Annotated in this window: 392 protein-coding genes, 11 tRNA genes, 1 other RNA gene and 6 pseudogenes (2 of these 410 running past the window's edge); 218 read left to right on the top strand and 192 right to left on the bottom strand. The window is 59.8% G+C overall.

The annotated features are described in order from the left end of the window. From ahpF to CKV89_RS09595, 5 genes are all read left to right on the top strand, one after another. Positions 1-1495: the 3' portion of an alkyl hydroperoxide reductase subunit F gene (ahpF, locus tag CKV89_RS09615; RefSeq protein WP_028326485.1), read on the top strand. The gene continues 80 nt to the left of window position 1, outside the view; only the last 1495 of its 1575 coding nucleotides appear in the window; the start codon falls outside the window, past its left edge; its stop codon occupies positions 1493-1495. A gap of 100 nt (positions 1496-1595) precedes the next feature. Further along, positions 1596-2522: a LysR substrate-binding domain-containing protein gene (locus CKV89_RS09610; RefSeq protein ID WP_084440841.1), complete on the top strand. Its 927-nt coding sequence runs from the start codon at positions 1596-1598 to the stop codon at positions 2520-2522. A 161-nt stretch (positions 2523-2683) separates the two neighbouring features. Beyond that, positions 2684-3127, top strand: coding sequence for a DivIVA domain-containing protein (locus CKV89_RS09605; protein WP_084440840.1), 444 nt, complete (start codon positions 2684-2686; stop codon positions 3125-3127). Positions 3128-3130: 3 nt separating this feature from the next. Further along, positions 3131-4444 (top strand): hypothetical protein, encoded by a 1314-nt coding sequence (locus tag CKV89_RS09600; protein ID WP_051277140.1) that lies wholly within the window; start codon positions 3131-3133, stop codon positions 4442-4444. Positions 4445-4708: 264 nt separating this feature from the next. Further along, positions 4709-4888, top strand: a complete 180-nt coding sequence (locus CKV89_RS09595; RefSeq protein ID WP_028326481.1) for a DUF3117 domain-containing protein — start codon at positions 4709-4711, stop codon at positions 4886-4888. A gap of 87 nt (positions 4889-4975) precedes the next feature. Here CKV89_RS09595 and CKV89_RS09590 read toward each other — a convergent pair whose 3' ends face one another. Next, positions 4976-5608 (bottom strand): O-methyltransferase, encoded by a 633-nt coding sequence (locus tag CKV89_RS09590; RefSeq protein ID WP_028326480.1) that lies wholly within the window; start codon positions 5606-5608, stop codon positions 4976-4978. 267 nt (positions 5609-5875) lie between these two features. Between CKV89_RS09590 and sigE the strand changes: the two genes are divergently transcribed. Both sigE and CKV89_RS09580 read left to right on the top strand, forming a co-directional pair. Beyond that, a complete protein-coding gene (sigE, locus tag CKV89_RS09585; protein ID WP_051277138.1) occupies positions 5876-6436 on the top strand; it encodes an RNA polymerase sigma factor SigE in 561 nt (186 codons plus the stop codon). Positions 6437-6605: 169 nt separating this feature from the next. Next, positions 6606-6995, top strand: a complete 390-nt coding sequence (locus CKV89_RS09580) for a Sec-independent protein translocase family protein (RefSeq protein ID WP_324603338.1) — start codon at positions 6606-6608, stop codon at positions 6993-6995. Between the two features lie 69 nt (positions 6996-7064). Here the strand turns inward: CKV89_RS09580 and CKV89_RS09575 are convergent, their stop codons facing one another. The 4 genes from CKV89_RS09575 to CKV89_RS09560 form a co-directional block, all read right to left on the bottom strand. After that, a complete protein-coding gene (locus CKV89_RS09575; protein ID WP_028326478.1) occupies positions 7065-8198 on the bottom strand; it encodes an Mrp/NBP35 family ATP-binding protein in 1134 nt (377 codons plus the stop codon). Positions 8199-8239: 41 nt separating this feature from the next. Further along, positions 8240-8851: a DUF1003 domain-containing protein gene (locus CKV89_RS09570; RefSeq protein WP_084440838.1), complete on the bottom strand. Its 612-nt coding sequence runs from the start codon at positions 8849-8851 to the stop codon at positions 8240-8242. Then, positions 8844-10139, bottom strand: a complete 1296-nt coding sequence (locus CKV89_RS09565) for a magnesium transporter MgtE N-terminal domain-containing protein (RefSeq protein ID WP_028326477.1) — start codon at positions 10137-10139, stop codon at positions 8844-8846. Before CKV89_RS09565 ends, CKV89_RS09570 begins: the two co-directional genes overlap by 8 nt. 208 nt (positions 10140-10347) lie before the next feature. Beyond that, entirely contained in the window at positions 10348-11022 is a 675-nt protein-coding gene (locus CKV89_RS09560; protein ID WP_231935380.1) for a DedA family protein, read from the bottom strand. A gap of 171 nt (positions 11023-11193) precedes the next feature. On the opposite strand from CKV89_RS09560, the gene CKV89_RS09555 reads away from it, so the two are divergent. Beyond that, positions 11194-12084, top strand: a complete 891-nt coding sequence (locus tag CKV89_RS09555) for an HpcH/HpaI aldolase/citrate lyase family protein (RefSeq protein WP_028326475.1) — start codon at positions 11194-11196, stop codon at positions 12082-12084. A 54-nt stretch (positions 12085-12138) separates the two neighbouring features. Here CKV89_RS09555 and CKV89_RS09550 read toward each other — a convergent pair whose 3' ends face one another. From CKV89_RS09550 to lpdA, 3 genes are all read right to left on the bottom strand, one after another. Continuing rightward, positions 12139-12801: a general stress protein gene (locus tag CKV89_RS09550; protein ID WP_197697049.1), complete on the bottom strand. Its 663-nt coding sequence runs from the start codon at positions 12799-12801 to the stop codon at positions 12139-12141. A 197-nt stretch (positions 12802-12998) separates the two neighbouring features. Beyond that, positions 12999-14552 (bottom strand): aminopeptidase P family protein, encoded by a 1554-nt coding sequence (locus CKV89_RS09545; RefSeq protein ID WP_407919574.1) that lies wholly within the window; start codon positions 14550-14552, stop codon positions 12999-13001. Between the two features lie 95 nt (positions 14553-14647). Continuing rightward, positions 14648-16045 (bottom strand): dihydrolipoyl dehydrogenase, encoded by a 1398-nt coding sequence (gene lpdA / locus CKV89_RS09540; RefSeq protein ID WP_028326473.1) that lies wholly within the window; start codon positions 16043-16045, stop codon positions 14648-14650. 67 nt (positions 16046-16112) lie between these two features. On the opposite strand from lpdA, the gene CKV89_RS09535 reads away from it, so the two are divergent. Further along, positions 16113-16988 (top strand): PHP domain-containing protein, encoded by an 876-nt coding sequence (locus tag CKV89_RS09535; protein ID WP_231935379.1) that lies wholly within the window; start codon positions 16113-16115, stop codon positions 16986-16988. A gap of 232 nt (positions 16989-17220) precedes the next feature. On the opposite strand, the gene CKV89_RS11940 is transcribed toward CKV89_RS09535, so the two are convergent. The 4 genes from CKV89_RS11940 to CKV89_RS09515 all read right to left on the bottom strand — a co-directional run bounded on the left by CKV89_RS11940 (position 17221) and on the right by CKV89_RS09515 (position 20764). Continuing rightward, entirely contained in the window at positions 17221-17475 is a 255-nt protein-coding gene (locus CKV89_RS11940) for a hypothetical protein (protein ID WP_154657564.1), read from the bottom strand. 333 nt (positions 17476-17808) lie between these two features. After that, on the bottom strand, positions 17809-19362 hold the full coding sequence (locus CKV89_RS09525; RefSeq protein ID WP_028326470.1) for a DEAD/DEAH box helicase: 1554 nt from the start codon (positions 19360-19362) through the stop codon (positions 17809-17811). Positions 19363-19798: 436 nt separating this feature from the next. Continuing rightward, complete coding sequence (locus CKV89_RS09520) at positions 19799-20023, bottom strand: DUF3107 domain-containing protein (RefSeq protein WP_028326469.1); 225 nt, start codon at positions 20021-20023, stop codon at positions 19799-19801. Positions 20024-20149: 126 nt separating this feature from the next. Continuing rightward, on the bottom strand, positions 20150-20764 hold the full coding sequence (locus CKV89_RS09515) for a TetR/AcrR family transcriptional regulator (protein WP_157728109.1): 615 nt from the start codon (positions 20762-20764) through the stop codon (positions 20150-20152). 131 nt (positions 20765-20895) lie between these two features. Between CKV89_RS09515 and CKV89_RS12565 the strand changes: the two genes are divergently transcribed. Then, entirely contained in the window at positions 20896-24186 is a 3291-nt protein-coding gene (locus tag CKV89_RS12565; RefSeq protein WP_051277137.1) for an ATP-dependent DNA helicase, read from the top strand. Next, a complete protein-coding gene (locus tag CKV89_RS09505) occupies positions 24183-27548 on the top strand; it encodes an ATP-dependent helicase (protein ID WP_028326466.1) in 3366 nt (1121 codons plus the stop codon). Before CKV89_RS12565 ends, CKV89_RS09505 begins: the two co-directional genes overlap by 4 nt. An 8-nt stretch (positions 27549-27556) precedes the next feature. Here CKV89_RS09505 and CKV89_RS09500 read toward each other — a convergent pair whose 3' ends face one another. Further along, entirely contained in the window at positions 27557-28753 is a 1197-nt protein-coding gene (locus CKV89_RS09500; protein WP_051277135.1) for a phosphotransferase, read from the bottom strand. A 143-nt stretch (positions 28754-28896) separates the two neighbouring features. Here CKV89_RS09500 and nudC point away from each other — a divergent pair, with 143 nt between their 5' ends. Together nudC and CKV89_RS09490 are read left to right on the top strand one after the other, a co-directional pair. Beyond that, positions 28897-29820, top strand: a complete 924-nt coding sequence (gene nudC, locus CKV89_RS09495; protein ID WP_157728108.1) for an NAD(+) diphosphatase — start codon at positions 28897-28899, stop codon at positions 29818-29820. Positions 29821-29919: 99 nt separating this feature from the next. Then, the gene (locus CKV89_RS09490; RefSeq protein WP_084440928.1) at positions 29920-31956 is read left to right on the top strand and encodes an ATP-dependent DNA helicase UvrD2; all 2037 of its coding nucleotides are present in this window, start codon (positions 29920-29922) and stop codon (positions 31954-31956) included. Here the strand turns inward: CKV89_RS09490 and CKV89_RS09485 are convergent. The 3 genes from CKV89_RS09485 to CKV89_RS09475 all read right to left on the bottom strand — a co-directional run bounded on the left by CKV89_RS09485 (position 31953) and on the right by CKV89_RS09475 (position 35157). Beyond that, positions 31953-32747, bottom strand: a complete 795-nt coding sequence (locus CKV89_RS09485) for a hypothetical protein (protein ID WP_028326464.1) — start codon at positions 32745-32747, stop codon at positions 31953-31955. The genes CKV89_RS09490 and CKV89_RS09485 overlap by 4 nt on opposite strands. A gap of 112 nt (positions 32748-32859) precedes the next feature. Beyond that, positions 32860-33693, bottom strand: coding sequence for a YwiC-like family protein (locus CKV89_RS09480; protein WP_028326463.1), 834 nt, complete (start codon positions 33691-33693; stop codon positions 32860-32862). A gap of 33 nt (positions 33694-33726) precedes the next feature. After that, the gene (locus tag CKV89_RS09475) at positions 33727-35157 is read right to left on the bottom strand and encodes a zinc-dependent metalloprotease (RefSeq protein ID WP_034400400.1); all 1431 of its coding nucleotides are present in this window, start codon (positions 35155-35157) and stop codon (positions 33727-33729) included. On the opposite strand from CKV89_RS09475, the gene CKV89_RS09470 reads away from it, so the two are divergent. Further along, a complete protein-coding gene (locus CKV89_RS09470) occupies positions 35156-35716 on the top strand; it encodes a molybdenum cofactor biosynthesis protein MoaE (protein WP_324603337.1) in 561 nt (186 codons plus the stop codon). The two genes, CKV89_RS09475 and CKV89_RS09470, sit on opposite strands and share 2 nt — an antisense overlap. Before the next feature lie 38 nt (positions 35717-35754). Beyond that, on the top strand, positions 35755-36765 hold the full coding sequence (locus CKV89_RS09465) for a YlbL family protein (RefSeq protein WP_154657562.1): 1011 nt from the start codon (positions 35755-35757) through the stop codon (positions 36763-36765). A 50-nt stretch (positions 36766-36815) separates the two neighbouring features. On the opposite strand, the gene CKV89_RS09460 is transcribed toward CKV89_RS09465, so the two are convergent. Further along, complete coding sequence (locus CKV89_RS09460; protein WP_034400398.1) at positions 36816-37403, bottom strand: PPA1309 family protein; 588 nt, start codon at positions 37401-37403, stop codon at positions 36816-36818. A 127-nt stretch (positions 37404-37530) separates the two neighbouring features. Between CKV89_RS09460 and CKV89_RS09455 the strand changes: the two genes are divergently transcribed. The 6 genes from CKV89_RS09455 to CKV89_RS09430 all read left to right on the top strand — a co-directional run bounded on the left by CKV89_RS09455 (position 37531) and on the right by CKV89_RS09430 (position 46047). Next, on the top strand, positions 37531-40629 hold the full coding sequence (locus tag CKV89_RS09455) for a UPF0182 family membrane protein (protein WP_231935378.1): 3099 nt from the start codon (positions 37531-37533) through the stop codon (positions 40627-40629). An 87-nt stretch (positions 40630-40716) separates the two neighbouring features. Next, a tRNA-Met gene (locus tag CKV89_RS09450) sits at positions 40717-40790 on the top strand. A gap of 252 nt (positions 40791-41042) precedes the next feature. Further along, positions 41043-42440: an NAD(P)/FAD-dependent oxidoreductase gene (locus tag CKV89_RS09445; protein WP_324603336.1), complete on the top strand. Its 1398-nt coding sequence runs from the start codon at positions 41043-41045 to the stop codon at positions 42438-42440. A 619-nt stretch (positions 42441-43059) separates the two neighbouring features. After that, positions 43060-43374 (top strand): hypothetical protein, encoded by a 315-nt coding sequence (locus CKV89_RS09440; RefSeq protein ID WP_028326456.1) that lies wholly within the window; start codon positions 43060-43062, stop codon positions 43372-43374. A gap of 22 nt (positions 43375-43396) precedes the next feature. After that, positions 43397-44710 (top strand): M16 family metallopeptidase, encoded by a 1314-nt coding sequence (locus tag CKV89_RS09435; protein ID WP_051277133.1) that lies wholly within the window; start codon positions 43397-43399, stop codon positions 44708-44710. Next, the gene (locus tag CKV89_RS09430) at positions 44707-46047 is read left to right on the top strand and encodes a M16 family metallopeptidase (protein WP_051277131.1); all 1341 of its coding nucleotides are present in this window, start codon (positions 44707-44709) and stop codon (positions 46045-46047) included. The genes CKV89_RS09435 and CKV89_RS09430 overlap by 4 nt, the downstream gene beginning before the upstream one ends. 68 nt (positions 46048-46115) lie before the next feature. Here CKV89_RS09430 and hisN read toward each other — a convergent pair whose 3' ends face one another. From hisN to aroA, 3 genes are all read right to left on the bottom strand, one after another. After that, positions 46116-46919, bottom strand: coding sequence for a histidinol-phosphatase (hisN, locus tag CKV89_RS09425; protein WP_028326455.1), 804 nt, complete (start codon positions 46917-46919; stop codon positions 46116-46118). Between the two features lie 83 nt (positions 46920-47002). Next, positions 47003-48088, bottom strand: coding sequence for a ribosome small subunit-dependent GTPase A (rsgA, locus tag CKV89_RS09420; protein WP_084440830.1), 1086 nt, complete (start codon positions 48086-48088; stop codon positions 47003-47005). Further along, positions 48085-49410 (bottom strand): 3-phosphoshikimate 1-carboxyvinyltransferase, encoded by a 1326-nt coding sequence (aroA, locus tag CKV89_RS09415; protein ID WP_231935377.1) that lies wholly within the window; start codon positions 49408-49410, stop codon positions 48085-48087. Before aroA ends, rsgA begins: the two co-directional genes overlap by 4 nt. A gap of 169 nt (positions 49411-49579) precedes the next feature. Between aroA and CKV89_RS09410 the strand changes: the two genes are divergently transcribed. The 3 genes from CKV89_RS09410 (at position 49580) to rsrA (ending at position 51562) form a co-directional block, all read left to right on the top strand. Then, positions 49580-50374: an SOS response-associated peptidase gene (locus CKV89_RS09410; protein ID WP_028326452.1), complete on the top strand. Its 795-nt coding sequence runs from the start codon at positions 49580-49582 to the stop codon at positions 50372-50374. Positions 50375-50687: 313 nt separating this feature from the next. After that, positions 50688-51305 carry a sigma-70 family RNA polymerase sigma factor gene (locus CKV89_RS09405; protein ID WP_051277356.1) on the top strand — a complete coding sequence of 206 codons (618 nt, stop codon included), beginning with the start codon at positions 50688-50690 and terminating at the stop codon, positions 51303-51305. Next, positions 51302-51562, top strand: a complete 261-nt coding sequence (rsrA, locus tag CKV89_RS09400) for a mycothiol system anti-sigma-R factor (RefSeq protein ID WP_084440828.1) — start codon at positions 51302-51304, stop codon at positions 51560-51562. The genes CKV89_RS09405 and rsrA overlap by 4 nt, the downstream gene beginning before the upstream one ends. A gap of 99 nt (positions 51563-51661) precedes the next feature. Here the strand turns inward: rsrA and CKV89_RS12725 are convergent, their stop codons facing one another. Beyond that, positions 51662-51736 (bottom strand): 50S ribosomal protein bL37, encoded by a 75-nt coding sequence (locus CKV89_RS12725; RefSeq protein WP_371667504.1) that lies wholly within the window; start codon positions 51734-51736, stop codon positions 51662-51664. A gap of 1048 nt (positions 51737-52784) precedes the next feature. Here CKV89_RS12725 and CKV89_RS09395 point away from each other — a divergent pair. The 4 genes from CKV89_RS09395 to thrC all read left to right on the top strand — a co-directional run bounded on the left by CKV89_RS09395 (position 52785) and on the right by thrC (position 58605). Next, positions 52785-54314 (top strand): HD-GYP domain-containing protein, encoded by a 1530-nt coding sequence (locus CKV89_RS09395; RefSeq protein WP_028326450.1) that lies wholly within the window; start codon positions 52785-52787, stop codon positions 54312-54314. Continuing rightward, on the top strand, positions 54311-55681 hold the full coding sequence (locus tag CKV89_RS09390; protein WP_051277128.1) for an HD domain-containing phosphohydrolase: 1371 nt from the start codon (positions 54311-54313) through the stop codon (positions 55679-55681). Before CKV89_RS09395 ends, CKV89_RS09390 begins: the two co-directional genes overlap by 4 nt. Positions 55682-55730: 49 nt before the next feature. Further along, positions 55731-57044 carry a nucleotide sugar dehydrogenase gene (locus CKV89_RS09385; RefSeq protein WP_028326449.1) on the top strand — a complete coding sequence of 438 codons (1314 nt, stop codon included), beginning with the start codon at positions 55731-55733 and terminating at the stop codon, positions 57042-57044. Between the two features lie 115 nt (positions 57045-57159). Continuing rightward, positions 57160-58605: a threonine synthase gene (gene thrC, locus CKV89_RS09380; protein WP_028326448.1), complete on the top strand. Its 1446-nt coding sequence runs from the start codon at positions 57160-57162 to the stop codon at positions 58603-58605. Positions 58606-58657: 52 nt separating this feature from the next. Here the strand turns inward: thrC and CKV89_RS09375 are convergent, their stop codons facing one another. Beyond that, positions 58658-59218: a manganese efflux pump MntP gene (locus tag CKV89_RS09375; RefSeq protein WP_028326447.1), complete on the bottom strand. Its 561-nt coding sequence runs from the start codon at positions 59216-59218 to the stop codon at positions 58658-58660. 266 nt (positions 59219-59484) lie between these two features. Then, positions 59485-60054: a TIGR01440 family protein gene (locus tag CKV89_RS09370; protein ID WP_084440827.1), complete on the bottom strand. Its 570-nt coding sequence runs from the start codon at positions 60052-60054 to the stop codon at positions 59485-59487. Positions 60055-60144: 90 nt separating this feature from the next. Between CKV89_RS09370 and CKV89_RS09365 the strand changes: the two genes are divergently transcribed. Then, a complete protein-coding gene (locus CKV89_RS09365; protein WP_154657561.1) occupies positions 60145-60585 on the top strand; it encodes a hypothetical protein in 441 nt (146 codons plus the stop codon). Between the two features lie 21 nt (positions 60586-60606). On the opposite strand, the gene wecB is transcribed toward CKV89_RS09365, so the two are convergent. Continuing rightward, positions 60607-61686: a non-hydrolyzing UDP-N-acetylglucosamine 2-epimerase gene (wecB, locus tag CKV89_RS09360; RefSeq protein WP_028326444.1), complete on the bottom strand. Its 1080-nt coding sequence runs from the start codon at positions 61684-61686 to the stop codon at positions 60607-60609. A gap of 262 nt (positions 61687-61948) precedes the next feature. Here wecB and CKV89_RS09355 point away from each other — a divergent pair, with 262 nt between their 5' ends. From CKV89_RS09355 to cobM, 6 genes are all read left to right on the top strand, one after another. After that, the gene (locus CKV89_RS09355) at positions 61949-63049 is read left to right on the top strand and encodes a DegT/DnrJ/EryC1/StrS family aminotransferase (RefSeq protein ID WP_028326443.1); all 1101 of its coding nucleotides are present in this window, start codon (positions 61949-61951) and stop codon (positions 63047-63049) included. 2 nt (positions 63050-63051) lie between these two features. Continuing rightward, positions 63052-64038: a Gfo/Idh/MocA family protein gene (locus CKV89_RS09350; protein ID WP_028326442.1), complete on the top strand. Its 987-nt coding sequence runs from the start codon at positions 63052-63054 to the stop codon at positions 64036-64038. A 190-nt stretch (positions 64039-64228) separates the two neighbouring features. Next, entirely contained in the window at positions 64229-65725 is a 1497-nt protein-coding gene (locus CKV89_RS12560) for a peptidoglycan-binding domain-containing protein (RefSeq protein ID WP_034400397.1), read from the top strand. A 229-nt stretch (positions 65726-65954) separates the two neighbouring features. Continuing rightward, positions 65955-67262, top strand: coding sequence for a precorrin-6y C5,15-methyltransferase (decarboxylating) subunit CbiE (gene cbiE / locus CKV89_RS12555; RefSeq protein ID WP_051277125.1), 1308 nt, complete (start codon positions 65955-65957; stop codon positions 67260-67262). Next, positions 67259-68728 carry a cobalt-precorrin-6A reductase gene (locus tag CKV89_RS09335; RefSeq protein WP_084440826.1) on the top strand — a complete coding sequence of 490 codons (1470 nt, stop codon included), beginning with the start codon at positions 67259-67261 and terminating at the stop codon, positions 68726-68728. Before cbiE ends, CKV89_RS09335 begins: the two co-directional genes overlap by 4 nt. Positions 68729-68755: 27 nt before the next feature. After that, positions 68756-69544 carry a precorrin-4 C(11)-methyltransferase gene (gene cobM / locus CKV89_RS09330; RefSeq protein WP_028326441.1) on the top strand — a complete coding sequence of 263 codons (789 nt, stop codon included), beginning with the start codon at positions 68756-68758 and terminating at the stop codon, positions 69542-69544. A 26-nt stretch (positions 69545-69570) separates the two neighbouring features. Here cobM and CKV89_RS09325 read toward each other — a convergent pair whose 3' ends face one another. The 3 genes from CKV89_RS09325 to CKV89_RS09315 are packed head-to-tail and all read right to left on the bottom strand — an operon-like array spanning position 69571 to position 73121. Then, positions 69571-71145, bottom strand: coding sequence for a precorrin-2 C(20)-methyltransferase (locus CKV89_RS09325; RefSeq protein ID WP_028326440.1), 1575 nt, complete (start codon positions 71143-71145; stop codon positions 69571-69573). 48 nt (positions 71146-71193) lie between these two features. Further along, positions 71194-71838 (bottom strand): precorrin-8X methylmutase, encoded by a 645-nt coding sequence (locus tag CKV89_RS09320; protein WP_028326439.1) that lies wholly within the window; start codon positions 71836-71838, stop codon positions 71194-71196. Then, entirely contained in the window at positions 71835-73121 is a 1287-nt protein-coding gene (locus tag CKV89_RS09315; protein WP_051277123.1) for a hypothetical protein, read from the bottom strand. Before CKV89_RS09315 ends, CKV89_RS09320 begins: the two co-directional genes overlap by 4 nt. Positions 73122-73338: 217 nt before the next feature. On the opposite strand from CKV89_RS09315, the gene cobO reads away from it, so the two are divergent. The 4 genes from cobO to CKV89_RS11935 are packed head-to-tail and all read left to right on the top strand — an operon-like array spanning position 73339 to position 76650. Then, positions 73339-73962 carry a cob(I)yrinic acid a,c-diamide adenosyltransferase gene (cobO, locus tag CKV89_RS09310; RefSeq protein WP_028326438.1) on the top strand — a complete coding sequence of 208 codons (624 nt, stop codon included), beginning with the start codon at positions 73339-73341 and terminating at the stop codon, positions 73960-73962. Continuing rightward, positions 73959-75368, top strand: a complete 1410-nt coding sequence (locus CKV89_RS09305) for a cobyrinate a,c-diamide synthase (protein ID WP_028326437.1) — start codon at positions 73959-73961, stop codon at positions 75366-75368. Before cobO ends, CKV89_RS09305 begins: the two co-directional genes overlap by 4 nt. After that, the gene (gene cobC / locus CKV89_RS09300; protein ID WP_034400395.1) at positions 75347-76447 is read left to right on the top strand and encodes an Rv2231c family pyridoxal phosphate-dependent protein CobC; all 1101 of its coding nucleotides are present in this window, start codon (positions 75347-75349) and stop codon (positions 76445-76447) included. Before CKV89_RS09305 ends, cobC begins: the two co-directional genes overlap by 22 nt. Then, a complete protein-coding gene (locus tag CKV89_RS11935) occupies positions 76444-76650 on the top strand; it encodes a hypothetical protein (protein ID WP_084440825.1) in 207 nt (68 codons plus the stop codon). The genes cobC and CKV89_RS11935 overlap by 4 nt, the downstream gene beginning before the upstream one ends. A 90-nt stretch (positions 76651-76740) precedes the next feature. On the opposite strand, the gene CKV89_RS09290 is transcribed toward CKV89_RS11935, so the two are convergent. Then, a complete protein-coding gene (locus CKV89_RS09290) occupies positions 76741-77346 on the bottom strand; it encodes a DUF3043 domain-containing protein (RefSeq protein ID WP_034400393.1) in 606 nt (201 codons plus the stop codon). A 192-nt stretch (positions 77347-77538) separates the two neighbouring features. Here CKV89_RS09290 and CKV89_RS09285 point away from each other — a divergent pair, with 192 nt between their 5' ends. The 8 genes from CKV89_RS09285 to CKV89_RS09250 all read left to right on the top strand — a co-directional run bounded on the left by CKV89_RS09285 (position 77539) and on the right by CKV89_RS09250 (position 85910). Beyond that, positions 77539-78900: a dipeptidase gene (locus CKV89_RS09285; protein WP_028326434.1), complete on the top strand. Its 1362-nt coding sequence runs from the start codon at positions 77539-77541 to the stop codon at positions 78898-78900. A gap of 41 nt (positions 78901-78941) precedes the next feature. Beyond that, positions 78942-80099: a glycerate kinase gene (locus CKV89_RS09280; protein WP_084440824.1), complete on the top strand. Its 1158-nt coding sequence runs from the start codon at positions 78942-78944 to the stop codon at positions 80097-80099. Positions 80100-80304: 205 nt separating this feature from the next. Further along, positions 80305-80655: an iron-sulfur cluster insertion protein ErpA gene (gene erpA / locus CKV89_RS09275; protein WP_028326432.1), complete on the top strand. Its 351-nt coding sequence runs from the start codon at positions 80305-80307 to the stop codon at positions 80653-80655. Positions 80656-80795: 140 nt separating this feature from the next. Then, positions 80796-81803 carry a carbohydrate kinase family protein gene (locus CKV89_RS09270; protein WP_028326431.1) on the top strand — a complete coding sequence of 336 codons (1008 nt, stop codon included), beginning with the start codon at positions 80796-80798 and terminating at the stop codon, positions 81801-81803. 45 nt (positions 81804-81848) lie between these two features. After that, on the top strand, positions 81849-82601 hold the full coding sequence (gene aat / locus CKV89_RS09265) for a leucyl/phenylalanyl-tRNA--protein transferase (protein WP_231935376.1): 753 nt from the start codon (positions 81849-81851) through the stop codon (positions 82599-82601). Between the two features lie 342 nt (positions 82602-82943). After that, positions 82944-83777: an aa3-type cytochrome oxidase subunit II gene (gene ctaC, locus CKV89_RS09260; protein ID WP_456236319.1), complete on the top strand. Its 834-nt coding sequence runs from the start codon at positions 82944-82946 to the stop codon at positions 83775-83777. A 4-nt stretch (positions 83778-83781) separates the two neighbouring features. Beyond that, positions 83782-85506, top strand: a complete 1725-nt coding sequence (gene ctaD / locus CKV89_RS09255; protein WP_034400392.1) for an aa3-type cytochrome oxidase subunit I — start codon at positions 83782-83784, stop codon at positions 85504-85506. Further along, positions 85503-85910 (top strand): cytochrome c oxidase subunit 4, encoded by a 408-nt coding sequence (locus CKV89_RS09250; RefSeq protein WP_028326428.1) that lies wholly within the window; start codon positions 85503-85505, stop codon positions 85908-85910. Before ctaD ends, CKV89_RS09250 begins: the two co-directional genes overlap by 4 nt. Before the next feature lie 201 nt (positions 85911-86111). Here the strand turns inward: CKV89_RS09250 and CKV89_RS11930 are convergent, their stop codons facing one another. Continuing rightward, positions 86112-86330 (bottom strand): hypothetical protein, encoded by a 219-nt coding sequence (locus CKV89_RS11930; RefSeq protein ID WP_157728107.1) that lies wholly within the window; start codon positions 86328-86330, stop codon positions 86112-86114. 4 nt (positions 86331-86334) lie between these two features. On the opposite strand from CKV89_RS11930, the gene CKV89_RS09245 reads away from it, so the two are divergent. Beyond that, complete coding sequence (locus tag CKV89_RS09245; protein ID WP_157728106.1) at positions 86335-87396, top strand: L,D-transpeptidase; 1062 nt, start codon at positions 86335-86337, stop codon at positions 87394-87396. Between the two features lie 42 nt (positions 87397-87438). On the opposite strand, the gene arsA is transcribed toward CKV89_RS09245, so the two are convergent. Further along, a complete protein-coding gene (gene arsA, locus CKV89_RS09240; protein WP_051277117.1) occupies positions 87439-89226 on the bottom strand; it encodes an arsenical pump-driving ATPase in 1788 nt (595 codons plus the stop codon). Positions 89227-89404: 178 nt separating this feature from the next. Here arsA and CKV89_RS09235 point away from each other — a divergent pair, with 178 nt between their 5' ends. Beyond that, positions 89405-89692, top strand: coding sequence for an ArsR/SmtB family transcription factor (locus CKV89_RS09235; protein ID WP_197697048.1), 288 nt, complete (start codon positions 89405-89407; stop codon positions 89690-89692). Positions 89693-89703: 11 nt separating this feature from the next. On the opposite strand, the gene CKV89_RS09230 is transcribed toward CKV89_RS09235, so the two are convergent. The 5 genes from CKV89_RS09230 to ctaE all read right to left on the bottom strand — a co-directional run bounded on the left by CKV89_RS09230 (position 89704) and on the right by ctaE (position 94619). Next, positions 89704-90054, bottom strand: a complete 351-nt coding sequence (locus CKV89_RS09230; protein ID WP_028326426.1) for a metallopeptidase family protein — start codon at positions 90052-90054, stop codon at positions 89704-89706. 124 nt (positions 90055-90178) lie between these two features. Continuing rightward, positions 90179-91867: a cytochrome bc1 complex cytochrome b subunit gene (qcrB, locus tag CKV89_RS09225; protein ID WP_034400390.1), complete on the bottom strand. Its 1689-nt coding sequence runs from the start codon at positions 91865-91867 to the stop codon at positions 90179-90181. Beyond that, positions 91864-93018: a cytochrome bc1 complex Rieske iron-sulfur subunit gene (gene qcrA, locus CKV89_RS09220; protein ID WP_028326425.1), complete on the bottom strand. Its 1155-nt coding sequence runs from the start codon at positions 93016-93018 to the stop codon at positions 91864-91866. Before qcrA ends, qcrB begins: the two co-directional genes overlap by 4 nt. A gap of 46 nt (positions 93019-93064) precedes the next feature. Continuing rightward, complete coding sequence (gene qcrC, locus CKV89_RS09215; protein WP_028326424.1) at positions 93065-93859, bottom strand: cytochrome bc1 complex diheme cytochrome c subunit; 795 nt, start codon at positions 93857-93859, stop codon at positions 93065-93067. Between the two features lie 85 nt (positions 93860-93944). Next, positions 93945-94619: an aa3-type cytochrome oxidase subunit III gene (gene ctaE / locus CKV89_RS09210; protein WP_456236318.1), complete on the bottom strand. Its 675-nt coding sequence runs from the start codon at positions 94617-94619 to the stop codon at positions 93945-93947. Positions 94620-94794: 175 nt separating this feature from the next. Between ctaE and CKV89_RS09205 the strand changes: the two genes are divergently transcribed. Both CKV89_RS09205 and trpD read left to right on the top strand, forming a co-directional pair. Then, positions 94795-95310 carry a response regulator gene (locus CKV89_RS09205; RefSeq protein WP_231935375.1) on the top strand — a complete coding sequence of 172 codons (516 nt, stop codon included), beginning with the start codon at positions 94795-94797 and terminating at the stop codon, positions 95308-95310. Further along, the gene (gene trpD, locus CKV89_RS09200) at positions 95307-96374 is read left to right on the top strand and encodes an anthranilate phosphoribosyltransferase (RefSeq protein WP_028326421.1); all 1068 of its coding nucleotides are present in this window, start codon (positions 95307-95309) and stop codon (positions 96372-96374) included. Before CKV89_RS09205 ends, trpD begins: the two co-directional genes overlap by 4 nt. Positions 96375-96401: 27 nt before the next feature. Here the strand turns inward: trpD and CKV89_RS09195 are convergent, their stop codons facing one another. Together CKV89_RS09195 and CKV89_RS09190 are read right to left on the bottom strand one after the other, a co-directional pair. After that, entirely contained in the window at positions 96402-98084 is a 1683-nt protein-coding gene (locus CKV89_RS09195; RefSeq protein ID WP_034400388.1) for a DEDD exonuclease domain-containing protein, read from the bottom strand. 124 nt (positions 98085-98208) lie between these two features. Continuing rightward, positions 98209-100026 (bottom strand): AMP-dependent synthetase/ligase, encoded by a 1818-nt coding sequence (locus CKV89_RS09190; protein WP_028326420.1) that lies wholly within the window; start codon positions 100024-100026, stop codon positions 98209-98211. Between the two features lie 218 nt (positions 100027-100244). Here CKV89_RS09190 and CKV89_RS09185 point away from each other — a divergent pair, with 218 nt between their 5' ends. Beyond that, positions 100245-101210, top strand: a complete 966-nt coding sequence (locus CKV89_RS09185; protein ID WP_028326419.1) for an ROK family glucokinase — start codon at positions 100245-100247, stop codon at positions 101208-101210. A gap of 12 nt (positions 101211-101222) precedes the next feature. On the opposite strand, the gene CKV89_RS09180 is transcribed toward CKV89_RS09185, so the two are convergent. After that, entirely contained in the window at positions 101223-101744 is a 522-nt protein-coding gene (locus CKV89_RS09180) for a hypothetical protein (RefSeq protein ID WP_051277115.1), read from the bottom strand. A gap of 350 nt (positions 101745-102094) precedes the next feature. Between CKV89_RS09180 and CKV89_RS09175 the strand changes: the two genes are divergently transcribed. The 3 genes from CKV89_RS09175 to CKV89_RS09165 all read left to right on the top strand — a co-directional run bounded on the left by CKV89_RS09175 (position 102095) and on the right by CKV89_RS09165 (position 104874). After that, the gene (locus CKV89_RS09175) at positions 102095-102763 is read left to right on the top strand and encodes a lysophospholipid acyltransferase family protein (RefSeq protein WP_231935374.1); all 669 of its coding nucleotides are present in this window, start codon (positions 102095-102097) and stop codon (positions 102761-102763) included. A 111-nt stretch (positions 102764-102874) separates the two neighbouring features. Then, positions 102875-104239: a class II 3-deoxy-7-phosphoheptulonate synthase gene (locus CKV89_RS09170; RefSeq protein ID WP_028326418.1), complete on the top strand. Its 1365-nt coding sequence runs from the start codon at positions 102875-102877 to the stop codon at positions 104237-104239. Positions 104240-104286: 47 nt separating this feature from the next. Next, positions 104287-104874 carry a molybdopterin-dependent oxidoreductase gene (locus CKV89_RS09165; protein ID WP_084440822.1) on the top strand — a complete coding sequence of 196 codons (588 nt, stop codon included), beginning with the start codon at positions 104287-104289 and terminating at the stop codon, positions 104872-104874. An 8-nt stretch (positions 104875-104882) separates the two neighbouring features. Here CKV89_RS09165 and CKV89_RS09160 read toward each other — a convergent pair whose 3' ends face one another. Next, positions 104883-106832, bottom strand: coding sequence for a Stk1 family PASTA domain-containing Ser/Thr kinase (locus CKV89_RS09160; protein WP_028326417.1), 1950 nt, complete (start codon positions 106830-106832; stop codon positions 104883-104885). A 72-nt stretch (positions 106833-106904) separates the two neighbouring features. Here CKV89_RS09160 and CKV89_RS09155 point away from each other — a divergent pair, with 72 nt between their 5' ends. Continuing rightward, the gene (locus CKV89_RS09155) at positions 106905-107339 is read left to right on the top strand and encodes an Rv2175c family DNA-binding protein (protein WP_231935373.1); all 435 of its coding nucleotides are present in this window, start codon (positions 106905-106907) and stop codon (positions 107337-107339) included. A gap of 61 nt (positions 107340-107400) precedes the next feature. On the opposite strand, the gene CKV89_RS09150 is transcribed toward CKV89_RS09155, so the two are convergent. After that, entirely contained in the window at positions 107401-108486 is a 1086-nt protein-coding gene (locus CKV89_RS09150; protein WP_034400384.1) for a polyprenyl synthetase family protein, read from the bottom strand. 601 nt (positions 108487-109087) lie between these two features. Here CKV89_RS09150 and CKV89_RS09145 point away from each other — a divergent pair. The 4 genes from CKV89_RS09145 (at position 109088) to CKV89_RS09130 (ending at position 112316) form a co-directional block, all read left to right on the top strand. Then, on the top strand, positions 109088-109573 hold the full coding sequence (locus tag CKV89_RS09145; protein ID WP_051277111.1) for an SAV_6107 family HEPN domain-containing protein: 486 nt from the start codon (positions 109088-109090) through the stop codon (positions 109571-109573). 35 nt (positions 109574-109608) lie between these two features. Beyond that, the gene (locus CKV89_RS09140; protein ID WP_028326414.1) at positions 109609-110400 is read left to right on the top strand and encodes a class I SAM-dependent methyltransferase; all 792 of its coding nucleotides are present in this window, start codon (positions 109609-109611) and stop codon (positions 110398-110400) included. Positions 110401-110475: 75 nt separating this feature from the next. Next, positions 110476-111723, top strand: a complete 1248-nt coding sequence (locus tag CKV89_RS09135; RefSeq protein ID WP_028326413.1) for a DNA polymerase IV — start codon at positions 110476-110478, stop codon at positions 111721-111723. A gap of 92 nt (positions 111724-111815) precedes the next feature. Then, positions 111816-112316, top strand: coding sequence for a DUF3040 domain-containing protein (locus CKV89_RS09130; protein ID WP_231935372.1), 501 nt, complete (start codon positions 111816-111818; stop codon positions 112314-112316). Positions 112317-112414: 98 nt separating this feature from the next. On the opposite strand, the gene CKV89_RS11925 is transcribed toward CKV89_RS09130, so the two are convergent. Beyond that, positions 112415-112612 carry a DUF7455 domain-containing protein gene (locus CKV89_RS11925; protein ID WP_028326412.1) on the bottom strand — a complete coding sequence of 66 codons (198 nt, stop codon included), beginning with the start codon at positions 112610-112612 and terminating at the stop codon, positions 112415-112417. 397 nt (positions 112613-113009) lie between these two features. On the opposite strand from CKV89_RS11925, the gene CKV89_RS09125 reads away from it, so the two are divergent. After that, entirely contained in the window at positions 113010-115157 is a 2148-nt protein-coding gene (locus CKV89_RS09125; RefSeq protein WP_407919573.1) for a DNA gyrase/topoisomerase IV subunit B, read from the top strand. Positions 115158-115225: 68 nt separating this feature from the next. On the opposite strand, the gene CKV89_RS09120 is transcribed toward CKV89_RS09125, so the two are convergent. Further along, positions 115226-116218 (bottom strand): sucrase ferredoxin, encoded by a 993-nt coding sequence (locus tag CKV89_RS09120; RefSeq protein ID WP_154657560.1) that lies wholly within the window; start codon positions 116216-116218, stop codon positions 115226-115228. A gap of 128 nt (positions 116219-116346) precedes the next feature. On the opposite strand from CKV89_RS09120, the gene CKV89_RS09115 reads away from it, so the two are divergent. The 4 genes from CKV89_RS09115 (at position 116347) to CKV89_RS09100 (ending at position 119071) form a co-directional block, all read left to right on the top strand. Continuing rightward, on the top strand, positions 116347-116958 hold the full coding sequence (locus tag CKV89_RS09115; protein WP_051277109.1) for an ABC transporter ATP-binding protein: 612 nt from the start codon (positions 116347-116349) through the stop codon (positions 116956-116958). Then, entirely contained in the window at positions 116949-117308 is a 360-nt protein-coding gene (locus CKV89_RS11920; RefSeq protein ID WP_154657559.1) for a hypothetical protein, read from the top strand. The genes CKV89_RS09115 and CKV89_RS11920 overlap by 10 nt, the downstream gene beginning before the upstream one ends. A 25-nt stretch (positions 117309-117333) precedes the next feature. Continuing rightward, positions 117334-117927: a hypothetical protein gene (locus tag CKV89_RS09105; protein WP_154657558.1), complete on the top strand. Its 594-nt coding sequence runs from the start codon at positions 117334-117336 to the stop codon at positions 117925-117927. 223 nt (positions 117928-118150) lie between these two features. After that, entirely contained in the window at positions 118151-119071 is a 921-nt protein-coding gene (locus CKV89_RS09100; RefSeq protein WP_051277107.1) for a glycosyltransferase family 2 protein, read from the top strand. A 10-nt stretch (positions 119072-119081) separates the two neighbouring features. Here CKV89_RS09100 and CKV89_RS09095 read toward each other — a convergent pair whose 3' ends face one another. Then, positions 119082-119660 (bottom strand): polysaccharide pyruvyl transferase family protein, encoded by a 579-nt coding sequence (locus CKV89_RS09095; protein ID WP_157728104.1) that lies wholly within the window; start codon positions 119658-119660, stop codon positions 119082-119084. Beyond that, on the bottom strand, positions 119585-119908 hold the full coding sequence (locus CKV89_RS11915) for a hypothetical protein (RefSeq protein ID WP_157728103.1): 324 nt from the start codon (positions 119906-119908) through the stop codon (positions 119585-119587). Before CKV89_RS11915 ends, CKV89_RS09095 begins: the two co-directional genes overlap by 76 nt. Positions 119909-120536: 628 nt before the next feature. On the opposite strand from CKV89_RS11915, the gene CKV89_RS09090 reads away from it, so the two are divergent. From CKV89_RS09090 to CKV89_RS09065, 8 genes are all read left to right on the top strand, one after another. Continuing rightward, positions 120537-120884: a histone-like nucleoid-structuring protein Lsr2 gene (locus CKV89_RS09090; protein ID WP_028326404.1), complete on the top strand. Its 348-nt coding sequence runs from the start codon at positions 120537-120539 to the stop codon at positions 120882-120884. 8 nt (positions 120885-120892) lie between these two features. Then, positions 120893-121273 carry a hypothetical protein gene (locus CKV89_RS09085; RefSeq protein ID WP_028326403.1) on the top strand — a complete coding sequence of 127 codons (381 nt, stop codon included), beginning with the start codon at positions 120893-120895 and terminating at the stop codon, positions 121271-121273. Between the two features lie 511 nt (positions 121274-121784). Next, on the top strand, positions 121785-121982 hold the full coding sequence (locus CKV89_RS09080; protein WP_028326402.1) for a helix-turn-helix transcriptional regulator: 198 nt from the start codon (positions 121785-121787) through the stop codon (positions 121980-121982). Positions 121983-122008: 26 nt separating this feature from the next. Then, the gene (locus CKV89_RS09075; RefSeq protein ID WP_034400383.1) at positions 122009-122554 is read left to right on the top strand and encodes an MOSC N-terminal beta barrel domain-containing protein; all 546 of its coding nucleotides are present in this window, start codon (positions 122009-122011) and stop codon (positions 122552-122554) included. Beyond that, the gene (locus CKV89_RS12720; RefSeq protein ID WP_407919572.1) at positions 122551-122703 is read left to right on the top strand and encodes a hypothetical protein; all 153 of its coding nucleotides are present in this window, start codon (positions 122551-122553) and stop codon (positions 122701-122703) included. Before CKV89_RS09075 ends, CKV89_RS12720 begins: the two co-directional genes overlap by 4 nt. Positions 122704-122901: 198 nt before the next feature. Further along, positions 122902-123042, top strand: coding sequence for a hypothetical protein (locus CKV89_RS11910; protein WP_154657557.1), 141 nt, complete (start codon positions 122902-122904; stop codon positions 123040-123042). Between the two features lie 536 nt (positions 123043-123578). Beyond that, positions 123579-123941 (top strand): histone-like nucleoid-structuring protein Lsr2, encoded by a 363-nt coding sequence (locus CKV89_RS09070; protein WP_028326400.1) that lies wholly within the window; start codon positions 123579-123581, stop codon positions 123939-123941. Between the two features lie 745 nt (positions 123942-124686). After that, positions 124687-125184 carry a hypothetical protein gene (locus tag CKV89_RS09065; protein WP_028326399.1) on the top strand — a complete coding sequence of 166 codons (498 nt, stop codon included), beginning with the start codon at positions 124687-124689 and terminating at the stop codon, positions 125182-125184. 869 nt (positions 125185-126053) lie between these two features. Here the strand turns inward: CKV89_RS09065 and CKV89_RS11905 are convergent. Then, a complete protein-coding gene (locus CKV89_RS11905; protein ID WP_154657556.1) occupies positions 126054-126512 on the bottom strand; it encodes a hypothetical protein in 459 nt (152 codons plus the stop codon). A 282-nt stretch (positions 126513-126794) separates the two neighbouring features. Between CKV89_RS11905 and CKV89_RS11900 the strand changes: the two genes are divergently transcribed. After that, positions 126795-127034 carry a hypothetical protein gene (locus tag CKV89_RS11900; protein ID WP_154657555.1) on the top strand — a complete coding sequence of 80 codons (240 nt, stop codon included), beginning with the start codon at positions 126795-126797 and terminating at the stop codon, positions 127032-127034. Between the two features lie 552 nt (positions 127035-127586). Here CKV89_RS11900 and CKV89_RS09060 read toward each other — a convergent pair. The 3 genes from CKV89_RS09060 to CKV89_RS09050 form a co-directional block, all read right to left on the bottom strand. Then, entirely contained in the window at positions 127587-128111 is a 525-nt protein-coding gene (locus CKV89_RS09060; RefSeq protein WP_051277105.1) for a tetratricopeptide repeat protein, read from the bottom strand. A 73-nt stretch (positions 128112-128184) separates the two neighbouring features. After that, a complete protein-coding gene (locus CKV89_RS09055) occupies positions 128185-129453 on the bottom strand; it encodes an MFS transporter (RefSeq protein WP_028326398.1) in 1269 nt (422 codons plus the stop codon). Between the two features lie 56 nt (positions 129454-129509). Continuing rightward, positions 129510-131087: an oligosaccharide flippase family protein gene (locus CKV89_RS09050; RefSeq protein ID WP_161626183.1), complete on the bottom strand. Its 1578-nt coding sequence runs from the start codon at positions 131085-131087 to the stop codon at positions 129510-129512. A gap of 528 nt (positions 131088-131615) precedes the next feature. Here CKV89_RS09050 and CKV89_RS09040 point away from each other — a divergent pair. Further along, positions 131616-132218, top strand: a complete 603-nt coding sequence (locus CKV89_RS09040; protein WP_051277103.1) for a C40 family peptidase — start codon at positions 131616-131618, stop codon at positions 132216-132218. Between the two features lie 30 nt (positions 132219-132248). Further along, the gene (locus tag CKV89_RS12550) at positions 132249-132722 is read left to right on the top strand and encodes a septal ring lytic transglycosylase RlpA family protein (RefSeq protein WP_197697047.1); all 474 of its coding nucleotides are present in this window, start codon (positions 132249-132251) and stop codon (positions 132720-132722) included. 91 nt (positions 132723-132813) lie between these two features. On the opposite strand, the gene CKV89_RS09030 is transcribed toward CKV89_RS12550, so the two are convergent. The 3 genes from CKV89_RS09030 to CKV89_RS09020 all read right to left on the bottom strand — a co-directional run bounded on the left by CKV89_RS09030 (position 132814) and on the right by CKV89_RS09020 (position 136573). After that, entirely contained in the window at positions 132814-133173 is a 360-nt protein-coding gene (locus tag CKV89_RS09030; protein WP_028326395.1) for a PH domain-containing protein, read from the bottom strand. Between the two features lie 66 nt (positions 133174-133239). Next, positions 133240-135924 carry a DNA gyrase/topoisomerase IV subunit A gene (locus CKV89_RS09025; protein ID WP_028326394.1) on the bottom strand — a complete coding sequence of 895 codons (2685 nt, stop codon included), beginning with the start codon at positions 135922-135924 and terminating at the stop codon, positions 133240-133242. A gap of 199 nt (positions 135925-136123) precedes the next feature. Then, entirely contained in the window at positions 136124-136573 is a 450-nt protein-coding gene (locus CKV89_RS09020) for a PTS sugar transporter subunit IIA (protein WP_028326393.1), read from the bottom strand. 213 nt (positions 136574-136786) lie between these two features. Between CKV89_RS09020 and CKV89_RS12545 the strand changes: the two genes are divergently transcribed. The 3 genes from CKV89_RS12545 to CKV89_RS09005 all read left to right on the top strand — a co-directional run bounded on the left by CKV89_RS12545 (position 136787) and on the right by CKV89_RS09005 (position 141102). Further along, complete coding sequence (locus tag CKV89_RS12545; RefSeq protein WP_028326392.1) at positions 136787-139282, top strand: GNAT family N-acetyltransferase; 2496 nt, start codon at positions 136787-136789, stop codon at positions 139280-139282. A gap of 78 nt (positions 139283-139360) precedes the next feature. Then, complete coding sequence (locus CKV89_RS09010) at positions 139361-139963, top strand: DUF5998 family protein (RefSeq protein WP_028326391.1); 603 nt, start codon at positions 139361-139363, stop codon at positions 139961-139963. Continuing rightward, on the top strand, positions 139963-141102 hold the full coding sequence (locus CKV89_RS09005) for an alkaline phosphatase family protein (RefSeq protein WP_028326390.1): 1140 nt from the start codon (positions 139963-139965) through the stop codon (positions 141100-141102). The genes CKV89_RS09010 and CKV89_RS09005 overlap by 1 nt, the downstream gene beginning before the upstream one ends. 76 nt (positions 141103-141178) lie before the next feature. Here CKV89_RS09005 and sepH read toward each other — a convergent pair whose 3' ends face one another. Continuing rightward, positions 141179-143032: a septation protein SepH gene (sepH, locus tag CKV89_RS09000; protein ID WP_028326389.1), complete on the bottom strand. Its 1854-nt coding sequence runs from the start codon at positions 143030-143032 to the stop codon at positions 141179-141181. A 185-nt stretch (positions 143033-143217) separates the two neighbouring features. Between sepH and CKV89_RS08995 the strand changes: the two genes are divergently transcribed. The 6 genes from CKV89_RS08995 (at position 143218) to CKV89_RS08970 (ending at position 147799) form a co-directional block, all read left to right on the top strand. Beyond that, entirely contained in the window at positions 143218-144291 is a 1074-nt protein-coding gene (locus tag CKV89_RS08995) for a ferrochelatase (protein WP_028326388.1), read from the top strand. Between the two features lie 82 nt (positions 144292-144373). Then, a complete protein-coding gene (locus tag CKV89_RS08990; protein WP_084440922.1) occupies positions 144374-145285 on the top strand; it encodes an inositol monophosphatase family protein in 912 nt (303 codons plus the stop codon). Between the two features lie 309 nt (positions 145286-145594). Beyond that, entirely contained in the window at positions 145595-145897 is a 303-nt protein-coding gene (locus CKV89_RS08985; protein ID WP_028326385.1) for a DUF4193 domain-containing protein, read from the top strand. Beyond that, positions 145890-146348, top strand: coding sequence for a dUTP diphosphatase (gene dut, locus CKV89_RS08980; RefSeq protein WP_034400379.1), 459 nt, complete (start codon positions 145890-145892; stop codon positions 146346-146348). Before CKV89_RS08985 ends, dut begins: the two co-directional genes overlap by 8 nt. Positions 146349-146556: 208 nt before the next feature. Beyond that, positions 146557-147279 carry a DUF3710 domain-containing protein gene (locus CKV89_RS08975; protein ID WP_028326383.1) on the top strand — a complete coding sequence of 241 codons (723 nt, stop codon included), beginning with the start codon at positions 146557-146559 and terminating at the stop codon, positions 147277-147279. A 145-nt stretch (positions 147280-147424) separates the two neighbouring features. Next, positions 147425-147799, top strand: coding sequence for an OB-fold nucleic acid binding domain-containing protein (locus CKV89_RS08970; protein WP_028326382.1), 375 nt, complete (start codon positions 147425-147427; stop codon positions 147797-147799). 128 nt (positions 147800-147927) lie between these two features. On the opposite strand, the gene CKV89_RS08965 is transcribed toward CKV89_RS08970, so the two are convergent. Next, complete coding sequence (locus CKV89_RS08965; protein ID WP_028326381.1) at positions 147928-148602, bottom strand: potassium channel family protein; 675 nt, start codon at positions 148600-148602, stop codon at positions 147928-147930. A gap of 61 nt (positions 148603-148663) precedes the next feature. Continuing rightward, a complete protein-coding gene (locus CKV89_RS08960) occupies positions 148664-149326 on the bottom strand; it encodes a potassium channel family protein (RefSeq protein WP_028326380.1) in 663 nt (220 codons plus the stop codon). 128 nt (positions 149327-149454) lie between these two features. Between CKV89_RS08960 and CKV89_RS08955 the strand changes: the two genes are divergently transcribed. The 5 genes from CKV89_RS08955 to CKV89_RS08935 all read left to right on the top strand — a co-directional run bounded on the left by CKV89_RS08955 (position 149455) and on the right by CKV89_RS08935 (position 158078). Then, on the top strand, positions 149455-151512 hold the full coding sequence (locus tag CKV89_RS08955; protein WP_051277097.1) for an APC family permease: 2058 nt from the start codon (positions 149455-149457) through the stop codon (positions 151510-151512). Further along, a complete protein-coding gene (locus CKV89_RS08950) occupies positions 151509-152732 on the top strand; it encodes a class I SAM-dependent RNA methyltransferase (protein WP_034400377.1) in 1224 nt (407 codons plus the stop codon). Before CKV89_RS08955 ends, CKV89_RS08950 begins: the two co-directional genes overlap by 4 nt. Positions 152733-152850: 118 nt before the next feature. Beyond that, entirely contained in the window at positions 152851-153519 is a 669-nt protein-coding gene (locus CKV89_RS08945) for a hypothetical protein (protein ID WP_051277095.1), read from the top strand. A 187-nt stretch (positions 153520-153706) separates the two neighbouring features. Further along, positions 153707-156490 (top strand): aconitate hydratase AcnA, encoded by a 2784-nt coding sequence (acnA, locus tag CKV89_RS08940; RefSeq protein WP_028326379.1) that lies wholly within the window; start codon positions 153707-153709, stop codon positions 156488-156490. A gap of 160 nt (positions 156491-156650) precedes the next feature. Further along, positions 156651-158078, top strand: coding sequence for a cation:dicarboxylate symporter family transporter (locus CKV89_RS08935; protein ID WP_028326378.1), 1428 nt, complete (start codon positions 156651-156653; stop codon positions 158076-158078). A gap of 58 nt (positions 158079-158136) precedes the next feature. Here the strand turns inward: CKV89_RS08935 and CKV89_RS08930 are convergent, their stop codons facing one another. Both CKV89_RS08930 and CKV89_RS08925 read right to left on the bottom strand, forming a co-directional pair. Then, positions 158137-158571: an HIT family protein gene (locus tag CKV89_RS08930; protein ID WP_028326377.1), complete on the bottom strand. Its 435-nt coding sequence runs from the start codon at positions 158569-158571 to the stop codon at positions 158137-158139. A gap of 46 nt (positions 158572-158617) precedes the next feature. Beyond that, entirely contained in the window at positions 158618-161314 is a 2697-nt protein-coding gene (locus CKV89_RS08925) for a phosphoenolpyruvate carboxylase (RefSeq protein WP_028326376.1), read from the bottom strand. A 178-nt stretch (positions 161315-161492) separates the two neighbouring features. Here CKV89_RS08925 and CKV89_RS08920 point away from each other — a divergent pair, with 178 nt between their 5' ends. The 6 genes from CKV89_RS08920 to CKV89_RS08895 all read left to right on the top strand — a co-directional run bounded on the left by CKV89_RS08920 (position 161493) and on the right by CKV89_RS08895 (position 168500). Further along, positions 161493-161729, top strand: a complete 237-nt coding sequence (locus CKV89_RS08920) for a methionine aminopeptidase (protein ID WP_324603335.1) — start codon at positions 161493-161495, stop codon at positions 161727-161729. 63 nt (positions 161730-161792) lie between these two features. Next, a complete protein-coding gene (locus CKV89_RS08915) occupies positions 161793-163130 on the top strand; it encodes a glutamine synthetase family protein (RefSeq protein WP_028326373.1) in 1338 nt (445 codons plus the stop codon). Position 163131: 1 nt separating this feature from the next. Beyond that, positions 163132-166107: a bifunctional [glutamine synthetase] adenylyltransferase/[glutamine synthetase]-adenylyl-L-tyrosine phosphorylase gene (locus CKV89_RS08910; RefSeq protein WP_034400375.1), complete on the top strand. Its 2976-nt coding sequence runs from the start codon at positions 163132-163134 to the stop codon at positions 166105-166107. Continuing rightward, the gene (locus tag CKV89_RS08905; protein WP_028326372.1) at positions 166104-166784 is read left to right on the top strand and encodes a response regulator; all 681 of its coding nucleotides are present in this window, start codon (positions 166104-166106) and stop codon (positions 166782-166784) included. Before CKV89_RS08910 ends, CKV89_RS08905 begins: the two co-directional genes overlap by 4 nt. After that, positions 166768-167898, top strand: a complete 1131-nt coding sequence (locus CKV89_RS08900; RefSeq protein ID WP_154657554.1) for a sensor histidine kinase — start codon at positions 166768-166770, stop codon at positions 167896-167898. Before CKV89_RS08905 ends, CKV89_RS08900 begins: the two co-directional genes overlap by 17 nt. Before the next feature lie 59 nt (positions 167899-167957). Continuing rightward, positions 167958-168500, top strand: a complete 543-nt coding sequence (locus CKV89_RS08895) for a MarR family winged helix-turn-helix transcriptional regulator (RefSeq protein WP_084440814.1) — start codon at positions 167958-167960, stop codon at positions 168498-168500. 98 nt (positions 168501-168598) lie between these two features. Here CKV89_RS08895 and glnA read toward each other — a convergent pair whose 3' ends face one another. Next, a complete protein-coding gene (glnA, locus tag CKV89_RS08890) occupies positions 168599-170056 on the bottom strand; it encodes a type I glutamate--ammonia ligase (RefSeq protein WP_197697046.1) in 1458 nt (485 codons plus the stop codon). Positions 170057-170273: 217 nt separating this feature from the next. Here glnA and CKV89_RS08885 point away from each other — a divergent pair, with 217 nt between their 5' ends. Next, positions 170274-170624 carry an RDD family protein gene (locus CKV89_RS08885; RefSeq protein WP_243886653.1) on the top strand — a complete coding sequence of 117 codons (351 nt, stop codon included), beginning with the start codon at positions 170274-170276 and terminating at the stop codon, positions 170622-170624. An 87-nt stretch (positions 170625-170711) separates the two neighbouring features. On the opposite strand, the gene CKV89_RS08880 is transcribed toward CKV89_RS08885, so the two are convergent. The 6 genes from CKV89_RS08880 to CKV89_RS08855 all read right to left on the bottom strand — a co-directional run bounded on the left by CKV89_RS08880 (position 170712) and on the right by CKV89_RS08855 (position 179143). Next, the gene (locus CKV89_RS08880; RefSeq protein ID WP_028326368.1) at positions 170712-171434 is read right to left on the bottom strand and encodes a DUF4191 domain-containing protein; all 723 of its coding nucleotides are present in this window, start codon (positions 171432-171434) and stop codon (positions 170712-170714) included. A gap of 144 nt (positions 171435-171578) precedes the next feature. Then, positions 171579-172613 (bottom strand): lipoyl synthase, encoded by a 1035-nt coding sequence (gene lipA, locus CKV89_RS08875; protein WP_028326367.1) that lies wholly within the window; start codon positions 172611-172613, stop codon positions 171579-171581. Between the two features lie 127 nt (positions 172614-172740). After that, positions 172741-173430, bottom strand: coding sequence for a lipoyl(octanoyl) transferase LipB (gene lipB / locus CKV89_RS08870; protein WP_051277092.1), 690 nt, complete (start codon positions 173428-173430; stop codon positions 172741-172743). Between the two features lie 174 nt (positions 173431-173604). After that, positions 173605-175251, bottom strand: a complete 1647-nt coding sequence (sucB, locus tag CKV89_RS08865) for a 2-oxoglutarate dehydrogenase, E2 component, dihydrolipoamide succinyltransferase (protein WP_028326366.1) — start codon at positions 175249-175251, stop codon at positions 173605-173607. Positions 175252-175376: 125 nt separating this feature from the next. Then, a complete protein-coding gene (locus tag CKV89_RS08860) occupies positions 175377-177425 on the bottom strand; it encodes an acyltransferase family protein (RefSeq protein ID WP_084440813.1) in 2049 nt (682 codons plus the stop codon). 128 nt (positions 177426-177553) lie between these two features. Continuing rightward, a complete protein-coding gene (locus tag CKV89_RS08855) occupies positions 177554-179143 on the bottom strand; it encodes a leucyl aminopeptidase (RefSeq protein WP_169714602.1) in 1590 nt (529 codons plus the stop codon). 307 nt (positions 179144-179450) lie between these two features. On the opposite strand from CKV89_RS08855, the gene ggt reads away from it, so the two are divergent. Then, positions 179451-181274, top strand: a complete 1824-nt coding sequence (gene ggt / locus CKV89_RS08845) for a gamma-glutamyltransferase (RefSeq protein ID WP_028326360.1) — start codon at positions 179451-179453, stop codon at positions 181272-181274. Between the two features lie 144 nt (positions 181275-181418). Beyond that, positions 181419-182519 (top strand): glycine cleavage system aminomethyltransferase GcvT, encoded by a 1101-nt coding sequence (gene gcvT / locus CKV89_RS08840; RefSeq protein WP_028326359.1) that lies wholly within the window; start codon positions 181419-181421, stop codon positions 182517-182519. Positions 182520-182593: 74 nt separating this feature from the next. Here the strand turns inward: gcvT and CKV89_RS08835 are convergent, their stop codons facing one another. Both CKV89_RS08835 and CKV89_RS08830 read right to left on the bottom strand, forming a co-directional pair. Continuing rightward, positions 182594-183370, bottom strand: a complete 777-nt coding sequence (locus CKV89_RS08835; protein ID WP_028326358.1) for an adenosylcobinamide-GDP ribazoletransferase — start codon at positions 183368-183370, stop codon at positions 182594-182596. After that, positions 183370-183996, bottom strand: a complete 627-nt coding sequence (locus CKV89_RS08830; protein ID WP_034400574.1) for a bifunctional adenosylcobinamide kinase/adenosylcobinamide-phosphate guanylyltransferase — start codon at positions 183994-183996, stop codon at positions 183370-183372. Before CKV89_RS08830 ends, CKV89_RS08835 begins: the two co-directional genes overlap by 1 nt. Positions 183997-184121: 125 nt before the next feature. On the opposite strand from CKV89_RS08830, the gene CKV89_RS08825 reads away from it, so the two are divergent. Both CKV89_RS08825 and CKV89_RS08820 read left to right on the top strand, forming a co-directional pair. After that, entirely contained in the window at positions 184122-185105 is a 984-nt protein-coding gene (locus CKV89_RS08825; protein WP_028326356.1) for a cobalamin biosynthesis protein, read from the top strand. Further along, the gene (locus CKV89_RS08820) at positions 185102-186586 is read left to right on the top strand and encodes a cobyric acid synthase (protein ID WP_028326355.1); all 1485 of its coding nucleotides are present in this window, start codon (positions 185102-185104) and stop codon (positions 186584-186586) included. The genes CKV89_RS08825 and CKV89_RS08820 overlap by 4 nt, the downstream gene beginning before the upstream one ends. A 14-nt stretch (positions 186587-186600) precedes the next feature. Here CKV89_RS08820 and CKV89_RS08815 read toward each other — a convergent pair whose 3' ends face one another. Next, the gene (locus tag CKV89_RS08815) at positions 186601-187248 is read right to left on the bottom strand and encodes a TIGR03085 family metal-binding protein (protein WP_028326354.1); all 648 of its coding nucleotides are present in this window, start codon (positions 187246-187248) and stop codon (positions 186601-186603) included. Between the two features lie 44 nt (positions 187249-187292). Continuing rightward, positions 187293-188738, bottom strand: a complete 1446-nt coding sequence (locus tag CKV89_RS08810; protein WP_028326353.1) for a GGDEF domain-containing protein — start codon at positions 188736-188738, stop codon at positions 187293-187295. Between the two features lie 169 nt (positions 188739-188907). Here CKV89_RS08810 and CKV89_RS08805 point away from each other — a divergent pair, with 169 nt between their 5' ends. The 17 genes from CKV89_RS08805 (at position 188908) to polA (ending at position 210403) form a co-directional block, all read left to right on the top strand. Next, the gene (locus CKV89_RS08805; RefSeq protein ID WP_034400373.1) at positions 188908-190446 is read left to right on the top strand and encodes an anthranilate synthase component I; all 1539 of its coding nucleotides are present in this window, start codon (positions 188908-188910) and stop codon (positions 190444-190446) included. Beyond that, entirely contained in the window at positions 190443-190973 is a 531-nt protein-coding gene (locus CKV89_RS08800; RefSeq protein WP_157728101.1) for a Trp biosynthesis-associated membrane protein, read from the top strand. The genes CKV89_RS08805 and CKV89_RS08800 overlap by 4 nt, the downstream gene beginning before the upstream one ends. Positions 190974-191195: 222 nt before the next feature. Further along, complete coding sequence (locus tag CKV89_RS11895) at positions 191196-191441, top strand: HGxxPAAW family protein (protein ID WP_154657553.1); 246 nt, start codon at positions 191196-191198, stop codon at positions 191439-191441. 101 nt (positions 191442-191542) lie between these two features. After that, complete coding sequence (trpC, locus tag CKV89_RS08790; protein WP_034400569.1) at positions 191543-192364, top strand: indole-3-glycerol phosphate synthase TrpC; 822 nt, start codon at positions 191543-191545, stop codon at positions 192362-192364. 62 nt (positions 192365-192426) lie between these two features. Then, positions 192427-193614, top strand: coding sequence for a tryptophan synthase subunit beta (gene trpB / locus CKV89_RS08785; RefSeq protein ID WP_051277090.1), 1188 nt, complete (start codon positions 192427-192429; stop codon positions 193612-193614). Beyond that, the gene (gene trpA / locus CKV89_RS08780) at positions 193614-194435 is read left to right on the top strand and encodes a tryptophan synthase subunit alpha (protein WP_028326347.1); all 822 of its coding nucleotides are present in this window, start codon (positions 193614-193616) and stop codon (positions 194433-194435) included. Before trpB ends, trpA begins: the two co-directional genes overlap by 1 nt. Before the next feature lie 99 nt (positions 194436-194534). Further along, entirely contained in the window at positions 194535-195080 is a 546-nt protein-coding gene (locus tag CKV89_RS08775) for a DoxX family protein (RefSeq protein WP_231935371.1), read from the top strand. 176 nt (positions 195081-195256) lie between these two features. Further along, positions 195257-196048 carry a DsbA family protein gene (locus tag CKV89_RS08770; RefSeq protein ID WP_028326345.1) on the top strand — a complete coding sequence of 264 codons (792 nt, stop codon included), beginning with the start codon at positions 195257-195259 and terminating at the stop codon, positions 196046-196048. 169 nt (positions 196049-196217) lie between these two features. Continuing rightward, positions 196218-197099, top strand: coding sequence for a prolipoprotein diacylglyceryl transferase (lgt, locus tag CKV89_RS08765; RefSeq protein ID WP_034400566.1), 882 nt, complete (start codon positions 196218-196220; stop codon positions 197097-197099). Positions 197100-197395: 296 nt separating this feature from the next. Continuing rightward, entirely contained in the window at positions 197396-201928 is a 4533-nt protein-coding gene (gene gltB / locus CKV89_RS08760) for a glutamate synthase large subunit (RefSeq protein WP_028326344.1), read from the top strand. Beyond that, positions 201921-203378 carry a glutamate synthase subunit beta gene (locus CKV89_RS08755; protein WP_028326343.1) on the top strand — a complete coding sequence of 486 codons (1458 nt, stop codon included), beginning with the start codon at positions 201921-201923 and terminating at the stop codon, positions 203376-203378. The genes gltB and CKV89_RS08755 overlap by 8 nt, the downstream gene beginning before the upstream one ends. 208 nt (positions 203379-203586) lie before the next feature. After that, positions 203587-205017 carry a pyruvate kinase gene (gene pyk / locus CKV89_RS08750; RefSeq protein WP_028326342.1) on the top strand — a complete coding sequence of 477 codons (1431 nt, stop codon included), beginning with the start codon at positions 203587-203589 and terminating at the stop codon, positions 205015-205017. A 189-nt stretch (positions 205018-205206) separates the two neighbouring features. After that, positions 205207-205289 (top strand) — tRNA-Leu (locus CKV89_RS08745). Between the two features lie 307 nt (positions 205290-205596). Continuing rightward, on the top strand, positions 205597-205893 hold the full coding sequence (locus CKV89_RS12715) for an SdpI family protein (protein ID WP_084440807.1): 297 nt from the start codon (positions 205597-205599) through the stop codon (positions 205891-205893). A gap of 499 nt (positions 205894-206392) precedes the next feature. Continuing rightward, complete coding sequence (locus tag CKV89_RS08735) at positions 206393-206866, top strand: hypothetical protein (RefSeq protein WP_154657552.1); 474 nt, start codon at positions 206393-206395, stop codon at positions 206864-206866. A gap of 80 nt (positions 206867-206946) precedes the next feature. Then, on the top strand, positions 206947-207591 hold the full coding sequence (locus tag CKV89_RS08730) for an ANTAR domain-containing response regulator (protein ID WP_084440806.1): 645 nt from the start codon (positions 206947-206949) through the stop codon (positions 207589-207591). Between the two features lie 112 nt (positions 207592-207703). After that, a complete protein-coding gene (gene polA, locus CKV89_RS08725; protein ID WP_028326340.1) occupies positions 207704-210403 on the top strand; it encodes a DNA polymerase I in 2700 nt (899 codons plus the stop codon). A 28-nt stretch (positions 210404-210431) separates the two neighbouring features. Here polA and CKV89_RS08720 read toward each other — a convergent pair whose 3' ends face one another. Further along, positions 210432-211238 (bottom strand): class I SAM-dependent methyltransferase, encoded by an 807-nt coding sequence (locus CKV89_RS08720; protein WP_028326339.1) that lies wholly within the window; start codon positions 211236-211238, stop codon positions 210432-210434. A gap of 360 nt (positions 211239-211598) precedes the next feature. Here CKV89_RS08720 and rpsA point away from each other — a divergent pair, with 360 nt between their 5' ends. From rpsA to uvrB, 3 genes are all read left to right on the top strand, one after another. Next, the gene (rpsA, locus tag CKV89_RS08715; protein WP_028326338.1) at positions 211599-213053 is read left to right on the top strand and encodes a 30S ribosomal protein S1; all 1455 of its coding nucleotides are present in this window, start codon (positions 211599-211601) and stop codon (positions 213051-213053) included. Positions 213054-213205: 152 nt separating this feature from the next. Next, entirely contained in the window at positions 213206-214399 is a 1194-nt protein-coding gene (gene coaE, locus CKV89_RS08710) for a dephospho-CoA kinase (protein ID WP_028326337.1), read from the top strand. Between the two features lie 47 nt (positions 214400-214446). Further along, positions 214447-216552 (top strand): excinuclease ABC subunit UvrB, encoded by a 2106-nt coding sequence (uvrB, locus tag CKV89_RS08705; protein WP_028326336.1) that lies wholly within the window; start codon positions 214447-214449, stop codon positions 216550-216552. 59 nt (positions 216553-216611) lie between these two features. Here the strand turns inward: uvrB and CKV89_RS08700 are convergent, their stop codons facing one another. After that, the gene (locus CKV89_RS08700) at positions 216612-218129 is read right to left on the bottom strand and encodes an acetyl-CoA hydrolase/transferase family protein (RefSeq protein ID WP_028326335.1); all 1518 of its coding nucleotides are present in this window, start codon (positions 218127-218129) and stop codon (positions 216612-216614) included. Positions 218130-218375: 246 nt separating this feature from the next. Between CKV89_RS08700 and CKV89_RS08695 the strand changes: the two genes are divergently transcribed. Together CKV89_RS08695 and CKV89_RS08690 are read left to right on the top strand one after the other, a co-directional pair. Continuing rightward, positions 218376-219125 (top strand): MFS transporter, encoded by a 750-nt coding sequence (locus CKV89_RS08695; RefSeq protein WP_157728100.1) that lies wholly within the window; start codon positions 218376-218378, stop codon positions 219123-219125. Then, positions 219122-219637, top strand: coding sequence for an MFS transporter (locus tag CKV89_RS08690; protein WP_034400371.1), 516 nt, complete (start codon positions 219122-219124; stop codon positions 219635-219637). Before CKV89_RS08695 ends, CKV89_RS08690 begins: the two co-directional genes overlap by 4 nt. Before the next feature lie 93 nt (positions 219638-219730). Here the strand turns inward: CKV89_RS08690 and CKV89_RS08685 are convergent, their stop codons facing one another. Further along, on the bottom strand, positions 219731-220324 hold the full coding sequence (locus tag CKV89_RS08685; protein WP_324603334.1) for an MBL fold metallo-hydrolase: 594 nt from the start codon (positions 220322-220324) through the stop codon (positions 219731-219733). Positions 220325-220428: 104 nt separating this feature from the next. Here CKV89_RS08685 and uvrA point away from each other — a divergent pair, with 104 nt between their 5' ends. The 10 genes from uvrA (at position 220429) to secG (ending at position 233385) form a co-directional block, all read left to right on the top strand. Continuing rightward, positions 220429-223578 (top strand): excinuclease ABC subunit UvrA, encoded by a 3150-nt coding sequence (uvrA, locus tag CKV89_RS08680; RefSeq protein WP_034400561.1) that lies wholly within the window; start codon positions 220429-220431, stop codon positions 223576-223578. Positions 223579-223636: 58 nt separating this feature from the next. Next, entirely contained in the window at positions 223637-224077 is a 441-nt protein-coding gene (locus CKV89_RS08675) for a Rieske (2Fe-2S) protein (protein ID WP_051277088.1), read from the top strand. Then, positions 224074-226179 carry an excinuclease ABC subunit UvrC gene (uvrC, locus tag CKV89_RS08670; protein WP_028326331.1) on the top strand — a complete coding sequence of 702 codons (2106 nt, stop codon included), beginning with the start codon at positions 224074-224076 and terminating at the stop codon, positions 226177-226179. The genes CKV89_RS08675 and uvrC overlap by 4 nt, the downstream gene beginning before the upstream one ends. Positions 226180-226363: 184 nt before the next feature. Next, positions 226364-227263, top strand: a complete 900-nt coding sequence (gene rapZ, locus CKV89_RS08665) for an RNase adapter RapZ (RefSeq protein ID WP_028326330.1) — start codon at positions 226364-226366, stop codon at positions 227261-227263. A 2-nt stretch (positions 227264-227265) separates the two neighbouring features. Continuing rightward, complete coding sequence (locus CKV89_RS08660) at positions 227266-228204, top strand: gluconeogenesis factor YvcK family protein (protein ID WP_084440921.1); 939 nt, start codon at positions 227266-227268, stop codon at positions 228202-228204. Positions 228205-228288: 84 nt separating this feature from the next. After that, positions 228289-229269: a DNA-binding protein WhiA gene (gene whiA, locus CKV89_RS08655; protein WP_028326328.1), complete on the top strand. Its 981-nt coding sequence runs from the start codon at positions 228289-228291 to the stop codon at positions 229267-229269. Positions 229270-229633: 364 nt separating this feature from the next. Next, positions 229634-230638 carry a type I glyceraldehyde-3-phosphate dehydrogenase gene (gap, locus tag CKV89_RS08650; protein ID WP_028326327.1) on the top strand — a complete coding sequence of 335 codons (1005 nt, stop codon included), beginning with the start codon at positions 229634-229636 and terminating at the stop codon, positions 230636-230638. 229 nt (positions 230639-230867) lie between these two features. Next, positions 230868-232076, top strand: a complete 1209-nt coding sequence (locus CKV89_RS08645) for a phosphoglycerate kinase (protein ID WP_028326326.1) — start codon at positions 230868-230870, stop codon at positions 232074-232076. Between the two features lie 118 nt (positions 232077-232194). Continuing rightward, positions 232195-232983: a triose-phosphate isomerase gene (gene tpiA / locus CKV89_RS08640; protein ID WP_028326325.1), complete on the top strand. Its 789-nt coding sequence runs from the start codon at positions 232195-232197 to the stop codon at positions 232981-232983. 156 nt (positions 232984-233139) lie between these two features. Beyond that, positions 233140-233385, top strand: a complete 246-nt coding sequence (secG, locus tag CKV89_RS08635; protein ID WP_028326324.1) for a preprotein translocase subunit SecG — start codon at positions 233140-233142, stop codon at positions 233383-233385. 77 nt (positions 233386-233462) lie between these two features. Here secG and CKV89_RS08630 read toward each other — a convergent pair whose 3' ends face one another. The 4 genes from CKV89_RS08630 to tkt are packed head-to-tail and all read right to left on the bottom strand — an operon-like array spanning position 233463 to position 239210. Then, positions 233463-234410 carry a glucose-6-phosphate dehydrogenase assembly protein OpcA gene (locus tag CKV89_RS08630; RefSeq protein WP_051277086.1) on the bottom strand — a complete coding sequence of 316 codons (948 nt, stop codon included), beginning with the start codon at positions 234408-234410 and terminating at the stop codon, positions 233463-233465. Further along, complete coding sequence (gene zwf, locus CKV89_RS08625; RefSeq protein WP_028326323.1) at positions 234407-235948, bottom strand: glucose-6-phosphate dehydrogenase; 1542 nt, start codon at positions 235946-235948, stop codon at positions 234407-234409. Before zwf ends, CKV89_RS08630 begins: the two co-directional genes overlap by 4 nt. After that, complete coding sequence (tal, locus tag CKV89_RS08620) at positions 235945-237060, bottom strand: transaldolase (RefSeq protein ID WP_028326322.1); 1116 nt, start codon at positions 237058-237060, stop codon at positions 235945-235947. Before tal ends, zwf begins: the two co-directional genes overlap by 4 nt. Before the next feature lie 5 nt (positions 237061-237065). Next, on the bottom strand, positions 237066-239210 hold the full coding sequence (gene tkt, locus CKV89_RS08615) for a transketolase (RefSeq protein WP_028326321.1): 2145 nt from the start codon (positions 239208-239210) through the stop codon (positions 237066-237068). Positions 239211-239628: 418 nt separating this feature from the next. On the opposite strand from tkt, the gene CKV89_RS08610 reads away from it, so the two are divergent. Then, positions 239629-240588 carry a heme o synthase gene (locus CKV89_RS08610; RefSeq protein WP_028326320.1) on the top strand — a complete coding sequence of 320 codons (960 nt, stop codon included), beginning with the start codon at positions 239629-239631 and terminating at the stop codon, positions 240586-240588. A gap of 18 nt (positions 240589-240606) precedes the next feature. Here CKV89_RS08610 and CKV89_RS08605 read toward each other — a convergent pair whose 3' ends face one another. The 4 genes from CKV89_RS08605 to CKV89_RS08590 all read right to left on the bottom strand — a co-directional run bounded on the left by CKV89_RS08605 (position 240607) and on the right by CKV89_RS08590 (position 243594). Continuing rightward, positions 240607-241569, bottom strand: a complete 963-nt coding sequence (locus CKV89_RS08605) for a COX15/CtaA family protein (protein ID WP_051277083.1) — start codon at positions 241567-241569, stop codon at positions 240607-240609. A 213-nt stretch (positions 241570-241782) separates the two neighbouring features. After that, positions 241783-241962, bottom strand: coding sequence for a hypothetical protein (locus CKV89_RS08600; protein ID WP_154657551.1), 180 nt, complete (start codon positions 241960-241962; stop codon positions 241783-241785). A 94-nt stretch (positions 241963-242056) separates the two neighbouring features. After that, a complete protein-coding gene (locus tag CKV89_RS08595) occupies positions 242057-242830 on the bottom strand; it encodes an ABC transporter permease (RefSeq protein ID WP_028326318.1) in 774 nt (257 codons plus the stop codon). Beyond that, complete coding sequence (locus CKV89_RS08590) at positions 242827-243594, bottom strand: ABC transporter ATP-binding protein (RefSeq protein WP_231935370.1); 768 nt, start codon at positions 243592-243594, stop codon at positions 242827-242829. Before CKV89_RS08590 ends, CKV89_RS08595 begins: the two co-directional genes overlap by 4 nt. A gap of 162 nt (positions 243595-243756) precedes the next feature. On the opposite strand from CKV89_RS08590, the gene CKV89_RS08585 reads away from it, so the two are divergent. From CKV89_RS08585 to alr, 9 genes are all read left to right on the top strand, one after another. After that, positions 243757-244602: a helix-turn-helix transcriptional regulator gene (locus CKV89_RS08585; RefSeq protein WP_051277334.1), complete on the top strand. Its 846-nt coding sequence runs from the start codon at positions 243757-243759 to the stop codon at positions 244600-244602. Continuing rightward, complete coding sequence (gene sufB, locus CKV89_RS08580) at positions 244599-246020, top strand: Fe-S cluster assembly protein SufB (protein WP_028326316.1); 1422 nt, start codon at positions 244599-244601, stop codon at positions 246018-246020. The genes CKV89_RS08585 and sufB overlap by 4 nt, the downstream gene beginning before the upstream one ends. Continuing rightward, positions 246020-247210, top strand: coding sequence for a Fe-S cluster assembly protein SufD (gene sufD, locus CKV89_RS08575; RefSeq protein ID WP_034400368.1), 1191 nt, complete (start codon positions 246020-246022; stop codon positions 247208-247210). The genes sufB and sufD overlap by 1 nt, the downstream gene beginning before the upstream one ends. Next, positions 247207-247539, top strand: a complete 333-nt coding sequence (locus tag CKV89_RS08570) for a non-heme iron oxygenase ferredoxin subunit (protein ID WP_028326315.1) — start codon at positions 247207-247209, stop codon at positions 247537-247539. Before sufD ends, CKV89_RS08570 begins: the two co-directional genes overlap by 4 nt. A 77-nt stretch (positions 247540-247616) precedes the next feature. Continuing rightward, on the top strand, positions 247617-248375 hold the full coding sequence (gene sufC / locus CKV89_RS08565; RefSeq protein ID WP_028326314.1) for a Fe-S cluster assembly ATPase SufC: 759 nt from the start codon (positions 247617-247619) through the stop codon (positions 248373-248375). Positions 248376-248435: 60 nt separating this feature from the next. Beyond that, a complete protein-coding gene (locus CKV89_RS08560; RefSeq protein ID WP_034400367.1) occupies positions 248436-249737 on the top strand; it encodes an aminotransferase class V-fold PLP-dependent enzyme in 1302 nt (433 codons plus the stop codon). Then, positions 249737-250192, top strand: a complete 456-nt coding sequence (gene sufU, locus CKV89_RS08555; RefSeq protein WP_028326312.1) for a Fe-S cluster assembly sulfur transfer protein SufU — start codon at positions 249737-249739, stop codon at positions 250190-250192. Before CKV89_RS08560 ends, sufU begins: the two co-directional genes overlap by 1 nt. 178 nt (positions 250193-250370) lie before the next feature. Next, positions 250371-250649, top strand: a complete 279-nt coding sequence (locus CKV89_RS08550) for a metal-sulfur cluster assembly factor (protein WP_051277332.1) — start codon at positions 250371-250373, stop codon at positions 250647-250649. 10 nt (positions 250650-250659) lie between these two features. After that, positions 250660-251883 carry an alanine racemase gene (gene alr, locus CKV89_RS08545; RefSeq protein WP_197697045.1) on the top strand — a complete coding sequence of 408 codons (1224 nt, stop codon included), beginning with the start codon at positions 250660-250662 and terminating at the stop codon, positions 251881-251883. 93 nt (positions 251884-251976) lie between these two features. Here the strand turns inward: alr and CKV89_RS08540 are convergent, their stop codons facing one another. Then, positions 251977-252471 carry a C40 family peptidase gene (locus CKV89_RS08540; protein WP_034400551.1) on the bottom strand — a complete coding sequence of 165 codons (495 nt, stop codon included), beginning with the start codon at positions 252469-252471 and terminating at the stop codon, positions 251977-251979. Between the two features lie 1007 nt (positions 252472-253478). Here CKV89_RS08540 and CKV89_RS08535 point away from each other — a divergent pair. From CKV89_RS08535 to CKV89_RS08525, 3 genes are all read left to right on the top strand, one after another. After that, positions 253479-254231 carry a DUF4184 family protein gene (locus CKV89_RS08535; RefSeq protein ID WP_157728099.1) on the top strand — a complete coding sequence of 251 codons (753 nt, stop codon included), beginning with the start codon at positions 253479-253481 and terminating at the stop codon, positions 254229-254231. A gap of 127 nt (positions 254232-254358) precedes the next feature. Beyond that, positions 254359-255180 (top strand): PTS sugar transporter subunit IIA, encoded by an 822-nt coding sequence (locus CKV89_RS08530; RefSeq protein WP_028326308.1) that lies wholly within the window; start codon positions 254359-254361, stop codon positions 255178-255180. A 12-nt stretch (positions 255181-255192) separates the two neighbouring features. After that, positions 255193-256746 (top strand): PTS ascorbate transporter subunit IIC, encoded by a 1554-nt coding sequence (locus tag CKV89_RS08525; protein ID WP_028326307.1) that lies wholly within the window; start codon positions 255193-255195, stop codon positions 256744-256746. 60 nt (positions 256747-256806) lie between these two features. Here the strand turns inward: CKV89_RS08525 and CKV89_RS11890 are convergent, their stop codons facing one another. The 4 genes from CKV89_RS11890 to CKV89_RS08515 are packed head-to-tail and all read right to left on the bottom strand — an operon-like array spanning position 256807 to position 258112. After that, entirely contained in the window at positions 256807-257112 is a 306-nt protein-coding gene (locus CKV89_RS11890) for a hypothetical protein (RefSeq protein WP_154657550.1), read from the bottom strand. Further along, on the bottom strand, positions 257090-257329 hold the full coding sequence (locus CKV89_RS08520; protein WP_028326306.1) for a hypothetical protein: 240 nt from the start codon (positions 257327-257329) through the stop codon (positions 257090-257092). Before CKV89_RS08520 ends, CKV89_RS11890 begins: the two co-directional genes overlap by 23 nt. 49 nt (positions 257330-257378) lie before the next feature. Next, entirely contained in the window at positions 257379-257525 is a 147-nt protein-coding gene (locus tag CKV89_RS12290; protein WP_231935369.1) for a hypothetical protein, read from the bottom strand. Beyond that, positions 257507-258112 carry a potassium channel family protein gene (locus CKV89_RS08515; RefSeq protein WP_231935368.1) on the bottom strand — a complete coding sequence of 202 codons (606 nt, stop codon included), beginning with the start codon at positions 258110-258112 and terminating at the stop codon, positions 257507-257509. The genes CKV89_RS12290 and CKV89_RS08515 overlap by 19 nt, the downstream gene beginning before the upstream one ends. Before the next feature lie 166 nt (positions 258113-258278). Between CKV89_RS08515 and CKV89_RS08510 the strand changes: the two genes are divergently transcribed. Continuing rightward, entirely contained in the window at positions 258279-259268 is a 990-nt protein-coding gene (locus CKV89_RS08510) for a DUF418 domain-containing protein (RefSeq protein ID WP_034400365.1), read from the top strand. 109 nt (positions 259269-259377) lie between these two features. After that, positions 259378-261024 (top strand): alpha-keto acid decarboxylase family protein, encoded by a 1647-nt coding sequence (locus CKV89_RS08505; RefSeq protein ID WP_028326304.1) that lies wholly within the window; start codon positions 259378-259380, stop codon positions 261022-261024. Between the two features lie 80 nt (positions 261025-261104). On the opposite strand, the gene CKV89_RS08500 is transcribed toward CKV89_RS08505, so the two are convergent. Then, entirely contained in the window at positions 261105-262430 is a 1326-nt protein-coding gene (locus tag CKV89_RS08500) for an MFS transporter (protein ID WP_407919592.1), read from the bottom strand. 9 nt (positions 262431-262439) lie between these two features. Next, positions 262440-262610 (bottom strand): hypothetical protein, encoded by a 171-nt coding sequence (locus CKV89_RS12285; RefSeq protein ID WP_231935366.1) that lies wholly within the window; start codon positions 262608-262610, stop codon positions 262440-262442. A gap of 173 nt (positions 262611-262783) precedes the next feature. Between CKV89_RS12285 and CKV89_RS08495 the strand changes: the two genes are divergently transcribed. Then, entirely contained in the window at positions 262784-263410 is a 627-nt protein-coding gene (locus tag CKV89_RS08495) for a TetR/AcrR family transcriptional regulator (protein ID WP_197697044.1), read from the top strand. On the opposite strand, the gene CKV89_RS08490 is transcribed toward CKV89_RS08495, so the two are convergent. Next, positions 263396-264436 carry a PHP domain-containing protein gene (locus tag CKV89_RS08490; protein WP_028326301.1) on the bottom strand — a complete coding sequence of 347 codons (1041 nt, stop codon included), beginning with the start codon at positions 264434-264436 and terminating at the stop codon, positions 263396-263398. The genes CKV89_RS08495 and CKV89_RS08490 overlap by 15 nt on opposite strands. A gap of 59 nt (positions 264437-264495) precedes the next feature. Beyond that, positions 264496-266442, bottom strand: coding sequence for a DNA ligase D (ligD, locus tag CKV89_RS08485; RefSeq protein ID WP_231935493.1), 1947 nt, complete (start codon positions 266440-266442; stop codon positions 264496-264498). A 161-nt stretch (positions 266443-266603) separates the two neighbouring features. Between ligD and ku the strand changes: the two genes are divergently transcribed. The 3 genes from ku (at position 266604) to CKV89_RS08470 (ending at position 270991) form a co-directional block, all read left to right on the top strand. Continuing rightward, positions 266604-267767, top strand: coding sequence for a non-homologous end joining protein Ku (ku, locus tag CKV89_RS08480; protein WP_084440802.1), 1164 nt, complete (start codon positions 266604-266606; stop codon positions 267765-267767). Beyond that, complete coding sequence (fumC, locus tag CKV89_RS08475; RefSeq protein ID WP_028326299.1) at positions 267764-269182, top strand: class II fumarate hydratase; 1419 nt, start codon at positions 267764-267766, stop codon at positions 269180-269182. The genes ku and fumC overlap by 4 nt, the downstream gene beginning before the upstream one ends. Before the next feature lie 210 nt (positions 269183-269392). Continuing rightward, entirely contained in the window at positions 269393-270991 is a 1599-nt protein-coding gene (locus tag CKV89_RS08470; protein ID WP_028326298.1) for an ABC-F family ATP-binding cassette domain-containing protein, read from the top strand. 63 nt (positions 270992-271054) lie between these two features. Here CKV89_RS08470 and CKV89_RS08465 read toward each other — a convergent pair whose 3' ends face one another. Beyond that, entirely contained in the window at positions 271055-271867 is an 813-nt protein-coding gene (locus CKV89_RS08465) for an SURF1 family cytochrome oxidase biogenesis protein (protein ID WP_084440919.1), read from the bottom strand. Between the two features lie 187 nt (positions 271868-272054). On the opposite strand from CKV89_RS08465, the gene moaA reads away from it, so the two are divergent. Beyond that, a complete protein-coding gene (moaA, locus tag CKV89_RS08460; protein ID WP_028326296.1) occupies positions 272055-273080 on the top strand; it encodes a GTP 3',8-cyclase MoaA in 1026 nt (341 codons plus the stop codon). Between the two features lie 21 nt (positions 273081-273101). Here moaA and CKV89_RS08455 read toward each other — a convergent pair whose 3' ends face one another. Then, a complete protein-coding gene (locus tag CKV89_RS08455) occupies positions 273102-273506 on the bottom strand; it encodes a DUF3099 domain-containing protein (RefSeq protein WP_084440918.1) in 405 nt (134 codons plus the stop codon). Between the two features lie 167 nt (positions 273507-273673). On the opposite strand from CKV89_RS08455, the gene fabG reads away from it, so the two are divergent. From fabG to CKV89_RS08440, 3 genes are all read left to right on the top strand, one after another. Continuing rightward, positions 273674-274387: a 3-oxoacyl-ACP reductase FabG gene (gene fabG, locus CKV89_RS08450; protein ID WP_028326295.1), complete on the top strand. Its 714-nt coding sequence runs from the start codon at positions 273674-273676 to the stop codon at positions 274385-274387. Between the two features lie 46 nt (positions 274388-274433). After that, positions 274434-275192 (top strand): enoyl-ACP reductase FabI, encoded by a 759-nt coding sequence (gene fabI, locus CKV89_RS08445; protein ID WP_028326294.1) that lies wholly within the window; start codon positions 274434-274436, stop codon positions 275190-275192. 180 nt (positions 275193-275372) lie between these two features. Further along, positions 275373-276092, top strand: coding sequence for a hypothetical protein (locus CKV89_RS08440; RefSeq protein WP_051277070.1), 720 nt, complete (start codon positions 275373-275375; stop codon positions 276090-276092). Between the two features lie 64 nt (positions 276093-276156). Here CKV89_RS08440 and glgC read toward each other — a convergent pair whose 3' ends face one another. Next, positions 276157-277422 (bottom strand): glucose-1-phosphate adenylyltransferase, encoded by a 1266-nt coding sequence (gene glgC, locus CKV89_RS08435; RefSeq protein WP_028326293.1) that lies wholly within the window; start codon positions 277420-277422, stop codon positions 276157-276159. A 186-nt stretch (positions 277423-277608) separates the two neighbouring features. Here glgC and glgA point away from each other — a divergent pair, with 186 nt between their 5' ends. Next, positions 277609-278808, top strand: coding sequence for a glycogen synthase (glgA, locus tag CKV89_RS08430; protein WP_028326292.1), 1200 nt, complete (start codon positions 277609-277611; stop codon positions 278806-278808). Between the two features lie 74 nt (positions 278809-278882). Here glgA and CKV89_RS08425 read toward each other — a convergent pair whose 3' ends face one another. Further along, positions 278883-279680: a hypothetical protein gene (locus tag CKV89_RS08425; protein ID WP_154657549.1), complete on the bottom strand. Its 798-nt coding sequence runs from the start codon at positions 279678-279680 to the stop codon at positions 278883-278885. A 76-nt stretch (positions 279681-279756) separates the two neighbouring features. Between CKV89_RS08425 and CKV89_RS08420 the strand changes: the two genes are divergently transcribed. The 4 genes from CKV89_RS08420 (at position 279757) to CKV89_RS08405 (ending at position 283098) form a co-directional block, all read left to right on the top strand. Next, a complete protein-coding gene (locus CKV89_RS08420; protein WP_028326290.1) occupies positions 279757-280542 on the top strand; it encodes an ABC transporter ATP-binding protein in 786 nt (261 codons plus the stop codon). 34 nt (positions 280543-280576) lie between these two features. After that, positions 280577-281074: an NfeD family protein gene (locus CKV89_RS08415; RefSeq protein ID WP_095068520.1), complete on the top strand. Its 498-nt coding sequence runs from the start codon at positions 280577-280579 to the stop codon at positions 281072-281074. Between the two features lie 100 nt (positions 281075-281174). Beyond that, positions 281175-282233, top strand: a complete 1059-nt coding sequence (locus tag CKV89_RS08410; protein ID WP_034400361.1) for an SPFH domain-containing protein — start codon at positions 281175-281177, stop codon at positions 282231-282233. Between the two features lie 55 nt (positions 282234-282288). Further along, positions 282289-283098 carry a TrmH family RNA methyltransferase gene (locus tag CKV89_RS08405; RefSeq protein WP_034400360.1) on the top strand — a complete coding sequence of 270 codons (810 nt, stop codon included), beginning with the start codon at positions 282289-282291 and terminating at the stop codon, positions 283096-283098. 122 nt (positions 283099-283220) lie between these two features. On the opposite strand, the gene CKV89_RS08400 is transcribed toward CKV89_RS08405, so the two are convergent. After that, a complete protein-coding gene (locus CKV89_RS08400; RefSeq protein WP_028326286.1) occupies positions 283221-283763 on the bottom strand; it encodes a YbhB/YbcL family Raf kinase inhibitor-like protein in 543 nt (180 codons plus the stop codon). Between the two features lie 114 nt (positions 283764-283877). Between CKV89_RS08400 and CKV89_RS08395 the strand changes: the two genes are divergently transcribed. Then, a complete protein-coding gene (locus CKV89_RS08395; protein ID WP_028326285.1) occupies positions 283878-284657 on the top strand; it encodes a lysophospholipid acyltransferase family protein in 780 nt (259 codons plus the stop codon). Beyond that, on the top strand, positions 284654-286783 hold the full coding sequence (locus CKV89_RS08390; RefSeq protein ID WP_051277068.1) for a RecQ family ATP-dependent DNA helicase: 2130 nt from the start codon (positions 284654-284656) through the stop codon (positions 286781-286783). Before CKV89_RS08395 ends, CKV89_RS08390 begins: the two co-directional genes overlap by 4 nt. A gap of 24 nt (positions 286784-286807) precedes the next feature. Here the strand turns inward: CKV89_RS08390 and galE are convergent, their stop codons facing one another. Then, positions 286808-287761 carry a UDP-glucose 4-epimerase GalE gene (galE, locus tag CKV89_RS08385; protein WP_028326283.1) on the bottom strand — a complete coding sequence of 318 codons (954 nt, stop codon included), beginning with the start codon at positions 287759-287761 and terminating at the stop codon, positions 286808-286810. A gap of 202 nt (positions 287762-287963) precedes the next feature. On the opposite strand from galE, the gene CKV89_RS08380 reads away from it, so the two are divergent. Then, complete coding sequence (locus CKV89_RS08380) at positions 287964-288284, top strand: DUF3263 domain-containing protein (protein WP_084440801.1); 321 nt, start codon at positions 287964-287966, stop codon at positions 288282-288284. 36 nt (positions 288285-288320) lie between these two features. Beyond that, positions 288321-288557 (top strand): hypothetical protein, encoded by a 237-nt coding sequence (locus tag CKV89_RS08375; protein ID WP_028326282.1) that lies wholly within the window; start codon positions 288321-288323, stop codon positions 288555-288557. A 94-nt stretch (positions 288558-288651) separates the two neighbouring features. Here CKV89_RS08375 and CKV89_RS08370 read toward each other — a convergent pair whose 3' ends face one another. The 4 genes from CKV89_RS08370 to CKV89_RS08355 form a co-directional block, all read right to left on the bottom strand. Further along, positions 288652-290085, bottom strand: a complete 1434-nt coding sequence (locus tag CKV89_RS08370) for a peptide MFS transporter (protein WP_231935365.1) — start codon at positions 290083-290085, stop codon at positions 288652-288654. Between the two features lie 344 nt (positions 290086-290429). Next, the gene (locus CKV89_RS08365) at positions 290430-292238 is read right to left on the bottom strand and encodes an FtsX-like permease family protein (RefSeq protein ID WP_154657548.1); all 1809 of its coding nucleotides are present in this window, start codon (positions 292236-292238) and stop codon (positions 290430-290432) included. 85 nt (positions 292239-292323) lie between these two features. Beyond that, on the bottom strand, positions 292324-292968 hold the full coding sequence (locus CKV89_RS08360) for an ABC transporter ATP-binding protein (RefSeq protein ID WP_051277066.1): 645 nt from the start codon (positions 292966-292968) through the stop codon (positions 292324-292326). A 327-nt stretch (positions 292969-293295) separates the two neighbouring features. Next, positions 293296-293380, bottom strand: a tRNA-Leu gene (locus CKV89_RS08355). A 347-nt stretch (positions 293381-293727) separates the two neighbouring features. Between CKV89_RS08355 and CKV89_RS08350 the strand changes: the two genes are divergently transcribed. The 5 genes from CKV89_RS08350 (at position 293728) to mshC (ending at position 297697) form a co-directional block, all read left to right on the top strand. After that, positions 293728-294108, top strand: a complete 381-nt coding sequence (locus CKV89_RS08350) for a hypothetical protein (protein WP_034400357.1) — start codon at positions 293728-293730, stop codon at positions 294106-294108. 75 nt (positions 294109-294183) lie between these two features. Then, on the top strand, positions 294184-294897 hold the full coding sequence (locus CKV89_RS08345; RefSeq protein WP_028326279.1) for an MSMEG_4193 family putative phosphomutase: 714 nt from the start codon (positions 294184-294186) through the stop codon (positions 294895-294897). Between the two features lie 92 nt (positions 294898-294989). Continuing rightward, entirely contained in the window at positions 294990-295547 is a 558-nt protein-coding gene (locus tag CKV89_RS08340; protein WP_028326278.1) for a DUF3090 domain-containing protein, read from the top strand. A gap of 6 nt (positions 295548-295553) precedes the next feature. Further along, positions 295554-296363 (top strand): SCO1664 family protein, encoded by an 810-nt coding sequence (locus CKV89_RS08335; RefSeq protein WP_051277064.1) that lies wholly within the window; start codon positions 295554-295556, stop codon positions 296361-296363. After that, the gene (gene mshC / locus CKV89_RS08330) at positions 296333-297697 is read left to right on the top strand and encodes a cysteine--1-D-myo-inosityl 2-amino-2-deoxy-alpha-D-glucopyranoside ligase (protein WP_084440799.1); all 1365 of its coding nucleotides are present in this window, start codon (positions 296333-296335) and stop codon (positions 297695-297697) included. The genes CKV89_RS08335 and mshC overlap by 31 nt, the downstream gene beginning before the upstream one ends. Positions 297698-297774: 77 nt before the next feature. Here the strand turns inward: mshC and CKV89_RS08325 are convergent, their stop codons facing one another. Continuing rightward, entirely contained in the window at positions 297775-298626 is an 852-nt protein-coding gene (locus tag CKV89_RS08325; protein ID WP_028326276.1) for a PAC2 family protein, read from the bottom strand. A 208-nt stretch (positions 298627-298834) separates the two neighbouring features. On the opposite strand from CKV89_RS08325, the gene metH reads away from it, so the two are divergent. Next, a complete protein-coding gene (metH, locus tag CKV89_RS08320) occupies positions 298835-302521 on the top strand; it encodes a methionine synthase (protein ID WP_411431103.1) in 3687 nt (1228 codons plus the stop codon). Between the two features lie 93 nt (positions 302522-302614). Here the strand turns inward: metH and bioD are convergent, their stop codons facing one another. From bioD to bioB, 5 genes are read right to left on the bottom strand one after another with little or no spacing between them, the layout of a single operon-like run. Then, positions 302615-303325 carry a dethiobiotin synthase gene (bioD, locus tag CKV89_RS08315; RefSeq protein ID WP_084440797.1) on the bottom strand — a complete coding sequence of 237 codons (711 nt, stop codon included), beginning with the start codon at positions 303323-303325 and terminating at the stop codon, positions 302615-302617. Further along, the gene (locus CKV89_RS08310; RefSeq protein WP_095068516.1) at positions 303322-304533 is read right to left on the bottom strand and encodes a cytochrome P450; all 1212 of its coding nucleotides are present in this window, start codon (positions 304531-304533) and stop codon (positions 303322-303324) included. Before CKV89_RS08310 ends, bioD begins: the two co-directional genes overlap by 4 nt. Further along, a complete protein-coding gene (locus CKV89_RS08305; RefSeq protein ID WP_084440795.1) occupies positions 304530-305687 on the bottom strand; it encodes an 8-amino-7-oxononanoate synthase in 1158 nt (385 codons plus the stop codon). Before CKV89_RS08305 ends, CKV89_RS08310 begins: the two co-directional genes overlap by 4 nt. A gap of 5 nt (positions 305688-305692) precedes the next feature. Continuing rightward, a complete protein-coding gene (bioA, locus tag CKV89_RS08300) occupies positions 305693-307102 on the bottom strand; it encodes an adenosylmethionine--8-amino-7-oxononanoate transaminase (protein WP_324603332.1) in 1410 nt (469 codons plus the stop codon). Positions 307103-307111: 9 nt separating this feature from the next. After that, positions 307112-308233, bottom strand: coding sequence for a biotin synthase BioB (bioB, locus tag CKV89_RS08295; RefSeq protein WP_028326267.1), 1122 nt, complete (start codon positions 308231-308233; stop codon positions 307112-307114). A gap of 122 nt (positions 308234-308355) precedes the next feature. Here bioB and CKV89_RS08290 point away from each other — a divergent pair, with 122 nt between their 5' ends. After that, the gene (locus tag CKV89_RS08290) at positions 308356-308922 is read left to right on the top strand and encodes a TetR family transcriptional regulator (protein ID WP_028326266.1); all 567 of its coding nucleotides are present in this window, start codon (positions 308356-308358) and stop codon (positions 308920-308922) included. A gap of 4 nt (positions 308923-308926) precedes the next feature. Here CKV89_RS08290 and CKV89_RS08285 read toward each other — a convergent pair whose 3' ends face one another. Next, complete coding sequence (locus CKV89_RS08285; protein ID WP_084440793.1) at positions 308927-309799, bottom strand: RecB family exonuclease; 873 nt, start codon at positions 309797-309799, stop codon at positions 308927-308929. Between CKV89_RS08285 and CKV89_RS11885 the strand changes: the two genes are divergently transcribed. The 5 genes from CKV89_RS11885 to CKV89_RS08265 are packed head-to-tail and all read left to right on the top strand — an operon-like array spanning position 309798 to position 314382. After that, entirely contained in the window at positions 309798-309956 is a 159-nt protein-coding gene (locus CKV89_RS11885) for a hypothetical protein (protein ID WP_154657547.1), read from the top strand. The two genes, CKV89_RS08285 and CKV89_RS11885, sit on opposite strands and share 2 nt — an antisense overlap. A gap of 2 nt (positions 309957-309958) precedes the next feature. After that, complete coding sequence (locus tag CKV89_RS08280; protein ID WP_157728097.1) at positions 309959-311161, top strand: site-2 protease family protein; 1203 nt, start codon at positions 309959-309961, stop codon at positions 311159-311161. Positions 311162-311188: 27 nt separating this feature from the next. Then, complete coding sequence (locus CKV89_RS08275; protein ID WP_051277056.1) at positions 311189-312268, top strand: tRNA (adenine-N1)-methyltransferase; 1080 nt, start codon at positions 311189-311191, stop codon at positions 312266-312268. After that, on the top strand, positions 312265-313908 hold the full coding sequence (arc, locus tag CKV89_RS08270; protein ID WP_051277053.1) for a proteasome ATPase: 1644 nt from the start codon (positions 312265-312267) through the stop codon (positions 313906-313908). The genes CKV89_RS08275 and arc overlap by 4 nt, the downstream gene beginning before the upstream one ends. A gap of 42 nt (positions 313909-313950) precedes the next feature. Continuing rightward, entirely contained in the window at positions 313951-314382 is a 432-nt protein-coding gene (locus tag CKV89_RS08265; protein WP_051277051.1) for an OsmC family protein, read from the top strand. 13 nt (positions 314383-314395) lie between these two features. Here CKV89_RS08265 and CKV89_RS08260 read toward each other — a convergent pair whose 3' ends face one another. Together CKV89_RS08260 and CKV89_RS08255 are read right to left on the bottom strand one after the other, a co-directional pair. After that, positions 314396-314791, bottom strand: coding sequence for a DUF3054 domain-containing protein (locus tag CKV89_RS08260; protein WP_051277049.1), 396 nt, complete (start codon positions 314789-314791; stop codon positions 314396-314398). Then, a pseudogene (locus CKV89_RS08255) lies at positions 314792-315792 on the bottom strand (ribose-phosphate diphosphokinase). It lies immediately after the preceding gene. Between the two features lie 151 nt (positions 315793-315943). On the opposite strand from CKV89_RS08255, the gene dop reads away from it, so the two are divergent. The 10 genes from dop (at position 315944) to CKV89_RS08205 (ending at position 327034) form a co-directional block, all read left to right on the top strand. Beyond that, positions 315944-317536: a depupylase/deamidase Dop gene (gene dop, locus CKV89_RS08250; RefSeq protein ID WP_051277047.1), complete on the top strand. Its 1593-nt coding sequence runs from the start codon at positions 315944-315946 to the stop codon at positions 317534-317536. Between the two features lie 33 nt (positions 317537-317569). After that, positions 317570-317758 carry a ubiquitin-like protein Pup gene (locus tag CKV89_RS08245; protein ID WP_084440792.1) on the top strand — a complete coding sequence of 63 codons (189 nt, stop codon included), beginning with the start codon at positions 317570-317572 and terminating at the stop codon, positions 317756-317758. Beyond that, entirely contained in the window at positions 317755-318588 is an 834-nt protein-coding gene (prcB, locus tag CKV89_RS08240) for a proteasome subunit beta (RefSeq protein ID WP_084440791.1), read from the top strand. Before CKV89_RS08245 ends, prcB begins: the two co-directional genes overlap by 4 nt. Beyond that, on the top strand, positions 318585-319313 hold the full coding sequence (gene prcA / locus CKV89_RS08235; RefSeq protein WP_028326260.1) for a proteasome subunit alpha: 729 nt from the start codon (positions 318585-318587) through the stop codon (positions 319311-319313). The genes prcB and prcA overlap by 4 nt, the downstream gene beginning before the upstream one ends. After that, positions 319310-320704: a Pup--protein ligase gene (gene pafA / locus CKV89_RS08230; RefSeq protein WP_028326259.1), complete on the top strand. Its 1395-nt coding sequence runs from the start codon at positions 319310-319312 to the stop codon at positions 320702-320704. The genes prcA and pafA overlap by 4 nt, the downstream gene beginning before the upstream one ends. Before the next feature lie 29 nt (positions 320705-320733). After that, the gene (locus tag CKV89_RS08225; protein ID WP_028326258.1) at positions 320734-321786 is read left to right on the top strand and encodes a helix-turn-helix transcriptional regulator; all 1053 of its coding nucleotides are present in this window, start codon (positions 320734-320736) and stop codon (positions 321784-321786) included. After that, positions 321783-322775, top strand: a complete 993-nt coding sequence (locus tag CKV89_RS08220; RefSeq protein ID WP_028326257.1) for a helix-turn-helix transcriptional regulator — start codon at positions 321783-321785, stop codon at positions 322773-322775. The genes CKV89_RS08225 and CKV89_RS08220 overlap by 4 nt, the downstream gene beginning before the upstream one ends. 122 nt (positions 322776-322897) lie before the next feature. Next, positions 322898-323263 (top strand): Sec-independent protein translocase subunit TatA, encoded by a 366-nt coding sequence (tatA, locus tag CKV89_RS08215; RefSeq protein ID WP_034400351.1) that lies wholly within the window; start codon positions 322898-322900, stop codon positions 323261-323263. After that, positions 323260-324132, top strand: a complete 873-nt coding sequence (gene tatC, locus CKV89_RS08210) for a twin-arginine translocase subunit TatC (protein ID WP_231935363.1) — start codon at positions 323260-323262, stop codon at positions 324130-324132. Before tatA ends, tatC begins: the two co-directional genes overlap by 4 nt. Before the next feature lie 52 nt (positions 324133-324184). Continuing rightward, a complete protein-coding gene (locus CKV89_RS08205) occupies positions 324185-327034 on the top strand; it encodes a DEAD/DEAH box helicase (RefSeq protein ID WP_028326255.1) in 2850 nt (949 codons plus the stop codon). Positions 327035-327044: 10 nt separating this feature from the next. Here CKV89_RS08205 and CKV89_RS08200 read toward each other — a convergent pair whose 3' ends face one another. After that, positions 327045-327980 (bottom strand): 5'-3' exonuclease, encoded by a 936-nt coding sequence (locus tag CKV89_RS08200; RefSeq protein ID WP_028326254.1) that lies wholly within the window; start codon positions 327978-327980, stop codon positions 327045-327047. Between the two features lie 414 nt (positions 327981-328394). On the opposite strand from CKV89_RS08200, the gene lnt reads away from it, so the two are divergent. Further along, on the top strand, positions 328395-330005 hold the full coding sequence (gene lnt / locus CKV89_RS08195) for an apolipoprotein N-acyltransferase (RefSeq protein ID WP_084440789.1): 1611 nt from the start codon (positions 328395-328397) through the stop codon (positions 330003-330005). After that, on the top strand, positions 330005-330814 hold the full coding sequence (locus CKV89_RS08190) for a polyprenol monophosphomannose synthase (RefSeq protein ID WP_084440915.1): 810 nt from the start codon (positions 330005-330007) through the stop codon (positions 330812-330814). The genes lnt and CKV89_RS08190 overlap by 1 nt, the downstream gene beginning before the upstream one ends. Positions 330815-330901: 87 nt before the next feature. Here the strand turns inward: CKV89_RS08190 and CKV89_RS08185 are convergent, their stop codons facing one another. The 3 genes from CKV89_RS08185 to trpS all read right to left on the bottom strand — a co-directional run bounded on the left by CKV89_RS08185 (position 330902) and on the right by trpS (position 334015). Beyond that, on the bottom strand, positions 330902-331258 hold the full coding sequence (locus tag CKV89_RS08185) for an RNA polymerase-binding protein RbpA (protein ID WP_028326251.1): 357 nt from the start codon (positions 331256-331258) through the stop codon (positions 330902-330904). A gap of 155 nt (positions 331259-331413) precedes the next feature. Next, complete coding sequence (locus tag CKV89_RS08180) at positions 331414-332709, bottom strand: M15 family metallopeptidase (protein ID WP_051277041.1); 1296 nt, start codon at positions 332707-332709, stop codon at positions 331414-331416. A gap of 190 nt (positions 332710-332899) precedes the next feature. Next, positions 332900-334015: a tryptophan--tRNA ligase gene (gene trpS / locus CKV89_RS08175; protein ID WP_028326250.1), complete on the bottom strand. Its 1116-nt coding sequence runs from the start codon at positions 334013-334015 to the stop codon at positions 332900-332902. 273 nt (positions 334016-334288) lie between these two features. Between trpS and CKV89_RS08170 the strand changes: the two genes are divergently transcribed. After that, a complete protein-coding gene (locus CKV89_RS08170; RefSeq protein WP_084440788.1) occupies positions 334289-334462 on the top strand; it encodes a CsbD family protein in 174 nt (57 codons plus the stop codon). 1212 nt (positions 334463-335674) lie between these two features. Further along, on the top strand, positions 335675-337846 hold the full coding sequence (locus tag CKV89_RS08165; RefSeq protein ID WP_231935362.1) for an ATP-binding cassette domain-containing protein: 2172 nt from the start codon (positions 335675-335677) through the stop codon (positions 337844-337846). On the opposite strand, the gene CKV89_RS08160 is transcribed toward CKV89_RS08165, so the two are convergent. The 4 genes from CKV89_RS08160 to CKV89_RS08145 all read right to left on the bottom strand — a co-directional run bounded on the left by CKV89_RS08160 (position 337843) and on the right by CKV89_RS08145 (position 340425). Next, positions 337843-338604 carry a GTP pyrophosphokinase gene (locus tag CKV89_RS08160; RefSeq protein ID WP_231935361.1) on the bottom strand — a complete coding sequence of 254 codons (762 nt, stop codon included), beginning with the start codon at positions 338602-338604 and terminating at the stop codon, positions 337843-337845. The genes CKV89_RS08165 and CKV89_RS08160 overlap by 4 nt on opposite strands. A 383-nt stretch (positions 338605-338987) precedes the next feature. Continuing rightward, the gene (locus CKV89_RS08155; protein WP_051277039.1) at positions 338988-339629 is read right to left on the bottom strand and encodes a recombinase family protein; all 642 of its coding nucleotides are present in this window, start codon (positions 339627-339629) and stop codon (positions 338988-338990) included. A 148-nt stretch (positions 339630-339777) separates the two neighbouring features. Further along, entirely contained in the window at positions 339778-339915 is a 138-nt protein-coding gene (locus CKV89_RS08150) for a hypothetical protein (protein ID WP_154657545.1), read from the bottom strand. A gap of 126 nt (positions 339916-340041) precedes the next feature. Continuing rightward, positions 340042-340425, bottom strand: coding sequence for an MGMT family protein (locus tag CKV89_RS08145; RefSeq protein ID WP_084440914.1), 384 nt, complete (start codon positions 340423-340425; stop codon positions 340042-340044). Between the two features lie 126 nt (positions 340426-340551). Here CKV89_RS08145 and CKV89_RS08140 point away from each other — a divergent pair, with 126 nt between their 5' ends. Both CKV89_RS08140 and CKV89_RS08135 read left to right on the top strand, forming a co-directional pair. After that, a complete protein-coding gene (locus CKV89_RS08140; protein WP_157728096.1) occupies positions 340552-341424 on the top strand; it encodes an ATP-binding cassette domain-containing protein in 873 nt (290 codons plus the stop codon). A gap of 117 nt (positions 341425-341541) precedes the next feature. After that, a complete protein-coding gene (locus CKV89_RS08135) occupies positions 341542-342603 on the top strand; it encodes a DUF2207 domain-containing protein (RefSeq protein ID WP_028326244.1) in 1062 nt (353 codons plus the stop codon). Positions 342604-342637: 34 nt separating this feature from the next. Here CKV89_RS08135 and CKV89_RS08130 read toward each other — a convergent pair whose 3' ends face one another. Beyond that, positions 342638-343249 carry an SRPBCC family protein gene (locus CKV89_RS08130; RefSeq protein ID WP_028326243.1) on the bottom strand — a complete coding sequence of 204 codons (612 nt, stop codon included), beginning with the start codon at positions 343247-343249 and terminating at the stop codon, positions 342638-342640. 125 nt (positions 343250-343374) lie between these two features. On the opposite strand from CKV89_RS08130, the gene rlmD reads away from it, so the two are divergent. Then, complete coding sequence (gene rlmD / locus CKV89_RS08125; RefSeq protein WP_231935360.1) at positions 343375-344580, top strand: 23S rRNA (uracil(1939)-C(5))-methyltransferase RlmD; 1206 nt, start codon at positions 343375-343377, stop codon at positions 344578-344580. Between the two features lie 54 nt (positions 344581-344634). On the opposite strand, the gene sppA is transcribed toward rlmD, so the two are convergent. Then, entirely contained in the window at positions 344635-346407 is a 1773-nt protein-coding gene (sppA, locus tag CKV89_RS08120; protein ID WP_028326241.1) for a signal peptide peptidase SppA, read from the bottom strand. A gap of 68 nt (positions 346408-346475) precedes the next feature. Next, on the bottom strand, positions 346476-347312 hold the full coding sequence (locus CKV89_RS08115) for an alpha/beta fold hydrolase (RefSeq protein WP_028326240.1): 837 nt from the start codon (positions 347310-347312) through the stop codon (positions 346476-346478). 88 nt (positions 347313-347400) lie between these two features. Here CKV89_RS08115 and CKV89_RS08110 point away from each other — a divergent pair, with 88 nt between their 5' ends. Continuing rightward, positions 347401-348951, top strand: coding sequence for an Hsp70 family protein (locus tag CKV89_RS08110; RefSeq protein WP_034400348.1), 1551 nt, complete (start codon positions 347401-347403; stop codon positions 348949-348951). Between the two features lie 31 nt (positions 348952-348982). Here CKV89_RS08110 and CKV89_RS08105 read toward each other — a convergent pair whose 3' ends face one another. The 10 genes from CKV89_RS08105 to gcvH all read right to left on the bottom strand — a co-directional run bounded on the left by CKV89_RS08105 (position 348983) and on the right by gcvH (position 361831). Beyond that, positions 348983-349942 (bottom strand): cation diffusion facilitator family transporter, encoded by a 960-nt coding sequence (locus CKV89_RS08105; protein ID WP_028326239.1) that lies wholly within the window; start codon positions 349940-349942, stop codon positions 348983-348985. 69 nt (positions 349943-350011) lie between these two features. Then, on the bottom strand, positions 350012-351907 hold the full coding sequence (locus tag CKV89_RS08100) for an N-acetylmuramoyl-L-alanine amidase (RefSeq protein WP_028326238.1): 1896 nt from the start codon (positions 351905-351907) through the stop codon (positions 350012-350014). Positions 351908-352241: 334 nt separating this feature from the next. Then, entirely contained in the window at positions 352242-353459 is a 1218-nt protein-coding gene (locus CKV89_RS08095) for a pyrophosphate--fructose-6-phosphate 1-phosphotransferase (RefSeq protein WP_028326237.1), read from the bottom strand. A gap of 56 nt (positions 353460-353515) precedes the next feature. Next, entirely contained in the window at positions 353516-355246 is a 1731-nt protein-coding gene (locus tag CKV89_RS08090; RefSeq protein WP_197697043.1) for a glutamate--cysteine ligase family protein, read from the bottom strand. Between the two features lie 241 nt (positions 355247-355487). Further along, a complete protein-coding gene (gcvP, locus tag CKV89_RS08085) occupies positions 355488-358421 on the bottom strand; it encodes an aminomethyl-transferring glycine dehydrogenase (RefSeq protein ID WP_051277032.1) in 2934 nt (977 codons plus the stop codon). A gap of 253 nt (positions 358422-358674) precedes the next feature. After that, entirely contained in the window at positions 358675-359271 is a 597-nt protein-coding gene (locus CKV89_RS08080; protein ID WP_051277030.1) for a MerR family transcriptional regulator, read from the bottom strand. A 157-nt stretch (positions 359272-359428) separates the two neighbouring features. Beyond that, entirely contained in the window at positions 359429-359938 is a 510-nt protein-coding gene (locus CKV89_RS08075; RefSeq protein ID WP_028326234.1) for a bifunctional nuclease family protein, read from the bottom strand. Positions 359939-360017: 79 nt separating this feature from the next. Next, entirely contained in the window at positions 360018-360740 is a 723-nt protein-coding gene (gene ftsR, locus CKV89_RS08070) for a transcriptional regulator FtsR (RefSeq protein WP_028326233.1), read from the bottom strand. 2 nt (positions 360741-360742) lie between these two features. Next, positions 360743-361189 carry an FHA domain-containing protein gene (locus tag CKV89_RS08065; RefSeq protein ID WP_034400345.1) on the bottom strand — a complete coding sequence of 149 codons (447 nt, stop codon included), beginning with the start codon at positions 361187-361189 and terminating at the stop codon, positions 360743-360745. Between the two features lie 255 nt (positions 361190-361444). Further along, on the bottom strand, positions 361445-361831 hold the full coding sequence (gene gcvH, locus CKV89_RS08060) for a glycine cleavage system protein GcvH (protein WP_028326232.1): 387 nt from the start codon (positions 361829-361831) through the stop codon (positions 361445-361447). Between the two features lie 221 nt (positions 361832-362052). Between gcvH and CKV89_RS08055 the strand changes: the two genes are divergently transcribed. The 3 genes from CKV89_RS08055 (at position 362053) to CKV89_RS08045 (ending at position 365784) form a co-directional block, all read left to right on the top strand. Beyond that, the gene (locus tag CKV89_RS08055; protein ID WP_028326231.1) at positions 362053-362712 is read left to right on the top strand and encodes a DNA-3-methyladenine glycosylase I; all 660 of its coding nucleotides are present in this window, start codon (positions 362053-362055) and stop codon (positions 362710-362712) included. A gap of 394 nt (positions 362713-363106) precedes the next feature. Next, positions 363107-363964, top strand: coding sequence for a polyphosphate kinase 2 (gene ppk2 / locus CKV89_RS08050; protein WP_028326230.1), 858 nt, complete (start codon positions 363107-363109; stop codon positions 363962-363964). A gap of 188 nt (positions 363965-364152) precedes the next feature. Beyond that, positions 364153-365784, top strand: a complete 1632-nt coding sequence (locus tag CKV89_RS08045; protein WP_161626182.1) for a methyl-accepting chemotaxis protein — start codon at positions 364153-364155, stop codon at positions 365782-365784. A 56-nt stretch (positions 365785-365840) separates the two neighbouring features. Here CKV89_RS08045 and CKV89_RS08040 read toward each other — a convergent pair. Further along, positions 365841-365914, bottom strand: a tRNA-Pro gene (locus tag CKV89_RS08040). Positions 365915-366009: 95 nt separating this feature from the next. Continuing rightward, positions 366010-368298 carry a bifunctional cytidylate kinase/GTPase Der gene (der, locus tag CKV89_RS08035; RefSeq protein WP_034400342.1) on the bottom strand — a complete coding sequence of 763 codons (2289 nt, stop codon included), beginning with the start codon at positions 368296-368298 and terminating at the stop codon, positions 366010-366012. A gap of 144 nt (positions 368299-368442) precedes the next feature. Here der and CKV89_RS08030 point away from each other — a divergent pair, with 144 nt between their 5' ends. After that, the gene (locus CKV89_RS08030) at positions 368443-369072 is read left to right on the top strand and encodes a DsbA family protein (protein ID WP_028326228.1); all 630 of its coding nucleotides are present in this window, start codon (positions 368443-368445) and stop codon (positions 369070-369072) included. A 361-nt stretch (positions 369073-369433) separates the two neighbouring features. Here CKV89_RS08030 and CKV89_RS11880 read toward each other — a convergent pair whose 3' ends face one another. The 8 genes from CKV89_RS11880 to CKV89_RS07995 all read right to left on the bottom strand — a co-directional run bounded on the left by CKV89_RS11880 (position 369434) and on the right by CKV89_RS07995 (position 376578). Beyond that, complete coding sequence (locus CKV89_RS11880; protein ID WP_154657543.1) at positions 369434-369601, bottom strand: hypothetical protein; 168 nt, start codon at positions 369599-369601, stop codon at positions 369434-369436. Positions 369602-369775: 174 nt separating this feature from the next. Further along, positions 369776-370720 carry a pseudouridine synthase gene (locus CKV89_RS08025; RefSeq protein ID WP_028326227.1) on the bottom strand — a complete coding sequence of 315 codons (945 nt, stop codon included), beginning with the start codon at positions 370718-370720 and terminating at the stop codon, positions 369776-369778. A 99-nt stretch (positions 370721-370819) separates the two neighbouring features. Then, the gene (gene scpB, locus CKV89_RS08020) at positions 370820-371464 is read right to left on the bottom strand and encodes an SMC-Scp complex subunit ScpB (protein ID WP_231935359.1); all 645 of its coding nucleotides are present in this window, start codon (positions 371462-371464) and stop codon (positions 370820-370822) included. Further along, positions 371461-372351 (bottom strand): segregation and condensation protein A, encoded by an 891-nt coding sequence (locus CKV89_RS08015; protein ID WP_084440785.1) that lies wholly within the window; start codon positions 372349-372351, stop codon positions 371461-371463. The genes scpB and CKV89_RS08015 overlap by 4 nt, the downstream gene beginning before the upstream one ends. A 14-nt stretch (positions 372352-372365) precedes the next feature. Beyond that, positions 372366-373247, bottom strand: coding sequence for a ParA family protein (locus CKV89_RS08010; protein ID WP_051277322.1), 882 nt, complete (start codon positions 373245-373247; stop codon positions 372366-372368). Positions 373248-373461: 214 nt separating this feature from the next. Next, on the bottom strand, positions 373462-374508 hold the full coding sequence (locus tag CKV89_RS08005) for a site-specific tyrosine recombinase XerD (protein ID WP_084440784.1): 1047 nt from the start codon (positions 374506-374508) through the stop codon (positions 373462-373464). Next, positions 374495-375877, bottom strand: coding sequence for a histidine--tRNA ligase (gene hisS, locus CKV89_RS08000; protein ID WP_028326224.1), 1383 nt, complete (start codon positions 375875-375877; stop codon positions 374495-374497). Before hisS ends, CKV89_RS08005 begins: the two co-directional genes overlap by 14 nt. Then, positions 375874-376578 carry an MBL fold metallo-hydrolase gene (locus tag CKV89_RS07995; protein WP_084440783.1) on the bottom strand — a complete coding sequence of 235 codons (705 nt, stop codon included), beginning with the start codon at positions 376576-376578 and terminating at the stop codon, positions 375874-375876. The genes hisS and CKV89_RS07995 overlap by 4 nt, the downstream gene beginning before the upstream one ends. A gap of 164 nt (positions 376579-376742) precedes the next feature. On the opposite strand from CKV89_RS07995, the gene CKV89_RS07990 reads away from it, so the two are divergent. Further along, positions 376743-378245, top strand: a complete 1503-nt coding sequence (locus CKV89_RS07990; RefSeq protein WP_231935358.1) for a DUF349 domain-containing protein — start codon at positions 376743-376745, stop codon at positions 378243-378245. Positions 378246-378325: 80 nt separating this feature from the next. Here CKV89_RS07990 and CKV89_RS07985 read toward each other — a convergent pair whose 3' ends face one another. The 17 genes from CKV89_RS07985 to thrS form a co-directional block, all read right to left on the bottom strand. Continuing rightward, positions 378326-380680: a RelA/SpoT family protein gene (locus tag CKV89_RS07985; protein ID WP_407919570.1), complete on the bottom strand. Its 2355-nt coding sequence runs from the start codon at positions 380678-380680 to the stop codon at positions 378326-378328. Positions 380681-380752: 72 nt separating this feature from the next. Then, on the bottom strand, positions 380753-381286 hold the full coding sequence (locus CKV89_RS07980; protein WP_084440782.1) for an adenine phosphoribosyltransferase: 534 nt from the start codon (positions 381284-381286) through the stop codon (positions 380753-380755). 120 nt (positions 381287-381406) lie between these two features. Next, on the bottom strand, positions 381407-382639 hold the full coding sequence (gene secF / locus CKV89_RS07975) for a protein translocase subunit SecF (protein ID WP_051277019.1): 1233 nt from the start codon (positions 382637-382639) through the stop codon (positions 381407-381409). Continuing rightward, the gene (gene secD, locus CKV89_RS07970; protein WP_231935357.1) at positions 382636-384582 is read right to left on the bottom strand and encodes a protein translocase subunit SecD; all 1947 of its coding nucleotides are present in this window, start codon (positions 384580-384582) and stop codon (positions 382636-382638) included. Before secD ends, secF begins: the two co-directional genes overlap by 4 nt. A gap of 442 nt (positions 384583-385024) precedes the next feature. Then, on the bottom strand, positions 385025-386116 hold the full coding sequence (gene ruvB, locus CKV89_RS07965) for a Holliday junction branch migration DNA helicase RuvB (protein ID WP_197697090.1): 1092 nt from the start codon (positions 386114-386116) through the stop codon (positions 385025-385027). A gap of 62 nt (positions 386117-386178) precedes the next feature. Then, entirely contained in the window at positions 386179-386790 is a 612-nt protein-coding gene (gene ruvA / locus CKV89_RS07960; protein ID WP_028326218.1) for a Holliday junction branch migration protein RuvA, read from the bottom strand. A 124-nt stretch (positions 386791-386914) separates the two neighbouring features. Next, positions 386915-387433: a crossover junction endodeoxyribonuclease RuvC gene (gene ruvC, locus CKV89_RS07955; protein WP_028326217.1), complete on the bottom strand. Its 519-nt coding sequence runs from the start codon at positions 387431-387433 to the stop codon at positions 386915-386917. 104 nt (positions 387434-387537) lie between these two features. Continuing rightward, complete coding sequence (locus tag CKV89_RS07950) at positions 387538-388308, bottom strand: YebC/PmpR family DNA-binding transcriptional regulator (protein ID WP_028326216.1); 771 nt, start codon at positions 388306-388308, stop codon at positions 387538-387540. Between the two features lie 125 nt (positions 388309-388433). Beyond that, a complete protein-coding gene (gene pdxT, locus CKV89_RS07945; RefSeq protein WP_028326215.1) occupies positions 388434-389054 on the bottom strand; it encodes a pyridoxal 5'-phosphate synthase glutaminase subunit PdxT in 621 nt (206 codons plus the stop codon). A gap of 98 nt (positions 389055-389152) precedes the next feature. Next, positions 389153-390652: an amino acid permease gene (locus CKV89_RS07940; protein ID WP_028326214.1), complete on the bottom strand. Its 1500-nt coding sequence runs from the start codon at positions 390650-390652 to the stop codon at positions 389153-389155. A 300-nt stretch (positions 390653-390952) separates the two neighbouring features. Next, the gene (gene pdxS, locus CKV89_RS07935; RefSeq protein WP_028326213.1) at positions 390953-391858 is read right to left on the bottom strand and encodes a pyridoxal 5'-phosphate synthase lyase subunit PdxS; all 906 of its coding nucleotides are present in this window, start codon (positions 391856-391858) and stop codon (positions 390953-390955) included. 84 nt (positions 391859-391942) lie between these two features. Continuing rightward, positions 391943-392500 carry a hypothetical protein gene (locus CKV89_RS07930; protein ID WP_028326212.1) on the bottom strand — a complete coding sequence of 186 codons (558 nt, stop codon included), beginning with the start codon at positions 392498-392500 and terminating at the stop codon, positions 391943-391945. Beyond that, positions 392497-393669 (bottom strand): glycosyltransferase family 4 protein, encoded by a 1173-nt coding sequence (locus CKV89_RS07925; RefSeq protein ID WP_034400341.1) that lies wholly within the window; start codon positions 393667-393669, stop codon positions 392497-392499. Before CKV89_RS07925 ends, CKV89_RS07930 begins: the two co-directional genes overlap by 4 nt. 1 nt (position 393670) lies before the next feature. Further along, positions 393671-394612 (bottom strand): phosphatidylinositol mannoside acyltransferase, encoded by a 942-nt coding sequence (locus CKV89_RS07920; protein ID WP_051277016.1) that lies wholly within the window; start codon positions 394610-394612, stop codon positions 393671-393673. Further along, the gene (gene pgsA / locus CKV89_RS07915; RefSeq protein WP_028326211.1) at positions 394609-395250 is read right to left on the bottom strand and encodes a phosphatidylinositol phosphate synthase; all 642 of its coding nucleotides are present in this window, start codon (positions 395248-395250) and stop codon (positions 394609-394611) included. Before pgsA ends, CKV89_RS07920 begins: the two co-directional genes overlap by 4 nt. A 167-nt stretch (positions 395251-395417) precedes the next feature. Further along, positions 395418-395996: an HIT family protein gene (locus tag CKV89_RS07910; RefSeq protein ID WP_051277320.1), complete on the bottom strand. Its 579-nt coding sequence runs from the start codon at positions 395994-395996 to the stop codon at positions 395418-395420. Between the two features lie 91 nt (positions 395997-396087). Next, positions 396088-398169 carry a threonine--tRNA ligase gene (gene thrS, locus CKV89_RS07905; RefSeq protein WP_034400339.1) on the bottom strand — a complete coding sequence of 694 codons (2082 nt, stop codon included), beginning with the start codon at positions 398167-398169 and terminating at the stop codon, positions 396088-396090. A gap of 182 nt (positions 398170-398351) precedes the next feature. On the opposite strand from thrS, the gene CKV89_RS07900 reads away from it, so the two are divergent. Beyond that, positions 398352-399224 (top strand): putative RNA methyltransferase, encoded by an 873-nt coding sequence (locus tag CKV89_RS07900; RefSeq protein WP_197697042.1) that lies wholly within the window; start codon positions 398352-398354, stop codon positions 399222-399224. Here CKV89_RS07900 and CKV89_RS07895 read toward each other — a convergent pair. The 4 genes from CKV89_RS07895 to CKV89_RS07875 all read right to left on the bottom strand — a co-directional run bounded on the left by CKV89_RS07895 (position 399200) and on the right by CKV89_RS07875 (position 403196). Continuing rightward, positions 399200-399877, bottom strand: coding sequence for a GNAT family N-acetyltransferase (locus CKV89_RS07895; protein WP_084440780.1), 678 nt, complete (start codon positions 399875-399877; stop codon positions 399200-399202). The two genes, CKV89_RS07900 and CKV89_RS07895, sit on opposite strands and share 25 nt — an antisense overlap. Positions 399878-400090: 213 nt before the next feature. After that, the gene (locus tag CKV89_RS07890; RefSeq protein WP_095068512.1) at positions 400091-401392 is read right to left on the bottom strand and encodes a CAP domain-containing protein; all 1302 of its coding nucleotides are present in this window, start codon (positions 401390-401392) and stop codon (positions 400091-400093) included. A gap of 134 nt (positions 401393-401526) precedes the next feature. Further along, entirely contained in the window at positions 401527-402342 is an 816-nt protein-coding gene (locus CKV89_RS07885; RefSeq protein WP_051277709.1) for a CAMP factor family pore-forming toxin, read from the bottom strand. 777 nt (positions 402343-403119) lie between these two features. Further along, positions 403120-403196, bottom strand: a tRNA-Val gene (locus tag CKV89_RS07875). Positions 403197-403491: 295 nt separating this feature from the next. Here CKV89_RS07875 and CKV89_RS07870 point away from each other — a divergent pair. After that, positions 403492-404205, top strand: a complete 714-nt coding sequence (locus CKV89_RS07870) for a metal-dependent hydrolase (protein ID WP_157728095.1) — start codon at positions 403492-403494, stop codon at positions 404203-404205. 21 nt (positions 404206-404226) lie between these two features. Here the strand turns inward: CKV89_RS07870 and CKV89_RS07865 are convergent, their stop codons facing one another. The 10 genes from CKV89_RS07865 to CKV89_RS07820 form a co-directional block, all read right to left on the bottom strand. Then, positions 404227-404652: a TIGR02611 family protein gene (locus CKV89_RS07865; protein ID WP_051277708.1), complete on the bottom strand. Its 426-nt coding sequence runs from the start codon at positions 404650-404652 to the stop codon at positions 404227-404229. 77 nt (positions 404653-404729) lie between these two features. After that, on the bottom strand, positions 404730-404993 hold the full coding sequence (locus CKV89_RS07860; protein ID WP_147279194.1) for a hypothetical protein: 264 nt from the start codon (positions 404991-404993) through the stop codon (positions 404730-404732). Positions 404994-405222: 229 nt separating this feature from the next. Then, positions 405223-407502, bottom strand: coding sequence for a Rossmann-fold NAD(P)-binding domain-containing protein (locus tag CKV89_RS07855; RefSeq protein WP_028327788.1), 2280 nt, complete (start codon positions 407500-407502; stop codon positions 405223-405225). Positions 407503-407771: 269 nt separating this feature from the next. Continuing rightward, positions 407772-407848: transfer RNA gene (locus tag CKV89_RS07850), tRNA-Val, on the bottom strand. 25 nt (positions 407849-407873) lie between these two features. Then, positions 407874-407944: transfer RNA gene (locus tag CKV89_RS07845), tRNA-Cys, on the bottom strand. 37 nt (positions 407945-407981) lie between these two features. Continuing rightward, positions 407982-408054 (bottom strand) — tRNA-Gly (locus tag CKV89_RS07840). Between the two features lie 141 nt (positions 408055-408195). After that, positions 408196-408272 (bottom strand) — tRNA-Val (locus tag CKV89_RS07835). 25 nt (positions 408273-408297) lie between these two features. Next, positions 408298-408368: transfer RNA gene (locus CKV89_RS07830), tRNA-Cys, on the bottom strand. A gap of 37 nt (positions 408369-408405) precedes the next feature. After that, positions 408406-408478, bottom strand: a tRNA-Gly gene (locus CKV89_RS07825). A 137-nt stretch (positions 408479-408615) separates the two neighbouring features. Continuing rightward, the gene (locus CKV89_RS07820) at positions 408616-409215 is read right to left on the bottom strand and encodes a recombinase family protein (RefSeq protein ID WP_161626197.1); all 600 of its coding nucleotides are present in this window, start codon (positions 409213-409215) and stop codon (positions 408616-408618) included. Positions 409216-409260: 45 nt separating this feature from the next. Here CKV89_RS07820 and CKV89_RS12040 point away from each other — a divergent pair, with 45 nt between their 5' ends. Continuing rightward, positions 409261-409461 (top strand): hypothetical protein, encoded by a 201-nt coding sequence (locus CKV89_RS12040; protein ID WP_028327787.1) that lies wholly within the window; start codon positions 409261-409263, stop codon positions 409459-409461. Positions 409462-409574: 113 nt separating this feature from the next. Further along, entirely contained in the window at positions 409575-412004 is a 2430-nt protein-coding gene (gene glgX, locus CKV89_RS07815) for a glycogen debranching protein GlgX (protein ID WP_084441342.1), read from the top strand. 40 nt (positions 412005-412044) lie between these two features. Here glgX and CKV89_RS07810 read toward each other — a convergent pair whose 3' ends face one another. Then, the gene (locus tag CKV89_RS07810; protein WP_231935356.1) at positions 412045-413250 is read right to left on the bottom strand and encodes an alpha/beta hydrolase; all 1206 of its coding nucleotides are present in this window, start codon (positions 413248-413250) and stop codon (positions 412045-412047) included. A gap of 147 nt (positions 413251-413397) precedes the next feature. Further along, on the bottom strand, positions 413398-414219 hold the full coding sequence (locus CKV89_RS07805) for a hypothetical protein (RefSeq protein WP_028327785.1): 822 nt from the start codon (positions 414217-414219) through the stop codon (positions 413398-413400). 281 nt (positions 414220-414500) lie between these two features. On the opposite strand from CKV89_RS07805, the gene msrB reads away from it, so the two are divergent. Next, on the top strand, positions 414501-414932 hold the full coding sequence (gene msrB, locus CKV89_RS07800; RefSeq protein WP_084441340.1) for a peptide-methionine (R)-S-oxide reductase MsrB: 432 nt from the start codon (positions 414501-414503) through the stop codon (positions 414930-414932). Positions 414933-415010: 78 nt separating this feature from the next. Here msrB and hemQ read toward each other — a convergent pair whose 3' ends face one another. After that, entirely contained in the window at positions 415011-415724 is a 714-nt protein-coding gene (gene hemQ / locus CKV89_RS07795) for a hydrogen peroxide-dependent heme synthase (RefSeq protein ID WP_028327784.1), read from the bottom strand. 90 nt (positions 415725-415814) lie between these two features. Next, the gene (gene hemE, locus CKV89_RS07790; RefSeq protein ID WP_051277717.1) at positions 415815-416888 is read right to left on the bottom strand and encodes a uroporphyrinogen decarboxylase; all 1074 of its coding nucleotides are present in this window, start codon (positions 416886-416888) and stop codon (positions 415815-415817) included. A gap of 126 nt (positions 416889-417014) precedes the next feature. On the opposite strand from hemE, the pseudogene CKV89_RS12610 reads away from it, so the two are divergent. The 3 genes and pseudogenes from CKV89_RS12610 to CKV89_RS07770 all read left to right on the top strand — a co-directional run bounded on the left by CKV89_RS12610 (position 417015) and on the right by CKV89_RS07770 (position 420713). Beyond that, positions 417015-417547 (top strand): annotated as a pseudogene (locus tag CKV89_RS12610) (DUF3000 family protein). Positions 417548-417605: 58 nt separating this feature from the next. Beyond that, complete coding sequence (locus CKV89_RS07775; RefSeq protein WP_084441338.1) at positions 417606-418988, top strand: HRDC domain-containing protein; 1383 nt, start codon at positions 417606-417608, stop codon at positions 418986-418988. A 198-nt stretch (positions 418989-419186) separates the two neighbouring features. Then, on the top strand, positions 419187-420713 hold the full coding sequence (locus CKV89_RS07770; protein WP_028327782.1) for a UDP-N-acetylglucosamine 1-carboxyvinyltransferase: 1527 nt from the start codon (positions 419187-419189) through the stop codon (positions 420711-420713). Between the two features lie 79 nt (positions 420714-420792). On the opposite strand, the gene dxs is transcribed toward CKV89_RS07770, so the two are convergent. Continuing rightward, positions 420793-422700: a 1-deoxy-D-xylulose-5-phosphate synthase gene (gene dxs, locus CKV89_RS07765; protein WP_051277705.1), complete on the bottom strand. Its 1908-nt coding sequence runs from the start codon at positions 422698-422700 to the stop codon at positions 420793-420795. A gap of 114 nt (positions 422701-422814) precedes the next feature. Continuing rightward, positions 422815-423375 (bottom strand): isochorismatase family protein, encoded by a 561-nt coding sequence (locus CKV89_RS07760; protein WP_231935355.1) that lies wholly within the window; start codon positions 423373-423375, stop codon positions 422815-422817. A gap of 202 nt (positions 423376-423577) precedes the next feature. On the opposite strand from CKV89_RS07760, the gene map reads away from it, so the two are divergent. Next, a complete protein-coding gene (gene map, locus CKV89_RS07755; protein WP_028327780.1) occupies positions 423578-424441 on the top strand; it encodes a type I methionyl aminopeptidase in 864 nt (287 codons plus the stop codon). A gap of 136 nt (positions 424442-424577) precedes the next feature. Continuing rightward, a complete protein-coding gene (ppgK, locus tag CKV89_RS07750; protein WP_028327779.1) occupies positions 424578-425372 on the top strand; it encodes a polyphosphate--glucose phosphotransferase in 795 nt (264 codons plus the stop codon). Positions 425373-425448: 76 nt separating this feature from the next. Here the strand turns inward: ppgK and CKV89_RS07745 are convergent, their stop codons facing one another. Then, entirely contained in the window at positions 425449-426114 is a 666-nt protein-coding gene (locus tag CKV89_RS07745) for an MBL fold metallo-hydrolase (protein ID WP_028327778.1), read from the bottom strand. A 79-nt stretch (positions 426115-426193) separates the two neighbouring features. Here CKV89_RS07745 and CKV89_RS07740 point away from each other — a divergent pair, with 79 nt between their 5' ends. Further along, the gene (locus CKV89_RS07740; RefSeq protein WP_028327777.1) at positions 426194-427651 is read left to right on the top strand and encodes a GuaB1 family IMP dehydrogenase-related protein; all 1458 of its coding nucleotides are present in this window, start codon (positions 426194-426196) and stop codon (positions 427649-427651) included. 286 nt (positions 427652-427937) lie between these two features. Beyond that, entirely contained in the window at positions 427938-429047 is a 1110-nt protein-coding gene (locus CKV89_RS07735) for a tyrosine-type recombinase/integrase (protein ID WP_034401480.1), read from the top strand. A 28-nt stretch (positions 429048-429075) separates the two neighbouring features. Here the strand turns inward: CKV89_RS07735 and rnpB are convergent. From rnpB to CKV89_RS07720, 3 genes are all read right to left on the bottom strand, one after another. Continuing rightward, positions 429076-429453, bottom strand: an RNA gene (gene rnpB, locus CKV89_RS07730) — RNase P RNA component class A. Positions 429454-429620: 167 nt separating this feature from the next. Further along, positions 429621-430076, bottom strand: a complete 456-nt coding sequence (locus CKV89_RS07725; RefSeq protein ID WP_051277703.1) for a PepSY domain-containing protein — start codon at positions 430074-430076, stop codon at positions 429621-429623. Between the two features lie 270 nt (positions 430077-430346). Next, a complete protein-coding gene (locus tag CKV89_RS07720) occupies positions 430347-431588 on the bottom strand; it encodes an MFS transporter (RefSeq protein WP_197697041.1) in 1242 nt (413 codons plus the stop codon). A gap of 135 nt (positions 431589-431723) precedes the next feature. Between CKV89_RS07720 and CKV89_RS07715 the strand changes: the two genes are divergently transcribed. Further along, a complete protein-coding gene (locus tag CKV89_RS07715) occupies positions 431724-432416 on the top strand; it encodes a TetR/AcrR family transcriptional regulator (RefSeq protein ID WP_028327776.1) in 693 nt (230 codons plus the stop codon). A 27-nt stretch (positions 432417-432443) separates the two neighbouring features. Here CKV89_RS07715 and CKV89_RS07710 read toward each other — a convergent pair whose 3' ends face one another. Genes CKV89_RS07710 through CKV89_RS07670 form a run of 9 tightly spaced genes read right to left on the bottom strand, consistent with a single transcriptional unit; the run spans position 432444 to position 449904 of the window. Continuing rightward, on the bottom strand, positions 432444-433937 hold the full coding sequence (locus CKV89_RS07710) for an ABC transporter ATP-binding protein (RefSeq protein WP_084441332.1): 1494 nt from the start codon (positions 433935-433937) through the stop codon (positions 432444-432446). Further along, positions 433934-434650 (bottom strand): energy-coupling factor transporter transmembrane component T family protein, encoded by a 717-nt coding sequence (locus CKV89_RS07705; RefSeq protein WP_028327775.1) that lies wholly within the window; start codon positions 434648-434650, stop codon positions 433934-433936. The genes CKV89_RS07710 and CKV89_RS07705 overlap by 4 nt, the downstream gene beginning before the upstream one ends. After that, positions 434647-435321, bottom strand: a complete 675-nt coding sequence (locus CKV89_RS07700; RefSeq protein WP_051277702.1) for an MptD family putative ECF transporter S component — start codon at positions 435319-435321, stop codon at positions 434647-434649. Before CKV89_RS07700 ends, CKV89_RS07705 begins: the two co-directional genes overlap by 4 nt. Positions 435322-435369: 48 nt before the next feature. Further along, complete coding sequence (locus CKV89_RS07695) at positions 435370-440808, bottom strand: non-ribosomal peptide synthetase (protein ID WP_028327774.1); 5439 nt, start codon at positions 440806-440808, stop codon at positions 435370-435372. Further along, positions 440805-441917 (bottom strand): Gfo/Idh/MocA family oxidoreductase, encoded by a 1113-nt coding sequence (locus tag CKV89_RS07690; RefSeq protein ID WP_154657702.1) that lies wholly within the window; start codon positions 441915-441917, stop codon positions 440805-440807. The genes CKV89_RS07695 and CKV89_RS07690 overlap by 4 nt, the downstream gene beginning before the upstream one ends. Next, positions 441914-443017, bottom strand: a complete 1104-nt coding sequence (locus CKV89_RS07685) for a Rossmann-fold NAD(P)-binding domain-containing protein (protein ID WP_028327773.1) — start codon at positions 443015-443017, stop codon at positions 441914-441916. The genes CKV89_RS07690 and CKV89_RS07685 overlap by 4 nt, the downstream gene beginning before the upstream one ends. Beyond that, positions 443014-444645: a phosphopantetheine-binding protein gene (locus CKV89_RS07680; protein ID WP_028327772.1), complete on the bottom strand. Its 1632-nt coding sequence runs from the start codon at positions 444643-444645 to the stop codon at positions 443014-443016. Before CKV89_RS07680 ends, CKV89_RS07685 begins: the two co-directional genes overlap by 4 nt. Continuing rightward, positions 444638-445414 carry a thioesterase II family protein gene (locus CKV89_RS07675; RefSeq protein WP_051277700.1) on the bottom strand — a complete coding sequence of 259 codons (777 nt, stop codon included), beginning with the start codon at positions 445412-445414 and terminating at the stop codon, positions 444638-444640. The genes CKV89_RS07680 and CKV89_RS07675 overlap by 8 nt, the downstream gene beginning before the upstream one ends. Next, positions 445411-449904 (bottom strand): non-ribosomal peptide synthetase, encoded by a 4494-nt coding sequence (locus CKV89_RS07670; RefSeq protein ID WP_028327771.1) that lies wholly within the window; start codon positions 449902-449904, stop codon positions 445411-445413. Before CKV89_RS07670 ends, CKV89_RS07675 begins: the two co-directional genes overlap by 4 nt. Before the next feature lie 240 nt (positions 449905-450144). On the opposite strand from CKV89_RS07670, the gene CKV89_RS07665 reads away from it, so the two are divergent. From CKV89_RS07665 to CKV89_RS07655, 3 genes are all read left to right on the top strand, one after another. Continuing rightward, positions 450145-451863, top strand: a complete 1719-nt coding sequence (locus tag CKV89_RS07665) for an ABC transporter ATP-binding protein (RefSeq protein ID WP_197697040.1) — start codon at positions 450145-450147, stop codon at positions 451861-451863. Continuing rightward, positions 451856-453634: an ABC transporter ATP-binding protein gene (locus tag CKV89_RS07660; RefSeq protein ID WP_028327770.1), complete on the top strand. Its 1779-nt coding sequence runs from the start codon at positions 451856-451858 to the stop codon at positions 453632-453634. Before CKV89_RS07665 ends, CKV89_RS07660 begins: the two co-directional genes overlap by 8 nt. Before the next feature lie 211 nt (positions 453635-453845). Next, complete coding sequence (locus CKV89_RS07655; RefSeq protein WP_051277699.1) at positions 453846-454514, top strand: GntR family transcriptional regulator; 669 nt, start codon at positions 453846-453848, stop codon at positions 454512-454514. Positions 454515-454572: 58 nt separating this feature from the next. Here CKV89_RS07655 and CKV89_RS07650 read toward each other — a convergent pair whose 3' ends face one another. From CKV89_RS07650 to CKV89_RS07630, 5 genes and pseudogenes are all read right to left on the bottom strand, one after another. Continuing rightward, positions 454573-455358: an HpcH/HpaI aldolase family protein gene (locus CKV89_RS07650; RefSeq protein WP_028327768.1), complete on the bottom strand. Its 786-nt coding sequence runs from the start codon at positions 455356-455358 to the stop codon at positions 454573-454575. After that, the gene (gene hpaH, locus CKV89_RS07645; protein ID WP_028327767.1) at positions 455343-456128 is read right to left on the bottom strand and encodes a 2-oxo-hept-4-ene-1,7-dioate hydratase; all 786 of its coding nucleotides are present in this window, start codon (positions 456126-456128) and stop codon (positions 455343-455345) included. The genes CKV89_RS07650 and hpaH overlap by 16 nt, the downstream gene beginning before the upstream one ends. Before the next feature lie 6 nt (positions 456129-456134). Next, positions 456135-457290 (bottom strand): annotated as a pseudogene (gene hpaD, locus CKV89_RS07640) (3,4-dihydroxyphenylacetate 2,3-dioxygenase). A gap of 37 nt (positions 457291-457327) precedes the next feature. Further along, a pseudogene (gene hpaE, locus CKV89_RS07635) lies at positions 457328-458798 on the bottom strand (5-carboxymethyl-2-hydroxymuconate semialdehyde dehydrogenase). 51 nt (positions 458799-458849) lie between these two features. After that, positions 458850-460328 (bottom strand): annotated as a pseudogene (locus CKV89_RS07630) (fumarylacetoacetate hydrolase family protein). 153 nt (positions 460329-460481) lie between these two features. On the opposite strand from CKV89_RS07630, the gene CKV89_RS11875 reads away from it, so the two are divergent. Together CKV89_RS11875 and CKV89_RS07625 are read left to right on the top strand one after the other, a co-directional pair. After that, the gene (locus CKV89_RS11875) at positions 460482-460646 is read left to right on the top strand and encodes a hypothetical protein (protein ID WP_154657701.1); all 165 of its coding nucleotides are present in this window, start codon (positions 460482-460484) and stop codon (positions 460644-460646) included. Between the two features lie 62 nt (positions 460647-460708). Continuing rightward, positions 460709-461373, top strand: a pseudogene (locus CKV89_RS07625) (FAD-binding monooxygenase); it runs 1215 nt beyond the window's last position.

The following is a 461373-nucleotide window of genomic DNA, read 5'->3' as shown; positions in this document are numbered from 1 at the left end:
CACGCTCGATGATCGCCCAAAGTCGGGCGAGATGAAGGATCTGCTGAACGAGATCGCAGCGTTGTCTGATAAGGTGACGGCTCGTTTTGATGGTACGAATGCGCGTACGCCCAGCTTTGATGTGGTGCGCACGGGCACGGATGTGTCAGTGACGTTCGCGGGTTTGCCGATGGGGCATGAGTTCACGTCGTTGGTGTTGGCTCTGCTGCAGGTGGGCGGCCGTGCTCCGAAAGAGGACGAGGCGCTCTTGAACGCCATTGCGGCGCTGGAAGGCGACTACGAGTTCACGACATACATGTCGTTGACGTGCCAGAACTGCCCCACGGTGGTGCAGGCGCTGAACATGATGAGTGTGGTGAACCCGCGGATCCGGCACACAGCGGTAGAGGGGTCGCTGTTCCAGGATGAGATCCAAGAGAAGAACATCATGGCCGTGCCGGCTGTGTACCTCAACGGTGAGCTGTTTGATCAGGGCCGCATGGAGGCCGCTGAGATCCTGGCCAAGATTGATGCTGAAGGGGCTGCACAGCGTTCAGCTGAAGCGCTGGGCAAAGTCGATCCAGTTGATGTGCTGGTGGTTGGTGGAGGCCCTGCCGGTGTGGCGGCTTCGATTTATGCTGCACGTAAGGGTATTCCTACGGCTTTGGTTGCTGACCGTTTGGGTGGTCAGGTCAATGACACGATGGCGATCGAGAACCTTATCTCTGTGCCGTACACCGAAGGACCGAAGCTTTCCGGTGACCTGCAGGAGCACATGAAGCAGTATGACGTCACCGTGGTGAAGAACCAGCAGGCAACCAAACTGTTGCCAGCTGGTGAGGACGGCTATGTGACGGTTGAGTTCGGCGATGCTGCGCTGAAGGGCAAGACGGTCATCCTGGCCACGGGAGCTCGGTGGCGCAAGATGGGCATTCCTGGTGAGGATGACTACCGCAACAAGGGTGTTTCTAACTGCCCGCACTGTGATGGCCCGTTGTTCAAGGGCAAGCGCATCGCAGTTGTTGGTGGGGGTAACTCAGGTGTTGAGGCTGCGATTGACCTGGCTGGTGTCGTTGAGCACGTGACCTTGTTTGAGTTCCTTCCGGAGATGAAGGCTGATGAGGTGCTTCAGCGCAAGCTGCGCAGTTTGGACAACGTCGACATCATTCTTAATGCGCGCACGAGCGAGGTGTTGGGTGATGGCACGTCAGTGACGGGGCTGGACTATGAAGACCGCGAAACTGGCGAGATTAAGCACGTGGACTTGCAGGGAATCTTCGTGCAGATCGGTCTCTTGCCGAACACCGAATGGCTAGGTGAGGCAGTGCAGATGTCTGATCGTAAGGAAATTGTCATCGATGAGCACGGTGCAACGAGCGTGCCAGGTGTGTTCGCTGCCGGTGACTGCACCGTTGCTCCGTACAAGCAGATTGTGACTGCTTTTGGTGCTGGTGCTACTGCTGCGCTGGGTGCTTTCGATCACCTCATTCGCACGAGCGCTCCTGCTGAGGCCTGATCTGTCTTTGGTGCCTTGATCGAGTCGTGGCCCGCTTCGCTGGGGAGGAAGCGGGCCACGACCACTATTTGTTGTAGCTCTTTTCCTCCAGGAGACGTCGATGAACATCCGAGATCTTGAGTACTTGGTGGCGTTGTATGAGCAGCGTCATTTCGGGCGTGCTGCTGCTGCGTGCTACGTGAGTCAGCCGACGTTGTCGATGCAGATCAAGAAGCTAGAGAGCTACTTAGGTGTTTCTCTTATCGAGAGGTCGAGCCGGTCGGTGTTGTTCACGGCCACGGGGGAGGCGGTGGTTGAGCGGGCTCGTAGCGTCTTGGGTGAGGTGCGGGATATTGAAGTGCTTGCTAAGCGTGCCCGTAACCCGCGGTCGGGAAGTGTGAAGTTGGGTGTGTTCCCGACGTTGGGGCCGTATTTGCTTCCGCATGTGGTGCGGCAGCTGAGCGAGGCGCTTCCTGAGGTTGAGTTGTTACTGGTGGAGGAGAAGACCGCGGATTTGGTAGCGGGTTTGTTGTCGGGGTCTTTGGACGCGATTGTTGTTGCTTCTCCTGTACCGCCGGATGAGACGGGGCTGGTGGTGTCTGCGTTGTTCACTGAGCCTTTTGATCTTGCTGTTCCGGCGGGGCATCGTTTCGCTGAGGGTGCGGTCCCCAGTGTGAGTGATGCGCTGGCTGATGAAGATGTGTTGCTGCTTGAGGATGGGCATTGTCTGCGCGATCAGGCGTTGGAGGTGTGTCATTCGGTGGGGGCCCAGGAGCGTGCTGGGTTCCGTGCCACGAGTTTGGAGACGTTGCGGTACATGGTGGCTTCGGGGGTGGGGGTGACGTTGCTGCCGCGGTTGGCGACGTTGTCGCCCGTTCCGGTGACGCCAGGGTTGTCGGTGCGTCCGTTTGCAGGGCAGGGGCCCTCGCGTTCGATTGTGTTGGCTCGTCGTGCCTCGTCGACCAATGGTGAGTTGGTTGAGGAGATTGCTGAGGTTGTGCGCCGTGAGGTGGGGAAGGTGTTGGGGCAGGCCGCGGCGGATGTGTGAGGGGTGTGCAGCCTCAGCGGGGGCAGTGGCCGGGGTGCCTTGGGTGTTTTAGTGCTGCACCGGTAATGGCCACGGGCAGGGTGCTGCCTTGTGACGGTGACTGATGAATCTGCCCACGCGATGGAGCTCATTCGGTCTGCGGGCATGCGACGATCAGTGTCGTGATCGTTTTACTTGTGGTGTCGGTCATTGTTCTTTTGGGTGCTGCGGTTGCTGCGGTGCTCGGTAGATGGGGCAGGGGTGATCTATGTATGCCTCCTCCGGTGTCTTCAGCTGGGGGATGGGCCGCGGCAGGGGAGGGACCGTTGACGCGTGCGGATCTTGATGGTGTGCGGTTTGATACGGCTGTTCGTGGCTATCGCATGGATCAGGTGGATGCGTTGTTGGAGCGGGTTCGGATGTCTTTGGACGATGCCGCGCACAGGCCATCGGTGAACACAGAGGGCGCTGGTGTGGGTGGTGACGCCTATCCTGGTACGGCGTCCCAGGACCCTGAGGCGTCTCGTGTGGGTAGTCTGCACCGTTTTCCGCGCGTCTCTTCTTCGTCGGAGGGAGCGCCTGTAACCACTGATGCTGAGCGCGCCGAGCGCGGAGAAAAGGAGTAGTACGTGACCTCCGTGGCGACGAATACCGAGGCGACTGTGAAGAGTCGCTGGCGGTTGGATCGCACCCCTAACTTTGTTGGCGCGATTGTTGGCGTCTATGTCATCGCTCGTCTGATCTCGGCGATTATGTTGATCGTTACCGGGCATCATCAGGTAGATGTGGTCTGGTTTGAGAACGAGACCGGCTACTTGCGTATGACGGTGTTGTGGGATGCGTTCTGGTACCGGCAGATTGTTGAAGATGGCTATCCGTCGGTTTTGCCGCGGGATCCGTGGACTGGGAAGTTGTGGCAGAACGCATGGGCGTTCTATCCGATGTTCCCGATGCTGACCCGCGGCATCATGGCACTAACCGGGGCTGGGTTTGCGCTAGTTGGTTCTACCTTGTCTCTAGTAGTTGGTGGAGCTGCCGCAGTTGTTATTGGGCTGTTTCTGCGTTCCAAGGTGGGGACGCGGGTTGCCCTAGCTGCGGTAACAGTCTGGGCTACGTGCATTACGTCGGTCACATTGCAGGTGGCCTACACTGAGTCGCTCGGCGTGATTGTCATTGCTTCGGCTCTGTGGGCTTTGGATAAACGTAAATGGGCTTGGGCTGGCTGTATCGCGGTATTAAGCGGTTTCACTCGTGCTGTCACTTTGCCTCTGGGGCTGGTGGCGTTGATTTGTGTTGTTGTGCGTTGGACGGAACGTAACCAAGACGGAAAAGCTATTTCACGGCGCGAGTACGCGGCGATGCTGTGGTCCCTGGTTGGGTGTGGGCTATCTGGTCTCGTGTGGCCCTTGGTGGTGTGGCAGGGCACGGGTGAATTCGATGGCTACACCCAGACCATGACAGCGTGGCGTGCCTACGACAAGATTCTTCCGTTCGTTCCCTGGTGGGACTTCTTCAATCGAACCATTGATTTCGTTCCGCTGGCTGCTCTGGGACTAGTTCTTATGTGGGCCGCGGTTTTTGCCATTGGTCTTGGTCCATGGGCGCGTGGGTTGGGTGTGACGCTCCGGTCGTGGTGTTTTGCGTACCCGTTGTACTTGTGGGCAGTGATGGACCCGACTACCAGCATTTTCAGGTACGCGATTCTCATGTTCCCCTGGATGGTCATCATGATTGGTGGCGGATGGGGCAAGCCTGGCGAAGACCCGCTGGAGAACCACACCGACACCGTGACGTGGTGGAAGTGGACGTTTAAACGCCCGCGTCTTACGGTGCGTTGGCTGTTGGTTCTCACGGCTGTGTGGGTAGTGATCGGCCTATTGAGCCAATCTTGGTGGATTTGGGAGATTTGGCAGTTCACTCCGCCGGCCGATAACCCGCCGTGATCGGTGACAGCCCCGCTTCCTTGGAGGCGGGGCTGTTTCTTTGTTGTGGCTTGGTGCTGTGGCTGTTTCGCTGCTGTCGACACTCGCATTCATCGGAAAATTTCGAATCGGCGTAGTTATCGGGAGATAATGGATGTGTACAAGTAGGTGCTGATGCGCTGGGCCGTCTCGATGAACGTGGCCCGCCCACTTGTGAGATGGCGTGGTTGTCTGTCGCCTCCGCATCGCGCTCGGGCACCGACGTGACCCAGGGAAGAGGAACTCATGGCCGCTATGAAGCCCCGCACCGGCGACGGACCGTTGGAAGTTGCCAAGGAAGGTCGTGGCATTGTCCTTCGTATGCCGATCGAGGGTGGCGGACGCCTTGTCGTTGAGATGACTGCCGATGAGGCTGCTTCGCTCGGTGTGGCCATCCGTGACTGTGCGGAAGTGCCGTTCGAGTGACGATCATGTGATCGCTTGGCCGACGCGAAACTGATGTGGGGGTGGGAAGACCAAAAGGTCTTCCCACCCCCACATCAATGTGTTGGGTCAGCGGCGAGTGCCTACGAGCAGCCCGCCCCCGACAGGTAGAAGAGCGACTTCAAGGTTGTCGTCGTCGCGGAGCTCTTTACCCAGGTCGCGCAGGTTTACGGTGGTTTCATCACGGGCGGCCGGGTCTGAGACCCGATCGTGCCAAAGCATGTCATCAATGACCAGGAGCCCTCCGGGGCGTAGCAGCCGCACAGCTTGGCTCACATAGTCCGCGTATTCGGTTTCGTCTCCGTCGATGAACACCAGGTCGTAGCCGCGGTCGGCTAGACGAGGGAGCATGTCAAGGGCATCTCCGTTGATGGCACGAGTGTGTTGGGTCGGGATGCCTGCGGCTCGGAACGTTGTTCGGGCAGCTTTATGACATTCCATGTTGCGTTCAATGGTGGTGAGCACTCCGTCGGCAGGCATGCCTTGGAGTAGATAAAGCCCGGAAACTCCGGCGCCGCTGCCGATTTCTACGGCGGTGCGTGTTTTCGCCGCTGCAGCGAGAACACGCAAGGTGGCGCCGACACCGGGGGAGACGGGCGTGGCACCCAGTTCGTGTCCGCGGCGCCGCGCAGCGTCCATGACGGGCAGGTCGGAGATGAATTCTTCCGTGTACACCCAACTTGCTGGCTTCTGCGCGCTCATAGAAAGCACTTTAATCATCAGAGCGCGCAGGTGAGGGGGCTGGCGCTGTGCGGGGTGTTGGATTCGGGGACAGTAGTGCAGGAACTTTTCAGCACTCCGTGCACATACCGCAACCGAACGTACAGGAGATGCCCAGGTTGTCCCGGCAGAGTGTGTAGTGGAACGAACCTTTGCAAGACAGGACGTGAGACCGTGCCCACCTCGTCGACTTTTGGTGCATCTGCCCCCTCGACTGCTGCGCTCGCTTCGTGTGCAGGCGAGGACGCCGTGCACGCCGCGCCGTCTTGGGAAGAGATCGTCGAGACTCACTCGGCGCGCGTGTATCGACTCGCCTACCGTTTGACCGGTAATCCGCATGATGCTGAGGACCTCACACACGACACATTCGTGCGGGTGTTCCGTTACCTGGATTCCTACCGCCCGGGCACCTTTGAGGGATGGCTGCACCGGATTACCACGAACCTGTTCCTTGACCGGATGCGCCGCAAACAGCGGATACGTTTCGATGCGTTGTCTGAAGAGTCTGCCGCGCGGCTTCCCGCGCACGGCGGCGGGCCCGAGCAGGCATGGGATCAGCATCATTTCGATGACGACGTGCAGCGGGCGCTAGAGTCCTTGGCTCCTGATTTCCGTGCTGCTGTCGTGTTGTGCGACATCGAGGGCTTGTCCTACGAAGAAATCGCCGATGTTCTGGGCATTAAGCTCGGTACCGTCCGTTCACGGATCCACCGAGGGCGTGCCCGGTTGCGTGAAGAGTTGGCGCACCGCGCACCTAAAGCGGAGCGTTCCCGAGCCACGCGCATGCCCGAGGTACAGCCTGCGCTGTGATTTTCCCCTTCTGCCCGCCCCGCACTGGTGGGGCTTAAGAGGCCGATGCGGTGAAGAGTACTGTTTTGCTCTGGCAGGATGCGGTGCAGTGCCGTGTCCTGCCAGAGCAGTGTCGTGTGCACGCACAGTAGGTATAAGTAACTAGCGGCACTGGCTCATCACACAGTCATTGCTGCGCGCCGGTATAGCCACGAAGGAGCTGATCACCATCAACGGGTGGGAATTCATCATCATCTTCGTGCTAGCCATGCTGCTTATCGGCCCGGAACGCCTGCCAGGCTATGCCGCGAAACTACGTGAATGGGTTCGTTCGGTGCAGCAGTTCGCTGATGGGGCGAAAAACCAGCTGCGTGAGCAAATGGGCCCAGAGTTCGATGACATCGACTGGAAAAGCTACGACCCACGCCAATACGACCCGCGCCGTATCGTGCGTGAAGCCCTCCTAGAGACCGGTGAGCAGAAAGACACCCCGCTCGAAGAAGCCGTGATCCGCACTCCAGTGCGTTCAGTGACTTTCGACCCGAATCGCCCCACACCCTTCGATAACGAAGCCACATAAACCTGCGGGGGAGTGGTGACGAACAGACAACCGTTCGGCGCCACACCCCCGGCAGTCCAGCAAACGTGCTTAGTGAGGCGTCACTGAAACACCAAGCTTGCGCCCAGCCAGACCCCTGGCCCTGGTAGCCAAGGTGGTAGCGATCTTGGTTAGCTCTGCACCGGCAGGAGAATCTGGCGCACACACCGCCACCGGGGCACCTGCGTCCCCGCCCTCACGCAGGGCCACATCAATCGGAACCTGACCCAACAAAGGAACCTCAGTACCCATAATGGCCGACAGCGAAGCAGCCACTGTAGCGCCGCCTCCAGAGCCAAAAATCTCATTACGGCTACCGTCAGGCATCTGTAGCCACGCCATGTTCTCAACGACGCCCACAACCCGCTGATTCGTTTGAGCCGCGATTGACCCAGCACGCTCAGCCACCTCAGCCGCGGCGCTCTGCGGCGTGGTCACCACCACGATCTCAGCGTTGGGTAGAAGCTGCCCAATCGAAATAGCAACGTCACCGGTACCCGGAGGAAGATCCAACAACAAGGCATCCAGGTCACCCCAGTACACATCCGCGAGGAACTGCTGGATAGCGCGGTGGAGCATCGGGCCACGCCACACCACAGGCTGCCCTTCGGGCACAAACATGCCCACACTCATGACCTTCACGCCATGAGCCTCCGGAGGCATGATCATGTCATCAACCTGCGTAGGAGCGTAAGAAACCCCCATCATGCGCGGCACCGAAAAACCGTAAATGTCCGCATCGAGCACACCAACCTTTAAGCCCTGCTTAGCCATCGCCGCAGCAAGGTTGGTCGTCACCGACGACTTACCCACACCCCCCTTACCAGAAGCAATCGCATAAATACGGGTCAAGTTATCGGGCCGAGCGAACGGGTTCTCCCGCTCGGTTTTGCCACCACGCAGCTTGGTGCCCAGATCTTTGCGCTGCTGATCATTCATCACACCCAAAGTCACCGACACCGAAGTGACGCCCTCCAACGCCAAAAGCGCCTCAGTGGCTTCCTTCTCAATCGTCGATTGCAACGGGCATCCCGCCACGGTGAGCAAAATAGTGGTGGTGACGACGCCTGCATCATCTACCGAAATGTTCTCGACCATGCCGAGCTCGGTGATCGGGCGGTGGATCTCAGGGTCTTCGACGCGTGAAAGCGCGTCCATGAGTTGTTCAGGAGAGGGAACAGGCATGCTCACCACCCTAGCGATGCCAGCTCACCCCGCTGAACGACTCACCCACGCTCCTCATCACTGAGCTGCTCATGCCCATGAGAGTTCTCCGAGGGCGCAACACCAGGACGCTTACCCGTTTTCCGCTTCTTGCGACGGTGAACGCTCTCGCACTCCTCATCATCCAAGCTGCGGATTTCTTCAAGAAGATCACGCAGCTCGGAGCGCAGATAATCACGAGTTACCGTCTCACCCAAAGCCATCCGAAGCGAAGCGACCTCCCGAGTCAAATACTCAGTGTCGGCAAGGTTGCGTTCGTCACGGGCACGGTCCTGCTCAGCAATAACCCGGTCCCGGTCATCCTGGCGATTCTGAGCTAAAAGCAGCAACGGCGCAGCATACGAAGCCTGCAGCGACAAAATAAGCGTCAACAACGTGTAGTTCAAAGAGCGCGGATCAAACTGCACTTCCTCAGGCATAAACGTGTTCCACGCCAGCCACACCGCACAAAAAATCGTCATCCACACAAGGAACTGCGGAGTGCCCATAAACCGAGCAAACCCCTCCGCAGCGACACCAAAAGAGCCCTCACGAAACATCTTCGGACGACGCAGCCACGCGGCACGGATCTCCTGCGGCTGGTCCAGACGGGCCGTTCGCTTCTGCTCAGCCATGCGTCACCTCGTGTCGGTCGTCACGCCAGTCATTAGGTAGAAGTTTGTCGATCACGTCATCAACGGACACCGCCCCAAGCAAATGTCCATCCTCGTCAGCGACAGGCAAAGCCATCATGTTGTACGTCGCCAACTCCCGCGTGACATCCATAAGAGAGGCACTAGGACAAACAGGTTCAATACCCGTATCCAATGCAGAACCGATAGCTGTCGTCGGAGGTTCACGTAACAAACGCTGAAAATGAACGAGGCCAAGATACTTACCCGTCGGAGTTTCCTGAGGAGCCCGGCACACAAAAACCGCAGCAGCCAAAGCTGGGGGGATCTCCTGCCGGCGAACATACGCCAACGCTTCAGCCACCGTCGCCTCAGGAGGAAGAATAAGCGGCTCGGTCGTCATCAAACCACCAGCAGTGTCCTCTTCATACACCAACAGACGACGAAGATCCTCAGCATCATCAGGCTCCATGAGACGCAAATAACGCTCCTGCGCATCCGGAGTCAGCTCACCCAACAAGTCCGCAGCATCGTCAGGCTGCATCGCCTCAAGAACATCAGCAGCACGATTACCAGAAAGCGAAGAAAGCACCTCAACCCGATCATCCTCGGGAAGCTCCTCCAACACATCCGCGAGCTTTTCATCAGGAAGCGCCGAAGCAACCTGCACCCGCCGCAACGGCTTCAACTCACGAATCATCTCTGCCAAGTCCGCAGCCTTGACATCGTCATAACCCTCAAGGAGCAGATCAGCCCCCTGATTCACCGCCAGCGCTCGTAACCCAGCAACCTGATCAATGTCCAGCAGCAACGTTTCACCACGCCGACGCCGCAGCCCCAGCGACTCCCCAAAGCCCGAGCGCTGCCCACCTTTAGGAACTTTGCGGACAAAAACTTTCTCGATCGTCCATTCCCGGGCGCGAACCTTCTCAATCGCGATGTCTTCGATGATCGCCGAATACGGGTCAGCCCCTGGCTCACGAGCCGTAACTGTCCGGTCAAAAAGCTCAGCAACAACCATGACCTCACCGCTGCGCTGCTCAAAACGCCGCAAATTCACCAGGCCAGTGGAGATGATCTGCCCAGCATCCATTGAGGTGACGCGTGTCATCGGCATGAACACGCGCCGCCGACCAGGCACTTCCACCACAAGACCCACGGCGCGTGGATGTCGCCGTGCGGCGCTGAACATGACGATGACGTCACGGACAATCCCGACCTGATCACCGATAGGGTCAAAAACGGAAAGACCGACGAGGCGGGCGACGAAAACGCGTGTGTTCGAGGGCACAACAACCAGAGTAACGACGACGAAGGCACGGTTCGTCCACGGGTACAGGCAGCAGCACGCGATACCGGTCACCACGAAGGCACGCACCAGCAGCAGCCACACCGCCACTGGCAGCTACATCACGCACCCAACAACACCCTCAGGCAACCAGGCCCTGAGCTATCAGCGCAAACGTCTACCCCTTGCTTGGAACCCCTGAGCTACGCCCTCAGGCATCCCCGCCAGCGCGATGCTTACGGAAATACCGCACCAAATACCAACCAAGGAAAGCCACAATCGCAGCGATCACCACATACTGCAGATACCCCACGTACTGCTCCACCTGATCCCATTTCTCACCCAACGCGAACCCGGCATAAATCAACACCGAATTCCACAAAACGCTACCCACCAGCGAGAACACAGAAAACTGCAGCAACGGCATCCGCGACAAACCAGCCGGAATCGAAATGAGACTGCGAATAAGAGGCAGCATCCGGCCAAAAAACACCACCGAATAGCCGTACCGGTTAAACCACGCCTCAGCCTTCTCAATGTCCTCGACATCCACCAACGGCATCCAGTCAAAAAAACGGAACAACCGATCTCGCCCAAGAACCACACCCAGCGCGTACAGCGCCCACGCCCCAACCAGCGAACCGACAGAAGTCCACACAATCGCCGACATCAGTGACAACGTGCCCTGACTGGCAGTGAAACCAGCCAACGGCAAAATCACCTCACTAGGAATCGGCGGAAAAACATTTTCCAACGCAACAAGAAGCCCAGCCCCCGGCGCCCCCAACGCCTCCATGACGCCGACAATCCACTGCGTCATCCCGCCGCCAGCACCTCCAGCAGCCACTGCGCCACCCATCAAAACCGACACACCCGTCAGTAACATTCCTCACCTTTACCGTTCTGCCGTCTGAGCGGCTCGGGGCAAAACCCCAGCGTATCCAGCCGCCTCACCCACGCGAAGAAACACCTCACCTCACCAAAGACGCCCCCGCAATACCGATAACCTGACTAGGCACCCCCACAACGAAACTCGGTCAACGAAAGGCCGCCCCACATGGCGACAACACCCGACCCCACCCTGCGGCCACGCCGCTCAGTGCTCTACATGCCCGCCTCCAATCCCCGCGCACTGGAGAAAGCAACCACCCTGCCCTGCGACAGCATCATCTTCGACCTCGAAGACGCCGTCGCACCAGAAAACAAACCAGCTGCCCGCGACGCAGCCTGCGCCGCCACACAATCAGGAAAATACGGACACCGCGAACTGATCATCCGCGTCAACGCAATCAACACACCCTGGCACCACGACGACATCGCAGCAGCAGCAGCAGCCGCGCCCGACGCCATCGCCATCCCCAAAATCAACACCGCCGAAGAAATCCACGCCATCTGCGCTGCTCTCGAAGCAGCACACGCCCAACCCGCCACCGCGATCTGGGCCATGTGCGAAACCCCACTCGGAGTGCTCAACGCCCCCAGCATCGCCGCAGCATCCCCGCGCCTGCAGGCCCTGGTCATGGGTTCAAACGACCTCATTAAAGAACTCCACGCCGAAGACATCCCCGGCCGCGCCCCGCTCATGGCATCCATGTCCTGGGCAGTGCTGGCAGCCCGCGCCGCGAAAATCGCGATCCTCGACGCCGTCCACAACAACATTCACGACCACGAGGGCTTCACGACCGAAGCAACGATGGCCCGCCAGATGGGATTCGACGGCAAAACACTCATCCACCCCAACCACATCGCGGCAGCCAACGAAATCTTCAGCCCCACCCCCACAGACATCGAACACGCACACGCCATCATCGCTGCCTGGGACGCCGCCGACGGAGCTTGCATCGCCACCCACAACGGCCGCATGATCGAACAACTCCACGTCGATGCCGCCCGCCGCACACTCGCCCTCGCCGAGGCCATCACCACCCTCGAAAACGACACCCCTTAAGCCACGCCGCCACCCACACCAAGGGGCTAGCCCCGTAAGACCAGCCCCTCAACCTCACTTCGCTGATGCGTCATCAGCACCTGGAGAATCCGCCGCCGAGCCTGCAGCAGCCTGCGATGAATCGCTCGACGAGACTGGCTTGCCCGAGGAATCAATCTTCTGCCCGTACATTCCCTCAAACGGATTTGGGCGCGCCTGCACACGCTTAGGCTCCCCAGTAGTGACCAAAGCGCCCCGTACACCATCCATCTTCGACAACAACGCCTGTGCCTCTCCAAAGGCCCGATGCTCAACCAACAGCTCATACTTCGTGGCCACAACCTGGCTCACCGACGTGAAATCACGCCGACCACGAGACATCGAATACCCCAAACCTGCCCAAATAAAACCGAAAACCGCCCCAGCCCCCACAGCCATACCGATCAGGCCTAACGTCGCCCCACCCTCAAACATCGACAAAATCAACCCGACAAACAAACCCATCCACATGCCCGACAGCACGCCACCACCAAGCACCTTCGGCCACGTCAAACGCCCGGTCACTCGCTCCACCTGACGCAAGTCCGTACCCACAATCATCACGTTCTGCACCGGGAACTGCTCATCAGACAAAAAATCCACGGCCTTCTGCGCATCCGCATACCGGTCGAACAACGCCAACGACTGAGGGAACTCAAGATTGAGGATCTCCTGACCTGCAGAAGGCTGTTGCGACATAAATATCCGTCCTGTTCTCAAGGCAAAAGTGTGGTCAATAACAAAGGCAAACAAGCGGCGGCGTCACAGCCACAAACATGTCATCCACCCATGCCCGCGCGGCACGAGCATAGACACGAACACCGCAACAGCGACGCCGCCGACCCGTTCAACACTCAAAACCACTCAACGATTCCACAGCGGAATAAACCCGCCGATCATGCATCCCCAGCTAGAAGAGGAGCCATCCACGCCTCAACCTCATCCACCGAACGCGGCAACTTCGACAAGCTTTCACAGCCCTCAGCAGTGATGACAATGTCATCTTCGATCCGCACACCAACTCCACGGAACTCTTCGGGAACCAACTCGTCATCAGCCTTGAAATACAACCCCGGCTCTACCGTCAAGACCATGCCCGGCACGAGAGTGCCGTCCATGTAGTCCTCACGCAATGCCTGCTGACAGTCATGCACATCCAAACCCAAATGATGGCTGGTTCCATGCACCATCCAACGACGATGCCACTGACCATCTGGCTGCAAACTGCGCTGCGCACTCACTCCCTCAGGCAACAAACCCCACTGCTCGCAATACCGAGCGATCACCGCGATCGCTGCCTCATGCACATCCTTGAACGTTGCCCCCGGCTTAGCCGCGGCGATACCCGCCTCCTGAGCCTCCAACACAGCCTCATAGACCTTCCGCTGCGCAGGAGAAAACCGCCCATTCACCGGCAAAGTCCGTGTGATATCCGCAGTAAAAAGCGAGTCAACCTCCACACCGGCATCAATCAACACCAGATCACCCTCCCGGACCTCACCAGTGTTTTTAATCCAATGCAACGTATTCGCATGGTCACCCGCGGCGCAGATCGAGTCATAGCCGACCCCATTACCTGCATGCCGCGCATACAAACCAAACGTTCCCTCAATCCAGCGCTCACCACGACCACGGCGCACCGCCTCCGGGAACTGACGCACCACCGCAGCAAACGCCGTATCCGTAGCCGCGACAGCCTCACGCATCTGGCTGATCTCCCACTCATCCTTCACCAGACGCATCGTGGACAGCTTCACCTCCAGCTGCCGATCCACCTCAGCAGCAGACTCAAGCAGCTGCTCATTTGCGCTATCCCGACGAGCCTTCGCCACCTGCTCATCCACCACCGGATCAACACCGGTCAACACTCGCAACGACACCGCCCCGAGATCCTTACCGACAGCATCACCGAACTGATCCAAATGCGCTGTCGACACACCCAACTCTGCAGCCAACGACTCCAACGTCGGGGCAGCACCCACCCAAAACTCTCCGTACCGCGAATCCGAAAACGACGCTTCACTATCTCGCGGCAGCAACGGCCGCGCATACAACACCGACTCATGCCCCCCCTCGGCCCGCGGCTCCAACACCAACACCGCATCCGGTTCCCGATCCGCCCCCAAACCAGTCATATGCGCGAACGCGCTATGCGGCCGGAAAAGATAATCACAGTCGTTGTTCCGCACCTTAAAACCACCAGCAGGAATCACCAACCGCTCACCAGGAAAAGCAGCCGACAACGCCTCACGCCGCGCAGCCGCCCACCGAGCCGACTCCGCCAGCTGCGGCAACGACTCCTGGCGAGGCGCCCACCCCGAAGCCATAAACTCAACAAACGCCTGCGACCTAGGCCTGCTGCGGTGCTCAGACACCGCCTCCTGCTCCCTCTTTGCTCCCGCCTGCTGCGTGCCAGCTCCGGACTCCAACGATGCTCCCGTATCAGCCATACCCCCCATGATCACATCCACATCCACCCCAGCGCCGGAACATGATTAAGGCGGCCACCCACCGAAAGTGAATGGCCGCCTTCACCACCGACAGATCAGAGGTTGATCATGTGCCCAGCGATACCGTGCATAGCCTCCTTGAGCGCCTCACCCAATGTCGGGTGAGCGAAAACAGTGCGGCTGACCTCATCAGCAGTCAGATCCCACTGCACAGCCACGTTCGCTGCAGGCAGAAGCTCAGTCACGTCCGGACCGATCATCGACACACCAAGAATCTCGTTGTGCGCCGCGTCAGCGATCACCTTCACGAAACCGACACCCTCACCAAGACCCTGCGCCTTACCGTTCGCCGAGAACGGGAACGAAGAAGTCTTCACGTCGTAGCCAGCATCCTTAGCCTGCTGCTCCGACAGACCCATCGAAGCGATCTGCGGGTGGCAGTAAGTCGCACGCGGAATCGTCTGGTAATCAATCGGCATGGTCTCGGCACCAGCGATGGTCTCCGCAGCGACAATACCCATCGCCTCAGCAACGTGAGCCAACATCATCTTCGCCGTCACGTCACCAATGGCATACACGTGCTCAACGTTCGTGCGCATGAAGTCATCAACCTCGATCGCGCCGCGCTCAGTAAGCTTGACGCCAAGGTTCTCCAACCCATAACCCTCAGTGCGCGGAGCGAAACCGAACGCACACAGCATCCGCTCGGCCTCCAACACCTGCGACTGGCCACCAGCAGCCGGCGAAACCGTCACCTTCACACCCGAACCCGTGTCTTCCACAGACTCGACCTTGGTGCCCGTCATAACCTTCACGCCGAGCTTCTTGTAGTGACGTGCCAGCTCCTTAGACACGTCAGCATCCTCGGTCGGAACCATACGGTCCACGAACTCCACGATCGTCACATCGACACCGAAGTTCGCCATTACGTAAGCGAACTCGACACCAATCGCACCAGAACCACCGATGATGATGCTCTTAGGCAAGTTCTCATCGAGGATCTGCTCCTCGTAGCTGACCACGTTCTTGCTCAGCTCAATGCCCATCGTGCGCACCGTCGCACCAGTGGCAATGATCAGGTCACCGTACGTAACCTCACGCGTGGAGCCATCTTCAGCCTCCACCGAAATCGTGTTGCCCGCCTGCAGCGTGCCCCACCCATCAATCTCCGTGATCTTGTTCTTCTTCATCAGGAAGTGGACACCCTTAACGATGCCTGCACTCACCTGACGAGAACGCTTGTGCGTCGGGCCGAACGACATCGTCGCGTCGCCCTCAATCCCGTACTTCTTCTTCTCCTTGGTCAGCGTGTGCGCCAACTCAGCGTTCTTCAGCAACGCCTTGCTGGGGATACAACCAACGTTGAGGCAAACACCACCCCAATACTTCTTCTCAATAACTGCGACCGACTTACCCAGCTGAGCCGCGCGAATAGCCGCCACATACCCACCAGGGCCGGCTCCAAGAACAACAACGTCAAAGTGATCAGCCATGTGCACAGCCTAATGGCCACTGAGCAACCTACCGTCCCTGCCCCGCAACGAACCAACCAGCAACTGTATGCACACCCCGCGTAATCTCGAAGATATGCGCATCGACCTCCACGCCCACTCGACCGCATCAGACGGTACCGACACACCCACCCAACTCATCGAAAACGCCTGCCGCGCCGGACTGGACGTCATTGCCATCACCGACCACGACACCACCAACGGTTGGGATGAAGCCGCCACCGCTGCCACCAACAACAAAATCACCCTCGTACGAGGCATCGAAGTTTCCACCAGCACCAACGGAATCAACATCCACATGCTCGGTTACCTCCACAACCCCCACCACGCCGGCCTACTCAACGCACTCGAACGCGCCCGCAACTCCCGCCAAAACCGCGCCCAACGCATCGTTGAACGCCTCGCCACCGACCTACCCATCACCTGGAACGACATACGCAGCCACATCGACGACACCACCACCATCGGCCGCCCCCACATCGCCGACGCACTCATACGCGCTCGCATCGTCCCCAACCGCGACGAAGCATTCCGCCGATACCTCCACGACGGATCCCCATACCACGTTCCCTACGAATCCATATCCCCCAGCGAAGCCATCCACCTCATCCGCGACGCCGGCGGAGTGCCCATCATCGCCCACCCCTTCGCCACCAAGCGCCGTGGCCGCCCCATTACCGACGACATCATCGAAGAACTCACCGACGCTGGCCTACTCGGAATCGAAGCCCACCACCTCGATCACACCCCCGAACAAGCCACACACGCCCTTGGCCTAGCCACACAACTCGGCCTCATAGCCACCGGCTCCAGCGACTACCACGGAACCGGCAAAACCAACCGACTCGGCGATCACACCACCACCCCCGCCGCCCTCGAAGCCATCAACGCCCACGCTCACGGCACCCCCATCCTGCAGTCCTAACCACCCCGCTACCGCCCGCCCCCGGTAAACACGTGTGCCCCGGGCCGAGGGAGGGCCCGGGGCACACAAGCGGCGCCCGCAAGGTGGCGGGGGTGGGGCGCCTGGCAATCACCACCGGGTAGAGGGGCACCCAACAGTGATCAACGAAGGGGAAGTGTGTGGGCAGGAGAGGGGCCCCACCCACACACCTGTACGCGTCAGCACACGCCGCGTACGTGGAGGGGAAAGAACATCAATATCGCTGCCACGGCCACCGCAACACCGACGCATCACGCACAGCAACCGTCCCAGCCGTCACCGAAGCAGCAATCAACAACGCCGCAAACAACAATCGCGGATCACCCACAAGAGACGGCCCCACAACCATCAGCACAACCAAAACAGCAACACCCGTCACCACAGCTGACGCCAAAACAGCGCGATTCGCGCCAACCTCGGCGCCACGAGCCGCATCAGGCCGCGAAACAGCATCACTACCAAAAGACATGAAGGCCCCCACCTGTCGTGTCGTAAAACGGGCCGACCCCCATCGGCACCGCGAACAGCGCACCGCACAACAGAACCCCCACGGTTCCGCACCTGCGGCAGAAAAACACTGTGAAAAATAAGAAAACCGATATCTCACAGCCACTGCATAAACCGACAAAATGACATCAGTTAATGCACGTGGAAGAAACAGCACAAAAATGCCGTCCCAGAAACAAAACTACCGCAGATGCTGGACGCATGTTCAACTATGTGGGAAAAACGATATCCATCCCCACGAAAAGCCCTCTAAACACACACAACTACGCCATCAGCCCATGAGCACACACCCGTATCACTCACCCGAAGATGCGCCCCCAGAAGCCCCACCACGCGTTCGACGACGCCTGCGCTGACGACGCGGCTTATCCGCACCACCAGCAGAATCACTCCGCTCACTCACAGACTCAGACGCACGCGAAACCCGCCCAGCTGCCCCACCGCGACCACGAGCGCGCCCCCGACCGCCAGCACGGCCAGACCCCCTACCGCGACCACGCGAAGGCTCCCCCAAATCCTCAACAGCCTCAGCCGACAAACCAGCCAACAAACGCTTGTCTTTAGGCAAACGCCCCTTCGTGCCCGGCTCAATATCCTGATCCGAAAACAAATGATCCGAACTCGAATAAGTCTCCACCGGCTCAGGCATACCCAACTCAAGCGCCTTATCAATCAAGCGCCACCGAGGCATATCCTCCCAATCCACCAACGTGATCGCACGCCCAGTACGCCCCGCACGCCCAGTACGCCCTGTGCGATGCAAATACGTCTTCTCATCCTCCGGCGCCTGGAAATTAATCACATGCGTCACATCATCAACATCAATACCGCGCGCAGCCACATCCGTAGCCACCAACACATCAATATTGCCGTGACGGAACGCCCGCAACGCCTGCTCACGCGCACCCTGCCCCAAATCACCATGAATCGCCCCAGCAGCAAACCCACGCTCAGACAACTCTGAACTCACCTTCGCCGCCTGCCGCTTCGTCCGCGTGAAAATCACCGAACGCCCGCGACCCTCCGACTGCAACACCCGAGCAATGATCTCTACCTTGTCCATCGGATGCGCCCGATACGCAAACTGCTCAATCGCCGAAACCGTCGCACGATCATCACCAGTCGACTGCGCCCGAATATGCGTCGCATGATCCATGTACTTACGCGCCAACGCCACCACAGCGCCAGGCATCGTCGCCGAAAACAACATCGTCTGACGCGACCCAGGCGTCAACGCCAAAATCCGCTCTACATCCGGCAAAAAGCCCAAATCCAACATCTCATCGGCCTCATCCAGCACCACGACCGTGATCTCCGTCAGCCGCAAATGCCCCTGCTGAGCCAAATCCAACAAACGCCCCGGCGTCCCCACAACCACATCCACCCCACGACGCAACGCCTCAACCTGCGGCTCAAACGCCCGCCCACCATAAATCCGCTCCACCCGAATACCCCGACGACGACCCGCCTTATCCAGATCATCACCCACCTGCACACACAACTCCCGCGTCGGCACCACCACAAGCCCCTGCGGACGCCCAGGATGCCGCAACTCCGGAAACTCCGGATCCGCCTCAGTAATCACCGCATCCAACAACGGCACACCAAAACCCAACGTCTTACCCGTACCAGTCTTGGCCTGGCCAATGATGTCTCCACCGTCCAAAGCAACAGGCAACGTACTGGCCTGAATCGGGAAAGCATGCGTAATACCCGCATCAGCCAACGAAGCAGCAATATCCGGATGAATATCCAAATCCGCAAACGCAGGCATCTCCTGCCCCACCGGCACCTCAACATCCGGCGTCACAACATCATCGGTACCCGCAGCACCCGTCACGTCACTCATCACAAACAACCTTCAAACGGCAACGGCATTCGCTCGCGTCACACGACATGCCTGCATGAAATCGGGCCGATCGGAAAAGAACGATCATCGACATGCCCCTAACACCGGAAACACACCGAACAAAGCTCCAACAGAGCTCACAATCAAGCGGTCACACCACCAACGCCGCGCTCACAAGCGACCAGACACCAATGGCGACACGCACACGCGATAGGCAGCGTCCCCGCAGACCAAAAACCACAAACGGCAGGCCCACCAAAGACAAAAACCACGAGGAACGAATTCCACAAGGAAGATGCCGACCGGGCACCGAATATGTCGACACAATTCTACGCAGGCACAGCCCTACACCGAAACGTAGCTGCACCCGACACACGCGAAAGGGCGCCCAGCCACGCCAGACGCCCTCACGAAACCGCCAACAGGCGACAAAAAATCACAACATACCGAAACCGACGCCACCCTTACGCGGGCTACCGATCTCCACATAACCCAACGTCGCCGCAGGCACCACCACCACACGGCCCTTCTCATCCTCCAAACGCAACGGAGCCCCCTGCGAGACAGCCTTGTCAACCAACGCCTGCACCTCCTCATGCGACAACGTCGACTCAACACTCAACTCACGAGTGGTGTGCAAAACACCAATCTTGACCTCCATGGAGCAAACCTCCTCGCCGCCTCAACGGCATACAACAACGAATTACCAACGAGAACCCACCCCGAGCAGCAACACAGCAACCCGAAACCGAATTCCCTCCACAACGAGACTACTTCCTAACGCCCATCAGTCCACGTCACCAACAAACCCAGCCAACCCACCCCACGCCATCCGAGTAAACGCATCCACCGCATCCGAACGAGACAACGTCCCATCCCGAAACCACGCCCGCGCCGAAAACTGCGCCAACCCCACCAACGACGTCGCCACCGCATTCGACTCAGCCAACGACAAATCCCGAAAAGAACGCACCCGCTCAGCAATCGCATCAACACACCACCCCTGCAACTCCTGCACCCTCCGCGTCGCCTCAGCCTCACTCAACGTCTCGGACTCATACACCAACCGAAAACCACCAGCAGGCTCAGTCACAAAACCGAAATACGCCTCCACCATCGCCCGCACCACCTCATCAGCCCGCCCCGCCTGCGCCAAAACCTGACCCAAAATCACCCGCACATGCTCAGCAGCCTCATCCAACAACTCCAAATACAAATCCAACTTGCCCGGAAAATGCTGATACAACACCGGCTTAGACACCCCCGCCCGAGCAGCAATGTCATCCATCGACGCATTGTGATACCCATGTGCCGAAAACGCCTCCCGCGCATGCAACAACAAATGATCACGACGCTCGGACTTACTCAACCGCCGATGCAAATCAACCGAAACCTGAACCACAACGCCCCCTCGACAACCACAAACACAAACACCCACCAAACCCACGCATCGTAACCGCCCCAACCTGACCAACCCTGACAGTGAACGATGATCCAATACGAAAAACACATCCACCATCCACGAGGCACACCGTGAACAAACCCACCCCACCCCCCAACCACGACACCACCCCCGTACGCCTCGTCCGCACCAACGCCACCCACTTCGACGGCTGGCCCCGCCTCATCGAAACCCACCAACTCGACCCCTCACAAACCACAGCCACCACCGCACGCGGACCCCTCATCCACATCTACGGCGCCCCAGGCACAGGAAAAACCACCGTCGCCGTCCACAGCGTCCTACACCGCATCCGCAACAACCACCGCACCCCCACCGAATGCATGCTCCTCACCTCCTCACGCGTCACCGCCACCCACGCCCGACGCGAAGTAACCCGCCTCCTAGGCACCACCACCCAACGCCCCCTCGCCGCCTCCATGCAAGCCTTCGGATTCAGCATCCTCACCCGACTCGCCCACCTCAACAACACCCCACCACCCCGCCTCCTCGACGGAGCCGAACAAGACGTCATCCTCGGTGAACTCCTCACCGGACACACCACCGGACACGCCCCCGCCCCCAACTGGCCCCACGACATCACCGAAGCCCTCACCACCCGCGGATTCCGCGCAGAACTCCGCGACCTCATCATGCGCGCCGTCGAATACGGCATCTCACCCGAAGAACTTGCCAACCTAGGCAACCAACACAACGAACCAGCCTGGACCGCCGCAGCCGACGTACTACGCGAATACGACAACGTCACCGCCCTCTCCCGCCCCGGCGCATACGACCCCTCCTGGATCCTCGGCGCCGCCGCAGGAGCACTCCTAGACAACCCCACCAACATCAACCTCCTCAGCGGCGGCATCCGCACCCTCATCATCGACGACGCACAAGAACTCACCGCCGCCGCAGCCACCCTCCTGAACACCCTCCACCACAACGGCATCGAACTCGTCCTGATCGGCGACCCCGACACCGCCACCCAAACCTTCCGCGGAGCCGACCCCCACCTATTCACCAGCGGCTGGGACGGACTCACACCCACCACCTGCCACACCCTCAACACCCGACACCGCCCCATCCACGCCATCGCCGCCGTCACCACCCACATCACCCAAAACATCGGCGTCACCGGAACCGCCACCCACCGACACGCCACCCCACCACCAGGACCCGAACCCACCACAAACACCCCACCAATCGACATCATCATCGCCAACAACACCAGCGCCGAAGAAGCCCACATCACCGCCCTCCTACGCCGCGAACACCTCCTCAACGGACGCGAATGGTCAGACATGGCCGTCATCGTCCGCGGATCCACCCGCACCGCAGCCCTACGACGCGCCTTCAGCGCCGCCGGCATCCCCACCGACATCGCCGGCGCCCGCCTACCACTACGCGAAGAAACCCCCGTCCGCACACTCCTAGCCATCTACGAAGTCGCCATCCACGCCGCCTGGGCCGCAGCCCACAACCCCACACCCGAAAACCCCACCACCACACCCCAACCCACACCACAACACCTCACCACCGCTGACCTACTCGCCCTCGACGAAACCCTCACCTCCCACCTCCTCCAATCAGACACCGTCACCGCCCGCCGCGCCCGCCGCGCCCTAACCCACCACGAACGCACCAACGGCGGCACCCGCGCAAACCCCGAACTCCTCGCCCACGCCCTCCTCGACCCCACACCACCACCCCCACACCCCGATCTAGCCCCCATCACCCGCCTACGCACCGCACTGCACGCCGCACTCCACGCCATCACCATCACCAACACCAACGGCCGCCCCGCCTGGCACCCCAACACCACCTGCCACACCATCCTCTGGGCAATCTGGAACGCCACCAACGCCGCCCCACTCTGGTGCGACACCGCCCTCAACGGAACCACTGCCTCCGCCCGCGCCGACCGCGACCTCGACGCCGTCGTCGCACTCTTCGCCGCCGCCGACGCCTACACCACCCGACTACCCGGAAGCGGACCACTAAGCTTCCTCGAACATCTCCTCTCCCAAGACGTCGCCGCCGACACCCTCGCCGCCCGAGGACAACGCGGACGCCAAGTCACCCTCACCACCCCCGCAGGAGCCGTAGGCCGCGAATGGGGACTGGTCATCATCGCCGGACTCCAAGAAGGCGTCTGGCCAGACACCCGCCTACGCGGATCCCTCCTGGGCTCCGAACGCCTCGTGGACATCCTCACCAACCGCGGCACCAACATCCACGCCCAACTCATCGACGTACTCCACGACGAAGCCCGCCTCTTCGCCCTAGCCACCAGCCGAGCCCGCCAACGACTCATCATCACCGCCACCTCAAACGAAGACGAACAACCCAGCAATTACTGCGAACTCGTCCGACAAGCCATACCCAACAACCACCCCGACACCCCCACCCAACCCACCCCCACACCCCGAGCAATGTCCATGACCGGACTCGTCGGCGAACTGCGCCGCCGCCTTACCGAAACCACCGACCCCCACCAACGCACCCTCCACGCCCAACGACTCGCCCACCTCGCCCGCCTCGGCGTCCCCGGAGCCCACCCAGACACCTGGTGGCCCGACCAACCCATCAGTACCAACGAACCCGTCCTACCCCCCCAAAGCCGCATCCGCATCTCACCCTCCAAAATCCAGACCTACACCGAATGCCCCCTACGCTGGTTCGCCACCGCCGCAGGCGGCGAAGCCACCACCCCCCAAACCACCTCCGCCCTCGGAACACTCATCCACGACATCGCCGCACGCTACGAAAACGACTACCCCACCATGAGCGCAGAACTCGACAGGCTCTGGCCCCACCTCAACCTGCCCGACGGCTGGACCTCACAACGCCTCCACCAACAGGCACAACACATGATCTCCCGCCTAGCCAACTACCAAAACACCAGCAACAACGACGGATGGCAACCCGTCGCAAAAGAAACCGACATCAACGTACCCATCGGCCGCGCCGACATCCGAGGCCGCATCGACCGCCTCGAACGCAACACCCAAGGCCAACTACGCATCATCGACTTCAAAACCGGCGCCACCAGACCCACCGACGCCGACATCACCCACCACGCCCAACTCGCCACCTACCAAATCGCCCTCGAAGCAGGAGCCCTCAACAAATACGGAACCGGATCAGCCGGCGCCGCCCTCGTCCACATCGGCAAAGCCGGACTCACCAACGCCGCCAAAATCCAAGCCCAACCACCCCTCAACGAAACCGAAGACCCACACTGGGCCCACCAACTCATCGAAGAAACCAGCAACGGCATGGCCAGCAACACCTTCCCCGCACACCCCGGACCCTGGTGCCGCGTCTGCAGCCACCACACCATCTGCCCCACCCGCAATGAAGGAGGCACCCAGTGAAAATCCACTACAGCGCCAACGACATCGCAGACGCCCTAGGCAGACACCACCCCACCCCCGAACAAGCAGCAGTCATCGAACACCCCCTCGAATCCATGCTCATCGTCGCCGGAGCAGGATCAGGAAAAACCGAAACCATGGCCTCCCGCGTCGTCTGGCTCGTCGCCAACGGACTCGTCCCCGCCGAATCCGTTCTAGGCCTCACCTTCACCCGAAAAGCAGCCGGAGAACTCGCCGAACGCATCACCCGCCGCCTCACCGCCGTCCGCGCCGCAGGACTCTGGATCCCATACAACGACCCCAACACCCCCAACGACACCACCACCGACAACGACATCGTCGCTCCCGCCGTCTCCACCTACAACGCCTACGCAGGCCGCCTCGTCAAAGAACACGGACTACGCCTAGGCGTCGAACCCGACGCAGGACTGCTCACTGAAGCCCTCGCCTGGCAACTCGCAGACTCCTGCGTCACCGAATACACCGGCCCCATGGACGCCGTCGAAGCCAGCCCCGCCACCGTCACCGCAGCAATCCTCTCCCTATCAGGACAGCTCGCCGAACACCTCCGCACCCCCCACGATCTCGACACCTTCCTCACCGCAACCATCAGCGACCTCGACAGCATCGAACTGGCCCCCAAAAAACGCAGCCTGCCCACCTCTATACGAAAACTGCGAGCACACTGCGCCGCACAACAACAACTCCTGCCCATCCTCGCCGACTACGTCCGCCGAAAACGCGAACACTCCGTCATCGACTTCGCCGACCAAGTCCAACTCGCAGCCCAACTAGCCATCAACTTCCCCGCAGTCGCCGCCACCGAACGACGCCGCTTCAACATCGTCCTCCTCGACGAATTCCAAGACACCTCCGAAGCCCAAATGCGTCTACTCGAAGCCCTCTTCGCCCGCTCCAGCGAAGAACACCCCCCACCCATCCCCGTCGTCGCCGTAGGCGACCCCCACCAATCTATCTACGGATGGCGTGGAGCAAGCGCAACCACCCTCACCCGATTCCCCGTCCTCTTTGGCACTCATACACAAGGAACAACTACCCCCGCACCCACCCTGCCCCTATCCATCAGCTGGCGAAACGACCAAGCCATCCTCGCCGCAGCTAACACCGTCGCCGCCGAACTCACCCAACACAGCACTGTCCAGGTACACAAACTCCGTCCCAGACCAGCAGCAGGACCAGGCCGCATCCACACAGGCCGCTGGGCCACCGCCGAAGAAGAAGCCACTGGCACCGCCCAATGGATTGCCCGCCACTGGTGGGACACCTCACAACCACACCCCGAGAACGAACCACCCCGATCAGGGCGCACCGCTGCGGTGCTATGCCGCCGCAGAGCACAATTCCCCCTCATCATCGACGCACTTCGCAAAGAAGGACTTCCGGTAGAGGTAGTGGGGCTAGGAGGACTACTCATGGTCCCCGAAATCACCGACCTCGTAGCACTGATCGCCTCCGCGACTGACTCATCGCGATCGGACAAATTCATGCGGCTTCTTGCCGGACCGGTATGCCGACTCGGGGTACGCGATCTCGACGTATTGGCTGCCTGGGCACGACACCGAGACCGTCTTATGCAGGAAACCGTAGATGACCAGGAAACACCCGCCGCAGAAACAGAAACAAAAAATGACGTCCCAGAAGGTATCGACACTCGCCCGGAGCCTTCAGGGCTGATCGAAGCTGTCGAAGATCTTCCAGAACGAGGATGGAAAGACAACCACGGCCGTGAATTGACCTCGACAGCTCGTGCTCGTTTGGAGTGGCTATCACGTGCGCTGAGCCAGGTGAGGGAGGCCTCGTCTCAATCTCTCCCAGAAATGGTGATGACTGCTGAGCGAGTGCTTGGCCTGGAGGTGGAGCTGTTGTCTCGTCCTGGTGCTACTCCAGAATCGGCGCGTGCTCAGCTAGATGCGTTTGCTGAAGTAGTCGCCGGTTTTGCCGCTGGTTCTGCCACAGCAACGCCGCATGCTCTCTTGTCGTACTTGGAGGCTGCCGCTGATCAAGAGCGAGGGCTTGACATGCCTGCGCCAGCATCTACGGGAGCTGTCAATGTGTTGACTGTGCATGCCAGTAAAGGGCTGGAGTGGGATGTGGTGGCTGTTCCTGGTCTTGTGGAGGGCGGGTTTCCTAGTTATCCGAATCCGGCACGGGTTTCGTTTGTTGGTGATCAATGGCAGGTGCAGCCCCCGAAAGATTCAGCGTGGACGAGTGATCTTGGTGCGATTCCGTATCCCTTGCGGGGGGATGCTAATGGGTTGCCGCAGATGGATTTGCGTGGAGTTGATTCGCAAGGTGCGCAGGATGCGTTGTCTGATTTCGCGCTCGCTGGGGGGATACATGCGATGCGTGAGGAAAGAAGGTTGGCATATGTCGCCTATACCCGTGCGGTGGAGGCGTTGCTTGTCTCGACGGCGGTGTGGGAGGGGCATAAGAGTCCGCGGGTGACGAGTCGATTTTTGAGTGAGGTTGCGCAGGGGTCTGTTGTTGAGGAGTGGGTCGATATGCCGCCGGAGGGGGCGGAAAACCCGACGGTGATTGATGAGCAGGTTGTGTGGCCTGTGTCTGCTCCGGTGTCGCGTTCTGTTGAGATGGAGGCGGTGCGTTTGGCGATGAGTGCTGGTGGGGTAGTTGATGGGGTGGATGATTTGTCGATTGAGATGGATGTTTTGGTGGCTGAGTGGTTGGCCGGTAGGGATGGGGTGCGTGAGCAGGTGGCGGTTTTACCTGATCATGTGACGGGTACTGATCTTGTGCGTTTGCGGGTGGATCCGGAGGGGTTTGCTGTTGATTTGCGGCGTCCTATGCCGCGTCCGCCTGCGGTTGCTGCTCGTGCGGGTTCGCAGTTTCATGCGTGGGTGGAGGCGCGGTATCGGTCGCAGGTGTCGTTGTTGGATTGTGTGTCTGAGGGTGGTGTTGGTGATCAGGAGTGGGCTGGTTTTGAGGTGGGTGATGAGGTGGGTGATGTGCAGCGGTGGAAGGAGAATTTTTTGGCGTCGGAGTGGGCTGATCGGCAGCCGTTAGAGGTGGAGTTTTCGGTGGAGACGGTGATTGATGGTTTGCCGGTTCGGGGGCGGATTGATGCGGTGTTTGCGCGGCCGGGGGGTGGTTTTGAGGTTGTGGATTGGAAGACGGGGCGGGCTCCGAGTGCGGCGCAGGTTGAGTCTAGGAGTATGCAGTTGGCGTTGTATCGGTTGGCGTATGCGCAGTTGCGTGGGGTGGATGTGCAGGAGGTGGGGGCGGCTTTTTTCTATGCGGCTGATGGGGTGACGTTGCGTCCTGCGATGCCTTCGCGGGATGAGTTGTCGGCGTGGGTTGCTGGTTTGGGTGGTGGTCGGGGGTGATGGGGGGGTTAGGGGGTGGTGTTGGTGAGTGTGTTGTGGGAGCGGTTGGCGGCGCTTTGGGTGCCGCCGCCGGGGCGGGTGGTGTTTTTGGGGTGGCGTTGTGTGGTGCGGTGTGGGGTGGTTTTGGTGTGGGCGCGTTCTTCGGCGGAGGGGGTGGTGGTGTTTTCGGTGTGGAAGGTGATGTCGGTGGTGGGTGTGCCTGCGGAGTAGAGGTCGGTGATGGGGGTGTGGGGTGTGGGTGGGGTGGGGGTGGGGTTGAAGGGTTCGTGGGGGATGGGTTGGTTGCCGACCTGTTCGTTGAGGTGGGTGAGTGCTTTGGTTGCGTGGGTGAGGGCGTGGTGGTTGTTGAGGCGTTTTGCGGTGAGGAGTTTTCCGAGCAGGCGTAGTTCGTTGAGGAGGGTGGCGCGTCGTCGGATGGCTGGGTCTGGGGGTTCGGTCAGGGTGGTGGCGTAGGCGGTGAAGATGGCTTCGGCTGCGCGGCGGTTGGTGTGGGTCAGGACGGTGGCTAGGTCGGTGGCTGGGTCGCCGATGGTGGCGTTGTCCCAGCTGGTGATGGCGACGATGTGTCCGGTGGAGGCGTCGTGGGGGTCGTTGAAGTCGATGAGGATGTGGTCGGCTTCGAGGTGGCCGTGGGTGGGGCGGGTGGGGAAGCGCCAGAGGGCGATGTCTTCTAGGAGGGGTTCCCAGCGGTTGAGTAGTCCGGTGGGGACGAGGCCGGTGGAGGCGCCGAGGTCGATGTCGCAGATGCGGCGGCGGTGTAGGTCGGTGGCGTCGTAGGTGGGTAGGCCTGCGGTGTCGTAAAGGGTTGGGTTGAGGTTGTGGATGGTGGCGATTGCTTGTCCGAGAGCGGTTGCTAGTCCGGGGCCGGGTGGTAGTAGGTCGAATTTGATGGTGCGGCCTGGGATGAGTGGGTAGAGCATGGCGCGGCGGCCGTCGCGTAGGGAGGCGAAGCCGTGGGGGTGGGGTGTGGCGTAGGGGAGGTGGTGGCGGAGGGTTTCTAGGAGGGGGAGTGATTGGTCTTGGAGGGCTGCGGCGACGGGGTCGGTGGGTAGTCGGATGGCCCAGCGGCGTTGGGTGTTGTCTTCGATGAAGGCGAGGCTGTAGTGATCACCCGGGTGTTCGGTGACGTGTTCGACTCGTGTGGGTCGTGCGTCGGGGAGGGCTGCGTCTGCGAGTGCGGCCAGTGTGAGTGCTGGGTTGATCACGTTCCCACCGTAGCGGCGTTGGCTGGTTGGGGTGGGGGTGGAGTTTCGGAGTGTCTTGTGGCTGAGGGGAGTTGGTTGGGTGGTTGGTGGTCGTAGGGTTTTGGTGTTGTTGGTGTGGTGGGGTGTTTGTGGAGGTGGTTTGTGTGGTTGATGTTTGTGGTGTGAGTGGGTTGGGGCCTGGTGGTGTGGATCGGTGTGTGGGTGACAGGGGTGTGCCGGGGTTGGTGGGTGAGGTGTTGGGTGATGCGGGGACGCGGGTGTTGGAGGTGGTTGATGGGTGTGTGCCGGTGGTGCGGGGTGTTGGTGGTGGTGTGGGGTTGGTGTTTCGTTCGCCGGTGGTTGGGGATGAGGGGCGTGGTGTGTTGTTTGTGGGCAGGGTGGCTGGTGTGGCTGTGGTTGCGGTGTGTGGGGGGTCGGGTGTGTTGGCTGGTGGTGGGGTGTCGTGGTTGGGGGTTCGGGAGGCGGGGGAGTTGGTGGGTGAGGTGGAGCGGGAGGTGTTGTTGACGGCGGTGGCGTTGGTGAATTGGCATGAGAGGTCTGGTTTTTGTTGTCGGTGTGGGGCGCCGACTCGGGTGGTTTCTGCGGGGTGGGTGCGGGTGTGTTCGGTGGAGGGGGTGGAGTTTTTTCCGCGGACGGATCCGGCGGTGATTGTGGCGGTGACGGATGTGCGGGGGCGGTTGTTGTTGGCGAGGAATGTGGGGTGGGAGGTGGGGCGTCGTTCGTTGTTGGCTGGGTTTGTGGATGCGGGGGAGGGGGCTAGTGATGCGGTGGTGCGTGAGGTTGCCGAGGAGGTGGGGGTGCGGGTGCGGGGTGTTGAGTTTGTGGCGGATCAGCCGTGGCCGTTTCCGGGGTCGTTGATGTTGGGTTTTGTGGCTGAGGCGGTGGATGTGGGGTTGTGTTTGGATGCTTCGGAGATTGCGCAGGCGCAGTGGTATTCGCGTGAGGAGTTGCGGGTTGCGGTGGGGTCTGGGGAGGTTCGGTTGCCGGGGCGGTTGTCGATTGCGCGTCGGTTGATTGAGCGTTGGTACGGTGGTCCGCTGGTTGGTGTTGGTGAGGTTTTGGTGTGAGGGGTTGGTGTTGTGGAGTTGTTTTCTGGTGATGCTGAGGGGGTGTTGCGTGGTTTGGATGAGGCGCAGCGGGAGGTGGCTGCGAATCCGTTGGGGCCGATGTGTGTGTTGGCTGGTGCGGGGACGGGTAAGACGCGGGCGATTACGCATCGGATTGCGTATGGGGTGTTGTCGGGGGCGGTGGTGCCACAGCGGTTGTTGGCGGTGACGTTTACTGCGCGGGCGGCGGGGGAGTTGCGTCAGCGGTTGCGTGGGTTGGGTGTTTCGGGGGTGCAGACGAGGACGTTTCATGCGGCGGCGTTGCGGCAGTTGCATTATTTTTGGCCGCGTGCGGTGGGGGGTGCGTTGCCGGATGTGTTGCCGCATAAGGCGTCGTTGGTGGCTGAGGTGGCGCGGCGGTTGAAGTTGCCTTCGGATCGTGCGGTGGTGCGGGATTTGGCTGCGGAGATTGAGTGGTCGAAGGTGGGGATGTTGACGGCGGATACGTATGTGTCGGTGGCTGAGCGGGTGGGGCGGGTGGCTCCGGGGGTGGATCGGGTGATGATGGCTCGGGTGATTGAGGAGTATGAGCAGGTGAAGGCTGCTCGTCGGGTGGTGGATTTTGAGGATGTTTTGTTGTTGATGGTGGGGTTGTTGTTGGAGTATCCGCAGGTTGTGCGGGAGGTGCGGGAGCAGTATCGGCATTTTGTGGTGGATGAGTATCAGGATGTGAATGTGGTTCAGCAGCGTTTGTTGGATTTGTGGGTGGGGGATCGTTCTGATGTGTGTGTGGTGGGGGATCCTGCGCAGACGATTTATTCGTTTACGGGGGCTAGTGCGGAGCACTTGTTGGGGTTTGGGCGTCGTTTTGAGGGTGCTCGGGTGGTGCGGTTGGAGCGGAATTATCGGTCGAGTCCGCAGGTGGTGAATTTGGCGAATGCGATGTTGGAGGGGCAGCGGGGGGTGTTGCGTAGTCCGATTCGGTTGCGGGCTGTGGGGGAGTCTGGGGTGGTGCCGCGGGTGGAGTGTTTTGCTGATGATGAGGCTGAGGCGGTGGGGGTTGCTGAGCGTGTGGTGGGTTTGTTGGGTAGGGGTGTTGCGGCGAGGGATATTGCGATTTTGTTTCGGACGAATAGTCAGTCGGAGGCGTTTGAGCGGGCGTTGGATGGGGTGGGGGTTGCGTATTTGGTGCGTGGGGGTGAGCGGTTTTGGTCGCGGCCTGAGGTGGTGCGGGCGGTGGTGTTGTTGCGTGGTCAGGCGCGTTCGGATGATGGTTCGAAGGCGTTGCCGGATGTGGTGGTGGATGTGTTGGGTGGGGTGGGGTGGTCTCCTGTGGCTCCGTCGGGGCGTGGTGCTCGGCGGGATGAGTGGGAGTCGTTGGCGGCGTTGGTGGAGTTGGCGCGGGGTGTGGTTTCGGTGAGTCCGGGGGCGCGGTTGCGTGATTTGGTGGGGGAGATTGAGGAGCGGATGGCTGCTTCGCATGCGCCGAGTGTGGATGGGGTGACGTTGGCGACGTTGCATGCGACGAAGGGGTTGGAGTGGGAGTACGTGTTTTTGGTGGGGGCTAGTGAGGGGTTTTTGCCGACTGCGATGGCTGAGGGGCAGGAGGCTGTGGAGGAGGAGCGGCGTTTGGCGTATGTGGGTGTTACGCGTGCGCGGCGGGGGTTGATGGTTTCGTGGGCGGCGGCGCGGCATGCGGGTGGGCGTGGTTCGCGGCGGGTGAGTCGGTTTTTTGAGGGTGTGGGTGGTGTGTTGGAGGGTGCTGGTGGGGTGGCGCCGGTTGTTGGTGGTGCTGGTGGGGTGGTGGAGCGTAAGCCGAAGCGGCCTGCGGTGTGTCGTGTGTGTGGTGAGTTGTTGGTGAGTCCGGCGGAGCGGAAGTTGCGTCGGTGTCAGGGGTGTCCTGCGTCGTATGACGAGGGGTTGTTTGAGCGGTTGCAGCAGTGGCGGTCGTTGGTGGCTGCGGCTGGGAGTGTGCCGGCGTATGTGGTTTTTACGGATGCGACGTTGATGGCGATTGCTGAGCGTGAGCCGCGTGATCGTGGTGAGTTGGCGGGTGTCTCGGGTGTGGGGGCGCGGAAGTTGTCGATGTATGCCGATGGGGTGTTGGCGGTGTTGGGGGGTGCTGATCCGCAGGAGGTGGTTAGTGGTGAGGGTTAGGGGGTGTGGGTGGGGCAGTGGGGGTGGATGTTCCAGGTGGTGTGGGAGGCGCTGGCGTCTAGGAGGTTCCATGTCAGGCTGGTGTGGTTTTCGCGGGTGAGGGTGGTTGGGTCGGTGGCGAGGCGTTGGATTGTGGTGGTGAGCCATATGGCTAGGGCGGTGCGGGCGGTTTGGTTGCCGCAGTGGTCGGTGGTGTCCCAGGTGTGTCGGCCGCTGGTTTGGGCTAGTAGGTGTGGCCAGGCGGGGTCTTCGTCGCTGCGGGTGAGGTCGATGCAGTGTAGGCAGGGGCCTTCGGGGGTGATCCAGGGGCCGATGGTGATGGTGCAGCCGTCGAGGGTGACGGGTAGGTGGGGGATGTTGGCTTTGTTCCAGTGGTGGGCGTCGATGTAGGGGACTCCGCCGATGTCGGTGAGGATGGCTAGGTCGATGTGTGGGTGGGGCCGTTCGGGGTGGGGTTCGCTGATGAGGTGGTGGCCGTTGTTGTGCAGGGTGGTGCGTAGGCCGGTGGCGAGGTCGTTGTGTCCGGTGACGCAGATGTTTAGGGGGGTGGTGTTGGTGGTGTGGGTGAGGTTGGCGTCGGTGAGGAGTTGGTTGAGTTGGGGTGCGCGGGCGGGGATGTCGCGTTGGGTGAGGGTGGTGTTGCTGTCTGTTTCGAGGGCGCGGAGGTAGTGGATTTCGCTGGGGTTGAGGCCGTCGATGACGATGCCGTGGGAGGGGCTGTGTCCGATGTGGAGGCAGCCTGGTCCGCGGTCGAGGACGCGGACGGTGGGGGCTAGGCGTGGGTGGTTCATGGGGTGTCTCCGTGTGTGGTGGGGTGTGTTGTTTTGACTGTGCCGCTGGGGCGGGGGTTGGGGGTTGTTGTTCACACGGAGGGTGGGGTTGTGGATGAAGCGGGTGGGTTGGTTACCAGAGGACGGTGGTGGTGATGGTGAGTAGGGCGCTGGCGGCGAGTTCGCCTAGGCCTGCGTGGGCTGGGCGGATTTTGTGTCCGGCTAGGGCGGTGGCGCGGATGGTTAGGAGGAGGAAGATGATGGTGGCGGTGAGGGTTCCGCGGGAGGTGAGGCCGGGTATTCGGAGGATGTCGATGCCGGTGGGGCCTAGGAGGAGTGCGGTGGCTAGGAGGGTGGTGCAGGTGGCGTGGTAGGTGATGGAGGCGATGTGGTGGGGTCGGGAGGTGCGTTCTCGGATGATGGTTTTGATGTAGAGGGCGGTGCCGGTGAAGTAGGCGATGAGCAGGATGGTGGCGGTGGCCATTTTGGCGCGGCCGACGCCGATGGTGCCGGTGGGGGTGAATCCGGCCATGTAGACGATGTAGCCGAAGAGGCAGGCGGTGGTGATGGTGGTGATGTCGTTGAGGAGCCATCGTTCGTGGTGGTTTAGGGTGCACCAGGTGGTGATGGCGGTGAGGGGGATGAAGAGGATGGTGTAGTGGGCTAGGTCGGGTCGGGTGATCAGGGTGGTGAGGGCCAGGGTGGTGGTCAGGGTGGTGTATGTGAGTAGTGGTGGTAGGTGGCGGGGGTTGTGGCGTGTGGTGGTCCAGGTGGAGAAGGCGTTGTAGGTGAGGTAGGCGGTGAAGCAGAAGGCGATGAGGGGTAGTTGGGTGGGGTGGCCGTGGGAGCGGATGACGCCGACGGTGATGGGGACGGTGAGGATGGCCCAGGCGCCGTGTTGGCGTGGGATCCAGGCGGTGGAGCGACGGCGGGGGCGCTTGGGGGTGTGGGCGCGTGCCGTGCTCACGTTTCCTCCTGGTGGTGTCCTTGTGAAAGGGGGTTATTTGTCGTTGTTGGTGTCGTTGTCGTTGTTTTGGGATAGGAGGTCTTCGAGTGCGCGGTCGATGTCGTCTTTGGTGTTTTCGGTTACGCGCGCGACGTAGCCCATGATGTCGTCGAGGTCGGCGGCGGTGGGGGCGGATTCGGGGTCGCGCCAGGCGTTGTCGCGTAGGTCGGTGCCGCCGCGGTTTTCGAGTGCGGCGAAGAGGTTGGCGGCGTCGCGCATGCGGCGGGGGCGTAGTTCGAGTCCGACGAGTTTGCCGAAGAGGTCTTCGGCGGGGCCTCCGGTGGCGCGGCGGCGGCGGACGGCTTCGCCGAGTGCGTCGCTGTGGGGCAGGTGGTTGGTGGTGGCGTTGGCGGTGACGACGTCGACCCATCCTTCGACGAGGGCTAGGAGGGTTTCTAGGCGTCTAAGGGCTGCTTGTTGGTTGGGGCTGGGGTGGGGTGAGAACAGTTCGCCGGCGAGGGCTTCCTGCATGGCGTTCATGTCGTTGGGGTCCATGGAGGTGGGGTTGAACTGTTCAACGGTGCGTTGGATGCGTTCGGTGTCGATGGTGATGTCGCGTGCGTATTCCTGGACGGCGAGGATGAGTTGGGGGCCGAGCCAAGGGACGTCGGTGAAGAGTCGGGTGCGGGCTACTTCGCGGGCGGCGAGGTAGATGAGTACTTCGTTGGAGTCGATTTCGAGGCCTTCTCCGAATGCGCCGATGTTGGCGGGGAGGAGGGCGACGTGTCCGTTGCTGACCAGGGGGAGTCCGACTTCGGTTCCGGAGGTGACGTCGCCGGCGAGGGTTCCGATGGCTTGTCCGAATTGGGCGGAGAAGATGCTGCCGGAGACGCGTTCGAGCATGGGGCGCATTTGGTTGATCATGCTGCGCATGTCCATGCCGTTGGGTAGTGCGGGCATGCCGGGGATGGGTGGGATGTCGCCGTCGGTGAATTGTTCGAGTTGGGCGGTGAAGGCCGAGGAGATGGCGTCGGTGACGCCTTTAGCCAGGGGTCGCATGAGGTTGGACCAGGTGTCGATGGTGGCTTCGATCCATTCGGCGCGGGACCAGGCGCTGATGGTGGTGGGTTGGGAGTCGAAGCGGGTTGCGGTGTCGATCCACAGGGAGGCTAGGTGGACGGCGTTTTCGACGGCTTGGATTGCGGGGGTGGGGACGACGGCGTCGCCGTTGGTGGCGGCGGTTTTTCGGGCGATGTCGGTGCACATGGTTGTGTCGAGGCCGTCGGGGGAGGGGGAGGCGAAGAATGCGCCGAGTTGCCCGGCGAGCATGTTCATGGTGGCTGGATCGAGGTTGTTGATTCCCATGCCTTTGAGGGCTTCACCGAAGGCGGGGTTGTTTTGCGACGACATCATGTCTTGCAGCATTTTCATGAAGTCTGGTTGGTCGTCGCCGTTGTTACGGGGGAGGTCGGGGTTGTGCGACATGCCTGCTCCTACGCTGGATACGTCGGATGGGTTCCTTGTCCCAGATAATCACGTCTGGGGGTGGAGGTTCGATTTGGTTGGGGTGGGTGGGGTGTGTGGTGGGGCACTATGGCTTGGTTGTGCGGAAGGGAGTTTGTTGATGAGTGGTGTGTATGTGGCGGTGTCCGCTGCGCCGTTGTCGTTGGATGAGGTTGTGGGGGCTGTGCGTGATCCGCGGGTGGGGGGTGTGGTGACGTTTTGTGGGGTGGTGCGGAACCATGACGGGGACAGGGACGTGTCTGGGTTGGAGTATTCGGCGCATCCTTTGGCTGAGGAGGTGTTGCGTGAGGTTGCGCAGGAGGCGGTTGCTTTTGAGGGGGTTCATGCGGTGGCCGCGGTGCATCGTGTTGGTGTTTTGGAGGTTGGTGATGTGGCGGCGGTGATGGCTGTGGGGGCTGAGCATCGGGGGGAGGCTTTTGCGGCGTGTCGTTTTTTCATTGATGAGCTCAAGCAGCGGGTGCCGGTGTGGAAGCATCAGTTGTTTGCCGATGGTTCGGATGAGTGGGTAGGTACTCCGTGAGGGCATCGTGGCGTTTGTCGAAGAGAACTGCGCGGCTGGTGACGGTCGTGTTGTTTGTGATGGTTCTTGTGGTGGTTGGGGCGTTGGTTCATCCGCCGTTTGTGGTGTTGCGGGCTGGTCCTGCGGTGAACACGTTGGGTGATTTGGATGGGACGGCGATTATCTCGGTGGAGGATGCCAAGACGTATCCGACGCAGGGGGCGTTGGATTTCACGACGGTGGCGCAGTATGGGGGGCCTGGTTTTGAGATTAATGGGTGGTTTTTGTTGAGTTCGTTGTTTGACCCGGGCTCGGATGTGGTGCCGCGCGATGAGGTGTTTCCGCCGAATGTGACGCGGGAGAGTTTGAGCCGGGCTACGAGCGCGCAGATGGCTAGTTCGCATAACAGCGCTGAGGCAGTGGTTTTTAACAAGTTGGGTTTTGAGGAGGTGGCGCGTGTTGCTTCGGTGGTGCCTTCTGGTCCTGCGCAGGGGGTGTTGCGTGAGGGGGATGTGATCACGTCGGTGGATGGTCAGCCGATTTCGCGTACAGCGCAGGTTGCGGAGTTGGTGCGGCAGCGTCCTGATGGGTCGCCGGTCAAGATTGGTATTGATCGTGGGGGTTCAGGTTCTGTGGTGGAGGTGACTCCGAAGAAGATTCAGGGGCGGATGTTGATTGGTGTTGGTTTGGAGGCGCGGTTCCCTAAGGCGCCGAAGGTGCAGATCAGGGCTGGGGATGTGGGCGGCCCGTCGGCGGGAACGATGTTTGCGTTGGGGTTGTATGACAAGTTGACGCCGGGTGCGTTGACTGGGGGGCAGCGTATTGCTGGCACGGGGACGATGTCTTTGGATGGCACGGTGGGTCCCATTGGTGGGATTACGCACAAGATGGATGGTGCCCGTGCGGCGTCGGCGGAGTGGTTTTTGGCTCCGGCGAAGAATTGTTCGGAGGTGGTGGGGAATGTGCCGGAGGGGCTTCGTGTGGTGAAGGTGGACACGTTTGATGAGGCGTTGCGTGCGGTGGAGTCCATTGGTGCTGGGCAGGGGGATTCTTTGCCGACGTGTGGTTGATGGTGGGTGAGGGGACGGGGCGTGGTGGGGCTCCGTCCGCCTCGTGGTGGTTATTCCTCGTCGGGGACGAGGGTGGTGGAGAGTGCGTTGATGAGGTCGGGGGCGATGTCGTGTCCGATGGCGACTTTGTCGTCGGTGTCGTGGGCGCGTTGGCGTAGTAGGCAGGTTGCTTGGCCGTCGCGGGTGACGCCTGCCATGAGGCGGACTTCGATGCGGTCGGGGTGGGTGGCGGCTGCTTGGGCGAGTTTTTCGGGTTGGGTGGGGAGGTTTTCGGCGGCGGAGGGGGGCAGGACGAGTCGCTCGATGGCTAGGGCGACGCCGTGTACTTCTTCTGGCCAGGCCAGGGAGGATAGGAGTGAGTCGAGGTTGGTGGGGTCGGTAAGGGGGCCGTGGCCGAAGGCGGTTTCGATGCCTTCTTGTTCGATGCTGGATAGGGCGGTGGGGTCGGTTGGGGTGCCTAGTTGGGTGGCTAGGGCGGGTTCCATTTCGATGAGTCGGGTGGTGTGGACGAGGGCGAATAGGCGTGGGGGTTGTTCCCAGCCTGCTGCGGCGACGTGTTTTTCGGCTTCGATGAGGCAGTCCAGGAGCGGGTTGCTGATGATTCCGTTGGTGGGGGTGTTGTCAGTCACGTCGGTCATTGTTGCGTGCGGGGGTGGGGTACGGCGAGTGGAGGGGGTGTGGTTGTGCGCGGCGTGGACCGCGCGGTTGGGTTTTGGTCGGTAGCGTGGTGTTTCCAGTTTTTTGTGCGTGAAGGGTGTTGCTGACGTGAGCGATGCAGCTGGCGGTTTTGGCGGGTTCGGCGGTTCACCGCCGGGTGGTTCTGGTTCTGGCGGGGGAGCGGTGCCGCGGGGGGCTCGTGTGAGGGGGAAGCCTTCGCCGTTGTTGGTGACGGTGGCTTCTTTGGTTGCTTTGGTGGTTGTGCTGGTGGTGGTTAGCCAGTTCTGGACCGAGGTGTTGTGGTACGAGTCTGTGCAGGCCGGGCAGGTCATGTGGACCACGATCGCGGTTCAGGTGGTTTTGTTTGTGGTGGGCATGGTGCTGGTGGGGGCGTTGGTGGCCAGTTCCCTGGTTATCGCGCATCGGACACGGCCGGTGTATGCGCCGACGACGCCGCAGCAGGAGGTATTGGAGCGGTATCGGCAGATGATTGAGCCGGTCCGTCGTCTCGCGGTGTGGCTGGTGCCGTTGTTGTTTGGGGCGTTTGCTGGTTTGGCTGCGGCTGGGCAGTGGCAGATGGCTTTGGCGTTTGTGAATAGGCAGGATTTCGGTAAGGCTGATCCGACTTTTGGGTTGGATATTGGTTTTTTTGTGTTTTCGTTGCCGATGCTGCAGTTCGCGGTGGCTTTTTTGACGATGGCTTTTGTGTTGGGGCTGTTGGCGGCTGCGTTAATGCATTACATCGATGGTGGGATCAGTATTGGACCTAAGGGTTTGTCGACTACGCGGGCTGCGCGGATTCATCTGAGTGTGTTGGCGGCTGCGTTGGTGTTGGTCCGGGGCGTGGGGTATTGGCTGGATCGTTATGCCTTGTCGGTTCGTCATTCGGACCGTATTACTGGTTTGACGTATGCCGATCAGTATGCGGTGTTGCCGACGAAGACCATTCTTGCCGTGGCTGCGGTGATTTGTGCGGTGCTGTTTTTGGCGACGATTTGGACGACATCGTGGCGGCTTCCGATTATTGGTGTGGCCATGTTGTTGATTTTGTCTGTGGTGGCTGGGGGGATTTACCCGACTCTTGTTCAGTCGTTTAGGGTGCGTCCTTCGGAGGCGGCATTGGAAGGGCCGTTTATTCAGCACAACATCAATGCCACGCGGGACGCGTACGGGTTGTCGTCGATTCAGAAGACTGACTATGCGGCGAAGACTGACGTGGAGCCGGGGCAGTTGCGCCAGGACGCGGCGACTATTCCTGGGATTCGCATTATTGACCCGTTGATTGTGTCGCCGACGTTTACGCAGATGCAGGGTTTGCGTCAGTATTACGCGTTCCCGGATGCGCTGGATGTTGACCGGTATGGGTTGAAAAATGGTCAGCAAGATGCGGTAGTTGCTGCTCGTGAGTTGAATCTTGAAGGGGCTCCGCAGCGTAACTGGGTGAATGATCACACGGTGTACACGCATGGGTATGGGTTGGTGACTGCCCGGGGTAATACCCGCACTGATGAGGGCGCGCCGGACTTTTTCACGCGCGATATTCCTCCACAGGGGGAGTTGACTCCTTTTGAGCCGCGTATTTATTTCGGTGAGCGTACGCACGAGTATTCGCTTGTAGGTGGCGAGAAAGGCACTAAGCCGCGGGAGCTTGATTATCAGGCTGCTGACGGTGAGCGGTACACGACATATTCCGGTATTGGTGGAGTCAAGCTGGATAACTTCTTTAAACGGGCCGCGTATGCGATTAAGTACCGGGAATTGAAGTTTTTGCTGTCTGAGCAGGTGGGAGATTTCACAACGATCCTGGATCGTCGGACTCCGCGGGAACGGGTGCGGGCTGTGGCGCCGTGGCTGACTTTGGATGGCAACATCTACCCGACTGTTGTTGACGGGCGTATCCAATGGGTTGTTGATGGGTACACCACGTCGGATCGGTACCCGTACAGCCGTTTGCAGAGTCTTGACACGGCTACCTCGGACACAGTGACGGCACGTAGCCAGAGTGTGCAGCAGGCCCGTGGCGGTCAGGTGAACTACATCCGTAACTCGGTTAAGGCCACAGTTGATGCCTATGACGGCACGGTGCGTTTGTACACCTGGGATGAGTCTGACCCGATTTTGAAGGCCTGGTCGAAGGCTTTCCCGGGTGTAGTGCAGCCAATGAGCAAAATCAGTGGCGGTTTGATGAGCCACTTGCGTTACCCGGAGGACATGTTCAAGGTGCAGCGTGAGCTGCTCACGCGGTACCACGTGGCAGATGCTGCCAGCTTCTACACCGGTGGTGAGTACTGGAAGGTGCCAACGGATCCGACGCAGGCTGCTCAGCCTGCTCAGGGTCAGACTCAGGGGCAGAACAGCCCGGATCAGCCGCCGTATTACTTGTCTATCCGGATGCCGGGGCAGAAAGAGCCGTCTTTCTCGTTGACGACATCGTTCTCGCCGGCGGGTGAAAACCGTCCGTATCTGACGGGCTTCTTGGCAGTGGACTCCAACGCGGGATCGACTCCGGGTAAGAGGCGCGAGGGGTACGGGGTGATGCGCCTGTTGGATGTGCCTAGTGCCACGAACGTGCCGGGGCCAAGTCAGGTGCAGAGCAAGATCAACACTTCTAACGTCTCTTCGCAGGATTTCCCGGCGACGTTGAATAACTTCCTCAACATTTCGCAATCCGGTTCCAAGGTGCAGCGAGGCAATCTGCTGACTCTGCCAGTCGGTGGCGGCCTGCTGTATGTGCAGCCGATCTATGTGTCGAGCCGTGATGGGGGGACGTATCCGCTGTTGCAGGCGGTGGTGGTTTCCTTCGGTAAGAAGATTGCCTGGGGTAAGACTCTCGACAGCGCGTTGGATCAACTGTTTGAGGGAGATTCAGGCGCCAGTGCTGGCGATTCGGATCGTTCCAACAAGGGTGATACGCCTGCTGCGCCTTCGCCTAAGCCCCGGTCAGAGCAGTTGAAGGCTGCGTTGGCTGAGGTGCAGAAGTTGTATGAGGCGAGCCAGGCTGCGTTGCGTCAGGGTGACTGGAGCGCTTACGGCAAGGCGCAGGAGGCGTTGGCTGCAGCGATTAGTAAGGCTGTGCAGTTGGCTCCTGAGGGTGGCGTTGCTGGGGAGGGTGGTGAGAAGTCTTCTGGGCCTAATTCGGGGCAGGAGGCTGCTCCCAGTGCTTCTGAGTCACCGACGCCGTCTGCGTCTGTATCTGAGCAGGAGTAGCGTTTTTGCTGGTCAGAGGATTTTTCGAGGATTTTTTGTTCTCGATTTGGTCTTTTGACCAGATGTGAGTAATGTTGTGTTCACCAACGCGGGGTGGAGCAGCTCGGTAGCTCGCCGGGCTCATAACCCGGAGGTCGCAGGTTCAAATCCTGCCCCCGCTACTGTGAACCAGCGTTTGGTCGATTAGAAGGCCGGAACCTTTAAAAGGTTCCGGCCTTCGTCGTGCTGTGATCCCGTGGACACACAGAAGTACGGATAGCGCATTCCTGCTATACCTGCCTTCCCTCGGATCATTCGGTGAAGCCCTGGCTAGGTCACTCGCAGTCCTTGCGCAGCCTCATATGGCGAGTGGGCTGACCTTTCCGGAACGATCTACTGTGAAACGCGACACGTACTTTTTTGAAGGAGCTTTCGTGACTGTGAACATGGGTGCGTCCCAACGCCACCACGTCGTGATTATCGGCACCGGTTTTGGTGGCTTGTTCGCTGCCAAGCAGTTCGCTCACCGTAAAGACGTTCTGGTCACCATCATCGGCAAAACCGACCACCACCTGTTTCAGCCGCTGCTCTACCAGGTCGCTACCGGAATTCTTTCCGAAGGTGAGATTGCCCCGCCGATTCGGGAAATCCTCAAACACCAGCGCAACGCTCGCGTGATTCTTGGGCTAGTTGATGACATCGACCCGCAGGCCAAGACCGTCACCTCGCGCTTGCATGACAACACCACCGTTACTCCCTACGACACCCTCATCGTCGCCTCGGGGGCGAGCCAGTCGTACTTCGGTAACGATCATTTCGCCACGTACGCCCCGGGCATGAAATCGATCGATGACGCCCTAGAGCTTCGCTCTCGCATCTTCAACAGCTTCGAGCGCGCTGAGCTAACTGAAGACCCCGTCGAGCGTGACCGGCTGCTGACCTTCGTTGTTGTTGGTGCTGGCCCCACCGGTGTGGAAATGGCAGGACAGATCCGCGAGCTCAGCTCCCACACACTGGCCAAAGAGTTCCGCAAGATCGACTCTCGCCAGGCCAAAGTCATCCTCGTTGACGGAGCTAAAGAGGTACTGGCTAACTTCGGTGACAAGCTCGGCAGCAAAGCACGCCGGTCCCTGCAAGATCTCGGCGTCGATGTTCGCTTGGGCGGTTTCGTAACCCACATTGACGGTGACGGCGTTGACATCAAATACGCCGACGGGCGCACCGAGCACATCGAAGCAGCAACCAAGGTCTGGGCAGCTGGTGTGCAAGGAAACCGTCTCGGTCGTGTCTTGGCAGACAAAACACCAGCCGAGGTTGACCGTACTGGCCGCGTGATCGTCAAGCCTGACCTGACCATTGAAGGACACCCCGAAATCTTTGTCGTCGGTGACCTCATGGCCTTCGAGGGTGTGCCGGGTGTTGCCCAGGGAGCGATCCAGTCTGGTGGCTGGGCAGCCCGTACCGTCATCGCACGCTTGGACGGCAATGAAAAGCGCGCCACACAGCCCTTCACTTACAACGACAAGGGCTCCATGGCGATCATTTCTAAATATCGCGGTGTTGCCAACGTCAAAGGCTTCAAGTTCTCCGGCTTCATCGCATGGTCGGCATGGCTAGCCATTCACCTGCTCTTCTTGGTCGGCTTCAAGTCGCGTGTGTCTACCTTGATTCGATGGGCGATCACCTTCTTGTCTGATGACCGCTCCGAACGCGTCACCACTCACCAGCAAATGGTTGGGCGACTGGCTATGCGCCAGCTAGGGCAAGGCGTTTCTGGGTCCCTCCTGCGCGGAGAAGAGCCCCGTAGCAAGGGTGAGCGCATCGATAACTAGAGACGCTTTGCGTTGTTGTTCTGCGCAGTGATGCGCAGTCTGTACGTGCGGGCCCGCCAATTCAACGTGGCGGGCTCGCACTGTCATATTGGGGCATTCGGCCTCCTGCGGTGAGTGACTGTCAGATTGCTTTGCCTTATCTGATGGTCATCACGAAATCCGCATGTTCGCTTATAGATGACAAAAATCTGGCGGCAGAACCCGCAGCGATTGTCAGCATGGGACGTGGCGCGAGCGACCATAAATGCATCACAAGAACAAAAAAACGCCCTCTCGCCCTGCCTGAAATTAAGTGAAAACGCAGCATAAGCAGGAAATTTCGCAAATAAATCGATCCCTCGAGCAAGGTCGTGACTACTAGCAATACGCCCATTAGTCGGACGACTGACCAACTCCGCTTGCCGAACGACCGTCCAAGACTGATAGTTGAGACATCGCCCGACGCGAACCGGCCCTCACCGGGATGGAACGCTGACAGCGACGGACCGTTCGGGGGAACGCTCCGGATCGCCTCGGCGGGGGGCCGAGGCGATCACAGTCCGTCACATATGCCGAACCAGCACACCGGCAGACGGGCTCGCTACGCCGCGCCGCGGCACAAACCAGGGGGAACGTAATCATGAGAAACACCATCGGACGCATCGCTGCCACCGCACTACTGGCCATTGCCACGACAACGCTCGCAGCCACATCACCTGCCACCGCCGCAGATAGCTCCACCCGAGCGCTCAGCGCCATCACCCACACCGACAACGCAGACGGCACCGGAGCCATCCACCACCGCACAGTCACCGTCACCACCCACACCAAAGCCACTAAAGCCACTAAAAAACACCGCACCAGCCGCGCCACCAAGGCACGCCGACACATCTCACCGCGCCTGAAGCGTCAGAACGTGAAAATCCGGGCCCACAAGACAGTTGGTGCACGCTAAGCCCGGTTCGTAAGCTGAACCAATGCCGCTGCCGTACGAGATCCAACAGGTGCGCCTACCCAACGGTTTGCGCGTGGTCATCAATCCCGACCCTCTCGTACCGCTAGTGGCAGTCAACCTCTGGGTAGGCGTCGGGTCCCGTCACGAACACCCCGGCCGCACCGGATTTGCCCACCTCTTCGAACACCTCATGTTCCAAGGCTCAGCCAACGTTGCCGAAGGGGAACACTTCGCCGCCCTCATGGCTCAAGGAGCCCGACTCAACGCCACCACCTCATTCGACCGAACAAACTACTTCGAAACCGTCCCCACCGGGGCACTCGAACTCGCGCTCTGGCTCGAAGCTGACCGCCACGGCAATCTCTTGCCCGCCCTGACCCAAGAAAACTTCGACAACCAACGCGATGTCGTCAAAGAAGAAAAGCGCCAACGCTACGACAACGTCCCCTACGGCACCTGGATGGCCGAACTGTGCGCACTGGTCTTCCCACCAGGACACCCCTACAGCCACGTACCCATCGGCTCCATGGCTGATCTGGAATCCTCCTGTCTTGAAGACGCCCACGCTTTCTACACAGCGCACTACCGACCCTCCAACACGGTCCTAACTCTCGCTGGAGACGTCACCGCCGATAAAGCCGCAGACCTGGCCGCCACCTACTTCGGTCACCTCACCGACCCTGACCCCGCCCTTATCCCCACCCACACCGACAGCCCACCGCTACCACCCATCGCATCCCCCATCCGCAGCAGCATCCACGCTGACGTCCCTCACGAACGCCTCTACATAGCCTTCCGGCTGCCCCGTGAAGACACCTCTCGCGCCTACCTTGGCGCCACCCTGGCTCTCGATGCCCTCGGTGGCCTGGGCATGTCGCGCCTAGACATGAAACTCGTGCGCGAAACCGCCCTAGCCAACTCCGTGTCCGTCTCCTGGATGGGGCTGTCTGAAAACACCTCCCTGGGATTCATCACCGTCCAACTCGAAGAAGGCACCGACCCCGCGCACGTCGAAGACATCATCTGCGCAGAACTAGATGCCCTAGGCACCCACGGCCCCACCGAAGACGAACTCACCAGCTCCAACGCCTTCGCCGAGTACGGATGGCTGTCCACACTTGCCGGGCTCACCGAACGCGCCGATGCCCTCAACCACTACGCCACCCTTCACGGCGACGCTACCGGCGCAGCACACTTCCTTGACCGCCTCGCCCTCATCACCGGCGAAGACGTCACCGCCGCTGCCCGCCACTGGCTCAACCCGCAACACCGGGCAGTCCTTCACTACATTCCCCGCGCCCGCACCCAAGGCCAGCCTGGAAAGGAACAGGCATGAACATCCCCCGACCTATCCCCACGGCCGCGCCGCCCTGGAAATTCCCCACCCCCGAACGATTCACCATTGGCGACCACGGGCTGAGCGCCATGGCCTACCACGTGCCCGGCCAACACATCCTTTCCCTCACTCTGGGCATCCCCCTGCCCATCTCCTACGAGCCTCGCCACGTCGAAGGCGTAGCCCGCATTCTCGCCGATGCGCTCACCGAAGGTGCCGGCCAACTCGACACCACCGCTTTCACCCGCGCCGCAGAACGACTCGGGGCAGTCATCCGCGTCATGGCCGGGGAACGCTCCATCACCTGCGACGTACAGGTTGCTGCCCGCAACATTGCCCCAGCAGTAGACCTGCTGCGCTCTTGCCTCCAAGAACCCATCCTGGCCCAAAAAGAAATCGACCTGATCGTCCGGCAAACCATCGCCGACCTCGAAGCAGCCCGAGCCCACCCGGGGCAACGCGCCGCCGAGCACTTCGCGGCACTCATGTTCGATCCCAACGACCGCCTCGCACGCCCTTACCCAGGCACCATCGAGACCATCTCAGCCATCACCCGCGAAGACATCCACGCCTACTACCAAGCCCTGGGCCCCAGCGGATCAGCTGTAGCTATCGCTGGCGACCTCTGCGGCATTGATGTTCCTGAGATATTGACCAACGCATTCGGCTCTTGGGCTGATGGGCCAGCACGCCCACAGCATGTTGAACCACCAGGTGCTTACGCCCCCGACTGGTCCCGCACTGTCATCGTGGATCGCCCCGGAGCGCTACAAAGCGAAATTCGTATCGGCTGCCCCGGGCCTGGCCGCAGCGTCGAAGGAGGCTGGGCTCCCTACCCGGTTCTGGGCTACCTCATGGGGGGCACCACCACTAGCAGACTCGATGCTGAACTGCGTGAAAAACGGGGATACACCTACGGCATCCGGGCAGGATTCACTCCGCGCGACCGTGGCGGCATTTTCCAGGTCAACGGGGCAGTGCGCTCGGAGGTCACCGCCGCAGCCATCGACTGCGCTCTGGACATCCTCAACAATGCCGCTCACACCTTCACTGCAGCCGAAACCGCCACCGGCGTGGACTACCTAGTCAAAACCGCTCCCGGTGACTACACCATCGCCGACAATATTGCCGATGAAGCGATAGCCAAGTTCCTCGCAGGCAGCGACACCGACGAGATCACCCGTGTTCTGGCCGATATGGCATCCATGACCCCAGAACGGCTCAACGACGCCTGGAGCCGCTACATCCACGGAAAATGGGGCATCGTCATCGTGGGGCAAGCCGACCAATTCGCTGACACCCTGCGTGCAGCAGGACACAACATCACAATCGTGTGAGAAGTCTTACCACCTAGGGGTATTCAGTGCTGCTGAATATCCCTAGGCGGCACGCACGAGCGCGTGTATCACGCACGCGCCCCCGGTGAATCAGCACCAATGCGCGCCAACACAGACTCGTGCAACTGCCCATTCGTGGCCACAGCATTACCGCTCCACGGGCCGTCTTGACCATCCAAACCGGTAAAACGCCCACCTGCCTCAAGCACAATCGGTACTAGCGCACCCATGTCGTACACCTCCAGCGAAGGCTCTACTGCAACATCAACAGCACCCTCAGCCAACAACATGTACGACCAAAAATCCCCGTAGGCACGAGAACGCCACACAGCCTCATTCAATTCGAGGAAAGAATCCAAACGCCCTTTTTCTTTCCAGCCCTTCAGCGAGGAATAGGAAAGGGACGCATCCGACAAGGAAGCAACCTGCGAAACATGGATCGGGGTAGCCGAAGACAAAGAACGTCCCGTGTACGCACCAGCACCTTGAGCGGCCCACCAACGTCGCCCCAACGCGGGTGCGGCAACCACACCAACGACAGGGTCATCGCCGTCATAAAGCCCAATCAATGTGGCCCACACCGGGACACCGCGCACGTAGTTTTCAGTTCCATCAATCGGGTCAATGATCCAGCGGCGTGAGCCCGTGCCCGTCGTGCCGCCCTCTTCACCGACCACACGGTCGCGGGAACGAACACGGGCGAGCTGACCGCGGATCAGCTCTTCGGCATCGATATCAGCGTCAGTGACAGGGGTCATGTCGGGTTTGGTGTTCACCGACAAATTGGTTGATTTGAAGCGGGGCATAGTGATGCGCTCAACCGTGTCGGCGAGCACGTGGGCAAGGCGCAGGTCATCGGTGTATGTGGACACAGCTCTACGCTATCTGTCCAGCATGGATTGGCGTGGCACCGTGGGGAATCGGTGTCGATGCGCCGCTGTGGCAGCTGCTGTTGCTACGGGCGGGGCGTGCTTTCGGCAGGTGGATCACTCTCGCCACGCCGTGCCCGCAAAAGCCGCCGCACAGAATCCAAACGCGCTTCCAAGGATGCGTGATGTTCTGGATTGGGATGGTTGGCCACATACTCATCCAAGGCACAGTCAGGCTCATCATGACTACAGCCACGTGGGCAACCGTCGGTGCCAGGTTCAAGATCGGGAAAATGACCAATGATCTGTTCGGGGTGCACATGCGCTAAACCAAACGACCGGATCCCCGGGGTGTCGACAATCCAGCCATCATCATCAGGTAGCGGCGCCGCGATAGCTGACGTGGAGGTATGACGACCACGCCCGGTGACCTCATTGACATGACCAGTGGTGCGCCCCAAACCGGGAACCAATGCGTTGACAAGAGTGGATTTACCCACCCCCGAGTGCCCCACAAGCACGCTGGCATGCCCAGCTAGACGATGCCGGATGGCTTCGACTGCTGCTGGGTCCAAAGCACAGGCATCGCTTGAGGTGGGGGAGGAGTCGCTACGTCCGCTGGTGATGACATCAACATCCAGGGCAGCGAACGAGGCGAGAAAATCACTCGGATCGGCCAAGTCCGTTTTTGTCACCACAAGAATGGGGTGAATGCCCGCATCGTAGGCCGCTACCAGGCATCGATCGATGAGCCGGTGGCGTGGCTCGGGGTCAGCGATAGCGGTAACGATTACCATGATGTCCACGTTGGCGACGATGATGCGCTCGACGGGGTCAGTGTCATCAGCAGTGCGGCGCAACAAAGTACGACGAGGTTCGGCACGCACGATCCGCGCCAGAGTTCCCTCGGCACCGCTGACATCACCAACCAGCGCAACCTCATCACCCACCACGACAGAATGACGCCCCAGCTCACGAGCTTTCATCGCTGTGACTGTCACGCCATCCAAAATGCAGGTGAAACGGCCGCGATCAACCCGCACGACACGTGCAATAACCGCATCAGCATGCTTGGGACGATTTTTAGTGCGAGGTCGAGTGCCTTTGCGGTTAGGCCGGATTCGCGCATGTGATTCGTCGTAGCGGTCATGAAGAGCTCGGCGAGAACTCATGAGGCCACAACCGTGCGCTCAACAGCAGCTTCAACACCGAGCATCCGCATCCACATATCTGGGAAACCCGGCAAAGTTTTACTGGTAGTGGCGATGTTTTCGACGCTGCTTCCTGGCGCCTTCAAAGCCAAGATCGCCGCGGCAGTCGCCATTCGATGATCGTGGTAAGTAGCGATCTGAGCCGGGCGCAGAGGAGAAGGCCGGATCACTAACCCATCATCAGTTTCGGTCACATCCCCACCAAGACGGTTGATCTCAGTGGCCAAAGCGGCCAACCGGTCAGTTTCATGGCCACGCAGATGGGCCACCCCACGCAGATGAGAGGGAGAGTGGGCACAGGCAGCAAGCGCCGCCACCGTAGGGGTGAGCTCACCAGCTTCAGAAAGATCTAGATCAAACCCCTCAAAGCCACTTTCAGCAGTAACAGTCAGGCCCGTGCGATCAAGCTCGACACGAGCACCCAACAAAGCCAAAATGTCGCGGATCCGATCCCCAGCCTGCGTGGTGTGCGCAGGCCAATCAGGAATATGCAGGCGGCCACCCAAGATCGGTACGGCGGCCAAAAATGCGGCCGCGTTGGACAAGTCAGGCTCCACAGTGACATCCAAAGGACGGATATCACCTGGCTCCACGACCCAACGATGAGGGGTTTCGTCATCGATCTCAACCCCTACATCACGCAACACCTCGATAGTCATATCGATGTGAGGCTGAGAGGGAAGAGCAGAACCGGTGTGCACTAGCTCCAGCCCATTACTGAAACGAGCACCCACAAGCAGCATCGCTGAAACGAACTGCGAGCTATGCGAAGCATCAATACGCAACGAGCCACCGGTGACAGTCCCGGACCCATGAACAGTGGCAGGTAGAAAACCACCAGCAGATTCGGTGCGAATACCCAGATCGGTAATGGCCTGAAGAACCGGGGCCATCGGCCGAACCCGGGCACCAGCATCCCCATCAAAACGCACCGGACCAGCAGCCAGCGTTGCCACCGCAGGCAAGAAACGCATAACAGTGCCAGCTAAGCCGCAATCGACCGTAGCGTTACCCCGCAAAGCGCCAGGTCGAACAAGCCAATCGCCACTGTCAGCGTCACCAAGATCAGTGATATCGGTCCCCATAGAGCGCAACCCCTGAGCCATCAATAACGTGTCACGAGAGTGCAAAGGGGCGCGCAGGCGTGACTCTCCATCAGCCAGTGCAGCCAAAACAAGGAACCGATTCGTCAGTGATTTACTGCCAGGAAGGCGCACCGTTGCGTCTAATGCAGTAGCGACGTCGGCTGCAGCAGGTGCTTTCCAAAGGTCGGTGGTGGGCACGATGGAGAAGATCACTCGCTTCCGTGTTTGCGTGGTGGTGTGATGCTGGACCAGACATGCCAATGACGCGGCCCACATGCCGACTCTAGTCCGGGCAGCTGTTCCCATGGCAGCTTGTTCAGCATGGAGGCAGGCGCGTCGTGGGCGACAACAACCAAGGAGGCAACACGTGTGCGGTAGATACGCCGCAACAGCAACAAATAGCGAACTGGTCACAACACTCAAAGCAGACGCCGACATGACAGGAGCGCCGGTACGAACCCTCCTGGCCTCACCCCAAGAACCACCTGCCGGCACCCCAGATGAAAATGTCGCGCCCACGAAAAACGCCCGCGTCGTCGTAGAACGTCTCCGGCGCACACAGACAGGCGAACCAATAGGCATAGAGCGCTCGCTGCGACTATTGACGTGGGGTTTAGTGCCCTCATGGTCAAAAGACCCACGCAACGCAGTCTCAATGATCAACGCGCGAGCCGAATCAGTACTGACAAAACCAGCTTTTCGGCAGGCAGTGCGCTCGCGACGATGTTTGGTGCCTGCTGATTGCTGGTACGAGTGGGGTGCAGCCCCTGCGGGGAGCAGGCAGCGCAAGCTGCTCTTTTCGATGCGCCGAGCCGATGGTGCGCCGTTGACTTTCGGGGGTTTTTTCGAGTTTTGGCGCGACCCCACAGTCAGGGAGCCGGGGCCGCTGGCATGGATTGCGTCGTTCTCGATCATTACGCATCCGGCGCAGGCAGAGGTGGAGCATGTGCATCCGCGTCAGCCGTTGGTCATCGAGCCGCAAGATTGGGATGCCTGGCTAGATCCGTGCCGCGATGATGCCCAGAGTGTGATGCCGTTGTTGTCGCCATCTTGCCAGGGGCGTTTTGTAGCTGAGCAGCTCTGCAGCGACCGAGGTGGCGGCAATGTGGGGGAGTCGAACTTGTTTGATTACATCGGCACAGGTCAGCTTGGGGCGGATTGATGCGCAGTGTGATGTGGGTGGGAATGTCAGCGCCACGTAGTGCGTTCTTGCCCGTGAGCAGTTGCCCACGGGCAGTTCTGTCTGGCTGATTCGGGGTCACCGTCCCTCGTACGCCGACACGCCACGTCGGGCGGGATAGGAGTCATACGTGTTGGTTCTTGCACCTAAGGCGGTTGATGGTGTCTCTACTGGGATGGATGCTCAAGGCGGAGATACCTCTGAGCGCCTACCCTGGACGTTGATGAACAGCGACGAGATACGCGATGGTGCGGCGGGTACTGAGATACTCGAGCCGTCGCTGACCGGTGAACCGATGTTTGATGAGACCATCGTCGATCCTTCCCAGGAGACGCACGATGAGCGGGTCCGTCGGTTTGAAACCGATGCCATGGTGTACCTGGATCAGATCTATAGCGGCGCGTTGCGGATGACTCGCAACCCCACGGATGCCGAAGATTTGGTTCAGGAAACGTTTGCGAAGGCTTTTGCTGCGTTTCACCAGTACAAGCCAGGAACTAACCTCAAAGCCTGGCTGTATCGAATTCTTACGAACACGTTTATCAATACCTACCGCAAGAAAAAGCGTCAGCCTCAGCAGTCCGATGCTGCTGATGTGGAGGACTATCAGCTTGCTCGTGCGGAGGCTCACTCTTCGCGCGGATTGCGTTCGGCTGAGGTGGAAGCGCTGGACCATTTGCCCGACAGTGATGTGACGCGGGCGTTGAGCCAGATCGGTGAAGACTTCCGTATCGCGGTGTATCTGGCAGATGTTGAAGGGTTCGCGTACAAAGAGATCGCCGAGATCATGGATACCCCTATTGGTACGGTCATGTCTCGGCTGCACCGGGGGCGGCGGGCGCTGCGGGATTTGCTCACTGATTACGCGGCTGAGCGTGGCTATGCCGGCACGGCCTCGGAGGTGGGGCAGTGAATGCTGATGGTCACAGTCCCGGAGGGTGTGAAGAATTCTATGCAGCGCTGACTGCATATCTTGATGGGGAGCTGACTGCCGCTGATTGTGAAGCGATCAAAGCCCATCTTGCTTCGTGCCGATCGTGCGCGCAGAACTATGAGCGTGATCTTGTTTTGAAGTCACTGATCCGGCGGTCTTGTCATTGTGAAGAAGCGCCCGAGTCGTTACGTGTTCAGATTCTTACCAGGATAAGTATGAGGACTTTTGAGCTCTGAGGTGATGTAGGTATTTCAGAGCCGGGTAAATGTGTGGGTGTCACTTCAATTGAAGTGACACCCACACATTTATGCACTCGCTGGCAGTGGCAGGTCTGCTCAGGCGTTGGGGCGGCGGCCGTGGTTGGCTGCGCTGCCCTTGCGGGAACGACGCTTGCGTGCGCGCTTGCTCATGATGATCTCCTCTATGTCTGGATGTGGCCGCATGCGGCCACATCGCTGAACCATCTGATTCTGTCACACGCTCTGGTAGGGGGCGATCTGGTGCCTTCTGGCGCCAGTTGGCCTGTTCTGGATGCTCAGTTGTCTCACGCCTCGGGCGTGGATGGGAAAGTTTCGGGATTGATTCCCGGTCGGTGGGGGACTGGGAGGCAGTTGGGGGAGTCGTTCAGTCGAGTGCTCTGTTGATGTAGCGCCTTGTGGTATCACCGGCACTTTCGCTGCGTTCTCGTGTTTTTTGGATTCTTCTCTATGTGAACGAACGCTTTGGACGATTGATCAAGACTATGTGCTCCTATCGCATTACATGAAGTTCTCGTGTTGTTTAGATAGGTCGTCCAAAGTGATCGACTGAATTAGTCGTGCTATACATTCTCTATAACTTAGTGTGCTTCGCCTCGGGGCGGACGAAAGATGAGGCATCGCTTGAGAAGTCAGGGATGCGACGGTGAACATGCTGGGGCGCCTAGCTGCTTCATCAGGGGAGGGTGCTATGGACAGCAAGCGTACGAGACTGTGAATCAACTGAATTCGCGTAGATAAATAATCTTCTTCACTCATTAATAATGAGTGAATTTTATTTTCCAAATAGTCGAACGACTGACTTGAATAAGTGATCTTCACTTATAGATAAATGTTTACTCAAGGGTGGTGAAGATGAAGGAGTCTTCATGGGAAGCCAAGGATATGCTGGCGGACATCGAAAGAATTCTTATCGCTATCCGTCCAAGTTGTTCGTACTTACTAGACGGGAAAGCGATAGGGAAACTTTGAATCGACCTATGGGGGGTCATCAAGGCATCCGACCGTCGCTTATCGGCAGGAGTGAGAAATGTTCATCAACACTCACGACACACAGCAGCCCTGCGGTGTTGTCTACTGGAGCCCACGGCCCAAAAAATGAAATACATGGCCGCGGCCACAGCCATGGCCGCATCACGCTGAGGGGAGCGGGCGTGGCCCTGCTCAGGCCATTACCGCCCCACACCCCCGCGGAGACAGCGTGAGCATCCGACCCCACCGACTCAACCAACCCGGATCGTTCACCGACGACACCGAGCTGTGGGGATCAATGCACAGCTCAAGCCAACAACCCAGCTCACGCGTACGCGCAATCTCCCTCACCGCTGCCGTAATGAACATCATCCTGGCAGCCTTCCTGGCAACACAGGCCACTCTGCTGCACCACCACGGCACGCAGCTCATCTCCTCCTTTGAACCCTTCCTCGGCCTCCTCGCCCTGGGAGTTCTAGCCGACGGACTACGCGAACGCTCACATGACGAAGAAGTCGAACTTTCCTTCACCGCCATGATTCTCCTCGGGGCCATTCCCCTCACCGGCCCCGTCCCAGCCACCATCTTGGGCCCGCTCATCATGCTGCTCAGCCCACTGGCATCCAACCTCGTTCGCCGGATGCGTGGCGCCGGAGCCCTCCCCAACCGCACCGCCCTGACCTTCTTCGTCAACGCATCCATGATGGCGCTGGTCACCAGCGCTGCCGCCTTGACCTACGCCCTCTTTGGTGGCACGCACATCGGCACTGGTCCCTGGACCCCCACCCTGCTCTTCACCAAAATCGGCATCCCACTCATCTTCGCCGACCTCATATTCATCGTCCTCAACAGCATCCTTGTAGCAGCCCTCATCGCCCTCGAAAGCCGCCAACGCCTGCGCCACTTCGTCACGGGAGCCATGACCGTTTTCGCCGTGCTCTGCCTGGGGTACGGCATTACCGCATTCGTTTTCGTTGTGCTCTGGGCACCGGTAGGACTAGGCCCGCTAGCCCTCGTCCTCATCCTTGCCCCTCTCATGATGTCCCGCTGGTCCTACCTCGAATACGTCGAAGAACGCGACATCCACCACCGACTCATCCAAGCCCTAGCCGGAGCAGGCGAACTACGATCCGGAACACTAGACCGCCCCTACCGCCTCGCCCGCGTCTGCACCGCCACCGGCAGCGCCATGGGCCTATCTGGACGCGACCAAGACATCCTCCGCGAAGCCGCCACCCTGCATGACGTCGGCATCCTGTCCATCCCGTGGAACACCCTCGACACCCGCCCCGAAGACCTCACCGACGAACAACTTGACCACATCGCTGGCCACACCCGCATATCCGCCGACATCATCACCGACATCGACTTCCTCGAAGACTGCGCCGAAGCCGTCCTGCACCACCACGAACGCTACGACGGCCGCGGATATCCCAGTCGCCTGGCCGGAGACGAAATCCCCCTCGCCTCACGCATCATCGCCGCCGCCGACATCGCCGAATCCCTTGGCACCACCCTCAAAGCCACCGCCGAAGACCGCGAAAACCTCATCACCGGACTACGCAACCACGCCGGCAGCACCCTGGATCCCATCGTCGTTGACGCTCTCATCCGCGAACTGCGCTCAAGCCGCGGCCCCGACCTCCTAGCTGACCTGACCAACCACCCCGCCGCCAGTCACCACCGACACACCTCACCTCAACACTCCCACCAATTCGCCCACCGAAAACATCACGGCACCAAGGAAGCCACCTCATGACCATCCCTGGCATCCTCGCCTACCTGGCTGTCCTGACGATCGCTGAAGCCTTTCGACTGCGCATCCGCGGACGATTCGAAACCGCACCTACAGCACACGCCGTCGGCCTAGCCCTAGCCGTCTCAGTAACCACACCCCAAGGCCCTATCCAACTCACCGCAACACACATCGCGGCACTAGTACTGATCTCACAACTGCTAGCAATCCCCTTCCTATGGGTCACCCGCGCCCGCGGCGAGCGCCACGAACTCCTCGCCGACAGTGCACTACGCCTCTTCACCGTCACCGCCGTAGCAATCCTCGTGCGTGAACTGCCACTCTTACACGGCAATCACGTCGTCGACATGACCCTCACCTGGCCCGGATGGCGCCGCGCCATCGTTCTCATGAGCGCCATCGGATTCATCCTCAGCATCGAAGCCCCCTTCCGTGTCTGGCTCTACCACCGACTCATGCGCGTCGACGCTCTTAACAGCCACACCAGCGACGCCCGTATCCCACTGGCCCTTTCCGTCGTCGTCGTCGCCAGCAGCGCCAGCCTGGCCCTAGCCCAAGAAGCAATCGGCCTAGCCGCACTACCGCTAGGACTGGTGCCCCTCGTGGCCACCCAAATCGCCGTACTCCACCAGGCCCGCGTCCACCGCGCCCAGCGACAAAGCGTCCGTGCCCTATCCAAACTTCCCGAAATTGCCGGACTGCTACCCCGCGGCCACGGCACCTCCGTAGCCCGCCTATCAGTGGCCATCGCCCAAGAAATGGGACTGACCGCCCGCGAAATCAGCCACCTAGAAACCGCAGCGCTCCTCCACGACCTAGGGCAAGTAGTCCTGCGACGCCCCATCCCCTCCGGAGCCACCGTCCTGGCCGCCCCAGCCGATCAAGAACACCTCGCCGCCACCGGAGCCTCTATCGTCGACCACATCGGCCGCCTCAACGCCGTCACCGACACCCTCGCCGCCCAAGCCGTCCCCTACTACCAACTCGTCCAAAACCGCGCCCGCATCCCACAAACATCACGTGTCCTCAAAGTCGCTAACGCCTACGTCGACTACGTCGGCGGCACCCTCGCCGACGCTGACAACGACGCCCACAACGAAGCCATGGAACGCATCTACCTCGGTCTGGGCTACGAGTACGACCCCAAAGCAGTCGCCGCCCTCGAAACCGTCCTAGACCGCAGCGGATACGGCACCCAACCCATCAACCACAGCAACACCCACACTCCCACCAACACGGAACCAAAACACCCCTCTAAGATCAGAGGAGTGACCAGGGCCAGACGCGGACGCGCACCACACGCACGCCGCCACTCCCACACCGACCACGACCACGTCGCAACCGGCAACGGAGCAGCCCACCGAGACTGACGCACCAGCGCAGCCCGGACGGACCACCAACAGCAAAGGCAGGCAACACGTGAAGATCACCGTCGTCGGACTCGGCAAAATCGGGCTTCCGCTGGCAGTCCAATTCGCCTCCAAAGGCCACTTCGTACACGGCGCCGACACCAACCCCACCGTTGTCGACCTCGTCAACGCAGGAACCGAACCCTTCCCCGGCGAAGCCCACCTCGACGAAAAACTTGCCGAAGCAGTCAAGGCCGGAAACATCCGCGCCACCACCGACACCGCTGCCGCCGTCGCTGACTCTGATGCCGTCGTCGTTGTCGTCCCCCTGTTCGTTGACAACGACGGACAACCCGACTTCGGGTGGATGGAATCAGCCACCGCCGACATTGCCCGCGGCCTACGCAAAGAAAACAACACCCTCGTCATCTACGAAACCACCCTGCCCGTAGGCACCAGCCGCGGCAAGTGGAAACCCCAGCTCGAAGCAGGTTCTGGCCTGACCGAAGGCAGCGACTTCCACCTCGTCTTCAGCCCCGAGCGAGTCCTCACCGGCCGGGTCTTCGCCGACCTGCGCAAATACCCCAAACTCGTCGGAGGCCTCGACGGCCTGGGAGGCGCTGGAGCCCGCCGCGCCATCGAGTTCTACAACGCTGTCCTCGACTTCGATGAGCGCCCCGACCTCGAACGCGGCAACGGCGTCTGGGACCTAGGCTCGGCAGAAGCAGCAGAACTCGCCAAACTCGCCGAAACGACCTACCGCGACGTCAACATCGGCCTGGCCAACCAGTTCGGCAAATTCGCCGCCTCCCACGGCATCGACATCTACCAAGTCATCGAAGCCTCCAACAGCCAGCCCTACAGCCACATCCACTCACCCGGAATCGCTGTCGGCGGACACTGCATCCCCGTCTACCCCCGCCTCTACCTCTACACCGACCCCGACGCCACCGTCGTGCGCGCTGCCCGCGAAACCAACAAAGGCATGCCCGTCTACACCGTCGGCCTCGCCAAAGGTGCACACGGTGACCTTTCAGGCGCCACCGTCGTTGTGCTCGGTGCCTCCTACCGCGGCGGCGTCAAAGAAACAGCCTTCTCCGGCGTATTCGACACCGTCGAAGCCCTACGCGCCGAAGGCGCCACCGTCGTGGTCCACGACCCCATGTACACCGACGAAGAACTCGCCGCCTACGGCTGGACCCCCTACACACTTGGTGCCAGCAACGTCGACGTCGCGATCCTGCAGGCCAACCACGCCGAATACGCACAGCTCACCACGCGTGACCTGCCCGGCGTGAAAACCGTCATCGACGGCCGCTGCTGGCTCAACGCCGACAACTTCACGGACGTTACCTTCCGCACCGTCGGCCGCGCCGCCGAATAAAACACCTGCACTGAGCCCTCGTCACTGCACGCAGCGACGAGGGCTCAGTGCTACCCACCACGTGCCACCACACAACCGATACCGCCACCAACCCCCATTTTCGTAGTCTGGTCACGTGCGCTATCTCTCCACACGTGACCCCAACGGCGTCGCCGACCAAACCTTCTGCGACATTCTGCTCGCCGGGCTCGCTCCAGACGGCGGCCTCTACCTGCCCGAGCGCTACCCCCACATCGACAAAAGCACGCGGGCGCAGTGGAGAACACTCCTGACCACCCAAGGCTACGCAGCACTGGCACACGCCGTCACCAGCCTATTCATCGACGACATCCCTAGCGAGGACCTGCGCGGCATCTGCGAACGTGCCTATAGCAGCGAAAAATTCACCGACCCACGCATCGTGCCCGTCTCACAACTCGCAGAAGGTATCCACCTTCTGCACCTGAGCAACGGCCCCACCGCCGCGTTCAAAGACATGGCAATGCAACTGCTCGGCGAACTCTTCGAATACGAACTGCACCGCCGCCAAACCCACATCACCATCCTCGGAGCCACCAGCGGAGACACAGGCAGCTCAGCCGAATACGCCATGCTCGGCAAAGACCGAGTACGTGTCTTCATGCTCAGCCCTGCCGGGCGCATGACCCCCTTCCAACAAGCCCAAATGTTCTCCATCAACGACCCCGCCGTCGTCAACATCGCCGTGGCGGGCGTATTCGACGACTGCCAAGACATCGTCAAAGCAGTTAACGCCGACACCAACTTCAAACGCACCCATAACATCGGCGCCGTCAACTCAATCAACTGGGCCCGCCTACTCGCCCAAGTCGTCTACTACATCGCCGGATGGCTCTACGCCACCACAGACAATGACGAGCCCGTCTCCTTCGTGGTCCCCACCGGCAATTTCGGCAACATCGTCGCCGGCCACATCGCCAAACAGATGGGAATTCCCATCGCCTCCCTGGTCTGCGCCACCAACGAAAACGACGTACTTGCCGAATTCTTCACCACCGGCACATACCGAATCCGCGGGGCGGCAGAAACACACGCAACATCCAGTCCATCCATGGACATCAGCAAAGCCAGCAACTTCGAACGCTTCGTCTTTGACCTTCTGGACCGCGACGGCGCCCGCACCGCCCAACTGTTCGGGCCCACCCTCGCCACAGAAAAAGAATTCACCCTCGCCAACGAAAAAAACTGGCCCTACGTGGCACAACGCTACGGATTCCGCACCGGTACCTCCAGCCACACTGACCGCCTTGCCATCATTGCCAGCGTGTACGCCAACGACGGCATCCTCATCGACCCCCACACCGCCGACGGCATCAAAGTCGCCCGCGACCGACTCGCTGAGGCAAGTATCACCCTGCCCGTCCTCGTCGCTGAAACAGCACTACCCGTCAAATTCGCCGAAACCATCACCGAAGCAATAGGGGAACCCCCACCTCTGCCGGAACGGTTCGCCCACCTACGAAACAGCGAACACCACGTCATCCAGGTACCCAACGACGCCGACGCAGTCAAAAAAATCATCACCGAACACACCCAGTACTAAGCAACAAAAGGGTGGGGGCAAAGGAAAACCCTTTGCCCCCACCCTTTTACCCTCAGGCAGCTAAGTGCTCCCACAAAGCCAACACACCAAGACCGATAAGAATCGCTCCACCCAACAACTCAGCCGGCGTGCCCCAACGGTTCCCGATCTTTTGACCAACAAGCATCCCCGCAGCGCTGATAAGAAACGTCACCAACCCCACAATCGCCACCGTGACAAACACATCTACCTTCATGAACGCCAACCCAACACCGATGACAAGAGCATCAATGCTGGTAGCCACCCCCAACACAAGCAACGAACGCAGCGTAAGGCGATCCGAAAAACCATCCTCATCACCGCCACGCAGCGCACCCCACATCATGTGAGCACCGATAACACCCAGCAGCACGAACGCAATCCAATGATCCACCGCCTCGATGTACGGCGCGAAAGAGGCACCAAGAAACCAGCCCAATAACGGCATCGCCGCCTGAAACGCCCCAAACGTCACAGCGACAGCCAACACAGCACGTATATCCACACGAGGCAGAGTCAGCCCCTTACCAAGAGCAACAGCGAAGGCGTCAGCAGAAACACCAAACGCCACAAGAAACATAGTGACCACAGACATCCGGGCGAGTGACCTTTCGTCACGGGTGCCCGAAGTAAGCAGATACGACACTTCGACACCCTGGCGGTGTCGAAGGTCTCGTTCATCCACCTGCTGGATGGTGCGCCGGGCGGTTCATTCCCCGCCAGTATGTCGACGCTAAGCCCCACGCCAGCATGAGCCAGCGATCGGAACTACTCCCCTTCGTGCTCGCAAGGCTACCCGAGAACCGCCACGCCCCAACGACAAACAAACAACAAACCCACCCAGATCACAGCCGCGCACCATCAACGCTGATACTGAGCCCGCTGTCCGCCAATAAGCTTGGGTCGATAACGAACCGCCGTCACCCGCGCGCCCCCCACCTGCCGCGCCGCCAACCTCACCGGCACCTGCACATGCCGCACATGCATCGCCACCTCGGTATCACCAATATCAAGTCCAGCATCAACCACCACATGCTCCACCATCACCGGATCCCGCGCCGCATCAAACGCAGCCACACACACCGAACCACCCGCATGCAACGCCGGAACCACACTCACCACCTCCAACCGCTGCGCCAACGCATACTCACGCTCCACCACCAACGCCCGATTAATGTGCTCACAGCCCTGCACCGCCAACCACACCCCACGCTCCAACACACACCGCCGAACCCCCGCAACCACCGCCACCCCGACCTGTTCGCTGCCGAACGTGCCAATCCGCTCCCCACGAATCTCACTACTACTGCACCCCAACACCACCGACCCCCCAGCCGGCACAGCAGCAACCTCAAGAAGCTCCCGCATCGCCTGCTCAGCCACAGCACTGATGTCGGACAACGTGAAATCAGCATCAAGAGTCAGGTCCATGCCCTCATCCTGCCCTGCGCGAAGCAAATGCGTACCACTATCTCCGCCGCGTTTACTTATTTATGTCCGCGCAGCTGAGAGAATCTACAAATGCGATTCTTTGTGGCCTGCGTGATTCGTTCCATCGTTGTAATAGTGGCGCTGCACGGAATCTCCATCTACTACTCATCAAGTGAGCATGTAGTAGGAGTCGACGTCGGAGCCATCTTGGCAGCCTCCCTGCTCACCATGGCAATAGCGTTCCTGTGGTCCGGGATCGATGGATACAGAAAAAGTTTCGGCCGTGTCGCACTGTTGTGGTGCGCAGTAGCTCTCCTGTCATCAATCGTCGTGGGAATAACCGTCGACGGATGGTCCGGTGGGGCGCTACGCCCACGCGTGGAAAACATCGCCGACGTCGCGCCATTTTTCCTCATCCTCATCACCCCGCCATCAATGCTAGGAGCAGGAGTCGGATCGGTCATCGCATCACTACGCAAACGCTCCACCAGCTCTGATACACAACAAAGGGGCCCGTATCAAGAAATCTGACACGAGCCCCCGCCTCAAAGATCAGCGAGCGCGTTCAGCCAAAACAGCCGCGACCTTCTCTGAAGCGTGCCCATCACCGTACGGCGCGCCCTGCTCCCCAGCAGGGGCCTGCCGCACCGCCACATCACGCAACTGAGCCAGATCGTTATCGAGAATGTTCCAGCCGCCCTCCAACGTCTCTACCCATTCAGTCTCCGGACGGATCGTTGTGCACGGCGTCTGCAACAAGAACGCTTCCTTCTGCAAACCACCCGAATCCGTCACTACACCAGCAGCGCCCATCACCGCACGCACCATCTGCGGGTACGCCAGCGGAGAAGCGCCATGCAAATTCCCACCAAAAAGATCAATACCGTGAGCTTGAGCCTTAGCCACCAGCCGCGGATGCGCCAGCAACAACACCTGCGTAGGCAAATCACGGAAAGCCGCGATGATCTCACCCAAACGCTGCGGAGTATCCGTGTTATCCGGGCGGTGAATCGTCGCCAACACAAACGGCTTGTCCGGATCGAAACGCTCATCAACATCAGCAGGCAACTGCAGAGGCCCGGACCCCACACCATCACGCACCGTGAAACACACATCGGTCATCACATCGCCCACCAGCACGGACTTATCTGCCAAGCCCTCACGCTCCAAGTGATCCATACCTACCTGAGTAGGGGAGAGCAGCAAATCCGACGCATGATCGGTCAACACCCGGTTGTGCTCCTCAGGCATCCGCCGATTAAAACTGCGCAACCCCGCTTCCAAATGCGCAACAGGTAGATGCTGCTTCACCGCTGCCAAAGCAGCAGCGATAGTCGAGTTCGTGTCCCCGTAAACCAAAGTCCAATCCGGCTTGTGCTCCAACAACACCGGCTCAATCTGCTCAAGCATCCGGCCCGTCTGCGCCCCATGGTTGCCTGACCCCACACCCAAATGAACATCCGGCGCCGGAATGTGCAGATCATCGAAGAAAACATCACTCAACATGGCGTCGTAATGCTGTCCTGTGTGAACAATCACATGCTCGATGTTCCCGGCCGCAGCAAATGCCCGCGACACCGGCGCCAACTTCACAAACTGCGGTCTTGCCCCGACGACACTGAGGACCTTCACGATGGTGAACCCTTTCTGCTGTTTGGCGCCACGGTAGTGTGGCCTTAGGTGACGGCCCAAGCGGACGGCACCTCGCTCCTACCGCACCACGCACACAGCGAAACGCGGAAGGAACGAAACGATAAACCGAACAATCTACCGGCGGCGCGAAGCCAAAGTGACCCACGTCCACACGGTCGTCCGGAACACGCCTGAAGAATCAGTGCAGACAGGGCGGCCACACGTGGGGCCGCCGGAAACACGCTTCACGAAGGGGCCTTACGTGACCGAGTTCATTCCTCCGGCAAAGCCGCTGATCGGCGATGAGGAGCGCGCTGCCGTCGATGCAGTGATGCGCAGCGGCATGCTGGCCCAAGGGCCGCAGGTAAAGGCATTCGAAGAGGAGTTCTCCGAGCACTTCGGTCTCGGACGTGCATGCGTGGCCGTGAACTCCGGCACCTCTGGCCTCCACCTCGGACTCCTCGCAGCAGGTGTAGGCCCCGGCGACGAGGTGATCGTCCCCTCCTTCACCTTCGCCGCCACCGCCAACTCCGTGGCCCTGACTGGAGCCACCCCCGTCTTCGCCGACATCGAACCAGGAAGCTTCTGCCTCAGCGCTGAGTCGGTTGAATCAGCCATCACCGACAAAACCGTCGGCATCATGCCCGTCCACCTGTACGGCCACCCCGCCGACATGGTCGCTCTTCAAGCCGTCGCCGACAAACACGGCATCAAAATCTTCGAAGACGCAGCCCAAGCCCACGGCGCATCCCTCCACGGCACCCCCGTAGGCGCGTTCGGCGCATTCGCGATGTTCTCGCTTTACCCCACCAAGAACATGACCTCCGGCGAAGGCGGCATGGTCTCAGCGGCCGACGAAAACATCGAGCACAACCTTCGCCTCTACCGCAACCAAGGAATGCTGCAGCAGTACCACAACGAAGTCGTCGGCATGAACTACCGCATGACCGACATCCACGCAGCCATCGGCCGTGTCCAGCTCACCAAAGTCGACGCCTGGACCAAAACCCGCCAGGAAAACGCCGCATTCCTCTCCAGCAACCTCCGCGGAGTCACCCCGCCACCAGTTGCCGAAGGCGCCGTGCACGTTTACCACCAGTACACGATCCGCATTCCCGAAGGCCGCGACGAATTCGCCCAAGCCCTCAAAGACGAATACAGCATCAGCTCAGGCATGTTCTACCCCGTGCCCAACCACCGCCTCAAACCATTCGCTGCAGCAGGTCGCACCGCAGGCGACCTGGTTGAAACCGAACGCGCCGCCAAAGAATGCCTCTCCCTGCCCGTCCACCCCAGCGTGGATCGCGCCGGACTTGAGCGCATCGTCACCGCAGTCAACACCCTCGCCAAGGCAGGTGCATGAACATGGCAAACCTCCGCGCAGGCCTCATCGGCCTCGGAATGATGGGCCGCCACCACGGCCGCGTCCTGGCTGGGCTTGACGGCGTCGACCTCGTCGCCGTCGCCGATCCCAACGGTGACCCCCACGACATCGCCCAAGGACGCCCCCTCGTCAACAGCATCGAGGAACTCATCGCCCACAACCTCGACTACTGCATGGTCGCGGTCCCCACCGTCTACCACCTAGAAATCGGGCTCGCCCTGGCCGAAGCTGGGGTCCACGCCCTCATCGAAAAACCCCTCGCCCAAGACACCGCCTCGGCACAAAAGCTCGTCGACGCATTCGACAAAGCAGGACTCATCGGCGCCACCGGACATATCGAGCGCTACAACCCCGCCCTGCAACAAGCCAAAGCCCGCATCGAAGCAGGCGACCTCGGCGACGTGTACCAAATCGTCACCCGCCGCCAAGGCCCTTTCCCCGCCCGCATCGCCGATGTCGGTGTCGTCAAAGACCTCGGCACCCACGACATCGACCTCACCAGCTGGCTGCGCTCCAGCGCCTACACCTCCGTTGGCGCCCGCACCGCCTTCCGCTCCGGACGCGAATACGAAGACATGGTTCTCATGAACGGTCTACTCGCCGACGGAACCATCACCCAACACACCGTGAACTGGCTCTCACCATTCAAAGAACGAGTCACCTTCATCACCGGCGAAAAAGGTGCCTTCATCGCCGACACCCTCACCGCCGAACTGGCCTTCCATGCCAACGGCAACGTCACCTCCGAATGGCAAGGCCTAGCCCAATTCAAAGGTGTCTCCGAAGGCGACTACACCCGATTCGCAATCTCCAAACGAGAACCACTCCTCGTCGAGCACGAAAACTTCCGCGACGCAGTCCTAGGTAAAGACGCCGACATCGTCACCCTCGAACAAGGCATGCGTAACGTCAAAGTCGCCGAAGCAGCCATCGAATCAGCCAAAACAGGTCAAACCATCGACCTCTAACCCACAACAGGGCTAAGCAACACGCCCCCAACGCAATTACAGGGCCGGCACCGATCACCATGATCAGTGCCGGCCCTCCTGCACCCCAGCAGCCCTTACACACCCTCCAGCGCAGCCGATAGGTGGACACCACCGCCCGCCGCGCCTCGTCCTGAACACCCGAGCGAGACGCCCGCCCGCCCGGAGAATCATGCGCACCACACTCGCCCTAGCCCTAGCAGCCGCCCTCATCACCACCCCCATCCCCGCCACCGCCACCCACGGCGACCACACCGGCAACCCCGACACCTACGCAGGCACCCCCGTGCCACCACCACACACCCCCACCGGCGCGCACACCCCCATCACCACCACGAAAAACACCCAAATCATCAACCCAACCAGCTCCGTCCCCCTCCCAGACGCCATCGATATTCAACCCAGCTACATCCCCCAAATCTCCTGCGACCCCATCGACCGCCCAGGAACCCTCGCCCTAGGCAACCTCCTCGTTAACACCTACAAAACCGGCTACGTCGGCTACTCCCGCTTCTGCTCCGAAGGCGGAACCAGCGAACACTACGACGGACGCGCCCTGGACTGGATGCTCGATGCCACCAACCCCACCCAAAAAACCATCGGCGACACCGCAGCAGCCTGGCTCACCGCTAACAACGGCGAAAACGCCCGCCGCCTAGGCATCCAATACATCATCTGGAACGCCACCATGTGGCGCGCATACGCCCCCGAACGCGGCTGGGCCACCTACACCGGACCAAACCCCCACACCGACCACATCCACATCTCCCTCACCTGGGACGGAGCCAACCGGCGCACCAGCTGGTGGACCGGAACCGCCATCACCAGCCTGGACCTGGGCCCCTGCCGAGCAACCACAGGGAACCCCTGGGCCCTCCTTTACACCGGCAAACGCACCACCCCCTGCCCAACCCCAACCCCCGGGCCCAGCACCACCAAAACCACCTGGGTCCCCGGCAACACCAGCCCCCAAATCGCCGAAGCCCAAAAACTCCTCGGCATCACCGCCGACGGCAAATTCGGCTACGGCACCCGCAACGCCGTCATCGCCTACCAAAAACGCAGCTCAATCCCCACCACTGGAGTCCTAGACCAATCCACTTGGGCCGCCCTGGACCCCACCTCGCTCACCACCACACCCACGCCAACCCCGGAGCCAACGCCAGCACCAGCGCCTACACCAGCGCCTACACCAGCACCAGCACCAACGCCCTCGCCATCGCCCAGTCGAACCCCCATCACCATCAACACCCCCGCCACCGCCTACCGCACCACCACCCTGCGCCCAGGCTCACGCGGCCCCGCCGTCAAAGCACTCCAAACCCTCCTACGCATCCCCACCACCAGCACATACGACCCACGAACCACCAACGCAGTCAAAACCCTCCAAAAAAAGTGGAAACTCCCCACCACCGGAACCACCAACCTCAAAACCTGGAACCGTGCCGAACTCAACCGCTACCCCTGGCTCCCATACGCAGGCACCACCCTGCGCCCAGGCTCACGCGGCCCCGCCGTCAAAGCACTCCAAACCCTCCTACGCATCCCCACCGACGGCATCTTCGGCCCCGCAACCCGCAACGCCCTCACCGCCACCCAAAAGAAACTCCGCACCCCCCAAACCGGTATTACCGACCCCACAACCTGGAAGGCATTCATACGCCTCTAAACCCCAGGTAAGGTCAAACACGTAACCACCCACCCGAACACCACCCCTACACCACACACCACTGACACACACCAAAAAAATACGATGGCCCCGGTGGGGGGGACCGGGGCCATCGAAGGTCGTCCAACCGGGGGGAGGTTGGCCAACCACAAACAACTCTACGGACCTATCACCAGATTCCCACCCAACATACGGATGGCGTCGGTACGTATTAGGTCAAGGAATAGTCATGGACACCACAAACCATCAACACAACACACACCCCATCACCCTCATCGGAATCGGCGCCGACGGATGGGACAGCCTCACCCCCCACGCACAACACACCCTCCACACAGCCACCACCATCATCGGCGCCCCCCGCCAACTCGACCTCCTCCCCACCACCATCACCGCCCAACGCATCCCCTGGGGCAAACCCCTACGCCCCTCCATCCGCCCCCTCATCCGGCAACACGCCCCCAACAACAACCTCACCATCCTCGCCAGCGGCGACCCCTGGCACTACGGCATCGGCCACGCCCTCACCGAAGAACTCACCCACGAAACCCACGACACCGGCACCCACTACCCCCTCACCACCATCCCCACCACCTCATCCATGGCACTCGCCTGCGCCCGCATGCAATGGCCCGCCGAAACCGTCACCATCATCACCACCGTCGGCCGCGATACCCACACCCTCAACCGCCACCTACACCCCAACACCCGCATCCTCACACTCATCCCACGCGGCACCACCATCATCGACCTCGCAAAACACCTCACCAACCACGGCTACCACAACGCCGAACTGACCCTCCTCAGCGACCTAGGCACCCCCAACGAAACCCACACCACCGCCACCGCCACCACCTGGACCACCCACCACACCAACCTACCCACCCTCGCCATCGCCGCCATCAACACCAACACCCCCATCACCAACCCCAACCCACGCCACCCCGGACTCGTTCCAGGCCTACCCGACGAAACCTTCACCACCGACGGCCAACTCACCAAATGGGAAACCCGCGCCATCACCCTCGCCGCCCTGGCCCCACGCCCCCACGAACTCCTCTGGGACATCGGCAGCGGCACCGGAACCATCGCCCTCGAATGGTGCCTAACCCACCCCACCACCCACGCCATCTCCATCGAAACCCGCCCCGACCGCACCGCCAACATCACCACCAACGCCCACAACCTCGGCGTCAACACCACCCTGCAAACCATCACCGGCCACGCACCCGAAGCACTCCACGACCTACCCCAACCCAACGCCATCTTCATCGGCGGCGGCGCAACCACCCCCCAACTCCTCGAAACATGCTGGAACGCCCTCCCACCCGGAGGCCGCATCGTCGCCAACGCAGTCACCATCGAAACCGAAAACCGCCTCATCACCGCCCGCACCACCTGGGGCGGCGAACTAGGCCACATCCAAATCAGCCGCGCACAACCCATCGGCACCTACACCTCATGGACCCCAGCACGACCCGTCACCCAATGGCGAGCACGCAAACCCCACCTCATCAACGAAGGAACAACCCGATGAGCGCCCCCCACCTCCTCCTCCTCGGCGGAACCACCGAATCCCGCCTCCTCGCCAACGAACTCGCCGACGCATTCCCCGGCTGGCACATCACCAACTCACTCGCCGGCCGCACCCACACCACCCCCAACCTCCCCGGCGACACCCGCATCGGAGGATTCGGCGGCCCCGAAAACATGGCCACCTGGCTACGCGAAAACGAAATCAGCGCCATCATCGACGCAACCCACCCCTTCGCCAACACCATCACCACCAACACCATCACCGCAGCCCGCACCGCCATCCCCGGACACGAAATCCCCTACCTACGCCTCCAACGCCTCCAATGGGAACCCCAACCCGGCGACACCTGGCACACCGCAACCACCCCCACCGACGCCGCCCAACACATCGACACACTCGGCACCCGCGCCCTCATCACCACCGGACGCCGCGACCTCGCCGCATTCACACACGTCAAAGCCCACTGCCTCATCCGCACCATCGAACCCCCCACCCAAATCCTCCCCGCCAGCCACGAACTCATCCTCGACCGCGGCCCCTACACCCTCGAGGGCGAAACCACCCTCATCAACAACCACCACATCGACGTCCTCGTAACCAAAAACTCCGGAGGCGCCGCCACCGCCCCCAAACTCCAAGCCGCCCGCAACGCCGGCATCCCCGTCATCATGATCCAACGCCCCACCCTCCCCGACGACATCGACATCGCCGAATCCCTCCCCGAATCCCTCCTCTGGCTCGCCCGCCTCAACGCCCGCCCCACCACCCACCAACAACCCCCCACCCCCACAACAACCACCAACACACACAGCCCCACCGCACACACCATCCACCAACTCCAATGGCCCTGGACCGGCGCCCTCGACGACGTCACCCACGCCCTGGACAACCACCAACCAGTCGACCTCGACAACCCCACCAACTGGCCCCTACCCCCACTGGGCGACACCCTCGCCACCAACCATCAACACATCGCAGCACGACTCATCGTTACCGACATTGACCCCCTCGCCGCCATGCAATTCGGTACCGACACCCCCACCCTCATCCTCACCCCACCCAGCCTCATCATCGGCATCGGTGGTGGCAGCGGCATCAACGCCCGCGACATCCTCAAACACCTGCGCGAAATCATGACCGCCAACCTCCTGGCCTCCGGCGCCATCGCCACCCTCGTCAGCATCGACCGCAATGGAAAATACGGACTCCTCACCGAAACCGCACTCCTACTCGAACACCTCGAAAAAACCCATCGCCACGAAATCGGCGTCAAGGTCTACGACTCCCACACTCTCGCCCAACACAACACCCCCAACCCCAACCCCCACGTCGCAGACCTCACCGGAACCCCCTCCGTCGCAGAAGCCGCCGTCCTCGCCGCCGGCGCCCGCCTCATCATCGGCAAACACATCGCCAATCACGCACACGGGTCCAGCACCATCGCCATCGGCCGTATCACCCCATAACCTCATACCCCTCACGAAAGGACCACCATGACTGTCCACTTCATCGGAGCAGGCCCCGGCGCCGCCGACCTCATCACCCTTCGCGGCCTACGCATCATCCAAAACAGCCACGTTTGCCTCTATGCAGGAACCCTTATCCCCGAAGAACTCCTCGAACACTGCCCTGATGGCGCTCGACTCATCGACACCTCCACCCTCGACCTCGAGGGAATCATCAACGAATGCCAAAAAGCGCACGCCGAAGGCCACGATGTTGCCCGCCTAGCCTCCGGTGATCTATCCGTCTACTCCGCTGTTGCTGAGCAAATCCGACGACTCCAAGCTGTCGGCATCGACTACACAATGACCCCCGGTGTCCCAGCCTTCGCAGCAGCAGCCGCCAGCCTCGGACACGAACTCACCGTGCCCGAAGTCGGGCAAACCGTCATTCTCACCCGCATCTCACGCAGCGCCACCGCCATGCCACCAGGAGAGAACCTCGCCACTCTAGGGGCAAGCCGAGCCCTTCTTGTCCTGCACCTGGCCACCGCGCACATCGACGATGTCGTCGCTGAACTGCTTCCCAACTACGGACCAGACTGCCCCGCCGCCGTCGTTGCCCTCGCTAGCCGACCCGATGAAATTGTGCTGCGTGGCCAACTGGACAACATCGCTGCCGCAACAAAAGAAGCCGGTATCCGTCGAACGGCAGTAATCCTGGTCGGACAAGCCCTCGGCGCTAAAGAATTCCCAGACAGTCACCTGTACTCGATGGCGTGTGCTGCTGAGCGACGCACTGAAGGAGTCCCTGCTCCTATAACGGGGCTGCCTCGGTAAAGATCACCTGGGCAGCCCCGCTATGGTCACTGTTGCGGATAAGTGCGGGGGGTCCAGAGCACGTGCTGAGTGCCGTCCCCGCACACTGCGCCGGTGCTCCTGTCCCCAGAAGCCATACGCGTGCTTAAACGTGTCTGGGTTGATCCAATAATGAGTGCGGTGCGCATGTCTACGGTGTCTGGGTCAAGGTCGCCCAACGTTGTGACTGTGACTTTTTCAGACTCAGACCCCACCGCTCGGGCAACAACGACGGGGGTCGTTTCGGCTCGGAAAGTACGTAGGTCATCGATAACGGAGCGCAGCTGCCAGGTACGTTCTTTGCTTGCTGGGTTGTATAGAGCAATAACAAGGTCCGCTTGCGCAGCTGCTCGGACTCGCTCACGGATCACCTCAAACGGTTTGAGCCGGTCAGACAATGAGATGGTCGCGAAGTCGTGGCCAATAGGGGCACCGACGGTTGCAGCCACGGCCGCCGCAGCAGTGATTCCAGGAAGAATCCGCACGGGGATGTGGCGATAGCGTTCTTGATCGGCCGCCTCGAGAACAGCGGTAGCCATCGCGAAGATACCTGCGTCACCTGAAGAGACGACGGCGACTCGGTGGCCACGTAGCGCTAGGTCCAGGGCGAACTCTGCGCGCTCTAGCTCGACTTTGTTGTCAGATAGGTGCCGGGTAAGGCCAGGGCGTTCGGGGACGCGTTTGACATATGTGGTGTAACCGATGATGTCAGTGGCTTGGGCTAGCGCCGCTGTGACTTGGGGGGAGCGCCACATTGCCCCTGCAGGTCCTAAGCCACAGACGTCTACGTACCCAGTACAAGAGCTTTCCTTCTGGCTGGGAGGTGTGGGGGCAGGCATCCAGTCGGCTGTTCCGATACGGCTGGGAATAACAGCCAGGGAGAAGTAGGGAACGTTGTTGGGGTTGACATCTGCTAGAGGCGTGACGACTTCGCGTTCGTCGTGGCTGACGCGTTCGACGTACCAAGCCTCATGAAGACGCCCGGCCGTGGTGAGAGCTTGTCGTACGGAGGTGAAGGTACGGCCCAGTTTCATGATGACTGCGCAGTCGGCGGTGGCTAGGCGGGCGGCGAGCTCGTCTGTGGGTAGGGTGCCGGGCAGGATGGTGAGTGTTTCGGTGGCTTCGACGAGGGGGCGTCCAAGGGCAGTAGATACAGCTGTCATGGAGCTGATGCCGGGGATGACCTGGGTGGGGTAGGTGTGTGCCAGGCGTTCGTGTAGGTGTTGGAAGGAGCTGTAGAGGAAGGGGTCTCCTTCGGCGAGGACGGCGACTGTGCGTCCGGCGTCGAGGTGGGTGGCGATGAGGTGGGTGGCTTCGGTGTAGAAGTCGTTGATTGCTCCGGTGTATCCGCCGGGGTGGTTGGTGGTGCCAGTTGTGATGGGGTAGGTGAGGGGGAGTTCGATGTGGTGGGGGTGGATATGGTCTGCGGCGGTGGCGCGGGCGTTGGAGGAGCCTGGTTTGGCTTCGTGGTAGGCGATGACGTCGGCGTTTTCGATGGCTCGGGCGGCTTTGATGGTGAGTAGTTCGGGGTCGCCGGGGCCTACTCCTACGCCGATGAGTTTTCCGGGGGCGGCCTGGTTCATGTGATGTCTTTCTGCGGTGGAGGTAGGGGGGTGGTTTGGGATGGTTGGTTATTCGGCGCTACTGGCGAGGGCGTTAAGGGCGCCGCAGGTGATGGCGCTGCCGCCGCGGCGGCCGCGGACGATGATGTGGGGAAGGTTGAGGGGGTCGTTGTGGAGGGCTTCTTTGGATTCGATGGCGCCGACGAATCCGACGGGAATGCCCAGGATGAGGGCGGGGCGCCAGGGGTTGGTGTGGAGGAGGTTGAGGAGGTGGAAGAGTGCGGTGGGGGCGTTGCCGATAGCGATGACTGCGCCGTCAATGCGTTCGCCCCATAGGTGGATGCCTGCGGCGGTGCGGGTGGTTTCGAGGGTGGCGGCTAGTTCGGGGACGCGTTCGTCGTGGAGGGTGCAGATGATGTCGTTGTTGGCGGGCAGTCGGCGGCGGGTGATGCCGCTGGCGACCATGTGGGTGTCGGTGAGGATGGGGGCGCCGTTGTTGAGGGCGGTGATGCCTTCGTGGGCGGCGTTGGGGGAGAAGATGATGTCGTCGATGAGGTCGGTGGATCCGCAGGAGTGGATCATGCGGACGGCGACGCGTTCTTCTTCGGGGGTGAGGTGGGTGAGGTCGGTTTCGGCGCGGATGGTGGCGAAGGATTCGCGGTAGATGTTGGCGCCGTTGGTTTCGTAGGTGTAGGGGGTTTGGGGGGTGGTCATGGGGTGATTTCCTGTCGTCGGTTGGTGATGTCGGTAGTGAGATTCACGTCGGTGACGGGGTGTTGGTTGGTGGCGGGGTGTCCGGGTGTGTCGGTGTTGACTAGGGCGGTGGTCCATCCGGTTTCGGTGGCGAGGACTTGGACGTGGTCGGTGGTGGGGCGGCCGCAGCGTCGTGGGCAGGCTGACCAGTGCACGGGAGTGTTGTTGTTGCTGGGGGTGTGGTGGGTGACTGCTGCGTATTGGACGTCGGCGAGGGCTGAGGTGCAGCCGGGTAGGCCGGTGCATGTGGTGACGTGGGCGAGGGGTGCGTGGGGGTCGGTGATGAGTCCGAGGGTGGATAGGTGGGTGAGTGCGGTTGTTGCGTGGTGGTGGGTGAGGTTGGCGATGAGGATGGTTCGGGCTGGGGTGGTGCGGATGAGGTTGTCGCCGTGTTCGGCGAGGTCGGCGAAGTGTTGCCAGGTCTCGGCGGGGGCTGCGGCTAAGGGGAGTCGGGTGGCGATGGTGTAGGTGGTGTTGGTGGGGTGGGGGATGAGTCCTAGGGGTGGTGGGGTGGCGTGCAGGGTGGGGGTGTGGGGGGTGTGGGGGGTGAGGAGGTGGCTGATGGTGTTGCGGATGTTGGTGATGAGGGAGGGGGTGTCGGGGTGGTCGGTGAGGCGCCAGCCGCGTTGGTCGTGGGTGTGTGCGGTGGCTAGGTGGGTGTGTGCGGCCAGGGTGAGTGCGGTGGGGGCGTTGGTTCGGTGGGTGACTCCCAGGGTGGCGCCGGCGGCGGTGATGGTCCAGTGGTCGTTGTTGTTGGCGGTGATGGCTAGGTCGGGTTCGAGGGCGAGGGCGTCGCCGCGGCCGTCGTCGATGCCGAAGAGGAATCGTCCGCTTAGTTGCGCGAGTTCGGGGTCGCTGATGAGGGCGTTGTCGAGGGCGTGGAGCAGGTCGGTGAGGGTTGTTCCGGTGGTGTTTCCGTGTTCGTCGAGCCCAGCGGTGGGGGTGGTGACGATGTTGCGGATGCGTTCGTGGGCGGGGGAGGGCAGGAGCCCGGCGGCGGTGAGGCAGGTGCCGAGGTCGGTTTCGGATCCGGTGGGGATGCCGCGGATTTCAGCGTTGCCGCGGGCGGTGAGGCGGATGTGGCCGTCGCCGAGGGTGGTGGCCAGGTGGGCGAGGGTGCGGGTGGCGTGGGGGGTGAGGAGTCCGCCGGGGATGCGGATGCGGGCGAGGTCGCCGTCGGCGGCGTGGTGGAGTCGGAGTGCACCGGGGCAGCGGTCGCCGGTGGGGGTGGTGGGCGCGGTCATGGGAAAAACCCTACTCGGGGAGGGGGGTTTAGTTATTGGTTGGTTGTGTGTTAAGGCGCAGGTGGCGCTGTGGGGGTGTCCTCTTTCACAGGGCGGGGGGTGTTGTGTTCGTTACCTGGTGTGGCGTTGTTTGGTCTGGTTCTGGGGGAGTGTGGGGTGGGGGCTATTTTGGTTGTGTTGTGTTGTGTTGTGTTGGGTTGTTGTTGAGGAGGTTGTTGTGGTTCGTGGTGTTCCCAGTTGTGTTCCTGATGATGGGTTGACTACGCGTGAGCGGCGGGATCGTGCTGTTTTGGCTGTGAATACGGGGGAGGGGAAGGGGAAGTCCACGGCTGCGTTTGGGATGGCGTTGCGGGCGTGGAATGCGGGTTTGTCGGTGGTGGTGTTTCAGTTTGTGAAGTCGCCGAAGTGGAAGGTGGGGGAGGAGGCGGTGTTGCGGCGGTTGGGGCAGCTGCATGAGGAGGATCCGGCGGTGGGGGCGCCGGTTGAGTGGCACAAGATGGGGTCGGGGTGGTCGTGGACGCGTTCCAATAGTGGAGATGTTGAGATGGAACAGGCTGAGGTTGCGCGGCAGGGCTGGGTGGAGGTTGCTCGGCGGTTGGGGCAGGAGCAGCACGATTTTTATGTGTTGGATGAGTTCACGTATCCGCTGGATTGGGGATGGGTGGATGTCGATGAGGTGGTGGAGACGTTGCGGGCTCGTCCTGGTAAGCAGCATGTGGTTGTGACGGGGCGGCGGGCGCCGGCTGCGTTGGTGGATGCGGCGGATTTAGTGACGGAGATGACGAAGGTGAAGCATCCGTTTGATGTTGGCCAGAAGGGGCAGCGCGGGATCGAATGGTGAGTACTCATAGTTTGCCGCGTGTGCTGATTGCGGCGCCTGCTTCTGGTAGTGGCAAGACGATGATCACTACGGGGTTGTTGGCGGCATTGCATCGTCGTGGGTTGGTGGTTTCTCCGCACAAGGTGGGGCCGGATTACATCGATCCGGGGTATCACGAGGCTGCGTGTGCTCGGGTGGGGCGGAATTTGGATGCGCACATGGTGGGTGTGGATCGGATTGTGCCGTTGTTGTTGCATGGTGCGTTGTCGCCGTCGGTGGCTGATGTGGCGGTGATTGAGGGTGTTATGGGGTTGTTTGATGGCGCGTTGGGTAGGGAGGGGTTTGCTTCGTCGGCGCATGTGGCGAAGTTGACGCAGACTCCGGTGATTTTGGTGGTGAATTGTGCGTCGGCGTCGCGGAGTGTGGGGGCGGTGGTGCATGGTTTTGCTTCGTTTGATCCGCAGGTGAGGGTGGCGGGGGTCATTCTTAATAATGTGGCTTCGCCGCGTCATGAGGCGGAGGCGCGGGCTGCGGTGGTTGGGGTGGGGGTTCCGGTGGTGGGGTGTATTCCGCGGTTGCCGGACATTGTGGTGCCGAGCCGGCATTTGGGGTTGATTCCGGCGGCGGAGCGGCGCCCGGAGGCGTTGGCTGCGGTGGATGCGTTGGCGTGTATGGCGCAGCAGCATTTGGATCTTGATGCGATTGTGGAGGTGGCTAGGTCTGCACCTGAGCTGGAGGGTCAGGCGTGGTCTCCTGGGGCTGCGTTGGCCTCTGTTGGGGGCGTTTGTGCTGGTAGTGGGGTGCGTGTTGCTGTGGCTGGTGGGGCTGCGTTCACGTTTGGGTATGCAGAGAATGTGGAGTTGTTGCAGGCTGCGGGGGCGCAGGTGGTGTCGTTTGATCCGCTGCGGGATAGTGAGTTGCCTGAGGCTGATGCGTTGGTGATTCAGGGTGGTTTCCCAGAGGTGTATGCCTCGGCGTTGGGGACGAACCGGTCGATGTTGGATGCGGTGCGTAGGTTTACAGCTTCGGGGGCTCCGGTGGTGGCTGAGTGCGCGGGGATGCTTTATTTGGCGCAGGAGTTGGATGGCGCGCAGATGACGGGTGTGTTGCCGTTGATTGCCTCGATGCATCCGCGGTTGGTGTTGGGGTATCGGCAGGCTGTGGCTGATTGTGATTCGGTGTTGGCTGCTGCTGGTGATCGTGTGACGGGGCATGTGTTCCATCGCACGAGGGTGGTGCCGGCTCCGGATGCGGGTGTGGTTCCGGGGGCGTGGGTGCTGCGTGATCATGCTGATCGGGTCGAGGTTGATGGTGTGGTGTCGGGAAATGTGGTTGCGGGGTATTTGCACACGCATTGGGCTGGTGCGCCGCAGTTCGCGGCTCGTTTGGTGGAGCAGGCGTGTGCATGGCGGGATGGTGTGCGGTGATTGATGGGGTGGATTTGCGTCATCACGGTGATGTTGAGGCGCGGGGGGTGTGTTGGGATTTTGCGGTGAATGTTGCGGTGGGAGAGCCTCCGTTGTTTGTGGCGGAGGCGTTGCGGGAGTCTCTGGGTGGGGTGGCTGCGTATCCGGATGAGTTTCCGACGCGCCGGGTGGTGGCTGAGCATGTGGGGGTCGATCCGGCGTGTGTGTTGTTGGTGAATGGGGTGGCGGAGGCGTTTGGGCTGGTGGCGAGGCTGCGGTCGTGGCAGCGGCCGTGTGTGGTGCATCCGCAGTTCACTGAGCCGGAGGCGGCGCTGGTGGGTGCGGGGCATCAGGTGGTGCGGCATGTGTTAGATGCTGAGGATGGGTTTGTGTTGCGTGCCGCTCAGGTGGATGAGGGCGCTGATGTGGTGGTGGTGGGGAATCCGACTAATCCGACGTCGGTGTTGCATCCGCGTGGTGAGGTGTTGGGTTTGTTGAGGCCGGGGCGTGTGGTGGTGGTGGATGAGGCGTTTATGGATGTTGCGGTTGGTGTTGGTGTTGGTGTTGGTGGGGTTCGGGGGTCGGAGTCGTTGTTGGTGGATGCTGCGTGCACGCAGGGGTTGGTGGTGTTGCGGAGTTTGACGAAGACGTTTGGGTTGGCGGGTGTTCGAGCTGGGTTTGTGGTGGCTGAGCCGGGGTTGGTGGAGCAGTTGCGGCAGTTGCAGTCGCCGTGGTCGGTGAATGTTCCGGCGTTGGCGGCGATGCGTGCGGTGTGTTCGCAGGAGGGGGAGGAGTTTGCTGCTGGGGTGGCAGAGCGGGTGGTGCGGGATCGTGAGTTGTTGGTGCAGGGGTTGCGGCAGCGTGGGTTTGATGTGGTTTCGGGGGCTGCTGGGCCGTTTGTGTTAGTGCGCCATCAGCGGGCGGTGTGGGTGCGTGAGGTGTTGCGGCAGCGTGGGGTGGGGTTGAGGCGTGGGGATACGTTTCCGGGGTTGGGATCGCAGTGGTTGCGGATTGCTGCGCGGGCAGCGCGGGAGCGTGAGGTGTTGTTTGAGCAGGTTGATGGGTTAGGGCTCAGGGGTGGGTCTAGGGTGGGTTTATGAGTGATTGGGTGTGGAAAGCGTTTGATGATGGTGGCGCTCAGGTGCGGGTTGCTGATGCTGAGGTGCCGTTTGAATCGCGGGAGGACGCGGAGGCGTGGTTGGGGGAGTCGTGGTTGGGGTTGACGGAGTTGGGGGTGGTGTCGGTGTCGTTGTTGTGTGGGGGTGAGGTTGTGTATGGGCCGATGTCGCTTGAGCAGGAGTGATGTTGGTGGTGCATATGTGTGAAGGGGTGTTTTCCTTTGGTGAGGAAAACACCCCTTCACAGGTGTGTTGGCAGGTGGTGCCCCTGGCGGTCAGGAGGGGTACTGGCCGCGTTTGACTTGGGGTTTGGGGACGCGTCCTACGCGCATTTGTAGCGCGCGGGTGATGGTGTACCACAGGCCACCTTTGGCTGGTGGTGCGCCGAATTTGGTGGTGACTGCTTTTTTGACTTGGAACCACATCACGGTGACGTCGATGGCTGCTATGAGTACTGCGCCGTAGACGATCGAGTATCCGATTGCCATGACCGTGGGGTGAGTGATGAGTGTGACGGGCAACCCCAGCACCATGACGATCAAAAGGTATTCAGCAAAGGAGCGGCGTGCGTCGATCCAGTCACGCATGAAGCGGCGTTCAGTTCCGCGGTCGCGTCGGGGTAGAGCCCATTCTTCGCCAGCTTCCATGGCTAGACGGATTTTGTAGCGGCGTTCTCGTTCTTCGAGTCGGGATTGCCGTTTGGCGGCTTTGCGGTCGGCGGGGACCAGTGGGCGTTTGCGGGCTGCTTCGGCTTGTTTGCGTGTGGGGGTGGGGCGCCCTTTGCCTGCGGATTTGGTGGTGGCAGGCACGGATGCTGGGTCAACGGTGGACGTGGTTTCCGTGGCGCCGTTGGGCTGGTCGGCGGATTTCTTGCTGGACACCTTGCACACTCTAGCTTGGTGATGTCTTTGGATGGGTGAGCTGCGCGGTGGTAGGTGCTTTTGACCTGCAGGGATTGCGGTGTAGGTGATGGTCTTGTGCTGTGGCGAGGTGGGGGAGGTTTTGGGTTAGATGGGGTGCGTTGTCAGTGTTATTGGGGTTCTGGGGAGTGTTGGCGGGGATATTGTTCGGCCATGACCGATACAGAGGCGTTGCGAACCAAAATCGCTGATCTTATGCCAGGTGTACTAGAAGATTTGATGGCGTTGGCGCGGATCCCGAGTGTGTCTGCGTTGCCTGAGCACGATAAAGACGTGCAGGCCAGCGCGGAAGCTGTGGCGGAATTGTTGCGTGCTGAAGGCGCTGAGGTGAAGGTGGTTGCTGAGGGTGGTAAGCCTGCGGTGATTGGCCGTGTGGCGGGCCCTGCGCCGGTTGATGGGAAACGGCCGGCGCGGGTGTTGCTGTATGCCCACCATGATGTTCAGCCCGCTGGTGTGGAGTCGCAGTGGGCTAGTGCGCCATTTGAGCCGCAGCAGCGTGGTGAGCGTTTGTATGGTCGTGGTACTGCTGACGATAAAGCTGGTGTAATGGCGCATCTTGCTGCGTTGCGTGCTTTTGGGGGTAAGCCTCCGGTTGAGGTGATCGTGTTTGTGGAGGGTGAGGAGGAGTCTGGTTCGCCGAGTCTTCCTGCCTTGTTGGATAAGTATCGGGATGAGCTTGAGTGCGATGTGATTGTGCTTGCTGACTCTTCGAACTGGGCGGTGGGTACGCCTGCGTTGACGACGTCGTTGCGGGGCAATGTGCGTTTGAAGGTGACGTTGTCGACGTTGGCGCATGGGTTGCACTCGGGCATGTTTGGTGGGGTGGTGCCGGATGCGATTACGACGATGTGTCGTCTTTTGGGGACGTTGCATAACGCTGATGGTTCGGTGGCGGTGCCGGGGTTGGTGAGTGAGGAAACTTCGGGGGTGGATTACACCGCGGAGGAGATTCGTCGTGACTCCAGTGTTCTTGATGGTGTGGAGCTGATTGGTAAGGGCACGTTTGCCTCGCGTTTGTGGTTGCAGCCGACGGTGACGGTGGTTGGTTTTGATGCTCCTGCGGTGGAGGGGGCGGCGAATTTGTTGTCGCCTTCGTGTTCGGCGTTGTTGTCGGTGCGGATTGCTCCTGCTCAGGATGCTGATGCTGCGGCCGCGGCGGTGACGAAGTTCTTGCAGGACAACGCACCGTGGGGGGCTCAGGTTGAGGTTGAGGTTGAGGATGCAGCGCCGGGTTCGGCTTTGCCGGCTTCGGGCCCGATTGTGGATGCGGCCCGTTCGGCTTTGCGCTCTTCGTGGGGCACTGAGCCGGTGGATGCCGGTATCGGTGGGTCGATTCCGTTTGTGGCTCAGTTCAATGACACCTTCCCTGAGGCAGTGGTGTTGGTGACGGGGGTGGAGGACCCGGATACGCGCGCGCACAGCACTGATGAGGGGCTGCACTTGGGTGATTTTGAGCATGCGTGTGTGGCTGAAGCGCTGATGTTCGAGAAGATCGCGCAGGTGTGGAAGAGCTGATTTGTCCCGCTGCGGGGGAGCGGTTTGGCACCATGTGAAGCGTGCGTATCTTGTTCGCTCCCTCGCAGTATTCCGGAATGTTGACGGCTGGCCAGGTCGCTGATGCGATGGCTGATGGGTGGTCTCGGCAGGCTCCTGGTGATGTGGTGATGTGTGCCCCGTTGTCTGCTGGTGAGGCTGGTTTCGCCAGTGTGGTGGAGGCGGCTGTTGGTGGGGTTTCGGTGGGGGTGACAGTTGCTGATCCGTTGGGGCGTGATGTGCCTGCGACGGTGTTGTTGGCTGAGGTTGGTGGGGTGCGTACGGGGTTTGTGGAGGCTGCGCAGGCGGCGGGGTTGCATTTATTGGATGCCGCTGATCGTGACCCGTGCGTGACGAGCACGTTTGGGGTGGGGCAGATGATTGAGGTGGCGGTGGCTGAGGGCGCTTCGCGGGTTGTGGTGGCGTGTGGGGGGACGGGCACAAATGATGCTGGTGCGGGCATGTTGGCTGCTTTGGGGGCGGGGCAGGGGCCTGCGTTGTGTTCAGGTGGGGGTGCGTTGGGTCAGATTTCGCCAGATGACGTGGCGGGTTTGGAGGCGGTGCGGGATCGTTTGATTGGGGTGGAGTTGGTGGTTGCGGCGGAGGGGTCGTTGCCGTTGTTGGGGTTCAGTGGGGCTTCGGCCACGACGGCGCCGGAGAAGGGCGCTTCGGTGGAGCAGACGCAGGAGTTGGAGCGTTCGCTGGGGCATTTCGTGGATGTGGTGGAGCGGGTTTTGCCGTCGGGGCTTGATTTGTTGACGGGGTTGCCGCGGCGGGTGACGCGGGTTCCTGGGGCGGGGGCTGGTGGTGGCTTGGGGTATGGGCTTGTGGTGTTGGGTGCGCGGGTTGAGGACGCGGTCTCGCATGTGATGGGTTTGTGGAGTATGCGTGAGTTGTTGGGTGAGCATGATTTGGTGGTGACGGGGGAGCGGTGTTTTGACGGCCGTTCTGTGCATGCGGGGGTGGTGGTCAGCGTGGCGGCTGCGGCAGCGGAGTTCGCTCTTCCCACAATGGTGTTGGCGGGCCAGGTTGAGGTGGGGCGGCGAGAGTCGATGAGTGCGGGGGTTGCTGCGGTGTATGGGATTGTCGATAGGGGCGGGGACATGGCCAGTGTGATGGCTGATCCGGCTTCGGCGATCGCCGATCGTGCGCAGCGTCTAGCTCGCACGTGGAGTAGATGATGTGCGTTGTTCAGCGGGCGGAATAGCCCTGGGTGGGGCGGTGTTGTTGCTGGCGGGCCTGGCTGTCAGTCTGCGTGGACTGCGGGTAGCCTGAGAATGGACTTCGGTCGCAGGACCGATCAATTGAACGAGAGCACCGCGAGGGTGTGCAGGCTGGTGCCGTCGCTGGTACTTGCCGCCACATCGAGGTCGAGAGGTAGTCACTATGACCGTCCAGAACGAGACCGCCACGCACGGAGTGGTGTTGACTGACGTTGCTGCCGCTAAGGTCAAGAGCCTGCTGGAGCAGGAAGGCCGTGACGATCTGCGTCTGCGCATTGGTGTGCAGCCGGGAGGCTGCTCGGGTTTGATCTATCAGCTGTACTTCGATGAGCGCACCCTTGATGGGGATGCTGTGAAATCTTTCGATGGTGTTGAGCTGGTTGTTGACCGCATGAGCGCTCCGTATTTGGATGGCGCCACGATCGACTTCGCGGACACGATCGAGAAGCAAGGCTTCACTATCGACAACCCGAACGCAGGTAACTCTTGCGCTTGTGGTGACAGCTTCAGCTGATCGCTGTTGTGCATGTTCCCGTGTATGTGCGGGGATCGGTGACGGCTGGGTGTGTGCGTGGTGCACAGGCCCAGCCGTTTCGTGTGGGTGGGGTGGGGTGGGGGAGTGTCAGGGCAGCGTTGGTCGGATACCGTGGTGGAGTGCGTATTGCTATCACTGGTTCTCTAGCCCATGACAATCTGCTCACGTTCTCGGGGCGTTTCCATGACTCGTTCGTGGCTGAGCAGCTCGACAAAGTTTCCCTGTCTTTCCTCGCTGACGACTTGCAGGTGCGTCGTGGAGGCGTGGGCGGCAACATTTCTTTCGGTATGGGTGTCCTTGGTTTGGAGCCGTACCTGGTGGCGGCCGCCGGTGTCGATTTTGATGACTACCGTGCGTGGCTCGACCGTCACGGCGTGAACACCCTCGACCGTCACGGCGTGAACACCAAGGGTGTCAAGGTTTCGACCGAGCGCCACACCGCTCGTTTCACCTGCACAACGGACCGTGATTCGGCTCAGATCGCAACCTTCTATCCCGGTGCTATGTCTGAGGCGCGTGAGATCGAGCTTGAGCCGATCTCGCAGTCGGTTGGCGGTTTCGACCTGGTTCTTATTGGCCCCAATGATCCAGAGGCGATGGTTCGTCACACCGATGAGTGCCGTTCGCGTGGCATGAAGTTCGCAGCCGACCCCTCGCAGCAGCTTGCCTTCATGGAGGGTGAAGATATCCGCCGCCTCATCGACGGTGCCGAATACTTGTTCACCAATGAGTACGAAGCCCACTTGACCGAACAGAAGACGGGGTGGAGCTCCGAAGAGATCGCCCAGCGGGTTACCACTCGCGTCATCACTCACGGTAAAGATGGCGTGACTATCTCCACCAAGGGCAGCGAGTCGATCACGGTGGGCGTTGTTCCTGCAGAGAAAGTTGTTGACCCCACGGGTGTTGGCGACGCTTTCCGGGCTGGGTTCCTCGCGGGACTGCACTGGGGTCTTTCTCACGAGCGCTGCGCTCAGACTGGCGCAATGCTTGCCACTCACGTAGTTGAGACGGTCGGTACCCAGGAGTACGAGCACAACCTCGGTAACGCTTTGGAGCGTCTGCGTGCGGCGTACGGCGAGGAAGCTGCCAACGAGATCGGCGCGCACCTGCCTACGTTTGCCTGAGTGAGTTAATGATGTACCTCATGAACGAATTGCCGAGGTACAGCCATGATGGGTGAGGAAAGTCGGGGTCCGGGGCATCCCGTTTTCCCACCTGTTGTTCCGGGGAGCCGTAGCGGTCTTCCGTCGCTGCGGCCCTCTCCGGAAGACGATTTGGTGGGGGTTGGTGGTGATCTAAACCCGGCGACGTTGTTGCACGCGTACATCAATGGTGTTTTTCCCATGGGGTTGGGGGAGTGCGGGGCCGAGCCGATGGGGTGGTGGTCGCCGTTGCAGCGTGGTGTGCTCCGCCCGGCTGATCTGCGAGTACATCGGTCGTTGCGTAAGTCTGCGCGGCATTACATGGTGAGCGTGGATCGCGCTTTTGAGGCGGTGATGCGTAGATGCGCTGACCCGAATCGGCAGGGCCGGTGGATCACCGATCACATCGTGGATGCATACGTGGCTCTCCACGAGATGGGGTGGGCTCATTCAGTGGAGGTTTGGTCTGGCGGGGATTTAGTAGGTGGCCTTTATGGAGTCAGCATTGGTGGTCTTTTTGCTGGCGAATCGATGTTCCACGCAAGCAGAGATGCGTCCAAGGTGGCACTGATGGAGCTGGTCGACATTGTTGGCGATGACGGCGATGAGCGACGCCTTATTGATGTCCAGTGGGCTACTGCGCACCTGGCCAGCCTAGGTGTGAGCGAAATAAGCAGGGATGAGTACATAGTGGCGGCACAGCAAGCTGTGCAACTGCCCGTCCCGGCAGGGTTCGCTAGCGAATGGGCGAGGCGGCATGTCCAGCACTGCGTGATCTGAAAGAATGCTCTACGACCCCTGTGCGACAGCCGAAGGGAAGGGTGTAGCGCTTAGGGGTCGCGTGAGAGGGGCTAAAAGTTCCCAAATTGAGTAATTCCATTGCTTGTAGGGAGACGACCGGCCCCGATCGTGTCGTCGAGCGACGTATGCTTGCAGTCGGTATCGACGTGGCCTAAGTCTCTCATCTGACTTCCAGGTCACACTCAGGGTCGGTTGTGGCTAACTGGGTTCAAGCCGCGTCGTCGCGGCAGGGTCGAGGCCCGATGCTTGCCGATGGATCTGGATGGAAGGTGCACATTGCGCACGCAACAACTCACACCGACGAGGAGCCGTGCCCGGCGGTTGACCACCGCGGTCGGTACGGTCGGCCTGCTCATGGTCGCGCTCACCGCGTGCGGTAAAGGAGACATTTCCACGGGGTGGCTTCCTTACGGCGCCACCACAGGTGCACAACGAGTCACGCAGTTGTGGATCGGTATGTGGATCGCTGCCCTGGCCGTTGGTGCCCTGGTATGGGGTTTGACGATTTACTGCATGATTCGGTTCCGACGTAAAAAAGACGACGTCGGCCTCCCGCCGCAGCTGCGGTACAACGTTCCGATCGAGATGCTCTACACCGTGATCCCGGTCATGATGGTCGGGGTAATGTTCTACTTCGTTTACCAGGACGAGCGGGTCCTGTCTGACACCTCGCAGAAGCCCGATGTTGTTATCAACGTCGCCGGTAAGCAGTGGAGCTGGGACTTCAACTACATGGACTCCAACGTCCACGACTCCGGTGTGCAAGCAGATCTGACCGGTAGAGACGGCGTCTCTAAGACTCTCCCGACTCTCTATCTCCCGGTGAACAAGCGCGTCGAGTTCACTTTGACATCGCGTGATGTCATCCACTCGTTCTGGGTCCCGGCTTTCCAGCAAAAGCTCGACATGGTGCCCGGCAACGTCAACAAGTTCCAGGTGACCCCCACCCAGGTGGGCACATTCCAAGGTAAGTGTGCGGAGCTGTGCGGCGCCTACCACGCCACCATGCTTTTCAACGTCAAGGTCGTTCCCCAGGCCGAATATGACGCACACATCGAAAAGCTTCGCGCCGCAGGTAAAACCGGGATCCTCGGAACAGATTTGAACCGTCACCCGATGGCCCCGAACCAGCCGTCCATCAGCGGAAGGGATTGATCGGATGAGCGCCCTCATCGAACGTACTGAGAGCACACAACAACCGCGTGGCCCTAAGGGCGGCTTGGTGGGCAAGATCCTCACCACCACCGACCACAAGCTGCTCGGCATGATGTACTTCGCCACCACGATGTTCTTCTTTTGCTTTGGTGGCCTCCTCGCGCTGGTGATCCGCGCTGAACTGTTCGACCCAGGGTTGCAGATCGTGCGCAACCTGGAGCAGTTCAACCAGATGTTCACGATGCACGGCTCGATCATGCTGCTGCTGTTTGCGACTCCTCTCTTCGCTGGTTTCGCGAACGCGTTGCTTCCCTTGCAGATCGGAGCCCCCGATGTAGCGTTCCCCCGCTTGAACGCGCTGGCCTACTGGCTGTACCTCTTCGGCGGCTTGGTTGCTTGCTCCGGCTTCCTCCTGCCTTCAGGTGCCGCGAGCTTCGGCTGGTTTGCTTACACGCCGCTGTCGAACGCCACCTACAGCCCCAGCCTGGGTGGAGACCTGTGGATCCTCGGGTTCGCTGTGACCGGTTTCAGCTCAATCATGGGTGCGGTCAACTTCATCACCACCGCCACCTGCATGCGCGCACCGGGCATGACAATGTTCCGGATGCCTGTGTTCAGCTGGACGGTTGTTGTTACCTCGATCCTGGTATTGATGGCCTTCCCTGTTTTGACTGCGGCCTGGGTCGCTCTTGCTGGTGACCGCATGTTCGGCATGCACATCTACGACCCGGCACACAGCGGTCCCATCCTGTACCAGCACCTGTTCTGGTTCTTCGGTCACCCTGAGGTGTACATCCTCGCGCTGCCGTTCTTCGGTATCGTCTCGGAGATTCTTCCGGTGTTCTCCCGTAAACCGATTTTCGGTTACAAGGGTCTGATCTTCGCCACGATCGCTATCGCCGCGTTGTCTGTGACGGTGTGGGCTCACCACATGTACGTCACCGGTCAGGTGCTGCTGCCGTTCTTCTCGATCATGACGATGCTGATCGCAGTTCCTACCGGCGTGAAGTTCTTCAACTGGATCGGCACCTTGTGGGGCGGATCGCTCACCTTCGAGACGCCCATGCTCTGGACGATCGGCTTCATCGTCACCTTCCTTTTCGGTGGGCTGACCGGTGTTGTGCTCGCCAGCCCAGCGTTGGACTTCCACCTCTCGGACAGCTACTTCGTGGTGGCACACTTCCACTACACGATTTTCGGCACGGTTGTTTTCTCGATGTTCGCTGGCTACTACTTCTGGTGGCCAAAGTTCACAGGAAAGATGCTCGACGAGAAGCTCGGCAAGCTGCACTTCTGGCTGTTGTTCTTCGGCTTCCACGGCACCTTCCTTGTTCAGCACGTCTTGGGTATGCAGAACATGCCTCGCCGTTACGGTGACTACCTCATCGAGGACAACGTCCACCTGCTCAACCAGATCTCCACGGTTGCCTCGTTCGTGCTTGCGATCTCGATGCTTCCCTTCTTCTACAACGTGTGGAAGACCTGGAAGTACGCGCCGAAGGTTACCGTCGACGACCCATGGGGATATGGCGCGTCGCTAGAGTGGGCAACCTCGTGCCCGCCGCCGCGCCACAACTTCGACTCCATCCCCCGGATTCGTTCAGAGCGCCCCGCGTTCGACTTGCACCACCCGCAGGTGGCTGAGGTCGCCTCGCCGGTCGCCGACCGTGAGGTTCTCAGTCAGCTCAGCGGCACCAGCAACAACGACGCGAAGGGTGGTCAGCGATGAGGGAAGTCAGCAATGTCTTCACGTTGATGGCAATTTTCTTCCTGCCGATTGCTGTTCTCTACACTTTCTGGACCAACGCCACAGGCCAGATTGAGTGGACCGGATCGGTGGCACTGTGGCTGCTGTGCATCATGAGTCTCATGGGCACGTTCGGGTTGCGCTCGGCGAGCAAGAAGCTCGACGAGGACCCAGCAGACAACCCTCGTGCTGATATCGCCGAGGCTGCGGGCGACTACGGCTTCTTTAGTCCTGGATCCGGCTGGCCGGTCTTCCTGGCCTTCGGCGCGACCACCGTTTTCGCTGGATTGGCTATCGGATGGTGGATGTTCATCATCGGTGTTGTATTCAGCATTGTTGCTTTGCTCGGATGGTGCTTTGAGTACTTCCGCGGCGACGTAATCTGAGTCAATTTTTCTCCTGAATGGTCGGGATTCCCTCAATTTGTGAGGGATCTCGGCCATTCGTGTTGCGGCCTATGTTTATATACCTGAGGCAGCGATGAAAAAAGGGCTGACCTCGGTATACAAGGGGGAGAGGCACGTCTTTGAATGCCGGGTCTAAGCTCATGAGTTGGCTAGCCTCAGGCAGACCAGACGCTGCCAGCGTCAAATCGTGCGTGGTGTGTAACGCACGCTGATGGGGGCTAAGGAGAGGATGACGATTCCCGTGTTCTCAGCGCGTGCCCGCATGCTGACATGGGCTGCAGCGGTGCTCTTGGCCGGGTCAGCTGGATTGAGTTCTTGTAACGGCGGAACCGAAACGACGACGTCTGCTCCGGCAGCTAAAGTCGAATCTTCCGTGAAAGACAACGCAAAGAATGTCACTCCGATGACTCCTTTGCGGATCACGACCGACGGCAAATTGTCGAAGGTGGAAGTCTTCGTTAAAGACAAACCAGGAAAGCTCAGTGGAGCCATTGACCAGACAGGGACGTGGGTCAATAGTGAGCCACTCTCTTTGGATACCGAATACGTGGTGAGAGCAACTGCCGTCAATGCGGCGGGCGAGTCCACCGAAATCGAGCAAACATTTTCCACAGTTACCCCGAAAGTGGACGCTACCTACACGGTTACCCCCGACGGGGCCACGGTGGGAGTAGGTATGCCAGTGGTGGTGAGGTTTGACAGCCCGGTGGAGACCGACGCGCAACGCGCTGAAGTAGAAAAACGCGTATCTGTGCGAACTTCCACGAAAACAAAAGGCGCATGGGGGTGGACTGACCAGTTCACGCTGATGTGGCGCCCTATGTCGTATTGGAAACCGAAAACGAAAGTTTCAGTCAACGCTGACCTGGAAGGCGTTCAGACTGGGTCTGGTAAGTGGATCCGCAAGAGTAAGAAAGCTGCTTTCACGATCGCGAACAGGGCACGCGTGGTGAAAGTCAATCTCAGCGACCACAACATGAAAGTGGTCGAGAACGGGAAAGTCATAGCGCAGTATCCGATTAGCGCAGGCCGGGAGATTGGTTCTTGGGAAACCCGGTCAGGCACCAAAGTGATCACTGAGCTGCATGAAAGCCTTGTTATGGATGCAGGCACTCTCGGCGTCGGAGCTAACGATCCGAACTATTACAAAACTGAAGTGAAGTACGCAGTGCGTGTCACGAACACGGGAGAGTTTTTCCACTCTGCTCCGTGGTCTGTATCTGCGCAGGGCTATCGGAACGTCTCGCATGGTTGCGTGAATATGAGTCCTGGGGCAGCAAGAGAGTTCTTTAACGGAACGATCATTGGAGATCCCGCCGAGTTTGTTGGTTCTAGTCGGGAGATGTCCCCAGAAGATGGCATGCCGGTGTGGCTGTACACGTGGAAAGAATGGAAACAGCTCAGTGCGATAGAGCCCGCGCAGCCAACGCCTGCAGCCAGCCGTTCTGCCACGCCAGCTCAATAACCACAGTTTCGCCCGTGGCAAGGAAGAGGTTTCTATCCCCATCTAGTTCGTGAGGGTGGTTAGCTCAGGCAATCCGCCGGGGTCACGGGATTGAGTGGGAACCACCGCGAGGCGAGTTGCAGCCTGACGAACTGTGTCGATGTGGTCGAGTTCGGTGTGGGCGTAAGTGGCTAGCCGGGTGCTGGTGGGATGGGCAGCCGCTAGGGAGTTGTTTACTACCCAGGCCCAAGGGTGGATGTCGGCCCGCGCGAGGGAGGTTGCGAGTTCTTGTGCTTCGAGAACGGGAGTGCTCTGGGGCAGAGTGACCACGATGATCCGGGTGTAGTTGGGGTCTTGGAGGCGCATCAGAGGCGTGGTGATGCGGCTTCGCTGTCTTTGGTCCAAGTGCCGGACGATGTCGCGGTGATACGAGCCGGTGGTGTCCATGAGGAGCAAGGTGTGGCCCGTGGGGGCGGTGTCAATGACGACGAACTGGTTCCGGGCGCGGTTCACGGCGCGGCTGAACTGTTGGAAGACGGCGATCTCCTCGGTGCACGGACTCATGAGATCTTCAGCGAGCGCAGCTCGCCCATCCTCATCAAGGTCCTTGCCCTGGGTTTTCATGACGCGATCGCGGTAGATGCGGGTTGCCTTAATGGGGTCGATGGTGCTGACTTCGAGACCTTCGAGCTCTTTCTCGAGTGTGGTGGTGATGTGAGCGGCTGGGTCGGTAGTGGTCAGTAGCACCTTCTTGCCACGTCGGGCCAAGGCGATGGCGATGGCGGCGGCGATGGTGGTTTTGCCTACACCGCCCTTGCCCATGGTCATCACCAGACCATGGTCTTCAGGGGAGAGTCCGTCGACGAGGGTAGCTAGCTGTGGCTGATCGGGCAGCTCGATCGTGGGGGCGTTGGCGTGGGTGAGCGTGTCATGGCTACTGAAGAGTGAGGTGAGGGAGTCGATGCTGACCATGTTGGTGCCCTTGAGGGTGATCTCGTCGCGGGGCAGTGTAGCCAGGGCGGGCGTCATTGCTGCAAGCGCTACGCGTTCGCGTTCACGGATAGCTTGGTATAGGGGGTCAGCGTCGTCACTGTCAGGAAGAATGCCGTTGATGACTAGGTGGGTGGCGTGAATGTCGAGGTCTGCGAGCTCGTCCAGGGTCCGCGCTGCTTCACACAGGGCCGTTCTCTGAGGGCGGGCGACTAGAACTAGGCGGGTGCTCTCAGAGTCGGTGAGGGTGTTCGCTGCGGCGCGATAGGTAGCCTGATTTTTCTTCAGGCCTGCCATGGGGCCTAGGTAGGAGGTGTCTCCTTTGCCTCTGTCGAGGTAGGCGCTCCAGTCCCCGGGTAGCTGCAGCAACCGGATGGTGTGCCCTGTCGGTGCGGTATCGAAGATGATGTGGTCGTAGCCTGCGGTCTTGGTCGGATCGGCCAGCAGGGTGGTGAATTCGTTGAATGAGGCGATCTCGGTAGTGCATGAGCCCGATAACTGTTCGGTGATGGTGGCGATCTGCGTGGCAGGAAGAATGGTGCGCACGGGATCGATGATCGAGTTGCGATAGGCCTCGGCGGCTTGTTCGGGATTGATCTCTAATGCATCGAGTCCCTCGGCAGCAGGGATCGGGGTGATGGTGTTGCCGATCTGTGTGCCGAAGATGTGCCCGACGTTGCTGGCTGGGTCGGTGCTGACTAGTAGAACGCGCTTACCCTGCTGGGTCAGTGTCACTGCCGTGGCGCAGGCAATGCTGGTTTTGCCTACGCCTCCCTTGCCGGTGAAGAAAAAGTGGCGAGGTGGGTTATTGAGGAAAGTTTTGCAGGACAGGGTGGGGTCGAAAGTATGGATGCTGCTCATGGCAGATCTTCTTCCACAGTTGTATTGATAAATATCGATATATCGAGCATGGTGAACATATCGATGGATGTCAATATTGAGAGGTGGGTTCTCTATGGCCACGACGAGAGCGCTCAGCGGGACGAGTCAGACTCAACAAGGCGAAGCGTTCGACGATTGCGGGCCCGATCTGCCGCCTATGCTCGTTCCCCGCGCAGAGGAACTAGCTGCCGTCGCTAAAGCGCTATCGGATCCAGTGCGGCTGCGCATCTTCCATCACATTGCCGCAAATAGCTGCTCGAGCGTCTGTGCCTGTCATCTGCCCGAGATGTTCGGCGTTAGTCAGCCCACGCTCTCACATCACCTCAAGAAGCTTCTTGAGGCTGGTCTTATCGATAAGGAGATGCGGGGTCGATGGGCTCACTTCACCCTTCGCGCCGAAGGCCTGGACACCTTCCGCGAGTTCCTCGCAGATCTGCCGCTTTGATGCGTTAGGTCCTAAGCCCACCCCAGTTCGTGAAGAGTGGCGTCATCTATACCGAAATGATGAGCGATTTCGTGCACGACGGTCACAGAAACTTCCCGGCGTAGCTGTGCACGTGAGTTGCACATTTGCAGCAGGGGGTTCTTGTAGATGGTGATGCGGTCTGGCAACACTGGCAGGTCAAATTCTGATCTTTCAGGTAAAGGCACACCGTCATACAGGCCAAGAAGGCCTGGTTCAGGAGCGTTGGCTTCAACGAGAAAAACGACATTCTCGAGAAGGTCCATGAAAGCTGCGGGAACTAAGTCGAGTGCTTCACCAACGATCTTCTCGAACTCTTCGTCGCTGACGTATAGGTGACTCATGGGCCTCTATCCGATCACGAGGTATTTGTTGCTCTCTGACGGTAGTGCGCCAGAACAACAAACGCCGCGGCGGGATCCTCCGAAATTCGAGGGATCCCGCCGCGGCGGCAATGGGCAGTGCGAGTTAGTGACGGCCAGTCAGAGCGTGGCTGTCATTGTTCTCGTCGTGTCCGTGGTGGTGAGCAGCCTCTACCTCTGCTGGTGTTGGCGGCTCAACACGGTCACTGAAGAAGAAGCGTGACCATGCGGCACGGCGCTTGTCGTTGCCCGCGGTGGGGGCGTCAACACCGTTGCCGTCCTGCCCGGTCACAAGCTCCAAGGGGCGCTGCACCTCATGGCCAGCCAGTGCCCACCGCTCGTACTCCGACAGAGGCTCGTGCACCTCGTAGAAGCGGCCATCAGCGGTCTGCTGGATGACGCCAGATTCGTGGCCGTGCAGCACCTTCTCGCGGTCCTGCAACTGCAGAGCTAGGCAGAGCCGCTTGACGGCGAAGAACACCAGAACCGGACCAACGAAGAAGAAGATCCGCAAGAAGACAGTGATGTCGTTGATTGCCAGACCTGTCTTAATCGCGATGATGTCGTTGGTGGTGGCTAGTGCCAAGCACAGGTAAGCCGTGAGCGCTCCAGCACCGATAGCGGTGCGGACCGGCTGGTTGCGGGGACGGTCGAGCAGGTGGTGCTCACGCTTGTCACCAGTGACCCAGGCCTCCAAGAAGGGGTATGCCCCCATGATGATGAAGACCACCGGGAGTAGGACGATCGAGCCCAGCGCAACGTTGAGGCTAAGCGTGAAGCCGAGGATCTCGAACTCCAGCCAGCCGGGCAGCAGACGCAGCGCACCGTCGGAGAACCACATGTACCAGTCAGGCTGGACACCTGCGGTCACCGGCGAGGGGTCGTAGGGGCCGTACATCCACACGGGGTTGATCGCCACCAGTGCCGAGACGAGCGTGATGACACCGAACACGATGAAGAAGAAACCACCGGCCTTGGCGGCGTACACCGGCATGACGGGGTAGCCAACGACGTTGTCGTTGGTGCGGCCCGGGCCGGGGTACTGGGTGTGTTTCTGCACGACGAGCAGAATCAGGTGGGCTGCCAGCAGAGCGATGAGGATCGCTGGGATGAGCAGCGCGTGCACCGTGAAGAGACGGGGAATGATCATCGTTCCGGGGAACGAGCCACCGAAGAGGAAGTAGCTCATGTAGCTACCGATCACCGGCGAGGAGAGCAAGAAGCCCTGCATCACGCGCAGACCGGTTCCAGAGAGCAAGTCATCGGGTAGGGAGTATCCGGCAAAACCTTCGATCATGGCCAGCAGCAACATGACGGTTCCGATGACCCAGTTAATCTCGCGGGGTTTACGGAAAGCGCCGGTGAAGAACACGCGTGCTGCGTGCAGGCCGACCGCGGCCACGAAGAACAGTGCGCCCCAGTGGTGGATCTGGCGGATGAGAAGACCACCGGCCACCTCGAAGGAGATGTGCATGGTGGAGTCGAATGCTGCACTGACGTGCAAGCCGTTCAGTGGCGCGTAGGAGCCTTCGTAGGTCACCTCGTTCATGGAGGGGACAAACCACATGGTCAGGAACACGCCGGTGATGAGGCAGGCGACCATGGAGTACATCGCCACTTCACCGAGCATGAAGGACCAGTGGTCCGGGAACACCTTGTGAAGGAGGTGACGGACGGGGCCAGCTAGGCCGGTCCGGTCGTCGAACCATCCACCAATTTTTCCGCCTATTGCGGGCTTGCGGGGCCCGTTATCGGCGGGGGTGGTTGCTGCGTCGTTGGCTGTTGTGGTGCTCATCCACGCTCCCAGAAGCTCGGGCCGACAGGTTCTTTGAAGCCTGCCGCAGCGACGAGGTATCCCTCTTTATCGACGGTGATCGGCAGCTGCGGCAGGGCGCGGTGCGCCGGACCGAAAACCACTTTGCAGTCCTGCTTGAGGTCAAAGGTTGACTGGTGGCAGGGGCAGAGCAGGTGGTGTGTCTGCTGTTCGTACAGGCCGACGGGGCAGCCTGCGTGGGTGCAGATCTTGTTGTAGGCGACGATGCCTTGGTAGCCCCAGTCGCGTTCTTTTTGGCTTTCGATGTCGTCTGGGTTCAGGCGCATGAGAAGGACGGGTGCCTTGGCTTTGCGCTCGAGGTATTCCAGGTCCTGGTCAAAGCGGTACTTGCCGGTGCGCTTTTCTTCTGCGGAGACGTAACCGAGTTTGTCCAGCTCGGCCAGGCTGGCTTCCATGTGCTCGGGGAGAACGTGGAAGGCCGAGCCGATAGTGACATCGGAGGCTTTGATGGGGGTCATCTCGGGGTCACGCATGAGGCGCATGCCGGTCTGCCAGAAAGTTTCGGACAGGTCTGCTTCGGGGAGCGGGCCTAGACCTCCGACGAGCTGGAGGGCCGGCGGGACGGCGAAGATGCCCAGTGCGGTGCCGCCGAGGATACCGATCATGGGGCGGCGTCCGAGCTGGGCGCCTTTAGCTCCCTCGGAGAGAGTTTCAGCAAAGCCGATGCGGTCTTCGTCGCTGGAGCGTAGAACGTGGCGTTGTTCCACGACCTCTTCTTCGGGCATGAGGGTCTTGGCCCAGTGCACGGCGGCCAAGCCGATACCGAGCAGGCTCAGACCCATGCACACACCGATGACGGTGTGTAGGAGGCTGACGTAGCCGAAGAAGGGCATGAAGAACAGCGTGGAGCGGTCGATCGCGAAGTACGCGATGACGAAGCCGATCGTGCCCAGGATCGACAGGGTGAAGAAGAACAGGACCTGCCGCTCGGCGCGCTTGGCGGCTTTAGGGTCGAGGTCGGCGTGGCGTGGCTGGTGCGGGGGCAGGCCGGGGTTGGTGAACCGCTCGGGGATGCCGCCGTCTCCGACGACATGGCCCGAGTTAAGAGACACAGCCTCGCTACTCGGTTCTTGGCCGGCGATCCCCGATCCGGGACTTCCGTGTTCGTTCATGTTGGTGTCAATCCTGTCGGTGCTGGTGTGAGGAAAGTGTGTGGGCTCAGGCCGCTTTGCGGGTGAGCCAGACTGCGGCGCCGATCATGATCGGGATGCCCAGGCCCCAGAGGAAGTAGCCGTCGCCAACCGGTCCGAGGTTGCCCAGGGAGTGCCCGCCGTGGTTTTCGTTTTTATCGAGGTTGTGCAGGTAAGCGATGACATCGCGTTTCGCCTCGGGGTTGAGGTTCTGGTCGTTGAAGACCGGCATGGACTGAGGACCAGTGACCATGGCTTCGTAGATGTGCTTGCCTTCGATGTTGTGCAGCGGGGGAGCGAACTTTCCGCGGGTGAGTGCGCCGCCGGAGCCGGCGAAGTTGTGGCACATGGCGCAGTTGACGCGGAAGATTTCGCCACCGCGGGCGATGTTTCCACCGACGCCGCTGGCGTATTTGCTGTCTGGTACGGCCGGTCCGGGGCCGAGGGAGTCGACGTAGGCGGCGAGCTGGTCGATCTGTTTCTGGTCGAACTGGGGGTTCTTGCGCTGTGCCTGAACGCCGGGTCCGGCGAGCGGCATACGGCCGGTGCCTACCTGGAAGTCGACAGAGGCCGCGCCGACACCAACAAGCGAGGGGCCGTATTTGGTCCCCTCGCCATTGGAGCCGTGGCAAGACGCGCAGTTAGTCAGGAACAGCTGTTTGCCCACGGACACGTCGTCACCGCTGGCGGTTGCGACGGGAGCACCGGCGTCGGCCCTGCCGGGTGCGACGAGCGCGTACAGGGAGCCCATGGCGATGAGGCCAACGATGAGCAGTACGACGAAGACGGCGGGATGGCGCCGGTGGATGGCTTGAGCGTTCACGGGATTTCCTTAGCGGTCGGGTGACGATCGCGCAGGTGGGGCCGGTCGGCGTCGGCACCTGCGGTGCGTATACGTTCTCGGCGGGTTACTTGAGTAGGTAGATCGCGGCGAACAGGGCGATCCACACGACATCGACGAAGTGCCAGTAGTAGGACGTCACGATCGCCCCGGTGGCTTGGCGGTGAGTGTACGTGCGTGTCGTCATGCTGCGACCGATGATGATGAGGAATGCCACGAGACCGCCGACCACGTGGATCGCATGGAATCCGGTGGTCAGGTAGAAGACCGAGGTGTACGCGTTGGTGTGTAGTGCGTAGCCGTGGGACCACAGGGTGGCGTACTCGAGGACCTGCCCGGCGACGAAAATGCCACCGAAGATGTAGGTGAGCACGTACCACTCGCGCATGCCCCACTTGCTGAACTGCCAGATAGTGCCCTGGCGGCTGCCGATGCCGTGTTCGGCTTTGAAAACACCCAGCTGGCACCAAATCGAAGAGATAACCAGGATGAGTGTGTTCGCTGCAGCAAAGGGGACGTTGAGCTTGGCGGTTTCCTCGGCCCATAGGTCAGGGCGCACTGCGCGGATACTGAAGAAAATTGCGAACATGCCTGCGAAGAACATGAGTTCGCTAGCTAGCCAAACCATGGTGCCTACGGCTGCCATGTTTGGTCGTGTCACGGGACCTTGGCCGAACCTCGGATGGGTGCGCGGGTTCGGACTGCTGAATGAGTTGGGGGTAACGCTCGTCACGCAGGCCATTATGTCTCGAACATCACCCTCGGGTGGCCCAGTATGCACGTGAGTCCGACTCGAATCTCAGGTTTTTCTCGGTTTCGGCGCTAATTTCGCTGTTCAATGGTGCTTTGACAGGCGCGAATGTGGTCTTTCGTGCTGCAGAGCGGATGTCGACGAGTTAGGTCGTTAGGATCGGCCCATGAGTGAATTGGCAGGGTCGAGCACCACGCCTACACCCGCTGCTGCGGGGGGTGTGCAAGCCGAAGCAGTGTCCGGGACGACGGGCCAGAGCGCGCACAAGGTGCGCGTGTTGCTGTACAGCGACGATGCGTCCGTGCGTGAGCAGGTGAAGCGGTCGGTTGGCCATAAGCCTGCCCGCGACGTCGAGGTTGTTGACTGGACTGAATGCGCTACACCAGTGATCGCTGAAAAGCATGTGAAAGCCGGGGGGCTGGATCTGCTCATCCTTGATGGGGAGTCGGTTCCGCTAGGGGGGATGGGGCTGTGTCGGCAGCTCAAATGTGAGGTGTACGACTGCCCCCCTGTGATTGTGCTCACAGGGCGTCCTCAGGATGCGTGGCTGGCGGCTTGGTCCTTAGCTGACCGGGCTGTCCCGCAGCCGATCGACCCGTTGGTGATGGCCAACGCTGTTGCTGATGTGGCCCGTGAATCGAAAACCGGTTCTATCCCAGCTGGGGCAGAGGTCGCCCGATGAGCGATGGTTCGGCCGGATTCACGTGGCCGAACCTGCTCGCGGATCTCATTGCTGGGCATGATTTGTCCACGCAGGCATCTGCGTGGGCGATGGAACAGATCATGGGGGGCTTCGCTTCGCCTGCGCAGATAGCAGGTTTTTTGGTGGCGATGGCCGCCAAGGGGGAGTCCGTTGCCGAGGTGAGAGGCATTGCTGACACGATGTTGTTGCATGCTCGGCCGGTGCATGTGCCGCAGAACAGCTTGGACATTGTGGGAACCGGGGGAGATAAATCCAACACGGTGAACATTTCCACGATGGCTGCGATTGTGGCGGCAGCTACGGGGATCACTGTGGTCAAGCACGGAAACCGGGCGTCATCGTCAAAATCTGGCACCGCTGACTGTCTGGAGGCGTTGGGAGTAGATCTGACTCTTCCGCCGTCGAAGGTCGCAGCTGTGGCCCAAGAGGCAGGGATCACTTTCTGTTTTGCGCAGGTGTTTCACCCGTCGATGACCAATGCTGCGGCCCCACGTCGTGAGTTGGGAATTGCCACGATTTTCAATGTTCTGGGTCCGCTGACCAATCCCGCTCAACCTCAGTATTCGGTGATTGGGGTGGCCAAAGAGCGGATGGTTCCGGTGATCGCAGGTGTGCTCGCAGAGCGAGGAACTTCTGCGGCGGTGTGCCGTGGTGATGATGGTCTCGATGAGCTCACGTTGGCGACTACGTCACGAGTGTTGTGGGTCCGTGATGGTCAGATCGTGGAGTTCACGGTTGACCCCATCCGTTTTGGTATTGACCGTGCTCCGGTTGAAGCGCTGCGTGGCGGAGATGCTGCCCAGAACGCTGAGGTCGTGTGGGCGCTTCTGCGGGGTCGTCGAGATGCAGTCCGGGATGCTGTGGCCCTTAATGCTGGTTTGGCGGTAGCTGTCGCTGGCAGGGATGCTCACGCGGTGGTTGATCAAGCAACGTTTGAGTTGGCGTTGCAGCGCGGCGTGGACCAAGCTTGTGAGGCAATCGATTCTGGTGCCGCACTCGCCACGCTTGAGGCGTGGAGAGCAGCGGCGACTGTTTCGGTGTAACGAATCACGTGGGGTGATCTGAGCAGTTCACCCCACGTGTTCGATAAACCGATGCACATGGGCTCCTGCTCCGCCGACTGGGCAGGTCCAGGTTCCCTCTACCTCCACTAGTCGGGTTCCTTCGGTGGTGAGCCAGTGAAGGATGATGGTGATTTCTTCGGCTAGTGCTGACCCCAAACCGTTGGTGGGTGCGGGGATGTGTGCGGCGGTGGCCACCATGGCCTCGATGTAGGGCGTGGGGTCGGCTCTGGGCGGTGAAACGGTGGTTCCTGCGACGTGTCCGTGGCGAATGCACGCGAATTCCCATCCTCCGGTGGGGCGCCTGCGGCCAGCGACGATGTGGGGTATGGCGGCAAGGGTGAGGGCTTCTTGGGCGCGTTGGGCGCCTCGCATGAGGGCGTGAGCCCTGTCGCGGGTGGTTGCCGCGTCTTCGAACCGTTCACACAGTGACAGGGTGACCATGTGGTGGGAGAGTTTGTCGGCGACTGCGGTGGCGTCGCCGCGCAGCGCAGCGCGTGCGTCCGCAGCGATGCGGGAGTAGTCGGCGTGGCTTTGTGAACCGTCGCAGGGGGCGCCGCAGCGGCCTATGTCGGCTAGGGCGCATCGGTCTGTGTGTCGGGTGGGGGAGAGCCGGTCGGTGCATCTGCGCAGGGGCAGGGAGTCGTTGAGGGCGTCCAGAGCGTCGCGGGCGCGTTGGTGTGAAGAGAAGGGGCCAGCGTATGTGGCGGCGTCGTCGCGGACGGATCGCACGATTGATAGGCGCGGGAAAGGCTCGTTGGTGAGTTTTACCCACGGAGCGTTGTGGGGTCGGGTGGATCTGCGGTTGTAGTGAGGGTTGTGCTCAGCGATAAGTCGTAGTTCGCGTACCTGTGCTTCGAGGATGGTGTGGCAGACGATAGGGGTGACGCATGTGGCGATGTTGATCATGTCGCGGATGCGTGAGCGGTTTTCCGAGGAGGTGAAGTAGGAACGGACACGGCGGCGAATGTCTACGGATGTGCCGACGTATAGCACCCGGTCAGAGTTGTCTTTGAAGATATACACCCCAGGAGCTGAGGGCAGGTTGTCGGCGAGGTTACGTTTGCGTTGTTGTGCTGGGGTGACTGCGGTGGAGAAGGTGTCGAGTTCTTCAAGGGTGGTGACGCCGTGGCCTGCTGCACGGGCGATGAGGGCGTGGAGGACATCGACGGTGGCTTTGGCGTCGTCGAGGGCTCGGTGGTTGGGGGTGGTCTCGGTGGAGAACAGGTGGGCGAGGGTGCCGAGTTTGTGGTTGGGGGCTTCGTCTCGGGAGACGAGCTTGCGTGCTAGGGGCAGGGTGTCGACGACGTGGTTGTTGCCCCAAGTGAGGTTGAGTCGTTCAGTGGCGGCTTTGAGGAATCCGATGTCAAAGGGGGCGTTGTGGGCCACGAGCACTGCGTCTGCGGCGAACTCTAGGAATGCAGGGACGGCGGTGTGTTCTTCGGGAGCTTGAGCGACCATCGCGTCAGTGATTCCGGTGAGGACGGCGATGAACGGTGGGATGGGGATGGTGGGGTTGACCAGTGTTTGGAATTCGCCAGTGATTTCTCCGCCACAGATTTTTACGGCGCCGATTTCGGTTATTCGTCCGCTGGCTGCGTTGCTGCCGGTTGTTTCGAGGTCGACTACCACGAACGTGACTTGTGACAGCGGTGTGCCCAGTTCGTCGAGAGTCCCCTGGATGGCGTGCATTTCGTGACCCTAACGTCTACGACTGACAAGGTTTGTGGGCGTGTGGGGTTAGTTCGCAGCTGAGCCGCTCTCGTTTGCCTACGTGGGCGTTGAGAGCGGCTCATCGCTGCTGAGGGCTACCTGTTTAGTTGCGTGGCTCGGCGTAGAGGGCTTCTACCTCGCGGGCTCTTTTCTTTAGGACGACTTCGCGTTTGACCTTCAATGAAGGTGTGAGCATGCCGTTGTCTTCGGTGAAGTCTTCTTTGACGAGGCGGAATTTGCGCACGGATTCGGCTCGGCTGACACCTTTGTTTGCGCGGTCGACTGCAAGCTGGATGCGCTCTCGGACGAACTCGTCTTGGAGGGCTTTTTCGAGGGTGAGGTCAGGCATGTCGTGCGCTTTACCCCAGGCCGGGATCATGTCTGCATCCAACGTGATAAGAGCGCCGACGAAGGGGCGCTGGTCACCGACCACCATGACTTGGGATACGAGGGGGTGCGACCTGATGGCGTCTTCCAGGGGTGCTGGATAGACGTTTTTTCCGCCTGCGGTGACGATGATTTCTTTGGACCGGCCGGTGATGTACAGGCACCCGTCGGAGTCCAGACTGCCGAGGTCGCCAGTGCGGAACCAACCGTCGGGGGTGAACGCGTGTGCGTTGGCTTTTTCGTCGCCGTCGTATCCGGTGAACACTCCAGGGCCAGTCACTTGGATTTCGCCGTCATCAGCGATGCGCACTGATGTTCCGGGCATGGGGCGCCCGACACTGCCGATACGGTGCAAGGCAGGGTTACAGGCACTGATGGGTGCGGTGGTTTCGGTGAGCCCGTAGCCCTCGTAAATGTCCACACCCATGCCGCGGAAGAAGTGTCCTAGTCGTGCACCCAGTGGTGCTCCTCCACTGACGGAGTTGCGGATTCGCCCACCCATGGCTTCACGCATTTTGGAGTACACGAGCACGTCGAACAGTTTGTGTTGCAGCCGCAGTGGTGCAGGGATGCGGCCTTTGTCGATGGCGCGGCTGTAGGCGATCGCTACGCGGGTGGCCAAGGTGAATAGTCCGCGGTGACCTTGTGCGGAAAGTTTGCTGTTGGTGGCGTTGTAAACCTTCTCGAATACTCGCGGTACGCCAAGAATGAAGGTGGGTTTGAACGACTGCAGGTCGTCCATGAGGTTTTTCACATCGGGGGCGTGGGCGGTGCGCATCCGAGCCGAGATTGCGGCTACGGAGATAACACGCTGGAGCACGTGTGCCAGCGGTAGGAACATCAGCATGGCGGCGTCTTCGGCGAACAGGATTTCGGCGAAGACTTCGCGGATTGACTCGGTGAGTTCGACGAAGTTGGCGTGGCTGAGGGGGCAGGCTTTGGGGGTTCCGGTGGTTCCGGAGGTGTACATGATTGTTGCCGGCGAATCGGGGGTGAGGTGTTCGCGGGCGGCGCGCAGGGTCTCTTCGTCGGTTTGGTCTGCGCGGCTGATGATCATGTCGACGTCGCCGCCTTCGATCTGCCACACGTGCTGCAGGGCGGGGAGCCGGTCGCGGACGGAGTCCACTGTTGCTTCGTGTTCGAATGTTTCAACGAACACGGCGGTGGTTTCGCTGTGGCCCAGGATGTGGGCTACCTGGTCGGCGGAGGAGGTTTCGTAGATCGGGACGGTTACTGCGCCGATGCGCCAGCAGGCCAGATCGATGAGAGTCCATTCGAACCGGGTGCGGCTCATGATGCCTACGCGGTCTCCGGGTTTGATACCTGAGGCGAGCAGACCGCGGGCGGTGGCTTCCATGCGGTCGTGGGCTTGTTGCACGGTCAGCGGTTCCCAGAGGTGGTCATTGCTGGCCATGTTTTTGATGTCGAAGAGGATGCGTTGCGGGTCCTCGTCCGCCTGCACGGTGAGCAGGTCCGCGAGTGTGCTGTAGGGAAGCGGTTGGTGCTCCGGGCTAGGGACGTGGATTTCCTTCATCGTGGCCTTCCGGCAAGAGAGGGGACGGGCTGTGTCGCGGTGTGGACCAGCCGAGGGTGCCGTTAGTGTTTCATGACCTTTCGGTGTTGTGCGCCACGGCTGTTTGTTGGAGGGGGTTGATTATTGCTAGGCGGGCTGTAGGGGTGAGAATGGCGCGGCCGGGCGCTCCTGGTGGGTAAGTGTGTGATGTCGAAGGTCTGCGGAAGGGGTTATGCCAGATGAGTGAGTGTTTGGCCGTAGGTATCGATATCGGCGGTACCAAGGTTTCCGGTGGGGTTGTGGGTGAGGATGGCCGGATTTTGCGTCGTTCGCGGCGGCACACACCAGATCGGTCAAAAAGTCCGCGCGTAGTTGAAGACACCATCGTGGCTGTGGTTGATGAGCTGACTGATGGGTTAGAAGTTTCGGCGGTCGGTATCGGTGCTGCTGGTTTTGTGTCGGTGGATGGAGCCCGGGTGGTTTTTGCGCCACATTTGTCTTGGCGGAATGAGCCATTGCGGGACTCTTTAGCGCAGCGCTTGGGGATGCGGGTTCATGTGGAGAACGACGCTAACGCGGCGTTGTGGGCGGAATACCGTTTTGGGTGCGCTGCGGGGGAGTCGCACGTCGTGATGATCACGTTGGGTACTGGTATCGGGGGAGCTTTGCTTGAAGAGGGCGGGCTACGCCGGGGCCGGTATGGCATCGCGGGTGAGTACGGGCATATGCAGGTGGTTCCGGATGGGCGGCGTTGTGAATGTGGCAACCGTGGCTGTTGGGAGCAGTACTCCTCGGGTAACGCGTTGGTGCGTGAGGCAAAAGCATTGATCGAGAATGAATCGCCGATGAGTGTGGAGTTGGCTGCGCGCGTGCAGGAGGCAGGCGGGGTGCTGACTGGGCCGTTGGTGACGGAAGCGGCGCGCAACGGTGACGCTACTGCGGTGGAGCTGCTCGCCGAGGTGGGGCAATGGTTAGGGGTGGGGATGGCCAACCTAGCTGCCGCGGTAGATCCAGGACTGTTTGTAGTGGGAGGCGGAGTGAGCGCCGCGGGGGACCTTCTCGTGGAACCCGCGCGGGAGATGTTCGCTAAAAAGTTGACCGGTCGGGGGTACCGGCCGGTGGCCAAAGTGGTTGCGGCTGCGTTGGGTAATGACGCCGGTTTGATCGGTGCTGCGGATTTAGCGCGCTCAGAAACACGGGGCTAATCCCGTGAAGGCTTAGACGACAGCGCCGTCGTTGCGGTCTTCTTCTTCAGGGTCTCGACGGGCAGGAAGCCGAGAAACCATAAGACCGAAGCCTACAAACGTGCCAACCACGGCAAGCCAGAACAGGTACCGAGGCGCACCCGGAGCGAACACGACAAGCACGATCAGCATCAGCGGCCCCCCGACCATTCCCAGCACCGCGCCCCACAAGGTCGGGTTGTGGAAATGGAAAGGGTTTTCCGGGTTTGGGGGGACGAACTCTTCTTCGTCCTCTTCGGCAGGGGTGTATGTGCGCCATCCGCGGGGAAGATCCACCCGTGAACCGAAAACTTCTTGAGGAGTTGTAGGTCGGCGCATGCCTGTGCCTCGTTCCTCGCTCTGCGCGGACTTGTCCTCTTGAGTGGAGGATTCCGGCGTGGAGGGTTTCCGGTCGGCTACTTGATCCCAGTTCGCGATGATCCCAGCGAACGCAGCATCGATACCGTCCTTATCGTCGCCGTGTGAGCCGGGGCGCGGAGTGTCCATGCGCGACATCGGATTAGCCTTTCTGACTCAACGGTGCACACCGGTGATCCCGCAACATTGCCGCAGCAACATTCACCGGGCCGCAGGCGTACCAACGGCTAAAACAAGTGTGGCACGTGGCGCAGAAACGAACCGAGATCGCACATAGCGTGTGGGGCGAACCAAGCTCCCGTAAAGTGACCCAGGCGCGTATCCGATGCAGCTACCGCGACCTCTTCGCACCAGAGCGGACAGCCAAGCCAAACGCGTCGTGATGAAGCACCCAGCCGCCCACACGGGGTGCCATAGGGGGAGGACCTACGTTGCTGTACTGGACACTGAAGCGACTGCTCGGACCGGTGTTGCGCACTGCGTTCCGTATGAAGGTGCACGGGTTGGAGAAAGTCCCCACCCAAGGCCCAGCAATCCTGGCGAGCAATCACTTGTCCTTCTCGGACTCAATCTTTCTCCCCGTGGCACTTCCACGTCGGATCACATTCCCAGCCAAGCTTGAATACTTCACCCAGCCTGGTCTGATCGGTGCCATAAAAAGAGGTTTCTTCACCGGCGTAGGGCAAATCCCCATTGACCGCTCCGGTGGCCCTAAAAGCGCTGCCGCTCTCGAGGCCGGCCTGGAAGTTCTCAACCGAGACGAACTCTTCGGTATTTACCCAGAAGGCACCCGCTCACCCGATGGGCGCCTTTACAAAGGAAAAACAGGCATGGTCCGGATGGCTATGCGAGCTGGCGTGCCGATCATTCCAGTCGCCATGATCGGCACTGATATCGCGCAACCCACCGGCCAAAAAATTCCCAAACTCGTTCCCATCGAAGTGCGTTTCGGTGACCCAATCCATCTGGACCACCTTGTTGGAAAAGAAGATGACCAGGCCCTTATTCGCGCCGCAACAGACCAGGTCATGCAGGCACTAGCGGACCTTTCCGGGCAGGAATATGTCCACGAATACGCCGCTGATCGGAAGAAATTTTTGCAGGAGCAAGCCGCGCGCGCAGCGGGGCAAAAAGATAGCGGACCCGCAACGAATTAAGCGTTTTCCGAGCAGCTGCTCCTGCTGCGGTAAGGCCAGGCAGAGCGAATGTGGTGATCGTGTCCCAGCAGTCAGGCGATGTGGCCATAGGTGCGTCGTACTCTTGGGCATGTGACTTCTGCTTCGCCTCTGACCTGGCCCGATCTGCCAGCACGTCAGCAACCGATTTGGCCAGACAAGGCCGCGCTCGCTGACGCTTCGGCGCGGCTGGCCAGTTTCCCGCCCCTCGTATTTGCAGGTGAGGCGGATATCCTGCGCTCTCGTATTGCACAGGCCGCGCAAGGCAAAGCATTCATGCTCATGGGTGGTGACTGCGCGGAGACTTTCGCTTCAGCAACTGCTAACAATATTCGTGACCGGGTTAAAACTATTCTGCAGATGGCAGCGGTTTTGACCTATGGCGCGAGCATGCCAGTGGTGAAAATTGGTCGCATCGCGGGGCAATATGCGAAACCGCGGAGCAAAGACAGCGAGACGCGAGACGGGGTCACTCTTCCTTCGTACCGTGGTGATTTGGTTAATGACTTCGCTTTCACTGAGCAGGCGCGTACCCCTGACCCCCACCGGCTCGTTGAGGCCTATCATGCAAGTGCATCAACACTGAATCTTGTTCGCGCTTTCACGCAGGGCGGTTTCGCTGATCTGCGCTATGTGCACGAGTGGAACAAAGGGTTTGTTAAATCTTCCGCTAACAGCAAATATGAGCGGATTGCGCACGATATCGATAAAGCCATGCGCTTCATGGTGGCGTGCGGTGTTGATTTCGATGCACTGAAAGCCGTCGATGTGTGGGCCAGCCACGAGGCTCTCGTCCTTGACTATGAGAAACCATTGACGCGTATTGATTCTCGTACGGGGAAGCCTTACGCCACGTCAGGACATTTTGTGTGGGTGGGCGAGCGGACCAGGGATATTGATGGCGCTCACATTGATTTCATCTCTCGAATAACTAATCCGGTAGGAATGAAAGTCGGGCCAGCCGCGGATGTAAAAGACATCCTCGCCATCGCTGAAAAAGTGAACCCAACTAACGCTCCCGGGCGTTTGACCCTCATCACGCGGATGGGAGCAAAAACTATCCGCGAAAAACTTCCACCGATATTGGCCGGAGTGAAAGAAGCAGGGGTATGCATTACGTGGGTGTGTGACCCGATGCACGGCAACACATTCGAGTCCTCTACGGGGTTCAAAACACGCAGATTCGAAGACATCGTCGAAGAGGTCCGTGGATTCTTTGACGCCCACCGAGATGCGGGAACTGTGCCAGGCGGCATTCACCTAGAACTAACTGGCAATGATGTCACCGAATGCCTAGGTGGAACGTTCAAGGTGGACGATCTCGATCTCGAACGGCGATACGAAACCCTCTGTGACCCGCGGCTTAACCACCAGCAGAGTCTTGAGATGGCTTTCGTCATTGCCGAAATCCTGTCTGAACAGAGTAGAACAGGTGAAGAACTTCTTCACCGAGCCTAAGCAAACGGCACGGTCGCGAACGGAATCCTTGAACGGGACGAGAACGTATGGGCCATGGCGATGTGACGGGTACTGGTATAGGCGAGGCATGTAACGGGCCCCAACGCGCCAGCGCTCGTCACTACGGTCCTGTGCCCCGCCTAGATATGAACAGGTGGCGATTAGCCATCACTGGCGCCACCTGTGGAGGCATGTATTGCTACACATGGGACGACATACTCGACATGCCCATGATCGACGTGCCTGGAACGATCCACTGCGCCCAACAAGGCCGAGGCATCACCCAGATCTGGCGGGGCGTACCCACCTCACACCTGCTGAGCACCGCTCCACCAGACCCCAAAGCCACCCACGCTTTAGCCGCTGCGGCGTACGGGTTTTCCAGCACTCTTCGTTTACGTGACCTCAATCATCCGGAAACGATTCTCGCCACGTGCGTTGATGGAGTTCCCTTGACGCCGCAGCACGGCGCCCCCTTGCGCCTATTCGCGCCGCACCTGTTCGGATGGAAAAGCGTGAAATGGTTGCTGGAAATCAGCTACCTCATGGCGCCAGAACCAGGGTTCTGGGAATGCCGCGGCTATCACATGGTGGGGAAAGTCAGTGATGGTCACATTTACGCTCACCAAGAGTGACCTCACAGTCACACCACATACACCTTGATGACGCTGCCACGCGGCACTGCTGTGCCCGGAGCCGGGTCGGTGCTGCGGACAGTGTCAAACAAGCCACCAACGACTTTCTCTGCCTGCATCGCAAGCCCAGCTGACTCCAGAGCATTCCGCGCATCAGCCTCAGACATGCCAGAGACATCCGGAACGTTGACGACGTCTGGGCCCTTACTGACAACGATCTCTACCGTGTCCCCGCGGTGCAGCTTTCCGCCGGATGGAGACTGCCGGAGTACAGCATTAGGCGGGACACGGTCAGAGAATTCTTTACCGGTCACGCGCACGCGCAGGCCACGCCGTTCCAGTTCAGCAGTGGCATCAGAGAGGCTACGTCCGGTGAAGTCATCAACGCTGATTGGTTCTCGGCCACGGCTAACGACGACGCTGACCTCGCTGCCTGGGCGCAGCGATGTGCCCGCAGCAGGTTTGGAACTAATCACGGTCCCGGCGGGTACTTTTTCGTTCCACTCTTTTGTGCGCTTACCCAAAACAAGATGATTTTGCTCAAGGAGTTTGGCAGCTGCATCCGGTGTTGAACCGGCGAGCTCGGGAACGTTGTACCGTTCCGGTCCCCCTGAAACGATGAGGGTCACCGGGTCTTGGCGGTGAGTTGCTGTGCCAGCAGGGGGTTCAGTACGGATAACGCTGCCACTGGGCACTGTCTCTGAATATTCCTGGGTCACGGTGGACTCCAGCCCCAAACCATTAAGCGCAGCTTCTGCATCTTTACGAGTGACGCCAGCAAGGGTGGGGATGTCTACTGCTCCGCCAGGTCCTGCGGTGAAGAACCAAGACCCAGCGCTAATGACAGCGACCAGAACAGCTGCAACGATCCCAGTTTGGATGCGTCGCTTCGTGTTTTTGGGGCGAGGAGCGCGGACAGGTTTGGCTGCTGCGGATTTTTTCTTCCAGCCCTTTTTCTTTTTTGGGTTTTTTTCTTCAGGTGCTGATGGGGGAGTGATAACAGGTAGCTTGCGGGTTTCTGGGGAGCCGATGACAGCCAAGCTTTGCGTAGCGTCACTGACGTATTTTTGGGTGGAGTCATGCGGGGCAGGAGTTTCCTCTGCTGCGGGGCGCTCCAGCGCTGCGGGAGGAAGGCGGTCTAGTTCTTCGTCGGTGAGCCCCTGACGTACTTCACGTGCCCTATCACGGAACTCGGCGGCGTCCGCAGGGCGCAAAAGATGATTGGTGGCAGTGGCAGCTGCGACGAGCTCAACTAGTGTCGCGGGAAGTTCAGCATCGATAGCGGCTATGTCAGCTGAAGTGGCCCCTTCGGGTGGGCCGTCATTGTCGTAGGCAGGCTTACCAGTCAGCATCTCAGCCAAAACCAGACCGGCAGCGTAGACATCTGTGCGAGGGTCGCTGACACCGCCGACGCGCTGCTCGGGGGCAGCATAAGCAAGGGTGATGTATCCGGCTGCTGCTGCTCCTACTGCGGCAGCCAAACCGAAGTCAGTGACTTTAACGATGCCGTCATGGCGAATCATCACATTGCTGGGTGTGATGTCGCGGTGGACGATTCCGAGTTTGTGCGCTGCTGATAGCCCAGCGAGGATGCCATCCAATGTTTCGAGGGCTTCGCGAGGGGTGAAGGCACCTAGCTCGTGCAGACGTGCCCGCAGGGTGGTTCCCCGCAGAAATTCCATGGTCAAGAAAACCAGGTCACCATCGTCTCCCTGATCGAGCACGGCGACGACGTGTGGATCATCCAGTCGGGCGATGGATTGAGCTTCGTGCCGGAAAGAAGCTACTCGCTCAGGATCTTGAGCCAGATTGGGGTGCATGATTTTCAGCGCCACTTCACGACTGAGACGTTCGTCGCGAGCCACATAGACGGCAGCCATACCGCCATCGGCGATGTGGCGCAGCACCGTGTAACGACCGTCCAAGACCTTACCCGTCACGTCCCCCACTGCGTCCATTGCTCCAGTCTAAGAGGACGTCTAGTCAGGTGAGTCCATCCACATTTGTCTGTAAGTGGCAGTCTTGATGTTGTGAACGACGAACTGAACGTATCGAGCCAACCACAGGACTCGACGCCGCAGCTGAGTGACGAGCAGAAGCGTCGCGCGGCAGCTTTGGAAGAACTCGTGGACGCGTGGGTGAGCATCCCTGGGCTTGCCGAAATTCAGGGGCTGCGCTTGAACGATGTGCGCAGGCAGCTCAAGGACGGCGACCTCGTGGGCGTTCGCCGCACAGAGAGCAACGCGATCTATGTTCCAGCGAGATTCCTCGTGGACAACGCGCCTGCACCCAGGCTGAAAGGAACCGTCACAGTCTTGCGTGATGGTGGGATGTCTGACGAGGAACTCCTCGAATGGCTTTTCACCCCAGATGCCACACTCCCTGGCGGTGGCAGCGCAATGGATGCCTTTGATGCTGGTTTCGTTACCGAGGTGCGTCGCCGCGCGATGGAGAGCGCTTTGTAAGAGGCGTATCACACTTTGTGAGGGGCGGGGCCAGTCATATGCCCCGCCCTTTCACGTGTGCTCAGGTGTTTCGCTCAGTAGCAACGTGGATGAGTTCGGCTAGTTCTGCTTTGCCTTCGGTGGTGAGTTCTGTGGTTGCAGCGAGTGCCTCGTGGGCGGTTTGGGCCCCGGCGCGAATCATGGTTTCGTGGCGTTCCATCGCGCCGGTGGTGATGAAGATTTCACGGGCGCGTTCTACTTGCTCGCTGGTGAGGTTTTCTTCGCCAATGAGCGAGGCGAGAAAGTCTGTTTCTTCTGGTGAGGCTGCATCGAGCGCGAGGGCTAGCAGTACGGTCCGTTTTCCTTCGCGTAGGTCGTCTCCGGCTGGTTTTCCGGTCGTTTCGGGGTTCCCGAAAACGCCGAGGACGTCGTCACGTAGTTGGAATGCTTCACCGACGGCTAGGCCGTAGCGGGACAGGAGTTCTCGGTCGGTGGGGTTGATGCCTGCGGCGTCAGCACCGATGAGGGCGGGTTGTTCGATGGAGTATTTCGCGCTTTTGAACTGCACGACTTTGCGGGCTTGTTCGATGCGTTCGGCTGTGCTGATGTTTTTCCAGCCACGGTTTGAGATGACAAATTCGAGCCACTGTCCTGCCATGAGTTGGCTTCGCATGGTGTTGAATTCGATGCGGGCCCGGTTGAGTTCCTCCAGGGGTAGTCCGCTGTCGAGGAAGAGTTGTTCGCTGGCGACTAGGCATAGATCACCTGCTAGTACTGCCCCGGAGAGCCCGAATCGTTCAGGGGAGCGTTCCCAGCCGGCTTCGCGGTGGGCTTGAGCGAAAGCGACATGGGCTGCAGGGGCTCCGCGGCGTACGGCACTGTCATCCATGACGTCGTCATGGATGAGTGCTGCGCCTTGGAAAAACTCCAGAGCTGCTCCAACGCGTACAGCTGCGTGGTCATGTGTGCCTCCGGCTGCTTTGTATGCCTGGTAGCAGAAGAGGGCACGGAAGCGTTTTCCGCCTGACAGTAGCTGTGCGATGGCGTCGAGGAGTTGATCGGATTCCGGACCGACAGGTGTCACGAGGGCTCGCTGCTCCGACAAGGCGGAGTCGATTGCCTGTTGTACTTCGTGGCGGAAATCGGCCAGGGGAAGGGAAGAGTTCAACGGGTCCTCCAGAGCGGGTGGTCCGTTCCAGCCTAGTGCTTGTATGCACTCGCGAGCGTTGCTGGCTAGGTGTGTTACGTCTGGCAGTGCTGATAGGCGCCAGCGAACGCACCACCCATCACGCCGCGCTACAGGCACCCGAGTGCATGGCGTCGGATGGGGTTTGGGTAAGGACCGTGGGAGGCTACCAGGCAGATAGGCGACCACATCGATTTGAGGTCACTTTCCGAAAATAGCAGCGATTCTGGTGGGTTATCGAAATCGCAGCGGAGGTGAAGGGTTTCTGCCGGTTTGTTTTCCCGCGGCATGGAGTGTGAATTGAAATCAAGAGGAGCCCGGGTTGATTAACGGGTGAAACAGAATTGTTTTACTCTTCCCGTTAGGGGTTTATGTGGTTCTTTAATTGTATTATTGCAAGTAGAGGACCCTGGTGTTCCGCTCTACTTGTATTTGGTTTTGATGTGATCTTCGAGAAGTTCACATTTCAGCTGTCTTTTCGAGAATTACGACAGGTGCATGTGAGAAAGAAAATTCATCTACGCCGCACCCTCCACGCCTGTACTCCTGGCTATTAAGGCCACCAGCCACGAAAGACCCCACAATGGTCCCACGAACTGCCACCGGAAAACGCAGAACAGCCAGCAGCACCGCAGCCCTGGATCTACTGGCCAAAGCCCACACCATCTGCACCCGAGCGCTCAATACACAAACAGCACCCGAACGCTACGTCGACGCCCACCTGGCAGCATTGCGCGCCGCGGGAGCAATTGTGGCCGCCAAACTTGGCACTCCCACACCCAGAGGAACCTGGGCTGCTGTTGCTGAACTTGCTCCTGAACTCAGTGACTGGTCCATCTATTTCGCCCGCGCAACCACGCGCAGGCAACGCATCGAAAACGGCCTGTGGGAACCCAGCGACGATGAAGCAGCCTCGTTCGTCGAAGCATCAAAAACATTCATAGACCTCACTGCAGCTGTCCTCGGAGTGCCTTTAACTCCAGCTAGTCCCGTCGCCAATACCACTAGGCCACCACGAACAGAGGGCCATGAACAACGCATGGAACGTATGGTGAGCAATGGGTTTTGATACCCGTTCAATCCATCTCAGGAAGGAGCCTGCCCATGGCCGAAGAAGCGAGTGAACTCACCCCCCTCGGCGAAAGCCCTGCTCGCTCTAGCGCAGTCTGGGAGGCTGTTACCGCATCCTTGCGCTCACGAGCCCAGGCCGTAGGGCGGCCACTGCGGATCCTTGATTTCGGTGGAGGAGCCGGTGGGTTAGCTGTGCCGCTAGCTCGGCGAGGATATGAGATCACTGTTGTTGACCCCAGCCCCAACGCTTTGGCGTCCCTGACTCAACGCGCACAAGAAGTTGGTGGATTGGAGAACATCACCGCTTTTCAAGGCGATGTGGATTCCTTGAGCCAAATTGTGCCCGCAGCGGGAGTGGATGCGGTGTTGTGCCACGGTGTTCTAGAGCACGTGGATGCCCCTGCGGATGCTGTTGCCGAGCTTGCGCGTGTGCTCACCCATGGCGGGGTACTCAGTCTGACAGTGGCGCAGCGAGTAGGCGCAGTGATGTCGCGGGCGCTGAGTGGTCGTTTCGAGCAGGCTCGGCAGGTGCTACTCAGTGAAGATGGCCGTTGGGGTGAGAAGGATCCATTGCGTCGTCGTTTCGATGCTGCAGAGATTGCTGAACTGCTCGCAGGCAGCGGCTTGGAAATCGTAGATGCAGAGGGCGTGCGTGTGTTTGAGGGGCTTGTGCCAGCCTCTCTGGTTTCCAGTGATGCTGAGCGCGAGTCTCTACGTGCGCTGGAGCGTGCTGTGGCGGGGCATCCGGCATCGGCGCACTTGGCGCACATTGGGGCGTCTTTGCACGTGTTGGCGAGCAAAGCTGCGATTGATTCGGGGCAGTGATTTTGATGGTGCTGTGCTTGCTGTGTGCATAGGTGCAGTGGTGAGTCGCGGTTGTGTCGTGTTGGGGTGCTCACGGTGAGTAGACGACGTTTTTCGATCCCGGCGCGGCACAGCCACGGCCCTGTTGATGACACTGGCTGCGTCATTCTGCATGTCGACATGGATGCGTTTTATGCCTCGGTCACGTTGCTGAATCACCCGCACTTGATAGGTAAGCCAGTGATTATCGGGGGTGGGACGCGAGGGGTGGTTTTATCTGCCACGTATGAGGCGCGAGCTTTTGGGGTGGCCTCGGCGATGCCGATGTCACGCGCGGTGCGGTTGTGTCCGCAGGCAGTGGTGCTGCCGCCTCAGCATGAGCGGTATCGGGCGGTTTCGGCTGCGGTGATGGAAACGTTCGCGACGGTGACGCCTGTGATTGAGCCGTTGTCGTTGGATGAGGCGTTTTTGGATGTGTCGGGTGCGGTGCGCAGGTTGGGTTCACCGGCGGTCATCGCCGAGCAGATCCGTGCAGCGATTTTCGCTGAGCAGGGCATCACATGCTCGGTAGGGGTGGCGTCGACAAAGTTTGTGGCGAAGATTGCCTCGGGAATGGCTAAGCCGGACGGCATGTTGGTGGTTCCGGTGGCGGAGATGGTCGAGTTTGTGCAGCAGTTACCGGTGGGGGCGTTGTGGGGTGTGGGGGATAAAACGGAGGAGCATTTGCATCGGTTGGGGTTGCGGTACGTCTCGGATATCGCCGCTACATCGGTATCGACGCTGCGGCACGCTTTGGGCGCTACCGGTGAGCATTTGTATGCGATGGCTTGGGGTAAAGATCCGCGTGTGGTGACCCCTGAACGGGTGGAGAAGAGTATCGGGGCGGATCAAACTTTTGAGCACGATATTGATGATGTGACTGAGCTGCAGCGGCGATTGTTGGCGATGTGTGAAAAGACCGCTGCTCGCGCTAGAGCAGCAGGGATGGTGGGGCGAACGATTACGTTGCGGGTGCGTTTTTCAGATTTCACGACGGTAACCAGGTCGGTGACTGTGCAGGAGCACACTGATGTGGGTCGGGAAATTTTTCTTCAGGCGCGAGGTTTGTTCGACAACCTTGCCGTGCAGGGAATGCGGGTGCGGTTGGTGGGGGTGCGGTTGGAGGGTTTGGTGCGTCGTGCTGAGGTTGCGGTGCAGCGGGATCTGTTCGCGCCAGAACAAGGGTGGCGTGAGGCAGAGGTGGCGGTAGATGCGGCGAGTGCACGATTTGGTCAGGGGATTGTTCGGCCGGCGAGTTTGTTGAAACGCGACTCTGGCGAGGATGGGATGAGGCTGCGTGAGTGAGGTGGGTCACGCAGTTGGGTGGCTGGTGGAGAGGGTGGGACGCAACCCGCGGCCTAATCCCTGGTAAAAACTGTGGCCCGACACCTATTCTGGTGTTCAGCCCTGTCTATGGGGTGCGGGTTTTTGGAGTTGTTGTGGTGCGTCCCCACTGTGGGGCGGTCGGTGGTTTGTTGGTCGAGGAGGTTGCGATGCCCCTGTCCGAGAACGAGCAGAAGATGCTCGATCAGATGGAGCGCGCCCTGTATGCGGAGGATCCGCGGTTTGCGTCGTCTATGCGTGGTGGGGTGGCCGGGGGGTCGTCTCGTCAGCGGGTGGTGGTTGGTTGTGTGGGAGCAGTGGTGGGTTTGGGGTTGGTTTTGGGTGGTGTTGCCGGGAACCTGATTTGGCTTGGTGTGGTGGGTTTTGTGGCGATGGTGGGCGGTATGGCCTGGGCTTTCACGCCAGCGACGTTGAAGCGTAAGCAGGCAGGGTCCGCGCCGAGGCGAGGTTTTTCTGGGCGTTCTGCTGGAGGGCGTCGTGCTTCGTCGTCGGGGTCGTTCTCGCAGCGTTTGGAGCAGCGGTGGGAGCGTCGTCGTCGGGAGAACGGTTTTTAATCTGCGGCGTAGGTGCTGAAAAAAGTTTTTCCATGTGTGGGGGGAGCTACCAATTTTGGTAGCTCCCCCCACACATGGAGTTGTTGTTGGGCTGGTGGTTAGCTCGTGTGGAGACGTTCAGTCTCGTCGTGGATGGTGGCGTCTATCTCGGTGAGTCGGTCGGCGTGTTCGCGTGCGTGGTGGGCGCAGAACAGCAGTTCGCCGCCGCTGCGCAGGGTTGCTCGTACGTATGCTTGTGCTCCGCACCGGTCGCAGCGGTCGGCCGAGGTCATCGGTGTCAAAACAGCGGTAGTCACGTCAGCCCTACTCCGTCCATTCAGGACGCCTGCCGGGGTGCCGGTGGCGTCGTTGTCGAAACTCCGTCGATTCGCTTGGTGGTGTCGCTGTCGACGTCAGTGTCCAGAGGACTCATCCGTGCGATGAGGAGTTCCTTTCGCCGTCTTTAACAGTCAATCACGCCGAATCCTTCCCGGTTTGTCACCGTTGTCTGCAAATGCGTGTGAGCTGTGTGCGGTGGTTGCCGAACAGCGGGGTGGGCGTGAGATCTTCGAGCCTCATCGGCCCTGACGGTAGCCTCGTGAGGAATCGTCTCCGTCTGGGTGAGTTTTGGGCCGCTCGGTGGGGTGTGTTTTTGGTGAATTGCGTGGTGCTTCGGCTGGTTTGGTCGGGTGTCCGCTGGATGGAAGTAGGTGCGTGGTAGTGGCCGCAGCTGGTGCGAAGAACGGTAAGTCGGGAGAGCCGGCGGGGTATACGGCGCGGCATTTGCAGGTTCTGGAGGGGCTGGAAGCTGTTCGTAAGCGCCCAGGAATGTACATCGGATCTACGGATTCGCGGGGGTTGATGCATTGTTTGTGGGAGATCATCGACAACTCGGTGGATGAGGCACTGGGTGGTCATGGTGATTCGATTGAGGTGGTGTTGCGGCCGGATGGGTGTGTAGAGGTTCGTGACTATGGGCGCGGTATTCCGGTGGATGTGGAGCCGCGGACAGGGCTGTCTGGGCTGGAGGTGGTGTTCACCAAGCTGCACGCCGGTGGCAAGTTTGGTGGCGGTTCCTACACGGCTTCGGGTGGTTTGCATGGTGTGGGTGCGTCGGTGGTGAATGCGCTTTCGGAGCGGCTGGATGTGCAGGTGGATCGCGGCGGGAAGACGTATCAGATGTCATTCCGCCGGGGAGTGCCAGGGGTGTTTGAGGATGCCGATCCGGGTAATCCACGTCCGGACGCGCCTTTTACTGCCTATGAGGAGCCCACGCCTCCTCCGGTGGTGGGTAAGGCTAAGCGTGGTGTGACTGGTACGCGGGTGCGGTATTGGGTGGATCGGCAGATTTTCTTGTCGACGGCGCAGTTCTCGTATGAGGATTTGGCGGGGCGTGCGCGGCAGACGAGTTTTTTGATCCCGGGCTTGGGGATTGTGGTGCGCGATGAGCGTGGTCTGCCGGGGACGCCAGGTGAGAGCGGCCCGGTGGAGGAGCGGTTCCAGCATGAGGGTGGGATTGCTGAGTTTGTGGAGTTTTTGGCTACGGACCAGCCGGTGAGTGACGTGTGGCGGTTGCAGGGGCACGGCACGTTCACCGAGCGGGTGCCGGTGTTGGATGAGTCGGGGCATATGACGCCCACGGATGTGCAGCGTGATTGTGATGTGGATGTGGCGCTGCGGTGGGGTGATGGGTATGAGACGAAAGTGCGTACGTTCGTCAACATCATTGCGACCCCTAAGGGTGGTACGCATTTGGCTGGTTTTGAGGCCGGGGTGTTGAAGTGTGTGCGTAAGCAGGTGGAGGCACGTTCTCGTGCGTTGCGTCCTGGCAGTGATAAGCCGGAGAAGGACGATGTGTTGGCGGGGTTGACGGCTGTGGTGACGGTGCGTCTGGCTGAGCCGCAGTTTGAGGGGCAGACGAAGGAGGTGTTGGGCACCAGTGCGGTGCGCGGCATTGTTTCGCGGGTGGTGGATAAGCAGCTGACGTCGTTGCTGGAGTCGACGAAGCGGCCAACGAAGCAGCAGGCCACGGGCGTGTTGGAGAAGGTCGTTGCGGAGATGAAGGCGCGTATTTCGGCGCGTCAGCATAAGGAGACGCAGCGGCGTAAGACGGCGTTGGAGTCTTCATCGATGCCGCCGAAGCTGTATGACTGCCGCACTTCAGATGTGGAACGTTCGGAGTTGTTCATTGTTGAAGGGGACTCGGCGATGGGCACGGCTAAGGCTGCGCGTAATAGTGAGTTTCAGGCGTTGTTGCCGATTCGCGGAAAGATTCTGAATGTTCAGAAGGCTTCTATCGCGGATATGTTGAACAACTTTGAGTGCGCGTCGATTATTCAGGTTTTGGGTGCGGGGTCGGGGCGCACGTTTGATGTGGAGGCTGCCCGTTACGGCAAGGTCATCATCATGACCGACGCTGATGTTGATGGTGCGCATATTCGGACGTTGTTGTTGACGTTGTTTTTCCGGTATATGCGTCCGTTGGTGGAGGCGGGGCGGGTGTTCGCGGCGGTTCCGCCGTTGCACCGGTTGGAGGTCAATGGTGGCCCTGGGAAGAAGAACGAGTATGTGTACACGTACTCGGAGGCTGAGATGTTGGCATTGACCAAGCGGCTACGTAAGTCGGGCAAGGGGTGGAAGGAGCCGATGCAGCGGTATAAGGGGTTGGGGGAGATGGATGCTGCGCAGTTGCGGGAGACGACGATGGATCCTTCGCATCGGACGTTGCGTAGGGTTCAGGTAGCTGATGTGGAGGCCGCGAGTCGTGTGTTTGATTTGTTGATGGGGTCTGATGTTGCTCCGCGTAAGGATTTCATTGTGGCTTCGGCGCATGAGTTGAATGCCGAGCGTATCGATGCCTGATAGGTGGTAGCCCGGTTGGGTTTATCGGTGCCCCTGCTCCCCGTGGTGGGAGTGGGGGCGCGGATGTTTTAGGTAGCGGGTTCGACGTGGTGGGCGGTGGCGGTGATGGGGGCACCGCCGCAGGAGGCGGGCAGGTCGTGGCGGTCTGTTTGGCGCACGAGGAGGTTCCAGGTGCGTCCGTCGGTGTGGGTGACGGTGACAGGGGTGGTGCGTTCCTCGGTGGCGTCGGCGGTGGTGGTCAGGGCGAGGATAGGGGTGGTTTCGTTGGTGCTGGCTAGGTGGGTGCGAATGTAGGCGTCGGCGGCTTGTTCGGCGGCTGGGAGGTGGGATAGGCCGCGCAGGTGGTAGCTGGTGGTGAGGGTGTGGGGGGTGGTGGCGGTGGTGAAGGTGGTGTCGCTGGGGTTTCCTGAGGTGTCTGTGAGGAGTTGAGGGATGGTGTGGGTGTCATTGAGGCGGGCCAACCCTAGGCCGTGGGGTAGGACGATTGCGGTGGGGGCGAAGCGGTGTCCGCCGGTGTGGGTGCAGTCCCAGATGCGTTCGGGGAAGTGGGGTGACGTTGTGTCGACGATGGGGCGGCCTCGTTTGGCGCAGCATTGGTCGCGTTTGCTGTTGGTGCAGATTAAGAGGATGGATGCGTGAGTGGGGGTGAGCCAGGGGGCGTGCTCACGGACTGCGTTGATGTCTCCTGCTGCTGCGGCTTCGAAAGGCAGGTTTGCGATGACGGCAGGGTCAGGGTGGGTGCCGTGGAGGAGCCATGGGGTGCCTTGTGTCATACCGCCGCTGAGGAAGACGTGTCGGGGGTAAGGGGTTGCGGTTTCTCTGGCCGCGCTGGGTTGCCGGATGAGCAAGGCGCGTCCGCCGGCTGTTTCAGCGTTTTTTTCGAGGGTTTGACCGATGGTGGGGTCGAGCCGGGATTGGGTGAATGCTTTACGTCCCCATGGTCCGCGTTGCTCCATCGCGATCCAGAACAGGGCTGGTGAGGTGGTTCCCCAAGCGGGGTCGGTGGCTTTGTCCCATTGGATGGAGCAGGGGGTTTGTGGAGTGGTGGGTGGCTCGGCCATGGTTTGAGCGTATCCCGCTTGGGGTGGTGTGCTGATGGTGCAGGGATGCACGGAATGTGTTTTAGGTGTTTTGGGTGGTGCGGTGGGGTTTAATGAGGGGCCGGAGTGTTTTTGGGTGAGGGAAGAGTGTGCTTTCGGTTAAAGGGTTGAAGAAAAAATATAAGGCTGTTGTTTTTTCGGGGGTAGATTTTTCTGCTTATCCGGGAAGTTTGACGGTTATTCGGGGGAAGAATGGCTCTGGGAAAACAACGTTGTTGGCTGCGGTTGGTGGGCTTGTGCCGGTGGAGGGGCAGGTGTTGCTTGATGGTGAACCGTTGCATGCGCGGGCGCGGCAGTGTTTTGGGTTGTTTGATGATTCACCGTTGATGACGAACCTCACTGGTTTGGAGAATCTTGTGTATTTGTCTGGCAGGTTTCTCTCGATGAGGGAGGCCGAGCATCTTGTTGAAGATTTTTTCGACCCGTTGCTGCTTGGTCGTCGTGTGAGTAGCTATTCATTGGGGCAGAAGAAGCGGCTTAGCCTTGCTGCGGTTTTTCTTTCTGATGCTCGGGTTGTTCTGTTAGATGAGCCCACTAATGGTCTTGATGATCGTGGAATTGAAGATTTTGCGAAAATCGTGAAGGCAAAGAAGGATGCGGGGTGTGTTCTCCTGGCCTCGGGGCATGCTCGAAGAGCGTTCTCTCAGGTTCAGGATCATGTGTTTGAGCTCGATGAAGGAAGGCTCGTTCAGTGTCTGTGAATGAGAGCGTGGTGGCTGGTGGGGGCGCCAGGAGTAGCTGGGTGGGTTGTGAAGTGCGTCGGGTGCTGCAGCAGCCGTATGTGCGGTGGTTGATTTTCGCGGCTTTTGTGGTGGGTGTTGCTTTTCAAGGTACGCGGTTAAATCAGTTTCAGAACAGTATGGAAATTTTTGATTCTGCTGTGCAGTTCAGTGCTAAAAATGGTGAGATCTTGCAGGATGCGTTGTCTCGCCCTGTTGTTGTTCAAGAAGATGCACACACTATTCATATAGAGAATTCGCTCCGCTATGACTTCGAAAAAAGCAGTCACTGCATGGAAGTCCCTTTCCCCGGGGTTAGGTCCTCTGGTTGAGTCGATACCCTTTAACTCTGTTTTCTTGAGTTTGGTGGCTGCGTGCGTTGGGGTTGTTATATCCACCTCAGAAAAGAACAGCGGCATGCTCAAAGTTCGCATGTGTCTTCTGGGGCGTCTCCGGGTTTACTTGTCGCAAACCCTCGAGCTTATTTTTGTGACTTTCGGTGCTGTGGCTGCAACGGCGTGTGGAATGCAGCTAGGTGCCTTCGGTACGCAAGCGGCATCCAACGCCGTAGAAGTCCCTCCCATAGTGAAAGATTCGACATTTTCTCCCGATGCCGCTGTGGTGTGTGTTGCGTTCCTTGCCAGCCTGGGCATGGTTTTTCTGGCTGCGTTTGCCGGTAGAGCAGTCGGATTGCTTATCGGCTCTGCCGCCATCTGCTCATCGATCATGGTGTTAGCGATCGTCGCTCTTCCCATATTGGGTTCATGGGACCCCAGAAATGGGGCCGCAGTTTTGATGAAACCTGCCACCAATCGCCTTTCTGGGTCTTCTGTTTTCTCCTCCTACGACATCAGCAACCAGGTGGCTTTCTTTTCCTTGCTGGCCTGGATAACAGGCGTGTTGGTTATCTCAGCGGTGCTGTTTTGGCGCACCAGCCCATTCCGTAAATAGTTCTTTAGATAGCTAACCCGGCAAGAAAATTTCGCTTGATACAGCAGAAGTTGAGGTGCTCGATGCTCAAGCACGTCTGCGTGTCGCTACCCAAGAATCACTGAGCAGAGGGCATCGGGTGAAATGGTGGTGGGGTGAAGGCGATGCGCCTTTGCTGTTTCACACGTGATGGGCAGTCGCCAACAGTGGCGGTGAGGTTCTTTCCGGGCGGGAGTGGTGAGCGGTGGCCAAATACGAGCGGGTGGTCATTGGTATTCCGACATTTCGGCGCCCAGATTTATTGCTCCGACTTTTGGGAAGTCTGCGGGCAGAAGTAACCGGAACCGGGGTTGCGGTTCTCGTGGCAGATAACGACTGCGACGAGAAAATCTCGCAGCTCCTCGCTGACACAGACCTGCCCGTCACATATGTACCAGTGGCTGAGCGAGGCATATCCCAAGCACGTAACGCGATTCTCGCCGCCGCCACCCAGGTGCGCCCAGACTGGACACATGTAGTGATGTTGGATGATGACGGGTACGTGCTGCCCGGGTGGCTCACGCCACTCATGGACACAGTGAACAAACTCGACGCCGAAATCACTGCAGGCCCGGTACTGGGAGAACTACCCGAGAACGCCTCAGCGTTAGCAAGGGGCAGTGTGTACGCAGGACGCACTCGGCAACCAACAGGTTTCGTTGACCGATTGAATGGGGCGCAGAACATTGTGGTCTCGCGCCGGGCGATCGACCTGCTCGGCGAATCGCCTTTCGCTACAGAGTTGGGGCGTGTAGGCGGCGAAGATGCAGACTTTTTTGCTCGGTTGCAGGAACGCGGCGGCACATTTGCCTGGTGTGATGAAGCCGAAGTGGTCGAGCCGGCAGGGCCCGAGCGGCTCACAGCTTCCGCCATTTTTGGTCGGGCTTTTCTGAGCAATCAGATCATCGGCAATCGCGCCGCGCGTCAGCACGGCAAAGGCGTGGCGCTACGTTCAGTGCTCACTGACGCTCGCTGGTTACCAGTGAACACCGCTGCCGCGGCATGGCGCCGCGATTCAGTGCGGGCATCGCGTGCTGCGATCGATGCGGTAGGGCTTGCCGGGCGGGTCTACGGCACATTCCGCGCACCCGGCCGGCGGCGTCAGCACGGCATGCATTCCTCGTAAACCAACGCAGCTAGCTCATCACAGAACGCATAATCGCGCGGGGCAGACTCGCAGTTTCGTGACGGGTGACATCCAGGATCATTCGGCCTGAACGTTTAATAGCGCCGATCGCGTGTTCAACACGTTGTGCGTTTGCTCTGCGTGCCACTGAGACGGCATGAGCCATCGACTCCACATCACGAATGTCCATTCCTCGTGGTCGAGAGGGGCGAACCACGCTCTCGTGGTCACGGAATTTGAAGTCACCTCCGCTCAATGCGCGCGGCATGCGCAGCCACAGAGCCGGGATGCCTAGGGAGTCAGCCACAATCAACCCGTGTAGCGACGTAGTGATGATGGTTCTGCAGGCAGCGATGTGGCGGGCAACGCGCAGAGGATCTGACTGAACATTCACAACGGTGACCGTTTGCGAAGCTGACTGGAGCAGACGGGTTAGGTCACTGTCCCCGACGTGAACATAGTGGGGGACCAAGCCAACATCCCATCGTTTTGGTTGTCGGGAAATGTATTCGGCTAGAAGGAGGCCAGGATCTCCGAGGGCTTCGACATGTGGGGAGCCGCACTGCTCGCGGGTAAGTTCGCCACGCAAAGCCAAAGTGGTGGCTGCAGGGATACTGCGGGGGTGTTTGCGATGAGGCCAGCACCCCAGATGGTGCCGGAGTAGTTGTCGTCGATGTGTTGGATAAGGGAGCCAACACCGATCAACGCTGCGCGGGCAGCGGGCGTGAGGATGGGAATGATGCCCAGGTCACGCAGTAGTAGGGGAGTGATGAGGTCGCCGAAGTTTTTCACTTCTTCCCACCAGAACGCCGCGATGAGGGCAGGGGAACGCAGCACAGATGGGTGGCTGAGTGCGCTTGCACTGCGATGAATGGCGCGTGCTGTGGTTCGAGCTCGGCCGGTGTAGCCCAAGCGCCCTGCGGTGAGGACGCTCAGGCCGGAGCGTTGATGCAGCGATTCCCACAGCGTTTGCGCGGGCCGGGAAGTGTAGTTGTGGTGTGGGCGAGGTCTGGGGAGAAAACGCTCGGGGGACATGCGTTGACGTTACGAAGTGTGGAGCTATTTGTCACTGACCAATAACTAAAAGTTTCTTCATTTCTGTAAAGCGCTTCACATCTATGCAAGAGCATTTAGGGTTGAGCCATCGATAATTTCTGTCATCAATTTAATTGACATAGGGAAACTTGATACAAAATCCCTGGCTCTGAAGGTCCCGTGCCAGGTTTCTAGCTTTGTTGCAAAAGACAAACTTCCCAGGTGGGTGCAACCAGAGATGTGCGAGCTGCTGCCAACTGCATCGGGCGCCTTAGGTGCACTGAGCGCCAACTTCATGCCCAGGGGCATGACCCCATCGCCGGCGAGCAGCGCAGGCGAAATTTTCACAGCTTGGCTAAACGGAACCGAATCCGAGTATTTTCTGTCTAATTAACTCACCGGAACATCCAGCAACCATAAGGGAACACGCATGGCGAAAAAGGTTGAGGTCGTCCTGCTCGATGACATGGACGGCAAGCAGGCTGAAGAGGTCGTGAAATTCGAACTCGACAGGGTGCAATACGAGATAGACCTGTCCGCTGCGAACGCTGAACGCCTGAGGCAGACCTTGGCGGACTGGGTCGCCAAAGCCCGTAGAGTTAGCAACGGCCGCGCGGTGAAAACTAAAACCACAGGCGCAGCACGCTCGCCTGAACTGCTGAAAGACATACGCCAGTGGGTGCGCACCCAAGGGCACGAGATCAAAGAACGCGGCCGTATCCCCGCACACCTTGAACAGGCGTATCGCCAAGCTCACAACCTCGCCGGGGGAAAGTAACAAGCCTGATGGGACGTAACTACGCGGCAGACACGGCTCTGCTCGAAGTCATTTCACGGCTCAGTGACATCCTCACGACAGACGACCGAAAATTCCTCATCGCATACCTGCGGGCATGTAACCCGCCGAGATACACCTCAGCATCGGACATCATCGAAGCAATTCAGCAGGCAGCAGGCCCCTTAGATGACATTCTGACCAGCTACGGTGCTAGCCACGAAGAACCGGGAAGCAAGGTCGCTCATGCAGTCAGTCAACTCCGCGCCACGATCAGCAAAGCTCGACTGACTGGCACTTCGTGGGAAAGCATCGCAAAAGATATTGGCCTACCTGAGCAAGAAGCACGGCGCTGGTTCACTGAAGCGCACGAGCAAGACCCAACACATTAAAACCACTAGCCACACATCAGTAAAAAATGGTTGACACCCCTACGTCGTCATGTAAAGCTTCCTTTACATGACGACGTAGGGGATCACTGTGAGCAAAAACTTGACATCAAAGAAACTCCTAGTCTTTTAGCGGCCACTGCGCTTTCTGCTGCGGTCTTTCATTGCGTAGCTGCCCGTGGTGAACAGATCTGGTCGTGGGAGTTGTTTCTTGTTTCAGTGGTCGTAGTTGGTGTTCCTGTAGGCCTTTTGTTCATTGGGTCTATCTGGCCTAGTAAAAGCGCGCAAAAGGAAGCCAAGAGGGCAGAGGAATCTGTTGAAACAAAGTGGTTTCAGGATGCTACAGTCCAAGGTTTCTGGACTATGGGGTTCCTTCTTGTGTGGATTGATGTACTGGGAAGAGTTTGGGGCGTGATTCCTCAGTTGTCGCCCATTGCATCTGTACATATAGGGATAGTTGCCGCATTTTCCCTTTCAATTAATTATTTAATTATACGTCGACGGGAATCCTGATATGGAAAACAGGATTTCCGAGCTGCGGAAACTAAAAGGGGTGTCGCAGGGTGCTTTAGCAGAAGCCCTGCAGGTGTCCCGCCAGACTGTAATCTCGCTTGAGAAGAACAAGTATGACCCCTCGCTCCCTCTGGCTTTTAGGATTTCAAGATACTTTGGAAAAAGTATAGAAGAGATATTCATCTTCGATCCCGCATGAATGGCCTGTGGTGATATCTTTTTCCTGTGGAGGGAAAGATTATTCGGATTCGACGGTATCCCGTTAAGTCGATGGGGGGCGAGGATCTTCCCTCGGTGGCTCTTGATGAGCGAGGGATAAGCCGAGATCGTTGGTTCGCAGTCCGTGATAGCGAAGGCCACTTTGCATCTGGGAAAAATACGCGCCGTTTCCGTCATCACGACGAGGTATTTCAATACTCGGCTGCCACGACAGGTGATGATGTTCGTGTCACCCATGGTGACGGAGGAAGCTGGCTCGTTGGTGACCCTGATTTGTATGCGCATTTGTCGGAAAATATGGGAGAACAGGTAACGGTATCCGCAGAGCAGACTATTCCTCATCAAGACATGGGGTCGCTATCGCTGATCGGTACAGCCACCTTGCAATGGTGTGCCGACCAGTGGGGGCTTAATGCAGATCCTCGCCGTCTGCGGGTCAATATTGTGATCGAAACCAGTGAGCCATTTATCGAAGAGTCTTGGGTGGGTTGCTCTGCCTCTCTTGGGGCAGCTGGCCTTGACTTCGTCAAAAAATCCCACGTTGCCGCATGATTGGCATCAATCAAGATGGCACCGAGGCCACGGGAGGGTGGCTGAAACCCCTCGCCCTCGAACGGAATATGTCCATCGGTGTATATGCGAATGTAATGAATCCCGGGCGGATACATGTAGGCGAACACATCAATGTATGTCAGTCGTGAACTAGCGTCACCAATTCTGCCGATGCATAACAGTCACTGCCTTCGGTAAGAGTGTGGTAAGTTCCTTGCGGACTTAATAGAGCTCAAGAGGGATGCAGGATGATTAATCCTTTGTCGAATGAACTTTGGTATGGTTTATAGCTATTTGCGGCAGTAGTTCTTTCTGCAAATTTGGTTGCGATCGTTAAGCGGAGTTCCATGCCGTGGTCGATCCCGGCAGTAGCCATACTGCTCATTCTTTTCAGCCCTTATATCTCAATCTTCTTCGGAGTGATTGCTCACGGGTGGCACTTCGTGCTTTCTCGGCGTGAGATGAAGGAATCTTCAACTTTCGCATGAAAGATCTCTTCTCTAGATGACAAGCTTTACTTGTTGCGGTTATTCACTTTGATGTTGATTTTTGATCTTCTTTTGCTTACTTGAGTGTAAATTCGCATACCGCTGTGGCTCGAGCGAACCACTCCCGCATCCTGGATCATTGATGCTTCCCCTTCGCTCATCGGTGGTTTGGATACGAGCGTCACTGAAGGGGCTGCGGCCCTGTGTATCTTTGAGCAATTATTTACAGAAGAAATTAGGGCTCAAAGGTTTACGAGGTTATAATTTCACCTAAGGTGAGGTTTGAGGTGGCGGCAAGTATGCATAGCCGATGATCTGTCGTCTGAAAAGGAAATCAATACCTCACAAGGTAGCAGTCCAATCGCTAAAGCATCTTGCAAGTATGTCATCAATCTCTCCGAAGCTGTTTACTCTACCCACCGCCTTTGAAGCGAGGGTGATATTTACAGCAGTGTTGCCATCACGATCCAGCTGGGTGCTATGCGCACCCTAAGATCAAATAATCAATAAAGCTTTCCTTGAATGGAGAAAATTTTATGGCGAAAAAGGTTGAAGTAACCCTCATTGACGACATGGACGGCGGTAAAGCCGATGAGGTCGTGAAGTTTGAGCTTGATGGTGTGCAGTACGAGATCGACCTTTCGGCCGAGAATGCCGGAATTTTGCGAAGTGAACTTGCTGATTGGGTGGCGAAAGCTCACCGGGTCAGTGGCCGCCGATCCACGAAGAGCAAGGCCAAGGCAGGGGACACGGCGCGTTCGCCTGAACTGCTGCAAAACATCCGCCAGTGGGCCCGTGCTCAAGGGCACGAGGTCAAAGATCGTGGCCGTATCCCAGCCAGTCTTGAGCAGGCCTACCGCGAAGCCCACAACCTTAACGATGGGCCGAACAAAGCCTGAAGTGACGCATCTGCGCAGCTGATGCCGCTTTCCGGAAGATGCTTGGATAAGGCTCAGCACGCTAAAACTCGCTAACTGGGGCTGTGAAGCAGTGCGCTGCATCACAGCCCCAGTTGATTCAACTGAAGTATGCCAAAATAACTGATTTTATTGCTGAGATTTCGGGAATATCTCAATGAGCTGTTCGACTCAGGTGAGTTGAGTAATCACAGCAAGATGAGGCCGTTTGCCTTCGGGAGAGCAAGTATGGGTGGCGATCACCTGGAAACCTGCGAAGTTCAGGTGATCACTTAATCCTTTCTCAGTAGAAAGATTAAGTGATTGTGTGATCAAATGAAATATTTTGCGATCCTAGGAAAGCTCTGAAGAGGAGGTTTCCTTTCGGTTTGCGTACTCTGGCGAACCCTCTGAAGGCCAAACCGCGATCTTCTGGGGGCATATGGAGGAGGGAATACCAAACAGCACTCCTCCAAAACTGGCGGATTCCACGGCCTAAGAACATTCCCACACCGTGGGCGTGGAACACAAGAGATTGTTCACGCTCGTTCAGGTCCGCATCTCCAGGGGTTAGCCCGCCCCGGGGAAGTGAGTCGTTACACAGTTCCGCCAGTGGCAGGGGCATTTTTCATCCCAGGTGTTGGGACAAATTCCCCGTGGAGCAACGACAGCAGTCATCCTCGGTGTCGCTTGATAAAAGCGCCAGAAGGGTCGAACCCATCAAAAACAACAGATAGATCGTCGAAAAATGAGTGAAGCTGACGCCCACTGGGAAAAAATAGAAAAATTGGCAGAGGCGGAAACATTCCGCATCGTTGATTACACCCCTTACGCTACAGGTGATGATTTCAGGCCTCTCCATGACTACATGGAAGAGTATTTTCGGCCTATTTTTGCTGAAAAAATGGCAATGCTCTTGCTTCTTGTCGCGTACAGGTACTCAGATAGCGTTATCTATGTCGAGGGTACCGATTGGTTCTATAAGCAGTTTCCTGGACTGGAACGAGATTTGAATGTTCGCCACTTCGAGCCAGAGAAATTAGTCAGTTACATCCGAAAGATCATTGCCGATGATATAGGAGTTGCTTTCCTGGTTTACGTTCCCGGGAATAACTGCTTGATACGCATCACGGGTGGATTTTCTACTGAGATCTATGCCGATGATGAAGAGTTCTTAAATCTACTTGATGCCCTAGCTAAGCAGCAGGGGCTTTTCATCCGGGAGTTGTCGAAGAACGACTGGTGAGGGGGGAGTAGTTCCTGTGCTCAGGTGGGATTGCTAAGCATGTTCGCGGGCCCCGAGTCTCAACCTCTCTGACCCTCAGGGGACCCCAACTGTTGTGCCCAGCCAGCTCAACTGAGCCAAGCCAATACCTATCAGCTGTTAGGAATCTCCCGAATGAAAAGTTCTTGCTGCCTCACTAAACTATCCGGGTACCTAAACGCAAAGAAAAGCAGTATCGTTGCCATTTTTCGGCAAAAAAAGAGAGGCAGTGCTTCTCCATATACTTTTGCAGTGGACTGAATGCTTCATCATCTGCTTCGTAAGGGAAAAAATCGACGATGCGGCATGTTTTCGTCACTGGCTAAGTTTCTCCTCTGGTTCTAATGTCGCTTCCGCGTACCTCTGGCCAGCGGTCAAATTCTAGATATATCAGCTAGTGAGGAACCAGAAAACGATGAGTGGCGCTACTGTCTTCGGTCCTGCCAGTAAGAGGCGCTTTAGTGGCAAATATCGCAGTGAGGCGAACTCTGGTGATCAGGTTCTTTAGTCTTAGACAAGATTGGCCAAGTCGCTATATGCGCAATAATCGCAGCCATGCAGAAGGTGTCCCCGATTTTTTTGGTATCGAACCAGAAACTTAGAGCCAACAGGATCAAGCCAGAAATTCCGACAAAATAGAAGAAAAATCTTCTTACCCACTTTAGAATACGAACTCTACTTTTATTCAAAGCGTTCACTCCTGTTCCCTCAGGAAGAGTCAATCTCTGGCCAAATACTAGTGTCAACCGACGTCAATACTGATACAGCGTGGGCGAGTTTGAATTCACCAGTGCGCACCCAATATGGATCATGAATCCTGAATTGGTTACCGTCCGGTAATGAAAAAATCATTAATATGCGACGTTTTTAGCATCCGGATTCTCGAGAAGCTGTGATCTTATCGAAGATAACATCGACAGGACAGGCTCACTTTCAGATATCCTTCTCCGGAATACGCAAATATGGTCAGTGAGAACGGCTATCTCTGCTCGATCTGGACGCGGATTGCATACGGCAAGAAGATGCGCAGGTGTATACGGGTAAAACTCCCAGAAACTCTCTAGCTGATTTCCAATATCGAAAACAAACTCACCCCACACTGGATTAATTGGGGTGTCTTCAGGGGCATAGTCGATAATTACCCCAGAAGAGAAACGAAGAGCATTTATATGCCGAGCTCTCCGCTTATCTTCCATCTCTAACTCCGCAGCCATCAAGATCTGACGTTTCGCATCGCGCACCCACGAAGGAACATGTTCTCCATAAACTCGGGGACCGCACTTTTCAAGATTCTTGTCAAAATCTGTCACTTCTGCTCCCAAGGGTCACCGAAAGAACTATGCCTCGTTGGCCACAATCTTCACGTAGCCCATGCGGACCCTCTGTCATAACCCACAGTATGCTGCTGCGACCCTAACGGGCCTGTATTCGCGACAAAAGTCTGGGCGACAAAGTTACTTTGGGCGCGTTTCGGTAGATTTCATGAACTTTCTTGTTAACTTATACCCATCAAACATCCAAAGTTTGCAGAGTTTGCCTCACAATCGCCAGACAGAAAACGCTGCATGTAACTCACAGAAGGAGATAGTCAGATGAGTTCCAGTAACCCAAAAAGCTTGACAAAATATTTTGGATTAGATTCAAGCCCTGCAGGGTCGGAGCTGAATGCTTTTTCTGTAATTGCGCTACTTGTAATCAGTGTCACGCTCGTTCTTCTTGCGTGGAATCTCAGAGAAGATGCAATTCAGTCCGCCATCCTCTTTATGGCTAGCGGCGCAGTTATTTCGCGGACAATTAGAGACCTAACAAGTTTCTTTTCAAAAAGAAGCTGACCTTTAAGTAACGCGTCACGGATATCATCAATTCTGCTTAAAAAGCTCGTTCCTCCTAACGGGAAATTCAGGAGGAACGAGCGACCGCGTCACTAAATAATCCGATGGGCACTATCGCTAAAGAGTTAAATGCCCCATCATCTATGGTAAAGCATGTTAGATGCGGTTTAGAAAGTTATTGCTGGATTTCCCGCGAGTGACTTCGCGACGGTGCGATTAAAAACATTGATTAATGCTTCTTATCTCCGGAGAGTCGGTCACTTAACCAATTATATCCATAAGAAATTGCGCCTGTGATAAAAAAAGACACGGCAAATGCAAAAATAATTGACAGGAAGTCTCTCGTAGTGCGCGCGAACTGCAAGTCATTGAGGAAGATTGCTATGAAGGCCATCAATATTGCTGATATTGCCTGCTCTGACCTAGAAATCTTTCCCACTGGCTAGCCCCTCAGGAGTTCCAACGGATAATGATGGCGAGAAATACAGCAGGAACTGCATGGATCGCGCCTGATGACCCAAGACTCTAGCTACCATGCACGCTTATCAGCCGTTACTTCTCCACTTCATCCGTGTGTTGCAGTTTCGCCTGGCGTGGGGCTGTTTCTAGAAGAAGATCCGCGTAACGGTGAGCTGAGTTCACATACCGAGGGAGATGAGACGCAAGCGCATGCACCAAAGTCGCTACCGCCTCCCGTTCGTACCCCAAGTCGGTAAGTAGGAGAGCCCGGAAAAGCACCACAGCATCATCGAGACCATCACCCAGAGGATCGGTCTCATTGGAAAGAACTTTCAAGCCTTCCTCAAGATGGCCCAGGTTACGCAATGAGCTTGCGAGCTGGATCCGCGCGCGACGACTCTCATATGACTCCAACCCCTGGTCTAGGGCAGTCCGATAACCGTCCACCGCGAGGTCAGGCCGCCCCAAAGAATCGAACTTGCAGGCCACCTCGAACGCTCGGCGCGATTCAGGTATTGCAGGATTCTCCAAAATGGATTCCAATTGTCGGGAAAACTCATCTGACGACATCGCCTCAAAGCTATTCCAAAGGTCCTTAAGTTTTTGCTGCCAAGCCACTAATGCTCCTCGTGAAAATCTGATGTGCAGGAAGCCGCTCAGTCCACTTCAATACGTGAACCCCGATAAATAATTAATACTTTTTCATATTTCTTACCGCGGAAGATGACGCAAGAATCAAAATTCCAACAATCCCAACAGAGCACGTGGCGAAACCTAATAAAACATTCAAATCTTCCTGAACTGCCCACCCTGAAAAAACTGGAGCAACTACGGCCGACAAGCCAGCAACGAGGCTGAATGTAGCCATCACCCTTCCCTGCATGTCCCCAGGGGTTTCAGCAAAAACATGACCAAAAAGCCCGCCATTCAAAGCTGGAGAGGGGGCCATGCCTAAAACCGCAAGAACGAAAAGGGCCCACGGATTTCCCCCATAAATAAACAAGAGGGCAAAAATAATGGTCATCCAAGAAAGGCCAGCGATTGCAAGGATGCCCGGAGTAAACCTATCGGTTAAGAAAGGGGTGATCGAACTTCCCAGAAGTGCCCCAATCGCAAACCCGGAAACAGTAATCCCGGAAATCAAGCCACCAGCACCAGAATGAGACATATTCAAAACAGCCCACGACGTGCCGGAAAAAACCATGAGATTAATCAGAGGTGCCGCTACCTGGATACGTCTCAAGGCTTCTTTGCTTTGTATGAAAGCAAATGATTCTTTATATCCAGACAGTGACTTAAGTAAAATCTTTAACTTCGAATCAAGTGCTTCGGTTCCGGTTGGCCCTAAACCTCGCTTGATTCTTTGCAGGGTCAGTAAAAAGCCCGCATCGCATACGATTCTAAGAATGAACGGCAAAGCTGGAAATGTAGAATACATGGCCCCTGAAGCTGGGCTTCCAACTATGTGAAGAGTGGAACTTCGCGCCTGCTCTGCACTCATCGCCCGTGGAAACTCAGCAGGTGTGATAAGAGACCGGGCAGAGGCATCAATCGAAGGATCGGCAATGCCAGCGGCAGCGCCGGAAACGATAAGAGAAAAAACTACAAGAAAAGATAGCCAGCCTCCGTGAAGTTCTTCGTATGTAAAAAACAAAAGAAGAGAGATGACGGTAGTTAAGTTAGCAGCCAGGGCCGTCATAAGTGCGCGGCGCAGCAGCGTGCGTCGATCAGTAACGTCAGCTAAGCCGCCACCAATGGGCCCTATGCACAGCTGAATAAAAAGAATGAGTCCGCTAAGCATCCCAGCGATCGCGGTATTTTTAGTAATGTCTACTAGAAGTAAAGTTACCGCGATAGTTGTTGATGTGCTGATTGCCAATAAAGTTGTGGCTGAATACCACTGTCGAAACGATTTTTTCAGAAATGGATTAGACGGGTTGTTTTCGAGAGGGCTCTGCACGTAGAGGATCTCCGTGGGCTTTCGTATATAAAAACTGACTGCGGGTGGATCTTCCGTTATGAGCGCGATGGGGGAGTGCGGCGGAAAATGTCCTTAGCCGTGGCCAGATCAGCTTTATTAAAAGCTAACGCTAGATAAACGAGCATGCCAGGTGCAGCTAACAGTGCACCGCCCAGCAAACCAAGCGCTCCACGAGGAAGATAAGGGTGCACAAGCCACTCGACAGCCACTGCGACACCAATCCCGGCCACAAGCCCCACAAACGGGACCTCATGAGTGTACAAACGCGGCCGCACCGGAACCCGCGAATGATACTGCCAAGAAAAAAAGAGAACAGAAGCCAACTGCGCTAAAACCGTGGCTGCGACCACACCCCCCACACCGAATGGGAAGTAAAGCACCACCGACAGCACGACATTGACAATAAAGCTAGCCACCCCGGCATGCATCTCAATCTCTGAATGCCCTAGCGTCAAGCACCAAAGATTCGCAACATGGCGGATCAACTGGAAAACAGAACCAAAAATGAACGCAGCCGCCACAGGCGCCGCCAGAGTGAAAGAGTCCGGAAGCCACGCACGCACGGCGAAAAGCGCAGCAATAGCGCCGATCACGCACCAACCCACGATGGCGCGCACCCAAATGCGCTGAAGTTTCTCAATCTTCGTGACAGCATCACCAGCCCCCACCCGGGCGACCTCAGTCCCCGTCAGCGCCTGCATCGGATAGGTAGCATTCAACGGCATCTGCCGGAGCTGTTGAGCGAAGTTCGTTCCCTGACCAATCGGCCCCGACTGCTGGGCAGAAAGCAGCCGCCCAGCAACCAACTGATCCTTCTGACTGGTGAGAAGACCAGTCAGCCCAGTGATCTGCACCTTCCAGGAATAACGAAAAAACTCACCAAGATCAGCGCGATTCATATGCCACGGAGTGGCTCGACGCAGATAACGCACAGCAGCAGGAACCGTGATAATCGAACCAACAACCTGCTGAATCACCATCGTCCATGCCAGGCCGTACAGTCCCCAGCCACACATGATCGACGCAGTAATCCCAACGATATACACCCCATATCCAGCCAGAATCGCCATCGAGGTATAACGAAACAGCTGCCTAGCATTAATGACAGCGTTGAGAAGATTCCGCACCAAGATGAAAGCAATGATCATCGTGAGCGTGCGCAGAAGAAAAGACGCTTCGGGAAGGAAAAGCGGATCGACGCGGAAAAACTGCAAGATGCTCTCAGTGGTGAGAAAAACAGTCAGCGAAATGATCAACCCGCCGGTAAAAACGATAGCCGCGACCGACAATAGCAGCCGGGTAGTGGATTCACGATCATCACGCCCGGCATAAATAGTGAAGTAGCGCATCGCGCTCGGGCCGATACCGCCATCAAACTGGCTCAGCAAAGTAGTAAAGCTCGTGACCAGCATAAAAATGCTGTACCGGGCAGGCCCAAGGCCATGGATGATCCACGGCGTCATGGCCAGATTGACAATGAGAGGAATGAGTTGACAACTAGTTTGCCAGCTCATTCCTCTCATAAGTGTTTTCGCAGTACCTGCATTTTTCTGATTTTCGCTGCTCACATGACGTCCTGATGATGTGCTGTGGGCGCGGTGGGGCGTGAGCATGGCCCCCATCGTAAAACGCTGTTTTATTGATGCATCCGAACAACTCGGTGTTAAAAACTATTTAGTGCGCAATAAAACACGACCACTTCTGCGGGGAAGCGCCCGGCAAACCCACCCCCAGTGGTTGCGATGCATACATCGCAACCACGCCCTCAAACATCCCAGCAACACTGAAGCAGCAGCACATTGGCTTACTCCGCCCAACGCCACCAAGTTGGTCACTCGTCCCACACTCGCCGCCAACAACACCCTCACCTGGCAACGATTGCTGCACAGCACTACCGACACAGCCTGTGCGGCCCTCGCCGAATCTTGTCCCTAGGGCCGCAGCAGCACACCTTGACCTACCGCGCTCACCAAGGAAGATGAGCGCCACCACGCCAGGAAGGAACGACGGCAAGGACGAGAACGGGAGCCATCACCACCGCCGCACCAGCGCGGCTCGGGGCACAGCACACACGCAGCGAACCGGATTCGCTAGCCCGACAGATGGACCTTCCGTAGGCGGTTTCCGGATACCCCACGCATATGCGTCACATCTTCGCGGCGGCCGCGGCCGCCCTAACAAGCATGTCCGTCATTGCCTCACCAGCTCACGCAGCCCCAGGTGAAACAAGCAACACCGAAGAAACGATTCCTTACGCGGCACTGGCACTCTCCTCAGTGAACATCACCCGCCACGCCGCACTCGCCACTGCTCAGGCCTACGCCCAGCAAGCACCCCAAGCGAACTGGCAACAAAAAGCCAGCAACGCCAACCACCTCGCCACCGCGATGAAAATGCCCGGAATCAGCCTCCGCGACCGCATCATCGCCATCGCAAAAACCCAGGTAGGAACCCCATACCTCTGGGGCGGCAGCACACCAACAGGATTCGACTGCTCCGGATTCACGCAATACGTCTACAAAAAAGCCGGCCTACGCCTACCGCGCACCGCAGCAGAGCAACAACAAGCCCTCACACCCACCAGTAACCCCCGCCCCGGCGACCTCGTCTTCTACGGGCGCAGCGCCCACCACGTGGGCATCTACATCGCAGACGGGCTCATGCTGCACGCCCCACACACCGGGAAAAACATCGCCATCGCACCTATCTACGGCACCCCCTCCGGCTACGGCCGTCTCGCCTGACCCACACCGACACATTTCGGAGGAACAACTATGCCTACCACCCTGTACCTACTCATGGCCGCAGCCATCGCAGTCTCCCCACTGACCTCAGCCCAACCCGCCCCCACAACCAACCGGCCCGCCGTCATCAAACCGGCCACCAGCACCAAAACCACAAAAACAACAAAAACCAAGAAAAAAATCACCACCAACACAAAAAAGGAAACCACCGCCGCCACCGGACCCGCCACCACCTGCCGGGCCTCCTTCTACGACGAAGACCAAATGACCGCCAGCGGTGAACGGTTCAACCCCAACGCCCTCACCGCCGCCCACAAAACCCTTCCCCTGGGCTCCAAGCTGCGCGTCACCAACCCCTCCACCGGCGCAACAGTCACCGTCCGCATCAATGACCGCGGCCCCTACATCGGTGGACGCTGCCTCGACCTATCCGCCGCCGCATTCAGCAAAATCGCGAACCCATCAGCAGGCACCGCCCTCATCCGGATGCAGCCAGTCAAATAACCCCAGGTAAAAGGGACGCGAAAAACACGCGGGCCAGATGCGGCGCAGGTGAAAACCACCAGCGCCGCACCTGGCCTGCGTCACACGGTCATCAACCAAGCACAGATCGAGAAATAAGACGATCCAACGCCCGCACATCAATACCAGAACCAACATTGATCTTGATATGCCCCGCACGGGTCCACAGTTCAATCTCTGCGTTCATGTCAAACGTGCCCGCGTTCTCCGTCGACCACATATTGATCGCCGAATACGGCAACGAATACACCTGAACTTTCTTGCCCCGCAGCCCCTGCGCATCACGCACGATAAGACGGTGGGTGGTGAACGTGGCAGAGTCCCGGAAAGTTTTATACGCCGCTACCGCTGACTCCCCAGGCGCCAACAAATCCTGCACATCAGCAGGAATATCCGTTTCCTGCACCAAGGTCCACTCGATGATGTTCTCCATGAACCCATCCTCCCGCTTAACCACACAACAGTGGGTCACACAACCCAGGTGCAGGAAACACCACGCCTACTCCTGCCCGGTCTGCACCACATCCTCAAGACTGTCCGGGTCATAGTCATCACGGTTCACATGCGGCCGCTGCCGCGCCGGAGCAGAAACATCCAAATCAAACCCCGGCTGCGTAGCCAACCCACGCGCACGCCCCACCAACGACGGCTCTTGCAGGCCTGCCTCCGTGCTGACCTGCACATCCTCATCCGTGGCAGTAGCCCACTGCGGCAACGACGGCGCAATCAACGCAACCGAAGCCTTCAACGGCGACCCCGAACCATCACGACGCCCAACAATCTCAGGCAACGAACGAGCCGCACCCTTCAACGACGCAGCAAACACCGGCGCAGCACCCGCAAACGCCAACCCCAAATGCGTCTCATCACGCAAGAACCGGTGCGTACGCACCCCACCCGTAGCCCGGCCCTTACTCGGATACTCCGACAACGGCGTCACCTTCAACGCATCAACCGGTGACCCCGGGCTACGCCCCGCCACCGCCGCGCCAGTAACCACCACATTCTCCACCGCAGTATCGACAGCGCCGAAGAACAACACCGACGCCCCCTCAGCCAACTTGATACCAGCCACACCACCACCAGCACGTCCCTGCGGACGTACCTTCTCAGCCGAGAAACGAAGCAAATACGCGTCCGAGGTAATAAAAACAAGGTCCTCTTCACCCGTGGACAACTCCACCGCGCCCACGACCCGATCCTTGCCCTTGAGAGTGATCGTTGACCAATCACCCTTACCTGAGGGCGGATAATCCGTATTCACACGCTTAACCACACCCTCAGCCGTACCAAGAGCAAGCCCAGCAGAATCCGGCGCCAACGAACACAACGTCAACGGCACCTCAGCAGGAGAACCGCGATACGCCTCACCCGCAGCCGCCAACGACACATACGCGCTGACCGCAGTCCCCCCCGACAAATCAGGAGAACCAGTGGTGTTCACCAACGTCGGCAACTCCAACACCGAAACCCGAGCGATCTTGCCCGCCGAAGTCACCACACCAACCTCACCGCGCACAGTCGCAGGAACAATCGCAGCGATACCGTCATGGCTGCTACGACGCCCCCCAGTAGGCAACGGATCACGGCCACGTGTACGCGCAATCAACCCAGTAGTGGACATCAACACGTAACAGGGATCGTCAGCCACCTCCAAAGGAGCAGCCGCCGCAGCCGGAGTACCCGCCGACTCAAGCAAAACCGTGCGCCGCGCAGTACCCAACTCATCAGCGACCTCACCCAGCTCCGAGGACACCAACTCCCGCAGCTTGCCCTCATCAGCCAAAAGCTCTTCCAAATCCGCAATCGCGGCAAGCAGCTCCTGCTGCTCATTCTCCAACTCGATACGGCTGAACTTCGTCAACCGCCGCAACTGCAGCTCAAGAATGTAATCAGCCTGCACCTGCGTCAACGAGAACTGCTCCATCAACCCAGCCCGCGCCGCCGCAGTGTCATCACTAGCCCGGATAAGCGCAATAACCCGATCAATATCCAGGATCGCGACAAGCAACCCCTCTACCAGATGCAGACGTTCCTTACGCTTGCCCAACCGGAACTGACTACGCCTCCGCACCGTCGTGATACGGAAATTCACATACTCGTGCAGCAGATCCAGTAGCCCCATCGTCTGCGGACGCCCATCCACCAACGCCACATTGTTGATGCCGAAGCTGTCCTCCAACGGCGTCAACTTGTACAACTTCTCCAGAACAGCCTCAGGATTGAAACCATTCTTAATCTCGATCACAAGACGCAAACCATTCTCGTGATCCGTGAAGTCATCAATATCGCTGATGCCCTCAATCTTCTTCGCCTTCACCAGATCAGCGATCTTCGTCTTCGCCTTCTCCGGACCCACCAAATACGGAAGCTCAGTCACCACAATGCCCTGCTTACGGGCAGTGACCTTCTCAATATGCGCCGTAGCGCGCGTCTTAAACGTGCCCCGACCCGTGGCATACGCATCCCGAATACCATCCAGCCCAACAATCCGGCCCCCACCAGGAAGATCCGGGCCAGGAATGAACCGCATGATGTCATCCAACGACGCATCAGGATGAGCCAACAAGTGCTGACACGCAGCCACCACCTCACGCAAATTGTGTGGCGGCATATTCGTAGCCATACCCACCGCGATACCGCTAGCCCCATTCACCAAAAGATTCGGATACTGCGCCGGCAACACCGACGGCTGTGTCAACGAATCGTCATAGTTCGGAACAAAATCAACAGTATCCTCATCGAGGTTCTCCACCAGCGCCCGAGACGCCGCCGCCATCCGCGCCTCCGTATACCGCGCAGCAGCAGGCCCGTCATCAAGCGAACCAAAGTTACCGTGCCCATCCACCAACGGAACCCGCATCGTAAACGGCTGAGCCAACCGCACAATCGCGTCATAAATCGCCACATCACCGTGCGGGTGATACTTACCCATCACCTCACCAGTGATACGCGCACTCTTCACATGCGAACGATCCGGCCGCAACCCCATCTGCCGCATCGCATACATGATGCGACGCTGCACCGGCTTCAACCCATCACGAGCATCCGGCAGCGCCCGCGAATAAATAACCGAATACGCATACTCCAAGAACGCGCCTTGCATCTCCTCCTCGACATCGATGTCAACGATGCGCTCCTCTACCGGGACAGCAGAACGCGTGGACTTCTTCGAGGGGGCCATAAATCCGGGGACCTCCGGGAACGTTGGGGCGGGGGACAGGCCAGCGGGCGCAACACATCCCAATCACACGATCAAGACACGACACGAGCGCAAGCCCGGTTCATAATCCCTCATCCGAGGGGCAGGTGGCACACGACGCACGAGCGAAGCCACCATAGTGGCCCCACCGACCAACAAAGAACGTGGGTTCCCCTGTCTATCAGGACCGCTCAAGAGCCTCCTGGATCAAATCCGCAACAGCCGCAGCGTCAGCAAACGTGCGAAGCTGCCCACGAAAATCCGTATGCGTAAGACGCCGCGCCAACTTCGCCAAAATAGCCAAATGATCCGTCGGCGCCCCAAACGGAACAGCAATAAGAAAAATCAAATCAGCAGGACCATCAGCCGACCCCCAATCAACACCCCCCACACACCGACCAAACGCCACACTCGGCTCAGTCACCGCAACGCTACGCGCATGCGGAATAGCCACCCCACCAGGAAGCCCCGTCGCCAACTGCGACTCGCGATACTCAACATCAGCGATAAACGCCGCACTATCGGTGACACGCCCCGCCGAAGCGAGCAAATCAGTCAAAGACGCAATAGCCGACCTGCGCTCCTGACTAACCAAATCCAATGCCACATGCTCGGTGGTGATCAGTCTCACAATGCTCCTTGCCTGGGAACCAACAACCTCGTGCGCCGCACGCCGCCATCAACCCTGGACACATCCGACCACTAGAGGCGTGGGAGGTTCGGCCACAGCCTAATCCGTTCACCCACTTCAAGAACGCGAAACATCCCGACTCACACAGACAACCTCACCCGCCACACCACCAAAAACCAACACACCCGCCCACCCCCACGGCACCATGAACAAATGAGCCAGAACCACTCCCAGACACCCGACTACCCACTGCGCTGGGAAGCCGATGTAGTCCTACGAGACGGATCCCTGGCCCACGTCCGCCCCATCACCCCCAACGACACCGAACGCATCCACCGATTCCACGCCGGCCAATCAGAACGCTCCATCTACATGCGTTTCTTCGCCCCCATCAAAAAACTCTCCGACGAAACCGTCCACACCTTCACCCACGTCGACCACGACCAACGCGCCGCCCTGGTCGCCCTCACCGGCGACAACATCATCGGCATCGCCCGCTACGACCGACTCCACGACCCCCGCACCGCCGAAGTCGCATTCAACATCGCCGACTCCTGCCAAGGAAAAGGCGTCGGCTCAGTCCTACTCGAACACCTAGCCGTCATCGCCCACGAAAAAGGCATAGACCGCTTCATCGCCGAAGTACTCCCCACCAACCGCCAAATGCTCGCCGTCTTCACCGACGCCGGCTACGAAATCACCCGCGCCTTCGAAGAAGGCATCATCACCGTCGAATTCACCATCGAAACCACCGAAAAAACCGCCAACGTCCAACTCGCCCGCGAACACCACGCCGAAGCCAGCAGCATGGCCCGCATCCTGCGCCCCCACGGCATCGCCATCATCGGAGCAAGCCGACGCCCCCACGCCATCGGCACCACCATCCTCGACAACCTCCTCGACGGCGGATACACCGGCCCCATCCACGTCATCTCCACCGAAGCAACCACCCTGCGCGGACTACCTGTCTACCGCACCGCCCGCGACATCCCCCAACCCGCAGACCTAGCCATCATCGCCGTCCCACCACCAACCATCCTCACCGTCCTCGACGACTGCGCCGCCGCAGGCATCAAAGCCGCCTGCATCATCGGCACCGGATACGCAGAATCAGGCCCCGAAGGCGAACACCTCCAAAACCAACTCCTGCGCCACGCCCGCCGCCTCGGACTACGCATCGTCGGCCCCGCCTCAGCAGGCATCGCCAACCACGACCCCACCATCAGCCTGAACGCCACCGTCACCACCATCCCCGGACACATCGGCATCTTCGCCCAAAGCGGAGGCGTCGTATCCGCACTCCTATCCACCCTCTCCCACCGCAAACTCGGCCTATCCACCTTCTGCTCCGCCGGAAACCGCATCGACGTCTCCGGCAATGACTTCATGCAATTCCTCATCGACGACGACACCACCGACGTAGCCGGGCTCTACCTCGAATCCGTCGGCAACGCCCGCAAATTCTCACGCATCGCCCGCCAACTCTCACTCCGCAAACCCATCGTCTGCGTCAAAACCGACACCCAACACACCATCCCCACCGGCCACCGCGCCCGCGCCACCACCCTGCCCCCACAAGCCTTCAACACCATGCTCAACCAAGCAGGCGTCATCCACGCCGCCTCAGTCCACGAACTCGCCAACACCTGCGAACTCCTCGCCGGACAACCCCTACCAGCCAGCAACCACGTCGCCCTCATCAGCAACTCACCCGGAATCCTCGCCATCCTCCACAACGACGGCAACACCGCAGGACTCACCCCCACCCACACCACCCCACTACCCCTCAACAGCCCCGTCGAAGACATCGCCGCCGCCATCCACACCGCCGCCACCACCCCCAACGTCGACGCTATCCTCATCGCCCTAGCCCCACCACTACACGACAGCGAAGAAACCGTCGCCGCCGCCATATCCCACACCCAATGGGCCCACCACACACCCATCGCCGCCACCTTCATCGGCATGCGCGACGTCCGCGACACCATGCACCGCTGCAGCCACCACACCCCCAACAACCGCCGCCGCACCATCCCCACCTACCCCACACCCGCCGAAGCCGCCACCGCCATGGGCCACGCCGCCACCTACGCCACCTGGCTCGCAACAGAACACAGCAGCCGCGTCAACCCCGACAACATCGACCGCACCGCAGCCGGCCAACTCGGCTACCCCGTAGTCCTACGCACCCGCCCCACCCCCACCCACCCCACACCCCTGGTCCGCCGCGACATCTACAACGACGAATCCCTCCACCACGCCCACCACACCCTGCGCGAACACACCACCCCCGACACCCCCATCGCCATCCAACAACTCGCCCAACCAGGAACCCCCCTGACCCTCCACACCCGCGAAGACCCCGTATTCGGCCCCATCATCTCCCTAGCCCCCGCCAACCCCGCCGCCCAACTCCTAGGCGACACCGTCTACCGCATCCCCCCACTGACCACCCGCGACACAACCAGCATGCTCACCGAACTACGCAGCGCACCACTACTAACCCACCCCAACAACACCACCGGAACCGGCGCCCTAGCCGACCTCATCGCCCGCATCTCCGTCCTAGCCGACTTCCTCCCCGAAATAGCCCACCTCACCCTCGACCCCATCAACCTACGACCCGACGGAATCGACGTCCTCGGCGCACACATCCACATCACACCCCCCGCCACCCGCTCCGACCCCGGACGACGAACCCTCACCTAAACCCCACCCCACCACCGCCACACACGTAGTCGACACGCCATACCCGCAACCACCGCAACGTGGACCACAATGGGAATCATGAGTTTTCCTCGCCGTAGTGCCCACGGCTCATCACTACCCGCCGACCTGGTCCGTGACGTCGAACGAGCAGGCTACTACCCAGCCCTCGTCCACGAGGTAGTGCAAACAGCCCTCGCCGGCGAAAGCGTCGTCTCACACCTGGTCCACCAAGAAACCACCTTCGACCACGACTCCATTCGCCGACACATCACAGTCCTGGTCATCACCCCCACCCGCCTAGTCGTCATGCACGCAGACGACGACTCCCAAGCCGGCACCGCCCACGCCACCGCCACCGCCACCAGCGAATCTGTGCCATTAAGCCGCATCCGCGCAGTCATGCTCACCCACGTCGTCAGCGACCCCGCCTCCTACACCCCCGAAAGCCACGGCCAAGAACTCACCGTCACCATCGGCTGGGGATCAGTCTCCCGAATCGACCTCATCCCCGCCTCCTGCGGTGAACCCAACTGCGAAGCCGACCACGGCTACGAAGGCACCATCACCGCCGACGACATTAGCGTCCGCGTCAGCGCTATGGCCGATGGAGAAAACGCAGTTACCCAAGCAATCGCATTCGCCCACGCACTCCAAAGCGCTACCGCTGGAGCAGGAGAATAATGACCAACACCGGGGGACAGCACGAAAAACCTACCTACGACACACACGGACTGCTCGGCGTCTTACCGTCAGTCGCGCACTCCCTCAACGTCCCAGGCTTCAGCGAATGGGACACCGACCTACCCCAAGCACGCAGCGCAGTCGTCGTCCTCGTCGACGGACTCGGCGATGAACTCCTCCGCCGCCGCAGCGGCCACGCCCCCTTTCTACGCTCCCTGCTCAACAACGGCCGACGCCTCCACGCCGGATTCCCCTCCACCACCGCAACCAGCCTCACCAGCCTGGGCACCGGACTACCCCCCGGCGCCCACGGCATGATCGGATACGAAGGCCACAATCCCGCCAACAACCAACGATTCAATGCCCTCAGCTGGGAAAACGGCCCCGACCCCGAACTATGGCAGCCATTCCCCACCGTCTTTGAAAAAGTCGCCCCCCACCTCGAGCCCTTCAGCATCGGCCCCACCCACTTCGAAGGCTCCGGACTAACCCGCGCATCCCTACGCGGCCCCCGATACAACCCCGCCGACGACCTCGAGGACCGCATCGACGCCGCCGTCACCATTTTGCGAACGCACCCACGCGCCCTCATCTACCTCTACTGGGGCGAAGTCGACAAAGTAGGCCACGAACACGGATGCGGCTCATGGCAATGGGGAGACGAACTCGAACGCATCGACGCCGCACTACGACAACTGGCCCGGCGCGTCCCAGCAGGAACTGCCATCCACATCACTGCCGACCACGGCATGATCGACACCAACGACAGCACCCGCTTCGACATCGGCCTGCGCCCAGCCATGACCGCCAACATCAGCCATGTCACCGGTGACCCCCGGGCGCCCCACCTACACCTCAAACCCGGAGCCAGCGCCGACACTGCCGCCACCTGGAGCGCTGAACTCGGCCACCGTGGCACGGTCCTCACCCGCGAACAAGCAATCGAAACAGGTGTCTTTGGCCCCGTCCGTGATGATGTCATTGCCAGAATCGGTGACCTCATCGTCATCATGAACGACAACCACGTCATCCTGGACTCCCGCCGCGACAAACCCGGCCTGCTGCGCTTGGTCGGCCACCACGGGTCAACCACCGTCGACGAACTCGCAGTACCACTGCTGAGCCTGCCGCCCCGCTAACCACAGACAAAACGACGTGCCCACTGCCTGACCTGATAGGGGAGTGGGCACGCCGCAAAATACGGGCTTAACGGGCTTAATGGCCTCCTGGCCTGGCCCCAAACATGATGTCGTCCCACGAAGGCACGCTCGCCCGACCACGCGAAGACTTGCTCTTAGTACGAGAAGGCGTGGAGGCCTCAGCTGTTTGCTCAACAGCAGCCTCAGTAGCCGGCTCCTTCGCCGCGGATTTCGCTGCAGAAGCCTTGGCTTTCGAGGTTTTAGCGCCAGCAGCCTTCGTCGAGCTTGTCTTGCGCGTCCCTGACGTCTTACGAGTGGTTGTTTTCCGTGTCGATGCTGTTTTGCGCGATGTAGTGCGTTTGCGTCGCGTCGTGGGTGCAGGTTCATCAGCTGCTTGCTCACCAGCGGATTCGGCTGCGTCAGGTTCTTGCGTGGCTTTGTCCGAATCAGATTCAACTGCCGGTTCGGCTGCATCCTCGGGCTCGGGAGCCGGTTCTGGTTCGGGAGCAGCCTCAGCTTCAGGTTGAGGTGCATCGTCAGATTCAGGTGCCAGATCGGCTTGCGCAGCAGAATCTTCCGCTGGCTCCGCTGCTACCTCTGGATCCGAGGTGGCTTCTGGCTCTGGTGTGGGATCTGAGTCTGGCTCCGCTTCTGGTGTAGGCTCTTGCGAAGCTTGCGCTTGGGACTCTTCCACCTCAGCAACGGATGCTTCGGCCGGTTCTTCTGCCACTGGTGTTTCTTGCTCAGCCTCTGCTACCGGCGCTTCAGGAGCATCTGCCGGCGCACTATCTGCTTCATCAGACTCCGGCTCCGGGGGGTGCGCGGCAGTGTCTTCCTCGGGTGTGGCATCAACGACTTCAGTAGCTGGTTCTTCTGAATCTTCCTCGGCTACTGGCTCTGCTGCAGATTCTTCCTCACTGGCAAGGTCTTCCTCAGCTGAGGGCTCAGCAACCTCTTGCGCATCCGCAGCAGAATCCGCCTCCTGCGTCTCAGCCACTGGCTCCGGCTCGGCAGGGGATTCCTCTGCTGCTTGCGTGGCAGCCTCTTCAATTACCTCAGCAGGCTCCTTGGGCTGGGCCTCCGGCTCGACAGAAACATCACTTTCCACGACAACGGCCTCGAGTACCTCTTCGGCAGGCGCTGTCGTTTCAGCGGTTTCTTCCGCTGGTTCTTCCGGTGGGGCTATAGCTGCAACAGGTGCTGGTGCAGGTAGCTCTTCTACACCTTTGAGGCGTCGCCGATTACGTGCGTAGATACGCTCGCGTAGGTCAGCGACCAATTCACGGTCTCCGTGCTCAGCCCCAGCATCCTCTTCCGAACGGGGAATCAAAGGGGCAGAACGCGCGAAATGATCCGCGCCAGGAGATTCCTCGTTCGTGATTGCCGCGGCCTGAGCGTTCAACGCCGAAACGGTCATAGTTCCTCGGGAGAAACGCCACCGAGCCAGGTGCGCCTGCGTATCGGCCACAAAGGTAATTTCCACGACCCATTGGCCGTCATCGGTGCGGTAGGAGTCCCAATGTGTAGCGGAGGTGTCGATACGCCGCTCTCGTAGATACGTGTCCACCAATTCACGAAGTTCGACAGCTTGACCGAAAGAGTGCCCCCGAATGTGAGCGCGACGCGCCAGACCGGCAACGTGATCACGTTCGGCCAGGATTGGTCCTTCGAAGCGTCTGACCTTCTCTTCCGTCCATCCCGCGCGTTCAGCAGTCTCCGCAGTGGTGTAGCCGGCGCGGATGAGTGCTTGGACCTCGGCGGGACGCATGATCTGCTTGGGTTCTTCGTGGGTGACGTGTCTGCGTTCCCACCTCGCGGCCTCACGGAAGGCGTCGTCGAGGGGGAGGCGGTACTGGATATCGCTGTCGTGTGAGCCCAGTACTACGTATTCACCGCTCTCGTGGACGCCGATGAGGTAGAGGTCACGCATGTGTCAGTCTCCCGTCTGTCGTTGCTGCGCGGGATGCCGATGCCGACCGCCTCGGGATCCGGTCGGAGTCGGGAGTCTCGGTCTCGGGGGTCACCGTGGCCCGTCTCAGCGCTGTATGCACTTTCCGCGTCAAAGGAAGCCTATCGGGGTCGCACCCTGGATCGTGTCAGTAATACGTTGGGTCGGTGAGTCATGTGAATGCAGGAATGATTGATGGAATCGTTTTGGTGTCCTTTGGGGGACCGCGAGGCGAGGCCGATGTGGTGCCTTTTCTGGAGAACGTGACTGCCGGTCGGGGTGTTCCGCGGGAGCGTTTGATGGTGGTGGGGGAGCATTATTTCGCTCGTGGTGGGGTGAGCCCGATTAATGCTGAGACGCAGGCGCAAGCTGAAGCGATGCGTTCGGCATTGGAGCGGGCGGGGCGGGGGGATGTTCCTGTCTTTGTGGGAAATCGTAACTGGGATCCGTATGTGCATGAGGCGTTGTTGGCAGCTTCGCAGGCTGGGGTGCGGCGCGCTGCGGTGGTGGTGACGAGTGCGTATTCGGGATATTCCTCGTGTCGGCAGTATCGAGAAGATATTGCTGCTGCGGTGGCTCGGTTGGAAGCTGCGGGGGAGCGGGTGCCAGAGCTGGTGTATGTGCGTCCGTGGGGGCTGGAGCCAGTTGTAGTGGCTGCTTGGCAGCGGCGTGCGGTGGAGTTTGTGGGGCGTGCGGTGCAGGGGGATGTGTCGCTGGATGAGGTTCGGGTGTTGTTTGTGGCGCATTCGATTCCAGAGGGGGCAGCTGTGCATTCGGGGCCGCAGGGGAATCCGCGGACGTATGAGCGTGAGTTGATGGCAGTTGCCCACTCATGTGCGCAGGCGGTGGAGGAGTCTTTGGGGGCTCAGCCCGGGTGGGATCTGGTGTTTTGTTCCAGGTCAGGGCGTCCGGAGCAGCCGTGGTTGGTGCCAGATATTAATGATGCGATTACAGCGTTGCAAGGGTCAGGTGTGCGCAGCGTTGTGCTGGTTCCGATTGGGTTTGTGGCTGACCACATGGAGGTGGTGCAGGACTTGGATACCGAGGCTGCGGACACGGCTGCGGGGATTGGGGTGGAGTTTTTGCGGGCGCCGACGTTGCGTGATGAGCAAGCGGTGGCGCAACGGTTGGTGGAGTTGGCGTTGAATGCCGGGCAAGAGCCGGGGTTGTGTCAGGTGGATTGTTGTCTTGCGCCGTTGCGTCCGGGGACGCAACGGCCGGTGGCTGCGTTTGAGGGGTGAAGTAGGTCACGGTGTGTGCGCGGTTGCGCGTCGTGAATGTGCTGTTTCGTTAGATGTTTTCTCAGAGAGGAGTGTTGTTGTGATGGGTCTTTCTTTGGGTAGGTCTGGTGTTGCGGGGGCGTCATTGGGGTCAGTGATTCCGGCTGAGTTGGTTCCGGATGCCGATGTGTTGGCGCAGTTGGAGTCTTTTGCGGTTGATTTGGCGTCGGGGGCTGGTCGTTTGGTGGTGACGGAGCGGCCGGAGGGGATGGAGGTGGATACGAAGACAACTGAGACTGATGTGGTGACGGAGATGGATCGTCGTGCCCAGGAATATTTGGTGGGACGCATTCGTCGGATTCGTGAGGGTGATGGGGTTTTGGGGGAGGAGGAGGGTGGGGCTTTAGAGGTGGGGGAGTCGGGCTTGACATGGGTGTTGGATCCGATTGATGGCACGGTCAATTACTTGTATGACCGGATGGATTTTGCGGTGTCGGTGTCGGTGGTGGTGGGTGATGTTTCGGCGCCGGGGTTGTGGTGGCCGGTGGCGGGTGCGGTTTCGGCGCCGGGGCGGGGGTTGACGTATCACGCGCGGTTGGGGGCGGGTGCGTTTGTGGTGGATTTGTTGGGGCGGCGTCGGCGGTTGCGTGTGTCGGGGACGACGGATTTGGGGCAGTCGTTGGTGGCGACGGGGTTTGCGTATGCCAGTGAGCGGCGGGCTGAGCAGGGGGTTGTGTTGGCTGCGTTGTTGCCGCGGATTCGGGATGTGCGCCGTTGTGGGAGTGCGGCGTTGGATATGTGTGATGTGGCTGCGGGGACGTTGGATGCCTATTACGAGCGGGGGGTGCATGTGTGGGATGTGGCGGCGGCGCGGGTGATTGCTCAGGAGGCTGGCGCGGTGGTCAGTGGTATTGGTGCTGAGGCGCCGTTGGCTGATGGGGTGATTGCTGCGGCGCCGGGGGTGCATGGTGCGTTGCGAGAGGCGTTGTCGGTGATTACTGCGCCGGTTCGGTAGTCGCTGTGAGTTGCTGGTTCGGTCTAGGGTGGTCGGGCTGTGTGAGGGTTTTGGGTGTGCGTGTGAGGTGACACACGGGCATGAAGACGCCAGGACGTGACTAACACCTGTCTTGTGGTGCACAATCCCCTCACCGTCCCGGCTCATGGAATTGGTGTGGTCGGGTTCAGCGTTGCCCTGCGGGAGCATCGCTGCCGTAGTGTGCGTTGTCTTCGGAGCGAGTACATCCGGGGATGGTGTGTGCGATGGCGGTGTTGCCCGACCCCCTTGTGAAGCCGCCCGACATCTTTATGAAATGGAGAGGCTTGAATGGCCACTGACTACGATGCCCCGCGTAAATCCGACGAGGACGCAGAGGACTCGATCGAAGAGCTGAAGTCGCGGCGCGTCGAGAAGTCGTCCTCGGCGAACGTCGACAACGACGACGCTCGTGACTCTGGAGAAGGGTTTGAGCTTCCGGGCGCAGACCTGTCGAATGAAGAGTTAACGGTGCGTGTTGTACCTAAGCAGGCTGATGAATTTACTTGTGGTAGCTGCTTCCTGGTGCGTCACCGGAGTCAGTACGCGGGTGAGAACAACGGTTTGGCTGTCTGTAAGGAATGCATTGCCTGAGGTTCGTGTAAATGTACGTCGGCTTGACCCCGAACTCCCGCTTCCGCGCTATGCGCGAGATGGGGATGCCGGGGTCGACCTATGCGCGCGTGTCGATACGGTCCTTGAACCGGGGGCACGTTTTCTTATGCCGACCGGTTTAGCTATCGCGGTGCCGCGTGGCTTTGTCGGTTTGGTTCATCCGCGTTCTGGATTGGCTATCCGTCATGGTGTGACGGTGGTGAATGCTCCGGGAACGATTGATGCTGGCTACACCGGTGAGGTGTGTGTTCCGCTCATCAATGTAGACAGGTCTGAAGCGTTCACGATTACGCGCGGAGACCGCATTGCCCAGCTGGTGCTGCAAGAGGTTGCCTCGATCGTGTGGAACGAGGTTGACGAACTAGACAGCACTGAACGTGGCGAAAGTGGTTTCGGTGCTTCCGGTGGATTCGGTGAGCGCCGCGACTGATCGTGTGGTGTGATTTCGGGCTGGTTGGCGCATTGTGGCCAGCCCGACATCGCCACTGTGTGCCTGTGACAGACTAAGGCGAGCTTAGTCGGGATCGTATTGAGGCCTATGCGCGTTCGTTCTGAAGTGAGTCGTTGTGCCGTCCCTGACGGTTGTGTTGTGCAGTGTCGGGTTCAGGAGCGCCGTCGGCGCGAGGAGGGAAGCAGACATGGGGCTGTTCGGTCGTAAACGATCCAAAGTTGAGTCTGTGCCGCAGCATGAAGCGGCTGTTGACGAAGGTGCCTACTGGCAGGAAGAGCCCAGCGCAGGTGTGCCTGTGCTTGGTCAGCACACGGCTGAGCAGTTGGGGCCCTTCGATTCTGGTGATGTTGTCCGTCCGGAGGGGTTCCTCGATTTTGGTTCGGTGTGGCTGCCGAACATCCCTGGTGTGACGTACATGGTGGAGACTGATCAGCAGAGCAACGAAGTTACGGGGATGCGTCTGCAGATCGAGGAGTCGGTGTTGCAGCTGCAGGTGTTCGCGGCGCCGAAATCGAAGTTCTTGTGGGGCGATATTCGTGAGGAAATCGCAACCAGCTTGCGTAACGGTGGTGGAGAGGCGGACATCACTGAAGGCCCTTATGGGGCAGAACTGATGGCTGCGGTGCCCACCCCGGCGGGGTTAATGCCGATGCGGTTTATCGGTGTGGATGGCCCTCGCTGGTTCCTGCGCGGTGTGATTAGCGGACCGGCTGCATCTGACCCGGATGCGGGGCAGGCATTTATCGATTTGCTGCGGGTGGTTGTTGTGCACCGTGGACGTCAGCCGATGGCGCCGCGTGAGTTGCTGCCTATGCACATGCCGCGTGACATCGGTGAACACGACAATGGCGAGCAAGCTCCCACACTGGACCCGTTCGAGCGTGGACCGGAGATCACTGAAATCCGCTGAGTCTGATTGTTCTTGCTGCTGCCCTGCGTGGATGCGCATAAGCGCGGCGCGAGTGCGCCCACAGGATTGGTGGGTTTACAGTCGTTTTCGCCCCCGAAGGCATACCTGCCTGAAGGGTTTGTTATGACGTGTGAAAGGTTTGGTAATGGCGGCAATCTCATCGCTGCTTGAGCGGTTGGCGGGCGCCCAGGCGAAAGCCGACGACGCTGCCCTGCGCAAAGAGTGCAACGGGTGCGGCGCTACCGAGATTGGTGACTGTGCTGATCGTGGCTTTTACACGATGCGGGGAATGGTCAAGTCGGTGACGCGCCCGGCTGCTGGGTCCACGCCTTCCATCTCTGCGGAGATTTTTGACGGCTCTGGCTACCTGACGTTGGTGTGGATGGGGCGCCGCGAGATTCCCGGGATTGTTCCGGGGGTGCGGATGCGCGTGGAGGGCCGTGTGATGCGTAACGGCAACAAGGTTGTTATGCATAACCCGAGCTTTGATGTGCTCGCTCCGGCCTCGGCGACACATTAGTCAGCCAGCAGATAAGCGGAAGATCGTCACTGCCTCTAGCGGCGGCGATTGTTCTTTCCTGAAGCCACAAAACATGAAAAGAGGGCGGAACAGTACAGGGGTACTGTTCCGCCCTCTTTCGTTGCGTTTTAGTCCTCGATGTTGTCGGCGGTTGAGAAAAGCTGTCGTACTTCGTTTTCTTCAGCCTGAGTAGTCACGATGATCAGTTCGTCGCCGGCCTCGAGGAGATCGTCCGCAGTGGGGCCGATGGGGCGCGCATCGCGCACCAGGCAGGTCAACACCGTATCTGGCGGCCAGGGCACGTCTCCCACGCGCGTAGTGGCCCAGGGGCTGTCTTCAGTGAGAGTGATCTCCACCAGGCTTGCCCCAGATTGACGGAACTCGAAAATTCGCACCAATTCACCGACTGTGACAGCTTCCTCAACGAGCGCGGTGATCAACCGGGGTGTAGACACTGCTACGTCTACACCCCAACTCTCATCAAAGAGCCACTCGTTCTTCGGGTTGTTGATGCGTGCCACTGTGCGCGGCACCGCGAATTCTGTTTTCGCCAGCAGAGAGGTCACCAGGTTCACTTTGTCGTCGCTGGTGGCCGCCACGATCACATCAGCTGACTCCAGCCCGGCCTCTTCCAGAGAAGACAGCTCGCAGGCATCAGCCAGGAGCCAGGAGGCATCGGGGACTACTTTGGTTTCAGCGACGTCGATGTTTTTATCGATGAGTAATACTTCGTGACCGTTACCGATCAGCTCGCGGGCAATAGAGCGCCCTACGCTGCCTGCCCCAGCAATAACGACCCTCATGCCTGTTCCCCTCGAACAATGAACGACTGCGCAACAGCTGCGCTAACCATGGCGTTGATGCTCATTCGAACTCCGGTGCGGACTCGAGGATCCGTTCGGTCTGGCCCAACGCTTCGGCCGTGGTGATCACGCTTACGATGTCACCGGCCTGGTAGACGTGTTCTGCTGTCGGGATCATTCCTTCACCAAACCGCATCACGTACGCGACGCGGGCGCCGCTGAGCTGTTCCATCGTTGAGTACCTCAACCCGATCCAGGCGTGATGCAGAGCCACTTCCGCTACTACTACGCGGCCGCTTGGGTCGGCGTGCTGGGGCGTTGCCCCATGGGGTAACAAGCGCCGCATGATCCGGTCGCTGGTCCACCGCACGGTTCCTACCGTGGGGATCCCTAGCCGCTGATACACGGCCGCTCTACCGGGGTCGTAGATACGCGCTACGACGTTCTGTACCCCAAATGTTTCCCGAGCTAACCGCGCCGTGAGGATATTGGAGTTATCGCCGCTGCTCACTGCTGCGCAGGCGTACGCATTCTCGATGCCCGCCTTAATCAACACCTCACGATCGAAGCCCTGCCCGACCACGCGGCGGCCCTCAAAATCTGCTCCTAAACGGCGAAAAGCACGCCGATCCTGATCTATGACGGCCACATCGTGGCCACGCTCGGCAAGATTGCGGGAGAGGGACGCTCCCACCCGGCCACAGCCCATGATGACGAAGTGCACGTCACGACCGTATACCAGGCAGCCATCAGTGCAGCACCCAGACTCAGCTGAATCAGACCAGAACGCTGCGACGCGTCCAACACGCGACGACCCCACCGTTCACGGCGTTCGGCTCTACAGTGTTCTCCGTGTCAAACCTCACCCGCGCCCTGAAGCGTGCGATCGTCGGGCGGGCGATGAGCTCAGACCGGCTCGGCGAGACGCTGCTTCCCAAGCGCATCGCTCTTCCCGTATTCGCCAGCGACGCACTCTCGTCCGTCGCCTACGCCCCCGATGAGATCCTCCTTACCCTCGGCCTGGCTGGTGGAGCTTTCGCCGCAACCCATTCATGGCAGATCGCCTTGGCCGTCGTGTTCGTCATGGTCATCGTGGTGCTCTCATACCGCCAGAACGTACACGCCTACCCATCCGGTGGAGGAGACTACGAGGTCGCCACCACTAACCTCGGCACAAAAGCTGGGGTGACAGTCGCCAGCGCACTACTGGTCGATTACGTCCTTACCGTCGCTGTGTCGGTTTCTTCCGGGGTTCAGAACGCCGCGCTTGTCCTTCCCTGGATTCGCGGCCATGAAGCCACAGCCGCTGCTGTCCTGATCATTACGCTCACCACACTGAACCTGCGCGGTGTCCGTGAATCCGGTGCCGCATTCGCCATCCCCACCTACGCCTTCATGATCGGGGTGATTGGCATGTGTCTGTGGGGTTTTGTGCGCCACTTCACGGGCACTTTGCCGATGGCTCCCAGCGCCCCATTCGAGATGGCCCCCGCCAGCGGCTACGAACAATTAGGCCAACTGGCCCTAGTCTTTTTGCTTCTTCGGGCGTTCTCATCCGGATGTGCCGCGTTGACCGGTGTCGAAGCGGTATCCAACGGGGTGCCAGCTTTCCAAAAACCGCACAGCAAAAACGCTGCCACCACGCTCGTGCTCATGGGTGTCATCTCGATCACGATGCTGCTCTCTACCGTCACCCTTGCCAACCTCACCGGCGTGAAATTTGCCGAGCACCCTAGCGAGCAGCTCCTTCTCAACGGCCAGCCCGTGGGCACTGGGTACATCCAAGAAACCGTCATCGGTCAGCTCGCCCACACCGTTTTCAATAACTTCCCCGCTGGCATGTTCTACATGGCCACCGTCACCGGGATCATCCTCATCCTCGCCGCGAACACTGCCTTTAACGGCTTCCCAGTGCTGGCTTCAGTTTTGGCTCGCGACGAGTTGCTTCCACGGCAGCTCGCCCAGCGAGGAGACCGCCTGACTTTCAGTAACGGCATCCTCATCCTGGCCACCGCTGCCTTGGCTCTCGTGATCGTCTACGACGCTGACGTCACCCGACTCATCCAGCTGTACATCGTCGGTGTGTTTGTTTCTTTCACACTGTCCCAGATCGGCATGGTGCGGCACTGGAACCGCAACCTGGAGCTGGCTGAAGGTCAGGAACGTTCCCGTATGCGGCGTTCACGGGTCATTAACGCTATCGGTGCCACCATGAGTGGAACGGTGCTCATCGTGGTGTTGCTGACCAAATTCACCCACGGCGCTGGGTTCGCAGTGGCGGGGATGGGCATCCTTTTCGTGATGATGCTCGGCATCAACAAGCACTACCGCGCTGTTGCTGAAGAACTGAAGCTGTCCGAGGACGTGCGCGAAGAACGAGCCCTGCCCTCGCGGGTGCACGCCATCGTTCTTGTAAGCAGGGTGCATAAACCCACCATGCGTGCCCTCGCATACGCCCGGGCCTCCCGCAGCTCTGACATCGGGGCAGTGACTGTTGCCGTTGACCCTGAAGCCACTGAAGCGTTGGTTCACGAATGGGAGCGGCGTGAAATCCCCGTTCCGCTTACCGTGCTTGCCTCCCCGTACCGAGAAATGACCAGGCCTGTGCTGGGATATATCGACCATTTGCGTCGCAAAAACCCCCGCGACATCGTCAGTGTTTATGTGCCTGAATATGTCCTCGGACACTGGTGGGAACACCTGTTGCACAACCAAAGTGCGTTGCGACTCAAAGCCGCGCTCCTGTTCAAACCGGGGGTGGTCATGGTGAGTGTGCCGTGGCGTCTGGAATCCTCTGACGGGGCCGAACAACATTTCCGTAATGGCGGCGGTGCCCGAGCATCGTCTATTTACGGCCCCCGGGATAACACGCTGGTGCCCGGCAGCATCACGAGGAAAGGTCAAGCGTGATCGGTACACGATTGCAGCTCCACATCGAACGCATCGCCCACGGCGGGCATGCAGTCGCCCACACTGACGACGGGCAGGTCGTGTTCGTCCGGCACTGCCTACCAGGTGAAGATGTCGCGGCTGTCGTCACCAAAGGAAAACCAGGAGACCGGTTCGTTTTCGCTGATGCGGTAAAAATCCTCACCACATCCGCGTTCCGGGTCCAGCCGCGTTGTGAGGTTTCCGGGCCCGGCGGCTGCGGAGGCTGCGACTTCCAGCACGTTGATCTTGACCATCAGCGTGAGTTGAAAGCACAAGTCATTAGCGAGCAGCTCACCCGACTGGGTGGCATTGATCGTGATGTGCAGGTGGAGCCGGTACCGGGAGATCAAGACGGGTTGCGGTGGCGGACTCGGATGGATTTCGCCGTTGATCGTTCTCGCCGCGCCGGGTTGCGCAGGTTCCGGTCTCGGGACGTCATCCGGTTAAAGGATTGCCCAATCGCTGCTGAAGAAGTCACCGAATCTGGGGTGTTCGCTAGGCGGTGGGGTGGGGCCAGGGCTGTTGAAGTTGTGGTCCCTAACGGCAGCGACACCAAGGTGGTGCCAGTGCCTGGTGGAACCAAACGAGCCAAGACAGTGACCGAGCATGTTGCTGTGCCAGCAGGGCAGCGGCACAACGGTTTCACCGGAGATTTCACCGTGCCTACGCGTGGGTTTTGGCAGGTTCACCCAGGCGCAGCATCCACATTGGTGGATGCGGTTCTTGAAGGTGCTGCGATTACCGCAGGAGATACCTGTCTTGACCTGTATGCGGGAGTGGGGCTTTTCGCGGCCGCGATGGCTGCTCAGGTAGGCCCGGGTGGGTCGGTGATCGCTGTTGAGTCGGACCCGGCTGCGGTGGTGTGTGCACAGCGTCGCTTTAACGACGACAGTCGTGTGCAGGTGATCAAGTCACGCACCGAGGACGCGTTAGACAAAGGCCTGGCCGGGGGCAGAGCTGATGTTGTGGTCTTGGATCCGCCTCGCTCAGGCGCCGGTGCTGCAGTCATGCGCCACCTGGCTGCGTTAGAGCCGCGGGTGATGGTGTACGTCGCGTGTGATCCGGCAGCTCTTGCGCGTGACTTACGCAGCGCTGGTGAGCTTGGGTACACGCTGACGGACCTACGTGCATTCGACATGTTTCCGATGACTCACCACGTCGAATGCGTCGCTACTGTCCGCAGACAAGGCAGCATCTGATTCGGGTGCGGGAGTCACCGGGCCGACGCCCGCGCCTGGCACGGTGACTTCCGCGCATGTAACAGCGGTGCGTGGTGGTGTGTCCACGGTTGGCCCACAAACACAGTGAAGGTGAGCCATGAACCTGCTGCAGGACAAAGGACGCGACTCGTTAATCGTTAAGCTCGTTGATTCAGCAGTTGAGCGTTATGGCGGCGCGGCTGATCGGCGGGTGGCGGCGTTGCGAAAGAAGTTCCCGCAAGCCTCACCTGCCGAGCTGGTTGAGCGTCTCACTACCGAGTATACGCGGGTCACGATTGGTTCGGGAGCGGGGATCGGAGCGACTGCTGCTATTCCTGGTGTGGGGACGGCAGCATCGCTGGCGTTGTCCGCCGGTGAGGTGGTGTCGTTTATCGAGTTGACGGTTCGGTATGTGCTGACTGTCGCGGCGATCTACGGGGAGCTTCCTGACAATTCTGAGGGGCGTCGTGCTCTGGTGGTGGGGGTAATGCTGGGGGAGTCTGGTGTGCGGGCAGCGCAGCGGGCAGTGGGGTCGAGTGAGAAAGGCTGGGCCAGGCAGTTGGGGGCACGGCTGCCCAGTTCGCGTGGCGGGAGCAGCTTGGGACGTACGTTTATCACCCGGTTCGCGGTGCGTAAGAGCGCAGGAATTGTTGGTCGGGCGTTGCCTTTTGGTGTGGGCGCGGTGCTTGGTGGGGCCGCTAACTATGCCGCTGGCGGGGCAGTGGTCAAGGGTGTGCGGGCTGCGTTTGGTCAGGCGCCGCGCACGTGGGGGCCAAAGGCTTCTTAAGGACTCTGACACCTGACCGCCGCCTGGGCTTTCGGGTTTGTGTGTCATGAGGAATGTGTGACGTGCCACGAAAACCAAAAGTATCTTGATGTCAAGATATCTCGGGTAGTGTGTGACACAACGGTCGCGCACGCCCTGCCCTAGGCGAGCAGCCACCGCACCAAACACCCCCAGTGAAGGAACGAGTGTGAGCCAGAACAGCTTCCAAGCCAAAAACACGTTGCAGGTCGGTGGCGCTTCCTACGACATCTTCCGCATCGACGCCGTAGAAGGCAGCCGCACCCTGCCCTACAGCCTCAAAGTGCTCCTCGAAAACCTGCTCCGCACCGAAGACGGCGCCAACGTCACCGCAGAACAAATCAAAGCCCTCGGTTCATGGGACGAAAACGCCCAACCCAACACCGAAATCCAATTCACTCCCGCACGCGTGATCATGCAGGACTTCACCGGCGTTCCCTGCATCGTCGACCTGGCCACCATGCGCGAAGCCGTCGTTGAACTCGGCGGCAAAGCCGAAAAAGTCAACCCCCTCTCGCCAGCCGAACTCGTCATCGACCACTCAGTACAAATCGATGTCTTCGGACGCCGCGACGCCTTCACCCGCAACGTAGAACTCGAATACGGCCGCAACAAAGAGCGCTACCAATTCCTCCGCTGGGGCCAAGGAGCCTTCGCCGACTTCAAAGTCGTCCCCCCAGGCACAGGCATCGTCCACCAGGTCAACATCGAACACCTCGCCCGCGTTGTCATGAACCGCGACGGCCAGGCTTACCCCGACACCTGCGTAGGCACCGACTCCCACACCACCATGGAAAATGGCATCGGTGTGCTCGGCTGGGGAGTCGGCGGCATCGAAGCAGAAGCCGCTATGCTGGGCCAACCCGTCTCGATGCTCATCCCCCGCTTAGTCGGCTTCAAACTCACCGGACACATCCCCGCCGCCGTCACCGCCACCGACGTTGTCCTGACCATCACCGAAATGCTCCGCAAACACGGAGTAGTCGGCAAATTTGTCGAGTTCTACGGTGAAGGCGTCGCCTCCATCCCCCTCGCCAACCGCGCCACCATCGGCAACATGAGCCCCGAATTCGGCTCCACCTGCGCGATCTTCCCCATCGATGACGAAACCATCAACTACCTGCGACTCACCGGCCGCAGCGAAGAACACATCGCACTCACCGAGGCCTACGCCAAAGAACAAGGGCTCTGGCACGACCCCAACAACGAACCCCGCTTCTCCGAATACCTCGAACTCGACCTCTCCACAGTGGTCCCCTCCATCGCCGGCCCCAAACGCCCCCAAGACCGCATCCTGCTCTCGGAATCCAAAACCTCCTTCCGTAAAACCCTGCCCACCTACGTCAAGAACGCTCTAGACACCGAAACCGAAAGCGGAGCTGAGTCGATGGCCGCCTCGGATGCACCCGCGCCCGGCAGCGACACCGACTCCGGCGGCAACGCACCCCGTACCTCAATGCTTGGTGCGATGCGCCGCCCCCACAAACGGGTCACTATCACCCGCGATGGGCAAACATTCGACATCGACCACGGCATTGTCTCCATCGCCTCCATCACCTCCTGCACGAACACCTCGAACCCGTCGGTGATGCTCGCCGCGGGCCTGCTCGCCAAGAAAGCCGCAGACAAAGGACTACAGGTCAAACCCTGGGTCAAAACCTCCATGGCGCCCGGCTCCAAGGTCGTCACCGAGTACTACGACAAGGCAGGCCTGTGGCCATCACTGGAGAAACTGGGCTACCACCTTGTCGGCTACGGCTGCACCACCTGCATCGGTAACTCCGGCCCCCTGCCCCAAGATATCTCCGAAGCAATCAACAGCCACGACCTGGCAGTCACCTCCGTGCTTTCCGGTAACCGCAACTTCGAAGGCCGTATCAACCCCGACGTGAAGATGAACTATCTGGCCTCCCCGCCGCTCGTCATCGCCTACGCCCTGGCCGGAACGATGGACTTCGACTTCGACACCGAACCACTTGGCCAAGACAACGACGGCAACGACGTCTTCCTCGCCGACATTTGGCCCAGCGCCGAGGAAGTGCAGAAAACCATCGACGCCTCCATCGATCGAGACATGTTCGCTTCCCAATACTCCGATGTCTTCGCCGGAGATGAACGCTGGCAAGGCCTGGACACCCCCGACGGTGACACCTTCGCCTGGGACGAAAACTCCACCTACGTGCGCAAACCCAACTACTTCGACGGTATGTCGATGGAGCTGACCCCCGTGCAAGACGTCACTGGCGCACGAGTCCTAGCCAAACTGGGCGACTCAGTCACCACAGACCACATCAGCCCCGCCGGCGCCATTAAACCCGACAGCCCCGCAGGTAAGTACCTCGCCGACCACGGCGTGGAGCGCAAAGACTTCAACTCCTATGGTTCTCGCCGCGGTAACCACGAGGTCATGGTGCGAGGCACCTTCGCCAACATCCGTCTGAAGAACCAGCTTCTCGATGGCGTTGAAGGCGGGTTCACCCGCAACTTCCTCAACAACGGTGAACAAACCACCATCTTCGAGGCAGCTGAGGCCTACCAAGCAGCAGGTGTTCCCCTCGTTGTTCTCGGAGGCAAAGAATACGGATCGGGCTCCTCACGCGACTGGGCCGCAAAAGGAACCCGCCTGCTGGGAGTTAAAGCCGTTATCGCCGAAAGCTTCGAGCGCATCCACCGCTCCAACCTCATCGGCATGGGTGTGCTTCCGCTGCAATTCCCCGCTGGGGAATCAGCCGACAGCCTCGGCCTTGATGGTACTGAAACCTTCGATATCGTCGGCATCACTGCCCTCAATGAAGGAACCACACCGAAAACTCTTGAAGTGACCGCGACAAAAGCAGACGGCACCGCAGTGAAATTCGATGCGGTCGTGCGCATCGACACTCCTGGGGAGGCTGACTACTACCGCAACGACGGCATTCTCCAGTACGTTCTGCGCTCGCTGGCGAAGGCCTGATCTGTCTGAGATTGTTCGGCACATATCCAGCAGGTGATCGTTCTCTTCTGTAGAGGCGGTCACCTGCTGGCTTGTCACATACTCTGGTCACGTTTTCTAGCCAGAAACGTGACTGGAGAACAATGCTCCACCAGCCCCCTCTGTAGATCGGAGTCATGCAATGGCGCATGCCGTCAATGAAGCACACATTGTTGAGCCGAAGAAACCACGGCGCGACCGCACTCACTGGCTGTATATCCTCGTCATCGTTGCCGTCATCGCAGGCATCGGTATCGGGTTAAGTGCTCCGGAATTCGCTAAAAGTCTCAAATGGCTTGGAGAGCTTTTTGTCGCGCTGATCAAAATGATGATCGGCCCAGTTATTTTCTGCACGATTGTGCTGGGTATTGGTTCAGTGCGGGCTGCGGCATCAGTGGGCAAGGTCGGAGCCATTGCACTGGTGTATTTCATCGCCATGTCGACGGTGGCGTTGGGGATTGGTCTGCTTGTCGGGAACGTGATTCACCCTGGTGATGGGTTGACAATTCCGCATACGGGAGCAGGGGCCGGACACGCCTCTAAGGCTGCGCATGCAGGTGGGACGATCGAGTTTTTGCGGAGTATCGTGCCGACCACTCTCGTGAGTGCTTTAACTCAAGAGTCGGTGCTGCAGGTGCTGTTTGTGGCGCTGCTTGTTGGGTTTGCGGCGCAGGGCATGGGTAAAGATGGAGAGCCAATTCTGCGTGGAGTCGCGCATTTGCAGAAGTTGGTTTTCCGGGTGTTGTCGATGGTTCTGTGGGTGGCGCCGATTGGTGCTTTCGGTGCGATCGCTGCGGTGGTGGGCAGCACTGGCCCCAAGGCGCTAGCGCAGCTTGGTTTGGTGATGGTCGCTTTTTATGTGACGTGTGTGTTGTTCGTGGTGGTGGTGCTGGGGCTGATTTTGTGGGCAGTGACCAGGCTGAACGTGTTCCAGCTGTTGAAGTATCTCGCTAAGGAGTATCTGCTCATTGTGGCGACTTCTTCGTCGGAGTCGGCGTTGCCTTCGCTGATGGGGAAGATGGAGCATGCCGGGGTATCCAAGTCCACGGTGGGGATCGTGGTGCCTACGGGGTATTCGTTCAACTTGGATGGCACTGCTATCTATTTGACGATGTCAGCGGTGTTTATTTCGCATGCGATGGGTACGCCGATGGCGATGGGTGAGCAGATCAGTTTGTTGGTGTTCATGATCGTCGCTTCTAAAGGGGCTGCTGGGGTTTCTGGTGCGGGGCTGGCGACGTTGGCTGGTGGGTTGCAGGCGTACCGCCCTGATTTGGTTGCCGGGGTTGATGTGATTGTGGGTATTGACCGGTTTATGTCCGAGGCGCGTGCGTTGACGAACTTTTCCGGTAATGCGGTGGCAACGTTTTTGGTGGGCAAGTGGACGGGCACGTTGGATGTTGAGCGGGCGCGTTTGGTGTTGGCGGGTAAGGATCCGTTTGATTACTCCGTGGTGGGGGTTGACCCGCATGACACGGAGTATTCGGTGAGGAAACCGCCTGCTCCGATTGATCCGGCGGCGGGGTTGCAGCCTACGCCGCATCCGGTTTTGACGGATCGTCAGGGCTGATAAGTGTGCCTGCGCGGTGCAGGCCGCGCAGGCACACGTTTTTGCTGCCGGGGTGGGGTTAGGCGATGTGGGTGGCCGTGGGGGTGCCTTCGAGTTGGGTGTGGAGGCGGTTGCGTAGTCGTTGGGCGGCTTGGTCCATCATGGCGGGGTCGGGGGAGTCATTAACTGCTGACAGGTCGAAGTCTTTGGTGCTGTAGGCAGCCCAGACGTGCAGGTGTAGATGGGGTACTTCGAATCCTTGGGCGAGTAGGCCAATGCGGGGGCTTTCCCATTCGGCTTGGATGGCCTTGCCGATGGTGTGGGCCACGCCGGTGAGGTGGGCGATGAGCTCGGGGGTGGCTTCGGTCCATTGGGTGATTTCGTCGCGGGGGACGACGAGGGTGTGGCCGGGGGTGATGGGGCCGGCGGTGAGGAAGGCGACGCAGTGTTCGTCTGACCAGATGAATCGTCCGGGGATTTCTCCGTTGATGATGCGGGTGAAAACAGTGCTCACAAATTGCCTTTCGTGTGGTGGATAGGTGCAAGGGGTGGGGTGGGTGTCAGCCGGTGTTTTGTAGGCCTGCGGATACTCCGTTGACTGATAGGAGTAGGACGCGGTGCCAGGCGTGGGAGTCTTGGGTGCTGGTGTGGTGCCGCAGGGCCAGGAGGGCGTGGTGTTGGAGGTGGCTGAGGGCGTCGACGTAGGGCTGGCGGAGTCGGATTGCGGTTTGGAGGTGGGGTTTGTGGGCGAGGAGTTCGTCTTGTTCGAGGATGTTCAGGATGAGGGTGCGGGTGAGGTCGAATTCGGTGAGGATTTGTTCGGTGAGGTCGGGGCGGTTGCCGAGGTCGAGGAATTTGTTTCCGATGGTGCGGTCGGCTTTGGCCAGGCTCATTTCTGCCACGTCGATCATGGCGGCGAAGAGGGGCCATTGGGTGTAGGCCTGGCGTAGGAGGGGAATGTCGTCGACGGCGGCCAGTCCGCTTCCTAGTCCGTACCAGCCGGAGAGGTTGATGCGGGTTTGGCTCCAGGAGAAGACCCAGGGGATGGCGCGTAGGTCTTCGAGGCTGCGTCCGGTGTCGGTGCCGCTGCGTCGGGAGGGGCGGGACCCTAGGCGTAGTTCGCCGATTTCGTCGAGTGGGCTGACGTTGGCGAGGAAGTCGGCGAATCCGGGTTTGTTGATGAGGGCCAGGAAGGCGCCGCGGCTTTGGGTGTCGATGGTGTTGCTGAGTTCGCGGTATTGCTCCGTGGCGTTTTCGCGGGGGGTGGCGATGGTGGGGGAGTCTGATAGGAGGACGGCGGAGGTGAGGCGTTCGAGGTGGCGTTGTCCGATGGTGGGGTCGCCGTAGCGGGCGAAGATGACTTCGCCTTGTTCGGTGCATTTGAAGCGTCCGGCGACTGAGCCGGTGGGTTGGGCCATGATGGCGCGGTGGAGGGGGCCGCCGCCGCGTCCGAGGGATCCGCCGCGGCCGTGGAAGAGGGTGAGATGGATGTTGGATTCGTTGGCCCAGGTGACGAGGGCGCGTTCGGCGGTGTCGAGGGTGAGGGTTGCGCTGGCGGGGCCGACGTCTTTGGCGGAGTCGGAGTAGCCGACCATGACTTCGACGGCTCGGTTGGCGTGGGTGAGCCAGTTTTGGGTGCTGGGTAGTTCAGCCCAGTTGCGCAGGATGTGTGGGGCGGCTTGGAGGTCTTTGCCGGTTTCGAAGAGGGGGATGACGTCGAGGTGTAGTTCGCTGTTGTCGGTGGCTAGGCGGGCCAGGGCGCGGACTGCGGCGAGGTCGGCGGCGTTGCGGGTGAAGCTGACGATGTAGCGTCCGCAGGCGCGCTGTCCGTAGCGGCTTTGGATGTACTCCATGACGCGCAGGGTGTTGAGGACTTCGGTGGCTTTGTCGCTGGTGGGGGTGATGCGTTGGGGCCATCCGTGGGTGGCGAGGTGGTCGAGGAAGATTGCATCGGTGGCCAGTTCGGCGGCGTTGTCGTGTCCGGCGAGGTGGAGGGCTTCGGTGAGGACGGCTTCGTGGACGGCGCTGTGTTGGCGTACTTCGAGTTCGGTGAGGTGGAAACCGAAGGTTTCGACGAGCCAGATGAGGTTTTGGAGGTTTCCGTTGGCGGCTCGGTGGTCTCCGGCGGCGTGAAGGCTGTTTTGGATGAGGCGTAGGTCGGTGAGCATCTCGTGGGGGCTGGCGTAGGCCAGTCCTGCGTGTTCGTTGCGGGTGGCGTTGACGCGCGCGGCGACGACCATGAGTTTTTGGCGGTGGGGTTCACCAGGGGCATCTTTGGTGATTTCGGTGAATTGCTCTGGCATGCGGACGGCGTCGCGGGCGAGGTCGTCGATGAGGGAGTCGGTGGCGGGGGTGTCGTGCTCGTCCATGGTGAGGGTGCGGGCGATGGCTTCGACACGGTGGGCGAGCAGGTCGAGGGTGACGCGGAATTGTTGGGTGGCGGTGGCGCGGGTGACTGCTGCGGTGACGTAGGGGTTGCCGTCGCGGTCGGCGCCGATCCAGGACCCGAATCGGATGAATGCGGGGATGTGGGGGCTGGTGGGGTTTTCGCGGTCTGGGAGGGCGTTTTCGGTGGCGCGGTAGACCTGGGGGACAACGTCGAAGAGGGTGTTTTCGACGATGGAGGTCATGGTTTTGACTTCGTCGCCGGGTTGGGGGCGTTCGCGGCGCAGGGTGCTGGTGCGTTGGAGGATGTCGATTTCTTCGAGCATGTGTTGCCGGGCGGTGTGGCGGGCTGTGGGGCCAGCGGTGGGGTCGTCGTGTTCGTCGAGCCAGGAGGCGAGGCGGCGTAGGGCGGAGGTGATGGCTCGGCGGCGTGCTTCGGTGGGGTGCGCGGTGAGTACGGGGTGGATGCGTAGGCCGGTGAGGGCGTTTTCGGCGGTGGAGCCTAGGGCGGTGATGGCGGCGGCGACCCCGCCTGCTTCGATGCCGTCGGTGTAGTCGTCGTTTTCATGGCGCAGGGAGCGGACGCGGTGGCGTTCGTCGGCGAGGTTAGCGAGGTGGAGGTGGACGGTGACGGCGTTGACGAGGTCGCGGGCTTGGGTGGGGGTGAGGTCGGTGAGGATGTCTTCGACAGTGCTGCTGTTGGTGGTGTGGGGGGCGCGGCAGGCGTCGACGAGTTCAGCGACGCGGGTGAGGAGGGCTTCGCCGCCGATGTCGCGTAGGACGTGTGAGTGCAGGGTTGAGAGGAGTTCCAGGTCACTGTCGAGTGTGGCGGTGGTGGTTTGGGGGAGCTGTGTCTGGGGAGCCTCGCTCATGTTTGCCGAGTTTACGCATGAGTTATGTCGTGAACGTAGGGGGTTGGGTGGTGAGCGTTGACACTCTTCATGAGCATGGGCGGGTTTTGTTGATGCGGCGTTGAGGGTTGGTGGTTGAGCTGGGTGTGTTGGTGCGGGTATGTGTTGTGGTGTTGGTTTTTCTTCCTGGGAGGTTCGTGTGTCTGAGGTCGAGCAGAAGTTTTGGTTCAACATCGCTACTGGTCAGGTGGAGGAGGATTCTTCGCATAGCCGTAAGGGGGATTTGATGGGCCCGTATCCGACGCGGGAGGCTGCTGCTGGTGCGTTGCGTTCTGCTCGGGAGCGGACAGCGGCCTGGGATGCGGAGGATCGTCGCCGCCAGGAAGAGGAGGCTCGTTTCTCGGGTCGTGAGCCGGGGGAGGGGTTATTGGGGTGAATGGTTGGGTGTGAGGCGCCGTCGTCCAGCGAGGCGGCGCCGGGATGATGCATGATCGGCGGTATGGATCGCCAAGAGGAGTTCGTCCTTCGCTCCGTGGAGGAGCGCAATGTCCGCTTTGTGCGGTTGTGGTTTACCGACGTGCTGGGGACGTTGAAGTCTGTGGCTATTGCGCCGGCGGAGTTGGAGTCCGCGTTCGAGGAGGGTATCGGGTTCGACGGTAGTGCGATCGAGGGCTTCACGCGTATCACTGAAGCTGACATGTTGGTTAAGCCTGATCCGAGTAGCTTCCAGATTTTGCCGTGGCGGGGGCAGGCGCCGAGTACGGGTCGGTTGTTCGCGGATATTTTGTTGCCGGATGGGTCGCAGAGTTACGCCGATCCGCGTTTTGCTTTGCGGCGTCAGTTACAGAAGGCCGCCGATATGGGGTTCACGTTCTACACGCACCCGGAGATCGAGTTTTATCTGTTCAATCAGCCCGCTAATTCCCGCGACCCGTTGGATCCGGTTGACCGTGCCGGGTATTTCGATCACGTGTCGCATGGGTTGGGTCAGGATTTCCGGCGCACGGTGATTCAAATTTTGGAGCAGATGGGGATCTCGGTGGAGTTCTCGCATCATGAGTCTGGTCCAGGGCAGAACGAGATTGATTTGCGTAGCGCGGATGCGTTGTCCACGTGCGACAACATCATGACGTTCCGGACTGTGGTGCAGGAGATCGCGCTCGATCAGAACGCGTTGGCATCTTTTATGCCTAAACCGATGTTTGGTGCTCCCGGGTCAGGGATGCACACGCATTTGAGTTTGTTTGAAGGGGAGCGCAACGCGTTCTATGAGCCGGGGGCGCCGTATCAGTTGAGTAAAACGGCGCGGTCTTTTATGGCAGGGCTGTTGAAGCATGCCCGTGAGATCAGTGCGGTGACGAACCAGTGGGTGAACTCGTATAAGCGGCTGTGGGGCGGGGCGGAGGCGCCAGCGTATATCTCGTGGGGACATAACAACTCCAGTGCCATGATCCGTGTCCCCATGTACAAACCGGATAAAGAAGCCAGCACCCGGATCGAGTTGCGCACGCTGGATTCAGCGGCGAACCCGTATTTGGCGTATGCGGTGATCCTCGCGGCGGGGCTTAAAGGCATCGAGGAAGGGTACGCGTTGCCTGACGAGGCAGAAGATGATGTCTCTCGGTTGACGCATCGGGAACGCCAGGTGCTTGGTTTTGAACCGTTGCCGGAGTCGTTGAAGGAAGCGATCGTGGAGATGGAACGCTCTGACCTGGTGGCCGCAGTGTTGGGAGAGCATCTTTTCGAGGCGTTCTTGCGGAACAAGCACGACGAGTGGGATCGGTATAGAGCACAGGTGACCAAGTTCGAGCTCGAGCAGTTCTTGCCCGACCGCTGACATGGGTGCGCGTTCGGTGTCATTGACGGGCTGGTTGGCACGTGCAGGTTTTGAAGATACGGCCACGGCGGCACGGTTTGCTACCGCTGCAGAACTGGAAGGATGGAGCGCCCCAGGCGGGTCGTTACTGACGGGGATATCCCAGGTTGCTGACCCGGATTTGGCGTTAAAAACTCTGGTCCGATTGGTCGCAGCGGTGGGGCGGGACCGCTTAGAAGACCTGTTGACGGCACAGTCCCTTGGTCGAGATCGGCTACTGCGGGTGCTGGGGGAGTCAGCGGCGTTGGGGGATCACTTGGTGCGCCACCCAGAGCACATCAGCGCCGTGGTTGATGCCGTCCCCATGGAAGCCTCAGAGCGAGTGCGTGACCTTCTCCAAGCTGTCTGTCCGCAGGGGCGCGGTGACCTGAGTAGTCAAGATGCGTTGCGGGTGGCGTATCGGCGGCAGCTGCTAGGCATCCTTGCCCTTGATGTGAGCGCACCGAACCCGCAAGCAACGGTCCATCACACTGCCGCGGCGTTAGCCGACCTTGCTGGGGCGGCGCTGGAAGCTGCAGTAGCCGTGGCGCACGAAACCCACCCCCAGGCGGGCAGCAAGGCCCGGCTAGCGGTGATCGCGATGGGTAAGTGTGGGGGAGGGGAGCTTAATTACATCTCGGATGTGGATGTGATTTTTGTTGGCGAACCCGCTGAGGGAGTCCCCGAAGAGGAAGGCATTGAAGCAGCCACAGTGCTAGCCGCTGAGGTGATGCGGACCTGCTCAGCCCACACAGGTGAAGGAACATTGTGGCAGGTGGATCCGGCACTGCGGCCCGAGGGTAAACAAGGGCCACTTGTACGGACCGTGGCATCGCACGTGCGCTACTACAAACGCTGGGCCAAAACGTGGGAGTTCCAGGCGCTGCTGAAAGCCCGCGCCGTCGCCGGAGACGCAGAGCTTGGGCAGGCCTACGAGGAAGCTATTCGACCGTTCGTGTGGCAGGCAGCCAGCCGTGAAAACTTCGTCACGGATGTGCAAGCCATGCGGGCACGCGTAGAGCGCCACATCCCACCAGCAGAGGTAGATCGCCAGCTCAAACTGGGTCCAGGTGGGTTACGAGATGTCGAGTTCAGCGTGCAGCTGCTGCAGCTAGTACATGGCCGTACCGATGAATCCCTCAGGTCACGTAACACGCTGGAGGCGTTAGCGGCGCTCGCCGCCGGGGGCTATGTGGCCCGTGAAGATGCGGCCGCATTAGATGCGGCATACCGGTTTTTGCGCTCAGTGGAGCACCGGGTGCAGTTCGCGAAGATGAAACGCACCCACCTCATGCCGCAGGGGCCACATGACCTGCAACGAATCGGGCGGGGACTGCGCCTGGCCGCGCCAGCGGCGGAGTCGCTGACTGCAGTGTGGCAAGAACACAAACGCACAGTCCGCCAAATCCACAAACTGTTGTTCTACCGGCCGTTGCTGTCTGCGGTGGCGCGGCTACGCCCCGAAGATGCCAGGCTGCGCCCAGAGGCAGCGAAAGAACGTTTCGCCGCATTGGGGTTCAGTGATTCCGCCGGAGCGCTACGGCACATCGAAGCACTCACCGCCGGGGTTTCCCGCACAGCAGCAATCCAGCGAACACTGCTGCCAGTGATGCTGGGCTGGTTCGCCGAAGAAGTCGACCCAGACAACGGGCTACTTGCTTTCCGTCGTATTAGTGAATCTTTGGGGCACACCACTTGGTACCTGCGGATGCTGCGTGATGAAGGCAAAGCAGCAGAACGGCTAGCACGAGTGTTGGCGCGCAGCAGGTTTTTAGTGTCTCTGCTGGAACAAACCCCCGACGCAGCACGAATCCTTTCCGGTGATGCCGTGGTGCTGCCGCGCTCGCGCGAAGCGGTGTTAGCCACGATGCGCGCTGCGATGAAACGCCAAGACGACCCAGCTGAGGCGATGGTGGCGGCCCGGAAAGTGCGGCGTTCAGAATTGTTCCGGTGTGCGTTGGGTGACCTGATCGACACCTCTTCTACCGAAGAGACGATGCGTGGACTATCTGACCTGAATGAAGCGATTGTGCAGGCGGCTTTGGACGTCGCTGAACGGATCTATATTGCCGAGCATGGGCAGCTGCCAGTGCAGGTCGCTTTCATCGGGATGGGCCGTTTGGGAGGGCGGGAATGCGGGTTCGCTTCGGATGCGGACGTTCTTGCTGTGCACCGCCCTTGCCAGGAAGTCAGCGACGAAGACGCCGCAGCAGCTGCAAAAGAGATCGTCCAACAGGTGCGTTCTTTGCTTAGCGCCCCGGGCCCAGACCCTTCCTTAGGGTTTGACATGGACCTGCGCCCCGAAGGTAAAACCGGCCCATTAAGCAGATCCATCGCCGGGTACAGCAGCTACATGCAACGATGGGCGCAAGCCTGGGAACGGCAGGCGATGGTGCGTGCCCGGCCGATCGCAGGCCCCGAAGACCTGGGAGAAGAGTTTGTGCAGGCGGTGGACCCTTACCGTTGGGCCGAAGGTGGACTGACCGATGCGCAGGTCCGGGAGATCCGCAAACTCAAGGCCCGCATGGAGGGTGAACGGCTCCCGCGCGGCGCCGACCCTCGCCGGCACTTCAAACTGGGGCGCGGTGGCCTCTCAGACGTGGAATGGACAGTGCAGCTGATCCAGCTCCAGCATGCCAACCAACACCCGACACTCCGCACCACCAGCACCCTAGAAGCTCTACATGCCGCCGTTGATCTGGGATTGTTGACTCAGATCGAGGGCGTGGCGTTAGAGGAAGCATGGGTTACTGCCTCCCAAATGCGTGACGCGGTGATGCTGTGGCGAGGCAGATCCGCTGATTCGGTACCGGAGCATGTCGTCGATGCAGAAGCAATGGCCCGTATTCTCGGTTGGGGGCCGGGATCTGGGTCAGAAACAGGTGAGCACTACCTACGACTGGCGCGTCATTCACGCGAGGTGATGGAACGCCGCTTTTACGGACAGGAGACGATATGACCACGCTGCAGGCCGCGTCCCCCGCCAGGCCGATCCGCGTGTTCCTGCTCGATGATCACGAAATCATGCGCCGTGGCCTGCGCGACCTGCTGGAGCTAGAACCAGACATCACTGTGGTCGGTGAGGCCTCCTCGGTAGCAGAAGCTGTACAGCACATACCATTCACCCACCCGGACGTTGCCATCCTCGACATGCGACTCCCCGACGGGTCGGGTGTCGATGTGTGCCAGGCAGTACGCGCCCATGATGAAAAAATCCGCTCACTCATCCTCACCTCTTTCAATGACGAAGAAGCTCTCACCGCAGCGCTGCGCGCTGGGGCCTGCGGCTACGCCATCAAAGACGTCAGGGGCGAAAAACTTCTTGCCGACGTGCGGGCGCTCGCCGCGGGACAGACACGGCTGGATGCCCGCCGTCCGACCAGCGCTGCACAACGCAGCGCTGGTCGGTGTAGTGATGTTTCTGACCCGCGCCTGCGGAGCTTGACTGCGCAGGAACGGCGCATTCTGGCGCGGGTGGCGCAGGGAATGACGAACCGGCAGATCGGTGAGGATTTGTTCCTTGCGGAGAAAACGGTGAAGAACTACATCACGGCGATCCTGGCCAAGCTGGGAATGAAAAGACGCACTCAGGCCGCGGTGTTTGCCGCAACGCACAGTGATGACCTCTTTAACTGAGCGGGAAACGTGTGTGCAGGCGCTGCTGATGCTGTCGATGGCGGCGTTGGAGGGATGCACGCAAGCGGAGTTGTTTGCTGCGGTGGCGCAGCAGGCCAGGCAGGCTAGTGGGGCTGGTTTTGCTGTAGTGGCTTTGCCTGGCGAGGGGAAGTGTCTGCGTGTGCAGGCGGTCAGTCCTTGTGGGGATGTTGTTGCCGGTGAGGGCGTTTTGCGGAGCCGTGTGTGGGGACGGATTCTGCGTCATCATGATCCGGTTCTTTTCCCGCAGGGTGCGCAGGGGAAAAGCCCTGGGGAACTTGTGCAGGATTTGCGTAGCTGTATCGGTATTGAGGACTCGGCGGTGCTGCTGGTTTTGCCGATGTTCACTGCGGTACGTGATGTGGGGCTTTTGGTGCTCGGGTGGTCGTTGTCTACCGGTGCCCCACACGGTGAGGTTGGGAAGTTGTCGTGGTTTGCCGCTTGGGTGGCTCGGGTCATTGATGCCTCTGGCGAGCAGCGGCGCCGTACGTATGCGCACGCCCAGCAGGAAGTTTCTCGGGAGCGGCAACGCATTGCGCGCGATATCCACGATCACGTGATTCAGCGGTTGTTTGCCTCGGGGATGGCGTTGCAGATAGCTGCACGTACCGCTGGCGGCGCGACCCGAACCCGCCTCGATGATGCTGTGCGTGACATGGAAGAGACGGTCACGTTGCTGCGTGAGGTGGTCGCTGGCGCCAGCTTGACCCCTGTTGCCGGTGAGGTGAAAGAGGAGCTGGAATCCTTGGTGCGCCAAGCAGCAGCGGCGGGGCCTTTTGCTCCCGCCCTGGTGATTGAAGGGCGTGTTGAGCAGATACCCATGCAGGTGAAAAGCGATGTTGTTGCTGTCGCCCGTGAGGGGGTGGCGAACATGATGCGGCATGCGCGGGCCACGGATGGGTCGGTGACTGTGCGGGTCAATGATGAGGCAGTGTCGGTAGTGATTATTGACGATGGGGTAGGGGTCACTGATGGTGGGCGTCGTAGCGGTCTGGATAATTTGGCCGATCGGGCGCGCAGTCATGGGGGGACGTTTATCGCCCATCGTCGCCTCGAAGGAGGGACACTGCTGCACTGGTGGGTTCCGTTGAGATGACCTGGGTACCAGCGAAGTAGCTCAGAGAAACACTCAACTACTGCCGTAGACTTGAACACATGTCAGGGGATTGTAAGAGCGGTGGTACCCACGAGGCCGGCAACGCTGTGCCAGAGCCGCAGGAGCCACGATGGCTCGACAGTGATGAGCGTGAAGCGTGGGTGGGTTTTGCTGGGCTGCTCATTAAATTACCCACCCTGCTGGACGGGCAGTTGGAGCGCGATTCGGGGTTGAGGTTCTTTGAGTACATGGTGTTGGCCATGCTCAGTGAACAAGAGCCACCTCAGGTGCGGATGAGTCACTTGGCGGTCCTCACTGGTGGGTCGCTTTCTCGGCTGAGCCATGTCGCGAAACGGCTAGAGAGAGAAGGTCTCATTGTCCGGGCCACAGATCCTGCGGATCGTCGTTCGACGCTGGCCCGGCTGACCCCGTTGGGTCGCGAGAAAGTTCAGGCGGCAGCGCCGGGGCATGTTGCACGGGTTCGTGAACTCCTTATGGACCCACTTACCAGAGAACAGATTTGCCGTTTCGGGGAGATCACGAACGAGATCCTTCAACGTGTCGACCCTGAAGGACAGGTCCGTCCAGGCCCAGCTGCGTAAGGCACGCACTTATATCAGCAAAAACGTGGTGGGGTTTCCCGAACCAGTTAGTTCAGGAAACCCCACCACGTTTGTCTGGTGTTTCAGCTAATTACGCCTCAGATGCCGTAGTACATCTCGAACTCGTGCGGGTGGGGACGGAAGCGGATCGGGTCCACTTCGTTCTTCGTCTTCCACTCGATCCACGTGTTGATGAGGTCTTCGGTGAACACATCACCTTCGGTGAGGAAGTCGTGGTCCTCACGCAGCGCCTGCAACACCTCCGGCAGCGATCCGGGAACCTGCTTGATCTGTGCGTGCTCTTCCGGGGGGAGCTCGTACAGGTCCTTGTCGACCGGCTCCGGCGGCTCGATACGGTTACGGATGCCGTCCAGGCCTGCCATGAGCTGTGCCGCGAACGCCAAGTACGGGTTAGCCGAGGGGTCCGGGATACGGAACTCGATACGTTTGGCTTTCGGGGAAGCCCCAGCGATCGGGATACGGATGCACGCCGAGCGGTTACGTGCCGAGTACACCAAGTTGACCGGTGCTTCATAGCCAGGCACGAGGCGGTGGTAGCTGTTCACGGTCGGGTTGGTGAACGCCAACACTGCCGGGGCGTGCTCAAGCAGGCCACCGATGTACCAGCGGGCGATGTCAGACAGGCCGCCGTAGCCAGCCTCGTCGTAGAACAGCGGTTTGCCGTCTTTCCATAGGCTCTGGTGGGTGTGCATGCCCGAGCCGTTGTCACCAAACAGCGGTTTGGGCATAAAGGTCGCGGATTTCCCGCCCTGCCAGGCGACGTTCTTGATGACGTACTTGAACTTCATGAGGTCATCGCCGGAGTGCAACAAGGTGTTGAACTTGTAGTTGATTTCTTGCTGACCAGCAGTGCCGACCTCGTGGTGTGCCCGCTCCACGTCGAGCCCGACCTGCGCCATCACCTTGGACATCTCATCACGCATGTCGGCGAAGTGGTCTACCGGCGGGACGGGGAAGTAACCACCCTTGTACGGCGTTTTGTAGCCGAGGTTTCCGCCTTCTTCGATGCGGCCAGTGTTCCAGGCTGCTTCTTTAGAGTCGATGAAGTAGTAGCCGGAGCGTTCGTTGGTTTCAAAACGCACGTCGTCGAAGACGTAGAACTCGGCTTCGGCGCCGAAGAACGCCGTGTCTGCGATGCCTGTGGACTTCAGATAGGCCTCTGCTTTGGCGGCGATGTTACGCGGGTCGCGGGAGTAAGGCTCGTCCGTGAACGGATCCACGATCGAGAAGTTCATGATGAGGGTTTTGTTGGTGCGGAACGGGTCCAGATATGCGGACTTGATGTCCGGGATCAGCTTCATGTCGGATTCGTGGATGGCCTGAAAACCACGAATCGAGGAGCCGTCGAAGGCTTGACCTTCGGTGAAGAAATCTTCATCCACGGTGGAAGCGGGGATGTTGAAGTGCTGCATCACGCCCGGCAGATCGCAGAATCGGATGTCGACGAACTCGATCTGCTCGTCCTTGATGTATTTGAGGACTTCCTCGGGTTTGGTGAACACGCCAGCCTCCTGTCGTCGCCTCACCCATTGCATGAGACGTGATGGTCGTTCGGTTCGAACCTTAGTTGGTGCCGGTTTCCCCGCAATGACCCGATTGTTTCGGCCACGTTACGCAGGGCCGTATCCACCCTAAGCTGGTGGTGTGGTTAATCGTGAAGACATTGGCTCGTGGCTGGAAGGCCCCCAGCGCGTGGGTGGGGGAGCCTACCCGGGAGAACGTCTAGGCCTACCTGAAGAGGGCAGCGGCTCGATGGCCGGTATCGGGCGCAGGATTGTGGCCATCTTGATTGATGGTTTCATCAGCCAGATCATCGCCGCGGGACTGCTGGGGTTCACCCCAAATGCGCCCGGACTTGATGCGTTTAAACCGCTGCTCGTGCTGGGCGTCATGAATATCGTGCTCGTCTCCACGGTGGGGACCACTATCGGTCATCGTCTGTTGGGGATCAGGGTGGAGCGCCTGCCTCGGGGGTGGGTCGGATGGAAAGCCGGGACGATTCGGGCGGTATTGCTGTGTCTAGCGATTCCCCCGTTCATCAATGACACCGATGGGCGGGGCCTGCATGATCTCTTGGCCGGGACAGTGATTATTCGGCGCTGAAACCCGCAGCAGCGCATACAAGTGTTGGGGCGTGCACACCACGTGGTGTGCACGCCCCAACACGAATTGCAGAGCTTTCGGTGAAGGTCAGCGGCGGCGCTGCCCTTTACCCATCTGGCGGGCCTTCGTGGGGTCGATCCCTGCGGGGATTGGTGCCTTCACACGCCCAAGAGCATGCAAACGCCGATCTACTTCACCGACCTCGTGCTTGGTCAGATTTTTGGGAAGTTTACGCATCTGCTTGGTCAACATGGTGGGGCGAGTGGCGTCCTCACCCTCGTCGTGGCCCAGGCGGAAAGTGTGAACCGGCACGTTCGGGACCAAACGGGCAGTCTTCTTCGATTCATTAGCCAGCAGGCGGGTGGCGCGCCCACGAGGGCCCTCTGCCACGAGAACTACACCGGGGCGACCAACCGCGCGGTACACCAGGGCTGCGTCGTGCATGGAGGGGTTGCGGCCACCCTCGATAGCGACAGGCTCCTGCTCGACTGCCCAGCCGCGCACGCTTTGCAGCAAAGCCCCACCAGCACCCGGTTGGCCTTCAAGGGAGGCATACGCAGCCCGCTCAGCAGTTTTGCTCAGCAGCCACATCGCCGCCAACACGCCAAGCAAAACGGCCAAGAAACCGCCGTAAATCGGGTGCCCGAAAGATCCGCCGATCACAGCGCCAAGTAGCGCCATCCCGACGATGATCCCGATCATCTCCCACAGGATGCGCGGGCGTTCACGGGAAGCAAGCTCAAATACCTGCTTGAGCTGGCTGAACCGTTTCTTTTTGGGCTTGTCGTTGCCGCGTTCGCTGGTTGCCATGTCCGGTGGGGCTCCTCGTCGAAGAATGAGGGTGAAACCGCAGAAAGAGTGATGTCTATTAAGGGCCGTAACGTGCTGGCGTATGCACGCAGCGACCGACCCGGTGAAGCCTACCGAATCGGTCGCGTGCCACGTCAGAGGCTGTCAGCAAGCAGCCTTGTCTTTGGCTGCTGTCTTCTCCACCAACGACACGGCCTCTTGGCGTGCGGGCTCATCCAAGCCCTCACCGAGGTGGCTTAGGTTCTCCGGGAGTGGACGGCCAGCCTCACGCATGGCCTGCACCCACAGGCGGCCAGCGCGGTAGCTGGAGCGCACCAACGGGCCAGCCATCACTCCAGCGAAACCGATCGACTTAGCAAAATCAGACCAGGCCACGAACTCCTGCGGCTTGACCCAACGATCAATCGGGTGGTGCAGCTTAGAGGGGCGCAAGTACTGCGTAATGGTGAGGATGTCGCAGCCAGCCTCGTGGAGATCACGAATGGCCTGCTCGATCTCGTGGTCTTCCTCACCCATCCCCAAAATCAGGTTCGATTTGGTGACCAGGCCGTACTCGTGGGCCATCGTGATAACCCGCAACGACTTGTCGTACTGGAACGCCGGACGGATCCGCTTGAAAATGCGCGGCACCGTCTCCAGGTTGTGTGCGAAGACCTCCGGCCGAGCCTCAAACACCTGCTCCACCAGTTCACGCTGCGCACCGAAGTCAGGGGGAAGGATCTCCACGCCTGTGTTGGGGTTCAACGCGTGGATTTCGCGGATGGTGTCCGCATACAGTTTCGCGGCCCCGTCGGGCTGGTCATCACGGGCAACACCAGTCACCGTGGCGTACCGCAGATTCATCGACTTAATCGACTCAGCTACCGCGCGCGGCTCGCTCGGGTCCATCGGGCGAGGGCGACCAGTGGCGATATCACAGAAGTCGCAGCGGCGGGTGCAAATATCACCGCCGATAAGGAATGTGGCTTCCCGGTCCTCCCAGCATTCGTAAATGTTGGGGCACCCCGCCTCCTGGCAAACGGTGTGCAGGCCGGTTCGTTTAACCATGCCGTGCAGTTGGGTGAATTGTTCACCCATCTTGGCCGTCGTGCGGATCCATTCGGGTTTGCGCTCGATCGGCGTGGTGGCGTTACGCGCTTCCACGCGAAGGAGGCGACGGCCTTCAGGTGCTGCGGTCACGAAAGTGTCTCCAAGGGCATCGACGAATGTGTCCTAACAGACTACGCCCGGGCGGGAGCATCATAGCGCGCCCGGACAGGACAGGTCATGGTGAGCGTAGCGCCGCCGCAGCGGTCAGTGGTTCACTTCACCCCAAACCCAATACCCGATCCGCGGCCCGATGCGCCTGCTCCGCGACGCTCGTGTAAGGCGAAATCACTTGGAAAATCTCACGCTCCACCACTGGCAGGATCTCGGTGACCGTGACATCTCGCCCCAGCTCGAAAGACAAACTTGTCGCCCCGGCATCATCAAGCCCACACGGAATGATGTTCTGCGCCCACGACAAATCACAGTTCGCGTTGATCGCGAACCCATGCATCGTCACATCCCGCGTAACCCGAATACCGATCGCGGCGACCTTACGTTCCGGTCCGCGCTCATCTGCAGCCACCCACACGCCCGAACGCCCCTCAACGAGCATCGTGGGCACCCCGAAATGGTCACAGACATTCATGATTGCCTGCTCCAAACGGCGCACATGCGCCACCACATCAATCGGGTTGGGCAAGTGCACAATCGGGTACCCCACCAGCTGCCCCGGGCCATGCCACGTGATTTTCCCGCCCCGGTCCACATCGATCACAGGAGTGCCGTCTTTAGGGCGGTCCTTGTCCTGGGTGCGTTTACCCGCCGTATAGGTGGGGGAGTGCTCCAACAGCAGCACAGTATCCTCGAGCTCACCAGCCACAACTTTCGCGTGCACCTCACGCTGATAGTCCCACCCGGCCTGATAGTCGACGAAATGAGGCGCCAAACCCACGTGCTCGAAACGCATAACACCAGCCTAGACGTCCCACCTGGCCAGCTGCGCAGTCAGCCCAATCACCGAAAATCTCCCCACAAGGTGAGAAAACCCAACAACAGTGAGGGGCTGTTTCCTTCGATCAGAAGGAAACAGCCCCTCACCTATGTCCATCTGGGCTTAGCCACCCAGACAGGCATCCACAACTCAGATCTCGAAGGCGCCACCCTCGAGGCGCTTCTTGATCGTGGTCAAGAAGCGGCCAGCAAGGCCACCATCAACCACACGGTGGTCGTAGGTCAGCGTCAAGAACATCATGTGACGGATCGCGATGCTGTCGTTGCCGAGCTCGTCAGTGACAACAACTGCGCGCTTAACGATCGCACCCGTACCCAAGATGCCAACCTGCGGCTGGTTGATGATCGGGGTGTCGATAATCGAACCGTTAGAACCGATGTTCGTGATGGTGAACGTGCCGCCACCCAGCTCATCCGGTGTGACCTTGTTGTCACGGGTACGAGAAGCGAGGTCAGAGATCTTGCGCGCAATACCAGCGATGTTCAGGTCGCCAGCATCCTTGATGACCGGCACGAGCAAACCACGCGGGGTGTCTACAGCGATACCCAGGTGCTCAGCCGCCGGGTAGACAATCTCTTCACCCTCAACCTGGCAGTTCAGCTCAGGGAACTGCTTGAGCGCCTCAACCGTGGCCAACGAGATGAACGGCAGGTAGGTCAGCTTGACGCCCTCGCGAGCAAGGAACGCGTCCTTGTTCTTCGCGCGCAGCTGCGCAACCCGCGTGATGTCAACCTCGACAGCGCTGGTCAGCTGAGCCGAAATCTGCAGCGACTCGTTCATGCGCTGAGCGATGACCTTGCGCAGACGGGTCATCTTCTCGCGGGTGCCGCGCTTTTCCGAGACCTTCACCTCAGGAGCAGCAGCAGCCGGCGCGGCAGCGGCAGCCGGAGCGGCGGCAGCAGCAGCCGGGGCCTGCGGGGCCGGAGCAGGCTTAGCGGCTTCAAGGACATCCTGCTTACGGATACGGCCACCGATACCCGAACCCTTGACCTTAGACAGGTCCACACCGTGCTGGGCGGCGAGCTTACGCACCAGCGGGGTGACGTAGGCGGCAGCACCAGAGTCAGCCGATTCTGCCGGTGCAGCAGCGGCTTCCTTCGCCGGGGTAGCTGGGGCTTCCTTCACAGGCGCTGGGGCTTCCTCAGCCGGCGTAGCAGCCGGAGTGGACGCCGGGGCGGCAGCAGCGGCCTCGCCACCGATGATCGCCAACACGCCACCCACCGCGACGGACTCGTCTTCTGCGGCAAGGATCTTGGTCAGCTTGCCCGCGAACGGGGACGGCACCTCGGTGTCAACCTTGTCGGTCGAAACCTCCAGCAGCGGCTCGTCAACGGCGACTTCCTCGCCTTCTTCCTTGAGCCAGCGGGTGACAGTGCCCTCGGTGACAGACTCACCCAGTGCAGGCATCTTCACTTCCTGCCCACCAGAAACCTCACCAGCCGGAGTAGCCGCAGCGGCCTCCTCAGCAGGGGCGGCTTCCTCGGCGGGAGCGACCGGCTCAGGTGCGCTCTCCTCAGCAGGGGTCGAAGACGCCTCGGAGGCGTCGCCGATCACGGCGAGATCGGTACCGATCTCAACGGTCTCGTCCTCGGGGACGAGAATCTCGACAAGCGTCCCGCTGAACGGGGACGGCACCTCGGTGTCGACCTTGTCAGTCGAAACCTCGAGCAGCGGCTCGTCAACGGCCACCTCGTCGCCCACGCTCTTGAGCCAGCGGGTGACGGTGCCCTCGGTGACAGACTCACCGAGAGCCGGCATTGTGACGCGATCGGACATGAAAGCGATCCCTCCGTAGTCGTTTGTTCAGTACCACTCTAGGCCGATGTGTCAGTGGACACGTGCCATGAGGACGACCTCACAGCGGCCAGCGGTACCTCAACCACCGCGCAACAGCCGCGGCCTCAGCCAGCACCGACGCGGTCAAGAAGCGCAGCAGCAACCCCAGGAGCCGCTGCCGGTGAGAAGTGTGCCCCATCCGGTCGCGTTAAAGAACCTTCCGGAGAAGGGAAAACATCCTTGGCTGACGCGCGAGCAGGGGCATGGTCATCACACGGAGTCACATCATTCCGGCAATACAGATCGTCCATACGAATCACGCTCACTCGCGGATCAGATGCCGCATACTCCCGCAAACGAGAATTCCACTCAACGCGAAGTTCATCACGGTTACGCATCCGCGAAAGGAATTCAGGGCAATCCGTCGGCGAACACCGACTATCCAACCCAACCCCCGGACGATCCATCTCCACCACAACCAACCGCGCACCCCGCACCGTCAACGCATCTACAGACTTACGGAAATCCGCGATCTGTGCATCCCAAAACTCCGCAGACCCCGCACCCAAAAAACGACCATCAGCCCCCACCCGATCCGCGATCTCATACCGCGACCACCACACCACCACACCCCCCTTAGCCTCATCGACAGCCTTCGCCTGCCGCTCACCCACCTGCGCCGCACAATTACCGCCACTCAACGGCGCCCCATTGGCATCAGTAGCCTTCACCAACAACGCTGGACAACCACCCCTGGCACCACTAAGCACCGTCACCCCACGCCGCCTGGCCTCAACATCCAAAGCTGGCAACAAACGCTGAATGACGCTATCGCCCACCAACACCAACGACGTTTCCCCCACCTGAGGTCCAGCAACAGCAGGAATAACCCGATTCCACACCGTGCCACCCAAAACCGCCGGAACCATAGTGACAACCCCAACCACGCCAGCGGCAGCCGGAAGCAACCGCACCGGCGCCACCGCACGCAACCGCCCCGTACGCAATGGCACCTCCACCAGCGTGTATGACAACTGAGCCACCACAACCGTCGCTACCACCACCACGGCCGCACGCACCGGACTCCATTGCCGATCACCGATGATCCACACCACCAACGGCCAATGCCACAAATACATGCCATACGAAATCCGCCCAATCCACCCCAACGGCGTCGACCCCAACACAAGCGTGAGCCCCTCACGCCGATCCGCCGCACTCGTGGCCGCCACCAAAACGGCCACCACCACAGAAAACACAACCCCACCACCCAAAAAATACGCCGGGCGAGGACTGTGCTGGCCACCCAACAAACACAACCCCGCCACCACCCCAACCAACCCCAACGCCATCAACGGCTGAGCCCGACGCGTCACAAACAACTGCACCCCACGAACCTGCATACACGCAGCCACCGCCGCCCCCACCAGCGGCGCAAACACCCGCGTATCAGTGCCCATATAGGCACGCTCAGCAGTGTGCGGGTCATACAGCCACGCAAACCACACCGCCGAAGCCGCCCCCACCACAAGCGCCACCACAAAAACACCACGCCGCACCGCCACTCGCCGCACCGCAGCGATCTCCGAACGCGCCGCAGAATCAAGACCACCCTCAACACCGACAACACGGCTACACGCCCGCACCCACGGCGCTACACACACCACCAACAACAACGGCCACACCACATAAAACTGCTCCTCCACAGCCAAAGACCACACATGCTGCAAAGGTGAAGTACTGCCGTCATTACTGAAATACCCAGCGGCATCAATAAACCGCCAATTCCCCACATACAACAACGACCACAACGCATCTGCCCCAATATCAGCCCGCCGAAACGGCGCAGCCACAAAAGCAGACACCCCCACCACAGTCACAATCAACAACACCGAAGCCGGAAGCAGCCGCAACACCCGCCGCACCCAAAACCCACCCAAATCGATCCGCCCCGTGCCAGTTAGCTCCCGCATCAGCAACGTGGTGATCAAAAACCCCGACAACACAAAAAACACATCCACCCCGAGGAAACCACCATCAGCCCCCGGTAGCGACACGTGATAAGCGATCACCGCGATCACCGCCAACGCACGAATCCCATCCAAAGAATCCACCCGCGTATGACGGGCAGCGCGGGTACCGCGCTGAGCAGGGCTATTGAGCAACGTGGTCACGAGGGAGGTGCCTCCACTAATTCGAGGTGAACGCACCACGCGGTACGTCGAGGAGGAGTGACCCCTCCACTCCTGGCACTAAAGCCAGAACCGGAGATCACTCCTCCCCGAATCGACCGATTTCGCTGTTACTCAAGCCCTTCCAAGAAAGCGATCAATGTGCGGACGCCATATCCCGTGCCGCCCTTAACCGTGTATCCATACGCACTCGCCTCATTGAAAGCAGGTCCAGCAATATCAATGTGACCCCACGGAATGTGCTTCTTGTCATCCGCGGCCACAGCCTCAGCACCATCAGTGACCTGACCATCACCAGACTCAGCCGCACCGGCACCATGAGCACCACCGGAAGGCACAAACTCACGCAAGAACGCCGCCGCAGACATAGCGCCACCCAAACGGCCACCCATGTGCTTAAAGTCCGCCACATCCGAATCCAACGTCGCCCGGATCTCTTCAGCAATCGGCATCGGCCACACAGCCTCACCAGCAAACCCACCAGCCTCAGTGAGCGCTACCTGCAAATCATCATCATTGGCCATGATCGCAGCCGTACGCGATCCCAACGCCACCATGGCAGCACCGGTAAGAGTAGCCACATCGATAATCGCATCGGGAGCCGACTCCACAGCCAGAGCCAACCCATCAGCCATCACCAAACGACCCTCAGCATCTGTGTTGATGATCTCCACTGTGGAACCATCACGCATGGTCACCACATCACCCGGACGCTGCGCAGCCCCACCAGGCATGTTCTCGGCCAAGCACAGGTACGCAGTCACAGCCACCGGCAGCTCCAACTCAGCAGCAGCCAACACCGTGCCAAGCACCGCCGCAGCGCCACCCATGTCGCACTTCATCGTCGCCATGCTGTCGGCAGGCTTAATGCACAAACCACCCGAATCGAAGGTGATGCCCTTACCAATCAACGCCACCGTGGTCGTTGCGCCCTCAGGCCGGTAAGAAAGCGTCACAATCCGCGGCGGGTGCACCGATCCCTGCCCCACACCCACGATTCCACCGAAACCGCCCTCAACCAGAGCAGATTCGTCCAAAACCTCCACCGACAACGAGTCGTGCTCGCCAGCGAGCTCCACTGCACGATCAGCGAACGTTTCCGGGTACAACACGTTCGGGCTCGTGTTGACCAAATCCCGCGCCAAGCACTGGTAAGCAGCCACCACACTCGCCCGCGCCACAGCATCAGCGAGCTCCTCCGACGACTGCTCCAACAACACCGTCACCGACGTCGGCCCCACCTGCTTAGCCGCACGACGCTCCCGCACCTTCGCAGACAAGTGCTCCACAAAACGGTACGAACCCAACGCCGCACCCTCAGCCAGCGCACCCACGACATCCTCATCAGCCACAGGCGCAACCACCGCGACCTGACGGTGAGCCGACAAATGACGCGCCGCAGCACCAGCAGCCCGACGCCACTTCTCCGGCGCCAACTTCTCCGGAACACCAGCACCCAATCCCACAACCACAATCAGCTTGGCAGCCACACCAGGGGCACCCACCACAGCAGTCACAGAATCGGCCTTACCCGAAGCAGCCACAGCCTCCAACACCGACTCCACATGGGCCTGCGTCTCCTGCGGCAACCGCGAACCAGGAACAAGCACAGCCCGCCCAGAAACACTCGTCGCGAAAACCACCACAGCATCGACGCCAGCCTCAGCGGCACTCTGGACACTCACATTGATATCGATCACGAAAAACCTCTCAAATTGAAGAAAACACGGACAACTCGTCCCCCATTGTGTGCATGCCCCAGCCATACATGTGGCTCTTCTCACACGAGGGATAAGCGCGGCGTTAACGAGCCAACCCGGACATGCGTGTCACCACCGACAATAGAGCGCCCACCCTGCCCAAAAGGCAAGAGAAACAACAAGCCCCAACAAAAATCCCACCCAGCCGCCCAACCAGCACAAACCAGCAGCACAACCACCCCACCTCACAGCGCAAACGCCCACCAACACAGCTGGGGCACAACAGCGTTGACGTATGGTCGCGCTCATGAAAAATCGCACAGCGCTCGCGCTCGCCCTGTCCCTAGCCCTCATCCCCACAGCAACAGCCGCACCCGCCACCGCCTCCCCACCCCAAAGCCCCGGACCCATCAGCCACCGCCTGCCCAAAAAAGCAACCATGACCGGCTCCGGAGGAGCAGCAGCCTCCGTCGACCCCATCGCCACACAAACCGCCATCGACGTCCTCGCCCGCGGCGGCACCGCAGCAGACGCGGCAGTAGCAGCCACAGCAGTCCTCAACGTCGTCGAGCCCTACGCCACCGGCCTAGGTGGCGGCGGATTCTTCGTCCACTACGACGCCAAAACCAAAAAAGTCCAGACCATTGACGGACGCGAAACCGCCCCCGCCTCCATCCGAGAAACATCCTTCCTCGAACCAGACGGCAAACCCATGAACTTCGACAAAGCCGTCAACTCAGGCCTATCCGTCGGCGTACCCGGCAACCCAGCCATCTGGCAAATGGCACTCAAACAATGGGGCAAACGATCCCTATCCCAAATGCTCCAACCCGCAGAAGAAATCGCCCGCCGCGGATTCGTTGTCGACCAAGCATTCAGCGCCGAAACCGCCGACAACGCCAAACGATTCGCCAAATTCCCTGCTACCGCAGCGATCTTCCTGCCCGGCGGCAAACCCATCCAACCCGGCACCGTACTGCGCCAACCCGACCTCGCCCGCACCTACCACCTCCTACGCACCCAAGGCCCCGACGCCCTCTACCGCGGCCCCATCGGCAAAGCCATCGTCAACACCGTCAACCACCCCGCCACCGCCCCTGGCATCACCGTCCCCGCCGGCGGAATGACAATGAACGACCTCGCCAACTACCGCGCCCTCCCCAAAGAGCCCATAGTCAGCAAACACAAAAACCTCACCATCTACGGCATGCCCACCTCCAGCGGCGGCGGCACCGCAGTAGCAGAAATCCTCAACCTCATGCAGGAAACCGAAAAACAAACAGGCACCCCCGTATCAAAAACAGACAACACCCAATACCTCCACCGCTTCGCCGAAGCCAGCGCCGCCGCCTTCGCCGACCGCAACCGATGGGTAGCCGACGTCCCCGGAGCCCCCGTCAACGAACTCATCTCCCCGGCCTACGCAACCGAACGCGCCTGCGGATTCAACCCAGACAAAGCCGCACAACGCCCCATCGTCTTCGGAAACCCCGACGGAAAATACGGCCCCTGCAAACCTCGCCCCGCAGGCAAACCTGGAAAAATCAACGAAGGCGCCTCAACAACACACCTCACCGTCGCTGACCGATGGGGCAACGTCGCCTCATACACCTCAACCATCGAACAATTCGGCGGCTCCGGCATGGTCGTCCCCGGCTACGGGTTCCTCCTCAACAACCAACTCACCGACTTCGAATTCACCGCCCCCACCAAAGGAATCCCACACCCCAACCTCCCCGCCCCCGGCAAACGCCCCCGCTCATCCATGTCACCAACAATCGTCACCAAAAACGGACGCCCCATCCTCGCAACCGGCGCCGCAGGAGGCTCCACAATCATCAGCACCACCGCCCAAATCCTCCTGGGCTACCTCGACCGCAACCTCACCGCAGTCGAAGCCGTCAACACCCCACGCCTGTCATCACGAAACACCGCAGCCGGCGCCGAACCACAACTCATGAAATCAGCCACCGGTGAAGCACTCCGCGCCATGGGACAACCCATGACCGAAACCAAAACCCTCGGACGCGCCACCGCCATCGCCATGCCCACCCAAGGCGTATTCATCCCCGCCGCCGAACGCACCCGCGGCGGAGGCGGATCAGCCATGGTCGTCAACCCCCGCCCATAACACCACCACCCACACCAACCGATCGGCCTGTCCACACCAGACAGGCCGATCCCCCCCCAAAAAAACCCACTTTTAACACGCCCCACCCCACCAGGAACCGACATGTAGCTGCGCCAAAACGCCCACGGCCCTAACGTGACCCATATGAGCGAAGACAAACTCTCCCCAATCCACGACGAACACCTCGCCCTCGGCGCCAAAATGGCCGACTTCTCCGGCTGGCTCATGCCCATCGAATACGCAGGCGGAGGAGTCCTCACCGAACACGCAGCGGTACGCGAACACGTCGGCATCTTCGACGTCAGCCACCTCGGCAACGCCACCGTCAAAGGACAAGGCGCCTTCGACTTCGTTAACTCCTGCTTCACCAACGACCTACGCAAAATCGGCCCCGGCAAAGCCCAATACACAATGTGCTGCAACGAAAGCGGCGGCGTAGTCGACGACCTCATCCAATACGTCCGAGCCGAAGACGACATCCTCCTCATCCCTAACGCCGCCAACACCAGCGAAGTCGTCCGCCTCCTGTCCGAAGCCGCCCCCGAAGGCATCACCGTCACCAACGAACACACCGACTACGCCATCATCGCCGTCCAAGGCCCCGACAGCCCCAAAGTCCTCACCGCCATGGGCCTGCCCACCGACATGGAATACATGTCCTTCGAACAGGCAGAACACAACGGCATCCCCATGACCGTCTGCCGCACCGGCTACACCGGCGAAAAAGGCTACGAACTCGTCTGCCCCTGGGACAAAGGCGCAGACCTATGGCGCGAACTCCTCAAAGCCATCGAACCCTTCAACGGCCGCCCCTGCGGACTCGGCGCTCGCGACACCCTCCGCATGGAAATGGGCTACGCCCTCCACGGCCACGAACTCAACCTCGACATCACCCCCAACATGGCTCGCGCCGTCTGGGCCATCGGATGGGACAAACCCGCCTTCTGGGGCAAAGACTTCCTCACCACCCAGCGCGCAGAGAAAAAAGCCCGCCTCTCCTGGGGCCTGCTAGTCCAAGACAAAGGCATCCCGCGTCAAGACTGCGAAATCCTCGACGCCGACGGAAACGTCATCGGCGTTGTCACATCAGGAACCATGTCACCCTCACTCAAACAAGGCATCGCCCTGGGCTTGATCGACCGCGGCATCAAAGCCGGCGACGAGGTATTCATCGCCGTCCGCAACCGCAAACTCAAAGCCATCGTGCAGCGCCCACCCTTCGTTGAAACCGGCGTCGCCGACTGATCTACCCCTGCCCAACAGTGAGGGTGCGAACCGGAACTAACCGGTCCGCACCCTCACTGCTTTCCACCCCCACATCACGAAGCAGCCACAAGCACCGCCCCCGCAACCAACGCAACACTCAAAGAAATCTCCACTCCCGCACCAAGAACATCACCAGTCATCCCACCTAACCGCGCCCGCGCATGACGCAACAACAGCAACACAGCCGCCACCCCCACCCCGAACACAACCAGACCATGCCACCAACCGCCCCCACAAACATGAGTAACCAACGCACTGCCAGCCGCAACCAGCACTGACACAACCGCCAACGCCACCGGCGAAACAGAACCAGCCACAGTAGCCCCCAACCCCGAAGACGAAGCCGCCGGATACCCACGACGGCACCCCCACGCCAACGACGCCCGCGATACCACCACCGCCACCACAGCCAAAACCACACCCGCACCACTTTGAACCAAAGCAACAAGCGCGCTGAACTGCACCAAAACACTCAAAACCACAGCAGCCACACCACTAGGGCCAATATCGCTGCGCTTCATCACATCAAGGGCCTTCGCGCGGTCGTACGACGCCGACAGCCCATCAGCCGTATCAGCCAAACCATCCAGATGCATCCCCCGGCTCGAAACAGCAAGAACAGCAAGCAACAACGCAGCCACCACCGCAGGAGACACAGACAAAAAAGACCCCACCCACACCCCCAACCCCATCAACACAAGCAACGGCACAAGAACCACCGGAGCAATCAACATCGCTCCCGCAGCCACCCGAGCATCAATATTTCTCGGCGGCGGCACACGCCACGTCGTCAACGTCCCAAACGCCAGACACAACACATCACGCACCATCACGCACCCCTACGACCAAACCGAGCATTTCCCCACCCCATCGCCACATCATCGACCGTAGGAAACCCCGTCAAATCCACCACCCGACCAGCAACAACCAACGCCATCCGGTCGGCAACAGCAGACGCACACTGATTCACCTGACCAAGCGCATCCCGGAAAAGCCGCCCCGACACATGAGCCGGAACCACCCCTAACCCCACCTCATTCGACACCAAAATCACATCGACCCCCGCACCACCGGTCGACTCCAACGCACTACCCAACCGCGCACACCCCTGCTCCACCACACCCACTGCCCGATCCCGCTCTTCCCAGGCCCCCGCATCGTCAATAAGCCGAGTAGTCCACGTACCCAAACAATCAACTAAAACAGCCCCGCGCCCACCTGCAGACTCACTGGCGACAGAGTTGATAGCCCCCGGAACATCACCGGTCTCACGCGTCACCCAATGAGCCGGCCGGCGCAACTGATGCGCCCGAACCCGCTCCCGCCACTCAGCATCCTGCGGAGCCACCGGATCCGGCACCGGCCCAGGGGCCACATATGTGACCCGCTCATATGCTCCAGCAAGCCGCTCAGCCAAACGACTTTTCCCGCTACGAACACCGCCCAGAACCAGCATCACCGTCACGAAAAGTCACGCTCCCAGCGCTCAACGAAGGATCCTTACCCCGACCCTACGACGCACCACCGCGCAGATGGCGTGGGCGAGCGCACACGCCGCCTATATACGGGCAAAATGTATGTGTGAGTAGATCCGTAGCGGTTGGCCTATGCCTGGGGTACGTAGCAGACCGGATCCTGGGAGATCCTCCCCGACATCACCCCGTGGCATGGTTTGGGCAGCTAGCCACAACAACCGAAAAACACATATGGGCCAACAATCGCAAGCACGGAGTCCTCTACACATCGTTACTGCTCACCGCAGTAACCGGAACTGCCCTGGCCATCAACTCCCAAACCCGTTCCCCCTGGCAACGCTGTCTACTCACCGCCGCTACCACCTGGATCGCTCTTGGAGGTAAGTCTCTCGAAGCAGAAGGCGAAGCAATGGCTGCTCGCCTGGACACAGCGACCATCTCAGGAGATCTCACCGCAGCCCGAGAGCGCCTCTCACACCTGTGCAGTCGCGACGCAAGCGCCCTCACCGCCGATGAGCTCGCACGCGCAACAGTGGAATCACTGGCTGAAAACACATCAGATGCTGTCACTGGCGCAGTCTTTTGGGGGGCCGTAGCTGGCGTACCGGGCATAGTCCTGTACCGCGCAGCCAACACCCTGGACGCAATGGTCGGATACCGCAGCGACCGTTACGAGAAATTCGGGTGGGCCTCTGCACGCTTGGACGATCTGCTCAATTACCTCCCGGCTAGGGTCACCGCAGCGGTCACAGTCGCTATCGCTCCAGCCTTTGGTGGCTACACAGCAGTTATTAGAGCTTGCCGAGCATGGTGGCATGACGCCCCTGCCCATCCCAGCCCCAACGCGGGCTCAGTTGAAGCCACCGCAGCTGGTGTATTGGGAGTTTCTCTAGGCGGCACCAACATGTATGCCGGTAGCCAGGAAACACGCGGCAAGCTTGGAACAGGGCCAGCCCCGGTCGTGGATGACGTACGCCGCGCCATCACTCTCACTCGCACTGTCGCTGCAACAGCTACCGCGGCCTGTGTGGCCCTGGCGTGGGTGCTGCCTAGCCGACGCCGCACTACTACCCCCAGGAGCACGCTGTGACCGCTCATGGCCTTCTTGTTGCCGGAACGACCTCTGACGCAGGAAAAAGCCTGCTCGTGGCTGGAATGTGTCGATACTTTGCGCGACAAGGAGTGCGGGTAGCTCCGTTTAAGTCCCAAAACATGTCCAACAACTCCATGGTCACGCCCGACGGTGTAGAGATTGGGCGTGCGCAGTGGTTGCAAGCGTTGGCTGCGCGCGCTGTTCCGGAAGCGGCGATGAACCCGGTGCTATTGAAGCCGGGCACAGATCGGACGAGCCACGTTGTTCTTATGGGGAGGCCGCATGGGCGCCTGGGGACGGGGGAGTGGGCCACAGGGCGTCGGGAGTTGGCTGCAGCGGCATATGAAGCATGGGATGACCTTGCCTCTCGGTATGAGGTGGTCATTGCTGAGGGAGCTGGCAGCCCTGCCGAGGTGAATCTCCGGGCCGGTGATTACGTCAATTTCGGTTTGGCTGCAGAGAAATCCCTTCCGGTAGTTGTTGTTGGGGATATTGACCGCGGTGGTGTTTTAGCCGCGATGTATGGCACGTGGGGGATTGTTGATGCTCAGGACAGGGCTCGGATTACTGGCTGGATAGTTAACAAGTTCCGCGGTGACGAGGCGCTGTTGCGTCCGGGGTTGGACATCCTGCACGAGCGCACCGGTGTGCCGGTGTTGGGTGTGGTGCCGTGGCTGGCAGACGCGTGGCTAGATGGTGAGGACGCTTTAACCATAGGGGCATTCGGGCGATCCGGAGCAGGCACTGATGAGGCATGCGGGGATCGGCTGACGGTTGCTGTGGTTGCGTTGTCGCGTATTTCGAACTCTACGGATGTGGATGCTTTCGCGGCGGAGCCGGGCGTCGATGTGACGGTGACGCGTGATCCGGATGTGTTGGCGCGGGCTGATCTGCTTGTCTTGCCGGGGTCGCGGTCCACGCTTGCTGATTTGTCGGGTTTGCGTGCTGATGGTTTGGATGAGGTGGTGGCACAGCGGGCTCGTGTGGGGCGCCCGGTGCTGGGTATTTGTGGCGGGTATCAGATGCTTGCTGAGCGGGTCATTGATCAGGAGTGCGTGGAGGCCTCTAGTCCGGTGAGTGTGGAGGGGTTGGGGCTTCTTCCGGTGCAGGTGGTGTTTACCGCGCAGAAGCATTTAGGGACTCCGCGTGGTGTGTGGCGTGGTGTTGAGGTTAGTGGGTACGAGATTCATCATGGAACGCCGGTTTTCACTGCTCCTGTGGGTGAGGGGGATGGTGAGGCGTTTCTTGATGGGGTGCGTCGTGGCGGGGTGTTTGGGACGCATTGGCATGGTGCGTTTGAGAATGATGCGTTTCGGCGTGTGTTTTTGGCGGAGGTTTCTTTGCGGGTGGGTAAGGGGTGGGTGGCGTCTTCGTCGTTGGGTTTTGCTTCGCGTCGGGAGAGGATGCTTGACGCGGTGGCGGATGCGTTGACTGAGCACCTTGTCCCCGGGTCACTGGAGCGTGTGCTTGGGTTGTGACCCGGGGCCGGGGGTTATAGGCCCAGTTCTAGTTCGCAAAAGGCGGTGATGGCTTCGCCTTCGCCGGTGACTTCGACGTCTGCTACGTGGGTGCGGCCGGTGGCGTAGAGGACGAGTTCGGAGGGTTCGCCGCGCAGTACGACTGTGCCGTTTTTGGTGGGGCGGTGGACGGCGCAGCGGCCGTGGGATGGTGTGACGAGCACGACGCCGGTGGGGGATTTGCGGAACATGAGTTGTCCGGCTTGTTTTAGGCGTGCCCATAGAGCGGTTTGGAGGTCGGCGTTGAGGGTGCGGGTGTGTTCGGGGGTCCAGTCGGGGGCGGCTCGTAGGACGTCTTCGTGGTGGACGTAGAACTCGACGAGGTTGATGGCGTCGTCCATGTGGGGCAGGCGGGTGGGGGACCAACCGCGGGGGCCTTCTTGGACCATGTTGATGAGTTGGGGCCAGGCTTTTTCGGCGTATTCGTCTTGTACGCGTTGGGTGTGTTCGGCGACGGCGCTGAGCAGGACGCCTATGGCTGCGTCGGGGCGTCTTTCGCGTAGTACTACGTGTGCCGCGAGGTCTTTGGTTCTCCAGCCTTCGCAGAGGGTGGGCGCTTGCGGGCCGACTCGCATGAGGGTGGAGGCGAACTGTTGTCGTTCGATTTTCGCCAGTCCGGTCATGGGTTCATTTTGTCAGGGTGCGGTGGTTTTGGTGTTGGTGATGTTTATGTGGCGATGGCCCATCTGCCTTTTCCTTTGTTTTTTGCCTTGTACATGGCTGCGTCGGCTTGGGCGAGGAGTTGTTGGGGGGTGCAGGTTGTTTCGGGGGTGGCCAGGGCTATGCCGATGGAGAAGGTTGCGGTCCAGGTGATGCCTTCGCGTAGGGGAAGGGGTGAGGTGAAGTGGTTGAGGATGCGTTCGGCGACGCTTTGGGCGCCTGTGGGGGTGAGGCCGTCGGCGATGATGACGAATTCGTCGCCGCCGTATCTTCCGACGATGTCTTCGGGGCGGGTGACGGAGGAGAGGATTGCGGCGATGTGGCGTAGTAGTTGGTCGCCGATGTCGTGTCCGTGTTGGTCGTTGACGGATTTGAATTCGTCGAGGTCCAGGAAGATGACGGCGGTGGTGTTGTGTCGTTTGGGGGTGGTGTTGAGCAGTTTGTGGTTGAGGGCTTCGAGGGTGGCTGCTCTGTTGGGGAGGCCGGTGAGTTGGTCGTGGGTGGCGCGGTAGGTGCTGTCTTTGACGGCGGTGTTGAGGTGTCCGAAGGTGACCCAGAGTCGTAGTGCGATTAGGGCTAGGAGGATGATGACCAGGAAGGCGCGGGCGAGTGCGTCGATGGTGTTGGTTGCGGGGGTCGCTGCTGCTAGGGCGGTGGGGGAGAGGGTGAGGGGTAGGAGGGCGATGTGTGCTCGGGGAGCGTGTTGGGGTGGGGGTGTGTAGGTGAATAGGCGTGGGAAGGTGGGGTGGATGACCACGACTGACATGCCGAAGACGGTGAAGGCTTGGAGTGAGTCGAGGATGGCTGGTGTTTCGGATGGGGCGATGAGTTCGTAGGTGGACAGGGTTGCGTCTAGTGCGGTGACGGCGGTGAGGGTGCCGATGAGCCACCAGAGGCTGGTGGGTATGTTGCGGCGTTGGATGGCCAGGTGGGTGCTGAGGCTGAGTAGGAGGATGTCCATGGCTGGGTAGGTGGCCATGACGAGGGCGTGGGGGAGGTCTTCGCCGCCGTGTACGGCGCCGCTGGCTACGGTCCAGAAGGCGAGGAATGTGGCGACGGCGGTGGCGAGGGCGTCGGTCAGTGCGGTGGCGCGGTGGGTGTGTCCGGCTGGGCGGGGGAGTTTGATGAGGCCGATCGCGAGGGCGAGGTAGGCCAGGAGGAAGATGTATTCGCTGAGCCAGAGGGGTCCGATGATGGTATCTGAGGTGGCGGGGATGAGTTCGAGGATGCCGTCGAGGATGAGGACGATTCCGGGCAGTGAGGCCGCGGTGGCGGTTCGGGGGGCGAGTTTGTGGAAGTGGGGACCGATGGTGATGGCGATGGCGAATAGAAGCCAGACCAGGTCGAGGATGAGTTCGTTTCCGCCGGTGATGACGGTGAATGTGGCGAGGGTGAGTCCGCTCCAGAAGAGGATTTTGCGTCGCGATTCTGCGGGGGACGCGATGGGTTCCACGTCCTCTCCTTCGAGTGTGTGTTTGGGCCGTGAGTGAGGGGGTTGCTCACTTTTATCATCTTGGAGTTGCTCTGGGGTGGGAGGTTGGGGTTGTGGCGTTTTGGGTGGCGTGTCTGGGCGGCAGAATGGGGGTGTGAGTGATGAGCGATGCGGTCAGCAGGGTGTTGGTGTGGTGTCGGTGAGTGTTCCGCAGGTGGGGTGGGGTGTGGCGTGGCCTGAGTTGTCGACTTTTGAGGAGCTTGCTGTGCAGCGGCGGGTGGTTCCGGTGGTGCGGCGGGTACTTGCTGATGGTGAGACGCCGTTGGGGGTGTATCGCAAGCTTGCGGGGGATGCTGCAGGGACGTTTTTGCTGGAGTCTGCTGAGCAGGGGCAGTGGGATCGTTATTCGTTTGTGGGGGTGTCGAGTCGTGCCACGTTGACGGAGAAGGATGGTCAGGCTTTTTGGTTGGGGTCTGCTCCGGCGGGGTTGCCGGTGGGTGGTGATCCGTTGGTGGCGTTGCGGGAGTCGTTGGCGTTGTTGGCTTCGGATCCGTTGGTGGGGCTTCCTCCGATGACCTCTGCTTTTGTGGGGCATATTTCGTATGACGCGGTGCGGCGGTGGGAGTCTTCGGTTCCTGATGGCAATCCGGATGTGATGCGGGTGCCGGAGTTGGCGATGAATTTGGTGGATGATCTGGCTGTTTTTGATCATTCGGATGGGTCGCTTCTGCTTGTTGCTAATGCCATTAATTGGGATGGCGGTGATGAGGGGGTGGCTGATGCGTATGCGGATGCTGTGGCGCGGTTGGACCGTATGGTGGCTGGTTTGTCGCGGCCTGCGCCTAGTTCGGTGGCGGTGTTTGATACTCCTGTGCCGGAGCCGGTTTCGGATCGCACGGCGGAGGAGTTCGTGGCGATGGTGGAGGCTGCGAAGGAGCATATTCGGGCTGGTGATGCGTTTCAGGTTGTGCCGAGTCATCGTTTTTCGATGCCGTGTGAGGCTGATGCGTTGGATGTGTATCGCGTGTTGAGGGCGAGTAATCCGAGTCCGTATATGTACATGTTTCGGTTTGAGCGTCCGGATGGCAGTCGGTATGACGTGGTGGGGTCTAGTCCGGAGGCGTTGGTGCGGGTGACGGGGGATCGGGTGATTACGCATCCGATTGCGGGGTCGCGTCCGCGGGGGGTGACTCCTGCGCAGGATCAGTGTTTGGAGGAGGAACTTTTAGCTGATCCGAAGGAGCGTGCCGAGCATGTGATGCTTGTGGATTTGGCGCGTAATGATCTGCAGCGTGTGTGTCGTGCGGGCACGGTTGATGTTGTGGAGTTCATGAAGGTGCGTCGGTATAGCCACGTTATGCATATTGAGTCGAGCGTGGAGGGGGTGTTGCGGCAGGGGAAGGGTGCGTATGACGCTTTGGTGGCTACTTTCCCGGCGGGGACGTTGTCGGGTGCACCTAAGCCCAGTGCGATGCGGATTATTGATGAGCAGGAGGTGAGCCGTCGGGGGTTGTATGGCGGGGTTGTGGGGTATCTGGATGTGCATGGTGATTTGGATGTGGCGATTGCTATTCGTACGGCTTTGTTGAGTGGTGGGGTGGCGCATGTTCAGGCGGGGGCGGGGGTTGTTGCTGATTCGGTTCCTGAGTTGGAGTATCAGGAGACGGTGAATAAGGCGATGGCTGTGTTGCGTGCGGTTGCTGCTGCTTCGACGATGGGATGCCCGTGAGTGTGGATGTGTCTGGTTCTGGTGGGGTTGTGTGGGCTCGTAAGGGTGTTGTTCTTACTGCGGGGTTAGTTGCGCATGCGGTGGCGGCTGTGGTGACGCAGGTGCCGTGGACTGTTGATGCGGGGGTGGGGCCTGCGGGTGCGGTGTCGTTGACGGGGGCGCAGGTGGCTCCGGGTGTGTTGGCGATGGCGTTGGCGGGGTTGGCTGCTGGTGCTTTTGGTGCGTTTGCGCAGGGTGTGTGGGCGCGGTGTGCTGGTGGGGTGGTGTGTGCCACGGGGGGTGGAGTGGCTGGGTTGGCTGGGGTGGCTGTGGCTGGTGGGGCTGTGGCTGGTGTTGCGGGGTGGGTTGCTTTGGTTGGGGGAATGGTTGCGTGTGTGGCGGGTGGGGTTGGTGCGTGTGTGGCTGGTGGGTGGGGTCGTGCGTCGTCGCGGTTTTCTTCGCCGGTTGGTGTTGATGGTGGTGGGGGTGGGCGTGATGCGGCCTCGGATTGGGATGCGTTGAGTCGGGGTGAGGATCCGACGGTGTGAGTGGGTGTTGGTGTGGCGCGCCGGTCCTGGTGAAGGCGGTGCAGGGATATGGTTTCGGCTGTAACAATTGAGTGTGGTTGGGTGTTACGTGCTGTGGCGCGCTATCTGGTTGTTCCAGATAGCGCATGACTGGTGGCGTGGCGCCGATCATGCAGTGGGAAACCCAATATGCAGATTCGTGGGGCGTAGGGCCTCGCATTGTCAGGAGAGTGGAGATTTCCGATGAGTCATCAGGCCCCTGAGCCCGTCCAGCAGAGCACGCCCGCTGAGCCTGGGCATGGCAACACTCCTGCGGCGTGGACAGGTACGGTGATTTTGCTCGTGGCGTCTGCTCTTATTTCTTTGGGCATGGTGTTGGGGCAGTCGTGGATGTGGATAGTTGGTGTTGTGGGTGTGGTGGCTGGTGTCGTGGTGTGGGCTGCGATGAACCGCATGGGCTTCAATCAGGAAAAACCGCACGGTCATTGATTTTTGGTGATGGTGGGTGGCTCGTCGCCGGGTGGGTTCGGTGGCGGGCCGCTCGCTGAGACGATTCAGCGGGTTTTTCTGTGACGACTACCCTGTCGAGGGTGGGTACCGTTCTTGACGAGATCATCGCAGGGGTCGTAGAGGACCTGGCTGAGCGTAAGCGTGCTGTTTCGCTGGAGGAGCTCAAAGACGTTGCTGCTTCACGGGATTCAGCGTTGAACGCTGAGGCTGCGTTGCGTGGTGACGGTAATGGTGTCGCAGTGATCGCGGAGGTGAAGCGGTCAAGCCCGAGTAAGGGCGCATTGGCAGCGATCGCTGATCCTGCTGCGTTGGCGGTGGAGTATGAGTCTGGTGGGGCCTCGATGGTCAGTGTTTTGACTGAGCAGCGACGTTTTGGTGGCAGTTTGGCCGATTTAGAGGCGGTGCGGGCTAGGGTTGATGTTCCGCTGCTGCGTAAAGATTTTGTGGTGGATCCGTATCAGTTGTGGGAGGCGCGGGCTTACGGCGCGGATGCGGTGTTGTTGATCGTGGCGGCTTTGGAGCAGGAGCAGCTGATCAGTTTGGTGGAGCGGACGCATTCGCTGGGGATGACAGCGTTGGTGGAGGTTCATGATGAGGTTGAGTGTGAGCGTGCGGTGATCGCGGGGGCTCGGGTGGTGGGGGTCAATAACCGTAATTTGAAAACGTTGAAGGTTGATCGGGGTACGTTCGCGCGGGTGGTTTCGGCGGTTCCTTCTGGGGTTGTGAAGGTGGCTGAGTCTGGGGTGCGGGGGCCGTATGACGTGATGGATTTTGTTCGTGATGGGGCGGATGCGGTGTTGGTGGGGGAGGCGCTGGTAACGGGGGGAGACCCGCGTGGTGCGGTGCGTGATCTCGTCGCTGCCGGGGCGCACCCATCTACTCAGGGAAAGATCGGTCGGTGAATCGGGTGTCTGTGCAGGGTAGTGACGTTCCAGGTCGTTTCGGTGCTTATGGCGGTAGGTATATGCCCGAGGCGCTGGTTGCGGCGTTGGAGGAGGTCGATGTTGAGCGACGAAAAGCGCAGGAAGACCCGGAGTTTGTGGCCGAGTTGGAGCGTTTGCAGCGTGAGTATGTGGGTCGCCCCAGCGTTGTGACGGAGGTGTCGCGTTTTGCTGAGCATTGCGGCGGGGCGCGGGTGTTCCTTAAGCGTGAGGATTTGAATCACACGGGTTCGCACAAGATCAACAATGTGCTTGGGCAGGCGTTGTTGACTAAGCGAATGGGCAAGACCCGCATTCTTGCTGAGACGGGTGCGGGCCAGCATGGCGTTGCTACTGCTACGGCTGCGGCGCTGATGGGGCTGGAGTGCGTGGTGTACATGGGGGAGAAGGACACCCAGCGGCAGGCGTTGAATGTGGCGCGGATGCGGTTGCTTGGCGCCGAGGTGATCGCGGTCACGCATGGCAGCCGTACGCTCAAGGACGCGATTAATGAGGCGTTGCGGGACTGGGTGGCGCATGTGGATAGCACGCATTACGCCTTGGGCACGGTGACTGGGCCGCACCCGTTCCCGGAGATGGTTCGAGATTTCCAGCGGATTATTGGGGTTGAGGCGCGGCAGCAGATTTTGGACAAGGTTGGGTGTCTGCCGGATGCGGTGTGTGCATGCGTAGGTGGCGGTTCGAACGCGATGGGTGTTTTTCACGCTTTTGTCCCTGATGAGGGGGTGCGGTTGTACGGCTTCGAGGCCGGTGGCCGCGGTGTGGAGACGGGGAAGCATGCTGCACGTTTTAGTGGTGGGACGCCTGGCGTTTTGCATGGTGCGGCGACGTATGTGTTGCAGGACCCTGATGGGCAAACGATTGATTCGTTTTCTGTTTCGGCGGGGTTGGATTACCCGAGCGTGGGGCCAGAGCATGCGTATCTGCATGATTCGGGCCGTGCCACGTATGCGCCGATCACGGATGAGGAAGCGATGGAGGCCTTCAGGCTGTTGAGCTGGACTGAGGGCATCATTCCGGCTATTGAGAGTTCTCATGCGTTGGCTGGCGCGATGAAGGTGGGTCGTGAGTTGGGCCCGGAGGCAGTGATTCTGGTCAATCTGTCGGGGCGTGGCGATAAAGATGTGGATACGGCTGCGAGTTGGTTTGGGATGCTCCTGGGCTCTGGTGCAGGTGGCAGTGAAGGCGTTGCGGGGCAGGGGGATAACTGATGAGTGTGGCTGAGTCGGGGAAGGCGCGTTTGGAGGGTGTTTTTGCGCGGACGCGTCAGGAGGGCAGGGCTGCTCTTGTGGCGTATTTCCCGGTGGGATATCCGAGGGTGGAGGACTCTTTAGATGTGTTCACCACCTTGGTGGATAACGGCGCCGACGTTGTTGAGGTGGGGCTTCCGTACAGTGATCCGGTGCTTGATGGTCCAGTGATTCAGCTGGCCGGGGACATCGCCAGGGAGAATGGGGTCCGGACCCGCGATGCGTTCGCTGCGGTGCGCACGGTTGTTGCTTCCGGTGGCACTGCGGTGGTTATGACGTATTGGAATCTTGTTCTCCACTACGGGGTGGAGCAGTTCGCTGCCGATTTGGCTGAGGCTGGCGGCAGTGGGTTGATCATCCCTGATTTAACTCCAGATGAGGCCGGTGCTTGGTTGGCCGCTGCTGACAAGTACGGTTTGGCTCCTATTTTCCTTGTGGCTCCTTCGAGTACGCCGCAGCGATTGGTGATGACCACGGGGCATTGCCGTGGGTTTGTGTATGTGGCTTCGACGATGGGTGTGACAGGGGTTCGCTCCAGCGTGGGTGATCCGGCGCGTGAACTTGTTCAGCGCGCTCGTGCAGTTACGCAAGCTCCGTTGGCGGTGGGGTTGGGAGTCTCTAACCGTGAGCAGGCAGCTGAGATCGCTGGCTACGCTGATGGAGTAATTGTGGGGTCGGCGTTGGTGAAATGTGTCGATGCGCAGCAGCCTGTTGTTCAGAGCTTGCCTGCGGTGGCAGAGCTGACTCGTCAGCTCTGTGCTGGTGTGCGTGAAGGGCGCTGAACATCCCGTGACAACTGTCACGGGAATTGTTGGGGGAGCGTTGGTCGTTTCTTTCTCGGAGCGCGCCGGCGCGTGTGAAAGCAACGATCAGGAGTGGCAGTGAACGACCCTGCAGTGGATGAACAAACGCGGTTAAGTCGGCAAGAAAATTCTGGTGATGCCGCCGCTGGTGACCGGTTGGCTCGGTACTCGCCGTGGATTGGCTTGGTGGCTCGACTCGTGCTGGGCGGGGTGTTTTTGCTGGCCGGGTTTTCGAAGATTTTCACCCCTTTGGCCTCGGCTCGGTCAGTGCAGGCGTATCAGATCTTCCCCTTTGAGGTGGCTGCTGCCATTGGGTATGCCCTGCCGGTGGTGGAGATCGCGCTGGGGTTGCTGATTGTGTTCGGCTTGTTCACGCGGTGGACCGCTTTGTTGGGCACGGTCATCATGGTGATTTTCATCATCGGGATCGCCTCGGCGTGGGCGCGCGGGTTGACGATTGACTGTGGCTGTTTCGGTGATGGCGGGTTTGTGGAGCCGGGGAAAACGAAATACCCGCAAGATATTGCTCGGGATCTGGTTTTTGTTGCTGCTGGTTCCTGGTTGTTGTGGCGCCCGGTCACGGCTCTTTCTCTTGATGCGTGGTTGTCGCGGCGCGCAGGTTGAAAGTTTGACTGATTGGGTACGTCGCTGGGAATCTCTAGCTTCGTTTCGTAGTTCAATCATTACTTCGTAACTTCGTAGTTGAATCAGTACGGGGCGACCGCTACGCCGTCATGTCGGACGGGTGCTGGCGAGGCGCGCTGCGCTCCGCTACTCCCACACGCAGGAGAACCAAACACATGGCTTCAAAGCAGCCTTCCTCGAGCCGGGCAGAGAAAATCGCCGCGGCCGCACCGAAGAAGTCAAAAGCGACGCCGGTGATCGCTGCCGTGATTGTGGTTGCGGTGGTCGCTGGAGTGGCTTGGGCGATTTTCGCAGGGATGAAATCGAACTCGAGCGATTCTTCAGCTTCTTACCCGACCCCCAAAGGCGTGGAGGGGCCTGCTGGCGGAGTTGTGGTTAACGCAGACAAGGTCAACCCGAAGGCCCCGACTCTGGAAATTTACGAAGACCCGCAGTGTCCGGCATGTGCTTTCGCGGAGAAGGCTTTGGGGCCAGCGGTGGCTCAGATTCGTGACGCAGGGTCAGCAAAAGTGACTTATCACGTAAAAACATTCTTGGACGACAATCTTCGCAATGATTCGTCGAAGCGGGCCGGTAATGCTCTCATGTGCTCCGTCGATGCTGGCAAGTTTGTTCAGTACCATGACACTCTCTTCGCAGAGAAGAACCGCCCTGTAGAAGAAGGGCAGGGATGGACTGATGCTCAGCTGCAGCAGTACGCCACTGACTCGGGAATCAGCGGAAACGAGCTGCAAACCTGGAAGAGCTGCTTCTCTGATGACCGCTACGGCAAATACCTCAAAGCGGTCGAAGAACGCACCAGCCGCGATGACAAGATTGCAGGGACACCCACCTACCGTCTGAACGGTAAAGACTTTGAGCTCAAACAAACAACGACGGGTGAAGACCTCATCAACGCGGTGACCGCCGCTGGCGGCAAACCTGCCGGAACGAAACCGACCAACTGATCCACCGCGCGCCGTTCTTGGCCACCGTGGTGAAAGCAGCAGAATTACCCAGGCGGGTACAGGACACCCTGTACCCGCCTGGGTCTTATCCGGTAGGTTCGCCACACCCCACCGACGACCATCCCCGCTGCGGGGCGAATACTGAACAATCCAGGAGTTCCTCGTGCTGATGAGTATCCCGAGTCCAGAACAGGCCGTGTGGTTTCTCGGCCCGGTGCCTATCCGGGCTTACGCACTGTGCATCCTGCTGGGTGTAGTGATCGCGGCTTGGTGGACATCGAAACGACTCGCTGCGCGCGGTGAAGACCCGGACGCGATGTGGGACATCACGATGTGGGCCGTAGTGTTCGGCATCATCGGTGGCCGCATCTACCACGTGTTCTCTACGCCTGCTCCGTACTGGGGTCCCAACGGCAATCCCTGGAATGCCTTCAAGGTATGGGAAGGCGGGCTCGGGATTTGGGGTGCAGTCGCCTTGGGTGCTGTGGGTGTGTGGCTTGGCTGCCGCCAAACAAAGGTTTCGTTCCTTGCCGTGGCCGAGAGCGTTGCTCCTGCGCTGCCCCTGGCTCAAGCGATTGGTCGCTTCGGTAACTGGTTTAACAATGAACTGTATGGAGCTGCCACGGATCTTCCGTGGGGTTTGCAGATTCACGCTTGGGATTTCGCTGCAGGTCGGGCACAGATTGGGCCAGATGGTCACGCAGTGATTGTGGGGACGTTCCACCCCACGTTCCTCTACGAGGCGTTGTGGTGTGCGGCGCTTTCGCTTGTCCTTGTGGGGATTGAGAAGGCTCGCCGGGGGCGGGGTGCCCCGGGACAGCTGTTCGCGGCGTACATCATGGGATACACATTGGGGCGCGTCTGGATCGAGTATTTGCGTATTGACACAGCTGAGATTGTTTTTGGGCTGCGCCTCAACGTGTGGACGTCGATCATTGTGTTCATATTCGGCGCGGTGTTGTGGTGGATGCTGGGGCGTCGCCATCGCGCTACCAGCCAGACTGACAACAGCAGCCAAGAAATTTCTTCAGAGGAAAAGCCTGCGCAGTGACGTCCGGCATGTGAGCGGTGTTTCTCCCACAAAACTTCCATGTTTCGGTCTCGTTAATCATCGCTCCGGTGGGCGAGATACGGCACCGGGCCTGCGTTGACGTCCCCTAGTATCCAAACGGCGGTTCGCATCCTCGAACTCTGTACCCGAGCTTGAGGTGATTCATATGGCTACTGGCGTGCCCACTACGCACCTAGAGCCCTGATGAGCGCGGCCGCGTGACGGACAGTGACGTCCGAAAACCCCAGCCTGGGACGCAGCGGCGCTCCCCTTCATGCCATAGGACGGTGAATCCCGTGTCCGTTCTGCCTTTTTCCGCCCTACCCGAGCGTGACGGTCTTTACGATCCGCGTCACGAGCACGATGCCTGCGGTGTCGCGATGGTCGCCACGTTACGTGGCACACCTGGCCACGACATCGTGCGACACGCGGTTACCGCGCTGGTCAACCTGGATCACCGCGGCGCTACTGGCGCTGACCCGCTCGTGGGTGATGGTGCAGGCATCTTGATGCAGGTGCCGGACCGGTTCTTCCGTGACGTTGCTGGTGTGGAGCTGCCTGAGCGCGGCCACTACGTCGCCGGTTTCGCTTATCTTCCCGCTGATCTCAGCGGATCAGCCGACGCCCGCGCCGGCATCACACGCATCGCCAGCGAAGAAGGACTAGAAGTCCTGGGGTGGCGAGAAGTGCCCACAAACCCAGACGTTTTGGGTGCAATGAGCCGTGAAGTCATGCCTTCTTTCTGGCAGGTCTTCCTCGTGCCGAGTGATGAAGAGATTCACGGTATTGCTCTAGAACGCTTGGCTTTTTGCCTGCGCAAACGTGCCGAACATGAGCTGGACAGTGTCTACTTCCCGTCGCTTTCTGCCCGCACGCATGTCTATAAAGGCATGCTCACCACGATGCAGTTGCCGGAGTTTTTCCCGGACCTGTCTGATGAACGTGTCGAATCCGAGTTGGCCATCGTGCATTCTCGTTTCTCCACGAACACGTTCCCTAGCTGGACTTTGGCTCACCCGTTCCGGTTGATCGCGCACAACGGTGAGATCAACACGGTGCGGGGTAACCGTAACTGGATGCGTGCTCGCGAAAGTTTGCTCGCCTCGGATGCGTTCGGCCCCAGCATTGAGCGTCTGTTCCCCATTTGCACCCCTGGAGCATCAGACTCAGCCAGCTTCGATGAGGTCCTCGAACTGCTGCACCTGGCGGGGCGCTCTCTCCCGCACGCCATGCTCATGATGATTCCCGAGGCGTGGGAGAACAACACGGCGATGCCTGCTGATCGGCGCGCCTTCTACCAGTTCCACTCCATGTTTATGGAGCCCTGGGACGGCCCGGCCTCTGTGACATTCACTGATGGGTCCGTACTGGGCGCGGTCTTGGACCGCAATGGGCTTCGCCCCTCCCGTTACTGGGTCACAGACGATGGTCTCGTTGTGCTCGGCTCAGAAGCTGGGTTGTTGGATATTGACGAAGAACGGATCGTCACGCGTGGCCGTGTTGCACCTGGCCACATGTTTTTGCTTGATACCGCTGAAGGCCGGATCATTCCTGACGAGGAGATCAAGTCCCAGCTCGCTTCTGCGTACCCCTACCAGGAGTATGTGAAAGATCAGGTCATTCACTTGGCTGATCTTCCTGAACGTGAACACGTGTTCCACACGCCGCGGTCTGTGGCGCGGCGGCAGCAGGCGTTTGGGTACACCCAAGAAGATTTGCGCCTCATTCTGCAGCCAATGGCCCTCAACGGGGCTGAAGCTATCGGCTCGATGGGAACCGACACGCCTATGGCGGTTCTGTCTTCGCGTCCTCGGCTGCTTTTCGACTACTTCCAGCAGCTGTTTGCGCAGGTCACGAACCCGCCGCTTGATGCGATTCGTGAAGAGATGGTGACCAGTCTGCAAGCGACGCTGGGCCCGCAGGCTAATCCGTTGGCAACGGATCCGCAGCACGCTCACCAGATTGCTATCGATTTCCCCATCCTGGATAACGATGATCTGGCCAAGATTGTCCACATCGACGCTGACTCGGATACCCCCGGTGAAGCCACGGTTGTGGTTTCTGGGCTATACGAGGTCGCTGGTGGGGGAGCGGCGTTGAAGAAACGCCTAGACCTGATCTTCAACGAGGTCACGACCGCTATTAGCCGTGGCGCCCGGTATGTCGTGATCTCTGACCGTGACTCTGATGCTAATCACGCCTCTATCCCCTCGCTGCTGCTCACGGCGGCAGTGCACCACCACCTGGTCCGCACAAAAGACCGCATGAAGGTCAGCCTTATCGTTGAGGCTGGGGACGTGCGTGAAGTACACCATGTGGCCACCCTCATCGGGTACGGCGCCGCAGCGGTGAACCCGTACCTGGCGATCGAGACTGTGGAAGACATGGTCCGGCGAGGCGCGATCCGTGGGGTGAGTGCAGAAACCGCGAGCAAGAACGTCATCAAGGCTCTCGGTAAAGGCCTGTTGAAGGTTATGTCGAAGATGGGTATTTCTACGGCGGCTTCCTACCGTGGGGCGCAGATCTTCGAGTGTATCGGGTTGGCTGAAGACCTGGTTGAGGCGTATTTCACCGGAACCACCACCGTTTTGGGTGGCATCGGTCTTGAGGAGATCGCTCGCGAGGTAGCTGACCGGCACGCGGTTGCTTACCCCCGCGATGGGATCAGTCCGACCCATCGTTTGCTGCCGGTGGGTGGGGAATACCAGTGGCGCCGTGAAGGCCCGCCGCACCTGTTTGACCCCGAGACGGTGTTCCGGCTGCAGCACGGCATCCGTGAACGTCGGTACGACATCTTCAAGCAGTACACGACCAGGGTGAATGAGCAGGCCGAGCGGCTTATGACGCTGCGTGGTTTGTTCCGGCTCCGCACGGATCTTCGTCCTTCTGTCCCGATTGACGAGGTCGAGCCTGTTTCAGAAATCGTGAAACGGTTCAGCACTGGTGCGATGAGTTACGGGTCGATTAGCCGTGAGGCACACGAAACTCTCGCGATCGCTATGAACCGTTTGGGTGGCCGCTCAAACACCGGTGAAGGCGGGGAGGATCCGGAGCGGCTGCAGGATCCGCAGCGGTGCAGCGCTATCAAGCAGGTTGCTTCTGGGCGTTTCGGCGTGACGAGTTTGTACTTGTCGAAGGCGAAAGACATCCAGATCAAGATGGCGCAGGGCGCTAAGCCAGGCGAGGGCGGTCAGCTACCGGGACCGAAGGTGTACCCGTGGGTGGCAACTACCCGTCACAGCACCCCGGGTGTTGGTCTTATTTCACCGCCGCCGCATCACGACATCTACTCGATCGAGGATCTCAAGCAGCTCATCCATGATTTGAAGAACGCCAACCCGGTGGCTCGTGTCCACGTGAAGTTGGTTTCTGAGATTGGTGTGGGCACTGTCGCTGCGGGTGTGTCGAAAGCATTCGCAGATGTGGTGCTGATTTCTGGGCACGATGGCGGCACGGGTGCCGCGCCGTTGACGTCGTTGAAGCACGCAGGTGGGCCGTGGGAGTTGGGCCTTGCTGAGACTCAACAAACCTTGGTGAAGAACGAACTGCGTGACCGCATCGTCGTGCAGGTTGATGGCCAGTTGAAAACGGGCCGTGACGTTGTGATCGCTGCACTGCTGGGTGCCGAAGAGTTCGGTTTTGCTACCGCTCCGTTGGTGGTTTCTGGGTGCGTGATGATGCGGGCCTGCCAGAAGGACACGTGCCCGGTAGGTATCGCTACACAGAATCCTGAATTGCGGCAGCGGTTCTCCGGTAAGCCGGAGTTCGTGGTGACGTTCTTCGAGTACATCGCTCAGGAAGTCCGCGAGCTTTTGGCAGAGCTGGGGTTCCGGTCTATTGATGAGGCTATTGGTCAGGCTTCTGTGCTGGAGACGCAGCAGGCAGTTGACCATTGGAAAGCTTCTGGCCTGGATTTGAGCCCGATTCTTCGCGAAGCGGTGCCGGTTTCGGGGGAGCGTCGCGCTGTGCGTGAGCAGCAGCATGGTCTTGAGCGCGCGTTGGACAATTCGCTGATTGCTCAGGCCAGGGAGGCTATCGACTCAGGTGGCCGTGTCGTTATTTCTTCTGAGATCCGCAATACGCACCGCACGGTGGGCACCATGCTTGGCCATGAGGTGACGGCTGCGCATCCGTTCGGCATGGATGAGGACAGCATTCATGTGGACTTCACCGGCTGTGCGGGCCAGTCGTTTGGTGCGTTTGTTCCTCGGGGAGTCACGCTCGCTCTTACTGGTGAGGCCAATGACTATGTCGCTAAGGGGCTTTCTGGTGGTCGAGTGGTTGTGCGCCCTGCAAGGCAGGCTGCTGCGACGGATGTCATTGCGGGGAACGTGATCGGTTACGGAGCCACGAGCGGGGAAATTTTCTTGCGCGGCACGGTCGGTGAGCGTTTCTGTGTGCGTAACTCCGGCGCAGAGGCGGTTGTTGAGGGAGTCGGCGATCACGGGTTGGAGTACATGACCGGTGGGGTCGCGCTCATCCTTGGTCCTACCGGTCGGAACTTGGCGGCTGGTATGTCTGGTGGTTTGGCTTTCGTGCTGGATCTTGATCCTGGTGTGGTTAATGGTGAGTTCGTTGACGTGGTGCCGCTGCGTGAGAGCGACGATGAGTTGGTTCTTGATTTGCTGCGTCGGCATGTGGAGCAGACGGGGTCGCCGTTAGCGGATTCGTTGGTTGCGGATTGGGCTGCTGCGCGTGCCCGGTTCTCTCTTATCCTTCCTCGCGCTTATCAGCGCGTCCTCGATGTTCGTGCTGAGGCCGAACGTGAGGGTCTCGACGTCGACGGCTCCGAGGTGTGGGGTCGCATCTTGGAGGTGTCCCATGGCTGATCCGCGTGGCTTTTTGACGAAGCGGGAGCGTGAGCTGCCGCAGCGGCGACCGGTTCCATTGCGGTTGATGGACTTCAAAGAGGCGTATGAGCCGTTCCCGGTGGAGTCTTTGCAGGAGCAGGCTGGGCGGTGCATGGATTGCGGTATCCCGTTCTGTCATAACGGTTGCCCGTTGGGGAACTTGGTTCCGGAGTGGAACAACTTTGCGTGGGAGGGGCGTTGGGATGCGGCTATTGAGCGGCTGCATGCCACGAATAACTTCCCGGAGTTCACTGGACGTTTGTGTCCTGCGCCGTGTGAGTCGGCGTGTGTGTTGGGTGTTAATCAGCCTGCGGTGACGATTAAGCAGGTGGAGCAGACGGTGATCGAGCGGGCGTTTGAGAGCGGTCAAGTGTTGCCGCACCCGCCGGAGCGTTTGTCTGGACGCACTGTTGCGGTGGTGGGGTCTGGGCCTGCGGGGTTGGCTGCTGCGCAGCAGCTCACGCGGGCTGGGCACACGGTGGCGGTGTTTGAGCGGGCTGATAAGGCTGGCGGTTTGCTGCGGTATGGCATTCCGGAGTTCAAGCTGGAGAAGTCGGTTCTTGATCGTCGTTTGGCGCAGATGCGGGCTGAGGGGACACGGTTCCGTACTGGCGTGAACGTGGGTGTGGATCTGACTGGTCAGGATTTGCGTCGGCGTTATGACGCGGTTGTTCTTGCGGTGGGGTCCACTAAGCCACGTGGCTTGATGGTTCCGGGTGCTGAGCTCAATGGTGTGCATCAGGCGATGGAGTATCTGCCGCAGGCGAATCGTTCGAGTGTGGGGCAGTCGGTGGATGGGCAGATCCTTGCTACGGGTAAGGATGTGGTCATCATCGGTGGTGGTGACACGGGTGCTGACTGTGTTGGTACGGCGTTGCGTCAGGGCGCGAAGTCGGTGACGAGTCTTGAGATCATGCCGCAGCCGGGGCAGGAACGTCCGGCGCATCAGCCGTGGCCGACGTATCCGACTGTTTTCCGTGTTGCTAGTGCGCATGAGGAGGGCGGTGAACGCGTCTACTCAGTGAGCACCACGGAGATCCTTGATGATGGTCAGGGCAATGTTGCTGGCCTGAAGGTTGTTGAGGTGGTTCTGGAGGATGGGCGGTTTGTGCCTGTTGAGGGCACGGAGCGTGTCATTGATGCGCAGCTTGTTCTGCTGGCGATGGGTTTTGTGGGCCCTGAGAGTGACGGGATTGTTTCTCAGCTGGGTATTGCTCTGGATGAGCGGGGCAATATGCGCCGGGATCAGAACTTTATGACGCAGGTTCCGGGAGTGTTTTCTGCTGGTGATGCTGGTAGGGGGCAGTCGCTTATTGTGTGGGCTATTGCTGAGGGGCGGTCGGTGGCGGCTGCGGTGGATGCGTGGCTGACGGGTGGCACGATGTTGCCGCGTCCGATTTCGCCGACGGATCGGCCGTTGCTGGTCTGAGTGCTCGCGTGAGTGTGTTGCGGGGTGTGAGTCAGTGTTCTGTCTCACACCCCGCAGTATTTTTTATTAGATACATCATGCAATAAAGGGGAAAAATCGTTTTCATGTGCGCATCCGCGCAATTTATTGCCGTAATTCGTGCGCAATAGGCCGGGAACTCTATCTAAGAGGAATCGCTATCTGATGGGTGCTCGCTAGAATCAAAACTATGCGTCGAGCCAAAATTGTCAGCACACTCGGTCCCGCTGTCAGCAGCCTTGAAAAGATTAAGGAGCTGGTCGACGCGGGTATGGACGTCGCTCGGATTAACCGATCTCACGGTGATTATGAGGAGCATTCGCAGCAGATTGCCTGGGTGCGTGAAGCTGCCGATGAAGCTGGGCGGCCAGTTGCTGTTCTGGTTGATTTGCAAGGCCCCAAGATTCGTACAGGGCGTTTTTCCGCAGGCCCGGTGCGCCTGGAAAATGGCGATTCTTTCACAATCACTACACGGCCGGTCGACGGTAACCAGGAAATGGTGGGCACCACCTACTCGGGTCTAGCTGGCGATGTGAAGGTGGGGGATCCGCTCCTCATTGACGACGGGAAAGTGCGCCTAGAGGCCGTTGAGGTGACGGACACAGACGTGGTTACCCGGGTTATCGAGGGTGGGGTTATTTCGAACAATAAGGGCATCAATCTGCCCGGTGTGGCAGTGAGTGTTCCTGCCTTGTCCGATAAGGACGAAGATGACCTTCGCTGGGGCTTGCGTGAGGGCGCGGACTGGATCGCGTTGTCGTTCGTGCGGGATGCCTCTGACATTGATCGAGTGCGCGAAATTATGCGCGAAGAAGAGATTTTCCGGCCTGTGATCGCCAAGATCGAGAAGCCGCAGGCGGTGGAGAACCTCGCCGATATTGTGGCCGCATTCGATGGTGTGATGGTGGCCCGTGGCGACTTGGGCGTGGAACTTCCGTTGGAAGAGGTCCCGCTGGTGCAGAAGCGCGCTATCGAGCTGTGTCGCCGTAACGCTAAACCGGTAGTGGTTGCCACGCAGGTTTTGGAGTCGATGATTGAGAACTCGCGGCCTACGCGGGCTGAGGCCAGTGACTGCGCTAATGCGGTGTTGGATGGCGCGGACGCGATCATGCTTTCGGGTGAGACGAGCGTGGGTAAGTACCCGATTGAGGCTGTGCGGACGATGGCGAAGATTATTTCTTCGACGGAAGGTCGGGGGTTGTCGCAGATTCGTCCGTTGATGACGACGCCGCGTACTCCAGGGGGCGCGATTACGCGTGCGGCTTCGGAGATCGCTAACTACCTTGGCGCTAAGTATTTGGCTGTGTTCACTACTTCGGGTGACTCTGCACGCCGTATGTCTCGGGTTCGCCCTGATGTGCCGATGATTGCATTGACGCAGCGTGAGGAAACTCAACACAAATTGTGTTTGACCTGGGGTATCAATGCTCACTTGGTTCCTGATTACAACTCGTCACGCAAAATGGTTGAGGCAGTGGATCGGGTGTTGTTGTCGGAGAGTACGCAGTTCGCGCGGGCTGTTCCCGGTGATTTGGTGGTGATCGTGGCAGGCACGCGTCGTGGAGTAGAGGGCACGACGAACAGCATCCAGGTGCACAAGGTTGGTAGCTCTTTGGAATGACGTGAGGGTTGTGCTGCCTTGAGTGGTGGCGGCCTGTGTGGGGTGTCTCATCTTCGAATGGGCGCCCCACCTGCTTTTTTGGATGCTCATCTATGATGTGGAGGGGGTGTGTTGCGGACGTCGATTATTGGCTTGGAGGGGTAAGGGGTTATAGTAGAGACCTGTTCTACGCCGGGTTTTCCCGGGCCCGCCGGGGTGGTGGAATGGCAGACACGGAGCACTCAAAATGCTTTGACCTAACGGTCGTGCGGGTTCAAATCCCGCTCCCGGCACTCTGAGGCTGAATCCCCCGAACCTACGAGGTTCGGGGGATTCGCTGCGTTTGGGGGATGCCTGAATAGGCTTGGCGTCGTTGAATAGACTTACTGTCGGCGCTCTGACCTTTAGGTACTCTCGGTCCTCGATCTGCAATGCCTAGCAGAGGTATTCAGTCAGTTGGTGCAATCCATATTGTGGATTTATGCCCACTGCTTCATTTATGGAAAGGAATAACCACTTTGGATGTTCAAGGCTCACTTGAGTCGAATGCTCTCCTTTGCTTAGGTATACATGTTCTGATGTCCTTTATTTACTAATTACATCCCGTTTAAAGTCAGGCGCGGCACTTTCCGTCGCAACGGGTGGATCGGAATTCGAATTCCTCAGACGCTAAAAGATGACGCAGCGTGGGAAGCTGGGCATCGAGCTGCTTGCTATCCCTTGATGGTCGCCGCTTTAATCCATGTCACTGGCTTCGTGTCGACTCTGTTTGCTTGGGGCATAGGGCACGACAAGCAACTTATCGTAGTAATTATGTTGACCTGCATGGCCATCAACGCCTTGTTTTTAGTCTGGGCGACCATTCGGGCCATCAAAGCTGCAAACGAGACCAACTGATAGCCAGTTGAAAAAGAGTTATCTCCTGGACTCAGAGAGCGCAGTTCCTTGGGCTTACCGCAGTTCCACGTTTGAAGAAAGGCGAGCGCAGAGCTTCGTGCGACTGAACGTGCAGGACGAATGCTTGTTACTCTTCCCAAGATCTCAGCCATTGAGGTCGACTCACTAGCCGCACTCTCCTTAACGGAGCCTGCCGATGATGCAAATTTCTACCTGTCTTTGTCGGCGCTCTGAGAATGGAATGACCTCCTGGTGGGGGTCAAAGCTAGTGGGGGAGCGCGACTGCTTGCCCAGGAGCTCTACCCAATCCGATGGTCGGTGACAGTGTCGTTCCTTGTCCTTGGCGTGAGCGTGCTTGCTGTTCTTGTGGGGTCACTTCTTGTTCTGACTTTGTTGACAGCGCGACCCAGGGAGGCCGACATCAGGGCTGTTGACTATCGCTTTCGTTTATTTAGCAGTGGCGTTGCTCGGTGGGGTCTTACGTATCTGCGCTAGCTATATGGCCGTACGGTCGGCGTGGCAGGTAGCTGACAGTATCCGTGTCCGTCTGCTGCGGCGCATTGCTATAGATCGACCGATTCTTGAAGTAGAAAGTAAGAGCACGATTATTCGCACATTGCTGGGGTTGCTCCCTGATGATGCAGGATGTGCGCAATGGAATGGTCAGGTTTTGGTCGCTCCTGCGAGGCAGATGCAATCTCCACGGGTGGCTTATGCGCGACAGTTACCAAAATTCGTTGCAGGAACTGTTCGCGAGAATCTTCAGCTGGGCAACGAATCCATCACAGAAGCCGAGATGCTGCGTGCTTTCAAAGCCGTGCACCTGACTCCTGGTGCCTCAGAGCTAGCAGAAGGATTGGGCAAGATGCTTGAATCCGAGAGGCAAACGCCCTATCTGGTGGACAGCGGCAGCGGTTGGCCCTTGTGTGAAACAGGTGCGCTTTATCGCTGTGTGTCGGCGAGTGTGATGTAAGGCTCTTTTTCGTTCTGCGGCATGCAACAACGTCAACACACCCGGTGCCAGCAGGTGCGGTAGGCGCCTAGAATCGATGCGTGACAGCCAACGAGACGACTGAAGAGCAGGCCCCTGCTGAGTCGACCCCCGAACGTGAATCCGACGCCCTGCGGGTCGTGGTGGCCGAAGACGAGGCACTGATCCGCCTCGACTTGGCCGAAATGCTCGCAGAAGCCGGTTACGAGGTCGTGGCGCAGGCCGCTGACGGTGAAGAGGCTGTAGAGCTAGTCACCGCAGAGCGCCCCGACATCGTAGTCATGGACGTGAAAATGCCAGTCCTCGATGGAATCTCGGCCGCCGAGAAGCTGCACGCCGAACGCATTGCCCCTGTCATCATGCTGACCGCTTTCAGCGACCGCGACCTGGTTGAGCGAGCGCGTGAAGCAGGCGTCATGGCTTACGTGGTGAAGCCTTTCACCATCGATGATCTGCGTCCGGCGATCGACATTGCCCGCAGCCGCTGGCAAGAGATGCATGAACTTGAGGCTGAGATCGCTGATCTGGGGGAGCGCCTCGAAACACGTAAGGCAGTAGATCGCGCTAAGGGGGTGTTGATGACTCAGCTCAAACTGAGTGAGTCTGACGCGTTCCGGTGGATCCAAAAAACCGCGATGGACCGACGACTGTCGATGCGTCAGGTTTCTGAGGCAGTGATCGCGGGCCTGCCAGGTAAGAAAAAGTAAGCGCGTTTCTGCGCGGCAAGAAAGAGGAGAGGAATACCCCAGGGTGATCCCCTCCTCTTTTTGCATTGCGAGGTGGGCGCGCAGCCGTGCCCAGAGCACCTAGGCTGGGTGTGTGGGTCGACTACTTCTTCTTGACGGACACTCCCTCGCTTACCGGGCCTTTTTTGCCCTGCCTGCGGAGAATTTCGCGACAGCTACGGGACAAACAACGAACGCTGTGTTCGGGTTCACCTCAATGCTGATCAACCTGTTGCGGGATGAACAGCCAACACACGTGGCAGTGGGGTTCGACCTTTTCAAACCGACGCTGCGTTTGGCGGAGTATCCGGAGTACAAAGCTGGCCGAGCTAAAACACCAGAAGAGTTCACGAGCCAGATCCCGCTGATCATCGAGGTCTTGGATGCGATGGGGATCCGGCACACCGCGGTCGAGCAGTATGAGGCCGATGATGTGATCGCGACACTGGCTGCTCGTGGGGAGGAAGCCGGCCACGAGGTGCTTGTGGTCTCTGGTGACCGGGATTCCATGCAAATGGTCACCGACCGTGTCACAGTCCTGTACCCGTTGCGTGGCACTTCTGAGCTGGCTCGCCTGGATCCTGCGGGTGTCGAAGAGCGTTACTTGGTGCGCCCGGAGCGGTATAGCGACTTGGCTGCGCTCGTGGGGGAGAAGGCAGACAATCTTCCTGGGGTGCCAGGCGTCGGGGCGAAAACGGCAGCTAAATGGCTCAACCTGTATGGCGACCTGTCTGGCATCGTCGCTCACGCTGACGAGATTAAAGGCAAAGCAGGCCAGAATCTGCGGGACAACCTGGAATCAGTGCTGCGTAACCGGCGGCTTAACCAGTTGACGTCCGATCTTGCCCTTCCTGTCACTATCGATGATGTGCAGTGGCAGGGCCCTGACCGGGAGGCTGTGCATGCGGTATTTGATGCGCTGGAGTTCCGGGTGCTGCGGGACCGGTTCTTTGAAGTGATTGGCCACGACAGCGGAGACCAAAGCACGCAAAGCACTGTCGAATTGGAAGAAACAGAGGTGGCTCCTAACGAGCTTGGAGCATGGCTGGATGCGCATACGCGTGCCGGTGAACGCGTTGGCGTCATGGTTGAAGGGCAGTGGGCGCGCGGCACGGGGGACGCGTGGGCTATGGCTATTGCTGCCCCTGATAACGCTGCTGCCTATATCGATCTGGAGTCGTTGACAGATACGGACGAGAAAGCTTTCGCTGCTTGGCTCGCCGATCCGCAGCGACAGATGGTTCTGCATGACGCGAAAGGCCCTTTGCAAGCGTTAACCGCTCGGGGATACGCCCCTGCAGGGCTGTCGGGTGATTCCTCTATCGCCGCCTATCTAGTTCATCCAGATCAGCGTTCCTATGACCTTGGCGATCTCGTGATGCGGCATTTGCATCGCGAGCTGGCGCACGGGAGCAGTAATGGCCAGGGCATGCTGGATATCGGCGGCGGGGATGACCACGCTGCAGCCAGTGATGCGATGGCACGCGCTCGCGCGGTGCTGGATCTTGCTAATGCGCTTGAGGCATTGGTGGACAGCAGTGGTGGGATGACGCTGTATCGGGATATTGAACTTCCGTTGGTGGCGGCTCTGGCTCTGATGGAGCGTCGGGGTATCGCTGTGGATCGTGCTCGGCTGAACGAGCTGGAGCAGCATTTCGCTGATGCTGTCGCCGATGCTGCGCAAGAGGCGTACGGCGCTATCGGGCATGAGGTGAATCTTTCTTCTCCCAAGCAGCTTCAGGTTGTGCTGTTCGAGGAATTGGATCTACCGAAAACCAAGAAAACAAAAACGGGTTACACCACGGATGCTGATGCGTTGAACAGCTTGTTCGAGCGTACGGGGCATCCTTTCCTTGAGGCGTTGCTGCGCCACCGGGACGCCTCGAAACTGCGTTCAACGGTGGAAGGCCTTATTAAAGCCATCGCTGACGATGGGCGAATTCACACCACGTATCAGCAGACGATTGCGGCTACCGGGCGGTTGTCTTCCACAGACCCGAACTTGCAGAACATCCCGATCCGTACCGACTCTGGTCGCCGTATCCGTAGTGTTTTTGTGCCAGGCCACGCAGCTGGCAGTCAGGGCTCGGTGGCGTATGAGTCCGTCCTTTCGGCGGACTACAGCCAGATCGAAATGCGCATCATGGCTCACTTGTCTGGTGATGAGGGGCTCATTGAGGCTTTCCGCAGTGGTGAGGATCTGCACCGTTTTGTCGGGTCGCGTGTGTTTGAGGTTGCCCCCGAAGACGTCACGCCTGCTATGCGCAGCAAAGTGAAAGCGATGTCGTATGGCTTGGCGTATGGGTTGTCTGCTTTCGGGTTGTCACGGCAACTGAAAATCTCTACCGCCGAAGCGAATACCTTGATGGAGGGGTACTTTGAGCGCTTCGGGGGAGTGCGGGATTACCTGGCTGAGGTAGTCGAGGTTGCGCGTAAGCAGGGGTACACCGAAACGATGCTGGGGCGGCGGCGCTATTTGCCTGATTTGACCTCATCGAACCGGCAGCGTCGTGACATGGCTGAACGAATGGCGTTGAACGCACCTATCCAAGGCTCTGCCGCCGACATCATCAAGATCGCCATGCTGCGTGTAGAGAAAGCGATTGATGAGGCGGGAATCGCCTCACGCGTTTTGCTCCAGGTGCATGACGAATTGGTGGTGGAGGTAGCGCCGGGGGAGAAGGACCAGGTGTCTGGCTTGATTCACCGTGAGATGGGCGGCGCGATCGATTTGTCTGTCCCGCTTGTCGTCAATATCGGTGTTGGCGATAACTGGCAGACAGCCGCTCACTGATGAGCGCGTGGCGCGCGGGTATGTGTAGTTACTTGCGCGCCACGAAGATCGCGGTTCCGGGAATGTGAGCACCGCGTTGGGGACTCCATCCTCCCCATGTTTGTGTGTTCCAGCTGGGCCATTCTGGTTCGACGATGTCGAGCAGAGTGAATCCGCTGGTTGCCAGTGCACGTACGTGATCGCCGATGGTGCGGTGGTATTCGGCGTAGTCGATGTGCTCGCCGCTGCGTTCGATGTAGGGCGAGCGGTCGAAGTAGTTCATGGATGCGTGGAGGGCATCGGGGGCGTCGGGGAAGGCCCAGCGGATGGGGTGGGTGGTTGAGTATGCGAGGAGACCGCCGTTGGTCAGAACGCGTGCGCATTCGTGGAGCATTGCGTTGATGTCGGCGATGAATGGTGTTGCGCCGTATGCGCTGAAGGCGATATCGAAGCTGGCGTCGGCGAAGGGTAGGGCGATGGCGTCGGCTTGGACGAGTGGTACGGCGTTATTGGTTTTGGTGTTGAGGTGTTGGGCTACGTCGAGCATTCCTTCTGCAATGTCTGATGCGACGGCTGTGCCGCCGCATGCTGCTATGTATCTGCTGCCTTGTGCGGCGCCGGAGCCGAATTCGAGAACGCGTTTGTTGGTGAGGTTTCCTAGGAGGTGTAGTTCGCTTTCTCGGATTCCTTCTGGGCCCCAGACCAGTTCAGCGTCGCCGAGGAAGTCGCCGTGTTCGGTGTAATAAGTGTTTGCTTCTGTGCTCCACCAGTTCCGGTTGCCGCGGTGTGTGTCGGTGGCTTCGGCGTGTGTTGTTCCGCGCCCGGCGGTGCGAGGTTCTTGGGTGGGGTCTGTCATGACAGATTCTTTTCTCGGGAAGGTTGGCTGGTTGGTGGTGGGTTTTGGTGGCTGATCTCAAAATCGTTGCTGGGTATCGGTGCTGAATACGCCTATCGCCCTTTGCTCGAAACAGTTGTGAACGGTAGGATTAGTCGGTCTCTGCATACAACCATTGTCTGGTGGGTCGGTAATTAAATGCGCGTCTGACGATTTGTTTGACGCACGGTCCCTGTGACGCAGTGAAACGGATGTCACCGTCGAATGGAAGTGCTTCCCGGATTATGAAGTCCGGCGCAGAGGCGAAGAAAGAACTTGTCCAAGAGCCGGCACCCATGTGTCGTCTCCCGATTTTCTGTCCACCTACGGAGCCCCAACTACATGACTTCCACCCCCGAGATCGCGATCAATGACATCGGCTCGAGTGAAGAGCTGCTCGCCGCAATCGATGCCACCATTAAGAACTTCAACGACGGTGACATTGTCGAAGGCGTGATCGTCAAGGTCGATCGCGACGAGGTCCTCCTCGACATCGGTTACAAGACCGAAGGTGTTATCCCTTCGCGTGAGTTGTCCATCAAGCACGACGTTGACCCTTCTGAGGTCGTCACCGTCGGCGACGAGGTCGAAGCTCTTGTCCTCCAGAAGGAAGACAAAGAAGGCCGCCTCCTCCTGTCCAAGAAGCGTGCACAGTACGAGCGCGCTTGGGGCACCATCGAGAAGATCAAGGAAGAAGACGGCGTCGTCACCGGTACCGTCATCGAGGTCGTCAAGGGTGGTCTCATCCTCGACATCGGCCTGCGTGGCTTCCTGCCCGCTTCTCTCGTGGAGATGCGCCGTGTCCGCGACCTTCAGCCGTACGTCGGCAAGGAGATCGAGGCCAAGATCATCGAGCTCGACAAGAACCGCAACAACGTGGTCCTGTCGCGCCGCGCATGGCTCGAGCAGACGCAGTCCGAGGTTCGCTCCAAGTTCCTCCACGACTTGCAGCGCGGCCAGGTTCGTTCCGGCCAGGTTTCCTCGATCGTCAACTTCGGTGCGTTCGTGGACTTGGGTGGCGTCGACGGTCTCGTGCACGTCTCGGAGCTGTCGTGGAAGCACATCGACCACCCCTCCGAGGTTGTCGAGGTTGGCCAGGAAGTCACGGTCGAGGTTCTCGACGTCGACATGGACCGCGAGCGCGTCTCCTTGTCGCTGAAGGCTACGCAGGAAGACCCGTGGCAGACCTTCGCCCGTACGCACGCCATCGGCCAGATCGTGCCTGGTAAGGTCACCAAGCTGGTTCCGTTCGGTGCGTTCGTGCGTGTCGAAGACGGCATCGAGGGCCTGGTGCACATCTCCGAGCTGGCCGAGCGCCACGTGGAGCTGCCGGAGCAGGTTGTGCAGGTTGGTCAGGAAATCTTCGTCAAGGTCATCGACATCGACCTGGACCGCCGCCGCATCTCCCTGTCGCTCAAGCAGGCCAACGACATCGCCCTGGCTGGCGCCGAGTTCGACCCCACGCTGTACGGCATGGCGGCCGAGTACGACGAGGCCGGCAACTACAAGTACCCCGACGGCTTCGACCCGGAGGCCAACGAATGGCTGCCCGGTCACGACGCCGAGCGCGAGGCTTGGGAGCGCGAGTACGCCACGGCTCAGAGCATGTGGGAGCAGCACCGCACTCAGGTCGAGGCCGCTTCCAAGGCCGAGGCCGAGGCTGCAGAGGCTGGCGCCGCCGAGGCGACGTCCTACTCCTCTGGCGCCAACACCACGCAGGTGTCCGCTGCTGAAGGCACGCTCGCTTCCGACGAAGCCCTCGCGGCTCTTCGTGAGAAGCTGACCGGCAACGCCTGATCAGTGTTGACGCAGCGATGATCACGCTGGAGCTGCTGCTCCACAGGTGATTTTCAGAGCGTGAGAAAGGCCCTGTCCACCTCAGGTGGACAGGGCCTTTCTCACGTGGCGTTTCCCCGCCGTAACGGGGTTGAGAGGCCTACCATGGCGTCATGGTGAACATCGGCTTGACGGGCGGCATCGGATCGGGAAAGTCCACAGTGGCGACCGCGCTGCGCGCGCGAGGAGCTGTAGTTGTTGACGCAGACGCCATAGTGAGAGATTTGTTAGGGCCAGGCGGCGGCGCTGTTCGTGCGGTAGTGGACCGTTTTGGTGACGAAGTAGTAGGCGAAGACGGGGCAATCGATCGGGCTGCATTGGCGTCGACTGTTTTCCAGAATGCAGAGGCGCGAAACGATCTCGAGGCGATCGTGCACCCTCTGGTGGCTGTTCGCACCACAGAAATAGTGGCAGCCGCGCCCGAAGATTCGATCATTGTTCACGATGTCCCGTTGCTGGTGGAGAAGCACATGGGCAGGCAGTATCACCTCGTCATGGTGGTGCATGCTCCAGCCGAAGAGCGCGCACGGCGATTGGTGGAAAAGCGTGGAATGAGCCACGCTGACGCGATGGCACGGATGTCACATCAAGCTGACGATGATGCGCGTCGGGCAGCAGCAGATGTGTGGCTGGATAATTCTGGGACAGAGGAAGAACTCCTCGCTCAGGTAGAAAAAGTGTGGGAAGAGCGGATTATCCCGTTCCGCGACAATCTCATCGCTGGGCGGATTTACAGGCCCGAAAACTCGTCGGTGCTGGTGGATTATGACGAGCAGTGGCCTGCCCAAGCGGCACGGATTATTGACCGGTTGTCTGCGGCGCTGGGAGATAAAGCCCCCGAATTTGAGCACGTTGGTTCTACTGCAGTGCCTGGTATGGAGGGTAAAAACGCGATCGATATCCAGGTCGGGGTTCGGGATCTACATGAAGCTGATGATCCTGAGTTTGTGCGGATTTTGACTGACCTGGGGTATCCCCGCGTTGAGGAATACCGCTTGGATCACCCCACTGATGATTTACCGGATCCTTCGTTGTGGATTAAGCGTTTTCACGGTTCAAGCGACCCGGGGCAGGTAGTCCATTTGCATGTGCGTGAGATTGGTACTGCTGGCTGGCAGTACGCATTGCTGTTCCGGGATTGGCTACGGGGAGATCCAGGAGCTGCCGAGGAGTACGTGGAAGTGAAAGCCACTGTTGACGCGCAGAGCAACTCCGTTGAGGAGTATCGCCGTTCGAAGGCGCCGTGGTTCAACGAAGTGTGGCCGCGTATTCAAGCCTGGGCGCGTAAAGAAGGATGGCAGGGCTGAAGCTCTCAGGGGCTCTCTAGTTGGCAGGCGGGTTTACGGTGTAAGGCATGCGTCCCATCACCGATCTGCAGCGCACGGTCGCCCCTATTGAGGTTGTTTCGGAGTATTCGCCTAGCGGTGATCAGCCAGCCGCCATTGCAGAGCTGACTCGCCGTATCAATGCGGGCGAGCAGGATGTGGTCCTGCTGGGTGCTACGGGTACAGGTAAGTCAGCCACGACAGCGTGGATGATCGAGCAGGTGCAGCGTCCAACGTTGGTGATGGCTCCCAATAAAACTCTTGCTGCTCAATTAGCTAACGAATTTCGGGAGCTGCTACCGAACAACGCGGTCGAGTACTTCGTCAGCTACTACGACTATTACCAACCCGAGGCGTACGTGCCTTCTACAGACACGTACATCGAGAAAGATAGCTCGATCAATGATGAGGTTGAGCGGCTGCGGCACTCGGCAACTAACTCGCTTTTGACGCGTCGTGATGTGGTGGTGGTTGCTTCAGTCTCATGCATTTACGGATTGGGTACTCCGCAGGAGTATGTCGACCGGATGCAGCGGCTGCGGGTGGGGATGCAGATAGAACGTGACGACTTGCTGCGTCAGTTTGTTCAGATGCAGTACAGCCGTAATGATTTCGCGTTCGAACGTGGGACTTTCCGGGTGCGGGGTGACACGGTTGAAATCATTCCGCAGTACGAAGAACTAGCGATTCGTATCGAATTTTTCGGTGATGAGATTGAGCGTCTCCAAACCTTGCATCCACTTACGGGTGAGGTAGTTCGTGAAGAAAACGAACTGTATGTGTTCCCGGCGTCGCACTATGTGGCAGGCCCTGAGCGTATGGAGCGCGCTATCGCCGGCATTGAAACTGAGCTGGCTGAGCAGCTGAAAAAGTTCGAGCGGGAAGGGAAACTTCTCGAGGCGCAACGGTTGCGGATGCGCACTACCTATGACATCGAGATGATGCGCGAAATGGGTGCATGTTCGGGTATCGAGAACTATTCGATGCATATCGATGGGCGAGAACGGGGCAGCGCACCGAACTGTTTGCTCGACTATTTCCCGGAGGATTTCCTTCTCGTTATTGATGAGTCTCACGTGACAGTGCCACAGATCGGCGCCATGTATGAGGGTGACATGTCACGTAAACGGGTGTTGGTCGAGCATGGTTTCCGGCTGCCTAGCGCGATGGATAACCGGCCATTGAAGTGGGAAGAATTCCTGGAGCGCATTGGGCAAACGGTGTATTTGTCTGCCACGCCTGGTGATTACGAGTTGGCTAAGTCTGATGGGTTTGTGGAGCAGATCATCCGGCCCACTGGGTTGATTGACCCCGAGATCGTAGTGAAGCCAACTAAGGGACAGATCGATGACTTGCTCGCGCAGATCAATGAGCGGGTGGCCAAACAGGAGCGGGTGCTGGTTACCACGCTCACGAAGAAGATGGCTGAAGATCTCACGGAGTATCTGCTGGATAAGGGGGTGCGTGTTCGTTATCTGCACTCGGAGGTAGACACTCTTCGACGTGTGGAGCTGCTTCGTGAGTTGCGGGTCGGGGTGTTTGACGTGCTGGTTGGTATCAACTTGTTGCGTGAAGGTTTGGATCTGCCTGAGGTGTCGCTCGTGTCGATTCTCGACGCCGATAAGGAAGGGTTTTTGCGCTCTACTCGCAGCCTGATTCAGACGATTGGCCGTGCTGCTCGTAACGTTTCGGGGCAGGTACACATGTATGCCGACACCATTACGCCCTCGATGCAACAAGCTATTGATGAGACGCTGCGGCGTCGGGAAAAACAGCTTGCTTATAACGCTGAGCACGGTATCGATCCGACCCCGCTGCGGAAGAAGATCGCAGATATCACGGACATGTTGCATCGTGAGGATGAAGACACCGACGAGTTGATAGGGAGTGCTCGGGCTGCTTCGCGAGGCAAACGTGCATCCGAGCGTGGAAAGTCGGCAGGGATGGAGTTTGATGCCTCTCGCCTAGATACCGCAGGGATGCCGCAGGCTGAGTTGGCTGATTTGGTGGAGCAACTGACTGAACAAATGCATCGTGCGGCTGAAGAGCTTCAGTTTGAGTTGGCGGCGCGGTTGCGTGATGAAATCTCAGACTTGAAGAAAGAGCTGCGGGGCATGATTCGCGCTACAGAGTGAAAAGGGAAATAGGTTGGGGCGGGGCGATAATCGCCCCGCCCCAACCTACGAGCCGGGGGTTAGGCTTCCGGTTTCATGGATCCTGTGCGCAGGAAACGCTGGTGCCACGAGTGCGCGATTTCTAGGTCGTGCGGGGTGTGCTGGCCGTTGGCGACTTTGCGGGCATGCTCGTAGTAGTCACGCAGCATGGGGCGGAAGTCGGGGTGGGCGCAGTTGTTGATGATGCGTTCGGCGCGTTTACGGGGAGCCAGTCCGCGAAGATCGGCGAGTCCGTGTTCGGTGACGATCACGTCGACGTCATGTTCAGTGTGGTCCACGTGTGAAACGAACGGGACGATCGCCGAGATTGCGCCGCCTTTAGCGGTTGAGGGGGTGACGAATGCAGAAATGTAGGCGTTGCGGGAGAAGTCACCGGACCCGCCAATGCCGTTTTGCATCTTTGAACCCATGATGTGTGTCGAGTTCACGTTGCCGTAAATGTCAGCTTCGATGAGCCCGTTCATGGAGATGACACCGAGGCGGCGAATGAGTTCGGGGTGGTTCGAGATTTCCTGGGGCCGCAGGATGATGTGCTTGCGGTAGTGCGCGGCATCACGGTTCATCTTTTCAGCGGCGTCAGGAGACAGCGAGAACGCGGTTGCTGAGGCGACGGTGATTTTGCCGGAGTCGATGAGGTCGAGCATCCCATCTTGGATGACCTCGGTGTAGGAGGTGAGGTCATGGTAGGGACGGTCGAGTAGACCAGCCAGGACAGCGTTGGCGATGTTACCGACTCCCGACTGCAGGGGGAGGAGTTCTTTGGGGACTCGGCCCTGCTCGACCTCGTAGTCGAGGAAGTCCAATAGGTGGTTAGCGATGGCTCGGGAAGTGTCGTCGAGTGGTTTGAAGGGGGTGTTGCGGTCGGCTTGGTCGGTTTCGATGACGGCGACGACGCGGTCGGGGTCGACGCGGTAGTACTTTTCACCGATGCGGTCTCCGGGGGCCACGAGGGGGATCGGCACCCGGTTGGGGGGCAGTGCGGTGCCGTAGTAGATGTCGTGCATTCCTTCGAGGTCGGCGCTTTGCCAGCTGTTGACTTCGAGGATGATGCGGTCGGCGCGGTCTAGGTAGGTTTTGTTGTTGCCGACGGAGGAGCTGGGGATGAGATGTCCGTCTTCGGTAATCCCGGCGACTTCGATGACGGCGACGTCGAGGTTACCGAGGAACCCTTCCCACACCAGGGGGGCAACTTGGGACAGGTGGATGTCTACGTAGTCCATGTCGCCGGCGTTGATGCGGGCTCGGGTGGCGGGGTCGGACTGGTAGGGGGTGCGTAATGAGATGCCGTTGGCTTCGGCGAGGGAACCGTCGAGTTCGGGGGCGGTAGAAGCTCCGGTCCATGCCCCGATGCGGAATTCGTTGCCTTCGGCGTGGGTGCGGCGCATTTTTTCGGCCAGGGCGACGGGGAGAGCTTTGGGATATCCGGCGCCGGTGAAGCCGGCGAAGCCTACGTTGTCACCATCTTTGATCATTTCGGCTGCGTCTTCAGCAGTGGTGATTTTGCGGCGTAGGGATTCGTTGGCGATGCGGTGGGCCATGATTCCTCCTGATGCTGGGGGTTCAGGATTGATCGTAGGTCGCAAGGGGAGCGAACGTGTCCTATTACGCAGTCATTAATGCCACACTGCTTGATGGGTGAGTGAAGTTGCTCACTAACTATTGCCTAAGTTGGCGCTGTTTGGTGGGTGGGGGTTGGTCATGCTGTGCCGGTATTGGGTGATAGGTGAGCCGGCCTGCGTGGGGCCGGTAATTTTTTGGGGATAAGAGGTACATCGTTCATGCGAATGAGAGATAGGGCGGCGCTTCCGTTATTAGCGGCGTCTGAGATATTGGGGGCTTTTGCTACGCAGATCGCCGCGTTTGCGATTCCATTGTTTGCTGTTATTTCTTTAAATGTTGATTCGTTTCATATTGGGGTTTTAAATTCTATTGAGTCCGCGGCTGCCGTGGCTGCTGGATTACTTGTAGGTGCGCGAGTCGATATTTATGGCGGCCGTTTTTCGATACTTGTCGCTCATGGTTTGCGTTGCGCCGCTCTAGTTTTCCTTGCTGTAGCTTGTGTTATTGAGCCAGCTTTTTGGATGCTTCTTGTAGCGATGTTCCTTCTCGGGGTGGGGGCAATCGTGAACGAGTCAGGTGTGGATGCGACCCTCGTTGAGTTGGGTGGGCGAGATGTGCGCTACCTCAACAAAGCGAACAGTCTTTTACGTGCAGGTTCAGTGCTCTCAGAGATCGGTGGCCCAGGAGTAGCGGGTGTCCTCGTAGCGGGCGTGGGGTTTGCGTATGCACTCGGGGGAGGCGGTGTGTTTTTTGCGTTAGCTTTTCTTTTCGCGTTGATCGCAACCAGTGTGCCAAGATTTTCCCGTAAAAATGTATCTAGCAACGTCAAGGAGCGTGAGGGATCTCGGCGGGGGATTTTTGACGGCATCACAAGCATTATGGGAAATCCATTGCTTCGACCTTTGGTGATCTCCACTGTTCAATCAACGCTTTCAGTGCCTGCTTCTAGGCAGTTTTCCTTGTTTTTTGCGTGAAAGTTCTACACTTCAGTACCGAACATGTTGCCCTTATTAGAATATGCGGCGGTATCGGTGGCCTTGTCGGTGCTGCAGCAGCCAATAGCGGGTACGTGCACAAGAACATGAAACTCAGCTACGGCGTGTCACTTTTCTTGCCATCGGTTGCGGTGGTCGTTATTTGCCTGAGCGAGTTCGTCACAGCCGGCGCGGTTTCACTGGCTTTGGTGTGCGCCGCTGAGTTCCTTTTTGTGGCAGCGATCGTGCTGTGTGTCGTCGTGTTCAACAGTTTGCGCCAAAGTCACAGCCCCGAGAACATGGTCGGCCAGATCGCTGCCTCCGAGCGTGTCCTGGCTCTGTGCGGCGAAATCCCTGGAGGAATTTTCGGTGGTCTTTTCGCCGCCGCATTGAGCCACAGCGCTGTTTTGTGGGTCGCAGCCATCGGTATGGCTGCTTCAGTGATCTGGGTTACGCACAGCACTGGCTGGGATGACGAAAAAGACCACGACTCCCAGCTTGTTACGGTCTAACCCCCGGTGGGGCTACCAACCCCGCTGGCGCCATTCAGGAAGGCTGGGGCGTTCAGTGCCGATGGTGGTGTCCGAGCCATGCCCGGGGTAAACTCAGGCATCATCGTCATATACGTCGAAAAGGCGCTGCTCGACGTCATCGATGAGCGAAGCAAAATCCTCAGGGCTGTCTGTTTTTCCTACGCCGCCAGGGAAAAGCGAGTCCCCTGTGAAAAGGTGAACACTGCCATCGGGGGCGGTCCAGGCCAATGCAATCGCGCCAGGAGTGTGACCCCGCAGCGCTATGACGTCCACAGTGTGCTCTCCAACGGTGATGGTGTCCCCGTGATCCACGGTTCGGTCGGCAGGCAGAGGCAGGGCCGCAGCGTCGCGCACTCCTGCGATGGTTTCAGCCCCCGTAGCCTCTGCAATTTCAACTAGAGCGCCGGTGTGGTCGGGGTGCCGGTGCGTAGTCACGATCGTGGCTACAGGTGCTGCGCTCTCAGCGATCAAACCGTTGATCCGGGCGGCATCAGCGGCGGCATCGATCAGCAGTGATCCACGGCCGTCGCTAGGCGTAAGTAGATAAACGTTGTTGTTCATCGGGCCGACACTGGCTTTACGGATAGTGAGCGTGCCGAGGTCACGCACGTCGCTGGGGCCTCCGCTGACGACCTCGCCGGTGTAGTGACTGTGAGTGTCCTGCATGCTATCTCCTGGTAGATCGCTGGCGCAGTGGTGTTTAAAAATGATCAGGTGGGCCTTGTGTAACAACGTTGATGAACGAATCGCCCATGCTGCTGGCGCGAACGATGTCGCCCCCTGCCCCTAGAGTGACATGTGTGCCAGTCGAAGCTTCTTCATCATCCGTAGCGCGTCGATCGGGGACGGCCGAGGGTAGCTCTGGTCGTATCGTCGTACGCGGGGCCAGGGAACATAACCTGAAGAATGCCGGGATCGACATCCCCCGTGACTCGCTGGTCGTGTTCACCGGCTTATCCGGGTCAGGAAAATCCTCCTTGGCTTTCGACACGATTTTCGCTGAAGGGCAACGACGCTACGTTGAGTCCCTGTCCTCATATGCACGCATGTTCCTCGGGCAGATGGACAAACCTGACGTCGACATGATCGAGGGGCTGTCCCCGGCGGTATCCATCGATCAAAAAGGCACCAACCGCAACCCCCGCTCCACAGTCGGAACCATCACAGAGGTACACGACCACCTGCGACTGCTGTTCTCTCGCGCTGGGCGAGCCCACTGCCCGGTGTGTGGTGAAGCCATCACGCGACAAACACCGCAGCAAATCGTTGACCAGCTGATGGAACTTCCTGAGCGCACCCGATTCCAGGTGTTAGCGCCGGTGGTTCGCGGCCGTAAAGGCGAACACATTGAACTATTGAAAGACCTTCAACAACAGGGATATTCACGGGCGCTGATCGATGGACAGCGGTATGAGCTCACCGACCCACCCGCCCTAGAGAAACAGAAGAAACACACCATCGAGGTGATCATCGACCGCCTCGTCGCCAAAGGACCAGGACAAGACACCAACCGTCAACGCCTCACCGACTCAGTCGAAACAGCGCTGCGCCTGGCCGCCGGGATCGTACTCATCGACTTCGTCGACGTCACCGACAACAGCGACAGTGACCTACCAGCGCGGCGACGATTCTCCGAAAACCTGGCCTGCCCCAACGAGCACGAAATCAACGTCGAAGCTTTCGAACCCCGCACCTTCTCGTTTAACAGCCCCTTCGGCGCCTGCCCCACCTGCACCGGCATTGGCACCGAAAAAGAAGTAGACCCCGAGCTCATCGTCCCAGACGAAGAACTGTCCATCCGGGAAGGTGCCATCCAGCCCTGGTCCCAAGCCGGAAAACTCGCCGACTATTACGAAAAAGTAGTCAGCGCGCTAGCCCAAGAGCTGCACTTCACCCTCGACCAACCCTGGCGTTCACTATCCAGTGAAGCCAAAGAAGCACTCCTGTACGGAAAGAACTACAAAGTCCACGTCAAATACCGAAACCGATGGGGCCGAGAACGGGCCTACACCACCGGATTCGAAGGCGCGATCTCTACAGTGAACCGCCGCTACAAAGAAACCGAATCCGAATCATCACGGGAACGCTACGAAGGCTACATGCGGGAAATCCCGTGCCCGTCCTGCCACGGAGCACGCCTAAAACCCGAAGTGCTCGCCGTGACCATCGGTGGACGTAACATCGCCGAAGTCTCCGACCTAGCCATCCAGGAATGCCTTGACTTCTTGTCCTCCGTCGAATTCACCGACCGAGAAAAACAAGTCGCTGACGCAGTGATGCGTGAAGTGGGCGCCCGACTTGGATTCCTCCTTGACGTCGGCTTGGACTACCTGTCCCTGTCTCGACCCGCCTCCACCCTCTCCGGTGGCGAGGCACAACGCATCCGCCTTGCCACCCAAATTGGTTCAGGTCTTGTCGGCGTGCTCTACGTTCTCGACGAACCTTCCATCGGGCTACACCAACGCGACAACGACCGCCTCATCGGCACGTTGAAACGCCTGCGCGACCTCGGCAACACACTCATCGTGGTCGAGCATGATGAAGACACCATCGATTCAGCGGACTGGCTGGTTGACATCGGCCCTGGGGCAGGCGAAAACGGCGGTGAGGTTGTCTACTCCGGCCCCGTGGAAGGCATCAAAACAGTTGACCGCTCCGTCACCGGGGCGTACCTGTCTGGCCGTAAAGAAATCAGCGTCCCGGCTACCCGCCGAGGCATCGACAAAAACCGCACCTTGCGCGTCCTCGGCGCGAAACAAAACAACCTGAAAAACATTGATGTCACTGTGCCGTTAGGGTGTTTCGTCGCCGTCACTGGTGTTTCCGGCTCCGGGAAATCCACCCTCGTCAACGACATCCTGTACAACGTGCTCGCCAACCGGCTTAACCGGGCCCGTCATGTCCCCGGCCGTCACCGGCAAGTTCAGGGCACCGAACAACTCGACAAAGTCGTTCACGTTGATCAGAGCCCAATCGGGCGCACTCCGCGATCCAACCCAGCCACCTACACAGGTGTCTTCGACAAGATCCGCAAACTCTTCGCCGAAACCAATGAGGCAAAGATGCGCGGCTACACCGCCGGCCGGTTCTCCTTCAACGTCAAAGGCGGCAGATGCGAAGCCTGCCACGGTGACGGCACCCTAAAAATCGAAATGAACTTCCTTCCTGACGTGTACGTGCCCTGCGAGGTGTGCCATGGTGCTCGCTACAACCGCGAAACCCTCGAAGTGAAGTTCAAAGGCAAATCCATCGCCGAAGTTCTCGACATGCCCATCGCTGAAGCTGCCGAATTTTTCGGCGCCATGACTGGGATCGTTCGCTACCTAGAAACACTCACCCAAGTCGGTCTGGGATATGTGCGCTTAGGGCAGCCAGCCACCACTCTTTCTGGCGGCGAGGCCCAACGCGTCAAACTCGCCACTGAACTGCAACGCCGCAGCACAGGAAAAACGATCTACGTCCTTGACGAACCCACCACAGGACTGCACTTTGAAGACGTCCGCAAACTCCTTCTCGTGCTGCAGGGACTGGTGGACAAGTCCAACACGGTTGTCGTAATCGAACACAACCTGGATGTCATCAAGTCAGCAGACTGGATCATCGACATGGGCCCTGAAGGCGGCGCTGGCGGCGGAACCGTTGTCGCTGAAGGAACCCCAGAAGACATCGCCCGTACTGAAGGAAGCCACACCGGAACCTACCTGGCACCCCTGCTGGAACGCTCCGGCGTTACCCCCACGATCGTGAAACCATCCACGGCTTCTGGGAAAACAGCGACATCCTCGACGGCAGCGAAAAGCAGCACGAAAAAGACCGGTGCTGCGAAAAAGACAACAACCGGGAAAAATACGAAAACAACGGCCAAGAGCAGCAGCGTAAGTGCCTCTACACGCCGCAAGGCCAAAGCATTGAAGTCCTGACGCGAGAATGTGTCCAGACGTGTGCACCCCACGTCGCCACCAGCAGGAAGGAACCGACATGACCCTCGAACAACGCCAATCGGCAGAAAACCGCGACATGGACCGCCGTACCGTCTTGCGCGGCATCACTGGCCTGGGTGTTTCCGCCGCAACAATCACCATTCTCGCCGCGTGTGGTGCCAGCCAACCTGCCGCACCGAAAGTAGACCAAGCCGCAGTGATCGCTGCCGTTAAAAAAGCTGTTTCTGAAGGAAAAGTGCCCGTTGGTGGGGCAGCCTTCATCGAAGATCCCGCTCTTGTGGTAACTCAACCCAAAAAGGGCAGCTACATGGTGTTCTCGAGCGTCTGCACCCATGACGGGGGCATCATTGACCAAATGTCCGATGACGGAAAACTGGTCTGCCCCAAGCACGGTGCGCAATACGACCCGGCTACCGGACAGCCAGTCGCTGGCCCCGCGCCTGCAGCACTGCAGAAATTCGACGTACCGGTCGCGTGAGTGACCCATCCCACTACCGGCCCCGCCCTGGTGAAATCCCTACAGATCCGGGCGTTTACCGGTTTCGTGACCCCGAGGGCAGGGTCATTTATGTCGGCAAAGCAAAATCGCTGCGGCCTCGCCTGTCGAGTTACTTCCAAGACCTGACACAGCTGCACCCGCGCACTCGCACGATGGTGACAACAGCCAGCCGTGTCGAGTGGACGGTGGTATCCAATGAGGTCGAGGCGCTCCAGCTTGAATACTCGTGGATCAAAGAGTTCGATCCACGATTCAACGTCAAATACCGCGACGACAAGTCTTACCCCTATCTCGCGGTCACGATGGCTGAGAAGTTCCCGCGCGCCCTGGTCATGCGCGGGAACAAGAAAAAAGGCAACCGCTACTTCGGTCCGTACACCCACGCCTGGGCGATCCGAGAAACCCTCGATCTCCTCCTACGTGTGTTTCCAGTGCGTACCTGCAGCGCGGGGGTTTTTCGCCGGGCCGAAGCATCAGGGCGGCCATGCCTATTCGGGTACATCGACAAATGCGCAGCCCCGTGCGTTGGGCGAGTCAACGAAGAGTCACATCGTCAGCTGGCCGAAGACCTGTGTGACTTCCTCGAAGGAAACTCGGACAAGTTCGTCACCCGGCTAGAGAAAAAAATGCGTGCCGCGGCCGCCGATCTTGACTTCGAACAGGCAGCCCGCCTGCGAGACCATGTCGCCGCACTCAAAACAGCACTAGCGAAAACCGCTGTGGTGTTGGGGGACGCGACAGATGCTGACGTATTCGGCCTAGCAGGCGATGACCTAGAAGTGTCAGTCCAGGTGTTCCATGTTCGAGGTGGTCGAATCAAAGGGCAACGCGGCTGGGTTGCCGAACGGCAAGACGAAGACGATGGCCGGATCGTGGAGCACCTACTCCAACGCATCTACGGCGGTGAAGCTGGAGAAGTAATCCCCCACGAAGTATTGGTCCCCGCACTTCCTGCTGACGATGAAGTACTCCGCGCCTGGATGGGGGAGCAGCGCGGCGCCAACGTGGCTTTGCGTATCCCCCAACGTGGCGATAAAAAAGCTCTCCTGGACACGGTGACGCGCAACGCCGAGCAGGCCTTAGCCCGGCACAAACTCACCCGCGCAGGTGACCTCACTAACCGCAGTCGTGCATTACAGGAACTGCAGGATGCCATCGGTCTGGACGAAGCTCCGCTGCGCATCGAGTGCTACGACATCTCCCACATCCAAGGGACGAACGTGGTGGGCTCGATGGTCGTTTTTGAAGACGGTCTTCCACGCAAGTCGGAATACCGACGATTCGTTATTCGTGGCACAGGACGAAACCCAGCCCCTGTGGATTCCAACGCTTCTGGACCCACTCCCGTGGCGGGGGTGGACCCTGAAGCGGGTAACGATGACACCGCTGCGATGCGAGAGGTTCTGCAACGGCGTTTCACCCGCCGCGAGCGGGAACGTGCCGCACGATCCCCATCTATCGACGAACAAGCATTGACACCTACCGCTTCGGCGGCAGACGCCGTGAACCTTGACGCACAAGATGACCTCACACTTGACCGGTGCGGTAGGCCGATAGCAGGAGCTGGGGCAGCTGCTTGCGCCTCGGCCCCAACAAAGTTCGCCTACAGTCCTCAGCTTGTAGTGGTCGATGGGGGACTTCCTCAGGTGCGGGCCGCGCAAGAAACCCTTGATGAAATCGGCGTTGATGATGTGGTCGTTGTCGGCCTAGCGAAACGACTGGAAGAGATCTGGCTACCCGATGATGAATTCCCGATCGTGTTGCCGCGCACGAGCGAAGGGCTGTTTCTGCTGCAGCGCTTGCGTGATGAAGCGCACCGATTCGCAATCACCTTCCATCGGCAACGGCGCAGCACAGCGATGACGCGTAGCGCCCTGGACGGCATCCCCGGCTTGGGGGAAAGTAAGCGTAAGGCGCTTCTGTCGCATTTCGGTTCGGTGAAACGCATACGTGAAGCAACCCCTGAAGAGCTGACAGCGGTGAAAGGAATTGGACCCAAGCTGGCAGAGGTGATCGTCGCCGCGCTTGCAGCGAACACACCGGATCCCAGCATCAATATCGTGACCGGCGAAGTTTCCTGAAGTAGACCCCAGAACAGTCCTCACCGCGAGCAGTGGTGTGTGTCAAGGTTGAAGGGGGAGTGCATCATTGCTGGAAATGATGCTGATGCTGCCGATTCATGAGTGAGGGGGGCATACGGCGGTGTCGAGGGAAAATGGCAGTGCGTCAAGAATGGGGGAGATCATGAGTTCTGAACCAACATTTATGGGGGAGGGACGCCCACCGGGAGAGAACACCATCGATGAGGGCATGCCGTTTGTCATTTTGACCGGTATGAGCGGAGCTGGCCGTAGTACCGCGGCCCGGAGCATGGAAGATCTCGGCTGGTACGTGGTGGATAACCTCCCACCGGAGATGCTTTCTGAGCTGGGGCGTCTTATGGCTCGCCCATCGAGCACGGTGCGCCGGCTCGCAGTTGTTGCCGACGTGCGGTCGATGGAGTTTTTTGATGCGTTGTTCTCGGCACTGATGCGGCTGCGCGAGGCAGGCATCAACCCCCGGATCATTTTCTTTGACGCTGATGATGAGTCGTTGGTGAGGCGTTTTGAGAGTGTGCGTCGTCCACACCCATTGCAGGGGGAGGGGCGGCTGCTTGACGGTATCCAGGCGGAGCGGGCTCGACTGGCGGATTTGCGGTCGGTATCAGATCTAGTGGTGGATACCTCTGGTTTGAATGTGCATCAGTTGTCGGCCAAGGTGCGCTCAATGGTTGCCGCGGCTACACAGGTGCGGCTGCGTATGGCAGTGGTGTCTTTTGGGTTCAAGTACGGGGTTCCGTTGGATGCGGACGTGGTATTTGATATGCGGTTTTTGCCCAATCCGTTCTGGATTCCGGAGTTGCGTCCGTTCAATGGGCTTGATGCGCCGGTGTCGGAATATGTGCTGTCTCGTCCGGGGGCGGTGGAGTTCTTAGAGCGGTTGGACAGCGTGTTGCAGGTCATGATTGAGGGGTATTTGTCTGAAGGGCGCCGGTATGTCACTGTCGCCATTGGCTGTACGGGCGGTAAGCACCGTTCAGTGGCGGTGGCTCAGGCGTTGAGTGACCGTATCGGGACTGCGGAGGTGTCTGTGATGACGTTCCATCGCGATCTGGGGCGCGAGTGAGCATTGGGGATCCACGCGTTGTGGCGTTGGGGGGTGGTCATGGTTTGGCTGCATCGTTGGGGGCATTGCGCCATGTGACTGATGAGATCACGGCAGTGGTGACGGTTGCTGATGATGGCGGCTCCAGCGGTCGATTGCGGCGTGAGTATGAAGTGTTGCCGCCTGGTGATCTGCGGATGGCGGTGGCAGCGTTGTGTGATGACACCGCGGAGGGGCGTCGGTGGCGTCAAGTGTTGCAGCACCGTTATGGGGCTGGTGGTCCGTTAGAGGGCCACGCGGCGGGGAATTTGCTGATTCTGACGTTGTGGGATCTGTTGGATGACCCGGTTGCGGGGTTGGATGCGTTGGTGCGTCTGGTGGATGCCCGTGGGCGGGTTTTGCCAATGGCTGGGGTGCCGTTGGTGATTGAGGCTGATGTGACTGATTTGGTGCCTGAAGATCCGCAGGCGTCGGTGTTGCTGCGGGGTCAGGTGTCTGTGGCGAAGACGAATGGCCAGGTGGCGTCGGTGCGTCTTGATCCGGCGGATCCTCCGGCGTGCCCGGAGGCGTTGGATGCGATTGATCAGGCAGATTGGGTGATTCTTGGGCCTGGTTCGTGGTTTACGTCGGTGATGCCGCACATGTTGGTGCCGCAGTTGCGGGCTGCGCTGTGTCAAACCTCGGCTAAACGTGTGTTGACGTTGAATTTGTCGCCGGGCACGGATGAGACGAGTGGGTATACGGCTGCGCGGCATATTGAGTCGCTGGCGGCCTATGCGCCGGGGTTCCGGGTGGATGCGGTGTTGGCGGATCCGGCTGCGGTTGATGATGAGGAAGCGTTGCGGGACGCGGCTGCTGAGCTTGGCGCCACGGTGGTGTTGACGCGGTTGGCCTCCAATGAGTCTGCTGAGGTGCATGACACGTTGCGGTTGGCTGCGGCGTATCGGGATTTGTTTGCCTGAGTTGGGTTTCGTTGGGGTCTTGCGTGTTTGGGGTGCTTCTGCGCGCTCTAAGGGGTGCTTGACCCGGGTGGCAGGATTGTCGACATGGCGATGACCGCGAAGGTGAAAGACGAGTTGAGTCGGCTGAGCGTGACTAAGCCGTGCTGCCGAAAGGCAGAGGTGAGTGCTTTGTTGAGGTTCACAGGGGGGTTACATCTCGTCTCGGGTCAGGTGGTGATTGAGGCTGAGGTGGATACGGCAGCTAGTGCCCGGCGGCTGCATGCGGTGTTGGGTGAGTTGTATGGGGTGCAGTCGCGATTCATGGTGGTTGCTGCCGGTGGTTTGCATCGTTCTACGCGGTATGTGGTGCAGGTGCATGAAGGTGGCGCGGCGGTTGCGCGGCAGACAGGGTTGATTGATATGCGGGGCCGCCCGGTGCGGGGATTGCCGCCGCGGGTGGTGAATGGGTCGACGTGTGATGCGGAAGCTGCTTGGCGTGGCGCGTTTTTGGCGCATGGGTCGTTGACGGAGCCGGGGCGGTCGAGTTCGCTGGAGATCACCAGTCCGGGGCCAGAGGTTGCGTTGGCGATGGTGGGTGCGGCCCGCCGGCTGGGTATCGCGGTTAAGGCTCGTGAGGTGCGTGGTGTGGATCGGGTGGTGATTCGTGATGGTGACGCTATTGGGGCGATGCTGACGCGGATGGGTGCTCATGATGCTGTCTTGGCGTGGGAAGAGCGTCGGGTGCGTCGGGAGGTTCGGGCTACAGCGAACCGGTTGGCTAATTTTGATGACGCGAATTTGCGCAGATCTGCACGGGCGGCGGTGGCTGCGGGGGCGCGGGTGCGTCGTGCGTTGGAAATTTTGGGTGATGACGTCCCGGATCATCTGAAGGCTGCTGGGGAGCTGCGGTTGGCGCATAAGCAGGCGAGTTTGGAGGAACTGGGTGGTTTGGCTCAGCCTCCGATGACCAAAGATGCTGTCGCTGGCCGTATTCGGCGATTGTTGGCGATGGCGGATAAGAGGGCCGCGTCGTTGGGGATACCGAATACCGAGTCTGCTTTGAATGAGGAGACAGTTGATTCCTGATCGGGAATCTCATCTGATTTTGCAGCTCAGACGCAAATTGTTGCGAAAAGGAGAGAGACGAAAGTCTCTATCTCGTAGGTAAGGATTTTGGGCGGCGTGCTCATGGCATAGGCTCGGAGTGTCGCACGCAGGTGTGCGACTCGAACGGAATCTCCCATCGAGTGTGCGTGCGACGGGCCATATGGCTTGCTCTACGCATATTTCGGTGAATCTCACTGCTCTATAAGGAACAGTGGGGAGATATACGCGTTGAACACTGTGAGGGGTACGCCGGAAGGCTTTCTCACAGTGGTCGCCCGTTTCGGGTCCACGCTGATGACGTGCCCGCACCGTTCATAGACAACGCTTCCAGGAAGGTTCACCTGTGACTGTTCGCGTAGGTATCAACGGATTCGGCCGTATTGGCCGCAACTTCTTCCGTGCTGTCGCCGCATCTGGCGCCGATGTCGAGATCGTTGCGGTCAACGACCTCACCGACAACAAGACTCTCGCCCACCTGCTCAAGTACGACTCGATCCTGGGGCGTTTCCCGCAGGACGTCACCTACGACGAGTCCTCGATCACCGTTGGTGGTAAGACCATCAAGGTTTTCGAAGAGCGCGACCCGGCCAACCTGGACTGGGCTTCTGTTGGCGCGGACATCGTGATCGAGTCCACGGGTCGTTTCACCAAGGCTGAGGACGCTAAGAAGCACCTCACCGGTGGTACAAAGAAGGTCATCATCTCCGCTCCGGCGAAGAACGAAGACATCACCATCGTCATGGGTGTCAACGACGGTGACTACGACGCCGCCAAGCACACGATCATCTCGAACGCTTCGTGCACGACGAACTGCCTGGCCCCGATGGCCAAGGTCCTCAACGAGGCCGTAGGTATCGAGAAGGGTCTGATGACGACGGTGCACGCATACACCGCCGACCAGAACCTGCAGGACGGCCCGCACAGCGACCTGCGTCGTTCCCGCGCTGCAGCCCTGAACATTGTCCCGACCAAGACGGGTGCCGCTTCTGCTGTGGCGCTGGTTCTGCCGGAGCTGAAGGGCAAGTTCGACGGCTACGCTCTGCGTGTTCCCACGCCGACGGGTTCGGCCACCGACCTCACCTTCGAAGCTGGCAAGGAAACCACGGTTGAGGAGATCAATGCTGCGGTCAAGGCCGCCGCGGAGGGCCCGCTGAAGGGCATCCTGTCCTACACCGAGGACCCAATCGTGTCCAAGGACATTGAGACCGACCCGCACTCCTGCATCTTCGACGCTGGTTTGACCAAGGTCATCGGCAACCAGGTGAAGGTTGTCGGCTGGTACGACAACGAGTGGGGTTACTCCAACCGCCTCGTGGACCTGACCACGCTGGTCGGCAAGTCGCTCTGACGTCGATCTCATCGATGTGGCGTGGCACGGAGTGGCTGATCACGTCATCGTCTCCGTCGCTTCGCATTGACTTCGCGCGTGCGCCGGGTGGCCGGAATCCCGGTCGCCCGGCGCACGCGTTGTTGTCTGGGCTCGTTCCGGTGTGGATGCGGGCTCGATCTACCTGAACTTTGCATCGCCTGGCTCGTGGTGTTGTCCATGTGGTCGGGCTCTGAAGGAGTGAATGCGTATGAAGACCACCGAGGAGCTCATTAACTCGGGTGTGAGCGGTAAGCGCGTGCTGGTTCGTAGCGACTTGAACGTGCCGCTGGATGAATCCCGCAACATCACCGATGACGGTCGTGTGCGGGCCTCGATCCCCACGATTAAGGCGCTGGCTGATGCGGGCGCGCGGGTCATCGTGGTGGCTCACTTGGGGCGTCCGAAGGGCACGCCGGAGGAAAAGTACTCGCTTAAGCCAGTAGTGGGGCGTTTGAGTGAGCTGCTTGGTTTGGATGTCGCGTTCGCTGAGGACACGGTGGGTGAGTCTGCTGCCAGCGTTGTTGCTGGATTGCAGGATGGCCAGGTCGCACTGTTGGAGAACCTGCGTTTCAACGCTGGTGAGACAAGCAAGGACGAGGCTGAGCGAGGAGCGTTCGCCGACAAGCTTGCCGCGTTGGCTGACGCATATGTTTCTGATGGCTTCGGTGTGGTGCACCGTAAGCAGGCCTCGGTGTATGACATTGCGACGCGACTTCCTGCTTACGCCGGTGGGTTGGTGCGTTCTGAGGTTGAGGTGCTTAAGCGTTTGACCGAGGAGCCTGCGCGTCCGTACGCGGTGGTGTTGGGGGGCGCGAAGGTTGCCGACAAGCTGGCTGTTATCGAGAACCTGATGAAGACCGCCGACCGTCTAATCATCGGTGGCGGTATGGCGTACACGTTCCAGGCTGCCCGTGGTTTCGAGGTGGGCAAGAGCCTGCTCGACCCGGAGAAGATCGAGGCGTGCAAGGGCTTCATTGAGGCTGCCGAGGCCAACGGTGTCGAGCTGGTGTTGCCGGTGGACACGCGGATCGCTCCGGAGTTCGGTGAGGACGGTCCGATTTCGGTGGTTTCCTCTGAGGAGATCCCTGCTGATCAGATGGGTCTTGACATTGGTCCTGAGACGGAGAAGTTGTTTGCTTCCAAGCTCGAGGACTGCAAAACCATTTTCTGGAATGGTCCGATGGGTGCCTTCGAGATGGGATCGTTCGCTGGCGGCACTAAAGCCGTTGCGGCTGCGCTTGTTGAGACGACCAAGAGTGGCGCGTTGACGGTTGTCGGTGGCGGTGACTCGGCTGCTGCTGTGCGGAGCCTGGGCTTCTCTGACAACGACTTCGGGCACATCTCTACCGGTGGTGGCGCCAGCCTCGAGTACCTCGAAGGTAAGGCGCTGCCTGGTATCGAGATTCTTTCTAAGTAAGTAGTTCTCTCTTTTTGTGGTGGCCCCGCTTGGCGGCCACCACAAAAAGACGCCCGGTTTCCTGGGCAGCAGTACCCCCCTTTTTTTCGTTGTAACAGAGTCGTGTTCGAGGAGAGAGATGAGCAACCGTACGCCCCTGATGGCGGGCAACTGGAAGATGAACCTGGACCACCAGCAGGGCGCCCACTTGGTGCAGAAACTTGACTGGGCGTTGAAGGACGCCAAGCACGACTTTGAGGCGGTAGAGGTCGCAGTTGTGCCGCCTTTCACCGATATCCGCACAGTCCAGACCCTCGTTGAGGGCGACAACATGAAGCTCGCTTATGGCGCGCAGGACATCTCTGAGCACGATGGTGGCGCCTACACCGGTGAAATCTCAGGTGACATGCTCAAGGCGCTGGGATGCACGTACGTTCTGGTTGGGCACAGCGAGCGTCGCGAATACCACCACGAGAGTGACGAGCTGCTGAACCGTAAGGTCAAGGCGGCCTACCGTCACGGCCTTACGCCTATTTTGTGCTGTGGTGAGGCCCTTGAGGTTCGTAAAGAGAACCGTCAGGTCGAGCATGTTCTGGGCCAGATTGAAGCGGACCTGGCCGGTATTCCGGTGGAGCAGGTTAAGAGCATCGTTATTGCTTACGAACCCATTTGGGCTATTGGCACTGGCGAGGTTGCGACACCGGCTGATGCGCAGGAGGTGTGCGCAGCGATCCGCGGCAAGCTCGCGGAGCTGTACGACCAGCAGACCGCTGAAGCCGTGCGTGTTTTGTACGGCGGTTCGGTTAAGGCCGGTAACGTCGTGGAGATCATGGCTCAGCCTGATGTTGATGGCGCGCTTGTTGGTGGCGCTTCGTTGAAGGCAGAGGACTTCACACCGATTTGCACCTACCAGCAGGCTGGAAACTGAGTCTGAACTGTTTGAGGTGAAGTGTTTCTGAGCGGCCACGTCGCTGCAGGCGTAGGTTGTGCTGCGTCTGCAGCGACGTGATCGCCTACACTCATGAGTGGATTGGGCACCGCCGTGCCCGCTGTACCGTCAAGCTTGGCAGGTCAGGAGTACCGCATGGACATTCTCTCGATCGTTCTCAAGGTTGTGCTGGTCATCACGAGTTTGTTCCTCACCGTTCTGATCCTCATGCACAAGGGGCAGGGTGGCGGCGTCTCCGAGATGTTCGGTGGTGCCATGCACGCAACTGTGGGTGGCTCGTCGGTGGCCGAACGTAACCTCAACCGCTACACGATTCTTATTGCGTTGGTGTGGCTGGCATCGATCGTTGGGCTTGGGCTTATTACACGTTTCGCCGGTTAGGTGTTTTCCGCCCAGCTGTAACAAATAGGGGTGGGGCCCTCCCTTGAAGGTTGGGCCTCACCCCTATTTTGCTGCTGTTAGGCCGGGGGGTTGGTGTGTTGCCGTGGGGTGATAGTGACTTCGGGTAGGCCGAGTCGGAGTGCTTCGGCGTAGGGTTCGTCGGCGTCGAGTCGGGAGAGTTCGTCGGCGAGGCTTTCGTCATCGTTGCGCCGCGGTAGGGAGATGCAGCGTTCGGGTTCACCGGGGTGGGTGATGTATCCGGTGATGCCGTCGGGGCGGATGAGTTGGGTGGTTCCGGAGGGGCGTTCGAGGGTTACTCCGTAGATTCCTTCTTGATCCGTGGTGGTCAGTAGCTGCACGGGTACTTGGAGTCGTATTTGGAGCCACGCGGCGAGCAGGTGCGCAGAGGCTGAGTCGGGGTTTCCGGTGACTGTTGCTGCTGTGACGTTTTCGTGTGGTGGCTGTTCCAGCAGGGAGGCGAGTACTCCGCGCCACCTGGTGGTGCGGGTCCAGGCAAGGTCAGTGTCGCCGGGCTGGTAGTGCTCGGCGCGGCGATGCATGGAGCTGATGGATTCTTTTTGTGCTTGAGCGTCGGTGATGCGCCGTTGCGCCAGGACACCGATCGGGTCGGCAGCGACGTTGTGGGGTGCGGTGCGGGGCCACCAGGCCACGATGGGGGAGTCGGCTAGCAGGAGGGGAAGCACGACGGCTGAGCCGTGTCGGGTGAGTTCGCCGCAAAGCTTCAGAACAACGATTTCGCTTGCTCCGGCGTCTCCGCCGATGCGCACTTGGGCATCGACTTTGTTTGTGCTGTTTGGGTTTCCTGAAACCACCACGATGATGCGGCTGGGGTGTTGGCGGGTGGCGTTTTGGGCTTCGTGGAGTACGGGTTCGAGTGTTTCTTCTTCGGTGATGACCACGAGGGTCATGACCCGCCCTAACGCCATGGCGCCGTTGTTTTCGCGTACGGAGATGATGCGTTTAGCGACGGCGGGGATGGAGGTGTCGGGTAGTTCGATGATCATGGCATCCTCCACTGGCGGCCGTCGCGTTCGAGTAGCTCATGTGCGCTCTTGGGGCCCCACGCCCCGGGGGTGTATTGCTCTGGCCGGGTGGCGTTGTTTTCCCAGTGTGCGGTGATGGGGTCGAGGATTTTCCAGGAGAGCTCGACTTCTTCGTGGCGAGGGAATAGGGGCGGGTCGCCGATAAGGGCGTCGAGGATGAGGCGTTCGTATGCTTCAGGGCTGGATTCGGTGAAGGCACGCCCGTATCCGAAGTCCATGGTGACGTCGCGGACTTCCATTTGGTCTCCGGGTACCTTGGCTCCGAAGCGCAAGGTGATGCCTTCGTCGGGTTGGACACGGATAACGATGGCGTTGGCGCCGAGTTCTCCGGTAGCGGTTTGGTCGAAGGGCAGGTGGGGTGCTTTGCGGAAGACGACTGCGACTTCGGTGACGCGTTTGGCGAGGCGTTTTCCGGTGCGCAGGTAGAAGGGCACACCAGCCCAGCGACGGGTGGCGACTTCAAGTTTGACGGCAGCGAATGTTTCGGTGTGTGAAGAGGGGTTGACGCCTTCTTCGTCGAGGTATGCCGGGACTTGTTCGGAGCCTTGCCACCCGGCTGTGTATTGGCCTCTTGCGGTGCATTCTTCGATGGGGCCGGGGATGATGACGCTGGCTAGGGCTTTTTCTTTTTCGGTGCGTAGGTGGTCGGCGTCGAATGCGAGGGGCTCTTCCATGGCGGTTAGGGCCAGTAGTTGGAGGAGGTGGTTTTGGATGACGTCGCGGGCGGCGCCGATGCCGTCGTAGTAGCCAGCTCGTCCACCGATGCCGATGTCTTCGGCCATGGTGATTTGGACGTGGTCGACGTAGTGGGCGTTCCAGATGGGTTCAAACATCTGGTTCGCGAATCGCAGCGCCAGGATGTTTTGGACGGTTTCTTTGCCGAGGTAGTGGTCGATGCGGAAGATCGAGTCTGGTGGGAAGACGTCAGAGATGACGCGGTCGAGTTCGCGTGCGGATTCGAGGTCGTGGCCGAAAGGTTTTTCGATGACAACGCGGCGCCAGCCGTCGCTGTCGTCGGCGAGGCCGGTTTTGTGTAGGAGTCCGCAGACTTTTGCGAATGCGTTGGGTGGGATGGATAGGTAGAAGGCGTGGTTGCCGCCGGTGCCTCGTTCGGCATCGGCAGCAACCACGACATCACTGAGTCGGTGGAAGGATTCTTCGTCGTCGAAGGCTCCGGTGACGAACCGGAAGCCGCCGAGGAGTTGGTCCCAGGTTTCCGACCGGAAGGGAGTGCGCGAGTGGGCCTGCACTGACTCCTTCACGAATTGGGCGAATTGGTTGTCGTCCCAGTCGCGGCGGCCAAATCCGATCAGGCTGAATCCGGCGGGCAGGAGTCCGCGGTTGGCCAGGTCGTAGATGGCTGGTAGGAGTTTTTTGCGGGATAGGTCTCCGGTGACTCCGAACATGACTAGGCTGCAGGGCCCAGCGATGCGGGGAAGTCGTTTATCTCGAGGGTCGCGGAGGGGATTCCCCGCTGCAGGCTCTCGCGCTGAACTCACTTGCTCTTGGCCTCCAGTTCACTGGTGAGGGAGTCCAGGAGTTCGGTCCAGGACTTCTCGAATTTTTCGACGCCTTCCTTTTCGAGCTTGGTGACGACCTCGTCGTAGGAGATTCCGAGGGCGGCGAGCTTGTCGAGGATGGCTTGGGAGTCTTCGTAGCTGCCAGCGATGGCGTTGGCGCGGACCTTGCCGTGGTCGGCGACAGCTTCGAGGGTTTTGCCGGGCATGGTGTTGACCGTGTGTGGTGCAGCGAGGTCGACCACGTACATGGTGTCGTCGTATTCGGGATTTTTCACACCGGTGGATGCCCACAGGGCGCGTTGTTTGTTTGCGCCTGCTGCTTCGAGAACGTCCCAGCGGCTGGTGGCGAAGGCTTCTTCGAAAACTTGGTATGCCAGGCGTGCGTTGGCGATTGCTGCTTTTCCGCGCAGAGCGAGTGCTTCGTCGGTGCCGATCTTTTCGAGTCGGGGGTCGATTTCGGTGTCGACGCGGCTGACGAAGAAGGATGCTACGGAGTGGATCTTGCTGATGTCTTTGCCTGCCTCTTTGGCTTTCTCGATGCCTTCGATGAAGGCTGCCAGGACTCCGCGGTACTGGTCGAGAGAGAAGATGAGGGTGACGTTGACGGAGATCCCTTCGGCCAGGACGGCTGTGATGGCCGGTAGGCCCGCTGTGGTGGCCGGGATTTTGATCATCACGTTTTCGCGGTCGACGGTGGCGTAGAGCTTTTTGGCCATGTCGACGGTGGCGTCGGTTTCGTGGGCCAGGCGCGGGTCGACCTCGATGGAGACGCGTCCGTCTTTGCCGCCGGTGGCGTCGTAGATGGGTTTGAGGACGTCGCAGGCGTTACGGACGTCGTCGGTGGTGATGGCGAAGACGGCGTCATCAACGGGGGTGTTGGCGGCGGCCAGCTGTGCTACCTGGTCGGCGTAGGCTTCGCCGTTGGATAGTGCGGTGGCGAAGATTGTGGGGTTGGTGGTGACGCCTACTACGCCGGATTCGTCGATGAGTTTTTGTAGGTCTCCGCTGGAGATGAGGGTGCGGGAGAGGTCATCGAGCCAGACGGAGACGCCAGCGTCGGCGAGGGCTTTGACGTTGCTGTTGATGGTCATGTGAATCAGTTTCCTTCTACTGCAGCGATGGACTCTTTGGCAGCCGCAACGACTGCTTCGGTGGTGATGCCGAACTCGCGGTAGAGCGTGGCGCTGTCGGCGGATGCGCCGAAGTGGTCGATACCGATGACGCGTCCGGCGTCTCCGACGATGGTGCGCCACAGGGCTGGGTGTGCGGCTTCGACGGCTACGCGTGCTTTGACTCCGGTGGGGATGACGCTTTCGCGGTAGGACTCCTCTTGTGCTTCGAACCATTCGAGGCAGGGGGCCGAGACGACGCGGGCCTTGATGCCTTCGGTGGAGAGCTGTTCGGCAGCTTGGACTGCCAGGTGCAGTTCGGAGCCGGTGCCAATGATGACCACGTCGGGGGTGCCGTCGGTGTCAGCGAGGACGTATGCGCCCTTGGCGACTCCTTCGGCGGAGGCAAAGCGGGTGCGGTCCAGGGTGGGCATTGCTTGACGGGATAGGACGATGCCGGTGGCGCGTCGGTTTTCGAGGATTGTGCGCCAGGCGATGGCGGTTTCGTTGGCGTCGCCGGGGCGGACTACGTCCAGTTGGGGAATGAGGCGTAGTGAAGGTAGGTGTTCGATGGGTTGGTGGGTGGGGCCGTCTTCGCCGAGCCCGATGGAGTCGTGGGTCCAAACGAAGGTGGCGGGGATGTCCTGCAGTGCGGCCAGGCGCACGGCCGGGCGCATGTAGTCCGAGAAGGTCAGGAAGGTGCCGCCGTAGGGGCGGGTGAGCCCGGAGAGGGCGATGCCGTTGAGGATCATGCCCATACCGTTTTCACGGATGCCGAAGTGGAGGGTGCGGCCGTATTTGGTGCCGGAGAATTTGCTGGTGGAGTGTTCGGCGGGGATGAAGCTGGGTTGGCCGTCCATGGTGGTGTTGTTGGATCCGGCCAGGTCGGCTGACCCGCCCCATAGTTCGGGCATCACGTCGGCGAGTGCGGAAAGGATTTTCCCGGAGGCTGCGCGGGTGGCGAGGCCTTTTTCGGATGCTTCGAAGACGGGGAATGCTTCGGCGAATCCGTCGGGGAGTTTGTGGTCGATGAGGCGCTGGAGGAATGCGGCGCGTTCGGGGTTGGCTGCTTTCCAGGCGTCGTAGCGTCCTTGCCATTCTTCGCGGGCTTTGGCGCCTTTGGTGGCGAAAGATTCGCGGGTGTGGGTGATGACGTCGTTGTCGACTTCGAAGGTTTTTTCGGGGTCGAAGCCGAGCAGTTTTTTCATGTTGGCGATTTCGTCGGCGCCGAGGGCCGAGCCGTGGGATGCGCCGGTGTCCTGCTTGGTTGGTGCGGGCCAGGAGATGATGGTGCGCAGGATGACGATGGTGGGTTTGTCGGTGACCTTTTTGCCCTCGTTGATGGCTGCGGCGAGGGCGTCGACGTCTTCGACGTATTCGGAGGAGATGTTTTCTCCGCGCCAGTCGACGTGGCGGACGTCCCAGCCGTAGGACTCGTAGCGTTGGGCGACGTCTTCGGTGAAGGAGATGTCGGTGCGGTCTTCAATGGAGATGAGGTTTTGGTCGTAGATGAGGGTGAGGTTGCCCAGTTGTTGGGTGCCGGCTAGAGAGCAGGCTTCGCTGGCGACGCCTTCTTGGAGGCATCCGTCTCCGGCGAGGACGTAGATGTGGTGGTCGAAGGGGCTGGTTCCTTCGGGGGCGTCGGGGTCGAGCAGGCCGCGGAGGCGGCGTTGTTCGAAGGCCATTCCGACGGCGGTGGCTAGGCCTGAGCCGAGGGGGCCGGTGGTTACTTCAACGCCGTCGGTGTGGTGGAACTCGGGGTGACCGGGGGTTTTGGAGCCCCAGGTGCGTAGGGCTTTGATGTCTTCGAGTTCCAGGCCGATGCCTGCCTGGTAGAGGGCGATGTACTGGGTGAGGCTGGAGTGTCCTGCGGAGAGAACGAATCGGTCGCGTCCGAGCCAGTGAGTGTCGGACGGGTCGTAGTTCATGATGTCGTGGTAGAGCAGGTATGCGACCGGTGCGAGTGAGACGGCTGAGCCCGGGTGGCCGTCTCCTTTGTGCTGTACGGCGTCGGCCGCGAGGATTTTTGCTGTGTCGACGGCACGGTGGTCGGTGCTGGTCCAGCCGAGGGCGTCAGCTTTCAGCGGCTGCAACGAGGCGTCGCGTGTTGTAGCCGTGGAGTTTTCACTCATATTCAAGGTGCTCCTGATCCAAATCGTTGATGCAGGTGAGGCGTGGTCAGCGGGTTGGTGGCGCGGACCTTCTGCAACACCGGATGAGACACGGTTGTTCCCGGGGCGGGTGCCTTGCGGGTTTTCCTCTTTGACCCTATCGGCGCGTGTCGCAGCGCTCTTCACATTGTCGTGTGTTGTTCGCGGCACCGGGGTGTGTTTGTGGGCTCTGGCACACAAGCTGAGGGGTGTTGGCGACGAGGTTGGGGGGTCTGGGGCCTCGATGTGATCTGAGCCGCGTATGCTGGCCGTTGATCCGGCCCTCGGGTGGAGTGATCCTCATCACGTGCGGCAAAGTAGAAGGCTGCCGTGAAGGGTCTGTGCGAGGCTTCGTGCCTTTGCCTTTGGCGCCGCCCTGTTTCTCACATTGAAGGACACCGTGACTGCTATACAACCTCGAGCGAATTCGGCTCCCGGAGGGGATACCTCGCGGTCGTGGCGGCAGGTTTTGCGTGACTATGTCTCGTTGACGAAGCCGCGCATTATCGAGCTGCTGCTTGTGACGACGTTTCCCGTGATGTTTCTTGCTGAGCGGGGGGTTCCGTCTGTCGGTTTGATCGCGGCGACTTTGGTGGGGGGAACGTTGGCGGCGGCGTCGTCGAACGTTTTCAACTGTTATTTGGATCGCGATATCGATCGTTTGATGCACCGTACCGAGAATCGTCCATTGGCTACGGGTGCGGTTTCGGAGCGCGGCGCACTTGTTTTCGCGGTGTTGTTGGGCGTGGCTGCGGTAGTGACGTTGGTGTGGTTCGTCAACGTGTTGTCCGCGGCGCTGGCGTTGACTGCGCTTTTTTTGTACGTGGTGTTTTACACGATGGTGTTGAAGCGTCGGACGGCGCAGAACATTGTGTGGGGCGGGGCTGCTGGGTGCATGCCGGTGCTGATTGCCTGGGCTGCGGTGACGAACTCTATTGGCTGGGCTCCGATCATTCTTTTCTTGGTGGTGTTTTTCTGGACGCCGCCGCATTACTGGCCGTTGTCGATGCGTTTTAAGGATGATTACGCCGCGGCGGGTGTTCCGATGTTGCCGGTGGTGGCGCGGGATGTGTCGGTGGCGCGTCAGGTGGTTGTGTACGCCTGGGTGACTGTTGCTGTCTCGTTGGCGCTGATCCCGGTGGCCCCGATGGGGTGGGTCTACTCAGTGACGGCGGTTGCTTCGGGGGCGTTGTTCATCCGGGAATCGCACATGCTGTTGAAGCGGGCGAAGGATCCAGCGAACACCACGTTGACTGCGTTGAAGCCGATGCGGTTGTTCCATTTTTCGATCAGCTATTTGACGTTGCTGTTTGTTGGTGTGGCTGTAGATCCGTTGATTTTTGTGCCGCTTGGCCTGTGAGGGCCAGCGGCACCGGGACTACTTCGTGACGTCCGCTACCTGGGGTGGGGTGGCGGACGTTTTCGTTGCTGCGGGGTGGGGTCGCAGCGTGAGGTATGCCCAGGTGACTGACGCGGTCAGGACTGCGGCGAGAGTCATGTGAGCGAGCACGAGACCTTCGGGTACGGCCAGGAGGTATTGGGTGTATCCGAGCAGGCCTTGCAGGATGGTTACGGCTAGAACGGCGCTCCAGGCGCGGCGGGGGCCGTGGTCAGGGCTGCAGAGGTACACCGCGACGAGCATGCCGATGACGAGGCCTAGGAATGCGGTCACGAAGTCGGCGTGCAGCCATGAGACGGCTCGGATGTCGAAGTTGAGGCGGGCCGGTGTGGCTGCGTCGCCGGAGTGGGGCCCTGAGCCGGTCACAATGGTCCCGAGGATGAGCACCACGGCGTAGATGGCGATGATGGTGCGCCCGAGGATGGTGACGGGGCGGGGGAAGTTGCTGCTGGGGCGGTTTTCGTTGACGTATCTGACAACGAGCAAGGTGGCTGCGGCAACGAGAACCATTGAGGCGAGGAAGTGGAATGCCACGGTGGCTGGGTTCAAGCCAGTCAGGACGGTGATTCCACCGACGACGGCTTGGGCGAGGACGCCGAGAAGGATGACCATGGCTGGGGTGAGGTAGCCGCGTCCGCGGAGGTGTTTGTAGGCTGCGACGACGACGGCGATAGCCAGTGCGGAGAGCACGAAGGTCAGTGTGCGGTTCCCGAATTCAATGTATTTGTGGAAGCCTTCGGGCTGGGTTGCAGTGGGTACGAATGAGCCGGGGGTGCATTGGGGCCAGGTGGAGCATCCCAGCCCTGATTTGGTGAGGCGGACCAGCCCTCCAGTAACGACGATGCCCATCTCGGCGATGAGGTTGGCGATAAGGAGGGGGAAGATCCAGCGGGGGTCGGTGCTGGCTGCTGGGGGTGCGGGGGAGTTGGGTGTCTGGGTCACGCTGCAGACTCTACGGGGTGGGGTGCGGGTGGAGTATGTGGCGTGTTGCGCGGGTCGGGAGTGATTACTGTGCTTGAAACCGCGCCCCTTGTCTGCCCCGCAGTCATGATCTGCCTATGGGGCACTCATCCCGGGCCTGGGCCTCGTTCTTATGACTGTGTAAGAAAGTGTGGAGATAGTCGGGTCTCCTCCACACTTTCTTGGTGAAAAAGATCAGGCTGCGTTGATTTTTTTCACCATGTATGTCGCGGTTTTGAGGTTGAGTGCGGGCTCTTTGGAGCGCAGTTCCTTAATCGCGACGACTGGGTTTTGTGCAGGGTCGATGTCTGCCTCGGCTAGCACGTTGCGTGCCCAGTCGAATCCGGTTTTTTGATCGGAAAAAATAGAGTTCATGTCATTAACCGGGTTTGATCTGTCGCCGAAGATGAGGGACAACATGGCGGTTACTCCTAGCGTAGAAGGTTTTATTTAACGGCTGAGCGGCTGGTTAGTCGGACCAGCGGAAGAAGCGCGAGGCTGCCCATGTGGCTAGTGCCGCCCATGCGGTGAGCAGGATAAGTGCGGTGGGGTCTATCGCGTTGTGGAGTAGGGCTGCGCGGCTGCTTTCACCCAGGGCTGCGGCGGGTAGCCAGGAGATGAGGGGGGCCAGCCATGCGGGAAGGAGAGCGGGCGGGAACAAGATGCCACCGAGGCCGACGAGGAGAACCCAGATGAGGTTGGCCAGGGCGAGCACGGCTTCGGCGCGCATGGCTCCGGCTAGCAGGAGAGCGAAGGCAACGAAGCACCAGGTGCCAAGGATCCAGGTTGGCGCGAAAAGGAGAAAGCTCAGCGGTTCAGGGCGCCAGCCCAGAGCGAGAGCGGCAGCCGAGATGATGAGAAGCTGGATGACTTCCAGGGCGAGCACGGCGATGGCTTTGGCCCAGATGAGTCCAGTGCGGCCCAGGGGAGTGACACCCAGGTAGCGCAGTACGCCATTGCGCCTGTCGAATCCGGTGGAGATTGCTTGACCGGTGAAGGCGGTGGAGGTGATGGCTAGGGCGAGTACGCCGGGGGTGATGAGGTTGATGGGGGTGTGGCTGGTGGCGTGCGAGGTGGGCAGGTTGATGTAGGTGAACGCGGCCAGGGCCAGGAGGGGAAGGATGAGTGAGACGAGGAGCTGTTCGCCGTTGCGTAGCAGGGTGCCTAGTTCGAATCGCGCGTGGGAAAGGATGATGGCGCGGCGGGGCGCGGGGCCGCAGGGGGTGGTGGTTGTGGCGCTCATGCGGAGTCTTCCATGGTTGTGGGGTCGTTGATCCATTGCTGGGAGGTGAAGCTGCGGCGCTGGCGTGGGGTGAGGTTGAAGAAGGCGTTTTCGAGGGTGTCATTTCCGGCGATGTGCTGGACGGTTCCGTCGGCGACGACGGTGCCTTCGTTCATGACGACGACGTGGTCGGCGAGGCGTTCTGCTTCTTCGAAGGAGTGGGTGGTGATGATGACGCACACACCCGCGTTGCGTAGCTCTGTGACTAGGTCCCAGACGTCGAGGCGGGCGTGGGGGTCTAGGCCGGCTGCGGGTTCGTCGAGGAAGAGAACGTGGGGGCGGCCGATGATGGCGGCGGCCAGGGCTAGGCGTCGGCGTTGTCCGCCGGAGAGGCGCCGGACGGTGGTTTTTTCGAAGCTGGTTAGGTCGAGGCGGTCGGCGAGTTCGGATGGGGGGATGGGGTTGCGGTAGAGGTGGGCGAGGTGGCGTAGGAGTCTGCCGCTGGTGACGGTGTTGGGTAGGCCGCCGTCTTGGAGCATGACGCCGACGCGGGCGCGGTGTTCGGGGTTGACGGTGAGGGGGTCGGCTCCCAGAACGCGGACGGTCCCGGAGGTGGGTGCCTGGAGGCCTTCGAGGCATTCCATGGTGGTGGTTTTTCCGGATCCGTTGGGGCCTAGGACGGTGGTGATGGCTCCGGGGTTTGCTGACCAGGTGGCGTCGGCTACGGCTGTGGTGGTTCCGAATTGTTTGACGAGGTGCTGTACGAGCACGGCTGGACGTGACACGTGCCGGAGTCTATCTGCGGGGCGTGCTGGGTTTGGGTGTTGCGGGCTGTTGCATGCGGGTTAGGTGACCCTTCTTTGCTGGTTTCCAGAATTAAGTAAGAATGATGTTGCGTTTATCGCTGAGGTGTCTCGACAGTTCCGATCCGTCAGGAGGTTATGGCTATGGATGAAGCATCCACGTCTCGTCCTGCTGCCCGGGCGGAAACTCTCCGCGCAGCAGGCGCGGGCACCCGCGAACAGGTGTTACGCCGCATTGTTGAAAACGGTCCTATTACCGCAGCGCAGATCGCTGAAGACCTAGAACTCACTCCGGCAGCTGTGCGCCGTCACCTGACTGCCCTAGAAGAAGAGCAGTTCATTGCGGGCAGTGAAGCCAATATCTCTGGACGGGGGCGAGGTCGACCAGCCCGCGTATATGTGGTGACGGATGCGGCACACCGCAGTCTTGACGCCGCTTACGACGACATCGCACGAGCGGCCTTGCGATTTTTAAGCACCCGTCTGGGCCCTGAAGCGGTGGAGGAGTTCGCTGCTCAGCGAGCAGCGGATCTTGTTGCCACGCTAGCGCCGCAGGTAGAGAAAGCCGGACCGGACCCGATTAGCCGCGCCGTGGCATTGGCGGAGGCACTGACGGATGCGGGGTTCGCTGCAACTGCCCGCTCTGTGCAAGGCCCGGTGCCTGCAGGGTCAACGAGCGACGATGTCGCCACGGCGGGGGTGCAGCTGTGCCAGGGGCACTGCCCGGTGCAAACGGTTGCGGCTGAGTATCAGTCGTTGTGTGATGCCGAAGCAGCGGCATTCGCCGATCTTTTGGGCGTTCACGTGCAGCGCCTTTCCACACTGGCCGGTGGCGGCCACGTGTGCACCACATTTGTCCCTGCAATCAGGGTGCATCGTTCTTCCGGCGCAGATGTGTGCCGCACTTCTACACCGCGCGCAGTGCGAGCTCACGGGTCGCGGACACACAGCAATCACGAGATAAAAGATGATGAAAGGACTCCGCGATGAGCACCAACATCGAAGAGCTCAATCCGGGCCTGAAGGATCTTGGCCGGTATGAGTTCGGCTGGGCCGACAGTGACGCAGCCGGGGCAAGTGCTCGACGGGGCTTGAATGAAGATGTCGTCACTGACATCTCGAAACGCAAAAACGAGCCTGCATGGATGGAAAAGCTGCGCCTGAAGGCGCTGCGCCTGTTCGATAAGAAACCCATGCCCGCTTGGGGTGCTGACCTAACAGGTATCGACTTCCAGAACATCAAGTACTTCGTTAAATCGACGGAGAAGCAGGCCACCACGTGGGACGACCTGCCTGAAGACATCAAAGCCACCTACGACAAGCTGGGCATCCCGGAGGCGGAGAAGCAGCGTCTGGTGGCAGGTGTGGCCGCGCAGTATGAATCTGAGGTTGTCTACCACCAGATTCGTGAAGACCTCGAAGAAAAAGGTGTCATCTTCGTTGACACGGACACCGGCTTGCGTGAGCACGAAGAACTTTTCAAGGAGTACTTCGGCTCGGTCATCCCTGCCGGTGACAACAAGTTCGCGGCATTGAACACGGCCGTGTGGTCCGGTGGATCGTTCATCTACGTGCCCCCGGGCGTGCACGTGGATATCCCGCTGCAGGCGTACTTCCGTATCAACACGGAAAACATGGGCCAGTTTGAGCGCACGCTGATCATCGCTGACGAGGGCTCGTACGTGCACTATGTCGAGGGCTGTACCGCCCCGATCTACAAGACTGATTCGCTGCACTCCGCGGTGGTCGAGATCGTTGTCAAGAAAGATGCGCGTGTGCGCTACACGACCATCCAGAACTGGTCCAACAACGTCTACAACCTCGTCACCAAGCGCGCCACCTGCGAAGCAGGCGCCACGATGGAATGGGTCGACGGGAACATCGGCTCCAAAGTGACGATGAAATACCCGGCTGTGTGGCTGCTCGGTGAGCACGCCCAAGGCGAGACATTGTCGATCGCGTTCGCTGGCGAAGGCCAACACCAAGACACCGGATCCAAGATGGTGCACGCCGCCCCAAACACATCAAGCAACATCATCAGCAAATCCGTTGCCCGTGGCGGTGGCCGCGCTTCGTACCGCGGCCTCGTCCAGGTGGATGAAGGCGCACACGGCTCTAAATCGACCGTCAAATGTGACGCCTTGCTGGTTGACCTCATCAGCCGCTCGGACACCTACCCGTACGTCGACATCCGTGAAGACGATGTCCAGATGGGACACGAAGCGACTGTTTCCAAGGTCAGCGAAGACCAGTTGTTCTACCTCATGTCCCGAGGCCTGACCGAGGACGAAGCCATGGCCGTGATCGTGCGCGGGTTCGTTGAGCCCATCGCACGTGAGCTGCCTATGGAGTACGCCCTTGAGCTGAACCGTCTCATCGAGCTGCAGATGGAAGGAGCCGTCGGCTGATGCCGCTCGTCACCCCAGAAACCGTAACGCCCTCTACAGGGCAAGGCTTTGTTCCAGAGCAGTCCCGCGCTGAACGCACACGTTCGTTTACTCCATCTGACTTCTCTGTTCCGCATGGGCGTGAAGAAGACTGGCGTTTTACCCCGGTGGATCGCCTCGGGGACTTCTTCGCCGAAGGTGAAACATGCGCACCACCCCAGGTGCCCGCTGATCTTCCCGAGGGGGTCATTGCCTCGATTGTGACCCTGGAAGAGGCACGTGAGCTGGGCGCCCAGCCTGGTGGAGACCGTGCTGCCGCAGTCACCGCAGCCCGAGCTGGCGCAGTGCTACGCATCGACATCCCCGCTGACGCTGATGTCACTGAGCCGATCCGTGTGCCCACGGTGGGGCAAGGCCAGGCAGTGTTCTCACACCTGCTCGTCACGGCGGGACGGCACTCACGCGCTCGTCTTGTGCTGCGCCACACCGGCTCGGCACGTTTGGGCTCTTTGGTGTCGATCGTTACTGACGATGGCGCAGACCTATCGGTGGTCTCACTGCAGGAATGGGACGACGACGCCGTTCACCTTGCACAGCACGACGTGGTTGTGGGGCGTGATGCCTCGGTACGACACATCGCGGTGAGCTTGTCCGGCAAGATCGTGCGGGTCAACACGAACGCCACGTATGCCGGAACCGGTGGCCGTTTTGAAGGCCTGGGCGTGTACTTCGCTGATGCCGGCCAGCATCTCGAACACCGTCTTTACGTCGACCACTCTGAGCCGCACTGCTACTCCAACGTGGAGTACAAAGGCGCCCTGCAAGGCGAAGAAGCCCACACCGTGTGGGTGGGAGATGTGCTCATCCGCGCCGCAGCTGAAGGCACCGAGACGTACGAGATGAACCGCAACCTCGTTCTTACTGACGGTCCACGCGCGGACTCCGTCCCTAACTTGGAGATCGAGACCGGTGAAATCGTCGGCGCCGGGCACGCTTCCACAACCGGACGTTTCGACGATGAACAGCTCTTCTACTTGATGAGCCGCGGTGTCGGAGAAGACGAAGCACGCCGCATGATCGTGCACGCCTTCTTTGCTGAGGTCATCAAGAAGATCGGTATCGACGAGGTCGTGGATCGACTCACCGCAGCAATTGAGGTTGAGCTGGAGGCATCTGCGCGCATCAAAGCTGAGCAGGAGTCACAGGCATGAGCGAGGCGTTCGAGCTTGTCTGCGCAGTGGCGGACCTACCCGAAGTCGGTGGCGCACCGGCAGTGGTCGGTGACGTGCGCATGGCAATCGTCCGCGACGAAGACGGCCAGGTGCATGCGATTGATGAGCTGTGCACGCACGGCGCGGTCAGCCTCGCTGAGGGCGATGTTGAGGGCTGCGAGGTCGAGTGCTGGCTTCACGGCGCCCGCTTCGACCTGCGCTCGGGCCAGCCGCAGTGCCCTCCCGCGTTCGCGCCGGTGGGCGTGTATGCGGTTCGGGTGATGGACGAGAACGTGTACGTCGACCCCACCCGCCGCATCAACGCTTGATTTCCGTGTTCCCCAGCACATGCGGGGACGCACCTTTTGAACTTCCGAACTTGCACACGCGAGGAGAGATCCGCGAAATGTCCACTCTCAAGATTGAAGGATTGCGCGTCTCGGTTGACACCGAGAGCGGCCCCAAAGAGATCCTTAAAGGCGTTGACCTCACCATTAACTCTGGTGAGACGCACGCTGTGATGGGACCGAACGGTTCCGGAAAGTCCACGTTGGCGTACTCGCTGGCCGGGCACCCGAAGTACAACGTGATCGGCGGGTCGGTCACTCTCGATGGCGAAGACGTGCTGGCGATGAGTGTTGACGAGCGCGCTAAGGCGGGCGTTTTCCTTGCGATGCAGTACCCGGTCGAGGTGCCGGGTGTGTCGGTGAGTAACTTCCTGCGTACCTCCAAGACTGCTATTGACGGTCAGGCACCGAAGCTGCGCACCTGGGTTAAAGAGGTCAAGGAGGCGATGGCACGGTTGCAGATGGACCCGGCCTTCGCTGAGCGTGACATCAACTCCGGGTTCTCCGGCGGTGAAAAGAAGCGTCACGAGATACTGCAGCTTGAATTGTTGAAGCCGAAGATGGCCATTCTTGACGAGACTGACTCGGGCTTGGATATTGACGCGCTGCGCATTGTTTCTGAAGGCGTGAACCGTGCCGCTGAAGCTAATGAGATGGGCACGTTGCTCATCACGCACTACACCCGCATTTTGCGGTACATCAAGCCGGACTATGTGCACGTATTCGTCAAGGGACGTTTTGTTGAGCACGGCGGCCCGGAACTGGCGGAGGAGCTGGAAGCGAACGGTTACGACCGTTTCGTTAACGCGAACGCCTGATCGCTTTTTCCTGTACCGGCAAGGCATGCCTTGCCGGTACCAATTCCTCACGGAGGTCACATGACCAGCACGTTCACGCAGGATGATCTTGCGCGTATCCGAGCTGATTTTCCGGAATTGGCGCGGACAGTCCGCGGTGGCCGCCAGCTGGTGTACCTGGACTCGGGAGCGACGTCGCTTAAGCCCCAGGTCGTTATCGACGCCGAGAGCGACTATTACGCGCACTACCATGCCGCGGTGCATCGCGGGGCGCACGCTATCGCTGAAGAGGCAACAGAGGCCTACGAGCAGGCACGCGCAACGATCGCCGGTTTCGTGGGCGCTGAGGTCGACGAGATTGTTTTCACGCGGAATGCGACAGAGTCGATCAATCTCGTTGCCTATGCGTTGTCGAACGCGGTTGCGCCTGGAGCCCTTGATGGTGTCGAGGAGTCGTTAGCTGCGCGGTTGCGTGTGGGCCCCGGGGACGAAATCGTCATCACCGAGATGGAACATCACGCAAACCTTGTCCCGTGGCAGGAGTTGTGCCGCCGCACAGGGGCCAGACTGCGGTGGGTGACGTTCGATGCTTCCGGAAGAATCCCTGATGAAGCCTGGGATGAGGTGCTCAACGAGAGGACCAAACTGGTTTCTCTGACCCAGGTGTCGAACGTGCTTGCCACCCGTAACGACGTCGCTGCGGTAGTGGCTAAGGCGCATGCCGTGGGGGCGTTGGTGCTCGTGGATGCGGCGCAGTCAGTGCCACATATGGCGGTCGATGTGCGCTCTCTGGGTGCGGATTTCGTTGCTTTTACCGGTCACAAAATGCTTGGCCCGCTTGGGATTGGCGTGCTGTGGGGTAGGCGTGAGCTGTTGGCTGCGATGCCGCCATACACCACGGGCGGGTCAATGATTGAGCTCGTGCGGATGGAGAAGACGACGTACCTTCCTCCGCCGACCCGTTTTGAAGCAGGTACGCCAGTGGTCTCGCAGAGCATTGCACTGGCTGCTGCTGCTCGTTATCTCTGTGATCTGGGTATGGACAAGGTTGAGGCCCATGATCAGGAGTTGATGGAGCATGCGCTTGAGGTTGCGGCACAGCGTCCGTGGATGACGGTGCTGGGGCCGTTGGAAGCCTCTGAGCGTGTTGGTGCGTTGGCTTTTACGGTTAAAGATGTGCATCCGCATGACGTGGCGCAGATTCTTGATGATTCCGGTGTCGCTGTGCGTAGCGGTCACCACTGTGCAGGGCCGCTGCACCGCAAGCTGGGTATTACGGCTAGCACGCGGGCCAGTTTTTCTGTGTACACCACTCATGACGAGATTGATGCCTGGGCGGCGGCTTTGGATCGGATCCCGTCGATTTTCGGGGTGAGCCTGTAATGGACATGTATCAGGAATTGATCCTTGATCACAGTAAACATCCGCAGCATGCGGGGTTGCGTGCTCCGTTTGGTGCGGAGGTGCATCACGTCAACACCAGCTGTGGTGATGAGATCACGCTGCGGGTTCACTTGTTGAACGCGGAGAAGGGTGCCGAAGCTACGGTGCAGGACGTCTCCTATGACGCGCAGGGGTGTTCGATTTCGGTGGCGTCGGCTTCTGTGCTGGCGCAGGAGATTATTGGGCACCCGCTGGGTGAGGCGATGCACACCTATGAGGCGATGAAGGCGATGCTGACCAGCCGGGGTAAAGATGCAGGGGATGAGGAGACCATCGGGGATGGTGTCGCGTTCGCTGGGGTTTCTCAGTATCCGGCGCGGGTGAAGTGTGCCCTTTTGTCGTGGTCGGCGTTCACTGATGCTGTTGCTCGTGCCGGTGGATCTATCGATTGCTGACCGGCAGCTTCGGGCTGTGAAATAGACACAGGGGTTACTGGCGCGTTGGGCGCCGTCCTATCAGGAGACATATATGAGTGAAACCAGCCCATCTGGTGATGAGACCACAGACGCGAATCCGTATGAGGACAAGCCTGCGGTGACATCGCTGCCAACATCGGCTGATGTAGAAGAAGCCATGCGTGATGTGGTTGACCCTGAGCTGGGTATCAATGTGGTCGATCTTGGCTTGGTGTACGGCGTTGTTGTTGATGGTGAGCGTCGAGCCACGATTGATATGACGTTGACGAGTGCGGCATGCCCGCTTACGGATGTCATTGAAGAGCAGACTGCTATGGCGCTGAGCGGAATTGTTGACGATCACCGTATTAACTGGGTGTGGATGCCGCCGTGGGGCCCGGACAAGATCACCGAGGATGGCCGGGAGCAACTGCGCGCTCTAGGGTTCAACGTGTGATGATTCCGGGGTGAATACCTCGACCGAACATGCATTGTCTTTTTCTCTGTCCGACGTGGTGGAGGAGGGGCAGAGTGGCCCTTCGTGGGCTGTGGTTCGGCTAGATCGCCTCGCTTCGAACTTGCGTACGATTCGTTCGCACGTGGGGTCGGGGCGAGGTGTTTTGTTGCCGGTGAAAGCCGATGCGTATGGGCACGGCGCGGTGGCGGTGTCGCGTTTTGTTCAGGAACGCAAGCTGGTGGAATGGCTTGGGGTGGCGACGGTCGCGGAGGGGTTGGAGCTGCGCAAAGCTGGTGTGGAGCTACCTATTCTCAAAATGTCTCCGGCGCTTCATAGTGAGCTTGAGGTGGGGTTGCGAGCTGGGGTGGTGTTGTCAGTGCAGTCAGCTGCAGAGGCGGATGCTGTGCAGGCAGCGGTGGCGGCGTTGCGGCAGGCGGGGCAGCAGTCGTATTGGGATGGCCCGGTGCCGGTGCAGTTGAAGATCGATACGGGGATGCGTCGGGTGGGGGTGGAGTTTATGCATGCGGGGGTGTTGGCTGCGCATGTTGCTGTGAGGTGTCCTGATCTTCGGGTGCAGGGTGTGTTCACGCATTTCGCTGTTGCAGATGACCCCGAGCCTGGATGTGTGGCGTTCACTGAGGAACAGATCGCACGGTTTGGTGAGGCTGTTCCGCAGATTGCGGAGGCGTTGGGGTATTTCCCTGAGCTGGTGCATGCGGCGAACTCCGGAGGCGTGTTGGCGTATCCGCAGTCGTGGGGGTCGATGGTGCGCCCAGGCATTTTGGCGTACGGGTATTACCCGGATGTGCAGACGGTACGTTCAGTGCCGGTGGAACCGGTGTTGCAGTGGCGTGCGCCTATTTCTGTTGTGAAGACCGTGGCGGCGGGGGAGACGGTGTCATATGGGCGGACGTGGACGACTCCGCGGGAGACGGTGATCGCGACTGTGCCGGTGGGGTACGCCGATGGGTATCGGCGGGGGCTGTCGAATGTGGCGCGTGCGTGTGTGTCGGGACGGTCGGTGCCGGTGGTGGGGCGTGTGTGTATGGATCAGTTGTTGCTTGATCTGGGGCAAGGTGCGGTTGAGTCGATGGGTACTGAGGTGGTGTTGCTGGGTGGTGCAGGTGATGGGTGTTTTGGCGCTGATGATATGGCGCAGGCGCTGGGGACAATCTCGTATGAGGTTCTTACCGGGATTGGTCGGCGGGTTCGACGCACGTATGTGGGGGAGTAGTTCTGTGAGTTTTTGATTCAGGTGGGTATAGCTCAGGAGCGCACCGGGTGTATCGGTGCGCTCCTGAGCTATCGGTAGGGAGTGCTGCTGTTATCAGCGGACGCGGCCGTATGAGGGGGACCCGTACACCTTGACTAGCTTGACGTTCTGGCCGGTGCGGGGGGCGTGCCACATTTTTCCGTTACCGGCGTAGATGCCGACGTGGTACTTCTGGGAGCTGCCGTAGAAGACGAGGTCGCCGGGGCGTGCGGTGCTGCGGGCTATGCGCTTGGTGGCCCGGTACTGGGCTTGGGCGGTGCGGGGCATCTTCTTACCCACGCGGGCGTAGGTCCACTGGACGAGGCCGGAGCAGTCGAATGCGCGGGGGCCAGCGGCTCCGTAGCGGTAGGGGGTGCCGCGTTTGGTGGCCGCGACGCTGACGGCCTGGACGCCCATGCGGGCGGAGAATCCAGCGGCTTTGACGCGGGTGGGGACTGGGGTTGCTGCGGAAGCTTGCGACGGCGCGGTCGTGGCGGCTACACCGCCAGAAAGTCCGAGGGCTAGAAGTCCGGAGATGGCAATTCGCGCAGGGGCAAAATTCTTGTTCATTTTCGTGGTGTTTTCCAGGAGGCGCTTACGAAGCATGACCTGTCGGGTTCGGGATATCACTGGTTCCCGGTGATCGTGTTTACCGATCACTTCACCCCCAGGACTTCTCTAGGAAGTCCACAAGATTGGGTGCACCGTTCCTACCACCAACACATTTCTGTGTAGGTACTGCCGGGGAATGGTGGTAGGACTCAGCGTCATTCTCCGGCGACCGCCTCAGGGGTGGCGGCCAGAAAGAAAGCTAGACCATGCCCGGATTGAAACCAATCCGTTATCTGTCGATGAGTGTCGATTGTGACGCCAGTCACATCGTTACGAGATCGTGACCTGCCTGTTTCCGTTTTGCATCTTGTGTAACAGGGTTGCGCAAAAACTTTCACACAAGCGATTTCCCGCTACCGCAGTCGTTTTTAGCGCTGTTTATGTCAACTGTGAAGGGGCTGGGAAAAGACTGACTGTCGCGTGCTCTCTCATGATTGCGCGGTGCTCACCTGCAGATATGTGAATAGTTATCCACCTATAGACATATAGACACTCTTTATCTGTAATGCGATGGGCTGCAGTCGTGTTCCTGGCTAGATGGGCGGTAGCTGAGAGTCTCCTTGCCCTTTACGTGAGACAACCCTTGACGTTGTGGGTCACCAATCAATGACGCCAAACCGTGACCCACCGTGCTGAGAGGAGCCGCACACTCCTCAGTCGCAACAAAACATCACTACACGCAGAAACGATCCTTTTCCGTGCCCGCTAGCAGCGAACACAAACCCCTTCCGTGAATTTATTAATGCGCCCTAGTTCACAAGGAAGGGAAAAGTGCAGCGCATGAACATAAAACTCGCCAAAAGAAGTACGGAAAAAGTATCTAAGTAGCCACAGCAGGTAAAGCGGGCATGTGTACATCTCTCACGCAAAACCAAGCCCACCAATCATTTTCAATAAACTCACGCCGCCCATCCCCAGAGGTACCCGACAGCAACCACACCGCAGTGCCCTTTTACCCTGCTGCTATGCCGGTAACCTTCGCTCACCCCGCCGCCGTACTGCCACTGCTACGCACCCCCATCCCCTTCGCTGCTTTGAGCATCGGCGCAATGATTCCCGACACCCCCTTGTTTATCCCCTGGATACCCATCACATACGACGCCACCCACACGCTCACCGGCATCCTCACCTTTGACCTCATTGCAGCCAGTGTGCTCTGGTACCTCTGGTGGGCCCTCATTCGTCACCCTCTAGTTGATGCAACCCCCGAGCCGTTACGACGGAGAATCGCTCTCACCCAGCAACGCCCACCCCTAACTCTGGTCGCACTCGGATCTGCTATCGGTGCAGCAACCCACGTCATCTGGGACGAATTCACACACGTCGGCCGATGGGGAGCCGTAACAATTCCCCTCCTCGCCGATACTCACGCTGGACTCCCCGGATACAAATGGGCCCAATACATCAGCGGCATAGGCGGCCTGAGCGCACTAGCCATCGCCGCCTTCATTCTCACGCTGCGCGCACCCGCTGGCCCTACCGTGCCCCGCCAACACCCTTATGCAGCACTACTCGTAGTAGCCCTTCCCGTCCTGGCCGCAGCTGCCGCAACAATCGTCACCGCCCTACCCGTCCTCGCCTCCGGAGGTGAACTGCGCGACCTGCTCTACGGCGCCATCACTCGCTCGGCCCTCGCCGCAACAGCTGCCCTCATTGCCGCCTCAGCCGCATGGCACCTCGCCGTCAAGAAAAACCGCCACGCCGCCATCGCGCCCTAACCGCACCAACCGGAGACTCAAGCCACACATGTTCCTCTTCTCACATAAACCCCCACCAGTATTCGCACCCCAACAGCCCGATTCGTAGGCTGAAACCGCAAATCCCTCACCGGATGGAGACCCCCTCATGTCACGCCTTAAAGAACTCCTCCCCATCGAAGCGGTCAACGTCAATATCACCGCACCCGACTGGCGCTGCGCCATTAGTGAGGCCGGAGCCCTCCTTAACGCCACCGGCACCGCAGACCCGGCCTACACCGACGCCATGATCGCCACCGTCGACACCCACGGCCCCTACATCGTCATCGCACCCGGCTTCGCGTTCGCCCACGCCCGCCCCGATAGCAGTGTCCACCACACCGGCATGTCCGCTATCCGACTCACTCACCCCGTCGAATTCGGCAACCCCGACAACGACCCCGTCACCCTCATCGTCGCCCTGGCTGCCACTGACAGCGACGCCCACCAACAAGCCCTCGCAGAACTGGCCGGACTCCTATCCGACCCCACCCGCCGTGCAGCAATCGAAACAGCAACAACCGCCACCGAACTACACGCCGCACTCACCACAGACCCCACCAGTCAGCCAGCCACACCAACCCCACCCACCCCCGTCACCCCCAAGATCGAAACCCCAAGCACACACGAAAACGCCATCCCCAGCAAAGGATTCATCCTCACCGTTTGCGGAAACGGCCTTGGAACCAGCCTGTTCCTCAAAAACACACTCGAAAGCGTCCTGACCACCTGGGGATGGGACAAATACATACGCGTAGAAGCAACCGACACCATCTCCGCTCGAGGCCGAGCCAAAGAAGCCGACGTACTGCTCACCTCAGGAGCCATCGCCGCAGCACTAGGCGAAGTAGGAGTGCCCGTCGTCGTCATCGACGACTTCACCTCATCCCCCCAAATCGACGCCGCCCTGCGCTACGTCTACGCAGTCTGAACGGAAACAGACATGAACATCATCGCCGCCACAGCGCAATTCATCGTCAACGAAATCCTCGCCGTCCCCGCATTCCTCATCGGCATCATCACCGCCGTAGGACTCATCGCGATGAAAAAGTCCACAGGACAAATCATCGCCGGCGCCCTCAAAGCAACCCTCGGATTCCTCCTCATCGGCGCCGGAGCCAACCTCGTCGTCAACTCCCTGGAACCCCTCGGCATCATGATCCAAGGTGCACTCGGCGCCCACGGAGTGGTCCCCACCAACGAAGCAATCGTCGGCATCGCACAGAAAAAATTCGGCGCCCACGTCTCCTGGATCATGATCCTCGGATTCGTCGTAGCACTCCTGCTGGCACGCCTGACACCCCTGCGCTACGTCTTCCTCACCGGACACCACCTGCTCTTCATGTCCACACTCATCACCGTCGTCATGATGTCCTCCGGAATCCCCGCCCCCATCGTCGTAGCCCTCGGCGCAACCCTTCTGGGCGTCCTCATGGTCTCCCTACCCGCCCTCGCGCACCCCTGGACCCGCAAAATCACCGGCGATGACTCAGTAGCAATCGGACACTTCGGCACCCTGGGCTACATCGCCTCCGGCGCAGTAGGCCGCGCAGTCAACGGCTCAGGAAAAAGCCCCTCCACCGAAGACGTCAAAGTCCCCGAATCGCTCCGATTCCTCCGCGACTCCATGGTCGCCACCGCACTATCCATGGTGATCATGTACCTCGTCGTCGCCGTAGCCTTCCTGCTACGCACCGGCGAAAAAACTGCCTTCACCGCCTTCGAAGGCGGCGCAACCAACGTCGGCAACTACCTCATGCACTCGGTCACCCAAGGTCTACAGTTCGGCATCTCCGTAGCAGTCATCCTCTTCGGTGTGCGTACCATCCTGGGAGAACTCATCCCCGCCTTCCAAGGCATCGCAGATAAAGTTGTCCCCGGCGCAATCCCCGCGCTCGACTGCCCCATCGTCTTCCCCTACGCCCAAAACGCCGTCCTGATCGGCTTCATCGCAAGCTTCACCGGAGGGCTCGTCGCGCTCCTATCCCTAGGACTATGGTTCGGTCCCACCTTCGGCCTGGCTCTCATCCTCCCCGGCCTGGTGCCCCACTTCTTCACCGGCGGCGCCGCAGGCGTATACGGCAACGCAACAGGTGGGCGCCGAGGCGCAGTCGCCGGCGCATTCGTCAACGGCCTACTCATCACCTTCCTGCCCGCCCTGCTCATGAAAGTACTGGGCGACCTCGGCACCGCAAACACCACATTCGGTGACACCGACTTCGGCTGGTTCGGCCTCATCATCGGCTACGGCTCCCGCCCGGGCACCGTATGGGGAATCACCGTCGCCGCGCTCCTAGCGCTAGCACTGCTCACCGCAGCAATCATCGTGCAGCGCAAACTCGTCGACACCCACTGGGACCCCGCCCCCGCCCGAGGGAACACCCCACTGGCTGCCACCCCACAAGCAACCCCACCCACCAGTGCCCCCACCGCCAACAAGTACCCGAAAGTTCTTCCCCCCGAAGGTGCCCCCACGCCACCACCAGCGCTCAAGTAAAAATAACCACAAAGGTGGGGGCCTGACCCGCATTGGGTCAGGCCCCCACCTTTGTGGTTATCACGAGTGCTGAGAACCGAAATAAAAACCAGTAATCGACCCCACTACCGACACAACAACCGGCACAACCAAAGCCGAAACATCTTTAATTTCATCCCACGAACGCCACCCAAAAATCACCGCGACCATCGGCAACACCGTCACGACGATAAACAAACACAGCGCAACCCCAACGATCCACGACCGTTTACGCTCCCGGCTTCTTTCCACCGGACCAAGGGAGGGGCCTTCACTGACAGAGTCGTTCTGGGGCGGATACTCCTCTACCGGAAGCTCAGTCTCTTCACCCAACGAACTGAACCTCACGGATGGCGCCATCAGCTTCACGCACCAAAATCGCCCCGCCCTTCTTCAAAGCATCCTGAAGAAAAGCCTGCGTGGCCAAAGCCTGCCGAATCGCGTCATTGGGGTTCAAGCCCTGCGTCTGCGCGATCTTGTCCAGGTTCTTGGAGTCACGGTCGCGCAGGTTCGCGGTGATACGGCGAACAGTGTTTCCCTTGCGAGCGACGTTCAGCGATTCCATTTTGACCCTCCTCACAAACGCATCAATTTGATGCGAATATGTGTTGATATTACGCGTCAGTGCGCGACTGCGGCAATACCGACGAGTATGCCTTCCCAGCAGACTCCGCAGTCCTCTGTTGCTCAATCATCTCCGTCAACCTCTCCACCTGCGCAGTCAACTCAGCAACCCGCGCCGTCAACTGAGCCACATCCACCGAGCCCGCACCTCATCAGGAACCGCCAACCGATCCGTCAACCACGACGCCAACGACGCAGTCACCGAACCCAACAAAGCAATACCGCCAATCATCATGCCCGCGGCAATCAAACGCCCATGCATAGTCACCGGATACGCATCCCCATACCCAACCGTCGTCATCGTCGCCAACGCCCACCACACCGCATCCCCATACGTATCAATATGCGCACCCGGCGCACCCCGCTCGGCATCCAACATCGCCAGCGCCCCAACAAACGCCAAAAACAACGCCCCACCCACGATGTACACCACAACCCGCCCTCGCAGCATGGCCGCAGACGTGCGATGCACCACCACCAACACCGTCAACAACCGCAATGGCCGCAGCATCGGTAACAAAACCACCAATAACTCAATCGGACTGTGCAACAAAAACCGACAACGCTGCCGCGATAAACACAACCGCACCCCGTAATCGAGGGCAAACAGCCCCCATGTCACATCCATCACCACCGCAGAAACCTCGTGCCACCGCCGCGAAATCCCCGGATCCAAAATCGGCCACGCAAACGCAACCAAAAACAGCAGCGCCACCCCCGTCATCCACGGTCCCGTTCGCCTCTCCCACGCACGCCGCCGCGACTCCGCGCTGCAATCCATACACGGATTATCGCCAGCGCCACCAACTCAACACACCGACCACAGGAACCCTCACCGATGCGGTAACCCGCCAATCCTTGTGTGCCACAAAGCTTCTACGGTTACCTATATGGCCACCCCTCCCGCTCACCGCTACCCCTTTCTTGACACACTGCGAGGATTCGCCATCGCAGGCATCCTCTTCGTCAACATTCCCGACATCACCTCCCTCTGGCACGACGTAGATGCCCCCATCAATCTCACCCCCGACAGCCTGCTCCACGCATTCCACGCCACCATCACCGGTCGATTCATGCCAATCTTCATGATCCTCTTCGGAATGTCCCTCACCTTCATCGCGCACTCCGCGCGACGACGCGGTCGCTCACCATGGATCGTGCTCACGCGCCGACTCGCTGCCCTGCTACTCATCGGCATCGCCCACCAAATCCTCTACTCCGGAGAAGTACTCGGTCTTTACGCCACAGTGGGCCTACTCCTTATTCCAGCCATCCTTCTGGCTAGCCCCCTCGTGCTCCTCGCCCTCGGGGTAACTCTGAGCTTGCTCGCGTTTGTGTTCGCCGACGGGGGAGTGGCGGCCACCCCAGGAGTCATCCTCCTAGGTGCCGCCGCCGCGAGATATGACATACCAGCCCACCTCGAACACGCAGGCCGCCGAATCACGATCGCTGCCACCCTGACTGCTCTAGCCTCAGCTGCAGCACTGTGGTGGCAATGGCAAACCCCTGAAGACCCACGCTCCACCACCGCCGGCGCAGTCGCCGGGATGCTCACTGCCATGTTCTACATCCTTGCCCTGGCCTTGCTGTGGCAAACCCCAGCACGCAACGCGCTACGCGCAGTATGCGAACCGCTCGGGCGCACTGCATTCACCTTCTACCTCACTGCCACACCGCTGGTCCTAGTCGCAACCAACCTGCTCGGCCTGGAGAAAATCACCGACCTGCGCCTAGCAGCCGTCCTCGCCATCGTCATCCTTGCTTTGCAGCACCTTCTTGCCACGCTATGGCTATCGCGATTCCCCTACGGCCCACTGGAATGGATCTGGCGACGCATCACCTGGTGGGGAGCCACACCCAAAGTCACACACGCGAAATAACCCAACCCTTAGTCGTTGGTAACTAGCAACTAAATTGTTTAGATGGCCCAGGGGGGTACGCCGTCAAACACGCACGGCACCAACCAACCCACACTGCAAAGAAGGCCACATGACCTCCACGTACACCATCGGCGACTACCTCCTAGATCGCCTAGTCGAACTCGGCATCACCGAACTATTCGGCGTACCCGGCGACTACAACCTGCGATTCCTCGACCACGTCCTCAATCACGAACACATCCGATGGATCGGCTCCGGAAACGAACTCAACGCCGGATACGCCGCCGACGGGTACGCACGCGTCCGTGGCGCCGGAGCACTCCTGACCACCTACGGAGTCGGCGAACTCTCCGCAGCCAACGCCCTCGCCGGCTCCTACGCCGAATCAGTACCAGTCATCCACATCGTCGGAGCCCCCCGCAAAGAAATCCAAGCCGCACATCAAAAACTGCACCACTCACTGGGCACCGGAGACTTCAAACACTTCCTCCGCATGGCCAGCGAAATCAGCTGCGCCAGCGCCGACCTCAAAGCACCCAACGCAACATGGGAAATCGACCGCGTACTGCGCACCGCGATCTTCGAGAAAAAACCCGGCTTTCTCCTCCTGGCTGCAGACGTAGCAGCAACCCCCACCGAACGGCCAACAACCCCGCTTGAACTCATCACTCAAGCCTCCACCAAAGCAGCAGAAAAAGCATTCGAAGAAGCCGCACGAACCTTCCTCACCGGAAAGAAAACAGCAGTACTAGCCGACATTGCAGTCCAACGTCTCGGCGCCACCGAAGCCCTCAGCGAACTACTCGCCGACACGGGACTGCCCGTAGCCACCCTCAGCTGGGGAAAAACCCTCGTAGATGAATCTGCCCCCAACTTCGCAGGAATCTACGTCGGCTCAGCCTCCGAAGAATCAGTCCGCTCCACCATCGAAGACGCCCAAGCCCTCATTACCATCGGCGTCGACTTCACTGACAACACCACCGCCGGATTCAGCGGAAACATCGACCCAGCCCGCCAACTTGAAATACGACGATCAATAAGCCGAGTCGGCCAAGAACTCTTCACCCCCCTATCCATGGAACGGGCCATCCGCATCCTCACCAGCGTGCTCAACGACGTCCAACCGCAAGGCATGCCCCTGGAACGCCCAGCCGAATCTGTCACCGCCGAACCCACCGACGACCCCCTCACCCAAGACATGCTCTGGCCACTCGTGGCCAACTCATTCACCGAAGGAAACATCGTCCTCGCCGACCAAGGCACCAGCTTCTTCGGCATGTCAGGGATGCGCCTGCCACAAGGAGTCGCGTTCATCGGACAACCCATGTGGGGATCAATCGGCTACACCCTGCCAGCCATGCTCGGGGCCGGACTGGCCAACCCGCAGCGCCGACCCGTGCTACTCATCGGCGACGGCGCAGCCCAACTCACCATCCAAGAACTCGGACAAATCATCCGCGAACGCGTCCCCGCCGTGATCGTCCTCGTCAACAACGACGGATACACAGTTGAGCGGATGATCCACGGAAAAACAGCCGCCTACAACGACATCCCCGCATGGAGATGGAGCCAAGCGCTGGAATTCTTCGGCGCCGACCCGAAAGACTCCATAACCATCACCGCACGCACCGGCACCCAGATGCAACAAGCACTAGAAAAAGCCGCAGCCAACCCCAACTCACTCGTACTCATCGAAGCCATCACAGATGCCCAAGACGCTCCACAGCTACTACACAAAATCGCAGCAGCCCTGTAAAAACACCGCGGGGGGGTGGATACAGACATCTGTATCCACCCCCCGCATTCTCAGCACAGATCCCGACCAGGGAAGAGACCTCACGCAGGTATTGCCTGGCCATCCTCAACACTGGCCACTGCGGCAACCCGCAAAGCCGCTACAAAACCACACAGCAAAAACACGGCCGAGACGGCAATAGACCACCCCGTAGCCGTCGAAAATGTCTGCGGATCAGCCCCAAAACCACGATCACCCAGCCCAGCAGCAAGCATCGAACCCGCCAATGCTGTACCTAGCGCCGATCCGACCTGCCGCACCGTGCTCTGCACCGCCGACCCAGTACCAGAACGGGCAGTCGGCACATCCAGCAGCACCGTAGAAGTCAACTGCGCAGAAGCGAACCCCAAGCCAACGCCGTACACCACCAGCGCCGCTGCAATCAGCCACGCCGATGTCTGCGGTCCAAGAATCAACGCAGTTGTAGCAGAGCCCGCCACCTCAAGACCCAACCCCAGCAACACAACCTTCGGTGCCCCAAACCGGGCCGACACATGCCGTGCCTGCGCCCCAGCCACAAAAGCGCCCACAGCCATGGCAGCTAGCACCAACCCCGAAGTAAGAATCGACTCATGCAAAACCATCACTAGATACAGCGGAAGCACAAACACCAGCGCGAACTCACCCACTGCAACCGCCGCCGCCGCAACATTGCCCCACCGGAAACTAGGAATGGCGAACAAAGAAAGATCAATAATCCCCGTGCGGCCAGAGCGCGCACGCCCGCGCTCCACAACATAAAAAACACCCAGGAGAAGAACACCCACGCCAATCGCCACCGGCGCTGCCGAAACCGGTGCCGTGGCAGGCCACGACAGATCACCAATCTGCAAAACACTCTTGGGAGACCACCAGCCCAAATCCTGGGACTCGATCAGCCCGAACACAATCAACCCAAACCCCAAAGCGCTGGAAAGCCCACCCAAAAAGTCAGCCCCACCTGTGCCTGGTTCCCCACGCATCTCTGGAACAAAGCGCAACCCAGCCATGATGATCGCCGCCCCGATGGGAATATTCACGAAGAAAATCCACCGCCACGACACATACTCAGTCAAAACACCACCCAGCAATGGCCCGACCGCGGCCATCCCGGACATCACAGCACCCCACACCCCGAATGCAGCCGCCCGCTCCCGCCCACGAAAAAGGGCATTCACCGTGGACAAGGTGGTAGGCAAAATCATGGCGCCACCGACTCCTTGCGCAGCACGAGAAGCAATAAGCGCACCCGGACTGCTAGCGAATCCAGCAGTAATACTGCTCACCGTGAAAAGTGCGATACCGGCAAGGAAAAGCCGACGCCGCCCGTAGGCATCGCCCAACCGCCCAAAAGACAACAAGAGCGCAGCAAAAACAACGGCGTACAGACTGTTGACCTACTGTGCCTCGGTGAGATCAAGGCGCAGGCTGGTGACGATCTGAGGCAGAGCAACCCCAACGATGGTCCCATCAAGCACGATCATTGACAGGCTAGCTGCCAGCACACCCAACGCTGCCCAGCGATGATCGCGGGGTTCCGATGAAGCTAGTGGGGGAGTAGGTGACATCCGAGAACTCCTGAAAGCGAGGCGATGGCCCGGCGAGTGGTCGGGTCACGGTAGCGATATGTGTTCTTTGAGGTTAGAGACAGGGTGTCGCTAAAACAATTCATCAGGCACACTGATTAAACACATCAACCAACACACCCCCTCACTACGCGGGCACCAACCCAGGAGGAGTCATGCCACGCATCACTGCCTCAACCATGCGCGAACACCGCGCAAACGTCCGCGCCACCCTTATCGACACAGCCGAACACATCATGCGCACCGATGGCAGTCACGCCCTCACCGCCGGAGCCGTCACCGCAGCAGTAGGAATCGCCCGCAACAGCATCTACCGCTACGTCGACTCCGTCGACGACCTGCGTGCACTCGTACTCGAACGCCACCTGCCTAGCTGGCTCAACGCCGTCAACGAAGCAGTCACCCGCGCCCACACCCCCGCCGAACAGATCGACGCCTGGTGCCGCAGCAACCTCGAACAAGCCGCCACCACCGGCCACGGTTGGCTCATGAACATCACCAAAAACACACCCCTCACTGACGGAACACGCCAGGCCGTAGCCCACGCCCACCGCAACACCCAAGACATGCTCCTGACCGCATGGCAACACCTCACCGCAGACGACACCCAGGCACAGATTGGCGCCGAACTCACCCGAAGCATGGTGGATGCAGGATTTCGCCTCCTCGACCGCGGCATGCCAGCCGAGCACGTCATCACAGCCACCCTGAATGCCACCAGCCGCCTCCACTCCAGCTGGCCAACCCCGCAGCACACACAAGATCAGTCAGTTGCGCCCTAGCCACGCCAGCAACTGATCCACAGGCCACGTCGTCACAATCCGCTCAGCAGGAACACCCAGCCGCTGCGCCCGCTCACAGCCATAAGCCAAAAAATCCAACTGGCCAGGCGCATGAGCATCAGTGTTAACCGAGAACAAACACCCCATATCAAGAGCCAGCACGATCAACTCATCAGGAGGATCCTGCCGTTCAGGGCGACTATTAATTTCAACAGCCACCCCATGCTCAACACAGGCAGCGAACACAGCCTCAGCATCAAAATCACTCGGCGGACGCTGGCCCCGCCCGCCAGCCACGAGCCGCCCCGTGCAGTGACCAAGAACGCTCGTTCGCGGATTCCTCACCGCCGTCACCATTCGCTGCGTCATCGAATCAGCATTCATGCGCAGCTTGGAATGAACCGAGGCAACAACCACATCGACCTGATCGAGAAGCTCAGGATCTTGATCAAGAGCGCCATCATCGAGGATGTCGACCTCAATCCCTGCCAGTAACCGAAAATCATCACGCGGCAACGCCTGACCAATCGCCGCAACCACATCGAGCTGTTCACGCAGTCGCTGCTCAGAAAGGCCATGCGCGATCCGCAGATTGCGTGAATGATCAGTAAGAGCGATGTATTCACGACCAAGCTCTATCGCTGTAGCAACCATTTCCTCGATAGGGGCCCCACCATCGGACCAATTCGAATGACAATGCAAGTCACCGCGCATGGTTGCCAAAAGGTCTCCGCCACCTTCAATAAGTGGCCCAGCAGCAGTTTTCTCTAGGTTCGTGAGGTATTCGGGGCGCCGGCCAGCTAAACAGTCCGAGATGACAGCTGCTGTGCTTTTCCCGATAGTGGGTAGCTCAGTCAGTGTCCCTGCCGCGGTACGGGCGCGGATTTCCTCCTCAGGAGTACGCAGAATCGTTGTTGCTGCGCGGCGGAAAGCTTCAATCCGGCGGGTCTGGCTGCGCGAGCGCTCCAGCAGGAACGCAATTCGACGTAAGGCGTCGATAGGTTTGAGCGAATCGGCAGCAGACATGGTGTTCAGCCTAAAAGTGCTGTTGCCTTAACACGTAGGTACCTGCGGTTATCTGCGTGTCAGGTCCAAAGATGCACAGGTGCGAACAGGTTGCCGAGCTTCTCCAACCGATCGAGCACCTCGCGCGGGCCAAGCTGAGTCAGCGCATGCGCCGGTGCACCGGTAGCGGCGGCCTCTATCTCATCCCAGGTACGCGGCGCAGCGACCGTGACATGGCGATGTTTACCACGCGGCGAATAAGGACAAATCGTGGTTTTAGAGCGTGTGTTTTGGCTCCAGTCGAGCAAGATCTTGCCTGGCCGTTTCGCCTTCGTCATCGTCGCAACCACCAAGTCAGAGTGGGTCTGCTCAAGAGTTTTTGCTAACTGTTGAGCACGAGAACGAGTGGCGTCACGATCATCAGGATCACCGACAACAGGGGTGTACAACTGGATGCCTTTGCTGCCGCTGGTTACCGGGACGATGACGCCCGCCCCCTGCTCCAGCAGGACATCACGCACGATAAGGGCAACGCGTGCGCATTCAGTAAGCCCTGCAGGTTCCCCGGGGTCAAGGTCAATAACTAAACGATCCGGGGCGTACGGCGCGCCCTGACTATCGATGCGCCACTGCGGTACATGCAGTTCGAGTGCAGCGAGGTTTCCCAGCCACATCAGCGTGGACAGGTCGTCAACCAGAGGGTATGTGACCTGGGCAGATTCGCGGCGCGAACCGGGGGAGTGGAGGGTGATGGTCTGCACCCACTCAGGCGTGTTCTTCGGGGTGTTTTTCTCGAAAAAAGACGGGCCCTGCACCCCGTGTGGCCAACGCACCCTGGTGACTGGACGTCCTGCCAGTGCGGGAAGAAGCGCAGCCGAAGCCTCCACCAGGTAGCTGATGATCTCGGATTTAGTGGTGCCTGAATCGGGGTAGAGAACCTTCTCAAGATTGGTCAACGGAACACGGCGGTCCTCGACATCGGCGCTCATAGTCTGCGGCTGCTGCGGCAGGGGCTGGGCTTTTTTGCTTGCCTTAGTGGGGGTGTCGTTGGTCTTAGCAGTAGCTGATTTGGTGGTTTCGGTGACTAGGTCGGCAGGGGTCAGGTCAGGACGCAGTCCCTGGAACGAGGGTTGACGCAGCCGGTAGCCCGGTTTTGGTATACCGCCCAGCGCGCGAACATCGATAACAAGACGGGGGTGAACCCAGTGCGCCCCCGCAGCGTCTGCATCGGGAAGATCTGTAGTGAAGGGGGGTGCTTTCGCGGCGTGTTCGCGCAGTAAAGGCATCAGCGTTTCTTGTGCCGACCCGGCCACGCCGCTACCGACACGGCCAAGGAAACATAACCGAGTAGCTTCACCAGCTGAGCTTTCCGGTAGGCCAACAAGAAGAGAACCCACCCGGTTGTCTGACCCGGTTTCAGGCCGCCAACCGCCGATCACCATCGAATGTGTGGGCCGGTGGGGCAATTTACGCCATGCTTTGCTGCGTTTACCGGGGGAATAGGGGGCATCGATACGTTTGCTGATGATCCCCTCCAGCCCCTGCTCCTGGGTTGCTTCTAGGAGGGCTTCACCATCAGGAAAAGTGGGTGTCACTGTGACTCGGTCACTGTTCCAGGTGAGTGTTTCCAACAGTTGGCGCCGCACCGTCCACGGCTCGTCTATGAGGTCACGGCCATTGAACCGGAGCAGATCAAAGACCATAAAAGTGACCGGTGCGATGGCCGCCAAGCGCTGAGCAGTATCTGCTCTCTTCACGAAAATGCGGTTTTGTAGTTTTTTGAACGACGGGCTGCCTTCCTCATCGAAAAGCACAACTTCACCATCGAGGAGCACATCTGCTGGCGTGCTCTGAGCAGTTAAAGCAGCCACGATTTCGGGGAATCGGGTGCTGGCATCCGTTTCGTTACGGGTGTGAAGGCAGGCGTGGCTGTGATGCACATTTGCCAGGACGCGCATGCCATCCCACTTCACTTCGTGTACCCAATCAGCACTTGTAGGGACACCGGTGGTGGGGGTTGCCAGCATTGGTTTCACTCTTCGATGGTGGCCTTCTGGCGTGAGTTTGATTGCCATTCAAGCTGTGTGACGTATCCATTCGAGTGCGGGCGCGGCCTGAAGAGCGTGGATGCTGGGTGAGGTGACACTCTGTCTGGAGTGTCGGACCCAGCCACGGTGAGGGGCAAACGATGCGTGCGATGTGGAAAGGGGCTGTTTCGTTCGGCCTGGTCACGGTGCCGGTTCGGCTATACAGCGCCACAGAAAATCATGACCTGAAATTTCACCAGGTGCGCAAAAGCGATGGCTCCCGCATCAAATACAAACGCGTTGCCGAAGCCGATGGCGCCCAAGTCGACTACAAAGACATCGCCAAAGGATATGAGACCGCCGATGGCCGCACGGTTGTGATCACCGACGAAGAGCTTGAAGCCTTGCCTAGCCGAAGCAGCCGGGAAATCTCAGTAGAGAAATTCGTCCCAGCTGAACAAATTGACCCCATCCTTTTCGATAAGGCCTACTACCTCGAACCAGACCCCACAGCAGTCAAACCGTATGCCCTGCTGCGGGAAACACTGCGCACAAGCGAACGCATGGCAGTAGCGACTATCTCGGTGCGCACACGACTGACAATGGCTGTGTTGCGAGTACATGGCGAGGTGATTGTGTGCCAGACATTGCTGTGGCCCGATGAGGTACGTGAACCGGATTTCGAGGTGCTTAATAACGCCCCCGCACCCAAGAGGGCGGAAATGAAAATGGCCACGATGCTCATCGAGTCGATGGCTGAAAACTTCGAACCGAATGAGTACGAAGACGACTACACGTCTGCGGTGGAAGCACTGGTGCAAACCAAACTTGATGGCGCTCAAGTGAAGCAGGCCGTCACAGAGCATGAATCACCAGCCCAAGTGGTGGATTTGTTGGCGGCGTTGCAGCGTTCAGTGGATCGCGCCAAAGCTGCCCGGGCAGGCAGCGGGGGTGCTGCCAGTGATTTGGGTACGGCGCAGCGCTCCGAGAGTAAACCAGCCAAAGGCACCAACACAGCGAAGACGAAGAGCGCGAAAAAGTCGACGAAGAAGTCTCAAAAGTCAGCGAAGAAAAGCCAGAAAACCACGCAAAGCACAGCGAAGAAATCAGCCGCCACGAAGCCAGCGAAAAAGACGGCTGGAAAGCCAAAGTCCACCAAGGCGAAAACATCTACAGCAGCATCTACGAAAACAGCTGCGCGTAAAGCGCAGCTGAACACCCCCTCACACTCCACTGCAACCACCCCAGCGACTCGCCAAATGTGCTGGCACTCACCGGAATTACTCTCCCGCTGGGAATTCTTGCCACTTAGAGTGACTGCATGAACACTCGACACGAAACCGACAGCATGGGGACCGTCGAGGTTCCTGCCGACCACTACTGGGGTGCCCAAACACAACGCAGCATCAACAACTTCCCCATCGGCCGCGACACTTTCATCTGGGGACGGTCAATGATCCGCGCCCTCGGACACCTCAAACTCGCAGCCGCCCGCGCCAACCGTGAACTCGGCGAACTATCCGCCCTAGACAACACCGCCCTGGACGCCCTCGAACAAGCCGCCCGCGAAGTCATCGACGGCCACCGCGACAACGACTTCCCCCTCGTCGTCTTCCAAACAGGCAGCGGCACCCAATCCAACATGAACGCCAACGAAGTAATCTCCAACCGCGCCATCGACATCCTCGGCGGCCAGATGGGCACCAAAACCCCCATCCACCCCAACGACCACGTCAACCGCGGCCAAAGCAGCAACGACACCTTCCCCACGGCCATGCACATCGCCGTCGTCCTAGACCTGCACGAATTCCTCTACCAACAGGCCAGCAACCTACGCGACACCCTTGCCACCAAAAGCGAACAATTCACCGACGTCGTCAAAGTCGGACGCACCCACCTGCAAGACGCCACCCCCATCACACTCGGTCAAGAAATCAGCGGCTGGGTAGCCCAACTCGACCTCGCCCTAGCCAACATCCACCACGCCGAAAACGACATCCTCGACCTGGCCATCGGAGGCACAGCCGTGGGTACTGGCCTCAACGCACACCCACAATTCGGCGAACTCGCCGCAGCAAAAATCGCTGAACAAACCGGTCACCCATTCCACCAATCCAGCAACCTGTTCGCCTCCCTATCCGCCCACGACGCCCTCGTAGCCCTCAGCTCCGCCCTACGCGGCCTGGCCATGGCCCTGATGAAAATCGCCAACGACGTCCGCTGGCTCGCCTCCGGGCCCCGCAACGGCATCGGCGAAATACATATCCCCGAAAACGAACCCGGCAGCTCGATCATGCCCGGCAAAGTCAACCCCACCCAATGCGAAGCCATGACCATGGTCGCCACCCGCGTCTTCGGCAACGACGCCACCGTCGGGTTCGCCGGAAGCCAAGGAAACTTCCAACTCAACGTCTACAAACCCGTCATGGCACACGCAGTACTCGAAAGCATCCGCCTGCTCGGTGATGCATGCGCAGCATTCACCGACCACTGCGCCACCGGCATCGAACCCAACCATGAACGCATCACCGCCGCCCTAGAGGTAAACCTCATGCAAGTAACCGCCCTCAACCCCCATATCGGCTACGACAAAGCAGCCAGCATCGCCAAAAAAGCCCACAAAGAAGGAACCACCCTCAAAGCCGCCGCACTCAACCTCGGCTACCTCACCGAAGAACAATTCGACGCCTGGGTCACCCCCATCGACATGACCCATCCCCGCACAGCAACAAAAAACTGACCACAGTCACACAGTGCAACCACTAACAACCAACCAGCACCTCGACACAAACACACACCGAGAACCCCCCAGGGGTGGTCGCCACACCATAGGCACCACCCCTTCCCCCATGCATGCCCGACCAACACCCAACCACCCCGTAGACCTAGACTGGTCGCTGGCGCACGAACGCCTGGCCCCAACCCCGTTTCCTCAGGAGTCACCACACCCATGCTCACCGCCTCCGACATCGAACTGCGCGCAGGCGCCCAACTGCTGCTACGCGGCGCAACCTTCCGCGTCGCAGCCGGAGACCGCATCGGGCTGGTAGGGCGCAACGGCGCAGGAAAAACCACACTCATGAAAACCCTCGCCGGATGGCGCAGCCCAGACAACGGCCGCATCTCAGGCGCAGCAGACTTCGGCTACCTCCCCCAAGACCCCCGCGACGGTGACCTCGAAGAAATCGCCCGCGCCCGCATCCTGTCCGCCCGCGGGCTAGGCGACCTAGCGCAACGCATGCGCGAAACCGAAGGACAAATGGCATCAGCGGTCCCCGAAACCGCCGAAGCAGCCATGGAACGCTACCCCAAACTCCAAGCACGCTTCGAAGCTGCAGGCGGATACGCGGCCGAATCCGAAGCCGCCGCCATCGCATCCGCTCTCGGCCTGAGCGAAAAAGAACTCACCCGCCCCGTCGGCACCCTCTCCGGTGGACAACGCCGACGAGTTGAACTCTCCCGAATCCTCTTCTCCCAGGCCCACACCCTGCTTCTTGACGAACCCACCAACCACCTCGACGCCGACTCGATCGTGTGGCTACGCGAATACCTACGCAACTACGCCGGCGGACTCATCGTCATCTCCCACGACGTTGAACTCCTCGACGCCGTCGTGAACAAGGTCTACTACCTCGACGCCAACCGACAAGTCCTCGACCAGTACAACGTCGGCTGGAAAACCTACCTCCAGCAGCGCGAAACAGACGAAAAACGCCGCCGCCGCGAGCGCCAAAACGCCGAGAAAAAAGCCGCCGCCCTCAACGCCCAAGCCGAAAAAATGCGCGCCAAAGCCACCAAAGCAGTGGCTGCGCAGCAAATGCTCAAACGTGCCGAAAAAATCGTGTCCTCACTTGAAGAAGTGCAGGTGCACGACAAAGTAGCCAAACTGCGCTTCCCAGACCCAGTGCACTGCGGAAAAACCCCGCTGCGTGCGAGCGGTCTCTCCAGGGCCTACGGCTCCCAAGAAGTGTTCACCGACGTTGACCTGGCCATCGATAAAGGAAGCCGTGTCGTCGTTCTGGGACTCAACGGTGCCGGTAAAACCACCCTGCTGAAAATCCTCTCCGGCAAAGACACCCCCGACACCGGGCAAGTTGAACCCGGCTACGGATTGCGCCTGGGTTACTACGCACAGGAACACGAAAACCTCGACGGTGAAGCCACCGTTTTGCAAAACATGGTTGCCTCCGCCCCCGACCTGACCGAAACAGAATGCCGAAAAATCCTCGGCTCCTTCCTGTTCTCCGGCGAAGCTGTCGACAAACCCGCCGGAGTGCTCTCCGGTGGTGAAAAAACACGCCTCTCACTGGCCACCCTCGTTGTTTCCGGAGCCAACGTGCTCCTGCTAGACGAACCCACCAACAACCTCGACCCAGCCAGCCGCGAAGAAATCCTCGCCGCCCTGAGTAACTACAAAGGCGCCGTCGTCCTCGTCAGCCACGACGCTGGCGCAGTCGAAGCCCTCAACCCCGAACGCGTGCTCCTGCTACCAGATGGAGTCGAAGACTTCTGGGGGCCGGACTACAAAGACCTCATCGAACTGGCCTGACAACCCCACCAGCCCGCTTCACTACACGCCACCGAACAGTGAAGCGGGCGCCACAACCCAAACCTACGCGTCCTCCTCATCCCAGATACGCGTCTTCTTCGGCTTAGGGGCCTTCGGAGTGAGCTGACCAGACAAAATCAACTCATCCCGCACCTCCCGCCGCACATACACAAACACAATGACAAACCCCACCAACGAACCCACCCACCACTGCAGCGCATACGCAAAATGCGGCCCCAAACCCGTCTGCGGAGGCAGCAACGGCTCAGGCCTCGCCGGGGAAGCCCCAGAACCATCCTGCTCACGCTCCAACACCACGTAAGCCCCCCGCAACAGCAAACCGCTCTCCCGTCGCATCCGCTCCACATCAATCGAACCCAACTGCCCCGCAGGAGTGTTCTCGTTAAACGGGGGTTCCCCCGGACGCACCCACCCCGACACGCTCACCTGCCCCGACGGTGGCGACGGCACCGCTGGCAACACATCAGCACGCTCCCCATTCGCTACCCACCCACGATCCACCATCACCGCAGTGCCATCCTCCAACCGCAACGGCACCAAAACCTCATACCCATACGAACGATCCTGCGGACGATTACGCACCATGAAACGCGCACCAGAAACGTACTCACCGCGCATCTGCACATGCCGCCACTCCTGCTCCTTACCCACCGCTCCACCCGGACGCGCAGTCTGCGCAGGAACCACCTCAGACAACGGCCTCACCGGAGCTGAATAAAACGACTCCACCCGCTCCCGATTAGCCAACTTGCCCTCATACCTACCCCACTGCCACTGCCCCAAAAACTGACACAACACAAAAAATGCCAAAGCCACCGCAGTAGCCCCCAGCCACCGCGGCGTCAGCCACCTCATCACAACCGCACGTCCCACCCGCAGCACGTTACTCGCTCCACCCCCGCAAACCCGCCCCGCCCCCTTCAGTACTTCTCAGGCCCGCCATCATGGCAGCAAAAGCAACCTCCATGACATGATCCTTCAACGTCCGAGAAGCGCGCCCAACGCCTACCGGCCGTAACCACCATCCCAGGAGACGAACCGCATGGCCAACGGCACACCCGCCACCACCTCTACCAACACCGGCCCCCTCGGCGACAGGTTCGGTAGAACAGCACGTGACCTACGCGTCTCCCTCACCGACCACTGCAACCTGCGCTGCACCTACTGCATGCCCGCTGAAGGGCTCCAATGGATGAACCGCGCACAAATGCTCACCGACGAAGAACTCGTCCGCGTCGTCGCGATCTTCGTGCACGCAGGAGTCACCAAAATTCGCCTCACCGGAGGAGAACCACTCCTACGCCCAGGCGTACCCGACCTCGTGCGTGCCTTCGCTCAGCTCACCCCACGCCCTGACATAGCCATGACCACCAACGCCATCTTCCTCAAAAAACACGCCACCGCACTCGCCGAAGCAGGCCTAGACCGCGTCAACGTCAGCCTCGACACCATCGACCCCGACATCTTCCACCGCCTCACTCGCCGCAACCGCCTCACTGACGTTATCGAAGGCCTCCACGCCGCCGCCGAAGCAGGCTTGACCCCCATCAAAATCAACGCCGTCGCCATGCGCGGAATCAACGACCACGGTGTCACCGACCTCCTCGCCTGGTGCATCGAACGCGGCTACCAGCTGCGGTTCATCGAACAAATGCCCCTCGACGCCCAACACGGCTGGGCCCGAGAAGACATGATCACCGCCGAAGAACTACGCAAAGAACTCCAAACCCGCTTCACCCTCACCCCCCTCACCGAAAACCGCGGAAGCTCACCTGCAGAGCACTACCTCGTCGATGAAGGCCCCGCCACCGTCGGCATCATCGCCTCAGTCACCGCGCCGTTCTGCCACGCCTGCGACCGCGTCCGCCTTACCGCCGATGGCATGGTGCGCAACTGCCTCTTCGCCCGCGGAGAGATGGACCTACGCACACCCCTACGCGAAGGCGCCACCGACCGAGAACTCCTCTCCCTCATTCGAGGAGAAATGTGGCGCAAACTCCGCGGCCACGGCATCGGCGAACCCGACTTCACCCAACCAGCCAGGCCAATGTCCTCCATCGGCGGCTAAAAACATCCCACCGTCAACACCTCACCCAACCCACCACGAACGCCCTGATGCCGGCGGCACCTGCGAACTCTCAGCAGAAGACTCAGCATCACGAACCGCGACCTGCGACCCCCCAGCACCGCCCGAAGAACCAGGGCCAATAGCCCGCGTCGGACGCTCAAAACTCCCACGCGAAGAACGCTTCTCCTGCATATTCGCCAACATCACCGCCGGATACGGCAACACCACCGCCAACGCAACAAAAACCCACGCCACCCACTGCAACTCAAAAACAAACCAAAACACATACGCCAACACAAACGAAGCCGTACGAATCCCCATCGAAATCAAATAGCCACGCACCCGCCGGTCATGATCCACCTTCGCAGACACCGGAGCATCCGAAATCGAATAAACGACCGGGCCATCCTGTTCGCTACGTGTCACCACTCCACGCTACTCCTACCCGCGAGTCACCGATACCCTCACCTCAACGGCCTTCACAGCCATAAACACAGACTCGCTTCGCTCACGAACTGCTCCCAGTCTCGTCCGAGCCACATAGAACAGAATCCAACACCGTCCCACGACGGAACACCCAGAACGGAGACTCCATGACAGACGCGCGAACCGCCCTCATCACCGGAGGAAACCGCGGCATCGGCCTAGCCACCGCCCTACGACTACAAGAAGCCGGCTACCGCGTCGTAGTAGGCTCCCGATCCGGCCAAGCCCCCGAAGGCCTCGACGTAGTCACCCTCGACGTCTCCGACACCGACAGCGTCAACGACGGCTTCACCGCCGCCGAAGAACTCCTCGGCAGCCCCATCGAAATCCTCGTCGCCAACGCAGGAATCACCCGAGACATGCTGCTCATGCGCATGAAAGACGAAGACATCAACGATGTTCTCGACACCAACCTCGTCGGAGCCATCCGCTGCGCCCGCCGCGCAGCCAAAGGAATGCTCCGCCTCAAAAAAGGACGCATCGTCTTCATCTCCAGCATCGTCGGCACCAAAGGATCCCCAGGACAAGTCAACTACGCCGCCAGCAAAGCCGGACTCATCGGCGCATCCCGCTCCCTCGCCCGCGAACTAGGGCCCCGCTCCATCACCTCCAACGTCATCATGCCCGGCTTCATCGCCACCGACATGACCGACGAACTGCCCGAAGACCTCAAAGAGAGCTACCGCAAAGAAATCCCCCTCGGCCGCATGGGCGAAGCATCCGAAGTCGCCAACGCCGTAGAGTTCCTCGTCTCACCCGGAGCCTCCTACGTCAATGGCGTCGTCCTACCCGTCGACGGTGGCTTCGCAATGGGAAGCTAACCAACCGCGCCTTATCCCCTCACACCTGAAAGGAAACCCCACACACATGCCGATCCTCGAAGGCAAAACCATCGCCATCACCGGCGTCCTCACCGAATCCTCAATCGCGTTCCACGTCGCAAAACTCGCCCAAGAACAAGGCGCAAACGTCATCCTCACCTCCTTCGGCCGCACGATGAAAATCACCAGCGCCATCGCCCGCCGACTACCCACCACCGCACCAGTCATCGAACTCGACGCATCCAAACCCGAAGATTTCGATGCCTTCGCCCAGCGCATCAGCGAACACAGCGACCACCTCGACGGCGTACTGCACTCCATCGGATTCGCACCCAAACCCGCATTCGACTTCATCAACGCCAGCTGGGAAGACGTAGCCCCCGCACTACAAATCTCCGCCTACTCCCTCAAAGCACTCGCTGTAGCCGCCGAACCACTCATGCGCCCCGGCAGCGCCATCGTCGGACTCACCCTCGATGCATCCGTTGCCTGGAACGGATACGACTGGATGGGCGTAGCTAAAGCCGCCTTCGAATCAACCTCACGCTACGTAGCCCGCGACATGGGCCCCAAAGGCATCCGCTGCAACCTCATCGCAGCCGGCCCCATCAGCACCACCGCAGCAACATCCATTCCACAGTTCTCCCGCTTCACCGAATGGGGCGAACACTCCCCACTGGGCTGGGACATCAGCGACCCCGTCCCAGCAGCAAAAGGATGCATCGCCCTGCTGTCAGACTGGTTCCCCGCCACCACCGGCGAAATCATCCACGTCGACGGCGGATTCCACTCCCTCGGCGGCTAAACCACCACACCCCAAAGAGGCAATGCATCAGTGGAGTGGGCAGCGAACAAAACCGCTGCTCACGCCACTGATGCATCTGTCCAACCGTCACGTATCTCAGGAACTGCCTTGTCACGCCGATGAATCCGGCGACACGCCCCACACAGTCTCACGGGCCGGAACACAGCAAGGTTGAAGATCATGACCACGACCGCAAAACCTCACCACGCCCTCGGCCGTGACGTATGGACAGCCGCCCGTCACCCCCTAGCCCGATTCCTGCGCGGACTCGCCGCCGGAGAACCCATCCCTAACGACGGCGCCTGGACCCGAGTCACCCCCTGGGGACCAAACATCCAAGCCATACTCTGCTTCGGCACCCACTCAATCCTGGCCGTCTCCTACGACTTCACCGACAACCAGCTCGAAGAACTAGGTGTCAACGGCGGCCCAGAAGCCACCAGCGCCAGCGTGCTCAACCACCTCGCTGGCCCCACAGGCTGGATCGGCGCGCCCAACATGCTCATGCTCGCAGCCGGCACCGGAAACGAAAACGGCAACTCCGAACCCCTCGTTAGCCGTCCGGACCTCAACCACCGACCCACCGTCGAAATCGCCCGTCGCACCATGACCGAAGTGCAAGTACTCGGCCGCCCCAACCCCGAAGAACACGACGTCGTCGTCATCGGTAATGGCGTTGGAGGCCTGCGCGGCATCGCTGTCGAAATCACCCCCGAACGGCGAGGCCAAGGACACGGCCCCGACTTGCTCCGTCGCGCCTTGGCCAGCATCCCAGAAAACGAAGTCATCGCTTCAGCAGTTTTCGCCGGCGACGCCGCCATGGCAGCAACATTCATGGCCGAAGGGTTCACCCACATCGGCAGCATCCAATACTTCAGTTCATGCCCCGAACGACGCTAATCAGCGGCAGCGGGGCCAGCAGCAGTGAAACAACCAGCACAGCCAACCCCGCTCACCACATCACTCACTCCTGCGCGCGCACAACCGCACCCTTGGGCACCACCACCACGCCGCCATCGCTGACATGCCAGCCCGCCGCACGATCCACCTCAGGATCCACACCCACCGTGGCGCCAGGCTCAACCACCACGTTTTTATCCAGGATCGCGCGACGAATCGTTGCCTTACGGCCCACCTTCACGTTGTCCAGCAACACCGAATGATCCACCTCGCTGTAGCTGTTTACCAGCACATTCGGTGAGATCACCGACCCATTGACCTTCCCGCCGGAAATGATCGTCCCGTGGGAAGTGATCGAGTTCAGCGCCTCCCCGCGACGCCCCTCCTCGTTATGCACGAACTTCGCCGGCGGATATGGCACCGACATGCTCGTAAACAGGGGCCAGTCGTAGTTGTACAGGTTGAAGATCGGCTCTATCTGGATCAGATCCATGTTCGCCTCGTAGTACGAGTCGATCGTGCCCACGTCACGCCAATACGCCCGGTCCCGATCAGTAGCGCCAGGGATCTCGTTGTTGTTGAAGTCGTAAACGAACCCCTCGCCACGGTCAACGAAATGAGGAACGATGTCCCCACCCATGTCGTGTTCGCTGTCCTCATTCTCAGCGTCTTGCATGATCACATCGCGCAGCACGTCAGCGTCGAAAACATAGTTGCCCATTGAGGCGAGAACTTCCTCCGGAGAGTCAGGTAAACCCTTAGCATCCGTTGGTTTTTCCCGCCATGCGCCAATCTTGCAGTTATCGGCCTCGTGGACCTCGATCACACCGAACTGGTCAGCCAACGCAATCGGCTGACGAATCGCCGCGACGGTGATGCCCGCACCCGTCTCGACGTGTTGCTCAACCATCTGGCTGAAGTCCATGCGATAGACGTGATCAGCACCAACCACCACAACGATGTCAGGTCGCTCATCGTCCAAAGTGTTCAGGCTCTGATAAATCGCATCAGCGCTGCCCATGTACCACTGCTTACCTTTGCGCTGCTGCGCAGGGATAGGGGCCACATAGTTACCGAGCATGTTTGACATCCGCCACGTGCGCGAAATGTGCCGGTCGAGGGAATGAGATTTGTATTGCGTGAGCACGACCACCTTCAGGTAGCCAGAGTTCACGACGTTACTGAGAGCAAAATCGATGAGGCGATACACGCCCCCGAAGGGGACCGCAGGTTTTGCCCGATCAGCAGTGAGCGGCATGAGCCGTTTGCCTTCACCGCCAGCCAGGACGATAGCCAAAACGTTGGGGTTGCGTTTCTTGGTCGTGGGCATGCCTCGAATCTAGTGATATTCCGCCCGCTGGTGTTCCGCGTGGACAAATGCGAACACTTCAGTGATCACGCTGTGGCACAGCGGGAATGGACCCGGGGTGCAGAGACGTTCTACGAGTTCGCTCACGAACGAGGCAGCTCTGGCAGCTAGCTGCGACCAAGGGCAACAGGCGCATAAGGTCACCGTGTGCGAGCAGATATTTTGTCCAAGGAATACCCGCCGAACGTGTACGGCGGAGCCGGTGTCCATGTCGAAGAACTAGTCAAGGCTTTGCGGGCACGAGGTGATATCGATGTGCGAGTTCGCGCATTCGGTGACCCCGTCGATGAACCAGGAACCAGTGGCTACCCCGAACTGACCGAACTAGCGCAGGCAAACGGCGCCATTCGAACCCTAGGGCAGGACCTTGCGATGGCCGCTGACGTTGTCGGCGCGGACCTTGTTCATAGCCACACGTGGTACGCGAACATGGCTGGCCACCTCGGATCTGTGCTGGCAGGGATTCCGCACGTAGTGTCAGCGCACAGCCTAGAGCCACTACGGCCATGGAAAGCAGAGCAGCTCGGCGGCGGTTATCGCGTTTCTAGCTGGATCGAGAAAACAGCCTACGAAGCCGCCGCAGCCGTGATCGCAGTCAGCCACGGCATGCGCGCCGACATCCTTAAGTGCTATCCCGGCCTAGACCCCGACAAAGTCAAGGTGGTACACAACGGTATTGACGCTCATAAATGGGCCCCGGATCACTCAGATGCAGGCAAAGACCTTGTTCGCTCTCTAGGGGTAGACCCCGATGCCCGCTCAATCGTGTTTGTGGGCCGCCAAACCCGCCAGAAAGGGTTGCCGTACATGCTGCGTGCGGCCAAGTCATTGCCGCCAGATGTGCAGCTGGTTTTGTGCGCTGGTGCCCCTGACACTCCCGAAATCGGGGCCGAGATCGCTGCTTTGATGAAAGAACTGCAAGACACGCGCCAAGGCGTGGTGTACATTCCCGAGCATCTTCCACGTCACAAGGTGATTGCGTTGGAAACGAACGCCACCGTGTTCGCATGTCCTTCGATTTACGAACCGCTGGGAATCGTGAATTTGGAGGCGATGGCATGCGAAGCGGCCGTGGTGGCCACCGCAACTGGCGGTATTCCGGAGGTTGTTGTTGATGGCCGGACCGGGTGGCTGGTCGATATTGAGCAGGTCGATGACGGGTCAGGAACTCCAGTCGATGAGGATGCTTGGGTCCGTGACCTGGGTGATGCCTTGAATGAGGCTGTCGCTGACCCGCAGGAGGCGCGGCGTCGAGGTGTTGCTGGTCGAGCGCGTGCGGTGGAACAGTTCTCGTGGGACTCCATCGGCGATAAGACGATGCAGGTGTATGAATCTGTGCTCGCGTAGGTGAGCTGTACTGCTGTTGTTCTTGTGGGAGCGGGGATGGTCGGGTTCTTTTCTGGCTCCCACAGGGACAGGTTCTAGTCGTCTTCGGGGTGGTTGGTGCGCAGCCCGGCAAGAGAGAGGGCGGCGATGCAGGTAGCTGAAGCGAGTGCAGTGTCGGCGGCGATGGTGAGTCTGCGGAGTGCTTCGGCGCGGCGGTTCACTTGGTCGAGGGTGCCGTCGTCGGGCATCGCTAGTCCAAGGCGTGCCATGTGTCCGAGTGTGGCGGCTTCATCAATGACAGCGCGGTGGGTGTCGGGTAGTGCATCAGGCAGATAGGAGTTGCCGGTGTCGAGTGCGGCCTCGGCTAGGTCGCGTAGGCCGCGTGACTGCCAGGGTAGGTGCGCCTCGGCGAGGAGAGCTAGGGCGCTTTCGCGTTCGCTGGCCAGGCTGTGGCGAGTGTCACGTAGAGAGAGTGCTTCGAGTTGCCAGGTGGGGGTGGCGTTCGTTTCGTAGAGCTTCCAGTGGACTGTTGGTTCGCTGGAGTTTTCAGGGCGGGGGCGTTGGGCGTCGGGGATGCCTGGTTGTTCATCCCATCCGAAGGGGACGAGTGCGTTTCCGAGAGTGGGGGCAAAGACGCATTCGTTCGCTGTGGTTGCTGCTGACAGTAAGGCTGGAGAGCCGTGAGGGCACAGGGAGGGGCGCCCGGGGTGGGGGAGCGCGGCCAGGACGACACGTTCGCCTAAGTCTGCCCAGGTTTCGATGCGGGGGCGCAGGGGTTCTGCGGTGTCGATGTCGGGCGTGATGAGCCGGTCTAGGGCTGCAGAGGGTAGGTGGCCAGTGAGGACACGGGTTCCCCATAGGGCGAGTCTGACGGAGGCGGGGATGGGTGGCACGTGGTCATGGTAGGGGCGGTTGAGGAGGGACCCAAGTGTGCGCGAGCGGACCACCATCTCGCATATGGTTTTTCGCATGAGCGATGTTCTGGACTTTTCCGAGGTGGGTGTGGTGCGGGGCGCCACCACGATCCTTCGTGACATTACGTGGTCGGTGGAGGAAGGCGAGAGGTGGATCATGCTTGGCCCCAATGGGGCGGGGAAGTCCACGTTGTTGCAGATTGCTGCGGGGCGTCTGCATCCCAGTTCTGGTGTTGCTGGGGTGTTGGATGAGGTGTTGGGCGCGGTGGATGTGTTTGAGCTGCGCGGCCGTATTGGTTTGGCGAGTTCTTCTGTGTCTGAGCGGATCCCGGCTCGAGAGACGGCTTTGGATGTTGTGCGGACTGCTTCATACAACCGTGTTGGGCGTTGGCATGAACAGTACGAGGGGGTCGACACTGGTCGTGCGGAACGGTTGCTGGAAGCGTTGGGGATGTCCCATTTCGCTGACCGCCCCTACGGCAAGTTGTCTGACGGTGAGCGTAAGCGAGTGCAGATTGCACGGTCGTTGATGACTAACCCGGAGTTGCTGCTTCTTGATGAGCCAACTTCTGGTTTGGATTTGGGTGGCCGTGAAGATTTGATCGCCCGGTTGAGTGCGTTTGCCTACGATGTGACCGCTCCGGCGATGGTGATGGTGACACACCACGTGGAAGAGATCCCGCCGGGCTTCACAGATGCTTTGCTGTTGAAGGAAGGCAGCATCGTGGCGGCAGGTCCGCTGGAATCGGTGTTGACGAACGAGAACTTGTCGGAGGCGTTCGGGCTGTCGTTGACGGTGGAGCGCCGTGGTGACCGCTGGACGGCGTACGCGAACAGTTAAGGAGCCGAGCCAGCTCTACCCGTAGGAGGGCGCTGTGGGGAATCTTCCGGAGTGGTTGATTCACAATGCGTGGGCGGCATGGCTTGGTGCTGCGTTAATCCTTGCGGGGGTGGAGCTGGCGAGTGCGGATTTTGTGTTTCTCATGCTGGCGGCGGGTGCTTTCGCCGCCAGCATGACTGCTTTTGTGGCGGGTTTTCCGGGCCAGGTGGTGGTTTTCGCTGTGGTGGCGGTGTCGTTGATTTTCACGGTGCGGCCGGTGCTCAAGCAGCGTTTTTTGGCGTCGTTGCCGCAGTTCGCCTCAGGTAAGGAGGCGTATATGGGGCGTCTTGGGGTGGTGGTGGAAGAGGTCACCGACTGTGCGGGCCAGGTGAAGGTCGATGGTGAGGTGTGGTCGGCGCGGTGGGCTGAAGGTGCCAGGGTGTTGCCTGGGGCGGTGGGGGCTTGGGTGCAGGTGTCAGAGGTTGATGGGGTGACGCTGCTGGTGGTTCCGCATACGGGACCACAGGATGTGGTTTCTGGCGCGGGTGGCTGATTTTCGTGTGTTGGTTTTTGTTTGCCGTCACCGGCGGCGGATGCTGAGTGCAGTTGTGCTTGGTAGTTGGTTGTAGGTATTTTTCGGGGAAGGAATTGGCGTGGTAGCCACCATTATTTTGTTGCTGTTTTTAGCGGTGGCGGTTCTTTTGGTCGTGAAGTCGATCAAGATTGTTCCGCAGCAGACGTCGCTGATTATTGAACGGTTGGGGCGGTATTCACGGACGCTGGATGGCGGTATTTACGTCTTGGTGCCGTTTGTGGACACGGTTCGGGCGGGGATTGACCTGCGTGAGCAGGTGGTGTCGTTCCCGCCGCAGCCGGTGATCACCTCAGACAACCTGGTGGTCAACATTGACACGGTGATCTATTACTCGGTGATTGACCCTAAGAGCGCAATTTATGGGATCGCGAATTTCATTCAGGGTATTGAACAGTTGACGGTCACGACGTTGCGGAACGTGATCGGTGCGATGGATTTGGAACAGACGTTGACTAGCCGTGATCAGATTAATGGCCAGTTGCGTGGTGTTTTGGATGAAGCGACGGGTAAGTGGGGGATCCGTGTGGCCCGCGTGGAGTTGAAGAGCATTGAGCCGCCCGCGTCGGTGCAGGACTCGATGGAGAAACAGATGCGTGCCGAGCGGGATCGTCGGGCAGCGATTTTGACGGCTGAGGGTGTGAAGCAGTCAGCGATTTTGAAGGCCGAGGGTGAAAAGCAGGCGGCCATTTTGAAGGCTGAAGGTGATGCTCAGTCGAAGGTGTTGGAGGCTCAGGGGCAGGCGCGAGCGATCCAGCAGGTGTTTGATGCGATTCACCGCGGTAAACCTGATCAGCAGTTGTTGGCGTACAAGTATTTGGAAGTGTTGCCGCAGATCGCGCAGGGCGACTCCAACAAAATGTGGGTTGTTCCAGGTGAGTTCACTGAGGCGCTGCGCGGGTTTGCGGGGGCTTTTGGTGGGCAGAACGGCCCAACGTTCCCAGCGGCGAGCAGCGGCAACACGCCGAAGTACACCGATGATGTACCAGAGGACAACCCGTTCGTGGATACGGATTTGGAGGATCCACGGGAGGCGCTGCGCCGTGCCCGTGAGGAAGTCCAGCGTTCAGAGGCCGAGGTGCACGACAGCGAGGCCCGCATGCGTGGGCAGCGACCGTGATGTGAGGCCAGGGAACGTTTCGGCGGGGCGCGGTGTGGGTCGATAAGGTCCGTTCGTGCCGATCACTATCACTGACCCCGCCGATGAACGGGTCCGCGACTATTTTTCTTTGACTGATGTGAACCTGCGGCGTGTTCTTGAGCCTGCAGGCGGTTTGTATATGGCCGAGAGCGAGAAGGTGTTGCGGCGGGCGTTGGCGGTGGGGCATCATCCTCGTTCGCTGCTGTTGGCTCCGCGGTGGGTGGATGAGCTGTCTGATCTCGTGGCTCAGTTCGAGGCCGAGTCCGTGCCGGTGTATGTGGGGGAGCATGAGGTCATCGAGGCGATGACGGGGTTCCATCTGCATCGGGGTGTGTTGGCGGCAATGCATCGCCCGCAGTTGCCTTCGGTTGAGGATGTTGTGCGGGGTGCGCGTCGGCTGGTGGTGTTGGAAGACATTGTTGATCACACGAATGTGGGGGCGATTTTCCGGTCTGCTGCGGCGTTGGGGGTTGATGGCGTGTTGGTGACGCCAAGGTGCGCCGATCCTCTGTACCGCCGGAGCGTGCGGGTGTCGATGGGGAATGTGTTGAATGTGCCGTGGACGCGGATTGAGCAGTGGCCTGCTGGGGCGGATTGTTTACGGCAGTGGGGGGTGTCGGTGGCGTCGTTTGCGTTGTCGGATGATTCGGTGACGCTGGATGAGCTGGCTGCTGATCCGCCGGAGCGGTTGGCGCTGGTGCTGGGCACTGAGGGGGATGGGCTACAGCAGCGCACGTTGGCTAAGAGTGACGTGGTGGTGCGTATCCCGATGGGGCATGGCGTTGATTCGTTGAATGTGGCTGCGGCTTCAGCGGTGGCTATGTGGGCGTTGCGGGTGCGCTAACCCGGTGCGGCGGCAAGCCAGGACCGGGTGGACTGTCTGCAGGGTTGCCGCCGGATCACGTCAGTGAGCGTAGTGACATGAACTCGCTATTCCGTAGAGCCTGGTTGTTGTCACTGATGTGGTTAGGCGGGGATGGCGTAGGTGCCGGTGAGCACCGCGCGGCCCACAACGTGCGTGAGCGCGAAGAAGTGGGCCTTGGCGGGGGTGAAGTCAGCGGTGATCCCGATTTCTTCAACGGTGGCATCCAGGGCGGTGACGGCAAAAACGTACCGGTGCGGGCGGTCGCCTGCGGGGGGAGCTGCTCCTCCGAAACCGGCGTAGCCATAGTCGTTGTTGAGGTGGAAAGCGCCAGCGGGGAGTTCTTCGCCGCCTTCAGCGCCAGCGTTGGCGTGCAGGGACGTGGCATTCCCAGGGATCCCCACGGCAACCCAGTGCCAGAACCCTGAGGGAGTGGGGGCGTCAGGGTCGAAACAGGTGACCATGAATGACTTGGTGCCCGCGGGAGCGTCATGCCAAGAAAGTTCAGGGGAGAGGTTATCGGCACTGAAGTCGGCGGATTTGGGTAGGTCGCTGCCTTCTTTGAAGTCGACGCTGGTCAACGCGAATGGCGGTACGACGGGAAGCATGCTGTAGGGGTCGGGGGGAATAGGGCGTTCGAGGCTCATATCTTCACCCTAGGGGGTGAGTTGCGGCTGCGTCAGTGTTGAAGTGTCTTTCGGCGAGTAAGGGCATCTAGGCAGATCGTGTTCTGCCTGCTGGAAGCGGTAGTTTTGTACGCCATGGAGCCCGTTTACAACTCGGTCGTCGCTGTTGCCCGCACACTTTTCGCTGCCCAAGGTATCCGTTTCAGAGTGACCGGTTCTGAGAACATCCCCACAGAGGGCGGTGCGGTGATCGTGATGAACCACCTTTCGTACATGGATTTTGCGTATGCGGGTTTGGCGGCGCGCCCCAGCCGCCGGTTGATCCGGTTTATGTGTAAAAAATCGGTGTGGGATCACCCGATTGCTGGGCCGTTGATGTCGGGGATGAAGCACATCCCGGTGGATCGTGAAAACGGTAGTCAGGCATTGCGGGATGCGGTGAAGGCACTGAAAGCTGGCGAGCTGGTTGGAGTGTTCCCTGAAGCGACGATCTCCCGTTCGTATGAGTTGAAAGAGTTCAAGACTGGTGCGATCCGGATGGCGCAGGCCACGGGCGTGCCGATCATTCCGATTGTGTTGTGGGGTACGCAGCGGATTTGGACGAAGGGGCATCCGCGTCGTTTGGGATATAGCCGCACTCCGATTTCGTTGACGGTGGGCAAAGCTATTAGTGCGCCGAAACAGGCACCGGCCGATGAGGTTTCTGCCACGTTGCGTGCCGAGATGCAGCTGCTCCTTGACCATGCGCAGGCTGAATATCCTCGCCTTGAGGGTGATGATTTGAAGTTTTTGCCGGCGCGTTTGGGCGGCACGGCTCCTACGTTGGCGGAGGCAAATGAAATGGACCGTCTGGATCGTGAGCGGCGTCGTGCTGCTGCGGCGCAGAAGAACCCCGGCACGGACAACGCGGCGTGAGCGGGGCGGCCCGGTCGATCCCGTGGCAGGGCCCTGCCAGTGAGGTGATTTCTCGCCTGGCTGGGCCGGGTGCGCGGCTGCGTGATGATCAGGCCGAGGCTGTTGCTGCGTTGTCCCATGATGGGGCACGGGTGCTGGTTGTGCAGGCAACTGGTTGGGGTAAGTCGGCGGTGTATTGGTGCGCTACAGCTGCGCGTCGCGCCGCCGGCGGTGGGGCCACGTTGGTGTTGTCGCCGCTGTTGGCGTTGATGCGTGACCAGATTGAGGCGGCTCGTCGTGCTGGGTTGAACGCGGTGACGTTGAACAGTTCGAACGTGGATGAGTGGTCCGCGGTGGAGGGGCAGTTAGCTGCTGGTGAGGTGGATGTGTTACTCATCTCGCCGGAGCGGTTGGCTCATCCGACGTTTGGTCGGCGGGTGTTGTCGGCGTTGATGGGCAACATGGGTTTACTCGTCATTGATGAGGCGCATGCTGTTTCTGACTGGGGGCATGATTTCCGCCCGGATTATCGCCGTATCGCGCAGGTGATGGCGCGGCTGGATGCCCAGGTTCCGGTGCTTGCGACCACGGCGACAGCCAATGCGCGTGTCACACAGGATGTTGCAGCCCAGCTGGGTGAGGCGACAACAGTTCTGCGGGGCCCGTTGGGTCGGGATAGTCTCCAGTTGGCGGTGGTTCCGCCGATGTCTGCGTTGCAGCGGTATGCGTGGGTGGCGCAGATGCTGCCGGTGTTGCCGGGGTCGGGGATTGTGTATGCGTTGACGATTGCTGATGCGCAGCGCGCTACCTGCGCGGTTCAGGCTGTGCATGGGGTGGACTATCCGGTGGCGATGTATACGGGGCAGCTCGAGGCGGCTGAGCGTGCGTTACTTGAGGACAAGCTGCGCCGTAATGAGGTCAAAGCTCTCATCGCTACCAGTGCGTTAGGGATGGGGTATGACAAACCGGATTTGGGGTTTGTTGTTCATATGGGGGCGCCACCGTCTCCGGTGTCTTACTACCAGCAGGTTGGGCGTGCCGGGCGCGGTATTGAGCATGCTCTTGTCGCGTTGTTGCCCAGCGCGGCTGATGAGCCGGTGTGGCGTCATTTCGCGACGGCGACGTTGCCTGATGAGGGTATGGCGCGCCGGGTTCTTGATGCTCTTGATACTGCTGAGCCGCAGTCAGTGCCTGCGTTGGAGGCGGTAACTGGGTTGCGTCGGAGCCGGGTGGAGTTGCTGCTTAAACAGTTAGCGGTTGACCACGTGACTGAGCGGACCCCGCAGGGCTGGGTGGCCACAGGTGTGCCGTGGCGGTATGACGCTGACCATTACGCCGCCATTGTGCGGATGCGTGAACGTGAAGCAGCGATCATGCGTGACTATGTGCAGGGTCGTTCGTGTTTGATGGAGTTGCTGCGTACCAGCCTGGATGATCCGCAAGGCGGGCCGTGCGGGCAGTGTTCGGTGTGTCTGGGTGGGTTGCCTGGTCCGTTGGTGCCGGCCGCGGATCCGGCGGTGACGGCCGTGGTTGCTGAGCAGCTACGGAGCATTGATCATCAGCTGCCTGCTCGGAAAATGTGGCCGGGTGGGCAGTTCGGGCGGCGCGGGCGAATCCCGGCGGGGGAGATGGTCCTTGAAGGCCGTGTCGTTATCGATATGGATGCCCCGCAGTGGTGTGAGGTGTTTGAGGCGTGCCTGCAAGCTCCGGGCGATGCTCCGCGTGAGTTGTGTGAGGCGGCGGTGGGGGTGCTTCGGCGGTGGAGCGCTTCGTGGCCTCAGCGCCCAAGTCTTATCTGCTCGTTGGCGACGTTAGCGCACCCGCAGGGCCCTTATCCGGTGGCGGGTCAGGTTGCGGCGTATCTGGGTGAGGTGGGGCGGATCGAGGTGGGGCATTGGCTGGTCAGGCCCCCGGTGAGCGAGGTGGGGGAGCGCCCTGCTGGTGGGGCTGAGGCCGCGTTGTGGCAGGAAGCGATCGCAGCAGCGCCGCCCCCGCAGTTATCTGGTGGGGGCGGTGTCGCTGGCCGGGATGTGTTGCTTGTTGTTGATCGCAGCGCCTCTGGGTGGCCGATTACGTTGGCTGGTGCGGGGCTTCGGCGGTGGGGAGCTGGGTCGGTGCAGCCTCTTTTGCTGCACCGGTGCCCGTGATGCACCCGGTTGGGTGCGGTGATTTCACCTGCGGGATTGGATGAATTCCCATGCGTCGGCGACGATCCGGTTGATTTCGAATTCCGGTTCCCAGCCGAGGATTTCTTTTGCTTTAGCGGAGCTGGCCACGAGAGTGGCTGGGTCTCCGGGGCGGCGGTCTTTCACCTCGGCGGGGATGGGATGGCCGGTGACTGCCCGTGCCGCTTCGAGGACCTCTTTGACAGAGAACCCGGTGCCAGAGCCGAGGTTGAAGACGCGGTGGGTTCCGGGCTCGCTGGTTTCTAGGGCGAGCAGGTGTGCGCGGCCGAGGTCGACGACGTGTAGGTAGTCGCGTACACAGGTGCCGTCGGGGGTGGGGTAGTCCTCGCCGAAGAGGTAGACGTGGTCGCGTTCCCCGGCGGGCACTTTGAGGATGTTGGGGATGAGGTGGGTTTCAATGGCGTGACGTTCGCCGTATTTACCGCGGGCTCCGCCGACGTTGAAGTAGCGCAGTGAGGTGGCGGCTAGGCCGTGAGCTTTGGCGTAGTCGGTCAGGGCCATGTCGATGGCGAGTTTGGAGCGGCCGTAGGCGTTGATGGGGTTGGGGGTCATGTCCTCGGTGATGAGGGGAGTTGAGGGTTCCCCGTAGACCGCTGCTGTGGAGGAGAAAACCATGCGGGGAACGTTGTTTTGCCGCACTGCTTCGAGCAGACGGAAGGTGCCGACAACGTTGTTTTCCCAATACAGTTCGGGTTTTTCAACGGATTCCCCGACGAGGGATTTCGCGGCGAAGTGTAAGAGCCCATCGGGGCGGACGTTGGCGAGGATGTCGTGGATGTCGTGGATGCGGGCTTGGATGAACGCTGCGCCGTCGGGGACTGCGTCGGCGTGTCCTGTGGAGAGGTCATCTACCACGGTGACGTCGTGGCCGGCTTCGAGTAGCTGCGATGTCACAACAGAGCCGATGTAGCCGGCTCCTCCTGTCACCACGAGTTTCATACCTGATCCTCTCCTGGCGATGGTCGCCGCGGTCGTTATTTTGAGTGACTTCGCTGCGTTGGTGGGTGCGTTTCTGTCACTTCTGGTCACTGTACAGACGACGGTGAGTGTCTGGATGGCGTGGGGCTCAGCCGGGGCTCGTTGTGGCCGATGAGTCGTCGACGGATCACATCACCAGATGTGTGAGTAGGAGGGGAAACACATGCAGGAATCTCGCCGGAAGCGTCCGCCGAGCCTTTCGGATCGGGATCGTCGGGTTTTGGAGTTGGAGCGTAAGTGGGGTTCGGGTCCAAGCGCTCAGGTGGAGAAGCTTGCTGAAGCGCAGCGCACTTTGGGTTTGGACGGGCCTGGGTATGCGTTGGTATTGCGTGCCCTGCTTGAGGATCCGATTGCGTACGCACATGATCCCGAGACGATTGAGGCGGTGCGTGCGGTGCGTGATTCGCGTTCTGGGGGCGATGGGTTGTTTTCCCGTGGCAGTGATGAGGTTCCGTATTCCGGTCAGAGCTACCGGGGTCGATGACAAGGCTTGTGTTTGCAGAACAAGGTGAGGTTGGTAATGGCTGGACAGCAGTGGCAGGTGCGGTTGCGGACGATCGATGGCACGGAGTGGGTGACGAAACCGTTTGAGGGTGACCCGAACGATCATCTGCAACGGCTCATCCACGATGAGCATATCGACAGCTACGAGATCGTTGTGGAGGGGACCACGGAGCGCACGTTTTTCGCTCCGGCGACGGTGAGTTTCACGCGTGCGCATATCGTCGCGCTGTGGGTGGAGGCTGTCGCACTGTAGTGGCGAGGCGTTTACTGCCGTCATCGACGTACGTAGCCCCTGACCGAGTGGGAAACCTTAGGTCAGGGGCTACCTGTGAATCAGTGGTGGGGGCTTATTCGGCTGGGTTGCTTCCGGTGCCGATGTCAGACATCTTCGATTGGGTCCAGGGGGAGATCAAAGCCATGACGACCGCGACGATGATTGTCACGATGCCCAGGCCGTAATAGAACGTCACGTCGCCGAGGTCTCTGGTTTGGTCGATGACGACGGCGGCGGTGCCCTGTCCTGCGGCGGCGGCGAGCAGCCATAGGGTCATCGTTTGGGATGCGTACTGCTTGGGCGCCAACGATGTTGTGGCGGCGAGGCCAACGGGGTTCATGAACAGTTCGGCCACGGTCTGTACGAGGAATACCAGGCCCAGATACCACCACGGGGCGAGGTTAGCGCCACCGGGGAATTTGTCGAAGCCCCAGCCCATCATGAGGGCGCTGAAACCGATGATCGCCAGGGCGATGGCGAACTTCATCGCCGTTGTGGGGAATTTACCTGACCGGCGGGTGAACACCCAGCCCAGAATGGGCGCCAGGATGAGCACTGCTGCGGGGTTGATTGACTGGTATACCTCTGCTGGCAAGCTGAAGGAGCCGGTGATCGTGCCGTCGGTGTTGTCCCTGGCGAAGCTGGCCATCTTTCCGGAGGCTTGCTCGAAGATCATCGTGAACAGCATGCTTCCCACCCACAGCGGCAGGAACGCCCACAGGTGTTGTCGTTCGTGGGGTGTGACCAGGGGGCTGCGGAACATGCTGATGAAGTAGAACGCTGAGGCCGCGACGGCGATGGTGAACACGACGTAGGCGATGCCTTGGGCTAGGCCACCGAAGATGGGGGTGTAGAGCCATGTGAGCAGCAGCACTGTGGCTAGGAAGAGGACGGTGTAGAGGGCTAGCTTTTTACCTTCGCCAGGCCCCAGGGGGTTGGGGACATCGAAGGCGAATTGGGATAGGCGGCCTCGCCCGTACACGAATGCGGCCAGGCCGAAGGCCATGCCGATACCTGCTGCCATGAAGCCGACGTGGTAGCCGTACTGGTTTTTGAGGAAGCTGGTGATAAGTGGGGAGATCAGCGACCCTACATTGATTGACATGTAGAACAGCTGGAACCCAGCTTCACGGCGTGGGTCTTTCTCGTCGTAGAGGCCACCGACCATGGTGGACAGGTTCGGTTTGATGAACCCAGTACCGAAAGCAATGAGGAACAAACCGATCCAGGAAGTGATGGGAGTCGGCACGACAAGAAGTAGTTGACCGAGCATGATGACTACCCCGCCGTACAGGGTTGATCGCCATGGGCCGATCACACGGTCAGCGAAGATGCCGCCGGGGATGGTCAGGAATAGTACGGATGCTTGGTAGGTGGCCATGACGACTTGGCCGGTGTTTTTGTCGAGCCCGAGGCCACCGTTGGCGAAGGTGTCGGTGATGAAGTAGAGAAGGATGGCCCGCATCCCGAACCAGCTGAACCGTTCCCACATCTCGACTTGGAGCATCCACGGCAGTCCCCGAGGCTGTCCGAATAAACCAACGTCGTCGCTGGAAGGTCCAGTGCGTACGCTCTGGGGGCGCCAGCGTGAATGCGTTGCTGGAGATGAAGGGGAAGAGGAGCTCGGGTCCACGGTGGATGTCCTTTTCACTCGGGTCGTGCCGCGGCTGTGGCGCGACAACGGTTAAGGAGCCTGCAACGGGAGGCTCACCGGTAACCCTAGAGAGATAAGGGGCATTTACGGGAGTAGTTGATCAATAGCGCGCGTCTTCAGGAACGACACAGCAGAAGAGAACTCGCGTGCCAGCGGGCAGGAGATAAGGCCCCTGCCCGCTGGTGGTGTGGGAGGGATCACGTCCTTGATCGCAGCAGTATGTGACTACAAGCCGCGACCAACGCAACATAGATGCCCACCACTGCTAGTAGCACTAACGCCACGGGGACAAGTACGGGCAGCACGCTTGCCCATAGGTCTACGTGAAGATCGTGGGCGAACTTCAGGGCCACAACCATGAAGGACGCAAAGAGTAAGACCGTCACAGCAACACCAACGACGACAGCTTCGGCAACAGTGACAGCAAATATGTTGCCGCGGCTCAACCCCACCCGACGCAGCAGAGTGAACTCCCGCGCCCGTGACCAGGTAGTTAACGTGGTTATTTGCACCAAAGAGACCAACGCCATCACATAGATAATCCCGAAGATGGACAGGTTGCCGCTCAGGCTGCTTTGCATCCGGGTGCTCTGGGCTTGTGCGAGGAGCTCCTCCTTCGACTTCACAGCTTCTACGCCAGTGAGGCCACTGACGGCCTGCTGCAACTGGTGCGGTGTGGCGGTAGTGAGAGCCTGCGCAGAGGAGAACTGTCCGTGGCGCGCCGCCTCAGAGATCGGTAGGTAGTAGGCCTCGTCAGGTAAACCGGTTGCTGTCATAACAACCCGGGCCCTCACGCGAGAACCGTCAAGAAGAGTGAGGTCGAGTTCTCTGCCCACAGTGGCCCCGCGTGTACTGGCCAGCACAGGCACCGGTGCTGTTGAACCGGTGTCGTGGGGCACCTTCCCGGTCAGTGAGCCCCCAAGCATCGAAACGTATCCCGCCGGGTCACTGACCCCTGCCACCCGGGTTCGGGTTGTGCCTATGAATGCCTGCGAGGTCGAGGTGAGCGCAATTGCTTGGAAGTTGCGGGCTTGCGCCGCGTTGGCTGCGTCCACCGCCCCTGTGGGGGAGAGGCCATCGAGGGCGCTTGCGTACTGGTATTGACGGGCTGCTCGCTCTAGCTGCAGCCGCCCGTCGGCTGCCGAGCTGAATAAAAACCCACCAAGCAGGCCCACAGCGATCACCATCAGCAGCGCGACCGACGATAGTCGCCGCCGGTCGCTCCAAGCACGGGCAGCAGTCAGGGTGAACACGCCGGGAGCGAATTGGCCTCCCACACGGGCAACCACCGCTGCGACCCATGTGATGGCCCAGGGAGTCAGTGCACCAATCGCTGTTGTGACAAAGACCGGCAACAGCACCGCCAGTTGTCCTGCCTGCGGGGTGCTGTTTGTGGCGCCGAACAACACAGCGACGGAAACACCCACTAACGCCAAGCGAACGAGGAGGCCTATCAGGCTTCGTCGGCGGGATACCTCTCGCCGTGGCGTGCTCTCCACATTCTTTGCTAACCGGCCGGTGAGAACGAACCCGATCAGCGCCACCATGGCCATCTCAGCGACGATGAATAACGCTAAAGCGCCTAGGTCAAGGCGCCCTGCCCATGTCATATGGCGCCCGATGGACCCAATGGCTTGATAGGCAGCAAAGAGCGGATGTGTCAGGAACACTGCGGCGACCCCACCAATGACTCCCACAATCGCAGTCAGGGCAGCTGTCTCCACAGCAACCATGGTCTGCACCTGGCGGGCAGTGGCGCCGTTAAGCCGCAACATCCGCAGTTCCCGGGATCGCACATTAATAACTGTCCGTACCGCCCCGGCCACTAAAACCATCGCGATGGACACCGTGAGAACCAGGATGATCTGCAACAACAGCCCGATTGCCTGCAGATCAAGGCGCATTTGCGCTAGCTCTTCGGCTGAGGTTCCTGCAGCAGCAATGACATGCCCGCCGCGCAGCCCCTGCATAAGCAGCAGCCCTGCCCCAGCCATGGCTGTGACCACCAGAACAACCAGCGCCAACCCATGTAGGTACGGCGGTGGAAACCTAATAGTCGGAGCGAAACTTTTGATACCCCTGCAATGCCCCTCATGCTGCGGCCGTGATCTCGGTGAACGCTTGGGAAGCGGCGAACGGGTCGCCTCCGGGAAGGTCTCTAACTATGTGGCCATCCTGCAAGATGAGGATTCGATCCATGGCCGCGGCAACCACGGCATCGTGAGTTACCAACACCAACGCTGTGCCCAGTTGTGTCAATTTGGTCAACTCGTGCACTACGTCCCGGCTGGTGCGACTGTCTAGGGCCCCGGTGGGCTCATCGGCGAAGACAACGCGCCGGGGGACTGCTAGGGCGCGAGCGATCGCTACGCGCTGGCGTTGCCCACCAGATAAAGAGGCAGGCATCCGCCGAGAGAACTCTTGCATTCCCACCGACTCTAACGACGCCAGCGCCTCCTGTTCAGTCAGCTTCCCTTGTGTGAAGAATGTTGGTAGCTGCACGTTTTGAATGACCGACAGGGCATCTATCAGGTTGTACTCCTGGTAGATGTAGCCGAAGTTTTCGCGCCGCACCCGATCTTTCGTGGCCCGGTCACTACTTCCTAGATCTAACTCATCCAGCAGTACCCGCCCAGAAGTAGGGGCAAGGAGACCGGCCGCACAATTGAGCAGCGTTGACTTCCCTGACCCAGAAGCTCCCATGATCGCGGTGCTGGTCCCAGGAGCGAAAGTCACCGAAACACCATCAAGTACGTTTCGATCCGTTCCTGCCTTGCCAAAGCGAACTACAGGACCAGAAAGGTGAAGCACGCTAAAACTCCAGTCTTTGAGGCATCTACCAAGGCGGAGAAACTTCATGGTGAGGGAAATAGTCAAGAAAAAAGCAGTTGAAAGCTTTTGCCCCGCAGGGAGATAAAGCGCACAGCCGAATCGCTGAGGCTGCGCAGTTCATAGCTACGGCCTCACAAAAGCCGAATTCCACAACATACAAAGAAAAGGCTGGCATCCATTTCGGATGCCAGCCTTTTCTAAAAGATATTAGGTTTCGCTAAGAAACCAGAGTGTCCGGAGGGGGACTTGAACCCCCACGTCCGATAAAGGACACTAGCACCTCAAGCTAGCGCGTCTGCCATTCCGCCACCCGGACAGGTGAACTGCGTTTATCCTACGTGAAACTCTCGCGTTCCGTCGAATCGAGATTCTCACCGCTGCGTTCAACGCTCTTTGTCCCTGAGCCAGTATGACCAGCCAGTTCCAGTGAGCGCCTCTCGCAACGGGATGGAACACTAGCACGCCGCCGCAGCAGTGCGAAAACTGCCCGCCAGCTCCCGCAAGAGCACCGCACCCATCCCGAAGCCTCAAGACACCCGCGCTGCACCGCCGCCTGAGAAGAAAGCTTCTCAATGTATCTCTCCAGCCCCCGCGGGGATTCATGCCAGGGATCACGCTGCGCAATGGACTGTGGAGCACCCACGAAAGAGGTACTTTCGATGCATGACCGTCAACCCCCGCGTAGCGCTCGACGCCCTCGTAGCAGCGCTGGAACGACACCTCGAAGCTGCTGCCTCCAGCCACGGAGACAACGACCACACAGTGCGCGCTGCCTACGACGCACTGGAGAGCGCCTTCGAACGCTACGAAGAAGCACTCGAAGAAGCGTTCGGCGAGGTCACACCCCTCGTGGTGTTCAGAGACGAGGAGGATGACGACTACGACGACGATGACGACGAGGACTCTGACGAGGACGACGAAGACAGCCTCGACGACGACCTCGACGAACAAGACTTCCGCGCCCAATACCTCGGCCTCGACGACGAAGACTACGACGAGGACTCCGATGAGGACGACGACACGGACGACGACGAAGACGACTAAACATCGCCCGTAACCAACAGAAAACGCCCGCCCGCACCCTCGTGCCAAGGCGGGCGTTTTCCGTACCATCAACAAATGGGATACGTGCTGCTCATCCGCCACGGACGCACCACCGCAAACGCCAACGGCATACTCGCCGGATGGACCCCAGATATACGACTGGACCATGAGGGTGAAACCGCAGCAACAGCACTCGGCCAAGCCCTCACCAGCACCCCCGTAACCCAGATAGTCGCCAGCCCCCTGCAACGCTGCCAACAGACCGCCAAAATCATCGCCACCACAGCCTGGCCCCACCTAGCAATCGACACCGACGAACAACTCGGCGAATGCCGCTACGGGCAATGGACAGGCAAACCCATCAACGAACTGACCAAACTGCCCCTATGGCAGCAAATACAGCAACAACCAAGCGCAGTGACCTTTCCCCATAGCGAGACCTTCGCAGGAGAAGGGCTAGCGCACATGTCCGCCCGCGTCATCGCAGCAGTACGCCGCATCGACCACACCAACCACACCACCAACGGCCCCGAAAGCATCACCGTTGTGATCAGTCACGGCGACCCAATAAAAGCAGTCCTGGCCGACGCCGCCGGAGCCCACCTCGACACCTTCCAACGCCTGCACGTCACCCCAGCCTCAACCTCACTCGTGCAATACACCGACTCCAAACCACTCCTACACGCCATCAACATTCCACCCTCCGGCGTTGCTGAAACTCTGCGCCGCATCCACACCGCTGCCACCCACGTACCCACCGGCGACGGCGCCATCGGCGGGGGAGCATGACAAACCCCAACCCGCCAACAAAAACATCACAACCTGCATCGATAAGCCCGTCGTAACCGCTATGAATCCCCAATGAGACTAGGGTGATCGACATGGCGGTTATCGAGTACGACCCCCCGGAAAGGTTCACCGTAGGAACCGTAGGTCAACCCGGCGCGCGTCAATTCTTCCTGCAAGCCACCCAAGGACGACGCATCACAACCGTCACCATCGAAAAAGCCCAAGTGTCAGCACTCGCTCAACGCATCGACGATCTACTCGACACCGTCGTTGGTGACGAATTCGACGACGCTGCAGAGCTACTCATCGATAACGCCCCCCTAGATATGCCACTAGCCGAGGACTTCACCGTCGCCGCCCTCGCCCTGGCATGGGACGCAGAACGCGACCGCATCATCATCGAATGCCACGCCCTCGACGAAACATACGGTCCTCCACAAGCCCTAACACACCTACACCAAGAACCCGACCCCGACGAGGACCCAACCCAACTCGTCCTGCGCATAGTCATCTCCGCCGCTACCGCCCGAGCCTTCGCCCACCGCGCCCACAACGTCGTTGCAGCCGGACGGCCAACCTGCCCCTTCTGCGGCGAACCCCTCAACCCCCAAGGCCACATGTGCCCCCGCGCAAACGGATTCAAACGCTAACTAGGCATGACACCCCAACCCCTCACCCCCGAACAACTTCACACCGACGACATCACCCTCATCGGGCGCCTCACCGAAGCATCCAACGCCGTATACCTGGCACACACAGCAGGACACCCCATCGTCTACAAACCCATCAGCGGCGAAACACCCCTATGGGACTTCCCCCACGGAACACTCGCAGCCCGCGAAACCGCGGCCTACCTCATCTCCGCTGCCGGAGGATGGGACCTCATCCCCACCACCGTGCTGCGTGAGGGCCCCCTCGGGCCAGGCTCAGTACAAGAATGGATCGGCCCCACCCCAGAAAAAACCGGCCACCTACACCACCGACCCACATCCACCCCACTCATCAACCTCCTACCCCCAACAGACCTACCCCCAGACTGGGTCCCCATCGCCCACGGCACCGACCACAACGGCACCCCCACCACCCTGGCCACCGCCGACCACCCCCAACTACGTTCCCTGGCCACGTTGGATGCAGTACTCAACAACGCCGACCGCAAAGGCAGCCACATCCTGCTCTGGCACGAACACATATGGGGCATCGACAACGGCCTATGCCTATCCGAAACACCCAAACTACGAACAGTCCTATGGGGATGGGCCGGCAAACCCCTACCCAAAAACGACATCGAAAAACTCACAACCCTGCAGCACGCACTCCACAGCACACTAGAAAAAACCCTCAAAGAACTCCTCACCCCCACCGAAATCACCGCCCTGCACCAGCGCATCACCGCACTACAACACACACAACACCACCCCCACCCCGACCAAGAATGGCCCGCACTGCCCTGGCCACCCATATAAAAACCGGCACCAAAGACACAACCCCCGACCCAACCCCAACAAACACCCAACACCGCAGTCGGTACCCTTGGCGAGTGCGAACCTGGGCATCACCACACATCCCCACCGTCACAGGTACGGGAATCGAGCCGACTATCACCGACAGCAGCAGCGGCGAACGCAAACCCGTCGACGCTCCACCAACCGCGCGGCTCTACATCTGCGGAATCACCCCATACGACGCCACACACATGGGTCACGCCGCCACCTACGTCATGCTCGACCTCCTACACCGAGCACTCCTGGACGCAGGCCACGAAGTGACATATTGCGAGAACGTCACCGACGTAGACGACCCGCTCCTTGAACGCGCCGAACGCGACGGAGTGAACTGGCAAGACCTCGCCGCCGAACAAACAAACCTCTTCCGCGACGACATGGCCGCCCTACGCGTCCTACCCCCCAACCACTTCATCGGGGTGAGCGAATACATCGAACCCATCGCAGCCGGAGTCACCAAACTCCTGGACAACGCAGCGGCCTACACCGTGCCTATCACCGACGGAACCGCCGTCAGCGACACAGCACACGACATCTACCTCGACCTATCTACCCAATCCACTTTCGGAAACTCCTCCACATGGTCCCGCAGCCGCATGATGGAAGTCTTCGCTGATCGCGGCGGAGACCCAGACCGTGAAGGCAAACGCGACCAGCTCGACCCACTCCTATGGCGCGCAGCCCGAATAGGCGAACCCGCCTGGGACGTTGAGGGCCTACCCTCCGGACGCCCCGGATGGCACATCGAATGCACCTGCATCGCCCTGGACCACCTCGGCCCCAGCTTCGACGTCCAAGCAGGCGGAGTCGACCTCATCTTCCCCCACCACGAAATGAGCGCCGTCCAAGCCGACGCTCTAGCCGGAGAAGGCTCCTTCGCCCGTCTCTACCTCCACCAAGAAATGGTGGGACTCGACGGAGAAAAAATGAGCAAGTCGAAAGGCAACCTCATCTTCGTCTCCAAACTCCGCGCAGCCGGTGAAGACCCCATGGCCATCCGCCTGGCCATCCTCGCCCACCACTACGCCACCGCCTGGGAATGGACCGACGAAGTCCTCCACACCGCCAAAGAACGCCTCCACCGCTGGCGCACCCACATTCCCGCCCTACCCATCGAAGCCCAAAACGCCATCGTGCACCACGTACGCGAACGGATAGCCGACGACCTCGACGCCCCCGGCGCACTCGCTGCTATCGACGCGATCCTGGCCGGACACACACCCGCAGACGCCCCCGCCGATGCGGACAACCTTGCCGCCCGCATCATCGACGCCATCCTGGGCATCGCCCTCTAAACACACAAAACCCCTGGCTGCCCCCCTTGGCCACCACAGGCCGGGGGAGTGGCCAGGGGTGGCCAAGCAGCGGAAAGTTACATCTCTTCACCATCACGGCCACGCAAATACCGCTCAAACTCCCGAGCGATAGCATCCCCCGAGGCTTCCGGCGAATCCACCGTATCTTTGGCCTTCTCCAGAGACTGCACATACTCCGCGATCTCCGCGTCAGCCGCCATCAACTCATCCACCCCCTGCTCCCACACAGTCGCCAAATCGATCAAATCCCGCCGCGGAATATCCACCGACAACAAACTCTCCAGGCGCGCAATGATCGCCAACACCGCCTTAGGAGACGGCGACGAAGCTGCATAGTGCGGAACCGACGCCCACACCGAAACACTCGGAATCCCGACATCCCCAGCCCCAGAACTGATGATCCCCGTGATCCCCGTCGGCCCCTCATACGAGGGCGCCTCAAGCCCTAACTCCCGCCGCAACGACTCATCCTCGGCATACACCCCCACCGGAGTTGGCCGCGTATGCGGAGTATCAGCCAACAACGCCCCAATCGTCACAAACATGGAAGCCCCGCAGTCCTCAGCGAAACCCACCACATCCTCAACAAACGAGGGCCACCGAAACGACGGCTCAGGCCCGCGCACCAGCACCACATCCCTCTCAGGCAACACCCCCCGAGCCACCGCGAAACGAGTACTAGGCCAATTGATCATCCGATCAGCCCCCGTACCTGTCACCGTTGGCCGAGTCACCTGAAAGTCGTAATAATCCTCCGGATCCAAGGTGGCCATCTCCTCGGCATCCCACACATTCGCCAAATGGTGACTGGCGCCCGTCGCGGCCTCTCCGGCGTCGTTCCACCCCTCGAAGGCCGCAATGAAGACGGGGTCCCTAAGGGGGCCGTTCTCCTGGGTCTCGATGAGCATCACAACATCTCCTGTTCTGTGCGGTAATCGGGAAGGCCCGATGTCGACCTCGGGATGCTACTGGGAGGAACGACTCAGACAACACTAGGGGTAGGCACTGTCCCTCCGCAGCGCCGCATCGTTGAGAAAGCACCATCTACAGCCTCGTAGTATGGATCCGGCGCGCTTAGGCGCGCCGCCCTCCTCTGTGTCGAAACGAAGGGTCCAGATTGTGAGCAGCCGCTCCGTAGAACAAACAGCCGAGCGTTCCGCATTGGTACGTAGCCTTCTCAAAGAACGCGTACTCGTCGCTGACGGCGCCATGGGAACAATGCTGCAAGCAGCAGACCCCAGCATGGAAGACTTCCAGGACTACGAGGGCTGTAACGAAATCCTCAACGTCACCCGACCCGACATCGTCTCCTCGGTGCACCGCGCCTACCTCGACGTCGGCGTCGACATGATCGAAACCAACACCTTTGGCGCCAACTTCGGCAACCTAGGCGAATACGAAATCGTCGAACGCACCTACGAACTCGCCGAAGCCGGGGCACGTATCGCTGCTGAAGTTGCTGCCGAATACGAAACCCCCGAAAAACCCCGATTCGTTCTGGGATCCATCGGCCCAGGAACCAAACTGCCCTCCCTGGAACACGCCACCTACGCCACCTTGCGCGACTCCTACCAGGAATGCGCCCGCGGACTCATCGACGGCGGCGCCGACCTCCTCCTCATCGAAACCACCCAAGACCTACTCCAGGCCAAAGCAGCCGTCGTCGGCGCTAAACGTGCCAACACCGCCGCAGGCACCGACGTGCCGATCATCGCCCAGGTCACCATTGAAACCACCGGAACCATGCTCATGGGATCCGAAATCGGTGCCGCCCTCACCGCCCTCCAAGCACTGGGTATCGACGCCATCGGTCTCAACTGCGCCACCGGCCCAGCCGAAATGAGCGAACATCTGCGCTACCTGGCCGACCACAGCCAGATCCCACTGTCCGTCATGCCCAACGCTGGCCTTCCCGAACTCGGCAAAGACGGCGCCTACTACCCCTTGTCACCAGAAGAACTCGCCGAAGCCCACGAACGCTTCACCACCCAATACGGCGTCTCCATCGTCGGTGGCTGCTGCGGAACCAGCCCCGCACACCTAGCCGCCGTTGTCCAGGCCGTCGGCGGTAAACCAGTCACCCCCCGCACCCCCGAAACCCAAGCCACAGTCTCCTCGCTCTACACCGCCGTGCCCCTACGGCAAGACCTCAGCTTCCTCTCCATGGGGGAGCGGACCAACGCCAACGGCTCCAAAGCATTCCGCGAAGCAATGCTCGCCGGAGACTGGGACACCTGCCTAGAAATCGCCAAAACCCAAACCCGCGACGGCGCACACGTCCTCGATGTCTGCATCGACTACGTCGGCCGTGACGGCGTAGACGACATGTCCACCCTTGCCGCCAAACTCGCCACATCCAGCACCCTGCCACTGGTGCTGGACTCCACAGAACCAGCCGTCATCCAAGCAGGCCTTGAACGCCTCGGCGGCCGCGCCATCGTCAACTCCGTCAACTACGAAGACGGCGACGGCCCCACCTCCCGCTACACCCGCGTCCTCGAACTCGCCAAAGAACACGGCGCAGCCGTCGTCGCCCTCACCATCGATGAAAACGGACAAGCACGCACCGCCGACGACAAAGTCCGTATCGCCCAACGCCTCGTCGACGCCATGACCGGGCCCGAATGGGGAATGCGCGTCGAAGACATCATCGTCGACTGCCTCACCTTCCCCATCGCCACCGGCCAAGAAGAAACCCGCCGCGACGGCATCGAAACCCTCGAAGCAATCCGCCGCATCAACGAGCTCTACCCCGGCATCTCCAGCACCCTGGGCGTATCCAACGTCTCCTTCGGCCTCAAACCCGCCGCACGCATCGTCCTGAATTCCGTCTTCCTTGACGAAGCCGTCAAAAACGGACTCACCTGCGCCATCGTCAACTCCGCCAAAATCATCCCCACCTCCCGCATCCCGGAAGAACAGGTCAAAGTCGCGCTCGACATGATCTACGACCGGCGCGAATTCGACGACAACGGCGAATGCACCTACGACCCGCTCGCCACCATGCTCGAAATGTTCGAAGGCGTGGATTCCGCATCCCTCAAACAAGAACGCGCCGCCGAAATGGCCGCACTACCACTGGGGGAGCGGCTCCAACGCCGCATCATCGACGGCGAACGCAACGGCCTAGAAGCAGACCTTGACGAAGCCATCGCCGAAGGCCGTAAAGCCCTCGACATCATCAACGACGACCTGCTCGAAGGCATGAAAGTCGTCGGTGACCTCTTCGGATCTGGACGGATGCAGCTACCCTTCGTGCTCCAATCCGCCGAAACGATGAAAGCCGCTGTCGCCCACCTCGAACCCACCATCGAGGCCCAAGAAGCCGAAGCAGGCAACACCGGCAGCCGCGCCAAAGCCAAAATCGTGCTCGCCACAGTCAAAGGCGATGTCCACGACATCGGTAAAAACCTCGTCGACATCATCCTGTCCAACAACGGCTTCGACGTAGTCAACATCGGGATTAAACAACCCGTGAACGACATCATCGCCGCCGCACTGGAACACGACGCCGACGCCATCGGCATGAGCGGACTCCTCGTCAAATCCACCGTTGTTATGAAAGACAACCTGCTCGAATTCAACGAACGCAACATCGCCGAACGATTCCCCGTTCTCCTGGGAGGCGCCGCCCTCACCCGCGCATTCGTTGAACAAGACCTCGCCGAGCTGTATGGCGGTGAAGTCCGCTACGCCAAAGACGCCTTCGAAGGCCTACGCCTGATGGAAAACGTCGCCGAAGCGAAAAAGAAAGGTATCCCCGTCGGTGAGGTGTTCCCCGCCCGCCGGGAACGCCGAGTCCGCAGCAACGTGGCTTCCCCGAACATCGAAGGCGCCTCCACCGACGACACCACACGTTCAGACGTCACCGAAGACAACGAAATCCCCACCCCACCGTTCTGGGGAACACAACTGGTCAAGGGCATCCCCCTAGCCAAATACTCCGCATACCTCGACGAACGCGCCACCTTCCTGGGGCAGTGGGGACTCAAACCCACCCGTAACGCCTCACAAAACGCTGAAGAAGAGCTCACCTCTATCCCCGCACGCGACTACGAAGAACTCGTCGAAACCGAAGGACGCCCGCGCCTACGCATGTGGCTCGACCGGATCCTCGCCGAAGAAATCATGCAACCGGCAGTCGTCTACGGGTACTTCCCCTGCTGCAGCGAAGGCAACGACCTCGTCGTGCTCTGGGACAGCGACGGCCAGCACGTCGAAGGCACCGCACGAACCCAACCCGCACCCGGCAGCGAAGAAACCGCCACCATGGTCGAGCACACCGCCGGTGAAGAACGCATCCGGTTCTCCTTCCCACGGCAGCGCCGCGACCGCAGGCTCAACCTCGCAGACTTCTTCCGCTCCAAAGAGAAATACGACGCCGACGGCACCCCTGACGTGATCGCATTCCAGCTCGTCACAATGGGCGCGCACGTATCGACAGTCACGGCAGGGCTCTACCAGGAAAACGCCTACCGCGACTACCTCGAACTGCACGGCCTATCCGTTCAGCTCACCGAAGCGCTAGCCGAATACTGGCACTGCCGTGTACGCGACGAACTCGGCTTCACCGATAGCGCCGACCTCAAACTGGGTGACGTCCTCGACGTGAAATTCCGCGGATGCCGATACTCATTCGGCTACCCCGCCTGCCCCGAAATCGAAGACCGAGCTGGTCTAGTCGAACTACTCGAACCCGAGCGAATCGGCGTAGAACTTTCCGAAGAGTTCCAGCTCCACCCCGAACAATCCACCGACGCGATGGTCGTCCACCACCCAGAAGCCAAATACTTCAAGGTCTGATACACCGCAACAACGCATATATGTCTGGGGGTCAACCACATGGTGTGGTTGCCCCCCAGACATATATGCACGACACAAACCCCTCTCAAAACTTCACAACGCACACCCAAACCACTCAGAAGCAGCAGCACAAAAACGCTCCCGCTCCCACGCGCCAGCACCCACCGGCACCACCCCCAACAACGGCACCCCATACCGGTGCGAATCACCCAACCCCGCAAGATGACGACGGTTATCTTCAGCAATAGGGCCCGGATCATCTGGCCACGCCCCAATCACCACCCCACGCACACGAATACCCCGCGCCAACAACGCCTCCAACGTCAACTCCGTGTGATTAAGCGTGCCCAAATCTGCCCGCGCAACCACAACCACCTCACACTCCACATCAGGACACGACTCACCCAAAGCGCACACCAAATCAGCAACCGTGCCATGCTCCCCATCCAACTCCACCAACACCCCACCAGCACCCTCAACAAAAACCACATCACACTGCGCAGCCAACCCAGCAATCCGCTCCACATGCGCACCCAACGACGGCAAACACACCCCCTCTCGCGCCGCAGCCTGCACCGGCGCCATCGGCGCAACCAACCGAACCCCCTCACTGAGGCACTCAACCCCCGACAGACGCGCCACCACCTGCACATCACCCTCCTGCCCAGGCACCACCCCCGTCTGCGTCGGCTTATCAACAGCAACCCGCCCACCACAGGCCCGCACACTGGCCACCAACGCAGCAGTAACCACCGTCTTACCCACATCAGTATCCGTACCAGTAACAACCACAACGCGACTCACAACCCCACCCCCGCAACCCCCACACGCACCGCATCCGGCGCCTGAAACGAACTCAACCGCCACCACCGCGCATCCGGCCCCACCGGCACAACATCAGGCAACGCCACAGCAGCACGCCGCACAATCAACGACGCCTCCACCTCAGCCAGCCTTGCACCCAAACACCGATGCACCCCAAAACCAAACGCCAACCCATACCCCGTGCCCCGCACCGCCGCCTGCACATCCACATGATGACCACTCAACTCCACCAACAACTGCGTCCCCGCCGGGATACACCTGCCAGCAAGCGTCGTATCCCGCACCGCCTGACGCTGCCACGCCGCCACCGAAGACGTCGTCGCCAACAACGACCGCACATGCTCCCGCGCCGCAGCCTGCGCCGTCACCTCATCAGCACCACCCAACCTCGCCCACAAGCCACCAGAACGCACCGCCGAATACAACGCAATATCACCCAACATCGCCGTCGTCTCCTGCCCACCAATCACAAGAAAAAACGCCAACGAAGCCCGACGCCGCGCATCCACCCCCGCCTCCCGCAACGCATCAAACACCGTCCGAGACCCCGTACGAACCTCAATCGCATCCCGCAACCACGCAAACAACTCCGCCGCGCTCACCGCCAACTCAACCTGACGCTCCCGATCCGGAAACCCCCAAAACAACTCCAATGAATCCTGACTCCACCGTCGCAACGACACCGGCTCAGGCATCGGCATCCCCGTCAACTCCGTAAACACCGGCGCCGCCACCCGACGCGTAAGCGCCACACTCAAATCAACCACCGCACCCGAATCCACCACCTCACGCACCCCACCCAACGCCTCATCAGCCAACGCCTGCGCCCGCGGCACCACCCCATCCACCCGCCGTGGAGACACAAACCCAGCAACCACCCCACGCACCAACCGATGCGCCGCACCACTAGCCGAAGCCAACACCGGAGGCAACGCAAACCCCACCCCCGCCAACACCCGCAACGCCTCCGGGCACAACGGTACCATCGCCGTCAACGCATTCTCCGGACCAAAATCATCCGCCCGCCCCAACACCTCACGCACCAACACCGGATCACTCACCCGCACAAAACCACCCAACCCCGACCCCACATCAGGCACATGCGCATCCAAATACGCATGCATCGGACACCCCGCCTCACCCAGCGAAGCACCCAACGAGACGCCAACAGCACCAGTCACAGTCACAACGAACTCCCATCCACAACCGACGACGAAAAACCCCGCCCAACACCCGCCCCATCCACAACCTCACGCACCACCCGCGCAGCCTCCTGCACCTGCGCCAACGGAACACTGCCATCCACACTCAACCGCAACCGAGAAACCCCATCAGGCACACTCGGAGGCCGAAAACACCCCACCCCCACACCACGCTGAGCCACCCGCCCAGCCAACTCCACCGCCACCGACGCATCACCCACCGGCACCGACTGCACCGCCCCCGGCGCACGCCTCACACCACAAATCCGCGCCACCGCATCCGCACGCACATGCAACCCCGCCACCAACTCCGGCGACCCCGCCACAATCCGCGCCGCCCGCGCCGCCGCAGCAGCACACGCCGGCGCCAACCCCGTATCAAAAATGAACGACCTAGCCGTGTTCACCACGTGATCCCGCAACACCTCCGGGCCAGCCACAAAACCACCCTGAGACCCCAACGCCTTCGAACACGTTCCCGTCACCACCACATGCCCCACCCCAGCCAACCCCGCAGCAACCACCCCACCCCGCCCCTGACCCAACACACCCACACCATGAGCCTCATCCACCACCAACAACGCGTCATACCGAGCACACGCCTGCGCCAACCCCACCACATCGGCCGCATCACCCAACACCGAATACACCGACTCCACCACCACCAACGCACGCCGAACCTTCCGCTCCCGCAACACCCGCGCCACCGCCCCCACATCACCATGCGGCGTCACCACCAGCTCAGCCCGCCCCAACCGAGCCGCATCCATCACCGACGCATGCACATGCTCATCCACCACCAACAACGTCCCCGGCCCCGCCAATGCCGACACCACCCCCAAATTCGCCGTATACCCCGACGAAAAAAGCAACACCGACGGCTGCCCCACCAGCTCACCCACCGCCTGCTCACACTCCACATGAGCCAACGACGTACCCGAAACCACTCGACTAGCCCGCGCTCCGGCCCCAAACCTCTCCACCGCATCCCGCGCCGCCGCACATACCCGAGGATCACGCGACAACCCCAAATAGTCATTACTCGACAAATCCGTCCGCACCACCGCAGCAGGCCCCGCAGCACGCACCCACCCACGCCGCTGCCGAACCAAACGACGCCCCTGAACCCATTCCCACATCGAACTCACCGCGACCCCACCCCATACACCGCACCCACCGCCGAGACAATCCCCGCAGCAACCTGCGCCACCTCCTGAGCCGACGCCACATACGGCGGCATCGTGTACACCAACCGCCGGAACGGACGCACCCACACACCCGCCTCCAACGCCGCTCGAGTCACCGCAGGCACATCCACCTCCTCACACAACTCCACTACCCCCACACCACCAAGCACCCTTACATCCATCACCGACGGCAACTCCCACGCCGCCTCCAAACCCCGCAACAACTCCGACTCCAACATCGCAACCTGCCCACCCCACCCCTCACGCACCAACCCCACCGACGCCCCAGCCACCGCACACGCCAACGGATTAGCCATAAACGTCGGCCCATGCAGCAACGCCCGAAACTGCGAGCGCGTAATCACCTCACCCACCCTGGCCGAACACAACACCGCCGCCAACGTCATATACCCACCCGTCAACGCCTTACCCACACACATCACATCCGGACGCACTCCCGCCCACTGCGAAGCAAACAACTGCCCAGTGCGCCCAAACCCCGTCGCAATCTCATCCAACAGCAACAACAAACCATGCTCATCAGCAACCCGCCGCATCGCCTCCGGCGCCCACACATACATGCCCCCAGCCCCCTGCAATACCGGCTCAGCCACCAACGCCGCCACATGATCAGCATGCTCAGCCACCACCTGCTCAAGCTGAGCTACCCACGCCTCCACCTGCGCCTCATCAGAGACCAACACCCGACCCGCAGCCGAACACGGCATCCCCACCCCACCATCAACCACACTCGCATCAACCAACCGCGCCACCGGTGGACGCGGCAAAAGCACATGCCGCGGCAACAGCGCCGGAAAAGCCGCATGCATCCCATCCACCGGGTCACACACACTCATCGCACCCAACGTGTCCCCGTGATACCCACCCCGCAATGCCACAAAACCACCCCGCTGCGGGCGCCCCTGCGCAGCCTGATACTGCACAGCTAGCTTCAATGCCACCTCCATCGACACCGACCCCGAATCGGCAAAAAACACATGCGCCATCCCCGGCGCCAACTCCCGCAATTGCTCCGCCAACTCCACCGCCGGCGCATGCGTCAAACCACCAAACATCACATGCGAAAACCGCCCCACCTGCTCACGCACCGCATCATCCAACACCGGGTTGCGGTACCCATGCACCGCACTCCACCACGAACTCATCGCATCAACAGCCTCAAAACAGGCACCATCGGCAGCCTCAACCGACAATCGCGTGCCCTGCGCCGCACGCACCGCGTACGGCGCAGGACCATCCAACGGCGCATACGGATGCCACACCAAGCCACGATCTCGGCCGATCACATCCACACCACCAGCCGACTGATCCAGGCCAGCACCAACGCCGTCAACAGATTGCGACACGATCACACCTCACGCATTCGGAGCCAACGACGTCCCCGCACCGCGATGCCGCACCGTTGCGTGCACATGCCCACCGCAAGCATCCTCAGCCGAAGACGCCCCCGGGCATACCTGCGACGACTCATCCACACACTGCTGGGCAACATGCTCAGCAGAGCCGACAATCACGAAACCCCCATCCCGGATCATCGCCACATCATCCTGAGTCGCCTGCCCCTCACTCGTGAGGTAATCACCCAAGAAAATCGAATTCGCGACATGCAACGCCAACGGCTGCAACGACCGCAAATGCATCTCCCGACCACCAGCAATACGCAACTCCGCCGTAGGAGCAGCGAACCGTGCCAGCGCCAACACCCGCAAACACCGCGAGGGCGTCAACGACCACTCCTGGGAAAAAGGCGTTCCCTCAAACGGCATCAAGAAATTCACCGGAATCGAATCGGACTTCAACTCCACCAGTGCAAACAATGCCTCAACGATCTGCTCATCGCTTTCACCCATCCCCACGATCAAGCCCGAACACGCAGATAGACCAGCATTCTTGGCCTTCGTGATCGTATCCACCCGATCGGCGTACGTATGCGTAGAACACACCTGGTCATAACGAGACTCAGCCGTGTTGACGTTGTGGTTATAGGCATCCACGCCGCATTCATGCAGCTGCTCAGCCTGCCCATCCTTCAAAAATCCCAAACAGGCACATACTTCCAGGTTCGGGTTCTCCTCCTTCAAGCGAGAAACAATGTCCCCGACCCGCTCCACATCTCGGTTACTCGGGCCACGCCCACTGGAAACTAAACACACCCGCGTCGCCCCAGCGCCGATACCGTGCTGCGCCTGCTCCAACGCCTGCTCCGGCTTCAACCACGAATATTTTTCAATCGGGGCAGTCGACCCCAGACGCTGACTGCAGTAGTTGCAATCCTCAGGGCACAACCCAGACTTCAAATTAACCAGGTAGTTCGCTTTCACCGTGTTACCGAAGTACGCCCGCCGGAGCCGCCCAGCCGCAGCGACAAGATCCAACAGGTCTGCCTCAGGGGAACTCAAAATCGCCAGGGCATCCTCACGCGTTAATGGCTCGCCAGCAAGGCAACGGTCAGCTAAATCTGCATAGTTAGTGAACACCGTTCAAGAGTAAGCAGAAAACCTTGAACAATGTTCAAGAACGAACATGATCCACGCCCCAACCTCACCTCGCCCCCACCACCTACCCTCAAAACCCCACACCACGCCCGACAGGAGCCCCCGTGACACTCACCCGTGACACCATCGGCCAAGCCGCCCTCACCCTCATCCAACAAGCAGGACTGCCATCCCTATCAATGCGAGGCCTAGCCACCCACCTCGGTGTCGCCCCAGGCGCCCTCTACTGGCACGTCGACAACAAACAAGAACTCCTCGCACTCCTAGCCGACACCATCCTCACCAGCCCCCCATTCACCCCCACCACACCCGCCCCCGACACACGCACACCCGCCACCCTCGCCAACGACCTACGCACCTGCCTACTCGCAGTACGCGACGGAGCCGAAATTGTCTCCTTCGCCCGCGCCCTCCACCCAGAGGACCCCACGCCCATCACGCCCATCACCCACGCCATCCGCCGCCACCACCCTCACGCCCACCACGCAGAATGGACCGCCCGCACACTCGTCCACTTCATCCTCGGATACGTCGCCGAAGAACAAAACCGCAGCGAACTCACCCGCGCAGGCCTCACTCAACCCACCCCACCAACCCAACCCACCGACGCCGCATTCACCTTCGGAGTCGAGGCCATCCTGTGCGGATCACTACACAACAACCCCACCTAAAACCTCACGAGACACACGAAACCCCCTGCTGCGCAGCCTCCCGCGAATCCGAAGCAGCCGTACCCGCCGTCGGATCCAAAGCCCGCTCAATCGCGCCCTCAGGAATAGCCGGAGCAGTCCCACCCCAGGCAGGACATACCTGCTGAAAATGACACCACGAACACAACTTGCTCTTCGAGGGCAAAAACTCACCCACCTCAGCCGCAGCAGTAATCGCATCCCACAACGCACGCACCTTACGCGCCAACCCCAACAAATCCTGCTCCACCGGATCAAAACGAATAATGTCCCCATCCCCCAAATACACCAACTGCAACCGCGCTGGAACCTGCCCCCGCATCCGCCACAACACCAAGCCATAAAACTTCATCTGAAACAACGCCTTACTCTCAAACCCCACCCCAGGCGAACGCCCAGTCTTGTAATCCACCACACGCATCCGGCCATCAGCAGCCACATCCAGCCGATCCACATACCCCCGCAGCGTTAACCCATCCAGATCCGTCTCCACATACAACTCACGCTCGGCAGGCTCCAACCACTGCGGATTCTCCAACGTGAACCACCGCTGCAACAACGCAGTAGCCTCCCGGTGCCACGCCCGCACCGCAGACTCATCCTGTGCATCCACCACCCCAGCCAGCTCCGGACGATCCTGCAACATCCGCTCCCACGTCGGCGCCACCATCGACACCGCCAACTCCTGCGTCCGCTCCGCCGCAGGCACATCAAAAAGATGCTCCAACACGTCATGCACCAACGTGCCCCGCGCCATCGCAGCCGTCGGAGGCTCAGGCAACTTATCAATCACACGAAAGCGATACAGCAACGGGCACTGCATAAAATCAGAAGCACGGGACGGAGAAAGCGCTGGCATGCCCCCAACCCTAAACACGCCCACCGACAACCAGCCCAACCAACCCCCCACACCACCCAAAAACACCCCCGAAACCACCACCCTGCAAACCCAGTTTGTCATCAGCACACCCCATGCCGACGTTCAGGCCACCCCCGCCATTGAAGTACTGTCATGACCATGCCCCGCCCCACGGACACCAGCGGACCCGCCCCGTCCCGTCCCGCCACGGCACCGCACCAGCGCCCCTCCGGTGCCGTCTTCGTCGGCACCATGATCGGAACCCCCATCTACGTGGGAATCAGCTGGTTCCTCATTGCCGCCCTCCTCATCACCACACTCGGACCACAATTCGCGCGCCTCGTACCCGGCATCGGCTGGGCCTCCTACGCAGCCGCCCTCCTGTACTCCCTCCTGCTGCTCGCCTCCGTCATGGTCCACGAATTCGCACACGCACTCCTCGCACTACGATTCGGATTCCGCGTCGACCGCGTCATGGCCGACCTCATGGGTGGACACACCGCATACGACGCCGAAAACATCACCCCCGGCAAACAAGCCGCCATCGCAGCCGTCGGGCCACTAGCAAACGGCCTCATCGCCCTATGCGGAATAGCACTCGAAAACATCGTCACCGACCCCCTCGCCCTCGTCCTGACCGGCGCAGTCACCTGGACCAACGCATTCGTCGCAATCTTCAACCTCCTACCCGGAATCCCACTCGACGGCGGACACATCGTCTCCGCCCTCGTCTGGAAAGCCACCGGAAAACGCACCACCGGCACACGCGTAGCCGCCCACGCCGGACGCCTCCTCGTCCTCGCCGGCATCGCAGCCCTCGCCTACGGCATATGGACCGCAAGCCCATGGGGATCACTCTGGAACATCGCCGTCGCCGTCGTCCTGTCCGCATACCTATGGACCGCAGCCACCCAAACCCTCAAAACCTCCAAACTCCTCACCCAACTCGAAAACGTCGACATCACCACCCTGCTGCACCCCGTCCGCATCATGCCCATCGACGCCCCCCTCAGTGAGATCCCCGGACGCGGACCTAACGAAAACGGAAACCTACCCGCCGTCGTCATCGTCACCGACACAGACGGAACCCCCCGCGGATACCTCGACCCAGAAACCGTCCGCATGGCCCTCGAACACAGCGGACCACACACCCCCGCCTCCGCCGGCATGAAACCCACAACCAACAGGTGGGTCCTCGAAACCCAACAACACAACCTCGACGCCGAAACCATCGTTATCGCAATGAACGAAATGGACTCACCCATCGTCGTCCTCGTCGAAAACGGCACCCCCTTCGCCGTCGCCGAAGCAGGCCTCATCGCCTCCGCCCTCAACAACCCCTCACACCGCACGCAAAGCTGACCAGCTAATCCGCCCTAGACTGGATAAGTGACCAACGCAAGCAAGCAAAACCACTCGGCCGAACCTACCGGAGCGTCTCTGCGACGCGGCCCCTTCCAAGCCGGGGAACGCGTACAGCTAACCGACCCTAAAGGGCGACTCCACACGGTGACGCTCCAACCCAAAGGCCAATTCTTCACCCACCGCGGCAGCGTCGAACACGACGACCTCATCGGCGCCCCCGACGGATCAACAGTGAAGAACACCGCCGGCATCGAGTACCTCGCGCTACGGCCACTGCTGTCCGACTACGTCATGTCCATGCCACGAGGCGCCCAAGTGGTCTACCCCAAAGACGCCGGACAAATCGTCGCAATGGCTGACATCTTCCCCGGCGCCCGCGTCGTCGAAGCAGGCGTCGGCTCCGGAGCACTATCCATGTCACTCCTACGAGCTGTCGGCGACAACGGACACCTCTACAGCTTCGAACGCCGAGAAGAATTCGCCCAGATCGCCCGCGGCAACGTCGAAGCATTCTTCGGAACAGAACACCCCGCTTGGACCGTCACCGTCGGCGACCTTGTAGAAGCCCTACCAGACACCTGCGAACCAGGCACCATTGACCGCGTCGTCCTCGACATGCTCGCACCCTGGGAATGCCTCGAAGCCGTCGCCGAAGCACTCATGCCCGGCGGAGTTCTCATCTGCTACGTAGCCACAGCCACCCAGCTCTCCCGCACCGCCGAAGCAATGCGCGACCACGGCGGCTTCGCCGAACCAGCCGCCTGGGAATCACTCGTGCGCGGGTGGCACCTCGAAGGACTAGCAGTACGCCCCGAACACCGCATGCACGGCCACACCGGATTCCTCATCACCGCACGCCGCCTAGCCCCCAACACCGCCCCACCACTACGCAAACGCCGCCCAGCAAAAGGGGCACACGACGAAACAGTCACCCCCTTCGGCGCAGGAGAATGGACCCCAGCCGACGCAGGCGAACGCCCCCTCTCAGACAAAAAACTGCGCCGCACAGCACGCGAAGCCGCTACAAACGCTGCACACATGACCGAACGGACAACCGGAGCCCGACCAGAAGGCTCCGCGCCACCCCCCGGAGGCTGCAGATGACCGGACCGACTCCTGACCCAGGAAGACCACGAACCCAACCAACACCAGCCACGGCACACGAACACAGCGGCCACCCCGAGCGGCTAGAACACGCAAACGCTCAACTAGCGCGCCGCAACGAACAACTTGTCGAGGCCCTCAACTCAGCACGGGATGCACTAGCAACACTGCGAGAACGAGTCGCTGCGCTCGACTCACCCCCGCAAACCTATGCCGTGGTCACCTTTGCCCGCGACGCATGGGCCGACCTTGTAAGCAACGGTCGGCCCATGCGGGCACGTCTAGCCCCAGGGCTGGAAGATCGACTCCACCCCGGCGATGAAGTACTCCTCAACGAGGAACTCACCGTTGTAGCCCGCATCGACCCCGACGACAGTCCCGCACGCCACGGAGACGTGATGATCGTGCACGAACTATGGGACACAGACCGACTCGTTGCCACCGCACGCGGCGAAGACCGACGCGTTGTGTGCCGAGCCCACCAACTACAATGCGTGCCACTTAAACCAGGCGATCCAGTCCTCGTCGACCCCCGCGCTGCTCTCGCCCTCGAACCGGTCCCCGTGCTCGAAGTCGAAGATCTCACCCTCGAAGAAGTTCCCGACATCTCCTATGACGACATCGGTGGGCTCTCTGAGGAAATCGATCAAATCCGAGACGCCATCGAACTGCCTTACCTGCATCCAGAGCTATACCGAGACCATCAACTACGCCCGCCTAAAGGCGTATTGCTCTACGGACCTTCCGGAACAGGGAAAACTCTGATCGCAAAAGCAGTCGCTGCTTCTTTGGCACGTCAAAGCGCCCAACGCGATGTAGCATCCTCCGATGCATCTGGCACGCCACGCAGCTACTTCCTCAACGTCAAAGGGCCCGAGCTGCTCAACAAGTTTGTTGGAGAAACTGAACGACAAATCCGAGTAGTTTTCACCAAAGCTAAAGAGCACGCCAGTGACGGCATCCCCGTGGTTGTGTTCTTTGATGAGATGGAAGCACTATTCCGCGCGCGGGGCTCGGGAATCTCATCTGATGTGGAAACCACGATTGTTCCCCAGTTGCTCGCTGAGATTGACGGTGTAGAACAGCTGAACAACGTGATCATCATCGGAGCGAGCAACCGTGAAGACATGCTCGATCCCGCAGTGATGCGGCCCGGTCGGTTAGATACAAAGATCCGGATTGGTCGTCCTGATGCGAGGGCAGCACGGGAAATCTTCAGCAAATACGTGGTGCCCTCACTGCCCTTGGGGGCAGGAGTGCTTGCTGAGGCTGACGGAAACCGACAGGTAGCAGTCGCGCATCTCATCGATACGGTGGTGGAATTCATGTACGAGCGCAGCGAGGAACGTCGCCTGTGTTCGCTGGTATTCGCTTCCGGACGCAGGGAAGACGTTTATTTCGCTGACGTTGTTTCTGGCGCGATGATCGCCAATATTGTTGACCGCGCTAAGCGTTTAGCGATTAAGCAAGTCTTAGCCGGGGGAGACAAAGGACTCACGGTTGAGCATTTGCGGCAAGCATGCGCAGCTGAATTCCGTGAGAGCGGCGACGTTCCCGGTGCAGTTAGCGCAGATGAATGGTGGCGTGTGCTGGACACTAGGGGTGAACGAGTGGTGGATGTGATTCCACCAGTGCGGTGAAGCGAAGCCAACGAGGTCAGCGCATACCGGAAGGTTCAGTTCATGAGTGAAGCGAACGAATCAGGGGAAGCGATCAGCGTCAGCAAAGAATGCGGCGGCGTTTTCGTTGCCCGCAACGGTCGCGGTGGCGTTATTCGTCTCGCTACGGCAGGGGATTTGGATACGTGGACCCCTACGGAGCTGCTCCGGGCGGCTTTGGCTGGTTGTGCCGCATTGTCGCTGGAACCGTTGATGGAACGGCATCTGGGGGAGGATGCTGAAGCAACAGTCACGGTGAGTGGTCAGTACGACTGTGCGCAGCGTCGGTATGACTCTTTTTCGACTTCGGTCTTTATTGCTGGCGAAAACCTTGATGCCAGGCAGCGTGTTCGTGTGGAGCAAAGCGCTCACCGGGTGCTGCGCAGTGCTTGCCGGGTGGAGCGCACCCTTACGCGTACGCCACGGCTCGACCTGGATGTCCAGGTCGAGCCGTGAAAGTGATGGGGGATTAGGCGGAGCGTCGTGCTGCTATGGCTCGCCATCCGATGAGTGTCAGGGACAAAAAGATTGCGGAAACGATCACGAAGGCAAAGGCGGTGCCCCCGCCGCTCATGGACCGCACGGACATTCCGCCAGCGAGGGTGACGATCCATACGAGTACGCCTTGGCGAATGCTGCGGGGTGCAGCGTGTTTTGAGGCGTAGGTGACTGCCCAGGCTGCGGCTAGACCGACGAGGAAGGGTGCTGCGACGCCGAGGATCGCAGCCAGTCCGAGTGATTCTCCGTGGTTACCGCGCCCGATTGCTGCGAAAGCGACAACGCAGACAACGTCGATCGCGGCGATGGCTGCTGCGGGGAGGCGGACTAGGCGCGTTGGGTGGGGCAGAGGGGATGTGGTGCTCATTTAGGACTCCTGGGTGCCGAAATCGAGGTCGAAGCCAAGTTGTGGTGAGGCGTGGCGTGGGTCGATGCCGTCGAAGAGGCGGCTGACTGATTCGCCTTGGTGGATGCGGGCGATGGCTTCGGCGAAGAGTGAAGCGATCGATACGACGGTGAGTTTGTCCCATCCGGTGGGGGAGGGGACGGTGTCTGTTGTGACGACTTCGTCGACGAGGGGGTGTTGTGTGAGTTTTTCGACTGCTTTGCCTGCGAAGAGGCCGTGGGTGCATACGACGGATGCGCCGGGGCAGCCAGCTTCAGCGAGGCGGTCGAGTAGGCCGATCATTGATCCGCCGGTGGCGATTTCATCGTCGAGGATGATGGTGCGTTTGCCGGTTACGTCACCGACGATTGATTCGATTTCGATGTTGTCGTCGCCGTGTCGGATTTTGCTGCCTGCGGCCACGGGTAGGGATAGCAGTCGGGCGAAGAGGGAAGCAGTTTTGGCGTTGCCGAGGTCAGGGGAGACGACGACGGAGTTGTTGAGGTCTCGTCCGCGGAAGTGGTCGGCGAGCACGCCGATTGCTGAGAGGTGGTCGACGGGTACGGAGAAGAATCCGTGTACTTGGGGGGCGTGCAGCTCCATGGTGAGTACGCGGTCCGCTCCGGCGGTGTGGATGAGGTCGGCGACCAGGCGTCCGCCTAGGGAGATGCGTGAGGCGTCTTTTTTGTCGGAGCGGGCGTAGGAGTAGTGGGGGATTACTGCAGTGATTTGTGCGGCGGATGCCCCTCGTGCCGCGTTGATCATCATGAGTAGTTCCATGAGGTGATCCTGTGTGGGGGGGGCACGAGTGGTTGGACGATGTATACGTCTCGTTGGCGGCAGTTTGCGAGCAACTGTGCCTGTAGGCAGTCGTTGCTGAATCGTTGAATCTCGGTGGGGGACAGGGGGACACCCAGATGTCGGCAGATGTTCTCGGCGAGCCCACGATGGGCACTGCCAGAGAACACGATCACGTCGCGCACAGCTGATCCTCACAGGTTTTGGGTCTTTTACCTGGTGTTGCTTAGGGCAGCACCATCGTCAGGCTATGTCACTAGTGGTATGCGGGGATGCACACCTCAGTAGCCTAGGTGCTCTTGTGAACCCGTTGTTGGTGATGCGTGGAGTCGTTGCATGGCTTCTGTCACCCGTGGTTGTGCTGGTGTCCATCGAGTTGTGGGGCTCGAGACTGAGTTCGGTATCACCGTTGCGGGTGATCCTCACGCTAATCCGATGACTGCTTCGGAGCTTCTTGTGCAGGCGTACGGTGCGTTGGCTGCGGCGAGGGGGCATCGGGTTGCGCGGTGGGATTATGCGGGTGAAAGTCCGTTGGTCGATGCGCGCGGGTGGACTCTTGATCGTGGTTGTGCCCAGGAGTCGATGCGTACTGATGAGGTGGGTGAGGATCTTCGTTTGGCGAGTCTTGCTGCCCCTAATGGTGCTCGTGTTTACGTTGATCATGCTCATCCGGAGTACAGCGGTCCTGAGTGTGTTACTCCGAGGCAAGCGGTGATGTGGGATCGCGCGGGGGAGGTTGCGTTTACGGATGCGGCGGCAATGCTTACTGGCAGTGATATCGCGGCAGCCAGCAGCGGTGGCGAGCGCCTTGTGCTGTATAAGAACAACACGGATGGTAAGGGCGCTTCGTACGGTAGTCACGAGAATTATCTCGTTGACCGTGGGGTTGCGTTTGAGCGGATTGCTGAGTTGTTGATTCCGTTTTTTGTTGTTCGTCAGGTGCTTGCTGGGGCGGGTCGGGTTGGTCTTGGGCAGCGTTCTCAGGTGGGTGGTTTTCAGCTTGGGGCGCGCAGCGATTTTATGGAGGCCCTTGTTGGGTTGGAGACGACTTTTCGTCGTCCCATTATTAATACTCGTGATGAGCCGCATGCTGATCCGGGGCGTTTTCGGCGGCTTCACGTGATTATTGGTGACGCGAATTTGGCGGATGTTTCGGCGTTGTTGAAGGTGGGGTCAACGTCGTTGGTGCTTGGTCTGATTGAGGGTGGTGTGTGTCCTCGGTTTGAGTTGGCTGATCCGCTGGCTGAACTTGTTGCTGTTTCTCGTGATGTGCGGGGTCGGCATCGTCTTCGTCTTGTTGATGGCAGGCATATCAGTGCTGTGGAGATGCTGCGTGCTTATTGGCAGGCGGCGGCTGAGCATGCTGGTGTGACTGCTGAGAGTGCCCCGGATACGTATGAGGTTTTGTATTGGTGGGATGAGGTGTTGACGCGCTTGGCGGATGGGCCGGAGGCGGTGTCGCATTTGCTTGATTGGGCTGCTAAGTGGGCGGTGGTGGAGCGTTATCGGGCGCGTGAGGGGGGGTCGTGGGATAGTCCGAAGTTGCGTGCGGTGGATATTCAGTGGGCTGATACTCGTCCTGAAGTGGGGGTGGCGCGTGTGCTTGAGCGGGCGGGGCGGTTGCATCGGCTTGTTCCGGAGGATGATGTCGCGGCGGCTGTGTGGTTGCCGCCGGGGCATACGCGGGCCTGGTTGCGGGGGCGTTGCGTTGATGGGGCTGTGAATGTGGTTGCCGCGTCGTGGGAAACTCTCGTGCTTGAGGATGCTGGTGTGTCGCGGTTGTGGTGTGTTGATCCTGCTTTGGGTGCGCGTGATCAGGTTGGTGATGATCCGGTTGGACAGTGTCGGGGTGATCTTTTTTCGTATGTGGGGGCGGCGTTTAGGGCGGTGAGCGGGTGCGATTTTCCTGTGGATGGCCGGTTAGATTGAAAACAGTTGTGAATGTAGATGCAGGAGGTTGTGATGGCTGGGCAAAAACGTGTTTCCGATATTTATGAAGAAGATGATGCGGGTGTTGAGCAGGTAGCGGAGTCTGGTCGAGCTACTGGTGTGCATGCGGATCTTGATGCGGTTTTGGATGATATCGATGCTGTTCTGGAGACTCATGCTGAAGAGTTTGTTGCGAACTTTGTACAGAAGGGTGGACAGTGATCGGGCCACTGCAGGATTCGTCTTTTAGTCAGTATCTCGCTGATTCGGCGCCGCATTTGTTGCCGGGGCATGGTGATTGTGCTGTGCAGGGTGCGGGGGAGTCGGGGTGGCATGCCTCTGCTCCGCATGGGACCACTATTGCTGCGGCTACGTTTGGTCAGGGTGTGGTGATTGCTGGTGATCGTCGGGCGACGGCGGGAAGTCTTATCGCTAGCCATGACATCACGAAGGTGTTTGTTACGGATGAGCATTCGGCGGTGGGGATTGCGGGTACCGCTGGCTTAGCGGTTGAGCTGGTCAAACTTTTTGGTGTGGAGATTGAGCATTTCGCCAAGATCGAGGGTGTGCCGTTGTCGGTTGATGGCAAGGCCAACCGGTTGGCGACGATGTTGCGTGCCCAGATGACGATGGCGATGCGTGGGTTGCCGGTGTTGCCGTTGTTTGTTGCTTCGCATCCGGCTGGTGATCGGCGTGTGGCTCGTTCTGCTTCGCCGGGCCGGATTTTCACCTATGACGTTACGGGTGGGTGTTATGAGGAGCACGATTTTCATTCGATTGGGTCCGGTGCGATGTTTGCGCGTGGCTCGTTGAAGAAAACGTGGCGGCCTGGGCTTGGTGTTGATGAGGCTGTGCGTGTGCTTATTGAAGCGCTTGTGGATGCCGCTGATGATGACAGTGCAACTGGTGGTCCTGATCTTGCTCGAGGTATTTGGCCTACGTGTGCGGTGGTTACTCCTGATGGGGCTGAAGAGGTAAGCCCGCAGAAGTTGGAGGGCATCGTGACTGAGTTATTGGCTGCGCGTCGCCAGCGGCAGGAGGGCCGGGCATGAGTACGTCGTTCTATGTTTCACCGGAGCAGCTTGTTAAGGATCGGGTTGAGTTCGCGCGTAAAGGTATAGCGCGTGGCAGGTCGGTTGTGGTGGGTAGCTGTGCTGATGGGGTGGTTCTTGTTGCTGAGAACCCGTCGACTTCGTTGCATAAGATTTCCGAAATTTATGATCGGATCGCTTTCGCCGCGGTTGGTAAGTATCACGAGTTTGAGAGCTTGCGGGTGGCGGGGATTCGTTATGCCGATGGGCGTGGTTATGCCTATGCGCGTGAGGATGTCACGGCTAGGGCTCTGGCTAATGCGTATTCGCAGTCGTTGGGGGTGGCGTTCACGGCTGGTCCTAAGCCGTATGAGGTGGAGCTTGTTGTGGCTGAGGTTGGTGCTACTGCGGCTGAGGATGCGTTGTTCCGGTTGCGTTTTGATGGCAGCGTCGGAGACGAGGAGGGCTTTGTTGCGATGGGTGGTGATGGAGAGGCCTTGAGTGCGACTTTGCGGGACACCTGGGATGTAGGAATGAGCTGCGCGCATGCAGTGGGGCAGGCGGCTGCTGCGTTGTTGCCTCGTGGCGATGCCGTTGAGCGCAGTAGCCAGTTGGAGGTTGCTGTTTTGGAGCGGGGTTGTGCGCGTCGTTCTTTCCGGCGGGTTCCGGTGGCGCGGGTGCAGGAGTGGTTGCGTTCGTGTGATGGTGCCGGTGAGAGTGAGGGCGTGTTGGAAGGTCAGGCGTGACGTCTCGCGTCATGGGGGTGGAAACCGAGTACGGCGTCTCCTTCACGTATGAGGGCAGGAGGCGCCTGTCGGGGGATGAGGCTGCGCGGGCGATGTTCCGGGATATTATTGGCCGTCATCGCACGTCTAATGTTTTTACCGATAGTGGTGCTCGGTTGTATTTGGATGTGGGGAATCATCCTGAGTACGCCACTGCTGAGTGCACGGATGTGTTTGATCTTGTTGCTCATGATCGTGCTGGTGAGCTCATCATGGATGAGCTGGCTGGTGGTGCTGTGCGTAGGTTGGCCCAGGACGGTATCGAGGGAACGTTCAGGGTATTGAAGAACAACCTTGATTCTGTTGGTAATTCGTATGGCTGTCATGAGAACTATTTGGTGCGTCGTAGTGGGCGTGTTGAGGCTTTATCGGAGTTGCTTGCTCCGTTTTTGGTGACGCGGCAAATTTTTTGTGGCGCGGGGCGGGTTGTTCGCCCGCAGCGGGGTGCAGATGAGCCGGTTCGGTTTGATATTTCGCAGCGTGCAGAGGTGGTGTGGGAGGGGGTTTCGCATGCCACTACGCGTTCGCGTCCGATGATTAATGCCCGCGATGAGCCTCATGCTGATGCGAATATGTACCGCCGTTTGCACGTCATCGTAGGTGATTCGACGATGACGCAGACCAGCACTTTGCTGAAGGTGGGGACCACGGAGTTGGTGTTGCGGGTGTTGGAAAGTGGTGCGCCTGCGCCGGTTGTGGGGTTGGCGTCGAATGCGCGTGCTATTCGTGCGATCAGTAGGGATCCGTGGTCGGTGGTTTCGCTTGCTGATGGCAAGCGGATGCGTGCGGTTGAGGTGCAGCGCGCGTTTTATGCGGCGGTGGTCGATTATCTGGATCGGGTGGGCGTATCCGGGCCTGCTGATGAGCGGGTGTTGCAGTTGTGGGATGGGGTGCTTACGGCGGTGGAGTCGCGGGATTGGGCGGTGTTGTCGCGGCAGGTTGATTGGGCGGTCAAGAGGCGTGTTCTTGATCGGTTTATGGAGCGTCACGGCACGGATTTGCAGGATGCGCGGGTGGCTGCTTTGGACTTGCTTTTTCATGATGTCCGTCCGGGGCAGGGACTTTTTGCTGCGTTGGAGCGTGCTGGTGAGGTGGATGTGCTTATTTCTGATGCGCGGGCGCGGGAGGCGATGACGGTTCCGCCCAGGACGCGGGCGGTGTTGCGTGGGGCTGTTGTGGTGGCGGCGAGGCAGGCTGGTTTGCCGTGTTCGGTGGATTGGGCGCGGGTGCAGGTTGGTGGTGGGGTGGATCGGGAGGTGGAGTTGTTGGATCCGTTTGCTACGCATGATGAGCGGGTTGAGCAGTTGCTTGTCAGTATGCGTGGGGATGGCGGTGTGGTTTCGCTGCGGTGAGTGGGGTTGGGTGGACTAGATTTCGCCGCATGGGATCTTCGAACGGTGACGCCAAGATTGAGCGTCTGCTCAATCTTGTTCTCGCGCTTCTGGCTACGCGTCGTCCGCTACCCAAGGAGACGTTGCGGCGGCAGGTGCGCCAGTATGAGCAGTTCAGTGATGAGCTCTTTGATCGCATGTTTGAGCGCGATAAGGATGAGTTGCGTGAGTTGGGGATTCCTCTTTTGACGCAGCCGGTGGATCCGTTTTTTGATGACGAGGTTGGTTATCGGATTGATCGTCGTGCGTATGCTTTGCCGCCGATTCGGTTCAGCGCTGGTGAGGTGGAGGCGTTGCGCCTGGCTGCTCGGATTTGGTCGTCGAGTTCGTTGGCGCCTACTGCTGCGTCGGCGATTCGTAAGTTGTCGGCGGCTGGTGCTGAGTCGGGGGAGTCGGCGTTGCTGACGGGTGTGGCTGATGGGGTGGTTGATGAGGTTGATCAGTTCATGGTTTCGACGTCGGTGCCTTCTTTTGAGGTGTTGCGGCGTGCGGTGATGTCGCGGCGTGCGGTGAAGTTTGATTATCGGCGTTCTGGTGGTGAGGTTTCGTCGCGGCAGGTGCAGCCGTGGCGGTTGCAGGCGTGGCATGGGCGTTGGTATGTGACGGGGTTTGATGTGGTTCGGGGGGCGGAGCGGTTGTTCCGGCTTGATCGGATTGTTTCGGAGGTTAAGTCGGTGGGGCGTGCGGGGGCGTATGGGATTCCTGCAGGTCATGATCCGATGAGGATGATTCGTCGCAGTGTGGATCCGGGCGCGGGTGGTCGTGCTGAGTTGTTGGTGGCGCGGCGTGCGGGTGCGGCGTTGCGGTTGCGGGCGGCGGAGCAGGTGGGTGGTGATGCTGCTGAGCATGTGTCGGTGGTTGATTTTTCGATGCCAGGCTTTGATTCGTTGGTGGTGGATTTTGATGATCTGGACCGTATGGCGGGGGAGTTGGCGTCGTATGGGCCTGATGTGGTGGTGGTTGCTCCGCAGGAGTTGCGGGTGCGGGTGGTGGGTTTGTTGAAGGGTGTTGTGGCGGCTGGGTTTGAGGAGGGGCAGCGATGAGTATGGAACCGGCGAAGCGGCGTTTGGAGCGTCTTCTCACGATGGTGCCGTGGGTGTTGGAGCATCCGGGGGAGTCGGTGGAGGAGGTGGCGAAGGTGTTTGGGGTCACTGCTGCGCAGGTGGAGAAGGATTTGGCGGTGATTTTTTTGTGCGGTACGCCTGGGATTACTCCTGATGTGTTGATTGAGGCGGATTGGGAGTCTGGGGAGGTGTTTATTCGTAATGCGGATGAGATTTCGCGGCCGTTGCGGTTGGCTCCTGATGAGGCGTTGTCGTTGATTGTGGGGTTGGAGGCGTTGGGGTCGGTTCCTGGTCTTGCTGATCCGGCGGTGGTTGCTTCGGCGTTGGAGAAGTTGGTGGAGGCTACGGGGCATGTTGGTGGGGATGACGCGGTGGAGTTGGCGCGGCGTATGGGTGTTGATCTTGTTGATGAGGATGCTGCGCGGTGGGTTGGTCAGGTGCGGCAGGCGTTGCGTGATAAGCGGCGGGTGCAGTTGCGCTATTTGAATGTTGCGCGCGATGAGGTGACGGATCGGGATGTTGATCCGGTGCGGTTGGAGCATTCGGGGGCGCATTGGTATTTGCGGGGTTGGTGTCATCGGGCGCAGGGGGTGCGTACGTTCCGGTTGGATCGGATTGTGTCGTTGGAGGTGTTGGAGGTGGAGAGTGTGCCTCCGCGGGGCGCGTTTGAGGATGCGGCGGCGCCTACGCAGGGGCCGTTGGATGCTTCTATTGAGGTGGTTCTTCGGGTGGGGCCGCAGTCGCGGTGGATTGGTGAGTATTACCCGGTGGTGTCGGTGGAGGATGCGCAGGGGTCTGGTAGTGCGGATGATGAGCCGGATCAGTTGGTGCGTTTGTTGGTGAAGGATCCGTCGTGGGTGAGGCGTTTGGTGTGGAGGTCTGGTGGGTCGGTGCGGGTGGTTGAGCCGGCACATGTAGCGGTTGAGGTTTCGCGTGGTGCGCAGCGTGCGTTGGATTATTACGAGTGAGTTGAGTATGGAACCTGAAGGGATGGGCAGGTTGCCTCGCGGGCGGGGGTGAGGTTGCGCGCTTAGACTGGCGAGGGCTCCGGTAGGTGTGTGATGTCGGGGTTGACAATGAATGTTTTCTGATGAAAGGCCTGGTCATGCCGAGTTGGCTTGGTGGTCCTGAAGCGCTGGTGATCATTGTGGTCATCGTTGTGTTGTTCGGGTGGAAGAAGTTGCCTGATGCTGCGCGTAGTTTGGGGCGTTCGATGAGGATTTTTAAGTCTGAGGTTGATGAGTTGAAGCGTGATCACCGTAGTGCTGCGTCGCAGGACACGGTGCATGGTGATGTTGCTTCTCCTTCGAGTACTGCGCCTCAGCAGCCTCAGCAGACGGCGCCGCGTGAGCCGGAGCAGTCTCCTTCGGCGCAGGCTGGGCAGGAAACTCCGTCTGCGGTGCAGGAGAAACGGCCTTTTAATGATGGTTCGGGTAACGCGCAGTACCGCGCGTGAGTGCCTCTGGGGGGCATGAGGTGACCGATGTTGACGGTCCCGGTGTTGCCGGAAGTTCGGTGCACAGGCAGGTTCGTCGTCCGCGGTTGAAGCATCGTCGTAGGGATCCGGAGGGGCGTATGCCTCTCGCGGAGCACCTGCGGGAGTTGAAAAACCGTTTTTTGGTTGCGTTGTTGGCGTTGGTTGTGGCTGCTGTGCCTGGGTGGATGTGGTACGAGCCGATCTTGAACGATTTGACTTCGCCGCTGCGTATGCGGCGGGGAGATGTGAATTATGCGACGCTGACCTCGCCGTTGGCGGTGCAGATTCAGGTGGCGCTGTTTGTGGCGCTTATTTTGTCCAGCCCGGTGTGGATTTATCAGGTGTGGGCGTTTATCGTGCCGGGGCTGCGCCGTAAGGAGAAGTGGACGGCGTTGGCGTTCATGCTGACGGCGATTCCGTTGTTTGTGTCGGGGTGCTGGTTGGCGTATGTGACGTTGCCGAAGGCAATTGTCATTTTGATCGGTTTCACGCCGTCGCAGGGTGTCAATATTGTGCCCGCGGATGAGTATTTGACGTTCGTGACTAGGTTCATTGTGGCGTTTGGGTGCGCGTTTTTGCTGCCGGTGTTCTTGGTGGGGTTGAACATGATTGGGGTTTTCCCCGCTGCGGCGATGTTGCGCGGGTGGCGTTTCGCGGTGGTGGGGTTGTTTGTGTTTGCTGCGTTCATCACCCCCACGCCGGATCCGTGGACGATGTTTGGTTTGGCCATCCCGATGACTGTTTTGTATTTCGCAGCGTGGGCTGTGGCTTCGCTGTTGGAGCGCAGTAAAGCGCGTAAACGTCCTGAGTGGTCGAATCTTAGTGATGATCAGGCCAGTCCGTTGTAACTAGTGCGGTGGCCTGGGATCGCCAGGGGTTCTCTGACGTAGCCTGGGCCACATGTCGTCTCCTGCAGAGCGTTATGCCCGGTCACGAGCTAAAGGTGTTGCCCACCATCGTCGACTGGCGGAGTTTTGTGACTTGCTTGATTTCCCACTTGATGATTTTCAAGAGCGGGCGTGTGCTGCGTTGGAGGATGGCCGGGGTGTGTTGGTGGCTGCACCCACGGGCGCGGGTAAGACGATCGTGGGTGAGTTTGCGGTGCATTTGGCGCTGTCGAGGGGGCAGAAAGCTTTTTACACCACGCCGATTAAGGCGTTGTCGAACCAGAAGTATCACGATCTAGTGACGCGGTATGGCGCTGAGAATGTGGGGTTGTTGACGGGGGATTCCTCGATCAACGGTGAGGCGCCGGTGGTGGTGATGACCACGGAGGTGCTGCGCAACATGATGTATGCCGGGTCCGATACGTTGCGCGGTTTGGCGTTTGTGGTGATGGATGAGGTCCATTACTTGGCAGATCGTGCGCGTGGTGCGGTGTGGGAAGAGGTGATTATTCACCTTCCTGGTGATGTGCAGGTGGCGGCATTGTCGGCGACGGTCAGTAATGCTGAGGAGTTTGGTGATTGGTTGGGGGCGGTGCGGGGCGACACCGAGGTGGTGGTGGAGGAGCATCGTCCGGTTCCGTTGTGGCAGCACATGATGGTGGGAACAACGATTTATGACTTGTTCGTTGATGCTGAGCCTGATCGTGCTGATACCCGTGTCGCGGGTCGTCCTGGTGCAGCGCGCCAGGAAAGTACGCTTGTTAATCCGGATTTGATTGAGGCGATTCGTAGTTCGCGTTCGAGCACGGATCGGCGTGGCCGGTTGGAAGATCGGGGTGCGCCGCGGGGGCGCCGCGGCCGGCAGGTGCGTGGTCGGGGCGGGGATCGTTGGAATGCTGGTGGCGCTCAAGGGCTGGGTGCTGGTCGCGGCTCGGCGGGGATGCCAAGCCGGGCGCAGGTCATTGACCGTCTTGACCGTGCGGGGCTGTTGCCTGCGATTACGTTCATTTTTAGTCGTGTGGGGTGTGATGCGGCAGTGACTCAGCTGTTGAGTCATGGAACGAGGCTGACTAGCACTGCTGAGGCCGAGGAGGTCCGCCGGATTGTTGAGTCGCGGGTGGCGGGTTTGGCGGCTGAGGATTTGTCTGTTTTGCACTACTGGGAGTTTATTGAGGCTGCTTCGCGGGGGTTCGCAGCGCATCACGCAGGGATGTTGCCGGCGTTCCGGGAGATTGTGGAGGAGTTATTTCTCGCCGGGTATGTGCGGGCGGTGTTTGCCACTGAGACGTTGGCGTTGGGGGTGAATATGCCTGCACGTACGGTGGTGTTGGAAAAGTTGGTGAAGTTCAATGGGGAGACGCACGCTGACATCACCCCGGCTGAGTACACGCAGTTGACTGGTCGTGCCGGTAGGCGTGGCATCGATATTGAGGGTCACGCGGTGGTGTTGTGGAACCCGCGGGTGGATCCGTTGGCGGTGGGTGGGTTGGCTTCGACGCGGACGTATCCGTTGCGTAGCAGTTTCCGCCCGACTTACAACATGGCGGTGAACTTGGTTGGCACGTTCGGTCGGGTTCGGGCGCGAGAGATTTTGGAGACGTCGTTCGCTCAGTTCCAGGCTGATCGGTCGGTGGTGGGGATGGCTAAGCAGCTGACTGAGCATGAGGAAGCGTTGGCTGGGTATGGCGATGCGATGACGTGCCATATGGGTGATTTCCGTGAGTATTCGGCGTTGCGTCATGAGTTGGGGCGTTTGGAGAAGGATGCGGTGAAGGCGCGTTCAGCTCGGCAGCGTTCTATTGCGCGGGCTTCGTTGGAGGATTTGCGGTGGGGGGATGTTGTTTTTGTGCGTGTGGGTAGGCATCAGCAGCGGGGTGTGGTGGTGCCGGTTGGGCATGCTCGTGAGGTGGTTGTGTGTACGCAGGAGGGGCGTTTGTTCACGGTGGATCCTGCGCAGTTGGATGAGCCGTTGGTGCCGATTGGGCATGTGCGGTTGCCGCGCAAGGTGAACTACCGCAATCCGAAGGTGCGTAAGGATGTGGCGGCTTTGGTGCGGGATCGGGTGCCGGATGTGCCGCAGGATTTTGCGTCACGTAAGTCGGCTAAGGGTGGAAAAGACGAGGCTATTGAGGCTCGGGTTACTGAGTTGCGTAAGAAGATCCGTTCGCACCCGTGTCATGGGTGCGCTGATCGTGAGCAGCATGCTCGGTGGGCGGAGCGCTGGTGGAGGTTGGAGCGTGAGACGCAGGCGTTGCGGCGTCGGGTGGAGAGTCGTACGAATTCGGTGGCACGGGTGTTTGATCGTACGTGCACGGTGTTGGAGCGTTTCGGGTATTTGGCGCAAGGGGGTGAGTCGGTCACTGAGCGTGGGGGACTGCTGGGTCGTATCTATACGGAGCGGGATTTACTTACTGCGGAGTGTTTACGAGCGGGGGTATGGGATGAGTTGGATGCTCCGCAGTTGGCTGCTGCGGTGTCGTGTTTGGTGAATGAGCCGCGTAAGGAGGAGCGGGAGCCCTCACCGCGTGGTGGTGGGGAAGCGTTGATGCGTGCCCATGACGAGATGGTTCAGGTGTGGAGTGGGCTTGAGGATGCGGAGTCTGATGGTGGTGTGTCGGTGACGGCGTACCCGGATCCGGGGATTGCGCATTTGGTGTATGCGTGGGCCAAGGGGCGTTCGCTTGAGGTGGTTTTGGCTGAGATGGATTTGGCGGCGGGTGATTTTGTGCGCCGGTGTAAGCAGGTTGTGGATTTGTTGGATCAGATTATGGCGGTTGCTCCTACTACGCAGTTGAGTCGTACGGCGCGGAGCGCGGTGGATGCGGTGATGCGTGGTGTGGTGGCTGCGGATCGGATGGGGTGATGTGGATGGGTTATGCGATGGCGCATACGGCTAGGAGGCGGTCGAAGGTGTTGGCGAGGCGGTAGCGCGCGGCGAGGTCAGATAGCAGGCGCAGGTCGGCGACGTGGCGTGGCAGTGCTGGGTTGACGTCGCCGATGGGTGCGTCGGTGGCGGTTGCTACGACGGTAGCGGCGGCGTCGAGGTAGTCCGAGGCGTTGGTGATGCGTGTGCGTTGTGTTGCGGTCAGTTCGGAGTTGGGGTCGGTGGCGGCGGCGCGTAGTGCGGCGAGGCTGCCGTGTTTTTCGAGGAGGGTTCGGGCGGTTTTCTCTCCGATGCCGCGTACGCCGGGCAGGCCGTCGCTGGGGTCTCCGCGTAGGGTGGCGAAGTCGAGGTATCCGCGGCCGCCGCGTATTCCGTAGGTGGTGTGCAGGTAGGTTTCGTTGACGAGTTCGGGTGCGCGTACGCCGGTTCTGGCGGTGTAGAGAACGTCGATTCCTTTTGTGTCGTCGACGAGTTGGAATAGGTCTCGGTCGCCGGTGACGACGTGGATGGGGTGTTCTGGGGTGGTTGCCCAGCGGTGGGCGAGGGTGGCGATGACGTCGTCTGCTTCGTATCCGCTGGCGCCGATGCGGGGTATTCCTAGGGCGCGTAGTGCCTGGATGATGATGGGGACTTGGATGGTGAGGTCGTGGGGTGCGTCTTCTTCGTGGATGCCTTCGGTGGTGATGCGTACGCGTTGGGCTTTGTAGCTGGGGAGGGCGTTGACGCGGAATGCGGGGCGCCAGTCTTCGTCCCAGCACACGACGAGCCCCTCAGGGGTGTAGCGGGTGATGAGTGAGGAGATCATGTCTAGGAAGCCACGGATGGCGTTGGTGGGTGGTGTTTGGGGGGTGCTGGGGCGTTCTGGAACGCCGTAGAAGGCACGGAAGTAGAGGGAGGAGGCATCGAGAAGGAGAACACCAGTCACAGGGGTGACGATACTGGCGTGTTGGGTGGGTACCCTTCTCGCCTGCATGTATGTGGGTGTGTGGGGGTGTTTTAGTGGATCTTTTCGGTATCCGCGAAACACGCGGTGAATAGTTTTCTGACCTGCGCGTTTACGGTGTTAGCGCTGGTCAAGGGTAGCGTTGCTTGAGTTGACCGACCTGACGTTTTCGGTAGTTTGGAATTCGTCTTCAGGGCGCCGACCCGGTCGATCGTTGCATCGACTGCTATCGGTCGGTAGTTCGGTCGGCGATGACGGGACCCGTTCACCGAGTAGAAAACGTCCTCGTATTGCGAGGCGGCCCCAAAGGTGACGGGTCCCGTCCCTGCAAGGCACTGTTCGGTTTCTGCTGATGTGGCTTCCGTTCGTGCCGTGTCACGAAGTGAGGGGTCTGGGATGCCGGCTGTGGTGTCGCGGTTTGTTGTGGGGGCCTGGGGGAGGTCTGGGGTGTGGTGGGTGCGGTGTGTGATTGCCGCGCTGGCTGGTGGGGTTCTTTATTTGGCTTTTCCGTCGCATGACCTGTGGTGGGCGGCGCCGTTGGGTGTGGCGTTGTTTGTGGTTGCTACCGGTGGGGTTGGTCTGCGTGGTGGCGCGGTGTTGGGGTTTGTGTGTGGTGTGTGTTTCTTCGCGCCGCTGTTGCAATGGACGGCGGTGTTTTTGGGGTGGTCGCTGCCAATTTTCGCGTTGTTGACGCTGGAGTCGCTGTATATGGCGTTGGCGGGGGTGGCGTTGGCTGCTGTGCAGCGCCCGGTGCCGGGGTGGCGGTTGCCGGTGGCTGTGGCAGTTGCGGTGGTATGGACGGGGACGGAATGGTTGCGGTCGGTGACTCCCTTTGGCGGGTTTGCGTGGGGGAGGTTGGCGTTTTCGCAGGCGGATTCACCGATGTTGTCGGCTGTTCCGTATGTGGGGGCAACCGGGTTGACGTTTTTGGTGGCGTTGGTGGGGGCGTTATTGGCGTGTGGGGTGCGGGGGCTGCTGCGTGCCTGGCGTTCACCGCAAGGGCGTAAGAGCCTGTGGTCTGCGTGTGCTGCGGCGGTAGCTGCGTTGCTGGTGGTTGGTGGCGCTGCGGTGCTTCCGCGGCAGCTGGGCGATGATGCGGGGTCAGTGCAGGTTCTTGGGGTGCAGGGGAATGTGCCTAGGGCCGGGTTGGATTTCAATGCTGAGCGTCGCGCGGTGACTGATAATCATGCTGATGCCACGAAGGAGGCTGCGCGCAAGATCATGCTGGGTAAGATGCCGCGCCCGGATCTTGTGGTATGGCCGGAGAATTCCTCCGATATTGATCCGATCCGTAATTCAGATGCTGGTGCGGTGATTAAGTCGGCGGTGCAGGCGGTGGGAGCGCCGTTGTTTGTGGGGGCTGTTTTGGCTGAGCCTGCGCCGCAGGTGACGAATGCGATGCTGTTGTTTTTGCCTGGTCGCGGGATTGTGGATCGCTATGACAAGAGGCATCCGGTTCCGTTTGCTGAGTACATTCCGTTCCGGTCGGTGTTGCGTCAGGTCACTCCGTTGGTTGACCAGTTGCTTCCGTGGGATTTCGTTAAGGGTGCGCGGGATGTGGTGTTTTCGCTGCGGGATGGGCAGGTGCGGGTGGCCACGCCTATTTGTTTTGAGGTGGCGATTGATACGGCGGTGAGTTCGGGGGTGCGGGCTGGGGCGAATCTGCTTGCGGTGCCGACGAATAATGCGACGTTTGGGTTCACTGACGAGTCGGTGCAGCAGCTTGCAATTTCGCGTATCCGGGCGGTGGAGTTTGGTCGTTCTGTTGTGCATGTCTCGACGGTGGGTGTCAGTGCGTTGATCACTCCGGATGGGGCGGCGCATCAGCGCACGGATTTGTACACCCAGGCTGTGGTTGCTGGTCAGTTGCCGTTGCGCGAAAATCTCACACCTGCGGCTTATCTGTCGGTGTGGCCGGGGGTGGTGACCAGCGTGATCACGGTGCTTCTTCTGTTTGTTCAGGCTGTCCGCGTTCGTCGGGGTGGCCCGGCTAGACTCGCCGGGTGATCGATCACTTCTCCGAGCCCCAGCCCCGTCAGACGTATGAGCCGGTTCAGCGGCCGGTTGTTCTCATCCCGACGTACAACGAGAAGGAGAACGTGAAGCGTGCGGTGCGGGGGGTGCGTGAAGCGCTACCTGCTGCGGATGTGTTGGTGCTCGATGATGCCTCTCCGGATGGTACGGGGCAGATCGCTGATGCGTTGGCGGCTGAGGATGAGCACGTGTTTGTGCGGCATCGTGCGGGTAAAGAGGGGCTAGGGAAGGCCTATCTGGATGGGTTTGCTTGGGCCGCCGAGCGAGGCTATGACGCTGTGGTTGAGATGGACGCGGATGGTTCGCATCGGGTTGCTGATTTGCCGGCTGTTGTTGCGGCGATTGATGGTGCGGATGTCTCGATTGGGTCGCGGTGGATTCCTGGTGGTTCGGTGGTGAATTGGCCGCTGCATCGCAAGGTTTTGTCTGTGGGTGCTAACACGTATACGCGGGTGCTGCTGGGGATGCCGGTGCATGATGCTACGGCTGGTTTTCGGGTGTATCGGGTGAGTGCGTTGGAGACGATGGGGCTCGATGGGGTGCAGTCGCATGGCTACTGTTTCCAGATCGATTTGACGTGGCGTGCGGTGAAGAAGCGGTTGAAGATTGTTGAGGTGCCGATCGCGTTTGTTGAGCGTGAGGAGGGCACTTCCAAGATGAGCTCGGACATCATCGTGGAGGCATTGCGGAATGTGACGGTGTGGGGGATTAAGTATCGGTGTGGCCAGGTCGCGGGGCTTGCTTCACGGGTGGTGGGTGCGGTGAAGCGTTCGCGTTCGTAACTGCGTGTGAGCATGCGTGAGGCGAGGCTCCCTGATTGCCGGTAGTGACCGGCGTGGGGGCCTCGCCTCACGCATGTGTGGAGAGTTTTACCTCAGTGAGGTCAGTGGTTCTTCGCCGCGGCGGGCTCGGACGACGTTGACGCGTTCGATGAGTACTTCGGCGAGTTCTTCTTCGCTGCGACGTTCGAGAAGCATGTCCCAGTGGGTGCGGACGTGTTTGCCCGGTTTGTGTTCGGGGTCGGGGCCGTCGGCCAGTTTGGCTTCCTGGCCGCAGCGGCACTCCCAGATCGGGGGAATGTCGGCCTCGATGGAGAAGGGCAGCTCACTGATGTGCCCGTTGGGGCACTCGTACTTGGAGATGCGGCGCTCACTGAGGACGACGTTCTCATCGGTCTCCATGCTCAGGGCACTGAGGTTGGTTCCTCGAAGCGAACGTTCTGCCATGTATGGCCTCCTGGACGATGAGCGGTAAGTGGCTTGCTGGCTGCTGTTGAGCCGGTGCTGTGTCGGTCGTGCCGTTATGGGCACGACGTGTCATTGTCTCTCAACTATGGGCGTGGGTGTTGCATTCCCGTGTGGCTGGATGTGCCGTTGTGGGGTTAGTTGGCGTATTCCCAGTGCCAGGGTTCAGGTTTGCTGCCGGTTGGTTCTGCCCATGTGGGGTGGTAGAAGCCGTAGAGGGGGGCGTTTTGTTTCATCCACTGGTAGGCGATGGTGCCGAAGTTTTCGATTCCTCCGCACAGGTCGATGGCGATGCCTAGACCGTGGTGGCTTTGGCCGGGTACTGCGGCGAGGTTGGGTTTGCGGCGGCGGATGTCGACTTGTTCGGCGAGTGATCGGTAGGAGTCGGAAACACACAGGTAGTTTCCGGTTTCTTTCCGGTAGGCGGTGCTCATGCGGTCGAAGGCGCTGGCTGCGCTAGGGCGTAGTTTGTGTCCTGGAGCGGTGGCCAGGGGGCACAGTGCTGAGTCGGGGAAGAGGCCGTTGGGGTAGGTGGTGTTGTTGGTGGAGCAGCTGGTGCTGTTGCTGAGGGCGTCGGCGGCTTCGCGTTGGGCCAGAGCAGCTGCTGCTGCGGCGTCGGTGGGGGTGCTTTCGGTGGCGGCGATTTTTCCGCGGGTGGCGGCTACTTGAGCGGCTAGGGCAGTGGCTGCGGCTTGATGGGTGGCAACGGTGGCGTCGGCGGCTGCTTTGGCTGTTGCGGCGGCAGTGGTGGCTTTTTCGCGGGTGATGCGGGCAGTGGCTGCGGCGGTAGCTGCGGTTTGTTGTCGCTGGGCCAGACTGGTGTAGTGCTCTCGTTGGGAGTTGCGGATGTCGGCGAGGTATGCGGACAGGGTGGCTGCGGAGAGCTGGTCGCGGGTGCCGGTGGCGACTTTGATGATGGCCGCTAGGTCTGCCAGGGGGCCATTGCCGTTGGTGTAGGCGTCGATGGCCATGGCTTCGACGTCTCGTTTGGCGTCGGTGACGTGTTGGCTGAGTTGGCGTAGTTTTTCGCGTTCGGTTTTTTCAGTGGAGATGGCGGCTTCAAGGGCACGTTTGGCGTAGGCGTATTTTTCCATCGCTGTGGTGGCTGCTGCTGCGGCGGCGTCGAGGCGTTGTGAGGCGGCTGCTAGTTGTGCGTTTTGCTGCGCGAGTTGGGTGCGTAGTTTTTCGGCTTGGGCGAGTTGGGCGGCGACTTCGTTTTTGTTGAGGGGGCCGCGTTCGTCTGCGCCGGGGGTGCCGGTTTGTGCTGTTTGTGGGGTGGTGGTTTCTGCCGTGGCTGGTGCTGGGGCGGTGCTGGTGGCGAGGATGGCTAGCGCGACAGAGGTGGTGATGCGTTGCGCCCAGGTTGTGGCGTGGGCTCGGCTGTGAGTTCCCGTGGCGTGGGTTGTGGTGTGTGTGCGCGACGAGTGTGTCACTGAGTTCCACCTGTCCTCGATTGGTCCCCGTATGGATTGTTTCATTCGAGGTTCGAGATGTCTGGTCGCGATGTGCCTGTTTGTATGCATAGGGCTTGCGTGTGGGGGAGTGTGACACGGCAGCCGGATGGGTCAGGCCGCCCATCCCGCTGGCGGAGTGGGCGGCCTGATTAGGGGGAAGCAGATGGGTTTACAGGTAGTGCATCTGCATTGCTTCGCGGACTTCGTTGAGGGTGTCGTTAGCGACGTCGTTGGCTCGTTCGATGCCGCGGCGCAGGGTGTTTTCGATGATGGCGGGGTCGGCTTCGGCTTCGGCGCGGCGTGCTCGGATGGGGGCGAGCATGTCGTTGACCGATTCGATGACGAGTTTTTTGAGTTGCCCGGAGCCGCCATCGCCGATTTCTTCGGCGATCTCCAGGGGGGCGCGGTTGGTGGCCAGCGCGGCGAGTTGGACGAGGTTGGAGACCTCGGGGCGGTTTTCTGGGTCGAAGGTGATGTGGCGTTCAGAGTCGGTGACGGCTTTTTTGAGGACTTTGGCTGTTTCGTCGGCGCTCATGCGCAGTTCGACGGTGTTGCCGCGGGACTTGCTCATTTTTTGTCCGTCGGTGCCTAGCACGCTAGGGGCTTCGGACAGGAGGGCGTCAGCGCGGCGGAAGACGGGGGTTTTGCCGTCGCCGGCGCGGCCGTAGCGTTTGTCGAAGCGTTGGGCGATGAGGCGGGTTTGTTCGAGGTGGGGGAGTTGGTCTTTGCCGACGGGGACAAGGTTGGCTTTGCAGAAGAGGATGTCTGCGGCTTGGTGGACGGGGTAGGTCAGGAGGAGGCCGGACATGGGGCGGCCGTTGGTGGCGTCGGATTCGGCTTTGACGGTGGGGTTGCGGCGCAGTTCGGCGTCTGTGACCAGGGACAGGAAGGGCAGCATGAGCTGGTTGAGGGCGGGGATGGCCGAGTGGGGGAAGATGGTTGCTTTTTCGGGGTCGATGCCCACGGCGATGTAGTCGGTGACGAGGGAGCGGACGCGTTCGGCGATGGGGCCTACGCCGTCGCGGTCGGCGATGACTTGGTAGTCGGCGACGACGAGCCAGGTGTCGACACCGGCGTCGTGGAGGCGGACCCGGTTGCGTAGAGATCCGAAGTAGTGGCCGAGGTGCAGGTTGCCGGTGGGGCGGTCGCCGGTGAGGACGCGGAAGCGGGAGGCGTCTTCGGCGATGGCGGCTTCGACTGCGGCGCTGCGTTCTTGTGCTGCTTTGTATGAGGCTTCTGATGTGGAGCGTGCGAGTGCCTCGCCGGCGTCGTCGTGGTCGTTCAGGTTCTGCGGGGTCTCGTTGGCGGTCACGCGGGAAACTCTATCTGCCCACTGCCGGGGGCCAGCGTGGTTGTGCAGCGTATGGAGTACAGAAAAGTGCGTGCTGGCCTGTGTTGTGGGGACATGCCGAGGAGGTGTTTAACCGGGCTGGGGTGGGCAGCTAGTGGTTATGGTCGCGGTGGGTGCTGCTGTCTGTGTGGTGGCGCCTGGAGCAGTTCCGTTAAGACACAGCTGTGTGTCGGATTGGCGCTAAGCGCTGGTCAGAAAGGAGCAACCATGGGTTTTGATGACAAGGTCAAGAACGCTGCGACGGATCTTCAGGGCAAGGTGAAGGAAGCCGTGGGGAAGGTCACCGGTGATAGCAAGCAGGAGGCTGCTGGCCGCGCTGATCAGGCAGAAGCTGATCTGAAGAAGGCTAGCGAGCACGTGAAAGATGCGTTTAAGAACTGATCGTGGGTTTGCCGGTAGGTGTGGGGTCTGCTTTAGGTAGGCCCCACACCTGTTTTATGTGGGATGTAGCTGCGGCATCGGGCAGGTGGACGATAAAGCGTGGGGACACTCGAATCCACGCGGAGGGGTCACTTGGCGATGCGCGTTGAAATACCCGTCATATAAGGGAGGGCAGAGGTGACTGGCTTGCTTCTTGCCCTTTCGAACAGTTGTAGGTCGCTATGGTCGCCTCTGTATTTGGTCGCTGCGATTGCAGCTGGGAAGGCATTTAATGCTCCTGATAACCTCAGCCTGTCACCTGAGTGAATAGGACTTTTCAGTCCACAGAAGCAGGTGTGATGATTCCGCAGCTCTCATTTCTTGGAGGCCGCGGAATCTTATAGTTTTCCGTCAATATCGACACCATGACGGGAGAGAGTGTGACTTCTGGCAGCGGCATCTCGATTCGGTTGATCGAGTGCACGGATGCTCCTGAGTTAACGAAATTACTGGTGGCTGACCGTGAAAAATATGCACGCTAGTTTCCGCCAGGGCCTGATAATTTTTATAGCACAGAAGGCCAGCGGTCCGCTATTGAGTCGCTACGTGAGAATCGCGAGAAAGGTGTCACCTGGCCTGCGGGCATTCTTTCTCATGGCTTCTCTAACGGTTCTTCGCAAGAGCGGTTTTCGCTCACTGAGTGACTGAACGGGCTCCCTTGTTTGCTGCCCGACCCACAACAAGGCATCCCGCTGTTATCGCTGTATATCCGGCAGCGAACAAGATCACTGTCCACGTAGTTGGAGTCTCTGTTCCGTTTACGAAGGCTTCGGCCATCATGGACACGGCTAGCACGCCACTGAGGATCGATACGGTTTTTGTCGTTCCTTTCGCTGCACGATGCCCAGCGATCCACGCCTGATTGGATCATTGACGTTGGTTTTGGGTCAGGGTGGTTGCTGCTTATTTCGTTTCCAGTTGTTCCGATTGTTCTACCTGGGGAACTGGTTGAAAGAGGCAGTCGTGTCTGTACAGCAAGGTTGTAGTGATGCACATGATGTGATTCGAGTGCGGGGCGCCCGAGTCAATAATCTCCGTGATGTATGTGTTGACCTGCCAAAACGGAAGCTGACCGTGGTGACGGGGGTGTCCGGTTCAGGAAAGAGCTCCTTAGTTTTTGGGACAATCGCCACCGAGAGCCGTCGACTGATCGATGAGACATACCCGGCGTTTATGCAGGGTTTCCTCCCTTCTCCGCCCAGGCCAGATGTTGACTATTTGGGCGGATTAACCACGGCGATTGTTGTTGACCAAGAACGGATGAGTGCAAATGTTCGCTCAACTGTCGGCACGGTGACGGAGGCAAATACCTACTTGCGGATGTTGTTTTCGCGGTACGGGAATCCATTTGTGGGGTCACCGCAAGCGTTTGCGTTCAATGTGCCTTCGATGAGTGGGGCTGGCGCAGTCACGGTTTCTCGAGGAAAAGGGAAAGTCGTCAAGGAGAAGCGCTCTTTTTCGGTGACTGGTGGAATGTGCCCGCAGTGCGAGGGGACCGGGTCAGTTTCGGATGTGGATGTGAGCGCTGTTTATGACGAGAACAAGTCATTAGCTGCCGGAGCGATTCTTGTTCCGGGGTACTCGATGGATGGGTGGTTCGGGCGTATTTTTGCCGGATTTGGATTCCCAATGGATATTCCGCTGAAAGATTTCACGCCTACACAGATCGAGGATCTTCTCTATAAAGAGCCGACGAAATTCACCGCGGATGGAGCGAACCTTACGTTTGAGGGAGTGGTGTCCCGTATCCGCACATCAATGTTGTCCAAAGATCGTGAAGCGATGCAGCCGCATATTCGTGCTTTTGTTGATCGCGCGATCGTGTTTCGCCAGTGCCCGCAGTGCGCGGGCACGCGTTTGGCTCAGCACGCTTTGGAATGCCGCATCGCCGGGAAGAACATCGCAGATGCCTGTGCCATGCAGGTGACAGATCTTGCGGCATGGCTCCGTGAGATTGAGGTTCCAGCAGCGGCGCCGCTGTTGGATGGCTTATGCGGGCTGCTTGACTCTTTTGTTGAGATTGGGCTGGGGTATTTGTCCCTTAACCGCTCTTCAGGAAGCCTTTCTGGTGGAGAGGCGCAACGTACGAAGATGATTCGTCACCTTGGGTCCTCGTTGACGGATGTGACGTACGTGTTTGATGAGCCTAGTGCTGGGCTGCATCCGCATGATGTTGAGCGGCTGAATGCGGTGTTGTTGAGGTTGAGAGACAAGGGAAACACCGTTTTGGTGGTGGAGCACAATCCCGCGGTGATTGCGATTGCTGATCATGTGGTGCAGATGGGGCCAGGTGCCGGCCCAGAAGGCGGGATGGTGTGTTTTGCGGGTGGGGTTGATCAGTGGAGCAGCGGTGAGGTGAGCGCAGGCCTTTTGGGTGCGGGGATGAAATGTAAATCTACGGTGCGTGCACCTGTGGGCGTTTTCCCGATTCGGGGAGCCAATTCACACAATCTCGTGGGGGTGGATGTGGATGTGCCGTTGGGGGTATTGGTGGCGGTTACGGGGGTGGCTGGGTCAGGTAAGAGTTCTTTGGTGCATGGGTCGATCGTGGGGGAAGGGGTGGTGTCGATAGATCAGTCGCCTATCAAAGGTTCGCGTCGTTCCAGCGTCGCTACATATACAGGTGTGTTTGATCCGATACGGAAAGCGTTTGCAAAGGCTAATGGGGTTAAGCCGGGGTTGTTTAGCGCAAATTCGCAAGGAGCGCGCCCCAGCTGCAAAGGCATCGGTGTCGTATATACAGATTTGGGTTTTATGGAAACCGTGAGTGCTCCGTGTGAGGCATGCGGGGGAGTGGGGTTTCAATCCCATGTTTTGGAGTACAGCTTTGGGGGAGGGGAAGACAGGGACGGGTGTAATATCGCGCAGGTTTTAGCAATGTCGGTGGATAGTGCACGGATTTTCTTCGGGCAAGGACATGGACGCATCCCTGCCGTGGTGAAAATTCTTGACCGAATCAGTGCTGTTGGCCTCGGGTACCTGACTTTGGGGCAGTCATTAACAACGCTTTCTGGAGGCGAACGGCAACGCTTGCGACTTGCTGCACGCATGGGTGAAGCGGCGGCGCTGCTTGTGCTCGATGAGCCCACTACTGGTTTGCATGAGGTTGATGTGGCGCGACTGTTGGGGCTTTTTGACCGACTTGTTGACGCAGGTTCCACGGTTGTGGTGATCGAGCATCGTCAGGAGGTCATTGCACATGCAGATTGGGTCATTGATCTTGGTCCTGGGGCGGGCAGAGACGGGGGGCGTGTTGTTTTCACGGGAACACCTGCCCAGATGATTGCCGGCGAGGCTGGCATAACAGGCAGGTGCTTGGCTCGTAACGCAGATAGGACTGCTTAACGGTTGTGGCCTAACGACGGCGGGGGAGAGGCATCGACTGCGGTGGCGGGGGATTGGCAATTCTGTACTTCATCACGCAAGGCCGCCATTTGTGCATCGAGGGCAGTGGCTGTGGCAGCCACATCCAGCAGTGTGCGCTCGACGTGCGGGGGGATAGTCGCTTGGTACTTGTATCGGATTTCGTGTTCCACGCTGGCCCAGAAGTCCATCGCGATTGTGCGGATTTGGATTTCGACAGGCAAATGCAGGGTTTGGCGGGCAAGAAATACCGGTACGGACACGATGAGGTGCAGTGAGCGGTATCCGTTGGGTTTAGGTGTGGCGATGTAGTCCTTGATTTGGAGCAGTTCGAGGTCGGGTTGTCGTTGCAGGATGTTGCAGATGTCGTAGACATCAGCGACGTAGGGGCACGTGATGCGCACCCCGGCGATGTCGCGTACGACGGCTGCTGCTGCGGTGAGGTCATAGAGGCAATCGAGCCGCTGCATTTTGGCGATCAAACTGTCGTAGCTTTTCAAACGGTGTTTGACGTGCATGATCGGGCTGTGACAGATGCCGTTGTCGAACTCTTCGCGCAGGATACGGATCTTGGTGAGTACTTCATCGAGGGCGTATTTATAGCGATCACGGAACGCCACGAGGGCTTCGACAGACTCGTGGGAAAACGAGGCGGAGTCGATGCGGCCGGCGTTAACTGCCAGCATCACGTCGGTAACGCCGACGTTGTGCGTCCGTGGGTCGGGGGCTGTGTCCGCCATATCTATGGAAACTACCTCACTGATAGATGACTGCGGCAGGCCTATCGTCCACGTATATCGATCATTGGCGATTTTGATTGTGGGGGCGCCAGGGGAGTTTGTGCAGGTAAAAGCTGCTCTGTGGGCGCGGTGACCAAGGGGACGGCTGCCGTGGTTCTGGAGACTGACTGAAGTCAATGGGTGGCGAAAATCTGGGGTCAGCTGATTTTGGTGTGCGTGGGCTACGGGAGTAATGGGTGGGGTTGTGGCTCTGGGGCAGGCAAATGCGCATCGAGGCTGCTTTTCATATAACGCCGATAATCAACATTATGTCAAAATAGGTGGAAAACGGCGCCCGAGAGGGGTTCTGCATGACTCCCCCCAATGTGCTGTTGCGACCGTTTTCACTGCGTTGTCAACGGATACAGCTTCAGAACTGCACTGACTGTCGATGCGTGCCATTTCGCGCCACCTTGTGCTGTTGGGATTCCTTCGGTGTTGAGTTGTTCAGCGATGGCGCGTAGAGATTTTTTCTCGCTGCGTTGACGGTGAATTCGAGCCACGATGTCTGGATCAACGTTTCTGCGGCGGCCTAGCGTTGCTCCAGTGGCTTTTTTGTGTGCCAAAGCTTCGCGGGTGCGCTGAGCGATGAGGTCGCGTTCATATTGGGCTGCGCAGGCCAGGATTGTGGTGGTGAAACGCCCTGCAGGGTCAGTGGTGTCAATGGCTGGGCTGAGAATGACTAGCCCCCAAGAGCCTTTATCTGCACGGGTGAGAATGTCAGCTAGGCCAGCCACAGATCGCGTGAGGCGATCGAGTCGAGTGACCATCAAGACGTCTGCTTCGCCTGCATCAAGCCTGGTCAGGGCATCATCGAGGCCAGTTCGGTGATCTTGTGTGCCGGAAACTGCCTCATCGCAGGCGATCTCAATGCTCCATCCGCGCGCCTGTGCGGCACTGGTGAGTGTGGCTCGCTGAGTATCCAAGCTGATGCCATTTATTGCTTGGTCTGCGGTGGAAACGCGGGTGTATCCGATAGCGCGCATGCTGCTCTCCCCTATGAGATAGGTGCCTCTCCCCCAGAGTGTACAACAAACGGTCCTTTTGTGTACATCAAATAGTCATCATGTACAGCAAAGGTTCTGAGCAGAGGGAACAACCCAAAAACCGCTAATACGTACAACAAAAGGTACGTCACATCTCCCCAGAATCCACCAACCGACGCAACGCCTCCGCCGCCCCAATCAAATACGCTCGCTCCGAAGAAGATGCCCCTACCTCCCCAGCATCAATCGAGCGAACAAGATCATCCAGAGCACGCGCGGTCGCCATGGGATCACGATCATCACCCTGACCCGACCGGGTCCGCTCCTGGCTCGTCATGGCGCTCAGGGTAGCGTGAGCGCCCCACCCGCCCGGGGAACACAAGACCCCAAACCCCGCGTGGCGTCAGCTTCATCACCCATCACCAGGGGAAAAACCATCACTACTCCCCCGCCTCAACCCCGGTAACTCCCCCACACTAGCCTCAATAACATCACCAAGGGCAACCAGATCCGCCCGGCACAGCCGCAACACCACACCACAGCCATCGTCACGCAACGCCATCCCCTCAGCACGCCACTGCGCCACCGCCTCCGTCAAAAGAAACCCCGGCAACCGCCCAGAAGCATTCACCACCCGCCACCACGGTACCTGCCTGCCATCACAGCCAGACATCACCCGCCCCACATGCCGCGGCGACCTACCAAACAACTCCCCCAGATCCCCATACGTCACCACCTGACCCACAGGAACCAACCGAACAACCTCATGCACCTGATCTGCGAACAACTCACTCATAACCCCAACCCACTCCCCTACCCGCAATAACCACAACACAGCAACCAAACACCGTTCACGCCTGCGCACCACGCATGAACGACAATGGTGCCTCACGGCAACCGCAGGCAACGGGAGGACAACGGCATGAACAATCGGATCCCCACCACCGAGGATCCCGCCGACCCCACACACGAACTGCGAGCCGACAACATCTGCGCCGGATACGCCCTCGGACGCGCAGGTCGAAGCAGATGGCGAGGATGGCTCGACAGCCCTTCCCGCCCCGGAGGAACACTCGTCCTAGACAACATCAGCATCACCATCCCCGCCGGCACCCGATTCGGACTACGCGCAGACCCAGGCAGCGGAAAAACCACCCTCGCCCGCGTTCTCGCCGGCTACATCGAACCCCTCTCAGGCCACGTAACCTGCAACGGCACACCCGTGACCGCACGAAAAGGGACACCCCACAGCGACATCCACCTCCTCACCTCATCCCCACGTCAGCACGCCGACCCGCAACGCACCCTGGCCCAATTCATCGCCGAACCACTCCTGACCTCAACCGCCCAATCACTACCCCCCATCGAAAACACTGCCGTCCTACGCTCAGCAACCGACGGCACCGAAACCACCGCGCACTCCCACGACGCCATCCGCTACGTATGGAGCCGCGAATCACACGCAGCCCACACAGCTGCCCTTAATCACCTCACCACCACCGACGAAGTCCGCACCGCCGCCGACTTCGTCAAACTCACCGCCACCGTATTGCACTCACGCCCTGAAGAAGTCTGCCTAGCCGACCTGCGCCGCGCCGCATTTGCGCGCCTCCTCCTGGCCCACCCCGCCTACCTCATCTGCGACGAAGCCACCACCGACGAAACCACCACCGAACTCCTGGGCGCCATCACCCAACACCTCGCCAGCAACGGCACCGGCATCCTCATCACCAGCCGCACCCACGACTTCCTGGCCACCTGCACCGACACCGTCACAGAACTGGCCGCCCTATAAAGACAATCCCACTGGCCACCCAACACCCACCACACAGTTCCCACCCAAGAACACCGTAATTTCTTACACACACAATCCGTCGGCCCAAGGCCGCACCCACCCGGCAAGGAGTCATTCGTGGGGTTCATCTTTCTCATCCTGGCCGTCGTTCTCACCGTAGCTGTGCTCTCACGCCTACTCGGCGGCAGCGACGACGCCCACGACGAAGTATTCGAAGGCGTCGCACCCGGAATCATCCCCGCCTCCGAAACCGAAGCACCCACCCGGCAAATCACCGCCGCCGACCGCAAACTACCCGTCGCCGTCCGCTTCGAAGCCCCCGAACGTATGCGCCCCGAAGAAACCGGCATCATCCGCGACCGCAACACCAGCGGCTCTGACGTTGCCGCAGCCTTCATCGCCATGACCGTCGAAGGCTATTACCGCATCGAAAACCGCGCCGGCGACACCAGCGAAACCACCGACACCGGCACACCCAGCACAACCAAACCCGCCAAAAACACCAAAGACAACTGGATCATCACCCGCACCGACAAATCCCCAGACGACCTCGAACCACTACGCCGAAACCTCTACGAATCCATTTTCGCCACCGGCGACACCGTCGCCCTCGAAGCAGCCAAAGCAAACATGCGCGGCGCAGCACTGACCCTCCAACAAGAAATCAACACCGGCGCTATCACCAAAGGCTGGTACACCGCTGGTGGCGCAAGCCGCACCGCCGTCGGATCAGCCCTAGCAGCCCAAACCGCCGGATTCCAGGAATACCTCGGCCGCGCCGAACAGAAACAACTCCAATACGAAGAAGCCGCAGGCATCTTCAGCCGCTTCCTCCCCTGGGCTGTCGGGCTCGGCGTAGCCAAAGAATGGTCCGGCCACTTCGCCGACATCGCCGCCCAAGCTGAAGCAGACGGCTACGGAGACGCCCTCATGGCAACCTGGGCCGCCGACCTAGCCTGGTGGACCGGAATGGCCATGCTCCTCAACCCCGGCATGTTCGACGGGCTAGGCGAAGCAATCGGTGAACTCAGCGAAGGCATCGAAGATTTCGCCTCTGACATGCTCAGCTTTGGCAGCGAACTCTTTGACGAAGACCCCTTCACCCGCTTCGGTGGCATCTTCGAAGACGACACAGACTCAGGAGTCTTCGGAGGGCTTTTCGACGACGACAACCTCTAAGCAGCCACAAACCACCACACCGCGACCACTCTACCTAGGGGAGGTCGCGGTTTTTTATGCGGTCACCACCATTACGAATAGCCTGCCGAAGAATGCCTCGATAGTGCGGCACCAACCCCGGAAGGTAATACGGATGCAGCCTCACCTGGCTGGAATCCCCACCCTCTATCACACACGCCAATCGATCGAGGTAGAACTCCCACAGTGGCCCCCGCTGTTCAAGAGTCTGAGCACACGTATAGGACTGCATCACCGTGATCGTGCACCCAGGAACAACAGCACGAGGATCCGAATCAAGAGTGAACGTGATGTGACGAGGGGAAACCCGATCACCTTTGGTCGCCTCCAGCGCCAGAGTGATGCTGCGACCAGGTTGAGCATCCTTAATGGTGAACGTCAGCCACGGTGAGGGATTCTCCTGCGTAAGGAGAACATCAACACGACCTGTGCTGTTATTCGTGCTGCGAGGACCAATCCACTGGGGAGCTGCCGCATCATCGGTCAAAGCCCGCCATGCCTGCTCGGCGCTCACCGCGAAAGAACGCTCACATGCCACGATAAGAAATGCCGGGTCATAACGGTGCGCATGCTGTCCAAGGCCGGGCATATGTTCGGCGACGAGGCGACTCGTTGCCTGCGAATGCATAGAGAGTCCCTTCTCTGAAAGCCCGGCACCACTGCCACATATAAGCAGTCGGGACCGAATTGCCTTCTATCCTAGGCCTTGTCGCGGCAAGTGAGATTCGCGCGCTCGCTCCGTAGAATCTCTGGGTGACCCGACCTGACCCTGCCTCGACTCTTCTGCGCCAAGCTCAGCGCGGCCTGGACCCCCTCCCCTGCGCCTACTACACCGCAGCCGAATGCCGCTCCTGCACCATGCTGGGGATGTCACACCAGGACCAGATAGCAAGCAAGCAGGCTCGCGCCCACGCACTGCTGGACGCCTATGCCGCCCCAGGTGGATGCGTCTGGGAAGACCCGGTTCACCACCGCTCTAGTGGATTCCGGAATAAAGCAAAAATGGTTGTTGGCGGCACCAGCACCGCCCCGACCCTCGGCATCCTGGACCGGGCTCGACGCCCCGTGGACCTGCGCCACTGTGCGCTGATTGACCCCCGTATTGAACAGGCTTTTGAGGCCGTGACCGCGATGATCACAGCCTGCGGCCTAGCCCCCTATGACGTTCCACAGCGTTCAGGCGAGCTGAAGAATGTGCTCATCACCGTCAACCCCGACGGTGAACTGATGGTGCGTTTCGTGGTGCGCTCCGAACAATCCGTACCTGCTCTGCGTGCAGCACTTCCAGTACTGACCGAACAGCTCCCCCACGTGCGCGTGGTCTCCGTGAATGTTCTTCCCGAACATAAAGCAGTCCTGGAAGGAGAGCAGGAATGGGTACTCACTCCCGAATCCACTCTCCCCATGCGCCTTCCAAGCCTCACGCTAGAGCTAGGGGTGAAAAGCTTCTTCCAAACCAACAGTGAGATTGCTGCTGACATGTACCAACAGGCTGTGCATTGGGCTCAAGAGGTCGGCGCTCAGCACGCGTGGGATTTGTATTGCGGAGTCGGTGGGTTCGCCTTAGCGCTTACCGCCGTTGTGGAATCAATAGTGGGTGTCGAAGTTTCTGCTGAAGCGGTCGCAGCGGCGCAACGAACAGCACAGAATGCTGGGCTGAACGGTGTCACTTTTGTGGCGGCAGATGCACGCCAGTGGGCAGGTCAGCAGGATTGTGTCCCTGATCTGGTTGTAGTGAACCCACCTCGCCGTGGGTTGGGATCAGAGTTAGCGCGTGTGCTGCAGGACTTGGATGCGCGACGAGTGCTGTATTCAAGCTGCCAGGCAGCCACGCTGGCCCAAGACCTAGCCGTCATGACTTCGTGGCGGATTGAGCGGGCCCGCATTTTCGATATGTTCCCGCAATCGGATCATTATGAAGTGATGGTGCTGTTGACCAGGGAAGATCCGAACAGCTAAACCGGCACACCTGCGGTGCTCCTCCTTAGAGGAGGAGCACCGCAGGTGAACTGGTCATCGAATCTGCGGCAAGGAAGCGCGCAATAGCCCTTCGGAGTTCAAACCAAGTAGCTCGACTGCCTGAGACAACAGGGCCTCTCCCCCGCTGCCGATGACACCGCGCAGGTCTTGGGCCAGCGCAGTCCCGAGCACAGAGGTGTTTGCTGCCACGGGGGCATCCATGTTGTCTGTGGGGAAGAACCGATCGAACGGGCCGGTCTTAGGCATGGGAGTGACATCAATCTCTGCGCGCGTGACTCCCAGGCGGAAAGCGACCCGGTCGACGGCCTCGTCCAAGCCACCGAGGTGATCGACGAGGCCGTGGGTGTGCGCATCACGTCCAGACCACACGCGACCGCGGGCAAGTTTTTCCACTTCCGCCATTGGCATGTTCCGGCCTTCGGCGACCTTGCTGAGGAAGTCTTCATAGACCAGGTCGAGGAGACGGCCCAGTTCCTGGCGGGATTCCTTGTCGAAAGCCTCGAAAGCGGACAGGAATGTAGCGTGCCGTCCACGGGCTACGGAGTCGTGGGTGATGCCGATGCGTTCCAGGCTCTTGCCGATGCTGGTTTTCCCGGCGAGTACGCCGATGGAGCCGGTGAGCGTGTGCGGGTCGGCCACGATTTCGGTGCCAGCTGAGGAGATGTAGTAGCCACCGGATGCGGCTGCTTGTCCCATGGAAATGATGACGGGGATACCTGCTTCGCGGACCTGCATCACTTCGCGGCGGATAGCGTCTGAAGCAGTGGCGGATCCTCCGCCTGAGTTGATGCGCAGCACCACGGCTTCAACTTTTTCGTTGACGGCGTGGCGCAGGGCAGCACCGAGGTCGTCGGAGCCGATGCTGTGTCCGCCGCGGGGGCTAGGGTTGGAGCGGCCTAGGTGGATGGCGCCGTGGGCAGTGATGAGGGCGACGCTGCGTTTGCCGCGTTTGCGTTGGAGGGCGTTGCGGATGGCGGAGTGGTCGTAGCGCTCAACGTAGCGGGTGGTGGTGCGTTCCCGCTGGGGGTCTTCCAGGTGTTCGTATAGCCAGCTGTAAGCCTCGTCGCGGTATCCGATGTGGTCGATGAGGCCGATTTCTTTGGCTTCTTCGGGGGTGAGGAATCCGGCGTCGAGGATGCTGCGGGCAGTGTCGAGTTCCATGCCGCGGCCAGCAGCGATTTCTTCGAAGGCTGCGTCAATGGTGCTGTCGAGGATGGCTTGGTACTGCTCGCGGTTAGCGTCGGTGAAGCCGCGTTCGGTGAGGGTGTCGGCAGCGCTCTTGTATTCCTTACGGCCGTCGAATTCGGGCTTGGCGTCGATGCGTTTGAGGGCGTCGTTCAGGAATGGGCTGGTCAGCGCGGTGCCTACTGGTGAGATGAGGCCGCTGGGTTGGAGCCAAATGTGTTCACAGGCCGATGCGATGAGCAGCTCGGTGAGCGATGAGTTGGTTTCTCCCATTGCCTCGGCCCAGGCGAGGGTTGGTTTTCCGCTTTCGCGGAAGCGGCGGATGCTGCGGGTGAGTTCGTCGGCCAGTTCCATGCCCATAGAGACACCTGCGGCGTGGACGACGAGGGCGACGACTTTGTCGTCGTGGGCTGCGTCGCGCAGACCGGAGATAATCTCCCACAGGCGGGGGGTGGTGCGTTGGGAAAGGATTTCCAGGGGGCTGGTGGGTGCGGTTTCGGTCAGGCCGCGGGCAGCGTCAATTTCAAGGATGACGTTGTCGGATGTGCCTGGGATGGGGATGCGGCGCAGGAGTGCGTCGTCAATGGGGAGCTTGTCGAGGAGCTGTCGCAGTGAGGCCATGGTTCGACGGTAAGTGACTATCGCTGTGGTGGCATCTCGTTCCGTTGGGGGCGGAATTGATGTGTTGTCTATTTTTCGGTGTTGGTGGTGTTTTCAACATCGCGGATGGCTTCGGCGACGGTGGTTGGGGCCCATCCTGCGAGGTGATGCCCGGCCCATTGGACTACTTGGACGATGACCAGGTTGCGGTGGGGGTTTTCGGTGTTGAGGGCTTGGGCTAGATCGCGTTGTTGCTTAATCCAGGTGCGGTTGTGCGGTAGGAATCTGTGCCAGACCGCCACGAGTAGGCGTACAGGGATGGCAGGCAGAGGCTGTTCATCGCGTAGGCGATGCAGTTCGACAGCTAAGTCCAGGTAGGCGGCGTCTTCGATGCAGGCTGCTCCGAAGCGACGTAGGGGGCTGTGTGGCACGGAGTAGCGGATAAGGAATCTACCCAAACGCAGGAGCATACGGCGGCGGCATGCTGGGACGGGCAGGTCGGGTTCGATACTGCCGTCGAGGATGACGACGCCAGCAACGAGGTCAGGGCGGGCGCGGGCTACGGCTTCGACGATGAATCCGGCCCAAGAGTGTCCGACGAGGGTGGCTGGTAGAGGGGCTCCGCGACGTTCGGCCATTTCCAGGGCGGTGACCACCCGGTTGATTTCGTCGTTAAGGGTGGGTGGATCGTGGCGGGGCATGTCAGATAGATGCCCAAGGCCGGGGCGGTCGTAGGTGATGACGGTGTGGTCTTTGGTGAGTTGTTTGGTGAGGTCGTTGAAGGTGTGGGCGGCTAGGCCTAGGCCGGTGGCTAGCAGGACGGTGGGGCCGTTGCCGATGACACGGAGGCTGATGGGGACGACGCGGTTTCGATTGCGGAGTGCGTTGCTGATTCTGCGCAGGGGGCGCCGTGGTGCTCCGGTCATGTGATGAACGCTACTCCCCTGTTGTTGTAGTTGATTGGTGGCAGGGCCGGGAGAGTGGGTGTGTGGCCTGCGTCGTTAAGCTCCTGGCATGACTCTTGGCATCGATTTTGGAACTACTCGAACAATTGTTGCTTACGCGGACCGAGGGAACTACCCGGTCGTCTCTTTCTTCGATGCTGATGATGAGCCGCACTGTCACTTCCCGTCAGTGGTGGCTGATACGTCGGATGGTTTGGTGTACGGGTTTGCCGCCTTGGAGGCGGCAGCCAATGGTGCACAGTTGACTCGTTCTTTTAAACGCCTTTTGGCTAGCCCTGATGTGTTTGCGGCGACGCCGGTGTGTATCGGTGACCGCGAGGTCCCACTCATTGATGTATTGACAGGTTATGCGCAGGCGTTGCGGGAAGCGCTGGCGACGAAGTCGACGATTTCTGCGGATGTCTCTGCGGGTGCTCCTGGGATGCTGGACACCGTGTTGGCTGTGCCAGCGCATGCGCATGGTCCGCAGCGATACCTGACCTTGGAGGCTTTCCGTGCTGCCGGTTTCACGGTGACGGGGATGGTCAATGAGCCTTCAGCTGCTGGTTTTGAGTTCACGCACGGGCAAAGCCGCACGTTGAACTCGCGCCGTTCTCGGGTGGTCGTGTACGACCTGGGTGGTGGGACGTTTGATGCTTCGCTGGTCAATGCTGATGGCACGGATCACCAGGTGATGGATTCGACGGGGTTGAACACCGTCGGTGGTGACGATTTTGATGCAGGCTTGGCTCGTTGCGCAATGCGTGCTGCTGGTCGTACTCGCGAAGAGCTGGGGCCCAAGCTGTACGCCCAACTGTTGGAGGACTGCCGGGACGCTAAAGAACATTTGTCTCCGCAGAGCAAACGGATTCCGCTTGAGATTGATGGCGCGGCGGTCACAGTGACGGTGGCGGATTTCTATGAAGAGGTCGCTCCACTGGTGAAGAAAACCATTCAGGCGATGGCGCCGTTGGTCGGTGGGCTTGATCATGAAGCGTTGACCGATTCAGAGGTTGCTGGCATTTATTTGGTGGGTGGCGCTAGTGGGTTGCCGCTGGTGCCCCGGCTGGTCAAAGCCCAGTTTGGTCGGCGTGTGTTCCGCTCCCCCTATCCGGCGGCTTCGACTGCTATCGGTTTGGCGATTGCTGCTGATGAAGGTGCAGGGTATTCGCTCTCGGATCGTCTTTCGCGTGGTTTTGGTGTGTTCCGTGAAGGTGATGGTGGCCGTCAGGTGTCGTTTGACCCTCTGGTGGATCGCAGTGTGTTGGTGGATCGGCACAGTGATGTGTCGGTTAGCCGCACGTATCGGGCTGCGCATAACGCTGGCTGGTTCCGGTTTGTTGAGTACGGGACGTTGGATGAGTTCGGTGGGCCGCGTGGTCAGATTGTGCCGTTCGCGGAGGTGGTTTTCCCCTTCGATGCGGCATTGCAGGCGATGGAGAACGAGTCTCCGGGGAGTACCGCTGCGGTGCCGGTTGAGCGCACGGAGGTCGGGCCGCTCATTGAGGAGCGGTACACCATTGATCGTCACGGCATTGTGTCGGTGACGTTGAGTGATCAGGACACGGGTTTCTCGCGTACGTATGAGCTCAAGGGTGAGAAGACTGCTTCGCAGGTGTAACACCTAGGCGCCCTGGCCGGCGTGTGGCCGGTCAGGGCGTCGGCTCTGTGGGGATGGCTACTTCGTGTTCGTAGTCGTCGTATGAGCGGGGATCTTCGCTGGGTTCGATGTGGATGGAGATGCTCACTTCACCGAACTCAGCGCGGATTGCTTTTTCGATTTCTTCGGCGAGGTCGTGTGAGCGTTTTACGGTCCAGGTGCCCGGAACGAGCAGGTGCATGGAGGTGAAGCGCTGCTGTCCGCTCTCGCGGGTGCGTAGGGCGTGGGCGGCGGTGGGTTCGGGGGTGAGGCCAGCAACGATTTCGGCCAGGCGGGTGTTTTCTTCTTTGGGCCAGGAAACGTCCATGAGGCCGTCGATGGACTCTTTGATGAGTTTCCAGCCGGTGATGATGATGTTGATGCCAACGGCGAGGGCCACGATGGGGTCGAGGATTTCCCAGCCGGTGATAAGCACCAGGGCTACGCCGACAACGACTCCGATGGAGGTCCAAACATCGGTCATGAGATGGCGGCCGTCAGCGGTGAGAGTCAACGATCGGTGAGTTTTACCGGCGCGGATAAGCACGAGAGCTACGGCGCCGTTGAGTACCCCTGCCACCAGGGAGATAGCTAGTGCGGGGCCAACGTTGTCTAGGGGTTTGGGGTCAAGTAGGCGCTGGATAGCGGTGAAGCAGATAGCTGTGGCGGCAACGAAGATCATGATGCCTTCGACAGCTGCGGAGAAGTATTCAGCTTTGGAGTGGCCGTAATGGTGGTTAGCGTCGGCGGGCATCGCAGCGGCGCGCAAGCTGATGAGTGCGATGATCGCGGCGACGAGGTTGACTGATGATTCGAGGGCGTCGGAGAGCAGACCGACTGAGCCGGTCATCCACCAGGCCACGATTTTCAGGGCCATTGTGCCCAGCGCGGCGGCGATGGATAGCCATGCGAATTTAGTGAGGTCCACGGCTGTTCCTGGGTGTGGGGCAGGGCCGGACGCCGAGCTGTTCATGAAAAACATGTTCGGCTCGTGCGTTCGGCCCTGCAAGGAAGGTGAGGCGTACCGGAGTTCGTGTCGCGGTTAGCCGCTGTAGACGGTCAGCCCAATGAAGTTGGGGGTGGTGATGTTGATACTGGTTCCTCTGGCACCGTTTTTCTTGACGAGGAACCCGATGCCATCTTGGTCTACTCCGACGAAGGCTGCTTTGCCAACCAGCGGGGTCAAGGAGCGCATGGCCCCGTAGTAGCCGCTTAGCGGGATGGCTCCGCTGTTGAACTTTCCTTTGCCGGTGCCGGTGTACAGGAAGGCACGGCCGTCGTTACGGACGCCGATGACGTCTGTTTTTCCGTCGCCGCTCCAGTCGCCCATGTTCATGATTTGTTTGAACGTGTGCCAGCCTGACCCGATTGGGCGGGCGCGGTGGAAGGTGCCGTTGCCTTTACCTGGGTAGAGGTAGAGCCTTCCGCTGCGGTTGGTGGCGAGCATGTCGGGGATTCGGTCACCGTTGAAGTCGGCTCCGGCGGTTAGTGAGCGCATCGCGCCCCAGCCGTGCCCGACCTGGCGGCCATTGGCCAAGGTGCCGTCGCTCTTGCCAGGGAACAGGTACATCCGGCCTTTGTGGTCCACGCCGAGGACGTCGCCGCGGCTGTCGCGGTTGAGGTCCCCAGCGGTCAGGACGCTGCTGTAGGAGGCGAAGTTGCCGCTGTGGATCTTGCGGGCGAAGGCCAAGTCATTGCCGGTGTAGGCCGAGGCGAACAGGGCGTTTGAGGTGCCGCGCATGATGACGTCAGCGGCTCCCACGGACTGGTTGCCTGGGGTTGATACCGGTGGCTCGGGAGCTGGTGCCGGCGCTGGAGCTGGTGCCGGAGGGCGGGAGACGCCTCCGGGGACTCCGTTGCTGCCGCCTCCATTGCGGACCATGCGGGCAATGTCGCGGCGCATTTGTGGCAGCCGTGCGTAGAAGTAGTCTCCGGGGCATTCGGTAGAGCCGACATCACGGTGCCCAACGATTGCTGGGTAGGTGCGCCCGTAGATGTTCTGGGTTCCTTGCGGGTTGAAACCATGGATGGATGCTTTCCAGGCGATTACCCGATCCACTGCGTTAACGGCTGCGTTCGAGATAGGTGTGCGGCTGTAGCTACCCATCACGGAGATGCCGGTGGTGACGCTATTGGTGCCGTAGGCGTGCGCGCCGATGACAGCGCTGCTGGTGCCGCCCGCTCGGCCTTCCCAGATGCGTCCCCATTTGTCGACGAGGAAGTTGTAGCCGATGTCGCTCCAGCCGCGGTCTTTGACGTGGAAGGCGTAGATGCCGCGGAGGATCCCGGGTACCTGGGATTGGGTGTAGTTGTTGGTTCCTTCAGTGTGGTGGATCACTGCACCGCGGACGACGCCGTAGCTGGGCGAGTTGCGGCGTAGGGATTCATCGGCACCCCAGGCTGCGCGGGAGTTGATCCAGGGGCGGTTCACTGCCGCTGCGGCGCTACCGGGAGCCACTGTTCCTACGGTGGAGTCGGCAGGCGATTCGTTGGGGTCGATGAGGCTGAGTTTGGCATCGACGGTGTCTTGCCCGGCAGGGCCGAGGGTGCGCACTTGGGCGTGGGTGGCTTCGGTGACCACGATGGGGTCACTTCCGGCGCGGGTGGAGGTGGCGTTGGGGTCGGCTTTTTCTTCACCGGATTCGGCTTCGACTGCTTTCCATTCGCCCCATCCTGCTGTAGTGCGCAGGCGGTACTGGACGACAACGTCGGTGCCGGTTCCGGCTTTCCACGTCACACCCATGATTGTCAGTGGGGCGGGAACTTTCTGTTCCGGGGAGATTTCCAGCACGTTGGGGTTTTTCTTTGCTGCGGGAGACAGCTCGGCCGTTGCAGCTTGCTCTTGGGCCAGTTTCTTATCGCGGGTGGTCAACGTTTTTCCATCACCGGCGGTGGCCTCTGGGGCTTGAAGAGCGACTTCAGTTTTCTCTGTAGACACAGGAATTGGGTCAGCCGAAGCATCAAAAATGCCAGGCGATACCACTGTTACCATGGGGGCCAATAAAGCTATAGCGGTTGCGACAGATAGGTGCCGGATTCGCACGATGGATTCTCCTCAGTATGCGTTTCACAGCCGATCGTGCGGCCGTGCTGGAAAAGGCTTTGGATCTTGGCGGGTCCGCCTACCAGTCGTCCGCATCTGCCTGCATCTGAGGTGACGCCGTAATCATTTCGTGTCATAAAACCCCTGCTTGTTACGCAAATGGGGTCGATGCAGCAGTGAACCCCGCCTCGCTTAGCGAGGCGGGGTTCAGCATGAAAAAGATTAAATGTCAGCGCTTCTGGCCAATTTGGTCGAGCATTTCTACGTACCAATCCTGGGTCACGTCGAAGGCTTTGTGGCCCTTGATGCGGTCAAATTCGATCGCCCGCAATTCGTTATTTTTCTCTTCGTCGTGGCCAATAACTCCCGGAACGCCAGCCAAAGCTTTGCCGACAGCTAGGTCGGTCATGGAAGCGATGAGTTCAAGGTCATATTCGTTGGCTGCAGCGGAGCGGGCAAAGTAGCCAGACTTCTGCACTAGAACCTTCTCTGCACCCAGTAGCGCAGCGAACTGCTTACCGAACCATGCCCCTGGGTTGATTTCAGCCAAGCGCACGTGACCGAATGCGTCCCGAGGCACATCTGTTCCTTCAGCCTCCATGCGGGCCACGATGTCCTCAACACCGGCGCCTTCAGAGATGAACAAGTTAACGCAGCCCACCTCATCCATGACGGCCTTAAGGCGGGTTGCCTCGGCCTCGATGTCAATGTGAGCCTCAGGCACGTAGACGCCGTGAATATCCCACGCACGGCGGTCCAACCCAATTTCCGGAAGCCACTGGCGCGTGTCGAGCCAGTCACGGTATTTGCGTGCAGTTGCGCCGGTTAGCCAGCCACAGTTACGCCCCATCACTTCGTGAATGATGAGCATGCGCGCGTTGGCATTGTGTTCGCCAACAACATTGGCAGCGAACTGAGCACCGTACTGCGCCGCAGTGTCGGCACCCAGGGACTGGCGGACCGGGACGATGTCGTTGTCGATGGTCTTGGGCAGGCCCACCACTGTCAGCGGGTAGTCATTGGAGGCCAGGTGCGCAGCCAGGTCCGCTGCCGTGGTGTTGGTGTCGTCGCCACCAATGGTGTGCAGCACATCCACGCCATCTTCGGTCAGGCGCTTGGCTGCGAAGTCCAGCGGATCCACACCCTCAGGAACCAGCCCACGCTTGACGAGGTCAGCTGTGTTGGTCAACTTCACACGAGAGTTCCCGATCGGGGAACCACCGAAACCGTGTAGCAGGTGTGCGTTCTGACGCACCTGGTCAGTGATGGTGTAGAAGTCGCCACTGAGCAGGCCCTGATAGCCGTGCTTGTACGCGATGATCTCAACATCGGGAGCCACCTTCGAATACTTCTCGATGAGGCCACCGACAGCAGAAGACAAGCAGGGAGCAAATCCCCCGGCGGTGAGCAGAGCCACACGTTTCACGGACGCAGCGGTGTCTGACATGAACGAACCACTTTCGGGCTTGATGGACGTCGGTCAACTCGAGCCTAGTACGCCAATCACTCCGGTTTTACCGGCCCAGGCACAGCATGCGCGACAACCGGACCTTCCCTGCGTCGACTGCTCCCACCGGAACTGGGCATCTCAGCACCCTGATCGGCCAAGCTATCCATCGGTGGCAGCACTCCCCCACTGTGAGGGATGTCCCACGTATGCACCGGTTCACCCGTGCGCGCATTGGCCTGATACTGCAACGTCATAGACCGCAATGCCTCAGCACGAGACTGCCCACGAGACTCGAAAGCCTTCACTGCCTGCACCTGCCACACCGCCCCATTCGTGCGCGACAAACAGCGCCCCTCAATCACCCCCAAATACAGGTCGATAGCATCCTGATCTGCCCCCAAGCCACGCAGACCCGCCTCCGCGACAGGCAACAGCACATCAAGCACAAGCTGATCAGGTGTCACCCGCCCAATACCTGGCCAAAACATCTGCGCATCAAAACCATCCCGCGCACCGCGCAAAAAATTCGTCTCCGCGGCAGTGAAAGACAACTTGCTCCAAATAGGACGAGTCTGCCGAGAGAAAAACCGGGTAGCCCCGAAGAAAAACGCAGCATTAGCGACCATGTCAGCAGCAGTCGGTCCAGCCGGCAGTACCCGATTCTCCACACGCAGATGCGGAACTCCCCCAGCGGTGTCATAGATGGGACGGTTCCAGCGATAAATAGTGCCGTTGTGGAGCATTAACTCCTCCAACTGCGGAACTCCCCCAGCGGTGTCATAGATGGGACGGTTCCAGCGATAAATAGTGCCGTTGTGGAGCATTAACTCCTCCAACTGCGGAACTCCCCCAGCAGCCAACACCGCTTCTGGATCCTCATCGCTCATCTCTGGCAGCAGCGGCGGGAAATAGCGCACATTCGCCTCGAGCAGATCAAAGATCGAGGTAATCCAGTTATCACCAAAGTGCACGCGCGGATTCACGCCCTGGTTCACCAACTCCGCAGGCCGTGTATCCACCGCCTGCGTGAAAACCGGCACCCGCCCCTCTTGCCAAATCTCCGTGCCGAAGAAATACGGCGAATTCGCCCCAATCGCCACCTGAGCACCAGCAATCGCCTGCGCTGAGTTCCATGCCCGCGCGAAGTCACGCGGCGTCACCTGAGTGTGCAACTGAAACGACGTGCACGCCCCCTCAGGAGCAACAGTGGGCCACCCCATATGCAGGCGCTCGTGGGAAGGGCCCGTGATGTCCAAAACCACGTCTTCGCCTCGGGCGCGGATGATCGCATCATTCAACGCCTGGAACCGGCTAGATTCGGTCATCCACTCCCCCGCTAACTCTTCGGTAGTCAGCGTAGGAAGCAGACCGATGGGCAGCACACTGGCACCTATCGTGGCTGCTGCCCGGTTCACCTCTCCCATGGAGGCCCGCAGCTCAGCTCGGAGCCGGTGGAGCGCATCCCCATCTAACAGGCGGGGTTCGGCATTGACCTCCACATTGAACCGGGCTAGTTCAGGTACGACATCGATCCCCTCAGTGGCGTCGATGACAGCGAGGTTGTCGAACACGGCTTGACCGTTGGCGTCGATGAGGTCCAGTTCGAGCTCAACCCCAGTCATGGGGGTTTCTGCAGCGAAATCTGTTCCGGATAAAAGTTTTTCGAAAACATCCAGGTCAAGCTGCACCTTGGAGCGAAACCTGCCTGGTAAAGAAAAGTCCCACTCCGGTGACGTAATCTCACGACCCATACGGCTCAGAGCCTCCTCCAGCGGGGGTGACACAGACACACCGCACGCTACCGGCAGCACCTGCTGTTATCGCTACGGCGCACCCAGGGGAACGCATGCATTCTGGCGCCTACCACCTGTGAGTGCGCGCTCGCATCCTTAGTGCGCATAACGCGTATGGGGCTTGGCGGGAGCGTCAATAAGAACGCTTCGACCAAGCCCCATACATGCGTCTCGGAAAGTGAGACAGGATTGGGGGTGGAGGTTTCTCAACCTCCACCACACCACCTCAACCTCAGTCCTCGTAAGACTCCATCGGCGGGCACGTGCACACCAAGTTCCGGTCACCGAACGCGCCATCGATACGACGCACCGGAGGCCAGTACTTCGAAGCGGGGTCTACATTGCCTGGGAATACAGCCAACTCACGGCTATACGGGTGATTCCACTCCCCCGCGATGCTGGCAGCGGTGTGCGGAGCGTTACGCAGCACGCTCTCCTCCACAGCAACCTGGCCATCTTGGACCTGCTGAATCTCTGCACGGATAGCAATCATCGCGTCACAGAAACGGTCGAGCTCTTCCTTGTCCTCGGACTCAGTCGGCTCCACCATCAGCGTTCCTGCTACCGGGAACGACATCGTCGGGGCGTGGAAGCCGTAGTCGATAAGTCGCTTGGCCACGTCATCGACCGTCACTCCACTGTCATGGGTGAGCTTGCGCAGGTCGAGAATGCACTCGTGTGCCACGATCCCGTCATTGCTGTACAACACCGGGTACGAATCCCGCAGCCGCGCCGCAATGTAGTTAGCGTTGAGCACCGCACTGTAGGTGGCCTGCTTCAACCCCCGGCCGCCCATGAGGCGAATGTAAGCCCATGTAATCGGCAGCACGCCAGCCGAACCAAAAGGCGCCGATGCACACGGGCCAGAACCGGTCTGCGGGCCTGCGCTGGGGTCCAGTGGGTGGTTAGGCAAGAACGGAGCCAGGTGTGACTTCACACCCACCGGGCCAACACCAGGGCCGCCGCCACCGTGCGGAATCGCGAACGTCTTGTGCAGGTTCAAGTGGCTTGCATCTCCACCGAACTGGCCAGGCTTAGCCACACCCACTAGAGCGTTCATGTTCGCTCCATCGATGTAGACCTGCCCGCCTTCGGCGTGCACCAGCTCTGTCAACGTCGTCACCGTGTCCTCGTAGACACCATGCGTCGAGGGGTAGGTGATCATGATCGCTGCGACCTTGCCCGCGTGCTTGTCCAGCTTGGCTCGCAAATCCTCAAGGTCAATCTCGCCGCCCTCAGTGCTCTTGACCACGACCACCTTGAATCCGGCCATACCTGCGCTGGCGGCGTTGGTGCCATGTGCGCTGGAGGGGATGAGGCAGATATCGCGCTCACCCTCACCGCGAGAGGTGTGGTAGTCACGGATGGCGGTAAGGGCAGCCAGCTCCCCAGCAGCACCAGAGTTCGGTTGGAGAGTGAATGCGTCGTACCCAGTGATCTCCACCAGCCAGCGCTGCAGGTCGGTGATGATTTCACGGATACCTTGCGTCTGGTCCGCAGGTGCAAACGGGTGCAAATTAGCGAATTCGGGCCAGGTGACGGCTTCCATTTCCGTGGCCGCGTTGAGCTTCATCGTGCACGAACCCAGCGGGATCATGCCACGGTCAAGGGCGTAGTCCTTGTCAGAGAGTTTGCGCTGGTAGCGCAGCATCTGCGACTCCGAGTGGACAGTGTTGAAGGCCTCTGCTGTCAGGAAGGCTGAGGTGCGGGCAAAACTCTGGCCCCATTCCTGACTCAACGCAGCGGTCAGCTCTTTCCCTTCGGGCAGCAGGCCTGAGACGAGCTCGTCGACTTCTTCGGCGCTGACCTTAACCCCGAACGCGGACAGCAGCCGCGAGACAGTGTCACTGTCGGTGGTTTCATCGCAGCTGAGCAGGATCGTGTCGTCGTTGGCGCGCCAGACGTTGATGCCGTGGGCCACAGCCTTGAGCAGGATGTCTCCGGCGCCACCGGGGACCGAAACGGTCAAGGTGTCGAAGAAACGGTCAGTGGTGACGTTTACGCCAGCCGCAGTGAGTTTGTCTGCGATGACACGGGCGTGGGCATGCACCGTGGTAGCGATCTTCTTCAGCCCAGCAGGGCCGTGATAAACCGCGTACATGGAGGCAAGGATGGCCAGCAGAGCCTGCGCGGTGCAGATGTTGCTGGTGGCTTTCTCACGGCGGATGTGCTGTTCACGAGTCTGGAGAGCCAAACGGTTCGCTGGGTTGCCATCAGCGTCCACGCTGGTGCCGACTAGGCGGCCAGGCATGTTCCGCTCCAGGCCTTTACGCACCACCATGTAGCCGGCGTGCGGGCCACCAAATTGCATGGGCACACCGAAACGCTGCGAGGTGCCTACCGCGATGTCTGCGCCCCACTCACCGGGGGGCGTCATCAGCGTCAGCGCCAACAGGTCCGCCACCGCAGCCACAAGACCTTTACCTTCGTGGACAGCCTCAGCTAGAGCGGCGTAGTCACGGATCTGGCCACTAGCGCCGGGGTACTGGACGATGACACCGAAGACATCGTGGCCACCGGCAGCTTCCTTCAAAGAGGCAGCATCAGTGACGTCGCTGAGGTCGGCCTCAACAACAGTGATACCTACCGGCCAGCTACGCGTTTTGATAACCGACTTGGTTTGCGGGAACAGGTCCGCATCGACAACAACAACCGCGTCTTTGGCAGCTTTGCTGGCCCGACGCATCAACGTCACGGCTTCACCTGCGGCGGTTCCTTCATCAAGCAGGGATGCGTTCGCGATGTCGATGCCAGTGAGGTCGCTGCACATCGTCTGGAAGTTCAGCAGCGCCTCCAGGCGGCCCTGAGAAATCTCTGGCTGGTAGGGCGTATACGCCGTGTACCAGGCAGGGTTTTCCAGCACTCGTCGGCGGATCACGCTGGGCATGATCGTGCCGTAGTAGCCCAGACCGATCATCGAGTCCTTGACCGTGTTACGGGCGGCTTTCTCAGCCAGCTCAGCGAGAACAGCGTTCTCAGATGGGGCGGCTGGGATATTAAGGACGTCGTTGAACCGGATCTGTGAGGGCATCGTTGCATTGACGAGCGCATCGAGGTCACTAACCCCGATCGTCTGGAGCATCTGCTCCACGTCAGTGCTCGTGGGGCCGATGTGGCGTCCAACGAAAGCCGAAAGCTCGCCGGTGCGGTTGGAATCGGTGCTCAAGGCAATTCTCCTGCCTGCTGACTCGTGCACCGACGGTCACTGGCGCCGGTGCTCCGTTTGTCGATGTCGGGTCGTTGGAACACCGGTGGGTGAGTCATCGGCGAATACCGACGGCGTGTGCTCACCTGCGAGGCCCCCACGATCACCCTGGGATTTTTTTGACACTAACATTGGCGTCTCCACCTGCGGATCCAGACGCGGATGGACACAAGGCCACGTTACCTGCATCACAAGCGACGTGTGCCCCTGCGGGTCAACCGGTTTTGCGGGCCTCGCGGCGGGCAGAGAGCTCATCAATGGCTGGTTCGGTTGGTGCCGCCGGTTCACCGAGGCGCTCGACCGGCAGATCAGCAAGGTCACCCTCGACCTCACGCCACACCCGACCAATAGCGATACCGAACACACCCTGACCGCCTTGGAGAAGGTCAATGACCTCATCGTTGCTGGTGCATTCGTACACGGTGGCCCCATCACTCATGAGGGTGACCTGCTCAAGAACGTGAATACCGCGTTGGCGAAGAGCATCGACAGCGTTCCGGATTTGCTGGAGCGAAACCCCTGTGTCTAGCAGCCTTTTCACTACTTTGAGGACGAGGACGTCGCTGAAGCTATAAAGACGCTGACTGCCAGATCCGGCGGCGCTGCGCACTGAAGGCTCTACCAAACCAGTGCGTGCCCAGTAATCCAGCTGCCGGTAGGTGATTCCTACAGCTTTGCAGGCGACGGGTCCACGGAACCCAGCATCTGTGGGAAGTGACTGCGGTTCCTCGGTGGAAACCTGTTCCGGGATCGGGGCCGAGGGAAGGGTGAGGGCCGGTTCGGTGCCCGGCATTTCAATGTCCTTACCCATAGGGCCTCCTGGTCAATGGTGGCCCAGATGATGCTTCGCTGGAGTGCTTCGCGCCGGGCCGACTCTTCGAAAGTACGGACACCTCCAGCGAGGGTCAACGATAACGATGCTCGTCAACGGCACGTGTCGCGGTTTATTGCATGCAAACGGCAGTGTTCTACTTCGGGTCCAGGTCATCCCCTGCAGGTTCTTCAGGGCCACCTTCAGTGTCGAAGTCTTCGGGAGAAACGTTGTCGAGGAACTCCCTGAATTTTTCAACCTCGTCGTCACGGTCGTCATCGACGATGACTCCCGCCTCATCCATCACCTCATCAACCACGCGGATCGGTGATTCTGTTCGCAACGCTAAAGCGATCGCATCAGAGGTGCGTGAGCTCACTCGCACGCCATTGCTGAAGATGAGGTCGGCGTAAAAAACCTTGTCTTCGAGCTTGACGATTTGCACCTCGTTAAGAAGAACGCCAAGGCCAGTGATGACATCTCGCAGCAGGTCATGAGTTAAGGGGCGGGGTGGTTCAACGCCTTGTTGAGCGAAAGCGATCGCAGCAGCTTCCGCAGCACCAATCCAGACAGGTAAGTAACGGTCCCCCTCGCGTTCACGCAGGAGAACAATAGGTTGATTGGTAGGGGTTTCCACTCTTACGCCGAGCACATCGAGGTCACGCACTCCTCCAACCTATCGCGATTCGCTCCCAAGATGGCCAGGGCAAGCATCGATGTCTCGCTCGTTCGGGCCAAGGGAACCTTCAGGAGTGACGTGAGCGCGCCACTCCGGCCTGCACTAATGCGGCATGGAGGGTGAGGAATTCGTGCAGCATTTCCCCCAGACGTTCTTCACCGCTGTCATCGTCGTGGCGGGGATTGAGTTGTTGCGCCAGCCCTACTTCACGTTCAGCAGCGGTGCGGAATGTCCTCAAATGGCGAGGCTCAAGCCCGTAAGAAGCCAGCACTGCCGCTGAAGTAGCAACAGGGATGGCGTAACCGTCGACGTGTCCAGCCTCGTCAGGGACGATAAGGCCGTATCCGACAAGAGACTCGATGTAGGCCTCTGAGGTGTGCGCAGACTGAGCTAACTCAGCCAGAGTGATGCGCAGTTTGCTTGGTGGAGTGAGGAGTTCTGCTGCGCCGGGAACGGAAGGGGGCTCCACAGGTGGAGCAGTGGGAGTCGAGCCGAGCGTAGGAGCAGGCTCCAGCCCTCGATCCATCGCATCGAGGGCTTCCCTGATGACCTTCAGTGGCCAAAAATTGTCGCGTTGAGCACGCAGGATGTACCGGATGCGCTCCACATCAGAGGTGCGGAAGTGTCGATATCCGGAAGGAGAACGGGCAGGGGTCACCAGCTGCTTGGACTCCAAGAACCGGATTTTGCTGATCGTGAGATCCGGGAATTCCTCGGATAGCAGATCAACAACCGCGCCGATCGTGAACGAATCTCCTTTACTCGTTTCCTCGTGCTCTGCACCGGACACGGTCAGATCTCATCCTTGGCGAGGAAAAGAAGACGGAACTTGCCAACCTGAACCTGGTCTCCGCTGCGCAAAACCGCAGAGTCGGTCATTTCTTGGTTCACGTAGGTTCCATTGAGAGAAGCGACGTCACGAACGTGGAAGAAACCGTCCTTGTACTCGAAAATTGCGTGCCGTCGAGAAACAGTGACGTCATCGAGGAAGATGTCGCTGTCTGTGTGGCGTCCCACAGTTGTCACGGCAGAGTCGAGCAGGAAACGCGCTCCGCGGTTAGGGCCGCGCAGGACGATGAGCAGGGCAGTTCCTGGACGGAGAGCCTCGGCAGTGGTGCGGTCTTCGTCTCGGAGGCCGTAGTCGACGTCAGTGCTGTCCGGGATATTTATGCCGGTGAACTGCATGGTCGCAGGGTCGGTGCGTGGGGCTCCGAAATTCTGCGGGGTGCTGTCGCTCACGACATGCTCCGTTCGCGTCCGGCCCGCATGTGCGGGCTCTGTTCTCTGGTCAAATCACGGCGTGCAAGCCGCTGCCCGATGAACACATCACTGTGTGCCCCACCGGAACTACAAACCCTAGAGCATGAATCGAGGTTCGGGTGGAAGAAGAGCCACGTGCCCACCCCGACCTCACAAGAAAAGTTCAGAAGACTGTGAGAAAGGGAAGGGACCGGACCCCTCGGGGATAGCCCCCGAGGGTAGATCCCACCAGAATCAGTCGAGCATCTCTTTGTATGCCGCTGCATCGAGAAGGTCAGCCGTGGCATCCGCAGAAGCAAGCTTGACCTCAAAGATCCAGCCCTCTCCGTACGGGTCGGAGTTAAGCAGCTCCGGGCTCTCGTCCAGCTTCTCGTTCACTGCCGTGACTTCACCGCCCACAGGGCTGTTGACGTCACTGACTGACTTGGTGGACTCAACCTCAGCGGCTGCGCCATCGACCTCGACCTCGTCACCAATGTTGGGGACGGACACGTAGACGATGTCACCAAGGGCATCCTGGGCGAACGAAGTAATGCCGACGCGGGCGACACCATCAGTGATGCTGACCCACTCGTGGTCCGTGGTGTACTGCAAGTTCTCGGGGTAGACGAGATCGCTCATGACTCTCCCTTTGACGCCGTGAACGCCGGTGCGTCCACGTAGGTGGGGTTTCGGGTGACACCAAGGTATACGGATCTGCCGCTGCTTTCGTACCGGTCGCGCGAGGAGATAAAAAGCTTCCGCATACAGAGCCTATGCCAGCAAGAAAGCAACATTGCCTAAAATGAGGGAGCATGGCAGCTGACACCCACGACGGGCTGACTGTCCGTCGATACGTCCCCATCACTCCCAGTCCCGACCTTGTCACCGGAGAAGACGGACTGGCACGGACACCCTGGGCTTACGGCAGCGAAGCACTACTGACGTACTACGACACTGAATGGGGAATGCCTGTACGCGACGAAAGAGGCATGTTCGAGCGGCTATCGCTAGAAGTTTTCCAAGCAGGACTTTCCTGGGAAACCATCCTTCGCAAACGCGAATCATTCCGCCGCGCATTCGACAACTTCTCCCCCGACTCAGTCTGCGCATTCGACGACGTCGACATCGAACGGCTGGTGAATGACCCTGCAATCGTGCGGCATCGCGGAAAAATCATGGCAACGCTCACCAATGCCCGCGCCACCTGCGCACTGCGCGGACGAGTACTCATTCACGAAACACGGCCAGCCACAGTTACTCCCGAACCAATCGAAGGAGGGCAAGGACTCGCCGAACTGGTGTGGTCCTACCAACCACAGGAAACCCCTGAACCCTTCCGCCTTAACGAAATCCCCTCCGAATCAAACGAATCAGCCGCCCTATCGGCTGTGCTGAAGAAAAACGGATTCCTGTTCGTTGGCCCCACATCTATGTATGCCCTCATGGAAGCAGTCGGCATCGTCGACACCCACCTGGTGGGCTCCCATCGCCGCGGCGCCTCCGGGGTGTGGAGATCGTGACCGAAAATCGTATAGAAATCGTGACCTTAAATACAGGAAACCCCTAGGACAAACACGGAATTGCGACAGATACGTCAGCCATTCTTCTCATATGCAGATCACTCAATTGCTCGTACAAGCAACCGTGCTTGTCGGGATTGCGCTTATCGCCCTGCTGGCCATCGTGCCGCTGTGGCTTAAGCACACAGGAGAACGTGACGACACCTGAGTTCGGGGGCCAATGATGTGCACTAACAGCATCCAGGTACCCGTCACCATCTCCGCAGCTCTTCCCGATTTCACGGTAGGGGAATGAACCGAGCACTCCCCCATGGGGACGTCCGCGTACCGCCGATCACGCAGACGTCCCCATCCTGCGGTCATAAGCATCTACGAGCCTAGGTACAGTCCCTCTATGTCGACGAATGAGGGCACCGCAAAAACACACCGAAACAAACCTGTCAAGCTCAACAAAAAAGCCTACGAAAAAGAACTACGCCGCCTGCAAACCGAACTCGTCGCATTTCAACAATGGGTGATAGAAAACGGCGAACGCGTACTCCTCATCTTCGAAGGCCGCGACGCCGCGGGCAAAGGCAGTGCCATCAAACGCATCACCGAATACCTCAACCCCCGCCACACCCGCGTCGTAGCCCTACCTGCACCCACCGAACGCGAAAAAACACAGTGGTACTTCCAGCGGTACATCACCCACCTGCCCGCAGCGGGAGAAATAGTCATCTTCGACAGGTCCTGGTACAACCGCGCCGGAGTAGAACGCGTCATGGGATTCTGCACCGACGCCGAATATCAGAGGTTCCTCCACCAAACCCCCGACTTTGAACGCATGCTCGTCGAAGATGGCATCCTCCTGCTCAAATACTGGTTCTCCGTCTCCGACGAAGAACAACAAACCCGCTTCCGATCTCGCGCAGCCGACCCCATGCGCCGCTGGAAACTCTCCCCCATGGACGTCGAATCCATCAACCGATGGGAAGACTGCTCCCGCGCAAAAGACGCCATGTTCGCAGCCACTGACCTACCCGGAGCCCGCTGGATCACCATCGAAAGCGAAGACAAAAAACGATCACGCATCAACGTGATCAACGACATCCTCACTCGCATCCCCTGGAAACACCTCGCACCCCACGAAATCACTATCCCCACACGCCCCGCAGCCACAAGCAAGAACTACACCCGCCCAGACCGCTCCACCTTCCTCTACGCCACCGACGTCGCCGCCAACCTCGAACGCCATCCCAAAAACCACTAAACCCCTGGCCCAGTCCCGCTTTCGAGCAGGACTGGGCCATAGGTGCACTCACAATCTGCCCCCACACGCCGATGAGGAAGGCACCGCCTTGCACAGGTGGTCAACCAGGTACGCCGCAACGCACCCCCCACCCATGCGGCGCACCACATGCCACGAATCGGAGCCTCGCCTTGTCCACCGACGCACACTTGACCACCGAAGCAACCGGCAAAAAACCCATCAGCATCACCGTCAAGATCGCGCTCGTTGGACTCGTTGGACTCATTGGGGCCCTCCTCATTGGCGGCGCCGCCCTGTTGGCAATACGGCAGATCAGCAACGCCAACGAAGAACAAAACACAGCGCTGCATGTCGAAAAAGCCGCCTTGGGCATGCAAGCCCACAATCTAGATGTCTCCGGCTGGCAACTCGGTGTTCTTGGTGACGTATACCGCCTCGGCGCCAAACGCGCACTCAGCGGCGAAGACGCCTACAACGCCAAAGGCTTCGACAAAGCCCGTGCCTCTTTAGAAGCAGACCTCAAAGCCTTCCCCCGAGCAGACCTCACCGACGAGGAACGAAAACACCTCGACACCGTCGAAGCAGGCTACAAAGAGTTCTTCGACGCCGAAGCTGAAGTGCGCACACTGTACGCCACTGAAAACAGAGCCAAAATCGATCAAGCGGCTGGTGAAATCAACGGCGGAAAAGCCGGACAAGCCTTCACAAAAATCGCTGACGCCTCCGATGCCCTCGCCGCTTCAGCAACCGCTCGCGCTACCGCGTTGAGCGAACAAAAAACTTCGGTGATCGCCTTCGTCCCCTGGATCATCATCGGTATCACCATCGTCCTGGCCGGATTTATCGCTCTGTCTGCCCGCATAATCGCCCTACCCATCGCGCGATCACTGCACTCAGTCCGCGACTCACTCATCGCGATTTCCCGCAGTGACCTCACCGTGCCAGCAGCCATCACCACCCACGACGAAGTCGGTGAAACTGCCCGCGCACTGGAGCACACCCGCACCGCGATGATCAGCATCATCACCCGCGTCATGCAAGCAACCCAAGATGTCGCGGATAACGCCCAGAACCTCACCTCACTGTCCCAGAACGTGGGGGCCGACGCAGCCAACAGCTTCTCCGAACTGGATTCCACTGCTCGCGAAGCCAGCAGCGTCGACAAAAACATCCAAACCGTCGCGGCAGGCACCGAGGAAATGACCGCCTCAATCCGTGAGATCGCAAAATCCACAAACGATGCTGCCGCCATCGCCGCCCAAGCCGTGCAGGTCGCCGAAACCGCAAACGCAGCCGTCACCCAACTCGGCACAAGCTCAGCCGAAATCGGCGAAGTCGTCAAAACGATCACCGGAATCGCTGAACAAACCAACCTGCTGGCCCTCAACGCCACCATCGAAGCCGCCCGCGCCGGAGAAGCAGGCAAAGGCTTCGCTGTTGTAGCCAATGAAGTCAAAGACCTCGCCCGAGAAACCAGCCAAGCCACCGAAAACATCGGACGTCGCGTCGAAACCATCCAAAACGACACCCACGCCGCTGTGAGCGCCATCAATGAAATCGCAAGCATCATCGCCCAGATTCACGACTCCCAGGGCACCATCGCCTCCGCCGTCGAAGAACAAACAGCCACCACCAACGAAATGAGCCGCAGTGTCAACGACGCCGCCCGCGGAGCCGGAAGCATCGCCCAGAACGTCGAACGCACCGCCCAGTCATCCCGCAGCACTTCTGGCACCACCGAACGGATGTCTGAAGAAATCACACGACTGGTCGACAGCAGTGCCAGCTTGCGCGAACTCGTTAGTCACTTCCGCGTCTAAAAACTCACCAAAACACAAGAAACCGGACCTGAAAACCAGGTCCGGTTTCATTCACGTCGGGACGACAGGATTTGAACCTGCGACCCCTTGACCCCCAGTCAAGTGCGCTACCAAGCTGCGCCACGTCCCGTGAACAGGGAAAACATTACCCCATCCTCGCCGCGAGTACCGAATCCGCTGCTCACGCGCCTACGCGCACCACCAAAGCAGCGGACCCAGCACCCATCACTTCTCTTTACGGCGACGTTTCTCCTTCACTCGCACCGAAATCTCAATCGGGCTACCCACAAAGCCGAACTCCTCACGCAACCTGCGCTCCAAGAAACGGCGATATCCCGCCTCGATAAAACCATTAGCAAACAACACAAAACGCGGCGGACGTGTCGAAGCCTGCGTCGCGAACAAAATACGCGGCTGCTTACCACCACGAACCGGGTGCGGATGTGCAGCAACAATCTCACCCAACAACGCATTCAACCGACCCGTCGGAACCCGCGTATCCCACGAAGCCAACGACTGCTCCAACGCAGGAACCAACTTCTGCACATGCCGCCCCGTCAACGCCGAAGCATTCACCCGCGGAGCCCACGCGATCTGCACCAGCTCGCGCTCAATCTCCCGCTCCAGGTAGTAGCGACGCTCCTCATCAATGAGATCCCACTTGTTATAAGCGATCACCACAGCACGACCGGCATCAACAACCTGCTGAACGATCCGAATGTCCTGCTCGCTGATGGGGTCATGCGCATCAATCAACACCACCGCGACTTCAGCCTTCTCCAAGGCCGTACGGGTACGCAACGACGCATAAAAATCCGCGCCGCGAGTCAGATGAACACGACGACGAATACCAGCAGTATCAACGAAACGCCACGTCGTCCCACCCAACTCAATGAACTCATCCACCGGATCACGCGTCGTGCCCGCCACGTTATCGACGACCACACGCTCCTCACCAGCCAGACGGTTCAACAAACTCGACTTACCCACATTCGGGCGCCCCAACAATGCCACCCGGCGCGGCCCCCCACGCCGATACGCACCCTCAACCTGAGATTCCTGCGGAAGCACACCCATCAGCGCCTCCAACGCATCACCAGTCCCCCGGCCATGCAACGCCGAAACAGGCCACGGCTGCCCCAACCCCAACGACCACAACGCGGCAGCATCAGCCTCACCACGCATGTCATCAACCTTGTTCGCCACAAGAACCACAGGCTTGCCCGAACGGCGCAACAACCGCACAACCGCCTCATCGGTGTCCGTAGCCCCCACCGTGGCATCAACCACAAACAGCACTGCGTCACACAAGCCCACCGCAATCTCGGCCTGCTCAGCTACCCGCAGATGAATCCCCGTGGCATCAACCTCCCAGCCACCGGTATCCACCAGAGTGAACTTCGTTCCCGCCCACTCCGCGTCATACGCGACACGGTCACGCGTCACCCCAGGAACATCCTCCACAACCGCCTCACGACGCCCAATGATGCGGTTCACCAACGTGGATTTACCCACATTCGGGCGCCCAATCACCGCCACCACCGGCGCGGCACCCTCACCGTCCTCCTGCGCATCCGGATCGAACTGACCATCAACCAAAGCCAAGTCAGCATCATCAAGATCGAACTCTTCCAAACCAGCACGAAGAGCGCGCGCTACACCCGCATCCTCATCAGTGTCCTCACCCCGAGGCAACGAACCTGAAGCACCCTCAGGAACGTACACAACCTCCACGCCAGAAGAATCAGCATCCTGCGCCACGCCATCAGCGCCGGCAGCATCGAACTCGTAGATGCCGTCATCATCACTATCACCGATGAAATCAGCCTCAGAAGCAACAATCGCCACCACCGCACGCACCGAACCCTCGTAATCAAGATCAGTGGTGTCCAACAACGTCACCCCAGGAGCAGGCTCAACAAACGACGTCACCGCCGAATCCTGCGCATCCCGACCAACAACCTCCGCACGCGTGCGATCCGTCACCACCGAATCGCCACCAGAAAGCTCCGCCTCCTGCGTCGCCCGACGCTGCAGACGCGCCTGCTCACTAGCAGTAAGCAAAATCCGCACCGTCGCATCCGGAGCAACCACCGTAGTGATATCCCGCCCCTCAGCAACCACTCCCCCATCAGCAGCACACTCAGCCATAATCGCGCGCTGACGAGCAATCAACTCCTCCCGCACCGCAGGGATAGCCGCCACCTTCGAAACCACACCAGAGACCCGAGAAGAACGAATCTCCTGCGAAACATCAACACCATCAACAAACACCGCCGGCGCACCCGGATCGGTAACAATCTCCAAAGGCAAATCCCGAGCCGCCGCGCCCACCGCAGCAACATCCTCAAAATCAATGCCCTTATCCAGGCAGAACCAAGCCAACGACCGATACATCGCCCCCGTGTCCAGATAATCGATACCGAACATGGCGGCCACCTCACGGGACACGCTGGACTTACCAGTTCCGGAAGGGCCGTCGATAGCGATGACCAGGGGCTCGTTCTTACTCATTACTACAGCCTAACGGCCCCGCACCTTAAGCCACGACCCAGCCCGCACCCAGAACCCACCCACCCACGCACCCCTCGATACTGTGGGAGCCAACTAACCACCCACAGAGCCTCGACGTGAGCTCACGACGAAAGATCTACACCCATGACCAACAACGTAACCATGTGGTTCGACGTCGCCTGCCCCTACGCCTGGATGACCTCACGGTGGCTCAAAGACGTACAAAAAGTACGAGACATCACCCTCACCTTCCGCCCCATGTCCCTAGACATCCTCAACCGCACCAACGACATCGACGAAGAATACGCACGAAAAATGCAGGCAAACTCCGGTCCCGCCCGCGTCTTCGCTGCCGTTCACCACACCCAGCCAGACAAAATCGACGACCTCTACACCGCGATGGGCACCCTCATCCACATCAACGGCGAAAACAACAAAGAAGGCTACGGCGCCTACGACAACGTCATCCGCCAAGCCCTGTCCATCGCCCAGCTCGACCCCACCCTCGCTGAAGCCGCCAACAACGACGCCTACACTCCCATTCTCGAAAAACTTCACAACGAAGCCATGGACGCCGTCGGAGAAGACAGTGGCTGCCCCATCGTCAAATTCGCAGACACACAAGCCTTCTTCGGACCCGTCATCACCGACAACCCCGGTGGCGAAGAAGCCGGAAAAATCTACGACGCCTTCAACGCCATCGCAGCCTTCTCGTCCTTCTTCGAAATGAAACGCGCCCGCACCCAAACCCCGCAGCTACCCGGCTGGAAATAAAACCAACCACCCCCCGCGAGATCCCTCGGCGGGGGTGGTTCATACACCCGCTACCACGCCGCGACAACGCCGAACCCAGCAGCCCAACCGCATCCGGCTGCACAAAAACCTCAGCCAAACCCACCGGAGGACCAACCTCGTGCTCTAACCGCACATCCGCCACATTGACACCTTCCTGACCAACCTCAGGCAGCAGCCGCCCCAACGCTGTAGGTCGCGGGCTACGGCCCGGGCAGTCATGACGACGTTGAGGTGGACTTCGGTCGCGGCGCGCTCAGCCCGCGGGTTGGCTACAGCGCGTGACCCTGCACTGACGGGGAACTCGACCGATGGGGCCGAAGGAGAAGGGAATCAGTGCCTCTCACCAGAGCCCATACCCCCGCAGGATGGCAGGCACGAAGGCGCCGATGGCAGCGCACGCCAACGCAGCGGTCGGGTTGTGCGCGCTGAAGTGCAGCCACAGAGCCGCAGCGAGAAGCATGACACTCAGCACGGCCGAAATACAGTGACGCATGACAGCGGAGGTCACGAGAAGCGTTCTTTCTTAATCGCGCACGCTGGGCCTATGAATCCGATTCATCATCGTGGTCATGACTTGGCGTCCTATCGCTCAGGTGTCCTGATGCAATGACATAGCCACAGCGCCCCAACGCCAAACCAACACTGGCGCCAATCAGCTCCGTGTCAACAAGGTGAACACGTCTCACAAACCCGCCGCCGCGTACAGGTCAGCGATCTCCTTACCATTCAACTCACGCAACCGGCCACTCTTTTGGTCACCCAAACGAATCGGCCCCACCGCAATACGCGTCAACGTCAACACCGGGTGGCCCACCGCATCCAACAAACGACGCACCACGTGCTTCTTGCCCTCATGAAGCACAACCTCAACCAACGCCTTACCCGGAGTCGAATCAATCAACTTAAACGAATCGACCTGAACCAGGCCCTCCTCCAACTCCACACCCTCACGCAAACGACGCCCCAAATCCCGAGGAATTGGCCCCGGCACCGAAGCCACATACGTCTTCGCCACCTCATAACTCGGGTGCTGCAACCGATGTGCCAATTCACCATCATTGGTCAGCAACAACAAGCCACTGGTATCAGCGTCCAAACGACCAACATGGAACAACCGCTCCTGCCGGTTAAACAACATGTACGAAATATCCGGACGCCCGAACTCATCATCCATCGACGACACCACACCAACAGGCTTATTCAACGCGTAATACGAACGCGAAGAATCCAAATTGATGTACTGACCATCCACCCGCACACGCCGAGCCAACGGATCAATCCGAATACCCAGCTCCGTAACAATCTGGTCATCAACCTCCACCCGGCCTTGCTCAATCAACGCCTCACACGCCCGACGCGACCCCACCCCCGCGCTAGCCAACAACTTCTGCAAACGCACCCCGTCCGGATCGTGAACATCCACCACCGGAGCGTGATTTTCCCGCGGAGCTAACTGATCCGGACGCAAATCACCACGCCCCCGACGCGGCTGCTTCACCGCCTTGCGGCCAGTCTTCGCAGACGCAGCACGCCCCCCGCCAGAACTCTTCTTCGGGTAGCCGGAGCCACGCTTAGGTCCCCCCGACCCACCACTACGCCGTGCTCCACTGCCGCTACGCCCACTCATCCTGAAATCCCTACTCCATCGACAACAAACAACCGCACCCCGACACAAACGGGACGGCACTGACAAACAAAGACGCAGCACTCACCGCGCTGCACAAACTCACCGATCCGCGGCAGACTCCACATCCAACGCCATATCGAGACGATCAGTGACCTCCTCGACCTCCGGAAGATACGGCGCCAAAGGAGGCAAATCATCCAACGATCCGACCCCCAACCGATCCAAAAAAAATGGCGTCGTCCCATACAGCACCGCGCCGTGCTCCGGATCCAAACCCATCTCGGTGATCAACCCTTTAGACAAAAGAGTACGCACAACACCATCGACGTTCACACCACGCACAGCGCTGATGCGGGCCCGAGAGACAGGCTGCCGATACGCAATGATCGCCAACGTCTCCAACGCAGCCTTCGTCAACCGCGCCCTAGCCCCCTCCAAAACAAACTTCTCAACCGCTGGCCCCAACTCCGCCCGAGAATAAATACGCCACCCAATCTCAGTGCACCGCAAAGAAAACCCACGCCCCTGAGAGTCATACTCATCCCGCAACTCCTTCAGCGTCGCCTCCACACGCTGCGAAGAGGCCGACAATGCCGAAGACAACTGCTCCACCGTCACCGGCTCCTCCACCACCATGACAACTGCCTCCAACGCAGCCTTCAAACCACCCGGCAACTCATCAACAACAAAATCCTCACCCTCAACATCCTTGCCCCCAACCCCCTCAACAGCCTCAACACTCACGCGCACTCCTCCTCAAACTCATCAAACGACGACAAAACCACCCCATCAGCACAGGCATCCTCCGCCTCACCCGTCCAGCGAACCCGCAACACCCCCAACGCCGCATCCTGCACAAAATCCACCGACGCCGAGCGGAACAACTCCAACAACGACAAAAACCTCGCCACCACCACCAAAGTCGACTCCGCATCGACAACCAAATCATCAAACGACACCTCACCCCCATCCCGAACCCGCTCAGCCACAATCGCAGCCTGCTCAGCCACCGACACCGACGGCTGATGCAAATGCTCCGTCGCCACCACCGGCGCAGCCTTAGGCGTCATCGCCCCGGCAGCCACTGCCGCGAAACGCTCCGCGGAAATCCCCAACACAAGCTCAGGAACCAAACCAGAAACCAACGGATCCACCCCCGGACGCCGAGGCTCAGCACGACCCTCAGCACCCATCCGCTCAGCAATCCACTCCGACATCTCCTGATACGCCCGATACTGCAACAAACGCGCAAACAACAAATCCCGCGCCTCAATCAGCGCGAAATCCTCCTCATCTTCAACCTCAGGGGTCGGCAACAAACGCGACGCCTTAATATCAAGCAAAGTTGCCGCGACTAAAAGAAACTCCGAAGCGACATCAACATCCCAATTAGGGTCAGCCGCCTGCATCGCCCGAATGTGAGCAATAAACTCATCCGTCACGCTCGCAAGAGCGATCTCAGTGATATCCAGCTTGTGTTTACTAATTAACCCCAACAACAAATCAAAAGGCCCATTAAAAACATCCAAATGCACCTCAAAAGACGGACGTTCACGCCGCGTAAGCACACCACCAGGAGCCTGCTGCCCTGATTTCACGCTCTCACGGGGGGCGCGAGAACTACTCCCCATGCCTGATACGCCGCTCAGGGGGCATCCCCACGCCAAATCAACTCACGCGCCAGCTGGCGGTAAGCCTCACTGCCACCATGCGAAGGCGCATACGCCGTAATAGGCTCCGCAGCCAACGTCGCATCAGGGAACTTCACCGTCCGTGCAATAACCGTGTGAAACACCTTCTCATCAAAATGCCCCACAACACTGCGGACCACTTCACGACTATGCAACGTGCGACCGTCATACATCGTCGCCAAAATCCCATCAATCTTCAGACGCGGATTCAACCGATCAGCAACCTTGTCAATCGTGTCCACCAACAAAGCCACACCGCGCATCGCGAAAAACTCCGTCTCCAACGGAATAATCACACCATGGGCTGCCGTCAACGCATTCACCGTCAATAGACCCAACGACGGCTGACAATCAATAAGAACCACGTCATAGTCATCCACAATCGGACGCAAAATCCGCGAAAGAACCATCTCCCGCGCCACCTCACCAACGAGCTGAACCTCAGCCGCTGACAAATCAATATTCGCCGGAACCAAATCCATATTCGGATTGCTCGTCGACTGCACGACATCACGCACATCGTGCCCCTTCTCAATGAGAAGGTTATAAATCGTCATATCAAGATCATGTGTCGGCACCCCCAGCCCCACCGACAACGCACCCTGCGGATCAAAATCCACCAATAACACACGCCGGCCCAACTCGGCTAACGCCGCACCCAAATTGATCGACGTAGTCGTCTTCCCAACCCCACCCTTCTGATTACACACCGCGATAATCCGCGCCGGACCATGCCGATGCAAAACCGCAGGCGTACCAAAATCTGGCAAGACACGACCAGTCAGATCAACCGTACCCACCCCCACACACTCACTGCCGGGCAGCGGCTCATCCATCACGGCCTCCGGCGCATCCGACCGACTGAGGAAATCGGAACCAGCTGGGGAACTCATCCGTTCGCCCTCCTTCGACACGGCATCACGGCCACCACCATCGATAGCGTTTCGCCACGACCCTACCAGGGCAATTCACCCCGCACCCGGCACCTGAACAAGCGAATTGAGCGCGCGCCCCAAATAACTCACCCAACACCACCGCCTAAACAGCCCATCAGGAAAAACGAGCCCGCGGATGTGCTCCCGCATACACCTCCTGCAACCGCGCCATCGACACCTTCGTGTAAATCTGCGTCGTCGTCACACTCGAATGCCCAAGCAACTCCTGAACCACACGCAAATCAGCACCCCCATCGAGCAAATGCGTCGCAAACGAATGCCGCAACGTATGCGGACCAATCCCCTCGGGCAACCCTGCCCGCTGCGCAGCACCCGTAATCACCCCCCACGCCAACTGCCGAGAAAGACGCTTACCCCGACTATTAAGAAACACAGCTGCACCAGGGCTGCTCCCCCCAGGAGTTCCCCCACGCGCCCTCGCCTCCACCAGCACAGGACGACCACGCCTCACATACGCCTCCAACGCCTCAACCGCATACCGACCCAACGGAACTACCCGTTCCTTATCACCCTTACCTCGCAGACGAACAGACCCCTCCTCAAAATCCACCCCATCCACATCCAACCCAGTCGCCTCAGACACACGCGCCCCCGTGCCATACAAAAACTCCAACAAAGCACGGTCACGCAACCCCAACGCAACATCCGAGGCCGAACCATCACCCACAACCGCAACAGCCTGCAATAATCGCGCCACCTCATCCACCGACAACGCCTTCGGCAACCGTGCCGGCGGCGCAGGAGGCTGCACCGACACCGCCGGATCATCCACACACCACCCCTCAGCCGCCCCATACGCATGCAAACCGCGCACCGCCGCAAGAATCCGCCCCGTCGAAGCCAGCGAAGACACCCGCCCCAACTCGCCCTGCCGCAACGCAGACACAAAATCAACCACATCCGCGGTATGTACATCCCGCAGCAACTGCACCCCACGCCCACCCAAAAACTCCACGTACTTACCCAAATCCCGCCGATACGCAGTCAACGTATTCGACGCCAACCCCCGCTCAACCCGCAAATGATCCAGCCACACCCGCACCGCCCGCTCCACCGACGGCACACGCCCAGGGAGGAGGACATGCTCATCCCCCTCCCCAGAACGCTCAATAGGCCCCGTTTGCAGGTCAGGCCCCCTCAATCACTCGGGCAGAAACAATCGGGCGCGCATCTTCCGCCGCTGGAGACCACGACTGCGCCTGCGCTGGCACCTGCTCCCCGCTGCGAATATCCTTCACCGAATCCGGCGCAACTACGCCATCTTCGCCCTCCGCACCCAAGAACCACACAAACGGAATACCCCGACGATCCGCGTACTTAATCTGCTTGCCGAACTTCGCAGCCTTCGGCGCAACCTCGCACGCGATACCCCGCGACCGCAATGCCGCAGCAACACCCATCGCCCGCGAACGATCCTCATCCTGATTCAACGCAATCAACACACACGTCGTCGTCGGACGCGAAACCACCACATCACCATCAGCAAGCAGCTTCGCAACCAACCGCGAAACACCAATCGAAATACCCACACCCGGATACGTCGTCCGCCCATCAGAAACCAACGAGTCATACCGGCCACCAGAACAAATCGACCCATACGACTCATGCCCAATCAACTGCGTTTCATACACAGTGCCCGTGTAGTAATCCAACCCCCGCGCAATACGCAGATCCGCAGCCACCACACCCGGAGCCTGCTGCGCAGCAACCTCCACCACCGCAGCCAACTCCTCAAGACCGCTATCCAACGTCGGGTGCTCCACACCCAACTCACGCACCCGATCCACAAACGACAAGTCCGTCGAACTGATCTGAGCCAACGCCAAACACTTATCCGCCTGCTCCGCGGACAGGCCAGCTTCCACCAGCATCGCCACCATAGCCTCAGGCCCCACCTTGTCGATCTTGTCGACAATCCGAAGAACCGTCACCACCTGCTCAGCAGCAATCCCCAACCCCAAATAAAAACCCTCGGGAATCTTCCGGTTATTTACCTGAACCCGGAACGGCCCCATCGGCAACTTACTAAACGCATCAACAATCACCAGAGGCATCTCCGCCTCATAGTGGAACGGCAGCTCCCCTGCCCCCACCACATCAATATCCGCCTGCACAAACTCACGGAACCGGCCATCCTGCGGCCGCTCACCCCGCCACACCTTCTGAATCTGATACCGACGGAACGGGAACTGCAACTTGCCCGCGTTCTCCAACACATACCGCGAAAACGGCACCGTCAAATCAAAGTGCAAACCCAACCGGCGAGACGGATCCACCTCATCGGCATCACCAGGATCAGCACTCAACCGAGAAACACCATAAATCTCTTTATCTGCATCACCGCCCTTACCGAGCAGCCGTGACACCGGCTCCACCGCACGTGTCTCAATATTCGCGAAACCATGCAACTGAAACGTCTCAGCGATCACAGACAACACATGCTGCTCAACCAAACGGTCGGCAGGAAGAAACTCCGGAAAGCCGCTAATCGGCGTCACCTTCATACTCATGAGTGCAGTCCTTGCAGGTAGGGGTTGGTCAATCTCTCATGCCCGATCGTCGTTGCTGGACCATGACCAGGCAACACAAGCCCAGAATCAGACTGCGCCAGCACAATCTCACGCAGCGTCCGCTGCATCAACTGGCCATCACCACCAGGCAAATCAGTGCGGCCAATACTCCCAGCAAACAACACATCACCACTAAAAATTGTGTGATCCACCTCAACATCAGCCGCCAACCCCTGCGGCACCCCAGAAAAACGGAACAACACCGACCCCTCCGTATGCCCCGGAGCATGCACAACCTCAAACTCCAACCCAGCCAACGACACCACCTGCCCACCGTCGACCTCAACCACATCCTGCGGCTGCACCCACTGCACCCCAAACCCCAACTGCTGCTCCACCATCGACAACAAATCCGCACTCAACGCTAACGCCGGATCCGCCAACCGATACCGATCCGCCCCATGAATCCGCACCGGAGCCCCCACCTGCTGCGACAACACCGGCAACGAATACGTGTGATCCAAATGCCCATGCGTGGCCAACAACCCCACCGGACGCAACCGATACCGATCCACAACCTCACGCAGCTGACCCTCAACCCCAAAACCAGGGTCAATAACGAGACACTCCTCACCCTTATCCGGCGCAACAACAAAACAATTAGTGCCAAAAGCCTGCGCAGAAAAACCCACAACGAACACCCCATCACCCTAGCCCCCTCCAGCCAATACGCAGCAGCCCGCCCCCACCAATCCCCCGTGACACACGCCCCATAACCCCCACTAGGCCCCAACCAGATGACCGCTCCACGCCAAACCGTGCGTATCGTGGTAGGCGACGTTTCCATCGAACCGGCATCAAGCCGGTGTCTACGAAGAATGAGGCCATCGCCGTGTCCGACATCGACAAGAGCGCTCCCGCTACCGAGCAGTCCGAGAACACCACTGCGGAAACACCTGTCTCGGAAAACACCAACGAGGCAGCGCAAACCCCTACCCCCTCGCCTGAAGCGCCGAAGGAAACCGCACCCGAAGAAGTGGCAACCCCCGCCACCGCGGTCACCTCCCCAGCACTCCAGCCCGGGATCGAGGGCATGCCGACCACACTATCCACCGGCGATGCCGCCTCCTTCGGCCGCGTCGACGAAGACGGCACCGTCTACGTCCGCACCCCCGAAGGCGAACGCCCCGTGGGCTCCTACCCCGGCGCCACCGCAGAAGAAGCAATCGCCTACTTCGCCCGCAAATTCGACGAAGTCGCAGCAGTAGCAGACTTGCTCTACCAGCGAGTCACCCAAACCGACCTCGCCGCCAAAGAAGCCCAAGAAGGCCTCAACCACCTTCGCCAAGCTGTCAAAGACCTGCACGCCGTCGGCGACCTCGTCGCCCTCGACAACCGCATCGAAACCATCGCAACCGCGATCGAAGCGCGCAAAACCGTCGAAAACGAACAACGAGCCATCGCCCGCGCCGAAGCCATCGCCCGCCGCGAAGAAATTGTCACCGAGGCCGAAAAAATCGCCGCCCAGCCCGAAAACAAAATCCAGTGGAAGCAGTCCAGCGCCCGCATGCGCGAACTGCTCGACGAATGGAAGACAGCACAGCGGCAAGGCACCCGCATTGACCGTGAAACCGAACAAGGCCTCTGGCAGCGCCTGTCCTCCTCACGGAACTCTTTCGACAAGATGCGCCGCGTCCACTTCGCCCAGCTAGGGCAAGAACAAGCCGCAGCCAAAGCACGCAAAGAAGAGCTCGTCACCGAAGCTGAAAAGCTCAAAGACAGCACAGACTGGGGAGCCACTGCAGGGGCCTACAAACGCCTCATGGACCGCTGGCGCCAAGCAGGCCGGGCTTCCCGCTCCGACGACGACGCTCTGTGGAAGCGATTCAAAGCAGCCCAGGACGCATTCTTCGACGCCAAAGATGCCGTCAGCGCCGCCGAAGAAGAACAGTTCAAAGCCAACCTCGTCGTCAAAGAACAACTCCTCGAAGAAGCCAACAAGCTTCTGCCGGTCAAGAACGTCGAGAAAGCTAAAGCTGCACTACGCGTCCTGCAAGACAAATGGGACGCTGCAGGCAAAGTTCCACGCGCCGACATCGACCGCATGGAAAAAGGCATGCGTCGCGTAGAACAAGCCATCCGCGAAGCCGGAGACAAGAAGTGGGCATCCAGTAACCCCGAGGTCGTCGCCCGCGCGGCCAGCCTCGCAGCCCAGGCAGAAGAACAACTTGCGAAATACCGCAAGGCCCTTGCCCGCGCCGAAGAAAGCGGCGACGCTGCCAAAATCGCCAAGGCACGCGAAGCCCTTGAAGCGCGCGAACAATGGCTGAAACAAGCACAAGCTGGACTCGCCGAATTCGGACGCTGATCAGCTAAAACAACCACATAGATGTAAGTAGTGCGGGTTATCTCCAATGGATAACCCGCACTACTTACGTCACAGCCGAATCACCGCCGCTGACCATGCCCCCTAGCCTGAGACCCCAATGCCCTACGCACGTCATACACCCCATCAATCCGACGCAAATTACGCACTATATGGTCCAGATGGCTCGCATCCCCCATCTCGAACGTGAACTTCATATACGCCATGTGATCGTTCTTCGTTGACCGCGCACTAGACTCCACAATGCCGATACGTTGATCCGTGATCACACTCGTGATCTCCGCCAACAACCCCTGCCTATCAATCGCCTCAATTTCAATCTGCGCCCGGAACACACTCGCCGAACTCGGCGCCCACTGCACCTGACGAATCCGCTCCAGCTGCGCCAACAAAGAATCAGCGTTCGGGCAATCCCGGCGATGCACCGAAATCCCCTTACCCCGCGTCACAAACCCGATGATGTCGTCACCAGGAACCGGGCTACAACAACGCGCCAACTTCGTCCACACATCCGAAACACCAACAACAGTGACACCCGAATCCGTGCCCCCCGCATCAGCAGGACCAGTGTTACGCGCCCCCGGAATCGTTGCTTCAGCAAGATCCTCCGAAGCGCCTTCCTCACCGCCAAGCGAGCGAACAATACGATCCACCACCGACTCGGCAGAGATATTCCTCTCCCCCACCGAGGCATACAAACCACTGATGTCCTTCTGCCCCAACCCCGTAGCAATAGACTCCAGCATCTGCGCCGTCATCAACCGCTGCAACGGAAGATGACGCTTACGCATCACCTTCGTGATCTCATCCTTGCCGCGCTCAATCGACTCCTCACGACGCTCCTTGGTGAACCACGCACGAATCTTGTTCCGCGCCCGAGGCGACTTAACAAAATCAATCCAGTCCCGCGAAGGGCCGTGCCCATCAACCTTGCTCGTCAAAACCTCAACGACATCACCGTTCTCCAAACGGCTCTCCAACGGCACCAAACGACCATTAACCCGAGCCCCAATCGTGTGATGTCCCACCTCGGTATGCACCGCATACGCAAAATCCACCGGAGTAGCACCCGTCGGAAGACCAATCACTTCACCCCGAGGCGTAAACACGTACACCTCGCGGCTATTGATCTCAAACCGCAACGAATCCAAAAACTCGCCAGGATCACGCGTCTCCTTCTGCCAATCCAGAACCTGACGCAACCAATCCAAATCCGTATGACCGTTCTCCACCGGCTGGGCCATACTGCTCGGCACCCCACCGGACTTCTCCTTGTACTTCCAATGCGCAGCGACCCCATACTCAGCCCGCTGATGCATCTGATGCGTACGAATCTGGATCTCCACAGGCTTTCCCTGTGGCCCCACCACCGTCGTATGCAACGACTGATACAGATTGAACTTCGGCATCGCAATGTAATCCTTGAAACGCCCCGGCATCGGCGTCCACCGCGCATGCACCGCACCCACAGCCGCATAACAATCACGAATCGTGTCCACCAACACCCGCACAGCCACCAGGTCGTAAATCTCATCAAAATCACGACCCCGCACAATCATCTTCTGATACACGGAGTAGTAGTGCTTCGGACGCCCCGTCACCGTGGCATCCATCCCCGCCTTCTTCAGATCAGAGCTCACCTGATCCTTCACCTTCGCCAGATATTCCTCCCGCGCAGGTGCCCGCTCCCCCACCATCCGCACAATCTCGTCATACACCTTCGGATACAGCGTCGCGAAAGAAAGATCTTCCAACTCCCACTTGATCGTGTTCATGCCAAGGCGATGAGCCAAAGGCGCATAAATCTCCAACGTCTCTTTCGCTTTAGGCTGCGCCTTCTGGGCACTGACGTACTTCCACGTACGCGCGTTATGCAACCGGTCAGCCAGCTTGATCACCAACACCCGGATGTCTTTCGACATCGCGATGACCATCTTTCGTACCGTCTCAGCCTTCGCAGCATCGCCGTACGTGACCTTGTCCAGCTTCGTCACGCCATCAACAAGCATCGCGATCTCTTCCCCGAAATCGCTTCGAGCTTCCTCAAGGCTGTAATCAGTGTCCTCAACCGTGTCATGAAGCAAAGCAGCCGCGATCGTGGTCGACGTCATCCCCAACTCAGCAAGAATGCTCGCCACCGCAATCGGATGCGTGATGTACGGATCACCGTTCTTACGGAACTGCCCACTGTGAACCCGCTCAGCCACCTCATAAGCGCGCTCAATCAATGCAATATCATCCTTCGGATGCGCCTGACGCACCGCACGAACCAACGGCTCAATCGCTGGAGTCACAGAACCACGCGGCGTGCTCCACCACGCCAAACGTGCCCGCATCCACCCACCCGCGGACGAGGAGGACGCAACCGAATGAGATTCAGGCGGCGTCTGCTGCGTTCGGGCCGGAGTGTCGTTCATGAAGAAATAATAGTGCCCCTGACTGTCCGTCGCCTTTTTTCACTACCTCACACCGTGTTCGCTCTGCGCCCCTCACACCACGAGAAGGCTGTGCACCTGCTCATCAACTAGCCGCTGCCGCCCCCCCAACGCAGCGATCTCTACCACTGTGTCGAAAGCAACGACACTGGCACCCGTACGCCGAACCAACGAACACGCAGCAAACGCCGTACCACCCGTAGCCAACACATCATCCATCACCAACACCCGGTCCCCAGGGGAAAAGGCATCCTGATGAACTTCCAACGTTGCCGAACCATACTCAAGCGAATACTCCGCACTGAACGTAGCCCGTGGAAGCTTGCCCGCCTTACGAATCGGAACAAATCCCACACCCATCGCTACAGCACAGGCCGCACCCAACATGAAGCCACGCGCTTCCACGCCCGCAACCGCATCCACCTCACCCGAAAAACGCGCAACAACATCATCCACCACAGCGCGCATTACCTCAGGGTCAGCTAACACAGGGGTGAAGTCCTTAAAAAGGACACCCGGAGAAGGGAAATCTTCCACATCAACCAGACGAGAAGAAACAAGGCGGGCCAGATCAGTGCGTTGTGACACGAACGTGAGCCTAAACCATCAACCCCCACCCCCATCCCCAGCACTTGCCCAACAACCCCGTGAGATGGCGTGAGGGGCACACCAAACGGTGTGCCCCTCACGCCATCTCACCTACTCACATCAGCGAGACTTGCGACCAAACCTCTTCTTCTTTTTACCCTTCGACTCTTCCTGCAACATCGACGGGTGAATCAAACGGCCAGTCATCGTTTGCGGACCGACCTCCTGATCCGAAGCCAAAGGAACCGGACGCTCAAACGCACCCGTACGCGCCGGAACCGGCTCAGGGGCTGGGGCATCCCCAGCTGACTGATCCGCCATTACGGACTGCTCAACATAGCCGCGAGCATCCACGCGCACACCCTGCTGCTCAAGCTGCTCACGCCGCTTGCGAGCACGCACCGACAACTCACGCATAGCAGGCTCTTTCTCACGCCAATGCGCCAACAACGGTGTCGCAATACAGATGGAGCTGTACACGCCCACGCTGACACCGACAAACAGCGACAACGACAAGTCCAGCAAAGTTCCCGGACCGATCACCGTGAAGCCCATCACCAACACCGCAAGAATCGGCAGCAAAGCCACGATCGTGGTGTTAATCGAACGGATGAGCGTCTGGTTCACCGCCAAGTTCGCGGCCTCTGAATACGTCTGACGCCCCGTCTTGGCTGCCTCGGCAGTGTTCTCACGAACCTTGTCGAACACAACCACCGTGTCATAAATCGAATATCCGAGAACAGTGAGGAACCCGATAGTCGAAGCTGGCGTGATCTCAAAACCGGCCAAGGCATAAATACCGACCGTCACGATCATGTCGTGCGCCAAAGCAATCAGCGCAGCCAACGACATCTTCCACGTACGGAAGTACAAGGCCAGCACCAACGAAACAATGACGAGGAAGACCACGAGAGCCTGGATCGCCTGCTGGGAGACAGACTCACCCCACGAAGGACCCACAACCGAAGAGTTCACATTCTCGACGGGAACACCGAAAGTCTTCGCAAGCGCGGCACTAACCTGCCGAACCGAGTCATCTTTCATCCGCTCCGTTTGGATACGGACCGTGTTCCCACTGATTACCGTCGAAGAAGCGACATCGATGCCAGAAGCACCCTTAACTGCAGCCTGAGCTTTCGTGTCATAGCTCTGCGTGTCGGCAACACCAGAAACCCGGAAGTCCGACCCTCCAGTGAACTCGATACCGGGGTTAAGGCCACGAAGCCCCACACCCAACGCAACGATCACCATCAAAACCGCTGAGATAGAAAGCCAAAGCCTCAGCTTCCCCACAAACGGGATTGAACGTTGACCCGTGTACAGGTCATTTCCGAAATCGGTGAGCTTGCTCATGCGTGGCTACCTCCGGTCGGGCGGGCAGCACCCGCAGTCGGACCCGGCACGAATCGTCCAGCACCCTTATATCCAGCATCCGTGCCGAGAGTCTTCGGGTCGAAGCCGGACAACTTGTGGCCAGAAGAGAAGAACTTCGTACGAGCCAGCAGCGTCAGCAGCGGATGCGTAAAGAGGAACGTCACGAAAAGGTCCAGCAGTGTCGTCACGATCAGCATGAACGCGAATCCGCGCACGTTCGCCGCTGCGAGCAAGTACAAAACAACAGCCGCGATGAGGTTCACGCTGTCCGAGATAAGGATCGTGCGCCGCGCCCGAAGCCACCCGGATTCAACCGCTGCTGCCAGGCGTTTACCTTCTCGAGCCTCATCACGAACACGTTCGAAGTACACGATGAACGAGTCCGCAGTAGTGCCAATCGCAACAATCGCACCCGTCACCCCAGCCATGGTGAGGCGCAGGTTGTAGCCCCAACCGAGCAAGGTCAAGATGATGTAGGTCAACGCCGCCACGAGCAGCACAGAAGAGACCACAACCAAACCGGTGATGCGGTACTGCCACAGGAAGTACACGAAAACGAGAATCAGACCAAGCAGACCGGCAATCAGACCGTTGCGCAGCTGGTCGCCACCCACGGTCGGAGAGACGTTATCGGTGCTCTGCACCTCAAAAGACATCGGAAGCGCACCGAACTTCAACTGATCAGCAAGCAACTTGGCCTGATCAGCAGTGAAGTTACCGGAAATCGAAGCCTGACCACCGGTAATGGCAGAAGAGAAATACGGTGCCGAAATAACCCGGTTGTCAAGGACAGCTGCCAACTGGTTACGCGGCTGACCCAGCTTGACCATGTATCCAGAAATCGTCGCGTACGCCTGGACGTAGTCATCGTGCGTCTTCAACTGGACTTCGTAACCACCGGTGGGCTGTCCCGTCTGCGGGTTCGTGGCCATACCTGAAGAAGCATCAGCGATGTTGTTACCGTCCATCACTGTCGGTCCCAGAACGTACAAGCTCTGACCATCGCTAGCGCAAGCAACGGTGGCTTTGTTCGGGTCAGGACGCTTAGTCACTTCTTGCTTCTGGCAGTTGATCTGCTTCAGCTCCTCTTGGAGCTCGGGGGTGAGCCACCCCTCTGAGGTAGCTGCCTCGATCAGCTTGGTTGGGTCTTTACGCACATCTGCAGTGATCGTAGGAGGCGCAGCCGGTGCCGTCGGCTTACCGGTGGGGGCACCAGTGGGCTTACCCGTTGGAGCTGCAGTAGGAGATGCGCTACCCGTAGGAGCAGGTGTCGTAGGCGCTGGTGTAGTCGGCTTCGGTGCCGGCGCAGGAGCAGCGGCTGCCTTAGGGCGACCAGCAGGAGTGGACGCCGAGGGAGTCGCAGCAGCTGAAGGCGACCCAGACGGGGCGGGAGTTGTACCAGGCTTGGCTGCTGGTGGACTGCTCGCAGAACCGCTGGGAGCTGGGCTCTGTGTCGGCGAGGGGGTAGCACCCGGCGGCTGGACAGGGATCATGCCCAGTACTGGACGGAATGCCATCTGTGAACTGGCGCGAAGGCCGTCCTCCTGCTGCTTAGTCATCCGGCCCGGGACAGAGACAACAACGTTGTTTCCGAGCGTAGAGACTTCAGCTTCAGCCACACCTTGCCCGTCAACACGGGCACGGATGATGTCAACAGCTTGATCAAGCTGCTGTTGATCGACGGTCTGCCCATTTTGTGTTTGCGGCTGCAGAATCATCTGCGTACCGCCTTCAAGGTCCAGACCCAGCTTGGGAGCCCACTGCCCACCCCACATCGTGGCGGACAAAGCAAGCAGTACCACCAAACCAAGCGATATGAAAGTACATATCACCAGGTCAGAGGTGGCGCGTTTGTGTGCCGGTCGGGTGTTGGTGCGGCGCGCTCCGCTTTCAACCCCGACGTTTGATCCCTCACTCGCCACGACGCCCCCTGCTCACCGAGTTGCTGCGATCACTCGAGTGATCGAGCGAGTCGCGCGTCCACGGCGCCGGGCGGGCCCGACGGTTCCGGATCCTATGCATGAATCGTCCTCGTTGTTCTGGTGGAGTTATGCGTTCGCTGGCCAGCCGTACGAGCCGGTCAGGCTGAGACGAGCATCGACGCCGATCAAGCGAATCAGCGGATACGCCTCCACGGATGGCACGCACCGAGCGGTGCACACTGTCGTGCGGTGCTGCACCGTACACATGGACGGACTCACCACGCCTGCACTTCTACGGAGTCACGATGACCGTTCCCCCGGGGTCGCGCCACGGTCGTGGAGTGTCCGGTTGCGCACGGTGAGAGCGCCTTTGCGCCCTCCGAGTCTAGGTGACGCGTCGATGTGTCCAAGCGCGCGACTCGTGGGGGTGTGTGTCAGTCTCCTATAGCCGTCCTATACCTGAGCCGCCTTGATCATTCTCGACGGTTGGAACCGATCCTGAGTTCCGTTGCGCACCGGGCATAGACAGTGCCGGATTATCAGGAACAGGGATTCCTAAATGCTCAAAGGCCGCTGAAGCAGCAACCCGACCACGTGCTGTACGCACCATGAGTCCCTCGCGTACCAGGAATGGTTCTGCAACGGTCTCAACAGTGTCTGGTTCTTCCCCCACCGCGACAGCTAATGTCGCGACCCCAACAGGTCCACCTCCAAAACGACGACACAACGCATCCAGCACAGCACGGTCAAGACGATCCAACCCGCGACTGTCAACGTCAAACAACTCCAACGCCGCACAAGCAGCATCAGCATCGAGCACACCGCTTCCATGCACCTGTGCCCAGTCACGCACCCGCCGCAAAAGCCGATTAGCGATCCGAGGGGTGCCACGTGAGCGGTCAGCTATCTGGGCAAGACCTTCATCAGTTGCCTCGACATCAAGAAGATTCGCTGACCTGCGAACAATGGCAAGGAGCTCGCCACTGTCATAAAAATCAAGATGCCCAGTAAACCCGAAACGATCACGCAAAGGAGCGGGCAGCAAACCAGCCCGCGTGGTGGCCCCCACCACAGTGAAAGGTGCCAGCTCCAACGGAATTGCCGTAGCGCCTGGGCCTTTCCCAACGATGATGTCGACACGGAAGTCCTCCATCGCTAGATAGAGCATTTCCTCAGCGGGTCGGGCCATACGATGAATTTCGTCGAGGAAAAGCACTTCCCCTTCGGTCAGCGACGACAGGATGGAAGCCAAGTCCCCAGCGTGCTGGATAGCTGGCCCGCTCGTAATACGGATAGGGGCGCCAAGCTCAGAGGCCACGATCATGGCAAGCGTGGTTTTACCCAGCCCCGGCGGCCCAGATAAAAGAATGTGGTCCGGGCTGGAGGCCCGACGCTTAGCAGCTTCAATAACAAGGCCTAGCTGGTCACGGACGCGACGCTGACCAGGGAACTCCGCAAGCCGTTTCGGGCGTAGCGCAGCTTCGATCTGGCGTTCGTCACCGGTTTCATCCACGTGTGCGCTGGGGTCAACGATGCGTGGTGATGCGTCATACGAGCCGTCGTCCCACGGGTCTGCCGAGTGCTCTCCTAAAGGGCTCACCGGCTGAGCTCCTGCAGCGCGGCTTTCAAAGCGACCCCCACGGGAGCATCAGCATCCACGGTTTTCGCTACTCGCCCCAGGGCTGCCTCAGCTTGTTTGGCAGACCAGCCCAGACTTATGAGAGCTTCAGATACTGAACCGTTCCAGGCCGGTTCATCACTGCTACTGGCAGCGGGCTCTTCATGGTGGGCGTTTTCGTCAAGGCCGAGTGCCGTCATCTTTTCGCGCAGCTCCAAAATGATTCGTTCGGCGCTTTTCTTACCGATGCCAGGAACTTTCACCAAAGCAGCGACTTCTCCTGCAGAGATCGCTGTCGCCAGCCGGGCAGGTGTGAACACCGCCAGCATGGCCAACGCCATCCTGGGGCCCACTCCACTGACGCTTTGCGCAACCTCGAAAATTTCTTTCTCCTGCGCATCAGCGAATCCGTACAAAGTCCACGCATCTTCACGAACCACTAGGGTCGTGGCCAGCTCTGCCTGTTCTCCAACTCGCAGTGAGGCCGCGGTGGCAGGAGTGAGGCGCACCTGTAGCCCCACACCCCCAACCACAATCACAGCCTGATCTAGCCCTGCACTGATGACCGTGCCGCTGATCGAGGCGATCATGCTTCTCCTAAACCGTGCTGTTTTGCGTCGGGCACCTCACGCCACCGGAGAACGCAAGGCACATATTCGGACATGTGTTCGCTTGCAACGCTACCGCATCCCACCGAAGGTAAAACGTTGCCTCTCAGCGCCCTTGCGCCCGCTTTGTTGCCTGCTCAATACGTGCCGCCGCTCCCCCACGCCACACGTGGCACACCGCTAGCGCCAAGGCATCCGCCGCATCAGCGGGTTTAGGAGGAGCGTTCAGAGCTAAAATCCGAGTGATCATAGCTGTCACCTGCGCTTTATCGGCCCGCCCATTTCCCGTAACCGCAGCTTTAACCTCACTGGGTGTATGAAGTGCTAACGGCACTTCTCTTCGGGCTGCAGCCAGCATAGGGATGGCGCTGGCTTGTGCAGTGCCCATGATCGTACTCACGTCATTGCGGGCGAAAACTCGTTCCACGGCAATTGATTCAGGCTGGTATTGATCGAGCCACTCATCGAGTTGACCAGCCAAAGAATTGAGCCGTTCGTGAATCGGATCGCCAGTGGGGGTTCGGATTACACCTACCGCAACCATGCGCAGTTGTCTTCCAGGAGCACCGTCGACTACGCCTACACCACATCGGGTCAATCCTGGATCTACTCCCAGAACTCGCACCGCTGCTCCTCTTCGTTTGTTCTTTACATGTGTGAGAGCGCCAGGAGGTCTTAATGAGCCACCTGGCGCTCTCACACATTCACGCGTGTGCGCAGAAAGTGTGCTCAGTCTTCGTCTTCGAGCTGAGCGGCCACCTCAGGTGAGATGTCTCCGTTAACGAAGACGTTCTGCACGTCGTCGCTGTCTTCGAGGGCGTCGACGACACGCAACATTTTGCGCGCACCTTCGAGATCGAGCGGAACCTGCAGGTTCGGGACGAATTCCGCTTCGGCAGAGTCATAGTCCACGCCGGCCTCTTGCAGGGCTGTGCGGACGGCAACGAAGTCACTGGCTTCGGAAATGATGCGGAAGCTGTCACCGAAGTCTTCGACCTCGTCAGCGCCAGCTTCGAGGACGACCTCCAGTAGGGAGTCCTCGGTTGCCTCGCCGTCTTTTTGCGCCTTGGGGACGATGACGACGCCTTTGCGCTCGAAGTTGTAGGCAACCGAACCCGGGTCAGCTAGGGAGCCACCGTTGCGGGTCAGTGCCACGCGCACTTCAGTGGCGGCGCGGTTGCGGTTATCAGTCAGGCACTCGATCAGGACTGCGACACCGCCGGGGGCGTAGCCCTCGTACATGATGGTCTGCCAGTCGGCGCCGCCTGCTTCTGCACCGGATCCGCGTTTGACGGCGCGGTCGATGTTGTCGTTGGGGACCGAGCTCTTCTTAGCCTTCTGGATGGCGTCGAACAGTGTCGGGTTGCCTGCTGGGTCACCGCCGCCAGTACGTGCCGCGACCTCGATGTTTTTGATCAGCTTGGCGAACAGCTTGCCGCGCTTGGCATCGATGGCCGCTTTCTTGTGTTTGGTAGTCGCCCACTTGGAGTGACCGCTCATACGTTGTCTCCTCGAAAATCGGAACGGAGTGCCCGCGGATTTGTCGGTATCGATCGCATCCAGATCCGAACTATCGTACCCATCTGTCGTGTAGTGGCCTGCGCCTTCAGAGTGGGGTGGGCTGTTTAGCTTGCTTGGACGAGGTTGATGAAGTGCTGGTGCATGCGGTGGTCGCCGGTTACCTCGGGGTGGAATGCGGAGGCTAAGAGATTTCCTTGGGCGACGACTACGGGGCGGGGTTTGCTGTGGCCGGTGGGTGTTTCGGTGGTGGCTGAAGCGAGTATTTCAACCTCAGGGCCAGTGGTTTCTACCCATGGGGCCCGGATGAAGACGGCACGCATGGGGGTGTCAGTAGTCGTGATGCCAGCTACAGGTAGATCTGTTTCGAAAGAGGCGATTTGGCGTCCGAATGCGTTGCGCCGCACGACGATGTCGAGGCCGCCGAGGGTTTGTTGGCTTTTTTCGCCGTCGAGGATTGAGTTGGCTAGCAGGATCATTCCGGCGCAGGAGCCGTAGGCGGGCATGCCATTGCGGAGTCGTTCTTTAAGGGGTTCTTGGAGGTCAAAGGTTCGTAGGAGCCGGTCGATCACGGTGGATTCGCCCCCGGGTAGGACGATGCCGTGCACGGTGTGGAGCTCTTCGGGGCGGCGAATGGGCACTGCGGTGGCGCCGCAGGCGGTGATGGCGGTGGCGTGTTCACGCACGTCGCCTTGGAGCGCAAGAATTCCGATGGTGGGCGATGTCACGTCATAAAAGGCTACGTGGTGGGGTGTGGTGGGTTAGGCCAATAGCAGCGGCGGGGAGATGTGTGTGGGCTTCTCCCCGCCGCTGTGTTTCTTGGGGTTTATTCGAAGGTGAGCTCGGTGGCTTTTTGGAATTCAGGGTGACGTTCTTTGTTGCGTTTGACCAGCGGCCATAGGAACCACACGGTGGCTGTGAATAGGGCTGCTGCGCCGAGCACCTTCCAGTTAAAGAACTCGTTTGAGGTGTCGATGAGCATGATCACGATGATGCCCACCAAGCAGATGATGCCGAACCAGCCGGTGTAGGGGGCCCCGGGCATGGGGAATGAGGTGGGTTCGACGAGGCCTTTGTTGATGCGTTTCCGTAGGGCCATTTGGCAGGCGAAGATCGTCACCCATGTCCATACGATGCCGACTGCGGCGGTTTCGACGGCGATGTCGAATGCTTCTCCAGGCATGAATACGTTGAGGATGACTCCCAGGAAGTACACGAATGCGGTGAGGAGGATGCCGCCTGCGGGTACGCCGGTTTTGTTGAGTTTGGCGGTGAAGCGGGGGGCTTCGCCGGATGCTGCCAGGGAGCGCAGGATGCGGCCGGTGGAGTAGAGGCCGGAGTTACATGAGGAGAGCGCTGCGGTGATGACGATGACGTTCATGAGGTCGCCGATCCAGGGAAGCATGGATCCGAAAGCGGTGACGAAGGGGCTTTCGCCGGCTTTGTAGGCGGTGTAGGGCAGCAGGCAGGACAGCAGGAACACGCTGCCGACATAGAACAGGGCGATCCGGTAGATAACAGCGCGGACTGCTTTGGGGATGACATGTTCGGCGTCGTGGGTTTCCCCGGCTGCGGTGCCGACGAGCTCGATGGTGGCGTAGGCAAAGACGACGCCTTGCATGAGCATGACGAAGGCAAGGGTGTTGCCGTTGGGGAAGAATCCATCGGGTGAGGTCAGGTTGTGTAGTCCGGCGGGGTTGCCGTTGAACTTGAAACCGATGATGACCATGACGGTGCCAACGATGAGGAAGGCCGATAGGGCGAGCACTTTGAGTAGGGCGGCCCAGAATTCGAGCTCTCCGAAGGCTTTTGCGCTGGAGAGGTTGATAGCTAGCACGAGGGCTAGGGCTACGAGCGCGCTGATCCATTGAGGGGTGTCGGGTAGCCATTTGCTGATGTACACGGCAATGGCGGTGATTTCGGCGACCCCTGTGGTCATCCAGTTGAGCATGTACATCCAGCCGGCCATGTAGGCGGCGCGGTCTCCGAAGAATTCACGTGCGTAGGAGACGAAGGATCCGGAGCTGCGACGGTGCATGACGAGTTCGCCTAGGGCACGCATAAGGAAGAAGGCGATGACGCCGCAGAAGGCGTAGGAGAGGATGAGTGAAGGCCCTGCGATGGCCAGGCGGCGTCCTGCGCCGAGGAAGAGGCCGACTCCGATGGCGCCGCCGAGGGCGATCATCTGGACCTGACGGTTGGTGAGCGATTTGTGGTAGCCGGTGTCGCCTGCGTCTTCGAGGTGGAGGGAGGCGTTTTCGGCTGGCTGTGCCGGGGTTGAGCTCGTTGATGAGCTTCGTTGCTCACCAGGTTGTGATGATGTCATGCCCTAACAGTGAGGCCATGGGGTGGCCTGCATGAACTTGTGGTGTCGGCAAGCGTCTAGGCGGCCGTAGTGGCTGTTGTCTGCACATGGCCAACTAGCTGGGAACTTATGAATATCGCGCTGAAATTAGTCTGAAAAAATTTTTGCGGTTCTGGTGTGTCTTGTCCGGCAGTGGTGTATGGGTTTGTGGTTACTGCCTATGTGCTGGTGGTCAGCGGCGCGAGAACGTGTTTTATGTCGCACCGCTGACCACGGCTGCGTTTGTTTATGTGTGTTTCAGTGGCAGGCGCAGGTCAGAGGTCACCAGCCGCGCTCAGCGAGGCGGTGGGGTACGGGGATGTCGTCGACGTTGATTCCGACCATTGCTTCGCCCAGGCCTCGGGAGACTTTGGCGATGGTGTCGGGGTCGTCGTAGAAGGTGGTGGCTTTGACGATCGCTGCAGCGCGTTGGGCGGGGTTTCCGGACTTGAAGATGCCTGAGCCAACGAAGACGCCTTCGGCGCCCAGCTGCATCATCATAGCGGCGTCGGCTGGGGTGGCGATACCGCCAGCGGTGAAGAGTACGACGGGGAGTTTGCCGTTGGTTGCTACTTCTTTGACTAGGTCGTAGGGGGCTTGGAGTTCTTTTGCGGCTACGTAGAGTTCGTCTTCGGGGAGCGAGGTGAGCCAACGGATTTGATCGCGCATTTTGCGCATGTGCGTGGTGGCATTGGAGACGTCGCCGGTGCCGGCTTCTCCTTTGGAGCGGATCATCGCTGCACCTTCGGTGATGCGGCGTAGGGCTTCGCCGAGGTTGGTGGCGCCGCAGACGAAGGGGACGGTGAAGGCCCATTTGTCGATGTGGTTGCTGTAGTCGGCGGGGGTGAGTACTTCGGATTCGTCGATGTAGTCCACGCCCAGGGATTGCAGTACCTGTGCTTCGACGAAGTGGCCGATGCGTGCTTTGGCCATGACGGGGATAGAGACGGCGTTGATGATGCCGTCGATCATGTCGGGGTCGCTCATGCGTGAGACACCGCCTTGGGCGCGGATGTCGGCAGGGACGCGTTCGAGGGCCATGACGGCAACGGCGCCTGCGTCTTCAGCGATTTTGGCCTGTTCTGGGGTGACGACGTCCATGATCACGCCACCTTTGAGCATTTCGGCCATGCCGCGTTTGACGCGGGTGGTGCCTACAGCGGACTGGGCGGATGACTGTTCGGTCATGGGTGCTCCCTTGCGTTCCTAATGACTGATGCCTGGGTAGACGATACGCGCAGCGCTGTTGTGGCTGGTCTGGATGGGTGTGGGTTAGGTGGGTGGTGCGGTGAGGTCGTCGTCGAATTCGATGGGGCGGGGTGTGGTGGCGTGTCCGGCGAGGTGGGCCATGCGTACCAGGGGTGTGTGTCGCAGGCGGCGGACGTCGCTGACGGTGTCGTTGTAGAACTGGCGGGCTAGCTGGACACGGCGGTGTGTGGCGATGGTGTGGGCGATTGGGTCATCGGGTGAGTTGCTGTTCGTAGGGGTGGCGGTGGGCAGGGTTTCGCGGAGTGCGACGGTGAGGGCTGTTTCGGTGAGTTCGCGTAGGGCGAGTTGTCCTTCAGCCCAGTCGAGGGTGAGGAGGCTGTGGTCGCTGTGGGTGGCTTCGGCGCTGGCGGAGGCGAGTATGAGTGAGCTGGCGGGGTCTAGGAGTCCGGAGTTTGCCAGGGTGGTGGCTGCTTCTGCGCGGCGGATGAGGTAGGCGTCGAGGGCGGCGAGGGCTCCTTCGGCGCGGGTGTGGAGGCGGTGTAGTCGCGCTGCTGTGTAGGAAAGGTGCCAGGCGAATAGGGCGAGGATGAGCAGGGTGGTGAGGATCCAGGTGGTGTTCATGGGGTAAGGGTCGCTTTGAGGGTGGCCCAGAGGGCTGTTGCGGTGTTGGTCAGGGGTGTGGTGCGGGTTCCTTCCAGGACGGTTTCGTAGACGGCGAGGATGTCGTCACTGACGTGGCGCCAATCGTAGGTGGCGGCGCGGGCCGGGCCTGCTAGGTGCAGCTGGTTGCATAGTTCGGGGTTGTGGAGGAGGTTGGTGATGGCCTGGGCGAGGGCGTGTGAGTTTCCTGTGGGGAAGGTGATTCCAGCGTCGCCAAGAACGTGGGTGAAGGGGGTGAGGTTGGAGGCGATGACTGGTGCCCCGGCGCTCATTGCTTCTACTAGGACGATGCCGAAGCTTTCGCCTCCGGTGTGGGGGGCGATGTAGGCGTCGACGGAGCGTAGGAGTGCGGCTTTGTCTGTTTCGGGGATTGCTCCCAGGAAGTGAGCGGCGTGGCGGGCTGAGGCGGGGATGCGGTTGCGGGCGGTGGGGATGTCTCCGTGGCCGGCGATGAGTAGGCGTAGGCCTGGGTGGTGTTTGAGTAGGTGTGGGAGGGCATCGGCCAGGACGGGTAGGCCTTTGCGGGGTTCGTCGATACGGCCTAGGAATGCGATGGTGGGGTGGTCGGGGGTTCCGGTCCAGGTGGGATTGGGGGTGGCGGTAGCGAAGGTGTGTGTATCGACGCCGTTCGGGATGATGACGCTATCGATGCCCATGTGGTTGAGGGCGGTTTGTCGGGCAGCTTGGGAGACGGCGATGCGGCCGTGGATTTTTTCTAGGGATGAGCGCACTAGCGGGGATACCGCTTGGATAGCGAGGGAGCGTTCGAGGTTGGTGTGGAAGGTCGCCACGATGGGGGTTCGTGCCGCGCGTAGGGCGAGGATGGATGTGCTAGGTACGAGGGGTTCGTGGATGTGGAGGATGTCGAAGCGGCCGTTTTCTAGCCAGGTGGTGACACGGTTGGCTACGGCTGGGCCGAAGGCTAGGCGCGCGATAGAGCCGTTGTAGGGGATGGCGCGTGAGTTTCCGGCGCTGGTGAAGTTGCGGGTGTGGGGGGTGGTTTCGTCTGCTGGGGCGAGTACAGCGACGTGGTGTCCGCGGGTGTGGAGTTGGTGGGCGAGGTCGCGGGTGTGGTTTTGCACGCCGCCTGCGACATCGAAGCTGTAGGGGCAGACGATTCCGATGCGCATCTTAGGTGCCTTGGGGTGTGTAGATGGGTTGCATCATGTGCCAGTCCTGGGGGTGGTTGAGGATGTTGTTGGCGATGACGTCAACGCAGTATCGGGTAGCGTCGCGGACGCGTTGTCGGGTTGTTCCGCTGGTGGGTGGGGCGGGTGGGTGGAATTGGATGACGGTGCGGTAACTGGTGGTTTCGGGGGTGGGTTCGTAGTGGATGGTGACGGGCAGGACTGAGATTCCTGCGGTGATGGCCAGGGCAGCTGGGCCGACGCTGGCGTTGATGTGACCGCCTGGGAAGGTGACAGCCACTCCCCCACCGGTGAGGTCTCGATCGGCCAGTAGGGGGATGATGACGGGTTTGCTGGTTTCGTTGTGGAGGGTGCGTAGTACGTTTCCTTCGCCGGTGAGGGCGATGATGCGCATGCCTAGGGCGTGGCGAGTGGCGCGGAAAAGGGTGAAGACGCTTTCTGGTTGGAGGCGTTCGGCGACTGTGACAACGGGGCCCAAGTCGAGTTGGGCCCAGGCTCCTGCGAGGTCCCAGTTTCCGCTGTGGGAAAGGAAACAGGCAACAGCGCGGGGCTGCTCAGGTGACCCCATGGCTGCGCGGATGTGATGCAGTCCTTCTATTCGGGTGGAGTTTCGGATGTCTTCGGGGGTCATTGCTGGTAGCCGGAATAGTTCGCACCAGTAGCGCAGGTAGGAGCGAACTCCGTCACGGACGAGGGTTTCCGGTGAGCGAGGGTGCGGTAGGTGTGGGTGCAGGTGGCGGTAGTTTTCGCGCAGGGTGCGTACGCCTTGCCCGTTAGCGATATAGGTCAGGTGGGCGGCGAGATCGAACAGGGCGAAGGCTAGGCGTTGAGGTAGTCGTGGAATTACCTGCCAGGCGGTGGCGAATGCGCTGGTTGTGAGCTTGTCGCTGATGTGTTTGCGCCAGGTGTGGGTGGGGTTTTTCATGGCACGGGGTGGATGTGGTCGGTGCGTTTTTTCTCGATTTCTTTTGCGACTGCGTGCATTCGTTGCCATACGGTCAGGGCGCTCGCGGCAGCTAGGGCCCACAGGATGTAGCCGAGGGTGTCGCTGGGCAGGTTGGCGATGTCGACGATGAATGCTCCGGCGAGGGTGATGAGGAGTCTGTCGGCGCGTTCGGCGATGCCGATGTTTGCTCCGGTCATTCCTAGGCCTTCGGCGCGGGCTCGGGCGTAGCTGGTGACGAAGGCGAAGACGAGGCAGAACAGTGAGGCCCAGGTGGCGGAGGTTTCGTGGGGTTGGCGGGCGTAGTAGAGCAGGAGGCCGCCGAATACAGCTCCGTCGGCGAGGCGGTCGAGGGTTGAGTCGAGGAAGGCTCCCCAGGTGCTGGTGGTGCCTGATAGGCGTGCCATTGTGCCGTCGAGGAGGTCGAATAGGACGAAGAATGTGATGAATAGGACTCCGGGTGCGAATTCTCCTCGGGGGAAGAACCAGAGTGCGCCTGTGCATACGCCTAGTGCTCCGATGGTGGTGACTGCGTCGGCGCTGAGGTGTATGCGCAGGAGGATTTTGGCGATGGGTGTGGCGATTTTGGTGGCGAATGAGCGGGCGAATTTGTTCAGCATGGGGCCCCTTCGTGGTGGTGGGTGTGTGGGGGCCGCCGTTGTGGTGGTGGGCATTCGCTGTCGTAGGTGGGTGTGTGGTGTCGGGTAGGCGCTGCGAATGCCGGTGTGCTCATGATTAGCCCACCCTATGTGAAGGGGTGGTTTTTCTTGTCGGTTGGTGGTGCTGCTTATTGGGTGGTGTCTGTCCATCCTTGAGTGAACATGCGTCGGGTGTCATCGAGGAGGACGGGTAGGGCTTTGGTGCGGCCGATGATGGGGAAGAAGTTAGCGTCGCCGGACCATCGGGGGACGATGTGTTGGTGCAGGTGTGCTGCTACGCCGGCGCCTGCTACTGCGCCTTGATTCATTCCGATGTTGAAGCCATGTGGGGCATTGACGTGCTGCATCATGCGGATTGCTTGGCGGGTCATTGATGTGAATTCGGCGAGTTCTTCGTCGTTGAGGTCGATGTACATGGGGATGTGGCGGTAGGGGCAGATGAGTAGGTGGCCGGGGTTGTAGGGGAAGAGGTTGAGGATGGCGAAGCAGTGTTTTCCGCGGTGGACGATGAGTGCTTCTTCGTCGGTTTTGGTGGGGCCTTCGCAGAAGGGGCAGTCGTTTTCTTTTGCGGTGTGTGGTTGTGATGTGTTTTTTGTTTCGGAGTTGCCCTGGATGTAGGCCATGCGGTGCGGGGTCCAGAGGCGGTCGAAGCCGTCGTGTTCGCCAGCGAATTGCGTGGCTGGGTCGATCCGGGGCGGTTGGGTCATGGGCTTGATTTTAGGTCTGGTGGTGGGGTGAGTTAGGGGTGGCACGGTGTGTGTCCGTTCCACCCCTAACAGGTGTGGTTTGTGTTTTTGGTTACTCGGTTTCTTCGGGTGTGTGGGTGGAGGCGACGGGGTCGTTGTTGTCGCGGCTGCGGATGGTGGTGAGGATCCGTTCGATTGCTACGTCGACGGGGACTTTGTTTTCTTGGCTGCCGTCGCGGAAGCGGAAGCTGACGGCGTTGTTGCTGCGGTCTTCTTCACCGGCGATGAGTGTGAAGGGGACTTTGGAGGTGGATGCGTTGCGGATTTTCTTGGGGAAGCGGTCGTCGCTGTGGTCGATTTCGATGCGGACGCCGTGTTCGCGTAGGCGTGCTGCGATTTCTTCGAGGTATTCGCCGTGTTCTTCTGCGACGGGGATTCCGGTGACTTGCACGGGGGCGAGCCAGGCGGGGAATGATCCTGCGTAGTGTTCGACGAGGACGCCGAAGAATCGTTCGATGGAGCCGAAGAGCGCGCGGTGGATCATGACGGGGCGTTGGCGGGTTCCGTCTGCGGCTTGGTATTCGAGTTCGAATCGTTCTGGCAGGTTGAAGTCGAGTTGGATGGTGCTCATTTGCCAGGTGCGGCCGATGGCGTCTTTGGCTTGTACGGAGATTTTGGGGCCGTAGAACGCGGCGCCGCCGGGGTCGGGGACGAGGTCCAGACCGGAGTCGGTGGCGACTTGGCGCAGTGTTTCGGTGGCTTCTTCCCAGGTGGCGTCGTCGCCGACGAATTTTTCTGGGTTCTTGGTGGAGAGTTCGAGGTAGAAGTCGTCGAGTCCGTAGTCCTTGAGTAGGTCTAGGACAAAGGTGAGTAGCCGGGTGAGTTCGCCGCGCATTTGGTCGCGTGTGCAGTAGATGTGGGCGTCGTCTTGGGTGAATCCGCGGGCGCGGGTGAGACCGTGAACGACGCCGGATTTTTCGTTGCGGTAGACGGTTCCGAATTCGAAGAGTCGTAGTGGTAGTTCGCGGTAGCTGCGTCCGCGGGAGCGGAAGATGAGGTTGTGCATGGGGCAGTTCATCGGCTTGAGGTAGTAGTCCTGGCCGGGTTTGGTGATGTTGCCTTCGCTGTCGCGTTCCTCATCCATTTGCATGGCGGGGTACATGCCGTCGCGGTACCAGTCGAGGTGTCCGGAGACTTCGAACAGGTTGCCTTTGGTGATGTGTGGGGTGTTGACGAAGCTGTATCCGGCGGCGATGTGGCGTTGGCGGGAGTATTCCTCCATTTCCATGCGCATGATTGCGCCTTTGGGGTGGAATACGGCCAGTCCGGAGCCGATTTCGTCGGGGAAGCTAAACAGGTCCATTTGGTTGCCTAGGCGGCGGTGGTCGCGCTTTTCGGCTTCGGCGATGCGGTCGAGGTAGGCGCGCATTTCGTCTTTGGTGGGCCAGGCGGTGCCGTAGAGGCGTTGCATGCCGGCATTGCGCTGGTCGCCGCGCCAGTAGGCGGCGGAGCAGCGCATGAGTTTGAAGCCGTTGGCGAGCAGTTTGGTGGTGGGTACGTGGGGGCCGCGGCATAGGTCGCGCCAGACCACTTCGCCTTTGTGGTCGACGTTTTCGTAGATGGTGAGTTCGTCGCCGCCGACTTCCATGGACGCCCCTTCTGCTGCGGCGTCGATGTCGTCGGCGTTTTTACCGGATCCAGGGCCGCCAGAGAGGCCGATGAGTTCGAGTTTGTAGGGCTCGTTGGCTAGTTCGGCTTCGGCTTCGGCTTGGGTGACGACGCGGCGGCGGAAGGTTTGTCCTTCGTTAACGATGCGCTGCATCGTTTTTTCGAGTTTTTTCAGGTCTTCTGGGGTGAAGGGTTCTTCGACGTCGAAGTCGTAGTAGAACCCGTCGGTGATGATGGGGCCGATGCCGAGTTTGGTGTTGGGGCGCATGCGCTGGACTGCTTGGGCCATGACATGGGTGGCGGAGTGGCGAAGTACGTTGAGGCCGTCTTCGCTGCTGATGTCGACGCCTTCGATGGTGTCGCCGTCGTTGAGGACGTGGGCGAGGTCGACGAGGCGGTTGGTGTCTGCGTCGGTGAGGCGGGCGACAACGATGCGTTTGTCGTCGGCGAACAGGTCAGCGGCAGTCGTGCCCTGCTCGACCGTTCGTTGCTCTCCGGCTACGGTCACGGTGATCTGCGTGGGCACGATGGTCTCCTCGATTAGTTACGTGGCGTTGATGTTCATGCGGCGTTGTATAACGCTCGCGCAATGATGCTACGTCCTGGTACCCATCCTGGTAGCAATCGGAGGGTGCGCATGATCGCCTAGTGGGCGTTGCTGTGTGCTGTGTGCGGTGTGTTGTTGGTGTGGAAAGAGGGTTTTTAGCGGTGAGTACAGAGCAGGTGCGGGGCGTGGCTGCGTCGGGTTGGTTGATGTTGGCTTGTCCGGTGTGTGGTGGGGATTTAGTCCCTGATGTGCAGGTTCGGTGTTTTGGGTGTGGGGCGGGTCATCGTTTTGATCGGGCGCGCCAGGGGCATGTGACGTTATTGGGTGGCCGGGGTCGGCATGGTCTTGTTGCTGATGATGCCGCGATGGTGGCGGCGCGGTTTGAGGTGCAGTCTTCGGGGCTGTATCGCCCTATTTTGGATGGTGTGGTGGCCGCTGTGCTCGAAGAGGGGGTGTTGCCTGCTGGTGGGGCGGAGTTGGGTGGGATTTTGGATTGTGGTGGTGGGACTGGTTATTACGCGGCAGGGGTGCTGTCGCAGACGCCGTTGGGTTTTGGGGTGGGTATGGATTTGTCGGTGTATGCGGCGCGTAGGGCGGCTAAGGCGCATGCGGGGTTGGTGTCGGTGGTGGCTGATACGTGGGAGCGTTTTCCGATTCGGGATGGGAGCGTTCAGGTTGCGTTGGTAGTTTTCGCGCCTCGTCATGGCGCGGAGTTGGGGCGGGTGTTGCGTCCTGATGGTGTGGTTATGGTGGTGACTCCGTTGTCTCATCATTTGGCGGAGTTGTCGGGGGCTATGCGGGTGCGGGTGGATCCGCGTAAGGAGGAGAGGCTTGCGGCTTCGATGGAGGGGTTTGAGGTGGTTTCGCAGCGGTGTGTGGAGCGTCGGGTGCCTGTGGAGGCTGCGCAGGGGCGTCTTTTGGTGGGGATGGGGCCGGGGGCGCATCATGCGGGAGATGTTGATGGATTGGTGTTGCCCTCTGAGGTGACGTTGGCGGTGCGGGTGGGGGTTTATCGACCAGTTGGGGTGGGGTGAGGGGTGATTGTTTGGTGGCATGTGGAGGCTGGTCGCCACATGCCGACTGAGTCGATGGTGCCGCGTCCGGGAACTGTTGATATTTGGTTGAATCCGAATTTTTCGTAGAAGGGGATGTTCGAGATTTTGGAGGATTCTAGGTAGGCGGCTTGTCCTGCTTTGTCTGCGTGGTGGAGGCCTTGCTGGATGAGAGCACTTCCGGCGCCGCGGCCACGGGCGGAGGGGATGGTTCCTACGGCTTTGAGGTACCAGTGGGGAATGGTGGGTAGGTGTGATCGGATTTCGTTTTGGGTGAGTAGGGCGTGGTGGAGTCGTTTACCGAAGATGGATAGGTATGTGGGTAGTCCTTTGAGCTGTTGAAAGAGGGTGACGTGTTCGTTGGGGACGCCCCAGAGCGCGCATCCGAGTGCTTGGCCGCTGGTGGTGTCGCGGGCGAGGTACACGTATCCGTTGGCGGTGATTACTTCGGTGATGATGCGGCGGAAGAGGGTTGGGAGTCGTTGGTGGTCTCGGGCTGGGATGAGACCTAGGGTGTACTCGTCGTCGGCGAAGGCTTGTGCGAGTACCTCAGCGCATGTGTCGCGGTCTGATTTGGAGCCGGGAACGATTGTGAGGTTGCGGTTGGGCATGGCTACTCCCCTTTGAGTGGTCATTCGTTTAATTTTATTTATTTTCAGGAAAGCTGGGAGTGATTGGGTGGTTATGGCAGGGTGGTTCCGCGTATGGAGTAAATGTGCAGCAAATACGTGGAGTACATAAAGAGTCGGGGTGTCACGGATATATCCGTGACACCCCGACGGTGTTGCGATGTGTGCTCAGGTCATCAGTGAGCAGGTAGTGCTCTACTGGTGATCAGAGGTGTTGGGTCACTTGGCACCCATGCGAGCGGTGACCATGTAGCCCCAGGTGGGGTGCTTGTAGACGCCCACGCCGCCGATGGTGTGGCCCTTGAAGACCATGGGCAGGTAGTGCGGCTGGGAGTTGATCCACTGGTTGACAGCCGTCTTCGCCGGGTCCGGGCCAGCGGCCAGGATTTCCCCGTAGTTGTTGTAGTAGAAGCTGGACTTGTCGTGAACCATGGTGTTCAGGTCAGCCTGGTGCTTGGACCATGCACGGGAGTCGTTGGCTAGGCGCTGGTCCCACTTCAGTGGTGCAACGCCAGCCTGCTGGCGGGTCTGGTTGATCTTGTCGAAGATCGCGCGCTCGATCTGGTCGAGCTGAGCGTCCTTGGATCCTTCACCGGGCTTGCCAGGCTGCGAGGGGTCACCAGGCTTGCCGGGCTGACCGGGCTGACCGGGCTTGCCGGGGTGCGAGGGGTCACCAGGCTTGCCGGGCTGACCGGGCTGACCGGGCTTGCCAGGCTGCGAGGGGTCACCAGGCTTGCCGGGCTGACCGGGCTGACCGGGCTTGCCGGGGTGCGAGGGGTCACCAGGCTGTCCAGGCTGACCGGGGCGAGAAGGCTTGTCGCCACCGATGTTGCCTACGCCAGTGCCGTCGCCAGGCTTCTTACCGTGGTCGCCACCCGGGGTCTTGTCACCACCCGGGGTGCCAGGCATACCCGGGGTCTTGTCACCACCGGGGGTGCCAGGCATACCCGGGGTCTTGTCACCACCGGGGGTGCCAGGCATACCCGGGGTCTTGTCACCACCCGGGGTGCCAGGCATACCCGGGGTCTTGTCACCACCGGGGGTGCCAGGCATACCCGGGGTCTTGTCACCGGGGTGCGTGGGGTTGGGGTTGGTGGGGTCGTCGCCGTAGCCCTTGTCGCCAGGCTGGTTCGGGTTGCGGTCCTGGAAGTCGATCCACGGGCAGTTGCGGTAGAAGCCATCTTTGATGGCGCCGCCGGTGAACTTGTTCACGAAGGAACGAACGCGGTCGGCTCCGCTTGTGCGGTCGTTGATGACGTCGTCGAAAAGCTCTTTGAACTCTTCACTCGAGAGAGCGAAGGGGATGGGGTTGACCAGGTTGGCCTTTTCGGGGGTCTTGGCCTTCTTGTCCTTGTCACCGGCTTTCTTGTCACCGGAGGTAGCTGCCGGCTTGTGGCTCGACTGGTCGTGCTTCCCGTCTACTGCGAAAGCAGTCCCGCCGACCACCAGTGAGGAGGCCAGGCCGCATGCGGCGGTAGCCGCAATCATCCGGGAGGCGCGCTTGCTGAGCTTTTTCTGCATACTTTCTCCTGTATTTATGCCTTGTCGAAGGGCATTGGGGCCGTGGAGGTGCGCCCCTGTGTATCCCTGCTTTTTTTGGGGGGGGTGTCCCGCCCCTTTTACAAGGGGCGGGACGCGTGTTCACCGGGGGTGAATCACTTCTTGAGCGTGCCCAACGCCTTCTTGTAGGCGGCGTCGAGCGCGGCAATTTCTTTGTCGACGTCGGCAACGGTGACGTTGATCTTGGCCCAGACGCCGACAGCGTGTGTGATGTTCTTGTTGAGCTCTTTGTAGACACCGCGCTCGGCCTTGCCGAGGATCTTGGTGTCGCGGCCCCAGCGGATCTCCCAGATCTTGCGGTTCAGGCCGGCCTTGACGTAGATGGTGGCGCGGTCGGTCGGCTTGAGGTCGGGGTAGTTCTTGACCTTCTCGAGGTCCTGGATGAGCTCGTCGCGGGAGGCGTTCAGCTGCTCCATCGTGGAGGTGGGGTTGCAGACGCGGATGATGGCTTTGGTGACCGCGAAGCCGAGCTCTGCGTGAGCTTTGGAGATCTTGTTCCGCAGGTTCTTGTGGGAGTAGTGGATGGTGACGGCGATCTGGCGAACGACCTCGACGCGAGCCTTGATGGTGGCGGGGTCGAATGCCGGGGGCTGCCCAGAGGCGATGGCAACGATGGTGCCACGCAGCTCGAAGGCGGTCTTCAGGAGCTGCTTGATCTCCTTGAGGTAGTTCGTGTCAGGAGCGATTTCCTTGGCGGTCTGCAGCTCGTTGATGGAGTTGTTGATCTTGTTCAGGTCATTCTTGGCCTCGGCGCGGTAGGCGGCGATGGCCTCTGCGGAGACGTGAGACTGAGCTGAGAAGCTGGTCTGCGTGGTGAGAGGAGCAGCGTGGCTCGGCACGGAGTAGACGAAAGGGGAGATTGACAGGGCGCAGGCGGCCAGGCCCGCAACTGCCTTGCGTGAGCTGAACATAAGTTTTCCTCAGGGTGGTAAGAACCCGGCTGAGCCGGGCTGGGGAGTTTTGTTCTTTTGACGCTCCGCTTCAGGGCGGTGTCGAGTTTCGACGTGCTCGAGTGGGTGCGTGGTCGTTCGAGGGGGCTCGCTGTTCATCCGTCCACGTGCCGTCATCGGTGCGACATCGGGTGTTGTTTCACGGCGTGGCGCCTTGAAACAGGTCGGCTCGCGGCCAACGAGGAGAACGCTACCCATGCAGATGGGACCCACCTGGCCACAAGGTGACCCACAGCATCTGCAGGTCACACATATGTGTATATGGGGATTTGCCTTTATTTGCAGCATATGTGGGCACCCACAGAGGGTATGCGGGGGTGTGTGGGCGGCTGGTTTTGCGTGGAGTCAGCCTGTGTGTTCCGCGGGCAGGTGGCTGGTTGGTGTCTGCCGGGAATTTCGTGGTTTTTCCTGGTGAGGAGGGGAAGGAGAGTGGGTGGTGCACTGCATAGCGGGCGATGTGGCTGTCAAGTTTGCGTGCCACTGAGAGGCTTTTCTGTTTTTTACCTGTGAGTCAGATGAATGATGCGTCACGCCTGAATAAAATTCTCAGCGGAGATACAGGTCATTGATGTGGTGTGGTGGGCGTGTGGGTGCGGGCTGAGGGGCGTGAGAGCTGAAGTGAAGCCAAACAGGTAATTCGGAATTGCCTCCAGGAGCTGTTGCCTTTAGCGAGGCCCGACAAAGCAACGAGGCCCGAACTGAAATCTTTTGGTTGATTTCAGTTCGGGCCTCGTTTGGTGGTGGACGTGAAGGGACTCGAACCCCTGACTTTTCGCGTGTGAAGCGAACGCTCTAACCAGCTGAGCTACACGTCCGTGAGCTGTATGCCCAAGTGCTTCGCAACTGTATCCAATGGTTCCCCGATCGCCCAAATCGGGGATGAAATTGGTGGGTTTTCTGGTGCGAGCAGGCTTATTTTCCTGTGGTTTTCGCGTCAGTGCGATGATCGCGGCACGACTTTGTGGGATACGCAATTCGCGGTGTAGCGCTGCGCGTGGTGTGCCTTCTGGTCACAGAAGACTTTGCCTCATCGTGTGGCCACGGATTGGTCGTCAATGGACAAGGACGTTGTTTAGAGGGGGTACATCAGTGCAGGGCACAACACATGCAGTGAGTGGTTTCGCTGGCGGGCTATGGGTAGCGACGTGGTCACGGATGGCAGTTGATCCGTGGAACGAGCTGGTTTCTGGGACGTCGCTGCCAGGTCTTCATGTTTTGTCCGATCGTGATGCGTTGCTGTTCGCAGCTGTTGCGGCAGGGTGGGCGATCGCTTCGGACTTAGACACCCCTCGATCGAAAGCAACGCGAGTGTGGGGGCGGCTGTCGGCAACTTTGACCTGGCCGCTGCGCAAGGTTGTTAAGCACCGTAAACAGACTCACTATCTGGTGTTGTCGTCGTTGGCGATGGCTGGTTTGGTTCTGCTGGCAGGTATGTATCCCCTGGCTGCGGCTTTGGTTGTTGCCTGGGTTACCGGATTGGCGTTGACCGGATTGGATGATGTGCTTCCTGGTGATACTTCGCACCCAGGCACAAACCTGACCTTGTCTGCAATCGCTGGGGCGCTTGCGTATCACTTCAGCTGGTATCCGTGGTGGATGCCTTTGGCGGCAGCGGTGGGAGTGGCAGTGCACATCATCGGAGATTCACTGACGACAGCGAAGGCGCCTCGTATTGGTGGCGGCCGGTGGGGGCTTGGGCTTTTTTCCAACGGCACCCGCGGGGAATCGATTGTGTTTGTTCTTTTGTGCGGGGCGATTGGTTACTGGTTTGTTTATTCGATTGGGGCGGCGGCCTCTCCGCTACGGCAGCTGTTTGTTTCGTGATGTGGTAAGCGCTCTAGTGAGTTAGAGAAAAAGATAGGTGTGCATGAAATCGCCGATCGGTTGCGGGAGCTGGTCGGCGATCCCGGTGCTCCAGGCTGAGATCCATAGCGCGGCCCATACGATCAGGCACGTTCCTAGTGCCACTGACCCGCGTATGGCTAGCGATTGGGCGCTAATCCATATAGTCCAGGCGCGAACCTTGGCCCATCCCCATTGGTGGAGGCGATGCGCCCAGGTGAATTCAGATGCCCATAGCGCCACACCGATAAAGACGACGAGCCACCCAGGGCCGGGCAAGGGGACCATAATCAGCCCCGCTGTCACGATCAGGAGTCCCGCAACTGCGACGCCGAGTCGGTACAGCCGATACGCGTTTGCGTTGGCTTGTAGCCGCTGATGCCATCGCCACTGCCCCGGATGGAAAAGTTTGGCTCCCCCGTCGTCCATGTCTCCCCCTATACCGCAGCTACGTGTGGCCTATCCCCCGAGGAGTTCAACGTGTGTGCTGCGGCTGCGGTTCCTGTTTAGACCGCGGCGAAGAGTTCGTCTGCGTAGGCCCCGAGCCGTTCGGTGAGGGCTTCTTCTTCGAGAACTACGGAGATGGAGGAGATCGCCATCCCTGCCTCTCCGCAGTAGCTGCAGGATTGATAGTTGTTTTCGCCTTCATGCAGCACGCGAAGAAGTTCAGTGAGGCTTCTGGCTGAGATTTCACGAGTGTTAGAGGTCCCGAGTTCGCATCGGTGCGCCAACGTCACCGCGTATCGGCGCGACGCAATGTCCAGGTTCATTATTGCCTTTCCGTGGCATCAGGTCGACGGTGGGCTGGTGCGGTTGCACGTCGTGTGCTGTCAACGTTGGCAGGACACGCAGCAAGGGGGCCCTTGTCGAACCGGATCGATTCCATTCAGTTGTTGTGATCGGCGCTGGTGAGTAGGACTTGAGACATGGTCGGCGCCAATTTGTCACCAACTTGATATCTCGCTGGCATAGCTGATGACTCCCCCTTGTTTCTTACTTTTATTGGATGTGAATTTCTTCAGCGGAGCATGCAGGTGCGCTGCATGCAGGACCGCTGTTGTAGGCCACCCCTCGTGCCTCGAGAATGACATCTCCCCCGGTAGTGCTAGCTTTCCACGCTGTTTGTGTGCCACCTTCGGTTGTTGCCGGTTCGAGGAAGAGCTTTCCGCGAGTGACGGAGGGTGCGTGGATGATGAGCCTATCGATCGTGAATGCGGTTGCGGGGCTGTTGGGATAACTGCGTGCCGCTAAGTTCTCGATGAGGTTATAGCCGATGCGCGGTGCTGGAACGAATCCTGGGGAGAACTGGTCGGTGAGCCGGTCGGGGCGCACGGTGTATCGCGTGTTTCCGGAGTTTTCATCGCGTTCACCGACGCGGTCGAAGGCCAGCCCGGTCCACACCATAGTGACGGGCGCTTCGTGGGGACCGATGGGGTGCGGGTATGCGATGTTCTCTGTGGATTCGATGGAGTGTGTGTGTGGCCGTGATGGGTAGCTTCCGGCGAAGGTGATGACGGCGTGGGCGACTTGTCTGCCCATGCAGCTGGCAGTGACTTCGATATGACGAGCGTGCATGGCGTTGTTTGGGGCGTGAGTGAGGTTGGCTGCGACACGAACGAGGTGCATCGTTGCCTCAGCTAGGCCGCGCAGGTTGACCGTCAGGTGACGTATTTCGATCACACGTTGCCGGATGTCGTTGGTTAGCCAAGCTGCTGTGGCCACCATCTGGTCGACGAGAACACTAATCGGTACACAAGGGTTGCCCTCGAGGCGCACGTCGAGGTTGGCGTTGTCTCCTGCTGGGGCTAGGTCTACGCGGATGGCGATGCTTTTGTCACTGATGTAGTGCTCTGGGCGTCCGATTCGTGCCAGGGCGGTGCGGGTTTCGCGGGTTCCGGGAACGTCGCTGTGGGCGAGGTATCCACGGGCAAGCATTGGCCCTGCGGTGACTTCGATACGGTCACCGAGGTCGACGGCGCCTTCGGAGGTGGCCAGAATTTCGTTGGCCCAGGCGTGTGCGTAGACAGCGGTTTCGGATTTGTCGGTGATGCCTGCGGTCAGGGTTTGCACGGCGGTACGTGGGGGGATTTCTTGCGTGGCCCATCTTGCTACATATGAGAGAAGTTCAGCGATGGCGCCAGCGTGAATGTTGTGTGTCCCAGCCAGGGCTGGGCGAGTTGTGCTGGTGAGCACGGAGATCACGGCTGGATCAGCGTTGTTTTTCACTGCATCTAGCAGGTGAAGAAACCCTTTGATGCGTCGTTCTAGTAGCTTGTTCGCGCTGTCGAGGGGGTCGTTGCTTTCTTCGACAGTGAGGTCAGCTCCTTCGGCGTGGATGACGGCGCTTAGGTGGGGCCCTAGCTCAGCAATGAGGGCGTTGACTTCATTTTGTTGGGTGATGTCGCAGGTTCGGGGTTCGATCCCGGAGCGCAGAAGATAGGAGCGTTGGCTACGTGGCGCGCTGGGTGCAACTGCGGCTACAACACGTGTTCCGGTGTCAATGAGGCGGCGCGCAAGGGCACAAACGACGGGGATGTGGCTGCCGGTAACGAGGGCGGTGTCGTGATCGGTGAGGGTGAGTATGGGGGCTGGGGTGGGTTCAACTACGGAGACGGGGCGGTAACGCACTCCATCGAGTAGCCCTATTTCGAAGCTTCCCCAGCGGTAAAGCTCACGAATCAGGCCGTAGGCAAGGGTTTGCGTGTCGATGTAGGTGGGAAAGTCCACGACGCGAGTGTTGACGCATTCGTAGTGCAGCGGGAGTGCTTTGGCTAGTCCTGCCCACAAACCTGCGTGCGGGTTTTCTGGGGCTGCGGGGGTGGCTAGTTCTCCCCCGGTTCGGGTCAGGGCTATGTAGAAGTGACGGTTGGCGTCTCCGGAGCGCGCCCATTCCGGGCCCACGATTTCCAGGGCCATGATTGTTTGACGGTATTGGGCGATCCACGAGTCGCGGATTTTGGGGAGGGTCAGGATGCCCAGGCCGAGGTCGATGATGCCGTCGACGGTGGTGCCGTGGGGTGCTAGTGCATCGCGGAGCGCGGCAGCAGCTTCATCACGGTCGCTGTGAATTTCGGTAGGGATGTTTCCTTGGATCCGCACAGTTTTGGCGCCTTCAGCGTGCAGGGCTGAGATGATTGCGCTGGCGGTGGCATCACCGATGCCGAGGATGGCGATAGTGCGGCCATCAAGGTTGGGAGAAGGAGCTCCGAAGCGGACGACTTCTTTGAGATGTCTGATGGTGCGTTTGGCTGTCGTGCTGTTTCTGCGTGAGTTTCTCACTCGGGCTATCTCCGACCCGTCTTCCGTGACTAGTGGTGTCGTGATGATGGTGCGTGGCGGGTATGCGTCGAAAGGACATTACCTGAGTGTTTGACTACCAGGGTAGGGCGGCTCTGTTTGCAATGAGCGTGGGTGGTGGTATGTACCTGGTTCGTAGGTGTAGAACGTGCTTTTTCGATGTACTCGCCTGAGTGAAAAAATTTTTCGGTGACAAAGTCACACATAAAAAAATTTTGGGCCCTGGATCTAGATCCAGGGCCCAAAATTTTTGGTGGGCGATACAGGACTTGAACCTGTGACCTCTTCCGTGTCAGGGAAGCGCGCTAGCCAACTGCGCCAATCGCCCGGGGTCTTGATGGTGTAGCTATGCGAGGTGGAGACGGGATTTGAACCCGTGTAGACGGCTTTGCAGGCCGTTGCCTCGCCTCTCGGCCACTCCACCAAAAAGGGGAGAAACAGGAGATGATTGTCCCCTCCAGAGCGGATGACGGGACTCGAACCCGCGACCCTCACCTTGGCAAGGTGATGCTCTACCAACTGAGCCACATCCGCATGATGCTCCACGTACCCTAGCACACTCGCCGAGTTCATTGCTCCTGGTTACCTGGCTATCAAACTACTTACCAGCAGGAAGAACTCATGCTTGCGACTAATTGACGCGGCATGAAAGAGCCTCAAACGACGCTCAATACATGGTGGGCGATACAGGACTTGAACCTGTGACCTCTTCCGTGTCAGGGAAGCGCGCTAGCCAACTGCGCCAATCGCCCGGGGTCTTGATGGTGTAGCTATGCGAGGTGGAGACGGGATTTGAACCCGTGTAGACGGCTTTGCAGGCCGTTGCCTCGCCTCTCGGCCACTCCACCAAAAAGGGGAGAAACAGGAGATGATTGTCCCCTCCAGAGCGGATGACGGGACTCGAACCCGCGACCCTCACCTTGGCAAGGTGATGCTCTACCAACTGAGCCACATCCGCATGACATGCAGTAGTTTCCGCAATGAATTCGACCGAATCTCCGCGTCAACTCCGGGAACTTGTCCCGCTCGCTGCGTGCTCAGAAACGTTAACCCGAACTCTCGGACAGAACCAAATCCGCCCGAACAAGTCACAGATCACAGGGGCAACTCCCCCTCCGTAGTCAACTCATACCGCTCCTCCAAAGTTGGCAACTCATGCCGAAGGATCCGCCCCACCACGCTGCGACTCACACCCGTGCTCCGCGCAATAGTCCGATGTGAGGCACCATCAGCACTCATTCGCCACACATGCTGATACTGCTCACGCGTCACTCGCGAGGGACGCCCAGGCTTGCGTCCCTCCTTACGAGCACGCGCCATCCCCACCTCCGTGCGCTCCTTAATAAGCGCCGAATCCACCCCAGCCAGCGCCGTAATCACATTCAGAGCCACCCGCCCCTCAGGCGTGCCAGTATCCAAACCCTCCTCCAACGAGCGCAACATAATCCGCTCATCAGCGATCGTGGCGATAGTCCGCAACAAATGCGATGTACTGCGCGCCAGTCGATCCAAAGCAGTCACCACAATCGTGTCCCCCGGATGCGCCACCCGAATCAACGAATCCAAACGAGGACGACGCTGGCGCGCACTCGAAGCCACCTCCACAACAATCCGCTGCGACTTCACCCCCGCCCGCCGCAACAATACCTGCTGCTCACGCACCCCCGGTTGATCCGCTGGAGCAGCATCAGGCACCGTCTCGGCCACCCTCACATACCCCCACGTCAACGGACGACGAACATGCCCACCAAGACCGAACAAATGCTCGGAATCCTCAACCAGGCCTTCCGTCGCAACAGAGAACAAATCGTCGGACGTCCCATTCTTCACCCCGTCATCCTGCCTGCATCACCACCCCGGTATCGAGTCCACGACCCCACCACACCCCAGAACCGACGCCACGCCGACCAACTCACCCAACCCCACCGCCACCCTGACTAAGCTCTTGCCACACAGCGAAACTCGCTCACAACGCGGCCCGAAGCCGCCACGTCACAACGTGCACACCTCAACCGCCACCAGCACCGCCCCACTACGTGCACAAGGAAGGCAACATGCAGCTCTGGCCCGGAAACGCCTACCCCCTCGGCGCCACCTACGACGGATCCGGCGTCAACTTCGCCCTCTTCTCCGAAGTAGCCGAACGCGTAGAACTCTGCCTCATCGATGACGAAGGCAACGAAAAACGCCTCGAAATCACCGAAGTCGACGGCTACGTCTGGCACGCCTACATACCCGGACTCCAACCCGGACAACGCTACGGCTACCGCGTCCATGGCCCCTATGACCCCGCCTCAGGCCACCGCTGCAACCCCAACAAACTCCTCCTCGACCCCTACGCCAAAGCCATCGAAGGGCTCAGCAGCGGAGACGAAGCCCTCTTCTCCTACACATTCGACAACCCCACCAGCTACAACGACACCGACTCCCTCGGCCACACAATGCTCTCCGTGGTCATCAACCCATTCTTCGACTGGGGACACGACCGACCACCCAGGCACGAGTACCACGACAGCGTCATCTACGAAACACACGTCAAAGGCCTGACCCAAACACACCCCGATATCCCCCCAGAACTACGCGGCTCCTACGCAGCTCTGGCCCACCCCGCCACCATCGACCACCTCAAACGCCTCGGCGTCACCGCAGTCGAGCTCCTCCCCGTCCATCAATTCGTCCAAGACTTCCACCTCATCGACAAAGGACTACGTAACTACTGGGGCTACAACACCATCGGATTCCTCGCACCCCACAACGAATACTCAGCGTCCGGGGAACGCGGACAACAAGTCACCGAATTTAAATCCATGGTCAAAGCCCTCCACGAAGCTGACATCGAAGTCATCCTCGACGTCGTCTACAACCACACCGCCGAAGGCAACGACAAAGGCCCCACCCTGTCCTTCAGAGGAATCGACAACCAGGCCTACTACCGCCTCGTCGAAGGCGACGAAGCCCACTACTACGACACCACAGGCACCGGAAACAGCCTGCTCATGCGCAACCCCCACGTCCTACAACTCATCATGGACTCACTGCGCTACTGGGTCACCGAAATGCACGTCGACGGATTCCGATTCGACCTAGCCGCAACCCTGGCCCGCCAATTCCACGAAGTCGACAAACTCTCCGCATTCTTCGACATCATCCAACAAGACCCAGTCATCAGCCAGGTCAAACTCATCGCCGAACCGTGGGATCTGGGCGACGGCGGATACCAAGTCGGAAACTTCCCACCCCTATGGACCGAATGGAACGGCAAATACCGCGACACCGTCCGCGACTACTGGCGCGGAGAAGCAGCAGCCCTGTCCGAATTCGCCTCCCGCCTATCCGGATCATCCGACCTCTACGCCCAATCCGGACGCCGCCCCATCGCCTCCATCAACTTCATCGTCGCCCACGACGGATTCACCCTGCGTGACCTCGTCAGCTACAACGAAAAACACAACCTCCTCAACGGTGAAAACGGCAACGACGGCGAAAGCCACAACAGCTCCTGGAACTGCGGCATCGAAGGCCCCACCGACGACCCCGTCATCACCGCCCTACGCCTACGACAAACCCGCAACTTCCTCACCACCCTCATGGTCAGCCAAGGCGTCCCCATGCTCGCCCACGGCGACGAACTCGGACGCACCCAAAACGGCAACAACAACGTCTACTGCCAAGACAACGAAACATCCTGGATCAACTGGGAACTCAACGAAGACCAAACCACACTTCTGGACTTCGCCACCCGAATCATCAAACTACGAAGCGAACACCCCGTCTTCCGACGCCGCCGCTTCTTCGCCGGAAACGCCAACCACGGAGGAACCTCCCCCCTGCGCGACATTCTGTGGCTACGCGTCGACGGCACCGAAATGGCCGACGAGGACTGGAGCACCGGCTACGCCCGCACCCTGACCGTCTTCCTCAACGGCAACGCCATCGCAGCACCAGACGAACGCGGCCGCCCCGTCTACGACGACGACTTCATCCTCATGTTCAACGCCCACAGCGCCGCAGTCGAATTCACCGTCCCCACCGAACTAAGCAACGTCCACTGGGTCGAAGAAATCAACACCTACTACGAAACCGGCTCCCCCCATGAACCCACCAGCCACCTACCCGGAGCCACCATCACCGTGCACAGCCGCTCAGTGATCATCCTGCGCAGCGAAGAGCCCCCCTCCCCCACTGACGAAACCACCGAAACAGAAGAACCCGCTCCCACCACCGAAAACGACTACGCCGCCTCGTCGGCTGCCGCCGCAGCCGCCTACGCAGCGCTCGATGACGCCACCAAAACACCGCCACCAAGCGAGGAACCCCCCCAAACCACTAACGAAACCACCGAAACAGAAGAACCCGCTCCCACCACCGAAAACGACCCAACACTAGAAAACACCCTCGAGGAACTCTGCCCTTGGGACGAAGAAGAAATCCCAGCCTGGGCAGCAAAAACCACTAGTCGCCACAGTCACGACGACGAAGACTAAAAACAGTTGAGGGGCCCGTTTAGGCCCCTCAACTAGCCACCTACACCCCGTTCTCCAGATAGTCCGCTACAACAGCCTCCCAGCGTTGCGGATCGGTGTTCCACTCCTTCACATGCCGCGCGACCTCCCACTCCTCATAGCGAACCAAATCAGTTCGCAACTGAGCCAACTCACGTGAAGGCCCTACAGGCACCACCTCGTCATCCACCGAGTGGATCAACAACATCGGATGCGCCAACTCCCCCGACCTGTGCTGCCAACTCGTCCGCGCCACATCCAACGGCTCATGCACGCCCACAAGCCGTCGAGACCACCGTGCACCAATCATTGACTGCGCCAAAGTGCCCAGCTGCGGAGGAATATGCCGGCGCCGACCCTGCTCAGCGATCACGTCTACCCAATCGACCACAGGGCTATCCAAAACCACCCGTGTCACCAGCGAAGACAGGGGCGATAGGTCCAGCATTTGCAGCACTACTGCTCCGCCCATCGACCACCCGAAAAGCGCAACTTCTGAAGCGCCGCCCCGGCCAGCGAAATCCACGCTCGCTTCTACGTCACGCCACTCTGACAGGCCCAGGTTGTACAGGCCGTCTGCGCTTGAGGGAGCCCCAGGAGCATTCCGATATGAAGGCACCAATACATCCCAACCAAGGCGATGCAACACCGGAATTGATCGCAACGTTTCGTGTCGAGTCGCTCCGCGACCATGCACAAGAACGGCGCAGCGTCGCGAGCGCCCTACTTCTTCTGCTCGCACTAACCATGCCGGTAGGGGGCCGACTTCTGAGGGGATAAAGACATCCTCGTAGGGCAGTCCGAAGGCGCGTTCGGGGCCGACTGCCCAGTAGTAGCTATCCCAGCGGCCGCCGCCAGGTTCGGGTTCGCCGAAATCGATGCCTTCGAGGCGTCGGATGATTGTTCCCGCTTTGTCGTCGCGGTCGACGATATGGCCGATGCGGATGTGTGAGCCGCCTCGGTTTAGCCATACGCCGTATCTGCCCGGGACGATGGTGTCTGCGGATGCGACGAGCGTGACTGTTTCGTTTTTGCGGTCGATTGCGCAGACGCGGACGTTGTCTGGTTTGTCATACACCGGGGTGAGCAGCATGCGGGCTAGGTATGCTCCGGCGCCGACCCATCCTGCTGAGGCTGCTAAAGCGCTCAGGCCTGCGGCGCCTCCTGCTAAGGCCAGTGGGCGCATCAGTCCCCATGACTTTGCTTGTTCACCTGTCGCTTTTTTCACTCCGCCATCGTGTCAGGGCCCCTTGGGTGATTCCACCCCCGAACCGTTTTCACCGGCGAATGTTGGGTGAACGAGTGGTTTCTGATGAGGGAGTGGAAACAGATCCTTGGGGCCCTGTGGAGGGTTTATTGGGGGTGTTGTGGGGATTTACTCGCCTTGGAGGACGACTACGCGCCAGGTGTCGATGAAGGAGCTGTTTTCGCCGATGCGTAGGACACCGTCGGCGAGGATTTTGCGTGCTGCTTGGGCATCGCCGGAGTAGTGGTCCATTTGGACTGTGACTTTCTGTCCGGGAGCAAGGTGTTCTTTGATCTTTTCGAGGTAGGCGGGCAGTTCTTTGGGGGATTTGGGTTGTTCGGGGGCGAGGGGCTGTGGGTAGGCGTGGGCGAGGCTGTTTCCGCACAGGGGGCCGGTGGCGTATTGGGCGAAGTCTTCTGCGGAGCAGTCAGTGGGGCGGTAGGGAGCGATCCACGTTACCCAGTGGTCGAGTTTTTCTGCGCCGGTGAGGACAACTACGTGCCATTCTTTTGCGATGCGGGCGTCTTCGCCTGCGGTGAGTCGTTTGTCTGCGATGACGGCTGCGACTTCGTCTTGGGATCCGATGTATCGGTCGAATTGCACTGTTATTTGCTGTCCGGGGGCCAGGCTGAGTTGCAGGGTTTTGAGGTAGGCGCGTAGTTCTCCTGCGGTGCGGGGTTGCTGTTCAGCGAGTTGCTGTGGGTAGGTGAAGGCCATGCCGCGGCCGCATTGTGGGGTTTGGGTGAGGTCGGCGAAGTGTTTTGAGGAGCAGTCGCGAGGGCTGGTTGCGCTGGTCCAGGTGACGAATGTGTCTGTTGCGGCGGAAATTTCGACGTTTGTGGGGAGTTCTTCGGCTGCGAAGGTTGCTGTGGTGGGAGTCAGCAGGAAAGCAGCGGTAGATAGGGCGGCGGCAGCGAGGGCTTTACTGACGATGGTGGCGGTTTTGGGCATGGCAGGTCTCCTTGGCCGGGGTGGGCGTCCCCCACAAAAGGGTGGGGTCACCAGTAGGTAAAACCTGCTTGGGGTCAGGTGTGGCATGTGTATGTGTGCATTGCGGTGGCCGTTGCTGTCGGTAGGGCGTTGGTGCAGGTCACTGCTTGGTCGGGTTGCGTCTAGGGGGGCGTCTAGGGGGGCGTCTGGGACGGCAGTGTCGGACAAGGGTTTTCAGTGATTTGGTGTGAGGGCGCGTTGGGTGCGGGAACGTTGTGGGGGGTTTGTGTGTTGGTGTGTGTATGGCGGCGTCTGAGTCTTCTTATCCTGTGACCCGCACCGACGCTCAATGGCGGGAGGTGCTTTCTGCGGCTGAGTATCAGGTGTTGCGGCAGGCTGGTACAGAAAGACCGTTTGTTGGTGAGTACACGGACACCACTGTTGAGGGTGTTTATCGGTGTCGTGGTTGTGGTTTTGAGCTGTTTCGTAGTTCAACCAAGTTCGCGAGTCATTGCGGTTGGCCGTCGTTTTATGCGCCGTTGGCTGAGGACCGTGTGGAGTATGTCGAGGATTATTCGCTGGGGATGCGACGGGTTGAGGTGCGTTGTGCTCAGTGTGGCTCGCACATGGGGCATGTTTTTGAGGGCGAAGGATATGGAACCCCAACGGATTTGCGTTATTGCATTAATTCCATCAGTTTGACGTTGGAGCCGGCACAGAAGTCGGGGGACTGATCTGGTGTTCGTCGGTAACTGATGTGTTGGGGGGCGAAGTCAACAAGACTTCGCCCCCCAACATGGTTCCCTCGGTGGTTAGGGAAGTTCATTGATGAGTGTGGCGATGTCTTTGCGGGGGCCGGTGAAGAAGGGGATTTCTTCACGGACGTGCATGCGGGCGCGGCTGGCGCGTAGTTCACGCATGAGGTCGACGATGCGGTGGAGTTCGTCGGCTTCGAAGGCGAGGATCCATTCGTAGTCGTTGAGGGCGAATGAGGCGATGGTGTTGGCGCGCACGTCAGGGTAGTCGCGTGCCATTTGGCCGTGTTCGCGGAGCATGTCGCGTCGTTCTTCGTCGTCGAGGACGTACCAGTCGTAGGAGCGGACGAAGGGGTAGACGCAAACGTAGTCGCGTGCGTGGTCGTCGTAGAGGAATGCGGGGATGTGGCTCTTGTTGAATTCGGCGGGGCGGTGCAGTGCTGCGGCGGACCAAACTGGTTCTAGGTGGGAGCCCAAGCGGGTGCGGCGGATGGCTTTGTAGGCGGCTTGGGCGGTTTCGATGGTGGGTGCGTGCCACCAGAACATGATGTCGGCGTCTGCGCGCATTCCGGAGATGTCGTAGGTGCCTCGTACGACCAGGCCTGCGGTTTCGGCCAGGCCAGTCAGGACGGTTTCGACTTCTTGGGCCATTTCCGCGCGGACGTCGTCCTCGCGGGGCAGGGGTGAAGCTACGGCGAAGACAGACCACATGGCGTAGCGGATGGTGTCGTTGAGTTCGCGGATGCGGGCGGCGCGTTGGTTACCACTCATAGCTGTGAACCTATCGAACGGGTGCGTGGTGGGGGTAGTGCCGCCCGGTGTGGCGGCCGGGGCATGGTGGGCCCCGGCCGTTCGTTGAGGTTAGGAGCTGGGGGTGTCGGTGCAGCTCTTGATGAGGGCGACGATGCGGGTGAGGACATCGGGGTCGGTGTCGGCGGGGACGCCGTGTCCGAGGTTGAAGATGTGTCCGGGGGTGCTACGTCCTTCGGTGATGATGCGGCGTACTTCGTTTTCGATGACTGGCCATGGAGCGCTGAGTAGGGCGGGGTCAAGGTTGCCTTGTACGGCGTACCGGTTACCCAGGCGGGTGCTGGCTTCGGCCAGGTTGGTGCGGAAATCTACTCCGACGACGTCTGCTCCTGCGTTGGCCATGGAGCCGAGTAGTTCTGCGGTGCCGACTCCAAAGTGGATGGCGGGGACGCCGAGTTCGTGTACGTGCTCCAGGACAGCTGCTGAGTGCGGTTGGACGAAGCGTTCATAGTCGGCGCGGCACAGCGCTCCGGCCCAGGAGTCGAAGAGTTGGACCATTTGTGCGCCTGCGGTGATTTGGACTTCGAGGAAAGCTGCTGAGATTTGGGCTAGGCGGGCGGCAAGTTGGTGCCAGAGGTCTGGGTCGCCGTGCATGAGCGCTTTGGTGCGTGCGTGAGTTTTGCTGGGGCCTCCTTCGATCAGATAGGAGGCGAGGGTGAAGGGGGCGCCAGCGAATCCAATGAGGGGGGTTGTGCCTAGTTGGCTGATGGTGAGTCGGACTGCTTCGTCGATGTCGGGGATGTGTTCGCGGGTGAGTGGTTCGAGGCGGTCTAGGTCACTCCATTTGGCGAAGGGCTCGGTGACGACGGGACCGGTGCCTGGGACGATGTCGATGTCGACGCCTACGGCGGATACAGGCACGACGATGTCACTGAAGAAGATGGCTGCGTCGACGCCGTGGCGGCGGACGGGTTGCATGGTGATTTCGGCGACCATTTCGGGGTTGCGGCAGGCACGCAGCATGGACCCTTCGCCGCGTACACGGCGGTATTCAGGTAGGGATCGGCCGGCTTGGCGCATGAACCACACGGGTGGTCGTGGGCCGGGGTGCCGGAGTGCGGCGCGGACCAGCAGGGGTGCGCGCTCGATTACCGAGTCCAGATAGTCGGGGTGGTAGGACTCCAGGGCGGACGCGGGTCTCGGCGAAATTGTCACAGTCTGATCCTGACATGAACGGGTGGGACGCAACCGATCGGCGTGTCATAAGGAGGGGGCCGACATAAGATCGACCCACATCGTTATGTTCATAGGGTGAATTACGGCACCGTCGGCCCTCCTGTTGTGTTTGTTCAGGCAGTTGGAGAGTTGGAGAGCGTCCGGTTCCGTCGGCATGTGGAGATTGAGCCGCTGCCTGCGCCGAAGCGGATTGCTCCGTATGCGGTTGCGTATGCGGTGCATGTGTGGCCTGCTCGGGGTAGGGATGCTACGGCGACGGGGCGTTTTGTTTTGCTGCATGACCCTGTTGGTCATGAGGAGTGTGGCGGGTGGTGATTTTCGCGCAGGCAGATGTGGAGCCGGAGGTAGCTGAGGATCAGCTGCTTGCTGAGGCGACGTGGTCGTGGTTGACGGATTCGTTAACTGCTGAGGGGGTGGATTATCAGCGTTTGGGCGGGACGGTGACGCGTACATCCTCGCGTGGTTTTGGTGCGTTGGAAGGTGAGCGTGCATCCAACGCGGTGGAAGTGCGGGCGAGTTGGTCGCCGGTGAATCGGCATGTGGCGGGGCAGTTCCGTGCTTTCGGTGATTTGTTGGCGTATATGGGGGTTACCGCCGGCGCGAAATGACATCACAGTGCTCCGCTGAAGGTTCGTGACCCACCGTGGCGCGTAAGCTCATAGATTGATGGCAGCACAGCACGTTAACGACCCCTCGGATGGAAAGCCCTTCAGCGCTCCAGGAGAGCAAGGGCAGGCCAGTGCGCCTCCAGCCGGGTCTACTTCTTTGGTGTTTCTTCAGGCTTCGCCGGCTCCCGCACGGTCGAAGAAATCAGATGTTGTTTCCGAGGAAGCCTCTGAGGAAGTTTCTGCGCCGCTTTTGCGGGCGCCTGCTGGTGGTATTCCGGAAGTTATTACTGATGGGCGTGCTTTGGCTCGCGCGGCGGAAGAGATCGCGGCTGGTAGTGGCCCGCTTGCGGTTGATGCTGAGCGTGCTTCGGGGTATCGGTATGGGCAGCGCGCGTACTTGATTCAGCTCAAACGCCAGGGGGCGGGGATCGTTCTCATTGATCCGGTGGCGTGTGCTGATTTGTCGCCTATTCAAGAAGCTACGCGTGATGTTGAGTGGATTCTGCATGCTGCGACGCAGGATCTTCCCTGCTTGACCGAGATTGGTTTGTCCCCCAGTCGTTTGTTTGACACTGAGTTGGGGTGTCGCTTGCTGGGGCTTCCGCGGGTGGGGTTGGGTACGGTTATTGAGCACTATTTGGGTGTGCGGTTGGCTAAAGAGCACTCTGCGGTGGATTGGTCTACGCGGCCGCTGCCGCGGGACTGGTTGATGTATGCCGCTCTTGATGTCGAGTTGTTGGCTGATTTGCGGGAAGCAGTTGTCAAGGACCTACGCGCAGCGGGCAAGTTTGAGTGGGCTGAGCAGGAGTTCGAGGCGTTAACTCATTTCACTGGGCCGCCTTCGCGTACTGATCCGTGGCGTCGGACACATGGTTTTCAGAAGATCCGTAATCGTCGTGGAGCGGGTTTTCTGCGTGCTTTGTGGCATGCCCGTGATCGCATCGCTGCCGAAAAGGACTTAGCGCCGGGGCGGATTTTACCTGATCAGGTGCTTGTTGATCTTGCTGTTGCCGCAACTCAGCGCCAGGATCTAGGGCGTGCTGGGGCCCATAAAGGGATCCGTCGGTACCTGTCTGCGTGGCGTGCTGCTGTGGACGAGGTGTCGGCGTTGGCAGATTCAGAATTGCCGGTTTTGAATGTGCGCAGTGATGCCCCGCCGCCGATGAAAGCGTGGAAGGATCGCCGCCCGGCCGCGTTTGAGCGTTTGGCTTTCGCTAAGGATGGGATTGCCCGTTTTGCTGAGGCAAACAATGTCCCACCTGAGAATGTCATTTCTCCGTCTTTGCTCAGGCGTGTGATTTGGGACATGGAAGACGCCGTTGAAAATGATGCACAGGTCACAGATCGACTAGTGCAGGCGGGGGCTCGTCCGTGGCAGATTCAGGCAGTTGTCCCGTTAATAGCACAGGCGCCAACGACTCCGGTCGTCTCTGAGGAGTGAAAGCGCTACCACTGCGTTATGGCTCGTCGCGAACACATGAAATAGTGAGACGGGTGTTCAAAAGCTCTCAGGGTACCTGTGCCTTGTTCGGAGCTTGCTTGGCTGTGACCTTCTTGTGATCACATTGTCTACTTATCGGAACACACCTCGCGCACAGCGCACTTGACTGAATATCTCATATATGAGTTAGTAGGTGTCATGTCGGAGAATTACCTCGCTCGCATCGGTGACCTCGTGCGAGAAGCCCGCAAGGAACGCGGACTCACACAATCTGATCTCGCTGAACTGCTCAATACGAGCCAAAGCGCAGTCGCCCGCATCGAGCAAGGAAAACAAAACCTCAGCCTCGAGATGCTTTCCAGGCTTGGGCAAAACCTGAACTCCGAGTTCGTCTCTTTGGGGACCACCGGACCGCAGCACCTCAAAATCGATGGCGGACACAAACTGTCCGGCAGCATCGATATCAACACCAGCAAAAACGCAGCCGTGGCGCTGCTGTGTGCCTCCTTGATCAACAAAGGCACCACCACCTTGCGCCGCATGGCTCGCATTGAAGAGGTCAACCGCCTCATCGAGGCCCTAACCTCCATTGGCGTTAAATGCACCTGGTTCGAAGACTCCAATGACCTGCAAATCACTCCCCCAGCCACCTTTGACCTGAGCAGGCTGGACGCTGAGGCGGCACGTCGCACCCGCTCCATCATCATGTTCTTCGGGCCATTGATGAACCAGCTCGACTCCTTCGACCTGCCTTACGCAGGTGGCTGCAACCTGGGAGCCCGCACGATCGAGCCCCACATGACGGCACTACGTGCCTTCGGTCTCGAAGTGGAAGCAACCACAGGCCTTTACCGCGCCACAGTCACTCCGGCCACCCCCACCGGTTCAATCGTGCTCACTGAACGCGGTGACACCGTGACCGAAAACGCCCTCATGGCGGCAGCCATGCGGGAAACAACCACCATCATCCGCAACGCCAGCCCGAACTACATGGTGCAAGACCTGTGCTTCTACCTGGAGAAGCTTGGGGTGCAGATCGAAGGCATCGGTACAACCACACTGAAAGTGACTGGTAAGAGCCACATCGACGTCGATGTCGAATACTTCCCCTCCGAAGACCCCATCGAAGCGATGAGCTTGCTGGCCGCCGCGGTGGTCACCGACTCCGAAATCACCATCAAGCGTGTTCCGATCGAGTTCATGGAAATCGAACTTGCGGTGCTCTCGGAGATGGGGCTCAAATATGAGCTTACTGAAGAGTACGCCTCGGCAAACGGGCGCACCCGCTTGGTCGATCTGACCACTAAACCCGGAGAGCTCAAAGCACCGATCGACAAGATTCACCCGATGCCATTCCCCGGGTTGAACATCGACAACCTGCCGTTCTTCGCTCTCATCGGTGCAGTTGCCGAAGGGCGCACCATGATCCACGACTGGGTCTACGAGAACCGCGCCATCTACCTGACTGAGCTCACTCGCCTCAACGCCTCGGTAGAGCTCCTGGACCCGCACCGCGTCGCCGTCCAAGGGCCCACCCGCTGGCGCCCAGCAGAAGTTGTGTGCCCCCCAGCACTGCGACCGGCAGTCGTTGTCCTCATCGCCATGCTGGCTGCCCCGGGCACCTCCTACCTACGTAACGTGTACGTCATCAACCGCGGCTACCAGGACCTCGCCGACCGGTTGAACTCCCTGGGTGCCAACATCGAAATTTTCCGCGATATCTAAACGCAGAAAAAACAAGGTAATAGCTCAGAGGGCTTTACCCCCTTGCCGGGGGTAAAGCCCTCTGAGCTATTACCTACGATTAAGCGCTGCGATCAGGGCACACAACGGCGCAGCGTTTGTGCAACCGCTCCACCACAGCCTCCACCGTCAACCCAGCGTCAGTGAGAACCTCACCGCGGCTGGCATGCTCCAAGAACTCCTTCGGAAGACCAAAACGAGTCACCGGGATTTCCAGATCCGCATCATGCAGTGCAGAAGCCACAGCGGCTCCGATTCCGGTAGCGGCCAGGCCATCCTCAATCACTGCCACACGCGTGGAACGCGAGCACAACGCCACCACGTCTTGACTGACCGGAAGCACCCACCTCGGGTCCACCACGATGACCGACAGACCCTCTTGCGCCATGCGGCGGCCAGCTTCGATAGCTACCGGAGCCATCGCCCCTACAGAAACAATGACAAGATCCACCGGAGTGTCCTGGGCGGTGAGCTGCTCGCTCGAAGCAAACAACACATCCATATCTCCCAAGCGCCCCACGGCAGGCACTTCAGCAGGCTCACTGCCCTTGGGGAAACGAATCGCGCTCGGGCCATCACTGATAGCCACTGACTCCCGGAACTCAGCACGAAGAGTTGCCCCATCGCGCGGTGCCGCCACCCGAATTCCCGGAACAATCGACAGTGCAGACAAATCCCACATGCCGTTATGCGAAGCACCATCACTGCCGGTAGCGCCCGCGCGATCCAAAACGATCGTCATACCGGCTTTATGCAACGCCGCATCCATCAACACTTGATCGAAAGCACGATTCAAGAAAGTCGAATAGATCGCGACCACCGGGTGCATCCCACCAAAAGCAAGACCCGAAGCATTCGCTATCGCATGCTGCTCGGCAATACCCACATCGAATACCCGATCCGGGTACGCCGCAGCGAACTCACGCAACCCCACGGGGATAAGCATGGCCGCCGTAATCGCTACGACATCCTTACGATCCTGCCCCACCTTGACGAGCTCTTCAGCGAAATTGTCCGTCCAGCTACGCCCCGAAATTTCCAGCGGTAACCCTGTCTCTGGGTTAATCACACCCACCGCATGGAAAGCGTCATCGGTATCAGCCAGCGCTGGTTCGTAGCCGTGCCCTTTTTCGGTGATGGCATGCACAAGAACAGGGCCACCGAAATCGCGAGCATGCCGCAAAGCACGACTAATAGCCTCGACATCGTGACCATCGATAGGTCCGACATATTTAAGGCCAAGGTCTTCGAACATGACCTGGGGAGCAACGATGTCTTTAAGGCCCTTTTTAACCCCGTGCAGAGTCTCGTAGACGGTGCGACCAACCGGGTGGGTGTTCAGGGTGCGCCGGCCCCAACTGAGCATTTCTTCATAGCCAGGTTCGGTGCGCAACATCGCCAAATGCTGGGCAAGACCACCGGTGGTAGGGGCATAGGAACGTTCGTTGTCATTAACGACAATGACCAAGGGCAAAGAGTCATCCGCGGCGATTTCGTTGAGGGCTTCCCATGCCATCCCACCGGTGAGGGCACCATCACCAATGACAGCCACGGTGTGGCGGCCAGTTTCCTTCGCGAGCTTGCGGGCACGCGCGATACCACTCGCCCAGCTCAGTGAACCAGAAGCGTGAGAGTTCTCCACAATGTCGTGAACAGATTCAGCACGGGAGGGATAACCCGACAGCCCACCGCGCTTACGCAGATTCGTGAAATCTTGACGGCCGGTAAGCAGCTTATGCACGTAGCTGATGTGTCCGGTATCAAAAACGATGGAGTCTTTCGGGGACTCGAACACACGGTGGATCGCTAGGGTCAGCTCCACGACTCCCAAGTTAGGGCCAAGATGCCCCCCGGTGCGTGAGACCGAGTCGACGAGGAAAGACCTAATCTCCCCCGCCAGCGTGTCAAGTTCGTGCGTCGTCATGGAGCGGACCACTTCCGGGCCGCTGACCTGCTCCAGCAGTGACACTGTTCCTCCCTCTGTGCGGTGTTGCCCCGCAACCGTCCGACCATACCTTTGACGTAGGTGGGGAACCACCTACGTGGTGAGAACCCATGAGTGCTGGAGTGGTAGAGACAAAGATCAGCCAGCGACGACGTCGCTGCTCGCACTAGAAGTTGCCACCGTAATTCCGGCGCGGCGCCACTTGTTAAACACCGCAGTAAGAGCCTGCGGATTGACCGGAGCAGTCAAATCAACCAAAACCGTCGTAGCGAACCCTCTACTCATGGAATCCAATGCCGTAGCCGAGACACAGTAATCCGTAGCGATACCTGCAATATGCACCGTCTCAATGCCGTGTGAATGCAGATACGACGCCAAAGTGACCCCGGCAACCGTGGTTCCCTCAAAACCCGAATACGCGGCCGCGAACGCACCCTTAGTGAACTGTGCATCAAAGTCACGGAACTCCAGTGCCGGATGGAAATCTGCCCCAGGAGTGCCCTGCACACAGTGAGCTGGCCACGAATCAACAAAATCCGGAGTCGCCGAAAAATGCGTTCCCGGATCCTCATGTGCATCACGGGTAGCGACCACAAGATCATATTCATGGCCAGAGCCGATGTATCGCGTGATCGCTGCGGCGACCCCAGCGCCACCAGTAACAGCCAGTGAGCCGCCCTCGCAAAAATCCCTCTGCACATCGACAACAACAAGGGCACACCCGGCCCTATCGGAGACCACAGTTCCCGGGAACGTTGTTCTCTCACCAAATGGTCGTGACCTCATGGCTACCTTCCAGTCTCGTGCCTGTTGGCACCGATCCCCGGGCACCCGACGCGTATCTAATCACCTCGTGCCACCGAAATAAGATCCCCACACCAACCGGCCTAGACTCTGCCCCATGTCAGTGACGTACGGATCGGTCAAGCCCGGCCGCATTGGGCCTACGCGCGCAGTGCCACACAGCATCGAACGCCCCGAATATGTGGGCAGGGAAGAACCTAGGCCGTTCACCGGCTCTGAAGTTCGTCCACCAGAAATGATCGAAGCAATCAGACATGCCTCGACCATCGCAGCCCGCGCGCTCGCCGCTGCTGGTGAGGCAGTAGCCCCAGGCGTTACCACCGACGAACTGGACGCCATCGCGCACCAATACATGATTGATCACGGCGCCTACCCCTCCACTCTCGGATACCGAGGATTCCCGAAATCTTGCTGCACTTCCGTCAACGAAGTCATTTGCCACGGCATCCCTGACGACCGCCCCCTGGTGGATGGGGACATCGTCAACATCGATGTCACTGCCTATATCGGCGGTGTGCACGGCGACACCAATGCAACCTTCCTCGTTGGTGACGTCGATCAAGAAACTAAAGCTCTCGTCGAGCACACACGTGAAGCGCTCAACCGTGCCATCAAAGCAGCCAAACCCGGACGTGCAGTTAATGTCATCGGTCGCGTCATCGAAACTTACGCCAAACGGCACGGTCTTGGCGTAGTCCAAGATTTCACTGGCCACGGCGTTGGGCCTGCCTTCCACACCGGACTGGTTATCCCGCACTACGACTCGGCGCCCATGTATGACGACGTCATCGAGCCAGGAATGACGTTCACCATCGAGCCCATGCTGACCCTAGGATCCCCTGAAGGGCAGACCTGGGACGATGACTGGACCACCACCACCTGCGAATTGCGCAACACTGCGCAATTTGAGCACACCTTGCTCATCACCGACACCGGAGCCGAAATCCTGACCCTTCCCTGAACCACTCATCCGTACTTCTGCTGGGAATACCTTCACCCCCAGCAGAAGTACGGATGAGTCTGTTCCATCTAACCCAACCCGCCCATCCCACGCTCGTCCTGACGACCAGCGTGCAGCACCAGTACGCTGTTCACTCATGACCCACGCCCCCAACGCGCTCCCCCTCGGCATCGACATCGGTGGCAGCGGCATCAAAGGCGCACCCGTCGACCTCACCGCTGGATCCTTCACCGAAGAACGCCTCCGCATCGACACTCCCGCCGGAGCCAAACCAGAAGACGTCATCGACGTCGTCGCCCACATCGCCAACCAATTCGAGCCACACACAGGCCAAAGCCCCATCGGCGTTACCATCCCCGGAGTAGTCACCCACGGCGTTGTCCGCTCCGCTGCCAACATCGACAACACCTGGATCAACTACGACATCTCCACCGCACTACATGAACAACTGGGGCGCCCAGTCACCGTTCTCAACGACGCTGACGCCGCAGGTGTAGCCGAGCTCGCCTACGGTGCAGCAAAAAACATCGCCGGAACAGTGCTGGTTGCAACCCTAGGGACCGGTATCGGCTCAGCTGTTCTCGTTGATGGACGCCTAGTCCCCAACACCGAATTCGGACACCTCGAAATCGACGGGCACGACGCCGAAACACGCGCCGCAAGCTCAATCCGCAAACGTGAAAACCTCACCTGGGAAGAATGGGCAGCACGACTACAGCGCTACTTCACCCACCTGGAAAACCTCATCTGGCCTGACCTCATCGTCATCGGCGGAGGAGTCTCCAAGCGCGCCGAAAAATTTTTGCCACTGCTCGACCTGCGCACTCCCACAGTTCCTGCGGCCCTGTTCAACGACGCAGGCATCATCGGCGCAGCCCACGAAGCAGTAGACGCCACCCATCCCAACCACAACCCGCAATACGCTGGCTGATCACTCCTCGCAGCGCCATCTTGGCAACCTCACCACACTGACCGGTGCAGGGGCAGAGATTCTCTGCCCCAACCGGTCACACCGTGACCGGTTCTTGCGCGGCATCAACAATCCACTCTCGCGGATCGTCATTCACACCCACCGACAAATTCGCGATCTGACGCATAAAAATTTCCCGACCACCAGCAGACAAAATCCCATCATGAATAGGTACTAAGCGACGAGCGCCGCACCTAGCCACCCAATCAATCGTCTCCTTCATCGCGCTCCACGGCGCCGCGATCGGTACACACAACACATCCACCGCATCGGGAACCACATCCAAGGCATCCCCCGGGTGATACGCAACCGCACCGCCCTGTTCACGGAACACCAACCCGGTATTACGCACCCGCTCCATCATGCGATAAATCACCGCATGCATATTCCCTACCGGCTCCACCATCACCGTCCCCACAGAAAACAACTCACCCGGCGCCATATCCACCGTTTCCACGCCACACTCAGCGCGCATCCGACGCCCTAATCCGGCCTCGGTAAACAACTGCGCTTGTGAATTAGCTTCCATCAACCCCGCAAGACGATCCACATCAACATGATCTGGATGCTCATGCGTCACCACCACCGCATCAAGGTCACGCAAATCCTCAAACCCGCAAGAAAATACTCCTGGGTCGACCAAAATCCGTGCCCCTTGCGATTCGAACAACACACAGGAATGACCAAAACGTGTGATCCGCATAAACCAGCGTAAACACGCGCAATGTCACTGCGATGCGCAACACGTACATACAGACTGACTGCCACATAAAATCTTTGCAGTGAAGTTCATCGACGATCGCATTCCCCCACACGACCTGACATATAACGACGTCTTCATGACGCCCTCACGCTCAGCGGTAACCTCACGTTTAGACGTTGACCTCACCGCAGGTGATGGCACCAATGCGACCATCCCCATCACCGCCGCGAACATGACAGCCGTCAGCGGTAAACGCATGGCCGAAACCCTCGCCCGCCGCGGTGGAATCGCGATACTTCCCCAAGACATTCCCCTCGACATCGCAAACTCCACCATCGCCAAAGTGAAGAGCGCGCACCCCGTATACGAAACCCCCATCGTCGTCTCCCCCACCGACCCAGTTGCGCACGTCATAGCTATCCTCGGCAAACGCTCCCACCGTCTAGCTGTTGTCACCGACAACGACCGACCCGTCGGGATCGTCACCGAACACGACATTCTCGAAGTCGATAGATTCAGCAGTGTCGCCGAGGCAATGACTACTGACTTCCCCGCCGTCACTGAACACGACGACCTCGCCGACGTTTTTGATCTCCTCGAACGACGCCACATCAAAGCTATCCCCGTCTTGCGTGATGGCCTTCTCCTTGGACTGCTGACTAAACGAGGAATTCTCCGCTCAGCTATCTACACACCCAACCTTGATGAGGGTCGTCGCCTAGCGGTCGGGGCAGCAATCGGCATCAATGGTGCTGTTTCTCACAAAGCCGCCGCGCTCTTGGCTGGAAATGTCGATGTCCTCGTCGTGGATACCGCTCACGGTCATCAAGAAAAAATGATTGAGGTACTCAAACTAATTCACTCAGAACGAAATAGACACGCAGAAGTGACAGGACGGCATGTTCCTATCGCGGCTGGGAACGTCGTTACCGCTTCTGGAGCACGCGATCTTGCCCGGGCTGGAGCCGACATCATCAAAGTTGGAGTCGGCCCCGGAGCCATGTGCACCACCCGCATGATGACCGGAGTGGGGCGCCCTCAATTCTCTGCCGTCCTCGACTGCTCCGCCGCTGCCAGTGAAGAGAACGTCGCAGTATGGGCAGACGGCGGCGTAAAGCATCCACGCGATGTTGCCCTCGCATTAGCAGCAGGAGCTTCCAGTGTGATGATTGGCTCATGGTTTGCAGGAACTCATGAAAGCCCTAGCGACCTTATGCGAGATACCGATGGGCGCCTATATAAAGAAAGCTTCGGAATGGCATCTGCACGTGCGGTGAAAAATCGCACTAAAGGACAATCCGCGTATCAACGAGCTCGCTCCGAACTTTTTGAAGAAGGAATTAGTAGCGGAAAAATGTACCTCGATCCAGAAAGACCTGGCGTCGAAGACCTTCTAGATCGAATCATTTCCGGCGTTCGTAGTTCTTTCACATACGCCGGCGCGCGAACAATATCTGAATTTCATGACCGCGCCGTCGTTGGAATCCAATCCGCTGCAGGATATGACGAAGGAAGGCCACGCCATACAAGTTGGTAATTACGGAAGATTCAACTCGAGAATTACTCGCTTATTCGTCACGTGGAACCCAAAAACATGCGAGGCGCACAAGAAGCCCCGGGTGTTCGCTGTGCGGACTCTGCTCACCCGAAGTTGAATCCACCTGCCGCAGTGAGAATATGATTGACCCCGAAAATCCTTGTGCGCTGGAGATTCCTCATCAGCAGGGACCTCTAGCGCACAAGGGATAACTGACCGTCCGGCACCTAGTAGGTGCCGGTAAATGTGTGAGTATGCATCGCGGGGGATCATGTCCAGAAGGCCAATGACCGGAAATATCGCAAAACGCCCAAACGGAAGATGGCGCGCTAGATATCGCGATGGAGCCGGAAAAGAACATGCCCGCCACTTCACAACAAAAAAAGCCGCCGCGCACTGGCTGAATGAAATTACTGCAGCAATGACCACCGGCGCCTATGTCGCCCCCGACGCCGGAAAAATAACTTTCAAACAGTACGCAGAATATTGGCGAACAAAACAAACACATCGCCCATCAACCGTCGAGCAGGTAGAAAGACACCTGCGCAACCATGTTTATCCCAGCATCGGTGACCGTCAACTCGACACACTCCGCCACACCGATATGCAGGCCCTCGCAAAAACACTCGACGAAAACCTCTCCACAAACACAGCCTCAGTTATCTGGAGATATGTTGGAACAATTTTTCGCGCAGCAGTAGAAGATAAAAGAATCGTTGATTCACCCTGCCGAAAAGTCAGAGGACCCAAACCCAAGAAAACAAAAGTGGCCGTCATGCTCACCGAGCAAGTCGCAGCCCTACGCGAAGCCGTACCAGATCGGTACGCCGCACTCATCGTCACCGCAGCTGGCACAGGCATGCGCCAAGGTGAACTTTTTGGCCTCACTATTGACCGCATCAACTTTCTTCGCCAACAAATCACTGTCGACAGGCAACTCATCGGACTAGCCGGACGCGAGCCTGAATTCGGCCCACCAAAAACCGAAGACAGTGACCGCGTCATTCCTCTGCCCGCTGTCGTAGCTCAAGCACTAGCCGTTCACCTGCAGAAATACGCGACCGGACCGGACGGACTCGTATTCACTAACACCTACGGAGCCCCGCTACGCCGCTCCAACTTCGGCGCCACCTGGCGGCGGGCCTGCCGAGACGCCGACGTGCACGGATTCACCTTCCACGACCTGCGCCACTACTACGCTTCACTGCTCATCCGCCACGGCGAAAGCGCTGAGACAGTGCGGGCCATGCTGGGCCACAAAACCGCCATGGAAACCTGGAAAACCTACGCACACATGTGGCCAGACTCCGATGAAAGAACACGAGCGGCCGTAGATTCCGTTCTGGGAGCATCCGCTGTTGCGGACTCAGTGCGGACTACACCGGCAAGTATGTAATAAAAACCGCAGATCAGAACCATTGAAGCGGATGAGTCGGCCGATACGCCGGGTTCTGTCATTGAGCGGCCATCCATCTAGGCGGCACATTACTGTGCAGCTCCAGCGACCTACCCGTGTGCTCAGGCGAGCAGCCCTCAAACACACACTGTCTGGTCTTGCTCCGGGTGGGGTTTACCTAGCCATCCTTGTCACCAAGGATGCTGGTGGTCTCTTACACGCACCGTTTCACCCTTACCTGTGCACTTGCGTGCACAGGCGGTCTGTTTTCTGTGGCACTGTCCCGCGGGTCACCCCGGGTGGCCGTTAGCCACCACCCTGCTCTGTGGAGCCCGGACGTTCCTCGGCAAACGGGAAAACCACCAACAGTGGAACTACCGTTCGACGCGACCGCCTGGCCGACTCATCCGCACACAAGTCTAAACGCACCCCTGCCCCGGCCCACCAACACCCCACTGGCCCAGCACACAGACACCCCGCACATAACAGTGCCCCTGCTCGGATAGAGAACCCAAGCAGGGGCACTGTCTAAGCCTTATGTGACAGACAGTGCCAGCCCGTCAATTTATGTTTTCAGTCGTCATCATCGGGGTTGTCAGTCTCCTGAGCGAGAATCCGACCATTGCCAGCATCGACAATGACGTCAGTCTCTGCGCCCTGAGAGTTCCTCACCTCGACCTTGTAGACGACCCAGCCGTCCTCTTCGTCCAACTCAGCTTTGACGACTTTGCCGGGCACAGCCTTCACGGCAATCTTGCGTGCCTGATCAAGACTGATCTTTGCGAGCTTTTGCAGCTGAGCCTGCTCAGCTGCATCACTCTGTCCTCGATCCGCAGGAGCCTTAATGGACCCACGAATCGGGTGATCTGTAACGTCACGCACCACTGCGGTGGACGTAACGGACTGACCTGCACTCACAGCAGGGGCAGCATTCGCAGCCCCACCGGCAACCGTGCTTGCAGCAATGGCCAGAGACGCAAGAGCAGTGACACCGGCTCCGGCGACAACAGTTTTCAGGGGCTTCGTCATTCTTCCACGCTCCTTCTTTGAGAAGCCCGGTCCGCAGACCGGGGGCCAACAGAACTGGTCCGTTCCGACATTTCCACCCTGGGATGGGAACCTTAAAAGACTCTGAGAGATGCGTTGAACATGCACTCAGCCACCACCGAAAGTGGAGCTATCAGACGCGGTACCTGCTGAAAGTCCACCAGAGCAAACCGCTCAGGCCAGCAGCGATACCAAAGACAGGACGAACGTCTCGCGATCATCAGCCATGCCGCACTGGGGTCACATTGGTTCTCACCCCACAGGCTGCTCCACCTTGGACACGGCAACTTCCTGCCCCTCACACTCAGCGGCACCGTTGCCAGGCTGCTTCACAACACCCTCATTCCTGAACAGCGGGTGCACAAAAGTGAACACCAACCCCACAGCAAAAAGAGCAAGAACAGCCAGGAACGGCGCAGTGTGGTGAACACCGTAGAGCGCAGTAGAACCAATCGGGGCAATGACGTACGTCAAGCCATTATTTGCATTGATGAGACCAGCCAGCCCGCCTTGGGACTCGCGACTCATACCTAGCGTTGGCCCTGCCGTGTACCCAGGCATTGCCAAACCACTACCGGCACCAAGAAGAAGGCACCCTGCCCCGAATACCCACACCGGCGCATCGATAAAGAGCAAAACACCCGAGAGTGTCATCACTGCGAATCCCACCTGGAGTAGCCGGTGCGCAGGCCAGCCCAGGCGGCGTACTACTCCCCCTTGCACAAACGCCATCACAAGTGAGAGCCCCAGTAGCATTCCCGCTGTGATCGCGGCGGTGCCATTGGCAGTGAAATGGAACCGATCCTGAACAGCGAATCCGACAAGCGTGGCCACCGTAGAAAAGCCCAGGAACAGCAAAAACCCGGTCACGAGATAGGGAAATACGCGCGGATCACGGAAAGAAACACTGGCTGGCTTTTCGACAAGCCGATCCGGTGACTGCTCGTGGAATCGAACGATGAGGATGACGATTCCAATCAGCATCACCACCGGCATCGCACTGACCGGCAGAAGTAGGCCTCCTACGGCTGCCAGTACACCGCCTGCAACGGCACCCAGAATGGAAGCCGCGCCTTGGGCTGCCCCTAGGGCGCCGACCGCTTTGACTCGCTCAGATTCAGTAGCGGCGTGCGTAACCAGATGGGCCTGCACGGTTGGTGCGATAGCCGCGATTGCGCCGCCATAAATAAGGCCTCGCGTCAGCAAAGTCATCACAAACAAAGGCCCGTCAGTCAGTGCTCCGCGTACACCAAGCCAGGCCACGGCAGTGAAGCCACCCAAACCACACAGGGCAATCACCATGGCAGTCACCAAAGTGCGTTTGACACCCAAGCGCTGAGAGCGACGCCCCCAGAACTGACTGAGTAGCACTAGAGCCAGCGCTGCGGCGGAGATCGTGGCGCCGATTTGCCATTCGGCTAGCCCCATGGCTCGCGAAAGTGGCGCGATGACGGGGTTGAGCATCATCTGCCCCATGAAGGCGAGCAGAACCATCGTGAGTAACAGCTTTGCCTGTGAGTCCGAATGAGATTCCGCTGGCACAGTGACCATTCCTATCCATTGAGAACCGTTGTCAACAACACTAGATCAGCGTTCTAGTACTGGCAATGTGTCGTTACACTCACAGGCATGGTTGGCAAGGACACCTCACGACGCGCGGGCCTGACCCACGAACGCGTGATCGACTGCGCCTGCACACTCACCAGAGAACACGGACTGCAAAACTGGACCATCAGAGACCTAGCCACCGCACTAGACGTAGTGCCCTCCGTGATCTACCACTACTTCCCCACCAAAACGCAGATCCATGACCAAATCCGCGACCAGATATGCGCTGAGCTCACGCTGCCCGATGAACACCTCAGCTGGCAGGAATGGTTCACTCAAGCACTCACTGCACTACGCGACATCCTGCTGCGCTACACCGGCCTGACCCGCCACGTCATGGACTCTCTCGAGCTTGGGCTCCCACCACGGTCACTCGTGCCATTCTTCGAAACGGCGATAGTCAAACTCACCGAAGCGGGCCTAGAAGAAAACGCTACTCCGGCTTACACGATGATCGTTAACGTCGCACTCGATGCCATCGAGCACCACGACCGCCAATCTCCCCTATCTGCCAACCACCACGACATCACCGCCATGGTCAACAAGCTAGAACCGCTGACCAAAGAATCGCCAGCACTAGCAATGATGCGCGATGACTACCTCGCTCACCTGCCCACCCCGTCAGGGGAACGGATCAGCGAACGCTACTTTCGCCTTCTTATCCGTTCCCTCCTGACGGGAATCGAGCAAGAACTCATGCCCCAGCACTCATGAAGGCGCAAGAGCGACCAAAACATGCCGTCACAATGCCACGTGAGCACCTGAAGAGACAGCTGTAGATGCCCGCTCCTCCGCAGGCTGCCCACCCTGATGCAATGCGCGCAACGTGATCTGCTGGTCAGCGGCACGCGCCAAAAGATCCTCGTCATGACTAATCAGGATCACCACTGCGCCATCTGCAGCCACAGAGCGGATATGGGCGGCAATCGACTCTAGGTGACGCCGATCTACACCAGAGCTTGGCTCATCGAAAATAACGATGGGCCGCCCTGCCAACCGAGAACCTGCGATGACCAAGCGTTGCTGCTCACCTCCCGACAAAGACAGCGGATGACGCCCCGTGAGTTTGCTTAAATCGAAAGCCTGGAGCAGATCAGCCACAGCCACAGTTCTTGCCGCATCACGCCCAGCCAACTCAATTTCTGCCTCCACCGTGTCAGTGAAGAGCTGCCGCTGCACGTCCTGCATCACCAGAGCACTAGCTCGCTGCCGAGCACCGCGAGTGAGCTTGCGCCCATCCAAACGGACCTCACCACGTGCCCGGCGCAGGCCAGCAATAACACGAGCCAAGGTTGACTTACCTGCACCGTTACTACCACGCAACGCAGTCACCGTTGCACGTGGCAGTGTCAGTCGATCGATAGCCACAATCGTGCGCCGTCCAGCCCGGCATTCAATATTGCGTAGCTCTAGCGCTCCCTCAGGAACATCACAAACATCGCAGGCATCAGCGATGCTGAGTCCAGCAGCGGGCCACGTGGCCAGCTGTGCCGCACAAACCTCACCACGCAAACCCAGGCTTTCCAGCTCAGCATCATCAGTTGCGGCAAAACGTTCGGCATCCCATATCGCTGAGATTTCACCAGAATCCATGATCACTACACGATCGACTAGGCCGTTCAGATAACTCAGGCGGTGTTCGGCGATAACGATCGTCATACCTGCAGCGCGGTGACGTTCCAACGTCGCACGCAAAGCAGCGATAGCTTCGGTGGACAAGTTAGAGCTGGGCTCATCCAGCAACAAGATGCGCGGACGGTGCGCTGTCGAAGAGGCCAGCGCAACCTGTTGCTGCTGCCCTCCCGATAGCGATGTCAACGGCACCGACACATCCATGTTTTGACCCAAAATCTGCAGGTCAGCATTGACCTGTTCAGCGATCTGCGGGACTGGTAGAGCGAAATTTTCCATGGCGAAAGCCAGTTCCTCACTCACCGTGTTTGTGAAGAACTGCCGACGCGGATGCTGCTGCACAGTGCCCGTGCGACGCCCAATGGCCTCCAGGTCAGCCTGGCTGGTCACTACACCTTCAACAGTCACACGACCACGCAAATCACCCTCGTCATAAAAGTGCGGAACCAGACCATTAATCAGACGTAGCAGCGTCGACTTACCGCTTCCACTGGCACCGCACACCACTACACACTCACCAGCATTGATATGCAGATCAACGTTGGTGAGTGTGTAGTGTTCAGCGTGCGGGTATTTCCAGCTCACATTGCTCAGATCGATCACGTCCAGTACCACCCCGCAATGAAGAGAACGACTGCAATCAGAACCCAGGCGGCATCAATCGCCCGAAACCGTGGCGGATGAAGCACGCTCGGAGGCGTCGGTGACCCTAACCCACGCAGCAACGCCGCCGACGACAAATCATCCCCGGCCCGCAAGCTGGAGGCGATCATCGGCACAGTAAACCTTTCAATCACCAATATGGGGTGACGAAACAGTGCCGACGGACGTGTCAAACCTTGCAGCCGCATGGCATCAAGAACCGCGCACGCCTCGGTCAACACCACCGGAAGAAACCGGATCATCACCACAAGAGTCACGGCGATCGAACGCGGCAAACGCAGCGCCCGAAGGGCTGCATGCAGCACTGTCGGTGATGTGGTGGCGAACAGATGAATCGCCACCCCGACAGCAGCGGAGTACCGGGCCACGTAATCCAGTGGCACGACAACTGAAGCTGCCACTGCAGGAGAGGAAATCGGCAATAACAGTCGCGCGGCCAGCCATGCACCAAGCGCGATCACGCTCACCCATACAGCACGCCGCCACTCATTGACTGACAACGCCAACAGCACTGCTAAAGCAACACCGGGAACGATGAAGTGCTGACCATACGGACCCAATGCTGCCGCGCTGACGCCAGCGACAAGCAGCATTGTGGTCCGTGGATCAAGCGCTAAACGCTCACGCAAGCTCTCAGGCTCGCTCGTTCTCATGCCAGGCCAGCGCGTTGGAAATGCTTACGTACCACTGCTGTTCCAAGCAGCCCGCCGAGGAATCCAGAGACTGGGCAAGCAACCGCCAGCCCCAGCAGCATCGGCACGGTGAACACCTGCTGTGCCGCGGCGATGAATTCTGGACCCATGGCCTGCCAGGCAGGAGTCTGGAAGTAGGTGTCGGCATTGAGAAGAATCGGAACAAACGGTGTGAACGCGGTTAGTCCGAACAAGGTGTACGACGCGATCGCTGAAGCCCTCGTGCGGTAGTCACCAGCACGAGCGACGAATTCAACAATGAAAGCGACGATCGGGGTGGCAATCGCCCCCAGCAAGGCACCACCGTGAAGAACGAAAACGATCGACAGGATCAGCGAGAACAGGAAGATCATGCCGGGTTTACGTACCCGCTTGTAGAACAGCACAAACGTGATGCCATTGATGATGATTGCTGGGGGAACACTGAGCAGCCACACCAATGGGCCAAACATGCCAAGCATGCCGAACACGTAATTCAGCACCGCATAGATCGCCCCAAAAATACCCACGGTGATCAAATCGCGGGCGGTGAACCACGGCTTCTTCGCTGCCGATGTGCCGCCCTGGGAGTCAGGAACGAGGGCTTGACTGCTCGGAGCTGAGGCAGAGTCGGAGGTGGACTGATTGGTCACAGAAAAATCCTTTCGAGGGGTTAAAGCATCAGAATTGACTGACATTTTTTACACAAGAGCTCGATAACCAGCGATCAAAGCCTGCGCCGTCGTAGATGCGAATTCACCAGTGACGAGGGTGAAATGGTTACCCGGTACGTGTTCACGGTGAACATCACCGATGAAGCGTTCCTGCCACACAGCAAAGAATTCGTCGTGCGCCCCCGGGCGGAACCCAAGGTGATCGCACGGCTGGATGATCACCGCATCGACCACAAGATCCGCAGGCTCTTCCATAGCGGAGTTCATCGTGTGTCGATAACGTCGCCACATACGTTGCAGGTCACAGACTGCTCGCCGATGCGACGTAGAAACTGCCGTTGCGTACAGCTCCCACCGATCCTGCTCAGACAACGCATCCAATGACGCGAAGAACGCTGCAGCATCCGGGTGAGCAGCAGGGGCAGAGACCACCGAATCAAGCAAAGCCACCAGCGGGGGCGCATCGGGGAACAGCATCTGCGTCTGTGCCCCCAGCGAAGTAATAAACATCACCTCAGCTAGGCGATCGTGAATACCTGCTGGAACAACGTGAGGATCAATCAGCCCCAAAGGCCGAACCGTGTGGCCATTCTCGATCAGATGGCGCGCCACCTCGATAGCCACGAGCGAGCCGAAGCTATACCCAATCAGACAGTACTCCTGGGCGCCTGTCTGCTCGAGACAAGCCGCTACGTTGGCTGCTATCTGCTGGATCGCGCTTGCAGCTGGCAGAGAGCAGAACCACTCATCGTCAGGCACCTCAACCAGGCGCACATCACTGTCAGCGCCGAATAGCTCTTGGGCATCAGGGTGCTGCCACAGTCTACGCAGCAGTGGCCGCATCGAATCCGCCGAGGCCAATGAGTCGGAGAACACCACAGTGGTCACCGCCGGCGCAGCAGTGGGCTCACCCAGCGATATCACTCGCACCGGCTCTTGGGTTTGACCGGCGTCTGCTGAAGCCGACTCGCTCGTGGGATCAGAATTTGCTTCCAGACGCTCCAGGGCTATTGCTGTTGCAGCAATATCTGGTGCAGTTAACAAAATCCGCAACATTGCTTCGAAAGAAACCCCATCGCCCAACCGGTCCCGAACCTGGGTGGACACTGCTGCAGCTGAGACCGAATTCGCGCCGAGATCATACGGATTCACCGCCCAGCTCAGCTCGCTGTCTGAGCCGAGGTGCTCTTTCCACAGCTGCGTGAGCAGCTGTGCCCACGTAGCGGCTGTTTCGGTGAGATCACATGTGAAACTCTCCTGCGGTTTTGGCTGTACCGGCTGCCCCGCCTCCTGAGCTCTCGTCAGATTAACCAGCGCCCGCCGGTCAACCTTGCCGTTGGGAGTCAACGGCAGCTGAGGCAACCGGCGAAGACTCACCGGAACCATCACCTCAGGCAGCTGCTGGCGCGCCGTGGCCAAAATGGACTGATCCTGCGCCTGGCAATCCACCGCAGAACACCCCACACGGGAAGCGAACAGCCCAAACCCCTCAGGGGCCAGCACACTATCCGCCGCAGGCGTGAGTGCCACATCGCTGCCCGTGCTTGCCCCAATATGGGCAGCCCACCAGGCACCATCAGGGAAAAGTACCCCCTCAGGACGGCTCGACGGCTCTGGGCGCGTCATCATGAAGATCTGCGAAACCATGATCCACCACTGCACCCCGACCGGTTCAGAAATAACGACCACTCCACCAGGGCAAGCCAACGCAGCCACTCGATCCAGAGCCCGCGGGATATGCCGAGCATTCTCAAGCACCCCAAAAGCACACACCAGATCAAATGATCCGAGCTCAATTCCCTGCTCAACCGGATCCTTATCCAGGTCAAACACCGTGAACGTCATCCGTGGATCACCCGACCAGCGCTGCTGGGCAGCATCAAGGAAGAACGATGCACGATCACTGAAAACGTACTCATACGGCCGATCGCCCAAGCCACGCAGCACAGCATCAGTGGTGCTACCGGTGCCCGCCCCGATCTCGAGAACACGCAACGGGCGCTGCGGATCACCCTCAACCAGCCGCTCCACCAGATGAGCGACAGTCTCAGTACCCCAACGCATGCTCAACCGTTTGCGATATACCTGCGCCGAACTGTCATCCACGCCGTCGGTGAACAACAAATCTGAAGGACGCTGCTCCCCGCTGAGCAACTGCGGCAAAACATCAGCGCACCGACGCACATACGCAGTCACACCGCGATAATCCGCGCCCCGCGGACTGAGCTGCCCCACCTCCTCCCACAACCGCTGCACCTCAGCCGCGCCGACAGCCAACCCAGGATTCACCACGCCCTGGTTGCCGCCGCTCAACAGATGCGGATGCCATGCAGCCAACGTCTGCCGCCACAAATCAACAATCCACTGATGCGCTGCCGCCACAGGCAAACCAGCATCAACACGGCCAAGCACCTCAACAATGGAAGCAACGCAGGCTTTCTCCATCGCCGTGGCATACGCAGCAATGCCCTCAGCGTCGGTGCAATCAACCACATCTGCAGCCAGCCCCGCAGCCTCCTCCATGGCTTGCGCGACTGGCTCACCAGCAGCATCAGAACTGCCCTGCTCAGCAACGATGAAGCCATGCAACGCCCGTTGGGCTCCTTCACCAGCAACCACGACCGCCGCCTGACGCACCGACGGGTCAGCGACCAGCACACTCTCGACCTCACCGAGCTCAATCCGGTGCCCACGGATCTTCACCTGGTCATCCAAGCGACCCTCAATCTCAATGTCGCCGCCAGGCAAATACCGGCCCGCATCACCAGTGCGATAAAACCGACCCCGCACCGGATCATCAATGAAAGCCCGCTCGGTCTGCGCGCAATCCTCATACCCCTGCGCCAAACCCGCACCCAGGATGACAATCTCCCCGCTGACTCCCACTGGCCGATCCTGACCAGCCTGATCAATCACCGCGAAGCGTTGATTCGCCAACGGAGTGCCATAAGGAATCTCACCGGAAACACACTCAAGGTCAATACGGTGCGCAATCGACCAGATAGCAGCCTCAGTAGCGCCACCCATAGCCTCAAAAATCGTTCCCGGGAACACCTCATGCAGCCGCCGCACCAGATCCCGCGGAATCCGATCGCCAGAAAGAATCCACGTACGAACGCCCGACGGCGGTAGCGCACCGCCCTCAACCGCGCTCAACATCATCTGCGCCACGGCCGGGACAGTGTTGAAAATGGTGACGCCATTGTCCGCAGCAGCCGACAACCACGCAGCCGGATTAGGTACGGCCTCCGCCGGCGGCAACACCACCGCGCCACCTTGACTCAACGGCCCAAAAATGTCGTACACCGACAGATCGAAACTCAGATCAGCGATCGCGATGCTCCGGCTTGCAGCATCAACACCGCACCGACGATTCACGTCCTCGATCGTGTTGAGCGCAGCACGGTGACTCATTCGCACCCCCTTAGGGGTGCCCGTCGAACCCGAAGTGAAAATCACGTACGCAAGATCATCCGGGTGACCTACATCGGCGGCCAACGTCGCAGCGTCACCAGCCTCACCGGTGAGCAACGAGGCCAACTCAACCGCCGTGACACCATCCAACGTCTCCGGCGCAGTCGAGGCATCATGGATAAACACTCGAACTTCGGCGCTGCGCGCAATCATGCTCCGACGCCCCGAAGGATGGCGTACATCAATCGGCACATACGCAGCCCCCAGCGCAAGAACCCCAAGGACTGCCGCGATCTGCTCAGGCGAACGCGGCACACACACCGCAACCCGATCTCCTGGCTGCACACCACGTTGCCGCAACGCCGCACTGACAGTCAGCGCGTGCTGCTGCAGCTGGGCGTGACTCCAGCACACCTGATCACTGATAACCGCAGGAGCGTTTGGGGCAGCTGCAGCCGCACGCGCAAGGGCGCCATGCAAAGTGCCCTCCACCTGCTGACCGGCAGTGTTGTTGGCGTGATTGCGTTCAACTTGTTGCCATTGGGGAAGCCTCACCGGCGAAAACGCATCCCATGCGTCCTCATCGCTGGCCAGCTTCTCCAAAGCAGCAACTAGCACCTCGGCCATGTCCTTGCGTACTGCTTCCTGCAACGCACCAACTCGCCCATCCAGGTGGATGTGCAACCCATCAGCATCGTCCATCACCTGGCAGTCCAACACCGCCTGCGGCGTTTGGCTGATGCTGTGAACAATCTTTCCCTGCTGTGCCTCAGCCGAATCTTGACTGCCCACACCGATAGCACTTGTGAACACGTACGGCATCGCCGCGGTGTGCCGGCCACGCCTACGCGCAATCTCCCGCATCACCTCCACGCCACTGAACGCGCGATGATCCAGATCCTCGAGAAGCTGGTGCATCACCTGCGTGGCGCGTTCAGTGAACGAGCCAGCTTTGGCGCCCACCTCTAGCAAAGTGACCGTCGTGAAGTCGCCGATGATCTCATCAACGCCTGGAACTTCAGCTGGACGATCAAGCACCGTCAAGTTCAAACAGAAATGCCGATCCTGCGCCCACTGCGCCAACACATCCGCGTAACACGTCAGCACCACTGCCGTAGGCGTCAACCCCACGGCCTGCGCCCGCGAACGGATCGTGTTCCATGCTTCGGGAGCGATCAGGGCCTCAATGCCTGACCAACAAGCCGATTCACTTTCAGTCTCGCTCAAAGAAATCTGAGGAGCAGCAGGCAACTCATCAATTCGCTGCAGCCAGTAGTCGCGGGCTTGACGGTAAGGGGCTTTCTCTCGCTGTCCCCGTTCCCACACCACGAAATCTCGGAACAGCACCGGCGAGCACTGTGCACCTTCAGCACCGTTGTACAGCTCCTCCCACTGGCGAAGCAGGCTAAGCAAACTCGCCCAGTCCCCCATCAGGAAGTCATACGAGACGTGCATGAGCGTGGCGCCATCGGGATCTTCCTCATGCGGTTGCGTGAAAGCCACCGCGAACATCGGCCACTGCCCCACTGGGTGCACTGCGTGCGACATCGCTGCACGCACCTGCTGCACGTGCTCAGCCCGAGTCGATTCTTGTGCGTCAGACAGCTCAGTCACGGTGATCGGTAGTGGCGGAACATCAGCAAGCACCTGCTGATAGCCAGCCGGGTCAATACGCACACGCAGCATGTCGTGGCGACGGACAAGCTCTTGCCACGCAGTGCAGGCACGCTCCATCTGCAACCGGGGATACTCCACCTCACAGTAGAGGTGGCAGGCCACGCCACTATGGTCAAAAGCCCCCGAGCGTCCCATCAAGTAGGCGCTCTGCACATCCGTCAACGGGAACGGGTCGTAGCGGTGTTCACTATCTACGCTCGGACCGCGGTCAGCGCGCAGCACCGTCAAGATTTCATCTTTACGTGCCTTCAGCTCCTGGAGCGTTTCGGCAGTGACAACTCCGCGCGGCGCGCGATACCGAAGCCGGCCATCGTCATCCCACAGGTCGATTCCCTGGGCACGCCACACATCGATGAGGTTACGGGTAGGGATCACAGGCGAACGCCCCTCTCAGAAGCTGTGGTCAACGAATATGGTTCTTTCTCAACGACACTCCCCTGGCGCGCAGCGGCAGACATGCGTTCAGCGAGCGCGCGGCGAGCCTGAAGGTCGACCGCAGGGACCGAAGGAGGGAAAGCTAGGCCACTGGACAGCGCCGTCCACAAGGAGGCGACAGCAAGTACTTGCTGGGCGTGCGTAGCGGTCATACCGCCGTGGGTTGCCTGTGTCAGGGCCTGATCAATTTGTTGTGCGATAGCTACCGGCCACAGGTCACGCAGGGCTGCTCCGGTTGTTGTTGGCTGTTCGTACAGCGCCATGGTTGTGGAGTCGATCATCGTGTCGGCGGCGCTCATCTGGGGGTCGCTGCATAGCCCCTCCGGTAGATGCAGCGTGGGGGTCCACAGGACCGGGCCGTGAACGTCTCGCAGACAGAGGGTGCCGCTGCCGGTGTGGATCGACATCGAGGGGAAGCGCACGTTGTTGTCGGTGTCGCGGTCATCGAGCACTGTCGCGTACCGCACCGTCACTGGTGTCGATCCGAGAGTGCCGTTGACCAATGATCCGGTGACGGTCATATCGACTGGCCTGGAGTTGATCCCCAAATCCAGGAGCATGCGCGCCAAGGTTTGGGCAGGTTGAATAGACAGCGATGCCTCGATGGCTAGGGCATCCTCGTGGGCCAGGAGTTCGTGCGCGGCGTTACGGAATGCCTGTACCGCGGGCAACCAGCGGTACAGATCAGCGATCGTTATTGACGCCCCACCGGCACGGGCCGCGCGGACTAGCGTGCGGGCGTCGGCTTGGCCAACAGGCAGTTCATGCAGGACTGAGATGCCACGTTCAAGCAGACTGGTTGCCAGTTGTGTTCCTGATCCCCCAACCCCGCCGGAACGGACAACGACACACACCAAATCCACATCGTCAGGTACCTGCGCTGGTGAGGTGAACAGCGGCACCTCGCACTGCTGGGCCAGAGCCGTTGAACGCTGGCTACCCCGCCCCAGAATGCCCACAAGATCTACATGCGGCATCGTGCTCACCGCGCGCGCGTACATGGCCCCAAATGTGGAGCCAGCAATCACTACACGTCGTTGTCGGTTCACAGCTCTCCCTCATCCATGTCAACGCCGGTGCCCTCTGCTGTTGTCTCGCCGTCCACGCAGCTTCGAGTAACTGTTATGCGCTGGTCAGCTATCGATAGCGCCGCTACGGCGCGTTGCGGGTCCAGAGCGTGAGCGGCGATGGCAGCGCCCGCGCCGACGTGGCCAGCCAGGATTTCGTTGACTGCCACCGCAGCCACACATCCAGCCAGCACTGCTTCCCCTGGCGCGCGGAGCACCAGCTGCTGATCCTCAGTTCGGGCACGCATCATGACGTGCACGCGGCGCCCTGCAGCCAAGGCCATGCTGGCGTCCCGTAGCCGTTGCGCCCCTGCGCTAATGCCCATACCAGCAGCGACCTGTAGCACCTCGGCGATGCCCTCACCGGACATGACGCTGTACCAGGTGGCTTCTGTGAGGTGGTGTTCTTGTGCGACTACTTGCCCCTCTAGGTCGCAGTACGGGAACAGCGATACGGGGTCGGTGAACTCCGCAAGCCGTACCTGTTCAATACGAGTGGCTGCCCCGGAACGAACTGTTCCTTCACGCCAGGCAGCCATCGGCTCGACATCTCCGTGTGCTAGCCCGGCAAGGTAATCCTCAGCACCAGCGAGTGTGAACGCCCCTACCCCGCCAGCCAAGACCTCCAAGGTCCTGGCGGTGGGGCACTGCTGCAGCAGAGCCCGCGGGATGATGCCGGAGGCACCAGGGATCGCGCCGGCGTAAAACAACGCTGTCGTTTCTTCCCGGATGTGCAGGTTGTGCACGGATCGGGCATCTGCTGGGCCGCCGACAGCGACCACGTGAGCTCCGTGCTCGCTGATCACGGCGGCGCTGTTCAGGGCGCGTTGGTGAGCTGGTCCAGTCACGTCCAGCACGACGTCATGGTCGGCGGCGAATCGCGCTAGTTCGGTGGTGTCTGTGACATCGAGGGCTCGACGTTGCGTTGCCTGCCCGTGTAGCTGTGCCGGAATGTTTTCTACTCGACGTCCCGCGAGCGTCAGATCTGAAATGGTGAGTGCTCCCAGCCGCAGCAACGCCTCAACTGCTCGCTGGCCAATATCACCAGAAGCTCCGATAACTCCTACTGCTCGTCTTCTCACAAGACTCCCTCGTCGATAGCCATATCTGCATCCAGTCCGTTGGTGGCGTGTTCATCGATTCGCTGGGCAACGCCTGCTAGCCGGGGATCGGCGAAGAGTTCTCGCATAGGCAGCGTGATGTTGAATCGGTGCCGCACTGTGGAGACCAGACGGGTTGCTAGCAGGCTGTCGCCGCCTAATTCGAAGAAGGAGTCTTCGATGCTGGTTGGTGGTGTTTTCAGCAACTCCGCCCAGATCTGGGCAAGTTCGATCTGCGTGGGAGTGCTGGGCGCTATCGCTTGCGGTGACGCAGCTGCGGGTAGCTGCTGCTCGGATAGCGCAGTGATGACCACGGTGGGGTTGGAGCCAGTTTCAGCCCACGTGCACTTCATACCTGCGTGCTCCAGCTCCTCAAGCCAGGTGCGGCGATCATGTGCGGGGGTGTCGCGGCGGGTGCCGTGGGCATCGATGAAGCCGCCCTCGATCATGCCTGCTACGAGTAGGCCAAGGGCCCCTGTCGTTGTCGTTTCCACAGCCAGGAGGTGGCCTGCTGGCTTGATGCTTCGCGCCACGGCGCGGGCTGCCTGGGCTGGGTCTGCCCAGCGGTGCAGCGTCTGCACCGCGACGGCGATATCGGCATCGACGTTCTCCTGGGCAGGGCGCCCGGCTGGTACGGCCACGATGTGGGCGCCTGCTTGCAGGAGTTGCTCGCGCAGGTGCTGATTGTCGGTAAGCACTCCCCCGACATCAGCGACTGTGACCGTGGCTTCCGGTGCTTGTGAAGCGGTGTGCTGCACCATGACGGCGAGGTCATCCCACACAGGTTTTAAAGGTGGGTCGGCAACGGCGATGCTGGTGGGCCGCAGCTCGGGGACCTCGAGTAAGGCCAATCCTGAAGCCTGCCCGGTGAGTATCTGCGTGATGAGATCTCGATGCGCCTCAAAAGAACAGGTCAGTGACACCACGGCGGGGTCACTGACCTGTGAAAACGCAGCTTGACGTGTTCCTGGGCGTAGGCGATCTGCATCCAGGACGAGGGCGCCTGTGTTGAGCAGCCAGTCAATCCAGGTCTGGCGCAATAGGTCCAGGTCGTTGCTGTATCCCAGGTGCTCCCACCAGGCAGCGGCGCTGCGGCCATCCTCAGGAAGGCTGTCCAGGTGCAGCCACTGCCACAGTAGGTGTTCGGCTGCGATTGCTTCGTCTTCCAGGCGGCGCTGCCAGGCGTGTGCGCGCGGGCAAGGCAGCTGCTTCATCCACCGTTGGGGATCTGCGTCCAGGAGCCAGATTGCCAGGTCGCTGGTGGCTTGGAGTACTGCTGCGTTAAGTCCGATAACGGCTGGAGCATGAGCAGATCGTTCGATCCGCACTGCTCCGGAACTGGTTGTCTCTATCTGCCAGCGAGGTGTGCCATCGGCTGCCGCTAACTGCACCTGGGTGTCGCTGCGCAGGGTAAATGCCAGTACGCGAGAGAGCACCGATCCGGTTGATGCGGCGGCGCCAACTGGCGCCGTGAGTGTCTCTGCGCAGGTTTGTTGTGCTGCTTCGATGAGGAGTACTGCGGCGGCGTCGGCTGCTCGTCGGCCGGTGCCGGTGAGGATGGCATCGATGCTCTGGGCTTGCTGTGGGGTGAACAGGTCGAGCTCACGCATAGTGGGCCGCCTTCGTGTGTTCGCCAGCGGCGCTGTTGTTGCTGGCCGCCAGGATCACCTCGGCTAAGAGGTCACCGTTGTTCTCCAGGTACATGTGTCCGCCGGGAACTTCAGTCACGGGGACGGCATGGCGTGAGAATTGCTGCCACTGGTCGATGAGTCCATGGTCAATTTCTTCGTCGTCGCGGGGGGCGACCACGTGGATTTGCTCGACGAGGCGCCCAGAGGGGACGTAGCCGTGCAGCAGCTGGTAGTCGGCGCGCACGGCGGGTAGGAAGAACTCGCGAAGATGCGGGTCGGCCCACACCTGAGCTGTTGCGGGGTTCTGTCTGACGATGTCGGCGATGATGTCTTCGTCTTCCGTTGGGGTAGGTGCAGTGGCGGTGCTGCCGCGTGGCAGCGGCGGGTTTTGACCGGAGGCAACCAAAACGACTCGTTGCGGTCGGTGTAGTTCTTCCAGTGCTGCGGTGGTTTCGTAAGCGATGAATGCGCCCAGGGAATGCCCAACCAGAATGAGCAGCTCGGTGTTATCGGTGTCGCTGCTGAGCTCCTGGGTCACTTCGGCAGCGATCGCTTCGATGCTGGGGGCGGGTTGGCGGTCTAGCAGGTGATCCCGGCCGGGGTAGGTCACCGCGTCTACGCGCATGTTCGGCAGGGCCGCGGCGATGTGTCGGTAGGAGCGGGGGGTGCCGCCGGCGTGCGGGAACAGCACTACTCGGGTGGTGCTGGTGTTGGCTGCCGAGGCTCCCAGGGCAGTGATGAGGTTCACGAGGCTTCCTCCACGGAGGTTGGTTCTGCCTCGGCGCTTTGCTTGACCAAGGAGACGAATGTGGTGAACGCGGCGTCCGTGAACTGTGCATCCACCACGCCTGCGGGCATGTCCCAGCGCAGTTCGATCTGCCCACCAGGCATCGGTGTTACCTGGCAGTCGATCAAAACCGCGGGGGTGCGGGTGTGTGTCCAGACCGTGTGGACGAGGCCGTCAGCTAACGGTTGGCTCAATGCGCTACCCAACAGGCTGGTGAACACCAGTGGGTACCGCTGCCGGCCGGTGGTGCGTTGCACGTTGAGCTGGCCTGCTGTGGCTACGGCCCGGCCAAGCTCGGCGTGGGTTTGTTCCCACCCCATGTTCTGCTCGATCGTGCATAGCGCCAGCTGGCTGAACTGCCCCACAGCGTCTTCGGCGTTGATGGGGCGGTGCGCAGTGGGAACGTTGATCGTCACGCACTGTTGTCCGTTCACCGATGTCACGGCTTGCGCTAGGCAGTTCAGGACGATGCTGTTGACGGTGACGGCGTGTTCGCGGGCGCGCAGCTGCAACGCCTGGACAACATCCGCGGTCAATACCTGGCCTGTTGAAACGAAAGTGACTGGCTCAGTAGGCACCGTGCCGACCGGGATCTGCGGTGCTGGTGGAAGAGCAGCTTGTGTCGGTGCCGGGGGTTGGTCCACGTAGGCGCGGAAGGCATCGATCGAGACTGTGCTTGTGCCTGGGTCTGCTCCTGCGGCGATCTGGGCGAAGTCACGCAAAATAATCGCCACGCTGGAAGAGTCCAGTGCCAGATAGTTGAACACCAACCCCAGCTCATCGGGCCGGTCTGTGCGCACCACCCCTCGCACTGCCGGGCTGGCCTGCATGTTCACATCCATCTGCTGAAGCAGTGCACGGAACTGCTCGTCGGTCATCGGCAGTGACAATTCGACGAATTCTGGTTCACTTCTGCGGGCTACATGCTGCTCAAAGTCACCTGAGCGCACCAGGTTCAAGATGTCGTGGCGTGCGACCACAGCTTCCAGCGCCACACGCCAGCGTTGTTGCACCGCTGTGTCTGTGCTCGAGACGATCACGGCAACGCATGGGTCGGTGCGAATCACTCCAGGAATACCGTCTGCTCCCAGCGCGTAGGCCAATTGCAGCGGTGTCAGCGGGAACGCTTGCTCTACGGAGCCAACCGTGGTGGCGCTCTGCTCTACGTGGTCCGTTTCCAGTGGGGTGCAGCGGGTAACGAAGTCAGCGAACCGTGGATGGCGGAACACATCTGCCACAGTCACGCTCACTCCGGACATGCGCAGGTCAGCGCATAGCCGCGCCGCTTTGAGGGAATCACCGCCGAGCTCAAAAAAGTCGCTGTCGTCTTCCACGACTGTTTCGAGCTCGTTGCCAGCCACATCGGCCAGCACATGGCTCCACATCCAGCGACACCACTGCCCTAGCCCAAGCGTGTCAAGGCTGACTTCCTGCACGGCTGCGAGTTCTTGCCAACTGTGCGCGTGGTCTTCTCCGCGTTGCTGGGCTTCTTCAGCTTTACCGTCAGTGGTGGCGCCTTCATTGTGCTGCTGGCACGCGGCAGTGAAGGCAGCAGCGTTCGGGTACCGGAACAAAGACGTCAGCTGAGCCTCAAACCCGTGGCTGCGTAGCTGCGCACACATCCGGGTAGCTTTGAGGGAATCACCGCCGAGCTCGAAAAAGTTACCTGTAGCTGGCACCGGCACACCGAGCACATCAGCCCAGATTTTCAACACCAGTGCCAAGTCATCGTCGGCATCAACCGTTTCGACAGCCTGCAGGTCAGAACCTCGCTCGATCCAGTCGATGAGACTGGCCCGATCCACTTTCCCGTTCGATGTGACCGGCAGGTCATCGACGATGATGGCGCTGGCTGGAACCATGTAATGCGGAAGCTGCTGGGCAACGTGCGCTAGTGCTGCAGGCACGTCGATCTGTGCCTGTTCGTGAGGCACCAGCGCCGCTCCCAGGGCAGAACGATTCCGGATCGGGACCACGACAGCACGGCCGATACCTGGCAGGTTGCTCAGGCACACTTCGATCTCAGCGCACTCGATGCGGTGCCCACGAACCTTCACCTGGGTGTCTCGCCGCCCGGCGAAGAACACAAGCCCTTCAGCCCACAAGCCCAGATCGCCAGTGCGGTACCAGCGCACACCGTCCTGATCAGTCAAGAACGACGCCTCGGTGCGCTCTGGGTCGTTGTAGTAGCCGTTGGCTACCCCAACTCCACCAATAAGCAAGTCACCGACGCACCCATCAGGCACATCACGATCACGGGCATCAACGACCCGGTACTGCTGCCCATCCAGGGGCAGCCCGTAGGGAATTGATGGCCAATGCTGCGGTATCTCTCCGGTAATGACGTATTCGTTAGACCAGATGCTGGCTTCGGTTGCCCCACCCATTGCAACAAACGTCGACCCTGGCGACATCGCCCGTGACCGGGACGGCAAGTCCAAGGGAATCCAGTCCCCGGAGACGAGGAACAGGCGCAGCGTAGGCAGCTGCTCACCGGTAGCTACCAGCATCTCCAACAGCATGGGAACGCTGTTCCAAATGGTCACGCCGTGTGTTTTCACCAGTTCGGCCCAGGTAAATGGGTCCCGGGCGTCGGCTTCATCAACAACGACTAGCCGCGCCCCGGCAGCGAAAGCACCGAACACATCGTGAACACTCAGATCAAAATCGACACCGGAAGTGCCAAGTAATGTGTCGCTAGCGCCGATGCTGTGCCGCTGACGCAGGCTATCGATGGTGTTTCGCGCTCCCTGATGACTGATCGAAACCCCTTTGGGTTCCCCGGTGGACCCGGAGGTGAAGATCACATACGCCAATGCCTCTGGATCAACAGGAACCGGCTGCTCCAGAGGCGCAACGTCCACACCGGCAAGGTCGCCACCATCGGCTGTGATCAAGGCCGCCCAACCTGAGCGTTCACGAATCCGTTCCACGCGGGCTTGTGGAGCCTCAATACTCACCGGCAAGTAGGCGCATCCGGCGTACAGCACGCCCACGAGAGCCACGATCTGCTCAACGCTGCGCGGCATCTGGACGGCCACCAAGCTGCCCGGGGCAGCCACTGCGGCGATCCTGGCCCCTATTGACCGTGCTCGCGCATCCAACTGTGCGTACGTGACGGTTTCCCCATCGGGCCCAACAAGCGCCACCGCGTGTGGATTGCGCTGGGCATGCACGCGCACGCCCTCATGCAGGAGCTGGGGTGCACACGGCTGGCTGGCGTTCGCCACAGCGCGTTGTTGAACCTGTTCACGAGGAATCTGGGCATGTGGTGCCCCGTAAGTGATCACATCGTCGATCTGTTCGAGCAGCATCGTGAAGATGCCCTCGCTCACATCTGGGGGAAGGGCTACATCCCGCACATCGGCGGCTACTTCAATCGTGTCGTGATCAATCTTGGCGATACGTAAATCGAAAGCAGTCTGAGGTGTCTGGGCCCAGGTAGTTGCCTTCCCTAAGGTGTGGACTGCTTGAGGCGGGAACATGTTTGTTGCCGGCGCAAAAGTAAACACAAATCGACTTGGCTCAACTGGCTGGTCGAGCACCTGAGCCTGACGCATCTCGGCCATGGCATCGCGCTGCTGCGCTAGGCAACGACGCAATTCAGCCGAGACTGCAGCGAGTTCTTCTGCGAAAGTTTCACCGTCATAAGCGCGGTGAGCGTAGGCGACAGTGCGGTCCACGACCATGTCTTCAGTTCCCCGCACGTTGAGCGCGGCGATAGTCACACAGAAATCTAGGTTGTGCGACCAGCGCCGAATCACACGTTCATACAGGGTCAACACCAGCGCCGCGGTAGTGACATCGTGCTCGTGCGCTCGCTGCTCTAGCCGCTGCCACTGCTCTTGCGAGAGGCAGTGACGCAGTGTGGTCATGTGTGGCGCAGCCTGTGTTGGGGAGGAAAGACCATCGATTTTGGGGCCATCCAACATGGCTGGTGCGGCGTCGTTGTGTGTGCGCGGTCGGGGGCAGGTGCGCTCGCTGTGTTGTTGGTATACCTGCGCGATTGTTGTTGGCATGGCCGGTGTGTAGTCCGGTTCGCGGCATACGCGAGCTAGGTGCTCGTGCACGACTCCCACTGCGGCTAGGTCAACTGCGGCGAGGGAGAAAACGAGGTGGATGACCCGTTCGTGCTGCGGGCCGCTACTGATGGCTGCTGCCCAGTTGCGCCCTTTTTCAATGTTGATCGTTTCTTGCATCAAGATCCGGCGCACATCGGCGCGCTGTGATATCTGTGACCCGATCGTGTATTCCCTCACGTGTGGAGGGGGCACATTGGTGTCCACCATGATCATGTGCTCGGGGTCGTAGCGGGCCCGTAGCGCCGCGTGAGCATGCACGACATCGACTGCGTGCTGAAGAGTTTTTTGGGTGATTTCACTTCCTCGGAATTCGATGTAGACCAGGCATTCTTGCCCGCCGAGGGGGAGGTCGTGCAGTCGGCCGACCATGTAGGCCCGTTGCAGTGGACTCAGTGGTTCCTGGGTCGGGTGCTCGGGGGATGGCGTGAAGGGTTCGTAACTATCGCCTGTCATGGGCGCGCCGAGTATCGCGAAACATCGTTCATATTAAGAACCATTATCATTCACTATACAGAAATAGAACCCCTCAATCGCTTTCTTAGGGTAGGTTTACCTACCCACAGGGAGCTCCCGCCTCGCGAGCTGCGGGATACCGCCGAGGAGGAAAAATTGGATACCGACTCACACGACAACCAAGCAGGTCAAGCGGCCCTGGGAACCCTGCTCACCCCTGTTCGTGGCCTTCTGCTAACCGCGCGAATACTGGGCGGGCTTTCTGGGCTACTCTCCATCGCCCCCTACGTAGCCCTCGTCGAACTGGGACGTTTACTACTCAGCAGCACCCCCGACCCAGAACATGTGCGAAATATCACACATATCCTTGTCGCCACATTTCTTAGTCAATTGTTCGTGCACTTCCTTGCACTGACGGTCTGCCACTTCGCCGACCTCAAACTCGCCGGTCACATCCGCCGAGAACTCATCACCCACATGGCCCAAGCGCCCCTGTCGTGGTTCACCGCAACCAACTCAAGCCGCGTCCGCAAGGCCGTGCAAGACGACACCAAAACCCTGCACCAGCTCATCGCTCACGCACCAGTCGACACCACCTTCGCGATTATCTCCCCCATCTGCCTGGTCGCCTACGCCTTCGTCGTCAACTGGCGCCTAGGCCTGCTATCCATCGCCACGCTGCCGCTATACGTACTGCTGCAGATGTTCAGCATGCGCGACATGGGCGAGAAAACCGCCCACATGAACCAGCTTCTCGACCACGCCTCAGCCACAGTCGTCGAATTCTGTGACGGCATCGAAGTCGTTCGAGCATTCGGGCGCACCAACGAAGCACACTCACGATTCACGCAAGCATCAACGCGCTTCGTTGACTTCTTCCTCGACTGGATCAAACCACTGCTACGTATCAGTGCCCTGTCCGAGGCAGTCGTGAGCACCTCAGTTCTGCTGTTCGTCAACACCGCTGTCGGCGCTCTGCTTGTCCACGCCGGACATGTCGGAGTCGTCGACCTGCTCACCACCACACTGATCTCACTAGTCGTCCCCGGGGCAGTACTCGTCCTCGGCGGCTCAATGTGGTCCTACCAGCTGGCCGGAAGCGCCGCCGTGCGCATCCGCCACCTCATCGACACCCCAACACTGACCAGCCACAACCCCACCGAACAGAAAAACACTCCCGCGGACACGTCCGTGGAATTCGAAAACGTCACCTTCTCCTACAACGAAGGCATCACGGCACTGCGCAACGTGTCAGTAACTATCCCGGCCGGTTCAACCACCGCGCTGGTAGGCCCCTCCGGCTCAGGAAAATCCACCCTCGCCACCATGATCGCCCGATTCAACGACCCCACCAGCGGCGTCGTGCGCATCGGTGGAGTCGATATCCGCGACATCGACAACCTCTACGAACACGTGGCATTCGTTTTACAAACCCCGCACCTTCCTGACCTTCCAGTGCGCGAAATCATCCGCCTAGCCAAACCAGAAGCAACCGACGAGCAAGTACGCCAAGCCGCCATCGGAGCCCACATCTGGGATGAAATCGCAGCCCTGCCAAATGGCCTGGACTCCCGAGCCAACCTCTCCGGTGGGCAGCGCCAACGCCTAGCCATCGCACAGGCACTCCTGGCCGACCGCCCAATCGTGATCCTCGACGAAGCAACAACCGCCACTGACCCAGAAGTCGAGGCCGAAGTCCAGGCAGCCCTGAGCCACCTGGCTATCGGGCGCACCGTGATTGTGATCGCTCACACGGCCACCTCAGTTATCGGCGTCGATCAAGTAGTGGCGCTTCGTGACGGTCAGATCGTGGCAGTGCAATCCAACCCCACACACGCCGAACTCTCCTCGCTGTTGGGAGCTGTCCATGTCTGAGCAATCCGCTACCCGCGCTCTCTCCGCCTGGCGCGATCCGCTACTGATCAACGCACTGCGCCCCTACCTGGGCACCGAAGGACAACGACGACAACACATCTTCCTGTTCATGAATGCCGTCGGCGGTGCCCTCGATGGCCTAGCCGTGTCCCTGCTGATGCCGCTAGCTTCAGCCCTGGCCCAAGGGAACCCGGCCATACCATGGATCACTGCCATCGGAGCACTGGCACTCATCGGCGCGATTTGGCAATACGCCTCGGCCCGCTTCGGGTACGCCGCAGTCATCGACTACCTCAACAACTCCAACGACCGGCTAGGCCGCACCCTTGCGCGCCTACCCATGGGCTGGTTCACCCCCGCCCGTACAGCCGTCCTATCGCGCTTCATCGCCCGTGACACCGTCCTCGTTGCTGAAAACAGTGCCCAATACACCGGGCAGATCGTCCGTAACGCCACCGGCCTGCTGACGATCATCGGCGGCGCCATCGTTTGGCAGCCACGCGTGGGCTGGACACTGGCAGCCCTGGCACCTTTCATCGCCATCACATTGATGTGGTCCCAGTCGCTGCTGAACCGTCTTCGCCGCGCATCCGCCGCCAGCGAGAACGAGGTAGCCCACCGGCTCGTCGAGTTCGCCTCCTGCCAGCCCATGCTTCGCGCAGCTGGGCGCAGCATCAACTACGAACCCCTACGGCAAGCCGCCGCAGAAAATGAACGCGCGCAACGTAAAGAGCTATGGCTCAGTCTCCTACCAATCCTGTTCAACGGCATGGTGCTCCAATCCGTTGTGGTTGTGACGATCATCGTCATCACCCACGCCCACTTGGACCCCATCACCACGGTGGTGTTCATCGGGGTACTGCTGCGCTACGCACGCAACCTCGAACAACTCGGCCAACTGATGCTCAACCTTGGAGTGTTACGCAAACCTCTCCAGCACCTTGGGCAAATCGTCAACGCTCCCCTACTGAGCGAACCCACCCAATCAGCCCAGCCCGTTAACCACACAGACGGCCACGAAGTGGCACTACAGAACGTGCGATTCGGATACGACCCCGAACGCCCTGTCATACGTGATGTTTCTTTCACTGTTGCGCCGCACACGATGACAGCCATCGTGGGCCCTTCAGGCTCAGGTAAAACAACGATCGCACGACTCATCGCGCGCTTCTGGGACGTCAATGCTGGCGAAATCCGCGTCGATGGTGTCGACATCCGCCACATGCGCACCGAAGACCTCATGGCACGGATGTCAATGGTGTTCCAAGACGTATACCTGTTTGACGACACCTTGACGGAAAACATTCGAGTGGCCCGCCCCGAAGCCACCGACGCTGAGATCCGTGAAGTCAGCGACCTGGCTGGAGTCACATCAATCGCTGACCGGCTCGGCTGGGATGCCCCCGTTGGTGAAGGTGGGCGCCGCCTATCTGGCGGTGAACGCCAACGCGTCTCCATCGCACGAGCCCTGCTCAAAAACGCCCCCATCGTTCTCTTCGATGAAGCAACCTCTGCCCTCGATGCCGAGAACGAAGGCAACGTCATGGCAGCAGTTGCGCGGCTACGGGCTTCCTCTACGTTGATCGTGATTGCCCACAAGCTGGAAACCATTGAGGACGCTGATCAAATCGTCGTACTCAACCAGGAAGGGCGCATCGAGGAGATTGGGACACATGCGCAGCTGCACGCAGCATCAGGAACCTACCGCCGATTCTGGGACCGCAGGCGAGCTGCACACGGTTGGCAACTGACTTCATCCACTAACCCCTGATAACTGCCGCGGGGCCAGATGGCCTACCGCCGCCGCAGCAGCATCACCACCCCTGAAGGTGCCTTCTCTTCTCCAGAACATCCGAGGAGGAGAAGGCACCTTCACGCACTCCACTCAACTGAACACAGCACGGTTCGATTGAGCACAGAAACGCCGGTATGGTTGATAGGTGACTTCTTTGCCCGCTTCCTCGCATTTCGCAGGATTTTCTGTGCCCCGTGACATTGCTGCGGAGACGAAAACAGAATCCAAATCAGAGCGGGTATATCGAGTAATTCGCGACGGCATTTCTTCTGGAAAATATAGCCCTGGATATCGCCTCGTCCTTTCCCGGCTTGCCACCGATTTCAACGTATCCCCTGTGCCCGTCCGAGAGGCCGTGCGTAAGCTCGAAGCCCAAGGCCTCGTCACCCATATACGCAATGTCGGGTTCGAGGTCACCGGCGTTGATCAGCAAAGCTACACCGAAGCAATGCAAACACTCGCCGTCCTGCAAGCTGCAGCCACCGCTCTGAGTGTTGAGACAATTACTTCCGAAACACTCGACGCAGCTCAAGAACTCAATAATGAAATGCGTCGCGTACATGAATCTGGAGACGCGGCAAGATTCACTGAACTCAACACCCAATTCCACCGACTTCTCTGCTCACACTGCCCTAATGCGAGAATACTGAACCTCATCGAAAGAGAAGTCGATAATCTTTCACAGATCCGCCGCAGCACTTTCGCTTTCGTGCCTGGACGGGTTGCTTCTTCAATTGAAGAACACGACGAAATTATTCGCGCATTGCGAGAAGAAACCGCCGCCTTAGACGTCGAGCTCATGCTGCGCCACCACACCCTGCGCACCCTGAACTCATTCCTAGAGCGCCATCAATAACACAGGCGAAACGGTGGGCCACTTCCGATCGCCCCTCATAGAACCTCAGGGCTCGGCCTCACGCGTCCGTTTCAGGAACCCATGCCCGCGCAAGCTTTTCTGATCCGCGGGCCAAAATCGTCACATCCGCGGCCACAAGCACAAAACTGGCCCCGGCAGCCGCATAGCGACGAGCGATCTGTGGATCGAAAGCATTCACTCCTACCGGTTTACCGGCGGCAGTGACGGCGCGGAACGTATCTTGCACGGCAGCTTCCAGCTCTGGGGCATCAAGCTGGCCGATCAGTCCCATCGAAGCAGCCAGATCACTCGGGCCAACAAAAACACCATCGACCCCTTCAACACGGGCGATCTGCTCGGCGTTACGCACTCCCTCAACTGTCTCTACCTGCACAAAAACAGCAACATGCGCGTTGGCCTGACCCAAATACCCTCCGACTCGACCCCACCGAGCCGATCGTGCCAGCCTCGACCCCACTCCGCGGATCCCCTGTGGTGGGTACTGGCAGGCACGCACTACTGCCTCTGCCTGTTCAGGTGTGGAGACCATCGGCACCAGCAGTGACTCTGCACCAACATCCAGTACTTGTTTAATCACGACCGGGTCATCAGAAGGGACCCGCACCATCGGGGTTACCGGATACCCCGACACCACTTGCAGCTGCGTCAACACTGAAGCCAACCCGTTCGGTGAATGCTCCATATCGATGAGCACCCAATCCATACCGGCCCCAGCAATGATCTCGGTGACCACAGGGCTACCCGCGCACGCCCACACCCCTGCCAGGGGCCGTTCGGCTTGCGCTAGGCAGTCCCGGAGCGTGGGTTTTAGGCGAATCGACACGAGATGGTTCCCATCGGTCCGTAGTCAGCGAAAACAGTGTCACCGGGCTCCACCCACATTGGGCGGGTAAAACTGCCTGCCAGGATGACCTCCCCGGCGTTCAGAGAATCTCCGTGTTGTGCAAGCTTGTTGGCTAGCCATGCCACACCTGCAGCGGGGTGGTTAAGCACAGCAGCAGCCACCCCGGACTCCTCGATTGTTTCGTTGCGGTACAGCAATGCCGATACCCATCGCAGGTCTACATCGTGCGCGTTGGTAGGGTTACCGCCCAGAACCATGCCACCCATAGCAGCGTTGTCGCTGATGGTGTCAACGATGGTGCGTCCTTGCATCTCTATCCGGCTGGAGAGGATCTCTAGCGCCGGGGTGACGTATTCGGTGGCCCTCATGACGTCGAAAATGGTTACCTCTGGCCCCTGTAGCGGCGCGGCAAGAATGAATGCTAGTTCGACCTCGATACGCACATTCGAGAACTTGTTGTGCTCGATTGTTGAGCCGTTGTCGTAAACCATGTCTGCGAAGATCGCGCCATAGTCCGGTTCTGTGATTCCTGTGGCTGCCTGCATGACTTTGCTGGTCAAACCGATTTTGCGGCCGACGGGGCGTCGTCCTGATTCGATTCCGCGGCGGCGCCACATGTTCTGCACCGCGTACGAGTCCTCGACGGTCATGTCAGGGTAGGTGGCAGTCAGACGCGCGATGGTGGTGCGATCTCGTTCGGCGGCGGCGAGGTCGTCTGCGATGCGGATCAAGGTGGCAGTATCAAGCACGGGGGCTCAGCTCCTGGTTTCCGTCGCGGCGGTTTGCCCTTTTTTGTAGTCGGGGATGTCGCTGTCGTCTTTGCGGGTGTAGGAGAACCCGTCGGCGCCTACTGTGACTGTTTCTTCGCTGGCGTCGGATCGTTGCGTCAAGGGGACAACGTTGCCATCGAGGTCCAGGACAGGTGAGCATTCGTTGTACCAGGAGGTCACTACTGGACTGCCCCACCAGTCTCGGCGTTGATTGTCGTGAACATCCCAGGTAACGACTGGGTTGTCTGGGTCGCCGGTGTAGTAGCCCGTGGTGTAGATCTCGATGCGGTGGCCATCGGGGTCGCGTAGGTAGAGGTAGTAGGCGTTAGAGATTCCGTGGCGTCCTGGTCCGCGTTCGATGCAGTCAGATAGGCGTAGTGCGCCGAGGCGGTCGCATAGTCCAGCGATGTTGCCGCGCTCATAGGTGGCGAAAGCCATGTGGTGCATTTGGGGTCCGGGGCCACCGGTGAGGGCGGCGTCGTGCACGGATGGTTTGGCGCGCATCCATGCGGCGTAGACGGTGCCGTGTTCGTCTTGGATGTTTTCGCTGACTTTGAAGCCGAGGTCCTCCATGTAGGCCACGGCGCGGGGAATCTCGGGGGTGACTTGGTTGAAGTGGTCTAGGCGCACCATGGGGCAGACGCCGTGGCGGTCGTAGGCCCAGGTGAGGCGTTCGACGTGCTCGGTTTCGAAGAAAAATTCGTAGGGCATGCCCAGTGGGTCACTGACGCGTACTGCATCTGCGATACCGCGGACGAATCCGTTTTTGCGTCGTTCGACTCGGCAGCCTAGTTCGGTGAAAAACGCTTCGGCTTTGTCGACGTCTTCGGGGGTTTTGACGCGGAACGCGAAAGCGCGCAGGGCGGGGGGTGGGCCCTGGGCGTAGGACGAGGTTGTGGTGAATGAATTCTTCGTAAGCGCGTAGGTAGATTGCTTCGTCGTCTTCGTAGGTGATGACGAGTCCGAGTGCGTCGACGTAGAACGCGCGTGCGGCTTGCAGGTCACTGACGATGAGTTCGGCGTAGGCGCATCGCAGGATTTCTGGGCGTGGTGCAGCAGGGGTGGGGATGGGGTTGGGTACCCGGATGGGGGTTGTGTCGGTGACGACGGGATCGGGTGCAGCGTCATTGATGACACCCATGTCGCACTCCTCTCGTGTGGCTGGGGGCTGAGTGTGCTCAGCTGTGTTTGCCGAAGGTGGGATTGTGTACTGCGCCGAGGGTGATGTGTACGGATTGCTGGTCGGTGTAAAAGTCGATAGAGCGGTAGCCACCTTCGTGGCCAAGCCCGGATGCTTTGACTCCGCCGAAGGGGGTTCGTAGGTCGCGGACGTTGTTGCTGTTGAGCCAGACCATTCCGGCGTTGATGGATTGTGCGAAGTTGTGGGCGCGGGTGAGGTTGTTGGTCCAAACGTAGGCTGCTAGTCCGTATGCGGTGTTGTTGGCGAGTGTGAGTGCTTCTTCGTCGGTGTCGAATGGTGTGATGGCAACGACGGGACCGAAGATTTCTTCTTGGAAGATGCGTGCGTGGGGTTTGACGTCTGCGAACACGGTGGGGGCGACGAAGTTGCCGGTGTCGAATCCTTCGGGGCGGCTCCCTCCGGCGACGAGGCGCCCTTCGGTTTTGCCGATCTCGATGTAGTTCATGACTTTGGCGTAGTGCTCGGGGTGCACGATGGCGCCTACTTCGGTGCTTTTTTCGTGGGGGTAGCCGACTTTGACGCGTTGGGCTTGGGGCGTATTTGTCGACGAATTCGTCGTAGATGTCTCGGTGGACGAGGATGCGTGATCCGGCGGTGCATCGTTCTCCGTTGAGGGAGAAGACACCAAAGATGGTGGCGTCGATTGCAGCGGACAGGTCGGCGTCGTTGAAGATCACGGCTGGGGATTTGCCGCCGAGCTCCATAGATAGGCCTTTGAGGTGGGGGGCGGCGTTGGCGAAGATGGTTTGGCCGGTTTTTGATTCGCCGGTGAAGGAGATGAGGGGCACATCGGGGTGTTTGACGAGGGCGTCTCCGGCTTCTTCGCCCAGGCCGTTGACGAGGTTGAAGACGCCCTGTGGTAGGCCAGCTTCTTCGAAGATGCCCGCCCATAGTGAGGCCGATAGAGGTGTGAATTCTGCGGGTTTGAGGACAACAGTGTTTCCGGTGGCTAGTGCGGGCGCTAGTTTCCAGGATTCGAGCATGAAGGGGGTGTTCCAGGGGGTGATGAGGCCTGCTACGCCGATGGGTTTGCGGTTGACGTAGTTGATTTGGCGGCCTGGAACTTTAAAGGTGTCGTCGGTTTGGGCGACGATCAGGTCGGCGAAGAAGCGGAAGTTTTCTGCGGCGCGGCGGGCTTGGCCGAGGGCTTGGGTGATGGGCAGGCCTGAGTCGAAGGACTCCATTTGGGCTAGTTGGGTGTCGCGGGATTCGACGATGTCGGCGATGCGCATGAGGATGCGTGCTCGTTCTCGGGCGATCATGCCGGGCCAGGGGCCTTGGTCGAATGCTTTTTTCGCTGCGGCGACGGCGCGGTCTATGTCGGCTTTGGTGCCTGCGGCGGCGTGGAGGTAGGGGGTGTTGGTGACGGGGTTGAGTACTTCGAAGGTGTTGCCGTTGAGGGAGTCACATGCTTGACCGTCGATGTAGTGCTGGGGTTCGGTGGTCATGGTGTGTTTCTCCACATCGTTGGGCGGGGGCTGGGGTGTGGGTGGGGCGTGTTAGGGGTGGGTGGAGGTTTCGGTTTCGTATTGGGCGCGCCAGTGGGAGTTCATGGGGAATAGGCCTTCGATGCGGTGGCCTTGGGCAACTTTGTTGGCGATCCAGGTGTCGATGTTTTCTTGCTCCAGGGCTGCGTCGGCGATGTCGTTGGCCAGGTGTGGGGGATGACGATGACTCCGTCGGCGTCGGCGACGATGATGTCTCCGGGCAGGATTGTGGTTCCGCCGCAGGCTACGGCGACGTCGGTTTCCCAGGGGACGTGTTTGCGGCCGAGGACGGCTGGGTGGGGGCCGGCGGTGTAGACGGGGATGCCGACGGCTTTGACTGCGTCGTGGTCGCGGACTCCGCCGTCGGTGATGATGCCGGCGCATTTGTTGGCGTGTGCACGGATTGCAAGGATGTCTCCGAGGGTTCCTGAGCCTGTTTCACCGCGGGCTTCGATGATGATGACTTCACCTTCGGTGACGCTGTCGAAGCATCGTTTTTGGGCGTTGTAGCCTCCACCGTGTGCGGTGAAGAGGTCTTCGCGTCCGGGGACGAAGCGCAGGGTTTTGGCGGTTCCGACGATTTTTTGTCGGGGTGCAGGGGGTGGACGCCGTCGATGGTGGTGTTGTTGAGGCCGCGTTTGCGTAGCTGTTGACTCAGTGCGGCGACGGGTGTTTTTTCTAGTTTTGTGCGTAGTTCGTCACTGAGTTCGTGGGGTGGTAGTCCGGCGGCGTGGCGGGAGCCCCATGCTTCTTCGCGTTGTTGGTCGGTGATTGTGGGTAGGGATCCGAGGGTGGGGTCGAAGGCGGGGCCGGTGCCGTTGATGACGGTGGTGGTGAGGCGGCCGGAGGTAGGGGCGCCGGGGGCGGTGGGTGCGTCGACTTCGACCTCGATGGTGTCTCCGGGGTTGACGACGCTGGATCCTGCGGGGGTGCCGGTGAGGATGACGTCTCCTGGTTCGAAGGTGAGGTGCTGGGATAGGTCGGCGAGTATTTGAGTGAGGCTGAAGAACATTCCTGCGCTGGTGTCTTCTTGGGCGAGGGTGCCGTTGACCCAGGTGCGGATGCGGATGTGTTCTGGGTCCAGGGTGTTGGCTGGGATGCAGTGGGGGCCTAGGGGGTGTAGCCGTCTCGGCCTTTGTTGCGCAGGTTTGAGCCTTTGTCGTTGCTGCGCAGGTCGTAGAGGCCGAAGTCGTTTCCTGCGGTGACCCATCCGACGTGTGACCAGGATTTTTCGCGGGTGAAGTGTGCTCCGCCAGTGCCGATGATGAGAGCGATTTCGCCTTCGAAGGCGAGGAGTTCGGTTCCGTGTGGGCGTTCGATGTGTGCCCCGGATGGGGCGACTGAGCTTGAGGGTTTGAGGAAGTAGGAAGGTGCTTTGGGGCGTCTTGCGCGTTGTTGCGCGCGGGAGGTGTAGCTCAGGTGCACTGCGATGATTTTGCCTGGTCGGGTGGGCAGGTGCGCGAATCGCTCGTCTGCGTGTGCGCCTTCCATGGTGTGCTCCCTTGCAAACCTGTAAAACCTTGCGTGGCATCGCCGATCGTATACGATTTCGAATCGTACCGGCAATACCTCGACTCGCACCCGGCCCCCACCGGAAGGCAACGACGCCACCGAGCCGAGCACCGGACACGACAAAGGAGTCCCATGAGCAGCGCCACCCAACCCCCACTCTCCTGCGCAGGCCCCACCAAAACCCGCCGCCGCGCCACAACCACCCCAGGCCCTGCCACCACCAGGCTCCCCCACTCCCCCACGCCACCGGCGCCCCGCAAACACATCCGCGCCCTGCCCGGCTACCTCCAACCGTAAACACCACGGCTCAGCTCCCCCTGCCCTCAACCACCATCACACCGCGCTGTAGGAGCACCCCCATGCAGTTCCACCACCACGGCTATGTCTCCGGCGACCCCCACACCCAACCCGCCGCCGCCACCGGCATCAACCGCCCCACCGACCTACCCAAAACCATGGACGTCCTCATCGTCGGCACCGGCCCCGCCGGCATGATGCTCGCCGCATCCCTATCGGCCTACCCCGAAGTCATGACCCGCATCATTGACCGCCGCCCCGGACGCCTCGAAATCGGCCAAGCCGACGGCATCCAAGCCCGCAGCGTCGAAACATTCCAAGCCTTCGGATTCGCCCACCGCATCACCGAAGAGGCCTACCGCATCACCGAAATGAACTTCTGGGCCCCCGACCCACACAACCCAGCGCACATCATCCGCACCTCCCGCGCCGACGACGACCCCCACGGCATCAGCGAATTCCCCCACCTCATCGTCAACCAAGCCCGCGTACTGGACTACCTAGCCGAATACGCAGCCAACTCCCCCGCACGCCTACACCCCGACTACGGCTACGAATTCGTCTCCCTCGAAAAAACACCCAACGACCCAGACCACCCCATCCACGTCACACTCCGCCACACCAGCGGCCCCCACAAAGACACCACCACCACCGTACGCACCAAATACCTCATCGGCTGCGACGGAGCCCGCAGCAAAGTACGCGCCGCCATCGGCCGCAAACTCAC

This window comes from Dermatophilus congolensis, assembly GCF_900187045.1.
GTDB classification, from domain to species: Bacteria; Actinomycetota; Actinomycetes; order Actinomycetales; family Dermatophilaceae; genus Dermatophilus; species Dermatophilus congolensis.
This window is presented reverse-complemented; position numbering and strand designations above follow the sequence as displayed.

Bases quoted from the DNA above. Each gene is read 5' to 3' on its own strand.
- CKV89_RS09610 (WP_084440841.1), top strand. From the start codon at position 1,596: ATGAACATCCGAGATCTTGAGTACTTGGTGGCGTTGTATGAGCAGCGT.
- CKV89_RS09595 (WP_028326481.1), top strand. From the start codon at position 4,709: ATGGCCGCTATGAAGCCCCGCACCGGCGACGGACCGTTGGAAGTTGCC.
- CKV89_RS09590 (WP_028326480.1), bottom strand. From the start codon at position 5,608: ATGAGCGCGCAGAAGCCAGCAAGTTGGGTGTACACGGAAGAATTCATC.
- CKV89_RS09575 (WP_028326478.1), bottom strand. From the start codon at position 8,198: ATGCCTGTTCCCTCTCCTGAACAACTCATGGACGCGCTTTCACGCGTC.
- CKV89_RS09570 (WP_084440838.1), bottom strand. From the start codon at position 8,851: ATGGCTGAGCAGAAGCGAACGGCCCGTCTGGACCAGCCGCAGGAGATC.
- CKV89_RS09560 (WP_231935380.1), bottom strand. From the start codon at position 11,022: ATGTTACTGACGGGTGTGTCGGTTTTGATGGGTGGCGCAGTGGCTGCT.
- CKV89_RS09555 (WP_028326475.1), top strand. From the start codon at position 11,194: ATGGCGACAACACCCGACCCCACCCTGCGGCCACGCCGCTCAGTGCTC.
- CKV89_RS09550 (WP_197697049.1), bottom strand. From the start codon at position 12,801: ATGTCGCAACAGCCTTCTGCAGGTCAGGAGATCCTCAATCTTGAGTTC.
- CKV89_RS09545 (WP_407919574.1), bottom strand. From the start codon at position 14,552: ATGGCTGATACGGGAGCATCGTTGGAGTCCGGAGCTGGCACGCAGCAG.
- lpdA (WP_028326473.1), bottom strand. From the start codon at position 16,045: ATGGCTGATCACTTTGACGTTGTTGTTCTTGGAGCCGGCCCTGGTGGG.
- CKV89_RS09535 (WP_231935379.1), top strand. From the start codon at position 16,113: ATGCACACCCCGCGTAATCTCGAAGATATGCGCATCGACCTCCACGCC.
- CKV89_RS11940 (WP_154657564.1), bottom strand. From the start codon at position 17,475: ATGTCTTTTGGTAGTGATGCTGTTTCGCGGCCTGATGCGGCTCGTGGC.
- CKV89_RS09525 (WP_028326470.1), bottom strand. From the start codon at position 19,362: ATGAGTGACGTGACGGGTGCTGCGGGTACCGATGATGTTGTGACGCCG.
- CKV89_RS09520 (WP_028326469.1), bottom strand. From the start codon at position 20,023: ATGGAGGTCAAGATTGGTGTTTTGCACACCACTCGTGAGTTGAGTGTT.
- CKV89_RS09490 (WP_084440928.1), top strand. From the start codon at position 29,920: ATGTGTGTGTTGGCTGGTGCGGGGACGGGTAAGACGCGGGCGATTACG.
- CKV89_RS09485 (WP_028326464.1), bottom strand. From the start codon at position 32,747: ATGAACCACCCACGCCTAGCCCCCACCGTCCGCGTCCTCGACCGCGGA.
- CKV89_RS09470 (WP_324603337.1), top strand. From the start codon at position 35,156: ATGCCTGCTCCTACGCTGGATACGTCGGATGGGTTCCTTGTCCCAGAT.
- CKV89_RS09475 (WP_034400400.1), bottom strand. From the start codon at position 35,157: ATGTCGCACAACCCCGACCTCCCCCGTAACAACGGCGACGACCAACCA.
- CKV89_RS09460 (WP_034400398.1), bottom strand. From the start codon at position 37,403: ATGACCGACGTGACTGACAACACCCCCACCAACGGAATCATCAGCAAC.
- CKV89_RS09440 (WP_028326456.1), top strand. From the start codon at position 43,060: ATGAGAAACACCATCGGACGCATCGCTGCCACCGCACTACTGGCCATT.
- CKV89_RS09435 (WP_051277133.1), top strand. From the start codon at position 43,397: ATGCCGCTGCCGTACGAGATCCAACAGGTGCGCCTACCCAACGGTTTG.
- CKV89_RS09430 (WP_051277131.1), top strand. From the start codon at position 44,707: ATGAACATCCCCCGACCTATCCCCACGGCCGCGCCGCCCTGGAAATTC.
- rsgA (WP_084440830.1), bottom strand. From the start codon at position 48,088: ATGAGTTCTCGCCGAGCTCTTCATGACCGCTACGACGAATCACATGCG.
- CKV89_RS09405 (WP_051277356.1), top strand. From the start codon at position 50,688: ATGTTTGATGAGACCATCGTCGATCCTTCCCAGGAGACGCACGATGAG.
- CKV89_RS09390 (WP_051277128.1), top strand. From the start codon at position 54,311: ATGACCATCCCTGGCATCCTCGCCTACCTGGCTGTCCTGACGATCGCT.
- CKV89_RS09375 (WP_028326447.1), bottom strand. From the start codon at position 59,218: ATGTCTGTGGTCACTATGTTTCTTGTGGCGTTTGGTGTTTCTGCTGAC.
- CKV89_RS09370 (WP_084440827.1), bottom strand. From the start codon at position 60,054: ATGGACCTGACTCTTGATGCTGATTTCACGTTGTCCGACATCAGTGCT.
- CKV89_RS09365 (WP_154657561.1), top strand. From the start codon at position 60,145: ATGCGATTCTTTGTGGCCTGCGTGATTCGTTCCATCGTTGTAATAGTG.
- CKV89_RS09350 (WP_028326442.1), top strand. From the start codon at position 63,052: ATGGCAAACCTCCGCGCAGGCCTCATCGGCCTCGGAATGATGGGCCGC.
- CKV89_RS12560 (WP_034400397.1), top strand. From the start codon at position 64,229: ATGCGCACCACACTCGCCCTAGCCCTAGCAGCCGCCCTCATCACCACC.
- cbiE (WP_051277125.1), top strand. From the start codon at position 65,955: ATGGACACCACAAACCATCAACACAACACACACCCCATCACCCTCATC.
- CKV89_RS09335 (WP_084440826.1), top strand. From the start codon at position 67,259: ATGAGCGCCCCCCACCTCCTCCTCCTCGGCGGAACCACCGAATCCCGC.
- cobM (WP_028326441.1), top strand. From the start codon at position 68,756: ATGACTGTCCACTTCATCGGAGCAGGCCCCGGCGCCGCCGACCTCATC.
- CKV89_RS09325 (WP_028326440.1), bottom strand. From the start codon at position 71,145: ATGAACCAGGCCGCCCCCGGAAAACTCATCGGCGTAGGAGTAGGCCCC.
- CKV89_RS09320 (WP_028326439.1), bottom strand. From the start codon at position 71,838: ATGACCACCCCCCAAACCCCCTACACCTACGAAACCAACGGCGCCAAC.
- CKV89_RS09315 (WP_051277123.1), bottom strand. From the start codon at position 73,121: ATGACCGCGCCCACCACCCCCACCGGCGACCGCTGCCCCGGTGCACTC.
- cobC (WP_034400395.1), top strand. From the start codon at position 75,347: ATGGCGGGATGGTGTGCGGTGATTGATGGGGTGGATTTGCGTCATCAC.
- CKV89_RS11935 (WP_084440825.1), top strand. From the start codon at position 76,444: ATGAGTGATTGGGTGTGGAAAGCGTTTGATGATGGTGGCGCTCAGGTG.
- CKV89_RS09285 (WP_028326434.1), top strand. From the start codon at position 77,539: ATGACCGATACAGAGGCGTTGCGAACCAAAATCGCTGATCTTATGCCA.
- erpA (WP_028326432.1), top strand. From the start codon at position 80,305: ATGACCGTCCAGAACGAGACCGCCACGCACGGAGTGGTGTTGACTGAC.
- aat (WP_231935376.1), top strand. From the start codon at position 81,849: ATGATGGGTGAGGAAAGTCGGGGTCCGGGGCATCCCGTTTTCCCACCT.
- ctaD (WP_034400392.1), top strand. From the start codon at position 83,782: ATGAGCGCCCTCATCGAACGTACTGAGAGCACACAACAACCGCGTGGC.
- CKV89_RS09250 (WP_028326428.1), top strand. From the start codon at position 85,503: ATGAGGGAAGTCAGCAATGTCTTCACGTTGATGGCAATTTTCTTCCTG.
- CKV89_RS09245 (WP_157728106.1), top strand. From the start codon at position 86,335: ATGACTCCTTTGCGGATCACGACCGACGGCAAATTGTCGAAGGTGGAA.
- arsA (WP_051277117.1), bottom strand. From the start codon at position 89,226: ATGAGCAGCATCCATACTTTCGACCCCACCCTGTCCTGCAAAACTTTC.
- CKV89_RS09235 (WP_197697048.1), top strand. From the start codon at position 89,405: ATGCTCGTTCCCCGCGCAGAGGAACTAGCTGCCGTCGCTAAAGCGCTA.
- CKV89_RS09230 (WP_028326426.1), bottom strand. From the start codon at position 90,054: ATGAGTCACCTATACGTCAGCGACGAAGAGTTCGAGAAGATCGTTGGT.
- qcrB (WP_034400390.1), bottom strand. From the start codon at position 91,867: ATGAGCACCACAACAGCCAACGACGCAGCAACCACCCCCGCCGATAAC.
- qcrA (WP_028326425.1), bottom strand. From the start codon at position 93,018: ATGAACGAACACGGAAGTCCCGGATCGGGGATCGCCGGCCAAGAACCG.
- ctaE (WP_456236318.1), bottom strand. From the start codon at position 94,619: ATGGCCTGCGTGACGAGCGTTACCCCCAACTCATTCAGCAGTCCGAAC.
- CKV89_RS09205 (WP_231935375.1), top strand. From the start codon at position 94,795: ATGAGTGAATTGGCAGGGTCGAGCACCACGCCTACACCCGCTGCTGCG.
- trpD (WP_028326421.1), top strand. From the start codon at position 95,307: ATGAGCGATGGTTCGGCCGGATTCACGTGGCCGAACCTGCTCGCGGAT.
- CKV89_RS09195 (WP_034400388.1), bottom strand. From the start codon at position 98,084: ATGCACGCCATCCAGGGGACTCTCGACGAACTGGGCACACCGCTGTCA.
- CKV89_RS09190 (WP_028326420.1), bottom strand. From the start codon at position 100,026: ATGAAGGAAATCCACGTCCCTAGCCCGGAGCACCAACCGCTTCCCTAC.
- CKV89_RS09185 (WP_028326419.1), top strand. From the start codon at position 100,245: ATGAGTGAGTGTTTGGCCGTAGGTATCGATATCGGCGGTACCAAGGTT.
- CKV89_RS09180 (WP_051277115.1), bottom strand. From the start codon at position 101,744: ATGTCGCGCATGGACACTCCGCGCCCCGGCTCACACGGCGACGATAAG.
- CKV89_RS09175 (WP_231935374.1), top strand. From the start codon at position 102,095: ATGAAGGTGCACGGGTTGGAGAAAGTCCCCACCCAAGGCCCAGCAATC.
- CKV89_RS09165 (WP_084440822.1), top strand. From the start codon at position 104,287: ATGGGCCATGGCGATGTGACGGGTACTGGTATAGGCGAGGCATGTAAC.
- CKV89_RS09160 (WP_028326417.1), bottom strand. From the start codon at position 106,832: ATGGACGCAGTGGGGGACGTGACGGGTAAGGTCTTGGACGGTCGTTAC.
- CKV89_RS09145 (WP_051277111.1), top strand. From the start codon at position 109,088: ATGGTCCCACGAACTGCCACCGGAAAACGCAGAACAGCCAGCAGCACC.
- CKV89_RS09140 (WP_028326414.1), top strand. From the start codon at position 109,609: ATGGCCGAAGAAGCGAGTGAACTCACCCCCCTCGGCGAAAGCCCTGCT.
- CKV89_RS09120 (WP_154657560.1), bottom strand. From the start codon at position 116,218: ATGGCCGAGCCACCCACCACTCCACAAACCCCCTGCTCCATCCAATGG.
- CKV89_RS09090 (WP_028326404.1), top strand. From the start codon at position 120,537: ATGGCGAAAAAGGTTGAGGTCGTCCTGCTCGATGACATGGACGGCAAG.
- CKV89_RS09085 (WP_028326403.1), top strand. From the start codon at position 120,893: ATGGGACGTAACTACGCGGCAGACACGGCTCTGCTCGAAGTCATTTCA.
- CKV89_RS09080 (WP_028326402.1), top strand. From the start codon at position 121,785: ATGGAAAACAGGATTTCCGAGCTGCGGAAACTAAAAGGGGTGTCGCAG.
- CKV89_RS12720 (WP_407919572.1), top strand. From the start codon at position 122,551: ATGATTGGCATCAATCAAGATGGCACCGAGGCCACGGGAGGGTGGCTG.
- CKV89_RS11910 (WP_154657557.1), top strand. From the start codon at position 122,902: ATGCCGTGGTCGATCCCGGCAGTAGCCATACTGCTCATTCTTTTCAGC.
- CKV89_RS09070 (WP_028326400.1), top strand. From the start codon at position 123,579: ATGGCGAAAAAGGTTGAAGTAACCCTCATTGACGACATGGACGGCGGT.
- CKV89_RS09065 (WP_028326399.1), top strand. From the start codon at position 124,687: ATGAGTGAAGCTGACGCCCACTGGGAAAAAATAGAAAAATTGGCAGAG.
- CKV89_RS11900 (WP_154657555.1), top strand. From the start codon at position 126,795: ATGAGTTCCAGTAACCCAAAAAGCTTGACAAAATATTTTGGATTAGAT.
- CKV89_RS09050 (WP_161626183.1), bottom strand. From the start codon at position 131,087: ATGCTCACGCCCCACCGCGCCCACAGCACATCATCAGGACGTCATGTG.
- CKV89_RS09040 (WP_051277103.1), top strand. From the start codon at position 131,616: ATGCGTCACATCTTCGCGGCGGCCGCGGCCGCCCTAACAAGCATGTCC.
- CKV89_RS12550 (WP_197697047.1), top strand. From the start codon at position 132,249: ATGCCTACCACCCTGTACCTACTCATGGCCGCAGCCATCGCAGTCTCC.
- CKV89_RS09030 (WP_028326395.1), bottom strand. From the start codon at position 133,173: ATGGAGAACATCATCGAGTGGACCTTGGTGCAGGAAACGGATATTCCT.
- CKV89_RS09025 (WP_028326394.1), bottom strand. From the start codon at position 135,924: ATGGCCCCCTCGAAGAAGTCCACGCGTTCTGCTGTCCCGGTAGAGGAG.
- CKV89_RS12545 (WP_028326392.1), top strand. From the start codon at position 136,787: ATGAGCCAGAACCACTCCCAGACACCCGACTACCCACTGCGCTGGGAA.
- CKV89_RS09010 (WP_028326391.1), top strand. From the start codon at position 139,361: ATGAGTTTTCCTCGCCGTAGTGCCCACGGCTCATCACTACCCGCCGAC.
- CKV89_RS09005 (WP_028326390.1), top strand. From the start codon at position 139,963: ATGACCAACACCGGGGGACAGCACGAAAAACCTACCTACGACACACAC.
- sepH (WP_028326389.1), bottom strand. From the start codon at position 143,032: ATGCGTGACCTCTACCTCATCGGCGTCCACGAGAGCGGTGAATACGTA.
- CKV89_RS08990 (WP_084440922.1), top strand. From the start codon at position 144,374: ATGGGTCTTTCTTTGGGTAGGTCTGGTGTTGCGGGGGCGTCATTGGGG.
- CKV89_RS08985 (WP_028326385.1), top strand. From the start codon at position 145,595: ATGGCCACTGACTACGATGCCCCGCGTAAATCCGACGAGGACGCAGAG.
- CKV89_RS08975 (WP_028326383.1), top strand. From the start codon at position 146,557: ATGGGGCTGTTCGGTCGTAAACGATCCAAAGTTGAGTCTGTGCCGCAG.
- CKV89_RS08970 (WP_028326382.1), top strand. From the start codon at position 147,425: ATGGCGGCAATCTCATCGCTGCTTGAGCGGTTGGCGGGCGCCCAGGCG.
- CKV89_RS08965 (WP_028326381.1), bottom strand. From the start codon at position 148,602: ATGAGGGTCGTTATTGCTGGGGCAGGCAGCGTAGGGCGCTCTATTGCC.
- CKV89_RS08945 (WP_051277095.1), top strand. From the start codon at position 152,851: ATGAACCTGCTGCAGGACAAAGGACGCGACTCGTTAATCGTTAAGCTC.
- CKV89_RS08935 (WP_028326378.1), top strand. From the start codon at position 156,651: ATGGCGCATGCCGTCAATGAAGCACACATTGTTGAGCCGAAGAAACCA.
- CKV89_RS08925 (WP_028326376.1), bottom strand. From the start codon at position 161,314: ATGAGCGAGGCTCCCCAGACACAGCTCCCCCAAACCACCACCGCCACA.
- CKV89_RS08915 (WP_028326373.1), top strand. From the start codon at position 161,793: ATGGATCGCCAAGAGGAGTTCGTCCTTCGCTCCGTGGAGGAGCGCAAT.
- CKV89_RS08910 (WP_034400375.1), top strand. From the start codon at position 163,132: ATGGGTGCGCGTTCGGTGTCATTGACGGGCTGGTTGGCACGTGCAGGT.
- CKV89_RS08905 (WP_028326372.1), top strand. From the start codon at position 166,104: ATGACCACGCTGCAGGCCGCGTCCCCCGCCAGGCCGATCCGCGTGTTC.
- CKV89_RS08900 (WP_154657554.1), top strand. From the start codon at position 166,768: ATGACCTCTTTAACTGAGCGGGAAACGTGTGTGCAGGCGCTGCTGATG.
- CKV89_RS08895 (WP_084440814.1), top strand. From the start codon at position 167,958: ATGTCAGGGGATTGTAAGAGCGGTGGTACCCACGAGGCCGGCAACGCT.
- glnA (WP_197697046.1), bottom strand. From the start codon at position 170,056: ATGCAATGGGTGAGGCGACGACAGGAGGCTGGCGTGTTCACCAAACCC.
- CKV89_RS08885 (WP_243886653.1), top strand. From the start codon at position 170,274: ATGGCCGGTATCGGGCGCAGGATTGTGGCCATCTTGATTGATGGTTTC.
- CKV89_RS08880 (WP_028326368.1), bottom strand. From the start codon at position 171,434: ATGGCAACCAGCGAACGCGGCAACGACAAGCCCAAAAAGAAACGGTTC.
- lipB (WP_051277092.1), bottom strand. From the start codon at position 173,430: ATGCGTTTCGAGCACGTGGGTTTGGCGCCTCATTTCGTCGACTATCAG.
- sucB (WP_028326366.1), bottom strand. From the start codon at position 175,251: ATGTCCGATCGCGTCACAATGCCGGCTCTCGGTGAGTCTGTCACCGAG.
- ggt (WP_028326360.1), top strand. From the start codon at position 179,451: ATGAAAAATCGCACAGCGCTCGCGCTCGCCCTGTCCCTAGCCCTCATC.
- gcvT (WP_028326359.1), top strand. From the start codon at position 181,419: ATGAGCGAAGACAAACTCTCCCCAATCCACGACGAACACCTCGCCCTC.
- CKV89_RS08835 (WP_028326358.1), bottom strand. From the start codon at position 183,370: ATGGTGCGTGATGTGTTGTGTCTGGCGTTTGGGACGTTGACGACGTGG.
- CKV89_RS08830 (WP_034400574.1), bottom strand. From the start codon at position 183,996: ATGCTGGTTCTGGGCGGTGTTCGTAGCGGGAAAAGTCGTTTGGCTGAG.
- CKV89_RS08815 (WP_028326354.1), bottom strand. From the start codon at position 187,248: ATGACCGGACTGGCGAAAATCGAACGACAACAGTTCGCCTCCACCCTC.
- CKV89_RS11895 (WP_154657553.1), top strand. From the start codon at position 191,196: ATGAGTCATCAGGCCCCTGAGCCCGTCCAGCAGAGCACGCCCGCTGAG.
- trpB (WP_051277090.1), top strand. From the start codon at position 192,427: ATGCCCGAGGCGCTGGTTGCGGCGTTGGAGGAGGTCGATGTTGAGCGA.
- trpA (WP_028326347.1), top strand. From the start codon at position 193,614: ATGAGTGTGGCTGAGTCGGGGAAGGCGCGTTTGGAGGGTGTTTTTGCG.
- CKV89_RS08770 (WP_028326345.1), top strand. From the start codon at position 195,257: ATGGCTTCAAAGCAGCCTTCCTCGAGCCGGGCAGAGAAAATCGCCGCG.
- lgt (WP_034400566.1), top strand. From the start codon at position 196,218: ATGAGTATCCCGAGTCCAGAACAGGCCGTGTGGTTTCTCGGCCCGGTG.
- CKV89_RS08755 (WP_028326343.1), top strand. From the start codon at position 201,921: ATGGCTGATCCGCGTGGCTTTTTGACGAAGCGGGAGCGTGAGCTGCCG.
- pyk (WP_028326342.1), top strand. From the start codon at position 203,587: ATGCGTCGAGCCAAAATTGTCAGCACACTCGGTCCCGCTGTCAGCAGC.
- CKV89_RS08735 (WP_154657552.1), top strand. From the start codon at position 206,393: ATGGCCGTACGGTCGGCGTGGCAGGTAGCTGACAGTATCCGTGTCCGT.
- CKV89_RS08720 (WP_028326339.1), bottom strand. From the start codon at position 211,238: ATGACAGACCCCACCCAAGAACCTCGCACCGCCGGGCGCGGAACAACA.
- rpsA (WP_028326338.1), top strand. From the start codon at position 211,599: ATGACTTCCACCCCCGAGATCGCGATCAATGACATCGGCTCGAGTGAA.
- coaE (WP_028326337.1), top strand. From the start codon at position 213,206: ATGGTGAACATCGGCTTGACGGGCGGCATCGGATCGGGAAAGTCCACA.
- uvrB (WP_028326336.1), top strand. From the start codon at position 214,447: ATGCGTCCCATCACCGATCTGCAGCGCACGGTCGCCCCTATTGAGGTT.
- CKV89_RS08700 (WP_028326335.1), bottom strand. From the start codon at position 218,129: ATGGCCCACCGCATCGCCAACGAATCCCTACGCCGCAAAATCACCACT.
- CKV89_RS08695 (WP_157728100.1), top strand. From the start codon at position 218,376: ATGAGAGATAGGGCGGCGCTTCCGTTATTAGCGGCGTCTGAGATATTG.
- CKV89_RS08685 (WP_324603334.1), bottom strand. From the start codon at position 220,324: ATGCAGGACACTCACAGTCACTACACCGGCGAGGTCGTCAGCGGAGGC.
- uvrA (WP_034400561.1), top strand. From the start codon at position 220,429: ATGTCGCCCCCTGCCCCTAGAGTGACATGTGTGCCAGTCGAAGCTTCT.
- CKV89_RS08675 (WP_051277088.1), top strand. From the start codon at position 223,637: ATGACCCTCGAACAACGCCAATCGGCAGAAAACCGCGACATGGACCGC.
- rapZ (WP_028326330.1), top strand. From the start codon at position 226,364: ATGGGGGAGGGACGCCCACCGGGAGAGAACACCATCGATGAGGGCATG.
- whiA (WP_028326328.1), top strand. From the start codon at position 228,289: ATGGCGATGACCGCGAAGGTGAAAGACGAGTTGAGTCGGCTGAGCGTG.
- CKV89_RS08645 (WP_028326326.1), top strand. From the start codon at position 230,868: ATGAAGACCACCGAGGAGCTCATTAACTCGGGTGTGAGCGGTAAGCGC.
- tpiA (WP_028326325.1), top strand. From the start codon at position 232,195: ATGAGCAACCGTACGCCCCTGATGGCGGGCAACTGGAAGATGAACCTG.
- secG (WP_028326324.1), top strand. From the start codon at position 233,140: ATGGACATTCTCTCGATCGTTCTCAAGGTTGTGCTGGTCATCACGAGT.
- CKV89_RS08630 (WP_051277086.1), bottom strand. From the start codon at position 234,410: ATGATCATCGAACTACCCGACACCTCCATCCCCGCCGTCGCTAAACGC.
- tal (WP_028326322.1), bottom strand. From the start codon at position 237,060: ATGACCATCAACAGCAACGTCAAAGCCCTCGCCGACGCTGGCGTCTCC.
- tkt (WP_028326321.1), bottom strand. From the start codon at position 239,210: ATGAGTGAAAACTCCACGGCTACAACACGCGACGCCTCGTTGCAGCCG.
- CKV89_RS08600 (WP_154657551.1), bottom strand. From the start codon at position 241,962: ATGAACTCTATTTTTTCCGATCAAAAAACCGGATTCGACTGGGCACGC.
- CKV89_RS08595 (WP_028326318.1), bottom strand. From the start codon at position 242,830: ATGAGCGCCACAACCACCACCCCCTGCGGCCCCGCGCCCCGCCGCGCC.
- CKV89_RS08585 (WP_051277334.1), top strand. From the start codon at position 243,757: ATGGATGAAGCATCCACGTCTCGTCCTGCTGCCCGGGCGGAAACTCTC.
- sufB (WP_028326316.1), top strand. From the start codon at position 244,599: ATGAGCACCAACATCGAAGAGCTCAATCCGGGCCTGAAGGATCTTGGC.
- sufD (WP_034400368.1), top strand. From the start codon at position 246,020: ATGCCGCTCGTCACCCCAGAAACCGTAACGCCCTCTACAGGGCAAGGC.
- CKV89_RS08570 (WP_028326315.1), top strand. From the start codon at position 247,207: ATGAGCGAGGCGTTCGAGCTTGTCTGCGCAGTGGCGGACCTACCCGAA.
- sufC (WP_028326314.1), top strand. From the start codon at position 247,617: ATGTCCACTCTCAAGATTGAAGGATTGCGCGTCTCGGTTGACACCGAG.
- CKV89_RS08560 (WP_034400367.1), top strand. From the start codon at position 248,436: ATGACCAGCACGTTCACGCAGGATGATCTTGCGCGTATCCGAGCTGAT.
- sufU (WP_028326312.1), top strand. From the start codon at position 249,737: ATGGACATGTATCAGGAATTGATCCTTGATCACAGTAAACATCCGCAG.
- CKV89_RS08550 (WP_051277332.1), top strand. From the start codon at position 250,371: ATGCGTGATGTGGTTGACCCTGAGCTGGGTATCAATGTGGTCGATCTT.
- CKV89_RS08540 (WP_034400551.1), bottom strand. From the start codon at position 252,471: ATGAACAAGAATTTTGCCCCTGCGCGAATTGCCATCTCCGGACTTCTA.
- CKV89_RS08535 (WP_157728099.1), top strand. From the start codon at position 253,479: ATGCCGGTAACCTTCGCTCACCCCGCCGCCGTACTGCCACTGCTACGC.
- CKV89_RS08530 (WP_028326308.1), top strand. From the start codon at position 254,359: ATGTCACGCCTTAAAGAACTCCTCCCCATCGAAGCGGTCAACGTCAAT.
- CKV89_RS08525 (WP_028326307.1), top strand. From the start codon at position 255,193: ATGAACATCATCGCCGCCACAGCGCAATTCATCGTCAACGAAATCCTC.
- CKV89_RS08520 (WP_028326306.1), bottom strand. From the start codon at position 257,329: ATGGAATCGCTGAACGTCGCTCGCAAGGGAAACACTGTTCGCCGTATC.
- CKV89_RS08515 (WP_231935368.1), bottom strand. From the start codon at position 258,112: ATGACGGGGGTGGCGCTGCTGTTTTTGGTTGCGTTTGCGTGGCCGATT.
- CKV89_RS08510 (WP_034400365.1), top strand. From the start codon at position 258,279: ATGGCCACCCCTCCCGCTCACCGCTACCCCTTTCTTGACACACTGCGA.
- CKV89_RS08505 (WP_028326304.1), top strand. From the start codon at position 259,378: ATGACCTCCACGTACACCATCGGCGACTACCTCCTAGATCGCCTAGTC.
- CKV89_RS12285 (WP_231935366.1), bottom strand. From the start codon at position 262,610: ATGTCACCTACTCCCCCACTAGCTTCATCGGAACCCCGCGATCATCGC.
- CKV89_RS08495 (WP_197697044.1), top strand. From the start codon at position 262,784: ATGCCACGCATCACTGCCTCAACCATGCGCGAACACCGCGCAAACGTC.
- CKV89_RS08490 (WP_028326301.1), bottom strand. From the start codon at position 264,436: ATGTCTGCTGCCGATTCGCTCAAACCTATCGACGCCTTACGTCGAATT.
- ligD (WP_231935493.1), bottom strand. From the start codon at position 266,442: ATGCTGGCAACCCCCACCACCGGTGTCCCTACAAGTGCTGATTGGGTA.
- ku (WP_084440802.1), top strand. From the start codon at position 266,604: ATGCGTGCGATGTGGAAAGGGGCTGTTTCGTTCGGCCTGGTCACGGTG.
- fumC (WP_028326299.1), top strand. From the start codon at position 267,764: ATGAACACTCGACACGAAACCGACAGCATGGGGACCGTCGAGGTTCCT.
- CKV89_RS08470 (WP_028326298.1), top strand. From the start codon at position 269,393: ATGCTCACCGCCTCCGACATCGAACTGCGCGCAGGCGCCCAACTGCTG.
- CKV89_RS08465 (WP_084440919.1), bottom strand. From the start codon at position 271,867: ATGAGGTGGCTGACGCCGCGGTGGCTGGGGGCTACTGCGGTGGCTTTG.
- moaA (WP_028326296.1), top strand. From the start codon at position 272,055: ATGGCCAACGGCACACCCGCCACCACCTCTACCAACACCGGCCCCCTC.
- fabG (WP_028326295.1), top strand. From the start codon at position 273,674: ATGACAGACGCGCGAACCGCCCTCATCACCGGAGGAAACCGCGGCATC.
- fabI (WP_028326294.1), top strand. From the start codon at position 274,434: ATGCCGATCCTCGAAGGCAAAACCATCGCCATCACCGGCGTCCTCACC.
- CKV89_RS08440 (WP_051277070.1), top strand. From the start codon at position 275,373: ATGACCACGACCGCAAAACCTCACCACGCCCTCGGCCGTGACGTATGG.
- glgC (WP_028326293.1), bottom strand. From the start codon at position 277,422: ATGCCCACGACCAAGAAACGCAACCCCAACGTTTTGGCTATCGTCCTG.
- CKV89_RS08420 (WP_028326290.1), top strand. From the start codon at position 279,757: ATGAGCGATGTTCTGGACTTTTCCGAGGTGGGTGTGGTGCGGGGCGCC.
- CKV89_RS08400 (WP_028326286.1), bottom strand. From the start codon at position 283,763: ATGAGCCTCGAACGCCCTATTCCCCCCGACCCCTACAGCATGCTTCCC.
- CKV89_RS08395 (WP_028326285.1), top strand. From the start codon at position 283,878: ATGGAGCCCGTTTACAACTCGGTCGTCGCTGTTGCCCGCACACTTTTC.
- galE (WP_028326283.1), bottom strand. From the start codon at position 287,761: ATGAAACTCGTGGTGACAGGAGGAGCCGGCTACATCGGCTCTGTTGTG.
- CKV89_RS08380 (WP_084440801.1), top strand. From the start codon at position 287,964: ATGCAGGAATCTCGCCGGAAGCGTCCGCCGAGCCTTTCGGATCGGGAT.
- CKV89_RS08375 (WP_028326282.1), top strand. From the start codon at position 288,321: ATGGCTGGACAGCAGTGGCAGGTGCGGTTGCGGACGATCGATGGCACG.
- CKV89_RS08370 (WP_231935365.1), bottom strand. From the start codon at position 290,085: ATGCTCCAAGTCGAGATGTGGGAACGGTTCAGCTGGTTCGGGATGCGG.
- CKV89_RS08350 (WP_034400357.1), top strand. From the start codon at position 293,728: ATGACCGTCAACCCCCGCGTAGCGCTCGACGCCCTCGTAGCAGCGCTG.
- CKV89_RS08345 (WP_028326279.1), top strand. From the start codon at position 294,184: ATGGGATACGTGCTGCTCATCCGCCACGGACGCACCACCGCAAACGCC.
- CKV89_RS08340 (WP_028326278.1), top strand. From the start codon at position 294,990: ATGGCGGTTATCGAGTACGACCCCCCGGAAAGGTTCACCGTAGGAACC.
- CKV89_RS08335 (WP_051277064.1), top strand. From the start codon at position 295,554: ATGACACCCCAACCCCTCACCCCCGAACAACTTCACACCGACGACATC.
- mshC (WP_084440799.1), top strand. From the start codon at position 296,333: ATGGCCCGCACTGCCCTGGCCACCCATATAAAAACCGGCACCAAAGAC.
- CKV89_RS08325 (WP_028326276.1), bottom strand. From the start codon at position 298,626: ATGCTCATCGAGACCCAGGAGAACGGCCCCCTTAGGGACCCCGTCTTC.
- CKV89_RS08305 (WP_084440795.1), bottom strand. From the start codon at position 305,687: ATGTGGGAATGGGTTCAGGGGCGTCGTTTGGTTCGGCAGCGGCGTGGG.
- CKV89_RS11885 (WP_154657547.1), top strand. From the start codon at position 309,798: ATGCCCCCAACCCTAAACACGCCCACCGACAACCAGCCCAACCAACCC.
- CKV89_RS08285 (WP_084440793.1), bottom strand. From the start codon at position 309,799: ATGCCAGCGCTTTCTCCGTCCCGTGCTTCTGATTTTATGCAGTGCCCG.
- CKV89_RS08280 (WP_157728097.1), top strand. From the start codon at position 309,959: ATGCCCCGCCCCACGGACACCAGCGGACCCGCCCCGTCCCGTCCCGCC.
- arc (WP_051277053.1), top strand. From the start codon at position 312,265: ATGACCGGACCGACTCCTGACCCAGGAAGACCACGAACCCAACCAACA.
- CKV89_RS08265 (WP_051277051.1), top strand. From the start codon at position 313,951: ATGAGTGAAGCGAACGAATCAGGGGAAGCGATCAGCGTCAGCAAAGAA.
- CKV89_RS08260 (WP_051277049.1), bottom strand. From the start codon at position 314,791: ATGAGCACCACATCCCCTCTGCCCCACCCAACGCGCCTAGTCCGCCTC.
- dop (WP_051277047.1), top strand. From the start codon at position 315,944: ATGGCTTCTGTCACCCGTGGTTGTGCTGGTGTCCATCGAGTTGTGGGG.
- CKV89_RS08245 (WP_084440792.1), top strand. From the start codon at position 317,570: ATGGCTGGGCAAAAACGTGTTTCCGATATTTATGAAGAAGATGATGCG.
- prcA (WP_028326260.1), top strand. From the start codon at position 318,585: ATGAGTACGTCGTTCTATGTTTCACCGGAGCAGCTTGTTAAGGATCGG.
- CKV89_RS08225 (WP_028326258.1), top strand. From the start codon at position 320,734: ATGGGATCTTCGAACGGTGACGCCAAGATTGAGCGTCTGCTCAATCTT.
- CKV89_RS08220 (WP_028326257.1), top strand. From the start codon at position 321,783: ATGAGTATGGAACCGGCGAAGCGGCGTTTGGAGCGTCTTCTCACGATG.
- tatA (WP_034400351.1), top strand. From the start codon at position 322,898: ATGAAAGGCCTGGTCATGCCGAGTTGGCTTGGTGGTCCTGAAGCGCTG.
- CKV89_RS08205 (WP_028326255.1), top strand. From the start codon at position 324,185: ATGTCGTCTCCTGCAGAGCGTTATGCCCGGTCACGAGCTAAAGGTGTT.
- lnt (WP_084440789.1), top strand. From the start codon at position 328,395: ATGCCGGCTGTGGTGTCGCGGTTTGTTGTGGGGGCCTGGGGGAGGTCT.
- CKV89_RS08185 (WP_028326251.1), bottom strand. From the start codon at position 331,258: ATGGCAGAACGTTCGCTTCGAGGAACCAACCTCAGTGCCCTGAGCATG.
- CKV89_RS08170 (WP_084440788.1), top strand. From the start codon at position 334,289: ATGGGTTTTGATGACAAGGTCAAGAACGCTGCGACGGATCTTCAGGGC.
- CKV89_RS08165 (WP_231935362.1), top strand. From the start codon at position 335,675: ATGCAGGGTTTCCTCCCTTCTCCGCCCAGGCCAGATGTTGACTATTTG.
- CKV89_RS08160 (WP_231935361.1), bottom strand. From the start codon at position 338,604: ATGGCGGACACAGCCCCCGACCCACGGACGCACAACGTCGGCGTTACC.
- CKV89_RS08155 (WP_051277039.1), bottom strand. From the start codon at position 339,629: ATGCGCGCTATCGGATACACCCGCGTTTCCACCGCAGACCAAGCAATA.
- CKV89_RS08150 (WP_154657545.1), bottom strand. From the start codon at position 339,915: ATGGCGACCGCGCGTGCTCTGGATGATCTTGTTCGCTCGATTGATGCT.
- CKV89_RS08145 (WP_084440914.1), bottom strand. From the start codon at position 340,425: ATGAGTGAGTTGTTCGCAGATCAGGTGCATGAGGTTGTTCGGTTGGTT.
- CKV89_RS08140 (WP_157728096.1), top strand. From the start codon at position 340,552: ATGAACAATCGGATCCCCACCACCGAGGATCCCGCCGACCCCACACAC.
- CKV89_RS08130 (WP_028326243.1), bottom strand. From the start codon at position 343,249: ATGCATTCGCAGGCAACGAGTCGCCTCGTCGCCGAACATATGCCCGGC.
- sppA (WP_028326241.1), bottom strand. From the start codon at position 346,407: ATGGCCTCACTGCGACAGCTCCTCGACAAGCTCCCCATTGACGACGCA.
- CKV89_RS08115 (WP_028326240.1), bottom strand. From the start codon at position 347,312: ATGACCGGAGCACCACGGCGCCCCCTGCGCAGAATCAGCAACGCACTC.
- CKV89_RS08110 (WP_034400348.1), top strand. From the start codon at position 347,401: ATGACTCTTGGCATCGATTTTGGAACTACTCGAACAATTGTTGCTTAC.
- CKV89_RS08105 (WP_028326239.1), bottom strand. From the start codon at position 349,942: ATGAACAGCTCGGCGTCCGGCCCTGCCCCACACCCAGGAACAGCCGTG.
- CKV89_RS08095 (WP_028326237.1), bottom strand. From the start codon at position 353,459: ATGTCAGACACCGCTGCGTCCGTGAAACGTGTGGCTCTGCTCACCGCC.
- CKV89_RS08080 (WP_051277030.1), bottom strand. From the start codon at position 359,271: ATGGGTAAGGACATTGAAATGCCGGGCACCGAACCGGCCCTCACCCTT.
- gcvH (WP_028326232.1), bottom strand. From the start codon at position 361,831: ATGAGCGATCTCGTCTACCCCGAGAACTTGCAGTACACCACGGACCAC.
- ppk2 (WP_028326230.1), top strand. From the start codon at position 363,107: ATGTCGACGAATGAGGGCACCGCAAAAACACACCGAAACAAACCTGTC.
- der (WP_034400342.1), bottom strand. From the start codon at position 368,298: ATGAGTAAGAACGAGCCCCTGGTCATCGCTATCGACGGCCCTTCCGGA.
- CKV89_RS08030 (WP_028326228.1), top strand. From the start codon at position 368,443: ATGACCAACAACGTAACCATGTGGTTCGACGTCGCCTGCCCCTACGCC.
- CKV89_RS08025 (WP_028326227.1), bottom strand. From the start codon at position 370,720: ATGAGTGGGCGTAGCGGCAGTGGAGCACGGCGTAGTGGTGGGTCGGGG.
- CKV89_RS08015 (WP_084440785.1), bottom strand. From the start codon at position 372,351: ATGGGGAGTAGTTCTCGCGCCCCCCGTGAGAGCGTGAAATCAGGGCAG.
- CKV89_RS08010 (WP_051277322.1), bottom strand. From the start codon at position 373,247: ATGGATGAGCCGCTGCCCGGCAGTGAGTGTGTGGGGGTGGGTACGGTT.
- hisS (WP_028326224.1), bottom strand. From the start codon at position 375,877: ATGAGTATGAAGGTGACGCCGATTAGCGGCTTTCCGGAGTTTCTTCCT.
- CKV89_RS07985 (WP_407919570.1), bottom strand. From the start codon at position 380,680: ATGAACGACACTCCGGCCCGAACGCAGCAGACGCCGCCTGAATCTCAT.
- secF (WP_051277019.1), bottom strand. From the start codon at position 382,639: ATGAGCAAGCTCACCGATTTCGGAAATGACCTGTACACGGGTCAACGT.
- ruvA (WP_028326218.1), bottom strand. From the start codon at position 386,790: ATGATCGCCTCGATCAGCGGCACGGTCATCAGTGCAGGGCTAGATCAG.
- CKV89_RS07950 (WP_028326216.1), bottom strand. From the start codon at position 388,308: ATGAGCGGTCACTCCAAGTGGGCGACTACCAAACACAAGAAAGCGGCC.
- CKV89_RS07940 (WP_028326214.1), bottom strand. From the start codon at position 390,652: ATGACATCATCACAACCTGGTGAGCAACGAAGCTCATCAACGAGCTCA.
- pdxS (WP_028326213.1), bottom strand. From the start codon at position 391,858: ATGACCGAACAGTCATCCGCCCAGTCCGCTGTAGGCACCACCCGCGTC.
- CKV89_RS07930 (WP_028326212.1), bottom strand. From the start codon at position 392,500: ATGAACACCACCTGGATCCTCACCACCCTGCTCATCCTCGCCCTATTC.
- CKV89_RS07925 (WP_034400341.1), bottom strand. From the start codon at position 393,669: ATGCGCATCGGAATCGTCTGCCCCTACAGCTTCGATGTCGCAGGCGGC.
- CKV89_RS07920 (WP_051277016.1), bottom strand. From the start codon at position 394,612: ATGAAAAACCCCACCCACACCTGGCGCAAACACATCAGCGACAAGCTC.
- pgsA (WP_028326211.1), bottom strand. From the start codon at position 395,250: ATGCTGAACAAATTCGCCCGCTCATTCGCCACCAAAATCGCCACACCC.
- CKV89_RS07910 (WP_051277320.1), bottom strand. From the start codon at position 395,996: ATGACCCAACCGCCCCGGATCGACCCAGCCACGCAATTCGCTGGCGAA.
- CKV89_RS07895 (WP_084440780.1), bottom strand. From the start codon at position 399,877: ATGACCACTCAAAGGGGAGTAGCCATGCCCAACCGCAACCTCACAATC.
- CKV89_RS07890 (WP_095068512.1), bottom strand. From the start codon at position 401,392: ATGCAGAAAAAGCTCAGCAAGCGCGCCTCCCGGATGATTGCGGCTACC.
- CKV89_RS07885 (WP_051277709.1), bottom strand. From the start codon at position 402,342: ATGTTCAGCTCACGCAAGGCAGTTGCGGGCCTGGCCGCCTGCGCCCTG.
- CKV89_RS07865 (WP_051277708.1), bottom strand. From the start codon at position 404,652: ATGGACGACGGGGGAGCCAAACTTTTCCATCCGGGGCAGTGGCGATGG.
- CKV89_RS07860 (WP_147279194.1), bottom strand. From the start codon at position 404,993: ATGAACCTGGACATTGCGTCGCGCCGATACGCGGTGACGTTGGCGCAC.
- CKV89_RS12040 (WP_028327787.1), top strand. From the start codon at position 409,261: ATGCCCACCAAGACCGAACAAATGCTCGGAATCCTCAACCAGGCCTTC.
- glgX (WP_084441342.1), top strand. From the start codon at position 409,575: ATGCAGCTCTGGCCCGGAAACGCCTACCCCCTCGGCGCCACCTACGAC.
- CKV89_RS07805 (WP_028327785.1), bottom strand. From the start codon at position 414,219: ATGCCCAAAACCGCCACCATCGTCAGTAAAGCCCTCGCTGCCGCCGCC.
- msrB (WP_084441340.1), top strand. From the start codon at position 414,501: ATGGCGGCGTCTGAGTCTTCTTATCCTGTGACCCGCACCGACGCTCAA.
- hemQ (WP_028327784.1), bottom strand. From the start codon at position 415,724: ATGAGTGGTAACCAACGCGCCGCCCGCATCCGCGAACTCAACGACACC.
- CKV89_RS07775 (WP_084441338.1), top strand. From the start codon at position 417,606: ATGGCAGCACAGCACGTTAACGACCCCTCGGATGGAAAGCCCTTCAGC.
- CKV89_RS07770 (WP_028327782.1), top strand. From the start codon at position 419,187: ATGTCGGAGAATTACCTCGCTCGCATCGGTGACCTCGTGCGAGAAGCC.
- map (WP_028327780.1), top strand. From the start codon at position 423,578: ATGTCAGTGACGTACGGATCGGTCAAGCCCGGCCGCATTGGGCCTACG.
- ppgK (WP_028327779.1), top strand. From the start codon at position 424,578: ATGACCCACGCCCCCAACGCGCTCCCCCTCGGCATCGACATCGGTGGC.
- CKV89_RS07745 (WP_028327778.1), bottom strand. From the start codon at position 426,114: ATGCGGATCACACGTTTTGGTCATTCCTGTGTGTTGTTCGAATCGCAA.
- CKV89_RS07735 (WP_034401480.1), top strand. From the start codon at position 427,938: ATGACCGGAAATATCGCAAAACGCCCAAACGGAAGATGGCGCGCTAGA.
- CKV89_RS07725 (WP_051277703.1), bottom strand. From the start codon at position 430,076: ATGACGAAGCCCCTGAAAACTGTTGTCGCCGGAGCCGGTGTCACTGCT.
- CKV89_RS07720 (WP_197697041.1), bottom strand. From the start codon at position 431,588: ATGGTTCTGCTCGCCTTCATGGGGCAGATGATGCTCAACCCCGTCATC.
- CKV89_RS07715 (WP_028327776.1), top strand. From the start codon at position 431,724: ATGGTTGGCAAGGACACCTCACGACGCGCGGGCCTGACCCACGAACGC.
- CKV89_RS07705 (WP_028327775.1), bottom strand. From the start codon at position 434,650: ATGAGAACGAGCGAGCCTGAGAGCTTGCGTGAGCGTTTAGCGCTTGAT.
- CKV89_RS07680 (WP_028327772.1), bottom strand. From the start codon at position 444,645: ATGCGTGAGCTCGACCTGTTCACCCCACAGCAAGCCCAGAGCATCGAT.
- CKV89_RS07670 (WP_028327771.1), bottom strand. From the start codon at position 449,904: ATGGTCGGCCGACTGCACGACCTCCCCCTCGGCGGGCAAGAATGCCTG.
- CKV89_RS07660 (WP_028327770.1), top strand. From the start codon at position 451,856: ATGTCTGAGCAATCCGCTACCCGCGCTCTCTCCGCCTGGCGCGATCCG.
- CKV89_RS11875 (WP_154657701.1), top strand. From the start codon at position 460,482: ATGAGCAGCGCCACCCAACCCCCACTCTCCTGCGCAGGCCCCACCAAA.